Below are 456,700 nucleotides of genomic sequence, written 5' to 3'. Positions count from 1 at the left end.
CCTCCACGGCGAACGCCAGCAGCATCAAGTGTGACGACGCCAAGGGTCAGCTGCTCGCCGACGGCTCCTCCGCGCAGAAGAACGCGATCGACGCCTGGGTCAAGCAGTACACGCAGGCTTGTGGTGTGCAGATCAACTACAAGGGCGGCGGCTCCGGCGCCGGTGTGACCGCGTTCAACAACGGCCAGGTCGCCTTCGCCGGCTCCGACTCCGCGCTCAAGCCGGAAGAGGTCACCGCCTCCAAGAAGGTCTGCTCCGGCGGCCAGGGCATCGACCTCCCGATGGTTGGCGGCCCGATCGCCCTCGGCATCAACGTCTCCGGCGTCGACAAGCTCACGCTGGACGCGCCCACCATCGCCAAGATCTTCAACGCCAAGATCACCAAGTGGAACGACCCGGCGATCGCGGCGCTGAACCCCGGCGTCAAGCTCCCCGACCTGAAGATCCAGGCGTTCCACCGCTCGGACGACTCCGGTTCGACGGACAACTTCACCAAGTACCTGATCGCCACCACCAAGGCCAACTGGCCCTACGAGGGCGGCAAGACCTGGCAGGCCAAGGGCGGCCAGTCCGCCGCGCAGTCCTCCGGTGTGGCCCAGCAGGTCAAGCAGACCAACGGCGCCATCGGTTACTTCGAGCTCTCCTACGCCAAGGACGGCATCACGGCGGTCAGCATCGACACCGGCGCCTCCGCCCCGGTCGAGGCGACCACGGAGAACGCCTCCAAGGCCATCGCGGACGCCAAGGTCGTCGGCACCGGCTCGGACCTCGCGCTCCAGCTGAACTACGCGACCAAGGCCGACGGTGCCTACCCGATGGTCCTGGTCACCTACGAGATCGTCTGCGACAAGGGCAACAAGGCCGACACCCTGGCCGCCACCAAGTCGTTCCTGCGCTACACCGCCTCCGAGGACGGCCAGAAGGTCCTCGCGGACAACGACTACGCGCCGATCCCCGACGACATCATCGCCAAGGTTCGCACCACCATCGAGAGCCTCAGCTGATTTGAGTGTGCGGTCCGGCCGGGGCCCGCTTCGAAGGGACCCCGGCCGGACCGCACCGTCCGGTGCACCGCCGCCAGGAGCCGTACGACATGTGTGGCTCCGCAGACCGGAGAACCCGATGGAAACCACACAGATAACAGACGCACCTCCCCCCGTACCGCAACCCACCGAGGCCGAGCAGAAGCGCGCGGCCCGTGGCGCCACCCGACCCGGTGACCGGATCTTCCTCGGTCTCTCCCGAGGGTCGGGCATCCTGCTGCTGGTGATCATGGCCGCGATCGCGGGCTTCCTCGCCTACCGCGCCTCGATCGCGATCAGCAAGGACGACGCCAACTTCTTCACCGCGTTCGAGTGGAACACCCAGCTCGTCCCGCCGAAGTTCGGCATCGCCGTCCTCGTCTTCGGCACGGTCGTCTCCTCGGTCATCGCCATGGCCATCGCGGTCCCGATCGCCGTCGCCATCGCGCTGTTCCTCACGCACTACGCCCCGCGCCGACTGCGCGGCCCGATCGCCTACGTGATCGACCTGCTCGCCGCCGTCCCGTCCATCGTGTACGGCCTCTGGGGCGCCCTCATCCTCGTCCCGCACATGAACGGCCTCTACGGCTGGCTCAACGACTACCTCGGCTGGACCGGCATCTTCTCCTGGCAGGGCGGTGCGCCCCGCTCGATGCTCACCGTCGGCATCCTGCTCGCGATCATGATCCTGCCGATCATCACCAACGTGAGCCGCGAGGTCTTCCGCCAGGTCCCGCAGATGCACGAGGAGGCGGCCCTGGCGCTCGGCGCCACCCGCTGGGAGGTCGTCCGCATGTCGGTCATCCCCTTCGGCCGCTCCGGCGTGATCTCCGCCTCGATGCTCGGCCTCGGCCGCGCACTCGGCGAGACGATGGCCGTGGCCACCGTGCTCTCGCCGACCTTCGACATCCAGGCCAGCCTGCTCGACCCGGGCGGCGGCACCTTCGCCCAGAACATCGCCAGCAAGTTCGGTGAGGCCAGCGAGACCGGCCGGGACGCGCTGATCGCCTCCGGTCTGGTCCTGTTCGTCATCACCCTGCTGGTCAACGGCGCGGCGCGCATGATCATCGCCCGCCGCAAGGAGTACTCGGGGGCCAACGCATGAGCACCGCAAGCGCCGAGAAGCGCCCCAGCACCCTGCGCGGCGCGAGCCTGCCCAGGTGGAGCCCGTACGCCATCGCCGCCGGCTCCGTCGCCCTCGGCCTCGGCATCAGCGCGGCCGCCGGCCTGGACAGCAGCATCCAGTGGGCCCTGATCGCCGCGGTCCTGTTCGTCGTGGGGACGTACGGCATCGCCGCCCGCGTGGAGGGCCGCCGCCAGGCCAAGGACCGGATCGCGACCGCGCTGGTCTGGGTCGCCTTCCTGCTCGCCCTCATCCCGCTGATCTCCCTGGTGTGGTCGACGGTCTCGCGGGGTGTGAAGGTCCTCGACATCTTCTTCCTGACCCACTCGATGGGCCTGGTCGCCGACTCCGAGCCGGGCGGCGGTATCTACCACGCCATCCTCGGCAGCCTGGAGCAGGTCGGCCTCGCCACGGTGATGGCGGCGCCGATCGGTGTGCTGACCGCCGTCTACCTGGTGGAGTACGGGCGCGGCAAGCTCTCCAAGGCCGTCACCTTCTTCGTCGACGTCATGACGGGCATCCCGTCGATCGTCGCGGGCCTGTTCATCCTCAGCATCATGCTGATGTTCGACATGGAGCCGTTCGGCTTCGCCGGCTCGCTCGCCCTGGCGATCCTGATGATGCCGGTCGTCGTCCGTTCCACGGAGGAGATGCTCAAGCTCGTCCCGAACGAGCTGCGCGAGGCGTCCCTGGCGCTCGGCATCCCGAAGTGGCGCACGATCCTGAAGGTGGTCCTGCCGACGTCGATCGGCGGCATCACGACCGGCGTCATGCTGGCCATCGCCCGTATCGCCGGAGAGACCGCGCCGGTCCTGCTCCTGGTCTGGGGCAACTCGCTCATCAACGCCAACCCCTTCGAGGGTGCGCAGCAGTCGCTTCCGCTGTACATCTATCAGCAGTACGCGAACAGCGCGGGCGCCGGTGCGGCGTACGACCGTGCGTGGGCGGCGTCGCTCACGCTGATCGCCTTCGTGATGATCCTCAACCTGGTGGCTCGCGGCATCGCCCGCTGGAAGGCCCCGAAGACCGGTCGCTGACGCGACCTCCTCAGCGACTGATCTGGAAGTGAAGTAGTCATGGCCAAGCGAATCGACGTGAGTGGGCTCACCGCCTACTACGGCTCCCACAAGGCGATCGAAGACATCTCGATGACGGTCGAGCCGCGCTCGGTGACGGCCTTCATCGGCCCCTCCGGCTGCGGCAAGTCGACGTTCCTGCGCACGCTCAACCGGATGCACGAGGTCACCTCGGGCGGCCGGGTCGAGGGCAAGGTGCTCCTCGACGACGAGGACCTGTACGGCCAGGGCATCGACCCGGTGTCCGTGCGCCGCGAGGTCGGCATGGTCTTCCAGCGCCCGAACCCGTTCCCCACGATGTCGATCTTCGACAACGTGGCGGCGGGCCTGCGCCTGAACGGCTCGTACAAGAAGTCCGAGCTGGCGGACGTCGTCGAGAAGTCCCTCAAGGGCGCGAACCTCTGGAACGAGGTCAAGGACCGTCTGAACAAGCCGGGTTCCGGTCTCTCCGGTGGTCAGCAGCAGCGTCTGTGCATCGCCCGCGCGATCGCCGTGGAGCCCAAGGTCCTCCTCATGGACGAGCCCTGCTCGGCCCTGGACCCGATCTCCACCCTCGCCATCGAGGACCTGATCGGTGAGCTGAAGGAGCTCTTCACGATCGTCATCGTGACGCACAACATGCAGCAGGCGGCGCGCGTCTCCGACCGCACGGCCTTCTTCAACCTGGCCGCGGTGGGCCAGCCCGGCAGGCTGATCGAGATCGACGAGACGGAGCGGATCTTCTCCAACCCGTCGGTCCAGGCCACCGAGGACTACATCTCCGGCCGCTTCGGCTGAGCCGAGGCCGCCGTACGAAGACCCCTCGCGGTGCTGCATGGCGGTGCCACCGTGAGGCCACAGAGGGCCCGCCCCCGGTTACGGGGGCGGGCCCTCTGACATGGGCGGCCGCCGCGGAAGCGGTCGCATCAGCGGCGGACAGGTTCTTCAAGAGTTCTTCATCATCGCCTTCCTACGATCGGCCTGCCCGCCGCTGACCGCGGTCGGGTCCGACAGGAACGGGGAGAACCGATGAGGACGAATCGGGTACTGCTGGCCGCCGCGGCCTCGGTCGCGGCGCTCACGCTGGCCGGGTGCGGCGGCGGCGACGGCGGGCCGAAGGTTCCCACGGCCGGGGGCGGTACGGCCCGGGCGTCCGGTACGGCGAGCACGCAGTCCGGCGGGGACGACGACATGGCCGCGTACGTCGAGGCACAGCGCGCCTATGTGACGTGCCTGCGGGACAACGGCATCGACGCACCGGACCCGGACGCCAGGGGGAACGTCGTCTTCGGGGACGACGACCTGCTCGCCCTGAAGAAGGACGCGAAGTTCAGGGCGGCCACCGGGAAGTGCGCCGAGCACCAGATCGCCGTCCCCGAGAGCGTCGAGAACGGCAACCAGCCCTCCCTGTCCGCCGAGCAGATCAAGGTGAAACGCGCGTACGCCACGTGCATGCAGGACAACGGCGCCGCCGACTTCCCCGACCCCGGCCCCGACGGCCTCGGACAGGGCGAGTGGGACCAGAGCTCCGCCTCCGCGAAGAGGGCCATCCGGATCTGCGGGCCGATCGTCGGCGTCCCGGCCGGTTCCGGCCCGGGCAAGGGCTGATCATGACGGAGACGGTGCCGCAGATCGACACCGCCGGGACGGCTGCCGCGCCGGCACCGGGCGTACGGCGTCGGCGTACGGTCCTGCTCGTCTCGGCCCTGGTGCTGGTGGCCGCGGTCTCCGTGGTCGCCGCGCTGGGGCTCGGGGGCGACGACGAGGAGCCCGGCGCACCGGCCAGGACCGGGTCGCTCGTCCCGGTCACCCGGCTCACCCTGACCGAACGAACCTCCGTGGACGGCGAGTTGGGATACGGCACGGAGATACCGCTGCCGGTCAAGGCGACCGGCACGGTGACCTGGCTGCCCGGGACGGGGGCGTCGGCCGAGCGCGGTGACGTGCTGCTGCGCGTGGACGACCGGCCGGTGCTCCTGCTGTACGGGAGCCTGCCCATGTACCGGGACCTGGGACCGGGATCCGGCGCCCCGCAGGAGACGGGGACGGAGCAGGAGACGGGGACGGAGCAGGGGACGGGTGGCGGCACCGAGGGCGGGAAGGCCGCCCCGAGCGAAGGTCCGTCGGCCCCGGCCACCGCGGCCCCGGCGCTCACCGGCATGGATGTCCTGCAGTTCGAGACCAATCTGTCCGCGCTCGGCTACTCCGGGTTCACCGTGGACGAGACCTTCACCGACGCCACGGCGGCGGCGGTCAAGCGCTGGCAGAAGGCGCTCGGCGAGCCGCGGACCGGCACGGTCGGCATCGGGGACGTCGTCTACTCCGCCGGCCGGGTCCGCATCGGCCACCCGGGCGTCCGGCTCGGCGGGGCGGTCGGCGAGAACACCCTGTCGTACACCGGCTCGACGCGGAAGGTTGTCGTCAACGCCTCGATGTCGGACGCGAGTTGGGCCGTACGGGGCACGGCCGTCACGGTTCGGCTGCCGGACGGTACGTCGGTGGGGGGCGAGGTGGCCTCCGTGGGCAAGGAGGCGACCGCGCCCGAAGGGGACTCCGGCGAGGGGGCGGCGAGCGTGCCGGTGACCGTCACGATGAAGGACCAGAAGGCCCTGGGCCGCTTGGAGAGCGGACCCGTCACCGTCGAGTACGTGGGGCGGGAGGCCAGGCGGGTGCTGACGGTTCCGGTGGCCGCGCTGGTCGCCCTCGCGGAGGGCGGGCACGGCCTGGAGACCGCGGACGGAGCCTTCGTCACCGTGCGGACCGGGCTGTTCGCGGACGGCAGGGTGCAGGTGAGCGGTTCCGCGGTCCGCGAGGGCCTCAAGGTGAGGATCCCGCAGTGAGCGGCACATCTGCGACCGTCGTGGAGTTCGACGCGGTCTCCATGACCTATCCGGGCGGGGTGACGGCACTGTGTGACGTGAGCCTGCGCATCGGGCGCGGAGAACTGGTCGGTGTGGTGGGCCCGTCGGGCTCGGGCAAGTCCAGCATGCTCCACCTCATGGGCAGCCTCGACCGGCCGTCGGCGGGGCGCGTCCTGATCGACGGACACGACGTGGCACGCCTGTCCGACCGGGAGGTCTCGGCGCTACGGGCCACCCGGATCGGCTTCGTCTTCCAGCAGTTCCATCTGGCGGTCGGCGTCCCGGTACTGGACTCGGTCGCCGACGGCCTGCTCTACGCGGGCGTCCCCCTCCGCCGTCGGCGCACACTGGCCGCCGCCGCGCTGGCCCGGGTGGGTCTGAGCCACCGGATCCGGCATCTGCCGCACCAGCTCTCCGGCGGGGAACGGCAGCGGGTCGCGGTCGCCCGTGCCGTGGTCGGCGAGCCGTCGGTACTGCTGGCGGACGAGCCGACCGGCAATCTCGACTCCGCCTCCGGGGCGGCCGTACTGCGCCTGCTGCGGGACCTGCACGCCGCCGGCACCACCGTCGTGATCATCACGCACGACCGTGAGATCGCCGCCGGGCTGCCCCGCCGACTGGAGATGCGTGACGGCCGGCTGATCGCGGACACCGCACAGAACACGACGATCGGAGCGGCCCGGTGAGCGACCGTATGCCCGACACTCCCGGCGGCCGCCCCCGCCCAGGACTGCGCGCATCGCGGCTGCGGCCCGCCGACGTCGTCCGGCTCGGCAGCACCGGCCTGCGGACCCGGCCCCTGCGTGTCTTCCTCTCCGCCCTCGGCATCGCGATCGGCGTCGCCGCGATGATCGCGGTGGTCGGCATCTCAGGCTCCGGGCAGGCCGAGGTGGACCAGCGGCTGGACGTCCTCGGCACCAATCTGCTGCGGGTGGCCCCCGGTGAGTCCCTGACCGGTGAGGACGCGGAGCTGCCGGTGGAGGCCGTGTCGATGATCCGGCGTGTCCCGCCGGTCGAGGAGGTCGCGGCGACCGGTGCGGTCGACGCCGGGGTCTACCGCAACGAACGCATCGCGGTCGGCCACACGGGTTCGCTGGAGGTCCTCGCGGCCGGCACCGGACTGCTGCCCGCCGTCGGCGGTGAGGTCCGCGGGGGCCGCTGGCTGGACTCGGCCACCGAGGACTACCCGGCGGTCGTCCTCGGCGCCACGGCCGCCCGGCGGCTCGACGTGTACACCCCCGGCGTCCGGCTGTGGATCGGCGGGCGGTGGTTCTCGCTGATCGGCGTCCTCGACCCGGTGCCGCTGGCCCCGGAACTCGACGGTGCCGCCCTGGTCGGATGGCCGGCCGCCCGCACGTACCTGGGCTTCGACGGCCATCCGTCCACCGTCTACGTCCGCGCCGCGGACCGTCAGGTCGCAGAGGTGCGCGCGGTGCTGGCGGCCACGGCCTACCCCGAAAGGCCGGGCGAGGTACGGGTGTCGAGGCCCTCGGACGCGCTCGCCGCCCGCGAGGCCACCGAGTCGACGCTGACCGGGCTGCTGCTAGGCCTCGGCGGTGTCGCCCTGCTCGTCGGCGGCGTCGGGGTGGGCAACACCATGGTGATCTCGGTGCTGGAACGCCGTCCGGAGATCGGCCTGCGGCGGGCGCTCGGGGCGACCGGCGGCCAGATCCGGACCCAGTTCGTGACGGAGTCGCTGCTGCTGTCGCTCGTCGGCGGTCTCGGCGGAACCTTGCTGGGCACGCTGATCACCTCGGGATACGCCGTCAGCCGGGGCTGGCCGACGGTGGTGCCGGCGTGGGCCGGTGTGGCCGGTCTCGCCTCGACGCTGGTCATCGGGGTGCTCGCCGGACTGTATCCGGCGGTCCGGGCCAGCCGGCTGTCGCCGACGGTGGCACTGTCCGGGACGTGAGAAGGGGCGGTCCCGCGCGGTGCCGGACCGCCCCCTGACATTCTCTGCATCGACAGGGACGCCGCCATGAACGGCCCGACTGCGAGGAAAAGATGAGCTTCCGGCTCCGGATTCTCGGCCTGCTCATGCTGGTCGCGCTGACCGCCACCGCTGCCACCGCCTGGCTGACCCTGCGTCAGGCGAACCGCCAGATCGAGGAGACGGTCACGGCGGGCCGGCAGGAGATGTCCAGGATCACCGGTGAACTGCGTGCGTACGGATTCACCCACGGCACCTGGGACGGGCTCTCCCCGACCGTGGCCGAGCTCGCGAAGGACACCGGACAGCGCGTCCGGGTCGCCACGGAGACCGACCTGCTGCTCGCCGACTCCGACGCCCTCGCCGGCCGTACCCCCCGCGCACCGAGCAGCCAGCCCGCCGTCCTGGTCGACGCCCGCCCCGTACTGAGGTTCCCGGCGGACAAGGCACGGCTGATGTCGATGAAACGGACGGTCAGGGCCATCGCCGACTACCGTGCCGCGGTGGCCCTCGCGGCCTGTCTGACCCGGGCCGACGCCCAGGTGACGGCCCGCCCGGACGCCGTCGGCGTGCCCCTGATCAGCGCCGACCGCCGGGTCCCGCAGTGCCCGCGGCCCGAGCAGGGCGTCGACCCGAGCACGGGACAGGACTACGACGCGGTCCGCCGGTGCGCGTCCGAGCAGCACTTCGGTGCCTGTCTGCAACGGGTCTTCAACGAGCGGGTCGCAGCCGCCGCCCCGCCCCGCCTGGAGATCCGGTTGGGCGTCCGGGACGAGTCCGCGCCGACCCTGGCCGTCACACCCACCGCAGCCGTCGCCGCCTCCGTCGCGCTCTCGGTCATCCTCGGCGCCCTCCTCCTGAACCGGGCCGTGCTGCGCCCCGTCCGTGCCATGACCCTCGCGGCGCGGGACCTGGGCGAGGGCGACCTGGGGCGCCGGGTCCCCGTGTCCGGGCGGGACGAGATCGCGCAGCTCGGCGGCGCCTTCAACCACATGGCCGACTCCCTGCAGGCCGGCGAGAGGCGCCAGCGTCGGCTCACCGGCGACATCGCGCACGAGCTGCGCACCCCGCTGGCCAATCTGCGCGGCTATCTGGAGGCACTGCGGGACGGGGTCGTCGAGCCGACCCCCGAACTGCTTGCCTCCCTGCACGAGGAGGCGCTGCTGCAGCAGCGGATCGTGGACGACCTGCAGGATCTCGCCCTGGCGGAGGCCGGAGCGCTCACCTACCACCTGACCGAGGTCGACCTGCGTGAGCTCCTGGAGGCCGGCCTCAGGGCCCATCGCGCCGGGGCCGAGACGGCGGGCGTCGCCCTCGAACTGGCGGCACCGGGGCCGGTGACCGTGGTCGCGGACCCGGACCGGCTGCGCCAGGTCGTCGGCAACCTCGTCGGCAACGCGCTGCGGGCCACCGCGGCCGGCGGCACCGTCACTCTGGCCGCGGCCTCCCGGGGCGACATGGCCGTCGTGGAGGTACGGGACACCGGCACGGGGATAGCGGCCGAGGATCTGCCGCACCTCTTCGACCGCTTCTGGCGGGCGGACGCCGCACGGGGCCGGACGACCGGCGGCAGCGGTCTGGGACTGTCCATCGCCCGCCAGATCGTCACCGATCACCGGGGGACGATCGAGGCGCGCAGTGCGGTCGGTGCCGGCACGACGTTCACCATCGTGCTGCCCAGGGCGCCGCGGGGCGGCGGGAGTTCAGGAGGGTGCTGAGTCCGGGGTGTCCGTGACGCGGTAGCCCCGGCCGTACACCGTCTCCAGCAGGTGGGGCCGGCCCGGGCCCGCCAGCTTGCGGCGCAGGTTCATCACATGGGCGTCGACGGTCCGTTCCAGGACGTCCCTGTCGAAGCCGAAGACCTGCTCGATGATCTGTCTGCGGGTGAAGACGCGCCCGGGCTCACGGGCCAGGGCCTCCAGGACGGCGAACTCCTTCGCGGTCAGCGCCACCGGCTGTCCCGCCACCCGTACCTCGAAGCGGGCCGTGTCCACTTCCATCACGCCGACCCGCAGCACGGTGGGCTCCGGTGTGCCGCCCGACTTCTTCGACCGGCGCAGCAGTGCCCGCACCCGGGCGGTCAGTTCGCGGGGACTGTAGGGCTTGGTGAGGTAGTCGTCGGCGCCCAGGTCGAGCCCGAGGAGCATGTCCTCCTCGGTGGTGCGGGCGGTGAGCAGCAGGATCGGGACGTCCGACTCGGTGCGCAGGATGCGGCACACGTCGAGCCCGTCCACCAGCGGCAGCATGACGTCGAGGACGACGAGGTCCGGCCGTACCGAGCGGGCCCGGTCGAGTGCGGCGCGGCCGTCGGCCACGACCTGCACCGCGTTGCCCTCCCTCTCCAGATAGATCCGGATGAGTCGGGACTGCTTCTCGTCGTCCTCGGCGACCAGTATCCGTGCGCTCATCGTTCCCCCCCCCCAGCGAAGTCCGGCGCGTTCCAGGACCGTAGTACCTAGAGGAACAGCAGGTGCACGATCCCGTAGGAGGAGGCGGCCACGATCGCCGCTGCCGGCATCGTGATGAACCAGCCGAGGATGATGTTCTTGGCGACGCCCCAGCGGACCGCGTTCACGCGCTTGGTGGCGCCGACGCCCATGATCGCCGAGGTGATGACGTGCGTCGTCGAGACCGGCGCCTTGAACAGGTACGCGGTGGTGAACATGATCGCCGCGCCCGTCGTCTCCGCGGCGAAGCCCTGTGGGGGATCGAGCTCGATGATCTTCCGGCCCAGCGTGCGCATGATGCGCCAGCCGCCCGCGTACGTGCCCAGCGACAGCATCACCGCGCAGATGATCTTCACCCACACCGGGATCGGGTCGCCGTACGTCTGGTGCCCGGAGATCACCAGGGCCATCACCACGACACCCATGGTCTTCTGGGCGTCCTGGAGACCGTGGCCGAGGGCCATGCCGGCCGCGGACACGGTCTGCGCGATCCGGAAGCCCCGCTTGGCCTTGTGCGGATTGGCCCGCCGGAAGATCCACATGATCGCGGTCATCACCAGGTAGCCGGCGATCAGGCCGACGACCGGCGAGATGAACATCGGGATGACGACCTTGTCGACCACGCCGTGCCAGATCACGCCGGTGCCGCCCGCGAGCGCGGCTCCCACCATGCCGCCGAACAGTGCGTGCGAGGACGAGGAGGGCAGCCCGAAGTACCAGGTGACGAGGTTCCACACGATCGCGCCGACCAGCGCCGCGAACAGGATCCCCATCCCCTTCGAGCCCTGCGGTGTCTCGATCAGGCCCTCACTGACCGTCTTCGCGACCCCGGAGCCGAAGAAGGCTCCTGCCAGGTTCATGACCGCCGCCATCGCGAGCGCGGCCCGTGGTGTGAGCGCCCGCGTCGACACCGAGGTCGCGATCGCGTTCGCGGAGTCGTGGAAGCCGTTGGTGTACGTGAAGAAGAGCGCGACCAGAACGGTCACGACCAGAGCGAAGGTGTCCATGGAAGGGCTCAGGACTCCTTGACTGCGATGGTCTCCACCGTGTTCGCCACGTGCTCGAACGCGTCCGCGGCCTCTTCCAGGACGTCCACGATCTGCTTGAGCTTGAGCACCTCGATGGCCTCGTACTTGCCGTTGAAGAGCATGGCGAGCAGCTTGCGGTGGATCTGGTCCGCCTGGTTCTCCAGCCGGTTGACCTCGATCCAGTACTCGGTGAGGTTGTCCATGGTCCGCAGGTTCGGCATGGCCTCGGCGGTCAGCTCGGCCGCCCGCGCCAGCACCTCGATCTGCTGCTCGACGCCCTTGGGGAGTTCCTCGACGTTGTAGAGGACGACCAGGTCGACGGCCTCCTCCATGAAGTCCATGATGTCGTCGAGGGAGGACGCCAGGTTGTAGATGTCCTCGCGGTCGAACGGCGTGATGAACGAGGAGTTCAGCTGGTGGAAGATCGCGTGCGTGGCATCGTCACCGGCGTGTTCCGCGGCCCGCATACGCTCTGCGATCTCGGCCCGGCCGGCGGTGTCCGCCCCGAGCAGTTCCATGAGGAGCTTCGAGCCCGTGACGATGTTGTCCGCGGAGGCGGCGAACATGTCGTAGAAACTCGTCTCCCTGGGGGTCAGACGAAAGCGCACAAGGGGTCCTCGGGGTGCATCGGTTTCGGTCAGGCTGATGCTAAGTGCATCATCCGGCCACGGCTAATGGGCCGTCCCCCAGTGTCGCCCATCAGGCAGAGTGATCCGTACGGGGGCGTACCAAGGGCCCTATACCCAGCAAAGTTCGGTACGATATACCCGGTAGGGGTATTGATCTGGAGGATGCGATGACGACGACCGAGGCCGGCGCCACAGCGCCCTCCGAGACAGTGGCCGAAAACACCACACACGGCTACCACAAGCAGAAGGACGAACACCTCAAGCGCCTGCGCCGGATCGAGGGCCAGATCAGGGGCCTGCAGCGGATGGTCGACGAGGACGTCTACTGCATCGACATACTCACGCAGGTCTCCGCGTCCACCAAGGCCCTGCAGTCCTTCGCCCTCCAGCTCCTGGAGGAACACCTGCGGCACTGCGTCGCGGACGCGGCCGTCAAGGGCGGCACCGAGATCGACGCGAAGGTCGAGGAAGCCACGAAGGCGATCGGCCGCCTGCTGCGCACCTGATCAGGATCCGCCCACGACGGGACGTGCGCCCCCGGCTCATTCGCCGGGGGCGTCCGCGCGTTCCTCGGCCACTTTCAGCACCTCGTCGATGCTCTGCAGGCTCAGCCGGTCGTGCGCGGCCGACGCCGCGATGATCAGCTCTCCGCACAGTTCGATCTCGGCGAGGGCCACGTGGTCCTGAACCGCCGTACCGCCGACCGGAGCCACGCGCATCACCTCTTCTCTGCCGTCACCGGCTTCCTAGAGTAGGGAGCGGCCCGCACACCGCGCATGGCACGGACGGGCTAGTCCTTGACGCCCGTCACGGCTGCTCACTCCCGGCGCCCTGGGCGATCTCCCCGGCGTAGATGTCCCGTCCGGCCGGCAGCCGTACGTCTGTGGCGGCCCCGAAGTCGTACAGCAGCGTCGTCGAGGCGACCGCGACGGTGCCCTTGCGCTGCCCGTTGAGGAAGCTGAACCGGTGCCGGAGCTTGCGGATGCGGCCCTCGTCGTCCAGGTAGACGTCGAAGGGCACCGTGGCCGTGGCGAACCCCCGCGACGCCGCCGCCAGGGCGGCCCTGTTCGCGCCGGAGGCGCCCCTCGCCGCGGCGGCGAGGTCCGCGGTGCCCCGGTAGTGCCGCACCGCGGTCCCCGCGAGCTGCGTCGCCCCGACGTACGTCGCCGTCCGCGTCCCGCGCAGCACCTCGGCGGCGGTGAGCGGATCGGTGGCCCCGCCGGTGACGAGGTTGCCGTCGGAGAGGGTCGCGGTGTCGACCCGCACCCACTTGTCGGCGGGCACACCGGCGCCCCGGTTCTTCATGAACAGGGCGCCCGGGGTGAGGAGTTCGGTGATCGGCCGGTGCTCGCTGGTGCCGGCCGGGTCCTGCGGCAGCATCACCCGCAACCGTCCCAGCCGCGCACGGTAGTCGTACACACCCTCGCCGCGGATGGTGACGCGGGTCCCGCCGGTGGCCATCTCCATCGATGTGCTGGCCTTCGAACTGCCCGCGTCCACCAGGGTGTCGGCGGCCCGGCGCAGGGCCTTGACCGGGTCGGCCGCGGGCGCGCCGCCCAGGGTGGCGCCACCGCCCGAACAGCCGCTCGTGCAGGCACCGGCCGCGAGCACCGCCGTGACGAGCGCCGCACCGGCCCGCCTGTGCTGCCGCTCCGCCATCGCCGCCCACCCCCATTCGGGACGTCCGCCACGGACTCCCTGTCGTTGCCGTTAACGACGGGTGGGCGGGGGCCGTCACGCGCAGACCGCCGCCGCTGTCGCAGGCGGCCGATTGGCACGGCACCCGAGGTGGGTAACGTTGTCGGTGTGGCACAGCAGGACAGGATTCCCCCACCTCCTCCCGACCGACCGGACCACCACACGCAGATGGTCGAACAAGGCCGTTTCTGCCTGGCCCGGTGCACCTGCGGCTGGCGCGGACCGGCACGAAGAGCCCGCAGCCTGGCGCGTGCGGACGCGTCGGGGCACGCACAGGGCTGAGCAGCCCGCGGGAGCGCTACGTGGGTTCGAACACCCGCACAAGGAGCTCGTCGACCAGCATCCTGTCGCGGGGCTGGGTCAGGCGGTTCCTGGCAGCCGCCGGCGGGAGCCAGAGGATGCGGTCGACCTCGTCGTTCGGGGTGAAGTCGCCTCCGGTGGCCTCGGCCGCCCAGTAACGGACCTCCTTGGGGCGGCCGTTGGCGAAGTACTTCACCATGGACAGCGGGGTGCCGGGCGCGGCCCGGTGCCCCGTCTCCTCCTCGACCTCGCGCAGAGCGGCGACGAGGGCGTCCTCACCGCGCTTCAGCTTGCCTTTCGGATGCGACCAGTCGTCGTACCTCGGCCGGTGCACCAGGCAGATCTCCGGGGCGCCGTCGGCCGGGGAGTGGCGCCACAGGACGCAGCCGGCTGCCTGGACGGGGGTCTCCGGGGTGTCGGTCATCGGGGGCGCTGCCTCCTTCAGGAGTTGACCGCCTGTTTCTGCCAGCACTGCTGGAACGCGAAGCGGGCCGCCTCCACCTCGTGGCGTTGGTCGGCGTGCAGGACACCGAGGGCGTAGGCGGTCGCCGGGGCGATACGGGGGGTGCGGGCGGCCGCTGCCGCCGCTGCCGCTGCCTCCGAGGCGTCCCGGTGACGGTCCAGGCACGGGCCCGCGGTGTGGAGCCGCAGGTCCACCGGCGGGCCGTCGCCGGCCAGGACCTCGCGTGCGTAGCGGTGCAGGCGCAGGAGGAGGCGGACCTGGTGCCAGGGGGCGTCCTGGGGATGCGGGGAGGGGTCCGGGGAGAGGCCGTGGATGAGGGCCTCGGCGTTGTAGGGGTGGCCCGCGGTGACGAGGGGGAGGGCGGTCACGGCGACCTCCAGGCGCTCCTGGGCCGCGGCGGCGTAGGGGTGCAGGCCGGTCGTGGGGGCCGCTTTCGTCAGCGGGACCTCGCTGGCGAGTACGGCGATGTGGTCGGCGACCGCGTGGAAGCGGCTGGACCCCAGGGCCTGCAGGCCCGTCGAGTGGGCCCGGGTGCGGGCGAGGGTCAGCTGGCGGTCCAGGAGGGCGCCCGCCTTGGCCGCGCCCACGGTGAGGTTGCCGCGGTCCGGGGCCGGTGCGGTGCGGGCCGATCCACTCGGCACGGCGGCCGTCGGCTGCGTCGGGAACACCGCCCCTGACAGTCTGTGCAGTGCCAGCAACAATCGCTCCAGGCGGGACTCGTACGCGTGCTCCATGCCCAACGTCCCGGACAGCCAGGCCAGTTCGGGGCGCAGGGACTCCGACCAGTCGGTGTCCAGGAGGGGGCGGAAGGTGTGGAGGCTGGCGCTGACGCGGCGGACCGAGCGGCGCAGGGCCCGGGCTGCGTCGACGTGTTCCTCCACGCCCGCCGCCGCACCGCCCGACTCGCGGTGCTGGCGCAGTGCGCGGAGGAACTCCGTGGCCTGGGACCGCAGATACGCCGCCAGGGCGTCGCCGGTCACCTGCCGGACGTGCCCGGACAGGGGATCCGTCGGTTCAAGGTGTTGCTGTGCCACGCCGGCGCCTCCGGGCGTCTATGAGCATCTCCTGGACGTTGCGCAGGGGCCCGCCGTCCGCATCCGTGGCGTGCCGGATCCACTCGCCGTCCGGGCCGAGGTGCCAGGACGCCGTGGTGTCGGACATGCCGGTCTCCAGCAGCCGGTTGAGGGACGCCCGGTGGGCCGGGTCCGTCACCCGCACCAGCGCCTCGATACGGCGGTCGAGGTTGCGGTGCATCATGTCGGCGCTGCCGAACCACACCTCGGGCTCGCCGCCGTTGCCGAAGGCGAACACCCGGGAGTGTTCGAGGAACCGGCCGAGGATCGAGCGGACCCGGATGTTCTCGGACAAGCCGGTGACGCCCGGGCGGATCGCGCAGATGCCGCGCACCCAGACGTCGACCGGCACGCCCGCCTGGGACGCGCGGTAGAGGGAGTCGATGAGCGCCTCGTCCACCAGCGAGTTGACCTTGATGCGGATGAAGGCCGGACGTCCTGCGCGGTGGTGCTGGACTTCCTTGTTCACACGTGAAATGAGGCCGTCGCGAAGGGACTTGGGTGCCACCAGCAGGCGGCGGTAGGTCTCGCGGCGGGAGTAGCCGGACAGCCGGTTGAACAGGTCGGACAGGTCCGCGCCCACCTGCGGGTCGGCGGTGAGCAGGCCGAGGTCCTCGTAGAGCCGAGCCGTCTTGGGGTGGTAGTTGCCGGTGCCGACGTGGCAGTACCGCCGTAGCGTGTCGCCTTCCTGACGGACCACCAGGGACAGCTTGCAGTGGGTCTTCAGGCCGACGAGGCCGTAGACGACATGGCAGCCCGCCTCCTCCAGTTTGCGCGCCCACTTGATGTTGGCGTGCTCGTCGAAGCGGGCCTTGATCTCGACCAGGACGAGGACCTGCTTGCCGGCCTCGGCGGCGTCGATGAGGGCGTCGACTATGGGGGAGTCGCCCGAGGTGCGGTACAGGGTCTGCTTGATGGCGAGGACGTCGTCGTCCTCGGCCGCCTGCTGGAGGAAGGCCTGGACCGACGTCGAGAAGGAGTCGTAGGGGTGGTGCAGCAGTACGTCCCGGGCGCGCAGGGCGGCGAAGATGTCCGGCGAGGACGCCGACTCGACCTCGGCCAGGTCGCGGTGGACGCCGGCCACGAACTTGCGGTACTTCAGCTCGGGCCGGTCGAGGGAGGCGATCCGGAAGAGGCCCGTGAGGTCCAGGGGGCCGGGCAGCGGGTAGACCTCCGCCTCGGAGATCTTCAGCTCGCGCACCAGCAGGTCGAGCACCTCGCGGTCGATGGACTCCTCGACCTCCAGACGCACCGGGGGGCCGAAACGGCGCCGCATGAGCTCCCGCTCCAGGGCCTGGAGGAGGTTCTCGGCGTCGTCCTCCTCGACCTCCAGGTCCTCGTTGCGGGTGACCCGGAAGGTGTGGTGCTCCAGGACCTCCATGCCCGGGAACAGCTCCTCCAGGTGGGCGCCGATGACGTCCTCGATGGGGACGTAGCGGCCGGGGGAGGACTCCAGGAAGCGGGACAGCAGCGGCGGGACCTTGACCCGGGCGAAGTGGCGCTTGCCGTTGACCGGGTTGCGCACGATCACGGCCAGGTTCAGGGACAGGCCGGAGATGTACGGGAAGGGGTGCGCCGGGTCGACCGCGAGGGGGGTCAGGACCGGGAAGATCTGGTGCCGGAACAGGGTGAAGAGGCGGGCCTGCTCCTTCTCCTGGAGTTCGTTCCAGCGGACCAGGTGGACGCCCTCCTCGGCCAGGGCCGGGGCGATGTCCTCGTGGTAGCAGGCGGCGTGCCGGGCCATCAGCTCGCGGGAGCGGGCCCAGATCATCTCCAGCACCTCGCGCGGCTGGAGGCCGGAGGCGGAGCGGGTGGCGACGCCGGTGGCGATACGGCGCTTCAGTCCCGCCACCCGGACCATGAAGAACTCGTCGAGGTTGCTGGCGAAGATCGCGAGGAAGTTCGCGCGCTCCAGGAGCGGGGTGTTCGGGTCCTCTGCGAGTTCGAGTACGCGTTCGTTGAACGCGAGCCAGCTGCGTTCCCGGTCGAGGAAACGACCCTGCGGGAGCTGGGCGGCACCGTCGACGGGGATCTCCTCGTACGCGTCGAGATCGGCGTCGAGATCGGGTTCGAGATCGGAGACGGTGGCCGACACGGTGTGCGGGCGGTGCGCGGCTATGGAGCCCACGGAGGGCTGTACGTGCTGGACCTCTGCCTGGGTGTTCGACTGGCTCATGGCCCCATTCTTCCGCGCCACGAGCGAAAGGGGCGCGTCGGACAGCGCGAGTGGGAGCACGGCGGCGACCGGGGCGTCCCCGTTCCCCGCGGACCCCTCGGGCGGCGGGGAGGGTTCTGGCACGGCGGGCTTCATTGGCTGAGCCTCGCAAGCCTGTCTGAACCAGCGGTTACGGCGACATGGCGTGCGGGATATCGGGGGACGGCTCCCGGGCGCCTGCGTGTGTGGGCGGTGCGCTCTTTGAGTGCGGGTTCGGTGGGGGCGGGCGTTTTTTGCGCAGTTCCCCGCGCCCCTTTGCGCCTGCGGCGATCCGCTGCGGGTGCGGTGGGTGGGTCGGGGCCGGGGGGGGGGTGTCCGTCCTCGGTCCGGCGGCTCGGCTGCCATGACAGTGCTCGGTGACGGACGCCGGCCGCTGCGGGCGGGCACCCCCCACCCCGTCCCCTTCGCGCCGTACGCGTCCTACGGCCCACCGTGGCGGAGGCCGTCCCCGCCGGGTCAAGCGGTGCGGCGGCGTAGGAGCCAGAAGGCTGTCGTGGTGGCGAGGGTGGTGATCGTGAGGAGGATGCCGGTTTCCACCAGGTGCATCGGCCAGAACTGGGACGGGGAGTGGTAGGTGCCGTCGCGGGTCGGCCACAGGTCGGTGGAGGGCTTGGCGTCGCTCACCGTGGGCCACAGGTCCTCGCGGTGCCGTGCGATGAACTGGTTCAGCACGATCATCGTGGCGACCGCGACCCCGAGGGCCGGCAGGGACCGTCCCAGGAGCAGCGCGGCGAGCGTGCCGACGGCCAGGGCGCACAGGCCGTACGCCACCACGGCCGGGCCACGCGTGGCGAACGCGTCGGAGAAGAACCAGGTGTCGCCCATCAGGTCACGGTGCGCCGACCAGGCCCAGCGGTGGACGGGGACGAACACCGCGCCGCCGAGGACGATCAGCAGGGCCGGTACGGCGAGCTTGACGGCCAGCCAGCGGGTGGGCGTGACGTCCTGTGTCCAGGCCAGCCCTGCGGTGCCGGACTCCAGTTCACGGCCGATCAGCGAGCCGCCCGCCCACGCGGCGACGGCCCAGAAGCTGTAGTAGAAGAAGGTGCTGATCCAGCCCATGCCCGTGCTGTAGGTGTACGCGGAGCCGAGCCCGCAGGCCTCGCTCCTGGGACAGGCGGCCAGTGTTGTGTGCGCCGACTTGGCGGTCACCTCGGTCAGCCACACCAGGTAGCCGACGCAGCCGAGGACGAAGGCGGCCCACACGATCAGGGCCGACCGGTGCAGGCGCAGCACGGTCCACGGGAGCCCCCTGAGCCCTCGCGGGGACCGGGTCGACGCGGTGGCCCCTACGGCGACGGCGGTCATACGGCGGTCGCCCGCCTGTGCAGCACGGCGAACGCGAGGGCGACGGCCGCGGCGGTGAGGGCGAGCAGGATGCCGGTCTCCAGGAGCTGGCGGGGCCAGTAGTCGGGGGAGGGCAGGTACTCGCGGGTGAAGCGGACGATGTCGTGCTTCGCGAGGCAGTTCTTGTTCGTGTAGCACCCCGGGTCGCTGATCCGGGCTCCGGTGGAGGTGATCGCGTGGCTGCTGGAGTTCAGTTCCGGCTGCTGGTAGCGGCCCTGGAAGGGCCAGTGGTTGCCGCGGAAGGCGTAGACGAGGAAGTACGCGAACCCGCTGAAGGCGAGCGCGGGCAGGGTGCGGCGCACGGCGAGGCCGATGAGCGCGCCGAGGGCGAGGCCGAGCAGCGGGGCGGCGACGGTGGCCGGGCCGAGGGAGAAGTACAGGGAGCGCGGGCCGATCCCGGCGATCAGCAGGTTGCCGTGGGCGGACCAGAGCTGCCGGTACAGCAGGGTCAGCAGACCGGTGCCCACGACGACGAAGGCGGCCGGCACGGCGAGCTTGGCGGTGAGCCAGCGGGCCGGGGTGACGGACTGGGTCCAGGCCAACTGTGCGGTGCCGGACTCCAGTTCGCGGGCGATCAGCGGGCCGCCGGCGAACAGGGCGATGGCGAAGGAGGCCAGGGTGATCAGGGTGTCGGGGTCGTAGAAGAGGTCGTTGTACGCGCCCGAGGTGAAGTAGAGGAGCGTGCCCGAGGTGTAGGCGGCCTCCATGACCCCGCCGGAGTAGCCGAGAGTCTCCAGCTTCTGCGCGGTGGCGTCGGCGCCGGGGCCGGTCAGCCACAGCAGGAGGCCCGCGGTGAACGCCACGAAGGCGAGCCAGATCCACAGGGCGGTGCGGTGCAGGCGCAGGACGGTCCGGACGAGACCGGGGGTCGCGTGCCGCACCGCGGGAGCGGGGGCCTTTTCGAGGGTGGAGACGCTCATGCGGTCACCGCCTCGGGGGTCAGGGTGGTGCTGGGGGTGAGCAGGGCGGGGGCCTCGGGGGCCCGGAGGTGGGCGAGCAGCAGTTCCTCCAGGGAGGGTGTCTGGGTCGCCCAGCCCTCGCCGACCGGGCCGTCGCGGCGGATCAGCGCGGTCAGGCCGCGGCCGGCCGTACGGGACTCGATGACGGTGTGCCCGGCCCGGGTGAGGTCGGCGGGGGTGCCGCGGCCGGTGACCAGGGTGTGTGCGGTGAGCAGGTCGTCGATGCCGCCGCCGAGCCGGACCCGGCCGTCGCCCAGGAACAGCAGGTGGTCGCAGGCGTCGGCGAGTTCCGCGACGATGTGCGAGGACATGAGGACGGTGGTGCCGCGGTCGGCGGCGTCCGCCATCAGGGTTCCCATGAGTTCGTGCCGGGCGAGCGGGTCGAGGTCGGCCATCGGCTCGTCGAGGAGCATCAGGTCGGGTCCCTTGCCGAGGGCGAGGGCGAGCGCGACGCGGGTGCGCTGGCCGCCGGAGAGCCCGCGGATCCGGGACGCCGGGTCGAGGTCGCCCTGCTCGACGATCCGGGCGGCGCGGGCGGCGTTCCAGCGGACCGGGTTGAGCTCGGCGCCCATGCGCAGGGTCTCGGCGATGGTCAGCTGGGGGTACAGCGGTTTGTTCTGGGCGAGGTAGGCGATCCGGTCGCGGGCGTTGCCGGGTGCCCCGCCGAGGACGGCGAGGGTGCCGGCGGTGGGCCGCAGCAGACCGGCCGCTATCGCGAGGAGGGTGGACTTTCCGGCGCCGTTGGGGCCGACGAGCGCGCTGATGCGGCCTGCGGGGAGCCGGAAGGAGCAGCCGTCGAGGGCGGCTCCCTTCCTGCCGTACCGCTTGCCCAGGCCGGACGCCTCCAGGGCGGCGGCCGGGATGGTGCTGGTGGAACTCACTGGTCCCCCTTCGGGAAGTGCTCGTCGAGTACGGCGGTGAAGAACGCGTCGACGTCCTCGCGCCCGAGGCCCGCGGACCGGGCCCGCTTGGCCCAGTCGTCGAGTTCGGTGCGCAGCGGGGTGTCGGCGCTGTGGGCGCCGAGCGTTCTGCGGACGAAGGTGCCGAGGCCGCGCCGGGCCTCCACCAGGCCCTCCCGCTCCAGTTCGCGGTACGCCTTGAGCACGGTGTTCGGGTTGATGGCGGTGGCCTCCACGACCTCACGGGCCGTGGGGAGCTTGTCCCCGGGTTCGAGCAGGCCCAGCCGTAGGGCCTGCTTGGTCTGCTGGACGATCTGCATGTAGGTGGCGACGCCGGAGCGCCGGTCGATGCGGTACTCGACCACGCGGACAACCACCCTTTCACTAATTGAGTAGTGAAAGGGTGGTGCAAGGATGGTCGGAAAGTCAAGCGCGCTCCCGTGAACCGATCACCGGGGCTCGTCCGATGAGGTGGCGTGAGGGAAACACGAAGCGACGGAGAGCTGCTGCGGGCCATCGCCGCCGACGGCGACCGGCGCGCCTTCGAGGAGCTGTACCGGCGGTACGCGCCCTGGCTGCTCGCGCGGCTGCGCGGCCGGTGCGCGGACGCGGGGGTCGTCGACGACGTCGTACAGGAGACGTTCCTCGCGGTGTGGCGGGGGACCGCCCGCTATCGCGAGGAAGGCGATGTGGCCGGATGGCTGTGGCGGATCGGCTCGCGGCGGCTCATCGACGCCCTGCGCGGCGACGGGGCGCGGGGACGGCTCCGCCAGACCCTGTCCCGGCTGCGGCACCGGGACGAGGCGTCCGCGGAGGAACGCGTGCTCGCGGGGGTGGAGCACGGAGACCTCGCGGGCGCCCTCGTCCAGCTCTCACCGGAGCTGCGGGCGGTCCTGCAGGCGACGGTCATCGACGGACTGACCACCCGCGAGGCCGCCGTCCTGCTGGGCATCCCGCCCGGCACGGTCAAGACCCGGGCGATGCGGGCCCGCAAGCAGTTGAGGGAGGCGTTGGCATGAGTACCTGGCATGTGGCCGAAGAAGATCTACGGGCTTACGCCCAGGGCGAGTTGACCGCCCCCCTGCTCTGGTCCGCCGACACCCACCTCGCCGCGTGCGCCCAGTGCCGCGCTCTGCTCGCCGACGTCGGCGACCCGGTCGCGCTGGACGCCGGATGGGAACGGCTGGACGCCGAACTGGACGCGCCCCGGCCGGGATGGGTCGAGGCGCTGCTGACGCGGGTCGGGATCGCCGACCACACCGCGCGGCTGCTCGCGGCCACACCGGTGCTCAGGCGCTCCTGGCTGGCCGCGGTGACGTTCCTGCTGCTGGCGACCGTCGGCGTGGTGCACACGGCCGGCTCGCCGACCCTGTTCCTCGCCCTCGCGCCGCTGCTGCCGCTGGCCGGCGTGGCGCTGTCCTACGGCCCGACGCTCGACCCGACCTACGAGATGGCCGTCGTCGCGCCCATGCACGGCTTCCGCCTGCTGATGATCCGCACGCTCGCCGTGCTGGTCGCGGGCCTCGGCCTGAACGGGCTCGCCACCCTCGCCCTGCCCGGCTACGGCCTGCGCGCACTGGCCTGGCTGCTGCCCGCCCTCGCCCTCACCGCGACCGGCCTCGCACTCACCCCCCGGCTCGGCCCGGTGCTCGCGCCGTCCCTGGTCGGCGGCGCCTGGGTCGCCGTACTGCTCGCCGCGCAGGCCGCGCAACAGACCGCCGCCGACCCGCTCGCGCCGTTCACCGCGGCCGGACAGGGCGTCGCCGGGGCCGTCGCCGCGCTCGCCGCCGGGCTGCTCTTCCTCGTCCGTGACCGCTTCGACCTCTTCAACGGGAGCGCCGAATGACCGCCACCGTCTCCGCCTCCGGGCTTCATCTCCGCTACGGCGGCACCCGCGCCCTCGACGACGTGTCCCTGCGGCTCACCCCGGGTGTGACCGGACTGCTCGGGCCCAACGGGGCCGGAAAAACCACCCTGTTGAGGGTGCTCGCCACCTCCGTGCCCGCCGACCGGGGCGCCTTCACCGTCCTCGGCCACGACCCCGGCACCTCGCGCGGCCGCCAGGAGGTCCGCCGTTCGCTCGGCTACCTGCCCCAGACCCCCGGCCTCCACCCGGACTTCAGCGCCTTCGAGTTTGTCGACTACGTGGCGATCCTCAAGGAACTCACCGACCGCACCGCACGCCACCGCGAGGTGCGCCGGGTCCTGGACGTGGTCGACCTCGGGGACGTCCGCGGCCGCCGCATCAAGAAGCTGTCCGGCGGGATGCGGCAACGGGTCGCACTCGCCGCCGCCCTCGTCGGTGACCCCGGCTTCCTCGTCCTCGACGAGCCGACCGTCGGCCTCGACCCCGAACAGCGCATGCGGTTCAGGGAGATGATCGCCCAGGCCGGAGAGGGCCGTACCGTGCTCCTGTCCACCCACCAGACCGAGGACGTGGCGATGCTCTGCCACCGCGTCCTGGTCATGGCCCGCGGCCGCATCCTCTTCGAGGGCACCCCCGCCGACCTCACCGCCCGCGCCGCCGGCCGGGTGTGGAGCAGCACCGAACGCGCCCCGGACGCCAAGGCGGGCTGGCGCACCGGCACCGGGTCCTTCCGCAACGTCGGCGACCCGCCCGCCCGCGCCGACCTCCTCGAACCCACCCTGGAGGACGGCTACCTGCTCACCCTCGACGACACGGGCACGGACACGGAGGTGGCGGCCGCATGAGCCTGGCCACGAAGACGGCGGCCGAGTCCGCCGTCGTGCACGAGGACGCCCCGCGGAGCTCCTGGGCGGCCGTGTTCGCCCTCGCCCGCTTCGAGGCACGCGACCTGCTGCGGTACATCTCGGTGCTGGTGACCCTCCTGCTGTACGTCGGCTACACCGCCTGGACGCTGTTCCACGAGAAGGAGGGCATGGACGCCTTCCCGGCGCTGCAGGACACCGACCGCGGCACCCAGGCCGGGCCCCTGCTGCTGGGCATCGCCCTGTTCGTGTGCGTCAACCGGTGCACACTGCGCTCCCGTCGGCGCGGCACCGACCGGCAGTTCGACGTGCTGCTCATGGAGCCGTGGCGGCGGACGGTCGCGCATGTGCTGTCGGTCGTGCCGTTCGCCGCGCTCACCGCGCTGGTCGTGCTCGGCGAGTTCGTCCGGCAGGCGCTGCGGTCGGGCGCGGTGGGCCACGGCTCACCGGCCGAACTCGCCGTCGGCCCCCTGTACGTGCTGCTGTGCGGCGCGCTCGGCGTGCTGCTCGCCCGGCTGGTCCCGACGACGTTCGCGGCACCGTTCGGTGTGATCTCCCTCTTCGTCCTCGGCACGTTCGTCTCCGCCGGGTGGCCGCAATGGCTGTCACCGATCGTGGACGAGTCGAGCAGCGGCACGGTGCTCCCGTCGGACCTCATCGGCCGCCCCGCCGGCTGGCACGCGCTGTACCTCACCGGGCTGATCCTGCTGCTGGCGCTCTGCGCGGTCCTGGTGAGCGGCGGTCGGGCGCTGTATCTGAAGGCCGGGGCGGCGGGCGCGCTCGCGCTGACGCTGGCCGGGGCGGTGGGCCAGTCCGGAGGCGTGTCACCGGAGTTGACCGCCGCCCGTGAACAGGCCTCGGTCTCCCCGCAGAAGGACCAGTCCTGTGTGAAGCACGGTGGCTCGACGTACTGCGCCTTCCCCGAGTGGACCGGCCGCGCGGGCACCTGGGCGGACACCGTGGACCGCGTCCAGTCCCTGGCCGGCGGTACGGCCGCCCGGCAGCCCCTGCTCGTACGGCAGCGGGTCGACGCCCGGTACGGCCTCACCGGCGACGCGGCGCTCGACCCGCTCACCACTCCGCACCAGGTGACCGTGAGCACGCGGTGGGGAGGCAACCGGATCTCCGAGTTCGCCGTCGCGGTCGGCTATGTGCTGGTCGCCGGTGACGAGTCGAAGGGCGGGGAGCTGTGCGACGGACGGGTGGTCACCACGATGTGGCTGGCCCTGGGGGGCGCCGCCCACCCGCTCACCGACCTCGCCGACGTCCGCATCGACGACAGCACCACCGGCTCGGCGATCGTCCGCGCCCCGACCGACGGGCTGTCCATGTCGGCCGGACAGACCGATGTCGTACGGGAGTTGCTGACCCGCCCTCGCGCCGACGTCACGGCGTCCGTGAAGCAGCACTGGACCGAACTGACCGCACCGGGCGTCTCGACGGCCCAGGTGGCGCGAGCGCTGGGCGTCAAGGCGCCGAAGGGGGCGAAGGACTGTGCGGACGAGTGAGAGTGAGGGGGGCGGGGTGCCGCGGGGGGTGAGCGGGGCCCTGGTGGTGGCCGTGGCCCGCACCGTGCCGTGGCGGGCGATCGGTGCCGGGGCGGTCGTGGGTCTGCTGGTCGTCGGTCTGCCACGCATGCTGTCGGTACCGCCCGACGCGTGGCTCGGCCTCAACCTTCTCCGGGCCGCCGCTCTCGTCTTCGCCCTCGGGCTGACGTTCCTCCTGGACGACCCGGCCCGCCGCCTCACCGCCCCCGTGCCCACCCGGCGTTGGGTGCGGACCGGTCTGCGGGTCGTGCTGGTGGCGCCGGTCGCCGCACTGTGGTGGGCGGTGGTGCTGGCGCTGCTGCCGCGACAGGCTCGCCCTCCCCTCGGCGCGATCACCCTGGAGGCGGCGGCGACCGCCGTCCTCGCGCTGGCCGCCGCGGCCGTCGCCGTCCGCGTCACCGACGAACCCGAACCGGGCCCCTCGGTGGCGGCGGGCCTGCTGACCCTCGCGATCCTCACCCCGACCCTGCTGCCAAGCCGCTGGGACCTGTTCGTGCCGGTGGCGGACCCCCACTGGGATGCGGCGCACGTGCGATGGGCGGTGCTGCTCGGGTTCGCTGCGCTGCTGTGGGTGTGCTGCGGGCCGGAGCCCTTGCGGCGGCGGTGGATGGTGAGGCGGCCGTAGCCGTCAGGCCGTTCAGCACACGGAGTACACCCCCGACACCGGCCCCCGCACAGCGCAGCGTCACGTCTCCGTGCGGTACATCAGGTCCGTCTCGTACGTCGTGAAGCCGAGCCGTTCGTAGACCGAGACGGCCGCCTTGTTGTCGGCGTCGACGTAGAGCATCGCGGTCGGCAGACCCTGCGCGGCGAGGTGGCGCAGGCCGATCGTGGTGAGGGCCTTGCCGAGGCCGCCGCCCTGGGTGCCGGGGCGGACGCCCAGGACGTAGACCTCGCCGAGCTGTTCGGCCGCGTGGACCTTGGTCCAGTGGAAGCCGACGAGTTCGCCGTCCCGGAAGGCCAGGAAGAAGCCCGCGGGGTCGAACCAGGGCTGGGCCTTGCGGTCGTCGAGGTCCCGCTGGGTCAGTGAGCCCTGTTCGGGGTGGTGGGTGAAGGCGGCCGCGTTCACGGCGAGCCAGGCGGTGTCGTCCTCGCCGGGGACGAAGGCGCGGACCGTCACGTCCGCCGGGAGCACCGGGTCGGGCAGCTCCAGGCCGGTCAGGGGGCGCCGCATCTGCCGTAGCTCGCGGAAGAGGGTCAGACCCAGGACCTGGGCGAGATGGCGGGCCGCGCTGTGGCCGCCGTGGGCCCACACCCGCAGCCGTTTGCCGGAGGCGGCGAGGAGGGCCGAGCCCAGGGCGCGGCCGTGACCGTGGCCGCGGTGGGCGGGGTGGACGACCAGTTCCGCCGCCGGTGCCTCCACCGGGTCGGTGTCCTCCAGCTGGGCGTAGCCGGCCAGTTCCTCGCCGACGTTCAGGAGGAGATGGGACACGCCTTCGCGGGCGCCGCCCCGCAGCTGCAGCCTGCCCTGTTCGGACACCGCCTGCCGGCCGTCGGTGTGCGCGGCCTCGGCCAGGAGCGCGAGGACGGCCTCCGTCTGCTGCGGGGAGAGCGCCGTGAGGGTCTCGATGGAGCGGGAGATGCCGGGGCTTGCGGAGTCGTCGCTGGTCATGACTACGAGGTTAAGGGGAGGTACGGGCAAAGCGGCGGCAAAGAAGCAACCAGGATGTAACCACGAAACCTCTGTCGCGCTACGCGCGTTGACTCTAGGCTGCGCCGGAACGGGGCCACTTCCCACACCGGAATCAGCAGAAGCTCAGGGGGGCCTATGCCAGCCACATCTCAGCCGCGCCAGTCGGAGACCGAGCGCCGCAGACGCCGTACGTACCGTCTCGTCGCCGCGGCCGCCGGTCTCGCCACCGTCGGCGCCCTCGCCGCCGCGTTGCCCGCCGGCGCGCACGACAACGGGCACGGCAAGCCGTTGCCGAGCCGCTACCAGGACGTCCAGCTGCTGTCCTTCAACGACCTGCACGGCAACCTGGAGCCGCCGTCCGGCTCCTCCGGCCGGGTCAGCGAACTCCAGGCCGACGGCACCACGAAGACGATCGACGCGGGCGGTGTCGAGTACCTCGCCACGCACCTGCGCGAGGCCCGCAAGGGCAACGCCTACTCCGTCACCGCCGCCGGCGGTGACATGGTCGGCGCGTCCCCCCTCATCTCCGGCCTCTTCCACGACGAGCCCACCATCGAGGCGCTGAACAAGCTCGACCTGGATGTGACGAGCGTCGGCAACCACGAGTTCGACGAGGGCGCGAAGGAACTCGCCCGGCTGCAGAACGGCGGCTGTCACCCCACCGCCGGCTGCTACACCGACAAGAAGTTCAAGGGCGCCGACTTCCCCTACCTCGCGGCCAACGTCCTGGACGAGAAGACCGGCAGGCCGATCCTCAAGCCGTACTGGGTGTGGAAGAAGAAGGACGTCAAGATCGGCTTCATCGGCGTCACCCTGGAGGACACCCCGGGTGTCGTCTCCGCCGAGGGCGTCAAGGGCCTGAAGTTCAAGGACGAGGTCGAGACGATCAACAAGTACGCCAAGGTGCTGCAGAAGCAGGGCGTGAAGTCGATCGTGGCGCTCATCCACGAGGGCGGCCAGCCGGCCTCGGGCTCGTACAACTACAACTGTGACTCCCCGGGTGCCGGCGACGGCATCTCCGGCCCGATCGTCGACATCGCGAAGAACATCTCGCCGTCCGTGGACGCGCTGGTCACCGGCCACACCCACGCCGCGTACGTCTGCACGATCCCCGACCCGTCGGGCAAGCCCCGCATGGTCACCTCGGCCGCCTCCTTCGGCCGGCTCTACACGGACACGACGCTGACCTACGACCGCTTCACCGGCGACATCGCCCGTACGGCAGTGAAGTCGGCCAACCACGTGGTCACCCGGACCGTCGCCAAGGCGCCCGACATGACCCAGCTGATCGGCAAGTGGAACACCCTCGCGGCGCCCATCGGCAACCGTGCGATCGGCTACATCTCCGCCGACGTCGCGAGCACCGGCACCGAGTCCCCGATGGGCGACCTCATCGCCGACGCGCAACTCGCGTACGGCAAGGGGCTCGACCCGGAGACCGACCTCGCGCTGATGAACCCGGGCGGAGTCCGGGCGGGGCTGACCTACGCGGCCAAGGGGACCGAGGGCGACGGCGTGGTGACGTACGCCGAGGGCTTCACCGTGCAGCCCTTCTCCAACACCGTGAACCTCCAGGACTTCACCGGCGCCCAGCTGCTCAAGGTGCTCCAGGAGCAGGTGAGCGGCAGCAACGCGGCCTCGCCGAAGGTCCTGCAGCCGTCGGCGAACCTCGCGTACACGCTGGACCTGACGAAGACCGGCGCGGAGCGGATCGTCCTTGCCTCCGTGAAGCTGAACGGCACGGCCGTCGACCCGGCGGCCACCTACCGCGTCGCGACCAACAGCTTCCTCGCGGGCGGCGGCGACGGCTTCACCACGCTGGGCCAGGGCACGAACGACCTCGTCGGCGGCGACGACCTCGCCGCCCTCGTGCAGTACCTGACGGCCAACTCGTCGGCTGGCGGCCCGATCGCACCTCCGGCGACGAACCGGATCACGATCGTGCAGTAGGACGTCCGTGAGCTGGGTCGCACAGCCCCGGCAGGAGTTGCGGACGGGGGGCACCCACATGATCGGATGGATCGATGCGTGCCCCCCACTCCATACCGACGCATCCCCGCCCGCACTACGACGAACAGCCTGAACAACCGGCCCCGCCGAACCACCGCCGCAGTCGCCGGCGCCCTCGGCGGGGCCGCTCGGCGTTGAAGGCGGTGGCCTCGCTGGCCGTACTCGCCGCCTTCCTCACCCTGGCGGACCGCTGGGCCGTCCTCTACGCCGAGCACAAGGCCGCGGACACCCTGAAGCAGCGGCTACGGCTGACCGCGGCGCCCGAGGTGGAGATCGACGGCTTCCCCTTCCTGCCCCAACTCGCGGTCCGCCGCCTGGACTCCGTGAAGGTGACCGTCCCGGACGTGGCCGTCGACCGGGTCACGCTGGCCGCGGTCTCGGCGACGGCCCACGACGTACGGCTCGACGGCGACGGGCCGACCTCCGTCAGCGGGCTGAGCCTTCCCGCACTGCACGGGGACGTCCTGCTCTCCTTCGCCGACATGAACCGCGAACTCGGCGCGTCCCAGGTGACGTTCAGGGACGCAGGGCGTGACCGGATCGTGGTGCGCGGCACGTTGCCCGTCGCCGGACACGATCTGCGGCTGCGTGCCGATGTGCGGGTGGCGCGCGACGGGGACCGGGGCGTCACCACCCGGATCGGCGGGATGCGCCTGGACATCGGGGACCTGGCGACCTACCGGCCGGGCCACCGGGCCTCGGAGGGCCTGCATCTGACGCGCGGTTCGGCCGCTGCCGTGGCCCGCGAGACCCGCAGGGCACGGGCCGTGCTGGCGGTCCCGTCCGTCGTACGCGCGCTGGGCGTGCCCGACTCCACCGTGCGTGAGGCGCAGCGCTCCGACACCGTGCTGTCCCGTCTGACCGGCCGCCCGGAGTTCGTACGGCAGGCCATGCGCCTCAACCTCCTCGACCTCGCCCTGGCCCACCCCGAGCTCCTGGACCGCCTGGGCCTGGACCCCGCTCTCCTGGACGCCCTCTCCCGGCTGACCCGCCCGGTCCTCGCCGACCGGCTCTCCCTCGGCTTCCACCTGCCCGAACCGGCCGGCGGCGACCTGCGGCTGCGGGACGTACACGTGGCGAAGGACGGCATCCGGGTGCGGATCGAGGGCTCGGGGCTGGCGGTCGGTCCGTAGGTCCGTAGATGTCCGCCTTTAAATTCTGTGTCAGCCCGCATTTGGTTCCGGGCGGTGCCGGAAACTTTTGATTCTCAGGCCATGCACATTCAATCTTATTGAGGTCTAAGGTGGATCGGCCTTTTCTTCCGCAGGAATGCCGTAGTGTTTTCCATGTCGAGAGCGAACAACGCAAACGCAAAGGACGACATGATGAGCTTCCACGAGATCGCCCCGCTGAAGAAGACCCGCAAGCCCGTCCCGGCGCCTGCGCCCAAGAAGGCCCAGCCGAAGAAGCACGCGCCGAAGCGTCGCCCGGTCGCCCACAAGGGCTGACACAGAATTCACTGAAGTAAACCCAAGCTATTCAAAGGTTATTGCGGCAGAGCCGTGGAGGAACTGTTGCAGAACCGTCGCAGAGAGGGAAACAGATATGAGCTTCCACAAGATCGCCCCGCTGAAGAAGAACGGCAAGCCGCTCGGACCGAAGCCGAAGGGTGCCCCCAAGGGCGCTCCCAGGGGCAAGGCCCCGCAGAAGCCGCCGGCCAAGCGCCCCGTCGGTCACAAGGCCTGACGCACGCCGCGAGGCGGGGCCACCGGCCGGCGAGCACGTCTCGCACCGGAGGCCCCGCCTCGGCCACCGCCGCCTTCGAAAGGGAGTCGTCATGAGGGACGTGTCGTCATGAAGGACGTGTCGTCATGAGGGAAGTCCGCGAGGCCTTTCACCGCTTCTGGCCGCTGACCCGCGGCGACCGCAAGTGGCTGGCGGCGATCATCGCGTGCGTGGTGGTGTCCGCGCTCGCCGAGACAGCCGCGATCCTGCTGTTCGCGGAGCTCACCGACACCGCTCTGAAAGCCGGCTCGCTGTCCGCCTTCTGGGGCCCCGCCGGAGCCTGGCTGGGTGTGGCCGTCCTGGGCGCGCTGGTCGGCTACTTCGGCAACTCGCTCGCGACCTGGACCGCGGAGAGATTCGTCCTCAGACTGCGCGCGAAGGTCTTCCGGCACATCCAGGACCTGCCCCCGCACTTCTTCCAACAGCACCGCCGCGGCGACCTGGTCGAACGCCTCACCGGGGACGTCGAAGCCATCGAGCAGATGGTCGTGTCCGGCGTCGTCGGCACGATCGCCGCCGCCTTCTCGGCCGTCTTCTACTCGGCGGCCGCCCTGTACCTGCGCTGGGACCTGGCGCTGGCCACCTTCGTCCTCGCCCCCCTGTTCCTGGTCGCCGCTCGCCGCTTCTCCGGCCGCATCAAGGAGGCCTCGCAGGACGAGCGGGTCGCCGACGGCGCGATCACCTCCGTGGTCGAGGAGGCACTGGGCAACGTGGTGCTCACCCAGGCGTACAACCGCCGCCGCGACGAGGAGAAGCGCCTCGACCGCGAGGCCCGCGCCTGGATGAAGGCGTCGGTGCGCGGGGCCCGGCTCAGCGAGATGTACGAGCAGTTCGTCGAGGTCGTGGAGACGCTCTGTGTGCTGTCCGTCATCGGCCTGGGAGTCTGGGAGATCTCGGCCGGCCGCATGACCCTCGGCCAGCTCCTCGCCTTCGCCGCCTTCATCGGCTACCTGTACCCGCCGGTTCGCAACCTCGGCCAGCTGGGCCTGACCCTCACGGCCGCCACCGCGGGCGCCCAGCGCCTGAACGAGATCCTGGACGCACAACCGTCGGTCGGCGACCCGGCCGAACCCGTCCCCGCCTGGCCGGTCCGCGGCTGGGTCGGCTTCCACGGCGTGAACTTCCGTTACCCGACCGCGCACCGCGACTCCCTCATCGACGTGTCCTTCGCGGCCGCGCCCGGCGAGCTGGTGATCATCACGGGCCCGAGCGGCGCCGGCAAGTCCACCCTGTCCAAGCTCATCACCCGCTTCTACGACCCCTCCGCGGGCGTGATCACCCTGGACGGCGTTCCGCTCACCCACCTGAACCTGGAGTTCCTGCGCGAACAGATCGCGCTGCTGCCCCAGGAGACACTGATCCTCAACGGCACGATCCGCGAGAACATCGGGACGGGCCGGCCGGGAGCGAGCGACGAGGAGATCGAGCAGGCGGCCCGCGCGGCAGCGGCCCACGAGTTCGTCGCCGCGCTCCCCGAGGGCTACGACACCGAGATCGCCCCCGGCACGGCGTCCCTGTCCGGCGGCCAGCTCAAGCGGATCACCATCGCCCGCGCGATGTTGCGGGCCGCGCCCGTCCTGATCCTCGACGAACCCACCGCGGGCCTCGACTCGGTCGCCGCGCGCCAGGTCGTCCAGCCCCTGCGCCGGCTGATGTCGGGCCGTACGACCATCATGATCACCCACGATCTGAGTCTGGCCCCGGACGCGGACCGGATCCTGGTCGTGGACGACGGACGCCTGGTGGAAGCGGGCACCCACGCGGAACTGGTCGCCCGCCGCGGCGCCTACGCCCGGCTCCTCGGCCCGCTCCCGGAGGACACGATGATCCTGCGGAAGCTGACGGACGACACGATGATCCTGCGCCGCTGAGCAGCCCTTTGACCGCAGCCGGCTCAGAACGGCTTCGCCGCTCCCACGATCCGGGGCGGGAGGTACGGGGATCTCACCCGGATCTCCCAGCCCCGCCGTCGTGCGTGGCAGACGAGGGCCAGGATGTCCAGGCTGAGGGCGGCCGCGGGGTCGGACGGGCGGTCGGCGACGGCATAGTGGTCGCGGTGGGCCGCGAGGGCGTCCAGCAGGGCCAGGTTGAAGCTCTCCCCGTCGCCCTCGACGAGCTGGGAGAAGAGGACCACGGGCGGCGGCAGGACACCCCGGTCGCGTGCCTTCTCGGCGTCCCGCAGCGCCTGGTCGGTGGCCGGCTCGGGATCCTCGCCGCGCAGATAGTCGTGCAGCGCCCGCCGATAGGAGGCCGACGGCGAACGGTCCGGCCCCACCCGCTCCGGCCCCGCCAGCACCAGCGGCGCCAGATGCTCCCGCCGGCCCGTGATCAGCGCGAGGCGCACCGCCCGGTGCCAGCCGTCCGGCCCCGCGTCCTCGTCATGGCAGGCGGGATATGCCACGGCAGTGCCGTCGATCAGCACCCGCACCTCGGTGCCCGGCTCGGCCAGCGTCGTACGGAAGAGCGCGGCCCCGAGCTCCGCGGCCCGCCGCAGGTTCGCCAGCTGGGCGTCGCTCGCGTCGGACGTGTGCGCGGCGCGCGTCGTGAGGAGGAGCTCCTGGTAGGTGACGGCGTACGCCAGCTCGAAGGTGGTCGGCGACCTGCCGGGCACCGGGGACACGGCATCGCGGGTGTACCGCTCGAACTGCTCCTCGCTGTCCGGATCCAGCGGATGCGGCTCCAGATTCCGCTCGAACTCCACGACCCCGGCGGCGAGCCGGGCCACCGCGTCCGGGCGGCGGTCCCGGCCGTACGGCCCCACCCGGGGCGGTGCGGCATCGAATCCGACCACCAGCGCGTCCGGCAGATAGTCGCTGTCCGCTGCGGGCGGCCAGCCCTCGTGCCGGTACGCCAGCGCGGTCAGGGCGATCGGGAGCAGGGGCAGCAGACTGCCCGGACGCGCACCGGGGCCGAAGGTGTCGGCCAACGGCAGCAGCAGTCCGACGACCGCTTCGCCGAACCCCTCCCGGTCACCCGCGGCGAGCGCGCGCAGCGCCCGCAGCCCGATGCCGTACGGCTGGTCGGCGAGCTGTTCGCCCCTCTCCGTCTCCCTGGCCCGGACCCGGTCCAGCGCCGCGTCGAGCGAGGCGAGCTTCTGCTCGCGGGAGGGCGGATAGGTGACGTCGTCGTCGGCGGTGTCGCCGATGACGTAGGCCATGAAGCCGTTGATCAGTTCCGTGTCGGGGTGTCCGGCCCGGTCCCGCTGGGGTGCTTCACGCGCGAAGTGGAAGGCCTCGCCGTGCCATTGGGCCTTTTCCACGAGGATCGCCAGACAGAAGGCGTCGAGCCACGTGGCGGCCGTGACCGGTTCCGGGGTGCCGCCGGGCTCGCGGTCGTAGACCAGGCCCCAGTTCGGATAGGTGAGGAAGACCTCGAAGTGGTCGCGCGGGAAGTACGCCGCGTACGCCACCGCGCCGGCGGCCGCCTCGGCGGCGTCCTCCAGGACCGCCTTCGCCTCGGGGGAGCGCAGGTCGGGCGTCTCCAGCGAGAGCGCGCCGAGATACTCGACGAACTCCTGGGCGATCAGCCACCACTCCCACCCCGTCACCGGGCCTGCCTTCGACAGGGAGTGGACCCGCGAACCGATCCGGTTCGCGAAGTCCTCCCGCACCGCCGAGACGGCTGTCCAGCCGACCTGATGCCTCTTGATACGCACCATGATTCCGCTCCCCCGTGAGCCCGCCCGGTCCTACTTGATCTAGGAACCAGCCTAGAACGAGGCACTGACAAGGGAGCGGGGCACATCAGGACACAGTTGGCGTCCAGTCGCCCAGCCAGTCCGCGACCTCCTGGCCGGCGGCCTGCGCGTCGGTCAGCTGCGGCCGGTTGCTGCTCGCCGCACCCGAGCCCGCGCCGGTGTTCCTGTACTCCGCGAACCGGTCGTCCTTCCAGGAGAAGCCGCTCATGTCGGTCCACGGCGTGGACTTGACCGCGGCGCTCAACGAGGTGTTCCGGACCGTTGCCTGCGGGTCGAGCGTCGTGTCGCCGCCCGCGTGCCACGGACGGCCCAGGTAGAAGCTCGCGGAGGAGACGTCGCCGTTCACCGTCGAGTTGGCGATGAGGATGCCCTTGCGGTTCGCGGCCGTGCTGGGCGCGGTGACGTACCCGGCCGAGGTGCCGTTCCAGCGCTTCTTCAGCGTGATGACGGACTTGTCGATCACCGCGGTCGCCCGTCCGAAGATGAAGTCGACGTTGCCGATGACGTAGGAGTTCGTCATGTAGACCCGGCCCAGCTTCTCCTTGGCCGCGGTGTCCACGAGCAGCGTGTCCTGGTCGCCGCTGACGATGACGCCGTCGAGGAACACCTTGTCGGCGGCGGTGCGCAGGGCGACCGCCTGGCTGGCGATGTCCTGGTGGGCGGCCTCGTCGAAGTCGTTGGAGACCGTCAGGTTGCGGGCCTGGAAGTCGTCGGCCTCGACGGCGACGGTGGCGCTGCCGCCGGTGCCGTACGTGCCCGAGCCGTCGGGCTTCTGCGTCCCGGACGCGTTGTTGTAGACGATCACCGTGTCGCCGCGGCTGCCGCCCGTGCCCTGGATGGTGACGTGCGGCTTGTTGGACGGCACCTTGACCAGTTCGCGGTACGTCCCCGGCTTGACCGAGATCACCACGCGGGAGGCGTTGCCCGCCGGTACGGCGTTCACGGCGGCCTGCACGGTCGAGTACTGCCCGCTGCCGTCCTTGGCGACGGTGAGCGTGGTGGCGGTCGCCGCTTTGGTGGTGGCAGTGGCCGTCGTACCGATGGAACTGCGGGGCCCCGCACCGGACTTGAGCAGGGACGGCACATCGGCGGTCTTGTCGAGCGTGTACGCGTAATACGTCTTCGGATCGAAGGCGGTACCCCCGCTCTCGTTCCTGCCGCTCGTCCCCACGAAGGTGTTGCCCTTCTGGACGATGCTCGCGGTGCTGTCCCTGATGACGGGGTTCTTGAAGCCCTGGAACCAGGAGTTCTCCAGGACCATTTTGGTCGCGCCGCGCGAGTAGTTGCCGTAGGAGGAGTTGATGTCCGTCCCGGCCACGTCCTCCAGGAAGTTGTTGTAGAGGTGCGCATGGGCCGCGTTGTCCGTCGACGGATTGCGCTGCTCGGTCTCGCGGATCCAGTTGTGGTGGATGGTGATGTCGGTGACGACGTTCTCCGTCCAGCCGATGCCGAAGGCCTTGTTGTCCTGGCTGAGCTTGTTCCAGGAGACCGTCACGTAGGTGCTGTCCTTGCGGACGTCGATGAGGCCGTCGGCCATGTTCCGCAGGTCGTTGTGGTCGATCCAGACGTGGTGGGCGCCGTCCATCTGGATGGCGTCGAAGTCGTGTTCCTTGTCGTTCCACACGCCCTGGTACGCGTCCCGGATGGTGAGGTTCCGGATGATCACGTTGTGCACACCGGCCCCGAGGAAGAACCCGCCGCCGACGATCTGCCCGGAGGTCCCGGCCCCCACGATGGTCTTGTCGCTCCGGACCTTGATCTCCTTGCCGACCGGGTCCATGGTGATCGCGGCCGCGACGACGATGACGTACGGCTCGCTCGCCGTCGCGTACTTCTCCAGGTCGGCGAGCGTCCTCACGGTGACGGTCCGGCCGTCCCGGCCGCCGTAAGTCCCGTTCTGGCCAAGGGCGTTGACGGAGGCGAAGCCGTCCGCGGTGGCGGTGGCCCAGGCGGGGGCGGCGGTGGTGGCGGCGGAGGCCTGGGGCTGGCCGACCGGGAGCAGCGGGTAGGCCAGCCCTCCGGCGGCCGTCAGGACGAGTGGAACACCGAGGGCGAGAGCGGTTGTCCGGCGTCGGCGATGCTGGGCCATGGGGGGCATCCGTTCCGTGCGGGGGTAGGGACCGCAGAGCAGTCGCCGCTCCCGCACGGAAGGTTGCCGCTCCCTGGAGTGAAATCGGCCAAGCTTGCTGGGATTTGAGTGGCGGAGTCTTTTCTTCCGGCATTCCGTTCAATGTCAATCATGTCGATTTGGTTCGATATGACTTCAGGCTCTCTTGCCCTCCTCTTACCTTCATTCAGGGTGACCGAACAGGGATTTGGCGATCACGCGGCGCCTCCGATTGGCCGCTGCCCTTTACGAAAGCTCGCTTTCGGTCAGCCCGACAAACTGCCTTTAGGTCAGGCGTTCGATCCATGTACGTTCCCGATCGCACCCGACGCCTCGGTTGTAACGCACCGGGGTGTCTGGAGCGTCTGTCCGTCTGCATGGACCTACGAAGGGAACTTCATGCGCGTCAGAACCCTGGTCACCGCCGGTGGCCTTGCTCTGGCCGGCTTCGGCGTGGCCCTCGGTACCGCCGGCACCGCCAGTGCCGCCGAGTACTGCACCTCGGGCTACGCCTGCCTGTACTACAACAGCGACTACAAGGGGGCGTTCTACCGCCAGTACTTCGACATCCCCAACTACGCCAAGTACTACTTCAGCGCGAGCGCGGCCGGCAGCGCCGGTGCGGGCACCGCGGTGAAGAACAACACCGCCTCGGTGGACAACTGGGACTTCAACTTCGGCATCCGTGAGTACTACAACCAGAACTACACCGGTGCCTACCAGTCGATCTCGGCCGGCGGGGCGGCGAACCTCAACAGCGCGCTGAAGAACGACAACGCCTCCGGCAAGTTCTACTAGGCCGACAGCACGGCGAGGGCCCGGCCCTCGGCCACCGCTGACAGGCAAGGGGTGCGCTGCCCAATGCAGCTGGGCAGCGCACCCCCGCGCCCGGAGTTTAGCGAGTGGCCCCTCACCAGCGCAGGACCGACTATTCGGCTATCCAAGGAAGAGCATCACGATGCATACCCGTCGCTTCGCTGCCTCTCTGTCCGTCCTCTGCGCCACCGTGGCGCTCTCGGCCGTCGCGGGATGCGGTTCATCGTCCGGCTCCGACGAGGAGGGCAAAGCAGCGGGAGGCACGGGCGCTCCTTCCGTGTCCTCGTTCCCGAAGCTGACATCGGCGACGGACAAGTCGCTGCCGGTCGAGGCGTACCTGCTCACCACCGAGCAGGAGCAACAGATGGCGGATGCCGAGAACACCCTCCGGGAACGGTGCATGACCAGGTTCGGCATCGCCTACCGGGTCCCGGACGTGTCGTTGTTCACGCCGAAGAGCATCACCCAGTTCCGCTACGGCGTCACAGACCCCGACGAGGTGTCCGGCCACGGGTACAAGCCGGCGGGCTCCGAGAACGCGGTGGTCAAGCCCAAGCCGCAGGAACTCGCACCGACGGCAGCCATGGTCCTCAACGGCACCACCGATCCGGGCGTGAAGCCGGGGTCCGCCGCCGCGAAGGGCGGCCAGGACTACAACGGCCGGAAGGTTCCGGCCGGCGGCTGCATCGGAGAGGCGAAGGCCAAGCTGGGCTACTCGGCGGACCAGGAGCCGTCCAAGGACGGTGCCCCGCCGATCGCCGACAAGGTCAACACCGACAGCTGGGCGAAGTCGTACGAGGACGCACGGGTGAAGGCCGTCTTCGCGAAGTGGTCGGCCTGCATGAAGGAGAAGGGCTACACGTACGCGGACCCGATGAAGGCCGGCGACGACCCGCAGTGGCAGCAGAACGCCCTGGCCACCACCAAGGAGAAGCAGGTCGCCTCGGTGGACGTGGCCTGCAAGGAGAAGTACAACGTCGTCGGCACCTGGTACGCCGTGGACGCCGCCTACCAGGAGCAGATGATCGAGCAGAACGCGCAAGCGCTCGCCGAGGTCAAGAAGACGAAGGAAAAGCAGCTGAAGCTGATGGCCGAAGCCCTGTAACGCCCGGCACCCCTCAACGCGTTCACACAGAGAGCCAGTCGGCACAGAGGAACCCAGTCGGCCCGGAGAGGCGCAGTGTCCGAAGCAGAGCAGCCAGACCCGACCACGACATCGGAGACGTCCGGCAGATCCCGCCGCGCCGCGGACAACGGCCTGTCGCAGAAGCGTAAATGGGTGGCCGCGGTGGCGGTGGCCGCGGTCCTGCTGACCGGTGCAGGCATCGCCGCCTCGTTCGTCGTGAAGTCACCGGCGCAGGCTGCGGCCGAGGCCGAGCCGCCACAGCAAGGCGTCCTGACCGCACCGGTGGAGAACCGGGTACTCAAGGACTCCGTCATCATCCGCGGCACCGTCGTAGCGGGGCAGTCCGTCGACGTGGCCCCGTCCGGCGCGAGCGGAGAGGGGACGACCAGCGCGGTCGTCACCAAGGCACCCAAGTCGGTGGGCACGGAGATCAAGGCCGGCCAGGTCCTGGTGGAGGTCTCCGGCCGTCCGGTGTTCGCGCTGAAGGGCCAAGTGCCCGTCTACCGGGACCTCAAGCCCGGCTCCACCGGCGACGACGTGGCCCAACTCCAGTCCGCACTCGCTGCGTTGGGGCACGGCACCGGCAGTGACGCCGAGGGCACCTTCGGCGGCGGCACCAAGTCCGCGCTCACCGCCTTCTATGCCTCGATCGGCTACAACCCGGTCTCCGCCGAGGCCGACGGCACCGCCACGGTGCAGGACGCGCAGGATGCCGCGACCGCCGCCGAACGTGCTTGGCAGGACGCCGAGGACGCGCGGCAGAAGGCCTCGAACGACGAGACGCAGAAGGCCGTGGACCGGGCCGCGCAGGACCTCGAACGGGCCCGCACCCGGCTCACCGAGGCGCAGGTGGCGGCCGGTCCCATGCTGCCCGCCTCCGAGGTCGTCTACCTCTCCGGCTTCCCGGCCCGGGTGGACAGCGTGAACGCCGTACTCGGATCCGCGCCCACGGGGAAGGTGATGACCGTCTCGGCCGGCCGGCTGGCGGTCAACGGCTATCTCCAGGAGTCCCAGAAGGGGCTCGTCAGGGCCGGGCAGAAGGTCGAGATCCTGTCCGAGACGACGGGCGTCAAGGCGACCGCCTCGGTCCGCTCGGTGGCCGACACCATGGCCTCCGGCCAGCAGAGCACCGGTGATGCCACCGCCCAGGGCACGGGGACCGACGCCGGCGCCGGCACGGGTGCCGCAGCGCCACAGGGCTACCTCGTGGTCGTGGAACCTGACAAGTCGCTGCCCGCGGCCACCGTGGGCCAGGACGTCCGCCTGACCGTCGAGGCCGCATCCACCAAGGGCAGGGCGCTGGTGGTCCCGGTGACGGCGATCACCGCGGGGTCCGACGGCAGGACCGTGGTCACGGTGCTGGAGGCCGGGGACCGCCAGCGGCGGGTCGAGGTCACCACCGGCACCACTGGCGACGGCTATGTGGAGGTCAAGCCGGCCGCCGGCGCCGTACTCGCCGAGGGCGACCAGGTCGTCACCGGCGTCAACTCCGCTGTGGGGGACGACCGGTGAGGACGAACGGCAGGCGCGGGACGGCGCGGGGCGACGACGAGACTGTCGCCCTGCGGATACCCGACCGCGTACCCGCCCCGCCCCCCGTCATCGAGTTCCGCCGGGTCGGCCTCACCTACCCCGGCCCACCCCCCGTGCCGGCGTTCAGGCCCTGCGATCTGACCATCGAGCAGGGGGAGTTCGTGACCGTGATCGGGCCCTCCGGGTCGGGGAAGTCGACGTTCCTGAACATCGCCGGTCTGCTGGATGCGCCGACCGAGGGGACGTATCTCCTGGACGGCATCGACACCGGGACGCTCAAGGACGGTGACCGCACGGCGTTGCGCGGGCGCCGGATCGGCTTCGTGTTCCAGTCCTTTCATCTGCTGCCGCACCGCAGTGCCCGGGAGAACGTCCAGTTGGCCATGGTCTACAACGGCGCCCCCCGGGCCGAACGAGGCCGTCGCGCACAGGAGGCCCTGGAGCAGGTCGGTCTCGGCCACCGCCTGGACTCACTGCCGACGCGGTTGTCCGGTGGCGAGCGCCAGCGTGTGGCGATCGCCCGCGCCCTGGTATCGAGGCCTTCACTGCTGCTGTGCGACGAGCCGACCGGAAATCTCGACAGCCGCAACGCCGATTCCGTCCTCGGCCTGCTGGAGCAGTTGCACGCCACGGGCATGACGGTGCTGGTCATCACTCATGACCCCGCTGTCGCCTCCCGGGGAGTGCGTACGGTCGCCATCCGCGACGGGGTCCTGCGCGAACAGGTGACCGCCGTATGAACCACCGCAGGAGTCGGCGGCTGGGTTGGTTCTCCCTTCGCCGCGGGAGCCGTACGGCCACCGTCGAACCCTCCGTCCTCACTCCCCGGGACCTGCTCGGCGAGTCTCTCGCCGGCATGCTCCAGCGCCCGGCCCGGTCCGCGCTGACCGCGCTGGGCACGGTCCTCGGCGTCGGCACCTTCGTCGCGATCCTCGGTCTGACCGCCACCACGTCGTCCCAGATCGACTCCCGCTTCAATGTGCTGACCGCCACCGAGGTCACCATCGAGGACATCGGCATCGAGCAGAACGAGTTCGTGTCCCTGGCCTTTTCCAAGGACGCCGACGCGCGCATGGAGAAGCTCGCCGGAGTCGAACACGCCGGTGTGTACTGGACGGTGGACACCCGGGGCACCGACGCCACCATCAGGTCCTCGCCGATCGGCGACGACTCCACCGGGGAACGCGCCAACATCGTCGCCGCCTCACCGGGCGTCATCGAGGCGGCCGTACCGCATGTCGTCCAGGGCCGGGTCTACGACGCCTACGCCGAGCAGACCGCGCAGCCCGTCGTCATGATCGGCTCGGGCATGGCGGCCCGGCTGGGCATCACCACCCTGCAGACGCGCCCGGCGCTGTTCATCGGGGGTCGGCCGTTCACCGTCGTCGCGATCATCGACGACGTCAAGCGCAAGGCCGACCTGCTGCTGTCGGTCGTCGTCCCCCGGTCGACGGCGGAGAGGATCTGGGGCGAACCGGCCACCGGCGGCGCCAAGATGCTGGTGACCACCAGGATCGGCGCGGCGCAGCAGGTGGCGAAGCTGGCGCCGACAGCGCTACGGCCGGACCACCCCGAGTACTTCAAGGCAGTACCCCCGCCCGACCCCAGGACCCTGCGCGGCAACGTGACCTCCGACCTCCAGCAGCTCTTCCTGCTGCTGGCTGCGATCTGCCTGGTCATCGGTGCGGTCGGTATCGCCAACACCACGCTGGTCGCCGTGCTGGAGCGCACCGGGGAGATCGGTCTCAGACGGGCGCTCGGGGCCCGGGGCGGGCACATCACCATCCAGTTCCTCGCCGAATCCGGCTCGCTGGGCGCACTCGGCGGACTGATCGGCACCAGTCTCGGCACGCTCACCGTCGTGGGAGTCGCCGTGGCACGGCAGTGGACGCCCGTCGTGCATCCCACGACGGTGGCTGCGGCCCCGGTCATCGGGCTGGTCACGGGACTGGTCGCCGGCCTCTACCCGGCCTGGCGGGCGTCGCGGATCCAGCCCGCGGAGGCGTTGCGCAGGTAACGGAATCCGTGAACGACACAGCAGACTCCCCGTTTTCGGGGAGTCTGCTTTTTTGTCCCCGCTCTTCTTCGGCACGGGCGTAACAGAACCCACGGCCCGAGGCGTCAAGGGCATGTGAGCGCAGACGCGTTACCGGGAGGGGAACCCACATGGCCGGATCGGCACAACGGTCGGCGGAGATCGAGGAGTTCATGCAGGCCGTGAGTCCTCGTCTGTTCCGGGCCGCACTGCTGGTCTGCGGCGACTGGCACCTCGCAGAGGACCTGGTCCAGACGACTCTGGGCAAGGTGTTCGTCTCCTGGAGACGAGTCCGCAAGGCCGACAGCCCGCACGCCTACGTGCGCACCATCCTGATGCGCACGTACCTCTCGCATGTCCGGCTGCATCGGACGTACGAGAAGCCCGTGGGCGAGCTGCCGGAGCAGTCGGCCACCCACCACGACCCGGCCCTGCGGCTGGCGCTGACCCAGGCGCTGGCGCAGTTGTCGGCCCAGGACCGGGCCGTGGTGGTGCTGCGCTACTGGGAGGACCGAAGTGTCGCCCAGACCGCGAAGGAACTCGGCATGAGTGCCGGGAACGTCCGCATCCGCAGCATGCGGGCGTTGACGAGTCTGCGGACGTCGCTCGGCGGCGAGCATGACGTTCTCGCCGGTCGCTGACAGGCACCACAACATCGCCGCGGCACCACCTTCGGTGGGGAAGGGCTGGAGAACTCATGGAGCACACAGGCCAGATGGAGCGGGACGAGCAGGAGTTCGGGCCCCGGCTTGGACGCATGCTGGACGTGTACGCGGACGTGCCGGCACCGGACCTGGTGAGCGGCGGACTCGCCCGGGGCCGACGGCTGAAGCGGCGCAGGCAGACCCTGTGGGGCGTCGCCGTGTTCACCGTCGCGACCGGGCTGACCGGCGGGATGGTTCTCACCGGCATGCTCCCGGGCGACTCGGCCGGCGGCACGAAGAACCAGGCCGCCGTCACCATCCCCGACTTCTCGCTCGCCGCGAACGGGACGTCGGCACCGGACGGCAAGGACGCCGTCACCGGCAGGGCGACCGTGGCCACTCTGCGGGACCTGCTGCCGGGCAAGCCGGCGACCAGCGGTTACCAGTGGTGGGACAACAAGGTGGGCGCCGACACGGTCAGCGCCGGTGGCCGGCTGCTCACGGACAGCGGTGAGGCGGAGACGACGGTCAGCCTCCAGGGCAACTTCCAGCTCACTGCGTTCGACGCGCTGAGCAAGGACGCGGCCCGGGCGGCGGCCCAGGACTCCACGGGCGCCGAGCAGGACAAGAGCGGCAGCGTGGCACCGGACAAGTCCGCGGCCGCGAAGGAGGCCGGCGGATCGGACAAGTCCGGTACGGACAAGGGCGGTTCTGAGAAGAAGGTGCGCCCGGCGACCAAAGCGGAGCTCCAGACCTTCTACTCGTGCGCCGACCGGGCGACCGCGGGGGCCAACCTGTCCTCCTGCTCCGCCCGCAACCTCGCCGACGGCTCCGTGCTGATCAGCTACGAGGAGAGGTCCGCCGCTCTGACCCGCCGCACCGCCGACCTGCTCCGCAAGGACGGCACCCGGATCGTGCTCGTCACGTCCAACAGCACGGACAGCAAGCGCGGCCCGGCGGACCTCGCCGCCCCGCCGCTGACCCTGGCCCAACTTGCCACGATCGCCGAGAACGCTGCCTGGCAGCCGTGGGTGGATCCGGCGGTGAACGACGGGGCGAAGGGCATCTCCTGACGCCTTCATGAGTGCAGGCGGCTCCGCCGAGGCGAGGCCGCACGCACCAACCCACTGCGGACTCCGCCTACTTGGCGCAGGACTTCGGGTCGAGGTTCTCCTGCCACTTGTCCTCACGGCCGTCCGGCTGGCCGTTGGGCAGGAGCTTGTCGGAGACGCCGTCGATGTAGTAGCCGTACGAGTAGACCGTCTTCCAACTCGCGTCCCGGCCCCGCCAGGTGTGTGCGGTGGACTCGCCGTCGCCCTTGTTCCACTGGTAGTCCTCGACGTAGAACACCGGGTTCACGCGGACCACCCGCTGGTACGGTGTCCAGGTCGTCGCCACCTGGGTGCACGGCGGTATCGACTTCTCGCTGCGCCGCTCGAAGGACGAGCTCTTCTCCCAGCCCCACTCGTAGCCCGCACTGCCGCCGACGGTGCCGGAGAAGATGCTCTTGGCGAGGGAGAGGCTGATGCTGGCGCCGACGCTCTTCTTGGCGAACGTCTTGGTGCTGTAGCCGCTGACGAAGGTCACCTTGTCCTCGGTCGTGCCGTGGTTGCCGGTCCACTCGGAGGTGCGGACGGGCTCGCCCTTCACGGACCATGTCGAGGCCTGCGCGTACCCGCACCAGCCGCGGAACACCTCCCACGGCCCGGCGGGCATCCACAGCCCGATGACGTCCCGCAGGTACTCGTCCCGGGTCTTGAACTCGCCGGTGTCGACGTTGTACGCGCCGTAGACGCCGGTCAGGCTGGTCTCCTGGCTGCACAGCCGGTCCAGCATCACGTCGGTGTTCCCGGGGTCCACGCCCCGGACGTTCTGCGCCCCGCCCGGACCGGCGGCCTGCGCGGTCCCGGAGCCGGCCAGCACACCGGCCAGCGCGAGGGCGGTGGAGGCAGCAACGAGGGCTGCTCGCTTGAGAGTTGTGGTTCGGATGAATCGCATGGGGGTGGCTCACTCCCGAGTTCTGGGGACAGTTGCGTGGGGCACCTGTCCGACAGCCCTGGAAGATGGCAGAGAACCCGCGAGTAGGGTCGGAATCGCGTGAAGGATGACAGGACATTGACAGAAAGAGGGAGGCTGTTGTCGTCCTTTGCCCGTTCTACGGCGTCGCCGTCTCCGGTGGCGGAGTCGGCGCCCCCGGCAGCCGTACGGTCGCGATCGTGCCGCCGCCTCCGGCGTGGCCGAGGGTGACCTCGCCGCCGCTCTGCTGGACGGTGCGGGCGACGATGGAGAGGCCGAGACCGGAGCCGGGCAGGGCGCGGGCCGACGGGGAGCGCCAGAAGCGGTCGAAGACGTGCGGGAGTTCCTCGGCGGGGATGCCGGGACCGTGGTCCCGGACGGTCAGCACACCGGCGCTGAGCTGCACCTCGATGGCGCCGCCCTCGGGGCTGAACTTCACCGCGTTGTCGAGGATGTTGACGACGGCACGCTCCAACGCGGCCGGTTCGGCGCGCGTGTACCAGGGCTCCAGCGAGGCGTTGATGGTCAGCTCCGGTCCGCGCAGCCGTGCCCTGCGCAGGGCCGACTCGACGGTGTCCTCCAGGGACACCACCTGCACGCGCTCACCGCGCTGGCCCTCGGACCGCGAGAGCTCCTGCAAGTCGCCGATCAGGGAGGCCAGTTCGGTCATCTGCGCCTTGACGGAGGCGAGCAGCGCCTTGCGGTCGGCCTCGGGGAGGGGGCGGCCGGTCTCCTCGCTGCGGGTGAGGAGCTCGACGTTGGTGCGCAGGCTGGTCAGCGGGGTGCGCAGCTCGTGACCGGCGTCGGCGATGAGCTGCTGCTGGAGTTCGTGGGAGTTGGCGAGGGAGGTCGTCATCGAGTTGAAGGACCGGGACAGCCGGGCGACCTCGTCCTCGGCGTCCTCCTCGACGGGGATGCGGATGCTCAGGTCCTCGGTGCGGGCCACCTGTTCGACGGCCTCGGTGAGCTTGTCGACGGGGCGGAGGCCTGCGCGGGCCACGAAGAGGCCTGCGGCGCCTGCACCGAGGACTCCTACGCCGGAGACGAGGAGGAGGATGAGGGCGAGGTCGTTGAGCGTGGACTGGGTGCTCTTGAGGGAGACCGCCATGCTGATCGCGGTGTCGGGGTACAACTGGACGGGGCCGCCCGGGCCGGAGCTGACCATCAGGGGCAGGGTGATCACGCGTACGGCGTTGCCGTCGCCGGCGGTGCCGTTGCGGATGATCCCCTCGCCGGTGACGGACGCGGTCTTTATGACGTCCTTGTCGGAGCCGGTGACCTTGACGGTGCCGGCCGAGTTCGCCGAGACACAGGCCTTGCCGTCCGACCTGACCAGCTGGACGTAGGTGTTGCGAGCCCGCAGGTCGTTGATGTCGGACTGGAACCCCGAGCCGCTCTGTTCGCTCTGGTCGGTCTGCGCGGTCTGGGGGCAGCTGTCGAGAAGGTCATCGACCCGGTTGGCGCTCTGCGGCTGCTGCGCCATCTTCCTCAGGTCGCCGTCGACCTGGTCGTACAGCTTCCCCTGCACGATGAACCAGCACGTCACCGACACCGCCGCCACCGCGAACGCCACCGCCGCCGCCACGAGCAGCGCCAGCCGGGAGCGGATCGGAAGGGACCGGTACCGCCGTACGACCCTCTTCACTCCGCGCCGCCCTGGCGCAGCACATACCCCACGCCCCGCACCGTGTGCACGAGCCGCGGTTCGCCGCCCGCCTCGGTCTTGCGGCGCAGGTACATGACGTAGACGTCCAGCGAGTTGGACGAGGGCTCGAAGTCGAAGCCCCAGACCGCCTTCAGGATCTGCTCCCTGGTCAGCACCTGGCGCGGGTGGGCCATGAACATCTCAAGCAACGTGAACTCGGTACGGGTCAGCTCCACCGGCCGCCCCGCCCGGGTGACCTCGCGCGTCGCGAGATCCATCCGCAGGTCGGCGAAGGTGAGCGCCTCGTCGTCGTCCGCCGCCGCCCCGGCAGCCGCCGCGTACGAGCTGCGCCGCAGCAGCGCCCGGACCCGGGCGAACAGCTCGTCCAGTTCGAACGGCTTGACCAGGTAGTCGTCGGCGCCCGCGTCGAGCCCGGTGACCCGGTCGCCGACCGTGTCGCGGGCCGTGAGCATCAGGATGGGGGTCGTGTCGCCGGCGCCACGGATGCGGCGGGCGGCGGTCAGGCCGTCCATGCGGGGCATCTGGATGTCGAGGACGACCAGGTCGGGCTGGTAGGCGGTCGCCTTGTCGAGGGCGTCCGCGCCGTCCACGGCGACCTCCGTGTCGTAGCCCTCGAAGGCGAGGCTGCGCTGGAGTGCTTCGCGCACCGCCGGCTCGTCGTCGACGATCAGGATGCGCTGGGGGTCACGGTCGCCTTCGGCGGGGCTCATGGCTTCGGATTCCTCGGATGCGGTGGGACGAAAGGGGGCTGAACGTTCTGAGCGTTTTCAGCCTCGCACGGTTCCCGGCCAGTGCGTGAAGGGCGGAGTGGTTCAGCCGCGGGCGGCGGCACGCCGACGGCTGCGGGCGGCGGTCACCCCGCGGCGGGCCACCGCCACGGACGCCACCTCGGGCGCCCGCGTCACCGGCGAGTGCAGTGCGTACGCCACCTCAAGGGCCAGGGCGAAACCGGCCGCGTCGGTGCCGGCCACCGTGTGCGAAACCTGCTTGATCATGACGTACTCCTTACGGGGGTCGGGGGTGTCAGCTGTCGGCGCCGCCGGCCCGCAGCGTGGCCAGGTCGGACTTGACGGTGTTGATCGGGATGGAGAAGCCGAGGCCCGCGCTGCCGGCCGTCGAGGAGTCCGAACTGGCCGAGTACATCGCGGAGTTGATGCCGATGATGTTGCCGTTCATGTCGATGAGCGCGCCGCCGGAGTTGCCCGGGTTGAGGGACGCGTCCGTCTGGATGGCCTTGTACGTCGTCGTGGACGAGCCGGTGTCGCCGTTGAACTGCTGGCCGCCGAACTCGAACGGCCACTGGCCGTTGCCGCCGCTCTGGCCCTGACTCTGGCCCTGGCTCTGGCTCTCCTCCGTCGCGACGGTCACGTCACGGTTCAGGGCGGAGACGATGCCGCTGGTGACGGTGCCGGTCAGGCCCTCGGGGGAGCCGATCGCCACGACCTCGTCGCCGACCTGGACGCCGTCGGAGTTGCCGAGGGTGGCCACGCTCAGGCCGGAGGCGTTCTCCAGCTTGATGAGGGCCAGGTCCTTCTTGCTGTCGGTGCCGACGACCTTGGCGGTGTAGGTCTTGCCGTTGCTGGTGCTGACCTTGACGGAGGTGGCGCCGGCGATGACGTGGTTGTTGGTGATGATCTCGCCGTCGCTGGTGATGATCACGCCGGAGCCGGTGGACTCACCGGAGTTCGAGGTGGCGTTGATCTCGACGATGCTCGGGCTGACCGCCTTGGCGACTCCGGAGACCGTGCCCTTGGCGGAGGACGGCACCACGTTGGTGCTGGTGCTGCTGGAGGCGACCGTGTCGTTGCCGGTCAGCTCCTGGATGCCGTACGCGGTGCCGCCGCCTATGGCCGCAGCGACGATCGCGACGGCGGCGAGAAGGGCGAGGGGACCGCGGGCGCGCTTCTTCGGCGCGGGCGCCGCGGGCTCCGCCGGGGGCTCGGTGAAGAGCGCCGTACCGCCGCCGTTGCCGTCACCGCCGTAGGAGCCGGCGTACGAGCCGCCGTACGCGCCCTGCGGGGCCGGGGCCGGGGAGGGCGCGGCGGGCTGCGACGGCCACACCGTCGTACCCGGCTCCACGGCGACCGGCTCGACCGGGGCCGCCGGCTGCGCCGACTGCACGGGCGGCCGGCCCGGCGGGGGCGGCCACTCGGGGTTCACGGGCGACGAAGCGTGCTGCTGGGCGCCCTGGAGGGGGTTCTCGTACTGCTCGTACTCGCCGTCGCGGCGGAAGCTCTCGGTCATGACAAGAAGCTTGTCCCGCGACCATGAGAGCTCCCTGAGTGCTCCCTGAGAAGCCCGGCAGAACCTCGTATGCCCGATATAAAGGCGCCGCTGGCCTCCGGCGCCGGGTTCTCAGACGCCCTTAAGGAAGGTCACTCGCAGCCGCAGGAGCGCCGCACGACCAGCTTCGACGGGAACACCTTCAGCCGCTCCCGACGGGACCCCGCGACCCGCAGGCCGTCGTCCAGCACCAGATCCACCGCGGCCCGGGCCATCGCCGAGCGGTCCGACCCCATCGTCGTCATCGGCGGGTCCGCGAGCGCGGCTTCCTTGATGTCGTCGAACCCGATGACGGCCAGTTCCCCCGGCACGTCGATCCGCAGCTCACGCGCGGCCCGCAGCAGGCCGATCGCCTGGTCGTCGGTGGAGCAGAAGAACGCCGGCGGCCGCTGGGGCCCGGCCAGCACTCCGAGTGCCACCTGATACGCGTCGTAACGGTTGTACGGCGCCTCGAAGAGCCGCCCCTCGGTGGAGATCCCGGCCTCGTCCATGGCCCGCCGCCACCCCTCGACGTGGTCGGACACGGGGTCGCCGACCGCGGGGGTGTTGGCGGTACCGCCCATACAGGCGACGTAGGGGTAGCCGTGGCCCAGCAGATGTTCGACGGCGGCCTTCGCACCGGTGAGGTCGTCGAGCACGACGGCCACGTCGTCGATCGCCTCCGGCCGCTCGTGCAGCAGTACGACCCGCGCGTCCCACGCGTCGATCTCGGCGGCCGCGTTGTCGTTCAGGGCGTGGGAGACCAGGATCAGGCCCGACACCCGCATCCCGAGGAACGCCCGCAGATAGTGGACCTCGCGCTCGCCGATGTAGTCGGAGTTCCCGACGAGCACCATCTTCCCGCGCTCGGACGCCGCCTGTTCGACCGCGTGCGCCATCTCCGCGAAGAACGGCTGGCGCGCGTCCGGCACGATCAGACCTATGAGGTCCGTACGCCGGGACGCCATCGCCTGCGCGACCCGGTCGGGTCGGTACGACAGCTCCTTGATCGCGGCGAGGACACGCTCGCGCGTGGCCGGGGCAACCGGCCGGGGTCCGTTGTTGATGACATAACTGACTACGGCGGTGGACGTTCCCGCCAGTCGCGCCACGTCGTCCCTGGTTACCTTGGCCACGCGCGGAGTCTACGCGGATGGACCGGCTCTGGGCAGGGCGTGAAGGAGGCCCTGTGCCCCCGCGGAGGCCTACCGGGAAGTACGCCGGTGCGGGAGCATGCCCAGCCGGGGGCCCACTAAGCCTCGGCCGGTACCTCGGAGGCGTCCAGGGCGGCGCTGTCGTCCACCTCGTCCGTTTTTGCCTGGCTCACGGCATCGGCGGCGGCGGCCTTCGCCTTGGCCTCCTCGCTCGCGGCGGCCCCGCCCTTCTCAGGCGTAACGAATCGATAACCGACGTTGCGGACGGTCCCGATCAGCGACTCGTGCTCGGGGCCGAGCTTCGCGCGCAGCCGCCGTACGTGGACGTCGACCGTGCGGGTGCCGCCGAAGTAGTCGTAGCCCCAGACCTCCTGCAGCAGCTGCGCGCGCGTGAAGACGCGGCCCGGGTGCTGGGCGAGGTACTTGAGGAGCTCGAACTCCTTGAAGGTGAGGTCGAGGACCCGGCCCTTGAGCTTCGCGGAGTAGGTCGCCTCGTCGACCGACAGGTCGCCGTTGCGGATCTCCATGGGGGAGTCGTCGTTGACGATCTGCTGGCGGCCCATCGCGAGCCGCAGGCGCGCCTCGACCTCGGCCGGACCGGCGGTGTCGAGAAGGACGTCGTCGATGCCCCAGTCGGCGGTGACGGCGGCGAGGCCGCCCTCGGTCACGACGAGGATGAGCGGGCAGCCGGGGCCCGTGGAGCGAAGCAACTGACACAGGCTGCGGACCTGGGGCAGATCACGGCGTCCGTCGATGAGGATGACGTCCGCGCCGGGGGTGTCGACGAGTGCGGGGCCTTCCGCCGGGGCCACACGCACGTTGTGCAGGAGCAGGCCGAGGGCCGGCAGCACCTCCGTCGACGGCTGGAGGGCGTTGGTCAGGAGCAGCAGAGAACTCATAAGTCTGGTTCCTCCTCGGTCCCGCGAGGGTTAGCTTTCGTATACCGGGGATCCGAAAGCACAAAAGGACCCGGGGGCTGCGTTGCCCGAGTCCTCTTGCGAGGAGAATAGCCCACATGGGCATGGATCCGGCAGGTCGTGTGGTGCATTCCACCGTGCGTCCGCACTCTGAGACGCGCAGAAGCGCACCTATACGGACGTTTCTTCGCACTGTCGATGGCGTGACGATCGATTCCGTATACGATCCGCCGGCCGCCGTATACGACGCTTCCTCGTCACCTTCCCGTATCCCGGTGTTCGTGGTCGCGCACGGGTTCACCGGCGATGTGGATCGTCCTCATGTTCGCCGGGTGGTCGAGGCGTTCGCGCAGTACGGCGCCGTGGTCACGTTCTCCTTCCGCGGCCACGGCGCCTCCGGCGGGCGCTCCACGGTCGGCGACCGCGAGGTGCTGGATCTGGCCGCCGCGGTGGCGTGGGCGCGCGAACTCGGCCACACGCGTGTGGCGACCGTCGGCTTCTCCATGGGCGGTTCGGTGGTGCTGCGGCACGCGGCGCTGTACCGCCCGGACGAGGCGGGGCGCGAAGGGCGCACGGACGCGCACCCGGACGTCGTGGTTTCGGTCAGTGCACCGGCCCGCTGGTACTACCGGGGCACGGCTCCTATGCGAAAGCTCCACTGGCTGGTAACCCGCCCGGCGGGCCGTCTGGTGAGCCGCTACGGATTCCGTACCCGCATCCACGACCGCGACTGGGACCCCGTCCCCCTCTCCCCGGTGGAGGCGGTCCCGAGGATCGCCCCCACTCCCCTGCTGATCGTGCACGGCGACCGTGACGGCTACTTCCCCCTCGACCACCCGAGAACGCTCGCGGAAGCCGCCGGCGGCCACGCCGAGCTGTGGATCGAGCCCATGGGCCACGCCGAGCACGCGGCCGACGACGAGCTGCTCGGCCGGATCGGGGACTGGGCTGTCACAGCGGGCGGCTAGCCTGGCCCCTGTACACCACCGATCGATTGAGGAAGCGGATGCCAAAGGTCACGGTGCGCTACTGGGCCGCCGCGAAGGCCGCGGCCGGTCTCGCCGAGGAGCCGTTCGACGCGGCCACCCTCGCCGAGGCACTGGACTCGGCGCGCGAGCAGCACCCCGGTGAACTCGTGCGCGTCCTGCGGCGATGCTCGTTCCTCGTCGACGGTGACCCCGTGGGCACCCGCGGACATGAGACGGTACGGCTGGCCGACGGCGGCACTGTCGAGGTGCTCCCGCCGTTCGCAGGAGGGTGACGATGACGAACCAGCCGTACGAGGGCTACGACCAGTACCCGCAGCAGGGCTGGCCGGCCCACGCCCAGCAGGGGTACGACGACCAGCAGGCCGCCCAGCAGCACACCCAGCAGTGGCAGGGCCAGACCTGGGACACCCAGGTCCACACACCGCTCCCGGCCCCCACGGACCCGGCGTACCTGCCCCCGCAGAGCCCCGACGCCGGGTACCGGCCCGCCGCGTACACCCCGCAGCCGCAGGCCCCCGAGTCCGCGCCCGCTGAAGGGTACGGCCCGGCCACCGTCGCCGGGAACGCCCGCGTCACGGACGCCCAGCGGGCCCGCCTCGAAGGCCGTTCACCGGTCATAGAACCCGGCGCACAGCCGGCGGCGCTCACCGCACTCCTCGGCCTCCTGCTCTCCGGCACGGCCGCCGTCGGGTCGTACGCCCTGCTGATCCCCCTCGTCGTCCTCCAGGCCGTCACCGCGGCCGGCTGGTTCCGGCTGAACGGCATGTGGCCCGCCCGGCAGGGCATCGCGCTGGCGTTCCTCGGGGCGCTGGCGGCGGATGTGGCGCTGCTCGCCGCGGGCCGGTCGAACGCTCCCGCGGCGATCCTCGGCACCCTCGGCGTCTGGGTCCTGCTCAGCCTGGTCCTCCAGCTCCGCTCGCACGCCGACGCCGACGAGCGGATGTACGGCCTGATGGCGACCGTCGCCTCGGCGGCACTCGCCATCGTGGCGACCGGGTACCTCGCCGCCGACCCCGACGCGGTCTCCGTCGGCGCTGCCGCGGTCGGCGTCGCCGTCCTGGCCCGCGCGCTGCCGCTGCCGACCCCGGCCTCCGTGGTCGTCTCGCTGCTCGCCTCGGCGGGCGCGGGCATCGCGGTCGGCGGGATGACGGGCCTCGGCGCGAAGGGCGCGCTGCTCGGCGCGGGCGCGGCGGTGTGCGCACTGATCGGCCACCGCGTCGCGAGCTACGACTACCCGTCACGCTTCGTCCACCTCACAGCAGGAGTGGCCCTACCACTGGCCGCGGCGGCCCCGGCGGTGTACGTCCTGGGCCGGGCGATCGGCTAGGTCGCGGAGTCGACCCACAGGCAGAAGGGATGCCCGGCCGGGTCGAACAGGACCCGGACGTCGTCCTGCGGCTGATACTCGGCGAGCCGCGCGCCTTCAGCGACAGCTCGGGCGGTCTCGGCCGCCAGGGCGTCCGGGCCGCCGTCGACCTCGATGTCCAGGTGCAGCATCATCTGCTGGTCGCCCGGCTTGCGGGTAGGCCAGACAGGCGGGACGTATTCGGGCTCGGTCTGGAAGGCCAGGGACGTGCCCGCGGTGCCGGGCGGCGGCCCGGTGAGGACCCAGTCCGGTTCCTCGGCGCGCACCACGTACCCGAGGAGGCGCTGGTAGAAGGCGGCGAGTTCGTGGGCGTCCTGCGCGTCGAGGACCACGGTGGACAGCGACAGCCTCGCGGAAGAAGACATGAGGGCCTTCCTACTGCCGCCGCTTCTTCCCGTCCAGCTCGTCCCACCACTCGTCGGACTTCGGGTCGCCGGAGGGGTCGTCCCACCAGCGGTCGTCGGGGCCGCGCCGGTTGGCGACCATCGCGGCGAGCGGAGGGATCACCATCGCCACCACGCACATTCCCACGGCCACCGGCATCGACCAGAGCCGTACGACTCCCCAGGCCAGGACGAACAGCCCGATGCAGGTGCCCATCATGGCGAAGTAGGCGCGGCGCCGTCGTCCCGACATACGTCCAGCGTAGGCCCGGACAGGCCGAAGGGCCGTACCCCGGCAAGGGGTACGGCCCTTCGGTCGATCAGGTGCCTCAGACCGCGATCGCGACCTCGGCCAGTCCGCCCTGCTGGGCGACGACCGTGCGGTCGGCGGTGCCGCCCGGGACCAGGGCGCGGACGGTCCAGGTGCCCTCGGCCGCGTAGAAGCGGAACTGGCCCGTCGCGGAGGTCGGGACCTCCGCCGTGAACTCGCCGGTCGAGTCCAGGAGGCGGACGTAGCCCACCACGGGCTCGCCGTCACGCGTCACCTGGCCCTGGATGGTGGTCTCGCCGGGCTTGATCGTCGAGGCGTCCGGGCCGCCGGCCTTCGCTCCACACATGTCGTTCTCCAAAGAGGGGTCTGACCGGAAGGAAGGCCGGTCGGGATGATGCGGACGAGGTCCTACTTGTTGGCGCCGAGCTCGATCGGAACGCCGACCAGGGAGCCGTACTCGGTCCAGGAGCCGTCGTAGTTCTTGACGTTCTCGACACCGAGCAGCTCGTGCAGGACGAACCAGGTCAGGGCCGAGCGCTCACCGATGCGGCAGTACGCGATGGTGTCCTTGGCGAGGTCGACCTGCTCGTCGGCGTAGAGCTCCTTGAGCTCGTCGTCCGACTTGAAGGTGCCGTCGTCGTTGGCGTTCTTCGACCACGGGATGTTGCGCGCGGACGGGACGTGGCCCGGGCGCTGCGACTGCTCCTGCGGCAGGTGGGCCGGGGCGAGCAGCTTGCCGGAGAACTCGTCGGGCGAGCGGACGTCGACCAGGTTCTGCGAACCGATCGCCGCCACCACGTCGTCGCGGAAGGCGCGGATGGACTTGTTCTGCGGCTTGGCCTTGTAGTCGGTCGTGGCGCGCTCGGGCACGTCCTCGACCAGCTCGCGGGCGTCCAGCTCCCACTTCTTGCGGCCGCCGTCGAGGAGCTTGACGTTCTCGTGGCCGTACAGCTTGAAGTACCAGTAGGCGTAGGACGCGAACCAGTTGTTGTTGCCGCCGTAGAGGACCACCAGCGTGTCGTTGGCGATGCCCTTCGCCGAGAGGAGCTTCTCGAAGCCCTCCTGGTCGATGAAGTCGCGGCGGACCGGGTCCTGCAGGTCCGTGGTCCAGTCGATGCGGATCGCGTTGCGAATGTGGTTCTTCTCGTAGGCGGACGTGTCTTCGTCCACCTCCACGATCGCGATGTTCGAGTCGTCGAGGTTGGCCTCGACCCAGTCGGCGTCGACCAGGACGTCACTGCGGCTCATGCTCGTTCTCCTCCGGGGCAGGTGCGGCGGGGCGTGCGTAGGGGTGCGCGGGGCGCACGGGTGCCTGGGAGTGCCAGGGCGGGGGATGCGGAGGTCGGTGCCGTCCGCTCAGAAGGGGCGACAGAGCATGGCGGCGACGCGGCACAGGTCTACTGCCCGCCGCTTCGTGAGATCCGCCTGTCGCTTCATGACCTCGATCGTAGGGACGGACATACCGGCATGTCACCGGTGTGTCGCATGCTGAGACGCGATCGTCCGGGATGTGGGATCAAAAAGCCGCCCGGGCCGTGTTCCCACGGTTCCCGGGCGGATGTAGTCGTCATCACATCTACGGTGCGGACGTCGCCGTCTCGCCTGTCGGACGCGCGCCGTCCGGTCCGATGCTCGTCCTACCCGGCGAGCTTGACGTCCGAACCCTTCACCGCGATCTCCACACCGTCCGCACCCGCTTCGACCTTGTCGAGCTTGATACCGCCCGGCAGGCCCTCGATCTTCTGGTCGAAGTCGGCGATCGAACGGACGTCGGAGTCGGCGAGGGTGATGGTGCCGAAGCTCGGGATCGAGTCGGCGTGCACCCGCACGGTGTCGCCGTCGACGACGCTGACGGTGCTGAGCACGGAGACGGGCTTCTCCAGGGCGCTGATCTTGATGTCGACCTTGATCTTGCCGCTCCCGCCGTCGGAGAGGCCGACGACCTGGGCGGTGACGCCCAGCGGGAGCTGGGCTTTCTCGGCCCCCGCGGCCTTCAGCAGCTGGTCGTAGGCGATGCTCGCGGTGCCGTCGGCGGTGGAGGCGGTGGCGGAGCTGTAGTCGCCGGAGAACGCGACACCCTTCATGGCGGCGTTCAGGTCGTCGATGCGGATCGAGCCCCCGCTGGTACCGGTGTCCGCGGCGTAGTCCTTCATGCCGACCTCGACGTCGTCGAGCTCCCCGCCCGCGACCTGGGTCAGGAACGGGAACCCCTTGATGTCCACGCTCGGCGTCGTGGTCAGCCCCTCCTGCGTCTTCAGCCGGTCCGCGACCTCGCCCTCCGCGAAGTGGACCGCCAGACGGTCGGCGGCGACGAACAGCCCGCCGAGAATCACGGTGATGATCAGAAGTATTCGCAGGGCGCGCATGCGGTGGGTCCCCCAGGGGCGGCGGTCAGAGCGGCGGGCTGGTCGACGGACGGGTGGCCGTCGATCGTGAGACTAACCCTGCCGGGTAAGGGCTCCCGCGAATTGTCGATCAGCTGTGACAGGCCGCGGGGCCGCTCAGTCGCCGCTCAGTAGACGAGTGCCTGCGTCCCGTCGGCGAGTGCCTCCTGCACGAAGACCTGCGCCCCCGCGATCCGTACGCCCTCGATGACGTCCTTCTCCGTGATGTCGCGGCGGGCCGCGCACTGGGTGCACAGGGTGAGCCGGCCGCCCGCGAGGACCGAGTCGAGCAGGTCGGGCAGCGCGGCCGCGTGCGGCAGTTCGAACTCGGCGGCCCGGCCCGGCAGGGCGAACCACGCGGACTCCCCGGTCAGCCACAGGGAGACGTCCACCCCGCTGGCCACGGCCACCGCCGCCACCGTGAACGCCTGCGAACAGCGCTCGGGGGCATCGGATCCGGCGGTCACCTTGATCACGAGCTTCTTCGCCATGCGGGCAGCGTAGTGCGTACGGCCGTCGCGACCACGGGTCCGCGCTGACGGGGCCCAGGTCGTGGCCGTTGCCGATGTGGCCGGATCGTGATCAACCTTCCGTACAACTCTGGGTGTTGACCAGGAGTCTCTTGTGAAGCGCGCATACGGAATGCGCGCTTCTCGTTTTGTGAGGGATGCATGGAAGTGCCCGAAGAGACGGCCGTTACGCGCCGCCGGGGCCGCGCGACACTGTTGATCGCCGCCGCGGCCGCACTCGGTGTCGTCGCCGGGAGCTGTACCGGCTACCTGATCCAGGCCGACCGCGAGCCGATGAAGCTGGCCTCGCTCTCCCAGCCGACGCTCGCCCAGGCCAAGGGCCCGGCGCCCGAACCGCTGTCCGCCTCCGAGGACCGCCGGGTAAAGACCGACGGCGACCTGCGGAAACTGCTGCTGAAGAAGCCGGCCGGGGCCAAGGACGGCGACTGGGTGAGCCACAACGGCTGGATGACGCTGGCCGGGCTTGCGGAGACGTACGACAAGCCGGCCGGGGCGTTCGGCGACCTCGTCTCCGAGGAGTTCCGCCGCGCGGCCCAGACGGGCTGGAACGTCGGCAGCACCTATGGCGTCGAGATCCGGCTCGTCCAGTACCGGCAGGAAGAGGCGCTGCAGGCCTCCGACGCGGCCGACGGCGAGAACTACTTCGAGGACTCCGTGGACGGCACCAAGAGCTGGACGGTGCCGGGGAGCACAAACGCCATGGCGTACGTCCACACCAAGCCGGACACCAAACCGGGCTATCTGCCGCAGTACAACGCCGAGGCCGTCGCCTGGCGTGGGGACATCTTCATGATGATCTTCGTCTACGACACCAAGCCCATCCCGAAGGCGAAGATCATGGACCTGGCCGAGCGGCAGGTGAAGAAGCTGTGAGCGAGAACGAGAACCAGCCGGTGGGTGAGGTCGGCCCCGCCGAACTCACCGCCTCCAGCGAGCCCGTGGCGCCCGCCAGGAAGCCGGTCCGTCGTGGCCGTGTCACCGCGATCGTCGGGTCCGTGGTGCTGGCCGTGGCGGTGGTCGCCGGGGTCGGCTACACCGTGATCACCGTCGACGGTGCCGACCGCGACGCGGGCGCCCCCGTGTGGAAGTTTCCCAAGGCCGGTACCGACAAGGCGAAGGCCGCACCGGCGACGGGGCTGTCGGCGATGCTCGTGCCGTACGGCGCCGACGGATGGAGCCGCGGGCCCGACATCGGGAAGTACGGAAACGACGCCCACCTCAACGGTGACCAGGCCGCCGCCCTGCGCAAGGAGTCGCTGAGCGGGCTGCCCCGCACGCAGCGCAAGGCGTTGGAGAAGCAGATCGACAAGCAGCGCCTCACGGGTATCGCGATGCGCAGTTACGTCAGCACCGACGAGCTCTCCTCGGTCTACACGGACAAGGCCGCCGCGGTGACCATCGAGCTGGCGCAGCTGGACAACAAGGCGGCGGTCCGGGGGATCGCGAAGTTCCAGAACGAGTTCTTCGACGCGCTCGGCGATGCCCTGCGTGACGGGCCCCGGATCGAGGGCCACAAGGACGCCCGCTGCTATCTGCTGCCGCCGGACGCCGACGTGAAGCTGGACTCGATGTTCTGCTCCGCCCTGCAGGGCAACGTCCTGGTCACCTTCACCGCGGACAGCGCGAAGCCACTGCAGCAGAGGGGGGTCGCGATGCTCCTGCGCGAGCAGCTCGACCGCATAGCGGAACCGGGGGAGTCGGTATGACCGAGCAGACGGAAGAACAGACCGACCGACCCGAGCGACCCGAGCGACCCACGACGCCGGCACCGGCCACCGGATCGGAGAAGGCAGAGGCGACGGGTCCGCTGGTCGAGGCCTGGCAGACCGAGGTGGCGGACGCGCCCGCGCCCGCGCCGGAGTCGGGGTCCGTGCCGGAAGCCGTTCCCGCGCCCGCGCCCGCATCCGAGACCGCGCCGGAAAGCGCCCCCCGCGCCCTCAAGGACCGCCGCGTCCTCCGGGCAACCCTCCGCTGGACCGCCGCCCTGCTCACCTTCGCGGTGGTCGGGGGCGGGACGGCGTACGGGATCTCGGGGATGGCGCGGACGGACGTACCGGGGCTGTCGACGGTGTCGGACGGGCGGTGGGAGTACCCGACGCTGACGAAGGCGCCGTTGCCCTCCGGCAGCCCGGGACCGCTCGCCGCGGACAACAAGGCGGGCAGCCACTACGCCGACCTGCGCGCCCTGGTGCTGCCCGCACCCAAGGGGGCGACCGCCGACAAGGCACTGCGCGGAACCGACGGCTGGCTGCCGGCCAAGGACCTCCTCGCGGAGTACGCGGAGAAGGAGGACCGCGACGAGCTGGGGAAGAAGCTCTCCGAGAACGGTCTGCGGCACATCGCGGCCCGAGGCTGGACCACCCCGGACGGCACGCACACCCGGATCTACCTGCTGCAGTTCGACACCGCGGCCGTCGTGGACGACCTGTTCGGCAAGGACATCGCCCCGTACGGCAGCCCCGGCTACGAACTGCGCGACGCCCCCGACTCCGTCTCCGACGACGGTTTCCCGGACGCGGCACGGATCCAGGACATCACGTCCAGCGTCTACGTCGAGTCCAAGCCGTATGGTGCCGAGCAGGCCCGCCACGCCTACATAGGCGCCGGTGATGTCCTCGCCCTGGTGGTCCAGTCCCGCAAGGGCGCCGCGAACGCCGTTCCCTTCCGGCAGACGGTGACGCTGCAGAGCCAGCTGCTGGGCTGACCCCGTAGGGGAACCTCGCGCAGTTCGCCGGGCCCCGGCCGCGTAAGCTGGGGCCCGGCCCCGTGTACATGCACCGCACCACGCTCATCCGAGGAGCACCCCGTGGAGATCTTCTTCGAAGCCCTGCTGGTCCTGGTCTGCGTCGGCGTTCTCGCCTTCGCAGGACTGACCGTGAAGAAGCTGTACCAGGGCCAGCGCTGACCCCCGTCTAGGAACTGCCACTCATGATCGAGATCCCGTCCGACCTCCACAAGGACCTCGTCCCGCTCGTCTTCCTGCTCGGTAACTGGGCAGGCGCGGGCGTCCACGACTTCCCGGGCTCGGAGAAGTGCAACTTCGGCCAGGAGGTGACCTTCGGCCACGACGGCCGGGACTTCCTGGAGTACCGCTCCCACACCTGGGTGCTGGACAACGACGGCAACAAGATCCGCCCGCTGGAGACCGAGCACGGCTTCTGGCGCATCGACGCCGACCGCAAGGTCGAGGTGACGATGGTCCGCGACGACGGCGTCGTCGAGATCTGGTACGGCGAGCTGGCCAAGCAGAAGCCGCAGATCGACCTGGTGACGGACGCGGTGGCCCGTACGGCCGCCTCCGGTCCGTACACCGGCGGCAAGCGCCTGTACGGCTACGTCAAGAGCGACCTCATGTGGGTCGGCGAGAAGCAGACCCCCGAGGTCGAGCTGCGCCCCTACATGTCGGCCCACCTGAAGAAGGTCGTCACCCCGGAGGATGTCGAACGCTGGGCCAAGGCCCTCCCGGACGACATGCCGGACGACGGGATCGCTTTCTTCAAGTAGTTCTAGACTTCCCGGTGTGGTGAGCACCGATTGGAAGAGCGACCTCAGGCAGCGCGGCTACCGACTGACGCCGCAGCGCCAGCTTGTCCTCGAAGCTGTGGACACCCTGGAACACGCGACCCCCGACGAGATCCTCACGGAAGTGAAGAAAACCGCGTCGGGGGTCAACATCTCCACCGTCTACCGGACCCTGGAGCTCCTGGAGGAGCTCCGTCTCGTCAGCCACGCCCATCTCGGGCACGGCGCGCCGACGTACCACCTGGCCGACCGCCATCACCACATCCACCTGGTCTGCCGCGACTGCGAGAACGTCATCGAGGCGGACATCGAGGTGGCCGCCGAGTTCACGGCGAAGCTGCGCGACAGCTTCGGTTTCGAGACCGACATGAAGCACTTCGCGATCTTCGGCCGCTGCAAGGACTGTTCCCTCAAGCTCAAGAATTCAACTACCGAGTCGTAGGCTTGTGCATATGAAAAGCCCCTTGCTGTCCCTGCCCGGCGCCGTCCCCGCCGAGGGCGTGGACGAAGGCGTGGCCGCGCACTACGGCGACCTGTTCCGAGAACAGCGCGCCTTCGCCGGCGGCACCGGTTTCGTCGACCTCTCGCACCGCGGGGTCGTGTCCGTCAGCGGAGACGACCGTCTCAGCTGGCTGCACCTGCTGCTCACCCAGCACGTCAGCGACCTCCCCACGGGCCAGGCCACCGAGGCACTGGTCCTCTCCGCACACGGCCACATCGAGCACGCCCTGTACCTGGTCGACGACGGCACCACGGTCTGGGCACACGTCGAACCCGGCACCCAGGGCGCGCTGATCGCCTACCTGGAGTCGATGAAGTTCTTCTACCGGGTCGAAGTCGCCGACCGCACGGACGAGTTCGCGGTCGTCCACCTCCCCGCCGGCTCCATCGCGGAGGTTCCCGAGGGGGCCGTCGTACGCGAGACGCCGTACGGCCGTGACCTCTTCCTGCCGCGTGCGGACCTGGAGTCGTACGCCGAGAAGTCCGGTCCCGTGGCCGGTCTGCTCGCCTACGAGGCGCTGCGCGTCGAGCAGCATCGCCCGCGCTTCGGCTTCGAGACCGACCACCGCACCATCCCGCACGAACTGGGCTGGATCGGCACGGCAGTTCACCTGCAGAAGGGGTGCTACCGGGGGCAGGAGACGGTGGCCCGCGTCCAGAACCTGGGCAAGCCGCCGCGGCGCCTGGTCTTCCTCCACCTGGACGGCAGCGAGGTGCACCTGCCGCCCGCCGGGGCGGACATCCGCCTCGCGGACGACGGGCCGGACGGCCGCAAGATCGGTTTCGTGACGACGTCCGCACGGCACCACGAACTCGGCCCGGTGGCGCTCGCCCTGGTCAAGCGGAACGTACCGCTGGACGCGCGGCTCGTCGTCGACACGACGGCCGCGGCCCAGGAAGTCATCGTGGAGCCGTAGGCCCGCCACCCGGGGGCGTGACCACTCACATCTCCAGCAGGACCGTGAAGGGGCCGTCGTTCGTCAGGGACACCCGCATCTGCGCGCCGAAGCGGCCGGTGGCCACCGTCGCGCCCAGCGCGCGCAGTTGGGCGACGACCTCCTCGACGAGGGGCTCGGCCACGTCACCGGGAGCGGCGGCGTTCCAGGTGGGGCGGCGGCCCTTGCGGGCGTCGCCGTACAGGGTGAACTGGCTGATCACGAGCAGCGGGGCGTCGATGTCGCTGCACGACTTCTCTTCCTGCAGCATGCGAACCGACCAGAGTTTGCGGGCCAGTTGGGCCGCCTTCTCCTTGGTGTCCTCGTGGGTGACCCCGACGAGGACACAGAGTCCTTCGCCGTTGATCTCCCCGACCGTCTCACCGTCGACGACGACGCTCGCGCCGTCCACCCTCTGCACCACTGCACGCATACGGCCATCATGCCGGGCCCTTTGGACGGGACCGTGCGCGGGTTTGCCTTTTGATCCCTAACCCCCCATCTGGTGCCGATCAGGGCCGATCAGGGCCGTTCGGGGGCACTCGGTCACATAGCGGCCACTTGGGGTGGCACGATGCTTCCACACGCCGGTCGAGGGGACGATAGAGGCGCATGAGCACACCGAGTACTGGGCATCATTCCGGGCCGGGCCGCGGGGCGGGCCCCGAGACACCGCGATCGCAGGGCGCTGCCCGCAGGGCGACCCCGGAGGCACCCCGGCCACCCGCACAGCGAACGGACAGCCGCCTGCTGCCCTCGGAGCCGCCCGACCACGAACTCCCCGCGCTGAGCCTGCCCGAACTGCGCACCCTGCGCCGGGACGCCCAGCGGGACGAGGCGGACCTCAGCTATGTCCGACGGCTGTTGCAGGGCCGTATCGACATCCTCCGCGCGGAACTGGCACACCGGTCCCCGTCGGCCGCCGGGGCCTTCGAGGACGCCGGCGAGGGGTCGGTCTTCGAGCGGCTCCCGGAGATCCTCACGGACGCCCCGGCCCGCCACCGCTCCTCGGCACGCCACGTCACGCTGGGCACGCCGTACAGCGAGAAGTACCGGCTCCTGGCCGCGGAGATGCTCGCCGAGGTCGAACTGTCGGACCTCGACGCACGCACCGACCTGGAGCTGAACACCGCGATGGGCCGGCTCGTGCGCTACGAGCAGCAGGTGTCCGGGCGACGCCAGCGGCTGCAGCGGACGGCGGACGAGTGCAGCGGGGAGATCACCCGGCGGTACCGGGAGGGCGAGGCGCAGGTGGAGGACCTGCTGACGTAGTTCTTCTCGTCGACTTCTCCACGGGACTCGGCTGCGCTGACTGGAGTTGTAGCGTTTGGTCGTGACTCAGGAGAACGTGGCAGTGAACGGCAGCAGAAGGCTCTCGCCCCAGGAAATCGCCGACACCCTGCGGGACCGCATCCGCGCGGGTGACCTCAAGGCGGGCGACCGCCTGCCCACTCAGGCCGAACTGGCGGAGGAGTTCGGTGTGGAACGGGGCGCGGTCCGCCAGGCACTGCGCGCGCTGCAGGAGGACGGATTGCTCAGCAACGTGAGCAAGGGGAGTCCGCCGCGGATCGCGGAGCGGGTGCCGGTGACCGGTGAGCCGCAGCCCACGATGGTCGGCCTGGCCCCCCGCCTGTCGGAGGCCTTCACCGCCCCGAACGTCCGGATCGACGCCGCCTGCCTCACCGCCGAGACGCTGATGGTGGCCCTGGGCGAACCGCTGCGCCTCATCCACGAGGGCACCATCCACCCCGAGTCGATCGACGTCCGCATCCTGCTGCCGTCCCGGGAGATCACTCTCGCCTTCCCCGTCCCGGTTGAGGTCCCGCAGGACGACAACCCGGTCCACGAGCGCTGGCTGACCCAGCGCAACGCCCAGGGCCACGTCCTGCGCCACAACCTCCAGGCCCTGCGCTCGTCCCACGGCATCGACGTCAAGGTCACGTTCAGGGCGCTGCCGTTCACACCGCCGGTGAAGCTGTACCTCCTCAACGACTCGGAGGCGTTGATCGCGTACTACATGGTGACGCGCCGTGAGGAGATGTCCGACAGTGGCATGCTCGACATGTACGACGTCCTCGGCTCGGCTTCCCTCCTCTTCTCCTTCGAGAAGGGCGCCGGCGACCGCGACGCCGCGTTCGTCGAGCAGTCGCAGAAGTGGTTCGACGCCCTCTGGGAAACCATCACGACGGACCTGACACTCTCCTAGTGACTCCTGAGACGACGCACACTGAACCGGTGACAGCAGAGACAGCACGACTCGCATCACTGGTCACCTCCGCCAGGTATGTGCTCTGGGACCTGGACGGGCCGATCTGCCGCCTGTTCGCGGGGTATCCCGCTCATGAGATAGCCAACGAACTGGTGGACAAGATCGATCAGTTGGGCATGGGCGTCCTTCTGACCGAGAAGGAACGATCCGCCTTTGATTCCCATCAACCCTTGCGTAGGGTCCATGAACAGCGCAGGGGAAGCGACCTGGTCCTCGAACTTGAGGAGTGGCTCACCCAGCGGGAGTTGAGGGCCGTTCCCAAGGCGATGCCCACCCCGCACGCCGACCCGTTGATCAGGACTTGGTCCTCGCGCGATGTCAGATTCGCGATCACCACCAACAACGCCGCCCTCGCGGCAGTGGCGTACGTCGAGAGTCGAGAGCTGAAGGACTGCTTCCCGTACGTCTACGGCCGCACCCAGGACCTCGACCTGATGAAGCCCAACCCTTACTGCCTGGAAGAGGCCATCAAGGCCATGGGCGCCGATCCCTCGGTCACCCTGATGATCGGCGACGCCCCGACCGACCTCCAAGCCGCACAGCAAGCCGGGGTCTCGTTCCTCGGCTACGCGCGTAACGAGACCAAGGAGCGGATGCTGAGAGACGCGGGCGCCGAGGTCGTAGTGGGCTCGATGGAGCAAATACTGGACATCGTGCGCGCTCTTCCCTGAACGGGCCCGAATATTTGCACGACACCATCCATGCTGTCCCCTACGGTGACCCTATGGTCCGCGCTCACTCGCACACCGACAGCACAAAGGTCCGTCCGATCACCGAGGCTGAGTTTCCCGAGTGGCTTCGGGCCGTGCACGTCGGGTTTCTGCGGGAGCCGGTCGTGGCGGAGGCGGAGCTGGAGGCCCGGAGGAGTCAGTTCGAGCCAGGGCGGTACCTCGGGGCCTTCGAGGGGGACCGTTGCGTGGCGACCTTCCGGTCCTTCGAGCAGGAGGTCACGGCGGTCGGGGGCGAGTTCGTGACCGCCGACGGGATAACCGGCGTCACCGTGACCGCCACCCATCGCCGGCGCGGTCTGCTCACCCGCATGATGAACCACGACCTCGCCGTCGCGAAGGAACGCGGGGACGTCGTGGCCACGCTGATCGCCGCCGAGTACCGGATCTACGGCCGCTACGGCTTCGGCCCCGCCACCTCGGCCGCCGAGTGGAGCATCGACCTCCCGCGCACCGGCCTCGACCGCCGCGGGCCGGACCTGGGCGCGGGCGCCCGTATCGACCTGGTGGGCCCCGACGAGGTACGCAAAATCGGCCCCGAACTGCACGACCGGCTGCGCCGCGCCACGCCGGGTGCCGTCAGCCGCGGTGACTGGCTGTGGCAGCTCAAGACGGGCGCCCTGCGTCTCGACTCGAAGTGGACCGAGCCGTTCTTCGCGGTGTACCGGGCGGCGGACGGCACGGTCGAGGGGCTCCTGGCCTACGAGGTGGACGACACGTGGGGCGACGCCAAGCAGCCGTTGAACACGGCGAGTGTGCGGGCGATGCTCTGCTCGACCCCGGCCGCCGAGCGCGCCCTGTGGCACTACCTGTGCTCGGTCGACTGGGTCACGCAGGTCAAGACCGGCCCGCGCGCCCCCGACGACCTGCTCCCGCACCTGCTGCCCGACCCGCGCGCGGCCAGGATCACCACGCAGTCGGACTGGCTGTGGGTGCGGATCCTGGACGTCGTACGGGCCCTGGAGTCGCGGACCTACGAGGGTGAGGGCACGCTGGTGCTGGAGGTCGTGGACCCGGCCGGACTCGCCGGCGGCCGGTACCGGCTGGACGTCTCACCTGCCGGGGCCTCCTGCACGGCGACGACGGAGAGCGCCGATCTCACGCTGGACGTGGGGGAGTTGGCGGCACTGTGGCTCGGTGACGAGTCGGCGGTGCGGCTCGTGGCACTCGGCCGGGTGCAGGAAGAACAAGCGGGCGCCGGCCGGGGAGCCGACGCCCTGCTGCGTACGTCCAGGCGGCCTTGGTGCCCGGACATGTTCTGACGCTCCCTTCTGGCGGGGACGGGTGGGCGGTGTTCCTTGTGGTGCCGATGGTTGTGCTTTCGCATCCGTAGCGAAGTGTTCAGTTGTCGATGTTCAGTTGTCGGTGTTCGGTTCTCGTCATTCAGTTGTGGCTGTGCGGGTGGGTGCAGCTGTCGCTGCTGTTCAGTTGTCGATGTTCAGTTGTGGCTGTGCAGACCGACCGAGCTCCCGGCTCCCCTCCGGAAGGGGGCCCGGTCAGCCGGATCCTGGGCCCGACGGGGCGGGCGTCATCCGGACTGGGCGAGCAGCATCACGAGGATGACCGCTCCGATGCCACCGATCGCGACGTTCTTGGACTTCACGCCGATGGTCAGTGCGACGAACGCGACGATGCCCATTGCGCCCCACCTCCACTGGACGAGTGCCTCGAAGCCGACTGCGAGGGCGGCGATGGCGACAGCGACGAACGGCATGACGGTCCCCCCTTCGGGACGGTGGCCCCTGTCGGCCGCCGGGTTAGCCAACCTTGTGAAGGTATGACCATGTTTCTCAAGATTGCTCAAGTTGGCGGCCAACTTCACTGTACTTATCTCCGCTTGGATGCGGCTCATAACCACCTTCCAGTGAACTGCCCAAAGATGGCGGGAAGTTGTAGTGTTTGGTCGTGGACCCGAAACACGCCTCCGTCAATGGACGGAAGAGGTCACAGCGGCCACAGACGTCACATGACGAGGTGGCCGACGAGCTCCGCGCCCGGATCAGGTCCGGCACGCTGCGGGCTGGTCAGCGGATGCCCACGCAAGCGCGGCTGGCCGACGAGTTCGGCGTCGAGCGCGGGGTCGTACGGCAGGCGCTGCACCTGCTCCAGGCGGAGCACCTGCTCACCAACATCTCCAAGGGAAGCCCGGCGACCGTCGCCCCCGACCTGGGCGTCGGCCGGGCGCTCACCGGCCCGGCGGCCACGCCGCAGCCCACGACGGTCTCCCTCGGACCCCGGATCGCCTCCGCCTTCGCGGTCCCGCACGTCGAGATAGACGCCCTGTGCCTGACGTCGGTGTCCCTCAACCTCGCCCTCGGTGAGGGGCTGCGCCAGATCCACGCAGGACGGCTGAATCCGGCCAAGATCGACGTCCGCGTCCTGCTGCCGGGCCGGGACATCGACCTCGCCTTCCCGGTCCCGGTCGAGGGCCGCGACGACGACCAGGTCCACGACGGCTGGCTGGCCCAGCGCAACGCCCAGGGCCAGGTCCTCCAGCACAACCTGCTCGCACTGCGTGCCACGCACGGCATAGACGTACACGTCTCCTTCCGCGCCCTGCCCTTCACGCCACCGGTGAAGCTGTACCTGCTCAACGGCGAGGAGGCGCTGTTCGCCTACTACACGCTGTCGCGCCGCAAGGCGGAGATCGACCACGAGCACATGGAGCTGTACGACTCCGCGGGTACGCAGTCGATGCTGTTCGCCTTCGAGCAGGGGGCCGGCCTGCGGGACACGACCTTCGTGGAGCAGTCCCACCTGTGGTTCAACGCACTGTGGGAGACGATCAGTTCGGAGTTGGCACTCACGAACTGACGTCTCCCACAGTGGCGGAGCGGGGTGCCGTTCGGGTCATATGGCAGGTCCCGCGACCAGCAGAGCCAGCACCACGGCCCCGATCGAGCTGATCGTGGGGCTCTTGGCCTTGATGCCGATGGTCAGGAACAGCATCCCGATGATGCCGCTGGCGCCGTACTTCCACTGCATGGTCTGCTCGACGCCGACTACGAAGACGGCGGAGAGGAGGGCGAGGGCCGGCATGTTGGTTCCCCCTTCGGGCTTTCGGGCGGACGGGCGGGACTGGAGGCAAAACTTCCACCAACTCAACGAAGTTGGTAACCAACTCTTACTATGTTGTCCCCACTTGGTGACGGTTGATAAACAACTTCCGTACAACTCCCCATAGATGGATTGGAGTTGTAACGTCTGGTCGTGACTCAGGAGAACGTGGCAGTGAACGGCAGCAGAAGGCTCTCGCCCCAGGAAATCGCCGACACCCTGCGGGACCGCATCCGCGCGGGTGACCTCAAGGCGGGCGACCGCCTGCCCACTCAGGCCGAACTGGCGGAGGAGTTCGGTGTGGAACGGGGCGCGGTCCGCCAGGCACTGCGCGCGCTGCAGGAGGACGGATTGCTCAGCAACGTGAGCAAGGGGAGTCCGCCGCGGATCGCGGAGCGGGTGCCGGTGACCGGTGAGCCGCAGCCCACGATGGTCGGCCTGGCCCCCCGCCTGTCGGAGGCCTTCACCGCCCCGAACGTCCGGATCGACGCCGCCTGCCTCACCGCCGAGACGCTGATGGTGGCCCTGGGCGAACCGCTGCGCCTCATCCACGAGGGCACCATCCACCCCGAGTCGATCGACGTCCGCATCCTGCTGCCGTCCCGGGAGATCACTCTCGCCTTCCCCGTCCCGGTTGAGGTCCCGCAGGACGACAACCCGGTCCACGAGCGCTGGCTGACCCAGCGCAACGCCCAGGGCCACGTCCTGCGCCACAACCTCCAGGCCCTGCGCTCGTCCCACGGCATCGACGTCAAGGTCACGTTCAGGGCGCTGCCGTTCACACCGCCGGTGAAGCTGTACCTCCTCAACGACTCGGAGGCGTTGATCGCGTACTACATGGTGACGCGCCGTGAGGAGATGTCCGACAGTGGCATGCTCGACATGTACGACGTCCTCGGCTCGGCCTCCCTCCTCTTCTCCTTCGATCAGAACGCTGGCCAGCGCGACGCCGCGTTCGTCGAGGAATCCCAGAAGTGGTTCAACGCCCTCTGGGAAACCATCACGACGGACCTGACACTCTCCTAGTGACTCCTGAGACGACGCACACTGAACCGGTGACAGCAGAGACAGCACGACTCGCATCACTGGTCACCTCCGCCAGGTACGTGCTCTGGGACATGGACGGGCCGATGTGCCGGTTGTTCGCGGGGTATCCCGCGCACGAGATCGCCGATGAACTGGTCCGGATGATCGACGGATTGGGCATGGGCGCACTGCTGACCAAGCAGGAACGATCCGGCGACGATCCGCACGTGGCGCTGCGAGGTGTCCATGAACGGCATCGTGGAAGCGATCTGGTCCTCGCGCTGGAGGAATGGCTCACCCGGCGCGAACTGGAGGCCGTCCCCAAGGCGATGCCCACTCCGCACGCCGATCCGTTGATCAGGACGTGGTCGACGTTCGGTGTCAGGTTCGCGATCACCACCAACAACGCCGCCCTCGCGGCGACGGCGTACGTCGAGAGCCGTGGGCTGGCGGACTGTTTCCCGTACATCTACGGCCGCACACCGAACCTGGATCTGATGAAGCCGAACCCGCACTGTCTGGATGAGGCCATCAAGGCGATGGGAGCTGTACCGTCGGCCACGGTCATGATCGGTGACGCAGACACGGACCTTCTGGCCGCGCGACAGGCCGGTGTCTCGTTCCTTGGCTACGCGCGTAACGAGGACAAGGAACAGATCCTGAGGCGCGCGGGCGCAGAGGTGGTCGTGCGTTCGATGAAGCAGGTTTTGGACGTCCTGCGCAGCCTTCCCTGAGCCGTCGGCTGCACTGCAGGCACGTAACCGGTCCACCATGCCGTCCACTCCCCGTCCACTTTGATGAAGCTGATCAAGCATCGGTCCAATTGGACTGGCTTCTTCGAATGTGGTTGTGCCCTGACCGGTTGATCGACTAACCGGTCCGTCAAATTTGGTCTATTGGATCGGCAGATTTGACTGTATGTGGACCGAAGCCGGTTTGAGTGGCCGGTACTGGAGGTACCGTCGCGGTGTGAGCGAAGAACGCGGCAAGGGAGCCAGCATCCTGGCAACGCTGCGGTCCCGTATCTCCGATGGCGAGTACCGGCCGGGCTCCAACCTGCCTGCGCAGCGTGCTCTGGCCGAAGAGTTCGACGTCTCGCGTGACACGATCCAGCGTGTTCTGAGTGAGCTGAGGATCGAGGGCTGGATCGAATCCCGTCGGGGCAGTGGCTCGAAAGTCCGAGTGACGCTCCCCATACACGTGACGACACAGCCCAAGGTGCCGCCTGGCCGCATAGCACTCGGACCTTTTGTCGCCCGAGCCTTTGCTCAACCCGTTGTGGAGCTGGACGTTTTTACGTTCACCTCGGAGAGCCTCGACACCCACATGCGGGTGCAGGCCGAGGCGATCAGTAGTGGATTGATCCCCGCCCCTGGGCGTATCGCGCTCCGGATACTGCTGCCCTCGGACGAGATCGAGCTGCCGTATCCACGGGCGAGGGCACCAAAGGACCCCAAGGTCGATGTGAAGGAGCTGGACCGGATCCTCCAGGCTAGGACTCGGGAGATCATCCGTCGGCACACATCCTCTCTCCGTAACGCCCTGCGCAATCTCCAAAGCGACGGATTCGTGGACGACGTGGATGTGAAGGTCCGTGAAGTCCCGCTCGTTCCGACGCACAAGCTGTATTTGAGGCGCGGTACCGAGGGGCTTCTCGGCCCGTACAAGATCGTGGAGCGCACGATCCTGATGGACGACGACACGGAGATAGACGCCTGGGACGTCCTGGGGCTGGGGTCTACCTTGATACGGCTCGTTCATGACGAGGGTGATCCCAATGCCATCGGCTCCGTGTTCATGCAAAGCTGGCAGGACTGGTTTGACTCCTGTTGGCACCGCTACGACCCGTCCTGATCGCGGTTGCTGTTCGTTACAACCTTCGAACGGTGTGAAGCCAAGGAGTGAAGCCTGTTTCAGCTGGGTATCAAGTTCTGAATAACCGCCCGTCTCAGGACGCTTGAGCACTACAGTGTGGTCCCTCTGTTGCTGCGCATAAAAATCGGAGGCGCCGCATAGTTGCTCAGGAGTGCTCGTGGGTGGTCCATCCGGGCCTGCTACCGCGTTCGCGGAGCGGGCGGCCCGCGAGGCGCTCGGTGAGTTGGTGTCTCGTGCCAAGGCCGCCGGAAGGCTTACTCGTGGACATCACAACCTGAATTACGTCGTTCCGCTCCCACCCTGGCTCAAAGCATTAGTGGATCATGAATTCGTCATGGTGCGTGAGCGTCAGCGATCCGCGCTGCCTGTGGTGATCCGCACATGGCAGGACGAAGCGGAGATCCTCAAGGCGATCAGTAGTGCCCTTCCACATGTACCGCGGTGCCTATTGAAGTACGGCGACGTCGCGCTCATGAGTTATGTGGACGGCGTCCCCCTGTCGAGCGTCTGTCCGAACGGCAAGTTGGTGGACCAGCATCTGGTCCGGGCCCTGGCCGAACTGCTGGCGGACATGACACAGGTCGGCCGGAAAGAACTGCCGCCCCTGCCGCAGTCCTGGCCCCGCTCCAGCCGTGACAGCCGGGCCTTTCTGCGTACGTTGGCCCTGTCCACGGAGACGCAGGTCCGCCAACGTAACTGGGACAGATTCGGTGGCCTGTTCGCGATGCTTGGCATCCCCGAGGACGCGATGGTGCGGTTCGCGGAGCGTGTGCCCGCGATGGTCAGCCGCCCGTTCAGCCTCCTGCATACAGACCTGCACCGCGACAACGTCATCGTGTCCTATGAGACAGGGCCCCCGCTGATCTGTGTGGACTGGGAACTGGCCACCTACGGTGACCCGTTGCACGACCTCGCCACCCATCTTGTGCGCATGAGCTATCCCGAGGGCCAGTGGGGCGAGGCAGTCGACGCGTGGCGGTTGGCGATGGTGGAGCGTCGGGCCAAGGCTGTCAACGGTCTGGAGCGCGACCTGCGGCACTATGTCGCCTTCGAGCGTGCCCAGTCGGTCTATCCAGACGTGATGCGCGCGGCGACTTCCCTAGGCGAATCGTTCGATCAAAGGGACCTGGACGCCGCGACCGAAGCGGTGTTCTGGGCGCTGCAGGCGGCCGAGGAGCCGCTTCGACTGAAGAACGTTCCGGATGAGAAGGCCATCGAGCGCATTCTCTTCCGCTGGAACGTGTCGCACGGCAAGCGCCACAGCCGTGACCGCGCGGTGTCATCGATCTCATGGGAGCGTGACGAGAGGGTTCCCGAGCATCCGGGGTTTCTTGGGCCGGCAGTACAGGAGGCCCTCTTCGAGGAGGGGGCTGCCTCGGCCGACCGGGTGTTCAAGGGGACGGCACACCTCAGTACCGCGGTGCGGGTAGAAGGGGCGCCCTACCCGGTGATGGTGCGGCGCAAAGTGGGTGCCGGCGATCCCCGGGAGCGTCGGTTTCTGAAGGAGCACGCCGTGCTACGGGCGATCGAAGAATCGGGTGTGGCGGTGTGCGCGCCGCGCGTACTGGCGTTGGGGACCAGTGAACTCGGAGACCAGTTCACCATCCATTCCTTTGAAGGGCCGCAGGGGGAGATCCGTTCTCCCGATCACCCTGCAGGGGGACTTCTGCCGTCTGAGGCGGACGACCTTGTGAACCAGCTTCACGCCCTTACACAGGTCGACTGTGCGAAGTTGGCCGAGGACTCGTACACACCAGGCGCGGGGTTTCACGAGCAACTTTGCGACGAACTGATCCGGATGGTGTCGGATCTGTCGAAGGAGACTCTCCAGCTCGCGGGACAGCTAGGGCTTCCGACAAGCAGTTTCCGCCTCGAACAGATCCTTGGCCGGCACAAGGTGAAACCTCGACGTGCCGTACTCCTCCACGGAGACCTCAATCCGTGGAACATGATCCGCCGCGAGGACGGCACGGGACTGACCTTGATCGACTGGGAGATGGCCATGGTCGGCGATCCTCTTTACGACCTCGTCCGCCACATGCACCTCACTCCTACTCTCCCCGAGATCCGAACGCGCCTGTTCGACCGGTGGTCGCAGCTGCTGCCGGAGGACTGCACCAGGGGCTGGCGACCCGACTGGCGTGTGTACCGATGGATCGAAACCGTTCGTTCGGCCTACGTGGACCTGGACCGGTTGGTGACCAGGGACAGCCTCGAAGCTCCCAACGTCAGCCGTGCGGTGGACACCTACGCCATGACGTTGACCGCAGCGACCGCGACGCTAGGACTCAAGAGTAATTCGACGGTCAACCCATTCCTCACGCTCGCGCTACCGCATGTGGAGCAAGGGAACATGTCGGCCGAGATCTGCGCCAGGGCGTGACAAAGGAGTCGGCAAGTGATTCGGTCCAGTGGACTGGCTGCCGCAAACTGGTTACTCCGCCTGATCTGATGGCCTGAGGAACTGCCTCTGCAGCAAGCCGAGTTGCCTAAAACCGTTTGGTACGTGACGGGCAGCGGTAGGGGCGGCGTGTGAGTACCAGGAGTGTGGCTGACGAAGGCGGTCGGAAGTTCCAGGAGCTGAAGAGCGCCCTGCTCGCGGACATCACATAAGACGAGTACGAAGGCACTCTTCTACCGTCGCAGCGCGATCTCGCAGCGAGGCATCACGTGTCTCGCGACATCGTCCAGCGGGTGTTCCTGGTCCTGGCCCGTGAAGGCTGGCGCGTGACGCTCGGGCCACTGATCGCCTCCGCGTTCACGGCGCGCGATGTAACGCTGGACGTGTTCACCATCATGTTGGAAGTCCTCTACACCCACGTGCGCGCCCAGGAGGAGCTCATCCGGGTGCGTGAGATCAGGTCGGCCACGATCGCCATCCGCCTGCTGGTGCCGTCCGACGATCAGTTGCTGTCCTTCCCCTACGCCCAGTTGGCCCCGGCCGACGACAGGCCGCAACAGTACCTTCGGGGCATCAGGAGGTACCACACGAACAACCTCGTCAGCTGCCTCCGGGAGCTGGACAGGGACATCGACGGGCTGCGAGCCACGGTGGAGATCCGGCGGGTTCCCCCCTGTGCCTACTCGAAGCTCTACCTTTTCAACGGGGCCGAGGTGGTGACGGGGGCGTATGTCCCCTCGAAGCGGCCCACAACTCTCGATGACGGAACCATCCTGGATGTCGTCGATGTCATGGACTCCGACTCCACGCTGACTTACTGCGCCAAGGACGTCGACCTGGACTCTCAGGACTCGCTGATCGTGAGCAGCTGGCAGAGGTGGTTCGACTCGAGTTGGCAGCTTCTGGCGACGTAACGAAGTAGGCGCGGGGATGTTAAAAGCTGCGGAACGTCCTAGACATGTCCGACAGGTGCCGTCTCAAAGAGCGTACTGAGGCCATGCGAAGGGGCGCGTCCCACTATCGTGTGCATCAATTTTCTTGGATACGCATCGTTTTCGATGTTTAGAACTAGCGTTTCAGGAGCAACAGTGGCGATCGAGGCTTGGCCTGACGGCGGGGGCGAAGTCCGGAGTGCCGTTCTCTGGGCGTTTCGCCGGAACGGATATCTCTCTGAGATCTCCGTGGGGGCCCCGGTTGCCTCCCCTGGGCTGGCGGCCGACGTTTTGGCCGGAACCTGTCCGGCAGACAAGCCCGTCGACTACCTGTCCATCGGCGTACTGACACGGTTTCTGGTCCAGTTGACCCTCGTGCGCAAGGAGTCGCTGCCCGCGCTGCCGGCCGAGTGGCCGCGTAACGAGAGGGACAGCCGGGACTATCTTGAGACGCTCGTCAGGCGTGCCAGGCGTCGGATGCTCGACCCCAACTGGACTGCTATTGGCGGACTGTTCGCCGTGCTCGGTGTGTCCGGGGACGCGCTGGACCGGTTCGTCGAGCGGATTCCCGCATTGTCCCGCCGCCCCTACGGTCTCCTGCTCACGAACCTCAGCCGGGACAACACCATCGTCCTGGAGGGCCCCGAGGGTCCCAAGCTCTCGGTGGCCCGTCTCGACTGGACCTCGGCGTCGTACGGGGACCCGCTGCACGGTCTGGCCGGTCACCTGGTGCGGATGCGTTATCCCGAGGACCAGGTGGACGAGGTCGTCCAGGAGTGGGCCCGCGAGATGCAGTGCACGAGGCCCCTGGCGGTCAACGGCCTCGGCCGGGACCTGGGGTGCTACGTCGACTTCGAGCGCATCCACGCCGGTTACGACGATGTGATCCGGGCGGCGAAGTCTCTCGGTGACTCGGTCGAGGAGCGTCGGCTGACGGTGGTGGCCGGTGAGATCGGTACGGCTCTGGAGCGCGCGGCCGACCCGCTCGGGATGTCCGAGGTCCCGCCCGAGAAGGAGATCGCGGACGCCCTGTACCGCTGGCAGGCGGCGCGTATCGCGCGGGAGGCCGGGCAGGTGCCGGCCGGCCTCTTTCAGTGGCGGCGTGACGATCGTGTCCCGGAGCGCGTCGACTTCCCGCCGGACCTGGTGCGCCGTGCGTTGGCGATGGAGGGCGTCGTCCCGGCCGGTCGGGTCTTCCGTGGGACGGCGCATCTCAACTCCGTTGTTCAGCTGGACGGTTATGCGGACCCCGTGGTGGTCCGTCGTGAGACCGCGGCGGCCCCTCGACGGGAGAAGGGGTTCCTTCCGGAGCACGCCGTCCTGCAGCTCATCGAGCAGTCCGACGCACAGGTACGGGCACCGCGGATCCTGGCACTGGGCCACGACGACCGTGGGCGCCACTTCGCGATCCACACCTACGAGGGTCCCGGCGGCCGGGCCCCGCAGCACCCCGTGCAGGGGCTGCTGCCCGCGGAGGCGGACGAACTCGTGGACCACCTCGCCGCACTCGCGGTGGTGGACCACTTGTCCCTGCCGTCCGACGAGCCGAGGGCGGACTTCTTCCGCCGACTGACCGCACGGCTCACCGCCTTCGTCGACGAACTTCCCGCGGAGACCCTTTCCGCCGCCCACCAAAGAGGTCTGCCGGACGGCGGTGTGCTCCGGCGGATCCTCGGCCGTTACGAGGTGACCGAGCGCACCCCTGTTCTCCTGCACGGCGACCTCAATCCCTGGAATCTGGTGCGGGCCGGGCGCCGGGGCGGACTGACCATCATCGACTGGGAGATGGGGATGATCGGTGATCCCCTGTACGACCTCGTCCGCCATCTGCATCTGACGCCGACGCCGACCGAGATGCGGACGCGCATGTTCGAACGCTGGAGCAGGAAGCTTCCTTCCGAGTGTGTCGTCGGCTGGGAGTGGGACTGGCGCGTCTACCGCTACATCGAGCAGATCCGTTCGGCCTACGTAGATCTGGACCGGATGACGACAGGGGCCGCGCTGGACACGCCGAACGTGCGGCGGGCCGTCGACGCGTACGAGATGACGCTGACCGCCGCCAGGGGTTCGCTGGGACTGCGCAGGCGCAGGGTGCCGAAGATGCCGGCTCCGCTCAAGGAGGCCTGACGTCGGCCGGGGCGGTGGTGCGTAGGCTCGCCCCATGACCGAGCCCGGCCTGCGCCAGCGTAAGAAGCAGCGGATGTACGAGTCGGTGTCGGGGATCGCCGTCGGCCTGTTTCTGGAGAAGGGCTTCGACGCCGTCTCCGTTGCCGAGATCGCCGCCGCCGCGGAGATCTCCAAGCCGACCCTGTTCCGGTACTTCCCGGCGAAGGAGGACCTCGTCCTCCATCGGATCGCCGATCATGAGGACGAGGCGGCGCGGGTGGTGACCCAGTCGGACGAGGCGCCTCTCGTCGCCCTGCGGCGGCACTTCCTCGACGGGCTGGAGCGGGAGGATCCCGTCACCGGGCTCAATGATCACCCCGGGGTCCTCGCCTTCCACTCGCTGCTCTACGGCACCCCCTCCCTCGTCGCCCGCGCTCATGGCCACCTGGAACGGCAGGAGGCCGCGCTCGCGGAGGCTCTCGGCGGGGACTTGGACGCACGGCTGGCGGCGGGGCAGATCATCGCCGTGCGGCGGGTGCTCGCCATGGAGAACTGGCGGCGGATCGCGGCGGGGGAGCGGGTCGGGGACGTGCGGGGGGACGCGGTGGCCGCGGCGGAGCGGGCGTTCGGGTTGTTGGCGGCGGGGCTCCCGCACCTTGCGTAAGCCACCTTGCGTGAGCCTTGGTGAGGCGCGGTAATAAATTTAACTCGGTAACGTTATCCGGTATGTTTGCTGGAATGACGTCCCTCGATCACGAGCTCCGCCTGGAACGCATCCACCACGACCGCTGCCGCGCCGCACTCACCGCCATGGTCGAAGGCGCCCAGGAACACACCGTCACCGGTGAGGACGTCTCCGCATCCGGGGCCGACGCCGAGGTGCTCGGGTATCAGCTGCGCAGCAAGGCGAAGGAGATGCGGGAGCTGCCTGAAGGGCCGCTGTTCTTCGGGAAGTTGGAGTTCGACCACGGTGACCACGCCGGGCAGGCGTATCACCTCGGGCGGCTGCGGATCAGCGAGCATCCCGCTGCCCCGCCCCTCGTCGTGGACTGGCGTGCCCCGGTCTCCCGCGCCTTCTACCAGGCCGGCGCCCGCGATCCGCAGGGCGTCACCGTGCGGCGGCGGTTCGGGTGGGCGCCGGGCAGCACGGGGGAGTCCGCCGACCTCACGGGGCTGGAGGACGAGCACCTGAGCAGGGGGGAGTCGGGGCCGAGCGCCATCGTCACCCGGGAGATCGAACGGCCCCGCGTCGGGCCCATGCGGGACATCGCCGCGACCATCCAGCCCGAGCAGGACACGCTGGTACGAGGGGATCTCGCCGTTTCCGTGTGCGTCCAGGGGGCTCCCGGGACCGGCAAGACCGCCGTCGGACTGCACCGGGCCGCCTACCTCCTCTACACACACCCGCAGCGGATCCGGCGTGGCGGACTCCTCGTCCTCGGGCCCAACCGGACCTTCCTCTCCTACATCTCCCAGGTCCTGCCCGCACTCGGGGAGACCGGTGTGCGGCAGTCCACGCTCCAGGACGAGATCGCCCGCCAGCCGGTCACCTCCACCGACGCCCACCCCGCGGCCGTCCTCAAGCACGATCCCCGGATGGCCGAGGTGCTGCGCAGGGCGATCTACGCCCGCGTGTCGACCGCACGGGTCAACTCCCTTGAGATCAAAGACGATTCGTACAGCTGGCGGGTCGGGACCGGTGAACTCGCGCGGATCGTGACGGACGTACGGGGCGAGGAACCGCCGTACGGGACCGGGCGGGAGCGGGTGCGCAGTCGTGTGGTGCGCAGTGTGCAGTTGCAGGCCGAGCGGCGGGCCGGGCCGCAGAGTGGTGCGTGGGTGCAGCGGGTCTCGCGGTCCCGGGCGGTCGGGGCGTTCCTCGACGGCGCCTGGCCGAAGGTGCGGCCCGAGGAGCTTCTGGCCGAACTCCTCACCGACCGGGCCGCGTTGGCGGACGCCGCCGACGGGATCCTCGACCGTGACGAGCAACAGACCCTGCTGTGGGGCAAGCCGCCGCGGTCGTGGAAGTCGGCGCGCTGGTCGGCCGCCGACCTCGTGCTGCTCGACGAGATCGCCGGGCTGATCGAGCATCCCGAGGGGTACGGCCATCTCGTCGTCGACGAGGCGCAGGATCTGTCGGCGATGGAGTGCCGGGCGATCGCCCGCCGGGCCCGTTTCGGCTCGCTCACCGTGCTCGGTGATCTGGCGCAGGGGACCACTCCGTGGGCGGCCCGTTCCTGGCACCCCGTCCTGCGCCATCTCGGCAAGCCGGACGCGGCCGTCGTGCCGCTGACCATCGGGTTCCGGGTGCCGCAGGCCGTCGTAGGGCTCGCCAACCAGCTTCTGGCGAGGCTGGACGTGGAGGTGCCGGCCGGGCTGTCCCTGCGCGGGGACGGCGAGTTGAGGGTGCGGGAGACGGAACCGGGCGAGCTGGCGGACGCGGTCGTGGCCGCAGTACGGGATTCCCTCGCGTACGAGGGGTCCGTCGGGGTCGTCGCGGCCGACGCGGACGTGGAACGGGTACGCCAGGCCCTCGACGCGGCCGGCATCGCCTTCGCCGGGCCGGACGAGCTCGGTGCGCGGGTGAGCGTCGTACCGGCCGGTGTCGTCAAGGGACTTGAGTACGACCATGTGGTGGCCGTCGAGCCGGCCGCGATCGCGGAGGCGGAGGAACGCGGGCTGCACCGGCTGTACGTCGTGCTGACCCGGGCGGTGTCACGGCTGGAGGTGGTGCACGGGCGGCCGTTGCCGTTCTAGCGCGACGGCCGCCCGTCGCTCGGTGTCAGCTCAGTGTCGGACGCCGTCGAGGAGCGGGATCAACTGCTCCTCCTCGTACGTCAGATGGGCTTCCAGCTCGGTCGTGAGGCGGTCGACCTCCGTGCGTACGGACGCGGGGTCCGGGTCGGCGAGCGCCTCGCGCAGCTTCTCCACCAGGGCCGCGATCTGCTCGTGCTCGGCGCGCAGGCGGTCGAGGACCGGGACCGTCTCCGGGTGGCGGTCGGCCAGGAACGGGAACATGGCCAGGTCCTCGCCGGTGTGGTGGTTGTGCAGACCCTGGCAGAACGTCAGGCAGTTCACGCGCAGTTGGGCACCCAGGGTCGAACCGCCCGGCGCATGCGCGGCCATCTCCTTCCGGATCAGGGCGAGTTCGCGACGGAAGACGTCGTGGACGAGTGTGATGGCCTCGCCCGGCGACGAGGCGTTGATGTTCGGTGGGCCGGGGCGGGCGATCTCCTGCAGGGCGACCACGGGGATGATCCGGTCCGTCTTCTCCTGGTACGCCGCCCAGCCACGGTCCACCTCCACCGCCCGGGCGAACGCCTGGTCCCGCTCCTCGCCGGCCAGCACGACGGCGTTCGCCTCATAGGTGAACACCCCGCTCTCGACGGTGACTTGGGGGTGGGTGACGAGGTTGCGGTACCAGTCGGGGTGGCGGGGCGAGCCGCCCGCCGAGGCGATCACGAGGATGTGGTCGCCGCCGTCGGGAAGGTAGCCGACGGGGGTGGTGTGCGGGGCGCCGGTACGGGCGCCGGTGGTGGTGAGCAGGATCAGGCGTCCGCCCTCGAAGGGGCCGCCGACCCGGCCGTGGTTCGCGCGGAACTCCTCGATGATCTGTCGGTTGAAGTCATGGATGGGGTGGGGCACTCTCTCTTCTTTCTCTGGTCTCCGGTGAATTCCTGGACGACTCGGAGAAAGAGGCGGGCTCCTGGCCCGCCCTGGCCTCACTCGGAGGCCGGGCACCCAACTCGCTCACGGCACAAGGCCGACCCGGCAGTCATGCGGACACGGTAACGTCCGGGGCGTGATCGAGACCACCGAGTTCGCGGACATCCCCACCACCACTCTGGCCGATCTGCTGGGCCGCGAGCGCGTCATGGACATCGGGATCAGGCCGCTGTGGGGGCCGGTGCCGCGGGTCGCTGGGCCGGCGTTCACCGTACGGTGCCCTCCCGGCGACAACCTGATGCTGCACGCGGCGATCCACCGGGCGGCGCCCGGTGCGGTGATCGTGGTGGAGTCGGGGGACCTCGACTACGCGCTGGCCGGCGGCAACGTCTGCGCGGTGGCCCAGCGCCGGGGGATCGTCGCGTTCGTCGCCGACGGGCTGATCCGCGACCTCGCCGAGGTGCGTGAGGCAGGCTTCCCCGTGTTCGCCCGGGGTGTCATCCCGATTCCGGCCGCCAAGAAGGCCGTTGAGCCGCTGGGTGTGCCGGTGCGGTGCGGTGGGGTGCTCGTCGAGGCCGGTGACGTGGTGGTCGCAGACGAGGAGGGGGTCGTGGCCGTCCCCGCCGCACGTCGGGCCGATGTGCTCGCCGCCGCCCACGCCAAGCTGGCCAAGGAGGCGGCCGAGACACTCGACGACTGGGAGGCGGCACATCGGGCCCGTATCGACGAGCTCCTCGCGGAAGGCGGGTTCCAGGGCTGAGATGCTGCTCTTCCTGGATGTCGACGGGGTACTGCTGCCGTTCGGTGCGGGGCCGTATCCGGTGTACGACGGGGTTCTTCCGCTGCCCGCTGCCGCTGCCGAGCACCCGTTGCTGACGCGCGTGGACCCCGCGCTCGGCGCGCGCCTGACGTCGCTTGGCTGCGAGCCGGTGTGGGCCACGACCTGGATGGATGACGCCAACACCTGTCTGACGCCCTGGCTCGGGCTGCCCCGCCTTCCGGTGGTGGACTGGCCCGAAACGGACGAGCCGGGGCCGCCCGGCCTACACTTCAAGACCCGGCCCCTCGTCGCCTGGGCGGCCGGCCGGCCCTTCGTCTGGGTCGACGACGAGATCACCGACGCCGACCGTACCTGGGTGACGGCCCAGCATCCCGCACGGGCTCTCCTGCACCGCGTGAATCCCCAACAGGGCCTCACTGAAAGGGACTTCACCGAGCTGGAGGAGTGGCTCCAGCACTGATCCCGGTAGCGCGGCGATATCGGGTGGCCGGCCCCGGCCCGCTCCCCCTACCGTCGCCCGCATGGCTGACGAGGGCTTCACCCATCCACGGCTTGCCGCGATCTACGATCCGCTCGACCCCGACCGCAGCGACCTCGACGCCTATCTGCGGATGGCGGAGGAGTTCGGGGCGAGGCGGGTGCTGGACATCGGTTGCGGGACAGGGGTGTTCGCGCTGCTGCTGGCCGCACGGTCGATCGAGGTCGTGGGCGTCGACCCGGCCCTGGCCTCGCTCGACGTGGCCCGTGGGAAACCGGGCGCCGAAAGGGTGCGTTGGATCCACGGTGACGCGACCGAACTCCCTCCGATGCACGTCGACTTGGCGACCATGACGGCCAACGTCGCCATGCAGATCGTAGAAGCGGATGCCTGGCGGGAGACCCTTCGGGGCATTCACGCGGCGCTACGGCCCGGTGGGCGGCTGGTGTTCGAGACGCGGAACCCGGCCCGGCGGGCCTGGGAGGAGTGGACCCGGGAGGCGTCGTACGCCGTGACGGACGTGGCCGGCGTCGGGGTGGTGGAGAGCTGGGTGGAAGTCACCGCGGTGGAAGGGCAGTTGGTGTCATTCCGGTGGACCTATGTCTTCGCGGCGGACGGACAGGTGCTGACCTCGGACTCGACATTGCGCTTCCGGGAACGGGAGGAGATCGGGGCGGAACTGGCCGCGCGGGGGTTCGCCGTGGAGGACGTACGCGACGCTCCGGACCGGCCGGGCCGGGAGTTCGTGTTCGTGGCGCGGCGCCCGTGAGGGTGGTGGGCCGGTGGCCGCCGCGCTGGTGACGGCCGTGCCGGTGATCGCCGCGTTGGTTCCGGTCCACGGGGTCGAAACGGCGGCGAAGGTGCTCGCGGGCGCGAACCGAGCAGGTGGACACCTTCGAGGCGAAGACCGTGCGGCTCAACGGCGGGACGTCCGCGGCGCGACGTCCGCGGCGCGATGTCCTCTGTGAGCCTCGCGGTGGAGGACGAGCGGATCACCCGGATCTACGTGGTGAGAAACCCCCGGAAGCTGCCACGGCTTGACGAGCCCGCCGAGCTCGCCAGGCAGGTGGGGTGGTCGGTCGGTCGCCTCTCCGCACGGTGATCCCGGGGCACACCGAAGACGGCGCGACGGCGCATGGCCCCGACCGGGCGAACCGGTCGGGGCCATGCGTGGTTGTTCAGCAGACATCACCCGGCGGGGTGGATGCGCGCGGGTGGGTCAGCGGCGGATGTCGCCACGCTCGTGACCGCCGTGACCGCCGTGGTCACCGTGGCTGTCATGACCGCCGGGGCCTCCGTGGCCACCGTGGTGGCGGCCCCAGGACTCGTCGTCGACGAAGCGACCGTGGTCGTTGCGCAGGGTGGCCGTGTCGGAACGGTCGTCCCACACGTAGTCGCGGCGGTCCTGGAACAGGTCGCTGGCGGTGTCGCGGCCATGGCCGGTGTGGATACGGACCGTGGAGCGGCCGTCGAGGCGGTAGTGGTGGAAGGTGTAGGTCTTGCCGTCCTTGTTCCGCAGGGTCCAGCCGTCGAGGTTGACCGTCCGGCGCGAGGTGTTGGTGAGCTCCACCCACTCCTTGTTCAGCGAGTGCCGCGAGCGGTCGTCACGCCCGGGAGAGTCGTACTGCACCGCGCTGATCTCCACCTTCGGCCCGTCGGGCCGGGCGTGGTCGGCCGCCGACGCCGGCAGCGCCACGGCCCCGACGATGGCGGCGGCGGCGAGAGCCGCAGCGGAGATACGACGGGCGGTCACAGTGGAAGAAGACACAAAGCCCCCTGGCTGTACGAGCACCCACCTGTTCCGGGCCCTGACAGCGGACCGGGTGGAACGGGCTGGTGCGGTGTGCGGGTGGCGGCCGGTCGGCCGCGCCCTCACACCATGGCCGTCCCGTGCAGGTTGTGAAAGCAATACGGGCGCTCCGTTACCGTTCGCCCACGTCGCTGTAATTCTCGTGTGTAACGTCCATTCATGCGTCGAATGCACCAAGTTGACGCCTGTGCGGTCCGACGACCCTTATGGGCATTGATCCGCAGTCTCCGACCGCCAGGCCGCGCCACCCTGGTGCCGGCGAGACCGTCACCCGAAAGTGAGTAACAGAAGGGTGGCGAGCGGGCGTGCGTGGCGACCACGGCTGGGGCGGGATATGGGCTCTGAGCAGGGCGGAGGGGAGGGGCACGTGTCCTCCGCGGCGACACGCATGCAGGCACCCATGCACCCATGCACCCATGCACCCATGCACGCACGCCCGCACGCGTGCATCGGCGGTACTCGCTTCGGAGGCCGGCCTGTGGATGGCCGGGGTCGACCTGTGGGCGGGTGGCGCGGTCCTGGCCGTAGGCAGTCGGCTCACGGACTGTTCGCGCTCGTGGGCGTGGGCGTGGTCGTGCTCGTGCTCGTGTGATGGGGCCCGGTGTGCCGACGGCGGGATCGCCCGGCGCCTGGCGGAGCGTCAGCGCCGTGCGAGACTCACGAGCAGTTCCATGGCGGGCTTCGGGTGTGTGAGCCGGCGCAGGTGACTTCCCGGGAGTGCGCGATCAGGGTGGACCCGCGGCGGGCGCACCAGGTGCGGGGCCATTGCGGGGCCAGTCGTCCGGGCCAGTCGTTCGGGTCGGTCGAGCCGGATCTAAATCACTCGGCACGCCACTGGGAGAGAACTAATGTTCCACCCCATGGCAATCGCTTCCGATCTTCCCCCGCGTCTCGGCAGTCTGACCTTCCACGGGCCGCTCTCCGAAGCCCGCGCCGGGCGCATCGTCGCGCGGCTCGCCGCCGTCTCGCCCCGCACCGTCCTTGACATCGGCTGCGGCTGGGGCGAACTGTTGCTGCGCCTTCTGGAGTCCGTCCCGGGATCGACAGGCGTGGGCCTCGACATCAACGCCGAGGACCTGGCCAGGGGCAGGGACCTTGCGAAGGGGCGCGGACTGGCCGGACGGGTCGAATTCAGCGAGGAGTCGGCCCGCGGCACGGCACGCGGGCCCGTGGACGCGGTGCTGTGCCTGGGGGCTGGTCAGGCGCTGTGCGACCCCGAGCAGCCGTACGATCCCAGCGTCGTACTGCATGAGCTGCGCCGCTTGGTCCGCCCCGGCGGACGCGTCGTCCTGGGCGAGGGCTTCTGGGAACGTGCCCCGACCGACGAGGAACTCCCGGCAATGTGGCCCGGGGCGCACGCAGGCGACCACCTGCGGCTCGGACCGCTCGTCGACCTGGCTGTCGAGGCGGGCTTCCGGCCGGCCTGGATCGAGTCGGCGAGCCGTGAGGAGTGGGAGGAGTTCGAGTCCGGCTACCGGCACGACACAGAACTCTGGCTCGCCATGAACCCGGACCATCCACTTGCCGCCGAGACCCGTGAACGAGTCGACCGCCAGCGGTCGTCCTGGGCCGACGGCTACCGCAACATCCTCGGCATCACGTACTTGACCCTCGTCCCGGTTGCCAGAACCTGAACGCTGCCGAAATCTGTGGGCGGAACGGGGGTGCCGACCGACTCGGCCAGGGCGAGGCCCGCCAACGGTACGCCCGCTGGGCCGAACTCCCCGTGAAGAACGGGCACGTGCTCATCCACCGGCCCGGCCAAGTGGTCGCACGGGACACCACGGTGTTGCCCGTGACGGTCCGCGAAAGCATGTGCGGGTGACCGGTGAAGGTCCATCTCGCCCTCGCCGTGGATGTCCACACACATTCCCTTTGCGCCTTCCGGCTGACCCTCGTCTCCGACCAGCCGGTGGACGTCGCGATGCCGCTGCGGGACGTGGTGCTGCCGCTGCCCATGCGGGCCGACCGGGGCGAGGAACTGGAGCGGCCCTGGTGGACGCCGCGATCCCGCCCTGGACGAAGTCCGCGACGTGGTGGACAAGTGGCTGGAGTACGCAGCCGTAGCCGACCGCAGCGAAGCCTGATCCAGTACGGCGGCCAGGCCCGGCATCAGGTGATTTCGCTGCCCAGTGGGTAGCCGATCTCAGCAATGTCCTTTGTCAGGGCGTCCACCGTGACTTCAGGGTTCAAAGCGGCAACTACCTCGCTCGTCAGGGGATGCAGAGCAAGCACGTGCCGAATGACTGCGAGGGGCACCGGGATTTCGTAGTAGTCCTCGGCGAAGCGCTGGAACGCTTCCGGAGTCCGGTCGGCCAGCAACCGGAACAAGTGCTCGGAGCCATCTGGATCGCCGGCACCGTCGTCAGGGAACTCGATCGTTCCCGCGTTCCAAGCTCCATCGGTCACCTCCCGCCATGTGCAGGCGGTCAGGACGGGCATTCCGTCCTCGTCGGTGAACGCGGGCTCATCGACGCAGGAGCGGAAGACTTCCGGGACGTCGTCCAACACGCCCGGCCACGGCTCGTCGTTGGCATAGGGACTCATGTGTGACTCGTGTGCGAAGCCACGGATGTAGGCACCGACGGCCGAGAAGACGATGGAAAACTCGTCGCCCGATCCGTCGCGCATCGAGGCGACCTCTTCCCCGGCGGACCAGTGCGCGTCGAAGGAGTAGTGCCGATCGGCCCATTCCGGGCTGAGTATCGCTTCCAGCATCGCCATCGCGCGGCAGTGATCGCGGAGCGCGGGAATCTCGGGCAGTTGCCGAGCAACATCGTGAATGGTCACGTCTGCATCCAACATCAGGGGTCTGACAGCTATGGAGGCGCGGAGTATCGGGCGACTCGGCGCACGAAGGTACCGATACGTCGGTCAGGGCCTCGTTGTGGGAGAGCATGGACCGTCAACCATCGAGCTGCTCAACGAGCGGGAGTCGATCAAGCATCCGTACTCCCTGTCACGGACAGCCGCTCTCACAAGGCGCGGCTGCAAGCGGGTGTCCCAGCCCGCGAGGCGGGCAGGGTCAGGACTGCGCGGTCCGGAACGCGAGGTACCGGCTGAAGGCTTCGTGGCTGTCGGGAGTGAAGCGCCACTCCAACAGGGCCGACCGCAGCTCCGGCTCGGTCAGCCGGCCATGCCAGGCGACCTCATCCGGATCGGGAACCACGGCGTCCGGCACCACGGCTTCGTGCACGCCGAGCCAGTGAGGGCTCAAGCCGCTGCGGTTGATGAACGTGAACAGCAAGCGCGGCAGCACACCAATGCCCAGCTCTTCGGCCAGCTCCCGCGCGGCGGCCTGTTCATAGGACTCACCGACATCCACGGCGCCACCGACGACCACCTCGTAGAGCCCGGGGAAGCGCGACAGTTGCTCCGAGCGCCGGTGAACGAGGATCCGTCCACGCTCATCACGACACACCGTCACGGCGACCCGGTGCAGCCACCCCTCCCGGATGGCCTGTCGGCGGCTGACCACCACCCCCAGCACACGATCCTGATCGTCGACACGCTCCACCAGTTCGTCCACGACGCCACCCTGGCAGGGCCCACTGACAACGCCGACTCTCGGAGCCGTGTGGAGGCCGACCCGGGAGTACCTGCACCGGGAGCCGGAGCGGATGACGACAGCTGTCGTGCAACTACGGCACCCATCGTGCTCGGCCCCAGTGTGACTCGTAGCGATAGCTGTCACCGGGCGGGAGCTCTGGCCTGGTCCTTGTAGTGGCTTCGCAACTGACGGGCGACACCGCTTATCACCGGGTTTGGACAGCGCTTGGTGATCACAGGGCAAGAAAATGGCGCTGAGATCTGATACCGGTCATGGGCGCGCTGCGGCGCGACGTTGATGAGGATCTCCGAAACCTCCACCGCGGCTCGGTTGATCTACCAGACTTGCTCTTGGTTTCCAGCGGAGAAGGGACGGTAAGCATGGCAAACAGCGCACTTCTGGTGATGGACGTGCAACGGGACATCGTGGCTATCGCCGACGACGGTTCCGGATATCTGTCGCGCTTGCGTAGTGCGATCGAAGGTGCCCGGGCTGCCCGCATCCCCGTGATCTACGTGGTGATCGGGTTACGGCCGGGCGATCCAGAAGTCAGCCCTCGCAACAAGGTGATGACAAACGCCGTGCAGGCAGGCCTGTTCACCGAGGGTGAGCCTGGCACCGAGATCCATCCCGATGTCGCGCCCCAGCAGGGCGACGTCGTGGTTACCAAGAGGCGGGGGAGCGCGTTCTCGGGCAGTGACCTCGACTTGGTACTGAGGGCACGCGATATCGACAGCCTTGTTCTCACCGGCATCGCCACCAGCGCTGTAGTGCTGTCCACTCTGTGGCGCGCCATCGACCTGGACTTCGACCTAACCGTCCTGGCGGATGTCTGCCTCGACACCGACCCCGAGGTGCACACGATGCTCATCGAAAAGCTGTTCCCGCAGTGGGCAGACGTCGTCGCCGTCGAGGACTGGCTCAAAGCCATCGCACCGCAATAGCGGGAGGCCGTCCGGCCGTCGATCGACAACCGGTGCCAGAACTCACTGATATTGCCACTCGTGGTCGCGTTCGCAGCGATGGTTGTCACCAATTGCTCGGGCTAGTTGTCACGAGGGCTGGGTTCGCAGTCGGGTTGTCACCATTTTCGAAGAGTGTTGGCGCCGGCACCGTGGTGAGCGTCTCCTTGAGGGCATGGCCGATGAGTACGGACTTCTGCCTGTGGTGGAGCCCGGGGCGGGGGCGGTGTGGTCGCACCGCTGCCGCTGGGACGACTTGCTCGTGCGGGTGTCGGTTGCCTCCGGGCGCCAGGGGCTGGATCTCGCGGACGGCTGGACTCGTCGCTGGTCGGTCAGCTTGAACCTTGGAGGCGGTGAGCTGACCGTCCCGGTCCGGGACCTCGCCCAGGTCCAGATCTCCGAGGCCGGGCCGGTCCGTTGGTTCTCGTGGCATCGGCGGCAGCGCCACCGGCCCGGGCTTCAGTACATGGTCAGCACGGGGCGGCATCACGGCTTCGAGAGCCTGGAGGAAGCTCGGGTCCTGCTCGCTCTCGACTTCGCCGGCCGGGTGAGGGATGTGGTTCCGCAGCCGTTGAAGCTGGAATTCTGTACAGGTGACGGGCGGCGCGTTCACGTTCCGGACTTCCTGGTCCTGGCCCGCACCGGGGTGTGTCTTGTCGACGTACGTCCGCTCGACCGGGTCCGGACGGAAGACATCGAGTCGTTCGCCGCTGCATTAGAGGCGGCGCTCGCCTGCGGCTGGGACTACGTACTGGCCGCGCGGTGGAAGCCGCACGTCCTTACCGGCCTGGATTCGTCCCCTGCCCCGCAGCCTCGCTCCCTTCCGGGACGAAAGCCTCGCCGGCTTCGTCCTGCGGCTTGCCCACCACAACACCGCCAGCCCCGGCACGATCGTTCGTCACACCGGGCTGAGCGCACACCGGACGGTGATCCTCGAACGCATCTCCATCCGCCAGCAATACCAGCAACTTCCCGAGCAGATAGCCGAGTTCGCCCGCACCACCCGGCTGAGCCGGGGCGAGGCATCCGAGCTGTTCATGGCTCCACTCGGCACCCGCTACGGCCCCCTCAGCGAGACACTGTTGGGCCGACCGGCAAACCGGATGCTCTACAACAACCGGGGCATCTTCCGGCACTGGTCACGGTTCTGCCCGCGCTGCCTGGCAGGCGATTCCGACATCGAACGCGCCCACGGCGGCAACTGGAAGCGCCTCTGGCGACTTCCCCCGGTCTTCACCTGCACCACCCACCGATGCATGCTCCGCTACGACTGCTCCCAGTGCGGACACCACGGTCTCGAAGTCCAGGGCACCTCTCTCATCCCCCGGATCCACGACGAAGACCTCCACCCCAACCAGTGCCGGACCGTCACCGACGGCTCCCCCGGACAGCGGAATGCCCCCGCCTGCGGAGCCCGCCACGACCAGGCACCCCCACCCACCTGCAGCGACAAGTTCCTCGACGAAGCCCTCGTACTTCAACAAGAACTCCTCGGGCTCCTCGGCCCCTCCGGTCCCGAGGAGACAACAAGCGTCGGCTGGATCATCGACACCGCCCAGTATTTCTTCGACCTGCACAGCGTCGCCGGCCTCATCCTCTTGACCTGGCCGACAACCCGGCCTCTGGCGCCGAGCGGCGAACACGCCGACATCCTTGATCGCGACGTCGCACGACGCCAGCGTGAGAGAGCCGGGCTCCACAAACGCGGCAAGCACCACTACAGCCACGTGCTGATCGATCCCGCACCCGACTCGACGGCTTATGCCGCATCCGCCGCGATCGCCCACCAGATCCTGCAAGCCACCGACCGGCAGGCACTACGACTGCTCGCCCCGGTCCAGGGGCAGCTGCGTGAACTACCAGGACCCGACCGAGCCATCGGCGATGTGCTGCGCAACTCCCCCAGGAACTCCCCGCCCCTGAGAGTCGTCCTCGCCCGCAAGGAGCCGGTGACACAGAAGGCGGTCCTCGGCTATCGGGACGCGCGTCACCGCGAATGGCGCCCTGCGGCATCCAACGACGACTGGGTCCGGCGGGTGACAGACACCTCTGCGAAGTGACAGTTATCGCTGCGAGTCACACGCAGCCACAAGTGGCGTGGCGCACTTTTGCAAGCGAGTGCTTGCAATAGTTAGCAGGGGTGGGGCAAGGTGGAGCCATGGCATCGCTCAACGTCGGCAATCTCGGTGAGTATCTGCGTGACCAGCGGCGCACCGCGCAGCTGTCGCTCAGGCAGCTCGCCGATGCCGCCGGGGTGTCCAATCCGTATCTGAGCCAGATCGAGCGCGGGCTGCGCAAGCCGAGCGCGGAGGTGCTGCAGCAGGTCGCGAAGGCCCTGCGGATCTCCGCCGAGACGCTGTATGTGCGGGCCGGCATCCTCGACGCCGAGCGGGACCGGGACGACGTGGAGACACGTGCGGTCATCCTCGCCGATCCCACGCTCAACGAGCGGCAGAAGCAGGTGCTGCTCCAGATCTACGAGTCCTTCCGCAAGGAGAACGGCTTCGAGATCGCCCCGGCGGGTGCGGCCCCCGCGCAGCATGACGCGCAGAGCGACGCGGGCGCTCACGAGGACCTTCAGGACAGGGGCGTTCAGGACAGTGGCCGACCGGACGGCGACGCCGCCGCACCGGACAGCCGTCGCCCCCGCAAGACCCGTAAGCCCCGTAGTACCGACAGTGCCGACGGCAGCGACGCCGACCCGCAGCAGACGGCCGGTTGACCCACGACATCACGACCTGGTTCAACAGCGCCGACAGGCATCGCGGGACCCCAAACCCTCAGCAGAACGCGACCCGGGAGGACCATCACCATGGCCATCACCGACGACATCCGCAAGGCCGTCACCGACCCGACCCCCCTCTACTTCCTCGCCGGCGCCGGTGAACTGGCCTTCCAGGAGGCCAAGAAGGTGCCCGGCCTGGTGGAGCAGCTGCGCGCCGAGGCGCCGGCCCGTATCGACGCGGTGCGTGGCACCGACCCGAAGGCCGTCCAGGAGAAGGCCCAGGCCCGTGCCAAGGAGGCCGGCGCCAGGGTCAAGGAGACGCAGGAGACCCTCCAGACCAAGGTCGGCGAGTTCATCACCAGCCTGGACGGGGACATCAAGAAGCTCGGCACCACCCTCGACGCCGACCTGAAGAAGCTCGGTGAGTCCGCCCAGGACCTCGCCCTGCGCAGCGTCGGTGTCGCCGCCGAGTACGCCGTCAAGGCCCGCGAGACCTACGAGAAGGTCGCCGAGCACGGTGAGCAGACCGTGAAGACGTGGCGTGGCGAGGCCGCCGAGGAGATCGAGGAACTGGCCGTCGCCGTCGAGCCGAAGGCCGAGCCGGGCGAGATCAAGGTGGCGACCCCGACGCCGGCCGCGCAGCCCGCCGAGGCCGTGGCCCCCGCCGCGGCGAAGAAGGCCGCGACCGCCAAGAAGGCCACGCCGCGCAAGGTCACGGCGAAGAAGACGACCCCGCCCGTCAAGTAAGGCATCGCGGGAGCTGGACGGGCCGGGCACTTACCGAGTGCCCGGCCCGTTCTCGGGGTAGCGAGCTTGCGGGAACGGGAACCGGTACGGTGACCGCGTAATCGTGTGTTGACGAGCCGAGTCGGGCGGTGGACGTTGTGCTGATGCAGGGGTTCGCAGGGTTTCTGGGGCTTCTCTACCTCGCCATGCTGGTTCTCGCCGTGGCGGCGCTGGTCATGGCCGCGCTGTTCCGTGGCGACGCCTACCGGGCCGCCGACAAGCAGAACAAGGGTTTCTGGCTGATCATCCTCGGCATCGCGGTCGTGGTGAACTTCCTCGTCCCGGTGCTCTTCCTGCAAATCGCCGGCCTCATCGCCACGATCGTCTTCTTCGTGGACGTCCGTCCGGCTCTCAGGCAGGTGTCGGGAGGCGGCAAGGGCTGGGGCCGACGCGGTGGTGGCGGCGGAAGCAGCAGCGACGGCCCGTACGGCCCCTACAACGGCGGCCGCTGACCGGCACCGACCCAGCTGAATCCAGTGCGGTGGCCCGACGGGCAGACCCCGCTCAGCCCTCCCGGTCGAGCAGCAGCACCGCCACGTCGTCCGCCAACTCGCCGCCGTTGAGCGACCGCACCTCGTTCACCGCGGCCCGCAGCAGTTCCTCTCCGCGCAGCCCCTCGGCCAGCTGGCGACGGATCATGGAAACCATCCCGTCCTGTCCGAGCCGCTCCCGCCCCTGACCGATATGTCCCTCGATCAGGCCGTCGGTGTAGAGCATCAGACTCCACTCGGCCCCCAGCTCCACCTGCATCCGGGGCCACCGGGCCCCCGGCAGTAGTCCCAGTGCGGGGCCGTTGTTGTCGTACGGCAGCAAGCGTGCGGGCCTGCCCGGCCGTGCCACCAGCGGCGAGGGGTGGCCGGCGAGACACAGCCCCGCCCGTCGCCCGTCCGGTGCTATGTCGACCGTGCACAGGGTCGCGAAGATCTCGTCGTCGGAGCGCTCGTGCTCCAGCACCTCCTGGAGCGTGCCGAGCAGCTCGTCCCCGCACAGCCCGGCCAGCGTGAGCGCACGCCAGGCGATCCGCAGCTCCACACCCAGCGCCGCCTCGTCGGGCCCGTGCCCGCAGACGTCGCCGATCATCGCGTGGACGGTCCCGTCGGGAGTCCGTACGACGTCGTAGAAGTCCCCGCCGAGCAGGGCCCGTGACCGTCCCGGCCGGTAACGCGCGGCGAACCGCAGCGAGGACCCCTCCAGCAGCGGTGTGGGCAGCAGTCCCCGCTCCAGGCGCCGGTTCTCCTGGGCCCGCAGCCGCCCCTCGGCGAGCCTGCGCTCAGCCGTGTCGGAACGTTTCCGCTCCACCGCGTACCGGATGGCCCGGCTCAGCAGGCGCCCGTCCAGCTCGTCCCGGAAGAGATAGTCCTGGGCGCCCACGCGTACCGCCTCCGCGCCGCGCTCGGAGTCGCCGGACGCGGTGAGCGCGAGGACGGCGTGCCGGGGCGCGATCTCCAGGACGTGGCGCAGTACGGCGAGCTCGTCGTCGTCGGCCGCGCGGCCGGGCACGGGCAGCGCGAGGTCGAGCAGGATGCAGTGCACGTCGTCCGTGAGCAGCCGCTCCGCCTCGGTGAGGTTACGGGCGGTGCGGACGCGCATGGGCCTGCCGGTCGGGTCCAGGAGTTCGGGGGCGACCGTGGAGCCGCGGGGATCGTCCTCGATCACCAGCAGGGTCAGTTGGGTGGCGGCGTTGTTGTCGACCGTGGCTTCCTTGTGCGGGGCGGCTTCCTTGGAGAGGCCGTCCTGGGGTGCGGCCTGCGCCTGACCACTCTCCGCGGCCGGGATCGCTCGCTGCCGCGGTATGGGTACGGGCATGGTCTCGGATTCCTTCCCTCCCCCCGAGGGCACGGTGCAGCGAGGGGTCTCGATCCACCGACGGGGACCATAGCGGGTGCCGGGGCGGGAAAGGAATGGCGTGAGGCACACCGTTTGACCGGTGGCCACTGTCATATGCCGCTTTCTGTACCGCAGTTGGACAGGTGCGGGTGTCGGTGGGATGACGAACGTCACGTTCGCGGCAGGTTTGCGGAGCCGTCAGGCGTGCCCCGCGTCACATCGCGCAGGTCTCACGGGTTCGGCCGGCGCACCTCACGCGTCCGGCCGCACCACCCCGAGTATCGGCATCGACCCGGCCCCGGCGATCGTCACCGTCCGCCCCGGCCGCGGGGCGTGCACGATCGCGCCGTCGCCGAGATACATCGCCACGTGACTGGCGTCGTCGAAGTAGATGATCAGGTCGCCGGGCCGCATGTCCTTGACGTCGACATGCCTGAGCTGCTTCCACTGCTCCTGCGAGGTGCGCGGAATGGGCCTCCCGGCGCTCGCCCAGGCCTGTGAGGTCAGTCCGGAGCAGTCGTACGACCCCGGGCCCTCGGCGCCCCATTCGTACGGTTTGCCGATCTGTGTCGTCGCGTACTCGACGGCGATCTTCCCGGCCTCGCTCGCCCTGCCGTCGATCTCGTCGAGGATGCCGGAGTCCAGCCAGGCGGACTGCGCCGTGTGGGCGGCCTGTTCCTCCAGTTCGGCGAGGCGCTCCTTCTCCGCTGTCTCCAGCCGGGACTCGAGCTGCTCGGCCGCCGCGATCTGCTGCTCGACCTGCTTCTTGGCGGCCGCCTTCGCCTTGCGGCCCGCCTCCAGCTTCGTCCACTGGGCCGAGGCGTCGTCGGCGTACTGCTTCAAGTCCTGCTGGGTTCGGGCCAGTTCCGCGATCAGGGCCTTGGTGGCGCGCTGGCCCTGGAGGACGCGTCCGGTGCCGTCCAGGAACTCCTGCGGATCGTCGCTCAGCATCAGCTGGGCCTCGTCCGGCAGGCCGTTCGTGCGGTACTGGGCGGCGGCCGCGGCACCCGCGCGGGCCTTGAGCTTCTCCAGCTTCTCCTGGCCCGTGACGATCTTCTTGGCCAGCGCGACGATCTGCGCCGACTGCTGCTCGGCCTTCTCCTCGGCGGCGTTGTAGGCGTCGGTGGCGACGGCCGCGTCGTGGTAGAGCGCGTCGAGCTGTTGGCGTACGGCTTCGATGTCCTTGTTGGTCACGGCGGCCGTCGGCGAGGCGGTGGGTGACGGCGTGGACGTCGGGTCCGGGACGGCGAAGGCGGTGCCCGGTGCCGAGAGCACGACGACCGCGCCGATCACGGTCACGGCCGTAGCGATCAGACCGCGCTTGCCCGTGCCCATACGTCTGCCCCCAAGGCTGATTTACCGTCAGTAACTTACGGCGCTCGGGGGATCGTGCCACGTCAGGGCCGAAAGTGACAGAGGTAGGCCTTCCCGGCGTATCCCCTCACGCCCGGCGCTTGTCGGTGCCTCCCCACGCCCTCGCCCCCCGAAGACGATCTCCCCGACTTTGTGACGAACGACTCACACAGATCGTTCCCGCTCGCTCGCCGGGCCGCCGGGCCGGGCCGGGTTCATCGGGGAGGCGTACCGGAGTTCACGACAGCCGTGCCCCGCGCGGCGCCAACGCCCCCCACGTCAAGGTCACTTCCCCCTGCCGCCACCGCGAAGGCCCGTCCACCACCGGCCAGTCGGCCGTCAGGGTCCGTACCGTCCGGATCCACCGCTGCCGGGCGCCGTACGACGCGTAGGGCGCGGCCGCGGCCCACGCGCGGTCGAAGTCGCGCAGGAAGGCGTGCACGGGCTCGCCCGGGACGTTGCGGTGGATCAAGGCCTTCGGCAGCCGCTCGGCGAGGTCGGAAGGCTGCTCCAGTGACCCCAGCCGGGTCGCGAAGGTGACCGTCCGCGGCCCCTCCGGACCGAGCGCGACCCATACGTGCCGGCGTCCGATCTCGTCGCAGGTCCCCTCGACGAGCAGCCCGCCGCGGGATCCCCGTGCCGGGTCGGCCGGTGCCAGCCGGGCGCACAGCCGTTCCCATACGGCGGCCACCTCGGCCTCGTCGTACTGGCGCAGCACGTTGGCCGCCCGGACCAGCAGGGGCCGTCGGGGGACCGGGATCTCGAACCCGCCGTGCCGGAAGGAGAGTCCGTCCCGTTCGTACGGCCTCGCCGCCGCCACGCGGGCCGGTTCGATCTCGACGCCGACCACACGCGTGCGTGGAGCCACGGTCCGGAGCCGGAGCAGCAGCTCGACGGCGGTCCAGGGCGCGGCGCCGTACCCGAGGTCGACGGCGACGGGATCGGCGGCGCGGCGGAGTTCGGCGCCGTGTGTCACCGCGATCCAGCGGTCCATGCGGCGCAGCCGGTTGGGGTTGGTCGTCCCGCGCGTGACCGTGCCCACGATGGGGGTCCCCCCGCTCGAGCGAAGCCGAGAGTGGGGGAGGGAGGCGGCACGGGACGTCATGCCTACGAGGGTATGCGGCGGCTGCGGGGCCGGGCGCCGGCGCCAGTGCTGCGGCAGGACCGTGAGGTGGCGCCCTCGCCCCACCGCTCACCACAGTCCCGCGACGCGCCCCGTCCTCGAACGGTTGAGCGAAACCCGGTAATACCTCGGCAAAAACGGCCCCGTCCGGAATGGGAATGCCTTCCTCCGGTGTTGCACCCCCTTGGAGGGCCCCGAACCCTCCGAACGGCATGCCCGCAGCAAGGAGGAACGCCACGTGAGCCAGTACGTCAGCAGGCTCCAGCGTCGCTCCCAGGCCGCACCCCACCGGCTGCGCCTGCACCGTCGCCCCCGCCGCGTCGCCATGCTCTCCGTGCACACCTCACCGCTCCACCAGCCGGGCACCGGCGACGCGGGCGGCATGAACGTCTACATCGTGGAACTCGCCCAGCGCCTCGCCGCGATCAACATCGAGGTCGAGATCTTCACGCGCGCGACGACCGGCGGTCTCCCGCCCACCGTCGAGATGGCCCCCGGCGTGCTGGTCCGCCACGTGGACGCGGGCCCCTACGAGGGCCTCAACAAGGAGGACCTCCCCGCCCAGCTGTGCGCCTTCACCCACGGCGTGATGCAGGCCTGGGCCGGCCACCGCCCCGGCCACTACGACCTGGTCCACTCGCACTACTGGCTCTCCGGCCATGTCGGCTGGCTCGCCGCCCAGCGCTGGGGCACCCCGCTCGTACACGCCATGCACACCATGGCCAAGGTCAAGAACGCCAACCTGGCCGACGGCGACACCCCCGAGCCCGCTGCCCGTGTCATCGGCGAGACCCAGATCGTCGCCGCCGCGGACCGTCTCATCGCGAACACCGCCGAGGAGCGCGAGGAACTCGCCCGGCACTACGGCGCCGACCCCGCCAAGGTCGCCGTCGTCCACCCCGGCGTGAACCTCGACCGCTTCCGCCCCGCCGACGGCCGTGCCGCCGCCCGCGCCCGCCTCGGCCTGCCGCAGGACGCCCTGATCCCCCTCTTCGCGGGCCGCATCCAGCCCCTGAAGGCCCCCGACGTACTGCTCCGCGCGATCGCCGTCCTGCTCGACCAACGCCCCGACCTGCGCTCCCGTCTCCTCGTCCCGGTCGTCGGCGGCCTCAGCGGCAGCGGCCTCGCCAAACCCGAGGGCCTGCAGAAACTGGCCTCCCGCCTCGGCATCGCGGATGTCGTACGGTTCCACCCGCCCGTCGGCCAGGAGCAGCTCGCCGACTGGTTCCGGGCCGCGTCCGTGCTGGTCATGCCCTCCTACAGTGAGTCCTTCGGCCTGGTCGCCATAGAGGCCCAGGCGGCCGGCACACCGGTCCTCGCGGCGGCGGTCGGCGGGCTGCCGGTGGCGGTGGCCGACGAGAAGACGGGTTTCCTCGTACGGGGACACGATCCGGCCGCCTACGCACGTGTGCTGCGCGATTTCGCGGACAACCCGGCACTCACGTCGCGCATGGGTGAGGCGGCCGCCCGGCACGCCCAGTCGTTCGGCTGGGACACCGCGGCCGCGGCGACGGCGGACGTGTATGTGGCCGCGGCCCAGTCGTACCGCCGTCGCGTACGCTCGCAGCATGGCTGATGCACGAAAGGTCATCGAGGGAGTTCTGGAGGATGCCGAGCTGGAGTGGGAGAGCCCCGCGCCCGGCAACTACGTCGTCCAGCTCCCCGGCACCCGCAAGCTGAAGACGACGGTGTCCCTCCTCGTCGGCCGCCACTCCCTGTCGCTGAACGCCTTCGTCATCCGCCACCCCGACGAGAACGAACCCGGGGTCCACCGCTGGCTCCTGGAGCGCAACCTCAAGCTGTACGGCGTGAGTTACGCCGTCGACCAGCTCGGCGACATCTACCTCACCGGCAAGCTCCCCCTCGCCGTGATCACCGCCGACGAGGTCGACCGCCTCCTGGGTCAGGTCCTGGAGGCGGCCGACGGCAGCTTCAACACCCTGCTGGAGCTGGGTTTCGCCACCGCGATCCGCAAGGAGTACGCGTGGCGGGTGGACCGGGGCGAGTCGACACGCAACCTGGACGCGTTCGCGCATCTGACACAGCGATCGGAGCACTGACCGCCGGGCCCTCGAGGGTTTTCGCCGCCTACGAGGTGCCGGGCGGCAGCGAGTCGGTGGGCTGCGGATCGTCGGTGGGCTCGTCGGTCGGCCCGTCGGGATCGCCGGGCGTGGCCGGCTTGTCCAGCTGGTCCGCGAAGGCCCGCAGTGCGTCGGCCAGTTCCTTCTTGGTGGGCAACTCGTCGATCTTCTTGTCGAGTTCGGCGATACGGCGGTTGAGCTCCTCCAACTCGCTCGGAGTGGAGGGTTCGTCCGTGGGGCCGTCGGTGACCGGGGGATCGTCAGGGGACGTGGAGGAGGGGCTCGGGTCGGTGCCGCCGGAGGTGCCGGCGTTCGAGTTGCCGTCCGAGGTGCCGCCTTCGCTCACCCCCACGCTCCCGCCGGAGCCCTCGTCCGGCGCGGTGGAGGTCGACACGCTCGGCTCGGCGCTGGGCTCGTCGGCCGAACTCGCGGCGATGGCACCGCCGACACTGACGGCGACCAGGACGGCCGCCCCGGCGACGGCGACGGAGAGACGTCTGAACGGTAAGGAGTTCTGTCTGTCATCCATGCCGGCGACGCTAACCGCCGGCGATCACCGGACGGATGTCTTCCGTCGATCTCCTCGCGCTCGTCCGGTAACGCCCCGGCGGCACCCCCACCAACCGCTTGAAGTGCCGGGTGAGATGGGCCTGGTCGTGGAAACCGGTGAGCGCGGCGACCTCGGCGGGACCGCGGTCGGCGAGCAGCAGGGCCCGGGCCCGGTCGACCCGCCGCGAGGTCAGATACTGGTGCGGTGCGATGCCGTAGGCGGTGCTGAACGCCCGTACGAGATGCGCCGGATGAGCCTGCAGGTCTCCTGCGGCCCTCTCCAGCGACAGGCCCTCCACGACCCGCTCGTCGAGGAGTTCGCGCAACCGGCGGGCGAGGGCGGGGTCCTGGCGCGGCGACTCGGCGGTCAGCCGCGGCCCCAGCAGGGTCCGGAGCCGGTCGCCGATGAGGGTGAGCCTGCTCTCGGCCTCGAACTCCTCACCGGCGCGGGTCAGCGCGGTGTGCAACTGCCCCACCCGCCGCCGCAGTACGGGATCCCGCAGATCGGGACCGTCGACGGCGGGCCCGATGAGCTCGTCGCCCAGATGTGTGCCGTCGAGGTAGACGACCCGCTTGCGGAAGCCGTCCGGGCTCGCCGGGGAGCCGTTGTGCGGGACGTGCGGCGGCAGCAGGGACACGGTGTCGTCCGGCGTGCCGTGCTCGTGCCGGTCGAGGTCGTACCGTACGGCCCCGGCGTCCACGATCAGCAGCGTCCACGCCTCGTGCACATGCATCGGGTAGGCGTACTCGGTGAAGCGGGCGTGGAAGACCTCGGTGACGCCCGGGACAGCGGGGCGCCAGGCGGTGACTTCACTGCGGGCGGCCATGTAAGGAACGTACAAGACGGTGCCGTACGGTGCGCGGCAGTCTCATCGCATGAGTCGCATGAGCAACGAACCGATCCGCTTCGACACGAAGATCGCCGTCCTGCTGCGTGAGGACCTGGAGACCTGGCAGCGCCTGAACGTCACCGCGTTCCTGGTCAGCGGCCTGGGCGCCGAGGCCCCCGAGGTGATCGGCGAACCCTACGAGGACGCAGACGGCGTGCCCTATCTGCCGATGTTCCGGCAGCCCGTGCTGGTCTTCGAGGGCACGAAGGAGACCCTGACGGCCGCCCACGCGCGCGTGCTGTCCCGCTCGCTCCCACGCGCGCTCTTCACGAGCGACCTGTTCTCGACGGGCAACGACCGCGACAACCGCGCGGCGGTACGAGCCGTCACGACGGCCGATCTGGATCTGGTGGGCCTCGCCGTGTACGGGCCGCGCAACGCGGTGGACAAGGTCCTCAAGGGTGCACGGATGCATCCGTGACACCCGCGGCGGCCGGTTCCTCGCGTACTACGGTCCCGGCGGCGGCCCCCTCCTTCGGCAGCCGGCGCATCAGGACGGCGTATCCCACCGCCGCCACCGTCCCCACGAGCGCGCACGACCCCCACAGCCACTCCGCCCCGAACCGGTCGATGACGAAACCGGACATCAGGGGGGCGACGAGGGCGGCGACCGACCAGGACAGGGTGTACATGCCCTGGTACCGGCCACGCCCGTGGGCGGGGGAGAGGCGGACGACGAGCCCGGTCTGGGTGGGCGCGTTGATCATCTCGCCCATGGTCCACACGCACACCGTGAGGGCGAAGAGGCCGACCGATCCGGCGAAGGCCGTGAGCCCGAGGCCGTATCCCGCGAGCAGGGACGAGGCGACGAGCAGCCGCCGGGGGTCCCGGTCCTGGATGAAGCGGGTCACCGGGATCTGCAGCACGACGATCAGCACACCGTTGAGAGCGATGGCCAGGCCGTAGTCGGCGGGCGTGAACCCGGCCTCGCCCATCGCGACGGGCAGCCCGAGGGCACCCTGCTGGAAGATCAGGGCGACGAGGAAGGACAGCCCGACGACACTCATGAACCGTCCGTCGCGCAGGACGGTACGCAGGCCGACGTCGTCCACCGGCTCCGTGGAGTGCCGCACGACGGGCCGCGACTCGGGCAGCCTGAGGAAGACGACGACCGCGCAGACGGCGGTCATCGCGGCCTCGATCAGGAAGCCCGCGAGATAGCTGTACTCGGCGATGAACCCGGCGGCCGTGGAGGAGACGGCGAAGCCGAGGTTGATGGCCCAGTAGTTGAGCGAGAAGGCCCGGACACGGTCCTCGGGCCGCACGATGTCGGCCATCATCGCCTGCACCGCCGGCCGGGAGGCGTTGGAGGCCATGCCGACCAGGAACGCGACGACGGCGATCGCGGCCGGGTGGTGCATGAACCCTAGGAGCGCGACGAAGACGGCGGTCGCGGACTGCGCGACGAGCAGGGTGGGCCGTCGCCCGAGCCGGTCGGTCATGACCCCGGCGCCGATCGACGAGACGACTCCGCCCAGGCCGTACAGCGAGGCGACGACACCGGCGTAGAAGGCGGAGTAGCCGCGGTCGAGGGTCAGGTACAGGGCCATGAAGGTGGCGACGAAGGCACCCAGCCGGTTGACGAGCGTGCTGGTCCACAGCCACCAGAACGCGCGGGGCAGCCCCGAGACGGTCTCGCGGGCGGCGCGTCCCAGGGTGGCGAGCGGCATGACGGATCCCCCACGATGTAAGTAGCCCAGACGCTGGCCACACCTTACGAAGAAGAGGGGACGGCAGGCCACTCGATTAACGGACGACGCCAACCGTCCCGTTCACTGTCCATCTGCCGAGCGGGCACGCAGGGGACCGAAACCGTGGATTACGCTCATACGCATGGCCGACGCACCGTACAAGCTGATCCTCCTCCGCCACGGCGAGAGCGAATGGAACGCGAAGAACCTGTTCACCGGCTGGGTGGACGTCAATCTCAACGAGAAGGGCGAGAAGGAGGCAGTCCGCGGCGGCGAGCTCCTGAAGGACGCCGACCTCCTGCCCGACGTGGTCCACACGTCCCTCCAGCGGCGTGCGATCCGCACGGCCCAGCTGGCCCTCGAATCCGCCGACCGCCACTGGATCCCGGTCCACCGCTCCTGGCGTCTGAACGAGCGCCACTACGGCGCCCTCCAGGGCAAGGACAAGGCCCAGACCCTCGCGGAGTTCGGCGAGGAGCAGTTCATGCTGTGGCGCCGCTCCTACGACACCCCGCCGCCCCCGCTGTCCGACGACTCGGAGTTCTCCCAGGCGTCCGACCCGCGCTACTCCTCCATCCCCCCGGAGCTGCGCCCCCGCACGGAGTGCCTGAAGGACGTCGTCGTCCGCATGCTCCCCTACTGGTACGACGGCATCGTCCCCGACCTCCTCACGGGCCGCACGGTCCTGGTCGCGGCCCACGGCAACAGCCTCCGAGCCCTCGTCAAGCACCTCGACGGCGTCTCGGACACCGACATCGCGGGCCTGAACATCCCGACGGGCATCCCGCTGTCCTACGAACTCGACGCCGACTTCAAGCCGTTGAACCCGGGCGGCACCTACCTCGACCCCGACGCCGCAGCGGCAGCGATCGAGGCGGTCAAGAACCAGGGCAAGAAGAAGTAGGTTCCGTGATCATGCCTCCCACCTGCGCGAATGGCGCGGGCGGGAGGCATTTTCGCGGCCTGGAACCCCTGTGGGCGCTCGGCGTGGCGGCGTGGATGGGGTACGGGTACCTCGACGAGATGGCCGCCGGCTGAACCACGAGATCGGCGAAGAGTCCGCCCGAAGAGTCCGCCCGAAGCGAGAATGAGCCCCGGTGAGAATCGTCCCCGCCCAACCGAGCGACCTGCCCCAGCTGCTGGCCTTCCGGACGGAGGCCGCGGGCTGGCTCTCCCGCCTCGGAACGGACCAGTGGCAGTTTCCCTACCCGGCGGCCAAGCTGCTGGAGACCGTCGAGGACGGCACCGTCTTCATCGTCCTGGACGGTTCGGCGACGGCGGCCACCATCACCGTGACCTCCGAGGTGCAAGCGGGCCTCTGGACGGAGCAGGAACTCTCAGAGCCCTCCATGTTCATCAACAAGCTCTCCGTGGCACGGACGCACGCGGGGCAGAACATCGGCGGGCGACTGTTGGACTGGGCCGGCGACCGCGCCTGCCGGGCCGGGGCGACATGGCTCCGCCTCGATGCGTGGACGACGAACGAGGGCCTGCAGGCGTACTACCTCCGCCAGGGCTTTCGGCATGTCCGCACGGTCCTGGACGGGGAAGCGATCAACGGCGGCCCGAGGGTGTCGGGTTGGCTGGCGCAGCGACCGACGCACCCGGCCGACCACGGCTTCGCGGACGAGACCCCGGAGCCCGGACGTCCAGGCGGTGGCTAGGACGAGCACCGCCCTGCCGCACCGCCTCCCTACGGCACAGGTTGTCCCTGCGGGGGCAGATTTCCCGTGCCCCCAGCAGGGACGACGGTTCGGCGCGGCGTCATCTTCCCGGCCAGCCACTCCAGGTTCTCCCACACCCGGGGCTCACCGTGCCGACGCCGCTGTTCCTCGATCCAGGGCCGGTAGTTGTTCCAGACGGAGATGACGATGCCGCCCCACGCCTCGTCGATGACCTCTCGGTCGAAGGCGTCCGTCTGCGCGCCGACAGAAAGGAAGTTGAACGCCGTGAGGTACGCCGTGATGAGTTTCGTCGCCCGTTCGTCGTCGGACAGCGACAGGCTGACCAGGGCCGCGATGGCCTCGTGATCCCGCTCGTGCGGTATCCCCTCGTCGAACAGCGCCTTCCGCCGCTCCATGTTGGCCGTCAGGTACTCCATGGTCGCCTGCTTGCGGCGCCTGTCGTGGTCCTGACTCGTGCTGCGCGACAGCATGAGGAGCTGCCAGGCCAGTGCGGCGAAGGCGACGACACTGACGATCAGTGAACCGAACGAAGCGATCAAGGACCACTGCTCATACGACGTCACGGGCGGATACCTTACGGAAGACCCGCTGCTGACGGGGTCGTTTCCGACATCGAGGCCCCTGTACGCACGTTGGGTGGCCGGCCGGCCGATGTCAGCGGTGCCCCGACCACCCCACCGGGCACCGCTAGGAGTTGGCGGCCTCCGCCAGGACGCGGGCCAGTTCGCGGGGGCGGGTGGCCATCGGCCAGTGGCCCGAGTCGAGGTCCACGTACTCGAGGCGGGCGGCGCGGGCGAGCTCAGGACTGTCACCGGCGGCGACCAACTCCTTGGCCTGAGCGGGGGTGAACTCGGGGCAGACAACCACGACGGGGACGTCGAAACGGCGCTCGTCGGTCAGTCGTACGACACCCTTGGCGACCCCCTCGGGGACAGGAACCGCGGCGGACGCGAAGCGGTCGCGCGCCTGCTGGTCCAGGTCGGCGGCGTCCGCGCCCTCGAAGGGATCCCAGCCCGGGAAGGGCATGGCGCCGCCCTCCATCGCGAAGTAGTCGGCGTAGGCCTGCCCATGGGCGGAGGGAAAGCCGCCGACAAGGGCGACCTTGGCCACCTTCTCCGGTCGCGCGTCGGCGGCCAGCCAGGCCAGGGTCGCTGCTGCGGAGTGCCCTACCACCAGCGGCTTTCCGGGTGCCGCGTCAACCGCGGCCAGCACTGCTCCCAGCTGGTCGTCCAGCGTCGCGGAGGTGTCGCCGTCGCCCTGGCCCGGGAGAGTGAGCGGCACGGGATGGTGGCCGAGCGCGGTGAGTTCGGGCACGACGTCGTCCCAGGCGGATCCGTCGAGCCACAAGCCGGCGATGAGCAGGATGTCCACGGTGGTTCTCCCGAAGAGCAGTCGGATCTGGTCGCCGACACGCTAACGGGAGCCTCTGACACCGACCTCTGACCAGGGGCCCGGCCCGCGGAGACGGCCCCACCCGACCCACCGTGTTGACGTACCGGCTCCTGGGCGACATGGGCCATCAGGCACCAGCCCTCCCGGTGTCTCGTCGTCGGCGGAGCTGTTTTCGGTTCAGGCCCTCGGGCGCAGCGCCTCGTAGCCCACGAAGTCGAAGACACGCGTGCCCGGTCGGAGCGGGACGGGGTCCGCGTCGAAGCGGTGGACGCCGACCGACTGGACCTGGTCCGGTTCCGCTTCCGTGAGCCACTCGCGGGTGAAGCCCCGCTGCTCGAACCACTCGCAGACCTGCGGGACCCGGTCGGGGGACTTGCGGTGCCGCGTCCAGATGACCCGGCCGCCGGAGCGGCACAGCTGCCTGCACGCCTCGACCGTGCGCTCGATGTCCGCGTCCGTGATGTTGCCGAACACCCCGCAGAGCAGCACGAGATCGGCAGGGACCAGATCGGCGTAGTGGTCCAGGAGGGCTGCGTCCCCGGTGAGTATGTCGACGCCGTCGAGGCCGGTCGCGCGGGCGGATTCGGTCGCCGCGGCCACGTTCGCCGGGTCCAGCTCCACCAGCCGGGCGCGGACGTCCGCACGGCGTGGGTGCGCGGGCAGCACGCCGAACAGGTCGCGGCCCTGGCCGGCGCACAGGCTCACCACCCGCAGCGGGCCGGGCGGGGCGTCGTCCAGCGCCAGGCGGATACGGTCCTGGACCCACCGCAGACGACGGGCCAGCGGTGACTCGGGGGTGTCGTAACGGTCGTGCCACTTCTGCCAGTCCATGCGCGGGACCCTACGAGAGGCCCAGGAGCCGCTCCAACCGATATATCGGGGTGCCGGGGTCGGGTCAGACCGAGAACGGCACCGCGTGGATCTCGTCCGCCTTGTGCCCCGCCCGTTCGTGGATGCGCTGGACCGCCTCGGCCGAGGGTGCCTCGGAGAGGCAGTAGACGGTTCCCGACTCGGGGTCCGCCCACGCGCGCTCGAAGTGCACGCCCTCTTCTCCCTCTATGGCGAGGTCGGCCTGATGAGCCTGGTTCAGCTGGTCCGCCGTGATGCCCTGCATCCCGTGGTGCACGTCCATGAAGCGCGACATGGCCCGCACCTCCTGTCCTTCCGACTCCCTCCATGCTGCGCCTCCCGCCCGCCCGGGGCGACCGTTGCAGTCACGCGGGCCCCACGACGAAGGGCCCCGGTAGCAACCCCGGAGCCCTTCACCGCCGTACGAAAGTCAGCCGCACTGACACGGGTTGCCCGACTGGCACCCGCACCCGCAGCCCGAACCGCAGCCGCACGCGCCGATGACCGTCAGGGTCCTGATCGCGGCGGGCTGCTCGGTCGGGCGTTCCTGCGTGGGGTCGGGCTGGGGGGTGCTGGGGGATTCGGCCATGGGTCTGGGTCCCTCCTAGAAGCGAGGGCCGGACGTCCCGACGGTGGGATCAGGCCCTGTACCCATTGGATGCCCGCTCCACTGGGCGCATCAACGGCGCACAGAGGCTTGCGCCCGCCCCGCACAGGAGCCCTCGCACCCCGGAGGGCTCAGGCCCCCTCCACCCCCGTCGGCGGCTGGATGTCCCCCTGGAGATCGTCGGCGTGCTCACCCGTGACCAGGTACACCACCCGCTTGGCCACCGACACCGCGTGGTCGGCGAACCGCTCGTAGTAGCGGCCGAGCAGCGTCACGTCGACCGCGGTCTCGATGCCGTGCTTCCACTTGTCGTCCAGCAGGTGCTGGAAGAGCGTGCGGTGCAGCAGGTCCATCTCGTCGTCGTCCGACTCCAGCTGGAGCGCGAGGTCGACGTCCTTGGTGATGATGACCTCCGCCGCCTTCGCCATCAGGCGCTGCGCCAGCTGGCCCATCTCCAGGATGGTCGCGTGCAGGTCGTGCGGGATCGCGCGCTCCGGGAAGCGGAGCCGGGCGAGCTTCGCGACGTGCTGGGCCAGGTCGCCGGAGCGCTCCAGGTCGGCCGACATGCGCAGGGACGTGACGACGATACGGAGGTCCGTCGCCACCGGCTGCTGGCGGGCCAGGAGCGCTATCGCCTTGGCCTCCAGGTCGTGCTGGAGGTCGTCCACCTTCTGGTCGGCCTCGATGACGCTTTCGGCCAGCTTCAGGTCGGAGTCGAGTATCGCGGTCGTGGCGCGTCCGATCGCCGAGCCGACCAGGCGGGCCATCTCCACCAGACCGTCGCCGATCGAATCAAGTTCCTCGTGGTACGCGTCCCGCATCAGGGTTCCCTCTCGTACGTCATTCCTGTGGGTTCCAGGGGCCATAACCGGCCGTGAAACCGGTGCTGCGTACCCCACGCTCCCACGTTCGGCCCTGTACGCGTCCGTTTCCGGCCTCCCAAATGAACCAATACTGGCTCCAAGGTGAACTCTGGGCGACGAGTGTTCGAGCTCGCACTCCTACCGCTGTGGCCAGGACCGATCCCATGCCTAACCTGGAGGCATGGACGTGAACGCGGCGGTCGCCGCAGCGGCAGCGATCGCCGGTGTACTCACCGGCGTCATCGCCATGCTGGCGTTCCGCTGGAGCGAGCGGGAACAGAAGCGCCCCACCCGTACCTCGCTGCACACGGACGCGGTGCTTCCGCCTGGCGTGGACACCGTCCTCTCCGTGCTCCGCTCCTCCGCCGTCGTCCTCGACGAGGCCGACGCCGTGGTCAAGGCGAGCTCCGCCGCGTACGCCCTCGGGCTGGTCCGCGGCGGCAAGCTCTCCGTGGAGCCCATGCTCCAGATGGCCCGGGACACCAGGAGGGACGGGGAGATACGCCAGGTGGAGCTGGACCTTCCGAGGCGCGGAACCGGTCGCGGGGAGGCCCTCGCGGTCTCCGCGCGGGTGGCGCCGCTCGGCTCCCGGCTGGTGCTGCTCCTCGTGGAGGACCTCACCGAGGCCCGGCGGATCGAAGCGGTACGACGCGACTTCGTCGCGAATGTCAGCCACGAGCTCAAAACCCCTGTCGGCGCGCTCTCCCTGCTGTCGGAGGCCGTCATGGACGCCTCCGAGGACCCGGAGGCCGTGGAGCGCTTCGCAGGCCGTATGCAGATCGAGGCGACCCGGCTGACCAGCCTGGTCCAGGAACTCATCGACCTCTCCCGGGTGCAGAACGACGACCCCCTGGAGGACGCCGAGCCGGTCCGGGTCGACGAACTCGTCGCCGAGGCCATCGACCGCTGCCGGCACCAGGCCGGCACCAAACAGATCACCATGGCCGCCGCCGGCGCGGCCGAACTGCGGGTCTGGGGCAACCGCGGCCAGCTCGCCGCCGCTCTCGGCAACCTCGTCGAGAACGCCGTCAACTACTCGCCCGCCCGCACCCGCGTGGGCATAGCAGCCCGCCGGGTACCGGTGCCGAGCGGCGACCTGATCGAGGTCGCCGTCACCGACCAGGGCATCGGCATCTCCGACAAGGACAAGGAGCGCATCTTCGAGCGCTTCTACCGCGTCGACCCGGCCCGTTCCCGCCAGACCGGCGGCACGGGCCTGGGTCTCGCGATCGTCAAGCACGTGGCCGCCTCGCACGGCGGGGAAGTCACGGTGTGGAGCTCGGAGGGACAGGGCTCCACGTTCACCCTCAAACTGCCGGAGGCGGGCGCGGCCCGCGACCGCGCGCTCCAGCACCCCGACCTCGACGACGAGGACGGGCATTCCACCCCCGAGTCGGCTTCTTACGACCCGCTTCCCGCCCCGGAGGTCCTTCCGTGACCCGAGTGCTCGTCGTCGAGGACGAGGAGTCCTTCTCCGACGCCCTTTCGTACATGCTCCGCAAGGAGGGCTTCGAGGTCGCCATCGCGGCGACCGGCCCCGACGGACTCGACGAGTTCGAGCGCAACGGCGCCGATCTCGTCCTCCTCGACCTGATGCTGCCGGGCCTGCCCGGCACGGAGGTCTGCCGTCAGCTGCGCGTCAAGTCCAACGTCCCGGTGATCATGGTCACCGCCAAGGACAGCGAGATCGACAAGGTCGTCGGCCTGGAAATAGGGGCCGACGACTACGTCACCAAGCCCTTCTCCTCCCGCGAACTGGTCGCCCGCATCCGCGCCGTCCTGCGCCGCCGCGGCGAGCCCGAGGAGGTCAGCCCGGCCGCGCTGGAGGCCGGCCCGGTCCGTATGGACGTCGACCGCCACGTCGTGACGGTCTCCGGCGCCAAGGTCGACCTCCCTCTCAAGGAGTTCGACCTCCTGGAGATGCTGCTGCGCAACGCCGGCCGCGTCCTGACCCGTATGCAGCTCATCGACCGGGTCTGGGGCGCCGACTACGTGGGCGACACCAAGACCCTCGACGTCCACGTCAAGCGCCTGCGCGCCAAGATCGAGCCCGACCCGGGCGCGCCGCGGTATCTGGTGACGGTGCGTGGTCTCGGCTACAAGTTCGAGCCGTAAAGACAAACGCCTCACGTACGCCGAAGGGCGGGACCTCCGAGGAGGTCCCGCCCTTCGGCGTACGAGTCGTACGACGGTCCCGTACGGCTGCTCAGTGGCTCGTGGCCGACTCGGTCGCCGTCGCGCTCGCGGAGGCCGCCGTGTCGGTCGGCTTGCCCGAGCCGGTCGGCGTGGGCGAGCCGGTCGGCGTGGGCGAGATGACCGGCGGCGACGGGATCGCCGACGGGCCCCACTTGGCGTAGTAGCTGTCGGCCGGGACCACGAAGGCGCGCAGGCTCACGTCGCCCGTCGTGCTGAAGGTGAAGGTGACCTTCTGGGCGTTGCCGTTCTGGACGCTCTCCCCGATCTCGGCCACCGAGGCGGAGGCGTTGCCCTTGCCGCCGATGATGACGGAACCGTGGGCCGGGACGGTCACCTTGCCCTTGCCCTTGGCGGGCTTGAGCTTGGCGCTGCCGCCACCGTCGACGCTGATGGCGTCCAGGGTCTGGGCGGTGTCGGTGCCGTTGTAGACGGTCGCGGAGACCACGGCGGGACCCTTGGTCTCGCCTGAGGCCTGGGTGGAGGGCTGGGTGATGACCACGACGTTCTGGAGCCTGATGCCGCCGACGCTGGTCTCCGCGTTGTCCGGCTTGACCTCCAGCGTCTGGGCGTTGTTTCCGGCTGCGCACGCGGAGAGCGCGGTGACCGAGAACGCGATGGCGGCGGCGGCGAGGACGCCGCGTCGAAGGCTGCTGCTCACGGCGGCGGCAACTCCTTGACTTGAGCGAGGCGGCCGTAAAGCCGCGCTAAGTGTCTGTCAGCGGCCTCAGGTTACCGAGCCGTTCCCACCGCGCCGCACCCGACCCTCCCCAAGAGGGGTATCTCTCCGGTCACTCCGGTTCACAAGAGACTCGTGAGTCACATCGGTCCCGCACTCCGGCGCTCGTCCGGCACTCGTCAGGCATTCGGATAACAGCGTCGGCATCCAGTAGCAAAAATTCCGTGAAGGAATGCGTGATCGCCCCCGGAATTGATCACGGGCTGATCCGTCCGGCGTCGCGTGATCAATTCCTGAATCGACGCGGAACCGACTCCTGACTCCGAACGGAGTAGCGGAAGTCGCACACATGGAACCGGACATTTGGGGACGTTAGCCCGAGCGGAGGGGCTTCTGGATGTGTGTAACGTACGCGTTTCACCTCCCCCGGAGAGCCGCTCCGACCTGCGAATACCTTCTTCCGCTCGGCCTGCGCAGCACGTTCCTGTTGTTGTTGTCAAGCCCCGAGATATGCCCTGACCTGCGAAAACGCCATTCAGGAACCGCGGTTTCCGTGTTACCCTGGATAGCCACGGAAGGGGTACCTGTCACATGACGTTCAAGGTTGGCGACACCGTGGTCTATCCCCATCACGGGGCCGCGCTGATCGAGGCTATCGAAACTCGCCAGATCAAAGGCGTGGACAAGACCTACTTGGTGCTGAAGGTCGCCCAGGGTGACCTGACGGTACGTGTGCCAGCGGACAATGCGGAGTTCGTCGGCGTGCGTGATGTGGTCGGTCAGGAAGGGCTGGACCGGGTCTTCGAGGTGCTGCGCGCGCCGTACGCCGAGGAGCCCACGAACTGGTCCCGTCGTTACAAGGCAAACCTGGAGAAGCTCGCCTCCGGCGATGTCATCAAGGTCGCGGAAGTCGTGCGTGACCTGTGGCGTCGTGAGCGCGAGCGCGGACTCTCCGCAGGTGAGAAGCGCATGCTCGCCAAGGCGCGGCAGATCCTGGTGAGCGAACTCGCCCTCGCGGAGAACACGAACGAGGACAAGGCCGAGGCTCTTCTCGACGAGGTTCTCGCGTCCTGAGCGCCCCTGTGCAGGCACCTCGCCCGCTCAGCTCAGCACACTGAATCCCAATTGCCGCACTGAAATGCCGCGGTGCCCGATGACGCAACAGCTGTCGCCGGGCGCTGCGGCATGTTCATGTCCGGATGCCGACATCCACGACGTCACCGGCCGCCGTGCGTGTGTTCCTCTCGGGGAAAGCTCCCCCGATACTTGGCGTGCCGGGCCCGGGCAGCAGGCTCGACCGGGGTCACGGAAGGGTCCGGTCAAGGCGTCGCGCCCGGCACGCTGTCTCCGTACCCACGTTGGCCGAGCACACAAACCTGACAGGAACCGATGTCTGACGTTTCGCGCCCCGAGCCCGCCGAAGCACGTGCGGAAGCCCGCACCGCGGTGGTGATTCCGGCCGCCGGAAGGGGCGTACGCCTCGGTCCGGGCGCCCCCAAAGCACTCCGCGCGCTGAACGGCACCCCCATGCTGATCCACGCGGTCCGCGCGATGGCCGCGTCCCGTGCCGTCTCCCTGGTCGTCGTGGTGGCCCCGCCCGACGGCGCCGGCGAGGTGAAGTCCCTCCTCGACGCCCACGCGCTGCCCGAGCGGACGGACTTCCTCGTCGTCCCGGGCGGCGACTCCCGCCAGGAATCGGTCAAACTCGGCCTGGACGCCCTCCCCGCCCACTACGACATCGTCCTGGTCCACGACGCGGCCCGCCCGCTCGTCCCGGTCGACACCGTCGACGCGGTCATCGAGGCCGTACGGGAGGGCGCGTCCGCCGTGGTCCCGGCACTGCCCCTCGCGGACACCGTGAAGGAGGTCGAGCCGGCGACCGCTCCCGGTGAGCCGGAACCGGTGGTGGCGACCCCGGTCCGCGCCCGCCTGCGCGCCGTACAGACACCGCAGGGTTTCGACCGGGCCACGCTGATCCGTGCCCACGAGACGGTCACCGAGGACGTCACCGACGACGCGAGCATGGTCGAGCAGTTGGGGCTCACGGTCGTCGTCGTGCCCGGACACGAGGAGGCCTTCAAGGTCACCCGCCCGCTGGACCTGGTCCTCGCCGAGGCGGTCCTGGCACGCAGGAGGCTCAACGATGGCTTCTGACCTCGGGTTGCCGCAGGTCGGCATCGGCACCGACATCCACGCCTTCGAGGAGGGCCGCGACCTGTGGTGCGCGGGCCTGAAGTGGGAGGGCGAGGGCCCCGGCCTGGCCGGCCACTCCGACGCGGACGTCGTCGCCCACGCCGCGTGCAACGCGCTGTTCTCGGCGGCCGGCCTCGGCGACCTCGGACAGCACTTCGGCACCGGGCGCCCCCAGTGGTCGGGTGCGTCCGGCGTCACCCTGCTGACGGAGGCGGCCCGGATCGTGCGCGAGGCCGGCTTCGTCATCGGCAACGTCGCCGTACAGGTCGTAGGACCGCGCCCGAAGATCGGCAAGCGCAGGGAAGAGGCGCAGAAGATCCTGTCGGAGGCGGCCGGCGCACCGGTGTCGGTGTCGGGAGCCACGACGGACGGACTCGGCTTCCCCGGCCGGGACGAAGGGCTGATGGCGGTGGCGACGGCGCTGGTGGCGCGCAGGGCCTGAGATGTCGTGGCGAGCGGAGTCTGAGATGTCTCGGACGGGTGCAATGCACGGGGGTTCGCCCACTACCCTGGACCCGTGACCATTCGCCTGCACGACACCAGCGCCCGGCAGATCCGTGACTTCGCCCCGCTCACGCCGGGCTGCGTCTCGATCTACCTGTGTGGCGCCACCGTGCAGGCCGCCCCGCACATCGGCCACATCCGCTCCGGCCTGAACTTCGACATCATGCGCCGCTGGTTCGAGTACCGCGGCTACGACGTCACCTTCATCCGCAACGTCACGGACATCGACGACAAGATCATCACGAAGTCCCGTGACCAGGGCCGCCCCTGGTGGTCCATCGGCTACGACAACGAGCGCGCGTTCAACGACGGCTACGACGCCCTCGGCTGCCTGCCGCCGACGTACGAACCGCGGGCCACCGGGCACGTCCCCGAGATGATCGAGATGATGCGCGGGCTCATCGAGCGGGGCCACGCCTACGAGTCCGACGGCAACGTCTACTTCGACGTGAAGTCCTTCCCGGAGTACCTCCAGCTCTCCAACCAGGAGCTGGAGAACCTCCTCCAGCCCTCCGCCGACGGTGAGACGGGCAAGCGGGACCCGCGGGACTTCGCGCTGTGGAAGGCGACCAAGCCCGGCGAGCCCGACTGGGAGACCCCGTGGGGCCGCGGCCGCCCCGGCTGGCACCTGGAGTGCTCGGCCATGGCGCACAAGTACCTCGGCACCGCCTTCGACATCCACGGCGGCGGCCTGGACCTGATCTTCCCGCACCACGAGAACGAGATCGCACAGGCCAAGGCCTACGGCGACGAGTTCGCGAAGTACTGGGTGCACAACGCCTGGGTCACCATGAGTGGCGAGAAGATGTCCAAGTCGCTCGGCAACAGCGTCCTCGTCTCCGAGATGGTCAAGCAGTGGCGGCCGATCGTGCTCAGGTACTACCTGGGCACGCCCCACTACCGCTCGATGATCGAGTACAGCGAGGACGCCCTGCGCGAGGCGGAGTCCGCGTTCGCGCGGATCGAGGGCTTCGTCCAGCGTGTTGTGGAGAAGGCCGGTGACGTGGCGCCGGCGGCCGAGGTGCCGCCCGCCTTCGCCGAGGCCATGGACGACGACCTGAGCGTCCCGCAGGCGCTCGCCATCGTGCACACCACCGTCCGGCAGGGCAACAGCGCCCTCGCGGCCGACGACAAGGAAGCCGCGGTGGCCCGCCTCGCCGAGGTGCGTGCCATGCTCGGCGTCCTCGGCCTGGACCCGCTCGATGCGCACTGGGCCGGCGAGGCCGACCGCGGCGAGGACCTGCACGGCGTCGTCGACAGCCTTGTACGCCTGGTCCTCGACCAGCGCGAGGCGGCCCGCGCCCGCAAGGACTGGGGCACCGCTGACGCCATCCGCGACCAGCTGAGCCAGTCGGGACTGACCATCGAGGACGGCCCCCAGGGGCCGCGCTGGACCCTCGGACCGCGCTAGCCCCACCCCGGTCACCCAAGATCGATTGTGCCGCCCGGCCTTCCGGGCGGCACACTGCATAGACGTACGAACATCTCATTGACGCAGCACCGACGTAGGACAGGTAGGTCATGGCAGCCAACAACCGCCGCATGTCCGGCAAGAAGGGCGCGCAGGTCGGCAGTGGCGGCCAGCGACGCAAGGGCCTGGAGGGCAAGGGTCCGACCCCGCCCGCCGAGGTGCGCAAGGGGCACAAGAAGAACCGAATCGCCAACTCCAAGGCGAAGCAGGCGGTGCGCCGTCCCGCCCCGCGCGGCCGTGGCGGCAAGGGCACCTCGGAGATGGTCGTCGGCCGTAACCCCGTCGTCGAGGCACTGCGCGAGGGCGTACCCGCGGTGACGCTCTACGTCCAGCAGTTCATCGACAACGACGAGCGGGTGCGCGAGGCCCTCCAGCTCGTCGCCGACCGGGGCGGCGTCCACCTCATGGAGGCCCCCCGCCCCGAGCTCGACCGCATGACCAACGGGCTCAACCACCAGGGCCTGGTCCTCCAGGTCCCGCCCTACGAGTACGCCCACGCCGAGGACCTCGCCAACGCCGCCTACGACGCGGGACAGGACCCCCTGATCGTCGCCCTCGACGGCGTGACCGACCCGCGCAACCTCGGTGCCGCCGTCCGCTCCGTCTCCGCCTTCGGCGGCCACGGCGTCGTCGTGCCCGAGCGGCGCGCGGCCGGCATGACCGCCGGTGCGTGGAAGTCGTCCGCCGGTACGGCCGCCCGCACCCCCGTCGCCCGCTGCACCAACCTGACGCGCGCCCTGGAGGCGTACAAGAAGGCCGGTATCGCGGTCGTCGGCCTCGCCGCCGACGGTGAGCACGAGGTGGGCGACCTGGAAGCCCTCGGCGGCCCCGTCGTCATCGTGGTCGGCAGCGAGGGCAAAGGCCTGTCCCGACTGGTCGGCGAGACCTGCGACTACCGGGTGCGGATCCCCATGCCGGGCGGCGCGGAGTCCCTCAACGCCGGTGTGGCGGTGGGCATCGTGCTGTACGAGGCGGCGCGCCGACGGGCCTGACGGCGCACGCCGGCGGGGTTGAACAGGTTTTCGGCGCAGTCCCCCACACGGGGTATTCGTGGCGTACGGGGCAACCTTGACGGGGTCCGGACAGATCCGGCGAGTCAAAGCAGTGTCCTAAACACACGTCACTCGGTTAGATGAGTGTGGACACCAGAACACCCCGCACACCCACGGGGGGCGGCTCGTCGGGATTCGATTCCGGGTTCGATGACGCTCCCGCGCTGAGCATGGTGAAGGTGCCGAGCGATCCGGCGCAGATCATCGTCAACCACGCCAGCTTCCGCGTCCAGTTGGGCGCGTCGACGCGGCGCACTGCCCAATCCCAGCGGATCGCACGGCACTTGAGCGCCGAGGACACCACGCGCATCGCGGCTGTCGGCGCCACGGCGGGCAGAGCCGGCGTGGCGCCCGCCGCGGGGCGCCGCCGGCCCGTTGTGTGGAGCGGCAAGTCCGCCCCCGACGACACCGGCGCCCACCGCCTGCTCCAGGCCGTGCGGGGCGGCAGTGTCGGCCATGGCGAACCCCCCGCCTCCGCGGACGCCGGAGCCACCCAGGTCATCCCCCGCATCGACGTCGAGCGCGGCTACGAGGCCGACTACGACGCCGAGTTGGCCCAGACCATGGAGACCCCGGTCGTCGGCGCCCAGCGCACGCACGAGGACGCCGACGGCACCCGACTCCTCCCCGGCATGCGGCCCGTCGCCAGCACGTACGACGAACCCGCCTACCCGGCAGAGGAGTTCACGGACGGCTACTACGACGAGACCGGCGCCGACCGCACCCCGAAGCGGCCGGGCGACGAACCCGCGCGGCACGCGTACTTCCCCGGCCGCCGGATGAACCTCGGCGTCGTCCTCCTCCCGCTGCGCATCTTCCTCGGCTTCATCACCATCTACGCCGGCATGGGCAAGCTCTGCGACCCCGTCTACTTCGACGGCGGCGAACGCGGCTCCATGGTCAAGTGGCTCAACACCCTGCACCCGTGGGAAGTGGCCGAACCACTGCGCCAGTTCGCCCTCCAGCACCCGGTCGGCGCCGGCCTCGTCATCGCCTTCCTCCAGGTCATCGTGGGCGTCCTCACGATCCTGGGCTGCTGGCAGCGCGTCGGCGCGGTCGTCGGCGCCGGCCTCTCCGCAGCGCTCCTCGTCACCGTCAGCTGGAAGAGCGTCCCCGCTTACGACACCCCGGACATCATCTACCTCGCCGCCTGGTCCCCGCTGATCATCGCCGGTGCCCCCGTCTACTCCATCGACGGCCGCCTCGCGGGCGGCGCCTGGCGGCGCCTCGGCCCCCGCTCCGACATCTGGGAACTGCGCCGCTACGTCCTGCGCCGCGGCGCCCTCGTCACCGCGATCGTCGTGGGCCTGACCCTGCTGATTGGCTCCGTGCTCGGCGGCGCCGTCCGGGACGCCGACCGCGTCATCGTCCCCGGCCCCGGCGAGGCCCCGCGCAACGAACTGCCCGGCTCCCCGCTCCCGCAGGACTCCGCCAAGGCCCGCAAGAAGAGCCCGTCCGCGTCCACCACGCCCAGCCACGGCGCCACGAGCGGCCCCTCCGCAGGGACCTCGGCCGCCCCCGGCGCCACCCGCGACACCGGCACCACCACCGGCTCGCCCAGCCAGACCCAGGGCACCACGGGCCAGAACTCACCCCAGCAGTCCTCCCCGGCCCAGCAGGCCCCCAGCACCACCTCAGGACCCACCGGCGGCACCGGCTCCACAGGCGGCACCGGTTCGAGCGGCGGCACCGGCACCGGAGGCTCCTCCGGTGAACCGGGCCTGGTCGGCGGCCTGTTGGGGTAGGCGGGCCGGTGGGCGACGTACTGGGCAAGCCCACCGGCTGAGACATGGAAGCCCACGAGAAGGTCCCGCACCTATGAAGGTGCGGGACCTTTCCCAAGTAGGGGCCCCGGGGAACTGCGCGACCAGCCACAGGCGGCCCGCACCCTGAAGACGACCGCTACCGCCCCAACGCGGCCAGTTCCTTCGCCGCCTCGGTCAGGTCCTTCGCGGTGTCGATGGCCCGCCAGTACGCCCCCTGAGGAATCGGGAACCCGGCCAGCCGCAACTCACGCGCGAGCGTGGGAAACGTCGTCCGCTCATGGTCCCCGCGCTCCGGCAGCAGAGCCGCGAACGCGGGCGAGAAGACGTACACACCCGCGTTGATCTCGAACGTCGACGGCGGCGCCTCGATGAAGTCCGTGATGTGCCCGAAGCCGTCGGTCTGCACGGCACCCCACGGAATCCGCGGACGCGCCAACGCGAGCGTCGCGACCGCGTCGCGCTCGTTGTGGAAGTCCGCCATGTCACGCAGCGAGAAGCGGGTCCAGATGTCACCGTTCGTCGCGTACCACGCCCGCTCCGGATGCGGCAGACGCGCGGCCGCGTACTTCAGACCGCCGCCGCGGCCGAGCGGCTCCGTCTCGATGACGGTGGTGACGCGCAGCGGAAGATCGGCCGTCTTCAGCCAGTTCTGCAGCACATCGGCGAGATGCCCACAGCTGACCACCACGTCCGTCACGCCTTCCTCGGCGAGCCAGACGAGCTGATGGCCGATGATCGGAGTCCCCGTACCGGGGATCTCGACCATCGGCTTGGGCCGGTCGTCGGTGTAGGGGCGCAGCCGGGAACCCTGGCCGCCGGCCAGGATCACGGCCTGGGTGGGACGGGACGCGGCGTTCTGATCGGTCATGACCGAAACTGTACGACGCGCCCCTTTCCCGACCTCGGTCGGTGTCCCCCGGTCGCGGGTCAGCCATGCGCGGCCGCCACACCCGTCGCGAAGGACGTGTCACAGACGGGGCGGGTGTACGACTGGGCGCGCTTGGGACCGTACACACGGACCGCTGCGCGGCCCAGGGCCTTCGCGATGGAGACGCAGTGCCTGGCGAGCGACGGACGGTCGTTGACAGCCTCCTGGAGGTGCGTGAGGGCGATACCCGGGTTCTTCTCCTGGAGCTCGGTCAGCAGCTGCTCCCGCAGGACGTCCTGCGGAGCCAGGGGAGCGCTGCGCGGCTTGCCGTCGGAGACCGTCGCGTCCGAAGCGGTGAGCACCGAGGAGCTCGAGGGATCCCCCGACCAGTTGACTCGGGTGACCGCCAGGGTCCCGGAGAGAACCAGGACGACGGGCAGGACAAGGGCGAGGGAGCGGCCGATACGGCGGGCGGGGCCCCGGCCGCGTCGCGTCTGTTGGTTAGTGGAGTGCTTCACGCGTGTGAGGGTAGCGTGCGGTAATGATTTGGCGACATTTAGTCACCGGTTCGGGGGATGAGATGGTGCCGCTTTTTGGGTAAGGCGTTGACGCACACTGCTCGAAATGACCGAAGTGCCGGGGTATCCGGCGACAGAGTCCAGGCACGAGAAGGGCCCCGCAGCGCGCTGCGGGGCCCTTCTCGTCAACGCGGGTGAATTCGCGCGATATGTCCTGGGCCGAATGTGGCCGGACTCGGCGGACTCAGTCGGCGAGGCGCTCGCCCGTGGAGGTCGAGAACACGTGGATCTCGCCCGGACGCGGCACGACGTGCAGCGTGGCGCCCTTGTCCGGGACCGCGCGGCCGCTGACACGGACGACCAGGTCCTTCAGCTCGCCGTCGACCTTGGCGGAACCGTAGACGTAACCGTCGGCGCCGAGCTCCTCGACGACGTTCACGGAGACCGCGAGACCGGCCGGGGCGTCCTCGGTGTCCTTGGTGAGGGCCGCGGCGGCGGCGCCGTTGTGCTCGACGACGTCGAAGTGCTCGGGACGGACACCGACCGTCACCGTGGTGTCACCCTTGTCGGAGGCGGCCGTGAGGGCCTCACGGTTGACGGGCACCACGCTGTTGCCGAACTTCACGCCGCCGTCGGTGATCGGGACCTCGATCAGGTTCATCGCCGGGGAACCGATGAAGCCGGCGACGAACAGGTTCACCGGGCGGTCGTACATGTTGCGCGGCGAGTCGACCTGCTGGAGCAGACCGTCCTTGAGCACGGCCACCCGGTCGCCCATCGTCATGGCCTCGACCTGGTCGTGGGTGACGTAGACGGTGGTGATGCCGAGACGGCGCTGCAGCGACGCGATCTGGGTACGCGTCGACACGCGGAGTTTGGCGTCCAGGTTGGACAGCGGCTCGTCCATGAGGAACACCTGGGGCTCACGCACGATGGCGCGACCCATGGCCACACGCTGGCGCTGACCGCCGGAGAGTGCCTTCGGCTTGCGGTCCAGGTACTCGGTGAGGTCGAGGATCTTCGCGGCCTCCTCGACCTTCTGCCGGATCTCCGCCTTGTTGATGCCGGCGATCTTGAGCGCGAAGCCCATGTTGTCGGCGACGCTCATGTGCGGGTACAGCGCGTAGTTCTGGAACACCATGGCGATGTCCCGGTCCTTCGGCGGCAGGTGCGTGACGTCACGGTCACCGATGCGGATGGCACCGCCGTTGACGTCCTCGAGCCCCGCGAGCATGCGGAGCGAGGTGGACTTGCCACAGCCGGACGGGCCGACGAGGACGAGGAACTCGCCGTCCTCGATGTGGATGTCGAGACCGTCGACGGCGGGCTTAGTGGAACCCGGGTAAACACGGGTCGCCTTGTCGAACGAAACAGTGGCCATGGCTCTGAGGCCCCCTTCTACCGGCAGGAACGTGCCGGACGATCCGTTGTAGGAAGGTGGTGTAGTCCACACGAGTGGACTGGGTCAGGACGGTACCCGGGGTTCACCCGTATGTCAGTACCTGGAGGACTGTGAACTTCGCGGAAATTTTCGACAGGCCCCCATGGCGACCTGGGTACACTGCTCGGGCGCACGCACGCGGTAGTGGTGCACGCCTCCTTAGCTCAGATGGCCAGAGCAGCTCACTTGTAATGAGCAGGTCGTCGGTTCGAATCCGACAGGGGGCTCCGAAAAGCCCAGGTCAGGAGTGTTCTGGCCTGGGCTTTCACTTGTGCTCCGGAGCGTTGGCCGCCCGCGCCAGGGCCTCGTCGGTGAGGCGGTACGCCGTCCAGTCGGACTGGGGGTGGGCGTCGAGGGATTCGTAGAAGTTGATCGCGGGGGTGTTCCAGTTGAGGACGGCCCACTCCAGGCGTTGGTAGCCGCGTTCGACGCAGATGCGGGCGAGTTCGGTGAGGAGGGCCTTGCCGTGGCCGGTGCCGCGGGCGCCGGGGCGGACGTAGACGTCTTCGAGGTGGATGCCGTGGACTCCGCGCCAGGTGGAGAAGGTGAGGAACCAGATGGCGTAGCCGATCACCGAGTCCGTGGAGTCCGTCGCCACGTGCGCGTGGGCGGCGGGGTGTTCGCCGAAGAGGGCCTGGTGGAGTTGTTCCTCGGTCGCTCGGACCTCGGTCAACGACTTCTCGTAGTCGGCGAGTTCGCGGATGAGGGTGTGGATCACGGGGATGTCGGCGGGGGTGGCGGGGCGGATCACGGTTGTCGGCTCCGGTGGGTGCGCAGGCGGTGGGCGATCTCGACGTGGTGGGGTGCCAGGGGGCGGCTGTCCCAGACGGCGTTCTGGAGGAGGCGTCCCAGGGTCCAGGCACGCGCGCGTGTGCGGTCCAGGCCGAGGGCGTCGGTCATGGCGTCGAAGCGCCAGGTGATCTCGTCGGCGTCGAAGCGGTTGTCCAGGGCGGGCCAGAGCTCGAACCCGGGGTCGCCGGCGAGGGGTTTGGGGTCGATGGCGAGCCAGGGGGCGCGGTCGGAGGCGAGGACGTTCTCGTAGTGCAGGTCCCAGTGCAGGAGTTGGTCGCCGGGCTCGTCGGCGACTTCGCGGAGGGCGGCGGCGCAGTCGGCGACGAGGCGGCGGGTGTCGGGGTCGGCGATGCGTTGCAGGGCCTGTGGGGTTCTGTCGAGCATGGTCTGTGCGATGTCGCCGAGTCGGCGCAGGCCTGGTGGGGCCGGGGTCGCGGTGAGGTGGGCGAGCAGGCCGGCGATGACGAGGACGGCTTCGCGGGTGTCGGGCAGGGTGGAGAGCATGCGGGTGGAGTCGAGGCGCTCCAGGAGCATGGTGTGGGTGGCAGGGTCGTGGTCGAGGAGGCGGACGGCTCCGTCGCCGTTCCAGATGCGCAGGGCGAGGGGTTCGCCGGCGCTCTCGTCGTCGCGGAGTTGCAGTTTGAGGGCGGCCGGGGTGCCGTCGGCGCGGCGTACGACGGGCAGGACGAGGGCGGTGACTCCGTGCATGGGAGGGCCGTCCGGTGCGAGGTCCCAGCCCTGGAGGAAGTCGGCCACGAGTCCGGGTAGTGCGGCGATGAACTCCCGTCCTTTGTCGCCGTTGTGTAGCTCCTGTGTCGCCGCCAGTTCCGCCGGGATGTCGATCACGCGGGGGACCCTACCGGCGTGCGTGAATCGCCTCATGCGAATTAACCGGGGTGTCCACTGGGTGCGGGCCTATGTGCGCGGTGCCCCCGGTACCCATGTCTGGCTGGGGATTCTCTTTGTGACGACGGTGGCGTTGCATCACATGTCGCCGGAGTTCGAGGAGGCGTTTCTGCGGCAGCGTTCGACGAACATCCATGAGTTGTCGAGCAATCCGGTGCGGGTGCTGGTCTCCAGTGCCATGTGGATCGACGGCGGGCATTGGCTGCCGTATGCCGTGCTGTATTCCCTTTTTCATGCGCCGGCGGAGCGTTGGCTGGGTACCGCGCGGTGGTTGGCGGTGTGTGCGGCGGCGCATGTGCTGGCGACGCTGATCAGTGAGGGGGCGTTGCTGTGGGGGATCCGGCACGGGGTGGCGCCCGCGTCGGCGGTCAACACCTTGGACATCGGGGTGAGTTACGCGTTGGCGGGGGTGGTCGCGGTGTTGGTGTACCGGATTCCCGCGCCGTGGCGGTACGGCTACGGGTTCGTCGTTCTTGTCGTGTACGCGGTGCCGTTGGTGACCGGGCGGACCTTCACCGATCTGGGGCATTTCACCTCGGCGCTGATCGGGTTCGGGTGTTATCCGCTGGTCAGGGCGCGGAAAAGTGTGCGGATTCCGAAGGAGACAGCGGGTGCTTCGGCGGGTTAGCGTCCCAGGCCATGAGCAGTGGTGTCGTGAACGGCGGTGTCTCCTTCTGGTACGCGGACGACGGTTTTCCCGGGGTGCGGGAGCCGCTCGGTGGTGACGCGTCGGCGGATGTCGTGATCGTGGGCGGCGGGTACACGGGGCTGTGGACGGCGTACTACCTGAAGAAGGCCGTGCCCTTTCTGCGGATCACCGTCCTGGAGCAGAAGTTCTGCGGTTACGGCGCCTCGGGGCGTAACGGCGGCTGGCTGTACAACGGGATCGCGGGCCGCGACCGGTACGCGAAGCTGCATGGTCACGAGGCCGCCGTACGGCTTCAGCGGGCCATGAACGACACCGTCGACGAGGTCGTCCGGGTCGTCGGCGAGGAGGGTTTCGACGCCGGTCTCCACAAGGGGGGCGTTCTCGAAGTCGCGCGTTCGCCCGCGCAGTTGGCGCGGTTGCGGGCTTTCCACGAGCACGAGTTGTCGTACGGCGAGAAGGACCGCGAGCTGTACGGGGCCCGGGAGACGGCCGAGCGGGTCAGGGTCGCGGACGCGGTGGGGTCGTCGTGGACGCCGCACGGGGCGCGGGTGCATCCGGTGCGGCTGGTGAAGGGGCTCGCGGCGGCCGTGGAGGCGCTGGGGGTGACCGTTCACGAGCAGACGCCGGTGACGGAGATCCGGGCCAAGCACGCCGTCACGCCGTACGGCACGGTCCGGGCGCCCTATGTGCTGCGCTGTACCGAGGGGTTCACGGCGGCTCTGAAGGGGCAGCGGCGGACCTGGCTGCCGATGAACTCCTCGATGATCGCCACGGAGCCGCTCTCCGAGGAGCAGTGGGCGGCGATCGGCTGGGAGGGGCGGCAGACGCTGGGGGACATGGCGCACGCGTACATGTACGCGCAGCGCACGTCCGACGGGCGGATCGCCCTGGGTGGGCGCGGGGTGCCGTATCGCTTCGGGTCGCGGACGGACAACGACGGGCGGACGCAGGAGGCGACGGTCGAGGCGTTGCGGGAGGTTCTTGTGGGCTTCTTCCCGATGCTGGCCGGGGTGCGGGTCGCGCATGCCTGGTCGGGGGTGCTGGGGGTGCCGCGGGACTGGTGTGCGTCGGTGACGCTGGACCGTTCGACGGGGGTGGGCTGGGCGGGCGGTTATGTGGGTTCGGGTGTCGCGACCGCCAATCTGGCGGCCCGGACCCTGCGGGATCTGGTGCAGCAGGACTCGGGCCAGGGCGGCCGGACGGAGCTGACGGATCTGCCGTGGGTGGGGCACAAGGTGCGCAGGTGGGAGCCGGAGCCGCTGCGGTGGCTGGGCGTGCAGGGCATGTACGCGACGTATCGCGCGGCGGACCGGCGGGAGTTCGTGAGCCGTCGTGGGGAGTCGTCGCGGTTGGCGCGGTGGGCGGACCGGGTCGCCGGACGGCGTTGATCAGTACCGATCGGCAGCGCTGACCTCGGTGCTCCGGTGCCGGGGAGAGGGGCGGTCCGGATCGATCCGGGCCGCCCCTTCGCGTTCACACCGCGGATTCCGGCACCGGTGCCGGGGTGGGCGCGCCCTGCTTCGGCGGTTTCGTCGTCACCATCAGGCCCGCCACCAGGCCGGCCAGGAGCATGATGCCGACGGCCCACCAGATGGCGACGGTGTAGCCGTGCACGACACCTTCCTTGACGACCAGGGCCTTCTGCGAGGAACCGGCCAGGTGGGCGCCGACGTAGGCGGCGCTGCTGGTGGTGGCGATGGTGTTGAGCAGCGCCGTACCGATGGAACCGCCCACCTGCTGTGCGGTGTTGACGGTCGCCGAGGTCACTCCGGAGTCCTGCGGGGCGACGCCCGCGGTGGCGGTGGAGAACACCGGCATGAAGGTGAGACCCATGCCCAGGCCCATCAGGAGCAGGGCGGGCAGGATCTCGGTGGCGTAGGAGCTGTCCACGGACATCTGCGTCAGGACCAGCATGCCGCCCGCCGCGAGGACCATGCCGGGGACCATCAGCATGCGCGGCGCGACGTGGTTCATCAGCCGGGCCGAGATCTGCGTGGAGCCGACGATGATCGCGGCGGTCATCGGCAGGAAGGCGAGACCGGTGCGCACGGGGGAGTAGGCGAGCACGACCTGCAGGTAGTACGTCATGAACAGGAACAGACCGAACATGCCGATGACGGCGAGCCCCATGGTCAGGAAGCAGCCCGCGCGGTTGCGGTCCTTGACGATGTGCAGCGGGAGCAGGGGCATGGCCGCCCGGGACTGCCACCACACGAAGGCCGCCAGGAGCACGACGCCCCCCACCAGCAGGGTCAGCACCAGGGGGTCGCTCCAGCCGCGGGGTTGGGCCTCGCTGAAGCCGTAGACGATCGCGACCAGGCCGCCGCAGCCCAGCAGCACCCCGGGCACGTCGAGCCGGGCACCTGCGTGGCCGGGACGGTCGTGCAGCAGGACGAGGGCACCGACGACTGCGGCGACGGCGATGGGCACATTGACGTACAGGCACCAGCGCCAGTTGAGGTACTCGGTGAGGAGGCCGCCGACGATGAACCCGATCGCCGAACCGGAGCCCGCGAGGGCGCCGTAGATCCCGAAGGCCTTTCCGCGCTCCTTCGGGTCGGTGAACGTCGTGGTGAGCAGGGACAGCGCGGACGGGGCGAGTACGGCCGCGAAGACGCCCTGGAGGGCGCGGGCGGCGAAGAGCATGCCGGAGCCGGTGGCCGCGCCACCGAGTGCGGAGGCGGCGGCGAAGCCGACCAGGCCGATCACGAAGGTGCGCTTGCGGCCCACCAGGTCGGCGATGCGGCCGCCGAGCAGGAGGAGGCCGCCGAAGGCCAGCGTGTAGGCGGTGATGACCCACTGCCGGTTGCCGTCGGACATGCCCAGGTCGCGCTGAGCGGAGGGGAGTGCGATGTTCACGATGGTCGCGTCGAGGACGACCATCAGCTGCGCGAGGGCGATCACCACCAGACCCCACCAGCGGCGAGGGTCCGTCTGTTCGGCTGGTTCGCCCGATCGGGTGACATTCACCCGGCCAGAAGACCACGAATCGGCGTGAGTCGCATCTGGGCGTGTCATGGCTCCAGGACCACCTTTCCGGTTGTGCCGCGCGTCTCCAGGGCCAGGTGTGCGGCCGCCGCGTCGGCGAGGGGGAAGCGCTGCACGGCGGGCGTCAGGCGGCCCGCGGCGGCTTCGGCGAGGGCGCGCAGTTCGAGGGTGCGGATGGGGGCGGGGCCGCCGGTCCTCTGTGTCATGGCGGGTCCCAGGACCTGTTCGGACAGGCCCTCGACGAGGTAGGGCTGTCCGTCGTGGATGCCTTTGCCGGACCAGCCGAAGACGATGTGCTGTCCGCCGGGGCCGAGGAGGGCCGTGCTCTCGCGGGCGACGTCCCCGCCGACGCCGTCGAAGACGACGGTGAGGGACCGGCCGCCGAGGAAGGCGCGGACCACGTCCGGCCACGCGGGGTCCGTGTAGTCGACGGCGAGGTCGGCGCCGTTCTTCTCGGTGAGGCGGACTTTCCGCGGGCCGCCCGCGAGGCCGATGACGGTGGCTCCCGCGTTCTTCGCGTACTGCACGAGCAGGGTGCCGAGGCCTCCGGCCGCCGCCGGGATCAGGACCACGGAGTGCGGACCGAGCTCGGTGAACTGGAGGATCCCCATCGCCGTACGGCCCGTGCCGATCATGGCGACGGCCTGGGCGAAGTCGAGGTTCTCGGGGATCTCGTGTACGCGGTCGACGTCGGTGACGGCCAGTTCGGCGTAGCCTCCGGGGGCGAAGCCGAGGTGGGCGACCACGCGCTTGCCGAGCCACAGGCCGGCGACGCCGTCCCCCAGGGACTCGACCGTGCCGGCGACCTCACGGCCGGGGATCGTGGGCAGCACGGTCGGCTTCGGCGCCGGTCCCTGATGTCCCTCGCGCAGGGCGGTGTCCAGGAGGTGGACTCCGGCCGCCCGTACGGTGATACGGACCTGGCCGGGGCCGGGCAGTGGGTCGTCGGTGATCTCGTGGGTGAGGTTCTCGGCGGGGCCGAAGGCATGCAGACGGATGGCGTGCATGAGGAGAACTCCCTGTGTCGTCAGGGGCCCCACTCTTCGACCTCAAGCGTGCTTGAGGTCAAGAGCGTTCCGGCCGAGAGCCAGCGATACGGCGGTGAGCGCGCTGGTGAAGGACACCTCCGACAGCACACCGGGCGCCGCGACCTGGTCACCCGCGAGGTAGACGCCGTCGCCCCGGTCGATGGCGGGCCGGTCCCGCCAGCTCGTGCCGGGCAGGTCCACGGCTCCGGTACGGCCGTTCGCGACGGCCTCACGGCGCCAGGTCACGCGTTCGCGCCAGCCCTCGAAGGCGAGATCGAGCAGTTGCTCCGCGCGCGCGACCCCGTCGGCCCTGCTCTCGTGCGGGGCGATCGGGATCTGCCCCTGGAGGAGCTGTTCGCCCGCGGGTGCCAGGCCGCGGTCCTGGGCGGTGAACCGTTCGATCCAGCCGGGCGAGTCGAGGTCGGAGACGGCGAAGGCGTCACCGCGCCGGGCGCGCAGGGCGAGGTCGACGAGTGCCGTACGGCCGCTTGGCCAGGTCAGCGAGTCGTCGCCGAGGAGCCTGCGGGCCGCGTCGAGGGAGGTGGCGACGACGACGGGCGTGTCGGTGGGCAGGGTGTCGACGCGGGACAGGGTCTCCATCCGGACGCCCAGGTTCCAGGCGCGGGCGGCCATCCGGTCCACGACGGAGGCCCAGCCGCCGCGCGGGTAGTGCGCCTCGGGCGGCAGCTTGGTGGCGCGCCGCAGCCGTTCCTGCACGAACGCGGCGGACAGGGCGCCCGGATCGTGATGGAAGAGCGCGACGGCGGAGTAGTGGGCGGCGGCACGGGCACCCTCCTCGCCCGCCTGCTCGGTCGCCCACGACATGAAGTCCACGTCGACGGGGGCCCGTTGGGCGCTGCGGCGGAGCAGCTTGAGCATGGCGAAGGGTGGAGTGCGGCGCAGGACGCCCTTGTGCCTGAGCCGCAGCCGGGCCGCCTCCAGGGGCGGGAGCGCGGCGAGCGGGCCGACGAGGCCGCGCTGTTGGAGCCAGGACCAGTGCGGGCCACCGCTGTAGAGGGCGTGCGGACCGACGTTCGTACGGTACGGCGCCTCGGCGGTGCGGGCCCGGCCGCCGAGCGTGTGATGGGCCTCGTGCACGGTGACCTTGACGCCGGCCTCGGCGGCGGTGATCGCCGCGGTCAGTCCGGCGAGGCCGCCGCCGACGACGGTGATGCGGTGCATGGGTGGGGGTCTCCCTCTGCTCGGGGTCGGGTCGGGGCATGTCTGGTCGGGGCTGGTCGGGTCGGGTCGGTTCGCGTCTCTCGGCGGTATGACGGACTGAGGGCACCGGAATGTGACATGAGGGGTGTTCTCGCAGGTCAGGAGGATTGTCAGTGGTGGGGTGCAGGATGGGGGCATGGCGAGACGAGTGACGGGTGGAGCGGGCCGGTCCGGTGAGTCGGGGGGCTCGAGTACGGCGGGGGCGGCGGGTGGCTCGCGGGTGAAGGGCGCGCGGCGGCCGGAGGTGCGGCTGCCGCCGCTGGAGCCGTTCGGGGGAGGGGAGTTGGATCCGGACGGGGACTATGACGGGCTGGAGTTCCTGGAAGTGGACTTCGTCGGGCAGGACGGGGCGGGGGCCCGTTTCATGGACTGCGCGCTGAGAAGCTGCGCGCTGGACGAGACCCGGCTCCACCACGCCCGCTTCCTCGACTCGGTTCTCACCGGCATACGGGGTGTGGGCACCGACCTCGCGGAGGCGAACCTCCGTGACGTCGAGCTGATCGACGCCCGCCTCGGCGGAGTGCAGTTGCACGGCGCGGTGCTGGAGCGGGTGGTGATCCGCGGCGGCAAGATCGACTACCTGAACCTGCGCACGGCCAAGCTGAAGGACGTCGTCTTCGAGAGCTGCGTGCTGGTGGAACCGGACTTCGGGGGCGCGCGGCTGGAGCGCGTCGAGTTCGTGGACTGCGCACTGAAGGGCGTGGACCTCACGGCGGCGACCCTCAAGGACGTCGACCTGCGCGGGGCGGCGTCGCTGGAGATCGCCCGGGGCGTGGACCGACTGGCGGGGGCGGTGATCAGCCCGTCACAACTGCTGGATCTGGCGCCGGTGTTGGCGGCGGAGGTGGGGATTCGGGTGGAGTGAGGGGGAATTGGTGGTGCGGGGGTGCTGGGTGCTGGTTGCCTGACGAGTGACGGGTGCCTGACGGGTGACGAGTCACGCCTGACGTGGGTCTGGTCTTGCGGCCCGCAGCCATGCGTCCCGCGTCCCGCGTCATGACATTCGCGGGAACCGTGCCTGGAGCGTCCAGATCGCCGGGTTCTCACCCAGGTCCTCATGGAGGTCGACGAGGTCGGCGATCAGGTCGTGCAGAAAGTCGCGGGCCTCGCGGCGCAGATCCGTGTGGGAGAAGGAGAGCGGGGGCTCCTCCACCGGCATCCAGTCGGCCTCGATGTCCACCCACCCGAATCGGCGCTCGAAGAGCATGCGGTCCGTGGACTCGGTGAAGTCCAGTTCCGCGCGCTGGGGGCGGGACGCGCGGGAGCCCGCGGGGTCGCGGTCGAGGTGTTCCACGATGTCGCACAGCGCCCACGCGAAGTCGAGCACCGGCACCCATCCCCAGGCTGTGGACAGTTCCCGGTCTTCCTTCGTGTCGGCGAGGTAGACGTCCCCGCAGAACAGGTCGTGCCGCAGCGCGTGGACGGCAGCGCGGCGGTAGTCGGTCTGCGGGGGGTCCGGGAAGCGGTTGGAGAGGGCGTAGCCGATGTCGAGCACGGAGCCGATGGTGTCACGCGCCTGACCGTAGGATCACCGCCGTGTCCCGATCCGTGCCGCTCGCCCCCGCCACCGCCCTGCTCCTGGTGGGAGCCCTCGCCCTGACCGCGTGCGACGGCGGAGTGCACGGCACCCCCGGCGGCTCCGGCCTGCGCGACCCGTACTTCCCGAAGGCCGGCAACGGCGGCTACGACGTCACCCACTACGACCTGGACCTCGCCTACGACCCGGACGCTCCCGACACGACCACGCTCTCCGGCACCGCGACCCTCACCGCCCGAGCCACCCAGGACCTGTCCGCTTTCAACCTCGACCTCGACGGCCTGGACATCCGGAGCGTCACCGTCGACGGCGACAAGGCCCGCTGGAACCGCACCGGCCAGGAACTGACCGTCCGCCCGCACGACGACCTCGACGAGGGCCGTGCCTTCCGGGTGACCGTCCGCTACTCCGGCACCCCGAGGACGATCACCGACCCGGACGGCTCGAATGAAGGCTGGCTGCCCACGAAGGACGGCGCGGTGGCCCTCGGCGAACCGACCGGCTCGATGGCCTGGTTCCCCGGCAACCACCATCCCTCCGACAAGGCGTCCTACGACCTCACGATCACCGTCCCCGAGGGCCTCCAGGCCGTCTCCAACGGTGAGTTGACCGCTACCAGCACCAGCGGCGGCCGTACGACGTCCACCTGGCACACCGCCGAACCCATGGCGAGCTACCTCGCCACCCTCGCGATCGGCGACTACGACGTCCGGCGCTACGCCATCCCCGGCCTCGGGGGCACCTCCGACGGCCTGCCGGTGTACACAGCGGTCGACCCGACCGAGGCCGCCGCGAGCCAGAAAGTCCTGGCGCAGATCCCCGCCGTCATGAAGTGGGCCCAGGCCGCCTTCGGTCCGTACCCCTTTGCCTCCACCGGCGCGATCGTCGACCGCGTGGGCGACGCCGGTTACGCCCTGGAGACCCAGAACCGCCCCTTCTTCCCCGGCGCCCCCGACACCGGGACCCTCGTCCACGAGCTCGCCCACCAGTGGTTCGGCGACTCGGTCACCCCGAAGACCTGGCAGGACATGTGGCTCAACGAGGGCTTCGCGACCTACGCCGAGTGGATGTGGACCGAGGACCACGGCGGCGACAGCGCCCAGCAGACCTTCGACGCGCTCTACGACCACGGCGACGACGTCTACGAGGACCTCTGGGACTTCCCGCCCGGAAAGCCGTCGAGCGCCGCGCACCTCTCCGACAGCCCCGTCTACCAGCGCGGCGCGATGGTCCTGCACAAGATCCGGCAGACCGTCGGCGACAAGGCCTTCACTGCGATCGTGCAGGGCTGGGCCGCCGCCCACCGACACGGCAACGCGGACACCGACGACTTCACGACGTACGTCGAACAGCAGGCACCCGGCAAGGACTTCACCCCGATCTGGGACACCTGGCTGTACGGGGACGGGAAGCCGGAGCGGGCGTAGCCGACGGGCGCGACCGCTGTACGACGGTCGGCGCTGCTATCGATCGCCGTCCCGTTCACGCTCGCTGCGCCGCAGTGCACGACGCTCCTTACCCGGCAGGGTGGCGGCCAACTCGCCCACCAGGGAGACGTCGTGGGATGTGCGGTCCCGGCTGCCCCGGCACCACCACGCCGTTGGGTCCGACGCGTCTGCTTCGCCCCCGCACCCGTCGTCGGTGGACCCTGCTGGACGAAGGTGCATTCCGGTCTTGTGTTCCCGGCAGATCGGCCAGGCCTGCCAGAGCAGCTCCATGATCGTGTCCTGTGCCGCCTCCGCGACCAGGCTCAGGGCCGTCATCGCGTCATCCGGCTCCGGCGGGTCGTGCTCCTCCAGGTCGGCGTTCACCGCGTTGCCCTGCCAACGGCCGTCCGGCATCGCCACATAGACATGGTCCCTGTCGATCCAGCTCGGCGGCAGCGGCTGCCCGGACGGGGCGACCATCAGTATCAGCGCGTCCTGGCCGGGCAGGGTGGCCGTCACGTCGCGGTTGACCACAGCGAGGGCGGCCTCGAATTTCGGCCACTCACCGGGCTCGGCACGCCTGGGCTCCAGGAGTTGCGGCCGGTCATGACCAGGACCGATGTGGACGTGCGGGAGGGAGTTCACAGGGGCATCGTCTCAGCCACGCCGGCCTACGCGAGTCGGCGCAGAATCGGCGGCGTACGGATTCAGTCCTTGTAGCGCGGCAGGTTCTCCGTGGAGATGGTCCAGTCGCCGATGGTGACGTCCTCGCCGTAGACGAAGTCCTTGCGGGTGGCGTAGCGGGGGCCCTCGGGGGTGGGGTGGATGTCGGTGAGGACGGCGCCGGTGCCGGTGCGGGGGTCGAAGATCGCGTAGATGGGGATGCCGATCAGGGGGTAGTCGCGGACCTTGCCCACCCAGTCGTTGTCGGGGTTGGAGCGGGAGACGACCTCGATGGCGGCCACGAGGGTATGCGGGTCGATGGAACCTTCGGTGTTCAGATCGGTCCACGCGATCACCATGACGTCAGGGTGGCGCATGATGCCCTCGGGCTCGTCCTCCACGTCGGGGGTGCCGTTGTGGGCCAGCAGCTCGTCCGGCATGACTTTCTCCAGTCGCCGGCTGATGTGAGCTGCCGTGACCTCATGCGGTCCTCCCGGCGACATCATGTCGTGGACGATCCCTTCCTTGGTGATCTCGAATTTGCCGGGGAGGGAGTCGTCCATGGCCTGCATGAAGTCCCGCATGGTCCGGTACAGGTGGGATGCGCCTTGCCGTGCGTTGTCCGGGGCGATGGTCATGGCGCGCGCTCCTCGTCTGTGCCCAGGGGCCAGGATCGTCACGTCCATGCTAGGTGGCCCCCCGAAGATCGCATCGACAGTCGCGGCAGCGGCCTCGTTCGGGGGCGCGGAAGGCGCGGTTGCAGCCGTCGCAGTTCTGGAGGGGGTGGATGACGGCGGGTGGGGGCCCGGCAGCGGGGCGAGCGGGTGGCAGGGGTGGCAGCAGGGCGTTCAGGCGGTGGGCCAGGAGGGCTGCGGGGCGGCGGGGGCCGTCGGGAGGGAGGTCGGCGGTCAGGGCGTCGCGTACGGCGGTGGGGGTGACGTCCCGTTCGAGCCAGGCGGCGACTCCGGGGGCGAGGTGGCCGGTGTCCTGGGCGGAGAGCGGCAGGCGGGAGTCGATGCGGCGCAGGCCGGCGAGGAGGTCGGTGGCCTTCTGGAGGAGTCCGGGGGACGGGTGGGCAGGGTGCGGTACCGCCGGGAGGGGACGCGAGCCTTTCCTGGGGCTCGGGGTGTCGTGCGCGGACGCTCGTGCCGTGCGTACCGGTGTCCGTGCCGGGGCCGCCTGGCCGCGTGGGCTCGGCTGGTTGCAGGAGATCGTGCGGGTGACGATGCGGCCGCCGGGGATGCGGCGCCGTTCGCGGCGCAGGTAGCCGTGGGTCTCCAGCTCGCGCAGGGCGGCGGCGATCCGGGTCGGGCCTTCGGGGAAGCGGGCGGCCAGGGACTTGATGTCGGCGCAGGCGCCCTGTGGCAGCGACTGGAGGTGTGCGGCCAGGCCGATGGCCAGGAGCGACAGCTCCGGGTGCTGGGCCAGGTGGTTGCCGATCACCGTGAAGCGGGTGGTGTGGCGGGTGTGTTCGTGGAGCAGACCGCCGCCGGGTTCGGCTTCGGGGTCCCGGTTCGGGTGGTTCTTGGTGCCAACACGGGACCGGGCGCGCGAGGGCGCGCTAGGGTTTTGGGTGTCCATCGGGAAGCGATCTCTTCCTTGGTGGTCAGGCCCTCGCATTGGGATGCCAGTCCCGGCGAGGGCCGTTGTATGTCTGCAGTTGTGTTGCGCCGACTGTAGGGCAGGCAACCGGGGCGAAATCCAGCTGAGTTGGTGATGTTCACTCGCGAGAGTGAGTCGCTTGCTGGGCGGGAGGGGTGGGGTTTGGTCGGGTTCTTTCACCCTCATTTCAATCCTTGGGAAGGCGTCCCGACCCACCGCAGCACGGACCCACCGAAGCCCGGGTTTCCGGACGTCGGTGACAGGTCGATTTCCGCCCACACCGTCTTGCGGGGGCGGGGTCCCGGCGCGACGCCCCACCGGTCGGCGAGCGCGTCCACCAGCACTAGGCCCCGGCCCGACTCGGCCTCCGGTGCAGGGAGTTCGGGGTGCGGCATACGGTCACCCCGGGTGTCCGTGACCTCGATGCGCAGGGTGTCCGCGACGACGTAGAGCGTGAGGCGGAAGTCGCGCCCCGGGACCCGGCCGTGCGTGGCCGCGTTCACCGCCAGCTCCGCCACGATGTGCTCCGCCGGGTGCAACGGCAGCCCCCACTCGCGCAGTTGCTCGCAGGCCAGCAGCCGGGCCAGACGGGCTCCACGCGGGGTGGGGGACAGCTGGATGCTGAAGTTGCGGATGACGGAGGTTCCTTGATTCACGTCACTCAGCGTGGCCGTCGATGCTTACCGTGAACAGTGACGACGCCGATGCGTACGGTGACTGTCCGGAGCTTGTCCGGTCGTGTCCGGGCTGTCGGGGGCGGACGTACGGGTAGGGGCGTCGCGGACACGGACGTACGGCGGAGGGGCGCGCGATGAGTGTGGACGGCCAGGCGGAGGCGGTCGAGGCGGGGTGGGAGGTCGACCCTGACGACGAGTGGGGTGTCGCGGTCATCGCGACCGTCGGACGGCAACTGAAGCTGCGGCGGGAGGCGGTGGGGATGCGGGCCGGCGAGTTCGGGGAGGCGGTGGGGTACGGCGAGGATCTTGTTTACAAGGTCGAGGGCGGCAAGCGGATCCCCCGCCTCGACTATCTCGACAGGGCCGACGAGGTCCTGGGGGCGGGTGGACTCATCTCCGCGATGAAGGAGGACGTGAGGAAGGTCCGGTATCCCAAGAAGGTGCGGGAGCTGGCCAAGTTGGAGGGGCAGGCGGTGGAGATCGGGGTGTATGAGTGCAACAGCGTCAATGGACTGTTGCAGACGCCGGAACACGCGCGGGCAGTGATCTCGGCGGCTCAGCCGCCCTACTCACCTGACGACGTGGAACGCATGGTGACCGCTCGCCTGGCCCGGCAGTCGGTCTTCGAACGGGACCCGGCCCCGTCCATCCACTTCGTGCTGGAAGAGGCGGCCCTGCGTCGTCCCATCGGAGGCACAATGGTGTGGCGACAGCAGCTCGAACATCTGCTGGAGGTGGGACGGTTGCACAACGTCGTGCTTCAGGTGATGCCGTTGAACTCCGAGATCCACTCCGGTCTGGACGGGCGGATCGAGGTGCTGAAGTTCCCGGACGGTACGGCGGTGGGGCGCTCCGACGGTGCGTTCAACGGCCGCCCGACCTCGGACCCGAAACAACTGCGCATCCTTGAGCTGCGGTATGGCACCATCCGGGCGCAGGCTCTCCCGCCGGGGGAGTCGCTGGTCCTCGTCGAGCAACTGCTGGGAGAAACATGATCCGCAAGCCCGCTGCCGGGGACGTCGCCAACCTGGCGTGGTTCAAGAGCAGTTACAGCGGCGGCAATGACGGCAACTCCTGCGTCGAGATCGCGCTGGACTGGTTCAAGAGCAGTTACAGCAGCGGCAATGATGGCAACTCCTGCGTCGAGATCGCCGTAGCCCCCCGCACCATCCACATCCGCGACTCCAAGAACGACGACGTCACCGGCCCCCGGTTCACCGTCACCCCCGCCGCCTGGACTGCGTTCGTCTCGCAGGCGTAGAGGGCAGAAACGCCGGAGCCCCCGGCCGGTACGACCAGGGGCTCCCGCTCACTCAGCGCAGTGAACCTCAGACGTTGACGCCGAAGTCCGTGGCGATGCCGACCAGGCCGGAGGCGTAGCCCTGGCCGACCGCGCGGAACTTCCACTCCGCGCCGTTGCGGTAGAGCTCGCCGAAGACCATGGCCGTCTCCGTCGCCGCGTCCTCGGAGAGGTCGTAGCGGGCGATCTCGGCGCCGCCGGCCTCGTTCAGGATGCGGATGTAGGCGTTGCGGACCTGGCCGAAGTTCTGCGAGCGGTTCTCCGCGTCGTAGATCGAGACCGGGAAGACGATCTTGTCGATGTCGGCCGGGAGGCCGGCGAGGTTGACCTTGATCGCCTCGTCGTCGCCCGCGCCCTCACCCGTGCGGTTGTCGCCGGTGTGGACGATGGTCTTGTCCGGGGTCTCCTTGTTGTTGAAGAAGACGAAGTGGCCGTCCGAATAGACCTTGCCCTCCAGGTTGACCGCGATCGCGGAGGCGTCGAGGTCGAAGTCCGTGCCGGTGGTCGTGCGGACGTCCCAGCCGAGGCCCACGGTGACGGCGGTCAGGCCCGGAGCCTCCTTGGTGAGCGAGACGTTGCCACCCTTGGACAGGCTTACAGCCATGGTTTGGGAGTCCTTCCCTCGTTAAGACGTCTATGTACGGCGGTACGGCCTTGAAGCTACAGCTACCCGTATGAACGCCGCGAGGGGTGCCCAAGGTTCCCTGTGTCTTTACTTTCTTTACCAAGGAAGCGGGGCGGTCCGGCGATATTGGGGTGACGTGGACCGGACAGAGCCGGGAACATGGACCTCATGTCCGGTCCCTATGTCATCCGCGGCTCCGTCTCGCTCCCCGAGGCCGAGCTCATGTGGCGTTTCTCGCGGTCGTCCGGGCCCGGCGGACAGCACGTCAACACCAGTGACACGCAGGTCGAGCTGCGCTTCGACATCGAGCGGACCGAGGCGTTCCCCGAGGTGTGGAAGCAGCGGGCGCTGGAGAAACTGGCCGGGCGGCTCGTCGACGGCGTCGTCACCGTCCGCGCCTCCGAGCACCGTTCGCAGTGGCGCAACCGTGAGACCGCCGCCGTACGTCTGGCTGCGCTCCTCGCCGAGGCCACGGCTCCGCCGCCGAAGCCGCGCCGGGCCACCCGTATCCCGCGCGGGATCAACGAACGCCGGTTGCGGGAGAAGAAGCAGCGCTCGGACACCAAGCGGGGCCGGACGGGCCGGGACTGGGGCTGACGGCGCGGCACCGGGCAGCGGGCTGTCGACCGGCTGCCGCCGTTCACGTTCGTACACGACGGGATCGCCGCGATCGGCATCACCACAGATCGGGAACGGGCGGCACAACAGCGCGTCCCCCTGGCTCAGCCGAGGCCGAGCACTCCCACCGTCTCGTCCCCGCTCAGTTCCCCGGTCCGGCGGAAGCCGAGATTCAGATAGAAGTCCGCCGGGCCGTGCGGCCCCTCGTGCCAGGTGACGTACAGCTCCTTCGTGCCCCGGCGGCGCAGCTCCGCGGCGACGGACTCGACCGCGAAACGGCCGTATCCCATGCCCTGCTCGCCGGCCGCGATGTTCAGCCGCCACAGGCCGGAGCGGCGCAGGCTGCCGCCCTCGGCGCGCCAGTCGATGTCGAGGAAGGCCATGAGGAAGCCGACCGTGCGGTCGCCGTCGACGATCAGGCGCGGCCAGGCCACTCCCGCGGGATGGACGTATGCCTCGGCGAGGGACTGCATCACGGGGGAGATCGCGAATTCCTGCTCGGGGTGCACTCGTATACCGGTGGCGCTTTCGAAATTCCCGGGTGTGATCTCTTCGAGGCGAGGTGCGAAGGTTGCGGAGGTCATCCGGGGAACCTAGTCCGGGCCGTCGGCCGGCGGCCAGGGAATTCAGCCGAGCTGCCGGTACCGTCCGCGGAAATATGCCAGCGGGCCGCCGTCCGCGATCGGGGCGGCGGCTGTCAGGACGCGGCCGATCACCAGGGTGTGGTCGCCGGCCTCCACGCGTTGTTCCGTGCGGCACTCCAGGGTGGCGAGGGCGCCGCCCACGAGTGCGGCGCCGGTCGCCTCGCCGCGGACGTAGGGGATGTCCTCGAACAGGAGGCGGTCGCTGATGCGGTTCTTCATGGCGAAGCGGCCGGCGATGTGGCGCTGGCTCTCGGACAGGACGGAGACCGCCCAGTGGGGCTGTTCGTCGAGCAGATCGTCCATGCGGGAGCCCGTACGCAGGCTGACCAGCACCAGAGGCGGGTCCAGGGAGACCGACAGGAACGCCGTCGCCGTCATGCCGATGTCCTCGCCGCTCGGTCCTTCGGCGTCGAGCGGAGGCTCGAACGCGGTCACCAGGACCACGCCGGCGGCCAGCTGTGACATGGCGGCGCGGAACTCGTCGTTGCTCACCCCCACAGCATGCCCGGAAGCGGCTGCGGGGATCATCGGGGCGGGGGTGGCGAGGGGAGTCCGGGGCATGTCCGAAACGCTATGCGGCTGCCCGGGGAGCCGCATCGGGCCTTCGTCCGAGGTCGGACCTAGGTCTACCGGCGGAGATGTGCACACCTTCCACAAACACCCAAAGTTTGCGTTCAGTAAACGCACAGGTAAATCGCAGAAACACCACTCAATTGTTCATCTTTCGCTGTGACTTGAGTCACAAGAGGTACTAATTGTTGACCCTGTGTACCGAGTGGGCAGCGCGCTGTGATTCAGTGGCGGAGAAGTACCGACAGAGCGGATCACCGAAACCGCACTGGAGATACGCCAGAGAGAACCCTTGATTCACTGCGAGGTCTCGGGGGGAGGGCGGGCAATGGAGACCGAGTCGGAGCCGTACGTCCAGCTTGCGTCCCTGCGACAGCTGCACGAGGTCATGGCCGACATGAACACGGCCCGCAGCCTTGCGGACACACTGCAGACAGTGGCGAACGGCGTGACCCAGGCACTTGGCTACGAGCTGGCGTGCGTCAATCTCGTACGCCCCGACGGCGACCTCGTGGTCGCCGCCTTCTCCGGCAATCAGGCGGCCGAGTCGCTGATCACCGGCCGGGTGGGCTCCCGTGACTCCTGGGAGCGCCGGCTGAGCATGGGGGAGACCTGGGGCGACCTGGTCTTCATACCCCACACCGAGGGCTGGGTCCTCGACGACGACGACGTACCGCAGTGGTACACCGACGGACCCGCGCCCCGTTTCGAGGACGAGTGGCACCCCTCCGACCGGCTGTTCGCGCCCATGTACACGCCGAGCGCGCAGAGCGGCGGCCAGTGCGGCGAACTGATCGGCGTCCTGTCCGTGGACCGGCCGCGCAACGGCCGCCGACCGGGCGCATGGGGACGCGAAGCGCTCCAGATGTACTCGTTCCAGGCCGCCATCGCGATCAGCAACGCGCGTCTACGCGCGAACATGCAGCGCGCACTGGTCAGGCTCGAAAGGGAACAGCAGGCGCTCAGAGCCAGCGAGGAGAGCTTCCGGCAGGCCTTCGAGTACGCCCCCTCCGGCATGGCCATCGCCGAGATGGGCGGCGACCAGCACGGCCGGATCCTGCGCACCAACGACGCCCTGTGCCGGCTGCTCGGCCGCCCCGCGTCCGCGATGCGCCGCTACTCCTTCTCGGACCTCGTCCACCCCGAGGACATAGGCACCCTGCTGCGGACCTCCGCGGAGGGCGGACGGGCCGAGCTGCGCCTGGGGCGCCGGGACGGCACCTACGTCTGGGTGTCCCTGCGCAACTCCGTCGTCGCCGACGCCGCCGACGGGCCGCGTTTCCTGCTCACGCACGTCGAGGACATAGAGGAGCGCAAGCGCCGCGAGCTCCAGCTCGCCCACCGTGCCTCCCACGACTCCCTGACCGGCCTGCCGAACTCCGCCGAACTGCGTACGCGCCTGTCCTCCCGGCTCTGTCAGCGCTCCACCCACGCGGGCGAGCTGGAGTCCGTGGACGCGGCCTTCGGACACCCCACCTTCGACGCGAACGGCCACGGCTTCGACTTTCCCGCCGGCGTCTCCGAGGCGTACGACGGGTTCGACCACCATGTGCACACTGTGGCCCCCCAGGGGGAGCGCGACGACGGCACCAAGGGGCTCGCGGTGCTCTTCTGCGACCTCGACGGCTTCAAGTCGATCAACGACCGGTTCGGGCACAACGCGGGTGACGCGGTGCTCATCGAGGTCGCCAGGCGGCTGTCCCAGTGCGTGCGTGACGGCGACACCGTGGCCCGGCTCGGCGGCGACGAGTTCGTGATCCTCGCCAACGGGCTCGGTAAGGCCGACGCCGCCGACCTGGCCGTACGTCTTCGCAACGAGATAATCCAGCCGATCCGCGCCGAAGGACGGGCCGTCCGCGTGGGCGCCAGCTTCGGCATCGGGTGGGCGCACTGCGGCATGACCGCGGACGAAGTGTTGAAGTCCGCCGACGAGCGGATGTACATCGAGAAACGATCTCGTCCCAAACAACACAGACGCGCGGGTTGATCCCCAGGTCAGCGAGCCGATGCGATCCGAGTCACCCGTTTGGGCCATCAGGAGCGGGTAGGCTCGCCATTCTGACTACACGTATCGCATCCGATCCGCACCTGCTGAGGAGTACCAAGGGATGACGTCCGGCAACAACGGCGCGAGCACGCCCGAGGACGAAGACCCGTTCGGCTACCTCTACGCCGACGGCCAGGCCAACGGCGCCCAGCCGCCGTCCGGCGGCGGCTACGGCTACGGCTATCCGAACTCCGCCAACCGGTCGCGTTCGGTCGGCCAGCGGCAGTACGGCCAGCAGCAGGCACCGCCCGCGCCGAACGGCCCGTACGGCCAGGTCCCGCAGCAGCAGGGCGCCTACGGTCAGCCCACCGCCGCCCACTACGCGGCCCCCGAGACCCTCCCGGGCGGCGCCTCCACCAGCCAGCAGCCCATGCCCGGCTACAGCGGCGGCGGCGGCCGGAGCGGTGGCCCCAACACCAAGGGCCTGCTGATCGGCGCGATCGCGGTGGTCGCCGCGGTGGTCATCGGCATCGGCGTCGCGATGATGGGCGGCGACAAGAAGGACGGCAGCAGCGACAAGGTCGGGACCGCGCCGACCACGTCCCAGAGCTCGAAGCCGAGCGCGTCGAGCAGCAGCAGCGCGGCGAGCGACGAGTACCAGAAGACGATCGACGCGAAGGCGCTGCGCCTCGGCGGCGGTGCCGCCCTCGCCTCGGACGTCGAGGGCGCCCAGGCCGACGGCGGGATATACGTCGGCAACCTGAACAACGTGGGCTCGTCGGTGACGTGGACCGTCAACGGCGTCCCCTCGAACGGCGTGTACACGCTGTTCGCGCACTACAGCGCCGCCGGTGACGACCAGTCGATGACCCTCACGGTCAACGGCAAGCCCTTCGGCACCAAGGTGGGCATGGACAACTACGCCAATGCCAAGGACGGCGACTTCGCCAAGGGCTGGACGACGACCTACTCCTGGCCGACCCTCACCAAGGGCACCAACACCATCAGCATCTCCTGCGCTGACGGCGACAAGTGCAACGTCCTCCTGGACCAGGTGTGGCTCAAGGAGGGCCAGGTCAAGAAGTAGGCGACGGTCAGGCCGCGTCGGCCTCCCTCGTCACCGTGACCCGTCCCAGCAGTTCCTCGTAGGCCGCGCGGTCGAACTCGCCCGCCACCGGGGCCAGTACGGTCGCGGCGGACAGGGCGACCGCCCGGCACAGCCGGTCCGGCCAGGGCAGCTGCTCCGCCAGACCCGACAGCAGGCCCGCCACCGCCGAGTCGCCGGCGCCCGTCGGATTGCCCTGGACCGGGGTCGGGGGAGCGGCGCGCCAGCGGCCCTCCGGGGTCGTGGCGAGGAGGCCCTCCTTGCCCAGGGATGCGATCACGGACTGGGCGCCCCGGCGGCGGACGTCCTGGGTCGCGCGCAACGGCTCGTGGGAGCCGGTCAGTTCGGCCAGTTCGTCGGCGTTCGGCTTGACGATGTCGGGGCGGGCGGCGACCCCGCGGCGCAGTGCCTCCCCGCTGGTGTCCAGCAGCACCGGGACCCCGGCCGCCTTCGCCGTGCGGATCAGGACCGCGTACGCCCCCACCGGCACCCCCGGCGGCAGACTCCCGCACAGGGCCACCGCCGTGACGGACGGGACGAGATCGTCGTACGCCTGCTGGAACACCGTCCACTCGGACGGCGTCACCGTCGGGCCCGCCTCGTTGAGCTGGGTGGTGTCGCCGGAGCGTTCGTCCACCACGGCGATCGTGCGCCGGGTCGGGCCGGCGACCGGGACGAGCGCGTCCACCAGGCCCGGTACGGCGGCGAGTTGCTCCTGGACGATGCGGCCCGTCGCGCCGCCCGTGAAGCCGGTGACCGTGACCTCGTGGCCGAGTGCCGCGAGGACCCGGGCCACGTTCAGCCCCTTGCCGCCCGGGCGTTCGGTGACCTCGGTGACCCGGTGGCTGGAGTGCGGCCGCAACGCCGGTACCCGGTAGGTGATGTCGAGAGCGGTGTTCAGTGTGACCGTGAGGATCACCTGGGCCGACCTCCCCCGGAAACGGAATGAGCCCCTTCAGTGTCCCAGGACACCGCCGCCCCCAACAGCGGGACACATCAGCCCAGTTGCGGACCGACCACCCATTCACCCCGGCGCATGACGCCCTTGAGGTCGAAACGATGGTCGAGGAGGACCAGGTCGGCGTCCTTGCCGGGCTCCACCGAGCCGATGCGGTCGGCCATGCCGAGCAGCCGGGCCGGGTTGGCGGAGATCGAGGCGACGACGTCCTCCACCGGGAGCCGGTCGATCGTCACCGCCCGTTTGAAGGCGCGGTCCAGGGTGAGCGTGGAGCCCGCGATCGAGCCGCCCTCGACCAGCCGGGCGACGCCTTCGCTGACCTCGACCTCCAGCGGGCCGAGCATGTAACGCCCGTCGCCGAATCCGGCCGCGTCCATCGCGTCCGTGATGAACGCCACACGCTGCGCCCGGGCGCGGTGGAACGCCAACTGGAGGGCGGCCGGGTGCAGATGTGTGCCGTCGTTGATGAGCTCGACCGTGATCCGCTCGTCCTCCAGGAGGGCGGCGATGGGGCCGGGGGCGCGGTGGCCGAGGGGCGGCATCGCGTTGAAGAGATGGGTGGCCACGGTGGCGCCCGCGTCGATGGCCTCCACCGTCTGCTCGTACGTCGCGTCCGTGTGCCCGATCGCGGCGATGACTCCGTGTTCGGCGAGGAGCCGTACGGAGTCGATGCCGCCGGGGAGTTCGGTGGCGAGCGTGACCATCCTGGCCTGTCCGCGCGCCGCGTCGAGCAGCTTGCGGACCTCCGCCGGGTCGGGGTCGCGCAGCAGCGCCTCCGCGTGCGCGCCCTTGCGGCAGGGGGAGATGAACGGGCCCTCGAAGTGGACGCCGGCGACGTCGCCCTGTTCGGCGAGCTCGCTGAGCAGACCGGCCCGCTGGGCGAGGAAGTCCATGTCGCCGGTGACGGTGGAGGCGACGAGGGTGGTGGTGCCGTGGAGGCGGTGGGTGCGGATTCCCTTGAGGATCTCTTCGGGGGTGCCTGACGTGAACGAGGCTCCGCCGCCGCCGTGGTTGTGGAGGTCCACGAAGCCCGGGACCAGCCAGTGTCCGGTGACGTCGATGACCTGGGCGTTCTCGGGGGCGGTGGCGGTGATGCGGGTGCCCTCGACGACGACCTGGCCGTCTTGGACGGTTCCTGTGGGCAGGACCACGTTGGCGCCGGAGAGCACCAGGGGGGTTCCGGTGGCCGCGGATTCAGCACTGTCCCGCGTCCCTGAGTGGGCTGCCATCAGCGAGTTGCCTCCGAACCGTCGGTCTTGTCGAGGAGATCCCAAGCCAGGAGGCCGGCACCGAGGCAGCCCGCCGTGTCACCCAGGGCCGCGGGGACGATCGTCGGCGGCTTCTGGAAGGTGATCCTTCGGCGGACCGCCTCCCGCAGTGGTGTGAACAGGGTTTCCCCCGCCTCCGCGAGGCCGCCGCCGATGATCAGGGTGCGGGGGTCCAGGAGGGTGAGGGCGGTGACCAGTCCGTCCGCCAGGGCGGCCACGGCGGTGTGCCAGACCTCCAGGGCCTTCGGGTCCTCGGCCTCCACTGCCTTCGCGCAGTCCGCCGCGTCCGCCTCCGGGGTCCCGGTGGCCGAGGCCCACGCCTGCGACACGGCCGCCGCGGACGCGTACCGCTCCAGGCAGCCCCGCTGCCCGCACGGGCAGGGCAGGCCGTCCGGGCGTACGACGATGTGGCCGATCTCGCCCGCGAAACCGTGGGCGCCCGCCTCGACCCGGCCGGCGATGCCGATGGCGCCCGCGATGCCGGTGCCCAGGGGGACGAAGAGGAAGCGGTCGGCGCCCCGGCCCGCGCCGATGCGGCCCTCCGCGAGGCCGCCGGTGCGGACGTCGTGGCCGAGGGCGACGGGGACGCCGCCGAGGCGGTCGGCGAGCCGGGCGCGCAGCGGGAGGTCCCGCCAGCCCAGGTTGGCGGAGTAGACCGCGATGCCCTGTTCCTCGTCGACGATGCCGGGGACGGCGACGCCGGCCGCGAGGGCCGGAGCACCGAGGTGCTCGGCGCCGTACGCGCGCAGCTCGGCGGCGAAGCCGAGGATGCCCTCGACGACGGCGTCCGGTCCGCGCTCACGGCCGGTCGCGCGGCGGGCCTGGTGCAGCAGTGCACCGTCCGCGCCGATCAGGGCCGCTTTCATCCCGGTGCCGCCCACGTCGAGGGCGATGACATGTCTCACGGGGACAGTGTGACCCGTCGACCCGCAAGAGGTCTAGTCCACTCACGTGGTGTAGACCTGAGGGTGGAGATATGTATGACTTTTCGAAAGCTTTCGAACGTGAGTGTGGGGCGGTTGTCGGTGCGGCGGCGTAGGACGGAAACGATCGCGGCGGTGTCCGCACTGGGCATGACAGCGGTACTGGGTGGCTGCGGACTGGGCGGCGGGTCGGACGAGGTGACGCTGAGACTGGTCGCCGCCGACTACGGCGACGGCCCGGCCGACAGCTCCCAGAAGTACTGGGACGAGCTCGTCAAGCAGTACGAGGCCAAGCACGACGGCGTGAAGATCGACGTCAGCGTGTACTCCTGGACCGACGTCGACCGCAAGGTCAGGGAGCAGGTCGACGCCGGGAAGGCGCCCGACATGGCGCAGATCGGCGCGTACGCCGACTACGCCGACAAGAAGCTGCTGTACAAGGCCGACGACCTGATCGGGATCCGCGAACAGGCCGACTTCGCCGGGCAGCTCGGCTCCGCGGGGCAGATCAACGGGATCCAGTACGGGATGCCGTTCGCCGCCTCCACCCGGCTGCTCTTCTACAACAAGACCCTCTTCGCCGACGCCGGGCTCACTCCGCCGAAGACGTGGAAGCAGCTCGCCGCCGACGCGCGGACGCTGAAGGCCGACGGCGTGAAATTCCCGTACGCGCTGCCCCTCGGGCCGGAGGAGGCACAGGCCGAGACCATGCAGTGGCTGCTGAGCGGAGGCGGCGGATACGTCAACTCCGTCGGGACGTACGGCATCGACTCCGACGAGAACCTCGCGACGCTGACCTGGCTCAAGGACGACCTCGTCGGCAAGGGGCTGACCGGGCCGGTCGCGCCCGAGAACCTGAACCGGGCCGCGGCGTTCTCGGCGTTCGCCGCCGGGGACGTCGGGATGCTCGACGGACATCCCGCGCTGATGAAGATCGCCGCCGCGAAGGGCGTGAAGTTCGGGATGGTGCCGATGCCGGGCGTCGACGGACGGACCAAGAACTCCATGGGCGTGGCCGACTGGATGATGGCGTTCAAGAAGAACGGGCACGCCGAACAGGTCGGTGACTTCCTCGACTTCGTCTACAGCGAGAAGAACGTGCTCGCCTTCTCGCGGGAGTACGACCTGCTGCCGGTCACCAACTCCGCGTCCTCGACCATGAGCGGGAACCCCCGGGACGCCGACCTCAAGCCCTTCCTCGACGCCCTGCCCGACTCCGAACTGCCTCCCGTCGGGAAGACGTCCTGGGCCTCGGTCAGCGCGGCCGTCAAGAAGCGGATCGGGTCCGCGGTGAGCCCGGACGGGAGCCCCGCCGAGGTGCTGCGCGCGCTGCAGCTGACCGCGCAGAACGCGGAGTAGTCGCTGTCAGTGGCGGGAGCTACGGTTTTGGGCATGGAGCATCCGGAGCTGGGCCGTAGGGAGCGGGACGTTCTCGCGCTGGAGCGTCGTGGCTTCGCGGGGCCCGGTGCGAAGGAGCGGGCGATCCGGGAGGAACTGGGGCTGGCGCCGGTTCGCTACTACCAACTGCTGAACGCGCTGCTGGACGACGCGCGGGCCCTGGCCTTCGATCCGGTGACGGTGAACCGGCTGCGGAGAGTGCGGGACGCTCGGCGGTCGGAGCGGTAGGTGCCAGGGGGCTCTGCCCCCTGGACCCCCGCTCCTCAAACGCCGGAGGGGCTGGATCTGCCGCCGGAGGGGCCGAAGAGGGTGCTCAGCAGGGCCACCACGCCCCCCGGGCCGTCCACCACCAGGTCCGCCCGTTTCCTCAGTTCCGTCACCTCGTCGCTGCCGCTGCAGACCAGGAGGCCCGGGGTGCCGGTCGCGCGGAGGTCGTCCACCGCGGTGAAGGCCGGGAGATCGCCCAGGTCGTCGCCGGCGTAGAGGACGGACGTGGCGGACAGGTCGCGGACGTGGGTCAGGAGTGCCACCCCCTTGTCCATGCCGGGGGGACGGAGTTCCAGGACCAGGCGGCCCGGCTCGACGATCAGGCCGTGTTCGGTGGCCAGGGCCGTGAGCGGGGCGCGGAGGGCGTCGAAGGTGGCCTGGGGGTCCGGGGCCCGGCGGGTGTGGACGGCCACCGCCCGGCCGCCCTTCTCCTCGATCCACGCGCCCGTGCCGTCGAGGAGGGCCGGCAGCCCGGCGCGGACCGCGGCCACGCCCGGGTGCGGTTCCGGGGCCGTGACCTTGCCCGTCGCCGCGTCCCAGCGCTCCGCGCCGTAGTGGCCGAGCACGGTCAGGTGCTCCAGCCCGGGGACGTCCGCGAAGCCGCCGTAACGGACCGCGACCTCGGCCGGGCGGCCGGTGACGACCGCGACGGACGCCACCTTCGGGGCCAGGGAAGCAAGGACCGAGACCGCCTCCGGGTGTGCCCGCGCCTGCTCAGGGTCGGAGACGATCGGCGCGAGCGTCCCGTCGAAGTCGAGGCCGATCACCGCCCTTTCGGGGTCCGCGAGAAGGGCCCGGAGGCCGTCCCGGCCGGCAGCGGTGCTGGGCGTCGGCAGGCTCATACTCATCCGTCCAGAGCGTTCAGCGCGTTCAACTGGTCCAGGAACCACTGCGCCGGCGGCAGTGCCGTCGCCGCCGCGGCCAGCCTCTTCGCGCGTTCGGCCCGCTCGCCCGCGGGCATCGTCAGGGCCTCGTGCAGTGCCGTCGCCGTCTGTTCCACGTCGTAGGGGTTGACCACGATCGCGTCGTCGCCCAGTTCCTCGTACGCCCCCGCCTCCCGCGACAGCACCAGCGCGCACCCCTCGTCGGAGACCACCGGCATCTCCTTCGCGACCAGGTTCATGCCGTCCCGGATCGGATTGACCAGTGCCACGTCGGCCAGCCGGTACGCGGCGAGGGAACGTGCGAAGTCGTCCTTGACGTGCAGCACGACCGGGGTCCAACCGGCCGTGCCGAAAGCGTCGTTGATCTCGTCCGCCAGCCGCTGCACCTCAGCCGTGTAGTCCCGGTACACCGACAGGTCCTGCCGCGACGGATACGCGAACGCCACATGCACGACCCGCTCGCACCACTCGGGCCGTGACTCCAGCAGCCGCCGGTAGGCGAGCAGTCCCCGCACGATGTTCTTCGACAGCTCGGTCCGGTCCACCCGCACGATCGTCCTGCGGCCCTCGCCGATCTCCTCGCGCAGCGCCGCCATCCGGTCGTTCACGTCCCGCTCGTGCGACCGCTCGCGCAGGAAGTCCGCGTCCGCGCCCAGGCCGTGCACCCCGATCCGGGTTTCCCCGAGTCCGCCCACGAACTCCGTACTGCAGGCCGTGAAGGCGTCCGCCCAGCGGCCGGTGAGGAAGCCGAGCCGGTCGGCGCCCAGCATGCCCCGCAGCAGCTGGGACGCGATGTCGTCCGGCAGCATCCGGAAGTAGTCCACCGGCGCCCACGGCGTGTGCGAGAAGTGGGCGATGCGCAGGTCGGGGCGCAGCTCCCGCAGCATCCCCGGCACCAGGCACAGGTGGTAGTCCTGCACCAGGACCGCCGCGCCCTGCGCCGCCTCCTCGGCGAGCGCCTCGGCGAAGGCGCGGTTGTACGTCTCGTACGACGCCCACTGCCGCCGGAACTCCGCGTCGAAGACCGGCTCCAGCGGGGTCTGGTAGAGGAGGTGGTGGACGAACCACAGCACCGAGTTCGCGATGCCGTTGTACGCGTCGGCGTGCACGTCGGCCGGGATCGCGAGCATCCGGACACCGTCCTCGCCGACCCCCTGCCGTACCGCCTCGCGGTCGCCGTCGGACAGTGCCGAGCACACCCACAGGGCGCCCGCGTCCGGCCCGATCGCCGACAGACCGGAGACGAGTCCGCCGCCGCCCCGCTTGGCGTTCAGCGAGCCGTCCTCGCCCACTTCGTATGAGACCGGGCCGCGATTGGACGCGACCAGCACCTGGTGAGCAGCGCCGTGCGTGGAAGCCATACGCCTCAACCTAGCCTGGTCCGGAACCGCTCAAACGTACGGTTGCGCTCAGTGGGGAGCCGTATACGGAACGCGTCCTCGGGTCACGCGACCTTCCGCTTCGCGTACTCCGCGATCTCCACCATCGGCGGCCGTTCCTCCGTGTCCACGGAGTACGTGCGCGGTTCGAAGCCGTCCCGGCCCCGCTCGAACTGGGTGAGGGAGGGCCGGATCATATGGCCGCGGGCCAGCCGGAGCTGGGCGGTGCGGTAGATCGCGGCGGACATCCGGCCCAGGGCCTGGCCGTCCTGGTGGCGGTGCTTGCGGACGCCCACGTCGACCTGGGCGAGGGCGTCCAGGCCCACCAGGTGCAGGGAGTCCACCAGCATGCCGAGCTCGACGCCGTAGCCGACGGGGAACGGGAGCTGTTCCAGCAGGCTTCGGCGGGCCGCGTACTCGCCGCCCAGCGGCTGTACGAAACCGGCCAGCTGCGGCCAGTGCATGTTCAGCAGCGGGCGCGCCATGAGCTCGGTGACCCGGCCGCCCTGTCCGGCGGCGCCACCCAGGGGGCGGTCGTACATGCCCTTGACCAGGTCGACCTCGGGGTCGGTGAGCAGCGGGCCGACGATGCCGGAGACGAAGTCCGAGGAGAACTCCTTCAGGTCGGCGTCGATGAAGCAGACGATGTCCCCGCTGGTGGCGAGGAGGGAGCGCCACAGGACCTCGCCCTTGCCGGGCACGGCCGGGATGCGCGGGAGGATGTCGTCACGGTGGACGACCCGCGCGCCGGCCGCGGCGGCCACCTCGGACGTACGGTCGGTCGATCCCGAGTCGACGACGACGATCTCGTCGACCAGCGGAACCTGCTGCATGAGGTCGTGACGGATCACGGAGACGATGTCACCGACCGTCTCCTCCTCGTTGAGCGCGGGCAGGACGACGCTGACAGTGCGGCCCGTGCCCCGTTTCGCCGCCATGATCCTGTGGAGCGGGCGATCGGTCACGGACCAGGAACGGGTGGCCAGCCAGCGCTCGACTTCGTTCAGCACAGTGCGCGGCTCCTCTGCGTGCCTGCCGCGGTAGCGGCTGATGGATGGTAGTCATCTCGCGGTTCGGACGACCCACTCAACTGTCCAGGTCGTCGGTTACAGTCTTGAACAACGCGGATGACCATCGCATGTCCGGGATGGCCCGCCGTTCACAACTTCATACCGCTCATCCAGAGGGGCAGAGGGATACGGCCCGATGAAGCCCCGGCAACCCTCCAGTCGGTTCTCGTAGCGATCGCTCATGATCGTCGCAGCGAGGCTCCCGATTAGGGAAGGTGCCAAATCCGTCTCACGGCGAAGTGCGTCGTGAGGAAGATGAGGAAAGGGCCTCGCCTCCATGGCTGCGCAGACTGTTGCAAGCACCACGAATCCCACCGTAGACCTCGGTCCCGCCGCGGCTCTGAGCTGCCGCGAGTGCGGTCACCGCGTGCCCCTCGGCCCGGTCTTCGCCTGCGAGGAGTGTTTCGGCCCGCTCGAGATCGCGTACGACTTCTCCGGCTACGACACCGAGGAGCTCCGCAAGCGGATCGAGGCGGGACCGGCGAACATCTGGCGTTACGCCCCGCTGCTGCCCGTCCCCGCGGACGTCGCGGACAAGCCCAACATCAACCCCGGCTGGACCCACCTCGTCAAGGCCGACAACCTCGCCCGCGAGCTCGGCGTCACCGGCGGCCTGTACATCAAGGACGACTCCGGCAACCCGACGCACTCCTTCAAGGACCGCGTCGTCGCGCAGGCCATCGAGGCCGCTCGCGCCTTCGGCTTCACCACCCTGTCCTGCTCCTCCACCGGCAATCTCGCCGGTGCGGTCGGCGCCGCCGCGGCGCGGGCCGGCTTCCGCTCCTGCGTGTTCATCCCGCACGACCTGGAGCAGGGCAAGGTCGTCATGGCCGCGATCTACGGCGGCGAGCTCATCGGCATCGAGGGCAACTACGACGACGTGAACCGCTTCTGCTCCGAGCTGATCGGCGACCCGGCCGGCGAGGGCTGGGGCTTCGTCAACGTCAACCTGCGGCCGTACTACGCGGAGGGGTCCAAGACCCTGGCGTACGAGATCTGCGAGCAGCTCGGCTGGCGGCTGCCCGACCAGCTCGTGGTCCCCATCGCCTCCGGCTCGCAGCTCACGAAGATCGACAAGGGGCTCCAGGAGCTGATCAAGCTCGGGCTCGTCGAGGACCGGCCGTACAAGATCTTCGGCGCCCAGGCCGAGGGATGCTCGCCGGTGTCCGTCGCGTACAAGGCGGGCCACGACGTCGTACGGCCGCAGAAGCCGAACACCATCGCCAAGTCCCTCGCCATCGGCAACCCGGCGGACGGCCCCTATGTGCTGGACATCGCGCGCCGTACCGGCGGTGCGGTGGAGGACGTCAATGACGAGCAGGTCGTGGACGCGATCAAGCTGCTCGCCCGCACGGAGGGCATCTTCGCGGAGACCGCCGGCGGGGTGACCGTCGGTGTCGCGAAGAAGCTCATCGAGAACGGTGTGCTGGATCCCTCGCTGACGACCGTCGTGCTGAACACCGGTGACGGTCTGAAGACGCTGGACGCGGTCGCGGGTACGGGTCTCACCGCCACGATCCGTCCCAACCTGGACTCGTTCCGCGAGGCTGGTCTCGCGTAGTCGCGCAGTTCCCCGCGCCCCGCGCCACTAGGTGCGATACCCGACCGGAGGTCTTGAACATGAGCGTTTCCGTCCGCATCCCCACCATCCTGCGTACCTACACCGGCGGACAGGCCGAGGTGCAGGCCGAGGGTACGACCCTCGCCGAGGTCATCGCGGATCTGGAGAAGAACCACACCGGTATCGCGGCCCGCGTCCTGGACGACCAGGGCAAGCTGCGGCGGTTCGTCAATGTGTACGTGAACGACGACGACGTGCGGTTCGAGCAGGGCCTGGAGACGACGACGCCCGACGGGGCCGGCGTCTCCATCATTCCGGCCGTCGCCGGAGGGTGACCGTATGACCGGTCATTACCGTCGGTAATGGAAATGACCGAGTGTTCATCTGATTGCCCTCTCCGCGAAGAAGCGGAGGGGGCAATTCTCTATGGTTGAGCGCGGTACAGTTGGGGAAGCTGCGGCTCTCTTCATGTCGCACGCATATGAGTTCTTGCTTCTCGGGCGATGAGAAGTAGCCAAAGTGTGCGCGACTTATGTGCCTTTTGCGTCCTTTGTGGGGCCCGATTTGCCCCGAAGTCAGGCGAATTCTCGCTACATTCCGGACCCCTTCCGTCCAGAATTCTCGTCCGATTGACCTGTTGCAGACGGCAGTTGGACAGATACATTCAGCCGCGGTCGACGCGTTCCGGCGCACGCCCCCAACCATCTGGGGGGTGAGGTCTGACCCGGATCCGCGAAGTGCGGATCCGTGCAAGGGCCAGTAATAGGGGAGTTAGGCATGGCTCAGGGCACCGTCAAGTGGTTCAACGCGGAGAAGGGGTACGGCTTCATCGCGGTCGACGGTGGTGCGGATGTATTCGTCCACTACAGCGCGATCCAGATGGACGGTTACCGCACCCTTGAAGAGGGCCAGCGGGTCGAATTCGAGATCTCGCAGGGTCAGAAGGGGCCGCAGGCGGACATGGTTCGTCTCGCGACAGGCTGAAGCACGCGCCGGGTAACAACAGCGTCGTTCTTCGTTCTCGTTCGGAGGGCTCGTACCCATGGGGAGTCATGGGTACGGGCCCTCCGGCATGCGCGCGCCTCCGGCGGTCGGGCGGGTTGTGGTGCGGGTTCGGTGGCCTGTGCGGTTCGGTGGCCTGTGCGGGGTCGGTGGGGGCGGGCGTTTTGCGCAGTTCCCCGCGCCCCTTTTTCGCCTGAGGCGATCCGTGCCGGGTGTGGTGGATGGGGTGTCCTCGGTCCGGCGGCTCGGGGTTCGTGAAGGGGGCCGATCCCTGAGAGGCGCTTGCACTCGACCATGCCGAGTGCTAATCATTGGCGTTAGCACTCTGAAGGTGAGAGTGACAACGAAGGACCGGGTCGGTGAGGCCCGCAAGCCGGGTGGGGAAGGAACCCACAGGCAGGTGAGCCGTCCGTCGCGGGCGCGGGCGCGGTCCGAAGGAATCACCCCCAGTCCTGGAGGGACCACTTCACATGGCCAAGATCATCGCGTTCGACGAGGAGGCGCGGCGCGGCCTCGAGCGCGGCATGAACCAGCTCGCGGACGCCGTCAAGGTGACGCTCGGCCCCAAGGGCCGCAACGTCGTCCTCGAGAAGAAGTGGGGCGCCCCCACGATCACCAACGATGGTGTCTCCATCGCCAAGGAGATCGAGCTCGAGGACCCGTACGAGAAGATCGGCGCCGAGCTGGTCAAGGAAGTCGCCAAGAAGACGGACGACGTCGCCGGCGACGGTACGACCACCGCGACCGTGCTCGCCCAGGCCCTCGTCAAGGAAGGCCTGCGCAACGTAGCCGCCGGTGCCAACCCGATGGCCCTCAAGCGCGGTATCGAGAAGGCCGTCGAGGCCGTCTCCGCCGCCCTGCTCGAGCAGGCCAAGGATGTCGAGACCAAGGAGCAGATCGCTTCGACGGCCTCCATCTCCGCCGCCGACACCCAGATCGGCGAGCTCATCGCCGAGGCGATGGACAAGGTCGGCAAGGAAGGCGTCATCACCGTCGAGGAGTCCCAGACCTTCGGTCTTGAGCTTGAGCTCACCGAGGGTATGCGCTTCGACAAGGGCTACATCTCGGCGTACTTCGCCACCGACATGGAGCGGATGGAGGCGTCGCTCGACGACCCCTACATCCTGATCGCCAACTCCAAGATCGGCTCCGTCAAGGACCTGCTCCCGCTTCTGGAGAAGGTCATGCAGTCGGGCAAGCCGCTGCTGATCATCGCCGAGGACGTCGAGGGCGAGGCCCTGTCGACCCTGGTCGTCAACAAGATCCGCGGCACCTTCAAGTCCGTCGCCGTCAAGGCCCCGGGCTTCGGCGACCGCCGCAAGGCGATGCTGAACGACATCGCCATCCTCACCGGTGGCGAGGTCATCTCCGAGGAGGTCGGGCTCAAGCTCGAGAACACCTCCATCGACCTCCTGGGCCGTGCCCGCAAGGTCGTCATCACCAAGGACGAGACCACCATCGTCGACGGTGCCGGCTCCTCCGAGCAGGTTCAGGGCCGGGTCAACCAGATCCGCGCCGAGATCGAGAACAGCGACTCGGACTACGACCGCGAGAAGCTCCAGGAGCGCCTGGCGAAGCTCGCCGGTGGCGTCGCCGTCATCAAGGCCGGTGCCGCGACCGAGGTCGAGCTCAAGGAGCGCAAGCACCGCATCGAGGACGCCGTGCGCAACGCCAAGGCGGCCGTCGAAGAGGGCATCGTCGCCGGTGGCGGCGTCGCGCTCATCCAGGCCTCCAGCGTCTTCGAGAAGCTGGACCTGTCCGGTGACGAGGCGACCGGCGCCAACGCCGTGAGGCTCGCCCTGGAGGCCCCGCTCAAGCAGATCGCCATCAACGGTGGTCTCGAGGGTGGCGTCATCGTCGAGAAGGTCCGCAACCTCCCGATCGGTCACGGCCTGAACGCCGCGACCGGTGAGTACGTCGACATGATCGCCGAGGGCATCATCGACCCGGCGAAGGTCACGCGCTCCGCGCTCCAGAACGCGGCCTCCATCGCCGCGCTCTTCCTCACCACCGAGGCCGTCATCGCCGACAAGCCCGAAAAGGCCGGTGCCGGCGCGGGCGCCGGTGGCGGCATGCCGGGCGGTGACATGGACTTCTGATCGACCCGGGCCCCAGGGCCCGACGGTTGATCAACGTCCTTGCCGGGGGCGGCACTTCCTGGAGACAGGGGGTGGCCGCCCCCGGTGTTTTATTGCGCTATGCTGATCAAGAGCCGGTCGACGTGAACTCCCGTCGTCCGACTACGCGTTGGTGGTCCAAGGAAAGACGCCCCGCTTCCTGCGGGGAGATGCAGGTGCAAGGCCTGCCCGGCGCTCGACACGAAGCCCGTCCCACTGTGTGTGGGGCGGGCTTCTGCCATGCCGGTGGCCAGTGGCCAGGATCACAGGGCGTTGGGCCGCTGAGCGGAATGCGTGCGCTGTACGCGGCGGTTGCCGCGTATGTACGTTGCACATACCGACGGGTATCCCACCTGTCGCCCGTCCCCACAGGAGTGCCTCGCGTGACCGCCCCCGCCACATCCCCGGCCGCCTCCACCGCTGCCTCCGGAGCCGCCTCCCGTGCCGCCGAGATCCTCTCCCGGCCGGTCACGATCAACGGCCTGACCGTCCCGAACCGCATCGCCATGGCGCCCATGACCCGGATGTTCTCCCCGGGCGGCGTCCCCGGCGACGACGTGGCGTCGTACTACTCCCGCCGCGCGGCCGCCGGAGTCGGCCTGGTCGTCACCGAGGGCACGTACGTCGGCCACGACTCGGCCGGCCAGAGCGACAGCGTCCCGCGGTTCCACGGCGAGGAGCAGCTGGCCGGCTGGGCGAAGGTCGCCGAGCAGGTGCACGCGGCGGGCGGCACCATCGTTCCGCAGCTGTGGCACATCGGCATGGTCCGCAGCCAGGGCGAGCCGCCCTACGCCGACGCACCCGCCGTCGGCCCCTCCGGCCTGCGCCTCGGAGCCGAGGAGCCCACCGGCAAGGCGATGACCCAGCGCGACCTGGACGACGTCATCGGCGCGTTCGCCGAGGCCGCGGCCGCCGCCGAGCGCATCGGCTTCGACGGCGTGGAACTGCACGGCGCCCACGGCTACCTGCTCGACCAGTTCCTGTGGGCGGGCACGAACCGCCGCGGCGACGCCTACGGCGGTGACCCCGTCGCCCGTACGAAGTTTGCGGCGGAGATCGTGGCGGCCGTACGGGAGACGGTGTCGGCGGAGTTCCCGATCATCTTCCGGTACTCGCAGTGGAAGCAGGAGGCCTACCGGGCGCGGCTCGCCGAGACGCCTCAGGAGCTGGAGGCGATCCTCGCGCCGCTCGCCGCGGCCGGTGTCGACGCGTTCCACGCCTCCACGCGCCGTTACTGGATCCCGGAGTTCGAGGGTTCCGACCTCAACCTCGCGGGCTGGACGAAGAAGCTGACGGGCCGGACCACCATCACCGTGGGCTCGGTCGGGCTCGACGGGGACTTCCTCCGTGGCTTCGCCGGCGAGGGCGCCCCGCTCAAGGGCATCGACGACCTCCTCGACGCCCTGGAGCGGGAGGAGTTCGACATGGTGGCCGTCGGACGGGCGCTGCTCCAGGACCCGCAGTGGGCGGCGAAGGTCCTCGCGGGGCACCACGACGAGCTGAAGCCGTACGACGCGTCCGCGCTGAAGTCCCTGAGCTGACCGGTCGGCCGTCCGGCCCGAGGTGAGGAGGTGGGGGTGGTGTCCTTCGGGGCCGCCCCCACCTCCCGTCGGCCGGGCGGGCGGCCTGGTTGTGGTGGTCGACTCCGGCTAGCGTGGCGGGACATGCGGATCATTCATCTCTCGGACACCCACGTGGAGAGCGTCGACGCCCCCAACGGGAACGGCGTCAACGCCACCGACTCACTGCGGCTGATGCTCACCGAGCTGCGGCATGTGCGGGACGTCGACGCGGTCGTCGTCACCGGGGACATCGCCGACGACGGGGCGGTGGAGGCCTATACGACGGTGCGGGAACTCGTCGGTGAGTTCGCCCGGCCGCACGGCGCTCCCGTCTTCTACACGACCGGCAACCACGACGAGCGCGAGGCCTTCGGCAAGGTGCTGGGCAGCGGGCACGCGCAGCCGCAGTCGGTTCTGGAGACCGGGGACTCGGAGCGGGCCGCGGTGAGCACGGTCGGCGGCCACCGCTTCGTCACGCTGGACTCGCTCGTGCCGGGCAAGGTGTACGGGCGGTTCACCGAGGCCCAACTGGACTGGTTGCGCGAGGTGTTGAGGACACCGGCCGAGCACGGCACGGTACTCGCCTTCCACCATCCGCCTCTCAGCCTCGGCCTGTCCGTGACCCAGCAGGTCTTCGGGCTGCTCAACCCCGGGGAGTTGGCGGAGGCGATCCGGGGGAGTGACGTACGGGTCGTCCTGACCGGTCACTTCCATCTCCAGCTCTTCGGGATGCTGGAGTCGGTGCCGGTGTGGGTGACACCGGGGGTGGTCAACCGCATCGACCTGACGACGCCGTACGGCACCGAACGCGCGGTGCGCGGCGCCTCGGCCTCGCTGGTGGAGCTGGGCGGGCCGACGAGCCCGCTGTTCCACACCCTGCACGCGCGGGACCCGCGGGCGCACGAGACCGTGTACGAGCTGGACGAGCAGCGGACCCGGGCGTTGGTGGAGAAACACGGTCCGTCGCAGCCCTCGTTTCCCAACTGAACCGACCAAGAGGAGTTCGACGATGACGTCAGCCGGGGACCTCGACGTACGCACCGCGGCCGGTGCCGTGCGCGGGCGTGCCGAGGACGGGCTCGTGGTCTTCCGGGGCATCCCGTTCGCCGAACCGCCGGTGGGGCAGGCGCGGTTCCAGGCGCCACGGCCCGTCAAGAGCTGGGAGGGGACCCGGCAGGCGTACGAGTTCGGGCCGCCGCCCCCGCAGGAGGCGGGCTTCCAGGGGCGCGCCGGAGAGCTCGCGGCGCCCACCGGCGACGACTGGCTGACGGTCAACGTCTGGACGCCCGAGGCGGACCCGGCGGCCCGCCGCCCGGTGATGGTGTGGATCTACGGCGGCGCCTACAAGCTCGGTCACTCGGGCAGCCCCGGCTACGACGCCCAGCACCTCGCACGCGCCGGTGACGTGGTCGTCGTCACCCTCAACTACCGCGTGGGCATTGAGGGGTTCACCCTGCTGGAGGGGGCGCCCGCGAACCGGGGGCTGCTGGACCAGGTCGCCGCGCTTCAGTGGGTGCGGGACAACATCACGGCGTTCGGCGGGGACCCCGGGCAGGTCACGGTGTTCGGGGAGTCGGCGGGCGCGGGGTCCGTCGCCTCGCTGCTGGCGATGCCGAGCGCGCGGGGACTGTTCGGGCGGGCCGTCGCGCAGAGCGTGCCCGGCACGTACTTCTCCGCCGAACTCGCCCGGGACATCGCGGTGGAGATCGGCAAGGAGGCGGGCCTGGCACCGACGGCCGCCGCGCTGTCCGCCGTGGACCCGCATCAACTCCCCGCGGTGGGCGAGCGGTTGAGCCTGCGGATGCGTGAGTACGACGACCGGTGGGGCCGGGTGGTGCCCACCGTCACGCCCTTCTCGCCGGTCGTCGACGGCGAGGTGCTGCCGTGCACGCCCTGGGAGGCCCTGGCGTCGGGCGCCGCCCGGGACGTGGAGCTGCTCGTCGGGCACAACCGGGACGAGTACCGGCTCTTCCTCGTTCTCGCCGACCGGAACGGCAAGATCACCGAGGAGCAGGCGGCGTCGGCGTTGCGGATGTTCGCGCCGGGCCCGGACGGTGAACGCTCCTACCGCGAGGCCTATCCGGACGCCACACCCAGCGAACTCCACGAACGTGTACAGACGGACTGGCTGTTCAGCCTGCCGTCCCTGCGGCTGGCCGAGGCGCAGACCGCGGGTGGCGGCCGGGCCCACCTCTACGAACTCGTCTGGCCCGCACCGGGGTTCGGCGGCGCGCTCGGCGCGTGCCACGGCCTGGACATCCCGCTGCTGTTCGGCACGTACGACGCCGACCTCGGCAAGCTCCTGTTCGCGGGAAGCGGGGTCCCGCCGGAGGCGAAGACACTGACCGCGCACTTCCAGTCGGCGTGGACGGCGTTCGCGCGGACCGGGGACCCGGGGTGGCCCGCGTACGACGGCGAGGACCGGCTGACCCGGGTCCTGGACGTGGAGCCGCAGGTGCGGCCGTACCCGGAGGAGGTTTCGCGCCGGCTGTGGGAGGGGTACGACTTCGCGGCACTGCCGCTGCTGAAGTAGCCGGAGGCCAGGGCTCTAGAGGTTCCCGAGCGGCTCGATGTCCACCTTCACCGGCGTGCCCCACACGCGCAGCACCTCGTAGTCGGTGAACTCGTGGACGAGCCGGTACGCCATCGCGGCGCGCGGGGCCCGGCGTTGGGCGTTGATGTACAGCTCCGCCTCGTGCCGGTCCCGCCTCGGCGTCCCGCACAGCTGCCACTCCTGGCCCGTCCACTGCTCGGGCAGCCAGCGCTGCTGCGGCTGGGGGCGGTCCTCGCGGACGCCGTAACGGGAGGGGGCACCGCCGGCGGACCGGGGCTGCGCTCCGGGGCCGTTGATCTGCGTCCGCCGGGCCGCCCTGCGGCGCGTCTCGCACAGCAGGCACAGGTCGTGGGCGTTCTCGTCGACCGGGCCGCCTGGATGCTCGGCGCAGCGGGTGGTGGGGGCGGGGGCGTTGACGCTGTCCTCCAGCAGCTCGACAGCCCGCTTGAGGTCGGCCTTGACCTCGTACAGCTTGGCGTCGGAGGTGTCGCCGGCGAGAGCCTCCCCGTGCTCGCCGAGCACACGGAGGGCACGGCCTAGGACGGTGAGCTGGGCGTGGTTCATGGGTGGCTCCGGTTGTCGCGGGGGCCGGGCTCAGTTGCTGCGGCCGACCTTCAGCACATGCACGGTGACGGTGGGTCCGGCCGGCCGGTACAGCACGCGCCAACTTCCGACGTGCAGCCGGTGGTAGCCGGAGGTTCCAGGGCACGGGCGGCATCGGGACGGGGATCGTCGGCGAGGGCACGTACTGCCATGGCAGTCGCCTTGGCACCTACCGGATCGAGGGCGCGGAGCCGTCGGAACTCGTCCATGGCGTGGTTCTCCCACACCACCGTGTACGTCACGAAGCGGCCTCTCGGCGATCTTCCGCCTCCAGCTGTGCCATGAACTCGTCGTGGGACATCGGCGGGCCGGCCGGCGCGACCTCACGAGCGCGCGCCTCGGCGATGTCCGCCTCATCACGCAGTCGCTGCAGCTCTTCCAGTTCGCTGATCGGGATGAGCGCCGCGGCGGGTTTGCCGTACTCGGTGATCAGGATCTGCTCCTGTCCGTGCCGGACCCGGCCGACCAGTTGGCCGAGCTGGTTGCGGGCTTCGACGAGCGGATACGTGTCCATGGGAAAACTGTACACACCTGCGAGTGTGTGGGCTGGCCGCCGCAACAGCGGCGGGTTCGGGTCGGTCATCATGCGTACGTCCGCTCTTCTCGTTCCAGCGACATCGCAGCCCTGATCTCGTCCGCGAGAGCGTGGATCACGGGGGCGGGCGGGAGCGTGGCGGGGCGCGCGGGAGTGCGTCCGCCCTGGCAGCCCTTGCACACGCCTCCTGGCAGGGCCTCCGGGCGGCCCCCGGCGCAAGTGGCCCGCCTGTTGGAGGCGGTTGAGCGCGGTGCCGAGAGCGCACTGGCCGTACGGCAGCTGCTTGGCCAGCGTCTTTACGGAGATGTCGGCGCCCTCGGACAGGCGGTCGATGTACGCGGCGATGGCGGCTTCGCGGCCGGTCGGTGGGTCAGCCCATGCTCTTGGCGCCGTCCAGGGCCTCCCGGACGATGTCGGCGTGGCCGGCGTGCTGGGCGGTCTCGGCGACGATGTGCAGCAGCACCCTGCGGGCCGACCACTTCGCTCCGCCCTCGAACCACGGGGCCTTGGGCAGCGGGTGGGCGGCGTCCAGGTCGGGCAGAGCGGCGACCAGTTCGTCCGTCCGGTCGGCCGTCTCCGCGTAGGCGGCCAGCACGCCGGCCAGGGTCTCGCCGGGCAGCATCCGGAACTCGTCCGCCCGCCGGGCCCAGTCGTCCTCGGTCATGGCGGTGAAGTCGCCCATCGACGACGGCCCGTCCTGAATGAAGCGCACCCAGTTTCGTTCCACCGACGTGACGTGCTTGATCAGGCCGCCGAGACACAGTTCGCTGACGGTGGTCCGCTGCCCGGCCTGCTCGTCGGTGAGGTCACGGGTGGTGAAGCGCAAGAAGTGCCGCTGCTTGGCCAGCGCCTCCAGCAGGTCGGCGCGCTCGCCTGTGGGCAGGGTGGTCTTCGTGGCAGTGGTCATGGTGTGGCCCTCCGTGGATTGCGATGCCGTCGACAGGCCACACGCTAGGAGGCATATAGGTCAGGTCCTGACCTCTTGGGCCGCGACGGCTTGTACGAACGCCGACCATGCCTCCGGCCGGAGCATGAGCTTCGGGCCTCGGGGGTTCTTGGAGTCACGGACGGGAACGGCGGTGGGGTGGCCTACGGCCACTTCGAGGCAGTTGCCGCCGCTGCCGCCGCTGTAGCTGGACTTGCGCCAGGCCTCAGGGGTGTTCCTCATGGGCGTAATCCTGCGCCATCGCTTCGATGAGAGCCAGGGAGTTCTGCGGGGAGAGGGCGTAGGCAGTGAGGAGCTGATAGGTGAAGCGCTGGTGTTTGATGATGGCCGGATCGTCCTCCAGCCGACCAGTGCCGACGCCCTCGAAGTAGACCAGTGGAGGTGCGTCCTCGAAATCCATCAACTTGAGGGAGCCTTCCATCGCGGCGTGTGCTCCCGCCTCGAAAGGGAGCACCTGCACGATGGCCCGACCGCGCCGGGCCAGCCCGGCGAGGTGGCGCAGCGCCTCCGCCATCACCTCGCGCCCGCCCACCGCCCGACGCAGCGCCGCCTCGTCAATTACCGCCCACAACAGAGGCGCTGTTGGATCGTCGAGGACCCGGGCGCGCTCCACCCGGGCTGCCACCAACTCTTCGATCCCCTCTTCGTTGGCTGTCGGCTGATACGCGCGGCACACGGCCCGTGCGTACGCGGGCGTCTGGAGCAGCCCGGGGATCAGGAGCTGCACATATTCCCTGATCTCCGTTGCCCCGGCCTCTGCCTCCGCCGCTTCCGCGAAGTGCTCGGGATACTTCGACTTCGCCGCCGCCCCACAGTTCCGCTGGAAGAAGTCCTCCGTCCCGAGCACCTCGTCCAGCTGTCGCGCGACATCCGGTTGCATCCTCCGCGTCCCCGCCTCCAGCTGCCCCACGAACGACCCGCTCACGAACAGCCGTTGCCCCAACTCCTCCTGGCTCAGGCCCGCCTTCTCCCGCGCGTGACGCAACTCCGCGCCCAGCAGCGCCCTCGGTGACGATGACGGGTCCAGATCCTTCGGTCCTGCCATGCGTGACTCCCGATCCACCAGCTGAGGTTGTTGGGATGCTCTGTCTGGCCAGGTTAGAGCCGTGACCGCCACGCTGTGTCGTGAATCACCAACCCAGCGTGCCGATGGAGGAAGCGTGCGGTCGACCGAAGAAGTCCTGGAGTCCCTGCGGGAGGCCCTCGTCGGCGTCGGGGTCGTGCTGCCGTCCCTCGCCGTGGACCCGCTCACCGGGGCCGGTGACGAGCCCTTCCCGCTGGTCGACCTGGGGCGCTGCAACGTACGTACGGCGGAGCGGCTGGCGTCGGTACTGCGGGGGGAGAGGCCGCCGGTGGGTTCGTACGCCGTCGATGTGCGGGACGGACGGGTGGGGGAGGTGATGGGGCACCTCGGCGGAAGGGTGCAGCTCAGGCCGCTCGGTGGCGGCCGGGAGTGGGACTGTCCGCCGCAGTCCCTCGGGGCCGCGCCGCAGGCCGACGTGCTGCGGGCGAGGGTGCGCAAGGTCAACAGGGAGGGGCGCATGCCCTGTTGAAATGGGCCCCATGCGCCTTCTCACGCCCCGCGTCCTCGCCGCTCTCCAGGCCTTCAACGACGCCCACCCCTGGTCCCACAACGCCCACTTCCACCCGTGGCTGCTGCGGCAGTTGCCCTCGCGCTTCGGCCGGGCCCTCGACGTCGGCTGCGGTTCGGGAGATCTCGTCCGGCTGCTGGCGACCCGCGCGACACACGTGCACGGCATCGACAGCGACGAGCGGATCATCGGCGAGGCACGGGAGTTGACGGACCCCGGCCTCCCCGTCACCTACTCCGTTGCGGACGCGCTGTCGTACGACGAAGGCCCCTACGACGTCATCACCTGCGTCGCCGTGCTCCACCACCTCCCCCTGGCCGGGGCCCTCGCCCGCTTCCGTCGTCAACTGGCCCCCGGCGGAACCCTGGTGATCGTGGGTGTGGCCCAGGAGGACACCCGTGTCCAGCAGTTGCTCGGCCTGGCCTCCGTCCCGCTCAACGCGGTCACCGGGTGGCTCAAGCACCGGGGTCGGAAGGCGTCGCTTCCCGTCGCGATGACCGCCGTGACCCGGCAGCCCGACGTGCCGTACACGGAGGTGGTCCGGGAGGCCGGCCGGGTGCTGCCCGGGGTCCGGCTGCGGCGCCGTCTCTTCTGGCGCTACACCCTGGTCTGGTCGGCCGAAGGGTCCTTGACGGTCCGGCGGTGACGCAGAGCGATCATCATTCGCTCCGTCCGAAATGCGGAATTTCAGTGCATTTGGTGAAGATGCGTTCATGACCATCCGAACACGCACGCTCGCGCCGCTGACCGCACTCGCGGCCACGGCGCTGGTGCCCCTGTCGCCCACCGCGGCACAGGCACAGGCACAGGCACAGTCCCGGCCGCACCGGGCACGCCCGTCGGCGGTGACGGCCGCATGATCCGGATCCGTTCGCTGCGCGCCGCGGGCATCGCCCTGGCCGCCACCGCCGTACTGAGCACCACACCCCTGACCGCGGGCGCGTCCGCGGCCACCGGGTCGTCGACGGCCTCGACGACCGTGTCGTCGCGGTCCGCGCAGGCGCGACCGGCCGCAGTCTGGCCCACCGCCAAGCGCGTCGAGAAGGTCTCCACGACCAAGCCGGTCAGCGGCAACAAGAACTTCGACTTCACCCGCTTCGTCGGCACCGGCGCCCTCGGCGGCAGCGGTCAGGTCGAGGGCCAGGACCCGATCCTGGAGCTGGCCGACGGCGCCACGGTCTCCAACGTGATCATCGGTTCCCCGGCCGCCGACGGTATCCACTGCCGCGGCACCTGCACGCTCAAGAACGTGTGGTGGGAGGACGTCGGCGAGGACGCGGCCACCTTCAAGGGCACCCGCGCCAACCAGACGATGACCGTCGACGGAGGCGGTGCCCGCAAGGCCGCGGACAAGGTGTTCCAGCACAACGGGCCGGGCACGTTCGTCATCCGCAACTTCGAGGTGTCCGACTTCGGCAAGCTCTACCGCTCCTGCGGCGTCTGCCGGACGCAGTACACCCGCCACGTCGTGGTGGACAACGTCACCGTCAAGGCGCCCGGCCTCGACGTCGTCGGCATCAACGCCACGCCGTACGGGGACACCGCGCGCCTGTCACGGATCACCGTCGTCGGCGACTCCGCCCGCAAGATCGTGGTCTGCCAGAAGTTCCGCGGCACGACCTCCGGCGAGCCGACGAAGACCGGGTCAGGGCCGGACGGCCGGAACTGCATCTACAAGTCCACGGACGTCACCTACAGGTAAGGAACCGCCCCATGAACCATCGCCGGAAACTCCTGGTGACCGCTCTCGCGGCGGCGCCTCTGCTGCTGGCCTCCCAGATGGCGACGGCCGCCCCCGCCCCGGCCCCCGCGCCTGCCGTGGCCAAGGACAACTGCACGGCGTTCAACACCGTCAGCATTCCGCCGTACTACCTCAACAACAACGTCTGGGGCGCCAAGAACGCCACCGGCAAGCAGTGCACCTGGCTCAACTCCTACCGCAGCGGCAAGGCCAACTGGGAGACGTCCTTCGACTGGACGGGCGACAAGACCAGTGTGAAGGCCTACGGGAGCATCGTGCTGGGCTGGCACTGGGGCTGGAAGCAGAACAACACCAAGCTGCCCGTCCGCCTCAACAGCGGCCGCAAGGTGACCAGTTCCTGGGCGTTCAACATCACCCAGAACACGCCCACGGTCATGAACGTCGCCTACGACGTGTGGTTCCACACCAAGTCCAACCCGGACTGGCAGGACCAGCCCCACGACGAGATGATGGTCTGGCTCAACCACCAGAACGGCGCCGGCCCCCTGGGCACGAAGCGCGAGCGGGTCACCGCCGCCGGTTCCACCTGGGACCTCTACGTCGGCAAGATCACCAACAAGGACAGCAGCGGCAAGGTCACCAGCAGCTGGAACGTCTACTCGTTCGTCCGCGTCGCCAACACCAACAGTGCGACGACCGACCTCACCGCGCTCGCCAACACCCTGGTGCAGAAGCGGCTGATGGCGAACACCTCGTACCTGACGAGCGTCGAGGCGGGCACCGAGGTCTTCACCGGCAAGGGCAAGCTGAGCACCAGCGCGTACTCGGTGAGCGTGGGCTAGCACCCTCGTCACTGAGTGGTGGCCGCCAGCGCGGCCCGCAGATGGCCGCCCGTCTCCTGAAGGAGGCGGGCGGCCATCTGGCCGTCGACGTCGGCCAGAATGGTCAGGATCGCGTTCTTCACCTCGCCGCCGGTGGCGGCCAGAGCGCGCTCGACCTCCTCGTCGTCGGCACCGGTGGCGAGAGCGACGATGCGGCGGGACCGGGCGCGCAGTTTCTCGTTCGAGGCGCGTACGTCGACCATCAGGTTCCCGTAGGTCTTGCCGAGGCGGATCATCGTGATCGTCGACAGCATGTTGAGGACGAGCTTCTGGGCGGTACCGGCCTTGAGCCGGGTCGAGCCGGTGAGCAGTTCGGGGCCCACGACCACCTCGATGCCGTGATCGGCGGCCGCGGCCAGCGCGCTGTCGGCGTTGCAGGACAGGCCGACGGTCAACGCCCCCCGTGCGCGGGCATGTTCGACCGCCCCCACGGCATAGGGGGTACGACCCGACGCGGACACCCCGACCACGCTGTCCACGGCGCTCACCGCGAGCGCGTCCAGGTCGGCCCGCGCCAGTTCCGCGGAGTCCTCGGCCCCTTCGACCGAGGTGACCATGGCCTCGGGGCCGCCCGCGATCACTCCCACGACCTGCGCGGGGTCGGTGTTGAAGGTCGGCGGGCACTCGGAGGCGTCCAGCACCCCGAGCCGACCGGCGGTACCGGCACCGGCGTAGATCAGCCGCCCGCCGCGGGCCATGCGGTCGGCGACGGCGTCGATGGCGGCGGCGATCTCGGGCAGCCGCCGCGCGACGGCCACGGGGACGGTGGCGTCCTCGCCGTTCATCAGCCGGGCGATGTCGAGGGTCGGCAACCGGTCGACATCGGCGAGCTCGGGCCGGAAGGCCTCGGTGGTCAGGCTCTCCAACTGGGCTTGCAGATCACGGGGGCCGGAGGGGAAGGTCATGGAGGAGCGGCTCTTTCTTCGGGACTGACTTCTACCGGGAACCCGGCGCCTGACGGCGGTGCCGGTGCGCCAGTGCTTCATAGGACGCGGCCAGCGCCGGCGCCGCCGTCTCGTACGTCCGCTGCGCCACGCCCACGAACAGACAGTCCACCACCAGCAGCTGACTGGTCCGGGACGACATCGCCGCCGGCCTCAGTTCACTCTCCCGGGCCGTGGACGTGGTCAGCACATGATCGGCGTACTGGGCCACCGCACCGCCCGGCCGGCCGGTGATCGCCACCGTCGTGGCCCCGTGCTCGAAGGCGACCCGCAGGGGCTCGATGACGTCCCCCGTGGACCCGGAGTGCGTGATGGCGATCGCCACGTCCCCCGTGCGCAGCTGCACGGCGTTCGTCACGGCCAGGTGCGGATCGCTGTGCGCCTGCGCTATCAGCCCTATCCGCAGCAGCTTCTGCGTGAGGTCCTGCGCGACGAGACCGGAGGCGCCGACCCCGTACACGTCGATACGCCGGGCCGAGGCCGTCGCGGCGACCGCCGCGCCCAGCTGCGCGACGTCCAGTCCGGCCGCCGTGTCCGCGAGGGTCTGCTGCTCGTCGTACGCGAGTTTCGCCACGACGTCGGCGAGGGGATCGTCCACCGCGATGTCGGTGGTGATCGCGGGCGCCCGCCCGGACTGCTGCTGCGCGGCGAGCCCGGCGAGGGCGAGCCGGAGGTCGCGGTACCCGGGATAGCCCAGCAGCCGGGCCGTCCGTACGACGGTCGCCTCGCTCGTCCCGGTCAGTTCCGCCAGGCCGGTGACGGTGAGCACGGCGCACCCCGCGGGGTCCTTCGCCACGGCCTCCGCGACCCGCTGCATGGAGCGGGTCATGGACGGACCCAGCGTGCGCACCTTCGCGGCGAGCGCGTTTCCGAAAATTTCCTTCACTTCCCGGGTCACGTATGAAAGATATTTTCGGGTCGGTGCCGGGGTCAAGCCTGCGCACAATGGGTGCATGGACCCCTCCGACACCCCTGACACGCCCGGTGCCCCGATCAGCCCCCTGGAACAGGCGCTGCACGCGGCACGCGCCCTCGTACTCGCCGATCTGGCCGCGGGCGAGGTCGCCGCGGCGGACGTGGTGTCGATGGTCGAGGACTCCGTCGTGCAGCGGCGGTGGTGGGTGGAGCAGTGGCCCGACGGCGCGGAGTACGTGGCGGGACTGATAGCCCAGGACGTCCAGGACGCCCTCCTGGAACGGTACGGCCGCTGGCCCCTGTGCCCGGTGTGCGGCTCCGGCGACCCGCACGCCCTTGAGGTGGAACCGGAGCTCGGCCCCGACCCGCACTGGGTGTGCCACAAGGCGGGTGTGAAGGTCGCAGCGGTCGGCTCGCTGGGCTCCGCGACGGGCGGGACGTCCTCCACGTGACCGTGTACATCGACCCCCCGGCCTGGCCGGGCCACGGCCGCATGTGGTCCCACCTGGTCAGCGACGTCTCCTTCGACGAACTCCACCTGTTCGCCGACGGGCTGGGCGTCCCCCGGCGCGCCTTCGAACGCGACCACTACGACATCCCCTCCCACCGCTATGCCGACGTGGTGGCCGCGGGCGCGGTGGAGGTCACCAGCCGCGAGGTGGTACGCCTGCTGGTGGCGGCGGGGCTGCGTCGGCCGAAGGGACGATAGGGGGCGGCGGTCAGTCGGTCCGGGTGGTGCGGATGTACAGGCGTAGGCCCGGTTCCGACTCGCCGTAGGCCTGCTCCTGCTCCACGCTCGCCCGGTTGAACCCGGCGCGCGCGATCACGCGCTGGGAGGCCGCGTTGTCGGGCTCGATGGTGGCGCAGAGGCTGCGGACGTCGTCGCGGGCCAGGGCCCAGTCGCTCAGCGTGTGCAGGGCCTCGGTGGCGTAGCCGTTGCCGCGGGCGCTCTCGGCGAGGTCGTAGCCGACCTCCGCGCAGCCGTCCTCGTCCGGGGCGCCGTGGAAGCCCATGCCGCCGACCGCGCGGCCGTCCTCCCGCCGTACGAGGGCGAACAGGCCGAACTCCGGTCGGTGGACGCCGGCTTCGTAGGCCTTGGTGGTCATGGCGGCGGCCTCGCGGGTGCCCTCGAAGGGGCCGTCCTCGACCCACGCGAAGCCACCGTCGCCGCCCGTGGCGAGGTCGGCGGCGGCCGCGGGGGTGACGCCCTGGAGGGTGAGCCGTTCGGTGGGCAGGACGAGGTTGTTGCTCCAGCGCCACTCCGTGCGCGGGGCACGGCCGGGCAGCTCGCCGCGCCCGGTGGCCCACAGAAGGGTGCGCCAGGCGTCGGGGCCGGGCTGGACGGCGGGGAAGATCCGGGTCAGCACGTACTCGGGGAGATGGGCGGGGGGCTCGTACGCGAGGCCCAGGCCCTCCGCGATGTCGTACGTGTGAAGCACCACCTCGGCGACGCCCATCGCGGCGAAACCCACGCGGTTCGCGCTGCGGAAGGGGTGCGGGTGGAAGGCGCGGACCTCGCGCGGAGTGGCGCGGATCGTCGCGGCGAGGAGCGTGCCCGCCGTCTCGATCACCTGGAGGGCGCCCTCGGCGTCCGTGCCGTCCTCGAAGTGGATGTCGAAGGGGACGTACGCGTCCTGCGCCCGGCCCGCCAACTGCCCTGCGTACGCGATCAGATCGCCCGCGATGTGCTCGGCCGTCTCCAGACAGTTCCACTCCACCCGGCCGGCCCGGACCGCGCCCCAGTCCCGGTCCACCGCCTTCCGCAGCACCGTCACCGCGTCCGCGACGGCCTCCGTCACCCGGTCTCCGCCCAAGTCCCCGCCCATGTCTGCCATGCGGGCAGGCTAAGGCGCCGGGCGTCTCAGAGCGACAGCATTTCCAGCTCCGAAGCGAGGTTGTGGCGGGCCGTCGCCTCCCATTCCCGCTCCCCGTACGGCGTCCTGAACAGCCTCGGCAGATCGAGCAGTTGGCGCAGGATCGCGGACCTGCCCTCGCGGAAGGCGTCGCTCGGGACGAAGCCGTACTCCTCGCGTACGGCGGCCGTGTAGGCGGCGTAGGCGGCGGGCGGGGCGGCGAGGATCGCGAGGTCGGCGTCGCAGAGGACCTGGCCGTCGCGGTCGTCGGCGCCGGGGGCGTGGGTGGTGGTGAGGCGGACGAGGCGGGCGACCTCGGCCGTCCGCTGCGGGGGGACCCCGGCTTCGGGCAGGGCGCGTTCGGCGAGGCGGGCGGAGCGGTCCTCGTTCTCGGAGCGGTCGGGGAGATAGACGGCGTCGTGGAACCACGCGGCGAGACGCACCACGTCCGGATCGTCGGCGTACGTCTCCAGCACGTCGACGTGGTCCAGGACCGCCGTGAGGTGGGCGAGGGTGTGGTACCGCCGCTGCGGCTCCTGCCAGCGCCGGAGGAGATCGTCGGCGTACGGCGCCGGGTCGGGGCCGCCGGACCCGGACCGGGTGTTCTCCAGGGCGCGGGCGAAACGGACGCGGAGGTCGTCGAGGTCGGCCATGGCCTCATTGTCCCGTGTGACGGCGGAGGTGGGGGAGCCGGATGTGTTCGGCTGGGACGCGCTGGTGAACAGGACCCCGTACCGGCGTACTCTTGAATTGGACTAGACCTGTAGCCGCCCGAGACCGAGACCGTCGACGAATGGGGTCCCATGAGCAAGCGTGCAGTCCTGGAGGTGATCGCCCTCGGCGCCGAGGACGCGGCCGCCGCCCAGGCCGGAGGCGCGGACCGGCTGGAACTGGTCACCGACATGGCGGCGGACGGCCTGACACCGGCGGTCTCCACGGTCGCCGCGATCCGGTCCGCCGTGGACATCTCGCTGCGGGTGATGCTGCGGCTGTCCGACGGATTCGGCGCCGGCGACGTCTCGCGGGTGGTCCGGGCGGCCCGGGAGCTGCGGGACGCCGGGGCCGAGGAGTTCGTCCTGGGGTTCCTGGACGCGGACGGCACCGTGGATCTGAGCGCCGTGGAGCGGGTCGTGGAGGTGCTGGACGGGTGCCGCTGGACCTTCCACCGGGCCATCGACCACGCCGCCGACCGGAACGCCCTGCGGAAGCAGCTCGACGGCCTGCCGGGACTGGACACGTATCTCACGGCCGGGTCCGCCGCCGGAGTGGACGACGGACTGCCCACGCTGCTCGCCGAGGCGGCGCGGCGCGGCGAACCCGGCTACGAGCAACGGCTGTTGGTCGGCGGCGGGCTGCGGCTGGAGCACGTGCCGCGACTCCTGGCCGCCGGCGTCGACGGCTTCCACATCGGCGGAGCGGCCCGCCCGCAGGGCTGGGACCGGCCGGTCTCGGCCCCGGCGGTCGCACGGTGGAGGAAAGCACTGGACGGCGACTGAGAGGCGTTCGGGGGGAACGGTGGATGCCGCTCCCCCGGGGAACCCGTTTCTCGGCGCCCGCGCCCTACTCCGCGAGCTGCGCCGGCAGCGGGGCCGTGTGCGTCACGATCAGGCCCGACACCGCTCGGGTCAGTGCCACGTACAGCCGCCGCAGCCCTGTGCGTTCGTCCGGTTCGCCGTCCACCACGGCCTGCGGCTCGTCCAGCACGACGTAGTCGTACTCGAGACCCTTGGCGAGGGAGGCGGGCACCAGGGTCAGCCGGGTCTCGGCCGTGGTCTCCTCGCCGGGGGCCAGGAAGCCGATCCCCGCCGCCGTCAGCGCCTCGCCCAGTTCCGGGACCCGGGCGTCGGCGGCGATCAGACCGGTCGAACCCTCGTTGCGCAGCAACTCCTCGCACGCGGCGACCACTTCACCCGCGCCGCCGATCCCGCGGACGTCGAAGAACCCGGGATTCTCGCGGACCGACGCGACCGGGGCAAGGCCCGGTGCGATGTGCGGGAGGAGACGGGAGGCGTACGTGATGACGTCCGTCGGCACGCGGAAACCCGCCGTCAGCTCCTCGATCACGCCGTCGGACTTGCCGAGGTGGGCCAGCGCCTCGTCCCAACTCCGCGTCGCCCAGGGCGTGGTGCCCTGCGCCAGGTCGCCGAGGACGGTCGCCGAACCGGTCGAGCAGCGACGGCCCACCGCGCGGTACTGCATGGGGGACAGGTCCTGCGCCTCGTCGAGGACCACATGCCCGAGGGAGTGCGTGCGCTCCACGATGTCCCTCGTCTCGTCGATCAACACCGTGTCCGCAGCCGACCACTTGGCCGACTTCACGCTCCTGACCGGCTTCGACCAGAGGATCGTCCCCTGCTCGTCCTCGTCGAGGATCCCCTTCGCGTGCGCGGCGAGGAAGTCCGCGTCCGTCAGCAGGCGGAACACCAGCTTCGCCGGATCCACCTGCGGCCAGATCGACTTGACGGCCGCCTTCACCGCCGCGTTACGGGCCACCGCGTCCTGCACCCGGTCGTCCGGCGCCTCCCCGGACCGCTCCATCTGCACCAGCACGACGTGCGCGATGCGCTGCGGAAGGGCCTCGCGGGCGGCGCCGTAACGGATGTCCCGGTCGAGCAGCTCCCGGACCATGCCCTCGATCTCGTACGCCGGGACGCGCCACCTGCGCGAGCCGCGCACGACCATCACCGGCTCGGCGGGCATGGTCACATGTGAGTACACGGCCCGTTTGAGGACCTCCGCCATCCTCGCGTCGCCCTTGAGGACCGCCGCCGCCGAGTCGTCGGCGCCGCTCACCTCGACGTGTGCCACGAGGTCGTCCACCGTGGCCTGCCGGACCGCCAACTCGCCCAGCGCGGGCAGCACTTGCTCGATGTAGTGCAGGAAGGACCTGTTCGGTCCGATGACGAGGGTGCCGGTGCGGGCGAGCCGCTCGCGGTGGGCGTAGAGGAGGTACGCGACCCGGTGCAGGCCGACGGCGGTCTTCCCGGTGCCGGGGCCGCCCTGGACGCACACGGTTCCGCCGAGCCCGGACCGTACGATCTCGTCCTGCTCGGGCTGGATGGTCGCCACGATGTCGCGCATCGGGCCGACGCGCGGACGCTCGATCTCCTGCTGGAGCAGCTTGCTGGTGGCGGCGGCCTCGTCGGGGTCGGACAGATGCTCGTCCTCGTACGCCGTGATCTCACCGCGCGTGTAGCCGAAACGGCGGCGCAGCCCGACGTCCAGCGGGTCCTTCTTGGACGCCCGGTAGAACGGCTGCGAGACCGGCGCCCGCCAGTCGATCACCATCGGGTCGCCGTCGTGGTCGTGGACGTGCCGGCGCCCGATGTAGAAGCGCTCGCCGTCGGCGCCCTCGGCCCGGTCGGCACCGGGGGAGTGCAGATAGTCGAGGCGGCCGAAGAACAGCGGGGTGTCGCTGAGGTCGGCCAGGGCCTTGATGCGTTCGCCGATCTGGCGGGCCAGGACCTCGGCGTTGACCCAGTTCGCGGTGACGTCCTTGATGTCCAGCGACTCGGCGTCCTCGCGCATGGCACGCAGCGCGGCACGGGAGCCGGCCAGGTGGGAGCGTTCGCGGGCGAGGGGGTCGTCGGCTACGGGCGCGGGCGTGGACGGCCTGGACAAGGGGGTGCCTCCGAAGGTGCTGCGGGGTGTCGCTGCCGGGTGGACGGCGGCGGTGTACCGGCCGGTTTCCGTCCGGTCGGCGGCACTCCGGGAGGGAGGCGGGCAAGAGCGGAGATTCTAGAGGGGCGGAGCGGGAGGAAGCCAACGAATATCCCCGGGCCGCGCACGGATCCGCCCGGCCCCTAGGGGATCACCCTCCACCCACTGGGGGGAGGCTCCACCCGAAGGGGTACTCAGGTAGCACAGGAAAGAGCTACCTGGGGCCGATGCCCTCCTTATGCCTCGAAAGCCACCATGGAGACATGACTGCAGCGACCTTCACCCCAGCGCCCGGTCGCCCGTCCGGGGCGACGCCCCTCTCGGACCTCCACGGCACCCACCGCCTCGGCAACGCCCTCCGCGCGATCCGCGTCTTCGCGGGCGCCGCCTTCGGCGTGGTCATACTCGGCGAGTACGGCGAGGAAGCCGGCGTCCGCCGCAGGTAGTCCCGGCCCCTCCGCCCTCAACCTTCAGCTCCCGGCCCTCAGCCCTGGTCCTCCGCCAGCAGCTCGTCCGCGTCCATGATCCGGTAGGCGTACCCCTGCTCCGCCAGGAACCGCTGGCGGTGCGCGGCGAAGTCCTGGTCGAGGGTGTCGCGGGCGACGACCGAGTAGAAGTGCGCCTTGTGCCCGTCGGCCTTGGGCCGCAGCACCCGGCCCAGCCGCTGCGCCTCCTCCTGCCGTGACCCGAAGGTCCCCGAGACCTGGACGGCGACGGTCGCCTCGGGCAGGTCGATGGAGAAGTTCGCGACCTTGGACACCACGAGCACGCTGATCTCGCCCTCCCGGAAGGCGCCGAAGAGCTTCTCGCGCTGGGCGTTGGAGGTCTCGCCCTTGATGACGGGAGCGCCCAGATGCTCGCCGAGTTCGTCCAGCTGGTCGATGTACTGACCGATGACGAGGATCTGCTGCCCGGCGAAGCGTCGCACGATCGCCTCGGTGACCTTCCGCTTCGTCGCGGTGGTGGCACAGAAGCGGTACTTCTCCTCCTGCTCGGCGGTGGCGTAGGCGAGCCGCTCCGCGTCCGTGAGGTTCACCCGGACCTCGACACAGTCGGCGGGCGCGATGTACCCCTGCGCCTCGATCTCCTTCCACGGCGCGTCGAACCGCTTGGGCCCGATGAGCGAGAAGACGTCCGACTCCCGGCCGTCCTCACGCACGAGGGTCGCGGTCAGCCCCAGCCGCCGCCGGGCCTGGAGATCGGCGGTGAACTTGAAGACCGGCGCCGGCAGCAGGTGCACCTCGTCGTAGAGGATCAGCCCCCAGTCCCGGGAGTCGAAGAGTTCGAGGTGCTGGTAGACGCCCTTCCGCCTGGTCGTCAGCACCTGGTAGGTGGCGATGGTGACGGGCCGGATCTCCTTGCGCGTCCCGCTGTACTCGCCGATCTCCTCCTCGGTCAGGCTCGTACGCTTGATGAGCTCGTGCTTCCACTGCCGGGCCGAGACGGTGTTGGTGACGAGGATGAGGGTGGTCGACTTGGCCTGTGCCATGGCCCCGGCGCCGACGAGGGTCTTGCCGGCGCCGCAGGGCAGCACGACGACCCCGCTGCCGCCGTGCCAGAAGTTCTCCACGGCCTGCTTCTGGTAGGGCCGCAGCGCCCACCCGTCCTCGTGCAGCTCGATCGGGTGCGCCTCGCCGTCGACGTACCCGGCGAGGTCCTCGGCGGGCCAGCCCAGCTTCAGCAGCGTCTGCTTGATCTGGCCGCGCTCGGAGGGGTGCACGGCCACGGTGTCCGGGTCGAGCCGAGCCCCGACCAGCGGTGCCACCCGCTTCGAGCGCAGGATCTCCTCCAGCACCGGCCGGTCGGTGGTGGTGAGGACGAGCCCGTGCGCGGGGTGCTTGCTGAGGGTGAGCCGGCCGTACCGGTCCATCGTCTCGGCGATGTCGACGAGCAGCGCGTGCGGCACCGGATACCGGCTGTACTGCACCAGCGCGTCCACCACCTGCTCGGCGTCGTGCCCGGCGGCCCGCGCGTTCCACAGACCCAGCGGGGTCACCCGGTAGGTGTGGATGTGCTCGGGCGCCCGCTCCAGTTCCGCGAACGGAGCGATGACCCGACGGCACTCGTCGGCCAGCTCGTGGTCGACCTCCAGCAGCAGGGTCTTGTCGGACTGGACGATTAGGCAGGACACGCATACCTCCGGAGATAGGGTCGTCTCATGACAGAACCAACGTCTGTCACAGCACGGGCTATGCCCCGTGCCCGACGCCGGAAGGGCGTCCCGGCCGGCGCGCCGGGGATGCGCGCCGCTGTCTATGTTCGCCTATCGCGCGAAACCGACGAGACGACTTCGCCCGAACGTCAGCGCGCGGCCTGTGAAGCGCTGTGCGAGGCACGCGGCTGGGAGGTCGTGGCCGCCGAGGAAGACATAGAGTTTCGGGCTTCTCGCGCGGGCTCGACCGTCCGGGACTGCAACGCATCCTGACCAGGCTCGCCGAACTGGACGTGATCGTGTTCGTCAAGATCGACCGACTTGCACGCTCGACTTCGCGGAGATCATGCGGCTCGCCGAGCACCAGAGCGTGGAATGTCAAGCTTCTCGGCCACCGCCTGCAAGGCGGCCGTCTCGGTCGGATGGCCGTCGCGCACCTCTCCGTGGCGCCCCAGGGGGCCGCACCGCACAGGCCACGAGGCCGCCGCGCCCCCGCGGCGGCGAATGAGGGCTGTCGGAGACGGCCGATGCGGTCATAAAGTGACACTGTGCTGGATCTCCTGGTGACGCTGCTTCTGTTCGCCTTGTTACTTACGCTGCTGATTGGCATGAGGCGGATGCGCGGCCCCAACCGGATGGCCCAGCCATGGCGGATCCTCTATGTATTCCTCCTTGCTGGGCTCGTGCTTGCGATTGTCATGTCCGCACGGGCGAGCTTCGCGTTGTGCCGCACACAATCGGAGACCTGCGAGTCGACCCCGCCCGGTGAACGGGGGGGCTTCCCCTGAGTCGTGGACACCGTTCGCTGTTCGAAGGCGATCGGGCCGACCTGGCCGATCGCTGAGTTCAGTAGCTCAAGCAATGGCAGTGCGACAACGGCATCAAGTGGCGGTCCATGCCCGCGGATCTTCCCGCCGGGCTATTCGAGGCCCGTCCCGGCCCGAGGGTGCGGGACCGTCCGCCCAACCGATGGGCTGGGCCGAGACGTTCTTCCCATGCGTGCTTCCCTCCCCCGATAATGGCCCTCTGTTGTCTGGTCTTGGGGGGCTTGTGTCGGATCGTGGTTCCACTCCTGTTCCGCCCGCCATGGGCAGAGTCGCGCGGGACTTCGAACTCGGTTCGCGCCAGGGGCTGGTGTGGACCGAGCCCAAGCGCTTCCCGTGGATCGTGGTGCTGCTGCCGACACTGGTCGGACTGCCGGTGCTCTGGCTGGGGATTTCGGCCGCGGTGGAGGGCCAGCGGAGCGACGGCGCCTGGTACTACGGGCTGCCGCTGCTCATCTTGGGGGCCGCCATTGTCGCCGCAGCCGGGTATTTCCTCTTCCTCGCGCTCACGAGAAGGCAGGCGCAGGTCTGGGTAGGTCACTACCAGCACGGCATCGTCCGGGAGGTCGCCGGGCAGGTGCCGGAGGCGTACTCATGGGACGAGATCGACGGCGTTCGGCGGAGCAGCACCAAAGTGACGAACGGGATCACCAGCGTCACCACACACGAACTCTGGGTGCGTCCCCGTGAGGGCGCCGAGATCGCGGTGACCGACGCGTACAAGGGGGTCGCCCGGTTCATCGACGAACTGGACAAGACATTCACGCGCGTTCGGCTGCCGCAGGACAGGGACCGGCTGAAGGCGGGCGAACGGGTCGACTTCTTCGGGGCCCACCTCGATCCCGCCGGTGTCGGGTACCTCGACCACCGGCTCGGCTGGCACGAGGTCGACCAGGTCACGGTGAAACAAGGCTGGCTGGAGATCCATCGGCATGGTGACGGAAAGCCGTGGGCCAAGCTCCCCGTGGAGATGGTCCAGAATCTTTCGGTCTTCCTGGCCCTCGCCGCAAGGATGAGCCAGGAGGCGGCCGGGAAACGGCCCTGACCTCGAAGTTTCGTGACGGTCCGCCGACGGAGTCGGTGGACCGTTTTCGTGCCGTGGGGTGAGGCTGTGGTGGAGGCAGTCGATCATGCGGTTGAAGAGGTTGCGCAGGACGGTGGCGCGGGCGGCGCGGATGCGGTCCTCGGCCCGGGCCCGCAGCCGGTGACGGAGTTCGAGTTCGGCGATCGGCCGGACCGAGGTGTTGGTGGCGAAGCACGTCAGCCGCATGCCGTCCGCATCCGTGAGCCGCAACTGGGCCCCGGGGTACGGTCGTTCCTTCCTGGCGATCAGCCGCATGCCCTTGGGCCGGCCGTCCAGAACGTCGCCGGTGAGTTCAGCGACCCAGACGCCGTCGCGGATCTCGCCGTCCGGCTCGACGGCCGCCGTCCAGGACGATGCCGGAACCTTCAGCACCTGCTGGTGGATCACACCTGATCGTATGGACGATGGGAGGACCGCTCACCTATGTCCAGTGAGCGTGCACAGCGGGTTGTGGCGTTTGGAATCTCACGGCACCCTCCCTATAGGGTGCGGTAGGTTTCGCGTGCAACGGCCCCGACAGCGCACGCGCGTGTGTAAGGGATGCCGATGGACGCTAGCGCCCGGATCGACTCATGCCTGCTCGATGTGGCCGGCCTGAGCATGGACGCGCTGGACGAGCTGCTCGAAGATCATCCGGACACCGTGCTGGGCGCGGTGCTGCGCCGCGTGGTCGACGAGGCCGTCCATCCGGTCGGTGTTCCGTACGCCGCCTTCGACTCGTCGATGCTCTGAGATCCCGGCGCCTGCCACCCCCTCCCACCCCCTCCCACCCCCCTCCGCACACCCGGACAGATGTCCGAACCCGACAGCTTGAGTCATCGGCGCTCTGGGTATGACCCGGACGTACTCCGGCATGCACGTGGCATGGCGCCAGGTCGACCGGGGAGGCATCGGGGGGCGCCTTGGTTCAGGAGCCGTACTTCTTCCTCAGTTATGCGCGGAAGGACGACCGCGACGAGTTCGTGAAGCGGTTCCACGACGACCTCGTGCTGGAGCTCCGCCGGATCGGTGCCGACTCGACGGCACAGCCGCCGTTCCGCGACGTCGAGCGCCTCGGTCTGGGAGCGGACTGGTCGAGGGTCCTCGGTGCGGCGGTCGGACACTGCCGCGCCTTCGTCGCCCTGTACTCGCCCGCGTATCTGCACAGCGAGTACTGCGGCAAGGAGTGGACGGCCTTCTGGGAGAGGCTCCTGCGCTACCGCCGGGAGACCGAGATGGACGTCCCGGCGCTGGTTCCGGTGCTGTGGGAGCCCATGGATACAGAGGTCCCCGACGAGGTCGCCCGCTTCCAGTACCACGAGGCGGGCATGGGCCCGGAGTACTCCGCACAGGGCCTGATGCAGATCCTGCGCACCGACCCGACCGGCCCGGAGTACCACAGGATCGTCAGGAAGATCGCCGCCCGGGTGCGGATAGCCGCGGAGCGGTTCCGGCTGCCGGTGACCCCCGGCCTCGACCTCGGCGACGTACGCGGCCTGTTCCCGACCGCCGAGCACCAGGGTGCCGCCGCACCGGGCACCGGGCACGTGCAGGTCTTCCTGGCAGCCGGTGTCACCGACCCGCTGCCACAGGGCCGGCAGCGGCCGGAGTACTACGGGCGTTCCCCGCGGGAGTGGACGCCGTACCACCCGCCCAAGCACCCCACGGTCGCCCACCGGGCGCAGCGGGTGATCGTGCAGGAGGGCTACACCAGCAACATCGAGGTCGTCGACGACGGACTGAGCAGCCGCCTCGACGACACGATGGTGAACAACCAGACGAGCATCCTGCTGGTCGACCCGTGGGCCGTGCGCATCCAGACCTACCGGGACGCGCTCGCCGACTACGACGGCCAGAACCGCCCGGCCACCTGCGTCCTGGTGCCCTCGCACGACTCCGACGAGGAGACCGCCGACGAACTGGTCTGGCAGGACCTGAGCCGGGTCCTGTGGCGCAACTGGCGCCGCCAGAACGATCCGCACGACCCGCTGTTCCGGGTGCAGGTCGGCACGGACGAGTTCGACGCCCAGCTCGCCGTGATGCTCGCGGTGGCGCAGAACCGGCTGATGGAGATGGAGAGCACCACCCCCTACCGGCTTCCCGCGGGCCCGCCCCCGCCTCCGCTGAGCGGGCTCACCATTCCCGGGCCGGCCGACCCCGCCGGCCCGCGTCCCCCGCCCACGCCCCCCGACGCCGTCCCCGCCTCCCGTCCGGCGGCCCCGCCCCCGCAGGAGCCGCCGCGGCACACCGGAGCGTACGGAACCGGCGACCCCGAGGAGCCGCCCGGCGAACCGCTCGCGACTAAGGACACAGGACGATGACCAGTGGGCCCACCGGACCGGGCAAGATCGTCACGTTCTACTCGTACAAGGGCGGCACCGGACGCACCATGGCGTTGGCCAACGTCGGCTGGATCCTCGCCGCCGGCGGTCACCGTGTGCTCCTGGTCGACTGGGACCTGGAGGCGCCCGGCCTGCACCGCTATCTCCACCCGCTGCTGGTCGATCCCGAACTGCGCTCCTCCAACGGCCTGATCAACATGGTGCAGGCCTACGTCCGCACCGTACTGAGCCCCCAGGCGCCCCCGGTCCGCGCGGCCGCCGACGGCGGTTCCCCGGCACGCCCCGCGGCGACCGCCGTGGCGGAGGACGACGGCTGGCTGCGGGCCGCCGCGGACCCGACGCCGTACACCATCGGACTGCTGCTGGAACTGCCCTCCGGGGGCCGTCTGGACTTCCTGCCCGCCGGACGCCAGTCGGCCGCCTACTCGGCCGCCGTCACCAGCTTCAACTGGCACAGCTTCTACGACCGGCACGGCGGCGGGCACTTCCTGCAGGCCCTGCGCGCGGAGATGGTCTCCTCCTACGACTACGTGCTGATCGACAGCCGGACCGGAGTGAGCGACACCTCCGGCATCTGCACCATCCTCCTGCCCGACATCCTCGTCGACTGCTTCACCATGAGCGTCCAGAGCATCAGCGGCGGTGTGGACGCGGCGGCCGCCGTACGGCGCACCGCGCCCCGCCCCATCAAGGTGCTGCCGGTCCCCATGCGGGTCGAGGAGGCCGAGACCGAACGGCTGGAGGCCGGACGGGACTACTCCCGCGCCGAGTTCGACACCTTCCTGGACTGGGTGCCCGAAGAGGAACGCAGCCGCTACTGGGGCGAGATCGAGATCCCCTACAAGGCGTTCTACGCCTACGAGGAGATCCCCGCCACGGTCGCCGACCGGCCCCGGCAGGAACGGTCACTGCTCACCGCGTTCGAGCGGCTCACCGACTGGATCTCGGAAGGCCGGGTACGCCGGCTCGCACCCCTGCCCGCGGACCGGCGCGCCGAACTGCGCGCCGCCTACCTGCGGACCCCCCGCACGCTGCCCACCCAGATCTACGTCAGCTACGCGCCGCTCGGCCGGATCTGGGCCGAGTGGGTCGCGGAGGCCCTGGAGTCGGCCGGCTACCAGGCCTCGCTGCACAGCACGGTCGGCCCGGACGGCGGTGTCCTGCCCGAGGTGGTCGGCACCCTGAACGGCCAGGGCCGGGTACTGGCCCTGCTCACACCTGAGTACCCGGCCCAGGCGCGGGCCGCCGCGATCCGCCTCCAGCTGGCCGGGTACGAGACACCGGGCGGACCCGGTCTGGTCGCCGTCCGGCTCCAGGATCTCGACCCGGCGGCCACCGAGCCCTACCTCGAGAGCATGGCCGCCGACCTCAGCCGTTGCGGCCCGGCCGAGGCCGTCGACCAGCTCCTCGCCGTCCTCGGGCTGCCCGCCGGCCGCCGGCTGCCGGACGGTTCGGTCCCGGCGGTCACGACCCCGTCCGGATTCCCCGGCTCGATGCCGCCCGCCGTGCACCTGCCCTCCCGCAACCTGTCCTTCACCGGGCGCGGCCCGCTGCTCGAACAGCTGCGCGACAACTTCACCGCCGGACCCTCCGCCACCGTGCCCAGCCAGGTGCTGTACGGACTCGGCGGCATGGGCAAGACCCAGATCGCGCTGGAGTACGCGCACCGCTACAAGTCCGCCTACGACGTGGTCTGGTGGCTGGATGCCGCCCAGCCCGGCCTCCTGCCCTCCGCCCTCGCCGACCTCGCCCGCGACCTCGGCCTCGAGGAGGGCGAGGACGTGCGCGGCACCGCCGAAGCCGTGCTGCGCGCGCTGGGCCAGGGACGGCCGTACGACCGCTGGCTCCTGGTGTACGACAACGCCGGCCGCCCCGCGGAACTGGAGGGACTCCTCCCGGAGGGGCCGCCCGGCGGGCATGTGCTGATCACCTCGCGCGACCGTGCCTGGGTCAACAGCGCGGGCCGGGCCGAGGTGGCGGTCTTCAGCCGCGCGGAGAGCGTCGAACTGCTCCGCCGCTTCAGCCCCTCGCTCGCCGCCGGGGACGCGGAACAGGTCGCCCACGAACTCGGCGACCTGCCGCTGGCGGTGGGACAGGCGGCGGCCTGGCTGAGCGAGAGCACGATGCCCGTCGACATCTATCTCGCCCGGCTGCGCGACCGCCCCGCGGACATCCTCGACGACACCCGGCTGCCGCTGCGGGAGTACCCCACCTCCGCCGCCCAGACCTGGAAGCTGGCGGTGGACGACCTGCGCGAGGGCAACCGGGCCGCCGTGGAGATGCTGGAGATCTGCTCCTTCTTCGGCCCCGACCCGATCCCCACCCGGCTGCTGTTCGGCCGGGCCGTCACCCGGGCCCTGACCATGGACGCGGACGACCTGCGCGACGACATGGCCGTCGCGAAGCTGCTGCGCCTGCTCAACCGGTACGGGCTGGCCCGCAGCGACCAGGGCACCGAGACACTGACCGTGCACCGGCTGGTCCAGGCGGTCATCCGGGACGGGGTCGGCGCACAGCGCTGGACGGAACTGCGGGGCGTGGTGCACACCGCGCTGGCGGACGCCAACCGCGGCAATCCCGAGTCCCCCGCGGACTGGGACAAGTACGACGAGCTCCTGCCCCACCTGGAACCCTCACGCGCCGCCGCCGACCCCGACCCCGAGGTCCGCAAGCTGATCGTCGACTCGGTGCGCTACCTGTGGCGGCGCAGCCTCTACGGGATGGCCGACGACCTCGCCGTACGCACCCTGGAACGCTGGGCACGGCCCGACTTCCCCGGCGGCGGCCCCGACGACGTGCACACCCTGCTCCTGCGCACCCAACTGGGCAACGTACTGCGCTCGCAGGGGCGGCTGGTGGAGGCGTACGACGTCGACTCCGACGTGCTGCGGCGGTTCACCGCCACCAAGGGGGCCGACCACTACGACGCCCTCGCCGCGGCCGGCAACGTCGGCGCCGACCTGCGCAACCTCGGCCGCTACCAGGAAGCCCGCAAACTGGACCGCAACACCTACGAGGTGGCCCTGCGCGAGTTCGGCGACGACCACCAGCGGACCCTGATGTACGCCAACAACCTGGGCATGTCCGAATACCTGGCGGGCGACCGGCAGGCGGCCCTGGCCCTGCACCGGTCGGCCTACGACCGCCAGCGCCAGACCCAGGGCAGCATGAAGCCGCGCACCCTCAACCTGGCCAACAACTACGCCCGGGACCTGCGCGAGACGGGAGAACTCCAACAGGCACTGAGCCTCCTGGAGACCACCACCCGCCTCTACCAGCAGCTCCTCGGCGACGGGCACAGCGACACCCTGCGGGCCCGCAAGAACCTCGCCGTCGCCCTGCGCCGGGACGGCCGCTACGGCGAGGCCCACGACATCGACAAGGACATCTACAACCGCTACCTCGTGGCCCACGGCGCCGACCACTACGACACCCTCGCCGTCACCTGCAACCTGGCCAGCGACCTCGCCGCGCTCGGCGACACCGGCAAGGCGCTGGAGGAGTACTCCCAGCGGGCCCTCGACCGCTACAAGGACTACCTGGGCGAGGAGCACCCCGTCACCCTGGTCTGCGCGAACAACACCTCGGTGTATCTCAGACTGCTGGGCCGCACCGACGAGGCACTCGCGCTCTCGGCACGCACCGTGGACCACCTGCGCACCGCCCTGGGGGAGACCCACCCCTACACCTACAGCTGCATGCTCAACCACGCCAACGACCTGGTGAAGAGCGGCCGGATCCAGGAGGCCGCCGACATCGAGACGCAGGCGCGGGAGGGACTGCTGCCCGCGATCGGACCCGATCACTACGACGTCATCGGCAGCGGCTCCAACCTGTCCCTCACCCTGCGCGCCCTGGGGCGTACGGAGGAGGCGGACCGCCTTTACGAAGACTCCCTGACGCGGGCCAGACGCACCCTCGGAGAGGACCACCCGACGACCCTGGCCATCGCGCGCCGGGTACGGCTGGACTCCGACATCGAACCGCCGACCACCTGAGCGCAGCCGGCGGCCAAGACGCCGCGGGCCCCGGAGCTGACGGGTTGTAGGATGCCGCCACCCGCCACACCGTTTCCCGTGTCGTCCCGGCCGCCGGCGGGAGCGGCCCGGGCACCGGCGCGATCCAGCGAGGCTGGCCCATGGTTCCCTTCCGGCAGTTCCTGCTGAAGATCCACAGCCGCTGCAACCTCGCCTGCGACTACTGCTACATGTACGAGTCGGCCGACCAGAGCTGGCGCGACCGCCCCAAGGTCATGACACCCGAGACCGTGCGCCGCACAGCCGCACTCATCGCCGGGCACGCCCGCACACACCGACTGCGCGAGGTCCACGTCGTCCTGCACGGCGGCGAACCGCTGCTGGTGGGCGCCGCCCGCCTGGACGCCATGCTGCACGTCCTCGCCGACGCCCTGGACGGAGTGGCCGCACTGCGGCTCACCCTGCAGACCAACGGCCTCAGGCTCGCCGAGGACCCGGCACTGCTGCCCGTCCTGGCCCGCCACGGAGTACGGATCGGCGTGAGCCTCGACGGCACCGCCGCCACCCACGACCGCCACCGCAGACGCCCCGACGGCCGGGGCAGCCACACCGGGGTCGCACGGGCACTGAGACTCCTCACCGACGGCCCCCACCACGCCCTGTACGCCGGACTGCTGTGCGCCATCGACCTCACCGCCGACCCGGTGGAGACCTACGAGGCCCTGCTGGAGTTCTCCCCGCCCCGACTGGACCTGCTCCTGCCGCACGCCACCTGGCACACCCCGCCGCCCGGACTCGGCGGCCGCACCACCCCGCCCCCGGCGGCACCCGGCGCCGTCCCCGCGGAACCGGTGCCGTACGCGCGCTGGCTGTGCGCGGTGTTCGACCGCTGGTACGGCGCACCGCGCAGGGAGACCGGGATCCGGCTCTTCGAGGAGATCGCCGTCCTGCTGCTCGGCGGAACCGCCCGCAGCGAGTCCGTCGGACTGACCCCGGTCGACCTCGTGGTCGTCGAGACCGACGGCACCATCGAGCAGGCCGACTCCCTCAAGGTGACCTATCCCGGGGCCCCGGCCACCGGCCTGGACGTCTTCCAGCACACCTTCGCCGACGCCGCCCGCCACGAGGCGTTCCGGGCCCGCCAGCGCGGCCTGGCCGGACTCGCCCCCGTCTGCGCGGCCTGCACCCGCTCGACGGTCTGCGGCGGCGGCCTCTACGCCCACCGCTACCGGCCCGGGGCCACGCCCACACCCTTCGCCGCCCCGTCCGTCTACTGCGCGGACCTCGCCGTCCTCGTCGACCACATCGCCGGACGCCTGCGCCAGGACGTCACAGCGCTCGGCACGGCCGCACAGCCGCTGCCCTGATGACACCGCCGCACCACCCGCCCCGACCGTGAGGAGCCGGCCCTCCGTGTCCGCCCCACCCCCCGACGCACCCCACGCCGCCGACTCCCTCGCCCTGCACGACATCGACCCCGGCACGTTCGACGCCATCGCCCGCGCCCGCGGCGGCGGTGCGGCCGTGACCGTGCTGCGGCGCGGCCAGCTCGGCAAACGCATGCTCCTGACGGCGGCCCTGCGCCGGTCCTCCGCCGCCTTCGAGGAGCCCTACCGAGCCCTCGCCCGCATGCACCGCGAGAACCCGGACCGCTGGCAGCAGACCATGCTCCACCCCTACCTGGACGAAGGACTGGCCCGCGCACTGGCCGAACGCGCCCACGGAGGCGACCCCGACCTCACCTGGTTCGGCGAACTCGTCCACGCGGGACCGGCCGCACTGTCCGGGCCACGCCTGCTGACCACCGAGTGCGACGGCGCCGTACTGCGGCTGCGGCTCGCCGACCGCGGCCCCTTCCGCGCCGTGCACGGCCACCCGCCGGCCGACACCCAGACCGCCGACGAGGTACGGCACTGGCAGCAACTCCTGGACGGCGCCTGGCAGATCCTGGTCCGCCGCCACCCCTGGCACGCCGAGGCAGTCGCCGCCTGTCTGTCCACCCTCGTGCCCCTGCGCCCCGCGCCCGGCGGCACCTCCGTGAGCTCCGCGGCCCGCCGGGCCTACGGCGCGGTCGCCCTGTCCCCGCCCGCCGACCCGGTACTCCTCGCCCTCACCCTGGTCCACGAGTTCCTGCACATCCAACTCGGCGCCCTGCTCGACCTGGTCCCGCTGCACGGCCCGGTGTCCCAGGCCCGCTACCACGCCCCGTGGCGCCCCGACCCCCGACCGCTGGACGCGCTCCTCCAGGGGACCTACGCCCACCTCGGCGTGTGCGACTTCTGGTCCACCGAACACACCACCGCCCCGCCCGACCTCCGGGCCGCACGGGAACACACCACCTGGCACGGCTACACCCGCGACGCCGTCGACACCCTCCTCGACAGCGGCGAACTCCTGCCGGCCGGACACCGCTTCACCGAGACGATGCGCGGGGCCCTGGCTAGTCCTCCGCCAACTCCGCCACTCCCGTGACCCGGTGCAACGGGTACGTCCTGACCTCGTCCGCCGTGTGGTCGTACGCCGTCACGAAGCCGCCCTCGACACGGACGGGCGCGATGACGCGCTGACTGGCCGCACCCTCCGCGTTCACGTAGCCGATCCACAGCGACTCGCCCGTGAGGACGGCGGCCTGCATGGTGGCCAGCGTCTCGGCGGAACCGGTGCGAGGGAGCCCGCCGGCGACCGGCGCAGGCCGGTCGGTCGGCCGGTGCGCGGCCGTGGACGCCAGATCACCCGCGCGCACGGCCCGGATCGCAGCCGAGAGAAGGGTCGCGTCAGGGACCGGGGGGCCGTCCGGGACGGGTTCGGGAGCCGTACGCGGCGGAGTGCGGTGGGCGAGGGCACGGGTGATCAGAACATCCCCCTCCGCGGACTCGGCTGCCGGTGCGAAACCCATCGCCCGCAGACCGTCCAGAAGCGACGCCGGATCGGCCTGCGCGGCCAGCACCGTCGGAGCCAGCCGACGCAGCCGCAGACCCGCGGCGCGCTTGTCGGCGAGGATCTCGTTCAGCAGCGCGTCGTCGTCACAGCGGACGTACGCCGAAGCGGCACCCACCCGCAGATGGCCGTGCTTGCGCGCCACATCGTCGATCAGATACGTCAACGGCTGCGGGATCGGCGTCCGCGAGTGCGCGGCCAGGAAGGCATGCAGATCGGACGCGGACTGCCCGGCATCCAGGGCACGGCGCACCGACCCGGGCGTGAACCGGTACACCGTCGCCCCGCCCTTCGACTCCACATCCGCGAGCACACCCAGCACATCGGCGAGCGGCCGTTCCAGCGGGCCGGGGGCCACCGCGGTCAGGTCGGCCTGCAGCAGGACGTGATCGAGCGGCTCGGGCAGCAACGGCGCCAGCAGCCGGGCCGCAGCGGCGGACGCGGCGGCCTGTTCGGTGCGGGAGAGCGGCTCCGGGACCGCAGGATGACGCTCCCGATGATGATGCACGGGGAGCTTGTCCCCAGGGCCCGAAGGCACCACGCCCGGCGCCTTCGGCACACCCGCCCCCAGCAGCGCCCGCCCGTGCCCCGACAACGCGCCCCGCCCCGTCACCCCCAGCAGCTCCGCCTCCTTCAGCGTCCACTCGGCCAGCCGCGACCGCACATCGTCCTCCCGCTGCGGACCCCGCAACGGGCGCTCCCAACGCAGCCGGGCCAGCACCGACCCGGGCGACGGCGCCACCCCCTGCGGCAGCCCCGCCAGCAACGTCAGCACCCGATGCCGCACCTCCGGCGCCGCACTGCGGTCCAGCCCCGGGCCGAGCGTCGACAGCGTGCGGTCCTTCGCGTCCCGGCCACCGACCAACCCCGACGTCCGCGTCGCCGTCAGCCAGGCCTCCGCCAGCCGCGCCCAGCGCTGCGCCGAGGGCTGCTCCAGCCACTCGTCGTGCGCCGGAGTCGCCGCATACCGCTCATCGGCCTCCCCGTCGGAAGCCAACAGACCCGCCGCATACGCCAGCTCGACCCAGAACGCGGCCACCGGCTCCGCCACGTCCAGCGCGACAGCCGTCCGCTTGAGGTCACGGACACTGAGGCCACCCGCCCGCAACACCGCGGGCCCGCCCTCGTCCCAGTCCTTCAGCAACTCCTCGACGGTCGCCAGCGCCGTGTACGCCTGCCCCGCCGCCGTCGCGTCCACAACCTGTGGACGGTGGGTCACGCCGGGCTCCACGACCGGCGGCAACGGCTCCACCTCACGGTGCGCCCGGCCACCACGCAGATGCAGGGCCACCTCCCGAGGCAGTACGACCGTCCCGGGCGCCGTCGGCACCAACAGCCCCAAGGTGAGCAGGCGACGCAGATGAGGCGCCGGGTCGGCCGTGACCTGGCCGTACGGCGGCCCCCAGACCAGCCGCGAAAGCACCTCCCGGGACTCCTCCGCCAACCCGGCGAGCAGCACCGCCATCCGCTTCCTGTCCGTGAACAGATCCGCCAGCGACGCCACCGCCGACACCGCGTCATGGGTCGAACCGAGCCCCACCGCCGTGACGAGCTCCTGGATGCGACCCGGGGACATCCCCGCCGTCGCCTCCTGCACCGTCGGACCGAGCCCCGTCGGCGACGGATGCTGCGGCGAGGGCGCGAGCACTTCACGGGCCGTGCGGACCAGCCGCAGCCGGTCCTCGTCACCCCACACCAGAGCCTGCTCCCGCAGGGTCGCCAAGGCGTGCGGCAGCGCCGCCGAGACCGCCGCGTCACCCGCGTCGCCGGTCAGCAACGCCAGCAGCTCCGCATACGGCGCCGGTTCCGCCGCGACGGCCAGCGCCTCCGCGGTCTGCAGCGCGAAACGGTCCAACCGCTCCAGCGCCCGCACCACCGACGCCCGCGTCCCGGCCCGTGTCGCGAGCTGCGTCAGGTCCGTGGGCACAGGGGTGATGAGATCGGGGCGGGCACGCAAAAGCGCGGCCAGGGACACGTCGTCCCTGGCCCGGAGCGCTTCCGCGAGGGAGCGCGGCGGTACGGCCGGGTTGCTCATCCGACCAACGGTAGCGGGTACCGGACCGCGCCAGGAGCGCCCACGGCCTCCCGACCGGCGACATCCGCACCCGCCCGCCGAACGGAACATCCCGCGGACGCGCATGCACCGACCGACCCGACGCCCGACCCCGTCCGCCCGACACCCGCCTGCGCTAACGTCCTCCCACGGGGTACCGAACACACCCGCCCCGGAGGGGACTTCGTGGGTATCGAGAGCGACCAGGTCGTCTACGAGTATCTGAGCCGCGTCGGCGACGTCGCGCACCAGCGGCAGTTGCCGTCATCCACCCGCATGCGGCTCGTCACAGCGCTGCGCGGCGAGATCGACCGTCGGCGCGCCGAAGCCACCGTGGACTCACCCGCCGCCGTCCGCCGGATCATCGCGAGACTGGGCAGCCCCGACGAGGTGGTCACCGCCGCCGGAGGCACGGCCGGCAACGCCCCCCAGACACCGGTCGTCTCCATGCCCGTACAGCGGGACCGCGCGTCACAGGACACCGAGCGCCCCCGGAAGGGGCTGCGCAAGGTCGTACCGGGCCCGCGCCCCGCCGTGCCCCCGCAGCCCGCCCCCTCCACCGACCGCGACACGTCCTCCGGCCCCCACCAGGCCGGCCTCGACGAACTCGGCGACAGCGCCTCCCAGCCCGACTGGTGGCGGGTGGACAGCAGCCCCTTCGGTGTCGGCGACAGCGTGCCGGGCTTCGTGGGCGGAGTGGAGATCCCGGAACTGCTGAAGCCCCCGCCACCCAAGGAGAAGCCCGAGGAGAAACCGGCACCGGCCGTCGAGCAGGCTGCGGAGATCCCGGCAGCCACCCGTACCGCCTGGTGGAAGCGCAAACGGGCCGTTGCGGCCGTAGAACCCGCCGTCGAGGCCGCCCCGGTCCGCCGTCGCCCCTTCTCCCGCGCCGACGGCGTGGTCACCGGCGGCTGGAGCAACCCCCTCCTCCTGATCGCCGCGGCCCTCCTCATCACCGGTGCCGTGCTCGGCAACCTGATCGTCCTCGCCGTGGGCTGGCTCATCGCCTGGGCCTCGCGCCGCCTCAGCGACGCCGAGACGAAGTGGGCGGTCGTGTTCCTGCCCGGCCTCTCCCTCACCGCCGGGCTCCTCTGGCTGTGGGGCAGAAACGAAGGCCGCTGGGGCGAGCCCATCGCCCAGGGCCACATGAACGACGCCGTCTCCGAGACCTGGCCGTGGGTCGTGCGCGGCGCTGCCGTGGCCTCGGCCCTGTTCCTGGTGTGGCGCTCCCAACGGAGACGATGAGCCCCGGAAAACCCGGTGTCCGCCCGCCCCGCCTGCCCGGCACAATGACCCATATGGCCTCTGCGAGCATCTCCGCCCCGACCGTCGGCTTCGACCTCGACATGACGCTGATCGACTCCCGCCCCGGCATCCACGCCTGCTGGGTGGAACTGTCCGAACGGACGGGAACCCACGTCGACGCCGACCTCGTGGTCACGCGGCTCGGCCCGCCGCTGGAGGAGGAGATGGCGCACTGGTTCCCCACGGACCGGATACCGGCCATGGCGGACCTCTACCGCGAGCTCTACCCGGCCTACGCCATCACCGGGACCCTCGCGATGCCCGGCGCCCGCGAGGCCGTCGAGGCCGTACAGGCGGCCGGCGGGCGGGCGATCGTCGTCACGGCCAAGTGGCAGCCCAACGCCGAACTGCACATGGAACACCTGGACATGGCGCCCGACGCGGTGATCGGCAACCTGTGGGCCGAGCAGAAGGCGCTCGCACTGCGCGAGCACGGCGCGAGCATCTACGTCGGCGACCACGTCGGCGACGTACGCGGTGCGCGGTTCGCCGAGGCACTCTCGGTCGCCGTGCCCACGGGCCCGTGCAGCGCCGGGGAACTGAGTGCGGCCGGGGCGGATGTCGTGCTGGGCGATCTCACCGAGTTCCCCAGGTGGTTTTCGGACTACCGCCCGGGCTGTGTTCCGGCCCGCGCCTGACGCCTTCCCGCCGCGACGGATTGCAGCACTCCCGCACCGGCCACCACGAAGCCGACGGCCATGAGCATGCTCAATCCGAACATGTAGGTCGGAAATGGTGTCGTTCCGAGCAGAAACGGGGCCACGGTGACGAGTGTGGCCACCGCGCCGACGAAGAAGACGATGGCTCCGGCACGGATCAGTCGGTCACCGGGAGCAGCGGAATTCGATTGGGTTTTGTCACGCACCGGACCAGGGTAGTTCCCTGCCCGAAGGAACAACCGGGCGACGTCTTGTCACCGGACCGTTCCCCATTAGCCTTGGAACCGGCGGGTCCCGACGACCCGCCCAAGTGCTATCAAGAGCCGTTTCAGATGCAGTTTTCCGACAAGTACGAGGACGAGGACAGACGTGCCTACCGGCAAAGTCAAGTGGTTCAACAGTGAGAAGGGCTTCGGCTTTCTCTCCCGTGACGACGGCGGTGACGTCTTCGTCCATTCCTCGGTCCTCCCCGCCGGAGTCGAGACGCTGAAGCCCGGCCAGAAGGTGGAGTTCGGCGTGGTCGCCGGCCAGCGCGGTGACCAGGCGCTTTCGGTGACCCTCCTGGAACCCGCCCCCTCGGTCGCGGCGGCCCAGCGCAAGAAGCCGGACGAACTGGCGTCCATTGTGCAGGATTTGACGACTCTTCTCGAGAACATCACGCCGATACTGGAGCGCGGCCGCTATCCCGACAAGGTCGCCGGCGGGAAGATCGCCGGTCTGTTGCGGGCGGTCGCCGACCAACTCGACGTGTAGTGAGCGGGATACGGACCGAGGCGCCGTCGCCCCAACTGCTTGAGCAGATCCAACGGCAGCGGCGCCACACCCTGGAACTGCTGACCGTGTGCGCGGTGGGGCTCGTCCCGTGGACGGTCCTGCTGGCCTTCACGCTGCCCAGCGGCTACACGGTCCGCCAGTGGCGCATCACCTGGGTCGGCTTCGACGTGCTGCTTCTGCTCGCGATGGCGGCCACGGCCGTACTCGGCTGGCGTCGCCACCGGGCGGTGGTCGTGGCGGCCGTCGCGACGGGAGCGCTCCTGGTGTGCGACGCGTGGTTCGACGTGTCGCTGGCGCTGGGAACCCCGGACGTGTGGTGGTCGGCAGCACTGGCGGTGTGTGTGGAACTCCCGCTGGCGGGTTTCCTGATCCACCGGGTCCTGGGCATGTTGAAACTGGCCCAATGGCCGAACCTGCCAAAGGAGTTCACGGAACTGCGCGGCCGGCCGCAATGACGGTTCAGACGAACGACAGAGCACCGGGTCGCAAAGCAGGCACAAGGCCTTCCACGGCCGCGCGGGTCAACAGCCCCCGAATCGCCGCATATCCGTCTTCTCCGAGGTCTTCGGTGAACTCGTTGACGTACAGACCGATGTGCTGGTCGGCAACGCCGGGATCCATCTCCTGCGCATGTGCCATCACATAGGGCCGGGAAACCTCGGGCTCGTCCCAAGCGGCCCGCACCGAGGTGCGGATGGAGTCGGCGAGCGACGAAAGCCGCTGTGCCCCCAGTGACCGCTTGGCGATGATCGCGCCCAGGGGAATCGGCAGCCCTGTCGTCGACTCCCAGTGCTCGCCCATGTCGGCGAGTTTGTGGAGCCCGTAGTTCTGGTACGTGAACCGGGCCTCGTGGATGACGAGGCCCGCGTCGACCTTCCCGTCCCGCACGGCGGGCATGATCTCGTGGAACGGCATCACGACGATCTCCCCGACCCCCCCGGGAAGGACGTCCGCCGCCCAGAGCCGGAACAGCAGGTACGCCGTCGACCTCTCGGACGGCACGGCGACCCTGCGCCCGGTCAGATCCGCCCCGGCGTCCCGGGTGAGCACCAGCGGCCCGCAGCCCCGCCCCAGCGCACCGCCGCAGGGCAGCAGCGCGTACTCGTCCAGGACGTACGGCAGCACGGCGTACGACACCTTCAGCACGTCGAACTCGCCGCGCTCGGCCATGCCGTTGGTGATGTCGATGTCGGCGAAGGTCACGTCCAGTGCGGGTGCCTGGGGGATGCGGCCGTGCACGAGGGCGTCGAAGACGAAGGTGTCGTTCGGGCAGGGCGAGTACGCGATCTGCAAGGGCTGCGAAGGCTTGAGGGGTTCAGTCGTCATGCTGGTTCCAACTCTCCAGTACGGGCGTCAGCTTCCCGAATCCCGCTGTCAGGGCCGCGAGCGCGTCACCGATGCGCCAGGCGGCCCGGTCGCGCGGGCCGACCGGGTTGGAGACGGCGCGGATCTCCAGCACGGGCACCCCGTGCGCCCCGGCCGCCTCGGCGACCCCGAAGCCCTCCATGGCCTCGGCGAGGGCGGTGGGGTGGCGGGTGCGCAGCGCCGCGGCCCTGGCGGCCGTACCGGTCACCGTGGAGACGGTGAGCACGGCTCCGGCCCGTGCGCCGGTCGCGGCCACGGCGTCCCGTACGAGTGCGGCGGGCGGACGGTGGGTGACGGTGCCGAAGCCCAGCTCGGTCACCGGCACGAATCCGTCGGCGGTCTCGGCCCCGAGGTCGGCCGCGGTGATCTCGTCGGCGACGACGAGCGACCCGACCGGCGCGTCCGGCTGGAACCCGCCGGCGATCCCGGCGGAGACGACGAGGCCGTAGGGGGTACCTGCCAGGGCGGCTCTGGTGAGTGCGGTGGCGGTGGAGGCGGCGGCGAGGGCGGGCCCGACACCGGCGGCGAGGACGTCGACCGTCGGCGCGGTGCCGTTGAACGCGCGGGCCACCGCGTCCCGTTCGACCGGGACGGCGGTGGCCACGAGGATGCGCATCACGGGCGTCGGCGGATCAGTAGTCCGCGTTCTCCAGCTTGAAGTTCCACACGCCCTTGTGGGCCTTGCTCTGGCCCGAGGTCGTCTTGTCCTGCTCGACGATGCTGATGTACAGCGTCTTCTGCGGGGACTGGCCCTGCTGCTGGGCGAAGAGGTCGACGCCCTCGAAGGCGTAGTACGACTTCTTGTACACGTACGTCATCTGCTGGCCGTTGATCCACAGGGCCCAGCCGGTGTCCGCGATCTTCTGGTCGACGCCGACGCGCAGGGTCTCGCTCTGCTTGACCTTGATCGTCTTGGCGTCGCCCTTCTGGAGGGCGCACTTGGCGGCCTTGGTCTGGCCGATGTCGTTGCCGTCGTCGTAGCAGGTGGCCTCGGAGCTCACCGAGGTCGAACCGGCCGTGACGGTGACGCGAGGCGTCGGCTTGTCGCAGGCCGACAGGACGAGCAGTCCGGCGGAAACGAGGCCGACGGCGGCGACGGCGCGGCGGCGTCGCACAGCGCGGTGAACATGGGCGGCTTCGCCGCGGGGCAGCGTGGTCATGGCGGAAGGTTATCCGGCGGGTCCAGCCGTCCCCTTACGCGGGGTCGGCGTGCCCCGTTCGTTACGCCACACGCGGTGTGATCCGCCGGTCACGCCACCCGTGCCCGGGGTGAGCCCCCGTGCCGGGACGAGCTCAGCAGCCCCTTCGCGGTGGCCAGCCAGCCCACGGCGACGACGACGGCGGCCACGGAGAGGCCGAGGTAGCCGTTGAGCGGCATCACGATGCCGACGGCGCCGCCGAACACCCAGGACACCTGGAGCAGGGTCTCGGAGCGGGCGAAGGCCGAGGTGCGGACCAGTTCGGGCACGTCGCGCTGGATCAGGGCGTCCAGGGACAGCTTGGACAGGGCCTGCGAGAACCCGGCGACGGCCGCCAGGCCGGCGACCAGGAGGGCCCCGAAGAAGATCGCGGCGGTGATCGAGGCGCCCAGGACGAACGCCACCACGGTCAGGATGATGATCTCCGGCCCCTTCGATCTGAGCCACGCCCCGACGGCCGTTCCGAGCGCGTTGCCGACGCCCGCCGAGACCGCGACCAGGCCGAGGGACACCGCAGCACTTTCCCCGGTCAGGGGGTGCTCGCGCAGCAGGAAGGCGAGGAAGAAGGTGAGGAAGCCGGAGAGCCAGCGCAGGGCGGCGTTCGCGCCGAGGGCGTGGGTGACGGCGGTGCCGACCGTGCGCAGTCCGGGTCGCTTGACGTCCTTGCGGTGCGGTCCGTGCAGATGCTCCTCGTCGGCCGCGAGCAGGGCCACGTCCTCGCCCTTGGCCGAGTCGACCTTCGGCGGCAGGGAGAAGGACAGGAACGTGCCGCCGATGAAGATCACGAAGGCGCCGTAGAGCGGCCAGCTCGGTCCGATGGCCTGCAGGCCCGCACCGATGGGTGCTGCGACACCGGTGGCGAGGAGTCCGCCCAGGGTGACCCGGGAGTTGGCTTTCACGAGGGAGAAACGGGGCGGGAGCAGCCGTGGCACCACGGCACTTCTCACGACGCCGTATCCCTTGGAGGCGACCAGCACGCCCAGAGCCGCCGGATACAGCTCCAGGCTGCCGGTGGCGACCGCCCCGGAGATGATCAGGGCGAGCATCGCCCGGGCGAGCATGGCGCCCGCCATGGCGGCGCGGCGGCCGTGCGGGAGGCGGTCGAGGAGCGGGCCGATCACGGGGGCGAGGACCGTGAAGGGCGCCATGGTGATCGCGAGGTAGAGGGCGACACGCCCACGGGCCTCGTCGGTGGGGACGGAGAAGAACACCGTGGATGCGAGGGCCACGGTGATCATCACGTCGCCCGCGCCGTTGACGGCGTGCAGTTCGATCAGTTTGCCGAGGCCGGACTCGCCCGCCCCGTGCGCGTGGGTCGCCTTGCGGATGCCGCGGGCCGTACCGGTGAACGGAAAGTGCAGGGCGCGCCCGACAGCACGGACGGACCCGGTCATCCGGCCCGAACCGCCACCGATCCCGGTGGCTCCTTGGGGTGTCCTTGTGGCTGCCACCCCGCAATAGTGCCCCGAGAAACCTGTGAGTAGTGCGGTTACCGCGCGTATGAACGCATATGAAGTGCCACTGCGGACCCACTGGAGGCAACGAACCGTCACGTCGGTGTAGGCCGAGCGGCGGCGAACAGGTAGCGTGCGTAGCGCGCCGTGGCGAACGTTCTCGGCCGCGCGCCTCTCAAACATCCCGCAGAATGGATGGGAGCAGGTGCGCCCGAGCGCGATTGGGCGCGGACGTCGACGCGGCCCTTCGGTCCGCTCCGTCCGCATCCGCCGCCTTCAGGCCGGCGCACCCGAGTGACGGCGTAGGAGAGAAGCGATACCTGTGAGCGCAGCGACAACGCGAAGCCGCACCCCCGACCGCCAGTGCGCCGAGGCCGTCGACCTCGCCCGCGACGCAGCCGAGGAGGCCGCAGCGCCCGGCGTGGTGGGTGAGCACGCGGGCGTGGTCTCCGAGGGCGATCGCGTCGTCACGCACTACTTCGAGTGCAAGGAACTCGGGTACCGGGGCTGGCGCTGGGCGGTGACCGTCGCGCGCGCCTCCCGTGCGAAGAACGTCACCCTGGACGAGGTCGTCCTGCTGCCCGGCGCGGACGCGCTGCTGGCCCCCGAGTGGGTGCCGTGGAGCGAACGTCTGCGTCCCGGCGACATGGGTCCCGGCGATCTGCTCCCCACCGACGCCGAGGACCTCCGTCTGGAGCCCGGCTACTCCGGTGAGGACGAGCCGTTGCCGAGCGCGCCCGTCTCCGAGGAGATGGCCGAGCTGGCCGAGGCGGAGGACGCGGACCTCACCGCGGGCACCCCGTCGCATCTTCCGGTGGTGCCGTCCCGGGGTTCGATCGCGGCGGTCGCCGAGGAACTGGGCATGCGCCGCGCCCGTGTTCTGTCCCGCTACGGCCTTCATGTCGCCGCCGACCGCTGGGAGGACTCCTTCGGGGCGAAGACCCCGATGGCGCAGGCGGCTCCCGCGCCGTGCGTCAGTTGTGGCTTCCTGGTCCCGCTGGGCGGTTCCCTGGGGCAGGCCTTCGGTCTGTGTGCCAACGAGTTCGCCCCGGCGGACGGCCGTGTGGTGTCCCTGGCCTACGGCTGTGGCGGCCACTCGGAAGCAGCGGTCATGCCGAAGCCTGCGCAGCCGGCCGAGCCGGTGGTCGACGAGACGAGGGTGGACCCGTTCCCGCTGCGCCCCGCCCGGGACTCCGGCTCGGTGCCGGAGACCGCGGACGAGGCGTCGGCGGAGCTGGGCCACTCGTAGGGCCCTTCGGCTCACGGGCGCTGGAACACCCGGTCCACCACGCCCTCGGCGGCCACGTGCGACCACTGGTCGTACGTCGTGCCGTCGATCGTGAGCCGCTCACGCTGGCCGAGGTACTGGTACGACTTCGCGTCGAAGAGCAGCACCCGCCTCCCGGACGCCCAGGGGGTACCGGCCGGGCCCACGTACCGGATACCGAAGGCCGCGCGCCCGCCGGCGTCCGTCCGGCCGGGCAGCACCTCGACTCCGGGAACGTCGGCGAGCGCCTCGAACGCCGCGGAGCGCAGCCCCTTGGGCAGGACGGAGTGGCGGAGCAGTGAGGCGATGAGGAACTGGACCTGCGGCCACTGGTCGGCCCTGGTCGGCCGGCCGAAGTTCGGCTTCGTTCCCGACTCGCGCAGGGTGATCGTCAGCCTGCCCGGGTCCAGGGGCAGTTGCTCCAGCTTCGACCACTCGGTCGGCGGCCAGGAGTACTGACCCTTCTGGGCCGGCGGCACCCACTGGGTGTAGCCCAACTCGCTGACGTAGGACCTCTTGGAGCCGTCGACCGAGCTCCAGCTCTCGTCGACGTACGTCTCCTTCGGGCCGCCCGAGACCGGGGTCTGCTCGATGATCCCCTTGGTGTAGATGAACTGGTCGTCGCGCGGAATGAGCGGCTTCTCCGACCTGAGTGCCTCGGCCGCCGCCCCCCGCAGCACGGTGCTCGCGCTCACCACCTGGGTCCGGGGCGCGCCGTCCCCGGTGTTCTGGGCGACCACCACGGTCGCGGTGACCGCCGCCGCGGCGGCGCAGGCCACAGCGACCCGCAGCAGCGGACGGCGGCCGACGACGGTGGCGGGTGCGGCGGCGGGGGCCTGCATCGCCTGGTACAGGCGGAAGCGGGCCCGGGCACGGGCGGTGTCCGTGAGAGGGGGCGCGTCGGCGTCCCACTCCCTCAGGAGCTCGATCTCATTCATCTTCGGATTCCTCTCGGAGCGCTGTGGGATCGGATCCGCCCAATGCCTCACGTACTTTTCTGCGAGCCCTGTGCAGCCGCGACCGCACCGTCCCCACCGGCACGCCGAGGGCGCGCGCGACCTCCTCGTAGCCGAGGTCGGCCCATGCCACCAGCAGCAGCACGTCCCGGTGCCGGGCGGGCAACCGGGCCAGGGCGCGGGCGAGTTCACTGCGCACGGCCTGCGCGCTGACCCGTGCCGCCACCCGGTCCGCGACCGTCTCCTCGGCCTGGCCGCCGGGTGCGGGCGCGGACAGCCGCCCGAACGCCCTCAGCCGCCGGGCCTCGGCACGCCGGTGGCGGCCGATGAGGTTGGTCGCGATGCCGAACAGCCACGGGCGGGCGTCGGCCGAGTCGGTGTTGTACCGGAAGCGCTGCTGGAACGCGGTGGTGAAGGTCTCCGCCATCACGTCCTCGGCCGCCTCCGCGCCGAGCCGGCGTGCCGCGTAACGGTGCACCGAGTCGGCATGGCGGTCGAAGAGGACGGCGAACGCCTCGGGCTCGTCCCACGACCGTTCGATCACCGAGGCGTCCCTGTCCTGCCCCATCCTGACGCCCGGTTCGACGGTCATCGGGGCTCCTTTCGTCGCTGTAACGCTCTGAAGCTCGGGCTTTCACCTGTACTTCGCCGCTCGCGGGAATCGGGTTCCCCAACGGCGGCCCGGGGGCGGGGCCACGGGGGTGGAGACGGCGTTTTCCCTCCTCGCGGTACCTTCGTCGTCACGCCGATGAGGAGAGTCAACGTGAGCAAGTTCGTGCGGCCCGCAGCCGAGGGTGCCGACCCGTTCGGGACCGCCCGGCTCAGGCGAGGTGTGCTGGACGCCTGGGCCACCAGTCCGGCCCGGTTCCGGGAGGACGCCAACGCCGAGGAGGACCTGGTTCTCGGCGGGTACCGGGACCGGCTGGTCGTCGAGCTCGCGCAGAACGCCGCCGACGCGGCGGCCCGGGCGGGGGTGCCGGGCCGGCTCCGGCTGACCCTGCGCGAAGGCGTCCTCTTCGCCGCCAACACCGGCGCCCCGCTGGACGCGACCGGTGTCGAGTCCCTCTCCACCCTCCGCGCCTCCGCGAAGCGCGAACCACGGACCGGCTCGGCGGACGCGGCCGGTCCGGCCGATGCGGTGGCTTCGGTCGGCCGCTTCGGCGTCGGCTTCGCCTCCGTGCTCGCAGTCACCGACGAACCCGCACTCGTCGGCCGGCACGGCGGGGTCCGCTGGTCCCTCGCCGAGGCCCGCGACCAGGCCACGGACACCGCCCGCCACAGCCCCGGGCTCGGCGACGAGATCCGCCGCCGCGACGGCCATGTCCCGCTCCTGCGGCTCCCGTTCCCCGCCGAGGGCACCGCCCCGGACCCGTACGACACCGTCGTCATCCTCCCCCTGCGCGACCCCGCCGCGACCGACCTCGCCGAGCGCCTCCTGAACGCCGTCGACGACGCCCTCCTCCTCGCCCTCCCCGGGCTGGAGGAGGTCGTCATCGAGACGGACACGACCCGGACGATCAGCCGCCGCACCGACGGCGTCTTCACCGTCGTGACGGACTCGCGAGACGGTACGACCCGGTGGCGTACGGCGTCCGCGCACGGGCCGCTCACCCCGGAGCTGCTCGCCGACCGGCCCGTCGAGGAGCGGCTGCGGCCGCACTGGTCCCTCACCTGGGCTGTGCCCGCCGACGCCGACGGCTCGCCTGCTCACCCCCGCACCAGCCCCGTCGTGCACGCCCCGACCCCCAGCGACGAACCCCTCGGTGTGCCCGCGCTGCTGATCGCGTCGTTCCCACTGGACACCACCCGCCGACACGCGGCGCCCGGGCCGCTGACCGACTTCCTCGTGCAGCGCGCGGCGGACGCGTACGCCGAACTCCTCGCCGGCTGGCGGCCGGTGGGCGAGGGCATCATCGCTCTCGTGCCCGGTCCGCTGGGCAAGGGGGAGCTGGACGGCGGTCTGCGGCAGGCGATCCTGGAGCGGCTCCCGCGCACTGCGTTTCTCCCGCCCGCACTGGAGCCCGGTGACGACGCGGAGCTGCCCGAGACGCTACGGCCGCGCGAGGCCGAGGTCGTGGAGGGGGCGGGCGCCGACACCGTGCGGGTGCTCGCCGAGGTGCTGCCGACCCTCCTGCCCGCCGGTCTCGAACGGCGTGTCGAGCTGCGGACGCTGGACGTCGCCCGCGTGCCGCTGGCCGACGCCGTGGACCGCCTTGCGGGGCTGGAGAAGGAGCCGGGGTGGTGGCGGCGGCTCTACGACAGCCTCGCCGGCGTCGACCCCGAGCGGCTCTCCGGCCTGCCCGTGCCGCTCGCCGACGGGCGGACCACCATCGGGCCACGGCAGGTGCTGCTGCCCCCGTCGGACGGGTCCCTGACCGACCCCGAGATCCTGGCCCGGCTCGGTCTCAAGGTCGCCCACCCGGACGCCGTCCACCCGCTCCTGGAGAAGCTGGGATCGCTGCCCGCGACTCCGCGCGCGGTGCTCACCACGCCCCAGGTGCGGGCCGCCGTCGCCGCCTCCATGGACGACGACGGCGCACTGGACTGGGAGCAGGACACCCCGGACGCCGAGGAGCTGGCCGACACCGTCCTCACGCTCGTCCGGGACGCGGGCCTGGAGCCCGGCGAGGAGCCCTGGCTGGGCGCGCTCGCCCTGCCCGACGAGGAGGGCGAGCTGGTCCCCGCGGGTGAACTCGTGGTCCCCGGCAGCCCGTTCGCGCAGGTCATGCGTGAGGACGACCTCGCCTTCGTGGACGCCGAGCTGGCCGGGAAGTGGGGCGAGCAGCCCCTCGCGGCCTGCGGTGTGCTCGCCGGCTTCGTCCTGGTGCGGGCCACCGACGTGGTCCTGGACCCGGACGAACTGGAGCCGCGCGACGGCGACTTCGCCGAACCGGACGACGCGGGGCTGCTGGACGCCGTGGACGTGTGGTGCGAGGACATCCTCGACCGCTTCCCGGACACACCGGTCCCGCCGGTCGCCACCGAACTGGTCGCCGTGCGCGATCTCGACCTGGTCGACGACGACAAGTGGCCCCAGGCCCTGGCCATGCTCGCCCGGCCGCCGCTGCGTGACGCGATCACCCAGCAGGTCCGCATCCTGCTGCCGGACGGCACCCACGAGGTCGTACGGCCCTACACCGCCTGGTGGCTGCGCGGAAACCCGGTGCTCGACGGCCGCCGCCCGGCCGGCCTGCTGGCCTCGGGCGGGGACCCCCTCCTGCGCGGCCTGTACGACGAGGCCGACGCGACCGGGTTCGACGACGAGCAGGTGCTGCGGGCACTGGGAGTACGGACGTCGGTGGCGGCGCTCCTTGAGGAGCCGGGCGGCGCGGCGGAGCTCCTCGACCGCCTCGCCGACCCCGACCGTACGGTGACCGGCTCGCAACTCCACGCCCTTTACGGCGCGTTGGCGGACCTGGACCCCGAACAGGTCACCCTGCCCGACGAGTTGCGGGCCGTGACCGACGGCCGGGTCGAGGTCGTGGACGCGGCGGACGCGGTGGTCGTCGACTCACCGGACCTGCTGCCCTTCACGCAGGGCGTCCCCCTCCTGCCCGTACGCCCGTCCAGGGCAGCGGAGTTGGCCGAGCTCTTCCAGGTCCGCCGCCTCAGCGAGTCCGTCACCGGTTCCGTCGACTCCGAGGGCACCGAGCACGACGTACCGGAGTCGGTACGGGTGCTGCTGGGCCCGGGCACTCCGGCCTCGTACGTCGAGCACGAGGAACTCGTCGTGGACGGCGTGGAGATCGACTGGCGCCTATCGAATGACGGCGTGCTGCACGCGTCCACCCTGGAGGGCGTGGCCGCGGGCCTCACCTGGGCGGCGGGCCAGTGGCCCCGCCGCTTCGAGGTCGCGGCCCTGCTGGAGGACCCGTCCCGCACGGCGGAACTGGCACGGGACCGCTGGTTCGACTGAGCGAAGGGGGCCGTCCTGAGGGACGGCCCCCTCTGTTCTGTCAGTCCGCCTCGGTCTCGAGGAAGTACTCGTACTTCCCCAGGTCGAGCGTCATGCCGGTCAGCTGTTCCACACGCTCGGCGTGCTCCTTCGTCAGCGGATACACATCCGTCAGCTGCTCCGGCGCCATGCCCAGGAGTTCTCCCCAGGCCTCCGCGCCAACGGCGGTGGCATCGGTCGAGGAGAGCGGTTGGTCACCGTCCTTGGGATAGCAGGTGACTAGGTAGTACACCGTCACGGCTTTACCTTCCGGGTCGGATCGGCGGGCTTGGTCTGGGCTCCAGTATTAGGGTCGAACTCCCCGAGGTGCTTGCCGCGCTTGTTGTACTTCTCGACCGCGCCGTGCTGGGAGTCCCATTCGTAGATCTCCCCCTTGGGGTCCTTCCACCGCTTACGGAGGCCGCCACCACCCTGCACGGGCGTCTTGGCCTTGGCAATCGTGGCTTTGGGAAACCCTGGCAGGCCCTTCGGCGCCTGCACCGGACCGGTCTGCACTTTCTGCACGGCGTTGCTCTTGCTCTGCGCCTCGCGCAGCGCTTGCCCCAGGCCGTCGTTGAAGCGGCCGATCCCGTCGGCGCTGGTGAACCCGCCCCCGACGACCAGGGTCGTGCTCGCGGCGATAGCCGGAGCGCCGGCGAGACAGCCGATGCCGGTGATGCACAGCGCACCTCCGGCGATGTCGCCGGATACGCCGACGCCCATCATCAGTACACCAGTGCCTGTCTCGGCAAGCCCGGCCCAGAGGTCCGGGTTGGTCAGGATGGCCTCGCCGTAGATGAGGACCGTATCGGCCTTGTCCTCAAGCCAGTCCGGAATCCAACCGTCGTCCTCCTCCGGTGGGCCCTCCGGGTCCGGGGCATTGCGCCAGGCATCCTCCGTCTTGCGGAACTCGGCCTCCTCCTGCAGCTGCTTCGAGACCGCCGTCTGGAAGGCCTCCAGCATGGCCTTGCCGGCCGCCGCGGAGTCCTTGCCCGCGGCCGTCGCCGACGCCCGCGCTTCACGGGCCGCACTCCACGCCTCGTCGGCGGAGCCCTGGGCCCAGTTCGCGGAGCCCTGCGCCTCGGCGGCCGAGGAGATGGCCCGTGCCGCTGCCGCGTGGGCGTCGGCCTCCGCGGCGCGCGCGGTGCGGGCCGAGACCGCGGCGTTCGCTGCAGACGTCTCCGCTTCCTTGGCCGACTTGGCGGCGTCGTCGGCGTATCCCTTGGCTGCCTTCGCCGATGCGTCGGCTTGCTTGGAGTACTCCGCGGCCTCGGCAGCCGCCTTGCGGGCTGTAGCGGCGACCTTGCCCGCCTCCGCCGCGTTTTTCTGCGCGGTGGCGGCCACCGAAGCAGCCTCGGAGATCATCTGCTGCAGCAGGGCAACATGGCTGGCGGCGAGCTGGTCCTTGCGCTGCGCCTGGTACTGACCCCGCTGGATGAACGCGTGCAGCAGCGGGGCGGGGCCCTCCAGCGCGATCCGGGCGGCTGCCTTGACCTCGGAGCCCCCGCTGTCGATGAGCTGCGCCGCCCGCACCCGCTCGTCCTCCGTACGGGCTGTGTCCTGCCCGTCGGTGACGAAGGTGCGGTACTTGTCCACGGAGCCGGAGCTCAGCGCCGTGCGCCCCGAGCTCTGGACGCTGGGGCCACCGGTGGAGATCACCTTGGAGATGTAGACGCGCAGGTCGTCCGCCATAGCCTCGTACTGACCGCTCTTCAGGAAGGAGCTGATCCTGGCGGTGTCGCCGCCCAGTGCCTGCTCGGCCCCGCTGCGGACGGTGGACGCCGGGGACTCCAGGGCGAGCGTCTCCACCCGGGACCGCTCGTCCTCCTGTGTGGCCTCGACCCGGCCGGAACGCAGGTACGACACCACGTCGGCGGTGTCACCGGAGAGCGCCTCACCGGCCGCCGTACGGCTCCAGGGGCCGCGGGTCTTCAGGGTGCGCAATGCGACGTCACGGCCCTCGGTGGCCAGCTTCGACTCATCCACGTCCGGTGCGGAGGCAGCGGTGCTCAGGCGCCGTGCATCTGCCTCCAAACTGGCGGAGGCCTGAGCCCCCCGGTCCTCGGCCGCCTGCCGCCGCTCTTCCTGAGCCTTGAGCTGCCGGGCTCGTGCGACGGTCTCGTTCGTACGGGCGGTCAGCTCCTCGGCCTCGATCTGACGAGCCAGCGTGAACACCGACTTGGCCCTGGCCACGGCCGAGCTCGAGGTGTCCGCCGCCTCCTTGGCGGCCTTCGCGTGAGCGGTCGCCTCGGTCGCCGCCTTTCCGGCCTCCACGGCGTGGTCGGCCGCTTCGTTGGCCGCCTTGGCCGCGTTCTCCGCGTGAGTGGCGGCAGAGTTGGCCGCGTCGCGGGCCTCGTTCGCGGCAATGGCCGCCTTACGGGCCAAACTCTCAGCGGCATTGGCGGCACGAGTGGCCTCGGCCGCCTGAGCGCGTGCAGCGGCGGCTGCGGCACTGGCCTCGGCGGAACTCACACCGGCCTGGTCCGCGTAACGGCTGGCGTCGGTCGCGGCGTCCGCGGCGGCGTTGGCGTTGCTGCCGGCGCTGGTCGCGGCCCGCGCCGCGTCTCCAGCCGCGGTCGCGGCGATACCGGCCTGGTTGGCGGCGTCCGCCGCGAGTCGAGCGCCCTTGGCTGCGGCATTGGCTTCGTCGGCGGCCTTGCGGGCCGCGCTCGCCTTGCCGTGGTCCGCGGCGGCGTCGGCGGCCGCCCCACGAGCCCGGCTGGCGGCCTGGGCGGCCCCTGCCGCGGCGGACGCGGCCTGGGTCGCGGCGGATGCGGCGGTACGGGCCGAGTTGTTGGCGGCGCGCGCCGCTTCGATGGCCTGCTGGGCTGCCCGCGCCGCCTGGTTGGCGGCGGTGGCCGCACGGGACGCAGCGGACGCGGCCCGTACCGAGTCCTTGCGGGCGGCCTCCGTTTCGGCTGCGGCCTTCTGCGCCGCCTCCTTTGCCAGAGCCGAGGCCGCGACGGCCCGCGCGGAGGCGTCCTTGGCCGCCTCCGTCTCCGCACGCGCCTGGCGTCCGGCTTCCTTCGCCTGGGCGGCGAGTTGGGCGATTGTGGCGCGTTCCTGGTCCCGTGATCGGGCCACGTACTGGCCGACCTGGAGGAACTCACGGATGTCTGCGGTGGTCCCCTCCAGGGCGACCCGGCCCGCGGCCCGGACGTTGGCTCCGCCCGTGCTCACGATCTGCACGAGCTGGACGCGCTCGTCCTGCTCACGCTCGGTGTACTGGCCGTCGTTGAGGAAGTCGGCCATGTCGTTGGGCGCGCCTGCCAGCGCAGCGCGGCCGGCCTCCTGCACGCCAGGTCCGCCCGCGTCGACGATCTGGGCGATGCGGACGCGCTGGTCCTGTTCCAGCGGTGCCTTCCAACCGTCCTTCAGGAAGGTGTTCAGGTCCCCCTGGCTGCCGGTCAGCGCCTTGCGGGCGGCTTCCTGGAGGCCGCGCCCGCCGAGGCCCGCGATCTGCGCGGTCTGCACACGGTCGTCCTGGTATGCCGTCTCGGTCGCGACATCGATCAGGAAATGCCGCACCTCGTCGTCGCCACTGGTCAGGGCTACTTCCGCGGCGGCGCGCAGGCCGGGCCCGCCGGCCTTCCACAGCTCCAGCACGCGGCCGCGCTCTGAGTACGCGCCGCTCGCCGTGCCGCCATCGTCGGCGGGGGAATCGGTGGACGCCACCACCGGAGCGGCGCCGAGCAGTCCCATGGCGATCGCCAGGGGCAACGCACCCAGCACGGTCCCGTGCAGCAGGCGTTTTGATATTCCGGTGGCATCGAACTGGTCAGTTCTTCGATTCACTGGGTACCCGTCTGTAATCTGCGACGACTCTCAAAATGCGAGTCGCCGAATGGTCGACGGGTAAGCATAGCTGCCATTCGTCGAGCCGAAAGAGGTATTTCCAAGACTGGGCGATATCGGGCAATGCGGATGAACTGAATGTGTATTGACGTTGACCTCCACTATGCATATGCTGGGCCTTAACTTTGCTTCGGACGTGCCCGGCCTGACCAGCTGAGGATCATCCGGACTTGCATCTTCAGGGGGTAGAACGGGGACCCGGTGCGCTTGTGCGTGACCGGCTCATCAGGGTGTACTAGCAGCTGCGGACGGCTGCGACTCAGTCATGCGTATTTTCGAAGGGAATTCTCGGTGCCTTTTCGTGCCCGAAATCTCATTGCTTCCGGAATCGTGGTCACGTGTGCCACGCTCGCCGGTATTTCTGTGGCTTCCGCCGATGACCCGCCGCAATCTCAGGGGGACTCGAATCCGCCCTTCGCGGTCGAGGACTACGGATACCCCGGGGCCGATCAAATCCTGGCCGAAAAGGGAATCAAGCTGAAGAAGGGCGACGGGCGTGTACTGCTGGCCGACTGCGATGCGGCCGCCCAGCAGATTCGGGTCCTGACCCGCAGGGACGACTCCGCCAACCGGGCGGGCACCTACTGCTTCACGGCGCTCGGGAAGAGCGGCCGCCTCACCCTCGAACTTTCCCAGGTCTTCGCCGTGGAGGCCGCGGACCACCCGATCAGTGCCGACCTGACCGCGGCAGGCAAGACCACCACGGTCGCCGTGCCCCAAGGAGGGTTCGAGTCCGTCGGCGAGGCGGCCGGAGGCGCTCCCTCCGTGCTCGTCGAGCTCCGGGTCACGGGCTGACCGCCGGACCCATGCGCCCCACAGCCAACAACACTCCGGGATTCGAGGGAAACGTGAAAGACGCCCGTCCGCGCGGAACGCGCATGATGTGGGCTGCCGGACTCGCGGTCGCCGGTCTGACGACCGGTCTGTTCGCCGCCGCCCCGGCACAGTCCGTCGTAGGCGACCAGATCGCTGACGACGGCGATCAGTACACGGTCAAGGTCCATGTCGCCGGCGGCACCGACAACGAACGCGCCTGCTCCGGCACTCTGGTCGACCCCCAGTGGGTCCTCACCGCCGCAAGCTGCTTCGCCCCCGATCCCCAGCAGGCGACCACGCTCGCCAAGGGCGTACCGCCCCTTCCCGCCGTGGTGACCGCCGACGGCAACAAGCCGACGGCCACCGCGCAGCGCGACCAGAAGGTCCAGGAGATCGTCCCCTACGCCGGTCGCGACCTGGTCCTGGCGCGCTTCAACCCGGTCTCCGCCGACAACGCGCTGGGCGGCCCCTTCCCTGACATCGCGGCCGCCCAGGTCAGCGAGGCCGCACCGGCCCAGGGCGACCCGCTCAGAACGGTCGGCTACGGCCGGACCAAGCTGGCATGGACCCCTGAACGCGCCCACGTCGGCACCTTCAACGTGGACCTCGTGAATCCGACGACCCTCGCCATCTCGCCCGCCGCCGCCGGGGCTGCCCTGTGCAAGGGCGACGCCGGCGGGCCCGTGCTCAACGGCTCCGGCCGGGTCATAGGCGTGGTCAGCGCCTCCTGGGACGGCGGTTGCCTCAACTCCCGTGAGAGCCGTACCGGTGCCGTCGCCACTCGCGTCGACGACATCGCGGACTGGGTCCAGCAGGTCCGGCTGAGCTCCCGGCAGAAGCAGATCACCGACGTCATGACGGCGGCCGACTTCGACGGGGACGGCCGTACGGACATCGCCTCACTCATGAAAACCGGCTCCGCACAGGTGTTCCACGGCAGGGCGGACGGCACGCTCCAGTTCGGCAGCTATCTGACCGCTGTCGGACGCAGCACCCAGAAGCGGCTCGTCGCAGGGGACTTCGACAAGACCCGAGGTCCCGAACTGATCTCGGTCGACGACGAGGGCACCTTCGTCCTGTACGGCCAGCGTGTCTGGCCGCTGGGCCGCTACGACCGGTCCGTGCTGTGGTCCGACGCCGGGTGGAAGGACGGCCTGCCCGTCGCCGCCCTGCGTACCGGTACCGCTGCACGCGACACCCTGCTCTTCCAGTGGCCCGACGGATCCCTCTACACCTACAAGCGGGACGCGAACGGCGAGCTGGTCAACCAGAAGAAGTCGATGTGGCCGGACAAGACGTGGAAAAAGAAGCTCATCGCCACGGCCGACTTCACCGGTGACGGGCGCGACGATATCGCCGCGGTCGCCGCAGACGGGGCGCTCCACCTCTACCCGGGCAAGACCGACGGTACCTTCGACAAGGCCCGCTCGATGTGGCCCGACAAGACCTGGGGCGGCATGCGTGTCGTGCTCGGCGGTGACTTCAACGGCGACGGCCAGGGCGATCTCGCCGGTGTGACGACAGCGGGCGACCTGCGTCTGTACGCGGGTGACGGGAAGGGCGCGCTCGCCGTCGGCAAGACCATGTGGCCGAAGGTCTGACCAAGGGCTCGCAAAAAATCAGCCCCGTTTTCCTGCAACGCTTCACCCCGGGTACGCATCTGACCCCACGAGCCGTCAGGCTCCACGACCAGTCCCTGGGGGAACACATGCGCATCCGCACCGCCGTGGCCGCCGTCTCCGGCGGCCTAGTCCTCTCCGCCCTCGCCGTCCCGGCCGCGCAGGCCGACGGCGGGGGCATCCACCAGCCCAGTGCCGCGGAGCGTTTCGGCGTCTCCAGAGCGGCTGTGAGGGCCGCCGCTGACGAAGAACTGCCGGTCGTCTCGAATGTCAAGGTCAACGGCGGCAAGAGCATCGTGGCCGGTACGACGGGCATCAAGACCTACACCGTGTCGCTGACCGCCAGTCACTCCGGCGGTATCCAGGACGCGTACATCGACCTGTGGCATGGCAAGGACCGTTCCCACATCGACGGGGTGCTCGCTCCGAACGAGCAGACGGCCACGTGCACCGCGGTCAGTGCCACGACCTCGAACTGCAAGCTGACCATCACGGTCGACGCGGGCAGGGAGTTCTACATGAACACGCTGGCCGGCACCTGGCACGTGGCGGCCGCCGCGCTCGCCGCCGACGAGGCCGGCAGCGTCTATTGGAACAACTTCTACGGCACCCACCGGGTCCAGCGCCTGTCGAAGCTCACCGCCAACGCCGCCCCCGAGCCGGTGAAGAAGGGCAAGACCATCACGGTCACCGGCAAGCTGACGCGCGCCAACTGGGAGAGCCGGACGTACGCCGGGTACTCGACCCAGCCGGTGAAGCTGCAGTTCCGCAAGAAGGACTCCAGCACCTACACCACCGTGAAGACGGTCAAGACCAACACCAAGGGCGACCTGAAGACCACGCTCAAGGCCACGGTCGACGGCTACTTCCGCTGGAGCTACGCGGGCACCTCCACCACCCCGGCGGTCAACGCCGCGGGTGACTTCGTCGACGTCAAGTAGGTCGTCGCACAGATCAACGGGAAGTAAAGCGTTGCGCATGTGCGGTCAAAAATACGCCCCACGCGTACAACCAGTCCCATGAGTCGCGAGTCTTCTCCCTGAGTCATCAGACTCCGAGAACTTCTCTCCTCATGGGGATCGCACATGCGCATACGCGCCCTCGTCCTCGCCGCCTCCGGCGCCGTGGCCCTCTCCGCCCTCGCCGTGCCGTCCGCCCAGGCCGCCACGGCCGGGCCCGCCGTCACCTTCTCGGCGCTCAAGGTGAACGCCGGCAAGAACATCGTGGTCGGCCCGACGGCGACCGTCACGGTCTCGGCGACGTACACCGTGACCAAGCCCGCGAGCCTGAGCGCGAGCTCCTTCCAGACCGGGCCGGTCCTCTACCGCGGTGCCACCCTCGGCACCACCTCCGACGACATCCTCTTCGGCGACGACGAGGGCACCTGCACGGCGTCCTCCTCGACGGTCCTGAAGTGCTCGGCCAAGATCCAGTTCCGCCCGAAGGGCTCCGACGAGACCAGTGACCTGGTCAGCAGCGAGGCGGGCAGCTGGAAGCTGGGCGCGCTCGCGGTCAACGTGTCCGACGAGGCGCTGACCTGGCAGGGCAACCTCGGCACCGCCAAGCTCCAGCGCAAGGCCACCCTCACCACCGACGCCTCCCCGGAGCCGGTGAAGAAGGGCAAGACGATCACCGTCACGGGCAAGCTGTCCCGCGCCAACTGGGACACCAACAAGAACGCGGGCTACTCGACCCAGCCGGTCAAGCTCCAGTTCAAGAAGAGCGGCTCCACCACCTGGAGCACCCTGAAGACCATCAAGACGAGCACCACGGGCGCGCTGAAGACCACGGTCAAGGCCACCGCGGACGGCTCCTTCCGTTACGTCTTCGCGGGCACGACCACGACGTCGCCGGTCAACTCGGCGGCGGACTACATCGACGTCCGGTAAATCCGCGCCCCATAGGGGCGCGGGGAACTGCGCGCCAAGCCACGACGGCGCCGCGGACAACACACAACGGACGCATTCCGGCTGAAGCCCAGCGCTAAGCGGAACCGCGGCGGTCGACCCACCTCCACAGGAGTTCGAGGGCGGCCGCCGCCACCACCGAGATCCCCACCGCGATCCACGGCATCGTCGCCCCGACCAGCTTCAGCGCGAAGAAGTCCTGGAGCCCCGGCACCACCAGGACCACCACGAAGGCCAGGCCCATCGCCGCGACGAGGGCGATCCGCCACCAGGTGTAGGGGCGGGCGACGATGGCCAGGACCCACATCGAGATCAGGAACAGCGTGAGCGTCGCCGCACTGGTCTCTGCGTCCAACGCGCCCTTGCCCGTGTAGTGGTGACGGGCGATCAGATACGTCACGAAGGTCGCGACCGCCGCCACGACCCCGCTGGGGATCGAGTACCGCATCACCCGCCGCACGAAGTGCGGTTGCGCGCGTTCCCCGTTGGGCGCGAGGGCCAGGAAGAAGGCCGGGACGCCGATCGTCAGCGTCGACAGCAGGGTCAGATGCCGGGGCAGGAAGGGGTATTCGACCTGCCAGCACACCACGAGGACGGCGAGCAGCACCGAGTACACGGTCTTCACCAGGAACAGCGTGGCGACCCGGGTGATGTTCCCGATCACCCGCCGCCCCTCCGCGACCACCGACGGCAGGGTCGCGAAACTGTTGTCCAGCAGCACGATCTGCGCGACCGCCCGGGTGGCCTCCGAGCCGGAGCCCATGGACACCCCGATGTCGGCGTCCTTCAGGGCGAGCACGTCGTTCACCCCGTCACCGGTCATCGCGACCGTGTGCCCCTGCGACTGGAGCGCGCCCACCATGTCCCGCTTCTGCTGCGGGGTGACCCGCCCGAACACCGTGCCCTCGTCGAGGGACTTCGCCATCTCCTGTTGATCCTCGGGCAGTTGGCGTGCGTCGACGGTCGTACCCGTCAGCCCGAGCTTGGCGGCGACCGCCCCGACCGACACCGCGTTGTCCCCGGAGATGACCTTGGCGCGGACGTCCTGTTCGGCGAAGTACCGAAGGGTGTCGGCCGCGTCGGGGCGCAGCCGCTGTTCCAGTACGACCAGGGCGGTCGGCTGTGCTCCCCGGGCCACCTCGGGATCGTCGAGGTCCCGGCCGGCCCGGGCCAGCAACAGCACCCTGAGGCCCTGCTCGTTGAGCCGCCCGGTCTCGGCGAGAGCGGGATCCTCCTCGTCGAGCAGCACGTCCGGCGCCCCCAGCAGCCATGTGCCGACCTCGCCGTCGCCCTCGCTGAAGGAGGCGCCGCTGTACTTGCGGGCGGAGGAGAACGGCAGCGACTCGGTGCAGCGCCACTCCTCGACGTCCGGGTAGACGTCGATGATCGCCTGCAGCGAGGCGTTCGGCCGCGGGTCGGACTCGCCCAGGGCGCCCAGCACCTTGTGCACGTACGACGCGTCGGCCCCCTGGAGCGGCCTGACCTCGGTGACGTCCATGCCGCCCTCGGTGAGGGTGCCGGTCTTGTCGAGGCAGACCGTGTCGACGCGGGCGAGGCCCTCGATGGCCGGGAGTTCCTGGACGAGGACCTGTTTCCGGCCAAGCCGGATGACCCCTATGGCGAAGGCGACGGAGGTCAGCAGCACCAGCCCCTCCGGGACCATCGGCACGATCCCGCCGACCGTGCGCGCGATGGACTCCTTGAGGTCGTTGTCCTTGACGAACAACTGGCTGATGACCAGGCCGATCGCGGTCGGGACCATCATCCACGTCACGTACTTGAGGATCGTGGAGATGCCGGAGCGCAGCTCGGAGTGGACCAGCGTGAACCGGGAGGCCTCCTCGGCGAGTTGGACGGCGTAGGCCTCGCGGCCGACCTTGGTCGCCTTGAAGGCGCCGCCGCCCGCGACCACGAAACTCCCGGACATCACCTGGTCGCCGGGCCGTTTCACCACCGGGTCGGCCTCACCGGTGAGCAGGGACTCGTCGATCTCCAGGCCGTCGGCCTCGACGACCACCCCGTCGACCACGGCCTTGTCGCCTGGCCCGATCTCGATGAGGTCGTCGAGGACGATCTCCGAGGTGCTGACCTCGGTCGCGGCCCCGTCCCGCCGTACCGTCGGTCTGGCCTCCCCGATCACCGCGAGCGAGTCGAGGGTCTTCTTCGCCCGCCACTCCTGGATGATGCCGATCCCGGTGTTGGCGAGGATGACGTACCCGAAGAGGCTGTCCTGGAAGGGTGCGACGAACAGCATGACCAGCCAGAGCACACCGATGATCGCGTTGAACCGGGTGAAGACGTTCGCCCGGACGATCTCCGCCATGGACCGGCTGCTGCGCACCGGCACGTCGTTGACCTGACCCCGCGCCACCCGTTCGGCGACCTCGGCCGTGGTGAGCCCGGTCACCGGCCTCGGGATGACCGTGGGGTGCACAGGGTCGAGTTCGGTGCCCGGGTCGGTGTGCGTCATGCATTCGACGGTACGTGCGGTTTTACGGCTTCACCCGCCGAGTGACCGGAAGTTCCGACCTGGGGAGGAGACGGACGCGGGCGGGTGATGCCCTGGTATTAGGGGCTGCTCGTCACTCGGCATCAGGGTCGGCCGGCGTCTCCGACGCGGCCGCCCTCTTGATCGCCGCGTCCCGCTTGCGCACGAACCAGGTGCCGTACAGCCCCAGCACGCCTCCGGCCAGGCAGGTCCACACCCACCAGGTGCGGTCGTGGTCCTCGAACCAGCCGTAGAAGGGGAGCTGCACGAGGAAGAGGGCGAACCACAGGACGGTGCCGCCTGTGATCGTCGCGACGACCGGGCCCTCCAGGGGCTCCGGTGCCTCGTGCTTGGGGGTTCCCGAGAAAAACGCGGCCATGGGGACAGCTTACGAGGTGATCACATCTACGCGCGGAGATCGCCACCATCCGACTGATACGTTCATACTGAACCGGTCTACACCTGTCCGCTTCTGCTCGTAGGAACATCCAATGCCGACCGCCCTCGACCGCTACTTCAAGATCTCCGAGCGGGGCAGCACCCTGCCACGGGAGATCCGGGGCGGCTTCGCCACGTTCTTCGCGATGGCCTACATCATCGTGCTGAACCCCATCATCCTCGGCAGCGCCCAGGACATGTACGGCCACCACCTGGACAACGGGCAGCTGGTCACCGCGACCGCCGTGACGGCGGCCTTCACCACGCTCCTCATGGGCGTCGTCGGCAACGTCCCGATCGCGCTGGCCGCGGGGCTCGGCGTGAACTCGGTCGTCGCGCTCCAGCTCGCGCCCCGGATGGCCTGGCCGGACGCGATGGGCATGGTGGTCCTCGCGGGCCTCATCGTGATGCTGCTGGTCGCCACCGGCCTGCGTGAGCGCGTCATGAACGCGGTGCCCTTCGGCCTGCGCAAGGCGATCTCCATCGGCATCGGCCTGTTCATCATGCTGATCGGGCTCGTGGACTCGGGCTTCGTCTCGCGTATCCCGGACGTCGCCCACACCACCGTCCCGGTCCAGCTCGGCGGCGACGGTCACCTCACCGGCTGGCCCGTCCTCGTCTTCATCCTCGGCGCCCTGCTCACCCTCGCGCTGATCGTCCGCAAGGTCTCCGGCGCGATCCTGATCTCGATCGTCACGATGACGGTCCTCGCGGTGGTCATCAACGCCGTCGCCACGGTCCCGTCCTGGGGCCTGACGACCCCGAAGTGGCCCGGCAACCCGGTCGCCACCCCCGACTTCGGCCTGCTCGGCAAGGTCAGCCTCTTCGGCGGCTTCGACAAGGTCGGCGTGCTGACCGGCATCCTCTTCGTCTTCACGGTCCTGCTGTCGTGCTTCTTCGACGCGATGGGCACGATCATGGGCGTCTCCGACGAGGCCGGGCTGACCGACGCCCAGGGTCAGATGCCCGGCATCAACAAGGTCCTCTTCGTTGACGGCCTCGCGGTCGCCGCGGGCGGCGCGAGCTCCTCGTCCGCCACCACGGCCTTCGTGGAGTCCACGGCCGGCGTCGGCGAGGGCGCCCGGACCGGCTTCGCGAACGTCGTCACCGGCGGTCTCTTCACGATCGCGCTGTTCCTCACGCCGGTCGCCACCATGGTCCCGTCCCAGGCGGCGACGCCGGCCCTGCTCGCGGTGGGCTTCCTGATCCTGGCCGGTTCGGTCAAGGAGATCGACTGGGCCGATCACACGATCGCGATCCCGGCCTTCATCACCATGGTGATGATGCCGTTCACCTACTCGATCACCAACGGCATCGGCATGGGCTTCATCACCTTCGTGATCCTGCGCCTGGCGGCCGGCCGGGGCCGGGAGGTTCCGGCGCCGATGTACGTCGTCGCGGCGGTGTTCGGCTTCTACTACCTGATGCCGGCGCTGGGTCTCACGTGAGCCGCGCTCACGTCACCCCGTAGAACTTCTCCGTCTCGTCGACGGCGGTCTGGAACCGCTCGTCGAAGTCGTCTCGAACGAGCGTCCGGAGCACATAGTCCTGGACGCTCATCCCCCTTTTCGCCGCATGGTCCCGGAGCCGGTCGAGCAGCTCCCCGTCTATCCGCAGGCTGAGCACGCTGGTCCCCATGAACACGAGGGTCGCCGCCGAGGGGGAGCGCCGTTCACGTTCCGCTGCCGACTCACTCGTACGGGTGAAGATCGGGTTTCAGTGGCCTGGGTCACGGGAATCCTCGCGCACTCCAGCTTGTTTAGCGAGAGTAATGAGTTATGCTAAAGAGATGCCTGACCTGACCCATGGCGACGACGCTGCCGCCGTGAACTCCCTGCGATCAGCCGTGATGCGACTCTCCCGTCGGCTCAAGCACCAGCGCGTCGACGAGTCGCTGAGCCCCACCGAGATGTCGGTGCTGGGCACCCTCTCCATCTGCGGCAAGGCCACCCCGGGCGAACTCGCCCGCAAGGAGCACGTCCAGCCGCCGTCGATGACCCGCATCGTGGCGCTCCTTGAGGCCAAGGGACTGGTCCGGCTGGAGCCGCATCCCGAGGACCGGCGCCAGAAGGTCGTCACCAAGACCGAGCAGGCCGAGGCCATGCTCGCGGAGAGCCGCACCAAGCGGAACGTCTTCCTGGCCGCCCTGGTCGACAACCTCGACGAGGACGAGTGGGCGAAACTGCGCGCCGCCGCCCCCGTCCTGGAGAAACTCGCACACCTGTAAGCCGCACCAAGGAGGCGAACGCCGTTGAGTACGGGTCCCGGAACACACTCCGCCCCCGCACCGACCCCTACTACCCCGGACCCTCCCGAGTCCTCCATGTTCAGCTCGCTGAAGGTCAGGAACTACCGCCTGTTCTTCGTCGGCCAGGTCGTCTCCAACATCGGCACCTGGATGCAGCGCATCGCCCAGGACTGGCTGGTGCTCAGCATCACCGGCTCTGCCACCGCCGTCGGCGTCACCACGGCCCTGCAGTTCCTGCCGATGCTGCTCTTCGGCCTCTACGGCGGTGTCCTCGTCGACCGGCTGTCCAAGCGCCGCGCGCTGCTGTTCACCCAGTCCGCGATGGGCGCCACCGGTCTCGTGCTCGCCGCCCTCACCCTGACCGGCCACGTCCAGGTCTGGCACGTCTACCTCGCCGCCTTCGCCGCCGGTCTCGCGACCGTCGTCGACAACCCGGCCCGCCAGACCTTCGTCTCCGAGATGGTCGGCCCCGACCAGCTCCAGAACGCGGTCAGCCTGAACTCCGCGAACTTCCAGTCGGCCCGCCTGATCGGCCCCGCCGTCGCAGGCGTCATGATCACCGGCGTCGGCACCGGCTGGGCGTTCCTCTTCAACGGCCTGTCCTTCGTCGCCCCGCTCGTCGGCCTGCTGATGATGCGGACCCGCGAACTGCACGTCGTCGAGCGCGCCCCGCGCGGCAAGGGACAGCTCCGGGAAGGCCTGCACTACGTGGCCGGGCGGCCCGATCTGATCTGGACCATCGTCCTGGTCGGCTTCGTCTCCACCTTCGGCTTCAACTTCCCCGTCTTCCTCTCGGCCTTCGCCGACGACGTCTTCCACTCCGGCGCGGGCTCCTACAGCCTCTTCAACACCCTGATGGCCGTCGGCTCGCTGGCCGGCGCCCTGCTCGCGGCCCGCCGCGGCACCGCCAGGATGCGGGTGCTCGTCGTGGGCGCGGTGGCCTTCGGCGCGCTGGAGATCGTGGCCGCGACCGCCCCCTCGCTGTGGCTGTTCGCGCTGCTCATGGTCCCGATCGGCATGTTCGGCATGACGGTCAACGTCACCGCCAACAGCAGCGTCCAGCTGAGCACCGACCCGGCCATGCGGGGCCGCGTGATGGCCCTGTACATGATGGTGTTCATGGGCGGAGCGCCCGTCGGCGCACCGATCGCCGGCTGGGTCACCGACGCGTACGGCGTCCGCGCCGGCCTCGCGTCGGGCGGCGCGATCTCCGCGGCGGCGGCCGTGACCATCGGCCTGGTCCTGGCCCGGATTGGCAACCTCCGCCTGTCGATGGGCTGGAACCACGGCCACCCGCACGTCCGCCTCGAACCACGAGAGACCCAGGAACAGCTGGCCGCGGCCGCGTAGGTCCTACGGCAGCACCCGCATGGCCAGTACCTGGCCCGGCCAGTCGCCCTTCACCCCGGCGGTGTACGTCGCCGTCGGAGTGAAGCCGTTGGCCTCGTAGTAGGCGACCAGCTTGCGGTCGCCGCCCGCGTAGCAGTCCACCCGCAGCAGGGCGACGCCCGCGCGCCGGGTCTCCTCCGCGGCGTGCGCGAGGAGGGCGCCGCCCACGCCGTGGCCCTTGAAGCGGCGGTCGGAGGCGAGCCAGTGGATGTACCGCTCGGGTTCGCCCGGCGGCGGGAGATGAGCGAGATAGGCGCCGGGCGAGTCGGTGATCGTGAGGGTCGCGGCCGGTACGCCGTCGGCTTCGGCGATGAACACGCTGCCCTCGTCGATGTACCGGGCGACGGACTCCACCGTCCTCGGGCTCGCGGACAGCGGCTCGGTGCCCCACTGGCCGGGACGCCCCTGTGCGACCAGCCATCGCACACAGCTGTCGAGCATGCCGAGGATCACGGGTATGTCGCCGGGACCGCCGTCCCTGATGCTGATCTTCATGCCCTCATGGTGACAGGCTGACCTCCATGAGACTCTTCGCCGCGGTGCTGCCTCCGCAGGACGTGTCCGACGAACTGGCGCTGAAAGTAGCTGAGTTGAGGCAGCTCCCCGGAGCGTCCGAGCTGCGCTGGACCGGCGTACCCGGCTGGCACTTCACCCTCGCCTTCTACGGCGAGGTCGACGAGGACCTCGTACCGGAGCTGTCGGTGCGGCTGGAGCGGGCGGCCCGGCGTACGCCGTCCTTCCCGCTGGCCGTGCGCGGCGGTGGGCAGTTCGGGCACGGGCGGGCGGTGTGGGCGGGGGCCCAGGGTGATCTGCCCGCGCTGCGGCTGCTCGCCGAGCGGGCCGAGGCGGCGGGGCGGAAGGCCGGGGTGGAGATGGGGGAGCACCGGCGGTACAAGGCCCATCTGACGGTGGCCCGCAGCCGGGAGGCCGTGGAGGTGGGGCCGTATCTGGAGGTGCTCGACGGGTTCACCAGCCGGACCTGGGAGGTGCGGGAGCTGACACTGGTCCGGAGCAACCTGCCGAAGTCCGGGGTGCCGGGAGAACAGCCCCGCTACGAGGTGGTCGGCCGTTGGGTGCTGGGCGGGGCCGGTTAGGCTCGAAGCGTGGACCCGAAGACCCGGAACCGGATCATGGCCGGTGTGCTCGTGATGATGTTCGTCGTTGTGGCGATGGCCGCGGCCCTTGGCAGGTAGGGGAACCGCCTGCGTGACGGGCCCCGCCTGCGGGGCGGACGGTGACGTCGCGTGGGTGGCCGTCGTGGACGATCTGGCCCCGCGGGGCGGAGGTCCGTGTCGACTCCGCCCCGTGCCCCCGAGGGGGCCTACCAGGCGAAGGCTTCCGGGGACGGGCCCGGGCCCGGGAAGATCTCGTCCAGGCCCGCCAGGAGTTCCTCGCTCAGTTCCAGCTCGACGGCCCTGATCGCCGACTCCAGCTGCTCCGCCGTGCGGGGGCCGACGATCGGGCCCGTGACGCCGGGGCGGGTCAGCAGCCAGGCCAGGGCCGCTTCCCCGGGCTCCAGGCCGTGCTTCTCCAGCAGGTCCTCGTACGACTGGATCTGGGCGCGCTTGGCCGGGTCGGCGAGGGTGTCGGCGGCTCGGCCGGAGGCGCGGCGGCCGCCCTTGGCCTCCTTCTTGATGACCCCGCCGAGGAGACCGCCGTGCAGCGGCGACCAGGGGATCACACCGAGGCCGTACTCCTGGGCGGCCGGGATGACCTCCATCTCGGCGCGCCGCTCGGCGAGGTTGTAGAGGCACTGCTCGCTGACGAGCCCGATGGTGCCGCCCCGCCGCGCAGCGATCTCGTTGGCCTGCGCGATCTTGTAGCCGGGGAAGTTGGAGGACCCGACGTACAGGATCTTGCCCTGCTGGACGAGGGTGTCGATCGCCTGCCAGATCTCCTCGAAGGGGGTGGCGCGGTCGACGTGGTGGAACTGGTAGATGTCGATGTAGTCGGTCTGGAGCCGCTTGAGCGACGCGTCGACGGCACGGCGGATGTTGAGCGCGGAGAGCTTGTCGTGGTTGGGCCAGGCGTCGCCGTCCGCGGCCATGTTGCCGTAGACCTTGGTGGCGAGGACGGTCCGGTCGCGGTTCGCGGCGCTCTTCGCGAACCAGTTGCCGATGATCTCCTCGGTACGGCCCTTGTTCTCGCCCCAGCCGTACACGTTGGCCGTGTCGAAGTAGTTGATGCCCGCGTCGAGTGCCGAGTCCATGATCGTGTGCGAGTCGGGCTCGTCGGTCTGCGGGCCGAAGTTCATGGTGCCGAGGACGAGTCGGCTGACCTTGAGTCCGGTGCGTCCGAGCTGCGTGTACTTCATGGTGGTCCAGCCAACGCCTTGGAGTGGACTCCAGGCAAGGGCGGGTCCAGGGGGGACTGCTCCCCTGCGGAATCGGGGGACAGCCGGAGGGAGTTGTGACGGTTTCGTCTCTAGCGTTCAGTGCATGACACGTACGGCACGTATGGAGGAACCCCGCGCCACCCGACGGAGCGTACTGGCGCTCGGCACCGCGGCCGCGGCCACGCCCTTGCTGGGGGCGGCCCCGGCTCGGGCCGACACCGCGGGTGGGGAGTTCGACGAGCTCGGCGTCACCGAACTGCGCGCACTCATGGATCAAGGACGGCTCGACGCGGAACGGCTCACCCGGTACTACCTGGAGCGGATCGAACGCATCGACCCCCTCCTGCACGCGGTGATCGAGGTCAACCCCGACGCACTGCGGGAGGCGCGGCGGCTCGACGCGGGCGGGCGCCCCCGCGGCCCGCTGCACGGCATGCCCGTCCTGCTGAAGGACCTGGTCGAGACCGCCGACCGGATGCACACCACGGCCGGCTCCCTCGCCCTGGAAGGGCTCCGGCCCGCGCGGGACGCCACGGTCGCCGCCCGGCTCCGGGCCGCCGGTGCCGTCATTCTCGGCAAGACCAACCTCAGCGAGTGGGCGGGCGGCCTGTCGCTCACCCACCACGCCGGGTGGAGCGCGCGCGGCGGCCAGACCCGCAACCCGTACAAGCTCGACCGGTCACCCAACGAGTCCAGCTCCGGCACCGGCGCAGCCGTCGCGGCCAACCTGTGCGTCGCCGGCATCGGCACCGAGACCAACGGCTCGATCATCGACCCGTCGTCGGCGAACTGTCTCGTCGGCGTCAAACCGACCGTCGGACTGGTCGGCCGGGGCGGGGTGATCCCCGGTGTGCCGAGCCAGGACAGCGTCGGCCCGATGGCACGCACCGTCCGGGACGCGGCGATCATGCTCGGCACGCTGGTCGGGGTCGACGGGAGGGACCCGGCGACGACGGCGAGCCGGGGACACTTCCACCGCGACTACACCCGCTTCCTGGACGCGGACGGGCTGCGCGGTGCCCGTATCGGCGTCCCGCGGACCGTGTACTACGGGTACGACCACCACGCCGACGAGATCGCTGAACGGGCGATCGCCGTGCTCCGCGCGGCCGGAGCGGTGATCGTCGACCCTGCCGACATCCCCACGGCCGAGCAACTGGAGGACCTGCCCGGCTCGATGATCGTCCAGGCCTACGAGTTCAAGCGCGCCCTGAACACCTACCTGGCCGCGGCCGGCGGTGAACACCCGCGCGACCTCGCCGAGTTGATCGCCTTCAACCGTGCGCACGCCGACCGTGAACTGCGGTACGTACGGCAGGACGGGCTGGAGACGGTCGAGAAGCTGGACTTCTCTGAACGGGAGTACCGGGAGGCGCTGGCCGCCAACCACCGGCTCTCCCGCACCGAGGGCATCGACGCGGTGCTGCGCCGGCACCGCCTGGACGCCCTCGTCATGCCGACGACAGGCCCGCCGGCCAAGATCGACCTGATCCGGGGGGACATGTACGGCGGCGGCGCGTCGACGCCCGCGGCCCTGGCCGGGTATCCCGCGGTGAGCGTGCCGGCGGGGTTCGCGTTCGGACTGCCGGTGGGGCTGACGTTCATGGGGACGGCGTGGAGCGAACCGGTGCTGCTGCGCCTCGCGTACGCGTACGAGCGGGCAAGCCGGATCCGGCGGACGCCGACCTACCGGAAGCCGGACGTGGGGTTCTGACGCCTGGCCTGCTCGGGTGCGGGGTCAGCGTCGCGCGGGCCGGTCGGGAGGCGGGCGTGGGGTTCTGGCGCCTGGGCTGCTCGGGTCCGGACGTCAGCGCCTCGCGAGAGTGAAGGGACCGTCGGTCATCGTCCGGGGCGGGCCGCCCGGACCTCGCGGTGGACCGCCCACACGTCCGCCACCGGGCCCACGTGGCCGTGCTTGTCGGGGTTGATCACCGTGCGGATCGTCCGGACGCGGCTGTCGAGGACATCGCCCGTCTCAGGGAGTGCGCAGACTCGCGAACACGGCACGCCCACGGGTGCCGTCCGGTGCCGCCCAGGCACCGGAGACATGGCCGACCGCGCCCTCGGGTGCCGAGGGCCGTAGGACCCGGTGGAAGCGGAGGACCGTCCCGTCCGGGAGGGGCAGCTCGGTGCCGTCCTGGTCCTCGGTGACCTCGACGGGACCGTCCGGTACGAGGAGGCCGTCGCCGGCGTAGGAGTGGGTGACCTCGTGGTCGAGGGTGTCGCTGAGGCTCTGCGCCTGGGCGTGGACGCGGCCCTCGAACAGGGCGAGGAGCCCGGCACGCAGGACCGGGTCGTGGACGCCGTCGTAGGCCCAGCGCGGACCCAGCACGCCGTGTTCCATGGTGCCGACGAGGGCGTGATCCGCGCCGGGGAGCGGCGCGGCGCGGTAGGTGAGCGGGACCAGATAGGAAACGGGTTCGGGGCCGCAGGCGTCGACGGCCACCATGAACTCGATCCCGACCTCGCCCGCCGGATCGTCCAGCCGGAATCCGCCGGCCCGGGTCAACTCCGGTGCGCCGGTGCCGACGTACCACAGGCGGGTGGGCAGCCAGGTGGTGAGCAGGTCCAACTTGGTGGGCTTCAGAGTGGTGTTGTGGATGATCGCCATACAGCGGATTCTGTCAGCCGGCCGCGGGGGAACTCGTCGGATGTGACGGTGAGACCGAGGGGAGTGGTGGTCATGTCGGCCTCGGCGCCGAACTCGATGTCCTTGCACTGCCACAGCCCCGTGCGACCGAACTACGGCCGGAGCACGATCTTGCCGTGGGTGTGTCCGCGCTCCAGGTCGCGGAACGCGTCCTGTACCTGCTCCAGCGGGTAGACGCGGGCGATCGGCACCGTGAGGTCCCCGCGCGCGGCGAGCCGGGCGAGTTCACCGAGTACGACCGCGCACGCCGCCGAACCCTCCCCGTAGGTGCGGGCGCCGACCCTGGCCGCGGTCCGCCAGTCGCGGATCGTGTTGATCCGCCCGGGCCGCACGCCCAACTCGACCGCCAGCTCCACGTATCCGTCGCCGAACGTGTCGATGAACGCGTCGACGCCCCCGCCGGCGGCCTCCCGGATCCGCTCGGCCACGCCCTCCCCGTAGGCGACCGGGACGACACCGTGCTCCTTCAGCCAGGTGTGGTTCCGCTCGCCCGCCAGCCCGATCACCGTGGCGCCGCGCCGCCGCGCGAGCTGCACGGCCAGCGATCCGACGCCGCCCGCCGCACCGGACACCACGACCGTGTCCCCCGGCACGGGGTCCACGGCGAACACGGTCGCGTACGCGGTCGTACCGGCCACGTACAGGGAACCGGCCGCCTCCCAGGACAGCCCGTCCGGACGGTGGACCACGTTCACGTCGTCGACCGCGACGAACTCCGCGTGGCTCGCCCTGGTGTGGGTGTAGCCCAGCACCTCGTCGCCCACCGCGAACCCGCGCACCTGAGGGCCCGTCTCCACCACCACACCGGCCAGATCACTGCCCTGCCCGGAGGGGAACGTCGCCGGCCAGCGGTCGTGCCGCGCGCCCTCGCGGATCATCACCTCGCCGGGCTGGATCCCGGCCGCGCGGACCTCGACCAGCACCTGCCCGGGCCCGGGCGACGGCCGCGCCGACTCCTCCACCCGCAGCACGTCGATCCCGCCGTACTCGTGGAACCGGACCGCCTTCATCGCGTGATCACCGCGCTTTCTCACGGGGACAGGCCGGCGCGTTCAACGGCCCCGGGGCGGGCCGGTATTCCCTAGCCGGCCGCCTTGTACGGCTTGCCCAGGTCCCACGCCTGGTGCATCGCCTCCGCGAAGGCCGCCGCGATCCTGTGCTCGCCGCTCGCGTTCGGGTGGGTGCCGTCGTAGGTGTCGTGGTTGCTGTCCCACGACGGTGGGAGCGAGGCCGGCAGCAGGGGGGAGCGGGGCTCGTCGAGGTCGGCGATCGCCTTGGCCAGGAGTTCGTTGAACCGGGTGAGCTCGGCGGCGAAGGCCGTGTCCGACTCCGTCCGGACGTTCGGGATCACCGGGAGAACGACCATGCGGATGCGGGGGTTCGCGAGGCGGGCCTCCGCGACGAAGGCCCGTGCGTTCTCCGCCGTTTGTTCCGCGTTCGTGTAGAACCCCAGGTCGATCAGGCCGAGGGAGACCAGCAGGACGTTCGCCTTGTGCGCCCGCACCGCCTCGCCGATCAGCGGGACCATGTGCAGCCAGCCCTCGCCCCAGCCGGCCAGATGGGTCCGCGGGAAGTCCGGGTCGGCGTACTCGTACGACGTGGGGGCGTCGGCGGCCTTGTCGTACAGCGTCTCGCGCGGGCCCACGAGGGCGAACGGGCCGCCGTACGTGTCGCGCAGGTGCTGCCACATCCGGTACCGCCAGGTGTGCTCGCCCGCGCTGCCGATGGTCATGGAGTCGCCGACGGGCATGAATCGCAGCATGCGCTCATCATCGGTGATTCTTACCGGCGGGTAACGGGTCTCGCGCATCTCGGCCCTGTGAAGATGGCCACGCGTCACGCCGGCAACGGGCCGCGCGCACCGGTTCGGGTGGCCCGGCTCGACCGGTTCACCCGGCTTGGTTCGACCGGCCCGGTGCACCCGGCTCGGCTGGACCGGCCCGGTGCACCCGGCTTGGTTCGACCGGTTCACCCGGCCCGGCGCATCCGGCTCGGCTGGACCGGCCCGGTGCACCCGGCTCGGCTCGATCGGCTCTGCGGACGTGCCTGGCCTGCACCGGCTTCGCCAGCCTGGACCGCCCGCACCCGCACCCGCACCCGCTTCGGCCTCGCCAACCTGCAGCGGCCCGCACTGGTTCCGTCGGCCGTACGGGTTCGACCGGTTCACCCGGCCCCACCGCCCCGCCCCGCCCGCCCCGCCCGGCGGAGCCGGATGGCAGGCTTGGGACATGCGTCGACCCTTCGCCCTCCTCGCCGGGATTCTTCTCGCGGGCGCCTGCGTCCTGCCCGCCGCCGTGCCCGCCGCTGCCGACGACGGCGACGGGAAGGGGGACAAGGGGTTCACCATCAGCGACCCCCGGATCACCGAATCCAGCGGGCTCGCCGCCTCCCGTCAGCATCCCGGCATCTACTGGACCCACAACGACCAGGACACCGGCGCCTACCTCTACGCCGTCGACAGCGCCACCGGCAAGACCGTCGCCAGGATCACCATGACCGGCGTGGGCACCCCGCGTGACGTCGAGGCCATCTCCATCGGGCCCGACAACCAGATCTGGGTCGGCGACATCGGCGACAACGACGGGGTCACCTGGCCGTACGTGTGGGTCTACAAGCTGCCCGAGCCGAAGGTCCTCAAGGACCAGTCCGTCAAGGCCACGCAGTACGTCGTGAAGTACTCCGACGGTTCCCGGGACGCCGAGTCCATGGTCGTCCACCCGAAGACCGGGCGCCTGTACATCATCGACAAGCAGGAGGACGGCGGGCATCTGTACGAGGGGCCCGCGAAGCTCTCCTCCTCCGGCACGAACCTCTTCAAGCCCGTCAAGGCGGTCGACCTGTGGGCCACCGACGCCGCGTTCTCGCCCGACGGTCGACAGCTCGTCGTACGCGGGTACTTCGGCGGTATCTGGTACGACTGGAACGGCGGCGACATCAAGCGCAAGGGCCGGCTCAGCGTGCCCCTCGGGCAGGGCGAGTCCGTCTCCTACTCGGTCGACGGGACCAAGATCCTGCTCGGCATGGAGGGCACGGCCAGCGAAGTGGAGGCGCAGGACGCACCCGGTGACGGCGCATCCAAGTCCCCCTCGGGGAGCGGGAGTTCATCGGCCTCCGGAAGCGAGGGCGGCAAAGCCTCCGACAGCAACCTGAAGGTCGGCGCGCTGGCCGTAGCGGTCGTGGTCGTCGGCTTCTTCGGACTCCGGCGGCTGTTCCGGCGTTCTTCCTGAGAGTTGACCGGCTGAGAGTCGACCGGCTGAGAGTCGACCGGCTGAGAGTCGTCCGGCGACGAACAAGGTGACGCCGGATGTCTTGACGTGTTCATGCGATCTGTCTTCCATGGGGAGTGCAGGGTGGTGGGAGCGCTCCCACTGAGTTCCGGGCCCGCGCCTCCGAGAGGAAGCAGCGAACATGTTCCGCAGTTTGCGAAGAGCGCTGTGCGCGGTGGCCGCGGCACTTCTGTTGCCGCTGGGTGCGCAGGCCCACGCTGCCGAGGGCGGGGCCGAGGCCGCGGCCGACGCCGGCGCCGGTTACTGGCACACCAGCGGCCGTCAGATCCTGGACGCGTCCGGGCAGCCGGTCCGGATCGCCGGGATCAACTGGTTCGGCTTCGAGACCGGCAACTACGTCGTCCACGGTCTCTGGTCCCGCGACTACAAGTCCATGATCGACCAGATGAAGTCGCTGGGCTACAACACGATCCGCATCCCCTACAGCGACGACATCTTCAAGTCGGGGACCGTCCCCAACAGCATCGACTTCTCCAGCGGCAAGAACGCCGACCTCCAGGGCCTCAACTCCCTGGGCGTACTGGACAAACTCGTGTCCTACGCCGGCCGGGACGGCCTCAAGGTCATCCTCGACCGGCACCGTCCCGACTCCGGCGGCCAGTCGGCGCTCTGGTACACGGCCGCGGTCCCGGAGGCGACGTGGATCGCCAACCTCAAGGCACTGGCGACGCGTTACAAGGGCCAGGACACGGTCGTGGGCATCGACCTGCACAACGAGCCCCACGATCCGGCCTGTTGGGGCTGCGGGGACGCTTCCTTGGACTGGCGCCTCGCGGCCCAGCGGGCGGGCAACGCGGTACTGGGGATCAACCCGGACCTGCTGATCTTCGTCGAGGGCGTGCAGACCTTCAACGGCGTCTCCGGCTGGTGGGGTGGCAACCTCATGGGGGTCGCCCAGTACCCGGTGCAGCTGAGTGTGGCGAACCGGGTCGTCTACTCCGCCCACGACTACGCGACGAGCGTGGCCCAACAGAGCTGGTTCAGCGACCCGACGTTCCCCGCCAACATGCCGGGGATCTGGGACAAGTACTGGGGCTACATCTTCAAGCAGAACATCGCCCCGGTGTGGGTGGGCGAGTTCGGCACCACCCTCCAGTCGACCGTGGACCAGAAGTGGCTGGCGGCACTGGTCTCGTATCTGCGGCCGACATCGACGTACGGCGCCGACTCCTTCCACTGGACCTTCTGGTCGTGGAATCCCAACTCCGGTGACACCGGCGGGATTCTCAAGGACGACTGGCAGACCGTGGACACCGTGAAGGACGGGTACCTGGCGAGCGTGAAGGCGCCGGGCTTCCCGCCTTCGGGCGGCGGGAGCGGCCCCGGCGACCCGGGCGGGGGCACGGCGGCCTGCACGGCCTCCTACTCCGTCAGCAGCGACTGGGGCGGCGGCTTCAACGCCGAGGTGAAGGTGGCCAACTCGGGCTCGACGGCGCTGTCCTCCTGGAAGGTGACCTGGACCTGGCCGGGCTCGCAGAAGGTCACCTCCATGTGGAACGCGTCGTACACCCAGACCGGCTCGACGGTGACCGCGGTGAACGCCTCGCACAACGGGACCGTCGCGGTGGGCGGTTCGGCGAGCTTCGGGTTCGGGGGAGCGCCGGGGGGTGGTGGGGTGCCGGCGGTGAGCTGTACAGCGGCGTAAGAGAGGTCCTCAACTGAACTGATTCGGCGGGGTGTTCACCGGTCCGGATGATCGGCTGGCCGTGTGGTCGCCGGACGCGTGTTCACTGACGGTGGTCAGTGCCGAAGAACTGTTCGCCGAGGAGTGGCCGAAGGCAAGATGAAGGGGCGCCCGGTTTCGCCGGGCGCCCCTCGTCGTCGTATCGCGGGAAACGACACTTCCGGCCCGGGATCAACTCATCATTGCTCGGAAGGACATGATGAAGCTTCTCCTCACCGACTCCGGTGTCAAAAACGCGAGCATCCAGGATGCGCTGGTCGACCTCCTCGGCAGGCCGATCGCCGAGTCCAGCGCCCTGTGCATCCCCACCGCTGGGTACGGGGCCCCCGACGCCGATCCGGGCGGGCCGTGGCGATTCGTCAGCGGACAATCCCACTGCCCCATGACCGGGTTGGGCTGGAAGTCGGTGGGCGTTCTGGAACTCACCGCGCTGCCCAGCATCGATAAGGCGCACTGGGTCTCCTGGGTCCGGGAGGCGGACGTACTGCTGGTCAATGGCGGTGACGCGCTGTACCTGTGCCACTGGATGCGGGAGTCCGGGCTCGCTGAGCTCCTGCCGTCGCTGCCCGACACGGTCTATGTGGGATTCAGCGCCGGGAGCACGGTGATGACCCCGCGCATCGGGGAGGACTTCGTGGGCTGGAAGCCGTCCACCGGTGGTGACAGCGCGCTGGGCCTGGTTGACTTCTCGATCTTCCCGCACCTGGATCATCCGGCTTGTCCGGAGAACACCATGGCCGACGCGGAACGATGGGCGGCCGAGATCGGTGGTCCGGCGTACGCGATCGACGATCAGACCGCCATCAAGGTGGTGGACGGCGCTGTCGACGTGATCTCGGAGGGCCACTGGAAGGTGTTCGACCCGGCGTAGTGAAGCGTGGAAGTTCCGTCACGTACCGGCGTACCGGGTTGTCCGACGTCGACCACAGGGGTGTCCGGGGGAGTGCCGGGGCGTGCCAGCAGTTCTCTTCCCGGAGTACCGGCAGACGGTGGCCGGTCGCGGCGGAGCGTTTCGACCAGCGGCGCCAGCGGGCTTCGTACGGGTCCGGTAGCCGCCATACGTAGGGGTCGGGTACGCGTACGTCCTGTGCGAGGTGCCGGTAGTCCGGTGCGGGGATCTCGCTGCGAGTCCGGCTGAACAAGCGGGTCATCGCGTCATAGAGCCGCCGGACCATGTGTCCCCTCCGGGAGCGCGAACCTCGCCCACACGCATTTCGTGTGGCGCAGCCGCCCATGTCCCCAGCCGTGCGCCAGCCGGCCGACCAGCGTGAGCCCGCGGCCGCCTTCTTCGTCCGGCCCGCCGTCACGGAGTTCGGGGAGCCGGTCCCGGTCGGGGTCGTGGACCTCCAGGAACAGGTAGGGCTCCCGGATCACGAGCGTGATCCTCACCTCGGCGCAGGTCACCCGGCAGTGGGTCACGGCGTTGGTCACGAGTTCGTTCGCCGACAGGGCGATGTCATCGGCGAGTTGGGCGGTGATCCCCCAGTCCGCGAGGGTCTTGATGACGCGGTGGCGGGCGTCGGGGACGTGCCTTCTGTGTTTGGGGATGCGGAAGGTCTCGGTTGCGGGCATGGCTGGAAGCTACGACCACATCTCAAGTGCGCACAACCACAATGACTGAATGCATTCACTCATGTCCCTCGATCGAGTGATGGGGCCTTATGGTCGGCGATCGGTGTGGCATGGTTGCGCCGAGAAGGGGGGTTCCATGCCCACAGGTGCACGGCCGACGGTACGGAGCAGGCGCCTGGGCGCGGCGCTCCGGCAGTACCGGCACGCTGCCAAGTTCGACCAGCCGCAGGCCGCTGAAGTGATCGCATCAAGTCAGGCCAGGATCAGCCGTATTGAGAGCGGGCACATGACGGCCCGCGTCATCGAGGTGAGGCTGCTGCTGGACGCGTACGACGTCCGGGATCCGGAAGTCCGCGCGAAGCTGGAGGACTTGGCCAAGCACTCCAAGAAGCGGGGCTGGTGGCTGGAGCATGCGGAGCACTTGCGGCCGGACTACGTCGATCACATCGCGCTGGAGGACGACGCGACCTACATCCGCCAGTGGCAACCAGTGCTGGTACCCGGGCTGTTGCAGACCCCGGCTTACGCGGAAGCCGTCATCGCGGCAGGCACCGACTACGTCGCGCCGGAGTTCATCGCCCAGTTGGTGAAGGTGCGGGAGGGGCGGCAGGCGAAGATCGAGGAGGGCGGGGCGTCGTACACCGCGATCTTCTGGGAGGCCGCCATCGCTCACCCACTGGTGGGGGCCGAGATCCACCGGGAGCAGTTGGCCGCGATCCTGGAAGCCTCGAAGAGGAAGAACGTCACCGTGCAGGTGCTGCCGTTCAGTGCGGTCGCGCTGGCCGCTGCGATTCCGGCCTTCTCTTCCTTCAGCTTCGACTCGGAGCCCGCGGTCGAAGCCGTGACCATCGAGAACTTGCGAGGCACGTCGATCCTTGAAGCGGCTGAGGATCTTGCCGCTTACGGCAACGCGTACGACGTACTACGATCGGCAGCGTTGGCGCCGGACGCGAGCGCGAAGCTCATCCGGGACGTACTGAGGAACGCTAAGGAGCCCTGACGTGACCGAGGTTGTGGGCCCCTTCTGGAAGTCGTCGTACTCCGGACAGCAGGGTGACTGCGTCGAGGTCGCCCCCACCGCCCCCGCCGGCCGAGCCGTCCGCGACAGCAAGCGCCCCACCGGGCCCCTCCTCACCTTCTCCCGCGAGAGCTGGGGCGCGTTCCTACGGCAGTTCGGGTAGGCGTCAGCGGCCGTCGGTCCCGGATGATCACGGCTTGGGTGGGTCTGGGCGCGGCACGTGGATGACCACTGGGATCGTGAGAGCCCCTACCGCGAAAACGTCTCGGCAGCACCGCCCTGGCCCAGCTGCTCATCCCGCCGGTGAGTTGTGTCCGTGTCGCCCGGCTGGACCGTGGGCGCCTATGGACTCGGCCCGACCATCTCGGCGGAGGCAAGGGATACTCCGTCAGCCGCAACCGCCCATACCTGCGACGACGCCAGATCAAGTACACGATCCCCGAGCCGAAGAACCCGCGGGCCAACCGCCACCGCCGCGGCAGCAAGGGTGGCCGGCCCATCGGCTTGGACAAGACGATCTGTAACGCCCATGTCTTCCACGGCACCGTCACCATGGCTTCGATCCACATGTGGCTCAAGCCGTGATCACTAGGCCTCCGTGACAGGATCTGGGCGTGACGACGTTGTTCCTGACGGTTGGCCTGCCCGGGGCCGGAAAGACCACGAGAGCTCGACAGTTGGCCAAGAAGCACAACGCGTTGAGGCTGACACCGGATGAGTGGATGCTTCCGCTGTTCGGCGATCCGCAGCCTGATGGGAAGCGCGATGTGTTGGAAGGGCGGCTGCTCTGGCTGGGTCTGGAGGCACTGAAGGTCGGAACGAACGTGGTCCTGGATTTCGGATGTTGGTCTCGTGACGAGAGGTCCGCGATCCGCTGGTTGGTGATGTCTGTGGGCGCGTTCTGTCACCTTGTGTATGTGCCGGTTGACCATGAGACCCAACGTGCTCGGATCGCCCATCGACAGTCGACCACCCCTGCTCAGACCTTCGTGATGAGCGAGACGGACCTCGTGCACTGGAGGTCGCTGTTCGAGGAGCCCGACGCGGCGGAACTCGATGGCCATGAGGTAGGAGGTCCGCCTCCTGGGTGGTCAGGATGGCTGGAGTGGGCCACCGACCGGTGGCCATCGCTCGTGTGACTGTCCGGTCAACCTGGGTGCCAACCAGTAACGCAGCCGGGTCGAACGTCGGCCACCATGTCGCGGTGCGGGAGCTCCAGGAGCCGGTCCAGGGTGAAGGCGCTGGGGAGATGGGCTGTGAGCCTTATAGGTGAGAAAGGGCTGTGAAGTGGCGGAGCGTCTCTACGATCCTCGCCATGAGTAGCGAGACGGTCACCGTCCAGGTGAATCCGGAAGCTGGCGCAGGGCGGCGACTACGTGCGCCAGGCGGTACAGCTGGAGGGTTCGGCGGAGGGCACGATCGTGAAGGCTGCGGTGATCGCTGAGCGGGTCCGTGGGACCAGCTGGGAGGCCATCGGCGAAGCAACCCGCATGGACGCGGCGCAGGCGGAGGAGAAGTGGGGAGGCAGCGAAGCGCGGTGGCGCCGTGCCAGCCGAGCCGACGATCTCTATCGGAAGAAGCCTGGAACGTACGCAGCGTCGGCTGACCGGTACCTCACCACCGACAAGCCCTACCAGCTCAACGCAGGCCGTCCGCTGTCTGCCTCGCTGGACGCGGCCGCGCATCTCACCGGCCGCGACGTCGTCGCGGCGGACCGTGCGTTCGCCGGCACCCCGTCCTGCACGCACTGCTCCCGCTGAGTCCTCAGGACGCTGGAAGCGCCTCGCCCCGGAGAGCTGCAATACCGGGGCGAGGCGTTGCCATGGGCGTCCGAGCCAGAAGATGTCCACGACCTACAGGCCGCCCGGCAAATCGGCTATCTGGCAGCCGGTGATGAGCTGTCCGGCGAGGCGGAGTGGACAACTCATCACCGGGCCAGCCGAGGTACCTGGTGGTCCTGCCTGGCTCAGTTCTTTCAGCGCCGGGGCAGGGCAACACTCGCCGCTGCGGTAAGGCCGGATACACCGATTGCGGAAGCTGTCGTGAAGACGGCCGGCTCCCTCGGCAGAAGGACCGTCATGACAACGGCTGCGGTGAGAGCGGCAACTGCGAGCCCGAGAGCGATGACCACCGGGATCCAGTGAGGCGCTCCGCGAACGTTCGGTTCCGGATCGGAAGAAATGTCGGTCACGAGTTTTCCTTCGGCTCAGAGGTGTGCACTTCCCGATGCGCTGGCAGACAAAGGCCGAGTGGTAGCAGCACTCGCGTGTTGCCCTTGTTGAATTCAGCGAAGGCGAAGCGTGTTACTTAAGCCGGGTTGTGCCCCTGATGGGCAGGGTGGAAACCAACCAGCGCCATCTCCACCCATCTCTGAAGTAGGCGCGGTCTTGGGCAAGTTGGCTGTCAACTCGATATCTCCAGTCACTTCCAGAAGCTGGAGATCGATAGGGCATCACCAGTCTCGTAAGCGACAGCAGAAGCAGCCATTCGATGCAGCTTCTCGCCATCTTTGGGCAGTTCATTGGAAGGTGGTTATGGATCCCTTCTGGCACGGGAAAAGAATAGCCAGTTGGTCGCCAACTTCAACTAGTGGATATTCTGCAGATTTAGGCGTTCACGCAGGTCAGATAGCTCTCCGCCTCTCGATCGGGGTATGCGTTGACGGGGCGGGTCGACGATCTCCCGTGCATCAACCGGCAACGGTCGCACCCTGTTCTGTGCGGGGGTGGCGCGCTATATGGCAACCCATCAGTATCACCAGTCCCAGCGAGTGGTACTGGTTCAGCATGAAACGTACGGCCTGTCACTGTGTCTGAGCTGCAGAAACCCCACGCATCGAACGCTAAAACTTCGATCCATCTATGGGGAGTTGTTGGGACTCTGTTTATGAGTAGCTCCCAAGTGGGAACAACACTGCTAGAGTTGGTTGCCAACTTGGTAGTCATGGTGGAAGTTTTGCTTCCGGCGACGAATGGGGCTCAGAGGTGTGCCTGTTCCGCTCTGTAGTAGCAGCAGAGCGGCGGAGTCGAGCAGACCATGCAGTGGAAGTACGGCGCCAGCGGCATCACCGGCTTCCTGCTGCTCACCGCGGTATCAAGACCAGCAATTGCCTCCGCACCCTTCGGGGTGTGGAGGCAGCTCATTTGCCGTAGCGCGCTCTGACCAGCATGTTGTTCGTATGGCTGGGTCAGCCGAGTCAGACGATGTTCAGGACGGTCAAACGGCGCAGAGGCCGGTTCACCCAGTAGGTGAGAGACATCTGGCTGACGGACGCGTAGCGCACATCCTCGCCTTCGATGCCGTCGGCGTTCCACTGCCCAAAACCCCACGGGTCGCCGGCGGCGGCGTCCAGGACGTCCCACACGGTGTCTTCGACGTGCTCGGGCAGGGTGTCGAGAACCTTCGCGGCCGACGCGGAGAAGCGGACCGAGTAGGGCTGTCCGGTCACCGGCGCCTTCCCCGCAGCTCCGCCATGTCGATGAACTCGCTGTCGTCGTAGCCGGAGGCGACGAACGCGTCGACCGCCGGGGCGTGGGCGAGGCGGCCCTGCCAGTCCTGGACGACCGGCGAGGGAAAACGTCCGACGCGACTCTTCCAGCGCCGCCGTCCACTCCTGCTCGAAGGCCGGCACCCACTGAGCGGCACGCCGGTCGGCGCGCAGCTGCGCGAGAAGTTCGGCCGGAGCGCCCGGGGCAGGGGCGTACGGCGGGATGGGTGCGTGGTCGGGCTGCGCGCTCATCGGGTCCTCCCGGCGGGTCGTACCTTTACGGCAGTGGTCGGGCGGGTCTCTGTGATGCGCTGCGGCGAAATCGGCAGACAGGGTGTCAGTGCCGGGACGTATCAGGACTGCGCGGTCCGGAATGCGAGATACCGGCTGAAGGCTTCGTGGCTGTCGGGGGTGAAGCGCCAGTCCAGCAGGGCCGACCGCAGTTCCGGCTCGGTCAGCCAGCCATGCCAGGCGACCTCGTCAGGATCGGGAACCACGGTGTCCGGTAGCACGGCTTCGTGCACGCCGAGCCAGTGAGGGCTCAAACCGCTGCGGTTGAGGAACGTGAACAGCAAGCGCGGCAGCACGCGAGTGCCCAGCTCTTCGGCCAGCTCCCGCGCGGCGGCCTGTTCATAGGACTCGCCGACATCCACGGCGCCACCGACCACGACCTCGTAGAGCCCGGGGAAGCGCGACAACTGCTCCGACCGCCGGTGGACGAGGATCCGCCCACGCTCATCACGGCACACCGTCACGGCGACCCGGTGCAGCCAACCCTCCCGGATGGCCTGCCGGCGGCTGACCGTCACCCCCAGCACGCGGTCTTGACCGTCGACTCGCTCCACCAGTTCGTCCACGACGCACACCTTGGCAGAGCCCACTGACAACACCGCTTCCCGGAGCCGTGTGGAGGGCGTTTCGAGAGCGAGCGGATTGCTGTGGGGGGAGGTCCTGCCGAGGCGGAGGCCGGCGAGTGAGGACTCTTGTGTGCGGGATTCGTACGCTCTCCGGAGCAACAGGGTCGCCGCTGTGTATCGGAGCGGCCAGCTGAAGCGTTCATTGGCCACCCGTGCCCAGTCACAGGGCGCCGCACCCTTTTGCAAGCGCCTGCTTGCAAAAGGTGCGGGATTCTGCCAGGGCGCGTTGAACATGCGCGGCCGCGCTGAGTCCGTCAGGTCAGCGCTCGGTGTGGGCTCCCCCTGTGTGCAGGCCGCACAGGATGACCTGTCGGGACAGCTCTGCCAATCGCTGTCCCTGGCGGCAGCCACGACGGGCGGGGTGGGTCGGGGCCCTGGGGAGGGAGTGGGTCAAGTGCCGTCAGATCAAAGGAGTTTCAAATCTTTCGCTCAGATGATTCTCGTCTGTGGGTTTTTTCGGCAGGATCCGGTCAGGTCCGTGAAGTCTTCGGTCCTTTCCTACCTCCCCCAAGTTGAGAGAACTTCATGAGAAGAAGCGCAGTCGTACTGTGCGGCGCGACCGTCGTCCTGGCCGGGACGCTCACCGCCGTCCCCGCCGAGGCCGGCACCTCGCTCTCCGCGGCCACCGCCCAGGCGGCGGCCAAGGTCAGCTGGAAGAAGTGCGGCACGGAGGACACCCCGACCCTGCAGTGCGGGTCGGTGAAGGTGCCGCTCGACTACGCCAAGCCGAAGGGGCGGAAGATAACCCTGGCCCTGTCCCGGGTCCCGCACACCGCCAAGAAGTACCAGGGCCCGCTGCTGGTCAACCCCGGCGGCCCCGGCGGCAGCGGTCTCGGCCTCGCCGAATTCGTCGCGGGCGCGCTGCCCAAGGCGGTCGCGTCCCAGTACGACGTCATCGGCTTCGACCCGCGCGGCGTGGGCGACAGCAAGCCCGCCCTGGACTGCAAGCCGGGCTACTTCAACCCGGTGCGCCCGGACTCCGTGCCGAGCACCCCCGCGATCGAGAAGGCCAACCTGGATCGCGCCAAGTCCTTCGCCGCCGCCTGCGGCCGCAAGTACGCGGACCTCCTGCCGTACATCAACACGATCAACGCCGTGAAGGACATGGACTCGATCCGCAAGTCCCTCGGCGCCAAGAAGATCAACTACTTCGGCTACTCGTACGGCACCTACCTGGGCCAGGTCTACGCCAAGCTCTTCCCGGGCCAGGTGCGCCGCCTGGTGCTGGACTCGATCGTCGACCCCGACGGGGTCTGGTACGACGCCAACATCGCGCAGGACTACGCCTTCGACGCCCGGCAGAAGGCGTTCATGGCGTGGATCGCCAAGTACGACTCCACCTACAAGCTCGGTACCGACCCGGCCAAGGTCGGGGCCAAGTGGTACGCGATGCGGGCAGCCCTCGCCAAGACCCCGGCCGGCGGCAAGGTGGGCGCCTCCGAGCTGGAGGACACCTTCATCCCCGGCGGCTACTACAACGGCTACTGGCCCTCCCTCGCCAAGGCGTTCGCCGCCTACGTCAACGACAAGAACGCCACCCCGCTCGTCAAGGCGTACGAGGGCATGGCGGCCATCGACGCCTCCGGCGACAACGGCTACAGCGTCTACTCCGCCGTGCAGTGCCGTGACGCCGCCTGGCCGCGCGACTGGAACCAGTGGCGCAAGGACAACTGGGCCGTGTACGAGAAGGCCCCGTTCATGGCCTGGAACAACGCCTGGTACAACGCGCCGTGCGCGTACTGGCCCACCAAGCAGCTGAAGCCGATCAGCATCGCCAACAGCAAGCTCCCGCCGGTGCTGCTGTTCCAGGCGACGAACGACGCGGCCACCCCCTACCAGGGCGGCGTCGCCGTCCACCGGCTGCTCAAGCACTCCAGCCTGGTGGTCGAGCAGGGCGGCGGCAACCACGGCATCTCGCTGAGCGGCAACGCCTGCCTGGACAAGTACCTGGTGAAGTACCTGACCGACGGCACGGTGCCGCGCGGCCACGGCACGGCCGACGCGGTCTGCAAGAAGACCGCCGACCCGGTTCCGTCGGCACCCCAGTCGGCGAAGGCGGCCCTCAGCGGCACCTCCGCCCCGGCCCCGGCCGTCTCCGGCGGCACCACCCTGCACGGAATCCTCGGCTTCCGAGGCTGACACCCACCCGAGCAGACGTATGAGAGGGCGCCCGGCACCGCCGCCGGGCGCCCTCACTGTCGTACGAATGGCGCCACTCCGGACTCACTCGTCTCGGCGAGGCCGGAGAACGTACGGCGCTGTTTCCACCCCTCGCCGGCGGCAGTCGAGTTGAACTTCGGTGGAGATCCGACCGGACCTCGGTCAGTCGGTGCCTTCGACGATGCGGAAGTCGCGCTCGACGCCGTCGGAGAGGGCGGCCAGCGCCTCCTGGTAGGCCGCGCTCTCGCGTACCGCGACGGCCTGCTCGAAGCTGTCGAACTCGACCAGGACGGTGCGCTCGGCGATTCCGGCGTCATGCGCCACGACCCGACCGCCACGGACGAAGGTCCGACCACCCCCGGCCTCGACGGCCAGGCGGGCCAGCTTGTTGTAGGCAGCCAGCTTCTCCGGGTCTGAAACGGTGCGGTAGACGCTGACCCAGTAGCCCTTGGGCATGGAACCTCCAGTGGTGGGATGAGTGCATCTGACTTACGGGTTGGTCTCGGACGGGCGTCGGCGGGGAAGAAGCGGCCGGTGCCGACGCGAGAAGGGGCGCCCGGTGTTCGCCGGGCGCCCCTTCGTCGTCGTAGCTGAAGCGGGTGCTACAGCTTCTCGATCACGTAGTCCACGCACGCCGTCAGTGCCTCGACGTCCGCCGGGTCGATCGCCGGGAACATCGCGACGCGGAGCTGGTTGCGGCCGAGCTTGCGGTAGGGCTCGGTGTCCACGATGCCGTTGGCGCGCAGGACCTTGGCGACGGCCGCGGCGTCGATCTCGTCCGAGAAGTCGATCGTGCCGATGACCTGGGAGCGCTTGGCCGGGTCCGTGACGAACGGGGACGCGTGCTTGGACTCCTCCGCCCAGGTGTACAGGCGGGTCGAGGAGTCCTTCGTGCGGGCCGTGGACCAGGCGAGGCCGCCCTGGCCGTTGATCCACTCCAGCTGCTCGTTGAGGAGGAACAGGGTCGAGAGGGCCGGGGTGTTGTACGTCTGGTTCTTGCGGGAGTTGTCGATCGCCGTGGGCAGCGAGAAGAACTCCGGGACGTGGCGGCCGGACGCGTGGATCCGCTCCGCGCGCTCGATGGCGGCCGGGGAGAACACGCCGATCCACAGGCCGCCGTCGGAGGCGAAGGACTTCTGCGGGGCGAAGTAGTAGACGTCGGTCTCGGCGATGTCGACCGGGAGGCCGCCGGCGCCGGAGGTGGCGTCGACCAGGACCAGCGACCCGGCGTCCGCACCCGCGACACGCTTCAGCGGGGCCGCGACACCGGTGGACGTCTCGTTGTGCGTGAACGCGTACACGTCGATGCCGGCCTCGGCCTGCGGCTCCGGGTGCGTGCCGGGGTCGGAGGAGATCACGGTCGGCTCGCCCAGCCAGGGGGCCAGCTTGGAGGCCTTCGCGAACTTCGACGAGAACTCGCCGAAGGTCAGGTGCTGCGACTTGTTCTCGATCAGGCCGTGCGTCGCGACGTCCCAGAACGCGGTCGAGCCGCCGTTGCCGAGGACGACCTCGTATCCCTCGGGGAGGGAGAACAGCTCGGAGACGCCCTCGCGCACCTTGCCGACCAGGTTCTTCACGGGAGCCTGGCGGTGGGAGGTGCCGAGGAGGGACGTACCGGTCGCGGCGAGGGCGTCGAGCGCCTCGACCCGCACCTTGGAGGGGCCAGCGCCGAAACGACCGTCGGCGGGCTTGATGTCAGCGGGAATCCGGATCTCAGCCACGGGGGGAGCGTAGCCGTTGGGGGAAACCTGGTCGAAACGTGGTCCGTCGGGTGAGACAGGCGCGGTGTTGACCGGACTGGTTTGCTGGAGTCATGACGGATCTGGAGGCGGACCTGCGCAAGGCCGTCCGGGGCGAGGTCGGTTTCGACGTCACCTCCCGGGCCCTGGTCACCATGGACGCGTCCAACTACCGGCGGGTCCCGCTCGGGGTCGTGGCGCCCCAGGACGCGGACGACGTGGCCGCCGTGCTGGAGGTCTGTCGCGCACATTCCGTGCCCGTCGTGCCCCGCGGTGGCGGTACCTCCATCGCCGGACAGGCCACCGGTACCGGAGTCGTCCTGGACTTCACCCGGCACATGAACAAGGTCCTGACGCTGGACCCCGAGGCGCGTACCGCCGTCGTGCAGCCGGGCCTCGTCCTCGACCGCCTCCAGGACGCCGCCGCCCCGCACGGACTCCGCTTCGGGCCCGACCCCTCCACCCACAGCCGGTGCACGCTCGGCGGGATGATCGGCAACAACTCGTGCGGCTCGCACTCGGTGGCCTGGGGCACGACCGCGGACAGCGTGGCGGAACTGGACGTCGTCACCGCGCGCGGTGAGCGGCTGCGGCTCGGGCAGGAGTGGGCCGGGGCGCCGGAAGGGCTGCGGGCACTGGTGGAGGGGGAGCGGGCGCGGCTGCGGACCGGCTTCCCCGCGCTCCCCCGCCGCATCTCCGGATACGCGCTGGACGCCCTGCTGCCGGAGCACCGGGCCGACGTCGCCCGGTCCTTCTGCGGCAGCGAGGGCACCCTGGGCGTCCTCACCGAGGCGGTCGTACGACTGGTGGAGGCGCCCCGCGCGCGTGCGCTCGCGGTGCTCGGGTACGCGGACGAGGGCGCGGCCGCCGAGGCGGCGGCAGGGCTGCTGGTGCACCGCCCCCTGACGGTGGAGGGCATGGCGGCCGACCTCGTGCCCTCGGCGGCCACGCTGCCGCGGGGCGGCGCCTGGCTGTTCGTGGAGACGGGCGGGGAGTCGCAGGCCGAGGCACGCGCGCGTGCGGAGGGGATCGTGCGCGCGGCCGACGTCCTCGACGCGCTCGTGATGACCGACCCGGCCGGGCAGCGGGCCCTGTGGCGCATCCGCGAGGACGCCAGCGGCACGGCGACCCGGATGCCTGGGGGCACCTCCCAGCCCCCTAGGGCTGGGGGAGGCTCGGAGGCGTGGCCCGGCTGGGAGGACTGCGCGGTGCCGCCGGAGCAACTGGGCGCGTATCTGCGGGACTTCAGGGGGCTGATGGTCGCGCACGGGTTCCGCGGGACGCCGTACGGCCACTTCGGCGACGGCTGCATCCACGTCCGCATCGACTTCGACCTGCTGACCCGCCCCGGTGTCGCCCGCTTCCGGCGCTTCTCCGAGGAGCTTGCCGAACTGGTCGCGGCGCACGGCGGGTCGCTGTCCGGCGAGCACGGCGACGGACAGGCGCGGGCCGAACTGCTGCCCAAGATGTACGGCGAGGAGATGGTCGCCCTCTTCGAGCGGGCCAAGGGGGTCTGGGACCCGGACGACCTGCTCAACCCCGGGATGCTGGTCCGCCCGGCACCCCTCGACTCCAACCTCCGCTTCTCCGTCCTGCCGACGGAACCGGTGGACGTCGCCTTCGGGTACCCGGCCGACGGCGGTGACTTCTCCGCCGCCGTACGACGCTGTGTCGGGGTCGCGAAATGCCGTACGACGTCGGCGTCCGGACCCGCCGTGATGTGCCCGTCGTTCCGGGTCACCGGCGAGGAGGAGCACTCCACGCGCGGGCGGGCGAGGTTGCTGCACGAGATGCTGGCGGGTCAGGCTCAGGCGGGTGGCCTGGTGACCGACGGCTGGCGGTCGACGGAGGTGCGGGACGCCCTCGACCTGTGCCTGTCCTGCAAGGGCTGCCGGTCCGACTGCCCGGTCGGGGTCGACATGGCCACGTACAAGGCGGAGTTCCTGCACCACCACTACGCCGGGCGGCGAAGGCCGGCCGCCCACTACAGCATGGGCCGGCTGCCGGTGTGGCTGCGCTGGGTGGACCGTATGCGGGCAGCCGCCGTGGTCAACGCCCTTGCTTCCGTAGGGCCGTTGGCGGCCGTCGCCAAGCGGCTCGGCGGGATCGCGGTCGAGCGGCGGATCCCGCGGCTGGCTCCGGAGACGTTCAGCCGGTGGTTCAGGCGGCGGAACCGGGAGCTGACCCGCGGGTGGATGGCCGAGGCGCGCGCGGGAGGCGAGCCCGAGGTATCCCGCAGGATGGTCTTCCTGTGGCCGGACACCTTCACCGAGCACCTCTCGCCGGACGTCGGCCGGGCGGCGGTGCGGGTGCTGGAGGCGGCCGGGATCGGAGCCGTCGAGCTGCCGGGGCGGCCGTGGAGCGTGCGGCGATCGGAGGTCGGCGAGATCGAGGGCGTCGGTGTGACGGCGGCTATGGGCCGCCCCCGGGTCCGCGCCTGCTGCGGGCTGACGTATCTCTCCACGGGCCAACTCGACCAGGCTCGCGCGGTGTTGCGCCGCACGCTGGATTTGGTGGAGCCGTTCCTGCTGCCGGAACTGGACGAGGTGACGGAGCCGCCCGCCTTCGTCGTCCTGGAACCCAGCTGTGCCGCCGCCCTGCGCACCGACCTCCCGGAGCTGCTGCACGACGACCCGCGGGCCGCCCGTCTCGCCGCCCGGGTCCTCACCTTCGCGGAGGCCCTGGAGCGGTTGGCCCCCGACTGGAGGCCACCTGTCCTGAACCGTCCGGTCGTCGGCCAGACCCACTGCCATCAGCACGCGGTCCTGGGCGACGCGGCCGACCGGCGCCTGCGCGAGGCCGCCGGACTCACCGGCGACCTGACCGGCGGCTGCTGCGGCCTGGCGGGCAACTTCGGCTTCGAGAAAGGCCACTTCGCGGTGTCCCAGGCCTGCGCGGAGGAACAGCTGCTGCCGTCAGTGCACGAGGCACCCGAGGACGCGGTGGTGCTGGCCGACGGCTTCTCCTGCCGTACGCAGCTGGAGCAGCTGGCCGGGGTGCGGGGGCGGCATCTGGCGGAGGTACTGGCGGAGGGGCTGGGACCGGCGTGAACGTGCCGATGTGACGGCGACGCGGTGTGAAACGGGGCGGGTCATGACTCCCGCGGCCTGCGCTCGCGTGGGCGGGGCGCGTGGGCGGGGTGCGTGGGCGGGCTGGGTCCCGGAAACGCCCGCCGGATCCCTCACACACCGCCCACCTCGCCGAGCCGGAGGGTGCCGCCGCCGCCCGGATGTGGGCAGACCGGGGACATCACCGCGGCCCCGACCGTCCGAAGCCGTCACCCTGTCGAAGAGACCGGGCATGCGAGGCAGGCAGGGTGGCTCGCAGGGCGAGACGGCGGGGCGGGTTCCTGAGGGCCGTTGCGATACTCCGGCCGTGGAAACGAGTACGCGTCTCACCAACTGGACCCTGCGTCCCGCGCGACCGGCCGACGTCGAGGCCATCGCCGAGGTGCGGGCCGTTGTCATGCGCCCCGACCTGGAACGGCTGGGGCGGTTCGACGAGCACCGGGTGCGACAGCGGTTCCGGGACGCCTTCGTCGTACCGCACACGTCGGTCATCGTGGCCGAGGGCCGCTTCGCCGGCTGTGTCGCACTGCGGCCGGCCGAGGACGCGTTGTGGCTGGAGCACTTCTATCTCGCGCCGGAGGTCCAGGGGCGAGGGCTCGGCTCCGCCGTCCTGCGCACCCTGCTCACCCGGACCGACGCCGACGGCGAACCCGTCCGCCTGAACGTCCTCCAGGGCAGCGCGGCCCGACGGCTGTACGAGCGGCACGGGTTCACTGTGGAGACCGAGGATCCGGTGGACGTCTTCATGATGCGGGAGCCGCGCAGGGGCTGAGCCGTGAGGGCGGTTCGGGTCGCGTCAGGTTGGTGCCGGCGTGGCCGAGCCCTGAGGATCGGTCAGCCGAGCGTCCAGATCTGGTTGTCCCTTCCGTTGCATTCCCAGAGGACGGCCACCGTTCCGGACGCGCCGCCGAAAATGTCCACGCACTTCTGCGACTGCCCGGCCAGCAACTTCGTGCCGTCGAGGCGGAACTGCTGGCTGCCGCTGCCGTCGCATCCGGCCAGCTGGATTTCGGTGCGGTCGTCGGTCGCTCCGCCGGCCACGGTCATGCACTTCCCGGCCGACTGGACGACCCCGGAACCCATGCCCCAGCGCTGCTGCGCCGAGCCGTCGCACGTGTCCTGGAACAGCTGGATGCCCTCGGCCCCGTTGCCGCGGCTCAGGCACTTCCCCGAGGCGGCGACCACCAGGGCATGGCCGGTCGGAGGGGCCGTGGAGCCGGATCCGCTCTTCGTGGACGTGACCCCTGCGGCATCGGTCGCCGACAGCGACGGCGAGGAGTCCTCGGCCGGTGGCGACGCGACCTCGGAACTACGGGAGTCGGACGGAGAGGGCGTCCCGGACGGGGCCGATGACATGGCCGGTGTTCGCGGCGCGGTCTGGACGCCCGCCGCGGTCGTGACATCCGGTGCCGGGACGGTGGTACCGCCCTTCTCCAGCGACCGCGTGGCCAGCAGCGAGATCGCGACCAGTACCGCCGCGGTGACGGCCGTGCCGAGCACGACCGGTTTCCTCCACCGGGGCCAGCGCGAACGCGGCGTGCGTGGCGTGCCTGGCGTGTGTTGCGTGCGTGGCGGCGGGCCGTCCGGGGCTGTTCCGGCAGCGGATGCCACGCGCTTGCCGTGATCCCGCTCCTTCTCCGGCTCGGGCTTCGACGCCCGCTCCGGGAGGGTGCCGGGTTCCGCGTCCAGGGCGGGTACGGCGGGTACGGCGGGCACGGCGGGCACGGCGACGGAGGCGTGTCCTTCGGCGGGCGTGGCGCGCGCGGTGGGTGTGGTCGGCGCGGTGGCCGCCGTGCGTGCCGTCGGTGCCGTTGCGGCTGTCCGCAGGAGCTGCTCGGCCTCCTCGGCCGAAAGCCGCTCGCTGGGCTTGTTGGCGATCAGACCGTTGATCAGCGGGGTGAGCGGTCCGGCCTGTCTGACCTTGGGCGTCGGCCCCAGGGCGATGGCGTACATGGTCTCCGTCACCGAGTCCCGGAGGAACGGTGAGTGGCCGTCGACCGCCTGGAAGAGCGTCGCCCCCAGCGCCCACAGGTCGGCCTCCGGGCCCGGTCTTCCGCCGGCGAGGCGCTCGGGGGCGATGAAGTCGACCGACCCCACGAGCTGGCCGGTGACGGTGAGAGTCGAGGTGCCGGTGGCCTGGGCGATACCGAAGTCGGTCAGAACGACCCGGTCGTCCTCGGTGAGCAGCACGTTGGCGGGCTTCACGTCCCGGTGCAGGACCCCGGCCCGGTGCGCCGCCCGCAGTGCGGCGAGCACACCGAGGCCGATCCTGGCGGCCTCTTCGGGCGGAACCGGGCCGTGCACCCGGATCAGGTCGGAGAGGGTGGTGGAGGGGACGTACTCCATGACGATGGTGGGCAGACCCTCGTCGTCCACCACGTCGTGGACGACGACGACATTGGGGTGACTGATCCGGGCGGCGCTGCGGGCCTCCCGGCGGGTGCGCTCGAAGAGGGTGGCGAGATCGGCCTCGGAGAGGTGGGGCTGGGGGTGGAGCCTCTTGACGGCGACATGGCGGCCGAGGACGGTGTCGTGGGCCCGCCAGACAGTGCCCATACCGCCTCGGCCGACGCGGTCGAGGATGCGGTACCGGCCGGCGATCAGCCGTTCTTCGTCAGACACCGTGGTTTCCTTTTCGCTACTGCGGAGCTGCGCCGGTCAAAGGTCCACGGGGCGCTTCGGATCAAGGTCTCCCCCAACGGCACCTGATCTCGGGCCCGTTGAGGGAGCGCTGCCAGTCGAGCGAGTAATCATACTTTCAAGCGAGAGGGTATGTCCGAGCCGACATGCCGACGCAGCCGCCGACGTTGACGTCCATGCCGAGCGGCCGATGATCACAACTCCCGCTGCCCACAACGCGTCCCTGCCAGGATCCCCGACAGGGTCAAGCCGGAGCGTGCCGGGCTTGGAGGGCGGATCTCGCTGGTCGCGATGGCGTGTGGCAGTGCGCGCAAACGCGAGGTCTCCGGTCGGTGAGCCGATGACCGAGACGCCTGTCACCACACTGGAGACCTCGCGTGCAGACGACACCCGCTGGTGCCCGTTTCGATGTCACTGGTGCCCATGGGGCATGGTGCCCAATGGGCGTTGCTGGAGCCGCTGTTGCTGTTCGTCGAGCGGGGTCCGGCGCTGCGCAGGCATCCTGGCAATTCGCCTACGGGCGGTGCGCGGCAGTGTCGGGGGCAATGCTTCCCGCGGTCCGTTGGGGATCGGGAAGCCCTTGCGCTGATGCGGACGCGGCCGGATGAGGCGTCGCGGAGGCCCGGGGGCGGGTGGTGTCTGCCGGGGTGACCGGCATGGGTGCGGTTTTGTCACCGGCCCCTGACAGGCTGACGACCGCAGTGAGCGCACAGGCAGACACGGTGAGTGCGCCGGCCATGACGAGTGCGGCACGGCGGCGCCGGATGCGGCGGCCACCGGCGACTGCCGCGTCGGCGACGCTGGGCAGTGCGGGCTCCGGCTTTGCGTCCAGGGCGGCCTGGAAGGCGGCGCGCAGAGCCCCGTTGTCGTGCTCGTCCACCATGTTCATGTCCTGGCTCACCTCCCGGCCCATTCGCCCTCCCGGCTCTCGACGATCTCACGCAGCCGGACGAGCCCGCGGGCACTTTGACTCTTGACGGTTCCCGGACTCACCCGTAGGGCGCTCGCGGTCTGCTCGACGGTCCAGTCCTCCCAGAACCGCAGGACCAGAACGGCTCGGTAGCGGGGCGCCAACTCCATCAGGGCTGTCTGCATCAGCAGTCGCAACTCCGGTGCGGCCGGCACGGTGGAGAGCACATCAGGTGGCTCGTCCACCGGCTCCTCGCGCCATCCCCCCTTGCGCTGCTGGTCGATGAAGGTGTGGGCGAGGATGGTGCGTGCGTAGGCGCCCACGTTGCCGTCCCGCCTGACCCGGCCCCAGGCCACATAGAGCTTCATCAAAGAGGTCTGGGTCAGGTCCTGTGCCTGGTGCCAGTCCCCGCACAGCAGGAAGGCGCTCCGTCGAAGCTGCGCCTGCTGTGCCTCGACGAACTCCCGGAACTCCCGCTCGCGGACTGCGTCCCTCACTCGTGCCGACCCTCCGCTTGCCCGCCCCCGACCTTCCTTATGTACGGGGAGGAGCCCTGCGAGGTTGCACGGTGCGGCAGAAAGTTCTTCTCCTGAAGCCGTGCAACCCATCCTTGCCCGCTTCCCGTACTCCCCTCACACAAGGGCCTTCCCGCCACAGGTGGAGGCCGCAATCCGAGAGGGCACCCGTTGTCGAAGCACCGCAAGATCACGAAGAGCCACCGCCGCCAGATGTACGCCCTGGCTGTCGGAACCATCCTGGCCGCCTCCGCGGGCTCAGCCGGTGTCGCCAATGCCGTGGGTACGGGTCCGGTCGCGCACACGACTGCGGATCCGGTCGCCCAGACGACTGCGCACCCGGTCACCCACAAGACTGCGGGCCCGGTCGCCCAGACGACCGCGCACCTGGTCACCCACAAGACTGCGGATCCGGTCGCCCACACGACTGCGCACCCGATCGCCCACAAGGCTGCGGGCCCGGTCGCGCAGACGGCCGCGGATCCGATCGCGAACTTGACGGCGGCGCAGAGGGCGAACGCGGTGGGCTGATCTCCTGAGGAGCAATGACTTCTCGGGGAGCCGGCTTCCGCCCCGTCCTTGATGGCCGAGTCCCTGACGGCCCCGCCGGGATGGCCCGGCGGGGCCGCGTCAGCGTCGTTCGGGTGGACGCAAACCGGCCGGCCTGCCGGGCGCCTGCCCTGCGGCCCGGTGTGCGGAACTGCTGCAACGTCAGCGGTTCCGCACCTGCCATTTCCCGCGGCTCCCCGCTCCACCTGCCATGCCGGTTCCGCTCTCCCCGACCGACCGACCGACCGCCGAGCGGCCGACCTGGCGGACCGACCAACTTGGCGGACCGCCATGAACGGATGCCCGGCGACTACGCCGAAGCGCCGAAGCGCTGGGCAGCCCGGCTTCTTACCCAAGTAACTCCCAGGTTTACCAAGGGTATTCACAGTGCCCCTTTGCCTTTTCGGGCACTTTCCCCGGCGGGGGCCGTGTAACTTCTTCGACATCGGGTTCCGGACGCGGAATTCGGCGAAATCAAGGAACAGTGCATCCCTCCCAAGGAGTCGGAATGAGCCTCAAGAAGCTCGCCCCCCTGCCGAAGCCGAAGTCGAAGCAGCTGCCGCCCCCGCCCCCGCCGAAGCCCAAGAAGCACCACCACAAGCCGCTTCCCAAGCCGATTCCCGGTGGTCAGGACAACTGATCCGGCGCTGACGCACAAGGGGCCGACGGTGCGCCGTCGGTCCCTTTCTCAGGTAATTCGAGGGTGATTCAAAGGTAGTTCAAAGGGGATGGGGCATGGGTCGCGACGGGGAGAACGCGGAATATGCAAAACATGCGGGGCACGTCGAATCCGACGATGAAATCGCATACGACACCCCCACCCCCACCATTCCGGCCCGCACCGCATTCCGCCGTTTCTGGCCGCTGACGAAGGGCCTGCGCCGCTGGCTGGTGACGGTCTGGCTGTGCACGGTGCTGGCCGCGCTGGCCGAGACGGAAGCCATTCTCCTCTTCGGTGATCTCACCGACCACGCCCTCCAGAAGGGCTCACTCGCCGCGTTCTGGGACCCGGCCGTGAAGTGGCTGGCCGTCGCCGTGGCCGGAGCGGTCGTCGCATACGCCGGCAACTCCCTTGCCGCTTGGGCCACCGAGCGCTTCGTGATGCGACTGCGTGAGCATGTCTTCGACCACGTACAGAAGTTGCCGCCGCACTTCTTCCAACGCCACCGCCAGGGCGACCTGTTGTCCCGGCTGACCGGCGACATCGAGGCGATCGAGACCATGGTCGTGTCGGGCCTCGTCGGCGCCGCCTCGGCGGCCTTCTCCGCGCTCTTCTACGCGGCCGCCGCGTTCTGGCTGCGCTGGGACCTCGCCACCGCGACCTTCGTGCTGGCTCCGTTGTTCTGGCTGGCCGCCCGCCGCTTCTCCGGTTCCATCAAGTCCGTCTCCCGCGAGGGCCGCGTCGCCGACGGCGCGATCACCTCCGTCGTCGAGGAGTCCCTCGGCAACATCGTCCTCACTCAGGCCTACGACCGCCGTGACGCCGAACGCCGCCGGCTGGCCGAGGAGGCGAACGCCTGGTTCCGCGCCTCCGTCCGCTCGACGCGGCTCAACGAGGCGTACGAGCAACTCGTGGCCGTCATCGAGACGGTGTGCGTCCTCGCGGTGATCGGCATCGGCGCCTGGGAGATCTCCACCGGCCGCATGACCCTCGGCCAGCTCCTCGCCTTCTCCGCGTTCCTCGGCTATCTCTACCCGCCCGTCCGCGGTCTCGCCCAGCTCGGCCTGACCGTCAACGCGGCCACCGCGGGCGCCGAGCGGCTGATCGAGATCCTCGACGTGCGGCCCGCGGTCGGTGACCCGCGGCGCCCCACCGACACGGGACGCCCTGACGGCCGTATCGACGTGCGAGACGTCAGCTTCCGGTATCCGGGCGCCGACACCGTCACCCTGTCCGGGCTCTCGTTCACCGTCCACCCCGGCGAGCTGGTGATCGTGACCGGCCCCAGCGGCGCGGGCAAGTCCACGGTGTCGAAGATGCTCCTGCGCTTCTACGACCCCGACGCCGGCGGGCTCTACCTGGACGGCGTCCCGCTGCGGGACTTCCCGCTCGCCCGGCTGCGCGAGTACGTCACCCTCCTGCCCCAGGAGACGCTCGTCCTGCACGACACCGTGCGCGCCAACATCGCCTGCGGTCGGCCCGGCGCCAGCGAGCAGGCCATCGTCGAGGCGGCCCGGGCGGCCGACGCGCACGAGTTCATCGCGCGGCTCCCCGAGGGCTATGACACCCGGGTCGACCCCAACTCGGCCCGGCTGTCAGGCGGTCAGCTGCAACGCCTCGCCATCGCGCGGGCCATCCTGCGCGACTCACCGGTCCTCGTCCTCGACGAGCCCACCACCGGCCTCGACGCCCTGGCCGCCCGCCGGGTGGTCAAGCCGCTGCGCCGGCTGATGGCGGGCCGTACGACCATCATGATCACCCACGACCTCAACCTCGCCCCCGACGCCGACCGCATCCTCGTCGTCGACCACGGCCGGATCGTGGAGGTCGGCCGCCATGAGGAGCTGCTGGCGTGGGGCGGGGCGTACGCGCGACTGCACCGGTCGCAGAACGGTGCGGTGATGGACACCGGCGAGCTGCGGCTGCCGCTGTTCACGGAGGCGGCCAACCCGGTGGAGGCCGTCGGCGCGGGGGCGGCCTGGGCAGGGGCGGTCGGGGCGGAGGCAGCCCGGGTGGAGGCGGCCCGGGTGGAGACGGCCCGGGCGGGCGGCGGATATCGGTCCACCTACCTCGACGGAGGGCAGCCGCTCTTCCGGGACGAGACGCCCTGGGGAGGCCACTGAACAACCCTCCGCCAACCGTCCGCCATTCGGGACAGCCGTATAACCGGTTCACACACCTGTCGAAGTCCATTACCGTGGACTTCGCAGTGCATCGTGATGGACAAACCTCGAGCTGATCCCTGGACGCCCCCGTGACCACCTCCAACGCAGCCGCCCCGGCTTCCCCGACCCCGGTCACCGACCCGTCGGCGACCGCCCCGCGCCGTCGCGGCGCACTCGGCCCCGTCAGCCTGCTCCTCGCCGCTGGTGTCTCCGTACAGTTCGGCGCCGCCCTCGCCGTGACCCTGATGCCCAGGACCGGTGCGCTCGGGGTCGTGACCCTGCGGCTGATGGCCGCCGCGGTCGTCCTGCTCCTCGTCTGCCGCCCCCGCCTGCGCGGCCACTCGCGCACCGACTGGGGCACGGTCGTCGTCTTCGGCCTCACCATGGCGGCGATGAACGGCCTCTTCTACCAGGCCGTCGACCGCATCCCCCTGGGCCCCGCGGTCACCCTGGAGGTCCTCGGCCCCCTCGCGCTCTCCGTCCTGGTCTCCCGCCGCGCGGTCAACGCCGTCTGGGCCGGACTCGCGCTCGCCGGTGTCTTCCTGCTCGGTGGCGGAGGCGCCGGGGGCTTCGGCGAGCTCGACCCCACAGGTGTCGCCTTCGCCCTGGGTGCGGGCACCATGTGGGCGGCCTACATCGTCTTCAGCGCGCGGACCGGCCGTCGCTTCCCGCAGGCCGACGGCCTCGCGCTGGCGATGGCGGTCGGCGCGCTGGCGTTCCTGCCGTTCGGCATCGTGGAGTCGGGCACCAGGCTCCTCGACCCGGTGACCGTGGGCCTGGGCGCAGCGGTGGCCCTGATGTCGTCCGTGCTGCCCTACACCCTCGAACTCCTCGCTCTACGCCGCCTGCCCGCCTCCACCTTCGCGGTCCTCATGAGCCTGGAGCCGGCCCTGGCCGCCCTCGCGGGCTTCCTGATCCTCGACCAGGCCCTGTCCGCGCTCCAGGCACTCGCCATCGCGTTCGTGATCGCGGCGAGCATGGGAGCTGTCCGGACACAGGTGGGACGGGGCAGGGCCACCCCGCCGTGAGCTGATCAGCCCGTGACCTTCTCCCACACCGAGACGTGGGTGCCGCTGTCGCTCGTGAACGGCTGCCCTCCCCAGTCCTCCCACCGCTCCCGCAGCCGCATCCCGGCCAGCCGGGCCATCAGGTCGAGCTCCGCGGGCCAGACGTACCGGAAGGGGAACGAGCGGAAGGAGCCCTGGCCGTCCTCCGCGACCGTGACGTGGTGCGAGGCCATCGCCTGGGTCGCGATGTCGTAGGTGTCGAAGCCGACGCGGTTCTCGCCGACGTGGAACGGCACGGTGTTCTGCCCGGGCGGGAGTTTCCGCAGCTCGGGGACCATGACCTCGATGACGAAGGTCCCTCCGGGCGCCAGGTGCCGGGCGACGTTGCGGAAGCAGTCCACCTGGGCGTCCTGGGTCGTCAGGTTCATGATCGTGTTGAAGACCAGGTAGGCGACCGAGAACTCACCGGGCACGCGGGCCGTCGCGAAGTCCCCCATGGTCACACCGATCGCGTCCCCGCCGGGCTTGCCCCGCAGCCGGTCCGCCATCGCCCGCGACAACTCGATCCCGTGCACCTCGACTCCGCGCCGCGCCAACGGCAGCGCGATCCGCCCGGTGCCGATGCCGAGTTCCAGCGCCCGTCCGGTGCCGGCGAGCTCCGCCAGCATGTCCACGGCGGGCGCCACCGTTTCCTGCGTGAACATCGCCGCGGTCGACTCGTCGTAGGTCGAGGCGACGGATTCTCCGAAGTAGCCGTCTTCATCGGTCATCGGGGGACCGTACTGCGGGGGTGGGGGTGTGCGCGCGCGAATTTCCGGACGGAGCACGCCAGTTGGGGAGGGGGCGGCCTTTCAGGGCGGATCTGAACGGGGCGAAAGCCTCGGGAGCTGCTGCTGGCGCGGTGGTTGCAGCAGGTGCCGAGGGTGCGCATGCCCGAGCCGCGACAGAACTCGCTGACGGCTGACGGCCGACGGCCGACTGCCTGTTCACCGACACCCGAGTCCGAGGGAGGGAGGGCTCGACACCGGGACCGGTGTCGACTCAGCCTGTTTCGGGTGGGTACGGGCCGGTCAGGCGGTCCCTCGAACAGCTCGTCTTCCTGTCGCGGTCAGAGCCCGTTCTCCCGGTAGCCCTGCCGTGCGAGGACGAAGCCGGCGATCTCCACGGCGTTGAACGCCCCCACTGGCACCGCGACCGCGCACCACCACGGGGAGACGGCATCGAGGGCGCCCGCGATCAGCAGCATCACGCACCCAGCGCCTGAAGCCCCCGCCGCGAGCAGCTCCAGCCATCCCTTCGCGCGGAGCCCGTACATGAGGCTGCGGGACTTCGACTCCATGCTCGCTCCGTGGGTGCGGGACCGGTGTGTGCGGCTGAGCCGCGGCACAGTGCGTTCTGTCCGGGCCCGCCGGCGACGACCGTACGGTTCCCCCGGGATCCGGACATCGGGGAAACCACGTAGTCGTGCACGCGCACCGGGCCGGACGCGAACCCGGTGGGAACCCGGTGAGCCCTGAACTCCTGCCCCAAGACCCAGCGGGCCCGTGCCCTACGCCGCCAGCCCCACCGGCGCGGCGCTCGCCTCCCGCCCCTTCACTCGCCGTACCTCCCTGTCGCGGCGCACGGCGAAGACGTACACGCGCAGGACCGCGAAGCGGCCCACACCCGCGAGGCCGGACGCGGCGAGGTAGACGATCTGTTCCGTCAGCAGGCCGGGGGCCGGCTGCGCCAGATGCAGGATGCATACGGCGATGCTGGTCACCGCATACGCGGCGGTGGCCGATCCCGCCGACTGCCAGTGCTCGCGCCACCCGGCACCGCGTCCCGTGCCGAAGGTGAAACGGGCGTGGAGTTCGGTGCACAGCAGGGTCGAGACGAGGGTGATGACCGCGTTCGCGACCGCCCACGGCACGGTCATGGCCAGCAGCGGTACCGCCAGGCCGGAGAGGACTCCGACTCCGCCTCCGAAGACCACGAACCGCAGGAAGGCGGCGACGGGGCCGGGGGTGACCGAAGGCGCCGTCTCGGGCTTCGGTGCGAGCGACGACTTCATGGTGGACCCCCTTTGCGTATCGTTGTTTCTGTTGATGGAAAAGCTACGTTGCGTTCATGGTTATGGCAACTGATTTACGGCGGATTGTAGGCGTAGATGCAGCTCAAGGTGGAAATTTCATTGCAACGAGTGTGGGTGTAACGCAACGAATTTCAGCTGGTCGTTGCAATGAGAGGAAGGTGAATGTCAGGGGGGCGGCGTAGAATCAATGCAAGCACGCTTGCTTGTTTTGTGGCCCCCTGCCATCCTCACCCCATGGCCGACCCGACCCCCGTCATCGACGACCTCTGTGCGGAGAGCGACGAACTCGACCTGCTCGTGGTCGAGTTGAGCCCCGAGCAGTGGGCGCTCGCCACCCCCGCCGACGGCTGGACCGTCGCCCACCAGATCGCTCACCTCGCCTGGACCGACCACTCCTCCCTGCTCGCCGTCACCGACCGGAAGGCCTTCTCCCGCGAGGTCGAGAAGGCGCTCGCCGCACCCGGGGACTTCGTGGACAACGGCGCGCGGGAAGTCGCCGGAAAGCCGCCGGCGCGGCTGCTCGCGTACTGGCGTGCGGGTCGCGAGGACCTGGCGGAGGCCCTGCGTGCGGCGCCGGAGGGGGCCCGTTTCCCCTGGTACGGCCCGCCCATGTCCACCGCCTCCATGGCCACCGCCCGCCTCATGGAGACCTGGGCCCACGGCCTGGACGTGGCCGACGCGCTGGGCGTGACCCGTACCCCCACCGACCGGCTCCGGCACATCGTCCGCCTCGGCGTCCGCACCCGCGACTTCGCCTTCGGCACGCACGGACTGACCCCGCCGTTCGAGGAGTTCCGTATCGAACTCACCGGCCCGGAAGGCGAGTTGTGGACCTACGGCCCCGAAGACGCCGCCGACCGCGTCACCGGGCCCGCCCTCGACCTCTGCCTCCTGGTCACCCAGCGGGCCCACCGCACCGACCTCGCCCTGAGCGCGGAGGGCGAGGACGCCGACCGCTGGCTCGACATCGCCCAGGCCTTCGCGGGCCCACCCGGTGCGGGGCGCCCGGCCAAGGGAACGGCTCCTGGACGCCCGGCGAAGGGGACGGCTCCCGGGCACCCGGCGAGGGGATCGGCCGGATGAGGAGCCTCCGTGTCGGCAACGCCTCCGGGTTCTACGGCGACCGCTTCGACGCCGTGCGCGAGATGCTCACCGGCGGTGAACTCGACGTCCTCACCGGCGACTACCTCGCCGAGCTGACCATGCTCATCCTGGGACGCGACCGGCTGAAGGACCCCGGGGGCGGATACGCCCGCACCTTCCTGCGCCAACTCGAAGACTGCCTCGGCCTCGCGCACGAGCGGGGCGTCCGGATCGTCGCCAACGCGGGCGGCCTCAACCCGGCCGGACTGGCCTCCCGCATAAGGGAGTTGGCCGACCGGCTCGGACTGCAGACGAAGGTCGCCCATGTCGAGGGCGACGACCTCACCGCACGGCACCCCGGCAGCCTCGCCGCCCACGCCTACCTCGGCGGCTTCGGCATCGCGGCCTGTCTGCGGGAGGGCGCGGACGTCGTGGTGACGGGAAGGGTGACGGACGCGGCCCTGGTCACCGGACCCGCCGCCGCCCACTTCGGCTGGGGGCCGGGGGAGTACGACCGGCTCGCGGGGGCCGTCGTCGCCGGGCACGTCCTGGAGTGCGGGACGCAGGCGACCGGCGGCAACTACGCCTTCTTCGCCGAAGCCGGACCAGGACGCGACCTTCGCCGCCCCGGCTTTCCCCTCGCCGAACTCCACGAGGACGGCACCGCCGTCATCACCAAGCACCCCGGCACCGGCGGCTTCGTCGACGTCGGCACGGTGACCGCCCAACTCCTGTACGAGACACAGGGCGCCCGGTACGCGGGCCCCGACGTCACCACCCGTCTCGACACGGTGGAGCTCACCCAGGACGGCCCCGACCGGGTCCGGATCTCCGGAGTGCGCGGTGAGGCCCCGCCCCCCACCCTCAAGGTCGGCCTCAACCGGCTCGGCGGCTTCCGCAACGAGGTCGTCTTCGTGCTGACCGGCCTCGGCATCGAGGCCAAGGCCGCGCTGGTGCGGGAGCAGATGGCCCCCGCACTCGCCAAGGTCACCCACGTCGACTGGGACCTGGTCCGCACCGACCGCCCGGACGCGGGGACGGAGGAGACAGCGAGCGCGCTGCTGTGGCTGGTCGTCCGTGACGCGGACCAGGAGAGTGTGGGGCGGGCGCTCAGCGGGGCGGCCGTGGAGCTGGCGCTCGCGAGCTACCCCGGGTTCCATGTGCTAGCGCCACCGGGGAAGGGCTCGCCCTACGGGGTTTTCGAGGATGTGTACGTCCCCCATGGAGCCGTGGACCATGTGGCCGTCCTCCACGACGGGCGGCGGATCCGTGTGGCCCCGGCCCAGGAGACCGTCGTACTCGACCATCCGCCCACACCGTCCCTCCCCGCCCCCCTGCCGCCCGGTCCTGCCCGACGTGCCCCCCTCGGCCTCGTCGTCGGGGCTCGCAGCGGGGACAAGGGCGGCAACGCGAACATCGGGGTGTGGGCGCGGACGGACGAGGCCTGGCGGTGGCTCGCGCACACCCTCACCGTCGACCGCGTCCGCGAACTCCTCCCGGAAACAGCGGAGTTGCCCGTCACCCGCCACGACCTCCCGCACCTGCGCGCCCTGAACTTCGTCGTCGAGGGGATCCTCGGCGAGGGCGTCGCCGCCCGGCACCGTTTCGACCCGCAGGCCAAGGCCCTCGGCGAATGGCTGCGCTCCCGCCACCTGGAGATCCCGGAGGCCCTGCTGTGACGATCATCGACTCCGGCCTGGACACGGCTGGTTCCGACTACCGGGCCAACCGTGACGCCATGCTCGCGAAGCTGGACCAGCTGACCGCCGAGCACGCCAAGGCGCTGGCCGGCGGGGGCGAGAAGTACGTCCAACGGCACCGCGAGCGCGGCAAGTTGCTCGCCCGGGAACGCATCGAGCTGCTGCTCGACCCCGACACGCCCTTCCTCGAACTGTCCCCGCTGGCCGCCTGGGGCAGCACCTCCCCCGAGTACGCGGTGGGCGCCTCCCTCGTCACCGGGATCGGGGTGGTGGAGGGCGTGGAGTGCCTGATCACCGCCAACGACCCGACGGTTCGCGGGGGAGCGAGCAACCCGTGGTCGTTGAAGAAGGCGCTGCGAGCCAACGACATCGCCCTCGCCAACCGGCTGCCCTGCATCAGCCTGGTGGAGTCCGGCGGCGCCGATCTGCCGTCCCAGAAGGAGATCTTCATCCCGGGCGGGGCCGTCTTCCGCGACCTGACCCGGCTGTCCGCGGCCGGCATCCCGACCGTCGCGGTCGTCTTCGGCAACTCCACCGCAGGCGGCGCGTACATCCCCGGCATGTCCGACCACGTGATCATGGTCAAGGAACGGGCCAAGGTCTTCCTGGGCGGTCCGCCCCTGGTGAAGATGGCCACCGGCGAGGAGAGCGACGACGAGTCCCTGGGCGGCGCCGAGATGCACGCGCGCGTGTCGGGCCTCGCGGACCACTTCGCCGTGGACGAGCAGGACGCGCTGCGACAGGCCCGCCGGGTCGTCGCCCGCCTCAACCACCGCAAGGCGTACGGCGATCCGGGCCCGGCCCAGGCGCCCAAGTACGACGAGGACGAACTCCTCGGCATCGTCCCCGGCGACCTCCGCACCCCCTTCGACCCGCGCGAGGTGATCGCCCGGATCGTCGACGCCTCCGACTTCGACGAGTTCAAGCCGCTGTACGGCACGAGCCTGGTGACCGGCTGGGCCGAACTGCACGGCTATCCGGTGGGCGTGCTGGCGAACGCCCAGGGCGTCCTGTTCTCCGAGGAGTCCCAGAAGGCGGCCCAGTTCATCCAGCTGGCCAACCAGCGCGACATCCCGTTGCTCTTCCTGCACAACACCACCGGCTACATGGTCGGCAGGGAGTACGAGCAGGGCGGCATCATCAAACACGGCGCCATGATGATCAACGCGGTGAGCAACTCGAAGGTCCCGCACCTCTCCGTCCTGATGGGTGCCTCGTACGGCGCCGGGCACTACGGCATGTGCGGCCGCGCCTACGACCCCCGTTTCCTCTTCGCCTGGCCCAGCGCCAAGTCGGCCGTCATGGGCCCCCAGCAGCTCGCCGGCGTGCTCTCCATCGTCGCCCGCCAGTCGGCCGCGGCCAGGGGACTGCCGTACGACGAAGAGGGCGACGCCGCCCTGCGCGCCATGGTGGAGCAGCAGATCGAGTCCGAGTCGCTGCCCATGTTCCTGTCCGGGCGGCTCTACGACGACGGCGTCATCGACCCCCGCGACACCCGGACGGTACTGGGAATGTGCCTGTCCGCGATCCACACCGCCCCCTACGAGGGCGCCCGCGGCGGCTTCGGCGTCTTCCGGATGTGAGGGACCTTTCAGTGATCACTTCTGTGCTCGTCGCCAACCGGGGCGAGATCGCCTGCCGGATCTTCCGTACCTGCGCCGAGCTGGGCATCCGGACGGTCGCCGTGCACTCGGACCCGGACGCGAACGCCCTCCACACGCGTGTGGCGGACACGGCCGTACGGCTCCCGGGCGCGGCCCCCGCCGACACGTATCTGCGGGCCGACATGATCGTGAAGGCGGCCGTGGCGTCCGGCGCCGACGCCGTGCACCCCGGCTACGGCTTCCTCTCCGAGAACGCCGACTTCGCGCGCGCGGTCCTGGACGCGGGCCTGGTCTGGATCGGCCCGCCCCCCGGGGCGATCGAGGCGATGGCGTCCAAGACGCGTGCGAAGGAACTGATGGGGCTGGCGCCCCTGCGGGACGTGACACCGTCCGACCTGCCCGTGCTGGTGAAGGCGGCCGCGGGCGGCGGTGGCCGCGGAATGCGGGTCGTGCGCCGCCTCGAAGACCTGGCCGACGCCCTGGAGAGCGCCCGCGCCGAGGCCGCGAGCGCCTTCGGTGACGGGGAGGTCTTCGTCGAGCCGTACGTCGAGGACGGCCGCCACGTCGAGGTCCAGATCCTCGCCGACATCCACGGCACGGTCTGGGCCCTCGGCACCCGCGACTGCTCCCTCCAGCGCCGCCACCAGAAGGTGATCGAGGAGGCCCCGGCCCCCGGCCTCCCGGAAGGCCTCACGGAGGAACTGCGCGCCCTGGCCGTACGGGCCGCACGCGCGGTGGACTACGTGGGCGCCGGCACGGTCGAGTTCCTGGTGGCCGAAGGCCGCGCCCACTTCCTGGAGATGAACACCCGCCTCCAGGTCGAACACCCGGTGACGGAAGCGGTGTTCGGCCTGGACCTGGTGGCGGAACAGATCCGGGTGGCCGAAGGCCACCCCCTGCCGGAAGACCCGCCACACGCGCGTGGCCACGCCGTGGAGGCCCGCCTCTACGCCGAGGATCCGGCAACCGGCTGGACCCCGCAGACCGGCACCCTGCACCACCTCGCGCTCCCCGCGTCCGTACGCCTGGACACGGGTTACACGGACGGCGACGACATCGGCGTCCACTACGACCCGATGCTCGCCAAGGTCGTCGCCCACGCCCCCACGCGCGCGGAGGCGCTCCGCAAGCTGGCAGGCGCGTTGGAGACGGCGACGATCCATGGCCCGGTCACCAACAGGGATCTGCTGGTGAACTCCCTTCGCCACAAGGAGTTCACGACGGCCCGCATGGACACCGGCTTCTACGACCGACACCTGCCCGAACTCACCGAGACGGTCCCCGACCCGTACGCCCCCCTGGCGGCGGCCCTCGCGGACGCGGTCGGCCGCTCCCGCTTCGGCGGCTGGCGCAACCTGCACTCGGCCCCGCAGACGAAGCGCTACGCGATGGCGGGCGAGGAGCACGAGGTCCACTACCGCCACACGAGGGAGGGCCCGGAGGTGGACGGAGTCCGGGTGGTCCACGCGGACGCGAGCAGGGTCGTACTCGAAGTGGCGGGCGTGCAGAGGAAGTTCGAGGTGGCGAGGTACGGCGACGAGGTGTACGTGAACAACACCGCGATCAAGCGCCTGCCCCGCTTCCCGGACCCGACAGCCCAACACGCCCCGGGCTCCCTGCTGGCCCCCATGCCGGGAACGGTCGTACGGGTCGCGGACGGCCTGATGGAGGGATCGGCGGTGGAAGCGGGCCAGCCCCTCCTATGGCTGGAAGCGATGAAGATGGAACACAGGATCACAGCGCCGGTGACAGGCACGCTGACGGCTCTGGATGCGGTACCCGGCCAACAAGTAACGGTCGGCGCTCTCTTGGCGGTAGTCCAACCCACCTAGGGGCGCGGGTCCCTATCCAAGTGCGGCTACCGCCGCGCGGGCGCTCTCAGCCACAACGAAGGGGTCACATGCCCACGATCGAAACGGACGAGCACAAAGCCCTCCGCACAGCTGTCTCCGCCCTGGGCAAACGCCACGGCCGCGCTTACGACCGAGAACAACTCTGGTCCGAAGCAGCCAAGCTCGGCTATCTCGGCGTCAACCTGCCGGAGGCATACGGCGGCGGAGGCGGCGGAATCGCCGAACTCTCCATCGTCCTGGAGGAACTCGGCGCAGCCGGCGCCCCCCTCCTGATGATGATCGTGTCACCCGCCATCTGCGGCACGGTGATCGCCCGCTTCGGCACGGAGTCCCAGAAGCGCGACTGGCTCCCCGCACTCGCCGACGGCACCCGCACCATGGCATTCGGCATCACGGAACCCGACGCAGGCTCCAACAGCCACCGCATCAGCACCACGGCCCGCCGCGACGGAGCCGACTGGCTGCTGACCGGCCGCAAAGTCTTCGTCTCCGGCGTCGACATAGCCGACGCCACCCTCATAGTCGGCCGCACCGAGGACTCCCGGACCGGCCGCCTCAAGCCCTGCCTGTTCATCGTCCCGCGCGACGCCCCCGGCTTCGACAGGCGCCTCATAGAGATGGAACTGGACGCCCCGGAAAAGCAGTTCGAGCTCACCCTCGACGACGTGCGGCTCCCCGCCGAAGCCCTGGTGGGAGACGAGGACGCAGGCCTCCTGCAACTCTTCGCCGGCCTCAACCCCGAACGCATCATGACCGCCGCCTTCGCGATCGGCATGGGCCGCTACGCCCTCTCCCGGGCCATCGCGTACGCCCGCGAGCGCACCGTGTGGGACACCCCCATCGGCGCCCACCAGGCCATCGCCCACCCCCTCGCCCAGGCACACATAGACCTCGAACTCGCCCGCCTGATGATGCAGAAGGCCGCGCACCTCTACGACGAGGGCGACGACGCGGGCGCGGGGGAGGCCGCCAACATGGCGAAGTACGCCGCGGGGGAGGCCTGTGTGAAGGCGGTCGACCAGTCGGTCCACACCCTCGGCGGCAACGGCCTCACCCGGGAGTTCGGGATCGCCTCACTGATAACGGCCGCGCGCGTGGCCCGTATCGCCCCCGTGAGCAGGGAGATGATTCTCAACTACGTCTCCCACCAGACCCTGGGCCTGCCCAAGTCGTACTAGGCCGCCTCGGCATCGGCCGTCTTGGAGGAACCGTGTTCCGCAGCGAGTACGCAGACGTCCAACCGGTGCAACTCCCCATCCACGACGCGGTGCTGGGCCGTGCCGCCGAGTTCGGTGACGCACCCGCCCTGATCGACGGCACCGACGGCACCACCCTCACCCACGGCCAACTCGGTCAATTCCACCGCCGCGTCGCCGCCGGCCTCGCGGAGGCGGGCGTCGCCAAGGGGGACGTGCTCGCCCTGCACAGCCCCAACACGATCGCCTTCCCGACCGCGTTCTACGCCGCCACACGCGCGGGTGCCTCCGTCACCACCGTGCACCCGCTGTCCACGCCGGAGGAGTTCGCCAAGCAGCTCTCCGACTCGGCCGCCCGCTGGATCGTCACCGTCTCACCGCTGCTGGAGACGGCACGACGGGCCGCCGAACTCGCGGGCGGGGTACGGGAGATCTTCGTCTGCGACAGCGCACCCGGCCACCGTTCCCTGATCGACATGCTGGCCTCGACGGCCCCCGAGCCCGGCATCACCATCGACCCGGCGACGGACGTGGCGGCGCTGCCGTACTCCTCGGGCACCACCGGCACCCCCAAGGGCGTGATGCTCACCCACCGGCAGATCGCCACCAACCTCGCCCAGCTCGAACCGCTGATGTCGGCGGGCCCCGAGGACCGCATCCTGGCGGTACTGCCCTTCTTCCACATCTACGGCCTCACGGCCCTGATGAACGCGCCCCTGCGCCTCGGCGCCTGTGTCGTCGTCCTGCCCCGCTTCGACCTGGAGACCTTCCTCGCGGCGATCCAGAACCACCGCATCACCGGCCTGTACGTGGCCCCGCCGATCGTCCTCGCCCTCGCCAAGCACCCCCTGGTCGAGCGGTACGACTTGTCGTCCCTCCAGTACATCGTCAGCGCCGCCGCCCCACTGGACGCCCGCCTCGCCGCCGCCTGCTCGGCCCGCCTCGGCCTCCCGCCCGTCGGCCAGGCGTACGGCATGACGGAACTCTCGCCCGGCACCCATGTCGTCCCCCTGTCCGCCATGAGCGCGGCACCCCCGGGAACCGTCGGCAAGCTCATCGCCGGCACACAGATGCGGATCGTCTCCCTCGCCGACCCCGGCAAGGACCTCGGCACCGGCGAACCCGGCGAGATCCTCATCCGCGGCCCGCAGATCATGAAGGGCTACCTCGGCCGCCCCGACGACACCGCCGCGATGATCGACCCCGACGGCTGGCTGCACACCGGCGACGTCGGCCATGTCGACGCCGACGGCTGGCTGTTCGTCGTCGACCGGGTCAAGGAGCTCATCAAGTACAAGGGCTTCCAGGTGGCACCCGCCGAACTGGAGGCCCTCCTGCTCACCCACCCCGAGATCGCCGACGCCGCCGTCATCGGCGTCTACGACGACGAGAACAACGAGGTCCCGCACGCCTACGTCGTACGCGGGCCGGCCGCCGCCGAACTCTCCGAGGGCGAGATCATGATGTACGTCGCCGAACGCGTCGCCCCCTACAAACGGGTCCGCCAGGTCACCTTCATCGACGCGGTGCCCCGCGCCGCCTCCGGCAAGATCCTCCGACGACAACTGAGGGAACGCGCATGACCCTGATCGGCCGTACACACGCGCGGGGCGTGGAGACCCTGAGCCTGGACTCCCCGCACAACCGCAACGCCCTGTCGGCGGCCCTGGTGGAGGAGCTGGCCTCCTGCCTCGCGGACTGCGCCAAGGACCCCGAGGTCCGTGCGATCGTCCTCACCCACACCGGCAACACCTTCAGCGCGGGCGCCGACCTGAAGGATCCTCCCGACCCGGCCGCGCTGGTCGGGCTGCTGCGGCAGATCGTGGAGCTCGGGAAACCGGTCGTCGCCCGTGTCACCGGGCACGTCCGCGCGGGCGGCCTCGGCCTCCTCGGTGCCTGCGACATCTCGGCGGCCTCCACTGAGTCCACCTTCGCCTTCACCGAGGTGCGGATCGGTCTCGCCCCCGCGGTCATCTCCCTGCCGCTCCTGCCCCGCACCGACCCCCGCGCGCTGGCCCGCCACTACCTCACCGGCGAGCGCTTCGACGCGGCCGAGGCGGCCAGGATCGGCCTGGTCACGACGGCGGGCGACGACGTGGACGCCGTACTCGAACCCGTCCTGGACGGTCTGCGGCGGGCCGCCCCCGAGGCCCTGGCCGCAACGAAACGGCTGCTCACGGCTAGGGTGCTGGAGACCTTCGACCGGGACGCGGCCGGCCTGACCGCGCTCTCGGCACAGCTCTTCGCCTCGCCGCAGGCGCGCGAGGGCATGACAGCCTTCCTGGAACGACGGGATCCCTCATGGGTGGTGGTGTGACCGCGATCGGCGACCGGGCCGAACGCAGACCCAAGCAGGACCGCAGCCGGGCCACCCGGCAACGCCTCCTCGAAGCCGCCGTGGCCGCTCTCGCCGAACACGGCTGGGCCGGCTCCACCGTGACCGTCGTCGCCGAACGCGCCGGCGTCTCCCGCGGCGCCGCCCAGCACCACTTCCCGACCCGCGAGGACCTGTTCACCGCGGCCGTCGAGTACGTCGCCGAAGAGCGCTCCACGGCCCTGCGCGCCCTGTTCCCGCAGGGCACGGCGGACGACCGGCGCGTGGTGATCTCCGCCCTCGTCGACCTCTACACGGGGCCGCTGTTCCGCGCCGCCCTGCACCTGTGGGTCGCCGCCTCCAACGAGGAGCAACTGCGCCCCCGGGTGACCGAACTGGAGGCACGCGTCGGCCGCGAGACGCACCGGATCGCCGTGGACCTGCTGGGCGCGGACGAGTCGAAACCGGGTGCCCGCGAAACGGTCCAGGGCCTACTGGACATGGCGAGAGGCTTGGGCCTGGCGAACCTCCTCACGGACGACCACGCTCGCCGCGAGAGGGTTGTGGAGCAGTGGGCCGTACTGCTGGACGAGGCGCTGCTTTAGGTCTTTCAGTCACCCGACTCAGTGGGCGATGCCCCCGTACCCCTCGATGTCCCGAGGATTCCGAGCCGAGGGCCCCACATACCGCGCGGACGGCCGCACCAGTCGCCCCGTTCGCTTCTGCTCAAGGATGTGCGCCGACCAGCCGGCCGTGCGCGCGCACGTGAACATCGACGTGAACATGTGCGCCGGCACCTCGGCGAAGTCGAGGACGATCGCCGCCCAGAACTCCACGTTCGTGGCGAGCACCCGGTCAGGCCGCCGCGCGTGGAGCTCCGCCAGCGCCGCCTTCTCCAACGCCTCGGCGATCTCGAACCGCGGCGCTCCCAGTTCACGGGCCGTACGACGCAGCACGCGCGCACGGGGATCCTCGGCCCGGTACACCCGGTGCCCGAACCCCATCAGCCGCTCACCCCGGTCCAGGGCCTGCCTGACGTACGCCTCGGCGTCCCCGGTCCGCTCGATCTCCTCGATCATCCCGAGCACCCGGGAGGGCGCGCCCCCGTGCAGCGGCCCGGACATCGCGCCCACGGCCCCGGAGAGCGCGGCGGCGACGTCCGCGCCGGTGGAGGCGATCACGCGCGCGGTGAACGTCGACGCGTTCATCCCGTGTTCCGCGGCCGACGTCCAGTAGGCGTCCACGGCGGCCACGTGCTTGGGGTCCGGCTCGCCCCGCCAGCGGATCATGAACCGCTCGACGACGGACTGGGCCTTGTCGATCTCCCGCTGCGGCACCATCGCGTTGCCCTGCCCGCGTGCGGACTGGGCGACGTAGGAGAGGGCCATCACGGCGGCCCGGGCGAGGTCCGCGCGGGCCTGCTCGGCGTCGATGTCGAGCAGCGGTTTCAGACCCCACACCGGGGCGAGCATGGCCAGCGCCGACTGGACGTCCACCCGGATGTCACCGGAGTGCACCGGGATCGGGAACGGCTCGGCGGGCGGCAGACCGGGATTGAAGGCGCCGTCGACCAGCAGCCCCCACACATTGCCGAACGAGACATGGCCGACCAGATCCTCGATGTCGACGCCCCGGTACCGCAGCGCGCCGCCCTCCTTGTCCGGTTCGGCGATCTCCGTCTCGAACGCGACGATTCCTTCGAGACCGGGTACGAAACCGGGGTCAACGCCGGGGTCGTGGTCGGACATCAGGCGGCTCCTCGTGATGTGTTCGACGGATGACGCCACGATATCCCCGAGTGCCACCTTTGGGGAGCCCGTGCGGCACTCAGTGCCACCATCTGTGGCGGGACGGTCCGTACGGCAGGATGACCGCGTGACCGACGCAGCAAACGCCGTCTCCCCGGACCCCGCGTCCATGCGCCAGCAGTACCGCGCGGAGGGCCTCGCCGAGACCGACCTGGCCGCCACGCCCGTCGGACAGTTCGCGCGCTGGTTCCAGCAGGCGGCCACCGAGGCCCACCTGTTCGAGCCGAACGCCATGGTCGTGTCCACCGCGGACGCCGAGGGCCGCCCCAGCTCCCGCACGGTCCTGCTCAAGCAGTTCGACGAGCGGGGCTTCGTCTTCTACACGAACTACGACTCCCGCAAGGCGAGCGACCTCGCCCGGAACCCGTACATCTCCCTGCTCTTCCCCTGGCATCCCATGGCCCGCCAGGTCATCGTCACCGGCCTCGCACGCCGCACCGGCCGCGACGAGACCACCGCCTACTTCCGCACCCGCCCGCACGGCTCCCAGCTCGGCGCCTGGGCCAGCGCGCAGTCCTCGGTGATCCAGGCACGCGAGCAGGTGGACACCGCCTACGCCGGCCTGGCCGCCCGCTACTCCGAGGGCGAACAGGTCCCGGTCCCCCCGCACTGGGGCGGCTTCCGGGTGGCCCCGCAGACGGTGGAGTTCTGGCAGGGCCGCGAGAACCGGCTCCACGACAGGCTGCGGTACGTGGCGGAGGCGGACGGGAGCTGGCGGGTGGAGCGGCTCAGTCCCTGAGGCCGCGGAACCGGGGTGGGCTTATTCCGCCCGCCCCACCACCCCGCCGAGATCCATCGCCGCCGCGATCCGGACGGCCACGTCCTCCGCGTACACCGCGTCGCCCCGCTCGAACTGTCCCCTCCCGGACCCCCGCAGGAACGTCACCACGCCCAGCGTCCGGCCCCGGCTCCGCAGCACCGCGCACAGGGCGTGCACCACATCCCCGGGCCACTGCCGGGCCACGGCCCACTCCCGGGCCCGGTCCGCCGACACCGTCCCCACACTCGCCCGTACCGACCCCGCGCGGTCCACGCACTGCAACGCCGGATGCCCCTCGCCGTACCGCACGGGCAGTCCGGCCGCGCCCGACGCCTGCAGGCTCGGCCCGGGTGCCCCGGAGGGCGTCGCGGCGACCCGCACCAGCCGGACCGGCCCGGAACCCTCGCCGTCGGCCACCGCACCCCCGGCCACCCGGTCTATCAGCGCGTGGTCGGCGAACCCGGCGAGCGCGAAGTCCAGATGGACGACGGCGGCCTCGGCCGGATCCTCGCACTCGGCGGCCGCCCGGGCCGCCCGGTGCAGCTGGTTCGTCCGGAAGCGCAGCAGCGAGGCCTCCTGCTCGCTCTGCTTGGCCTCGGTCACATCCCGGAACAGCCAGCCGACGCCCAACGGCACGGGCTCCTCCGCGAGCGGCGAGGCCAGCCGTACGAAGCCGCAGCGCCAGCAGCGACGCTTCTCCCCGTCGGGAGTCCGCACCGCGACCCAGATCTCGGCCGGTGCCGGCGGCGCACCCTCGGCCAGCACATGGGTGAGCGCGCTCTCCAGCTCCTCCACACCCTGGGCGAGCAGCTCCCCGAGGGGCCGCCCCAGCACGGACGTACGCCCGACGCCCAGCGACCGGGCCGCGTGCGCGTTCACCACGGCGGGCCGCAGATCGGCGTCGACCAGCACGACACCCCAGGAGGCGTCCTCGAACAGCGCCTCGCTCAGCGCGATCGACCGCTCCAGGTCGATCTGTGTGTGGACCTCGCTGAAGGCGCAGTACACCCCGGCGGGCTTCCCGTCGGGGCCGCGCACGGCCGCGGACTGGGTCCGTACGAGCACCCGTCCGCCGTCCTTGGTCAACAGCGCGAACTCGTGCACCTGCCGTCCGGGCGCCTGCATGGCGGACATCAGCCGCCCCTCGACCTCCTCGGCGTCCGCCGGACGTACGGCCCAGCCCGCGAACCCGTGCCGTCCCACGGCCTCGGCCGCGGTCCACCCGAGGATCCGCTCGGCCTCACGGTTCCAGTGCGTGACGACACCCTCGGCGTCGAAGGCGCACAGGGCCGCGTCCATCCCGTCCAGCAGCGCGGCGAGCAGATCCGAACCGCCCGGACCGTCCGGACCGTCCGGCCCGGGCCCGTCAGGCCCCAGCTCGTCGGTGGTCCCACTACGCCGTGAAGCACTCACCTGGACCCCCTGCCAGCTGCCGCGTCCGTACGTACCGCACGTCGGTTCGCTCACTAACAATCATTCAACTCGAACGTGACGCAGCACACACCGGGTTCCCGCAAGATTGAGGGAATCGTTGTACGCCGAAAACGCTCCGAATCCGCTCAAACAGCCCTTGGGCCCGGCTCCAGCCGCAGGTCGATCCACTCGTCGCTCTCGCCGTCCAGTACGTACCGGTCGACTTCGACGAACCCTCGCGCCCGCGCGAACCGCGTCCCGTCCCCATTGACGGCCAGCACGCATGTCTCGATCACCCTGGCGCCGAGCACGCGCGCATGATCAAGACCCTTCTCGTAGAGGGCGGTCCCGAAACCCCTCCCACGGTAATCGGGCAGCACGCGCGCGATGACGGTCGCCACCGCGTCGTCGCCCTCGGGCGGCCGGACGGTCGAGCACCCCACGAGCGCGTCCCCGAGATACGCGTTCTCCAGCCGGTACCGCCGACCGCGCTCCCGCACGTCGTCGAGCGCCAGGGCGGCGGGCGGCACGATCACGTTGTGCACGTGTCGCCACTGCTCGGCCATGCCGTCCCCGACGACCGGCTCGATCCGCAGATCAGCCACGGTCACCACTTCCCCGCCGCGCGTACGCCTCGATCTCGATCTTCATCCTGGGGTCGGCGAGGCCGCACACGAGCATCGTGGCGGCCGGGCGGACCTCGCCGAAATGGTGGCGCAGGGCGGGCCAGCAGGGCTCGAAGTCCTCCCGGTCGGGCAGCAGGTAGCGCACCCGCACCACGTCCGCGAAGGTGCACTTCGCCTCGGCCAGCGCGGCCCCGATGTTCCGCAGGCACTGCTCGGCCTGCTCCGCCACGTCGTCCGAGATCGTCATGGTCGCGTAGTCGAACCCGGTCGTCCCGGACACATGCACCCAGTCCCCGTCGACGACGGCCCGTGCGTACCCGATCTCTTCCTCGAAGGTGGAACCGCTGAGGATCGCTCGTCGCATTGTCATGCGCAGAACGCTAATCGCTGCCAGACCAGCAGCGGGGTGACGGGTACGGCTGCAGCACCCGTCCGGAGCCTGAGAGTCGGCATCTCGAAAAACCGGTTGATCGGCGCCGGAACGCTTCCTAGTGTGTGGCTTACGTGAGAAAAGGAGGTGATCGGGTACATGAATGAAACCCGGACGCGCGAGGTGGCTGCGGGCTAGCGGCCTGCCACCACATTCAGTGCGGTGCCGGACCCGCGTGCACGAGATGCACGCAGCCGGCCAATTCAACGCAGTCACCCGACCCGCGAGCTCGCCGGCACGTCCGGCCGGCTCCCTCGCCGTAAGGCGGAGGGACCAGAGCTCGCGGGTCGTCTGTGTTTTCCTACGGGTTCCTACCGCCGGTAGAAGATTCGGTCCCCGTATTCCTCGAACACCTGCTCGTTCCAGGCCGGCCCGCCGTCCACGTTCCCCGACCGCAGCAGTGGCGGCTCGATTCCCCGGTCCGCCAGCGCGCCCGCCGCCGTCGCCATCACCGCCTGGAGCAGGGCCGACGTCACCACCGTGGACGCGGGTGCGAACGGTGCCGGGACCGTGTCCAGGGACAGCTCCGCGTCGCCGGGGGCGATCTTGGAGTCGAGGACGATGTCGCAGTGGTCCTTGAGGAAGGTGCCCGAGCTGTGGCGGGGCTTTGTCTCCCGCGTGTACGCGACCGACGTGACGCCGATGACCTTCACGCCCAGCGAGCGCGCGGTCGACGCCATCTCCACGGGGAGCGCGTTGCGGCCGGAGAGGGAGATGATCACGAGGGCGTCGCCCGCGCGGAGGGGCGAGCAGCCGAGGACCGCGCTCGCGAGGCCGTCCACGCGTTCCAGGGCGGAGCCCAGCGTTGCCGGCATGACGTCGACGCCCACGGCGCCCGGCACGGTCAGCAGGTTCATGAGGGCGAGTCCGCCGGCCCGGTAGACCAGGTCCTGCGCGGCCAGCGAGGAGTGCCCGGCGCCGAAGGCGAACAGGCGGCCCCCGGAGGCGACGGTGTCGGCGAGGAGCGCCCCGGCCGCGGCGACGGCCTCGCCCTCCTCGTCGCGGACCCGCTGGAGCAGTCCGATCGCGGCGTCGAAGAACTGCCCGGACAGCTTGCCCTCGCCGTGTGCGGAGCCCGTGTCGCCCATGCGCCATCAACCCTTCGTCGCCGTGTCGCGGATCACCGTGCGGTCTGGACCAGTGGGATGTCAATACGGCCGCGCGCCTGCTCGTAACCGCTTGGTTGCACCGGCGCGGCACGCTTGTCAGTGGTATCCGGCAGAATTGACGTCAGGGCCAGCGCACACGCCGGAAAGCTGTCGTGCTTCCGGCAGATCTCATCAAGGGGCACGTATGTCCGGACTGATCGACACCACGGAGATGTATCTCCGCACCATCCTCGAGCTGGAGGAGGAAGGTGTGGTCCCCATGCGCGCCCGGATCGCCGAGCGGCTGGACCAGAGCGGACCGACGGTCAGCCAGACCGTGGCACGGATGGAGCGCGACGGACTGGTGTCGGTCGCCAGTGACCGGCATCTGGAGCTGACGGACGAGGGCCGGCGACTGGCCACGCGTGTGATGCGCAAGCACCGGCTCGCGGAGTGCCTGCTCGTCGACGTGATCGGCCTGGAGTGGGAGCAGGTCCACGCGGAGGCGTGTCGCTGGGAGCACGTGATGAGCGAGGCGGTGGAGCGCCGGGTGCTGGAGCTGCTGCGCCACCCCACCGAGTCGCCGTACGGCAACCCGATCCCGGGTCTGGAGGAGCTGGGCGAGAAGGACGGAGCCGATCCGTTCCTGGACGAGGGCATGGTGTCGCTGGCCGATCTGGACCCGGGTCTCGACGGCAAGACGGTCGTCGTACGCCGTATCGGCGAGCCGATCCAGACGGACGCGCAGCTGATGTACACGCTGCGCCGGGCGGGCGTGCAGCCCGGTTCGGTGGTGAGCGTGACGGAGTCGCCCGGCGGGGTGCTGGTGGGCAGTGGCGGCGAGGCGGCCGAGCTGGAGTCGGACGTCGCCTCGCATGTGTTCGTCGCCAAGCGCTGACCGGCCGCGCGGGGCGGCAGCGGTTCTCAATTGCCGGGATCTGTGAGGCGGTTGTGGCCTTTCGGGGGCTCGTCGAATCGGGATTCGGTGTGCGGAATCGCAGCGCTTCGACGCTTCCCGTGCGAGGCTGTCGCGTGAGGCATATGACCTGAGGGGGCGGGCAGATGTGCCGTAGACGTATGGATGGCCCCGGCACCTTTCGGTGCCGGGGCCTGTCCTCCCCTGTGCTGACCCGGAGCCCCGAGCTCCCAGGGTCATTCCCCTCGGACCGATGTCCCCGAGCGGTCCGCCTCCCGCTGAAGATCTCCCCTCGGCGGCGGCGATCATTCCTTGAGCGAGGTCACTCGAACGAGGGGTGTTGCCGGGCAAGACCCCATTTTCGAATACGCATTCGATAATCTGGGGTGACGGGGGGCGCAGGATGTGCGCTGCAGAGATGTGAGGCAGAGAAGCGGCAGACGGGGCAGGCACAGCGGTCTGGGGAGCTAGGGGGGTGCCAATGGCGCGGCGCATCGACGTGACCGGGGCGGGCGGCGTACGACTCGCGGCCTGGGAGTTCGGCGATCCTCCCAAGGCCGACCCGACGGATACGGCCGACCTGGCCGACCCGGCGAGGGAAGCCGTGGAGAAACGATCACCCGGGGTGCTGTTACTCCACGGCCTGATGGGCCGTGCCTCGCACTGGGCGTCCACCGCCCGCTGGCTGTCCGAGCGCTACCGGGCGATCGCGCTCGACCAGCGCGGCCACGGCCAGAGCGACAAGCCCCCTCGGGCCTCCTTCACCCGTGACGCGTATGTCGAGGACGCCGAGGCCGCCCTGGAACAGCTCGGCCTCGCCCCGACCGTCCTCATCGGACACGCGATGGGCGCCCTGACCGCCTGGCAGCTCGCCGCCCGGCGACCCGACCTGGTCCGCGGAGTGATCATCTGCGACATGCGGGCCTCCGCCCTCGGCGGCGCCTCGCAGCGGGAGTGGGGCGAGTGGTTCAAGGCCTGGCCCGCCCCCTTCGCCACACTCGCCGACGTCCGCAAATGGTTCGGCGAGGACGACCCCTGGGTGGAACGCCCCAACCCGGCGCGCGGCGAGTTCTACGCGGAGGTGATGACCGAGTCCCCCGACGGCTGGCGCCCCGTCTTCGAGCCCGAGCAGATGCTCCAGTCCCGCGAGACCTGGGTCTACGACGCCCACTGGGAGGAACTCACCCAGGTCAGGTGCCCCGCCCTGGTGGTCCGCGGCCTCGACGGCGAGCTGGGCCGGGCCGAGGCCCAGGAGATGGTCCGCGTCCTGCCCCGCGGCGAGTACGCGGAGGTCGCCGACGCCGGCCACCTCGTCCACTACGACCAGCCGGAGGCCTGGCGGGCAGCCATAGAGCCCTTCCTGGACGGCCTGGACACCCCGGACGGCACGGACAGCTCCGACGACGCCAAGGACACCGGCCGGGAACCCTGACAGGAGACGGCAGACCCCCGGCGGATCGGCTCCGCCGGGGGTCTGCCGGGTGACGTCAGCGCACGTCGACGTAGTCGCCGCCGGCCGTGGCGCTCGCGGTCGTGACGCTGCCCGTGAAGGAGTAGCGCCAGTAGCCGTCCGCGGTCGCCTTGACCGTGGTCTTCAGGTTCCCCGTGCTGTTCGTCGTGACCGTCTTCACGGTCGTGTACGTGGACGCGCCCTTCTTGCGGAACTGGAGCGCGACCTTCTGGCCCACGTACCCGTGGAAGCCGCCGAGGGTCTCCCAGTCGGCCCGGGACAGCTTCCCGGTGACGGTGAGGGTCTTGTTCCTGGCGACGGGCTCGGGCGAGGCGTTGGCCGTGAGGACCGCGTCCCGCACCAGCGGCACCGACTTCACCGCGTGCCGGTCGGTGTGTCCGCTGCCGTCGGTGGACTCGGCCCAGGCGGCCGCCTGCCAGGTGCCGGCGAGGGCGTTGCGCCCGAAGTTCCAGCGCGGCTGGATGTAGGCGAACTGGGTCGTGCAGGTCGCCGTCGTCGCGTTCACCTTGGTGCAGGACGCGGGCCAGCTGCCGTAGAGGACCGCGCTCGGGACGTCGTAGGACCCCTTGTAGAGGTACATGTCGCCGCTCGCGATGCCGGACGGGTCGGTGGCGGTGAAGGTCGCCGTGAACTCCTGGAGCGGCTGGTCGTGGAGCCGGACCGGCTTGCCGCCGTTGACGACGACGTGGGAGATACGGGTCGAGCCGACCGTCTCGTCGCCCGGCGTGCCTCGGCCCGCGAAGGCCCGCACGAGGGTGCGGGTGAGGCTGCCGCCCCGGTCGTCGACGGCGGTGACGCGCAGGGTGATGTAGGGGGCCTCGTCCGGGAGGACGTACTGCGCCGAACCGTCGGCCGCGAGCGTCAGTTCGGTCCAGGTCGTGCCGTCGTCCGGCGAGGCGGACAGGCCCGTGACGCGGGTGTTCGCGGTGGCCGCGTCGACGCCGCGGGTGGTCGCCTTCGCGGAGATCCGCAGGGTCCCGGCGGCGGTCCGGCCGAGGGCGTCGAGGCCCGAGACCTTCACCTGGGCGTCGATCAGCGGGAGTTCACGGTTCGAGGTGCCCGTGGAGGTGCTGCTGGCGCGGAACGTCCACTCGTCGCTCAGGTCCGTCGCCAGCCGCGCGTACGGTACCCGGCGGTGCAGGGTCTGCCGGAGGGTGTACGACTGCTGGTTCGCCGGCAGTGCCGAGGACGTCAGCGAATGGGACGAGTCGATGCCCGAACCGTCGGCGTAGACCACGCCGTCCTCGCCCGTCACCTTGTACGCGGACAGTGCGCGGGTGTCGTACCCCTGGTGGCCGTTGGAGTCGCCGAACGCGCTCGCCTCGTCCAGGGAGAGCCTGCCGTTGTAGAGCTGTGAGCCGGTGTCCGCCGCGTGCACCGGCTGGAACGGGCCCGTGCCCAGCGCCTCACCCGTGTTGCTGCCCGCGGACAGTCTGCGGGCGGGCAGGTTCAGGTACTGCTCGAAGGTGGCGTAGTCCAGGATCCGGCCGTACTCGACGCCCGGGGTGACGTACTCGGTGAGCGCATTGAACGCCGGCACCGCGGAACCGATGTAGACGCCGGTCCACTCGCCGAAGTCCGGGACGCTCTGCAGGACGGCGGTGGTCCGGGCGCCCGGGGCGCGGACCTGGGTGACGGTCCTCGCGAGGGAGGCCCGGGTGACGTTCTTGACCGGCGAGGCGGGCACGGTGTTCGTGAAGCTGTGGGTGAGGTCGTAGCGGTAGGGGCTCGGTACGTTCACCGAGGAGCCCTTCTTCGCCAGGACGTCGTGGATGCGCAGCGAGACGCCCGGCATCGTGAACGGCGTGACGTACACCTTGGCGTCGTCGGAGCCCGCGAAGCCCGCCAGGTCACCGCCCGGCAGGCTCAGCCAGACCGCCGCGGACTGCCGGGTGGCGGTGGTGTCGTCGGTGCGGATGCCGGTCTCCTTGGCGGTCCGCTCGTCGAAGCTCACTGTCCTGGCGGCCGAGCCGACCGTGAAGGACTGGGCGAGCAGATAGCTCGGCCGGAGCCAGTCGGAGTGCAGTGCCACCGCGAAGTAGTCGCCCGACGGCAGCTTCACGCTCGACGTCGGCCCGTACGCGTCGCTGTTCACCGCGTACGACGTCCAGGTCTTGCGGTTCCAGACGTAGAACCCCTTGCTCGCGACGTCCGCGTGCGTGATCGTCAGCTTCACGGAGTACGTCGGGGCGGCGGCCGTCGCCGCGGCGGGGGCCGCCGACTTCAGCGCGAGGCTCGCCGGCTCCCGGTCCGCCGCGTGCTCCGCGCTCGGCCGCACCGAGACCTTGCCGTCGACGGAGGCGATCGCGTAGCGGGTCCGCTCCGCGCTGTCCGCCGCGGTGACGCGGAGGTTGCGGCCGCCGACGAGGTCCACCCGGTCGCCGTTGCCCAACTCGACGCCGTGCGGCGCCGGGCTGGCGGCGATCGTCCCTGTGCCGCCCGCCGCCGGAGCCGCCGCGGCCGGGGGCGCGAGAAGCACGGACGCGGCGAGTACCGCCCCGCACAGCCCCGCCCCGGCGGATCTTCGAACACCGATCATGAAAAAAGCCCCCTCGCCCCTGATCCCCTTGGCGACCCTCCTGGTTCACACCTCACAGGAGTCGCTCGGATCACTCTAAACGGCGGGTCCGACATTCGAACACCGGCACCCGCAGGCTCGTACGGCACCCGCGGGCCGTGTGTCAGCCCTTGCTGACCGCCATCAGGATCTCCGGCAGCAGCCGGGCCGTCCGCGGTGCCGCGAGCCGCAGCCCCCCGAAGGTGATCACCGCGCCGTAGACCGCGCCCACCGGCAACAGCAGCCAGCTCCACTCGTCGCCGTCCGCGCTGACGTTCGCCCAGATGGTCAGGGCGATCACGGGCGCGCTCAGCAGGGCGGCCGAGACCATGCCGCCCACGACGGCGGCAGCGGCGAGACCGGACTGCCCGGGGGCCACGTTCTTGTAGCCCTCCTGCGGAATCGAGTACGGGAAGCGCGCCGACGACCACGCCCCGGTCGCCAGCATCGCCCCGAGCAGCGCGAAGGACAGTCCGAGCACCTCGGGCAGCTTCGGCCAGTCGCCGATCAGCGCGGTCGTCAGGACGGTGACGAGGGTGGCGTACGGCAGTGTGATCAGCAGCAGCGCCAGGGCACGCGCGCGTAGTTCGACGTAGGCGTCGCGGGTCGAGGAGATGGTCAGCGCGACCATCCAGAACGCGGACGTGTCCTGCCCGAACTGGTTGTACATCTGCACACCGAGCATGCCCGCGGCGAAGCAGGCGAAGTAGATCGAGCCGGTGCCCTGCACCGCGTTGAACACCGGCACGATCAGCCCGATGGCCAGCGACGTCACCCACGCGGCCTTCGTCTTGGGGTCGCGCCACACATAGCGCAGGCTGCGTTCCATGACGGTGCCGGTGCGCCCGGCGGGCAGCAGACGGGCGAGTCCGGTCGAACCCCGCTCACGGGCGGCCCCCTGGGCGGAGGGGAGCGTGGAGCCGTCGGGCGAGGTCATCAGCCGGGTCAGATGGCGGGCCCAGAGGGCCAGCAGGCCCGCCAGAGCGGCGGCGGACAGGGCGAGTTGCAGGACGGCGACGCCGTACGACCCCTCGCTCACCGAGTCGACCGCCCCGATCGCCGACGCGGGCGGGATCCACTTCAGCACGGCCGTCGGCCCGTCCAGCTGCCCCAGGCCGCCCGAACCGAGCCGCTGCACCCCGAAGTTCACGACCTGGGCGCCGACGGCGATGATCAGTCCGCTCAGCACCGCGAGATCGCGGCCCTTGCGGCTGGTCAGCAGCCGGATGTTGGCCACGGCGACCGTCCGCGCCAGCGCCACGCAGACCAGCAGCGCGAGCCCGGTCCCGAGGACGCCGACGACGTAGGCGGCACCGCCGTGCGCGACCGAGACGACGGACCCGACGAGCAGGCACAGCGTGAACACCGGCCCGATGCCGACCAGCGAGGCCGCGAGGAGCGCCCGCACGAGGGGCCGGGGCCGCAGCGGCAGCATGACCAGGCGGGTGGGGTCGAGGGTCTCGTCGCCGCCGGGGAAGAACAGCGGCATCACGGCCCAGCCGACCGTCAGCAGGGCGACCAGCGGGACGACGACGGACGCGGCGTGTTCGTTGCCGCGCAGGGCGATGAGCCCGAGCAGTTGGAGGACGGAGAAGAGGAGCACGGCGAGCGCCGAGGCGACGTAGGCGGCCCGCCGCCCACCGGACTGCCGCAGACCGTTCCTGAGCAGGGACAGCTTCAGCCGTACGACGACCGGGGTGATGTCCTGGGTCATCGCGCCCCGCCGCCCAGCCAGTCCAGGTCGGCACCGGTGTTCTGCCCGTGTGCGCCCACCAGTTCTAGGAACGCGCGCTGCAGTGAGGGCGCACTGCCGCGCACCTCGTCGAGCGGCCCGTGGGCGCGGATGCGGCCGGCGGCCATCACGGCCACCCAGTCGCACAGGGACTCCACGAGCTCCATCACATGCGAGGAGAAGACGACGGTGGCGCCGGAGGCGGTGTACCGCTCCAGGACCCCTCGGATGGTCTGCGCGGAGACCGGGTCGACGCCCTCGAACGGCTCGTCGAGGAACAGCACTTCGGGATTGTGCAGCAGAGCGGCCGCCAGCCCGATCTTCTTCCGCATCCCGGTCGAGTAGTCGACGACCAGCTTGTGCTGGGCCCCCGCGAGATCGAGTACGTCGAGCAGCTGGCCGGCCCGCTTGTCCACCTCGGCACCGGGCAGCCCCCGCAACCGCCCGCTGTACGCGAGCAGTTCACGCCCCGACAACCGCTCGAACAGCCGCAGCCCCTCGGGCAGGACCCCGATCCGGGCCTTCACCTCGACGGGATCCCGCCACACGTCGTGCCCGACGACCGAGACGGAACCCTCGTCGGGCCGCAACAGCCCGGTCACCATGGAGAGCGTGGTGGTCTTCCCGGCCCCGTTGGGCCCGACGAGACCGATGAACTTCCCGGCAGGCAGTTCGAGATCAATCCCGGCAACGGCGATCTGCTGCCCGAACCGCTTCCAGAGCCCACGCACACTTACGGCCGACGTCATGAACGTCAACCTTAGGCGTGCGCGGCTGTGTTTGATTATCCGGCTCCGCCGCGCGGGCGCACATCACCGATCCCGGCCGCACGCATAGGCAAGCGGCGAGATCAGCTCCTCGGCATCCGGCAGCCAGCGGTTCGCAGGCGTCGGACGGCAGGCCCACTGCACGGCCCCGGACGACCCGAACCGCGTGGGAGGCGCCGCGACATACGCTCCCTCGCCGAGCGCGACCAAGTCGAGGGAGGCGGGGGCCCAGCCCAGCCTGCGGATCGATTCCGGCAGCTTCACCGACGCACCGGGCAGCACGAAGAACTGCATCCGGCGATCCGGCGTCAGCGTCACGGGCCCCAGCGTCAACTCCATCCGCTCCATACGGGCCAGCGCCAGGAACCCCGCGGTGTCCCGGACGGAGATCGCGTCGAAGGTCCGCCCCGTCGGCAACAGGATCGAGGCCGTCGGCTGCTTGGACCACATCCGGCGCGCGACCGTCGCACTGCCGGTGGCCTGGGTCGCCCAGTCCTCCCGCGCGGGATGCGCCCCGGGTGCGGCGCACGCGCCGTCCCCGCAGGAGCAGCGCTGCACCCCGTCGACGGCTTCCAGCCAGGTGCCGGGGAAGACGTCCCAGTGGCGTTCCTCGGCGTAACGTACGGCTGTCTCCAGCAGCGATTCCCCGCGCTGCTTCGGAATCTGAGCGGCTTCGGGGCCCGCGATCGTCTCTTCCACGCTCAACACAACTCCCGCGCCCACCTCGGGTTACGGCTGTAGCGCGCGCGGGGGAGGAGCATCGGTACGGCATCTGGGGCGCATGGATGCACGTGTGGGGGCGCGCGGGAGGAACCGGGGCGTGAGCTGGGTAGCCACGAGAGGGGCAGGCTTCTGCCTTCGCCCCGGCAATCCTCGCATGCCTCGCATTTTAGCTGTCTCTGCGGGGCATTGATCTTCGCGGCCGGATCTTTTCGTTCACACCGACCTGGTCCGGAAGTGGAAGACACGTCAACTCGGTGCGTGGGCAGGCACCGCAGCCACAGGGGGTACGCCATGGCCGCAAGGCCTCTCGTCGCGCGGCAGCCGAACGAACGGTTGCAGGCGCTCATCCAGGAGGCGGGGTGCTCGAACGCAGGGCTCGCCCGCAGGGTCAACATGTGCGGCGCCGAGCACGGCCTCGACCTGCGCTACGACAAGACGTCCGTGGCCCGCTGGCTGCGCGGACAGCAGCCGCGGGGCAGGGCGCCCGCGATCATCGCGGAGGCGCTCGGGCGCAAGCTCGGCCGTACGGTCACGATCGACGAGATCGGCATGGCCAACGGCAAGAACCTCGCCTCCGGTGTCGGGCTCCAGTTCTCGCCGACGGTACTGGGCGCCATCGAGCAGGTGTGTGAGCTGTGGCGCAGTGACGTGGGCCGCAGGGACTTCCTGTCCGGCTCCTCCGTCGCCGCGTCCGCGTTGGTCGAGCCGAGCCGCGACTGGCTGATCTCCTCGCCCGACTCGCAGGTCGCGCGTGCGGCGGGCCCCCGGGTGGGGCAGTCCGACGTGGCGGCCGTCCGGGCGATGACACAGGCCCTCGTGGACCTCGACCACCAGTACGGCAGCGGGCATGTGCGCCCGGTCGTCGTGCACTACCTCAACAGCGTGGTCTCCGGGCTGCTCGCCGGGTCGTACCGGGAGGCCGTGGGGCGTGATCTGTTCGCCGCGGTCGCCCGACTGACCGAGCTCGCCGGGTACATGGCGATCGACACCGGGCAACCGGGCCTGGCCCAGCGGTACTACATCCAGGCGCTGCGGCTCGCGCAGGCGGCGGGCGACCGCGGATACGGCGGCTATGTGCTCGCCGCGTCCATGAGCCACCTCGCCGCGCAGCTCGGGAACCCGCGCGAGATCGCCCAGTTGGCGCGGGCGGCGCAGGAAGGGGCGCGGGGTCGCGTGACACCGCGCGCGGAGGCCATGTTCCACGCGGCGGAGGCCCGCGGGCACGCGCTCATGGGCGACGCGCGGGCCACCCAGGCGGCGTCCGGGCGGGCCGTGCACGCGCTGGAGGCGGCGGACCCGTCCACCGGCGACGACCCGGCGTGGATCGCGCACTTCGACGAGGCGTATCTGGCCGACGAGTTGGCCCACTGCCACCGCGACCTCGGCCAGGCCGACGCGGCGGCGCGGTGCGCGCAGGAGTCCCTGGACGGGCTCCCCGAGACCAAGGCGCGCCGCAGGGCCATCGGTTACGTCCTGCTCGCCACGGCGCAGGTGCAGCAGCGCGAGATCGAACAGGCCTGCAACACCGGCCTGAAGGCGGTGGAGTTGCTGGAGAGCGTCCGCTCCAACCGGGGCGCGGAGTACCTCGACGACTTCCAGCAACGCCTTGACCCGTTCCGGGACGAGGCGGTGGTGAGGGAGTTCGGGGCCCGGCTGGATCTCCAGGCGGCGGCGTAGAGGGGGGCCTTATACAGCGGATCCGGGCCCGGAACCGTCACATGATCACCAGGGAACTGTTACTGCGGTCACAGGGGCGCAGGTCACGACCTGTGCTACGTGGCACCGGGCTCGGAGGACCCGGTAGCGTGAGCCGACGATTCCGAAGTTCCCCCATAAGTAGGAGTCCCGGTGACGCAGAGTGGACAGGGCGAGCAGCCCTCGGCGCGCGAAGCGCGCGAAGGCATCGTGCTGCCCTCCGACGGCGGGGAACCCCTGCTGCCGGGACGGACGGGCGGTTACGGCGATCCCCCGCGTGGTGGCCACGAGGGCCCGGCGCAGGGCGGCCCGCCTGGTGGGGCGTACGGCCCGCCCGCCGGCGACCAGGGATACGGCCAGCCGCCCGGCGGGCAGGCGTGGGGCACCACGTGGGGCCCCGACCAGGCCCCTGCCCAGGACTGGTCGCAGCCGGCCACCCAGACCTGGGGCATACCGCCCCAGGCCCAGCCGCTGCCCGCGCAGGAGGGGCAGGTGGGGGCCTACGGGGCTCCGGGTAGTGGTGTTCCGCAGCAGCCTGCGGCTCCGGCGTACAACACGGACGAGCCGACCTCGTACTACCTGCCCCCGGTGGGTCAGCCGCTTCCGTCGGCCCCCGCCCCGCAGTCCCAGCCGCTGCCCGCGCAGGAGGGGCAGGTGGCGGCCTACGGGGCTCCGGGTGGCGGTGTTCCGCAGCAGCCCGCGGCTCCGGCGTACAACACGGACGAGCCGACCTCGTACTACCTGCCCCCGGTCGGTCAGCCGCTTCCGTCGGCACCCGCCCCGCAGCCGCCCGCCGACGAGGGCGCCACGCAGTTCATCCCGCCGGTCGCGGCCGCCCCCGCCCCCTACGAGGGGGCCACCCAGTACATTCCGCCCGTCCGCCCCGGCGCGCTCCCGCCCGAGGTGTCCGCCGAGGCGGCCCAGTACCCGAGGCAGCAGGCCCCGTACGGCGCCCAGCCCCCGCAGTACGCGGCCCCGTTCCCGCCCGGCGCCCCGGCCGGTTCCGATGCCGACGCGACGCAGTTCATCGCGCCCGTGCCCGGACACGACCCCGGCGCGGCCTATGGCGGGGACCGGCAGCCGCCCTCCGAGTTCGACAACCTCTTCCGCGGGTCCGGCGGCGACGGCGGCCCCCCGTCCACGCAGCAACTGCCGCGCTTCGCCCAGCCCGAGCCCGTATCGCTCGGGTACGGGGGACGGCAGCCGTCGTACGCCGCGCAGCAGCCGCCGTACGTCCCGCCGGGCGGTGACGGCTACGACGACCACGGCGACCAGGGCCGCGGCAGGCGATCGCGGGTGCCCGTCATCGCCGCCGTGGGTATCGGCATCGTCGTGCTCGGTGTCGGCGCGGGCGCGCTGCTCGCCGGGGGCGGCGGCGGGAGCGACGACGGGAGCGACAAGAACCAGACCGTGTCGGCGACGGCCCCCGCGAGCGACGGGTCCGCCTCTGCGTCCACGGACGCGGCGAAGACGCAGGCCACCGAGCTGGACAAGCTGCTCGCCGACAGCGGCAACAGCCGTTCCTCGGTGATCAGTGCGGTGGCGAACGTGAAGTCCTGCAACAACCTCCCCCAGGCCGCCAAGGACCTCCGGGACGCGGCGACCCAGCGCACCGAGCTGGTGACCCGGCTGAAGGCGCTCTCCGTCGACCAATTGGCGAGCCACACCGAGCTGACCGCCGCGCTCACCAGGGCCTGGCAGGCGTCCGCGTCCGCCGACAACCACTACGCGGCCTGGGCCGACCAGTCGGCCGGCAAGAAGGGCTGCAAGAAGGGCCAGGCCCGGGTCACCGGCCAGACGGCGGCCGGAAACCGGGACAGCGGCACCGCCAGCACCGAGAAGGCCAGGGCGGCCCGGCTGTGGAACGCCATCGCGAAGAAGTACAGCCTCACCGAGCGCTCGGCGACCCAGCTGTAGGTGCCCGTGCGGGGGCGTGGCACGCGCCCCCGCGGGGTCAGTCGAGGTCGGCGTTCTTGAGCGTCTTCGTCGCGTCGGTGAAGCCCTTGCGGGCCGCCACGAGCTGGCCCTTGCGTACGACCTGGAGCGTCACGTTGGCGTTCACCATGCGCGGGAAGCCGACCGAGGCGAGGTCGTCCGAGGCGCTCCAGGTGTCCCGGGTGGCCCACTGCAGGGTCGGCGTCAGTCCGCCGGTCGGAATCTTGAGCCCGTCGTTGAGGGCGCCGCGAACGCTGTCGGCGGACACCTCCCCGCCGCCGAGCGACTCGACGGCCTTCCTGAACACCGTGTAGGCGATCCAGGTGGTCTGCACACCCGCGTCCGCCGAGTCGATGCGGTTGTCGCCGAAGGCCTCCCCGCTGATGACCTTCTTCATCCCGGCCCAGCGGGCATCACCCTCCACCGGGTACCAGCCGCTGATGTACGACCCCTCGTAGGGCCCCGACGCCCCGCCGGACGCGTCGATCACCGTCTGGTCGACGCTGCCCAGCGCCATGGCCGTGCGTACCGTGGGGTAGTCCTTGCGGGCGCGCCGGAAGGAGTCCATGAAGGTGCTGGTGCGGTCGCCGAGTGCGGGCACCACGCAGCCCTCCTTCGCCGAGCCGGAAGCAGAGCCCGAGGTGCCGGAGGCCGAGCTGCCGAGGGCCTTCGTCGACTGTGCCGAGTACTCGGTGGCGTCGTCCGCCGCCCGCACGTCGCTCGCGGCCCTGTGCCCGCCGGTGGTCAGCCCCGAGTCCAGCAGCACGGGCAGCTCGTCGCCCGCGATGGTGTCGGGCCGTACGAGGGTGACGGCGCCGCAGGTCGAGGCGAGCTCCTTGCCGAGGCCGGCCAGCAGCGTGGGCTGGCCGCCGTTGACGGGGTAGGACAGCGGGCTGGTGAACTCCGCGTTGGTGACGCCGTAGCCGCCGATGTAGGGGATGCCCGAGCCCTCCAGGGGCGGGAAGAACGAGTCGCCGTACTGGCTGTAGGAGCCGACGACCGCGACGACGTTCTCCTTGACCGCGCGCCGGGCGCACTTCGCGGCGGCCACCCCGTTGTTGTGGTCGTTGCAGGTCAGGACGGTGAGCTTGTGGCCGTTGATGCCGCCCCTGGAGTTGATCCAGCGGGCGTAGGCCTGCGCGAAGGCGGGCATGCCAGGCTTGTTGGTCGCGTTGGTGTCCGTGGGCGCCCAGGTCATGACCTTGATCGAGGCGCCCCCGGAACCCCCCGTGGTACCGGGGACGACCCCGCAACCGGCGGCGAGCGAGGCACACGCCAGCAGCGCTCCCGCCGCGCGGACGGTGGCTCTGACGGGCCGGTGGTGCTCGAGGAGGAAGGTGCTGCGGATGCGTCGCCTGCCGGTCATGGGCACACACGCTTCCGTCACATCGCCAACTCGGAAGTGACTCTCGGTCAATGAAAGGTGACGTAAAGGTGAACAACGGGGGCCCGTGGGGCACATACAGGGGAAGAACGTACGATCGATGACCGTGCAAGGTTCGGAGAACTCTTCCCGTCGCGGCCGTCGCTCCCCCACCATGGGCGGCATGCCACTGAACGACATGCCGTGGTGGCGCTGGCGCAGCAATGTGCGCTCCGCGCTGCACATGCTCTCCGACCCAGGGTTCCAGCAGAGTGTCTGGCTGGCCGGCGCCGAGGGGTACGGGGACGTCACCGACGCCGTGTACCGACTCGTCGAGGACACCTGGCTGGACAGCTGGTCCGCCGAGAAATACGTGGGCACGATCTTCCGGGACTCCCAGGAGGCGGCGCTCGTTGACACCGCCGTCCTGCGCGTGCTGCGGATCATGCACCAGGTCGGGCCCGATGCCCCCGTCTCCGTGTACATGGAGAACCCGGGGTGGCCGGACGCCGTGCGGGCCGCCCGCGACGCACACGTGCGGCTGGCGGTGGCCGACGGGGACGACCCCGATGCGCCCCCGCGCACGCTCCAGCTGCTCCAGATCATGACCCGGTCCGCGTGACGGACGCGGGCCGCGCCCGTTCTGCCGGTATGCGACCCTGTCCTGCATGAACGCGCAGTCCACCCGAGCCGCGGCCCCGGCCGAGAGCTACGTCCTGACCCTGTCCTGCCCCGACAAGCAGGGCATCGTGCACGCCGTGTCGAGCTATCTCTTCATGACCGGCTGCAACATCGAGGACAGCCAGCAGTTCGGCGACCACGACACGGGACTGTTCTTCATGCGCGTCCACTTCTCGGCCCAGTCGCCGGTGACGGTGGACAAGCTGCGGGCGAGCTTCGCGGCGATCGGCGACTCCTTCCACATGGACTGGCAGCTCAACCGGGCCGAGGACCGGATGCGGGTCGTGCTCATGGTCAGCAAGTTCGGGCACTGCCTGAACGACCTGCTGTTCCGGGCCCGTATCGGCGCCCTCCCGGTGGACATCGCCGCCGTGGTCTCCAACCACACCGAGTTCGCCGAACTCGTGGGCTCGTACGACGTTCCCTTCCACCACATTCCGGTGACGCGGGAGAACAAGGGCGAGGCGGAGGCGCGGCTGCTGGAGCTGGTGCGGGAGCAGGACGTCGAACTGGTCGTCCTCGCCCGGTACATGCAGGTGCTCTCCGACGACCTGTGCAAGCAGCTGAGCGGCAGGATCATCAACATCCACCACTCGTTCCTGCCGAGCTTCAAGGGCGCGAAGCCGTATCACCAGGCTCACGCGCGGGGTGTGAAGCTGATCGGCGCGACGGCGCACTACGTGACCGCCGACCTCGACGAGGGGCCGATCATCGAGCAGGAGGTCGAGCGGGTGGCGCATGACGTCACGCCGGACCAACTGGTGGCGATCGGGCGGGACGTGGAGTGCCAGGCACTGGCGCGAGCGGTCAAGTGGCATGCCGAGCGCAGGATTCTGCTCAACGGCCGCCGGACGGTCGTGTTCGCCTAGGAGCCGGGGCCGACTGTCGTAGGGCGGCTGCGGGCCGTCTGTGGCTGATCGCGCAGTTCCCCGCGCCCCTGAAGCACCTTCGGTGCACCCGTGGGCGCGAACGGCCCCCACCGGGCCCGCCCCTACATCCGGCTCAAGCTCGCCGCCGCACGCAGTACGTCCCTGATGGCCTCGCGGTCACCCAGTTGACCCGCCGCAGCTTCCGCAGGAGACACGTGGCCCGCGGCAAGGTGGCAGAACTCGACCCCGTCCAGCGCCACATGGGCGACCTCGTGCGCCGAGGAACCCACCGCCGCGGGGGAGTCGAGGGGGATCAGCCACTCGCCGCCGCCCAGGCCCTCGATCTCCAGCCGCAGACTGCGCCCCGGCTCCCCGACGGGTGCCAGGTGCCGTCCGGGGACAGGTGACGCCAGCCCCTTCTGCCGCCGCTCCGCCAGCACCGCGGGCAACACGCGGGCCGCCAGGTCGATCATGCGGTTGAGGTGGCGCGGGGACGGGGGCTGGTAGGGGTAGTCGACCGCCTCCGCGATGTCCTCCGCGTGGACCCAGCACTCGAAGGCGCGGTCCAGCATCGCGTCGTGGAGGGGGAGTTCGAAGTCGCCGTACGCCACCGCGAGCTTCCCGGCGGTGCCGCCGGTGAAGGACACCGTGCGCACGAGGTCGTGGCTCTGCTCACGCCAGGGGGCCCGGACCGAACGGGTCGGCGGGAAGTGGGACGCCCGCCAGTACGCCTCGGTGCGGCCCGCTGGGGTGGGCACGTCCGCGGGGACCTCGCCCATCGGATCGTCCAGGCCCAGGGCGACCGCGACGAGACCGTCGACGGACAGCAGGTGGGCGATGACCCCGGCGACCGTCGTACGGCGGCTCGTGGCCTCGTCGGCGTCGAACCAGCGCAGCCTGACCGGGGCGTGCCACTCGGCGTCCCCGAAGTCCTGGAGCAGCGCGTCGAGCCGGGCGGTCTCGGCGTCGTACGGCGTGGCCCACCCGGGCAGCGGGATGCGCGGCGGGCGCCGGTCGAGACAGCCGTCGAGGACGCGGGTGCGCAGACCGGGGTCCAGGTCGAGGCTCTCCGGGCGCTGGAGCAGTCCCACGGCCCCGCGCAGCCGCAGCGCCTCGTCGGCACAGGAGCCGCAGTCGCCGAGGTGATCCTCCACGGCGGCCGTCTCCTGCGCGGAGCAGGCGGCCAGCGCCCACGCCCCGAGCAGCGCCTTCAGCACATGGTGCTCCAGAACGAGGGGAGCGGGACGGGGCGGTTCGTCCAGGGCGGGCAGCGGCCGGCCGGTGTCCTCCACGGAGACCCGGGGCAGGGGTATGCGCGGCGGCCGGCTGGGATCGGAGCCGCCCTTGCCTTCGCCGGAGGGCGGTTTCCCGGGTCCTTCGTGGTCGTCGTATCCCTCGGAACGGTCGCTCACGCCGCGCCCCCGTATCCCGGCGGAGCACCAGGCGCTCCGGTGTCGTGGGCGGTGGACAGGAGTTGCAGGCCGAGGCGGAGGCGGCGGCGGGCCTCGTCCTCGGTGACGCCGAGGTCGGCGGCGGTCTGGCGGTAGTCGCGGCGCTGGAAGTAGGCCAGTTCCAGGGCGGCCCGCAGCGGGGTGGGCATGGCCTGGACGATGTAGTCGGCGCGGGCCGCGACCGAGGCGCGGCGCACCTTGTGCTCCAGCTCCTCGGTGTCGGCGACCGCGCCCTCGCCGCCCTCGGTGAGTGCGGCGGTCTCGGTGACGCGCAGCCGCTGCACGGCCAGGCGGTGGGTCAGACCGGCGACCCAGGAGCGCAGCGGGCCCTGCTTGGGGTCGTAGGCCTCGGGGTGCTCCCAGACGTGGATGAAGACGTCCCGGGTGATGCCGTCGGCGGCGCGTTCGTCTTCGAGCACTCGGTGGGCAAGTCCGTGCACGAGTGAAGCGAAACGGTCGTAGAGCTCACCGAGTGCGGCCGCCTCACCGCGTGCGAGTCGCTGCTGCATCTTGCGGTCCCAACGGGGCGGTGCGTCCTTCTTCGCCATGCGGCCCCCTCACCCCTGGAAGTGTCCGAGTCAAGCCTGCGCCCACTGTCTCCTCGAATGTAGTCGGCACCTCCGGCAGCGCACGCCCCTTTGTTCCAATGCGCGCCCCCCGAGGGGCCTCAGGTGGTAGTGGACCTTGTCTACCCGTGCACTCATTGATCAGACCCGATCGAACAGGATCGAAGCCGACTAAAACAAGCCTCTTTTGAACGTTTTCCGTTTCTCGGTCAGAGTTTCAGGGAACGGCCGCTGGGCAGCCGCGCTGCAAGGAAGCGTAGGAAAAGCTTCCGTTTGCTGTCCGCGAGCGAAAGGCATGGTGGTGGCGTTCAACGTGACCGGCGACGAGCAGGGCGACTGGGCCGTACTCAGTGTGTCGGGCGAGCTGGATCTGGTGACCTCGCCGGTGCTCCGCCAGCACGTCCACGACGTGGTGGCCGAGGGGCAGCACAGTCTCGTCCTGGACCTCTCGGAGGTCTACTTCTGCGATTCCAGTGGCGTCGGAGTCCTCATCGCCTCCCGCCGCCTCATCCGCTCCTGCCAGGGCGAACTGCGCCTGATCCTTCCGGAACAGGGCGCCGCCGAGGGCTCCCACGTCAACCGCGTCCTCGGCGCGCTGGGCGTCCGCCGCCTGTTCGAGGTCCACCCGGACCTGGACTCGGCAACCGACGACGAGGCAAAACCCCTGTCCGCCTGAGCCGGGACGCCTGGGCCTGTACGCCGGGCTGGGACGCCTGGGCCTGTACGCCGGGCCGGGACGCCTGGGCCAGTAGGTCGGGCTGGGCCCGTAGACGTCCGTGCGTTGGGCTGGGACGCCTGGGCGGGTACGTCGGACCGGGCGCGTCTGAGCCGGCACGTAGGACCTGGGAGCCTGGGCCAGTACGCCGGACCGGGATGCCGGAGCCCGCACGACTGAGCCCGTACGCCGACCCGGCACGCCGGACCCCGCGCGCCGACCCAGGACCCCGTACGCCGGGCCAGTACGCCGGACCGGGACGCCGGACCCCGCACGCCGGACCCCGCACGCGCGCAGACCCGTAAGCGTGTAAGTCAGTAAGCCCGCACGGTTGTGACCTGGGGCACCCCGACTGCCACGCCGTTGTCCCGGAATTCTCCCGGTCTTGGCACAGGCGCCGTCATCCGGCCCCCGGGGCGCCGCTCGCGTCGTACGCTCCGTGCGAGACGCACCCGATGTGATGTGAGGCGGTCCGAAAAGACATGGTCAGCAGTGAGTACGAGCACAGGATTGCCGACCGGTTCGCCACCTTCGACCAGGACGGCAACGGCTACATCGACCGCGAGGACTTCAACGTGGCGGCCAAGGCGCTGCTCACGGAGTTCGCCACGACGGCACGCTCCGACAAGGGGCAGGCGCTGTACGCCGGCGCGGAGGCGTTCTGGCAGGGCATGGCCGGAATCGCGGACCGGGACGGCGATCAGCGGATCACCCGGGACGAGTTCGTGGGCGGCGCGCTCAAGCGCCTGCGCGACAACCCGGACCGGTTCGCCGAGATCGCCCGCCCCTTCCTGCACGCGGCGATCGACGTCGCCGACCAGGACGGCGACGGACGCGCCACCGTCGAGGACACCGCGCGTGTGCTCACCATCCTGGGCGTGGGCGAGGACATCGCGCAGGCGGCCGCCGCGGCCCTGGACACCGACGGCGACGGCAGGATCGGCGAGGCCGAGATCGTGCCCGCCTTCGCCCGTTACTTCACCGTCCCCGAATAACGCTCCCTGAGCTTGTACTTCAGGACCTTCCGCAGGGCCTCGTTGCGCGGAAGGGCGTCCACCACCTCCAACTGCTCCGGCAGCTTGTGGGTGGACAGACCCTCCGCACGCAGATACGCGGTCATGGCGTCCAGGGTCAACTCCTCGGCGCCCTCGGGCTGTTCCACGACGGCACACACGCGTTCCCCACGTTCGGGGTCCGGCAGCCCGATCACCGCCACGTCCCCGACGGCCGGGTGGGCGGCCAGCAGGTCCTCGATCTCCTTGGCCGAGATGTTCTCGCCCTTGCGGATGATCACGTCCTTGAGCCGGCCGGTGAGCACCAGATGGCCGGTGTCCTTCACGAACCCCAGGTCGCCGGTGCGCAGGAACCCCTCCTCGTCGAAGGCCTCCGCCGTCTGCGCCGGGTCCAGATACCCCTGGCAGACGGCCTCCCCCTTCAGCCGCACCTCGCCGTCCACGATCCGCACGGACATCCCCTCCGGGGGCCGCCCCTCCGTCGTCGCCAGGTTCTCCACGGTGTCGTCCGGCGCCCCCATCGTGATCATCGGGACCTCGGTCATGCCGTACCCGTGGGTCAGCTGCGCTCCCAACTCCCGTACGACGGCGTGGTAGATCTCCGGCGGTTTGGGCGCCCCGCCGCCGGCGAGCAGCCGCAGGGTCGGGATGATCCTGACGCCGGGCTGTTTGCGCTGCTCGGTGAGGAACATCGAGTAGAACGCCGTCGAGCCGCCCGCCACCGTGACCCCGTGCTTGCGGTAGCCCTCCAGCGCGTCCGGCAGCGCGAACTGCTCGAACATCACCGCGGGAAAGCCGTACAGCAGCAGCATCACGGTGTAGTCGGGCCCCGCGATGTGCGCGTACGGGAAGGCCATCGACCCCACGTCGTCCGCGGTGAGCCGCAGCGCGTGCGCGAGGCACGAGCCGCCCGCGATCAGTGAACGGTCCGTGTGGAGAACGCCCTTGGGGTCGGACGTGGTCCCCGAGGTCCAGTAGATCCACCGCACGGAGGTGCCGTCGGCGGGCGGGGCGGGCAGGACGCCCGGGTCGCCGTCCGGGAGGTCGTCGTACGCCTCGAAGACGCCCCTCGCGCCGAGCCGGCGTGCCATCTCGGTGTGGTCGAAGCCGCGCCAGACACCCGGCACGGCGAAGAACTCCGCCTTGGACTCCCTGAGGGCGAAGCCGACTTCGCGGTCCCGGTAGAACGGGATGACCGGCGACTGCACGGCGCCCAGGCGGGCGAGTGCGAAGGAGAGCAGAGCCGTCTCGATCCGGGTGGGCAGCTGCCAGGCGACGACCGTCCCGGGGCGTACGCCCATGCCGTACAGGCCGGCCGCCACCCGCTCGCCGCGCGTGCGCAGTTCGCCGAAGGTGAGGGTGCGGTCGTCCTGGAGGAGGACCGGGCGGTCGGGGGTCAGGTCGGCGCGGCGGGCGAGGAGGTCCCAGAGGGTGCGGGACGCGCTGAGCGTGTGGGCGGTGTCGGTCACGGCGGCCCCCTTGTGGAGCTGACGGGTAGTCAGATCGTGGGCAGAGCGTAGGGCTCGACGCCTTGTCGGTCCAGGGGTGCGGGACCTAGCCTTCGTGCACGAGCGCTGTCTGACGGGTAATCAGATATGGGGGCCGCCGTGGATCTCGCGTACACGCCGGAGGAGGAGGAGTTCCGGGCACGGCTGCGCGAGTGGCTCGCCAAGGCGCTCCCCGGACTGCCGCCGCAGCCGTCCCCGGAGGACTGGCCGGGGCGCAGGGCCTATGACCTCGGCTGGCAGCGCATGCTCTACGACGCCGGGTACGCGCATGTGCACTGGGATGCCTCCCCGACCACCCGGCTGATCTTTCTGGAGGAGACGGAGACCGCGGGCGCGCCCTACGTGGGCGCCGGATTCGTGGGACTGCTCCACGCCGGGCCGACCATCGCCGCCGAGGGCACCGCCGGGCAGCGGGACCGCTGGCTGCCGCCGATCCTGCGCGGCGAGGAGGTCTGGTGCCAGGGATTCAGCGAACCGGAGGCCGGGAGCGACCTCGCGGCGCTGCGCACCCGCGCGCACAGGGACGGCGACGACTACGTGGTGACCGGCTCCAAGATCTGGACCTCGCACGCCGAAGTCGCCGACTGGTGCGAGCTGTTGGTGCGGACGGACCCGAAGGCGCCGAAGCATCGCGGGATCACCTGGCTGGCGATGCCCATGTCCGCGCCGGGGGTCGTGGTCCGCCCTCTCCGCACCCTCGCCGGGTCCGCCGAGTTCGCCGAGGTGTTCCTCGACGAGGTGCGGGTGCCGGTGGCGAACCGGGTGGGCGACGAGAACGACGGCTGGCGCGTGACCATGGTGACGCTGTCCTTCGAGCGCGGTACGGCCTTCGTGGGCGAGGTGGTCGCCTGCCGCCGCGTGCTCGGCGAACTCGCCCGCACGGCACGGGACAACGGGCGCTGGGACGATCCGGTGCTGCGGCGGCGGCTGGGGCGGCTGAACGCCGACTTCCGGGCGCTGTGGCGGCTGACGCAGTGGAACGTGAGCGAGGCGGAGGCGAACGGCGGGGTGCCCGGCGTGGGGGGCTCGGTCTTCAAACTGGGCTACTCGCACGCGCGCCAGGAGCTGTACGACACGGCGGCGGAGGTCCTGGGCCCGGAGTCACTGGATCTCGAACGGCCCTGGGTGCTCGACCGGTTGTCCTCGCTGTCGTACACCATCGCGGCCGGGACCTCGCAGATCCAGCGGAACATCGTGGCCGAACGCATTCTCGGGCTGCCGAAGGGGCGGTGACGTGCGCTTCCAACTGAGCGAAGAGCAGAGGGCGTTGCGGGCCGGCATGCGGGAGCTGCTGGTGCGGCGCTTCGACGGGGACGTGCTGCGCGCCGCCGTGGCGGAACCCCGTCTGGACCGCGCGCTGTGGCGGGAGCTGGGAGCGGCCGGGTTCTTCGCGCTGCGGGTGCCGGAGGCGGACGGCGGGGTCGGACTGGGCCTGCCGGAGACCGTGTTGGCCTTCGAGGAGGCCGGGCGGGCCCTGCTGCCCGGACCGCTGGTGGCGACCCACCTCGCGGCGGGCACCGTGCCGGGCGCGGCCGAGGGGGAGACCGTCGTCACGGACGTCGACGGCGGCGGGCTGGTGGAGTGGCTGGAGGAGGCGGACGTCGTACGCGGCGACGCCGCCGCAGCCGTACCCCTGAAGTCGGTGGATCCGCTGACGCCGCTGCACCGGGTGCCGGGCGCGCACGGGGGCGCGGCCGATCCCGTCGCGGTCCTCCTCACCGCCGCCGAGCAGCTCGGCACCGCCACGCGCGCGTGTGAGCTGGCCGTGCAACACGCCGGGACGCGGGAGCAGTTCGGCCAGCCGATCGGGGCCTTCCAGGCGGTCAAGCACCTGTGCGCGCAGCTGCTGGTGCGGGCGGAGACGGCGCGGGCCGCGGTGTACGCGGCCGCCGTGACGGGAGACCCCATGGACATCGCCGCGGCCCGGCTGCTGGCCGACGAGGCGGCCGAGCGGGGCGCCCGGGACTGTCTTCAGGTGCATGGCGGAATGGGGTTCACCTGGGAGTGCGAGGTGCACCTGCTGCTGAAACGGGCCTGGGTGCGGGCCCGGCGCAGCGGCGGTGGCGCGGAGAGCGAGGAGTCGCTCGCCGCCGGTCTGCTGGCCTGAGGCGCCCGCGCCCGGAGCCGATGTCGCGGATTGTGGCATACCGGAATCACGGAGCGTTGATATCGGGTTGTGTCCTATGTGTGACTCGTCACGTCCTGGAGTCGGCGGCCTGCTCCGGTACCTTGTGTGAGATGCGAGTGGTTCGGAGCATGAGCCATGCCGGTGTTGCCGATGGGGCGGCCCCGGACCCGGCGATGCGCGCCGCAGATCGCAGGGTGGGAAGGCCTTCGTCCGCCGCCTGTTCGACTCCCCGTGATGAGCGTCGCACAGTATCCCGCACGGGTACTCCTTCGCGCTGGAATATGCCCGAAGCGCTTGTTGGCGTGACTGTACGTCAACCATGCTGTCCTGTAAGGGATTCACGTTGTGTAGTCCCGGCCCTGGTCGTTGTCGGTCGTTGTTCTCGGTCATGCAAAAAATGGCTACGATCGTGGCCCTCGTGAGGCGCGAGGCCATGTGCCCGCCGGTTCGGATGGTGTGAGCGGTGCAGGTGCTTCAAGTGCAGCTGGAGATCCGGCCCGACCCCGCGGAGGTGGGGCGAGCCCGGCGGTGGGCCCGCTCGCGACTCGCCCTGTCCGGGATAGGGGTCGACGAACCACTCGCCGAGAACCTGATCCTCCTCGTGTCCGAACTGGTCACCAACGCCGTGGTGCACACCGGCCGGCCGGCCGTCCTGCGGCTGTCCCTGCCGGACATGGCGGCCGAGGCGGCCACCGTCCGCCTGGAGGTGGCCGACCACAGCGGCCGGGCCCCGGTGCCGCGGTGTGTGGACGGCGACGCGACCGGCGGCCGCGGCCTCGCCCTCGTCGACGGACTCGCCGACCGCTGGGGCTGGAGCCGTGAGGGCGGCGGCAAGAGCATCTGGTGCGAACTGGACCGCTGTACGCAGTCGCAGAGCGCCACGGAGGCCTACGACATCGACGCCTCGGCCTACGAGGGGCTGGCCTTCGAAGCGGTGTGACCGGCGCACGGTCGCAGAAACCACCGCCCGCCTCGCCCCGCGACGGCTCGGTGCGCCGGGGGATGCACCCGTGCGCGGCCGGGACGAGCAGGCCGCGGCCAACAAATCGCCGTCAGGGTGTTGACGCACCGTGTTCGACTGATCACGCTGAAGTGGGCGATCCGCCGTGAGGGGACGCCGAGGGCTTCGGTGACGGAAGTCCTCGACGGGCGCGGATCGTGAGCGGTGTCGATGTCCCCTGGGCAGAGGGGAGTCGATGACGGCGGCGCGCGATGCCGGGCTCGGGGCGGGTCCGCGCGCCGCCGACCGACCTCCTCACAAAACGGCCACCGGGGCCACCGGCGCTCCGGTGCCGCCGACGAACGGCTCCGGCATCGCCGACAGCAGAAACGCGTAGCGGTTTTCTTGTCCACAGGCTGTGGACAACTTTTCCAGATTCCAGTTCTGGCCCTGGAGCATCCCCATCTCCACCAGGTCCAGCGCGTGCACCGGTAGCCACAGGTCCTCGATCTCCGGCGGGAAGATCTCGAACGTGAGCGTGTCGTTCGCGACCGCAGCGACATCGCGCGCGTGGAACCACTCCGGGGTGCGGACCGACAGGCCCGGCGACGGATAGGCGTACGCCTCCTTGTTCCCCGCGAGATACACCTGGATCTGCCCGGTCCGTACGAGCACGATGTCGCCGGCACGCACACGCGTGCCCGCGAGTTCCTCGGCGGCGTCCAGATCCTCGGGGGTCACGGCGTGCCCGCCCTCCAGCCGGTCCACGCCCCGCGCCCGCGCCACGTCCAGGAGCACTCCGCGCGATACGACGTGCCCCGCCTTGTCGATACCGCCGAACTCGGCGCCGCCGTGCGGGGTGATGGTGCCGGCCGGACGCCCGTTGTAGAGCATGCCCGAGTGCGAGACATGGGTGAGCGCGTCCCAGTGGGTGGCCGCCTGGAGCCCCATGGTCACGGCGTCGTCGCTGCACGCCACCGTGCCCGGGCCGAAGATCTCCTGGTTGATCTGCACCATGGCATGCAGGGGGTTGACCCGGCCCGGCATCATCCCGGTCTGCACGCCGTCCTGCTGCAGCGGGAGCGCGAGAGGGATGCGGCGACCTGTACGGACGGTCGCGGCGGCCTCGCGGACGACCTCGTCGGTGATCAGGTTCAGCGTGCCGATCTCGTCGTCGGAACCCCAACGCCCCCAGTTGTTCACGCGCTTGGCGATGTCGTGGAACGCGGCCGGAAGTGACATCGGGCCCTCCCCGGGGCTTGTGTCCGCACATCTGACGGGTCATAAAATCTAACGGTCCGTCAGAAACCGCGGGAAGGGGCCGGACGTGGGGAACTTCTTGGCAGGCAGGGTCGTCGCCGTGACGGGCGCGGGACGGGGCATCGGGCGGGCCGTCGCGCTGGCCGCCGCGGGCGAGGGGGCGCGGGTCGTCGTCAACGACTACGGGGTCGCCATGGACGGGGCGTCGCCCGCGAGCGAGGTCGCCTCGGGTGTGGTGAAGGAGATCGAGGCGGCCGGGGGCGAGGCCGTCGCCGTGGCCGACGACATCTCGACGATGGCGGGCGGTCAGCGGGTCGTCGACACCGCGCTGTCCTCGTACGGGCGGCTCGACGGTGTCGTGTGCGTCGCCGGGATCCTCCGCGAGCGGATGTTGTTCAACATGTCCGAGGAGGAATGGGATCCGGTCCTCGCCACCCATCTGAAGGGGACCTTCACGGTGTTCCGGGCGGCATCCGCCGTGATGCGGAAACAACGGGCCGGGACGTTGATCGGGTTCACCAGCGGGAACCATCAGGGGTCGGTTTCGCAGGCGAACTACAGCGCGGCGAAAGGCGGGATCATCTCGCTGGTCCGCAGTGCGGCGCTCGGGCTGCACAAGTACGGGGTGACCGCCAACGCGGTGGCGCCCGTCGCCCGTACGCGGATGTCGGCCAACGTGCCGATGGAGCTCTCCGAGATCGGGGAGCCCGAGGACGTGGCCGCGATGGTGGTCTACCTGCTGTCGGAGCGGGCTCGGGAGGTCACCGGGCAGGTGTACACGGTCGCGGGGCCGAAGATCGCGGTGTGGGCCCAGCCCCGGGAACTGCGCGCCGCGTACGCCTCCGGCGGATGGACGCCGGAGACGATCGCGGAGTCCCTGCCGGGGAGCATCGGCGTCGATCCGATGCCGATGCTGGAGCGGCTGGTGGAGATGGAGAGGGCGGCACGGGACGGGGCGCGGCCCAATGCGGGATAGCTCGGGGGGTGCGCATGGTTGGCGGCTGCGGGTCGGTGGTGGCTGGTCGCGCGGTTCCTCGCGCCCCTGGGTGGGGTGGGTGGGCGGTGTGGGGAGGGGCCCGGTGTGCGGGTGCTCGGGGGGTGCGCATGGTCGGCGGGTGCGGGTCAGTGGTGGCTGGTCGCGCCGTTCCCCGCGTCCCTGGGTGGGTGTCGTGAGCGGCGTGGGGAGAGGAGGTCACTGTGGAGTTCGGGTTCACGGTTGAGGACGAGGCGTTTCGGGCGGAGGCGCGGGAATGGCTCGCCGGGCATGCCGACGGCTCCCAGGACCGTCGTACCTGGGAACGCACCCTCGGCAAGTCCGGTTGGATCGGGCTCGGTTGGGCCGAATCCGGGTACGGCAACCGGACCGCCGGCCTCACCCAGCAGGTCGCCTGGGCCGAGGAGTACGCGCGGTCCGGGGCGCCGCCGCGGTCCGGGCACATCGGGGAGAAACTGCTCGCGCCCACGCTCCTCGCCCATGGCACCGACGAGCAGAAGGCGCGCTTCCTTCCCCCCGTCGCCGCCGGGGAGGAACTGTGGTGCCAGGGGTACAGCGAACCCGGGGCCGGATCCGACCTCGCCGGGGTGCGGACCAGGGCCACGCGCGGCGAGGACGGGACGTACCGGATCAGCGGTCAGAAGATCTGGACGTCCCTCGCCCATGAAGCGGACTGGTGCTTCGTGCTCGCCCGGACCGAGCCGGAGTCCCGTCGGCATCACGGACTGTCGTTCCTCCTCGTTCCCATGGACCAGCCGGGACGCGTCGAGGTGCGGCCCATCCGCCAGTTGACCGGGACCAGCGAGTTCAACGAGGTCTTCTTCGACGGGGCTCACGCGCGCGCGGAGCATGTCGTCGGGGGCGAGGGACAGGGCTGGCGGGTGGCCATGAGCCTGCTGGGGTTCGAGCGCGGAGTATCCACGCTCGCCCAACAGGTCGGTTTCGCGCAGGAGTTGACGCAGGTCGTCCGGGCCGCCGTACGCACCGACGCGGTCGCGGATCCCGTCGTGCGCGCTCAACTCGTCCGGCAATGGGCCGAGTTGCGGACCATGCGGTGGAACGCCCTGCGCACGCTCGGCGGTTCGGGTGACGCCGGAGCCTCCAACGTGGCCAAGCTGCTGTGGGCGGGGTGGCATCAACGGCTCGGCGAGCTGGCGATGCTCGTGCGGGGCGCGGAGGCGGCGGCCGGACCCGACTGGTCCCCTTCCGCGCCGTACGAACTCGACGCCCTGCAACAGCTGTTCCTGTTCTCACGGGCCGACACCATCTACGGCGGTTCGGACCAGATCCAGCGCACCATCATCGCCGAGCGGGTGCTCGGTCTGCCCAGGGAACCCAAGGGGGTCGTCTGATGCGCGGCGTGCTGTTCGACGGGAGGCAGATCCAGGTCGTCGACGATCTGGAGGTGCGGGACCCGGGACCCGGGGAGGTGCAGGTCGCCATCTCCGCGGCCGGGCTGTGTCACAGCGACCTGTCCGTGGTGGACGGGACCATACCTTTTCCGGTTCCGGTGGTGCTGGGACATGAGGGCGCGGGCGTGGTCGAGGCGGTGGGGGAGGGGGTCACACATGTCGGGCCCGGTGACCATGTGGCGCTGTCCACGCTCGCCAACTGCGGTGCCTGCGCCGACTGCGACCGAGGGCGGCCGACCATGTGCCGCAAGGCCATCGGGCGGCCCCAGAAGCCCTTCTCACGGCGCGGGGAGCGGGTGTTCCAGTTCGCGTGCAACTCCGCCTTCGCGGAACGGACGGTGGTGAAGGCCGTCCAGGCTGTCCGGATCCCGAAGGACATCCCGCTGACGTCCGCCGCGCTCATCGGGTGCGGGGTGCTGACCGGGGTGGGGGCCGTGCTCAACCGGGCCCGGGTGGACCGCGGGGAGAGCGTGCTGGTGATCGGGACCGGGGGGATCGGGCTCAACGTCATCCAGGGCGCGCGGATCGCGGGCGCCTCGCGGATCGTGGCGGTGGACGCCAATCCGGCGAAGGAAGCGATGGCCCGGCAGTTCGGGGCGACCGACTTCCTGACCTCGGTGGAGGGGGTGCGGGAACTGCTGCCGCGCGGGGCGGACCACGCCTTCGAGTGCGTCGGCCGGGTCGAACTCGTGCGTGCCGCCGTCGACTTGCTCGACCGGCACGGCCAGGCGGTGCTGCTGGGAGTTCCGGCGGCGGGCGCGGAGGCGTCCTTCGTCGTGTCGTCGATGTTCCTCGACAAGGCCATCCTCGGCTGCCGTTACGGGTCCTCACGGCCGCAGCGGGACATCCCGCTGTACGCGGACCTCTACCGGCAGGGCCGGCTGCTCCTCGACGAACTCGTCACGGAGACCTACCCCGTCGAGGACTTCGAGAAGGCGGTGGCCGACGCGGAGGCAGGACGGGTGGCCCGGGGGGTGCTCACCTTCTAGGGCGCCGGTGCGGGAGCTTGCGCGTACGGGGTGCCGGCGTCCCCAGCGACGTATCCGCCCCCGGCGCGGAAGGTACGGCGGTACGCGGTCGGGGTGACCCCGAGGGCCGCCTGCAGATGCTGGCGCATCGACTGGGCGGTGCCGAAGCCCGCGTCGTGGGCGACCTGGTCGACGGAGAGGCCGGTGGACTCCAGCAGGTGCCGGGCGCGCTCCACCCGCTGCTGGGTGAGCCACTGGCCGGGGCTGACGCCGACCTCCTCGCGGAAACGGCGTGTGAAGGTGCGCACCGACATCGCCTCCTGCTCGGCCATGTCCCGCAGTTGGATCGGCTCGTGGAGGCGGCCCAGTGCCCAGGCGCGGGCCGAGGTCGTGGTCGACTGCTGCGGGTCGGGCACGGGCCGGTGGATGTACTGCGCCTGCCCGCCGTCGCGGTGCGGCGGTACGACGGTGCGGCGGGCCACGTCGTTGGCGACCGCCGTGCCGTGATCGCGGCGCACCATGTGCAGGCACAGGTCGATCCCGGCGGCGACGCCCGCGGAGGTCAGGACGTCCCCGTCGTCGATGAACAGGACGTCCGGGTCGACCCTGATCTGCGGGAAGAGCTGCTGGAAACGGTCGGCGTCGGCCCAGTGCGTGGTGGCGGGGCGGCCGTCGAGAAGGCCCGCGGCGGCCAGGACGTAGACGCCGGTGCAGATCGAGGCGAGCCGGGTGCCGGGGCGGATGTGGGCGAGGGCGGCGGCCAGGTCGTCGGTCAGCACGCCCTGCTCGAAGACCGGGCCGAGTTCGTACGACGCCGGGACGATCACGGTGTCGGCGGTGGCCAGGATCTCCGGGCCGTTCTCGACCTGGATGGCGAAGTCGGCGTCGGTCCGCACCGGGCCCGGCGGGCGGATCGAGCAGGTGACGACGTCGTACAGAAAGCGCCCCTCGGCGTCCCTGGGGCGGCCGAAGATCCGGTGCGGGATGCCCAGCTCGAAGGGGAGGACACCGTCCATGGCGAGGACGACGACGCGGTGCGGGCGGAAGTCCTGGGCGCCGGGGGCATGACGGTCACTGCTCATGGCCCGATTCTAACGAATGCTGTCCTTCGGGCCAATGGATCCGGGATGGCACAGGGCGGAAGCTTTATGTCGTGACCCAGACAACCGCAGCCGCCGGCAGGACGGCCCCGCCGGAAAAGCCGCCGACCCGTATCCACCGGGCATGGTTCGTGGCCGCCGTCACCTTCGTGACGATCATCGGCGCAGCCGCCTTCCGCTCCCTGCCGGGTCTCCTCATCGACCCCCTGCACGAGGACTTCGGCTGGTCGCGCGCCACCATCGGCGCGGCCGTCTCCGTCAACCTCGCGCTGTACGGCCTGACCGCGCCCTTCGCGGCGGCCCTGATGGACCGCTTCGGCATCCGGCGAGTCGTCGCCATCGCGCTGACCCTGATCGCGGTCGGCTCGGGCCTGACCGTGTGGATGACGGCCGCCTGGCAGCTGATGCTGTACTGGGGCCTGCTGGTCGGCATGGGCAGCGGCTCGATGGCACTGGCGTTCGCCGCGACCGTCACCAACCGCTGGTTCACCGAGCGGCGCGGCCTGGTCACCGGCATCCTGACCGCAGCCTCCGCCTCCGGCCAGCTGATCTTCCTGCCGATGCTGTCCTGGATGGTGGAGAAGCACGACTGGCGCCCGGCCGCGATCACCGTCGCCCTCGCCGCCCTCGCGGTCGTCCCCTTCGTCTGGCTGCTGCTGCGCGACCACCCGGCCGACGTGGGCCTGCGGCCGTACGGCGCCAAGGAGTTCGTACCGAAACCGGAGCCCGTGCAGGGCGCCGCGCGCCGGACGGTGACGGTCCTGACCCGGGCCGCCCGCACCGGCACCTTCTGGCTGCTCGCCGGCACCTTCGCGATCTGCGGCGCCTCCACCAACGGCCTGGTCCAGACCCACTTCGTGCCCGCCGCCCACGACCACGGCATGCCCGTCACGTCCGCCGCCTCGCTGCTCGCGGTCATCGGCGTCTTCGATGTCGTCGGCACGGTGGCCTCCGGCTGGTTCACCGACCGCTTCGAACCGCGCCGCCTGCTCGCCGTGTACTACGCCCTGCGCGGTGTCTCGCTCCTCTTCCTCCCCATGCTGCTGGCCCCGTCGATCCACCCGCCGATGCTCTTCTTCATCGTCTTCTACGGCCTCGACTGGGTCGCCACCGTCCCGCCGACCATCGCCCTGTGCCGCGAGCAGTACGGCGACGACAGCGCGATCGTCTTCGGCTGGGTCCTCGCCTCCCACCAGGTCGGCGCCGCCCTCATCGCCTTCCTCGGCGGCGCTGCACGGGACGCGTTCGGGTCGTACGACATGGTCTGGTACGCGTCGGGAGCGCTGTGCGCGGTGGCGGCGCTGATGGCACTGGTGATCCGGCGCGGGCCGACGGTTCCCGTGCTCGCGGTGGCCTAGAGACCGGGACGGCCACAGACTCGGAGGCCGGGAGGTCCGGAACGTCGGTGCTCCGGAGCGCGGTCCCTCAGATGAACCGCCCCTGGTGGAACAGCAAAGGCCGCTCGCCCTCGCCCGTCCCCAGCGCGTCCACCCGGCCCACGATGATGAGGTGGTCCCCGCCGGTGTGCACCGCGTGGATCGTGCAGTCGATCCACGCGAGCGTGCCCGCGAGGCGGGGGGAGCCGGAGACCGGGGCCGGGTCGTGCGTCACGCCCGCGAACTTGTCGGCGCCGCGCACCGCGAAGCCCCTGCACAACTCGCCCTGGCCCGCGCTCAGCACGTTCACGCAGAAGACGCCCGCCTGGGCGATACGCGGCCAGGTCGTCGACGTACGGCCGACCATGAAGGCGACGAGGGGCGGGTCGAGGGAGAGAGAGGAGAAGGACTGGCAGGCGAAGCCGGCGGGGCCCTCGCTGTTCGCCCCGGGTGCCGTCACCACGGTCACGCCGGACGCGAAACTCCCCAGCACACGCCGGAACTCGGCCGGGTCGACCGGCGCCCGCTCGTCCTCACGGACACACCTCAGCTCCGGGCGGGGCAACGCCTCGACGGCGAGGGCCTTTCCGGACCGGAGGTAGCGGACGGCCGCCTCCGCCATTCCTGCTTGTCCCATCACCTTTCCATTGAAGCTGACGGTGCGTCAGATGGAAAGGGGTGGGGCGGCGGCGGTCGAGTTCCCCGCCGGGCCGGCTCTTCGTGGAACCCGACGTGCCTCAACAACCCCTGAACTGCGGGCTCCTGCGTTCCACGAAGCTCGCCACGCCCTCCTTCGCGTCCGCCGTCGTCATGTTGATCTCCTGAGCGGTGGCCTCCGCGCCGAAGGCGGTGGTGCGGTCGCTGTCGAGGGAGGCGTTGACGAGCTGTTTCGTCAGGGCGAGGGCGCGGGTCGGGCCGGTGGCGAGCCGGGCCGCCCACTCTCGGGCCGTCTTGTCCAGCTCCCCGTCCGGGACGACCCGGTTGACCAGGCCCAGGCGTTCGGCGTCCGGGGCAGTGAGCGCGTCGCCGAAGAACATCAGTTCCTTGGCGCGCTGCGGGCCGAGCAGACGGGTCAGGAGGTAGGCACCGCCACCGTCGGGTACCAGGCCCCGGCGTACGAACACCTCGATGAACCGCGCCGACTCGGCGGCCAGGACGAGGTCGCAGGCGAAGGCGAGATGCGCGCCGATGCCCGCCGCGGTGCCGTTCACCGCCGCGATCACCGGCTTCTCGCAGTCGAGGACGGCGGCGATCAGACGCTGGGCGCCGAGCCGGATCATGCGGGCGACGTCCCCGGCGACCGGTTCCGCGACGGCGGACGTCCCGCGCAGGTCCGCGCCCGCACAGAACCCGCGGCCCGTACCGGTGAGGACCACCGCCCTCACGTCCCGGTCCGCGGAGGCCTCGCCGAGCAGCCGGATGATGCGTTCCCGCTGGTCGGGGGTGATGGCGTTGAGGGCTTCGGGGCGGTTGAGGGTGATGCGGCAGACCTGGTTGTCAGTGGCGTGCTGTACCAATGAATCAGCGGAAATTCCGGGCACACGGGGGGAATCGGGCATGTCCATCACATCGTCGCCTTTCATGTCAGCGGCACACCACCAACGCGTCCAGTGCCACCGCCCCCTGCCCCCGGGGCAGCACCACCAGGGGGTTGATGTCGAGCTCCGCCACCTCGTCCCCGAGCTCCAGCACCATGCGCTGCACCCGCAGGACGACCTCCACGAGGGCGTCGAGATCCGCGGGGGGCCGCCCCCGGACCCCGTCCAGCAGTGGCCGTCCGCGCAGGTCCTCCAGCATGTCCCGGGCCTGCTCCTCCCCGAAGGGCGGCACGCGTACGGCGGTGTCGCGCAGCACCTCGACCAGCACCCCGCCGAGCCCGACCGTCACCGTCGGCCCGAACAGCTCGTCGTGTGCGGCCCCGACGACCATCTCGACGCCCCGCTCGACCATCTGGCAGACCAGGACACCGTCCAGCGGGACGTCCTCGTAGCGGGCGATGTCGGTCAACTCCCGGTAGGCGTCCCGGACCTGGCTGGCCGAGGTCAGGCCGATCTTCACCAGGCCGAGCTCGGTCTTGTGGGCGATGCGGGCCCCGGACGCCTTCATGACGACCGGGTAGCCCACCAGGCCCGCCGCGCGTACGGCCGCCGCCGCGCTGGTCACCAACTGCTCGCGCGGCACCCGGATCCCGTACGCCCGCAGGAGTTGCTTCGCCGCGTGCTCGCTCAGCTGCTGGCCCGGGCGCATCAGTGCCTGCGCCTTGCGGAAGGAGGGCGAGGGGGTGCGCGGGGCCTCGTCGAAGGGGGAGCGGTAGCCGGTGACGAAGCGGTGGTGGGCGAGGTAGGCGCGGACCGCGGTGATGCAGTTGCCGACGGTGCGGAAGGTGGCCACCCGGGAGGAGCCCAGCAGGACCTCGCGGTAGGCCGGTTCGGTGCCGACGGGCGATCCCCACACCACGCACACCAGTTTGTCGGTCTGCTCGGCCGCGTCCACCAGGTCCTGCACGAGCCGGTCGCTCAAGGGCGGAAAGGGTCCCGTGACCGGGCAGATCAGCACTCCGACGGCAGGGTCGGCGAGGATCGCGTCGATGATCTTCCGGCCGCGCCAGTCGCCGACCGGGTGTCCGCCGTTGTCGACGGGGTTGGCCACGCTCAGGAACTCCGGTATCCACTGGTGCAGTTCGGCCTGCTTGGCCTCGGACAGCGGCGGCAGCTTCAGCCCCGCCTCCGTCGCCAGGTCGGCGAAGTGCGCGCCGGTGCCGCCCGAGATCGAGTAGACGACGACCCCTTCGGCGAGCGGTGGTTTCGCGCGGGCCAACAGGGTGGCGGTGTCCTGGAGTTCGTCGAGGCCGTCGACGCGGATGACGCCGTACTGCCGCATCGCCGCGTCCACCACCGCGTCGGCGCCGGTCAGCTTCCCGGTGTGGGAGGCGGCGGTACGGGCGCCGGTCTCGGTGCGGCCCACCTTGACCGCGACCACCGGCGTCCCGCGCCGGGCCGCCCGGTCGGCGGCGAGCAGGAAGGAGCGCCCGTCCTTGAGGCCCTCGACGTAGCAGGCGATGGCGCCGACCTCGGGCCGTTCGGCGAAGTAGGAGAGGAAGTCGGCGGTTTCCAGGTCGGCCTCGTTGCCGGTGGGTGCCCAGTGGGTGAGGCGGATGCCGAGTTCCTGGAGGGCGAAGACGGGGCGGCCCTGGTGGCCGGACTGGGTGATGAGGGCGATGCCGGGACCGTCGAGATCCTCGCGGAACGACGAGAAGGCGTTGAGGTTGGTGTTGGGGCCCAGCAGGCGCATCCCGGACTCCGCCACCGCGGCGGCGAGACGCTCCTGGGCGGCCGCGCCCTCCTCGCCGGTCTCGGCGAAGCCGGAGGCGAAGGCGACCGCGAACTTCACCTTGGCCTCGGCCAGTTGCTCGATCACCGGGAGGGGATCGGCGACCAGCAGGACCGCGAGGTCGACCTGCTCGGGCAGATCGGACACGGCGGCCACGCAAGGGATGCCGAAGACCGCCGGGCGGGTCGGGTGCACCGGGTGCAGCCGGGCGCCGACCCGGCCCGCCCAGTCGATCAACTGCCGGGTGACGCCGGTGTTCGGGCGGCCCTCGGTGTCCGAGGCGCCGATCACCGCGACCGACTCCGGCCGGAAGAAGCGGTCCAGATCGGGTACGTCCGCATACAACGGCCGCCCGCTGACGTCGAGATCGTCGACGTCGGCCGGCCTGCCGTGGACGGCGGGCCCGGGTTGCTCGCCGCACGCGATGACCCGGGCCCGGCGGGAGTCGGTGGTGAGGGTGCCGTGGGTTGATCCAAGCATCGGTCCGCCCGCTCCTGTGTGACAGCTCCATTAACTGACGCTCTGTCAGATTACAGAACTGACGGGATGTCAGGAATGGGTGTGCACACAAAAGGAGCGGACCGGCGGGCCCGCTACAGCACGGCAAGGACCTCCTTGGCCACCCGCTCGCCCGACCGCACCGCGCCGTCCATGAAGCCGTTCCAGTGGATGGCGGTCTCCGTCCCGGCCCAGTGGATGCCGCCGACGGGGGTGCGCAGGGCGGGCCCGTACTGGGTGAGCACGCCGGGGGCGCCTATGGAGACGGGGCCGCCGCGAGTGTAGGCCTCGTTGTTCCAGCGTTGCAGGACGAAGGAGGTGGGGGAGGCCGCTTTCGCGCCGAAGTACGTCACGTAGTCCTTCAGCACGGCAGCCTTGACCTCCGCCTCGCTCGCCGCGTCGTACTTGCGGGCCTCGTCCGCCTCGATGAAGCCCATCAGGGCGCCGTAGGAGGCGTCCGGCGGGGAGTTGTCGAAGGTCGAGCTGACCACGCCGGTGTCGCTGACGACCTGGCCGTTGAGGCCGTCGGCCCGCCAGAAAGGGGTGTCGTAGATCGCGATGGCCTTGCCGACCGAGGCCATCGGGAGGCGCTGGGTGAGCTGGTCGCGCGCGGCCGGCAGGAGCGGGTCGTAGGTGATGCGGGCCGCGAGGGGCGGCGGTACGGCGACGACGACCCGCTTGGCGGTGACCGTGACGCCGTCGGCCGTGACGACGTACTTCGAGCCGGACTTGGCGATCGTGCGTACCGGGGCGTTCAGCACCACCCGGTCGCCGAGGGTCGCGGCGAGCTTGATCGGCACCAGCTGGGAGCCGCCGACGAAGCGCAGTTCCTGGGCGCCGCCCGCGGTCTCGGTGAGGCGCTCCAGGGTGCCGGGAGTGGTCTCGTTGCCGGCGGCGGCGATGTAGAAGAGGACGAACAGCAGGGAGAGTTCCCGGGGTTCGGCCGAGAAGATCGACGTGCAGGCCACGTCGAGGAGGAACTTGGCCGACGGGATGACGGCGTTGGCGCGCAGCCAGGTCTCGAAGGTCTGCCGGTCCCACTCCTCGGCCTTGGCCGCGGTCCAGGGCGCGTCGAGGGGGATCGTCTTGGCCATGTCGTCGAGGGAGGCCTGGACGATGGCCGCGTTGGCGAGGCCCGCCGCGTCGATCGGCGGGACCGAGCCGAGGAGGCCGTCGGTGGCGTAGGCGGTCTTCTTGCCGTCCTTGTAGAGCAGGTTGTTGCCGGTGTTGTAGGTGGCGAAGGTGCCCACTCCGAGCGAGTCGGCGAGCGCCTTGATGCGGTCCTGGGTGGGGCCGATGAACTCGCCGCCGCCCTCGGTGATCCCGCCGTTGGCCAGGGACAGGTTGAGCACCCGGCCGCCGACCCGGTCACGGGCCTCCAGTACGGCGACGGTCTTTCCGCCCGCGACCAGGTCACGGGCCGCGGTGAGTCCGGCGAGGCCGCCGCCGACGATCGCGACGTCCACGTCACGGGTGGCGGCGGCCGCGGGGGAGGCGGCGGTGCCGGTCAGGGCGACGGCACCGGCCGCCGCGGCGGCGCCGCCGAGCAGGGAGCGCCGGGAGAGCGGGGGGAGCTGTCTTTCGCGTGCCACGTGCATCCTCCGTCGGGGGAGAGCAGGTAGGTGGGCCAGAAAGTGATTCTGAAAGATGAGCAGGTTTCACATTCTGGCCCCGCATGTGGGCACAGGACAACGCTCCAGTCACATCTTGCGCACACATAACAGGAGCTTTACTGAGGGGAGTTGGGGCTCTCTACGTCATCCCGGGAGCCGGGAGAGCGATCCCGAACCGTCTCTGACGACGGCCTTCGCGATCTTCTCCGCGTCGATCGCCACTTCGCGGAAGGTCCCGCTGATGGGAGTGACATAGCCGGTGAAGTAAAGGCCCGGGGCGTCCTTCGGGGCGCGGGCGCCGTTGACGACCGGGCCGCCGCGCGCGTCGAGGACGTCGAGGTGGCCGACGAGGCCCTCCAGGGAACGGGCGTACCCCGTGGCCGCGATCACCGCGTCCGGGGCGATCCGGGTGCCGTCGGCGAGGAGCACCTCGCCGTCCTCGAAGCCCTCGACGGCGGCCACGATCTCGACCCTGCCCTTGCGGATCGCGTCGATGAGGCCGACGTCCTGGACCGGGATGGCACCATCCCTGGCCCGGCTGTAGAGGCCGGTGTCGGGGCGCGGCAGACCATGCGCGGACAGGTCGGGCACGCTGAGCTTCGCCATGGGCCTGGCCAGCCGGTCCACCAGGCCGACCGGCAGCCGCCGTACGAGGACGCCCGTGTACTGCGCGGCCCAGCCGGCCGTGGAGCGGCGGACGATGTGCGGGGCGGTGCGCACGGACAGCCGTACGCGCGAGGCGCCGCCCTCCACCAGGTCGACGGCGATCTCGGCGCCGGTGTTGCCGACGCCGACGACGAGCACGTCACGGCCGGCGTAGGGCGCCGGGTTGCGGTACTCGCCCGCGTGCAGAAGCTCGCCCTTGTACTCCTCGCGTCCCGGCCAGTCCGGCAGCAGCGGGGTGTGGTTGTAGCCGGTGGCGACGACGACCGCGGCGCCGGTCAGTTCACGGCCGCCGGTGGCGTGCAGCAGCCAGCCGGTGCCGTCGGCGGTGCGCTCGACGCGCGAGACCTCGACGCCGGTGACGGTTTCCAGCTCGTGGACCTCGGCGTACTTCTCCAGGTAGCGCACCACGTCGTCGCGGGACGCCCAGCGACCGAAGCGGCGTGGCATCGCCAGGCCAGGCAGGGCCGAGAGGCGGCGGGTGGTGTGCAGGTGCAACCGGTCGTAGTGGCGCCGCCAGGACGCGCCGACATGCTCGGACTTCTCCAGGACGACCGCACGGACGCCCCGGGCGCGCAGCGCGTACGCGACGGAGAGCCCGGCCGGTCCGCCGCCGATGACGTACACGGGGCGATCGGGCTGTTCGGGCTGGTCGGGCTGGTCGGGGTGGTCTGCGGGTCTGGAGTCGGCCATGAGCGCGAGCGTAATCAGACAGCGCGTTGATGGGTCTCGGTCAAGACGGGAATTGGTTGCGGATCGATCACGCCTGTAGGAGATGCGGGTGGGGCTCGTGACGTAGGTCACCTGGTTGTGTGCGTACGGAAAAGGCCACGACGCCGGGTCCGTGGATACGGAGCTCGGCGCCGGGGCGGGCGGCGGCCGGAGACTGACGGGAAACCGGGGCCGCGGTCCGGGGTCCGGAGTCGGCCGGGGGCTGCTACTTTTTGGCCTTCTTGTAGCCCGTGACCTTGGCGATCCACGTGATGAAGTCGCCGGGATCGGTGTTGGCGCCGTGGCCCTGGTCCCAGTAGTAGAGGTGGTTGACGTCGTCGCCGAGGCCCGCCGCGGCGGCGGCGATGTTCGCGGAGACGACGTGCGAGGTGTCGGAGTCGTTGGTGCCGAGGCGGATCCACCAGTGCTTCGAGCGCTTCCCGTTGGCCTTCTCCACCAGGTGGTACATCGGGTTCATCAGGCGCAGTGTCTCGGGGATGCCGCTCGCGACGCGCTTGGTGCTCAGGCCCGTCGTGTCGTTCTTCGCGCTGTACGCGGTGAAGTGGCGGGTCTCGGTCGTGCCCGCGCCGAACAGGTTGTTCTCACCGGCGGACAGGTCGAAGGCGTCGAAGGCGGGCACGGTCTTCTTGCGGGCGCCGACGTGGGTGAGGAAGCCGGCCCAGGTGAAGGTGGCCTTGCCGTTCTTCCAGGTGATGAAGGTGTTGGCGGCCAGGTACGTCTCCCGCGCCGAGTCCGACAGGGCGGCGAGGTAGGTGGTGGCCGAGGGCTCCAGGTACTGCTTGACCAGGTACTCGTCGTAGTTGCGGGCGGTCAGCACCCCGAACCCCGAGCCCTTGAGCCCGCGCAGCCTCAACTTCGCCTGGTACTCGGCGAACTGCGCCTGGAGCTCCTTGGAGACGGCCTGGTCGACCTGCTTGCCGGTGCTGAGGGCGTTGGTGCCCCAGTTCCACTCGTAGGCGCCGTCGGCGTGCTCCAGGTCGGTGATCGGGCACCAGGCACCGGTCGCGAAGATCGCGTCGGAGGCCTCGGCCGCGCCGATCTCCTTGAGCAGCTTGTCGTAGACAGGGCTGTCGCCGGAGGCGCCGAGCAGCGAGGACAGGGCACCGCCCGCGCTGGTGCCGGCGGAGACGATCCGCTCGACGTTGCCGGGGATGCGGCCCTTGTTGGACTTGATGTACCGCACGGCCGCCTTGAGGTCGACGATCGCGGCGGGAGCGGTGCCGTAGTACTCGCCGGCGGAGTTCTTGAGGGTACGGCCGCGGGCGCCGGGCTCGATCACGACGTACCCGGCGGCCAGGGCGAGGAGCTGGTTGCTGCTGGTGGCGCCGCCGGTGGCGTTGGTGTTCTCGTTGGCGTTGGAGGCGGCCGAGGCACTCGGTGCGGCGCTGCCGGTGGGAGCACCGCTGGGGGCACCGCCGCCACCGCCCATGCCGCCGGCGCCGACGCCGGTCGCGGTCGCTACGGAGGACGGCATGTAGCCGCCGATGGAGTTGGCCAGCAGGATCGGCGCGTTGCTCGCGTCGACCGCGGTGCCGTCGATCTCGACGGGGGCGCTGACGATCAGGGACTGGTAGGTCTCGTCGACGGGCTTGGAGACGTAGGTGATCGCCTTCCAGAAGTGGTAGGTGACCGCGTGCTCGGTGCCCGCCGTGTCCGTGACCGTGGTCGTCAGCTTCGTGTAGGCCTCGGGGTCGAAGACGAGGATGCCGCTCCCCGAGGAACTGCCGGTCGATGAGCCGCCGGTCGACGCGCTGGCGTTCAGGGTCAGGCCGCCGACGGCCGCGGCTCCCGCTGTCGCGCCGATGCCGATGACGACGTTCCTGCGCTTGACTGCCCTGTGCTTCACGGTTCGCTCCCTCAGCGGTTTCTGTTGGCTTCAGCGAACGTAGGCGATGTGTGGACAGGATTGCCAACAATCCTGGGGTATTCACGGAGGACCCACAGCTTCATGGCGGGCGCACAGGTTTCTCTCATGCGGTCTCACCGTTCCGCTCGGGCCGCCGCACCGAAGCCGCCGTTTTTCGCGGTACCGCGACCTTCCGGGAACAAGTGATCTGACGTACCGTCAGATTTCATGGACACGATCTGGCTGACCGGCGCGCAATGGCTGGCCGTCCTGCGCATAGGCCTCGGTCTGTGGTGGCTGGAGAGCTGGCGGCACAAGGACAAGAGCACGTGGTTCGAGGGCGGCGGCATCACCTGGGCCGCGGACATCGCCGCCAAGCACCGCTGGACCCCGGTCCGCAGCGGCTTCGGCACGCTGGTCGCACCGCGCCCCAAGACGATGGCCTACGTCGTCGCGTACGCCGAACTCGCCCTGGGCGCAGGCCTGATCCTCGGCTTCCTGACCCCGCTCGCGCTGGTCGGCGGCCTGCTCCTGAACGTCCTCTACTTCACCCTCATGATCCACGACTGGGCCGAACAGGGACAGAACGCGATGATGGCGCTCATCTCGCTCGTCGCCCTGTTCGCGATGTCCTGGCAGGCATGGTCGCTCGACGCCGCCCTGGGCCTCTTCTGATGAACGCCCGCCACGACCTCCCGGAGGCCGACACCTTCACCCACGCCTTCTGGCAGGCGGCCGCCGGGGGCAGCCTGCTGCTCAGGCGGTGCGAGACCTGCGCCCGGATCCACCACTACCCGCGCGAGTTCTGCCCGCACTGCTGGAGCGAGGACGTCTCCTGGTGCGCCGCGACGGGCCGGGCCACCCTCTACACCTGGTCCGTCGTCCATCGCAACGACCTGCCGCCCTTCAAGGACCGCACCCCGTACGTCGCTGCCGTCGTCGACCTCGCCGAGGGCCCCCGGATGATGACGGAGATCGTCGACTGCGCGCACGAGGACCTGCGCCCCGGGATGGACCTGGAAGCCGTCTTCCCGGACGGCGTACCGAAGTTCAGGCCACGCGGGGGGACTTTGGCGGTTGGGGGTGAGTGACGGGCGTCGGCCTTGCTGGGGATCCGTTGGTGGTGACGGAAGTCCTCGGTTGTGCCGGTGAGGACCTGCGCCCCGGGATGGACCTGGAAGCCGTCTTCCCGGACGGCGTACCGAAGTTCAGGCCACGCGGGACGAGCGCGGCGGCTTGAATGGACGGATGACCGACGTCGACGACCAGCACCTCAAGGGCCCCTTCCCTCCACTGCACGGCCACGGCCTGCGCCTGTGCGCCTGGGACGCGCACTCCGGCGCCCAGGCCCAGGACTGGCTGCGCGGGACGCTGGACCCCGAGTTCGGGCGCTGGAACACCCCGCTCACCAAGATCCACGACCTCGACGGCGCCCGGGCCGCCATGCGGCGCAAGGCGACCGAGGCCGCGCGGGGCACGAGCGCGTCGTACCGGATCACGGACGCGTCGAGCGGTACGACACTGGGCCACGTCGGCGTCAACGTCATCGACCACGTCTTCAGCAACGCCCGCGTCGGCTACTGGGTGCTCCCCGAGGCCCGCGGCAGGGGCGTCGCCACCGGCGCCCTGCGCCTCGCCGCGCACTGGGCCCTCACCGACCTCGGCCTGCACCGCCTCGAACTCGCTCACGGCCTCGGCCACGACGCCTCCTGCCGCATCGCCGAACAGTGCGGCTTCCGCTACGAGGGCACGCTGAGGGGCGCGATGTTCGAAGCGGGCCGCCACGACGCGTTCCGGGACGCGCACCTGCACGGCCGCCTGGCGACGGATCCGGAACCGGCGTAATTCGCGGGCGCTCCGGCCCGCCCCGCAGGATCCTGAAGCATGCATCCCGACGACTGGCACTCCACCGCCGACCTCGACGCCTTCCTCGCCCGCGCCGGAGACTTCCTGCGCTCCCGGCCCGACCTGCACACCGTGCTCCTCACCGTCACCGAGGGACTGCGGACGCGCGGGCTCCAGGCATACGGCAGTCAGGCGCCGTACTTCGGGCTGCTGGAGGAGGGCGGCGAGGTCACGGGTGCCTACTTCCGGACGCCGCCGTACCGGCTGTACCTCACGCCCCTCAACGACGCCCAGGCCGACTCCCTCGCCCGACATCTGAGCGGGCGCCCGCTTCCCGGGGTCAGTGCGGAGGCAGGGACCGCCGCCGTCCTCGCCGGGGCCTGGGAGCGGCACACCGGGGTCACGGCCGTGCCCCACCAGCGGCTGCGGCTGTACCGGCTGGACACGCTGACCGAGCCGGAGCCGGTGCCTCGGGGGCGGCCGAGGATCGCCGGGAAGGGCGACCGGGAGCTGCTGGTCCGCTGGTTCGGGGAGTTCGTCCGGGACACCGGAGAGGACGGGAACGACACTGTGCGCGCCGAGGCCTGGGCCGACGCCCGCCTCGCCTTCGACGGCGTCGTCCTCTGGGAGACCGCGGACGGCACCCCCGTCTCCATGGCCGGCCTCACCCCGCTGGTCGCCGGCCAGATCCGGGTGGCACCCGTCTACACCCCCGCCCCGCTCCGCGGCCGCGGATACGCCGGTGCGGCCACCGCCGAGGTCAGCAGGCTCGCCCGGGAACGGGGCGCCGACGAGGTGCTGCTCTTCACCGACCTGGCCAATCCGACCAGCAACGCCCTCTACCAGCGCATCGGTTACCGCCCGACGGCGGACTTCGCGGTGTACGACTTTCAGGGCCAGAGCAGCTCCTGAGTCCAACCGCCTTCCACCAGGCGGTAGTTCACCCGCACATGGCGCCTGCGCTCGTCGCCCTGGAAGAACTCCACCTCCTCGGGCGCGAGTCGGTACAGCGTCCACGACGGCACGGGCACGGCGGGTTCGCGCTGCGCCCGCTCCCAGGACTCCTCGGACGCTCGCGCCAACTCCTCCAGTGAGCCGAGGACTTCGCTCTGCCGGCCGGTGAGCGCGGCCGCGAGGGCGCCGGTCGAGCGGGCGTGCAGATCCGCCTGGCCGTCCTCGGAGGGCGCGGCGGTCACCGGTCCCCGCACCCGCACCTGCCTGCCGAGGACCGGCCAGTAGAAGCCGAGAGCGGCGTACGGCCGGGCCGACAGATGTCCGCCCTTGCGGCTGTGGGCGTGGCTCGCGAAGGCCCAGCCGTCCGCGTCGGCGCCGTGCAGCATCACCGTCCGCACGTCCGGCCGGCCCTCCGCGTCCGCCGTCGCGAGGGACATGGTGTGCGGCTCGGTCTGCCCGGCCGCCACCGCCTGGGCGAACCAGACGGTGAACAGCTCCAGCGGGGTCGCGGGCGCGGCGGAGGGGTCGAAGGAGGGCAGGGAGGTGACCTCCTGGTCCCACACCCGAAGCGACCTCAGCAGCTCATGAAGATCCGTTGCCATGCCCCAGACGGTACCGAGGCCGGACGGCGGCCCTTCGTGAGGGCGACCTCGCACGCGGCCACGACGGGTGCGCCACACCTCCGGGAGAGCTACGGTTAGTCCATCGCTTAGTCCACCCGTTGACCTTTTGTGAGGGGCAACTCGCCTCCGCACGGTGAGGAAGCGGGCGGTACTCGATCCGAAGCCGGGCGGGAGCAGTTCCTTCGCGTTCACGGCCGAAGTCGGCGCGCCCGGCGAGGGTGTGCGGTGTCTCCAGGAGAAGGAGCCGTCCGGTCCGGGGGACAGAGGCCGTCGGGACCCGGACCCGGACCCGGCCTGCGACGAGGCGACCGTCGAGGTCGCGCCCTAACGCCCCAGCACCACCGTCCCCGACGAGCAGAACCAGCCCCCCGTTCCGGACGCCACGGCCAGCCCGGGTGCCGATCCGTCCCGGCGTCTGACCTGGCGTGCCCCCGCCTCCCCGCGCAGCTGCCGTACGGCCTCCACGAGCAGGAACAGCCCGCGCATTCCGGGGTGTTGGGCGGACAGGCCGCCGCCGTCGGTGTTCACGGGCAGGTCCCCGCCCTCGACCTGCAGGCGTCCCTTCTCCACGAAGGCACCGCCCTCGCCCTTCGCGCAGAAGCCGAGGTCCTCCAGCGTCACCAGCGTCATGTAGGTGAACGCGTCGTAGATCTCGGCGAGTTCGATCTCCTCGGGGCGCACCCCGGCCCGTTCGAAGGCCAGGCGGCCGCTGACCGCCGCCGGGGACACCGTGAAGTCGGGCCACTCGGACATGCTGACGTGCGAGACGTACTCGCCGGTGCCGAGCACCCAGACGGGGTCGGTACGGCAGTCCCGTACGTACTCCTCGGCCGCGAGCAGCACCGCCGCGCCGCCGTCGGAGCGGATGCAGCAGTGCAGCTTGGTGAAGGGGTCCGCGATCATCGGGCCGGACAGGACGTCGTCGACGGTGATCGGGTCGCGGAACATCGCGTCGGGGTTGAGGGCGGCGTTGGCGCGGGCCTGGACCGCGACCTGCGCCAACTGCTCGACGGTCGTGCCGTGTTCGATCATGTGCCGGCGGGCCGCCATCGCGTACTTCGCGATCAGGGTGTGGCCGTAGGGCGCCTCGAACTGGAGCGGGCCGCGGGCGCCGAAGGAGAGGGTGCCGGTGCGGCGGCCCGCCTTGATGTCGGCGCGGGCCGTGGAGCCGTAGACCAGCAGCACCGCGTTCGCGTGTCCGGCGGCGATCGCGTCGGCCGCGTGGGCCGCCATGACCTCCCAGGTGGAGCCGCCGACCGCGGTCGAGTCGACCCAGGTGGGGCGCAGGCCCAGGTACTCGGCGATCTCGGCGGGGGCGAGGGTGCCGGTGCCGGCCGAGGCCAGGCCGTCGACCAGGTCGCGCTCCAGGCCGGCGTCGGCCAGGGCGCGGCGGGCCGCCTGGGCGTGCAGGGCGTAGGGGGTGGTGCCGTCGACGCGGCCGCAGTCGGACAGGGCCACGCCGGTGATCGCGACTTTCCGGTTCCCGGGGGGCATGAGGGGCCTCCTGCCTCTGGGCATCTGGTGCGGGCGCTCCTAATATGACGGACCGTCAGATCCGGAGGGAAGAGGAAGGGCCATGGACGCTCGCTTCACCGCCGAACAGGACGAGATCCGCGGGGCGCTCCGCGCGGTGCTGCGGGACCGCTGCGGGCCGCGGGAGTTGAGGGCCGCCGTCGACACCCCGGCCGGTCACGACCCCGCGCTGTGGGAGGTCCTCGCCGGACAACTGGGGCTGCCGGGGCTTGCGTTGCCCGAGAAGTACGGGGGCGCGGGGTGCTCGGTGACCGAACTGGCGCTGGCCTGCGAGGAGACGGGACGGGTGCTCGCGGCCACGCCGTTGCAGGCCACGGCGGTGCTCGCGGCGCCGCTCGTGCTGGCCCTGGGCACGGAGGAGCAGCGCGCCGGCCTGCTGCCCCGCATCGCCTCCGGCGCTCTGACCGCGACCCTCGCCGTGCCGCCGGGTGAAGCCCTCGCGCTCACCGGGAGCAACACCGGCGACTGGGCGGGGGGAGGACGCGCGGGCGGGGTGCAGGCCAGACGCGCGGGTGTCGCCGTCCCCGTCGCCGGGCCGCGCTCGGCGGATGCCGGCCCGGCGGGGAGGGCTCCCGCGGCGAGCACCCCCGCGGCCACGCAGACGGAGTCTCAGGCACAAGCACAGGCGCAGGCGACCCCCGCACCGCCGCGAGCCGTCGCCGGGCCGTCCGGCTCGGCGGGCTGGCGGCTGTACGGCGAGGTCGACCAGGTTCTCGACGGTCACAGTGCCGGTCTCCTCCTCGTCGCCGCCCACGCCGGAGGGTTCGCACGCTCCCGCACCCTGCTGTTCCTCGTCCCCGGTGACGCGCCCGGACTCGTCCGCACCCGGCAGACCGCTCTGGACTCCACCCGGCCCCGCGCCCGCATCCAACTCCGCGATGTGGAGGCCGAGTTGCTGGGCGGCGAAGACGAGGGTGACGTTCTCGGAGAACTGGCCCGCCTCGGAGACACCGCCGCCGCCGTCCTCGCCTGTGAGGCCGTAGGGGCCGCCGACCGCGTATTGGAGCGGACCGTGGAGTACGTCAAACAGCGCGAGCAGTTCGGGCGGGCGATCGGGTCCTTCCAGGCCGTCCAGCACCGGCTGGCCGATGTGTACGTCCAGCTCCAGGCGGCCCGCTCGGCGGCCTACTACGCCGCCTGGGCCGTCGGCCAGGGGGAGCAGCGGGTCGGCGGACTCGCCCTCGCCCAGGCACTGGAAGCGCTGCGCACCGCCGCCGGTGAGGGCATCCAGTTGCACGGGGGCATCGGTTTCACCTGGGAGCACGAGGCGCATCTGTACTTCAAGCGCGCCACCGGCGACGAACTGCTCTTCGGCCCGGCGCACCGGCTCAGGGCCCACGCGGCCGACGCGGCGCGGCTCTTCGACAAGACGGAGGTGTCGGTGTGATCGGGCAGAGGGTCGTGCAGAAGGTGTCCTCCACCCGCGGCTTCGCCAAGGTCGCGCCGCATGTGATTCCGGCCCTGGACCGGGCCGTTCACCGGATCACCCGGGGGAGGGTCCTGCTCAGCGCGCAGATGCTGCCGGGCGTCGTCCTCACCTCGACCGGTGCGCGAAGCGGACTCGTGCGCCGGACCCCGCTGGCCTGTATGCCCGAGGAGGCCGGCCGTACCTGGATCCTCATCGGCTCCAACTTCGGCCGTGACGGCCATCCCGCCTGGACCGCCAACCTCATCGCGCACCCGGAGGCCGAGGTCAGCTGGAAGGGCGCGGACATCCCGGTCACGGCGACGCTGCTGACGGGGGAGGAGCGGGCGGCCGTGTGGAAGAGGGCGCTGACGTTCTGGCCGCCGTACGCCACCTACCAGGCGCGGGTCGAGCGGGAGATCCGGCTCTTCAGGATCGTCCGGAAGTAGATGCACCACAGGCGGCCGTTCACCCGTGTGAACAGCCGCCTGCCAGACAGGACTCGCATCGGGGCGCTACTTCGTCGGCTTTTTGCCTGTCACGCCCAGGTGCACCAACAGCGCCAGGTTCGGCTTGAGTTCAGCCTGTTTGACGCCCCACGTCTGGAAGCCCTTCTGGTGCGAGGCCACCGCCGCGAGCATCGCGACGAGCGAACCGGCGACCGCCGCGGGGTTGACGTCCTTGTCGACCCTGCCCTTGGACTGGAGCTCGGCGACCGCGTCCGACAGGGAGTTGTTCACCGAGTTGAGGATCTTCATACGGAGTTTGTAGAAGCGTTTGTCCCCCTCGGCGGCTCCGAGGTCGACCACGCGCAGAATCGCGTCGTTCCTGCGCCAGAACTCGAGGAAGCCGTCCACGAGTTCCTGCGCGGTCTGCCAGCCGGCCTTGCCGACCCACGACCGGCCGTCGAGCAGCTGGGTCAACTGGCCGCCCTCGGTGGCCATTTGCTCCGCGATCTCCAGGACGGCGCCTTCGACGTCCGGGAAGTACTGGTAGAAGGTCGCGGGTGAAGTACCCGCCTTCCGGGCGACATCGATGACTTTGACGTCCCGGTAAGGGGAGGAGCTGAGCATCTCGCTGAGGCAGTCGAGCAGCTTCTGCCGGGTCGCCTGCCCACGCCGGCCGGCCACGCGGCCGTCGACGGTACGCACTTGTCCTGTCATGCCGTCAGCTTACCGAGGGGTGATCGGAGCGCGATTCGGCCGACTGCAAATGGGGTGCGCGGGGTCCGGGAGACGGGTGCGCCTGGTCCTGCGGGGTGCGTGAGTCACCGTTACTTTGACGGTATGGCCGAAAACAGGGCATCCGCAGACGGAACGGGATACGGCGAGGGCGTCCCCTGCTGGGTGGACGCGCAGCTTCCCGACGTGGCCGCCGGGAGGCGGTTCTACGGTGAGCTCTTCGGGTGGACCTTCGAGGAGGCGCCCACGGCGCGGGAGGGCTCCCTGTGGGCCCACCGCAAGGGCGAGCCCGTCGCCGCGCTCGCCCGAAAGACGGACGGCCGTATGCCCACCGTGTGGACGGTGTACTTCGCCACCCCGGACATCGAGGCCCTCGCCGACCGGATCTGGGCGGCCGGCGGACAGGTCGTCACCGCGCCCGTGCCGGTGGCCGGGCTGGGGACGTCCGCGCTGGTCACCGACGCGGAGGGGGCCGTCTTCGGCCTCTGGGAGCCGGGCAGTCACCAGGGCTTCGGCAGCCGGCATGAGCCCGGCACCTTCGCCTGGGCCGAGCTGTACGCCAGGGACACCGAGGCCGCCAACGCCTTCTACGGCGAGCTCTTCCACGACGCCCTCTTCGGCCCCGAGGCCCACCCCGACTTCGGCCGCGCCCTCGTCTCCGACGTGTTCCCCGCCGAGATGCCGCCCCACTTCCTCGTCCACTTCGGCGTCGAGGACTGCGAGTCCGTGCTCGGTACGGTCAGCCGTCTCGGTGGGCGGGTCCAGGCGCCGCCATTCGAGACGTCGTACGGGAAAGTGGCCGTCGTCACGGACAATCAAGGGGCGTCGTTCGCCGTTCTGGAGCGGCCCGAGCGGTAGAAGGGTGCCGCTTTGAGGTGAGACACCCTATTTGACCCCGGGTTCGCCACCAGGCCTCCGGCCAGGAAGAATCAGGGTCGCGTGCCGCCATGGCGGTGCGGTGGTGAGACGCTGCACGGGGTCGCGTACATATGTGGGTGGCGCGGCTTGTACGGGGAGGTGGCAGGCAGAGTGGTGGATCAGCTGACGCAGCACGATCCGCGCAGGATCGGGCCGTTCGAGGTACTGGGACGGCTGGGTGCCGGCGGCATGGGGCTGGTCTATCTCGCGCGTTCGGCCTCGGGCCGGCGGGTGGCGATCAAGACGGTCCGTACGGAGCTCGCCGAGGACCAGCTCTTTCGCGTCCGCTTCACCCGTGAGGTGGAGGCGGCCCGGGCGGTCTCCGGCTTCTACACGGCGGCCGTGGTCGACGCGGACCCGCGTGCGGCCGTGCCGTGGCTGGCCACCGCGTACGTTCCCGCGCCCTCCCTCGAGGAGATAGTGAACGACTGCGGGCCGCTCCCGGCCCAGGCGGTGCGCTGGTTCGCGGCGGGCGTCGCCGAGGCCCTGCAGTCCATCCACGGCGCCGGGCTGGTCCACCGTGACCTCAAGCCCTCCAACGTCCTGGTCGTCGAGGACGGTCCCCGGGTGATCGACTTCGGCATCGCGTCCGGCGTCTCGAACACCCGTTTGACGATGACGAACGTCGCTGTCGGTACCCCCGCCTACATGTCGCCCGAGCAGGCGAAGGACTCCCGCAGCGTCACCGGTGCGAGTGACGTCTTCTCGCTCGGCTCGATGCTGGTCTTCGCCGCCACCGGCCACCCGCCCTTCCACGGCGCCAACCCGGTCGAGACGGTTTTCATGCTGCTGCGTGAGGGCCCCGACCTCGAAGGACTCCCGGACGAACTGCGTCCGCTCATCGAGTCCTGTATGCAGATGGAGGCCACCGGGCGCCCCAACCCCGCCGACCTCCAGGCCCAGCTGGCCCCCCACCTCTACGGCTCCGGCTCGGACGACAGCGGTACGGCGTCGGCGTGGCTGCCCGAGAAGGCGGTCGCCCTCATCGAGACCCGGCGCGGTGGCCGTGCGGCGCCTCCCCCGCCCGCGGCCGGCCGCAGCGGTGGCGGCCGCCCCACTCCCGCGCTGCCGCCCCCGCCGGCCTACGACCCGCGGCCGCCCGCGGCCGTCCCCGTCGGCGGCCCCGACACCGGCCCCGTCCGGCTCGCGGGCGGTCAGGTGCCCATCGGGCCGGGCCCGCGCGTCTCGGACGCCCGGGCCGCCGCCGTGAAGGCGCCCCCGCCGGAGGCCGGCCTGGTCGCCTCCTGGTCCCGCCCGCGCCCCGGCGTCAACGGCACGGAACCCGCCGTGGGCCCCGCGGTCCCGGCGGTCCAGGCCGCGCCCCCGGAGACCGCGGCCGGCTGGCGGCCCTGGCGGTTCCGCATGTCCAACGACGTCTGGGGCACCCCCGCGGTCGCCGGGGACCTCGTCTACGTCACCTCCTTCGAGGTGCACGCCCTCGACGTCGGCACCGGCCGCCGCCGCTTCAAGACGCGGGACGTGGCCTGGTCGATGGCGGTCGCGGACGGCCGTATCCACGCCTCCGACGGCCCCACCCTCTTCGCTCTCGACGCCCGCGAGGGCGGCGACCAGTGGCGGCTGAACACCGACGCCTGGGTGTACTCCCTCAAGGCCGAACGGGGCACGGTCGTCACCGGCACCCGCGGCGGCGGCGTCCAGGCCTGGGAGGCATCCACCGGGCGCAAGCTCTGGGAGCTCGCCGGCTGCCAGACCGACTTCGAGTCCTCCGAGGCGGGACCCGCGCTCCACGAGGGCACGGTCTACGTCTGGCAGGACGGCCGCCTGCGTGCCCTGGAGGCCCGCACCGGCGAGGAGCGCTGGGCGTTCCCGATCGGCGACATGGCCTCCTGCGGCGGGGTACCGGTCCGGGTGGCCCATGCCCACGACGGGTTCGTGTACGTCTCGGCCGGGACCCGGGTGATGGCACTGGACGTGGCGAGCGGGCGGGTGCGCTGGCACTTCGAGGCCCCGGCTGTCTTCCTGTGCCCGCCGACCTTCGTACCGGGGGCCGCGGTGACCGGCGGCGGGGTGTACCTCGCCGACTACCTCGGCACGGTGTACGCCCTCGACGCCACGGACGGCCGCGACCGGTGGCGTATCGCCACGGAGGCCAGGGCGTCGGTGGAACCGGTGCTCGTCGCCGCGGGCCATGTGCACGTGGGCAGCGGCAAGGGGCTGTACACGCTGGACGCGGTCACCGGAACGCCGAAGTGGCGCTTCCAGGCGGGCGGGGACATCGTGGGTGCGCCCGCGGTCGCCGAGGGGCGGATCCACTTCGGGTCGACCGACCGTCTGCTGTACACGCTGAAGGCCGACGACGGCCGGCTGCGGTGGAAGCTGGCGACCGGCGGCGAGATCACCGGGTCGCCGGTGGTGAAGGACGGGGTCGTGTACGCGTGCAGCAAGGATCGTTGCGTGTACGCGCTGGACGCGGAGAAGGGGACGGGGACGGCCCGCACGACGTGAGCGCCGTCGGCGACGGCCGCACGGCGGTGTCGGTGGCCCCCGTTAGAGTGATCACATGCATTCACGGGGGCGCGTTCTCAAGTTCACGGCTGTGTCGGTGCTGGTGGTCCTGTCGCTGACGGGGTTCTCCACCGGCCACGGTCACAGCAGCGGTCGGCACAAGAGCAAGAGCAGTCACGGCGACAGTGGCGGCGGGTGCAGCAGCTCCCGCCAGAACCACGACAGCTACACACCCCGCACCAGGAGTACCGGGAGCACCAGCACCCACAGCAGCTCCACGCTCCGGGACGGTACGGCGGTGCTGGTGAGCTGTGCGACGCAGGCGATTCCCTACGCCACCGTCGAGGTCAGCAACCCGAACAGCCGTCAGGCCACCTTCACGGTCGACGTCGCCTTCGACGACGCCGCGGGCACGGCGCTGCGCTCCACGGAGCAGAAGGTCACGGTGCCGGCGAGAGGCACGTCGAGCGTCCGGGTGCAGGCGGGTCGGGCCGTCGCGGCGAAGCTCGACCACTGCCGGGTCGCACCGGAAGCCGACGTGGTGAGCTGACCGTCAGTCCCGCAGTCCCGTCAGGAACTCCACCAGCGCCGCGTTCACCTCGTCCGGGCGTTCCTGCTGGGTCCAGTGGCCGCAGCCCGGGAGCAGGACCGGGTCGCGGACCAGGTTGGGCATCAGCCGCGGGAGCGCCTCGATCAGTTCCGGTGTGCCCGGGAACGCCGGGACCAGGTCGCGGTCGCCGTACATGTAGAGCGCGGGCGGGGTGACCCTCGCGCCGTGCCAGGGGGCCGTCAGTTCCCAGTTGCGGTCCAGGTTGCGGTACCAGTTGAGGGCGCCGGTGAAGCCCTTGGCGTAGCTCTCGGTGAGCTCGTCGAGGTCCTGTTCGGTGAGCCAGCCGGGGAGGACCTCCGGCTCGGGCATGTCCGCGAGCCAGCCGCGCTCCAGGTCGGTCACCAGCGCCTGCTCGTAGCGCCCGCCGCCCGTGCCGTCGCCCGAGGCGCCGACCAGCAGCCTGCGCAGCGAGGCACGGGGGTCGTCGCCGAACTCGGCGTCGGCCGGCCCGGGCTGTTCGAAGTAGTTCCAGTAGAAGTGCCCGTCGAACCGTTCCCGCATGGTCTCCAGGGGCGGCCGCTCTCCCCTGAACGGCGGCGGCACGCTCAGCCCCGCGACCCCGCGCACCACGTCGGGGCGCAGCAGTGCGGTGTGCCAGGCCACCGGCGCCCCCCAGTCGTGCCCGACGACGAACGCCGTCTCCTCGCCGAGCGCATGGATCAGCCCGACGACGTCCCCGACCAGGTGGAGGATGCTGTACGCCGACACGTCCTCGGGATGGTCGCTGGTGCCGTAGCCGCGCTGGTCGGGGGCGACCGCCCGGAATCCGGCGGCGGCCAGTGGGCCGAACTGGTGGCGCCAGGAGTGCCAGGACTCCGGGAACCCGTGCAGCAGCACGACGAGTGGTCCCTCGCCCTCCTCCGCGATGTGCAGCCGGATGCCGTTCACGTCGATCGTGCGATGCTCAACCATGGGGTAAGCGTACGCCTGTATGAGGCACCTACATTGCTAACGCAACCTGAACTCGGGCTGCCGTGAACGGAACAGTTCGGCCTGCCGGTCCAGGGGAAGATTGCCCAGCGCGACGAGGTGCGGAGCCTGCGCGAAACCCTGGCGCACGGCGGCCTCCTTGGCGGACCACAGTGCGCGGACCGTGCCCTGCACCCCTTGTGGCGGATAACCGGCGATGACCGACGCGGCCGCGACAGCCGCCGCCAACGACCCGCCCGGCTCGGTGAGTTCGGTGACCAGCCCGATGGCGTGGGCGCGTGCGGCGGAGAGCCGTTCCGCCGTGCCCATGAGGGCCATGCGCGCGGCCTCCCCGTGCGGCATGACCTGCGCCATGAGCACCGACTCGTAGGCGCTGACCATCCCGTACGTGGTGTGCGGGTCGAAGAAGGTGGCGGCCGGGTCGGCGACGAGGAAGTCGCTCTCGCCCAGGAGATAGAACGCCCCGCCGCAGGCCATGCCGTTGACGGCGGCGATGACCGGTTTCCAGAGGTCGTTGGACTTCGGGCCGACGTGCAGGAGCGGATCGTCCGCCATGTAGGGGGAGTCCGGCTGCGGCACCTCGGCGTCCCGGTCCAGGCCGGTGCAGAAGGCCCGCTCCCCGGCGCCGGTCAGGACGACCGCCCGTACGGTGTCGTCGAAGCGCAACTCCCGCCAGGCGCCGACCAGTTCGTCGCGCAGGGCGAGGTCGATGGCGTTCAGCCGGTGCGGGCGGTCCAGGGTGACGACGGCGACACCGGTGTCCTTGTCGGCGGCGACCCGCAGGGCCGTCATGAGCGCACCCACTGCGGAAGCCCCTCGGAGAACACCACGTGCACCCGGGCGCCGATGCGGATCCGCGCCGGGTCGAGGGAGTTGAGCGGCGCCCCGGCCGCGCTGACCAGGTTGCCGACCAGCCTGATCCGGGGAGCCTCCTCCAGCTCGACCACGATCACGTTGTACGGCGCCTGCGCCGCGTAGTCCGGGAGGAGCGGCGGGTGCGGGACGACGTAGGACCAGATCCGGCCGCGCCCGGAGACGGGGCGCCACTCCTCGGCGAAGGACCGGCAGTGCGGGCAGCAGGGCCGGGGCGGGAAGCGGAGTTCGCCGCAGTCGGCGCAGGCCTGGACGCGGAGTTGGCCCTGGGCGGCGTACTGCCAGAAGGGGGCGCCCGTGGCGTCCTTCACCGGTTCGAGCATGTCAGCTCCTGTTGGTCAGCAGCAGGGCGGAGGTGGGGACGCCCTCGCCGGCGGTGACGAGGCAGGTGGCGGCGTCCGGGACCTGGGCGGTGCTGGTCCCGCGCAGTTGCCGCACGCCCTCGTCGATGAGGTTGAAGCCGTGCACGTAGGCCTCGGACAGCCCGCCGCCCCCGGTGTTGATCGGCAGGCGGCCGCCGATCTCCAGGGCCCCGCCCTCCGTGAAGGAGCCGCCCTCGCCGCGTTCGCAGAAGCCGTAGCCCTCCAGGGAGAGCGGGACCAGGGCGGTGAACGCGTCGTAGATCTGGGCCACGTCGACGTCCTGCGGGGTGAAGTCGGCGTTCTTCCACAGGTGCCGGGCGGCGGTCCAGGCGGGTCCGGTGAGCGGGTCGTCGTTCCAGTAGTTGACCATGCCGTGGTGCTGGGCGGGCAGGCCCTGGGCGGCGGAGTGGACGTAGACGGGGGTGTTCGGGCAGTCGCGCGCCCGTTCCCTGCTGACGATCACGCAGGCCAACGCCCCATCCGTCTCAAGGCAGTTGTCGAAGAGGCAGAGCGGCTCGCTGATCCAGCGGGAGGTCATGTACATCTCGCGGGTCAGGGGGCGGTCGTACATGATCGCGGCGGGGTTCTGGTTGGCGCGGTTGCGGCAGGCCAGGGCGACGTTGAAGAGATGGTCGCGGGTGGCGCCGTACTCGTGCATGTAGCGGCGGGTGAGCATCGCGATCTCGTCGGCGGGGCGGAGCAGGCCGAAGGGCCGGGTCCACTGGGCGGGGGTGGGTAGTTGGACGGCCGTGTTGGTCCAGGGGCGGGGCCCCGAGCCGCGCTTGCGTGAGCGCCAGGCGACACCGACCGTCGCCTGCCCGCTCGTTATCGCCGCCGCGAGGTGCGCGACCGTCGCGCACGAACCGCCGCCGCCGTAGCCGACCTTGCTGAAGAAGGTGAGGTCGCCGAAGCCGGCGGCCTTGGCGAGTTCGACCTCGTCCGTCTCCTCCATGGTGTACGAGGCCAGGGCGTCGACCTCGCCCGGGGCGATGCCGGCGTCGTCCAGGGCGGCGAGAACGGCCCGGCAGGCCAGGGTTCTCTCGTCCTCGGCGAGCTGCCTGGCGAAGGGGGTCCGTCCGATACCCACGATCGCCGTGGCGTCCTTGAGGGTCACGCTGCACGCACCTCCACACACTGTGAGGCCTGCTGACAGCCCGTCAGGCTACAGCTAATCTGACGGGTAGTCAGCTAATGTGTTTCCGCTTTCGGGGAGGCCGATGTGGAGTGGCACAGCATCCCGGAGCTGGTCCGGTGGGCGGCACAGCGGTACGCCTCGGCGGAGGCGGTCGTGGAGGGCCGGAACCGGGTCACCTACGGCGAGTTGGGCACCCGCGTGGAACGCGCGGCGGCCGCGTGCATGGCCAACGGCGTGCGCCCGGGCGACCGGGTGGGCATCTGGGCCCCCAACTCCCTCGACTGGATGGTCTCGGCGCTCGGCGCGGTCTCGGCGGGCGCGGTCCTGGTCCCCCTCAACACCCGCTTCAAGGGCACCGAGGCGGCCGACGTACTGCGCCGGAGCGGGGCCCGGCTGCTGTTCGTGACCGGCACCTTCCTCGGCACGTCCTACGTGGCGTCCCTGCGCCGGGCGATCGCGGAGGGCCCCGGCCTGCCGGACCTGGACCAGGTGGTCGTGCTGTCGGACGACGCACCCGCCGACTACCGCACCTGGAAGGACTTCCTGGCGAGCGGGGACACCGTGGGGGAGGCCCAGGTGCGGCAGCGGGCGTCGGCCGTCTCCCCGGAGTGGGCCTCGGACATCGTCTTCACCTCCGGCACCACGGGCCGCCCCAAGGGCGCCGTGATCACCCACGCGCAGACGCTGCGGGCGTACGACGTCTGGTGCGAACTGGCCGGGCTCAGGCGCGGCGACCGCTATCTCATCGTCAACCCGTTCTTCCACACCTTCGGTTACAAGGCCGGGGTGATCGCCTGTCTGATGCGGGGCGCGACGATGATCCCGCAGCCGGTGTTCGACGTCGACACCGTGCTGGCCAACATCGCCGCGGAGCGGGTGTCGGTGCTGCCGGGCCCGCCCACCCTCCACCAGTCGCTCCTGGACCACCCGGCCCGGACCTCCTACGACCTGTCCGCGCTGCGCCTGGTGGTGACGGGAGCGGCCGTCGTACCGCTGCGGCTGGTCGAGCAACTGCGCGGCGAACTGGGCGTGGAGACGGTCCTGACCGCGTACGGCCTCTCGGAGGCGAGCGGCATCGTGACGATGTGCCGGCAGGGCGACCCGCTGCAGGTGATCGCCTCGACGTCCGGGCGGGCCATCCCCGGCACGGAGGTGCGGATCGAGGCCCCGGCCGGGGAGCCCGGCGAGGTCCTGGTCCGCGGCTTCAACGTGATGCGCGGCTACTACGAGGACGAGGCGGCCACGGCGGAGGCGGTGAGCGAGGACGGCTGGCTGCGGACGGGGGACGTGGGGGTCCTGGACGCCTCCGGGAACCTCCGCATCACCGACCGCCTCAAGGACATGTTCATCGTCGGCGGCTTCAACGCCTACCCGGCGGAGATAGAGCAACTCCTCGGCCTGCACCCGGCGGTGGCCGACGTGGCGGTCGTCGGCGTCCCCGACGCCCGCCTCGGCGAGGTCGGCAGGGCGTACGTGGTGCGCCGCCCGCACTCGGTCCTGACCGCCGACGACCTCATCGCCTGGGCCCGCCGGGAGATGGCCAACTACAAGGTGCCGAGGACGGTGGAGTTCGTGGCGGAGCTGCCGAGGAACGCGAGCGGCAAGGTGGTGAAGGGCGAACTGCGCCGCCTATGAGCCCGATCGCCCGTCCGGCCGCTGTGGACGAAGGCGTGCCCGCACCCGAAGACTCCGGGTGCGGGCACGCAGGTCAGGACAGGCCGTCAGTCGAGCTGGGCGACCTTCGGCAGATCACCGCTCGCCGAGGCGTCGGCCGGGGGCAGGACGGTGGGATAGATGCGGACGTCGCTGATCGCGCCGTTGGTGAACTCGCCGTAGGTGCCGGAGGCCAGTTTCCGGCCGAACTGCACGGGGCCGGTGGCGTTCCAGGGGGTGTAGGTCCAGTCCTTGGTGGCTACGAGTTTCCCGTCGACGTACAGGCGGATCTCCTTGGCCGAGGCGTCGTAGCTGCCGACGAGATGGGTCCAGCGGCCGACCACCGGTTTGCCGCCGTAGACCGCCCGCCAGACCGCGGCGTCGGCGTCGGTGCTGTGCCGGCCGAACGCCCAGACCTGGGCGCCGGAGGAGTAGTAGAGCTGGAAGCCGTTGTTGGTCGTGCCGTTCTGGGAGAGGAAGGTGCTGTTGGCGGACAGGGAGTTGAGCTTGACCCAGGCGGAGACGGTGAAGCCCTTGGAGGTGTCCACCGCAGGGCCCGTCGTACTGCCGTAACCGGTGGTGCCGTTGAGGGTCACCGCGTTGCCGCGGCTGCTGTCGCTGCTCCAGGAGTAGCCGCCGGACAGGGTGGCGTTGAGCGTTCCGGTGCTGTCGGCGGTGCCGGCACCGCCGCCCTCGGCGAGCTTCCACCAGTGGGTGGCGGTGTCCGTGACCGAGCCCAGCGAGACCGGTGACGCGAAGCCGTAGGCGGGTGGCGAGACCAGGACCAGGCTCTGGCGGTAGTTGTACTCGACGAGCTGGCCGAAGGGGCCGACGGCGTAGAGGTCGGGGTTGCCGTCCGGGGCGCCGGGGTTGGTGTCGCCGACCCGGACCGGGCTGTTGACGTCACCGGGGGAGGCGACCGCGGGGTAGAGCGTCGGCGACAGGGTGAGCCCCAGGCTGGTGCGCACGCTCGGGTGCAGCAGATCTGGAACCAGGGTGGCCGGGTCGACCGTGATCGGGTAGCTGTACAACTGGCCGGTGGCGTTGTCGCGGGACCACAGGACCGGTTTGTCCTTGAAGGTGCCCGCCGCGATGAGGGTCTGGGTGGTCCAGTCGCCGTCGCCCAGCAGGATCGGGTTCTTCAGGTGGAATCCGCCGTCGGCCTGGTAGATCCAGAGTTCCTTGTTCTCGACGGTGATGACGGCGGGGTAGTCGTCGGTGTTGCCGAAGACATTGCCGGGGGCGATGAGCTGGCTGATGTTCCAACTGGTGCTGTTGTAGTCGGTGGTGCGGCAGCGGGTGTCGTCCGCCACGACGTCGGGCAGCGCGCAGGCGTCCTTGACCACGCGGTCGAACCGCTTGCCGACGAAGCCGCCGAGGGCGGACCAGGACTTTCTGGTGAACGCCGCGTCGTCGATGGGGTCGAGATCGTTCTTGACGATGTAGAGGTTCTTGCTGGTCTTGTTGTACGCCCACAGGTCGTCGCCGTTCGCACCGTGCAGGTTGCCGCGGTGGGCGATGAGGTAGTTGTTCCAGCCGGTGCCGTCCGGGGAGTCCGCCGGGGTGGAGACGGTGACGGGGCCGGTGACCTCCGGCGGGTTGTCGGCGAACGGTTCGCTGTGGACCGGGGCCACGGCCTGCGCGGGGTCCCGGTTGCCGGGGACGAGGTCGAGGTCGCCGGTCTTGGTGGTGGCGAGCAGGTCCGCCACGCCGTCGCCGGAGATGTCACCGGGCTTGATCATGGTCGTCGGCTTCCACGGAATCGTGAAGGTGTAGCCGGCGGGGCTGGTGGAGATGTTGCCGGCCTTGTCGACGCCGGCCACGTACAGGGTGTGCACCCCCCAGTCGCGGATCGGGACGGGGACGGTGGCGGTGGAGCGGCCCTGGCTGTCGGTGCCGGTGATGGCGGCGGGCTGCTTGTCGGCGTCCGTGGGCGGCGAGTCGAGCTGCCACACGAAGGAGTCCATGCCACTGGACTTGCAGGCGCCGGGGTCGCAACTGTCGTCGCTCGAAGGGGCGTCGGCGCCCGCCACGGTGAAGCCGGCGGTCCCGCCGGGGTTCGCGTAGACGGGGTCGACCGTGCGCGCGGTACCCACCGGCGGGAAGGCGGGGTTGCCGATGATGTCCGGGGTGGACGGCGCCGTGAAGTCGGTGTTGAACCAGCAGTGGTCGGATTTGGCGGAGGTCAGGTTCTGGTCGGCCGAGTCGTCCTCGGCGTAGACGTCCCAGCCGTACTGGTGGCCGTCCTTCAGCGTGGCGCCGATCTTCATCGCCGCGTCGGTGCCGGAGGCGAGCCAGCCGCTGTCCGGCGACGAGACGGAGGCTCCGCTGCCGTCACCGTCGGGGTCGACCGCGCGGTCCCAGACGTAGTAGTGCGCTCGGACCTTCTCGCCGGATATCTGGCTGGTGACCTTGGAGTGCAGGGTGACGTCGCTGCCGGCGCCCGAGTAGGTGGTGGCGCCGATCCAGCCCACGCCGCTGGTGGTGCAGTCGGCCGAGGCGCCGGTGGCGAACGGGATGGTCTGCAAGCCGGTGGGCACGCCCGGCGGGATGTCGAAGTGGGTGGTGAGGATCAGCGTGGTCGACATGCGCACGTAGTCGTCGTTGGACGAGGACTGTGACTCGTTGCCGTACAGCCCGATGGTCCAGGTGTCGGTGCCGTCGCCGAAGGTGCCGTCCGCGTCGTAGCCGTTGCCTTCCTGGTCGGCGATCCGCTGCACCTGGGTCTTGACGTGGAAGGTGGCGGTGCTGTTGCTGCAGGAGCTGCCGGAGTTGGCGCCGCTGGGCACGGTGTCCGTCACCGGCGGGAAGAAGCGGTTGTCGTCGTGGACGTTCGGCCGGGACAGCCAGTCGGTGCTGGAGGTGATCGCGTTGGTGGTGTGGAGCGTGAGCGGCTGGTTCTGGCTGCAGTCGAAGCTTGCCGCGTACTTGGTGGAGATGTTCACGACGGCGTCTTGGACCACGAACGACGAGTGCAGTTTGCTGGTGTCGATCTCCCAGTAGGAGCGCTCCATGCCGACCCCGCAGGCCCCGCCCCACCGCTGGTAGCCCACCCCCTGGCCGTTGGTCTGCGCCTTGTCGTACTGCGGCGAGTTGTCGCAGGTGGAGCTGGAGTAGATCTCGGTGTAGTGGCCTGCCGTGGAGGAGGCCGGGTTGGGGTACGGGTCGATGTACACCGGATAGGTGGTGTCCGGGTCGGTGAGCATGCCCGCGTCCGGGGTCAGCGTCACGGCCTTGCTGGAGGCGGTCATGGCGACCGGCTCGGTGTCCGCCTCCGGACCGGGGCCGTCCACCGAGGACGTCACGTCACCCGCCGGTCCGCCGAGCTTGGCGGGAGTGGCGGAGGAGTCCCACATCAGCGGCTGCGGACTGGTGTAGACGAGGTCGCCGTCGGTGGACGTCGCCTGCATGCTGTCGGAGTCGGTGGTGGCCAGCGTGAGGTCGTGGGCGTCCACGGCCAGCTTGAGTTGCCGCAGTTGGGGGTTGTCGGCGGCGTCCGCGTCATGGATGACCAGGACGTCCTTGAAACCGCCCTGGTCGGTGACGGACACCGACAGGTCGACGCCGGGCAGCACCGAGGAGTACAGGGCGGTGTCGTCGCTGACGGTCGGCGCCGGCAGCCGGAAGGGCAGGGTCAGGGCCATGCCGGGACCGTCGGCGTGGGTGAGGGTGACCAGCGGGCCGGTGCCACCGCCTGAGAGGGTGACGCCGTTCGGGGTGGCCTTGGGGACGTATCCGCCGTTGCCGTCCGTGACCAGAGTGGCGTCCACCGGGGTCCAGGCGCCGTTCTTGAGGACCCGGGTGGGCAGTGCGCTGGTGGTGTTGGTGAAGGTGCCGTCCGGCAGGGCTTCCGTGGTGGAGACCTCCGTGGTCAGTGCGTCGACCGGGACGGTCTTTCCGGTGGAGAGGGCCTCCGCGCGGGCCGCGAGCAGCGGGTCGGAGGGAACGGGCGCGGCGTCGTCGGCGACGGCCGGCAGGACCGGGAGGGCTGCCATCAGGCTGAGGGCGGCGGCGAACAGGGCCAGTCTGCCGACTGCCGGGGTGCGTCTGTGGCCGAAACGTATCGGTGGTCTCAACACCTCGTGAGCGTCCTTCGGTTCACGGGCAGCGGGGGTGGGGGAGGCCCGGTTGCCGCAGGGAGCAGGTAACTGATCAATTTCGGCACAGAAACTCCACAGCATCTGCCATATGCATGCATGGACTTCACCTGGAAACGGCAAAGGGTCTTGAGGTGTGCTCATGGCGGAATCTAGCCTCCGAGCGATCACTCACCTGTGATCCGACTGTGTGACGGCCCGTCGGCCGGCATGTCTGGGGGGCTTTACACGTGAGTGGCAGACGGCGCTGGTTCGCGGGCAGATGGCACCGGAGATTCTTCGGCGGCCTGGGGCTGTGGACCATTCCGGTAGCGCTGCTCGCGCTGTTGCTACCAGTGGCGATCGCCTCGGGGTTCGGCGTGCCGGGCTTCCTGGCCGGCCATTCCGACGACGGATTCGGCCACCACGGCGGCTTCTCGTTCGACGGCAAGGTGTGGCGGCCCGAGAAGCTGCCCGCCACCAAGGCCGTGGGGGCGCACCTCCTGCAACCCAAGGCGTCCAAGCACCCCAAGGGTTACAAGGCCCTGGGCACATACCGGGCACAGACAGCGCACTGGCCCAAGGCCGGCACCGCCGTAGTCGATCTCAGCTCCCGGACCACGTCCGAGCCCAAGCCGGTCAAGGCGGGTTCACTGCCCGTCTGGGTGGCGCCCGCCGACCCCGAGCACGGCGTCGACTCCGTGCGGGTGCAGACCGCGTCCCACGCCCAGACCCTGCGCACCGGCGCCAACGGCATGCTGGTGGGCATCACCCCCACCGGCACGACGTCCGCCCCCGGCCGGGTCAAGGTGGTCATCGACTACTCGACGATCGCCCGCCAGTACGGCGGCGGTTACGGCTCCCGGCTGCGGCTCGTGCAGCTGCCCGGCTGCGCCCTGACCACCCCGCAGAAGGCGGAGTGCCAGAAGGCCACCCCGGTCGAGTTCACCAACCGGGCCTCCGCCGAGCAGCTGACGGCGACCGTCACCATGACCTCCGGCGGCGACGTCTCGGACGACCCCGAACCGGCCGGCGGCACAGCCGGTTCGACGCCGGCGGCAGGCGTGAGCGCCGATCCCTCACAGTCCCCGGGCGCCACCGAGACCGGCACCGCGAAGCCGGCCACCGGCACGGAATCCCCGAAGCCCGACGACCGGAACACCACGTCCCCTGAGCCGTCCGACAGCGCGAACGGCCCGAAGACCATGTCGGAACACACCGCACTGCTGAGCGCGGCCGACGCCACGGGCACCACGGCCCTCGCCGTGACCTCCGGCACCTCCGGCTCACAAGGTGACTACGGCGCCACGCAGTTGTCGGCCGCCGGTACCTGGCAGGCGTCGGCCACCGGCTCCTTCACGTACTCCTACCCGATCTCCGTGCCCGCCGCCATCGGCGGCAACGCGCCCTCGGTGGGCCTGGGTTACGACTCCCAGTCCGTCGACGGGGAGACCACCGCCCGCAACTCCCAGGCCTCCTGGGTCGGCGACGGCTGGAGCTACCAGGTCGGCTACGTCGAGCGGCGCTACCGCAGCTGCAGCTCGCTGCTCGACTCCGACGGCAAGAAAATCGTCAAGGGCTCGGCGGACGAGTGCTGGGGCGGGGACAACGCCACGCTCTCCTTCGGCTCCCACGCCGGTGTCCTGGTGCCCGACGGCGTCGACTCGAGCGTGGCCGGTGAGATCCGCCAGTGGCGCATCCAGGGCGACGACGGCACGGTCGTGCAGGAGCTGTCCGGCGCGGCCAACGGGCTGCACGACGGCGTCTACTACCGGGTGCTGACCACGGACGGCACGGCCGCCTACTTCGGCGCCGACCACTCGCCGAAGGACCCCGGCACCAGCGCCACCATGCCCGCCGCCCCGGCCGATCCCTCCACGCACTCCGCCTGGGGCGTCCCCGTCCTGCACCCGCGCTCCACCGACCCCTGCCACGACGACACCAAGGGCAAGGCGTCGCAGTGCGACAAGCCCGAGGGCTGGCGCTGGAACCTCGACTTCGTCGTGGCGCCGGACGGGTTCGTGCAGCGCTACGACTACACCGCCGAGTCCAACTACTACGACCTCGGTGGCGGCCAGGCGGCCGCGACCGACGACACGGACGACACCGGCACCCTCACCTCCTACACCCGCGGCGGCGACCTGACGCTGATCTCGTACGGCTACACGCTGGACGACGAGCAGGCCGGCCGCACCCCGGCGGCCGAGGTCGACTTCGGACTGGCCCAGCGCTGCCAGACCACCGGCACGTTCACCGACTGCTCGGCCGGCAACCTCAAGGACTCCACCGCCACCCACTGGCCGGACGTGCCGTGGGACCTGCACTGCGACTCCACGGACAAGACCAAGCTCCCCGACGGTGCCACCACCGTCCCCGCCGACGTGTGCATCACCTCCGGACCCAGCTTCTGGACCACGACCCGCCTGGACTCCATCACCACCAAGGTCCACGTGAAGGCCACCGACCAGCTCACCGCGGTCGACACCTACAGACTCGGCCAGTCCTACTCGGACGCGGGCGGCACCGTCGACCCGGTCAGCGGCACCACGGTCGACCCCAAGGACGCCGGAATGCTGCAGGCCGTGATGTGGCTGCAGTCCCTCCAGCACACCGGCAAGGGCACCTACGACAACGGCAACAGCGACATCGCGCTGAACCAGGTGTCGTTCACCGGCACCGAGATCGACAACCGGGTCAACGACGACTCCCCGTCCGCGCCCCCGCTGTACCGGCCGCGCATCTCCAGCATCCAGACGGAGACCGGCGAGTCGATCGCCGTCGAGTACAACTCGCAGCCCTGCAAGGGCAAAACCCTGTCGATCGCCCACGCCGACAGCAACACAGAGTCCTGCTACCCCGCCTACTGGACGGTTCCCGGCGCATCCAAGCCGATCGCGGACTGGTTCAACAAGGTCACGGTCGACAGCGTCGTCACGTCCGACCTGACGATCGCCGGTCAGTACAAGCCGGACGCCCAGAGCAACCCGGCCGGGTCCGAGGCACAGATCTCCCACTACAGCTACACCGACCCGGCCTGGCACCGCGACGACGACGCGATGACCGACGACCAGTACCGCACCTGGGACCAGTTCCGCGGTTTCCGCACCGTCACCGTGCAGACCGGGCAGGCTCCCGAACCCGTCACCCAGCAGACCACCACCTATCTGCAGGGCATGGACGGCGACTACAAGGCCGACGGCACCCGCCGCTCCATCACCGTCGACGCCAAGGTCGACGGCACCACGGTCCTGAGCGTCGCCGACGTGGACCAACTGGCCGGCACCGACTTCCAGGACACCGGCTACACCCAGGCCGGCGGCAAGGCCGACACGGTCAGCGTCAACGGCCCGTTCACCTTCACCACCACGGCCTCCACCGCCCGGACGCCCTGGACGGCATGGACCCAGGACGACAACCCCGGCGGGACCAAGCCCGACGCGTCCACCCTGCCCGACCTCACCGCGCACCGCATCAAGGCCAGCAGCTCCCTGCAGTACGAGCTGCTCGCCGACAACACATGGCGGCACACCAAGGCCGACACCACCTACGACAGCCAGGGGCGACTGTCCACCGTCAACGCGCACGGCGACGGCGTCGACCCCAAGCAGGAGAAGTGCGCCACCACGACGTACGCCGACCCGCCGTCGTCGAACACGATGATGCTGGCCTACCCCGACCGGGTCACCTCGGTCGCCGATGACTGCTCCACCGCGGCGAGCGCGAGCAACCTGCTGACGGACAAGAAGATCTACTACCTCGGCGACGGCACCCCCGCTCAGCTGGGCACCTTCGGGAAGGTATCCGCCTCCGGCGAGTCCACCGCGACACAGACCGCCACCGGCTACACCGGCACGACCGAGAACTGGCTGACCACCTCGGCCATGACCTACGACGGCGCCGGCCGCGTCACCGACGCATACGACGCCACCGGACAGAAGACGCACACCGACTTCAGCCCGCCGTGGAGCACCGCGGGCGGCAACACCAACAGCACCACCGAGACCTCCACCAACAGCAAGAGCTGGAAGGTCACCTCCACGCTCGACGCCCTGCGCGGGGCCACGCTGGAGAGCGTCGACGCCAACGGCCGCAAGACCGACATGACCTACGACGCGCTCGGCCGACGCACCGCGGTGTGGCTGCCCGGCCGGGACAAGGCCGCCGGCCAGAGCGCGGACCGCACCTTCGCCTACTCGATCAACCCCGGTGCCGTTCCCGCCCCTGGCGACACCATCACCCAGCCCGGCGCACCGACGTCCGTCACCTCGAAGACGCTGCGCGACGACGGCACGTACGCGACCTCCGTCGCGATCTACGACGGCATGCTCCAGCCCCGCCAGACCCAGGCCACCGCCATGGGCGACTCCAACTCCGGCCGGGTCATATCCGACACCTTCTACGACTCCCACGGCTGGCAGGTCGCCTCCTACGCGCCGTACTCGGAGCCGAACAACTTCCCCTCCACCACGCTGTACGCGGCGAACGAGAACCAGATCCCCTCGGAGACCACCACCGCCTACGACGGTGAGGGCCGGCCTCTGAAGGAGACCCTCTGGCACCAGGCCGTCGAGCAGTGGCACACCTCCACCAGCTACCCCGGCGCCGACGAGGCCGACACCACGGCGCAGGCCGGTGGCCGCTCCACGGCCTCCTTCACCAACGCCGTCGGCCAGACCACCAGCACGGTCGTCAAGAACACCGGCTCCACGGTCACTCTGACGGGCGGCTCGGTCATTCCGTCGGGCACGTCGCTGACCTCCGACAGCGTGCGCCTGACGATGCAGTCCGACGGCAACCTCGTCCTGTCCGCCCTGGCGACCGGCACGACCATCTGGTCCTCGGGCACCTCCGGCCACGCCGGCGCCTGGGCCAAGTTCGGCACCGACGGCAACCTGGTGATCTACAGCACGGCCGTGGCCCAGCTGTGGACCACCGGCCTGACCGCGACCACCGGCGCCACCTTCCAGGTCCGCAACGACTCCACCGCGGCCGTCGTCGCTTCCAACGGCACCACCATGCTGTGGAAGCAGGGGACCGCGGGCGCCGTCGCCGCCGCGAACGCCACCACCAAGTACACCTACACCCCGGCCGGCCAGCTCGACACGGTCAAGGACAACGCGGGCAACACCTGGTCCTACACCTACAACCTGCTCGGCCAGAAGCTGACCCAGACCGACCCGAACACCGGCAGGACCACGTTCGACAAGTACGACGTCGCCGGCAACCTCCTCCAGGTCACCGACTCCCGTGGCCAGGCCCAGTCCTACACCTACGACTGGGACAACCGCCCCACCGCGGAGTACGCCGCCCCCTATGCGTCCACCCCCGACCAGTCCAAGCTGCTGGTCTCCCACGTGTACGACACGCTGGAGAAGGGCTACCTCACCTCCTCCACCCGCTATGTCGGCGGCGCCTCGGGAGCGGCGTACACCCAGGCCATCACCGGTTACAACACGGCTTACCAGCCGCTGGCCAGCACACTGACCGTCCCCTCGTCCGACGGCTTCGCCGCCGCGGGACAGTCCAGCGCGCCCACCTCCGGCACCGTCACCTACACCGCCACCAACCACTACACCGACACCGTCGGCCTGTTGTCCACGACGCACTTCCAGGCGGACGGCAACCTGCCGGCCGAGGACATCGACTACGGCTACACCCAGCAGGGCAACCTCGACGGCATCGGCGGCTTCATCAACAACGCCAATACCCCCGCCTACCTCGACACCACCGTCCACGACGCCTTCGGACGCGTGATGCAGGCGAACTACGGCCATACCGGCAAGGAACTGGCGACCTTCGCCCAGTACGACGGCACCACCGGACGCGTCACCCAGACCAGCAGCATGCTGCAGACCTCGACAACCGCCCTGGACGTCACCAACCTGCGCTACAACCAGGTCGGCGAACTCACCGCGATCGACGACCTGCAGGACAACACCACCCACGACACCCAGTGCTTCACCTACGACTCCTTCCAGCGGCTGACCGCCGCCTGGACGGACACCGCCGGCATCACCGACCCGAGCGCGGCCACGCCCGGCTCGGTCGGCGGCTGCACCACCGCACGGGTGCAGACCACCACCACGTCCCCCGTCAAGACCACCACTGTCGGCGGCCCGGCCCCGTACTGGCAGACCTACACCTACGACCAGCTCGGCGACCGCACCGGCACCGTCAACCACGACACCACGGGCAACGCCCTCAACGACACCACCCAGGCCGTCACCTACCCCGGCGTGAACGGCACGGCGCCCGCGACCCTGCCCGACCAGGCGGGCACGGCGACCCTCGCCAACCCGTCCGGTACGGCGACCATCGCCTCCACCTACACCGACCCCGCCTACGCCAATGTGAACGCCGGCGACACCATCAGCCGGAAGGTGACCAGCACCGGCCCGCTCACCAGCGCCTTCACCATCACCGGCGGCGTCAAGCGGTGCGTCGACGACGCGGGCGGCTCCACCACCGCCGGCACCAAGGTGCAGGTCAACACCTGCAGCGGCGCCACCAGCGAGAAGTGGACCATCGGCACCGACGGCACCGTGAAGGTCCTCGGCCTGTGCCTGGACACCACGGGCAACGCCACCACCAGTGGCACCCTCGTCGTGATCGACACCTGCAAGACCGACGCCACCCAGAAGTGGAAGGTCACCACCACCGGCACCCTGGTCAGCAGCGCCAACCCCGCGATGTGCCTGACCGACCCGGCCGCCTCCGCCACCACCGGCACCCAGCTGACCCTCGCCACCTGCGGCGGCAGCGGCCAGACCTGGACCAACGCGGCCACAGGCGCCATCCCGGCCGGCCAGAGCCAGACCTTCACCTACGACGCCGAAGGCCGCACCGCGACCGTCGCGACGACCTCCGGTACCCACACCAACACCAGCAAGTACCTCTACGACGCCCAGGGCGGCCTGCTCGAACAGACCGCGGCGGTCGACGGCACCGACAAGACCCGGGTCCTCTACCTCTTCGGCGGCGCCGAGCAGATCACCCTCAACGTCTCCGCCAAGACCTGGACCGGACTGCGCAACATCACCGGCCCGGACGGCACCACCGTCACCCGCTCCAGCGGTGGCGCGGTCACCTACCAGGTCGCCAACGGCCAGGGCACGGCCGTCACCGCCGTGGACGCCTCCACCCTGGCCGTCACCCGCCGCTCCTTCGACCCCTACGGCAACCCCCGCGGCACCAAGCCCGGTTCCTGGGTGTCGGCTGACGAGAACCACGGCTTCCTGGGCCGGCCCACCGACCCGGTGACCGGCCTCGACCTGCTCGGCGCCCGCAACTACGACCCCGTCCTGGGACGCTTCCTCAGCCCCGACCCGGTCTTCGAGACCGGCGACCCCAACCAGATGGGCGGCTACACCTACGCCGGGGACAACCCGGCCAGCTCCGCCGACCCGAGCGGCCTGATGCTGGCCCCGATGGACGGCGGCGGGGGAGGCTGCGACGCCAAGTGCGCCGCCGCCAACGACAAGGCGTACGCCGCCTCCACCACCAGCTCCAGCGGAACGAAGAAACACAGCAGTGGCGGCTGCTCCGGCTTCTTCGGATGCGCCGGGCACTACTTCAAGAAGGCACTGCCGGTCGCCGAGAAGATCGTGACCGTGGTCGCGGTCGTCGTCGTGGTCGTCGTGGTGGTGGCGGCGGTCGCCGTCTGCGCCGAGACCGTGATCGCGGCCCCCGCCTGCCTCATGGCGGCGGGCGAGGCGATCGGAGCGGTCGGCGGTCTGGCCGGCGGCGCCGACTGCATGGCGATGGGCTGCGGCGGAGGCGAACCCCTGGGCGGGGAGGAAGCGGACTCACCACCCGCAGCAGGCGGTACCGGTGAGGGCGGCGGCGCCCCGAAGGGCTCCGCCGACGCGGCACCGCACGACTCCGGCAGCGGCTCGGGCGACGCGGCCGCCGCCTCGGGTGCGGGCAGGGAATCCACCAAGGACTCCGCCGGAACCAACGCGGCGGCGCCAAAGAAGACCGACTCCCAGGGCGAGGCAACGGCATCGAGCAAGGCCGCGGCCGCCCCGGACGAACCCCGCACGGGCAACTCGGGCACCACGGACGAGGGTTCCGGGGGCGGTGGCTCGCGCTGCAGCTTCTCGCCCAGCACCCCCGTCCTGATGGCCGGTGGCAAGACCAAGGCGATCGGCAAGATCAAGAACGGCGACAAGGTCGAGGCAGCCGACCCGAAGACGGGCAAGCACCGGGGCGCCCGCACCGTGCAGCACATCTGGATCAACCACGACAAGGACCTGCTCGACGTCACCGTCCGCGACAAGGACGGCCACACGGCCACCCTCCACACCACGGCCAACCACCCCTTCTGGGACGACACCACCCACACCTGGAAGCCGGCCGGCGAACTCCGCTCCGGAGACGCCCTCAATACGGTCGACAACACTCCCGCCTTCGTCGTCAGGACCCGGATCACACCCGGTACGGCGAACCGCTGGAACCTGACCGTCCAGGAACTCCACACGTACTATGTGGTGGCTGGCAATGTTCCAGTGCTGGTGCATAACATAAACAATGTTTCCCCTGGCACATGTTCGACCGCCACTGTGAGTCCTCAGCAATTGGCAGATGACGCGAGGGCGCTACACGATACGGTGGGTGTGGGAACGAGAGCTGATCGCGCTACGACGGTCGCGACCGGTCAGCTCGGGGGTGACCTTGTCTACGCGGTCAACCAAAATGGTACGAGTCGAGCAATGCGTGCACTGGCCGACCAGCTCGGTTATGAGCGAGTATTCGCTACGGAGCTCACGCCGCAAGTGCATACGGATGCTGAACAGATTCTTTTCAATGCAATCGATGAAGGCGAATATCCAGCCGATGGTATAATCTCCTCATCTCGCCCGGCGTGCGGAGTTTCCCGGCAGAACTGCGCGGGCAGAGCTGACGACTATCCTGGAATTGCGCTGTACGATGACCGAAGATAGGTGTCGGCGACAGGTCGGGCTCGCGATCGAGTCCGGCCTGTCGCTGCTCTTTGCGTTGTGAGGATCATGCAATGTTGCTTCTGTGGGACCACGTGATCGAACGCCATGCAGATGCGCTGGGCCAGTTGGATCGAGCTGACTTGTGCGAACTTGCTGTAGGCGTGATCGAATCAACCGGGCGTCTGTTTGACCCGCCATTCTCCGAGTTCTTTCCTCCTGCCGCGGCCGACCTCGTACTGTCAACGATTCGCCAGCTCAATGAATCATCCCCCGAATGGCGACTTAGTCAGGATGGCGTCGCAGAATTCTATCGGAGGCAGGACTCCCTTCCGGAAGTGGCAATCAGGCCTGGAGTGGGCCCTTTCGTGATGGCCGTCATGCGCCTAGTCGGAGGCGTATCGGGAGTAATGACGGCAGATGAAGTCCTGGAAATCCTATCTGCCTGTTATGAGGCAATCCTGATGTCCCAGCTGACTGGGCGCGTGACCATTCAAATGCAACAGGAAAATGAGCGCTGCCGGGCTGCTATTGACTTGCAAGAGCAGCTCATTGCCAGACATCTCGGTATTTGATCGGTGGGAACAGTCCGCGGCAAGGGGGGCCGTTCTGGCGTCCGATGTTCAATTGTGCGGCATGAGTGGGCATTCCTGCCCGCAGGTCATCTGATAGCTGCATTCGAGGTTCATTTTGAATCCGACGGCGCCGCTCGGAAAATTTCGCGAGAAGAGAAGAAGGTCGGAAACTTGCCGTACGTGATAATTGGGCTCATGGGCCTGCTCGCCGGCCGCAGATCGCTCGTACTGCGTCAGCGGCGCCTCGAACCGGATGCCGCTCCGGCCTCTTCGGTATTCCTCCGGCCCGGAGTACTCGCCGTGCTCGCAGGCCTCGCCATCACGTGCGGGCTCTTTCTCCTGGTGGTCGGAGCGGGTGCCCTTTACCTGGGCTGAGCGGCTCGTGCGATCGGCTTGGCAGGCCGCCATGGCTTGGCAAGAAGACCTGTGCGGGCATGGCCGGGCCGTACGTTGCAAGTTCCTGGGCGTGGGATCGGTCGGAGCATGACCGGTTGCAGCGCATGAGGGGTTTGCAGAGGCGTGGCATGCCGACATCGGGGGCCACGGAATTCCCGGCTTCATCACCGAGACCGGACCGGTCGGCCTACGGCAGGAGCGTCAGCGCGGGGATGTGAGCGGGCTTGACGACGCTGAAGTGCCGCCGGTCGAGGGTGGCTACCCGGTGCATGCCGAAGCGCTCGGCCACAGCGAGGACCGAGGCCCCCGCCCCCGGACACGCCTCGGCCGCGGCGGCTCCCCCTCCGCGCCGCCGCGGCCGATCCCCGTGCGGGAAAGGAGTCCTGTCAGACGGGCTCGTCGGTGGCGTGGATGTTGTCCGTGCCGGCCGCGGCCGTGCTGTCGTCCGCCTTGAGCTTGGCCGCCTTGAGCGGCTCGCTCGTGGCGTGGATGTTGTCTGTGCTCACGGACGTCTCGTCCTCGACGTCGGTGGCGTGGATGTTGTCGGTGGTGTTCTCGTCGCTCATGGACTGCCTCCCCTGACAGTTCGGATACCTCGTGTGATGACCGGCCCGGCGACTCCCCCGAGGGTCGCCGGGCCGACCGTGCGACCGCTCACCGTAGTGCAACGGCCGAGGTCGTCCCGTCTGCCCCCCGACGCGACGCGACGACAAGACGAGAGTGCCGGGCCGCGATAAACGAACGATGAACGTCCGCCCGCGCTCCCGCCGAAACCGACCCAACCGACCCAACCGCCCCTCAGGCCAGCGTCAGCGGGGCGAGCAGCACCCTGACCGACTCGGCCTCCGGGGCGTCGAGGGCCTCGAAGAGGTCCAGGGCCTCCCGCCAGCAGACCTGTGAGCGGCCCGGCTGCCCGATGCCGCGCAGGGCGTGACCGAGGACCACGAGGACGTTGGCCCGGCGCCAGTCGCCGCCGATGCCGCGCAGCACCGTCAGTGCCGTCTCGGCGTTCGACGCGGCCTGCGCCGGTCGCACGGCGGCCAGGTCGGCCTCCGCCAGCCGGAACAGGGACATGCCCTCCCACAGGCGCTGACGGCTGTCCTGGAACACCGTCAGGGCCTCCTGGAGGCGGGCGGTCGCCTCGGGCAGGCTGCCGTGCTGGGTGAGCGCGAGGCCCAGCGCGTAACGGGCGTTGGCCCCCTTGAGGGCGTGGTCCATCGCGTCGTACATCTCCATGCCCTGCTGGGCCAGGGAGACCGCGCTCTCGGTCCGGCCGCCCGCCAGGTGGATGCGCGAGAGGTTGCACAGGGCGCTCGCCTCGCCGGACGGGTCGTCGCAGGCGCGGAAGCCCTCGATGGCCCGGGTGAGGTGGGCCTCCCCGTCGTCGTTGCGGTTCTGGTAGACCGCGAGCACCCCGAGGATGTTGGTCGCCCAGCTGCCGGCCAGCGGGTCCCCGGCGGCGACGGTCAGTTCGTGGGCGCGGGCGGCCTCCTCGCCGGCGAGGTCGAAACGGCCCGTGAGGCTGTGGGCGTAGGCCAGCGTGATCAGTGCCCGGGCCTCCGCCGTCGGGTCGCCGGCCTCGCGCGCGGCCTCCCGCAGGGCGGAGGCGACCCCTTCGTACGCCTTGGAGTTGGTGCCGGACTCCGCGAGGTCCACGGCGGCCCACAGGAGGTCGACCGCCCGCGGCAGGAACCCGGAGCCCGCGGACTGGCTCACGCACGCGAGCAGTGACACCGCCTCCGAGTACAGCCAGTCCTGCGCTGCGTGCCGGTCGGCGAAGACCAGCCCCGGGTACTCCGGTGTGGCCAGGTGGTCGACCAGCCGGTCGCCGGGCCGTTCGATGAGGTACACGCCGGCGACGGTGGCCAGGTAGAAGTCCAGCAGCCGCGACATCGCCGCCTCCCGCTCCCCGGGCGGCCACTCGTCGCGTTCGGCGCACGCACGCGCGTAGAGCCGTACGAGGTCGTGGAACCGGTAGCGGCCGGGCGCCGCCGACTCCAGCAGTGAGGTGTCGACGAGGGCCTCCAGGAGGTCCTCGGTGTCCTCTGCCGGGAGATCGAGTACGGCGGCCGCGGCGGCCAGCGAGATGTCGGGGCCGTCGGCGAGGCCCAGCAGGCGGAAGGCGCGGGCCTGGGCGGGCTCCAGCTGGCCGTAGCCGAGTTCGAAGGTCGCCTTCACGGCGAGGTCGCCTGCCTGGAGTTCGTCGAGGCGGCGGCGTTCGTCGGCGAGCTTCGCCGCGAGGACGGAGACCGTCCAGGTGCGGCGGGCCGCGAGGCGGGAGGCGGCGATGCGGATGGCGAGCGGGAGGAAGCCGCAGGCGGCGACCACGTCCAGGGCGGCCTTGCGTTCGGCGGCGACCCGCTCCTCGCCGACGATCCTGGTGAACAGCTGGAGCGCCTCCTCGGGAGACATCACGTCCAGGTCCACGAGGTGCGCGCCGGCGAGGCCGACCATGCGGACCCGGGAGGTCACCAGGGCCGCGCAGCCCTCCGTGCCGGGCAGCAGGGGCCGTACCTGGGCGGCGTCGCGCGCGTTGTCGAGGAGGACCAGCACCCGGCGGCCGTCCAGGACCGAGCGGTACAGAGCGGACCGCTCCTCCAGGGAGTCCGGTATCGCCGAGTCGGCGGTGCCGAGGGCTCTGAGGAAGGCACCGAGGACGGTCTCCGGATCGGCGGCCCGGCCGCCGGCGCCCTGGAGGTCGACGTAGAGCTGTCCGTCGGGGAACGACGAGCGGGCCTGGTGGGCCACGTGCACGGCGAGGGTCGTCTTGCCGACGCCGCCGATGCCGGCCAGTGCCGAGACCGCCATCACGCGGCCCTCCGAGCCGGAGGCGAGTACCTCGCTCAGTTCGGTGACGAAGGACGTGCGGCCGGTGAAGTCCGGGACGGTCGCCGGGAGTTGTGCGGGGCGGACCGGGGCGGCGACCGGTTCGGGCTGCGGGGAGGAGGGTTCCGCGAGGCCGGGGTCGGCCCGGAGGATGCGCTGCTGGAGTTCGCGCAGGCCGGGGCGCGGGTCCACGCCGAGTTCGTCGGCGAGGAGGCGGCGGGTGTCGGCGTAGACCGCGAGGGCCTCCGCCTGCCGGCCGGAGCGGTACAGGGCCAGCATCAGCAGCTCGCGCAGGCGCTCACGCAGGGGGTGTTCGGCGGTGAGGGCGGTCAGCTCGGAGACGGACTCCGCGTGGCAGCCCTGCTCCAGGTCCATGTCCAGTCGGGATTCGAGGAGTTGGAGTCGCCACTCCTCCAGCCGTACCCGCTGCGCCTCGGCGTACGGCCCCGGCACCCCCGCGAGCACCTCGCCGTCCCACAGGCCCAGCGCACGGGTCAGGACCTCACGCGCGTGGCACAGGTCCCCGGCGCTCCTGGCCTTCTCCGCCTCGGTGGCGAGTTCCTGGGCGGCGGCCAGGTCCAGATCGGTCTCGTGCAGGCCGCGGATCGCGTAGCCGCCGGACTCGCTGACCAGGATGCCGGCGTCGAGGACCTTCCGCAGCCGGGAGGCGTAGGTGCGCACCGCCGCCAGTGCCTGGTCCGGGGGCTCCTCGCCCCACAGAGCGGCGATCAGCTCGGCGGCGGTGGCGGTACGGCCCTCGCGCAGCAACAGGGCGGCGAGCAGGGCGCGTTGCTGCGGGGAGCCGGTGTTCAGCAGCTCCTCGCCGCGCCGGGCCCGCACCGGGCCGAGCACGCTGAAGCGCAGCGGCGCCTGCTCCTGCTCTCCGGCCCCCGCCGAGGAGCCGGGACGCCTCTGCTCCGGCACCCGCGGTACACCGTCCATCGCCGTCCCCCTAGGGCCTGTTTACAACCCCGTCAGTCTGCCTTGTCCACGGCGGATGCGTCAGCTGTGGAGGGGCTGATCACAGGACGGCTCGCGGGATATCACAAGGTTCTCACCCAGCCTCCGCACACTTCCGCGCAGAACGGGGGCTGCGGCGCCGGAAATCCGGCGGTTCCGGCATGTGCGGTCGGCCTGCCGCACGCCCACGTGCGAGGACCCGGTCCGACCCCCGACCCCCGCGCCCCGCCACCGAACCGCTCACAACCCGCCCCCGTCCGCACAGCTGACGGACCGTCAGATCGGCGCTACCGTGAGCGCCATGGAGACCACGACGGCACTTCCGAAAATCATCTCCGTCGACGACCACACGGTGGAGCCCTCCGACGTCTGGCAGAACCGGCTCCCGAAGAAGTACCTGGACACCGGCCCCCGCATAGTCCGGGCCCCGCTCAAGGAGATCAGCTTCCTCGGCGGCCGCTTCAAGCCGGTCATGGGCGCCCCGGGCGACGACGGGCCACTCGGCGACTGGTGGCTGTACGAGGGGCTGCAGCGTCCCCTCACCCGCCTGGACACGGCGGTCGGCTACAGCAGGGACGAGATCAAGCTGGAGGTCATCACCTACGAACAGATGCGCCCCGGCTCCTACGACGTCCCGCAGCGCCTCGCCGACATGGACGTCAACCACGTCCAGTCCGCGGTCTGTTTCCCGACCTTCCCGCGCTTCTGCGGCCAGACCTTCACCGAGGCCGCCGACCACGAGCTGGGCCTGCTCTGCGTCCGGGCCTACAACGACTGGATGGTGGAGGAGTGGTGCGGCCCGGCCGCGCAGGGCCGCCTCATACCGCTGACCCTCATCCCGCTGTGGGACGCCGAGCTGGCCGCCGCCGAGGTCCGCCGCAACGCCGCCCGGGGCGTACGGGCCGTCGCCTTCTCCGAGATACCCCCGCACCTGGGCCTGCCCTCCGTCCACTCCGACGACTGGGACCCCTTCCTCGCCGCCTGCGACGAGACCGGCACGGTCATCGCGATGCACATCGGCTCCAGCAGCCGTATGCCCTCCACGTCCAAGGACGCGCCGCCCGCCGTGGGTTCGACGATCACCTTCGCCAACTGCTGCTTCTCAATGGTCGACTGGCTGATGAGCGGCAAGTTCGAGCGCTTCCCGAACCTCAAGGTCATGTACGCCGAAGGCCAGATCGGCTGGATCCCCTACATCCTGGAGCGCGCCGACGTGGTCTGGGAGGAGAACCGCGGCTGGGGCGGCGTCGCCGACAAGGTCCACCGCCCACCGTCCGAGCTCTTCACCGAGCACGTCTTCGGCTGCTTCTTCGACGACGCCTTCGGGCTGAAGAACCTCGACTCCATCGGCGTGGGGAACGTGCTGTACGAGACCGACTACCCGCACTCCGACTCCACCTGGCCGAAGTCCCGGGAGGTCGGCGAGGCCCAGATGGGACACCTGGACGCCGACGTGGTCGAGCGGATCGTGCGCGGCAACGCCATCGACCTGCTCGGTCTCACGCCGGACGGCCTCTGGGGCGGCCCGAAGTGACCGAGTACGGCATCCAGTTGCCCGTCCAGTCGCAGAGCACGATCTACGCGGAGCCCTGGGAGGCCGGTGCCGGGCCCGGCGACCTCGCCGAGGTGGCCCGGGCCGCCGACCGCGCGGGTTTCGCGTACGTCGCCGCCTGCGACCACGTGGCGATCCCGCGCCGCCTCGCAGCAGCGATGAGCACCGTCTGGTACGACCCGGTCGCCACCCTCGCCTTCCTGGCGGGCGTGACCGAACGGGTGCGGCTGCTCAGCCATGTGGCCGTCGTGGGGCTGCGGCACCCGCTGCTCACCGCCAAGCAGTACGCCACCCTCGACCACCTGAGCGGCGGGCGGCTGATCCTCGGGGTCGGCGCCGGGCACGTGCAGGAGGAGTTCGAGGCGCTCGGCGTCGACTTCGCGGGGCGCGGAGCCGTCCTCGACGAGTCGGTCGACGCCCTGCGAAGCGCCCTCGGGCCGGACGAGTTCCCCGAACACCACGGCAAGCTCTACGACTTCCAGGACCTCGGCCAGCGTCCTCGCCCCGCCCAGTCCCGCGTCCCGGTGTGGGTCGGCGGCTCCTCCCCGGCCGCCGTACGCCGGGCCGCCCTCAAGGGCGACGGCTGGCTGCCGCAGGGCGACCCCCGGGACCGGCTGCCCGCGCAGATCGACCGGATACGGCGGCTGCGGGCGGAGGCGGGCCTCGACGGACCGTTCACCGTCGGGGCCATCGCCGAGCCGCTGTACGTCGGCACGCCCGCGTGGGACGTGGGCCGCCGGACGCTGAGCGGGCCGCCCGAGGAGCTCGCCGAGTCGCTGCGCGCCTACCCCGCGATGGGCGTGGACCAGCTCCAGGTGCGCTTCCGCAGCCGCGAGCTCAGTGAACTCACCGACCAGATGGCGGCGTTCGGCGCCGGCATCGCCCCCCACCTCTGAGGAGTCACCGCATGGGCAAGCTGGACGGACGTGTCGTCCTCGTCACCGGCGCGGCGCGCGGGCAGGGCGAACAGGAGGCCCGGCTGTTCCGGGCTGAGGGCGCCGAGGTCGTCGTAGGGGATGTGCTCGACGAGCAGGGCAAGGCGCTCGCCGACGAGATCGGGGCGCTGTACGTCCATCTCGACGTGAGCCGCGAGGAGGACTGGAAGCGGGCGGCCCAGGCCGTCGTGGCGGAGTACGGGCGGGTCGACGGGCTCGTCAACAACGCCGGGATCCTGCGCTTCAACGCCCTTCTCGACACCCCCCTCGACGAGTTCATGCAGATCGTGAACGTCAACCAGGTCGGCTGCTTCCTCGGCATCAAAACCCTGGCGCCGGTGATGTCCGACGGCGGCACGATCGTCAACACCGCCTCCTACACCGGGGTGACAGGGATGGCGGGCGTGGGCGCCTACGCGGCCTCCAAGCACGCGATCCTCGGGCTCACCCGGGTCGCCGCGCTGGAACTGGCGCCGCGCGGCATCCGGGTCAACGCCATGTGTCCGGGGGCCGTCGACACCGCGATGTCCAACCCGGCCGTCCTGGACCCGTCGGCGGACGGTGAGGAGGCGTCCCGGGGGCTCGACCGGTTCTACCGCAAGATCGTGCCGCTGGGCCGGATCGGGCGGCCGCAGGAGGTGGCGGCGCTGGCGCTGTTCCTGACCGCCGACGACTCGTCGTACATCACCGGGCAGCCGTTCGTGATCGACGGCGGCTGGCTCGCCGGGGTCTCCGTCATCTGACGCCGATCCAAGGTATCTGACTGGCCGTCAGCTATTGACCCTGTGTGCGCCCGGTGCCACAGTCGGCGGCAGATCGACCATCTGACGGAGTGTCAGAAACAGGAGTGTCAGACAGAAGTGTCAGAGACAGACTGGGGACGGTGAACCGCCTTGGAATTCGGGCTCTTTGTACAGGGATACGTGGGCAAGCGTGCCGAGACCGACCCGCTGGCCGAGCACAAGGCGCTGATGGAGGAGACGGAGTACGTCATCCAGGCGGACCGGTCCGGCTTCAAGTACGCCTGGGCGTCCGAGCACCACTTCCTGGAGGAGTACTCGCACCTCTCCGCCAACGACGTCTTCCTCGGCTACCTCGCGCACGCCACCGACCGGATCCACCTCGGCTCCGGCATCTTCAACCCGCTCGCCCAGGTCAACCACCCGGTGAAGGTCGCCGAGAAGGTGGCCATGCTCGACCATCTCACCGAGAACCGCTTCGAGTTCGGCAGCGGGCGCGGGGCCGGATCGCACGAGATCCTCGGGTTCATACCGGGTGTGACCGACATGAACTACACGAAGGAGATCTGGGAGGAGACCATCGCGGAGTTCCCCAAGATGTGGCTCCAGGACGAGTACGTCGGCTTCCAGGGCAAGCACTGGCAGCTCCCGCCGCGCAAGATCCTGCCCAAGCCGTACGGGAAGTCGCACCCCGCGATGTGGTACGCCGCCGGCTCGCCGCCCTCGTACGCCATGGCCGCGCGCAAGGGGCTCGGCGTGCTCGGCTTCAGCGTCCAGAAGGTCTCCGACATGGAGTGGGTCCTGGAGCAGTACAAGACGGCGGTCGTGGACGCCGAGCCGATCGGGGACTTCGTCAACGACAACGTCATGGTGACGACGACCGCGATCTGCGCGCCCACGCACGACGAGGCGATCCAGGTCGCCGTGAGCGGCGGACTGCACTACCTGCCGTCGCTGGTCTTCCGGTACCACGACACCTTCCCGCGCCCCGAGGGCTTCCCCGTGTGGCCCGAGACCCTGCCCGAGTACAACGCCGAGTTCGTCGAGCTCCTCATCGAGGAGGAGCTGCTGATCTGCGGGGACCCGGACGAAGTGGTCCGCCAGTGCAAGCGGTGGGAGCAGGCGGGGGCGGACCAGCTGAGCTTCGGACTGCCGGTGGGTGTGCCGAAGGAGGAGACGCTCCAGACCATCCGGCTCATCGGCGAGCACGTGATCCCGAAGATCGACACGGATCCGGTGCACCGGACCACACGGTTCCGCGAATCTGCCTAGGGGGTTCGGTTCCATGCTCGACCACGTCATCAAAGGGGCGACCGTCGTCGACGGCACGGGCACCCCCGCCCGCACCGCCGACGTCGGTGTCCGGGACGGCCGTATCGCCGTCGTGGGCCGGATCGACGAAGAGGCCCGCACCAGCGAGGACGCCACCGGGCTCGTCCTCGCCCCCGGGTTCGTCGACCCGCACACCCACTACGACGCCCAGCTGTTCTGGGACCCGTACGCGACGCCCTCCCTCAACCACGGGGTGACGACCGTCGCCGCCGGCAACTGCGGCTTCACGCTGGCCCCTCTGAACGCGTCCCGCCCCGACGACGCCGACTACACCCGGCGGATGATGTCCAAGGTGGAGGGGATGTCACTGGTCGCCCTCGAAGAGGGGGCGCCCTGGACCTGGAGCTCGTTCGGCGAGTACCTGGACGCTCTCGACGGGCGGATCGCCGTCAACGCCGGTTTCATGGTGGGGCACTGCGCGCTGCGGCGGCACGTGATGGGAGCTGAGGCCGTCGGCGGACAGCCGTCCGCAGAGCAACTCGACGCCATGCTGCGGCTGTTGCACGACGCCATGGACGCCGGAGCCTGGGGTTTCTCCACCACCCAGTCGTCCACGCACTCCGACGGGGACGGCAAACCCGTCGCCTCCCGGCACGCCCTGCCCGCCGAACTCCTCGCGCTGTCCAAGGCCGTGGGGGAGCACGAGGGGACGCAGATCGAGGCGATCGTCGCCGGCTGCCTCGACCAGTTCAGCGACGCCGAGATCGACCTGCTCGCGGAGATGAGCGCCACGGCGGGACGGCCGTTGAACTGGAACGTGCTGACCATCGACTCGGCCGTCCCCGAGCGGGTCCCCCGGCAACTGCTGGCCAGCGAACAGGCCCGGAAGGCCGGCGGCCGGGTCGTCGCCCTCACCATGCCGATCCTCACCCCGATGAACATGTCCCTGGGGACCTTCTGCGCCCTGAACCTGATCCCCGGCTGGGGCCCGGTCCTCGCGCTGCCCGTCCCCGAACGCATCGAGAAACTGCGCGACCCGGACGTACAGGCCGAACTGATCCGCCACTCCCAGGCCAAGGAGGTGGGCGTCTTCCGGCGGCTGACCAACTTCGGGCGGTACGTCATCGGCGACACGTACAGCGAGGCGAACCGCGGGCTCAGCGGGCGGGTCGTGGAGGACATCGCGGCCGAACGCGGACAGACACCGTTCGGCGCGCTGGTCGAGATCTGTGCGGCCGACTCCCTGCGTACGGTCCTGTGGCCCATGCCCACCGACAACGACCCGGCGTCCTGGGCCATGCGCGCCGAGGCCTGGCAGCACGAGGACGTGCTCCTCGGCGGGTCCGACGCGGGCGCCCACCTGGACCGGATGTGCGGGGCGCCCTACACGACCCGCTTCATCGGCGACTGCCTGCGCGGAAGGAAACTGACGTCGCTGGAACACGCCGTGAAGATGCTCACGGACGACCCCGCCCGGCTCTTCGGGCTACGGGAGCGGGGGCGGATCGAGGAGGGCTTCCATGCGGACCTCGTGCTCTTCGACCCGGAACGGATCGCCGCGGGCCCGGCCACCCTGGTGCACGACCTGCCGGGTGACAGCCCACGGCTGGACGCCAAGGCCATCGGCATACGGGCCGTGTGGGTCAACGGCGTCGAGGCGATCCGGGACGACGTGGTGAGCGGGGCCGTTCCGGGCCGGGTACTGCGGTCGGGACGCGACACGCGGACGGTGAGCACGAGGTGACTCCGTCGGGTGGGGCTTCGGGTGGCGGGGTTGGCGGGTCTGATGACCCGGGCGGTTCTTCGGACGGTTCCCCGGACGCGCAGCGGCTGTTCGTCGGTGGGGAGTGGGTGGTGCCGGACGGCGGGCACTACGCGGTGGTCGACCCGGCCACCGAGGAGACCGCCGGGTGGGCTCCGGAGGCCTCGCGGGATCAGGTGCACGCGGCCTGCGCCGCGGCCCGCGAGGCCTTCGGACCGTGGTCGCGCACGGCACCGGCGGAACGGGCGGCGGTACTCGCCCGGGCCGCGGACATCATCCGCTCCCGCCTCGTGCCCTACGCCGAACTCGCCCAGGCCGAGACCGGGGCGACCACGGGCGTGGCCCGGGGGATGCAGGTCGGCGTCGCCGCCGCCCGCTTCCGGCGGTACGCGCAGGTCGAGCCCGCGGAGTGGGCGATCCCGCCGCAGATCAACGAGGCCGGGCCGATGGGAAAGGCCGCGGCACTGGGCGCACTGGCGGTCCGCCAGCCCGTCGGGGTCGTCACCTGCATCACCTCGTACAACAACCCCTGGGCGAACCCCGCCGGGAAGATCGCCCCGGCGCTCGCCATGGGCAACACCGTCGTCGTGAAGCCCGCCCCGCAGGACCCCCTGTCCGTGTACCGCATGGTGGAGGCACTGGAGGCAGCCGGTGTGCCGCGCGGTGTCGTGAACGTGGTGAGCGGCCGTGCCGTGGAGGTCGGCGAGGCGGCCGTCGACTCGCCCGACGTCGACATGGTCAGTTTCACCGGCTCCACGGCGGTTGGCCGGCGCATCGGCGAGGTGTGCGGGCGTGCCATGAAACGGCAGTTGATGGAGCTGGGCGGGAAGGGCGCGGCGGTCGTCTTCGAGGACGCCGACCTCGGATCGGCCGTCGCCGGGATCGGGACCACGTTCTCCTTCTACAGCGGGCAGATCTGCACAGCACCGACCAGGGTGCTGGCACAGCGCGGGATCTACGACCGGCTGGTCGACCAACTCGCCTCGTACGCACGTCGGTTGAAGGTCGGAGATCCACGCGAGTCCGGCACGGTCGTCGGACCGCTGATCTCGGCCGCACACCGGGAGCGGGTGGAGACGTACGTCGAACTCGGCCGCAAGGAAGGCGCGGTGGCCGTCGCCGGCGGTGAACGGCCCACGCTGGAGCGGGGTTTCTACGTCGCCCCGACCCTCCTCGCCGACTGCCGTCCCGAGATGAGGGTCGTCCGCGAGGAGATCTTCGGTCCCGTGGTGACGGTGGTGCCGTTCGACGACGAGGAGGAGGGCATCGCCCTCGCCAACGACAGCGAGTACGGCCTGATCGACTACGTCTGGTCGGCGGACGTGGCCCGCGCCTTCCGCGTGGCACGCCGGCTCCGGGCCGGAGGTGTCGGGGTCAACACGGTCGGCCGCAACATGGAGGCGCCGTTCGGCGGTTTCCGCAGCAGCGGGGTGGGACGGGACTGCGGGTCGTACGCCCTGCACGCGTACAGCGAGGTGCAGTCGATCGTCTGGCCGGGGTGAGGGGGCTTTCGTGAAGGATGTTCGGCCAACCGGCCGGTAACCCTCGGGTGGGCCCGTAGAGTCCCGGATCGGAGAGCGGGGACATCGATGTCGCTGCTCTGACCAACAGTCAATATCCTTTCCGGAGAACAGACTTGAAGCTCACCAAGCGCATAGCCCTGACCGCCGCGGGCCTCGCCGCCGCGACCGCCCTGCTGGGCGCGACCACCGGTTACGCCACCCCCTCGGACCCCGCGCCCAGGCCCGTGAAGGCCCCCGCGGCACTCAAGGTGCCCGACGGCAACAAGCTGACCGGCGTGTACCCGGCCCGGGGCGTGCAGACCTACACGTGCACCGACGGCGCGTGGAAGCTCCTGGAGCCGGCCGCCACCCTGTCGGACAAGAGAGGCCGCACGGTCGCCCTCCACTCCCGCGGCCCCGTCTGGGTCTCCACGGTGGACGGCAGCGCGGTGAACGCCGCGGCGATCGCCAACTCCCCCAAGACCGGCACCATCCCCGAGCTCCTCCTCCAGGCCACCGCCACCCGCGGCACGGGTGTCTTCGGCGGCGTCTCCTACATCCAGCGCCTGAACACCACCGGCGGTGTCGCCCCCACCACGGCGTGCACGGGCACGGACCAGGTCGGCGTCCAGTACACGGCCACGTACGCGTTCTACAAGCCGGCCAAGTGACGCACGACAGCTGACATCCGGCGAGCGGCACGGCGGCGGCCCGTCTCCGGACGGACCAGCCCCGTGCCGTGAGCTCCGGCCCGAGGGCCGGTCCGGCGGATCTTGCGACCGTCTCGGTCTCGGTTCGTCGGCATGCTCATGGGGTGGGGAGATCTCACCCCGGTCATGGAACGACGCCGCGTCGGCCGGTCGGGCGGCGGACACCCGCGCGCCCGCCCGTCTTCCACGGCACCCTCACCCTCGCCTCAATCCCACTCCGACTCCGGCTTCGGCTTCGTCGATCACCGGCTGGACACATCACCAGAGGAATGGTCGAGTTGGTCGGCCAGGTCGGCCAGACCGTCGGCGTACAGGTCGAACCCGTCCGAGGAAGTGGGCGGGTCGCCGACGGGGCGGGCGACATAGGCGGTGCGCAGACCGACGTTCTGTGCTCCGCGCAGGTCCCAGGCGTGGGCGGCGACCATCAAAAGCCGCTCCGGCGGTCGTCCGGAAACGGTGACGGCCAGCTGGTAGACCGCTGGGTCCGGCTTGTAGGTCCGGGTGTCCTCGGCGGAGAGCGCCTGGTGCCAGCGCAGTCCGGCGTGGGCGTTGAGTCCCAACAGCGCCGTCCGACTCGCGTTGGAGAGCCCGATCAGCGGGAACCGTTCGGAGAGCCGGGCGAGCCCTGCCACGGTGTCAGGCCACGGCGGGAGCCTGCGACCTGACACGGCCAGCGCCGCTACGGCGGCAGGGTCGTCGACCCCGGCGGCATCGGCGACGAGCCGGGCGGCTTCCAGGTCGAGGACGTCGCTCGTGAGGTAGGGCCGGCCGCCGTCGAGCATGCGACGTTGCTCCTGGTCGATGTGCTGCTGCCACAGCGCCAAAAGCCCCTCGACTCCGGGATCGTCGAGCGACGGGTCGAGTTCACGAATGCCGGCGCGGATACCGGCGGGTTCATCGACGAGCGTGCCGAGCACATCGAACACGAGGGCATCGATCTCTGGCTCTGACATGGGAGAGGTCTCCTGGACGAATCAGGGGCGCAAGAGTGGCTGTCAGCCGAACGCAGCGGGAAGTCACTCTGATTCCCGAACCGCACGGTGGCTCCGTCCATGATCCGCCGAACAGGCCGCCGGCCGTCGCTCACCAGATGGCGCACCCCCGACACGACGAACTCCCCGTGGTGCAGCGCCGACCCCAGCGTCTGAAGCCGCCCGCACCAGTCCGCCCCTCACTCGTCCAGATCCACCCGTACGGTCAACTGCCCCGCCCCGACGGCCCGTACCGCCGCGCTGTTCATCACGGGCAGCGAGCGCAGCCGTACGGCGATGTCGTCGTCCGGCATCGGATGGGCGGTCCCGGCGTGCCACCGCCCGTGGATCCGCACCCGCACCCGCGGATCGGCCCTGATGTTGCGGACGTACTGCGAGCGCTCCCCGAACTCGGAGACGAGCCAGAAGGACCCGCCGACACGCTTGCCGCCCACCGGGGTCCGGCGGGGCAGGCCCGAGGTGCGGCCGGTGGTCTCCAGCACGGCCTGCAGGGGCAGTCGGCGCATGAGCGGGTTGAGGCGGCGCTGGAGGGCCGTGACGATCCGGTACTTGCGCTCGGTATTGCTGGGCATGACCTCGGTGGCTCCCGTCTCTCGGCTTCCGTAACGTGACCGGCGGCCTCGATGATCTCAGGGTGCGGACCGGGCGGACGAGGGAGTGTCGGCGATGCGCGTGGTGACCTGGAACCTGTGGTGGCGGTTCGGGCCGTGGGAGGAGCGCCAGAAGGCGATCCTGGCGGTGCTGCGGGAACTGCGGCCGGATGTGGTGGGCCTGCAGGAGGTGTGGGCGGCGGGCGGTTCGGGTGGCGAGAACCTCGCGGAGTGGCTGGCCGGCGAACTCGGGCTGCACTGGGCGTGGGCCCCCTCACCCGTCTCCGAGCGCTGGCAGCGCCGGATCGGCGACCCGGACGTGGAGGTCGGCAACGCGGTACTGAGCCGCTGGCCGGTGCTCGACCAGGCGGTTCTACGACTCCCGGCGCCCGAGGACCTGGACGACGGCCGCCTCGCCTTCCACACCCGGCTCGCGGGCCCGTCGTACGACATCCCCTTCTTCACCACTCACCTCACCTCGACCCCCACCGCCTCGGCGATCCGCTGCCAACAGGTCACCGCGCTGGCCGAGTTCGTGGCCACGCACCGCTCCGGCACCGACTTCCCGCCCGTCATCACCGGCGACTTCAACGCCTGGCCCGACTCCGACGAGGTCCGCCTCTTCGGCGGCTACAAGACGGCCCCGGCCGCACCGGACCAACTGTTCCTGGACGCCTGGGAGTACGCCGACCCTACGGCCCCCTCGGCGACCTGGGACCCGGCGAACCCGTACGTCCGCGTGGCCCCGCCGGTCCGCATCGACTACATCCACGTGGGGCCGCCGGGGGCGACGGGGCTGGGCCACGTCCTGGGCGTCCGGCGCGCGGGCGACGGCCCGGTTGACGGGGTCTGGCCCTCGGACCACGCGGCGGTGGTGGCGGACCTGGTGTCGACGCGGGCCTGAGGGGGCGAGGCGGTCCCGGCTGCCGAGCGATGTCACATATCGCGTCGCCCGTGCGTCGTCCTGGGAAGCGGCATCACTTCCACAGAACGGGGACCTCCGTGTTCGCCACGTACGTCACGGTCACCATCGTCGGCGCGGTCTTCAACGGCGCCGCAGCCGTCACTTACCTGATCGGCCACGAATACCCCAAGACCCAGGCGGACATGAAGGGCATACCCAGGAAGTGGGTCCCGGTACTGGGCACGCTGCTGGCGGCGGGCACCCTGGGCCTGCTGGCCGGCCTCGCCGTACCGCTCCTGGGAACCCTCGCCGCCACCGGCCTCGTGCTGTACTTCGTCGGCGCGATCATCGCCCACCTGCGTGTGGGCTCCCGCGACATCGTGGGTGGCATCGTGTTCCTGACCACTGCGGCGGCCATCCTGGTCCTGGGGCTGCTCGACCACGGCCCGTGGTGACCACCTGCCGGAGAGGTCAGAGCGACTTCAGCAGGGCGGCGAAGGCGGCGCGGCTGACGGTGACGACGGTTCGGGCGGCGTCGGAGTCGGTGTCGGTGTCCGTGAGGTGGACTTCGTCGGGGTCGGTGGATATGTGGACGCAAGCTTCGCCCTCTTGGCAGTAGGACGACTTCCGCCAGGTGTTGGTGGTCATCTCGGCTCCTTCACAGACTGTGGTCGATGGAGTGGATCAGATCGCGGGACTTGCCGGGGCTGAGAGCAACGGCCTCCACGACGTCCAGGAGACGCCGGTACTTCTCCAGATGCGCCTCGGCGTCGAGGAGTACCGGACCGTGGAACTGGTCCAACTGCACGGTGTCCAGCGGTGGTACGGGACCGCACAGGTAGTTGATGGACTGCCCCGACCCGGGAAACGCCCCGACGTCGAAGGGGAGTACGCGAAGGGTGATGTGCTCTCGCAAGCTCATGTCGATCAGATGCCGGAGCTGGTCCCGCGCCACCCGCCGGCCGCCGACCCGCATGTGCAGCGCGGCTTCATGGATCACCGTCCTGTACGGGTTCGGGTCATCCCGGAAGACGAAGTCCTGGCGCTTGATCCGGTGTGAGACGCGGTGCTCGACCTCTGGTGGGGTGGGGTCCGGAATCGCGTGGCTGAAGATCTCGCGGGCGTGTTCGGCGGTCTGGAGCATGCCCGGGATGTGGGCGGTGAAGGCGGTACGGACGGCGGTGGCGTGGTGCTCCAACTCGGCGAGAGCGAGCAGCCCCGACGGCAACACCTCGCTGTAGGTGTCCCACCACCAGCCGCGTGCCTTTTCGGCCGCCATGTCGGCGAGGGCGTCGACGTAGGGCTGGTTGGTGCACGAGTAGATGGCGGCCATCGCCCGCACGCGGTCCGGGCTCACGCCGAACCGAGCTGACTCGACGTTGCTGAGTTGACCCGAACTCGTACCGAGCAGCTGTGCGGCCTCGGTTGCGGTCAGACCGGCCCGTTCACGGAGTTTGCGCAGCTCAGTCGCGAGCCGGACACGTCGAGCCGTCGGCGCGGGCCTGGGCGCCATGAGACGTCCTCCTGTCGATCGTATGGCGAACTTGTCACCCACACGAGGGAGAAAGCGCCGAGATCCTTCGAAGTGGCGCAAAGAAACTTTGCGTCGCCTCTATCGTCATATCCAGGCGCCCCGTCTGGAAGCGCACCGTGGGACGCCGCGGCAAGGACACCAGGCACTCGTCCAACTCCCCTCAGTGATCGGAGACTTCCGTTGGCCACCGTATCGCCGTCCTGGAACTACACCCTGCATCTCCCTCGCGATCCACGCGCACCGGGGATCGCGAGGGGCGCTCTGCGACTGATCCTGGCCGCACACGAGCTGCCCGAACTCACCCCCGCCGCCGAGCTCGTGGCAGCCGAGCTGCTGGCCAACTCGCACTGCCACACCAAGGGCGCGTACGCCCTCCGCGTCCTGTCGGCGGACCCCGGCCGGGTACGGGTCGCCGTATGGGACACGGATCCGCGAGTGCCCCCTGGCTTCACCAGGGAGGCGGCCCCGGAACCCCCGCCGGACCCGGACGCCGAGCACGGCCGAGGACTGCACCTGGTGCGGGCGTACGCACACACGTGGGGTGTCTCGGTCCTCCGCGAACTGGGCGCGTCGAGGGGCGGGAAGCTGCTGTGGGCGGAGTGCGGGAGCGGGGCGCTGCCGTGTCCGGCGAATTCACGGTGACCGCAGCCGTGGTCCGTGCCTATCATCGCCGGGTCCTGATCACGAATGTGCCTGGGATCCGGCTGGGGGGACATCGATGGGTATCTACGTGTCGGTCAGAGGATGGCTGGAGTGCGACGAGCAACAACTCGCCGCAGCCCAGGAGATCATCTCGTCCCACGAAGACGGTCACTACTCCAACGGTTGGGGCACACCTCGCCGGCACGTGAACTGGACCCACTACATGTTCTACGGCGCCGACATCCGCGAGTCGGGCCTGGACTGGCTGGTTCACCAGGTCCGGGAGATGGCGAGGATTCCGGCCAACGAGGACGGGGACCGCGTCGTGGGCCTCTTCCACGCCAGCCACGAGATGGACGGCACGACCGAATGGCAGGTGCGGGAGGGTCAGCTCTTCATGTCGCCGGTTGACAGCAGACACGGATACCTCGACCGCCTCGACGAATGACCGAGTCACCCCGTTGGTTCCGGTACTCGATCCCACCGTCGACGTCGGCCCAATTGGCTTACTCGCCCCGCTCCTCTCCCATGAACAGGTTGAGCAGGCCGTAGGGCGCCGTGTCGTCGAACATGAGGGCGTAGAGCTCGGTGCCCTCGGTGGCGGTTTCGGCGCTCCGGGGGAACATGGCCTGCTCGTACGCGGTGAGCGCGGTCTCCATGTCGTCGGGGTGGGCCGCGAGGGCCTGGCCGAGTTCGGCGCCGTCGAGCATGGCCAGGTTGGCGCCCTCGCCGTTCGGGGCGGCCACGTGGGCGGCGTCGCCGATCAGGGTCACTCCCGGCACCCGCTCCCACCGGTGCTCGACGGGCAGGGCGACGAGGGGGCGCAGTACCGGGGCGGTGTCGCCGTCGGTGATCAGCGCGGTGAGTTCCGGGGCCCAGCCGTCGAACTCCGCCGCGATCCGCGCCCTCGCCGCGGCGCCGTCCGTGAAGTCGATGTCCGCGAACCAGTCCTGCGGCTGGGCGAGCATCACGTAGGTGTGGAGGTTGCCGTCCCGCTCCCGGTGCGTCACGAAACCCTTGCCCGGTGCGAGCACGTACAGCGCCCCGCCTCCGACCACCTTCGCGCTGGCCGGGCGCCGGGTGTCGGCGTCGTACAGGTAGGTCTCGACGGACGACATCCCGGTGTACGCGGGCACCGCGTCGGAGAGCAGGGGCCGTACCCGGGACCACGCGCCGTCCGCGCCGACGAGCAGGCCGGTGACGACGGTGGTGCCGTCGGCGAACGTCACCTCGTGGCGGCCCTCGCCGAGGGCACGCGCGGCGCTGACCTTGTGTCCCCACCGGACCGTGTCGGCCGGGAGGGAGTCGAGCAGGAGCTGCCGGAGTTCGCCGCGCTGCACCTCGGGGCGCCCGCCCGTGCCGTCGTCGGGCTGGTCGAGCAGGAGGGTCCCGTCCCGGTCGACCATCCGTGTCGCCTCGCGGCCCTCCAGGACGAGGCCGCGGAACTCGTCCGACAGGCCGGCCGCATCGAGGGCCAACTGGCCGTTGTAGTCGTGGATGTCGAGCATCCCGCCCTGCGCACGCGCCGTCGGCGAGGACTCCGCCTCGTAGACGGTGGCCGGGATGCCGTGGACGTGCAGGACGCGGGCGAGCGTGAGGCCGCCGAGTCCGGCGCCGATGATCGTGACGTGGGTGGTCGTGGTGGTCATGGTGACTCCTCAGGGGTCGCGGGCCGACGTTTGGCTGTCGGCGGGGTCTGTGGACAGACTCCGCGCCCGCGTCGACAAGCCGCCGACACCGGACCGACAGCCCCGACAGACGACCGACAGCCCCCACAGGCGACCGGCACCGCGCATCCGTTCCGCCGTTCCGCCGGCCGACCGGCCGACCGGACCGTGGGAAGGCACCCCCTGCAGATGCCGACCAGTCGGTATGGACATCCCCGCCGCCGCCCGGTACAGATGCAGTCATGCGAATCTCCGTGACGATCTTCCTCACCGACGAGACCATCACCCCGACCCGGCTCGCCCGCGAGCTGGAGGCGCGGGGCTTCGCCGGGCTGTATCTGCCCGAGCACACCCACATCCCCGTCGAGCGGGTCACGCCGTATCCGGCGGGCGGGGAGCTGCCGCGTGAGTACGGCCGTACCCTCGACCCCTTCGTCGCGCTCGGCCAGGCCGCCGCCGTCACCGAGCGGCTCGGCCTCGGCACCGGCATCACGCTGGTCGCCCAGCACGACCCGATCGACCTCGCCAAGCAGATCGCGACCCTCGACCACCTCAGCGGCGGGCGGTTCACGCTCGGGCTCGGGTTCGGGTGGAACGTCGAGGAGGCCGCCGACCACGGGGTCGGATGGCGTACCCGCAGGGAGCTGGTCCGCGACCGGATGGCTCTCATGCAGGCCCTCTGGGCGGACGAACCGACCGCCTACGAAGGGGAGTTCGGGAGTGTGCGGGCCAGTCACGCCCACCCCAAGCCCGTACAGAAGCGGACCCTGGTGGGCGGCGCCGCCGGACCGAAGCTGTTCTCCCACATCTGTGAGTACGCCGACGGCTGGCTGCCCATCGGCGGGCGCGGCCTGACCGAGTCCCTGCCCGTGCTGCGCGCCGCCTGGTCCGACGCGGGCCGTGACCCGGCCGCCCTCCAGATCGTCCCGTACGCCGTCCTGCCCACCCCCGGCAAGCTCGCCCACTATGCCGAGCTCGGCATCGAGGAGGTCGTGCTGCAGCTGCCGTCGGCGGGGGAGGGGGAGACGTTCAAGGTGCTTGACGAGTATGCCCGTTATGTCCAGGGTGGCGATGGTGGTGTGTGATCTCCCTCGGTGGTGGGGTGTGACGTCGCCCACCTCCGGTCGGCCCCTCTGACCTGATCACACCGCTCGTATGCTCGAAGGATGACGACTTCCGCGACTTCCGGAACCGGCCCCACCGACCGCCCCGGCGGTACCGGCCCCACCGAGAACTCCATGCGTCGTGCCCTCAAACGGGCCCGGGACGGTGTCGCCCTCGACGTCGCCGAGACCGCGGTACTCCTCCAGGCCCGCGGTGCGGCCCTGGACGACCTCACCGCGTCCGCCGCCCGGGTGCGGGACGCCGGCCTCGCGCAGGCAGGCCGCCCCGGTGTCATCACGTACTCGAAGAGCGTCTTCATCCCCCTCACCCGGCTGTGCCGGGACAAGTGCCACTACTGCACCTTCGTGACCGTGCCCGGCAAGCTCCGCCGGGCCGGCCACGGCATGTTCATGTCCCCCGACGAGGTACTGGACATCGCCCGCAAGGGCGCGGCCCTCGGCTGCAAGGAAGCCCTGATCACCCTCGGCGACAAGCCCGAGGACCGCTGGCCGGAGGCCAGGGAGTGGCTGGACGCGCACGGCTACGACGACACCATCGCCTACGTCCGCGCCATCTCCATCCGCATCCTGGAGGAGACGGGCCTGCTGCCCCACCTCAACCCGGGCGTGCTCTCCTGGACGGACTTCCAGCGGCTGAAGCCGGTGGCGCCCAGCATGGGCATGATGCTGGAGACGACGGCCGAGCGGCTCTGGTCGGAGCCCGGCGGGCCGCACCACGGCTCACCGGACAAGGAGCCCGCCGTCCGGCTGCGGGTTCTTGAGGACGCCGGCCGCTCCTCGGTCCCCTTCACCTCCGGCATCCTCATCGGGATCGGGGAGACGTACGAGGAGCGCGCCGAGTCCCTGTTCGCACTGCGGCGCACGGCGCGCGCCTACCACTCCATCCAGGAACTGATCATCCAGAACTTCCGCGCCAAGCCGGACACCGCGATGCGCGGCATGCCGGACGCGGAACTGGACGAACTGGTCGCCGCGGTGGCGGTGGCCCGTCTCGTCATGGGCCCGGCCGCCAACATCCAGGCCCCGCCGAACCTCGTCGACAACGAGTACGAACGGCTGATCGGGGCGGGCATCGACGACTGGGGCGGAGTCAGCCCCCTCACCATCGACCACGTCAACCCCGAGCGCCCCTGGCCGCAGATCGAGGAGCTCACGGAACGCTCCCGCACGGCCGGCTTCGAGCTGCGCGAACGGCTGTGCGTGTACCCCGAGTTCGTGCAGCGCGGCGAGCCCTGGCTGGACCCCCGGCTGCGGCCGCACGTGGCCGCGCTCGCCGACCCGGAGACGGGGCTGGCGGTGTCGGACGCCGTGGTCGAGGGCCGTCCGTGGCAGGAGCCCGAGGAGGTCTTCGTCCCGTCCGGCCGCACGGATCTGCACGCCACCATCGACACCGAGGGCCGTACCTCCGACCGCCGCGACGACTTCGACGAGGTCTACGGCGACTGGGGCGCCCTGCGCGAGGCGGCCGCCCCCGGGATGGTGCCGGAGCGCATCGACACGGACGTACGCCAGGCGCTGCGGGTCGCGGCCGACGACCCGACGAAGCTGACCGACGCCGAGGCGCTGGCGCTGCTGCACGCCGACGGACCCGCCCTGGACGCGCTGACGCGGATCGCCGACGACGTCCGCAAATCGGTGAACGGCGACGACGTGACGTACATCGTCACGCGGAACATCAACTTCACCAACGTCTGCTACACCGGCTGCCGTTTCTGCGCCTTCGCGCAGCGGCGCACCGACGCCGACGCCTACACCCTGTCCCTGGACCAGGTGGCCGACCGCGCCCAACAGGCCTGGGAGGTGGGCGCGGTGGAGGTCTGCATGCAGGGCGGCATCCATCCGGACCTGCCGGGGACGGCGTACTTCGACATCGCGCGCGCGGTGAAGGAGCGGGTCCCGGGCATGCATGTGCACGCCTTCTCGCCGATGGAGGTCGTCAACGGCGCGACCAGGACCGGTCTTTCGATCCGGGAGTGGCTGACGGCCGCGAAGGAGGCCGGCCTGGACTCGATCCCCGGCACGGCCGCCGAGATCCTCGACGACGAGGTCCGCTGGGTCCTGACCAAGGGCAAGCTGCCGACGGCGACCTGGATCGAGGTCGTCGAGACCGCGCACCAGGTCGGCATCCGCTCCTCCTCCACGATGATGTACGGCCACGTGGACCAGCCGCGTCACTGGCTGGGCCACCTGCGCACGCTGGCCGGAATCCAGCAACGCACGGGCGGCTTCACGGAGTTCGTGACCCTCCCCTTCATCCACACCAACGCCCCGGTGTACCTGGCCGGTATCGCCCGCCCGGGCCCGTCGATGCGGGACAACAGGGCGGTCGTGGCGATGGCGAGGCTGCTCCTGCACCCCTACATCCCCAACATCCAGACCAGTTGGGTGAAGCTGGGCACCGAGGGCGTGGCGGAGATGCTCCGCTCCGGTGCGAACGACCTCGGCGGCACGCTGATGGAGGAGACGATCTCGCGGATGGCGGGCTCGTCGTACGGCTCGTACAAGTCGGTGAAGGACCTGATCGCGGTCGCGGAGGCGGCGGGCCGTCCCGCACGCCCCCGCACCACTCTCTACGGCGAGGTGCCGGAGGAACGGCAGCAGGCGGCGGCCGTGTCGGACGGCCACCTGCCGGAGCTGCTGCCGGTGCTGGACTGACGGACCCGGACGCGCGCTCAGGCCGTGGGATCTGGCAGCCGGATCCCACGGCCCTCGGCCTCGTCGTCAGGCGGCGGGCTGCTCCGACCTGCCCGGCAGGTTGACCACCAGCAGCACGACCCCGCTCAGCAGGAAGACGCGAAGCGCCGCGTCCAGGCCGTTCCAGGTGTCCGACTGCCACATGGAGAACCACTCGCCGCCGATCGCGATGAACCCGGCGCCGAACAGCAGCATGAGCATGAGCAGGCCGTAGGTGGAGAACCGCCGTGCCGCCACGTCGTCCCGCCGCACCCACAACCACGTGCCGTAGATCAGCACGAGCGCCGCGAACGTCTCCCAGATGATGATCGCGACGTACGCCGTGTTCTGAAGTCCCTTACTGGTGATGGCTCTCCACATCAGATCGTCGTCCTTGAACGTCGTGTCCATTGCGAGAACGTGCTGTACGAACGCCTGGTTCGTCCCGAAGTCCGTGATGTTCCCGAACGCGACGAGCGCTATGTACAGCGCGACGGTCGCGGTGAGAAGGGTTGCGGTGAGGTGAAGTGCGCTTCGTGTGGTGCGTGGGGGTGTCGATGCCATGGGGGCCATCTTTCCCCGCGCGGGGCGATGTGTTCCAGATCGCCTGAGCCGGAACGTTGTCGACGTGCGGCACCGGGGCCGCCGGGGCCTCCCCTCCCCGTCGGTGGAAGGCCCCGGCCACCCGGGAGTCAGGTCCTGGTCACGCCCGGTCGAAGCGGAACGGCGCCAGGGTCTCCGGACGCCGGCCGGTCAGCACGTACTCGGCGAGCGTGTGGCCGGTGACGGGGCCCAGGGTCACGCCGAGCATGCCGTGGCCGGTGGCCGCGAAGGCGTTGCCGTAACCGGGCACGCGGTCGATGACGGGGAGGCCGTCGGGGAGGAAGGGCCGGCCACCGACCCAGGGGTCCCGGATCAGGCTCACCAGGTCGTCCGGGTCGTCGAACCAGCGGCCCAGGTAGTGCCGGCTGGCGAGGGCGACGGCGACGATCCGGCGCCAGTCGAGGCGATTGTTGTTGCCGCTGAGTTCCATCGTGCCGCCGATGCGGGTGGTGGCGCCGATCGGTGAGGCGACGGCCCGGCGCTCGCCGAAGTACAGCGTGTGGCGGGGTGCCGGGTCCAGGTCCACCGAGAAGCTGTAGCCCTTGCCCGCCTGCAGCGGCAGGGGCCCGCCAAGGGAGCTCAGCAGGCCGGTGGAGCGCATTCCGGCCGCGATGACGACGCCCGCGCAGGGAATCTCGGCCTGCGCGGTGCGCAGCGCGGTGACGCGGCCGGCGGAGGTACGGAACCCGAGGGCCTCGACGTCCTCGTGGATCTTCACCCCCAGGGCGGTGAGCGCTTCGCCGAGGCCGCGGGCGAAGGCCTCCGGGTCGACCACGCCCTCTCCCTCCACGAGGTAGGCGGCCCGCACCCTGGAGGACAGGGCGCCGTCCAGCAGCCGGGCCCGGTCCCCGGTGACGACGTCGTCCGGCATCGGATAGCGGCCGTCGGCCATCTCCCGCTGCACGGCGAGGTGGTGGCGGGCCTCGGCCGGGGACAGAAAGGCGTGGACCATGCCGGGCCGGGTCAGGGTCGTCTCGACCCCCGCCTCGCGCAGGCCGTCGAAGAGGTCGAAGGTGCTCCGGTTCAGCTCGGCGACCGCGGTGTAGCCGTGGCGGAAGGCGGCCGGTGTGCTGCTGCGCCAGAACCGCCACAGCCACCGCACGAACGCCGGATCGGGCAGGGGCCGTACGTAGAGAGGCGAGTCCGGCCGGCCCAGTGAGCGGAGCGCGTAGCGGACCACGCCCGGTGCGGGAACCGGCGTCGAATGACTGAGGCAGACCCATCCCGCGTTGCCCCGGGACGCCCCGGAGCCGAGGGCGCGCCGCTCGACGATCTCCACTTCGAGGCCGGCCCTGGCCAGGTAGTACGCGGTGCACAGGCCCACGACACCGCCGCCGACCACGACGACCGGGCCGTCGCTGCCCAGTGCGGCGCTCATGACGCGGGCCTGTACGACACGAGGAACTCCCGGGTGCGGGCCTGGGCGGGGTTGTCGAGGACGTCCTGAGGGTGGCCCTCCTCCACGATGCGGCCGCCGTCGACGAAGACGACGTGGTCGGACACCTCGCGGGCGAAGGGCAGTTCGTGGGTGACCAGCAGCATCGTCATGCCGTCCGCGGCCAGTTCGCGCATCACGCCGAGGACCTCCCGGGTGGCCTCCGGATCGAGGGAGGAGGTGGGTTCGTCGAAGAGCAGCACCTCGGGCCGCAGCGCCAGCGCCCGGGCGATGGCGACGCGCTGCTGTTCCCCGCCGGAGAGCTGGTCGGGGCGGGCGAGGGCGCGGTGTGCCACCCCGACCCGGCGCAGGAGTACGACGGCCCGCTCCAGCGCCTCCTGCTCGCCGACACCCGCCTTGCGCTGCGCGAGGACGACGTTCTCCACGGCCGTGAGGTGCGGGAAGAGGTTGAACCGCTGGAAGACCATGCCGACCGTGCGGCGCAGTCGGGGCAGGTCCCGGCAGACCGTCCGGCCGCCGTCGTGCACCACTTCACCCGCCACCTCGACCGTGCCCCGGTCGGGCCGCTCCAGCAGGTTGACGCAGCGCATCAGGGTCGTCTTGCCGCCGCCGCTCTGCCCGATGACGCTCACGATGCGGCCGCGGTCGACCACCAGGTTCACCTCGTCGAGCACGCGTCGGCCGTCGAAGGACTTGCTCAGGTGCTCGATCCGTACGACCGCGTCGGTGCCGGCCGGGGGGACCGCGGCTGTCGTGGTGACTGGTTCCGTCATGCCACGGCCTCCTTCCGGTCGGTGTCGGGCGTGAGGTCGGCCGCGAGCAGGGCGCGGGCCGCGCGGACCCGCCGGCGCCGCCAGGGGGAGAGCGGGACGCCGGCCCGTACCCTGCGCTCCAGCAGGAGCAGGAGCTGGGAGAGCGGGTAGCACAGGGCGAAGTAGATGGCGGAGATGACCAGGTACACCTCCAGTGCCCGGAAGGTGGCGGAGGTGATGAGCCGCCCCTCCGACATCAGCTCGGCGGCGGAGACGGTGACGAGCAGGGAGGTGGACTTGAGCAGGTCGACCAGCATGGTGTTGGTGCCGGGAAGGGCTTCCCGTACCGCCTGCGGCAGGACGACATGGGCGAAGATGCCGACCCTGCCCAGTCCCAGTGCCTCTCCGGCCTCGGTCTGTCCGGCGTGCACCCCGCTGATCGCGGAGCGGAAGATCTCCGACAGATAGGCCGCGTAGAAGACGACGAGGCTGAGACATCCGGCCGTGAACACGTCCAGCCGGAGCCCGGCCGAGGCGAGACCGAAGTAGCTGAGGAAGATGATGGCCAGCAGCGGGACGTTCTTGAACACCTCGGTGTAGACGGCGGCGACGGCCCGGGCGGGCCAGGCGCCGCTCAGCCTGAGCAGGGCCACGGCCAGGCCGAGGAGTACCGCGCCCGTGAAGCTGACCGCGGTGTAGGAGACGGTGCGCCACAGGGCGTCGAGCAGGTCGGGCCGGTAGTCGGACCAGGGGACCTGGAAGAGACCGGACATGTCGTCACCTCACTTTCCGGCGGACGGCGGGGTCCAGTCCTGCGGCCGGTCGACGCCACGGCGCGCGGTGGCCATGCCGGCGGTCGGCTTGAGGAACTGCGCGGGGTCGCCGCCGTACTTCGTGACGAGCTCGGCCATCGTGCCGTCGGTGTACATGGCGTCGATCTGCGCGGAGATCGCCTTCTCCAGCTTGGTGGCCGACTTGGGCAGGTAGAAGCCGGTCTGGTACGGCTGGAGGTACGCGTAGGAGGGCTTGGCCTTGACCTGGGCGGCGGTCGGGGGCGTCAGGTACTGCGTGCTGATCTTCAGCTCCGGGCGCTCCTTCTGCGCCGCGATGATGATCAGCGGGTCGAGGAAGCCGACGTCGACGCGGCCCGCGCCGAGGTCGTCGAAGACCCCGGTGGCGTCCGGGTAGGCGTGCAGCTCGGCGCCGGGCACGGACTGGATGGACTTGACCCAGACGTAGCCCTCCACGGTGCCGAGGTTCAGGCCCTTGAGGTCGTCGACCGTCTTGTACGTCCTGCCGTTGCGGACGGCCATCGCCGGGGGCGAGTAGTAGGGCGGGTCGGTGAACAGCCCCTGCTTCTGCCGGTCGGCGGTCCAGGCGACACCGCCGATGGTGATGTCCACCCGGCGGGACTGCACTCCGGCCAGCATGCCGGCGAAGTCGGTGACCTGGGGCTCGACAGTGAGGCCCAGTTTCTTCGCCGCGTAGTTGAGGATGTCGCCGTCCAGTCCGACGATCTTGCCGCCCTGGACACTGGTGTAGGGCGCGTACGGCTGAACGGCCACCTTGATGACGCCGGGCGTGAGGGTGCCGAGGGCGGCGGTCTTCGCGGACACGTTCTTCGGGGCGTCGTCGCCGTCGTCGGAACCACAGGCGGCGATCGACGAAAGCAACAGGATTGACGACAAAGCGGACACGAGGGAACGCGCACGGATCATTGGCTCGGGCCTTCCGTAAGGGCGCTGAAGGTTCCCGCCGTTCACCGCACTGTGCCCCCGGCGGGGATGTGATGGAGCCATACGCTATTGACCGGCCTGTCGCACGTCACCGTTCACTTCGTACGAAGTTGTGGCTGAAATCGCCCGGTCCCCTGTACGGTGCGTCCAACCCCGGCCCGCTCGCGACGGGAGAAACAGTCGTGCTGAGCCCCTCACTCGCGCAGGAGATCGCCGGGGACACCTCCGCCGTCATCGGCTTCAACGTGCTGATCACCGATGCGGAGGGCATGGTCATCGGCAGCGGCGACAGCAGTCGGGTCGGCAGCTTCCACGAGGCGTCCGTCGAGGTCGTCCGCACCCAGGAACCGGCCACGCACAACGCCTCCCAGGCCCAACTCCTGCGCGGGGTACGCCCCGGCGTCACCCTGCCCCTGGTCACGGACGGCCGGGCGGTGGGCACCGTCGGGATCACCGGCACCCCCGCCCAGGTACGGCGCTTCGGACTGCTGGTGAAGCGGCAGACGGAGATCCTGCTGAGGGAGTCGGTGATGCTGCGCTCCCGCCTGCTCTCGGAGCGGGCGGCCGAGAAGCTGATCGCCGAGATCGCCTCGTACGATCCCCAGGTCGTCGAGGGCGAGTTCCTGGTGTTCCGGGCCGCCGAGCTCGGGTTCGACCTACGGCTGCGACGGGTCGCCGTGGCCTTCGAGGTGACCGTGCCGGACGCTGCCGCGCGACGCCGGGGCGCGCCCACACAGGACATGGCGCTGATCCGTTCCGAACTCCTGCGTACCGTCCGCGAGGTCTTCGCCGACCCGCAGGACATCGTCGCCGGCACGGCTCCCGGATGGATCGGCGTCCTGCACCGGCTTCCGCCCCGGCGGACAACGGCGTCCATGGTCGCCGACTGCCGGCGCGTCACCGACGTCATCGCCGCGCAGGACGGTCTGGCCGCCCACGTCGGCATAGGCGAACCGGCCATCTCCGTCGGCGGTCTGCACGACTCCTACCAGGACGCGTGCGACGCCCTCCGGCTCGGCGCCCGGTCGGTGGACGGTCCACGCGTCCACATCATCACCGACCTGCGGGTCCACCAGGTCCTGGCGGCGGTGCCCCAGTCCGCCCGCAACCGCCTGCTCGACCTGACGGCCGCGGACCTGCGGGTGCAGCCGGACTGGCCCGCGCTCCGCGACACGGTGACCGCGTGGTGCGAGAGCGGCTTCAACCTCGTGCGGGCCTCCGAGGCGCTGCACATCCACCGCAACACGGTCGTCTACCGGATGCACAAGATCGAGCAGATCACCGGCCGCCCGCTGCGCGACCACCGGGCCGCCATGGCCCTCTACCTCGCGTGTCTGGCGGACCGGCTCGGGCACGGCTGACAGTCCGGTACGGAAGTCCGGCCGCGTTCCCGCCCCTGTGCGGGGCAGGATCACCCGACCTGGGACCCTGTCGGATGAGAGCCGGCCTCATGATCGACAGAACCACGGTCTCCGAGGACGCACCGGATACGGGGGTGGGGTGGATGGGACAGATGCGGCCGTCCATGCAGGAGCTGATCCGGCAGCGCAGGCGGGCCGGGTTCGTGGGGCGGGGTGAGGAGCGGGCCGCGTTCCGCACGAACCTCGACCTGCCGCCGGAGGACGAGCGACACCGCTTCCTCTTCCATGTGCACGGCAACGCCGGGGTCGGAAAGACGTTCCTGGTGCGGGAACTCGACCACATCGCCCGCGAGAAGGGGGCGTTGACGGCCCACCTCGACGAGAACGTCGGCAGCGTGCCGGAGGCGATGGCGGCGATCAGCCGCCAACTCGGCGCTCAGGGCTGCCGTTTCAAGGAACTGGACCGACTCCTCGCCGCCCACCGGGAACGCCGGCACGAGGCGGAGGTCGCCGCCGTCGCCACGCCGGACCCGGACGCCGGGGAGCCGTCGGCCGGCAGTCTCGCGGTGGCCCGGGCGGGACTGGCCGGGCTGGGCATGGTCCCCGGGGTCGGAGCCTTCGCCGGTGTGCTCGACCCGGCCCAACTCGCCCAGGGCGCCGACCGGTTGCGAGCCGGGCTCAGCGCGCGCTTCCGCAGCCTGGAGGACGTTCAGCTCGTCCTGGCACCGGAACAGGTGCTCACCCCGGTGCTGCTGAACGAACTCACCGACGCGGCGGACACGGCCCCCTGGATCGTCCTGTTCTTCGACACCTACGAGCGGACCGGGCCGTTCCTCGACGGCTGGCTGCACGAGGTCATGACCGGCGGCCGGTACGGCTCCCTCCCCGCCACACTCGTCGTGGTCACCGCGGGCCAACGCCCCTTCGACACCACCCGCTGGGGAGCCTTCGCCGACTTCATGACGGACGTACCCCTGCGCCCCTTCACGGAGGCCGAGGCACGGGGCCTGCTGGCGGGCAAGGGAGTCGTCTCCGAACCCGTCGTCGAGGAGGTGCTGCGCCTCACCGGCGGCCTGCCCGTCCTGGTCTCGACCCTCGCCGAGCAGCGCCCCACCGACCCCGACGACATCGGCGACCCCAGCGCCACGGCCGTGGAACGCTTCCTGAAGTGGGAACAGGACCCCGTACGGCGATCCGCGGCCCTCGCCTGCGCCCTGCCCCGCCATCTGGACATGGACGTGTTCCGGGCGGCCGTGGACTGCCCGGACGACGAGGCGGACGCGCTCTTCGCCTGGCTGCGGGCCCTGCCCTTCGTGGACGACCGAGGAGACCGGCTCCGCTACCACGACCTGGTGCGGGAGGCGATGCTGCGGATGCAGCGCGGGAGGTCCCCGCGCGGCTGGGCCCGGCAACATGCCTGCCTGGCAAGGAAGTTCGGCGAGTGGCGCGCCGAGTCCGCGGCCGACCGCGAGGAGCAGGAGCTGTGGGCGGACGAGGAGTGGCGGGAGCTGCGGCTCGCCGAGTCCTACCACCTGCTGTGCGCTCAGCCGCGTGCCACGCTGCCCGTGGTGCTGCGGGACTTCATGAAAGCCTGCGACACGGACGACGTCACCGCAGCCCTGTGGGCGCGGACCCTGCTGGACGCGGGCCGGGACGGCGACACGGAGGCGGTGTCCCGATGGGGGAGCGACCTCTCCGGGACCCTCGCCGAGGGCGGCGTGATCGTGGCACTCGGCCGTCTTCTGTCCCGGGCGGGGTTCGACGAACAGACCCAGGCGTGCGCCCTGGTCATCAGGGGCGCCGCGCTACGCCGTGTCGGGGCGCTGCAGGAGGCACTGCGCGAGTACGACCGCGCGATCGCGCTGGACGACGGGTTCGCCCGCGCCTATCGGGGCCGCTCCTACGTCCGCGGCGAGGCCGGCGACTACGAAGCGGCGCTCGGCGACCTGGACCGGGCCCTCGCGCTGGCGCCGGACCACGCTTCCGCCCACTCGGTCCGGGGCGAGTACCACCGGGTCCTGAACCACGTCGACGAGGCGCTCGGGGACCTGGACAAGGGGATCGAACTCGACCCCACCCACCACTTCGCCTGGGCCTCCCGAGGCGCCGTCCACCTGGCACGAGGCCAACTCGACGCCGCACAGGCGGACTTGGACAGGTCACTGGACCTCAACCCCGACTACACCTGGGCTCTGGTCCGCCGCGCCCGCGTCTGGCGCGGCCTCGGCGACCCCGCCCGCCAACTGGCCGACCTGGACCGGGCCGTGACCCTCCAGCCCGACTGGCCCTGGGGCCGCTGCGAACGAGGCGACGCGCTCCGAAACGCGGGCCGCGTCGAGGAGTCCCTCCGCGACTACGACCATGTACTCGCCCTCCGGCCCGACTACGCCTCCGCCCACGCGAGCCGAGGCGCCGCCCTGCTGCAACTGGGCCACCACGAGGAGGCCCTGACAGCCCTGAACCGCGCCCTCGACCTCAACCCCGCCTACACCTGGGCCCTCTGCCGCCGAGCCGAAACCCACCTCGCCCGCACCGCCTTCGACCTGGCCCTCGCCGACGCGGACCGCGCATGCGAACTGAGCCCGGACGACGGGACGGCACGCGCGGTGCGGGAGCGGGTGCGGGGCGCCGTCGGATGATGGTCAGCCCCGATTGCTGCTCAACTCGCCCCTTTCCCGCCCCGCATGTCATAAGCCCGCCGGGCCTCCTCGACCCTCTCCAGGTTCGGTGACCACTGTGCAAGCGTCGCGAACAACGGGGCCAGGCTGCGGCCGAGTTCGGTGATCTCGTACTCGACCCGGGGCGGGACCTCCGCGTGGTAGGTGCGGTGGACCAGGCCGTCGCGTTCGAGTTGGCGGAGGCGTTGGGTGAGGACCTTCGGGGTGATCGTGCCGATCCGGCGTTCCAGTTCCACGAAGCGTTGGCGCCCGGACTCGTGGAGGGTCCAGAGGATCGGCGTCGTCCAGCGGCTGAAGACGATGTCGACCACGGGGGCGATCGGGCAGGCGTTTTCCGGGGGAACTCCAGGGCTCGGCCCGCGAGTTGTGGTCTCCGTCACATCGATGCTCCCGCCCATTACTTTCCTCTAGGTACCTACTGGCTTCCCGATAGTAGCGTCGCAGTGTGTTCACAGGAACCAATCCACACAAACCTTGGAAATGGGGAGCGACATGATCGTGGTGACCGGTGCTACGGGTAACGTCGGACGGCCTCTCGTGCGGGCTCTCGTCGCGGCGGGGGAGCAGGTGACCGCGGTCTCCCGGCACAGTCCCCGTGAGAGCGCGGCGGGGGTCCGCCACCACCAGGCCGACCTCGCCGAGCCCCAGACCCTCAAGCCCGCCCTCGACGGGGCCGAAACGCTCTTCCTCCTGACCTCCGGCGACTTCATGGCCGCCGGAGGTGACCTCGGGCAGGTTCTCGACGTCGTCCGCGCCAGCGGTGTCCGGCGGGTGGTGCTGCTGTCCTCGCTGGGGGTCTCCACCGGTGACCATCCCTCCGAAATGGAGGACGCCGTACGGCAGTCGGGCCTCGGGTGGACCATGCTGCGGCCCGGCGGTTTCCACTCCAACACCCTCCAGTGGGCCGGCGCGGTGCGTGCCGGGCGGACGGTGGCGGCACCGTTCGGGGACGTCGCGCTGCCGACCGTCGATCCGGACGACATCGCCGAGGCCGCCGCCGTCGTCCTGCGGGATGCCTCCCATGCGGGGCGGGTCCACGAGCTGACCGGGCCCGCCCCGGTGTCGCCCCGGCAACAGGCCGCCGCGATCGGGGGCGCGCTGGGCGAGCCGGTGCGGTTCGTGGAGCAGACGCGGGCCGAGGCCAGGGCGGAGATGGCGCGGTTCATGCCGGAGCCCGTCGCGGACGCCACCCTCGCCATGCTCGGTGCCCCGTCGGACGGTCTGCTGCGGGTCCGCCCGGACGTGGAACGGCTTCTCGGGCGTCCGCCCCGCTCCTTCGCCGAGTGGGCGGCCCGCAACGCCGCCGCCTTTCGGTAGAAGAGCTTTCGGCAGAAGAGGCGCATACCCACACGCCCCCTGAACCTCCCACCCCCCGTCGATTACAGTGCAGGGCGTCGTACATACGGACGGTCGCCACGGGGAGGTCTGGGTGGGTGCGGCAACCGGGGCCGTCGTCTGGGGGCGGGCCGAGCAGCAGGACTTCCGCAGCCGGGTGCGCGGCACGCTCCTCGGGGTGGCCGTGGGTGACGCGCTGGGCGCGCCGATAGACGGGCTCGGACTGGACGAGATCCGCGAGACGTACGGCGCCGAGGGGCTCGTCGACCTCGGGTTCGGGTACGGCAGGCGCGGCGCCGTCAGCCATCTCACCCAGCTCACCCTCTTCAGCGTGGACGGGCTGATACGGGCCCAGGTGCGACGGGACACCGGCGCCTGGCATCCGCCCACCGATCTGCACAAGGCGTATCTGCGGTGGGCCGCCACTCAGCGGGACTGGGGGCCCGACGAGCGGCGCAAGGACGACGGCTGGCTGGCCCGGGAGGAATGGCTGTACGCCCGCCGCGACCCGACCCGGTCCCTGCTCCTCGGGTTCGGCGACGACACCATGGGCACCCTGGAGTCGCCCAAGAACCCCGCCGAGCTCGGCCCCGAGGCCACGGCCCGGTCCGCGCCCTTCGGGCTGCTCGTCGGATGGGAGCCGCAGCTCGTCGTACAGCTGGCCGTGGAGTGTGCGGCGCAGACCCACGGGCACCCCGTCGCCTATCTGTCGGCGGGCGCGTACGCCGTGATCGTGCACGCGCTGTCCCTCGGGGAGAGCCTGGACGGGGCGGTGCAGCGGGCGCTCGCGCTGCTCGCCGCGCGGCCCGGGCACGAGCCCGTGTCGGACGCGCTCCAGCACGCGCTGGGTGCCGTACGGCAGGGGATGCCCACCCCGGCGCGGGTGGAGGAACTCGCGGCGGACGGCTCGGCGGACGGGCTGCTGTCCGCGGCCGTGTACTGCGCGCTGGTCGGAGAGGACGTACGGCACGGCCTGTGCCTCGCCGTGAACCACGACGGGCCCTCCGCCGCGGCCGGCGCCCTCACCGGCGGCCTGCTGGGTGCCGTGCACGGGGAGACGGCCCTCCCGCCGGCCTGGCTGGCCGAACTGGAGGGCCGTCCCACCCTGCTGGAACTCGCCGACGACTTCGCGATGGAGATGACCCAGGGGCCCGCGCTGCACGGCCCCGTGGGAGCGTCCCCGGGATGGCTCGCGCGGTACCCGAGGGCCTAGAGCCCTTCTGGCGGACCTGGTCCCGGCTCCTCCCGGCTCCTAGTCCTTCACTCCCGTACCGACCACGTCGTCCGCGCCGTCCGCCGGCGTCGGGATCGCCGCGGACGCCGTTCCCTCCCCGTCCCCGTCGGTGTTGATCTTCTCGATGATCGCGAGACGCTCCGGGGTGTCCTCCGGCTTCAGGAAGCCGATCAGGATGTAGAGGACGAGGGAGACCACCAGCGGGATCGAGACCTGGTACTGGAGCGGGACCCCGCCCTCGACGTTCCAGCTGATCGGGTAGTTGACCAGCCAGAAGGCGAGCAGACCCATCGACCAGCTGGTGAGCGCGGCGGTGGGACCGGAGCGGCGGAACGGGCGGAGCAGGCCGAGCATCATCGGGATGGCCATCGGGCCCATCAGACCGGCGACCCACCTGATGACCACCGTGATGATGTCCTTGAAGGTGGGGGAGTTGACCTGGGTGGCCGCCGCCATCGACAGGCCGAGGAAGGCGACCGTCGTGATGCGGGCGGCCCGCAGTCCCTGCCCCTGGCTCCAGCTGCGCGCCCTGCGCCACACCACCGGTGCGCAGTCCCGGGTGAAGACCGCCGCGATCGCGTTGGCGTCGGAGGAGCACATGGCCATGGTGTGCGAGAAGAAACCGACGATGACGAGGCCCAACAGGCCGTGCGGCAGCAGCTGTTCGGTCATCAGGCCGTAGGAGTCGGAGCCGTCCGGCTTCTGCGACTGGACCAGCAGCGGCGACATCCACATGGGGAAGAACAGGACGACCGGCCACACCAGCCAAAGGATCGCCGAGAGGCGGGCCGAGCGTTCGGCCTCGTGTGCGTTGGCCGTGGCCATGTAGCGCTGGGCCTGGTTGAGCATGCCGCCGTTGTACTCGAAGAGCTTGATGAAGAGGAAGGCCAGCAGGAAGACCGTTCCGTACGGTCCGACCAGCGGCTCGCCGTGGCCCTGGAGCTCCGGCTCGTCCCAGGCGCCGAAGAACCCGATGCCCTTGTCGTTGAGCTTCAGGACCACGGCGATGAACATCGCGACACCCGCGAGGAGTTGGATGACGAACTGGCCCAACTCCGTGAGGGCGTCGGCCCACAGGCCGCCGATCGTGCAGTAGACGGCCGTGATGCAGCCGGTGATGAGGATGCCCTGGTTGAGCGAGATGCCGGTGAACACCGACAACAGGGTCGCGATCGCGGCCCACTTGGCGCCCACGTCCACGATCTTCAGCATCATGCCGGACCAGGCCAGCGCCTGCTGTGTCTTGAGGTCGTAGCGGTTCTTCAGGTACTCCAGCGGTGAGGCCACGTGAAGCCGTGAGCGCAGCCGGTTGATGCGCGGCGCGAACAGCTTGGAGCCGATGGCGACGCCGAGTGCGATGGGGAAGGACCACGTCACGAAGGACGTCACGCCGTAGGTGTAGGCGATGCCGGCGTACCCGGTGAACATCACCGCGCTGTAGCCCGACATGTGGTGCGAGATGCCGGACAGCCACCACGGCATCTTGCCGCCCGCCGTGAAGAAGTCGCTGACGTCGTCGACGCGTTTGTGCGACCAGACGCCGATCGCGACCATCACGCCGAAATAGCCGATGAGCACGGCCCAGTCGAGACCGTTCATATGCGCCCTCCCAGGGATCAGCCCGGCGCTCATCGTGGGCGCCACAGCGTGGACACGACAAGCTGACGTAAGGTCAAGGGAAGGTAAAAGTATTCGAGATGGTGGCCTGCGTTCACCTACATGAACTCACCGCATCAGCTCCCCGGCGTTGACCAGCAAGGACTGTCCGGTGATCGCCCGCGCCCGGTCCGAGGCCAGGAACACCGTCGCGTCCGCCACGTCCCCGTCGGTCGCGAGGTCGGGCAGCGCCATCCGCTCGGTGAGCCGCTTCAGCACCTCGTCCTCCGGCACGCCCTCCGTGTGCGCCGTGAACTGCACGTACGCCCGCACCGGCGGCCCCCACATCCAGCCCGGCAGCACGGTGTTCACCCGGATCCGGTACGGCCCGAGCTCCCGTGCCAGCGAGTACATCGCGCTGGTCAGTGCCCCCTTCGAGGCGGCGTACGCGGCCTGCCGTACCTGTGAGGGAGCGGCGACGGACGACTGCGTCCCGACGAACACGACCGAACCGCCGCCCGCCGCCTTCAGCCCCGCCAGACAGGCCCGGGTCATCCGCAGCGACCCCAGCAGGTTCACATCGATGACCGACTGCCAGGTCGTGAAGTCCGCGTCCTCAAGGCCGCCGAAGTAGCTGTCCCATGCCGCCACATGCACGACCGCGTCCAACCGCCCGAACCGTTCCACCGCCAACTCCGCGAGTTCGGCGCACTGTTGCTCGTCGGTGATGTCGGTCGGCCGGTACGCCGTGTGCGCCCCGTCCGGATCGATCTCGGCGGCGCTCTTGGCGAGGTTCGCCTCGGTCCGGGCACCCAGCACCGCGTTCCCGCCGTCCCGGACGACGGCGGCGGCGACCTGGTGACCGAGCCCGGCGCCGACTCCGGATACGACGACGGTCTTTCCGGAGAGGAGTGACATACCGGTGGCCTCCCATACTCTGGCGCATTATCTGACGGGGCGTCAGAGTATGGGCGAGTGCAGGAGGAGGGAAGGTCTCCTGCCGGAAGAGACCCACCCTGGAGCCCGCCGATGGCTCGCCGGCGGTGGCTGTCCGGGTCCGGTTCCTCAGGTGACGGGCAGTCCGTAGGCCCGGTCGAAGTGCTGGGCCACGAGGTGTCCGGCCCCGTCGCAGGAGAGCTGCCAGTCGTTGACGCCGGTCTCGCGGCCGTCGGTGAAGTTCCACAGCAGACGGCCGGAGGCGGCGTCGATCGCGTAGAAGCCGTTCCTGTTCTCGAAGGCCGGCACGTGGACGGTGTGGGCTCCCACCGCGACCGGGTGGTCGACGTTGAGGCGGGGGGTCTCGCAGAACCAGCGCCGGGCGCCGGTCGCCGCGTTGAAGGCGTGGACGCCGTAGGGATCGGTGCCCGTGGCGTAGACGGTGTTGCCGCCCGCCCCGAGGGAGGCGAACGTGCCGTGTTCCGCCTCCGCCTTCCAGCGGAGCTTTCCTGTGGCGAGGTCCAGGGCGATGAACTCGGAGCCGAGGGCGAACACGGTTCCGCCGAGCACCGCGAGGCCCGGCCGCAGGTCGTAGCCCACAGGGTGCCGCCAGAGCAGGCCACCGCCGTCGCGGGTGCTGCGGACCGTGACATTGCGCAGCCCGTCGGCGTAGACGAAGTAGTCGGAAGTGATGACGGGCTTGAGGGGAACGCCGACGTCCTCGGGGTCGATCGGTATGACGACGGCGCGCTGGGCCCTGAGGTCGACGCCGAAGACCGCGCTGGTGGAGGTCGCGACGCCCTGCTCCTCCGACCGGCGTTCCAGCTTGGCGCCGAGGACCGAGATGACATAGCCGTCGTATCCGCCGAGGAGTTGATCGAACTGGCAGTCCTGGCCGAAGTCGAGGGTGAACTTCTCGGTGCCGCCGTTCAGGTCGACGCCGATCACCGTCGCACCGGTGCCGAGGGCGACCGCGGCGTCGTTGGCCAGCAGGACGGGACTGGGGGAGACGCTGATGCCCTGGTAGACCCATTCGGGCTGGGAACCGTTCCTCAGGTCGAGGCAGATCATGTTGCCCGGGCGGCTCTTCAGCAAGGCCGTGCCGTCGTTGAAGACGGCCGGGGTCTGGAGCAGTGGGCCGCCGCGGTACACCCAGGTCGGCTCGGGGGCGGGTCCGGGCCGGCGGGCCGGCTGCCTGCCGGCCCTGCCTCGGACGACGAGGGCGGTGCCCCCGACGACGGCCGCGCCCGCGGTTACGGCGAGGAGGGTGCGCCGACCGATACGGGAGCGTTCGGGGGCACGGCGGTGCGCGGGTGCGGCGGAACGTTCCGTCGCCGGTTCCGCCGGTTCCGCCGGTTCCGCCGGTTCCGCCGATTCGGCCGCGGCCGCCGGGGGTCTCCGCTCCGGCGGATCGGCGGCGGGCGGCGCTCCAACGGTGGCACCGGCTCCACCGGCGGCGCGGTTCTCGGCGTCCCCGGCCGGGAGGATGCGGTCTGCGTCCGCCGCGCCGGCTCTGCTGTCGGTGCCGCGCGACGACGGTCCCGTCGGCGTCCGGCCCGATCCGTGTCTCCCGGACACGACGGAGGCCCTGGCGGCTGCGTCGGCCGTGGGCCGTGCGGACGTCAGGGTCCGCGCGAGACGGTCGAGATCCATCGCGGCCGTCCGGCGGTCGTCGACCATGGCGGCCACCCGCGCGGGCAGCCAGCCCTCCGTCAGCACCTGGTCGGCACCGCCCGGCGCACAGGCCGCGGAGAGCCGGTCGGGGCCGATACGAAGGGCTGGGTCCTTGGCGTGACAGAGGCTGATGATCTTCTCCAGCGGCTCGGGTACTTGGGTCAGATCGGCCGAACCGTGGACCACCTGGTAGAGCAGGCCGGCCGCGGAGGCCCCGTTGAAGGGCGGGTGTCCCGACGCCGCGAACGCGAGCACCGAGCCGAGACAGAAGACGTCTCCCTCCGGTCCCACCGGGTCGCCGGTGGCCTGTTCGGGACAGACGTACTCGAGCGAGCCCAACACGCCGCCGGAGCCGGTGAGCTGGTAGCCGTCCCGGGCCCGGACGATGCCGAAATCGATGACGCGCGGTCCGTCCGCCGCGAGCAGCACGTTGGACGGCTTGAGGTCGCGGTGCACCAGTCCCTCGGCGTGCACCGCGATCAGCGCCTCGGCGATGCCCGCGCCCAGTGCGAGGACCGTCTCCACCGGCAGCGGCCCGTGGGCGGCGACCGCCTCGGCCAGGGTGGGGCCGGGTACGTAGGCGGTGGCGAGCCATGGCGTCCGATCGTCCGGAGCGGCGTCCACCACGGACGCCGTGTAGACGCCGCCGACCGCCGCCGCGGCCGCCACCTCGCGCCGGAAGCGGATGCGGAAGTTCTTGTCCTCGGCCATCTCGGGACGGATGACCTTGACCGCGACGGCGCGGCCGGCCGACGAGGTGGCCAGATAGACCCGGCCCATCCCGCCCGCTCCAAGACGGGCCACCGGACGGTAGGGCCCTAGCTGCTCGGGATCTTCTGGGTGCAGTGGTTGCATGCCCTCGGCCGCCTGTTCTCGGTGGTACGGGCGGGAATCCCGCCCACGCCACGGGGGAAGGCCCTGTGGGGGTCTGGCAGCAGAGTAGAGGCTGAAACGCCTCATGAGAGTGTTTGTCGGCAACCGTCGAATGTTCCCTGGACGAAGACGTTCCGCACAACTCATGCCATGGACAGTCGATTTGACATTGCGTCAGAGGTCGGGTGACACGTGCCCGTCCTGCGGGAACAGTGCGCTGGGAGCAACTGGCGGGGAAATGACTGCCGGATGAAACCACCGGCCCGGCGGAAGACCTCCGACGTGTCGAAGGTCACCCCCGCGTCCTCGGCTCGTGGCGCTGGGGCCGATCCGGAGGAAGGCAGTCCCCTCCGAACCTCCTACGGGCTGCGCTGTCGCGCTGCCGGGCCTGGGTTCACCGCAACTCGTCCACATGGCGGTCGGTCCCGGGCACCGTCGGTATGAACGGTGCCATGAACTGCACCTCGCCCAGGCCGGACGCCGCCACCGCCGTGTCCAGGTCCGCGAAGTGGTCGCGCCAGTTGTCGCGCGGATCGTCTTCGAGGAACCACAGCAGGGTCAGCCGGGTCCCGACCCCCTCGACCTGTTTGACATAGGTCATCCGGTCCAGGGGCAACGGCGTCGGCGCGAAGGCGGTCACCAGGGCCGCGGGCGAGCCTGCCAGCCGTTTCGGAAGGTGGTCGTCGCGCAGCCAGGCGAGCAGTTCCCCGCGCTGGTCGGGGGAGTTGCTGTCGATGACCTGGACGATGAGCCCGGCGTAGGGGTGGTCGAGGGCGTGGATGTCTCGGGGGCCGTGGTCGCCGTCGCGGTAGACCGTCACGGCGTGATCCTGGAAGGCGGTGAAAACGTGCGTACGTTCCTGGAAGACGCGGTGGTCACGGTTGAGTCGTTTGTTGATGCTCACGGTCCACCGCATGTGGTCGTTGTAGCGGCCGGCGGTCATCCAGTAGACGGAGATGTAGCACCCTGCCGTCACCGGCTGTGCGACCGAGGAGGCCGCGGGGTAGCGCAGGAGTTGCAGGTCCCGGGTGGCGACCCAGCGGCGGCCCGCGTACATCCACGGCATGGCCATCGCGCCGGCGATGAAGTGATCGTCTTCGTACCAACGATTGTACTGTCGTTCATGGCCCGGGTGCGGCTCGACCATGGTGATCAGGGCATGCCCGAGGTCGGCTCCATAGGGGCCGACGGCGGCCAGTTCCGCGTACGTGCGGCTGAGGGTCTCATCGGTGTGCGTCGCATCCTCTGTCATGAGTCCGGTCTACCTGACTGGGCGTCAGATTTGGAGAGGGATGCGGTTCGAGTCCGTCTGAAGGACTCGGGCGCGCGGAACTGCCGGCGCCTTTCGTCCCGACCGCCCCGGGCGCGGACACCTATGTGGATCAACTGCGCTGATCACACTGCGTTGATCACTTCAGCTCGTCCGGACAAGGCGTCCCACGCGGCACGGTGTACGGCGCGGCCAACCGATACGTCCCCGCCTTCGGCGCCAGCAACATCGTCCACTTGTCCCCGTCAGCGTCCTCCGGCGTCTCCAGCAGGCACCCGTTGACGTTGGCGAACGCCTTCGGCTCCCCGTCGGCCCGGTTCTTCGACGCCTCCGTCTCCTGCGGAGCCTTCAGCTTCTTGCCCTCCGCGTCGACGATCGACAGCCACGGCGAGTAAGGGATCCGGATGACGATCCGGCCCGCCTTCTTCACCCGCATCGTCATCTCACCCTGCGCGGCCCGGTCGACGACCGTGTTCGGCGAGGCGAGCGGCGCCGGGTCGGTCACCTGGAACAGCTGCCAGTTCGCGTCGCCCCAGATCTGCTTCAGATACGGCATCCCGCGCTGGACCAGCTCCCGCTCCCGCTCACCGCCGTCCCCGTCGGGCTCGTCCTTCGGCACGACCACGAAGTGCACGGCCCAACGCTGCAGCCACTCGTGGTAGTTCGCGGAGTTCAGGGTGTCGTCGTAGAAGAGCGGGTTGCGTTCCATGTCGGCCTGCCGGTTCCAGCCCCGGGCGAGGTTGACGTACGGCGCGAGCGCGGACGCCTCACGGTGGGAGGCGGCCGGTACGACCTCGACGCGGCCCTTCTCGGCGCCGACGCCCTGGAGTTCGTTGACGAGGGGGGCCAGCTCGCGGGCCCAGGACGCCGTGGGGGTCGTATGGACGACGTCGTCGACGGACTTGAAGCCGATCCAGACGGTGAAGCCGAGGAAGGCGGCGACGACGAGGTACCACTTGCGGGAACGCGGCACCGTGAACGGCAGCGCGGCCGCCAGGGCCACCCCCGCGAACAGCATCGGCAGCCGCGAGATGTTGGAGCCGATCTGGGAGCTCACCAGCCACACCAGGACCACCGAGAGGCTGTACACCCCGGCCGTGATCCGGACGGTCGTCCACTCGCGCGGCGCGAGGAAGTAGACGAGGAGGCCGTACGTCAGCGGCAGCAGCATTGAGGTGATCTTCATCGGCTGGGTGCCGGCGAAGGGGAAGAGCCAGGCCGACAGGGCCACGACGGCGGTGGGCGCGATACCCAGCGCCCAGGCGCCGGGGCGCCGTTTCTGCAGGAAGAGGGCGACCGCCACCAGGCCCACGAACAGGCCGGCCACCGGAGACGCCATGGTCGCGAGGGCGGCGAGCGGGGCCGCGCAGGCCGCCTTGGCCCAGCGTTTGTAGCGCAGGCGGTGCGGCCAGCAGAAGACGACGGCGACCGCGCCGAGCGCGAACATGGTGCCCAGCCCGAAGGTCACCCGGCCCGAGGCCGCGTTGCACAGGAAGGCGAACACGCCCGCCAGCGAGGCCCACAGCGGGTTCTTCACCGACCGGCTGCGGATGAGGATCATCGTCAGCAGCCCGGCCGAGACGGTCCCGGCCAGCATCATCGTCGTACGGACGCCGAGAACCGACATCAGATACGGCGAGACGATGCTGTACGACACCGGGTGCATGCCGCCGTACCAGGCCAGGTTGTACGCGGAGTCGGGGTGCCGGCCCACGAACTCCGCCCACGCGTCCTGCGCCGCCAGGTCGCCGCCACTGTTCGCGAACGTGAAGAACCAGACGATGTGGAGGACGCCGGAGAGCACGGTGAGGGAGAGCACCGGATGGCGCAGCAGACGCTCGCGCAGCGCGAGGACTGCGGCCCCGGCCCGCGCCCTGCCCCGGAGGGGTCCGCCGGTCCCGGTGTCAGTTTCCGCGGGCACGCGTATTCGCGGGCCGGCGCCCGGCCCAGGGTCGGTGTCGTCGGCGCGTGTCGGCTCCGCAGTGGCCACCTGAAGGCACTCCCCGTGGTGTCCCGTCTTCATGTCCCGGCCGCGTCCCAGCGGCTGCCTGCCCCGGTTCGTGACGCTAGCACGCGGCCCGCCGACCGGAACCCCGACAGGGTCCGGCCGACGGGCCGCACGGTGCGTCCGTCCCGTTTCCGCTCAGCCGACGCGGGTCAGCTTGTCGGCGAAGCCCGGTTCGGCCAGATCCTTCTGGAGGGTGACCGGAACCTCGACAGCGCCGCCGTCACCGTCGCCGACGGTGAGCGTGCCGACCTTGGTGCCGGCCTTCGCGGTGTGCGGTACGTCGTCGGCGGCGAAGGACAGCTTCACCTTCAGGCCGGACCAGCCGACGGCGGTGACGTCCTTGGTCAGCACGACCGGGGTGTGGCCGCCGAGCCCGTCGTCCACGTACCCGACGACGTCGCCCTTCTTGAGGATCGTCGCGGACTTCAGCGCGTCCTGGGCCGCCAGGATCAGCTGTTTGCCCGCGTCCAGGGCGCCCGAGAGGATCGTGTTGTCCTCACCGCCCGCGCGCTGCCGCACCACGGCGCCGATGATCCGGTGGGTCTTGCCGTTGACGTCCTTCTTCGCGGCGAAGACGAGGTTGCCGAGGGCGGAGGTGGTGGTGCCGGTCTTGATGCCGACGACGTTGTTGTAGCCCACCAGGCGGTTGTAGTTGTTGTGCTTGTTGTCCTTGTAGTCGTAGTACGACATCACGGCCGCGACCTCGCGGAAGGCGGGCAGCTCCATCGCCGTCCTGGCCAGCTTCACCTGGTCCACGGCCGTGCTCACCGTCGTGTTGTTCAGGCCCGACGGGTCGGTGTACATGGTGTTGGTCATGCCGAGGTCCTTGGCGGTGGCGTTCATCTTCGCCACGAACTCCTTCTCGGACCCGGAGTCCCAGCGGGCGAGCAGTCGCGCGACGTTGTTCGCGGACGCGATCAGGACGTCCGTGAGCGCCTCGCGCTGGGTGATGCTGTCGCCCGCGGTCACGGGGACCGTGGACTCGTCCTTGGCCGTGACCTGGTCCTGGGCTGCCTGGTCGATCTTGATCTTCGGGCCGTCGGCGCCGGACTTGAGCGGGTGGTCGCGCAGGATGATGTACGCGGTCATCACCTTCGCGACGCTCGCGATCGGCACGGGCTTCTGGTCACCGGACGAGCCGAAGGTGCCGACGCCCTGCACGTCCAGCGCGGCCTCTCCGTACGTGGGCCAGGGGATGTCGACCTCGCCGCCCTCGAAGGTGTACGTCTGCTGGGCGGCGAGCTTGAGCGTGGGCGCGGGCAGCGCGCGCAGGTTCTGCACGACTGCGAACACGACCACGAGCAGCAGGACGAGGGGCGTCCAGATCTTCAGCCGGCGCGCGACGGTACGCAGGGGGCTGGGCGGGGGCGGCGGGGTGTTGGTCAGCTCGGCCAGCAGGTCGAGCGGGGGCCTCGGCGGCAGCGGCTGCTGCGTGGTCCGCTCCGGACCGACCTGGGGGACGACCGCGGTCACGTCCGCCTTCGGGCGGGCCTCGCGGGCCTCGTCCAGCGGCTTCAGCGCGACGAACTTGCTCGTCCGCTCGGCCTCGGTCGGCGGCTTGGGTGCCGCGGTCTTGCCGATCTTCAGCGTGGTGGTGGGCTGGTCCACGGCGGGCCGGGGGGCCTTGAAGACGGCGGTGGGCTGGTCGACGGGCGGTTGATCGCCGTCGGCCGCGTCCGCCGTGTCGGCCTTGTCCGCCGTGTCGGCTACGTCGGCCTTGGGGGTCGCGCCCTTGCCGCGGGGGTCTTCGGTTTTCTGCGGCTGGGTGGGGGCTGGTCGCGCAGTTCCCCGCGCCCCTGGGGCGTCCGGGTCGCCGGCGTCCGGGTCGTGCTCGTCGTCGGCAGGGGCTGCGTCGGCTACGTCCGTGTCGGCGACGTCGGTGTCGGCCGCCGTGTCCGCGTCGGCCGCGGTCTCCGGCTCCGACTCTGCCTCGGCTTCCGGCTCGGCCTCTGCCTCGGCTTCCGGCTCGGCCTCTGCTTCGGCTTCCGGGTCGGCCTCCGGCTCGGTCTCTGCCTCTGCCTCGGCTTCCGGGTCGGTCTTCGCTTCAGCCTCCGGCTCGGCCTCTGCTTCGGCCTCCGGCTCGGTCTCCGCTTCGGCCTCCGGCTCGGTGTCGGCCTTCACGCTGCTTGCGTCGGCTTCGGCGTCGGCGGCACCCTCGGTTTCGTCGTCCGCGTCGTCCGCGTCGTCCGTGTCGGTCTCGGTCTTCGGGGTCTTGTCGGCCGGGTCGGGGGTGTCCTCGGGGTCGTCCCCCGTGGACACCCATGCCGCCACCGCGTCACGGAGGCGCGCGTCGCGCCCGGCGGAGGGCTCAGGGCGCTCCTCCGGGGCCGGAGTGTCGTTCTCGGCCCTCCCGGTGCCCGAACCCTCCGCTCCGGCCTCTACGGGGCCCTCAGAGGCCTCCTCGGGGGCCGTCGGGAGTTCTCGTACCGAGAAGATCCTCGTGGCGGTGTCGACGCCTCCGAGGGAGATGGACTCCCGTGCCACCGCCAGCCGGGGGTCGGGAGGCGCGCTCCTCGCCTCGGGAACCGGACTCGCGCTCCCCGACGTCGGTTCTCCCGACGACTCGTGCTGCTTCGACCTGTCGGGGGACTCGCCCGCCACCGATGCCTCCTCATGTGCCGCACGTGATGGGTATCCGTCACCGTGCGTCCGCCGAACCGTTGAATCGCCGCCCGGGCAACCGCCACACCACGCTGTCCGAACCATGTACCAGTGTCCTGTGTGTGGGGCTGTCCCAAGCGGTAGACGAGAACGACATACCTACTGGTTCCACTACAAACAGGTCACGCACCCTCGACAGACCAATGTGAGAGGGGTCACCCTGTCTTTCATCCACGCGGGGAGGCATGGATGGGCAGGAGCCGCAGAACGCTTCCGGAGGAGCTTCTACTGCTGGCGTTGGACCCGACCACGGGTACCACCGCACAGCCGCAGTCGCTCGACCTCGGACTGGCCGGAGCACAGCTAGTAGAGCTGGCGCTGGCCGGACGGATAGCCCCAGACGGGGATCGTATCGCCGTGGTAGCCCCACGGCCGACTGGAGATCCGACTTTGGACTGCGCGTTGGAGTTGCTGCGAAGGCGTGGCGCTCCCGTGCGGGCAGTGAACTGGATCGGCGGGCCACGACTGGGGCTCCGTCAGACCTACCTCTCGCATCTCGAGCGGTGCGGCATGGTGCATGCCGTGGCGGGACAGATGTGCGGAGTGCTGCCGACGACTCGCTACCAGGCGACGGACAACGAGATCAGCCGGGAGATCAAGGCCCGGCTGGATTCGGCGATCCGCACCGGCGTACCGCCGGACCCGCGGACCGCAGCGCTCGCCGCCCTGGCACACGCGGTCGGCCTCGGCAAGCACCTGTATCCGGGCAACGAGGGACGATCCTCGCGCTCCCGGCTGCGGGACCTCATCAGGCACGACCCGATGGGCGGTCTCGTCGCGCACGCGGTGATGGACGTCCAGAACGGCGTGGCGGCGCAGCCGCGCCGCAGCCCGGCACCCGTCGGCCGTCAGGCCGCCCCGGGAGTCAGGCCCGCACCGGAACCCGCTCGCGGCGTTCCGATGCAACCGCGCCGAGGACCGATGGCGCGCGCCGTGGCTCACTGAGCCGCAGTTCCACGGCACGCACGGTCGGGACAGCACGACCCGCACGACCGCACGACCCGCACCACTCAGCGCCGCCGCACCTTCAGTCCCCAGGACCGGTCCGGGAGCCGCTGGTCCGCGCGGGGCGACGGAACCGTACGTCCGTACATCGGGCGTGTCGGGTTCCGACGCCCCGCGCGGCCGCATGTCCGGGCCCTGTCCGCCACGTTGTTCTCAACTGACGTGCACGCGGCGCATATACGCGGTTTCCCAGCGGTAATAAGCACCTTGGTGGCAGTCTGCTCAACAGCAGATACGCAAAGTCAAGAACGAGGCACGCAGCCGGAGGTGCACGTCCCGTGGCGTCCAATGTGAATCCCACCGTGAGGCGGCGCCGGCTGGGCCAGGAGCTGCGCAGGCTCCGTGAGCTCAAGGGCATGACGGCCGAAGAGGTCGCCGAACGCCTGCTGGTGTCGCAGTCGAAGATCAGCCGGCTGGAGAACGGCCGGCGCAGCATCAGCCAGCGTGACGTCCGCGACCTGTGCGGTGTGTACGAGGTCGAGGACCAGCGCATCGTCGAGTCCCTCATGCAAATGGCCAAGGACTCGCGGCAGCAGGGCTGGTGGCACGCGTTCGGGGACATCCCGTACAGCGTCTACATCGGTCTGGAGACCGACGCCGAGTCACTGCGCGTGTACGAACCCCAGATCATCACCGGCCTGTTGCAGACCCGGCCGTACGCCGAGGCCATCGTGCGCGGCGGCGCACCCGAGGCGACGGAGACGGAGAACGACAAGCGCGTCGAGGTCCGGTTGCGCCGGCAGAGCCGGGTCGCCGCCGAACAGGACCCGCTGCGACTGTGGGTGGTCCTGGACGAGGCGTCCCTGCGCCGGGTCGTCGGCGGCCGGCAGATCATGCGTGAGCAGCTGGAGTACCTCGTCGAGATGTCCCAGCAGCCCCATATCACCGTGCAGGTCCTGCCGTTCGACGTCGGCGCGCACCCCGGGCTCAGCGGTCAGTACTCCATCCTGGAGTTCTCGGACGCGGCGGACTCCAGCGTCGTCTACATCGAGGGTGTCACCAGCGACCTGTACCTGGAGAAGGCGCACGACGTGCAGAAGTACACCGTGATGTACGAGCACTTGAGGGCGCAGGCGCTCAACGTCGACCAGTCGCGTCAGCTGATCGAGGACCTCGCCAAGGAGTACGCCCGGGAATACGCCCGTTGAGCTTCTTCCTGACAGGGCGGGCCGGATAGTACACCCCGGCCACGTCCATTTGGAAGAGTCCCTTGGAATATGCCGCCAGAAGAGTGAATGACTGCTCCGAAAGATGAGGCCTGCGAGTAGCGTCGATCACGCCAACGATCAGTAAAGGTTGGCGGAATCCGAACACTGCGCATATGGCTACGGAGCGAATATGGCAATTCGTCTGGGCGACCTGGACACATGGACGACCTCCACCTACACCAATGCCAACGGGGCGTGCCTGATGGTGCGGTCGGCTGAAGAGGAAGTACTCGAACTCGGCGACACCAAGATTCCCGAGGGCCCCAAGCTGGCCTTCCCTGCCGAGGCGTGGAGTGCCTTCGTGTCCTCGGTCAAGGTGTGAGGAGCGGATCGGTCTGATCCCCGTTCCGTTCACCCACAACTGCACACGACAACTGCACACGACAACTGCTCGCGACAACTGGACAAGCACGACCACAGAGCCCTCTCGACCAGATCGCCGTCCTTGCCGAGGGGGCTCGGCCATGGCCTGCGGCACTTCGGCCGCGGGATGTCGGTCGGCTGCGGGGCCGCGGCGGCAGGCCGCGCCCACCGGCCCGCACCCGTCGCACAACCCGCCCCGCCGCATCCTCAGGCGCCCGGTCTCACCTCACCGGAAACGCCACGTCGCACACCGGATCCTCCGGCCCCGCGGCCTCCCAGTCCGCGAAGTACACCTCGCGGCACGGCCCCGCCTGCGTGAGCCCGTGAGCCGTGATCCACTCCTCCACCGCCTCGAACGCGGCGATGATCTGCGGATGCGCCACCTGCGCCTTGGAGATCCGGGTGTACGCCAGTCGCTGCGCGGGCTCCACCCGTACCGCGGTCTCCCGGGACCGCCCCCGCCGCCCGGCCCACTCCAGCGCCGCATCCTCGTCCGCGACCGGCACACAGGTCTCGGCGGGTCCGTCGCTCTCCATCGACACCTCGGAGTGGTAGACGACGTACGGCGCCGCCGGGACCCCTCCGCACTCCAGGGCCGCCCGCTCCAGCCGCTCCAGCGAGGCGCCGATCCAGGCGGGCAGCTCATCGGCCAGCGTGTGCCGGATCTCGGTGATCACCACCTGTTCCGGCACGTCCACCGTCTCGACCACGAATTTTCCGTACATCTCGGAGCTCCTCCCCGACAGCCGTCCACGGAGGTACTCGGCGAGTGTGCGCTGCCGGGCCAGCCGTTCCTCCACGTCCGCCCAGTACGCGGCGAGCAGCTCGGCGCCCTCGGCGCCGCCCGCCTCCACGACCTCGGCGATCCGCGCGAGCGGCATGTCGAGGTGGCGCAACAGGGCCACGAGCCGGGCCTGTTCGGCCTGTCCGGCGCGGTAGTAGCGGTATCCGCTGGCCACGTCGACATACGCCGGGGACAGCAACCCGAGCCGGTCGTACAGCCGCAGCGCCTTGGCGGAAAGCCGGCAGCGGGCGGCGAACGCGCCGATGGTCAGCAGCTCTTTCTCGTCCACCTCGGCATCCTCCGTCACCGGACGGGTCCTTCCGCCCGGTGACGAAGACGCTCGACCCTGCCCCAGGGGCAAGGTCAAGCCGGGGCCCGTCGTCCGGGCGGACGACGCCTTTCGACACACGTTGCCTGTCGACACACGTTCCGGGCGAGCTCTAGGCGAGCGCGCCCTCCACGGCGGTGACGACGGTGTCCGACTCCGGCTCGGTCTGCGGCGAGAACCGGGCCACGACCGTCCCGTCCCGGCCGATGAGGAACTTCTCGAAGTTCCAGCGGATGTCCCCGCTGTGCCCCTCGGCGTCCTCGACACCGACGAGCCGCTCGTACAGCGCGTGCCGGCCCTCGCCGTTCACCTCGACCTTCTCGGTCAGCGGGAAGGTCACGCCGTACGTCGCCGAGCAGAACTCGGCGATCTCCTCGGCGCTGCCGGGCTCCTGCCCGAGGAACTGGTTGCAGGGCACGCCGAGCACGGTGAAGCCCTGCTCGGCGTACCGCTCCTGGAGCTTCTCCAGGCCGTTGTACTGCGGGGTCAGGCCGCACTTGGAGGCGACGTTGACGATGAGGACCGCCTTGCCGGCGTACTGGGCGAGGTCCGCGGAACCGCCGGTCAGGGCGTCGATCTCGACGTCGAGGGGAGAGGAAGTGGCATCTGTAGTCATGAGCGGATGCTAACTCCGCTCAGCGAAATCCCGGTTTCGGCGCCCGGTCACCGGCAGCGGCACCGGCCCCCGACGCCTCCACGAGCCCCTCCCCGGCCGCCGTCCGCACATACAGCACCGACCGCCCGGCCCGCCGCCGCTCCACGAGGCCCGCGTCCAGCAGCACCCGCAGATGCCGCCCCACCGACCCGAGCCCCTGCCCGGTCACGGCGACGAGCTGGCTGGTGCTCAGCGGGGAGTCCAGCAGGACGAGCGCCCGGGCCCGCCCGGTGCCGAGCAGCGTGCCCAGACTCGCGGGCACGCTCCGGGCGCCCGGGTCGGCGAGCGCGCCCGCGCAGCCGTAGACGAGGGCGTACCGGCCCGGCTCCTCCCAGGTCGCCCAGCCGCGTCCGTGGGTGACGGGGACGAAGACGAGTTCGGCGCCGCGGATGTCGCGGGGCGGGCGCTCGTGCCGGTTCACCTGGAGCCGGTTGTCGCCGAGCCAGCGGGTCTGACCCGGCAGCAGGGAGTCGATGACGGCCGCCCAGCCGCCCCGGCTCACCTGTGCGGTCCGGGCGACCACGTCCGCCTCCAGGATCCGCCGCCGACGGTTCCAGTACGGCAGTACGGTCCGCGTCCAGACGTGGGCGAGGAGCGCGGCCGCCCGCTCGGGGAGGTCGTCGCGCTCCAGGATCGCGGGGAGCGGACCGCGCAGCGAGACCCGGAGGTCGGCGCGGGCCGCGGCGGGGTCGGTCGCCCGGATGGCGGTCAGGGTCTCCTCCAGGGGTGTCCCGTCGCGCGGCAGCGGGGCGAGGAAGTCGGCGATCCACGACGTGCCCATTCCGGAGCGCACCAGCAGCGCGGTCACCGGGTCGGCCGCGAGATGTGCCCGGTAGCCGGGAAGGTGGGCGCGGAGCCAGGCCTCCTCGCCGGGGTGGGCGCCGGTGCCGGTGTTCAGCAGCCGCAGCGTCGCGAAGGTCTCGGTGAACGGGCAGACCACGAACCGGCTGCGGACGAGCGTGTCCGCGTCGACCTGCCACCAGCCCATCAAGCCCCCCGTGGTTTCGCGACCGCGCGAAACACTAACCGTCAGCCGCCGACCGCTCCGACACTCCCCGCATGCGCAGCTACCGCACCCTCCTCCGCACCCCGGAGTACGGCCCCTTCCTGTTCTCCTTCGCCGCCTACGCCGCCGCCCAGACGATCGGCGGCCTGGCCCTCGCCACGCTGGTCTACCGGGCCACCGACTCCCCGCTGCTGTCGGCGGTGAGCATGTTCGGGCCGCAGTTGGCGCAGTTACTGGGGGGCGCGTTCCTGCTCTCGGGCGCCGACCGGCTGCCTCCGCGCGCGATCCTGACCGTCATCTCCCTCGCCTTCGCGGCGGGTACGGCGGTGCTGGCGGTGCCGGGTCTGCCGATCTGGGGGATCTTCGTGATCCTGCTCCTGCAGGGCCTGGTCGCGTCCCTGGGCGGGGGAGTGCGCGGCGGCCTGATGAACGAGATCCTCCCCAAGGACGGCTTTGTCCTTGGCCGTTCGGTGTTCAACATGCTCTGGGGCCTGATCCAGATCACCGGCTTCGCGACGGGCGGCGCCCTGCTCACGCTCCTGTCCCCGCGCGCCTGCCTGGTCCTCACGGCGGCGTTCTACCTGCTTTCGGCCCTCGTCACCCGCCTCGGCCTCACGGCCCGCCCGCCCCGCTCCTCCGGCCGCCCGTCCGTCTCCGCGACCTGGCGTACCAACGCCCTCCTGTGGTCCTCCCGCCCCCGCCGCCTGGCGTTCCTGGGCCTGTGGGTCCCCAACGGCCTGATCGTCGGCAGCGATTCGCTCTACGTCTCCTACGCCCCCTCGGCCGCCGGCACGATGTACGCGTGCGGGGCGCTGGGCATGTTCCTGGGCGACATGGCGGTGGGCCGCCTGGTACCGCCCGCGCTGCGCCCCCGCCTTGCGACCCCGCTGCGGTTGCTGCTGGCGGTGCCGTATCTGTTCTTCGTCCTACGACCGGGGGTGGCGCTGTCCCTGGTCGCCGCCACGGTGGCCTCCGTGGGCTTCGCCGCGAGCCTGGTCCTCCAGGAACGCCTGATGTCCCTCACGCCCGACGAACTCACCGGCCAGGCCTTCGGGTTGCACACCACGGGCATGGTCGCCTTCCAGGGCATCGGCGCGGCCCTCGCGGGCACACTGGCCCAACTCACCTCACCCGCGACGGCGATGACGCAGATGGCGGCCCTGTCGATCGCCGTGACCCTGACCCTCTCAGCGCTCGGCAAGCGCGAGGAACGACGTCCACGCGCCGGGCGTGACGGTGAGCGCGGGACCGCCGGCCCGCTCGGAGTCGCGGACGTGGACGGTACCGGGTGAGGCGGCGGCTTCGAGGCACGCGCCGCCCCGCTCGCCGCCGCAGCCGGATCCGAACCCCATGACGGGGCGTACGTTCCCCCGTCTCCACCCGTACAGGAGATCCGTACGGGTGGAGACGACTGCGGTGCTGTCACGAGGGCTGTCGGGCCGGGTCGTTCGGGGACCGAAGCCCGGGCAGCAGGAGCGGTGTCGTGGGACGGCGGGTGACCGGGAGATCGGGGACCGGCTCGATGTGGACCCCGTCCGGGTTGTCGAAGTACCTCCTGAGTTCGGGTGGTGCGTAGTGCTGTTCCGGGGTGTCGTAACGGAGTTCGGCCGTGGCGGCGACGAACTCGCGGCCGTCGAGACGGTGGTCGCGAGCGTTCCTGGACTGTCCGACGGGCCTGTTCAGCGGCCGGGTCAGGCGGTACAGCTTCGTGCGGGACTCGTGCAGGTCACCCAGGGGACGGTCCGCGCCAAGACCCAGGGCGGCGGAGTCGAACTGGAGGCCGTGCGCGGCCGCGTTGGCGACCATCCACCGCAGGGAGAGGTCGGACTGGGACGTGTCCGGGTAGCCGCCCCCGACGTCGACGTGCACTCCGCTGAACCACACCTGCTTCAGCTGCTGTCCCTGCTCCTCGGCGCCGGGCTGCTGGTGCCACAGGGCCGGCGCGAACGCCCTGCGCCTCTCGTCGACGGCCAGCGCGTGGAAGGCGCCGTCGACCCAACTGCTCAGCTCGGTGTTGTGGAAGGCCCAGAGGCGGTTGACCAGGGTGGCCAGCGGCTTGAGCAGGTGTGGTCCGGGGACCGGGATACCGAGGGCGCCGACCGTGTCCCAGACGCCGATGAACCGGATCCTCGTCGGGTGGGAGAAGTCCTCGCGGAAGTCCCTGGACTCCTGTGCGTCCGGCTCCTTGCCCCGGTCCCGGTACAGGTCCCACGCCTCCTGGAGCCGGTTCTCGTGCTCCAGCCGCAGGATCCCGGAGTTGCGCACCAGCCCGGCGAGACTGCGTGCGGTGAAGGCTCCCCGGCTGAACCCGAACAGGTAGAGCTCGTCGCCGGGTTCGTAGTTCTCGACGAGGAAGCAGTACGCGTCACGAACCTTCCGTGACAGCCCCCAGCCGAACGCGCCGCCCCGAAGCCGCTCCGACGGCCTTGTGCCGACGCCGTCCAGATAACGCACCCGCTGTTCCGTGCCCGTGGCGGTCACGGGGAGCACGGCCCGCGCGACCTTCGCCACATTGGTCCTGCACCGCTGTGTCGCCACGTTCCATGTTCCGTCGCAGCAGACCACCAGACGTCTTGCCATGGCATCCCACCTCCTGGGAAGTCCCCCGACCCCTGTGGAGAAGAGCCCGGAACCACCCGGCCGATACACCCCGGCCACAGAACCGGGCGACGGCAACCGGGCGACTGCAGGTGAATCCGGCACCCGGACATCCCGAAGTGCCGTCTCCACGGGGCGTGTTCAGGCCGTTCAGGCCACGACGGTGAAACAGTTCCGTCTTCTCGCCCGGGCCGTCCGGTCACGTGGACGCGGGGCTTGCCCCCCGGGCGGCCCGGCGGCTCGGCGGTACCGACTTGCCCGGCCCGGCGGCCAGTTGCCTCTTCACGTCGGCCCGGAAGTCGTCCATGTCGAAGCTCGGGTCGATCTTCCCGGGCTGCACCTCCTTGTGCCCGGCGACGGACTTCTCGCTCCAGCCGTGGGCCCGGCAGATCGCCGCCGCCCACAGCACGGCCTGCCGGTACTGCGCGTCCGGGTAGGGGTCCGCGCCCGTGCCGAGGTTCTCGATCTCCAGCCCGTACAGACAGTCGTTGCCGTCGGCCCTGGCCAGGTCGTCGTGGGGGAGCGGCCGCTCCTCGCGGATCGCGTTCAGGACGTCGATGTCGGCGTAACCCGCGTGGTTGGTACGGCCGTTGCCGATCATCCACAGTCCGGCGGTCCTGCCCAGCCACGCGTGGCACAGCGGTCCCGGCAGATCGGATCTGCCCTTGAAGCAGAGCTCCTTGTCGCCGTGCCCGCCCGTGTGGTGGATCAGCACCCCGATGACGGGACCGAAGGACTTCCCGGTCGCCGCCTCACGGTTGTGGGTCTTCCAGCCGGTGTGCTCGTGCACGGTGAGACCCTCGGCCTTCAGTGCGGCGAGCATCTTCGCGGCGGACAGGGGAGTGGCCATCGCTGCGGTTCCCTCCGGGGCGGCGCGCCGAGGACGCGCCGAGTAGGGGTCAGGTCTGGCCGCTCATGATTACGGCAGCAATGTGCCCTGCGGGGAGAATCGCGGCATTTCCAGCCGAACGGGGAGATCCTCGTACCGGCACGAGACATGCCTCGGCGCGGCGGCCGATGGATACGACCGCCGCGCCGGGGCCGGGTTGTCGTCGTGCCGTACGTGCTGCTCCCGTGGCTGCGTGGCCGGAGCCGGATCAGCCGGGAGCCACCGCCCGCCCGGTCTGGGGCGAGATCATGCCGGCGCACAGGCCCTTGGCGGTCAGGGTCTGGGCGATGCGCGGGATCGCCGCGCGGGTGTTGGCCGGCCAGTCGTGCATGAGGATGACCTGGCCGTTCGTGAGCCGGCCGACCGCCGCGACGATCGCGTCGGTACTGGCGTTGTTCCAGTCCTGCGAGTCGACTTGCCAGATCACCTCGGTCAGCCCGTACTTGGCCTCGACGGCCTTCACGGTCGCGTTGGTCTCGCCGTACGGCGGCCGGAACAGTCTCGGCGTACCGCCGCCCGCGTTGGCGATCGCCTGCTGGGTGCGGGAGATCTCCGAGTCGACCGTGGCCTGGCTCTGCTGGGTCAGATGCGGGTGGGTGTAGCTGTGGTTGCCGACCCACATGCCGGCGCTGACCTGGGCCCTGACCAGGGCCGGGTTGGCGGCGGCGTTCTGGCCCGTGTTGAACATGGTGGCCCTGAGGCCGTACTGCTTCAGGGAGTTGAGCAGGGTGGTGGTACTGCTGCCCGGGCCGTCGTCGAAGGTGAGGCCGACGTATCCGGAGCAGGCGGCGGCCTGCGTGGGGGCAGCGGCGGCGGGGACGGTGAGGGTGCCGGCGGCGGCCAGCGCGGCGACGGCCAGTAACGGGAAGTGCGCCCGGGCCCTCATCAGGCCACCGTGATGTTCGAGCTGCCGCTGCTCTGGTACCCCTCGGTCGCGAGGATCATGTAGTACTTGAAGCTGCCCATCGGCATGCCGGCCCGGGCCCATGCGTCGAAGTGGTTGCCGGTGGTGATGGTGCCGCCGGTCCGCTTCGACTGCCGGACGCTCCAGTACTGGTTGAAGGTCTTGGTGCCCTCCACGGAGGGGGCGTTGTAGCGGGTGGTCTGGTAGATGTCGTAGGTCCCGCCGTCGCTGGTGACCGTCCCCTTGTACGTGCCCGTGGGCCGGTAGGTGCCCCAGTTGTCGACGACGTAGTACTCGACCAGCGGGCTCGACGTCCAGCCGTAGAGGGCCAGATAGGCGTTGCCGGACGGGTTGAAGCTCCCCGAGTAGTTCACGGTCCTGCGTGAGCCGTTGCTCCAGCCCTTGCCGGCCACGAAGTTGCCGGTGTTGCGCCATGAAGTGCTGTAGTTGCCGCCGGAGTTCAGGGTCATGGAGACCGTGCTCTGGCTGTCGGTCCAGAACGAGTAGTAGTAGCCGTTGTTGGTCCCGGTCTGGTTGGTGGTGATGACCGTGGCCGCTTCGGCGGTGCCGGGCAGGGCCAGAGTGGCCCCGCCGGCCAACAGCAGCGCGCAGACGCCGCGACGCGTGGGGTGTGCGGGTGTGTCAGTCATGCCCCACAGTTTTGGTCTGCCCCTGTCAAGCGTCAACAGTTTCGGCAGATGTTTCGAATGCTTCGACAGCCCTCTCACCTGAGGAAACCGTCGAAATCTTTCGGAAGATCGTGGAGCGATGTGATCGAAAAGCGGGAACGAACTTCGAATGTTTCGAAGAATTTCCGGATCCCGACGTCAAGTGCCTGGCGGCAGGTGCCGGGCGTCAGGCGTCAGATGTCAGGCGTCAGATGTCAGGCGTCCGCGTTCACGCAGGGTACCGGCTCCGGCAGGTGTTCCTTCGCCCAGGAGGCGAGTTCCCTGAGGGAGGGCTCCAGCGCGGACCCCGCCGCGGTCAGCCGGTACCGGACCCGAAGCGGGGGCCCCTCGTCGACCTCGCGGAGCACGAGTCCGGCCGCGCCGAGTTCGACGAGCCGGTCGGCCAGCATGCGCTCGCTGAGGCCGGGGATGGCCCGGCGCAGATCGGAGAAGTGGGTCGGCTGACCCATCAGCACGGCCAGGATCGGGCCGTTCCAGCGCTTCCCGAGCAGCTGGAAGACGCGGGTGATGCCGTCGTCGACGCGCTTGCACGCCGCCGGGTCGTGGGTCTGCTCCGCCGTCATGGAGTCAGGGTACTACCGCGACGTAGGGTAGTGAAAAAAAGTAAGTACCTATGCTAGAAGTAGGTAGGTACGAAAAATCAGCTACGCACTTCTTATGGAGACACGCATGGCGACCCTGCTGCACATCGACTCCTCGGTCCTCCCCGGCGGAGCCTCCGCCTCCCGCGCCGTGACGGACGCCTTCCGCGGGGCCTGGCAGGACCAGCACCCGGCCGGCACGGTGATCTACCGCGATCTGGCCGTGGACCCCGTCCCGCACATCAGCGCCGACGCCCACACCGCCGGCTTCGCCGACCCGGCCACCCACACCCCCGGGCAGGCCGTGGCCTTCGCCGCCCGTCTGGAGCTCATCGAGGAACTGGAGGGCGCGGACGCGATCCTCATCGGTGCCCCGATGTACAACTACACGATCCCGTCGACCCTCAAGGCCTGGCTGGACAACGTGGTCCTCGTCGGACGCACCGGCGGCGAGAACCCCTCCGCCAAGGGCACCCCGGTCACCGTTGTCGCCAGCCGCGGCGGCTCCTACGCCCCCGGCACCCCGCGCGAGTCCTTCGAGTTCGTCCAGAACTACCTGGAGACCGTCCTCGGCAAGGCCCTCGCCCTCGACGTCGACTTCATCGTCCCCGAGATGACCATGGCCCCCCATGTCCCGGCCCTCGCCGAGTTCGTCCCGCTGTTCGAGGCCTCCCGTGAGCAGGCCCTCCAGGCCGCGGAGGCGAAGGCGAAGACGCTGGCCGAACGCTTCGCGGCCTGAGCCGCACGGAGCCGTAGGGGGTCGTACGGAGCCGCAGGGGGTCGTACGGGAAAAGAGAAAGGCAAGGAGGTCGCCCCACTCCTTGCCACTCTCAACCTATAGCGCACCGGGGGACTTGCGGCAAGGCCCCCGTCCTGGCGCAGAATTACCGGTCGAGGCCAGAAGCTGCCGTAAATGGGGTAATTGATACATGCATGTTGTTCTGTCCGCGTACGGTTCACTGCCGGTCGGGGCGCCGCCGCGCGCCCTGGTGGCCGTGAAGGCGCCGGTCGACATCGTCACCGCCGACCCCGCATCGGAGCTGCTGCCGTGAACCCCCTGCCCACCAGCGTGTTCGCCCTTCCCGAGCGGCTCTCCGCCAAGGCAGACCCGGCGCTGACCGCCGCCGACGAGCGGCACTTCGCGGACATCGCGGAGTGCCTGGAGGAGACGATCGCCGAACTGTCCGAGATCCTCGACGCCACCCGCAGGGCGCCCGGCGGCATCGGGCAGGAGGCGATGGACCGGGACACGGAGATCCACCGGCTGAGCGCCCGCCTGCGCACCCTGCGCCGCTTCGGCCTGGATCTGTGTCTCGGGCACATGGTCGGCGCGGACGACCCCGAGCCGGTGTACGTCGGGCGGCTCGGCCTCACCGACAGCACGGGCCGCCGGCTGCTGGTCGACTGGCGTTCCCCGGTCGCCGAGCCGTTCTTCGGTGCCACCCACGCCAACCCGATGGGGCTGGCGAGCCGCCGCAGGTACCGCTGGACCGCCGGCCGGATCGGCGACTACTGGGACGAGGTGTTCACCCCGGACGGGTTCGCCGGACACCATGCCTCCCTCGACGACCAGTCCGCCTTCATCGCAGGCCTGGGCAGCGACCGTTCGGAACGGATGCGGGACGTCCTCGGCACGATCCAGGCCGACCAGGACGCCATCATCCGCGCCGGATCCCGGGGCGCGCTCGTCGTCGACGGCGGCCCGGGAACTGGCAAGACCGTCGTCGCCCTGCACCGCTCCGCCTACCTCCTGCACTCCGACCCGCGCCTCGGTCACCGCCGCGGCGGCGTGCTCTTCGTCGGCCCGCACCGGCCCTACCTCGCCTACGTCTCCGACGTCCTGCCCAGCCTGGGCGAGGAGGGCGTGCAGACCTGCGTACTGCGGGACTTCGTGACCGAGGGAGCCGCGGCGGGAGTCGAGAGCGATCCGGAGGTGGCCCGCCTGAAGTCCTCCGCCGACCTGGTGCGGGGCATCGAGAAGGCCGTCGCGTTCTACGAGGAGCCGCCGACCGAGGGCATGACCGTCACGACCCACTGGTCCGACATCCCGCTGAGCGCCGGCGACTGGGCCGACGCGTTCGACGCGGCGGAGGGCGCCCCGCACAACGACGCCCGCGACCAGGTCTGGCAGGCGCTGCTCACCATCCTGGTGGACAGGCACGACGGCGACGCCCCGGAGAACCTGCTGCGCAAGTCGCTGCGGCAGAACAGGGAGTTGCTCACGGCGTTCAACCGCGCCTGGCCCCTGCTCGAAGCCGCCGACCTCGTCTCCGACCTGTGGACGGTCCCCGCCTATCTGCGGATGTGCGCTCCCTGGCTCGACCGCGACGACGTACAAAAACTCCAACGCGCGGACGGCCAGGCCTGGACGGTGTCCGACCTGCCGCTCCTGGACGCGGCACGGCAGCGGCTCGGCGACCCGGGGGCCTCACTGCGCAAGCGCCGGCACGAGGCATCCGTGGCCGCACAGCGCGAGCAGATGGCCACGGTCGTGGACAGCCTGAGCGCGGTCGTCGACGACGAGTACGGCATGGGCCTGGTGACGATGCTGCGCGGTGAGGACTTCCACCACGCCCTGGTCGACGAGTCCGCCCTGCACACCGCCGACCCGGACCTGCTCGCCGGACCGTTCGCGCACGTCGTCGTCGACGAGGCGCAGGAACTGACCGACGCGGAGTGGCAGATGCTGCTGCTGCGCTGCCCGTCCCGGAGCTTCACCATCGTCGGCGACCGCGCCCAGGCCCGGCACGGCTTCACGGAGACCTGGCAGGAACGGCTCGAACGGATCGGCCTCGACCGTGTCACCCTCGCCTCCCTGAGCGTCAACTACCGCACGCCGGAAGAGATCATGAAGGAGGCCGAGCCGGTCATCCGCGCCGTCCTCCCGGACGCCAACGTACCCACCTCGATCCGTTCCACCGGCGTCCCCGTCACCCACGGCTCCGTCGCGGACCTGACCCCGACCCTCGACACCTGGCTCAGCACCCACCCCGACGGCATCGCCTGCGTGATCGGCGCCCCCGCCTTCACCCCGCCGAGCCCCCGTATCCGCTCCCTCCCCCCGGAACTCTCCAAGGGCCTCGAATTCGACCTGGTCGTCCTCGTCGACCCGGAGCGCTTCGGCACGGGCATCGAGGGCGCGGTCGACCGCTATGTCGCGATGACCAGGGCGACCCAACGACTCGTGATCCTCACGAGCCCCTGAGCCCGACCACCCCGTCCTGTGACGGGAATCATCTTCACGAAAGGTGTAATCGTCATGCAAGGTTCCACTTAGCACTTCGGGCACTTTCCACCCCTGAGTGATCAAGTCGGCCTTCGGCGTACTCAAGTGGGTGATCATGACCATCTCTGCAACCGGAACGGATAGTTCCGCGTCCCGTCGCACCGCGCGGATGGTGAAGCGGCAGGCAGCCTGGAAACCGGGCTTCCTGCCCTTCCTGGTCACCGCGGCCCTCGCCTACGTCTTCTCCGCCACGCTGTACTCGCCCAGGGTGACGCTGATGGGCTGGGCGGTCACCGTCCTGTGGACGCTGCCCGTCGTCAGCTCGTTCGTCGGCGTCACCGGCGCCGCGCTGACCCGCCGCCGCATCACCCGCCAGCGCGGCTGGACCTCCGCGGAACCGGCGCTGCACGACCGGCTCGTCGTGCTCGTCCCGACCATCGGCCGCGACGACACCTACCCGGCACTGGAACGGTCGGTGCTGTCGTACTGCGCGTTCCTGCCGCGCTGGTTCCCCGCCCTGCGCATCGACATTCTCACCGAGGAGGGCTGCGAGGCCGCCGCCCGCATCGACGCCCTGGCCGCGCGCAACCCCCTGATGCGTGTGGTCACCGTGCCGAAGGCCTACCGCACCCTGAACGGCACCCGCTTCAAGGCCCGCGCCAACCACTACGCCCACGAGCTGCGCATCGCGGAGGGCGAGGCCCTGGACGACGTATGGGTGCTGCACATGGACGACGACACCGGTGTCGGCCCGGACACCGCCGAACAGGTCGCCCGTTTCATCAACGCCCAACGCCGTGCCGGCCCCGACGGCAAGCACCTGGCCCAGGGCATGCTGACCTATCCGCGCGAGAACGCCGTCAACCGGCTGACCTGGCTGGCCGACGCGATCCGCCCCGCCGACGACATCGCCCGCTTCGCCGTCCTCACCGGCGGCGGCACCCCGCTGGCCGGCCTGCACGGCGAACTGCTCCTGCTCCGCGCGTCCATCGAGGCCACCATCGGCTGGGACTTCGGCCCGGACTCCATCTGCGAGGACGCCCACCTCGCCCTGCTCTTCGCCAGCCGCTACAAGGGCCGCAGCGACTGGTTCTCCGGCCGCAGCTACGGCGCGTCCCCCGCGACCATGCGGGACTTCCTCAAGCAACGCGAGCGCTGGTCCTGGGGGTTGGTGGGCCTGGCCTTCAACCGCACCCTGCCGCGCCGCTCCCGGGCGCTGCTCATGTACAGCGTGACGACCTGGGTGATGGGGCCCTTCCAGCACGTCGGCGTCGTCCTCGCGGTCGGCGCGCTCCTCGGCGACCTCAACACCTCGCCCGTGACCCCGTGGATCCTGCCCCTGTGGGCGGTGACCATGGGCTACGCGGTCTGGATGTACTGGGAAGGCCTCAAGATCAACGCCTCGGTGTCGGCCAACGGCCGCCGCCTGTGGTGGGAGCCGATGGCCGTGGTCGCCCTGATGCCGTTCTTCGCTCTCTGGGAGGCGGCCGGGTCCTTCCGGGGACTGCTGCGCTGCCTGCGGGGCGTGGAGAACCAGTTCGTCGTCATAGCGAAACCGGCCTGACGTATGCGTATCCGCCTCTACGGCCTCGCCCTGCTCGTACTCCTGTCGACGGCCGCGTGCGTCTCCCCGACAGCTTCGACGGCGACGACCCCCGCGTCCCCGTCCCCGTCCCTGCCCCCGTCCCCCTCCGCGAGCCGGGCCCCGGCCCCCGCGAAGGTCGCCCGGCCCTGGCGCTCCGGCGACCCCCAACTCGGCGCGCAGGTCCTCTGGTACGCCTACCCGGGCGAGACCGACGCGTCCGTGCGCACCGACGCCCTGCGCGTGGTGAACCACATGGTCGGCACGCACATGAACGCGATCTCGGTGACCTTCCCGTTCACGACCACCGGCCCCACGGCGAACCGGGTCGCCGCCTCCGCCGGGACACCGTCCGTACGGCACCTGGGGATGCTCCTGGACACCGCGGCGGCGGCCGGACTGCGCATCACCGTGCGCCCCCTGCTCGACGAGAAGACCCTGCTCGCGAAGGACCCCCTGGCCTGGCGCGGCTCACTCGCCCCCACCGACAGGGCGGCCTGGTTCCGCTCGTACGAGGCCTTCCTCGCGCCCTACCTCACCCTCGCGGCCCGCCACCACGCGAGCACCTTCGTCCTCGGGGTGGAACTGACATCGCTGGAGGACGACCCGCGCTGGCACTCCCTGACCGCCGCCGCACGCAGGTCCTTCCCCGGTGAACTGTCCTACGACGCCAACTGGGACGACTACGTCTCCCGGCACGTCCCCGTCCCCGTCGACCACCTGGGCGTCGACGCCTACTTCCCCCTGGCCGGGCTCGGCGACGACGCCTCCGTCGCGCAGATCGCCGCGGGCTGGCAGCGCTGGCTGGACCGCAAGGGCACCGGGAAACTGCCCCGGATCGTACTGAGCGAGGTCGGCATCATCGCCGAGGACGGCGCCTACCGGCACCCGGCCGCGTGGACGGGCGGGGGAAAGCCCAACCCCACGGTGCAGAAACGCTGGTTCGAGGCGGCCTGCCGGGTCGCCCGGGACCGTGACATGGCCGGCCTGTACTGGTGGAACCTCGACTTCCACGCCGACCCCGGCGCCGGCACCCCGCCCGGCTCCCTCACCTCCTTCCTCGGCCGCCCCGCCGAGTCCGTCATCACCTCCTGCTTCCGGACCTGGCCGAGATGAACGAAGAGCGCTACCTGCACCGGCCGCCCGAGACGTACGGGCCCACACGTGCCGAACGGACCGAGGAACGGGCGGCCGACCCAGCAGGGTTTCCGGCGGTGTTCGCGGGCCCGGCCGCTGCCGTTCCCTTCGTGGGCGCCCCCCGCCTCCCGGCCCGCCTCACCGCGCCCGCGCCGGATCCGGTGCCGGCCCGGGATTCGGCGGACGAGACGAGCGGGAGCCGTTTCTCCGCCGTGGACGGCCTGCGGGGCGCGGCCGTGCTGACCGTTCTGCTGTACGACACCGGCGTGGGCGGCCGGTGGTTCTCCTGGACCGGCGCGGGTGTCGACGTCCTCCTGGTGCTCACGGGCTTCCTCACCACCCTGCCCCTGATCCGCAGGGCGACGGCCACCGGTACGACCGGTGTCCTGGGCTTCCTGACCCGCAGGGCCAAGCGCATGATCCCCGCGCTGCTGGTGTCGGTCGCCGCGACCTTCGCGGCCTGCTGGGCGCTGGGCCCGCCAGGCGTCGTCCGCGACCTGGCCCGGCAGGCCGCGTCGGCCCTCCCCGGTCACGGGGAGTGGGCCGACTGGCTGCGGGGGAGCCCCCTGGGCGCGGTCCCGACGACGGACTCACCGCTCGCTCCCCTGTGGCTGGGTGACGTCACCGCGCGTTCCGTCCTTGTGTGGTCCCTCCTGCTGGCGTGCGTCGGCCTCCTGGCCCGACGCCGACTCGCCGCGGTGACCCTGGTCGTCGCGCTGCTCACCGGTGCGGCGATCGTCGCGGCGGCCCGCGGGATGCTGCCCGGCGTCGTCACCGACCTGCGGGCACTCGCCCTGCCGGCCGGCGCCGGTGCCGCCTGCCTCGTGCACCTGGTCGAACGCGGCGGCCGCGCGGTGTCCCGCCCGGCCGCCGCACTGACGGCGACGACCGGCCTCGCCGCGGCGGCGGCCCTGGCGGTCTCGGCGGTCCTCCGAGGCGGCGGGCCGGGCGAGAACCGGTACGTGGTCGCGGTCGCCCTGGCCGCGGCACTGCTGACGGCGGTGCTCTGCACCGGCCGAGGCCCCCTGGCCCGACTGCTCTCGACCGACCTGCTCACCGAGGTCGGCCGCATGTCGTACAGCCTCTTCCTGCTGCACCTGCCCGTGTACTGGCTGCTGCGCCGCGGCCAGCCCGGCCTCAGCCACCTCGCCCTGTTCCTGGTCGGGGGCGTGGTGACCTGGTTCCTGTCCCTGCTCGTCCACTACCTGCTCATGGAACGCCTGGCGGGCCGCTCCTGGCGCTCCCGCTGACCCAGGGGTCTTTGACGGCCGGTGGCCTTGACGGCCGGTGGCCGGCGGAAATCCCTGCGGTTCGGCAGCCGGAACCCGCCCTGAGGTGTCCGACGTGTCCGGCCTGTCCGATCCGGGCTCTACTCGGCGTAGTACGTCGCGTCCTGCTGGTCCAGGGAGGTGCTGAGCGGCTGGAGCTGAAGCAGGCTGTTGTAGTGCCGGATGAAACGGCCCGGGAAGTTGTACGACTCGAAGGACACCCCGGCCGGGTCGGCGAGGCCCGCCCGCCGGGTGAAGGAGGCGTCGGCCAGGAAGGTGGCCGTGCCGTCGTTCTTCTCCACCCACAGCTCGTAGTTCTTGTGCCGGAGGTAGTAGCCGGGGAAGTTCGCCGACTCCAGCGAGACCGTCCCGGAGCCGGTCAGCCCGGTGACGATCCGGAACTGCGAGTCGGCGAGGTTGGTGACGTTCGCCTCGGTCTTCGCCCGGTACTCCCAGTGCCGGATGTACCGGTCCGGGTAGTTGAACGACGAGAAGCGCACCGGGGTGACACCGTCGGAGACCGGGATGCCGAAGTTCGGGGTGCCGTCGGCGTTCCAGTACAGCTTCTGGTAACGGGTGCGCCGGTTGGGGTCGTTGAGCGGATCGCCGCTGATGTCCCGGTAGTTGCGGTCGTGGTAGACGAGGACGTCGGACGTGCCGTCCTCGGAGACCGTGAAGGTGTTGTGGCCCGGCCCGTACTGCCCGGTCGAGGCGTTGCTCGTGAACACCGGCTGCGGACTCTTCGTCCAGGAGGCCGGGTTGAGCAGATCGGCGGAGGCGGACGCGGTCAGCAGCCCCAGGCAGTAGTTGGCGTCGGTGGCGCTCGCCGAGAAGGCCAGGAAGATCTTGCCGCCCCGCTGGATGACGGAGGGCCCCTCGTTCACCGTGTGCCCGATGACCTCCCAGGACAGCGTGGGCCGGGAGATCATTGCCGGAGTGCCGCTGATCGTCCAGGGGTTGGACATCTTCGCGAGGTAGATGTTGGTGCCGTCGCCGACGGCCGGGTCGTTCTGCGCCCAGCTCAGATAGCGGGTGCCGTTCACCACGAAGGTCGTCGCGTCGAGCGAGAAGGTGTCCAGGGGCAGCGCGATACGGCCCTTCTCGGTCCAGGTCCCGGTGATCGGGTTGGCGGACGAGGACTCCAGGACCCACGGGCGGATCTTCCAGATGTCGTTGGAGGCGCCGGCCGCGAAGTACACGTACCACTTGCCGTCGATGAAATGGATCTCCGGAGCCCAGATGTGGGCGCCCATGTCACCGCTGGCGTGCTTGGACCAGATGGTCGTCTCGGAGGCGGTCGCCAGGCCCTGGAGCGTGGTGGCGCGGCGCAGCACGATCCGGTCGTACGCGGGGACCGTGGCGGTGAAGTAGTAGTAGCCGTCGGTGTGCTTGTAGATGTGCGGGTCGGCGCGCTGCTCGGCGATCGGGTTGGTGAAGGTGACGGCCGGGGAAGCCGGGACGGCGGCGAACGCGGGGGTGCCGACGACGGTCGGCACGGTCACGGCGACGACCAGGGCCGTGCAGGCCTTGAGGAGCGTGCGTCGGCTGGTCGAGCTGCTGCGGATGCGGTCCACGGCGGGTCTCCTTCAGCGGCCTGTTCCCGGGCCGACATGGTTCGATATATGGAACGACGTACGGAGTTTCGACCGAAAGATAGATTTGGGGCGTGAGTGAGTCAATGTTTCCGACAGGTTGAATTCCGGTTGACTGCCCACGGAAGTCGGAGGCCGCTCCTCGTCCTCGACGCGGACTCCCGTTTCCAGGCCGGACTGCGCGCAACGCCGCGGTGAGGAACCCCTCGTACGCACTGATGGTCCGACCGGAGCATTCCGGTCGGACCATCAGTGCTGCTTCGACAACGGCGGTGGCGGCTCGCGCCTGCCTGTCCTGTCGGTCAGACGGCCGCGGGGGTCCCGAGCATCGCGGAAGCCTCTTGGAGCGGGCTCAGCGCGAGCGTGGGTGCGGCGGCCGGGGTGACGTCGCGGCAGGTGAAGCCGAGTTGGGCCATGGCCCGGAGGACTTCGGCGGCGCTGAAGTCGCGGCGGTCCTGGCGTGTGACGACCTGCCCGACCTGCTTGGCGGGGTAGGTGCGACGGCCGACGATCACGGACGCCCCGACGACCTCCTCGGGCTTGACGCCCTTCATGGATTCCAGGACGCCGTGCTTGGTGAGGTCGAAGGGGAAGCGGGCGATGACGCAGCGCATGATGCCTCACAGGGAGAAGAACGAGGGAATGGTTCTGCCGCGGTGTGGATGGTTCAGCTGGTCAGGGCGAGGACACCCAGGGCGTTGCCGTGTTCGTCGACCACGGGCAGGGCGTCGAGCAGAAGGTGACGCATCGCCTGCTCGGCTTCGGCCATGGTAGTCAAGGGGGAGGCGAAGGGCCCCGGGTCGACGAGGATGTCCCGCAGCTGGACCCGGTCCGTGTACACGGCGCTGTCACGGACCGCGGTGAGCCGGTCCCGGGTGAGGAGCCCGGTGCACGCGCCGTCGTTGTCGCAGACGAGCAGGTGCCCGGTGCGGGCGCTCGCCATGACGGACAGGGCCACCTCGACGGTCATGTCGTCGCAGACCTGCGGTCCGGCGGTCTGCATGGCGTCGGCCACCGTCCTGGGTACGCGAGCGGCACCAGAGGAGCGGGGCTGCATCTGAACGATCGTCAAAACGTGCCTCCTGCAGAGGTGGGCCAGTTTCCTCAACCTGAACACGAAGTAATTACGCCGCCGCGTTGAACGACGACTGCCGTCCGGTCCTGCGCCGGGCAGCCGACGCGGGGCTGCGACGGCCGCGTGACGATGACGTACTGCGCTCACGCCGTTCGGCGACCGGCGCGGTGATCGTCACGGGAATACCGGAGGGCGTCTGGGCTCCGGTGATCAGGCCGAGCGCCTCTTCGCCGGTGCGGATCTGGGTGGTCTCGGGCACGATGCCGGCGTCGTTCATGAGGCGGCTCATGTCACGGCGCTGGTTGGGGGTGACCAGGGTGACGACCCTGCCGGACTCGCCGGCGCGCGCGGTACGTCCACCGCGGTGCAGGTAGTCCTTGTGGTCGGTCGGCGGGTCGACGTTGACGACCAGGTCGAGGTTGTCGACGTGGATGCCGCGGGCGGCGACGTTCGTGGCCACGAGCACGGTGACGTGCCCGGTCTTGAACTGGGTCAGGGTGCGGGTGCGCTGCGGCTGCGACTTGCCGCCGTGCAGGGCGGCGGCCCGGACACCGCTGTTCAGCAGGTCCTGCGTCAGCCGGTCGACGGCGTGCTTGGTGTCCAGGAACATGATCACCCGGCCCTCACGCGCCGCGATCTGCGTCGTCGTCCAGTGCTTGTCCGCGCCGTGGACGTGCAGTACGTGGTGCTCCATCGTGCTGACCGCACCCGCGGACGGGTCGACGGAGTGGACGACCGGGTCGGTGAGGTAGCGGCGGACCAGGCGGTCGACGTTGCGGTCGAGGGTGGCGGAGAAGAGCATCCGCTGACCCTCGGGGCGGACCTGGTCCAGGAGCGCGGTGACCTGGGGCATGAAGCCCATGTCGGCCATCTGGTCGGCCTCGTCGAGGACGGTGATCGCGACCTGGTTCAGCCGGCAGTCACCGCGGTCGATGAGGTCCTTGAGCCGTCCCGGCGTGGCGACGACGACCTCGGCTCCGGTGCGCAGCGCGTTGGCCTGCTTGCCGATCGACATGCCTCCCACGACCGTGGCGAGACGCAGCTGCACCGAGCGGGCGTAGGGGGTGAGCGCGTCGGTCACCTGCTGGGCCAGCTCACGCGTCGGCACGAGCACCAGGGCCAGCGGCTGGCGGGGCTCGGCGCGCTGTCCGGCGGTCCGGGCCAGCAGGGCCAGGCCGAAGGCGAGGGTCTTGCCGGAACCGGTGCGCCCGCGGCCCAGGGCGTCGCGGCCCGCGAGGGTGTTGGGCAGGGTCGCGCCCTGGATCGGGAACGGGACGCTCACACCCTGCGCGGTCAGCGCGGCCAGCAACTGCTTGGGCATGTCGAGGTCGGCGAACGCCTCGACCGCGGGCAGGGCAGGAGTGATCGTCTCCGGCAGGGCGAACTCACCCTGGACCGCTGCGGGCCGCCGGCCGTAGCCGCCGGAACGGCTCGGGCCCCCTGAGCGGCTCGAACCCCCAGAACGGCTCGGGGTGGACGATCCGAAACGGCTGCCCCGATTCGAACCGGCGCCGAAAGCGGTGCCGTCGCCACGGTTGCGGCGGGAAGAGCGGTCATTCGTACGTGCGGAGTTCATCGAGAACCTTCCTTGATACGGCACGTATCAAGGAATTCCCGCAGCGGAAGCAGCGCGGGGAATCTCAAGAACGGACCGAATGGAATGTGAAAAGGAATCTGGGAAGTGCAGTGGATCGGGCGTGGATTGCATCGACGGAATTTCTGACGCCCTGATGGACGTGAAATCCCGGACGTCGGACGTCCACCGGTTGTGCCCTGGACGGGGCGCGTGCCCCTGGAGGGGGTGTGGGCGCTTCCCGTCCCACAGGTCACACCACTGCGGGAAATGTCCGCAGCTGGGGCCCGCACCCCGAGGGATGCGGGCCCCAGCTGCGAAGTGTGCGTCAGCGTCAGGCGAGGACGATGTTCTCGGCCGTCGGGCCCTTCTGGCCCGACGCGATGTCGAAGGTGACCTTCTGGCCTTCGACCAGCTCGCGGAAGCCCTGGGCGGCGATGTTCGAGAAGTGGGCGAACACGTCGGCGCCCCCACCATCCTGCTCGATGAAGCCGAAACCCTTGGCCGCGTTGAACCACTTCACTGTGCCTGACGCCATGTCATATCTCCTCTTGGGCAGTACGCCGGGACCCGCGATGCACGGTTACCGGGTCGCCGCGATGATGCCCCGTCCGGAAAATGACCGGCTGTACGAAAACGCCGCCGGCGACTGAAAAAACCGGCGAAGGCGCTTGAAGTTTTTGGGAACCACAACTGCAACTGAGATCGACAGTAGCACGAGGCGATGGCCCGAGGGCGATAAATTCCTTTACCCCGTCGATTGCGGCAAAAACACTTTCCGCGTGACGTGTCAAACTCTCACCTGGCGGCCATAGATATTGGCCCACTCGGACCGCAGCGTTTCAGGAGCGCGGGCGCCGTTAAGTGCTCAGAAGAGCGCGATTATTCCGGGGGTGGTCAGCAGGCGCGACCGTCTGTTCTCCGAGCGGCACGGCACGGCGCAGCAGAACGCCCACGCCGAAGACGTGGGCGAGGGGCTCCCGGACCGTGACCACGCGTGCCCTCAGGCGGCGGGCGGTCGGGACGCTTCGGCGGCGCGACGGTATTCGGCGTTGATGCGCTGGGCGTCCTCGAGTTGGTCCTCGAGGATGACGATGCGGCAGGCCGCCTCGATGGGAGTGCCCTGGTCGACGAGCGCGCGAGCACGGGCGGCGATGCGCAACTGGTAGCGGGAGTAGCGGCGGTGGCCACCCGCGGAGCGGAGCGGCGTGATGAGGCGGGCTTCGCCGATGGCCCGGAGGAAGCCCTGCGTGGTGCCGAGCAACTCGGCGGCCCGGCCCATGGTGTAGGCGGGGTAGTCGTCGTCGTCAAGACGCCCGAACGAGTCGTCTGCTGTCATCGCACCTCTCTGTGGAACGCGTGGAGGGGCCCCGGTGCCGTATGGCACCAGGGCCCCGAAGGAAACTGCTACACCATCTGCCGGCCCTGGTACTGCGCCGGCCTTCTGTTTCCGCGGGCCCGACCTGAGAGCTGTCGGGGTTGCGGGGATCGCGGTTGCTCGACCGGAGACCACCTCACTATCGATGTCCTGCGGTACCCGGGCCCAAGATGCTCGCCCGGGCGATCCTGATGGTGCCTGGATCCTCCGTTCTTTCCCTCTGGCTGAGCTGATTTACCTTGCGGGAACTGCGTACTGCTGGTGTTGCGACCTGCTGGTACTGCGTATTGCGTACTGCTGTGTTGCGAACTGCTTGTGGCCTGTCACAGCGCCACTCTTCGGCAGCCAGCCCCGTCGCCCGTCCTGCATCTGCTCCGGCTTGGAACCCCACTGTCGAACCTCCCGGCACGCGCGCCCGCAGCCGACGCCTTTACCGAGGAACCGCTGAACCGCACTGCTGGTGGCGACCCCTGATCGCTGCGGGTCACCCGGTGCGGTCGTCAGTCCCGTCGCCGTCCTGCACCAACCCTGGCTTCGGAACTCCACCACCACACCGTCCTGCGAACTGCACTCACTGGTACTTCTGGCCGGCAGTTCGTGTCTGCCGGGCCTTGCTCGATCTCGGCTACAAGAGAAACCATAACCACATCACCGGCCAATGTCTACTGCCGCCAGGACAGATTTCCGGACTCCAGGGAGAGAGATGGTCGGTCCCGACCGGAGCAGGGGGCACGTGAGGGACCGGACGTGCCGGGCCGCGGCGGTACAGGCCTGTACGCGCCCGCCCGCTCCCACGGCCCCTGCCGCGAGCCCCCGCCCAAGGGTGATGGATGAACTCCCCACGTGAGCAGGCCTGTTGGCACCCCTAGTCGACGTCCACCCGACCGTTCTTCGGCTTCTGCTCCTCGCCGGAAGGCAGTTGGAGCAGGCTGCTGTCCTCGCTCGCCCCGGGGCGGCCGTCGGGGCGGCGGCCGTCGGAGTCCTGTCCGCCCAGGTTCTGCCGGACCGAGTCGAGGATCGTCAGCCCCTGCGACACCAGGCCCGCGGCGATCTCGCCGAGCCCGTCCGCGCCGTTGAGGACGTTGACGTTGGCACCCGCGAGGCCGCCCGCGGCCTCCTTGACGATCTGCGGGAGCTGGTCGATCAGCATCCGGTCGAGTGCGACCCGGTCGTACGAGGCCGCCGCCTCCGCCTGGATCTTCATCCGCTGCGCATCGGCGGCCGCGAGGATCCTGATCCGCTCCGCCTCGGCCTCGGCGGGCTTCACGATCTCGGCCACCAGCTGCTGCTGGCGCAGCTTGGCCTGGCGCAGGGCCAGCTCCGTCTGGGCGGCGAGCACCTCCTGCTGGGCGTCCGCCTGCGCCAGCGGCCCGGCCTGCGCGGCCTTCGCCTGGGCGCGGTCCACCTCGGCCGAGTACTCGGCCCTGACGATGGCGGTCTGCCGGGCGTATTCGGCCTGGTTGCGGGCCGCCGCCTGCTCCGCCTCGACCGAGGCCTGAGTGGCCTGCGCCTGGGCGATCTGGGCCTGCCGCTGGATGGCCGCCTTGTGCGGCGCGGACATCGCGTCGATGTAGCCGGTGTCGCCGTCGTCGATCGACTGGATCTGAAGGGAGTCGACGGTCAGGCCGATCTTCGCCATCTCGGTCTTCGAGGTGTCCAGGACCTCCGCGGCGAGCTTCTGCCGCTCGGTGACGATCTCCTCGACCGTCATCGAGCCGATGATGGCCCGCAGATGGCCGGCGAAGATCCGGCCGGTGAGCACCGACATCTGGTCCTGGTCGGAGAGAAACCGCTGACCTGCGTTGATGATGCTCTCGTGATCGTTGCCGACCTTGAAAGCGATGACCGCACGGACGTGCAACGCGATGCCCTGCCTGGTCACACAGGTCTCGGTCACCTCGGACTCACACATGGACAGGGTGAGGAACCGGACCTTGCGAAAGACCGGGAGCACGAACTTGCCGTGCCCCGTCACCACTCGAAACGGAGCGCCCCCCAGTCCCCGCCTGCCTCCCGAGATCAACATCGCCTCGTCGGGGGCGGGGACGCGGTATCCGAACATGCCTGTACTCCTCAGTCGGCGTCGGCGGTGTCGTCGCCGAGCGCGTCCAATGGATCCACCCACTCGATGACGCCGACCTCGCGGCATCCTCGTGATTCGATCACGAGCACCGTCGCGCCTGCTGACAGCGGGTTTTCCGACCAGGCGAGGAAGGTCTCCGAGCCGCCTCTGACCCGCACCAGGATCTCGCCGGGCCCCGCGGATCCGCGGGTTCCGATGAGCACCTTCCCCATGCAGCCGATCACGGCCTCGTCCTGCGGCATCACCGGCCGTCCTCCTCGCCCTGGGCCTGTGATTCCGACCATAGACCCAGTCCGGCCGTGACCCAACGGGCAGGAGGATCCGGTCCGCGCCACGGGGGCGGAAGCGCCCGCAAGCAGTGCCCCTGGGCCGCACGGAGACCGCGGGCGGGTGCGGCGCAACCGGGCCTCCGGAGACTGTGCCGGGGTGGAGGTCGGGCGGTTCGGCCTCGGCGGGGGTCCAACCGCCCGTACCCTTTGTGATGTCTACGGCGTCACATAGCGGGCGCCAAACACTGAAGGGCAATACCTCGTGCTGATCGCTCAGCGTCCCTCGTTGACCGAAGAGGTCGTCGACGAGTTCCGTTCCCGGTTCGTGATCGAGCCGCTGGAGCCGGGATTCGGTTACACCCTCGGCAACTCCCTCCGCCGTACCCTCCTGTCGTCGATTCCCGGTGCTGCTGTCACGAGCATCCGGGTCGACGGTGTCCTGCATGAGTTCACCACCGTGCCGGGCGTCAAGGAGGACGTCACCGACCTGATCCTCAACATCAAGCAGCTGGTCGTCTCCTCGGAGCACGACGAGCCCGTGGTGATGTACCTGCGCAAGCAGGGTCCGGGTCTGGTCACCGCCGCCGACATCGCGCCTCCGGCCGGTGTCGAGGTGCACAACCCCGATCTGGTTCTTGCCACGCTCAACGGCAAGGGCAAGCTGGAGATGGAACTGACGGTCGAGCGTGGCCGCGGTTATGTCTCCGCCGTGCAGAACAAGCAGGTGGGCCAGGAGATCGGCCGTATTCCGGTCGACTCCATCTACAGCCCGGTGCTCAAGGTCACGTACAAGGTCGAGGCCACGCGTGTCGAGCAGCGCACCGACTTCGACAAGCTGATCGTCGACGTCGAGACCAAGCAGGCGATGCGTCCGCGTGACGCCATGGCCTCCGCGGGCAAGACGCTGGTCGAGCTGTTCGGTCTCGCCCGTGAGCTGAACATCGACGCCGAGGGCATCGACATGGGCCCGTCCCCCACGGACGCCGCCCTTGCCGCTGACCTCGCGCTGCCGATCGAGGAGCTGGAGCTCACGGTCCGCTCCTACAACTGCCTCAAGCGTGAGGGCGTCCACTCCGTGGGCGAGCTCCTTTCACGCTCCGAGGCCGACCTCCTGGACATCCGCAACTTCGGTTCGAAGTCCATCGACGAGGTCAAGGCGAAGCTGGCCGGCCTGGGCCTTGGCCTCAAGGACAGCCCGCCCGGATTCGACCCCACGGCCGCCGCCGACGCCTTCGGCGCCGACGACAACGCGGACGCGGGTTTCGTGGAGACCGAGCAGTACTGATCGGTTGAAGCCGGGTCGCGGAGGAGCCGGGACGGCGGAAGAACCGGTGCTGAGCATCGGCCGCCGCCCCCGGCTCGCTGCGGGCTGCTGAGGCCTGTTGGGGTCGTCGAGATCTCACCAGCACAGATGCAGACGCAGACGCCCAGGCCCTCCAGGCCCTCCAGGCCTGAGCAAGAGGGCGAGGGCGCCCCGCTTTCCGTCCCCCGCAGATACGAAACAGCCCCCTTGGAGATCACTCCGAGGGGGCTGTTTCGTATCCCGATGACCGCCAGGCCCGAGGAGTGTCGGGTGATCGCCAAGGCCGCCGATCGGCTCGGGGTCATGATCCGCGAGGGTGGGTGAGAGGGAGATCCCGACCAGAGCGAGTTGTGCAGGTGCAACTCCCGCGCGCACGCATTGAGACGCGACGGACTCTTTGAGATCTGGGGAGAGTGGGAGCCCGTCGTCGACGATGACCTTCTGGAATGGCAGGAACCAGAATCGGAAGGTGACGTGGTGTGGGACATGCCACCCTTCGGCCGGACGTCCAAGGCTGATCGAACCGCTCCGGGACGGCACCACGTGACGCGGTGAGCGGGCGTCCCCGGGCAGGCAAGGCCGCCGTGACTACAGATCTTCGGGCAGGAGCCGGAATGCCGGGTGGCCGGTCAGGGGCCGCACCATGCGGAAGCGGTGGTCGGTGGTGAGCACGGCGTCGGTGCGGTAGGCGGCGGCGAGGGCGACGTTCATGGCGTCGTTGAGGCCGATGCCCTTGCCGCCATCGGCGTCCGCGTAGCTTTCGGCGACCGCGATCGCCGCGCTCAGGTGAGTGCTGACGGAGGGCACCTCGAAGCGTCGGGTTGCGACGTTACGTTCGATGAAGCGCGCCGCGATCAGGGCCTTCTGGGCTCCGGCACGGGTTGAGATCAGGTAGTCCAGTTCGGCCAGGACCATGGGAGAGATGATGAGGTGGCTGGCTGCTGCCAGGGCCTTCTTGTGTTCCTGGTGGCCGGTGAGTTTCGAGTCGAGCAGGCGGTACAGGCCGTTGGTGTCGGCGACGGCGACCAGGCTCACGCGCCCATCCCCTTGAGGGTGTTCTCGATCTCGTCGTCGGTGAGGTCGGGCAGGCCGAGGTCGGGGAGGGCCAGGTCGCCCATAGCGTCGGTTGGGTACGGGGGCACCTCGGTGTCGTTTATCGGTACGACCCGTGCGACGGGGGTGCCGTTCTTGGTGACGGTGACGGTCTCGCCGCGGGCTGCTGCGGCGAGGATCTGGGAGGACTTCTGGTTGAACTCGCGGGCCGTGGTCTCCATGTAGTACATGTTACTACCCGAGTGATGTGCATCGGCGGATACCTCCTGCACATGGAGTGCGGGCCTGAAATGCAGGACGCCGGGTGGGTGCACACCATTGCGATCGAAGCGGTGTGCACCACTTTCTCTGGAGGGTTCTCCGATACGCGTGGCCAGGTGTTTCCGCCGACGCACAACCGCCCAACATCACTGAAGCGGTCTGGACAGGGACTGCTGCGCTCGTGGTTCATGTCGTCCAGGTGGAGCGCGCCACTGCACGAACGACCTGGACGCCATGGGCCGCGTCTGCTCGGCTCTGCCTGGGTCGATGGTGGACGGGATGGAAGCTCCCCGCGCACGCCACTACGGACCCGCGGTCGCGTACGGCGCCCCCTCCATCCCGGTGTCGGCTGATCCCCCGCCGGAGGCATCGTCTTGACGGCCGGCCGCTCTATACGGTGATCGACTCATGGCTACCGGCCCTATCTACATGTGGGCGCGCGTCGGCGGCGGCAGCGCCGAGCGGGCCGAAGGCAGGAGCGCGGGCGCAGCCAGAGCCGGGGCTTGATCTATCAGCACGTGGTCAGCGGCCGTGACCGGGAGATCGCCGATCGGCTTGGCTCGATGATCCGCAAGGAACGGGGCGATGGCGACGTGGCATCGTAGTGGCATTTCTGGCACGGCCGTGATCATGGCAAAGGGCCAGTTCGAGAGGATCAAGCCTCTGAACTGGCCCTTAGCCGTGTGCCCCCGGCAGGATTCGAACCTGCGACACCCGCTTTAGGAGTTCGATCCCGCGGCTCCCATACCGCCCTCGCAGTACTGCCGGCGGAGCATGGGCGGTCACTCAAGGCCGCGGGAGTCCAACGTCGTTGATGTCAGCTGGTGATGTCAGAATGGATGGGCCGATGGAGCGTATTGAGGCGGAGCTGTTCACAGATGGTGGTAACGGCGCCGTGGTGCGCATGCCCGGCAGGCGGTTCCCCGGGGTCCTGGTGCAGGGCGACTCCCTTCGCATCCTGCGCGGTGCCGTGGCCGAGGTGGCGGAGGCATGCGAGCGAGGCGACCTGGATGAAGCTCGGGACTCCGCCGGCCTTCTTCTGGCCGACCTGGATGCTCTGTTGGCGCGGTACGAGGCTGCGTTGGAGGAGGACGAGATTCGTCGGCCGTACTGAGCTGTCGGGCCATCAGCTTGGGAAGCTGCGGGCATCGAGGACCTGTTGCCGACGCTGGCCTGCTCAAGCGGCCGGTTCGCGGCCTCTGCCCGACCGGCCGCTTTCACCGTGATTCCCCGCTGTTCCCCGCTCGATCTGGTGCGCTTGTGGTGCAGTGCTCAGGGCACGTTGTCACCAGGTTGCCGGTCTTGGCCGAGTCCTCTGTCGTTCCTGTTGGCTGCGTACCGACCGGTGGAGATCGATCTTTCCGCAGGGGCAGTCGGGTCAGTACTGTCCCCACTAGCGTCTATCTGATCGGCAGGGGCACATGTCAGGAGAGCTGTTCACCTTGATGGGTGTGCTCGTCGGCGCAGCTGCTTCCTACGTCGGCGGAGCGTTGATGGAGAGGGCACGGTGGAGCCGCCAACTCTCAACGAGGTGGGACGAACGCCGTTTGGAGGCTTACCTCCGATACGCCGACTCCATCAAGAGGTTCACGTCGGTGGCCGGCCGCCTGGCAGCAGGTAAAGGGCTCTTCGACTTGCCCCAACCACTTGCCCAGGACGTCGGCTTGGAGCGCTTGGCTGAGGCTGAACTGGAGCGTGGGTACGCCTTCGAGGCGGTCCTCCTCATGGGAGACGCCGAGACCATCTCGGCAGCAAGGACGCTGCAACGCCATGCGTGGGTCCTGGAGCAGTTCGTTCGTGAGATGCGCTCCGGTACGGCGGAAGACTGGACGCGGGCGTTCAGACAGTTTCAGGAGAAGCGCGACGAGTACTACATCGCGGCGCGCAAGAGCCTGGGCGTGTACGCAGCGTTTCGGCTGCGAGCCGAAGACCCGGTCATCCTCGGACAGGACCCTCGCCAGCTGTAGAGCAACCGAGGCGCAACGAGGATGGACTTGATCGCCCACACGCTTTCCAACTGTGGTGGTTGGGCTTGCGCCTTCGGACGGGGCCGTTCACCTGCGTTCATGGGCGTTCGACTGTGGGCGCGGCTACCGGCTTCGGTCTGGTCTGAATGGCGTTGAACGCTGCTGAATGAGACGGAAACTGATTCGGGCGTTGCCGTACTGCCGCTACAGGCCGTCTTTCAACACCGCGTATGCTCGCTCGACTTCACCCAGGTACTGCTCCAGGCGGAAGCGAATCTCCTCGATGGGCCTGCCATCAGGGCCCGGGTACATCAGGTCTGACCAGATGACCGTCTGGCCCCGGAGCCTGACCTGGATGGTCAGCCCGCCCGGCCCTGGCTCGGGCTGCTCCCAGGGCCCCGGCAAAGTTGTTCTGTAGCCCTGTGACGTGGGGTTTTGCAGATAGAAGAGGTGCGCGGGCGTGTTCCGGTCCGGTTGGATGGAGGTTCCTACGCCTTACCGTCCGACCTGGGGATCACGCCCGCGCCATGTCATCGTCTCTCATTCCCGCGCCTGTTCGCACGCCCGTCCCGGATCATGAGCTCCTGGCCGAACTGCTCGCCGGGATACCTGATCCGCGCCGTCGGCGCGGTGTGCGGCATCCGGTGGGCGCTCTGATCGCGGTGGCGGTGTGCGCGGTACTGGCCGGGGCACGGGGGTTCACGGCGATCGGGGAGTGGGCCCGGGACGCAGGAAGTGCCGCGCTGGAACGGTTGGGCCTGGAGCGGGGCCGGGTGGATGAGTCGACGCTGCGGCGCCTGTTCGCCCGCCTCGACGCGGACCGTCTCGACGCGGCGCTGGGTGCCTGGGCACTGGCCAGGACAGCACTCGTCGAGGGCCGCAGGGTGATCGCGATCGACGGCAAGACGCTCCGCGGCGCACGCGGCGCCGGTTCTTCGGCCCCGCACCTCGTCGCTGCCCTCGCTCATGGGTCCGGGGCGGTGCTCGGCCAGGTCGCGGTGGGTGAGAAGAGCAACGAGATCCCCGCTGCCCGGGAGCTGCTTCAGCTCCTCGACCTGGACGGCGTGGTCGTCACGATGGACGCGCTGCACACTCAGCACGACACCGCGACCCTGGTGACCGGGGCCGGTGGTGACTACGTGCTGACCGTGAAGGCCAATCAGAAGTCGTTGTATGCGCAGCTCAAGACGCTTCCCTGGGCTTCGATACCCGCCGTCACCAAGACGGTTCGGGGACACGGACGTCGTGCCACCCGCACGATCAAGACCGTCGACGTGCCGGCATGGGTCGAGTTCAGCGGAGCCATGCAGGTCGCCCAGCTGCGGCGCACCGTCACCAGGAAGGGCCGACGGACCGTCGAGATCGTCTACCTGGTCACCAGCGCGGACGCCGCCACCGCACCGCCTGTGATCCTGGCCGCATGGGTGCAGTCGCACTGGGAGATCGAAAATCGCCTGCACTGGGTCCGCGATGTCACCTTCGACGAGGACCGCTCCCAGATCCGCACCGGCAACGCACCCCGTGTCATGGCGGGCCTACGCAACACCGCGATCACCCTGCTCCGTCTGGACGGACACCGCAACATCGCCGCCGCCCTACGGCATCACGCCCGCGACACCGACCGCCCCATCAACCTGCTCCTGGCAGCGTGATCAACTTTGCCGGGGCCCTGGGGCTGCTCCTGGGTTGCCACATCCACTGTGCGCGGCATATCCGTCGGATAGAGCGGTCCTCCTGGGCGGAGAAGTCGGCTCGGGCTGAGGCCGGCCATTCTGCTGTCGCTGCGCGTGACCACGTCGAGCCCATCGACGAAGAGGTACGTGTGAACGGCAGCGCACGTTGGCAGGCCAGGACATGCGCTGATGAGCAGTGTGCTCACTGCATCATCGCTTCGCTCATCGTGCACGGTGGCCCTCACCTCGTGCGGGGATCTACGCGGCATCCGCCTGATATGACGTCATGATCCGATGCTAGCGGCCACGCGGACGTAGGTTCGTGTTGATATCAGTGACGGAGCCACCAACTTTGGTGCCCTTACGGGACTTCAGCTTGGGAAGCTCGGGTCTCTGGCGATGGTTGCTGAGCTGACCAGCGGCGGAGCAGCGGTGGAATCCTGGTCGCACCCTGGGCAAGTACCCGCTGTTCTCCGTGGTTCCCCGTAGGATCTGGCACACGAATGGCACGGTCCCTTTGCCTCGAACGTCCTGCGGTGGAGCTGGGCCCCCAGAGTGTCTGAGCCTCAGCCGACGACAGTCAGCCACGACGGCGGGCGCGCCGATCGGCCACACGCGCGTATGCCTCGCCGCACCCCCGCCGGCCTCAGCGAGGCTGTCATGCCGTCGGCCAGAGTGAGCCGCGCTGGCGGAAGCGTTGAAGTGAGGCCTTGGGTGATGACCTCTTCGTCCCGAAGTAACTGGGGTGGGGGTGCCGCCTTGGGCCCGTGCGGCTCTCAACTGCGATGATGGTCCGCAGACGTTCGCGCATGTTCGCCGTCGTTCGTCGGCGTTGTCACGCAGTTAGACACTCATACCGTCGGTGCCGCCAGAGATCTTGCGTGCCAACTCCTCGATGGCCTGAGGCGCGACACGTCGGGGCCCTCGTCTTGCAGCACTTCGGCAAGTGGGCTACGGACGGCCACGGATGACTGCCCCGCATGTGGAGTTCGGGTCGAGTCAAATGCCCGCTCGATCTTCGTAAGGCGCGCCGCCGCAATTTGCATTACGGAAGGTATTTTCAGAGGTCTTCGTAATCCAGAAGCCCATTTTCCAGAACGTGTCGACGAAAACCTCCTGGACCAAAAGGCAAGTAGTAGTCGCCCTCCAAGAGATTATCGGCAAGCTGTTCGACCATCACCGTCGTAAGTTTCTGTGCGCGAATCGCCTCACATAGCATCGGTACGGTCGCTGTGACCTTCAGCCCTTCTTCTTCCGCGATCTGGCGTGGCGTGGCGTCATCTAGCACGAGTTCGCAACCGTAGATTTTTCCCATAGCGAGAACTCCGCATTCGCCAATATTTTTACCGTCCACGACGAGTCGGTCGCGATACTGGGAGAATGCTTCTGCGTACTCAAAGGATGTTGATCGATAAACGCTGATCCATTCAGCCTCGAGTGCCTGGCGTACAGCTGGCACAAGATTAAAGGCGTCATTGAGTTCGCGTTCAACGCTGTCAGGAATGTACACTCTTCGCTCTCCTGCGAGAAATCGCAGAACAGCGAGCCAGCCTTCTGTGGCAAAATGCCGCAACGGTCCGGTGTCAAAAACCAAAGCGTCGTCGGGAATTGTCACGATACGAAGTTCCAGATTTCATCGGGCCGTCGCACTCGAATGGGCGGCAGATCCGTCTCGTCGAAAGTCCCTTGAAGCAGCTCGAGGGCACGGTCGCGACTAATTCTCTCGTCGCGTACGAGTTGCAAAACTGCACGCGCAAAATTTCTGGGCATCGTTGTCCCGTCTAGTTCCGCGAGGGGGACATAGATGTTCATCTCAACCATGTCGGCCTGGGTTGTGCGAAACCCGCGTACTGAAGCGATTGTGTCACTGTCTGCGAGACCTAGTTCATTCAGTCGCGTAGCTAGAGTAGCCATGTCGACGCGAAATTTACTGGCCAACTGAATTGCCGCACCGCGCTCTTCGTGCAGATCGACCTTCTCTTGCCATTCACTGCTGACCACATCCTTGGGTAGCAATAGCGCGCGTGCAAAACGGTCAAGACGTGACTCCATCGGGACGGCGCTATCAGAATGTGCGGCCACTCGCCAGTCAACCGTGTATTCATCCGAAACCAGGTAGTGACCGATTTCGTGCGCAAGCGCAAGCCGTCGGCGGCCTACTTTCATGTGACTGTTTACGAGACTGACGCCTCCGCGACGCAACAAGATCGTCCCTGCGTCAGCAGTGTCCTTGCCAATGTCACGAGAGAACGCCAGGAGCCCGATGCTGGCAGCCTTGTCGGAGAGTTGGTAGATCGGTTCGTCTGCCGAAAGTCGCATGAGCGCACGTGCGCTCACGGCAAGTTCCTCGGCTTCGGCGTTAGACGACGGCGGGGTGATCCCAGCTTGCGCGACTACGTCGGCAGCCTCAAGGCCTAGCTCACGGCCTTCCAACTTGGCGATGAACTCGACCTCGCTGGCCAGTTTTGCGAGTAGCGCATCGATCTGCGAGTCGACGGTATCTACGCCTTGACTTGACCTGTGAGAGACAAGTGCTGGAGTAGGCTCCTCAAAGAATGTGGACATGCGAACGCCAAGCGCAGCAGCAATGTCGGACAGCTCTAGCGCCGTGACCCTGCGAATGCCTGCTTCGACCTTGTTCACCATTGTGCGCTCAAGGCCCACAGCCCGGCCGAGGTCTTCCTGGCTCATGTCTACGCGCTTGCGGGCATCTCTGATGCGCTCACCAAGCATGCGTGCGTCGATGTCAGCCATGCGTGCGATTCTCGCACGTGGCGCGCTAGGTGTCGAGCCACCAGTCGGTCGAGGCCACGGCTGGCCCTGGCAGATGGTCTCAAGCAGGGCGAGCCGATTTGGCCGACGCAGGGAAGCCGGATCACCATTCCGGTTGCCCTGCTGATCGTCTTCGATGTCAGCGTCCACCGCTGGCGGCGTCGCACCTGACGCTCAAGAGACGGAACCTGCCAAAAGGGGCCCCGCGAGGTGTACCCATACCACCTCAGCCGCGCTGTCCGAGCCGTCTACCAGGGCGACCGCGGCACTGGCGGATCAACTGGGAAGCTCGGCAGAAAATCGCAAATATGTTCCCATTGCGCCGCGTGAGATCTAGGTGCACTCTGAGAGGCTTTGCTCTGCGTCCATGAGCGCAGGCGGAGTTAGTTGAGCGTATTCGATCAATGAGCGGATCGGTAATCGCTAGGGCCTGATCGGGTGCGCGCTACTAGCATTTCGATCACTGCACGGTGCCTGTGTGGTGACCGTGGACGTGATGTAGATGTAGGTTCCGGGAGGGGAGCGAATGAGCGATCCAGAGATCGGTGCAATGTCCGCGATTACTGGCGCCCTTAACGATCTTGAAGAGGGTGCCCAAGGGAGAGTGCTGCGCTGGGCTGCTGAGCGCTATGGCGTAGTGCTCAGCAGCCCAGCTGCTAGAAACGGAGCCAAGGGCGCGAGTGAGGTTGAGGAGAAGGCCGGCGAAGTCAGCGACGAGGAGATCTCTGCCGAGGCGCCAAAATTCGAGCATTTCGCCGAACTGTTCCACGCCGCAGCTCCCAAGACTGACGTTGACAGGGCTCTCGTAGCTGGATACTGGTTCCAGGCAATTCAAGGGGACCCCTCCTTCCAGTCGGCAGATCTGAACAAGGAGTTGAAGAACCTCGGGCACGCCCTGAAGAACGTCACGGACTCTCTCAAGGGCAATCAAGACAAGAAGCCTGCGCGAGTCATTCAGCTGCGAAAGACCGGGAACTCTCGTCAGGCGCGCAAGCTTTACAAGCTGACGCATGAAGGATTGGTTTACGTCCAGGGGCTGATTGCGAGCTGAGTTTCAACGTGACACCCGGCGAAGCCCTTACGGCTCTACCAGACGGACTACGGGACGACATCGTTAACGCCTTCAACCGAATCGTAAGCAACTATCGAGAGCATCGGTGGGAGCCGGCGGAGTTGAATGGTGGAAAGCTTTGCGAGGGAATTTACACTGCCATTACGGGGTACGCTGACGGTCATTATGCGGAGCGTTCATCGAAACCCCGTGACATGGTCCGTGCTTGTCGTGAGCTTGAGCAGAGACCTTCCTCTGTGTCGCGGTCAATCAAAGTCCAGATTCCTCGCATGCTCCTGGCCCTCTATGAGATTCGAAACAATCGCGGTGTCGGCCACGCTGGTGGGGACATCGACCCGAATCTGATGGATGCGACAGCAGTCCTTTATATGAGCAAGTGGCTCATGGGTGAACTTGTGAGGGTTTTCCACGACCTCACTGTCGAGCAGGCGTCCTCGCTGGTTGAGAGCCTAGTAGAGCGCGAGGTTCCTCAAGTTTGGGCTGAGGGAAGCAGGAAAAGAGTTCTAAGCCCCGGGCTGACCTGGAAGCAGAAAACACTTCTTCTGCTCCTAAGTGAAAATGGCCCAGTGCGGGAGAGTGATCTCGTTAAATGGCTGGAGCATCCTAATGTTGCGCGCTTTAGGAGAGATGTTCTCCGTCCAGCTCATAAGGAAAGCCTGATTGATTACGAAGAAGATAGGCTTACGGTTCGTCTACTTCCTCCAGGTGTACTTCAAGCAGAGGATCTAGTCAGGCCCGTATGATGGCAGAGGCGCCTATCAGATAAGGTCGGCGGAGCGGCTTAGGCGCGAGTGATCATGGCCCCGTAAGCTTGCGGCGCGTCGGGCGGTCTGTGGACCTGCCCGGTAAAGCACGACGTTGGGGCCATGATCTTCGAGGCTCGCGCCAAAGTGGCTCCGTAAAGCAGTGGAGTCGACCGCCCCAGCCACGACGTACCCCTTCTCTGGCATCAGGCGGCTGCATGCTGTGTGCGCGGCACGGCCCCCGGCCGGGCTGGAGCGGGGCGGAGACAGGAGCGCAGGCCCGGCCGGGGGCCGGGAGGCGCGCGGGGAGCGGAGCGAGCCGCCTTGAACCAGTAGAGAAAGTTGTAACTCAGTCGGGTGTGTGGGCTTGTTGGGTCTTCCTCGGTCAGTGCCTTTTGGGCTTGGCATCGTCCTGGCTCTGGTGGGCAGTGCCTCGGAACTCGTCCAGGAGATCGAAGAACATTTCTATGGCAGGCACGTCGGTCTGCTCTGCCCTGCGCTCGATCTCGACCGCCCAACCCAGCGAGCTGGGGTATGCCATGCCTAGGCGGTTCCACAGCCACTGAGCGAATGGCCCTTGGCTCCCGGCGCGAAGGTTGCAGTTCTCGTTGATGCCATGGACGCCAAGGGCCGCTGTGTAACCCATCAGCATGGACTCCAGGTGCAGGAGCGACCGGCCTCGCACCCACATGCCCGGACGACGCCTGACTTCGTCCAGGAAGTCGTACATATCTTCCAGCTCGTTCAGCTGTCTGGGCCTCCGCGTGGCCTTCCCCGTGTCTGCCATAGGGCCACGCTAATGGAGGACGTCACGGCTGATGGCTGTGCTGGAGGGGCTTGTAGTCGTACGCACACGCCGGAAGTTGGGAGCCCTGCCGGTGTGCCAGCGGTAGGAAGACCACGGGGCGGATTGTCCAGGTGATACGGGTGGTGAAGAAGTTGACTGACACGGTGCAGGGGTCGGAGCGTAGGAGGGCTCGTCGTGTTTTGATGCGGCCGTCATACAGCCACTGCCATGCCTGCTGGGATGCTTCCGGGTCGCAGGCCGGCGAGATGGTGCGGAGTGCGACAGCAACCCAGCGGTCGGCCTGGGGTGCCGTGTAGGCGTCGAAGGATGCCCGTGCCCATGCTCGGATCCAAGCGGCTCGAATCCCTCGGTGTCGTCGACGTCCGGCGCTTCCTGACCCAGCTGGAGAACAGGACGACAGCGGCCACGGCCAAAGAATCGCACCGGGTGCTGCGTACGGCCCTGTCCGCTGCCTGCCGGGAAGAGCTGATTGCACGGAACGTTGCGGGCCTTGTCGAGCCGCCCCGGGCCTCCTCGCGCGAGCTGAGTCCCTGGACGCTCGACGAGACCTTGGACTTCCTCGCCGCCTCCCGGAAGGACCCGTTGTACGCGGCCTTCGTTCTCGCCATCGCCATGGGGCTGCGCCGGGGTGAACTCGTCGGGTTGCGCTGGAACGACGTGGACCTGGACAAGCGCGTCCTGTACGTCCGCCAGCAGACGCAGCGACGGAGTGGGGTCCTCTATGACGACGACACCAAGAACCGCCGCAACCGTGCCCTTCCGCTCCCGGCCATGTGCATCGCTCCGCTGCGCTGGCACCGGATGCGGCAGGTGGCTGCCAAGCAGCGTGCGGGGGAGTCGTGGGATGACGGCGGCTACGTCTTCGCCACCCGGAACGGCCGCCCGGTCGAGCCGCGCAACGTGTACCGCTCCTTCACCCGGGTCGCCCAGTCCGCCGGCCTCCGCGTGATCCGGCTGCACGATGCCCGGCACGGGTGCGCCACCCTCCTCACCGCTGCCGGGGTGGCTCCCCGCGTCGTGATGGAGATCCTCGGGCACAGCCAGATCAGCATCACCATGGACGTGTACACGCACGTCGTGCAGGACACCCAGCGGAAGGCCATCAGTCACATGGATCGGCTGCTCAAGAGGCGTCCCGGTCGTCCGTGACCGTACCCGTTGATGTCAAAAGTGGATGTCAAAGGCCCCGGACCATGATCGGTCCGGGGCCTTTTGGCTGGTGCCCCCGGCAGGATTCGAACCTGCGACACCCGCTTTAGGAGAGCGGTGCTCTATCCCCTGAGCTACGAAGGCCAGCGACGTCTGACAGCGTAGCTGATTCGGCCCTCGGTGTTCTTCCGGGTTGGGTGGTGCCTCAGGCGGTGGTCCACTTCTGGTTGGTCTGGCCGTTGCAGGTCCACAGGATGAGCTTGGTGCCGTTGGCGGTCGCTGCCTCCGTGGCGTCCAGGCAGAGGCCCGAGAGGTCGTTGGTGACGGTGCCGTCGGTGTTGAGGGTCCACTTCTGGTTGGTGCCGCCGGTGCAGTCCCAGATGATGACCTTCGTGCCGTTCGTGGTGCCGCTGTTGTCGGCGTCGAGGCACTTGTTGCCGTAGACGACGAGTTCCCCGCGCGTGGTGTGCGTGAAGGTCTCGTTCTGGCCGCCTCCGCAGTCCCACAGCTGCGCCTGGGTGGCGTCGGTGATGGTGTTCTTGGCGAGGTCCACGCAGCGGCCGGAGGCGGTGCCGACCAGTGCGGTGCCGTTCGTTCCCGGGATGCTCTGGACGCGGATCGCGTCGATGTCGGGGGCCGTGGCGCCGGAGACGGCGGCGAAGCGCACCGTGTTCGTGCCCTTGGCCAGGTGGACCAGCACGGAGACCGTCCGGTAGGTGGTCGCCGAGCCGGTGGGCGGGAAGGAGACGACGGAGGCGTACTGGCCGTTGACCTGGACGGTGGCCTTGCGGGCCGTGGTCGCGTCGTTGGCGTAGGTGATGTCCACCAGTTCGGTGCCCGCGGCCGACGTGGTCACGCCGGTGAAGGACGGGGTGGTGGCCGTGGTCGTGTCCTCGTACGTCGCGCCGGCGGCCTCCGTGCCGGAGACGGTCAACAGGACGGCGTCGCCCGCGGGGACGCTCGTCGTGTACCCGGTGGTGGAGGAGCCGGCGTTGGTGCCCGTCCACACGTTGCGCACGGACGCGGTGGCCGAGGTGAGACCGAGGTCGGCCCAGCGGACCGTCATGGACGCGGCCGACGAGGTGCGGTTGAGGAGCAGGACCGCGCGCTTGCCCGTGCCGGCGAGGACCTTGCCGTAGACCTGCAGATTCCGGCTGTCCTCGGCGACCTTGACGCCCTGGAGTCCTCGCGGGTCCTGGTCGATGGCGATCATTTCGCGGTTGGTGAGGATGTCCCGGGTGGTGGTGCTCATCGTGGCCAGGTTGTTGCCGGCCAGCAGCGGGGCGCCGGAGATCGCCCACAGGCCCATGTGGAGGCGGTTCTGGGCGGCGGTCAGGCCGCTCATGCCGGTCATCAGCATGTCGGGGTCGTTGTAGTAGCCGGTGTGCTGGGCGGCCGGGTGCAGGGCCCGGTCGAAGTTGGTGAGCATCTTGGCCGTGGTGGCGGTCTGGCCCCACAGGATGACGTCGGTGCTGGTGCGCCACAGGTCGCCGTAGCCGGTCGCCCAGTTCCAGGGCAGTCCGGTGCCCCACTCGCAGAAGGAGAGGACGAGCTTGTGCCCGGTTGCGGCGGTCGCGGCCTCGTTCGCGGCGGCGATCTGCTTGTACTGGGTCTCCGGGTCCAGGCCCTCCACCTGGCCGCCGCACCAGTCGATCTTGACGTAGTCGAAGCCCCAGCGCTGGAAGGTCTCCAGGTCCTGCTGGTAGTGGCCCTCCATACCGGTGTTGGGGGCGGCGGCCCGGGTGGTGGGGTAGTAGTAGCCGCAGCCCTGCTTGCCGGCGTCGGTGTAGATGCCGGCCTTCAGGCCCTTGCTGTGGATGTAGTCGGCGACGGCCTTCATGCCGCTCGGCCACAGGTCCGCGTCGACGGCTATGGACCCGTCGGAGTTGCGGTCGCCCTGCCACCAGCCGTCGTCCAGGTTGACGTAGTTGTAGCCGGCGGCCGCCATGCCCGAGGAGACCAGTGCGTCGGTCTGCTGCTTGATGACGTCGGAGTCGATGCTGCTGGCGAAGCTGTTCCAGGACGCCCAGCCCATCGACGGCGGGGTCACGGCCGCCTGGGTGGTGCTGACCGCGGCCGGTTCGGCGGCCAGGGATGCCGACGGCTCATGGCTGCCCAGGGCCGCCCAGCCGGTCAGGCCGAGTGCGAGGGCCAGGATGCGGGTGGCGAGTCTTCGGGTGAAGGTGTGCGGCATGCGGGTCTCCTGTCGGGGCGTGCTCAAGCGGTCGGGGGAGGGGAGTGCCGGAGTCGGGAGCCCGGCTCAAGGGGTCGGGAGCCTGGCTCAAGGGGTCGGGAGCCCGGCTCACGGGGTGGAGGGAACCGTGCTCAACAGGTCGAGGGGAACGTGCTCAAGAGGTCGGACACGCGGCACGCGGCAGCGCCCGCCTGCTTCGTCCACGAACATCGATCGGCCGGCACCGGCACTGCACCGGCACCGCACCGTCACCGGTGCTGACGCGGTCGTCGACCGGTTGCCGGCGTTGCGGCGGTGAGCGGGATCGGCAGGGAGCGGCGCGCGGCGGGCAGGAAGGGCATGGGTGCGGCTCGTCCTTGTCGGGTGGAGGGAGGGAGCGGCTCTTCACCACATCCGATCGATATACCGAACGGCGTTCGTGATGTCGGAGGGACCGTAGGAGGCGCGGACCACGACCGTCAATACCCGTGCTCCTACGGTCTTTTGAAGCCGGCCCCGGGCTGGAACCCGGGGCTCCGCCGTCAGGGACGCGTGCGTTCCACCTTCGTTGTGCCGGACCCCACGGGCCCGATCCGCAGCACCGTCCCGGTGAGGTCGCTGACCACCTTGACCGGCACCCGGCCACCACCGGGTGCCGTCACCCGGTACTTCGCCTGGTCCGCGGCACCGATCTCCACCTCCAGCACCGCCCGGGAGTTCGGCGGCACCGTCACCTGTGTCGTGTGGGCGGTGTCCGAGCGCCGTACGGCGACCTTCACCGGGCCGCGCACCGACGGCACCGTCCCCGCCGCCTCCGTCAGGGCGCCGGTCCTCGGGCGGATCAGGAACTCCGCCGCGCCCGGGGTGCTCACCTGGACGCCGAGCACGTGCCGGGGGATCGCGTTGGCCGGGGCGGACGCCCAGGCGTGGGAGAACGTCGTGTTGGACTTCAGCGCGGGATCCCAGGCCTCCGTCACGATGGTGGCCTGCAGTGAATCCAGCATGTGCAGCCACGAGTTGGTGGCCGTCGAGGTGAGCAGCGCGAGCGCGGCGTCGGCGCGGCCGAGCCGGAAGAGGGCGTCGAGGAGGAACTGCGCCCCGTACACACTCACCCGCATGCCGCCCGCGGCCAGGGTGTCGCCGAGCCGGGTCCGTACGTCGGCGTCCAGGGCGTCCGCGATGCCGAGCGCGACCGGGAAGGCGGTGGCGTGCTGGGCGCTGTGGGTGGTGCCCTCGCCGTCGAGGAACGCCCCCGCCGTGCTGTCGAGCAGCGTGGCCCGCATGGCGGCGGCGAGAGTGTCGGCGCGCGTGCGCAGAGCCGTCGCGTCGGTGGACCTGTCCAGTGCCTCGGCGCACTTGGCGAGCGCGTCGAAGGCCGCGTACTGGAAGGCGTTGACGACGGTGTTGACGTTGGTGAAGACGTATCCGTCGCGGCTCGCGACCGGCCAGTCGACGAGGTCGCCCAGGTCCTGGCTGCTGCTGCCCGGCGCCTTTTTCACCAGGCCCCGGGAGTCCAGGTGGGAGGTGAGGTTCTTCGCGGCCAACAGGTCGTAGTCCTTGGCGAGTTGGCGGTCGTCGCCGGTGGCGAGGTAGTCCTCCCATGCGGACAGCGCGCACATCAGCCGGTACTCGGTGGGCCAGGTGCCCTTGCGGACCAGGTAGTCGTTGGACCAGCGGGCCAGCGCGTAGGAGCGCTGGACGCCGTACTCGGAGAGCTGGTTGATCAGCGCGTCGCCCTCGTAGGGGCCGCGCTCCCGGGTCGGCGTGTCCTGGTAGAGGTCGCCGCGGGTGGCCTCGATGGAGTAGCGGCACAGCTCCCAGACCCGGTCCAGCGCGGGGTCGGAACTGTGGAAGGACACCTCCTCGGAGTCCCAGTCGAGCTTCCACGCCCGCCCGGTGACCACGGCCCCCGACAGATCCAGCGAGGTCCGCAACTCCGCCCAGCGGAAGCCGCGGTAACCCCAGTGCTCGAAGCGCTGTTCGCCGTCGCGCAGGGTCCACACCTCGCGGTAGGTGTTGGTGGCGCGCAGCTGGTACTTGACCGTGCCGTCGGAGTTCAGCTCCTCGCCGAGGCGTACCTCGACGGTGTCGCCCGCGCTGCCCGTGACCGCCAGCGCCAGCCCGCCGACGATCTCCCGGCCGAGGTCCACCAGCCAGCGGCCGTCGGCGACCTTCGTGACGGAGGCCGGCGTGACGTCGTGCAGTCGTACGGGCTCGATCGGGGCGGGCACGAGGGAGCTGATCGCCGTACGGACGACCGGGGTGAGCCAGTCGCCGTCGTCGAAGCCGGGCAGAGTCCAGCCGACGGGCTCCTGGCGCAGGTCCCAGTACTCCTGCGGGGCGCTGTAGTAGCTGCTGCCCGCGCTGCCCTTCGACGGCAGCAGCCCGGCCTGGCGGCGCGCCTTCCAGTGGTCCCCCGAGGAGACGGTCGTACGGCTGCCGTCGGTGTACGTGATCTCCAGCTGGGCCAGGAACCTCTGTTCCGAGGTGGTCCAGCACAGGGCGGCCAGCGCGTTGGTGTCCTGAAGGGTGGAGGTGAGGTCGAACGCCTGGTACGCCGTCCCGGTGCCCGACCGCACCGACGCGTACCCGACCACCGAGCCGTTGCTCCACACCTTGGCCACGTACTGGCGGGCCGGGTCCGGCGAGGTGGCGGCGACATACAGGACCGCCGCGGCCACCTTCTTGCCCGCGTCCGTGGCGTACTCGTGCCGCAGCAGCGCCCAGGTGTCGTCGGCGCCGTAGGAGGAGAGCGAGGAGGCGCCGGTGGGGAAGGCGAGCGTGCCGCCGGAGACGGTGCCGGCCGCGAAGGTGCCCTTGTCGGAGGTGAAGTCGTCGTCGAGGAGGACGGTCCCGTCGGCGGCGGTGAACGTGACCCGGTCGTATACCTGCGACTCGGTGAGGCCGTTGCGCAGGCCGATGTTGCCGGAGGCGTAGCGGGAGTCGGTCGTGGTGTCGACGGTGGTGCTGTTCACGGTGGTGGTGAAGGTGGAGCCCGCCATGGTGACCGTGAGGTCCAGCCACTCGCCGGCGGTGACGGCGGACGGCAGCTTGACCTCGCCGAGGACGGTGTAGGTGCCGTTGACGCAGACATGCTTGCGCAGGACGCCGGGGCTGCCGGTGCGCAGCTGCCACAGGTAGTTGTTGGAGGTGTTCGTGGCCCGGAACCACACTCCGGCGGCCACGGTGGTGATCTTCACGCGCGCGGTGAGCGTGCCGTCGGTCATCACCGGCCCGGCCGGCACCCAGATCGGCTCGGCCTCCCACTGGTCCTCGACCGAGGTGGCCAGCAGGGTGGGCTCCGACCACGCGGACCGCTTCTCGCCCCAGCTCGCCACCCGCCACCAGTAGGCGGTACGAGGCTGGAGCGACGGCCCTTCGTACGGTACGGCGACGGAGGCGGCGGACTTCCGCCGCCCCGAGTCCCAGACGAGCCGGCCGCGCTCGAAGCCGCCCGGGGTGGCCGCCACCTGGAGCTGGTAGGCCCGCTGGAGGGTGCCGGCGCCGGAGTCGGGGACCTGCCAGGTGAACCGGGGCTGCTGTCCCGCGGTGGTGCCCAGTGCCTGCGGGAGCAGGTCGGTGAGCGTTCCGGTCGGCGCGAGCGGCTCGCCGGGGGCTAGGCCGGGGCCCGGCGCGTCGGCCGCGAGGGCGCGGGGGCCGGTCAGCATGACCGAGGCGGTCGTGACGCCACCGAGGTGGAGAAGTCTTCGACGTGACAGGTCCCAGGACATGGCGCGGCCTCGGCTCGTGAAAGGTTTCAACGGGATTGCCCGGAGGTTAGGGTTCCGGGTCGCGGCGGTCAATGTCTTGACGGAAATTCACAGCTGCCGCGTGTGAGTGAAACGTTTTAAGCTGGTTCCTCGGAGCTGAGCTTCGTGAGGTCGGGGTGGCTGTAGGAGTGGCGTCGGGGTCCACGTCGGTGGCCGCCGTGCCGTCGGGCAGGTGGTGGGCGTCGGTGACACGGTGATCGGGGCAGGAAGCCGTGACGGCCGCGGCGTACCCGCGCAGGTCACCGGGCACGTCACCGGCCGAGGGGCGAGCCGGTCCGCGGCGAGCCCGTCGACCCCCTGCGCTGACGTCGTCGCACGGGTGTCAGAGGAGCGGGACCCTCGTGAAGTGGCCCGCCGTCCGGAGTTCCGTCTCGATGCGGCTCGCCGTCAGGCGCAGTTCGGGGAGGAGTTCGTCGAGGCACTCCTGCGGGGTGCGGCCCGCCGCGTGCAGGGCCACGTTCACGGCGGCGACCGCCCGGCCCGTCCGGTCGTGGAGGGGGACGGCGAGGGTGCGCAGGCCGTCCTCCCACTCCTCGTCGAGCAGGGCGTGGTCCCGGGTGTCCGACAGCAGGACCCGGCCCAGGGAGGTCGCCGCGGCCGGCAGCCGGGTGCCCACCCTGATGTCCACGCCCATGATCCGCGGGGACACCGCCCGTGCCGTGTACTGGATCTCGGCGCTCGGCCCCGAGGACACCAGGACCGCCAGCGCCGTCGACTCACCGACCCGCGCCGCCAGGTCCGCCAGGTGCGGCGTCGCGATCCGCGGCAGGGACGTACGGGACAGGGGCGGGAAGCCCAGGGAGAGGACCCGGGGGGTGAGGCTGAAGGTCCGGGATTCCGGCTGCTGGCTGATCAGGCCGAGGTGTTCGTACGTGATCAGGGCCCGGCGGGCCGTCGCCCGCGTCAGTCCCGTCGCCCGCGCCACGTCCGTCAGCGTCAGCGCGGCCCGGCCCGCACCGAACGCCGTCAGGACCGTCAGGCCGCGTGCGAGGGACTCAATGAAGTCCCGGCCCAGTTCCTGCTTGGACGCGCCGATCCAGGAGACGAGGTTCGCGGGCGGCGGGCCCGGGTCCGGCTGCGGGGCGGAGGCCAGTTCGCGTTCCATCTCGGCCACCGTCGCCCGCAGGCGCGGCAACAGGGTGTCGCGCAGATCCGTCGCCGTGTGGCGGCTGGTGTGGCTCACGACGTTCGCCACGCAGGCGATCCGGCCGGTGCGCGGGTCCCGTACGGGAACGGAGACCGCCACAAGGCCCGGCTCGATCAACTGGTCGTCCAGCGCCCAGCCGTCCCGGCCCGCCTGTTCGGCCTTGCTCGCGAACTCGTCGTCCCCGCACGGGAGTTCCCGAGGCGGTACGGCCGGAAAGCCCCGGTCCGTCGGGTCCGCCGCCCGGCGTTCGCGCCAGGCGTGCCAGTCGGCGTCGGACCACTCGGACGCGAACAGGGGCCCCGGCGCGGTGCGTTCGGCGGGGAGCAGGTCCCCGATGCGGAAACTGAGGGACATGGCGCGGCGGCGGGTGGCCTGGTGGATGAAGCGGATGCCGTCCCGGTCGCCGACCGCCAGGGACACCGACTCGTCCAGTTCGTCGGCGAGGGCGTCGGCCATCGGGGAGAGCAGGGCAGGCAGGCGCAGGGCGGCGAGACAGGCGTTGCCGAGTTCCATGAGGCGGGGGGTCGTCACCGCGTCACGGCCGTCGAGGCGGACGTATCCCATGCGCGCGAGCGTCGAGGTGATGCGGTCGACGGTGGAACGTGCCAGGCCCGTCGCCCGTTCGAGACCGCTCAGGCTCAGCGTCCCGCCGGCCTCCGTCAGTTCCCGCAGCACCCTGACCCCCCGGATCAGCGGCGCGACCGCCTCGGCCGGCACGGCGGACTCCGGCACCAGTAGGGAAGGGGCTGTTTCAGCGGGCATCGGTTCTCCGGTAGGGCGGTCGCGGCACGCCTACGGTAATCCGAGTGGCGGTTGCGGCACGTCCGTGGCGGTCCGGCCGGGGGCTCGGGCGCCCACCGCTGTCCCCGCGTCCGCTGCCGTCCGGGCGCCCGCCGCTATCGCCGCGTCACCGAGACCTGGTAGTTCCCCTCCGTGTCCGCCCCCGTGACATGCACCCGGACGCCCGTGCGCGGGTCCTGGAACTCCTCGCCGGCTGCGAACGGGGCGTCCGAGAGTTCGGCGTGGACGTTGGGGCTGCGCGTGCATCCCCCGCTGTTGCGCTGCGAGTCGTACACCCGTACCGGTCCCCGCCCGGTGTCCACGTCCGCGTCGACGCGGTAGACGAGGACCCCGGGACGGCACACCGCCTCGTCGTTGCCCTCGCGGGTGCGCAGTTCGACGGCGTAGCCCGTGCGGCGGCCGATGGGGACGAAGAGGAGTTTCGTGCCGGGGCCGGACCGGGCCAGCGGGGTCAGCGTGTACTGCGAGGTCCCGCGCTCCGTCACGCAGTCGACCTGCGTCGCGTCCAGCCAGCCCAGCTTCCACTTGTGCCAGCCGAGGAGGTCGTTTCCGGCGCCCCAGTCCTCGCTCATGATGTCCCAGTGGCCGACCGAGCCTCCGCCTGCCTGGGTGTAGAGGTCGGGCAGGCCGAAGACGTGGCCGTTCTCGTGGGGCAGGACCCGGTAGCCGGTCTGCGGGAAGGAGCCGGAGCCGTCGTCCTGGCGGGAGTAGACGAACGAGGTGTTGGCGACGGGGACGCCGTCGGCGACCGGGGCGTCGGTGTTGCCGGCGAAGGTCACGGACAGGACCGTGTCGAGGGCGGACGGCCCGGCGTTGGGCGTCACCAGCACGTTGACGAAGTCGTACGACCTGAAGTCCACCCGGGGGTCGGCGGTGGCCACGATGTCCTGGACCAGGCGGCGGTAGCCCGGGTCGAAGGGGGCGCCGCGCTCTATGCCGTAGGACCTGAAGGACTTGGGCATGCGCAGCCAGTCGGTGATCGGGGTCTCGGGGCGGTAGTCGAGACGGCCGTAGGAACTGGTGCGGAACCATTCCTGGGTCTGCGGGAAGAATTCGCGGAAGCGCTCGAGGGCGCTGCCGGAGCCGGGCGCGTCGGAGAAGTCGACCATCAGGGTCAGGGCGCGGACGGTGCCGGTGGAGCGGGAGTAGCCGCCGGGGGTGGGCAGACCCTCGGACATCTGGACGGCCGGGCCGCCGCTGATCAGACAGGCGCCGTGGGTGTCGGAGCGGGCCAGGGCGATCGGGCCGGCCGCGGTCGGGGTCCCCGGGATCAGGTGGCCGGTGCCGGCGGAGGTGCTGACGGCGATGGTCAGCGCGGTCACGGACGCGAGGGCGGCCACGCGGCGTGGGCGTATGCGACGGCTGGTCCACGGCATGCGGGCACCCTTCGGAGCGCGGCAGCCGCTGGTCGGAAAGGCTGCACCTTTTCGATCACCCTCTGCCGGGGGAGGGGTGGACGCGCGCTGGAGGAGACCGAACGTGGGTATCGCCGGGCCCGTGGGTCGGTGTGACTCAGGTCACATCATGTTTTCTCCTCAACCTGAAATAACCGGGGAGCGTCTCCCCGTTTAGACCTGTGTCCGAACGAAACGGGGATTGAATCCCCGGATCCTTCGGATCCCTGTCAGCCGAGGAATCGACCGAGGAGCACACCGTGCAGACCGCCCTCCCCGTGCAGCGAAAGGCCCCCCGCGCCGACGCGCTGCGCAACCGGGAGCGGATCGTCACCGCCGCCCGTGAGATGTTCACCGAGTTCGGCCCCGACGTGCCGCTCGACGACATCGCCCGCCGGGCCGGCGTCGGCAATGCCACGGTGTACCGCAACTTCCCCGACCGCGAGGCGCTTGTCCGTGAGGTCGTCTGCTCCGTCCTGGACCGGACGTCCGAGGCGGCCGAGCTGGCACTCGCGACGACCGGGGATGCATTCGGCGCCCTGGAGCGCTTCGTGCACGCGTCCGCCGACGAGCGGATCAGCGCGCTGTGCCCGATGGTCCAGAGCGCCTTCGACCAGTACCACCCCGATCTGGTGGCCTCACGGGAACGGATCGAGCAGCTCGTCGAGCGGCTCATGGACCGGGCAAGGACGGCCGGTCAGCTCCGTGCGGACGTGAGCGTCGGCGACCTGATGGTCGCCGTGGCCCAGCTGTCCCGGCCCCCGGCCGGCACCGGCTGCCTCACCCTCGACGGGTTCGTGCACCGCACTCTTCAGCTGTTCCTGGACGGACTGCGGGCCCCGGCCCCGTCCGTGCTCCCAGGCACGGCGCTGACCATGGAGGACCTCCGCCAGGCCTGACCGATGAGTTCCGAGCGCCAGAGCAGTCTCTAGTCACGTGGTTCACCAGCCGTCAGTGCTGACGGACTGTCCCCTTTCACGTTCTTTTTCCGTTCCGAAGTCCCGAAGTGGGTATCCCCATGTCTGAAACAGCCGCAAAGGCTACCGGCGCACCGGTCTCGTCCGGTGACGCCAACCGCTGGAAAGCGCTGGTCTTCATCGCGCTCGCCCAGCTGATGGTCGTCCTCGACGCGACCATCGTGAACATCGCGCTGCCGTCCGCCCAGACCGACCTCGGCATATCCGACGGCAACCGGCAGTGGGTCGTCACGGCCTACGCCCTCGCCTTCGGCGGACTCCTGCTCTTCGGTGGCCGGATCGCCGACCTGTGGGGCCGCAAGAACGCCTTCGTCGTCGGCCTGATCGGCTTCGCGCTGGCCTCCGCACTGGGCGGCGCGGCCACCAGCGGCGCCATGATGTTCGGCGCCCGCGCCCTCCAGGGCGTCTTCGGTGCCCTGCTCGCGCCCGCCGCGCTCTCCCTGCTCGCCGTGATGTTCACGGACGCCAAGGAGCGTGCCAAGGCGTTCGGCATCTACGGTGCGATCGCCGGTGGCGGTGGCGCTGTCGGCTTCATCCTCGGCGGCGTGCTGACCGAGTACATGGACTGGCGCTGGACGTTCTTCGTGAACATCCCGTTCGCGATCGTCGCCGCGTTCGGCGCGTACTTCGTCATCCGTGAGCCGGAGGGCGGCCGCAACCGCAACCCGCTCGACATCCCCGGCGTCCTGCTCTCCACCCTCGGCCTGGTCGCGCTGGTCTACGGTTTCACCCGCGCCGAGTCCAACGGCTGGGGCGACGCCCTGACCGTCGGCATGTTCGTCGCGTCGGCCGTGCTGCTGATCTCCTTCGTCGTCACCGAGGCCCGGACCAAGGCCCCGCTGCTGCCGCTGCGCGTCATCACCGACCGCAACCGCGGCGGGATCTACCTCTCGCTCGGTATCGCGATCATCGCGATGTTCGGCACCTTCCTGTTCCTCACCTACTACCTGCAGATCGTGAAGGGCTTCACGCCGATCAAGACCGGCTTCGCCTTCATGCCGATGATCGTCGGCATGATGGTCGGCTCGACCCAGATCGGTGCCCGCCTGATGACCCGCGTCCCGGCGCGGCTGCTGATGGGCCCCGGCTTCCTGGTCGCCGCGGTCGGCATGCTCCTCATGACCCAGCTGGAGATCGGTTCGTCGTACGCCTCGACGATCCTGCCGGCGATGCTCCTGCTCGGTCTCGGCATGGGTACGGCGTTCATGCCGGCCATGTCCCTGGCCACCCTGGGCGTCGAGCCCCGGGACGCCGGTGTCGCCTCCGCGATGGTCAACACCTCGCAGCAGGTGGGCGGTGCGATCGGTACGGCCCTGCTGAACACGATCGCCGCGTCCGCCACGACCTCCTACATCGCCGACCACATCGGCTCCGCGACCTCCAGGTCGCAGCAGCAGCTGGTGGCGCTGGAGGGCCAGGTGCACGGCTACACCAACGCGATCTGGTTCGCCGTCGGCATGCTGGTGCTCGCCGCGGTGATCGTCGGGACCCTCGTCAACGCGGGCCGCACGGACACGGCCGTCGTGACCGGGTCCGGAGAGGGAGCCGAGGAGGAGCTGGCGATCCCGGTCGTCGCCCACTGACGGCGGCCGTACGTCGTACCCCTTCGGGAACCATGTGCGTACGGGGATGGGGACGCCCCGTACGCACGCTCCAGGATCTGTCCCGGTCCGCTGAGTGAGCGGCTCAGCGGAGCCAGGGCAGGTCCGCACCCGCTTCGTTCGGCTGAAGTCCCTCGGCGACGATCTGCATGATCTCGCCGAGGGACTTCTGCTGTTCCGGGGACAGCCGGTCGAAGACGGCGTTGCGCACGGCCCGCACATGGCCGGGCGCGGCGCCCCGCAGCATTTCCAGGCCCGGGTCGGTGAGCACCGCGAACTGGCCGCGCTTGTCGTCCGTGCAGTCCTCCCGGCGCACCCAGCCGTTGCGCTCGAGGCGGGCGATGGCGTGCGAGAGCCGGGACCGGGTGATCTTCGCCTTCATGGCCAGCTCGGTCATGCGCAGCCGCCGGTGCGGGGCGTCGGCGAGGGCGACGAGCAGCCCGTAGTAGATGTGCGGCATGCCCGCGTCCCGTTGGAGCTGGCGGTCGAGGTGATCCTCGAGGAGGGTCGTGGCGTGCACGTAGGAGCGCCAGATGCGCTGCTCTTCGTCGTCGAGCCACCGGGGCTCTTCATCGGGGACGGGTGCCGTGTTCATGTATCCCACTCTACGAGCTCTCTCCTTGAAGCTTAAACAAATGAGGCGTACAGTCATGTCAGAAGAAGCTTTAAATTTGAAGCACTCTGCATCGAAGTGCTGATCGAAGTGCTGTCGGAAGTACTGGAGGAGTCCCCGCAATGGCCGCCGACACGCAGGAGCGCATGCCCGCCCTCTATCTGAGCCACGGCGCCCCGCCGCTCGCCGACGACCCGATCTGGCCTGGTGAGCTCGCCGCCTGGTCCAAGGACCTGCCCCGCCCCAAGGCGATCCTCATGGTCTCCGCCCACTGGGAGGAAGCCCCCCTCGCCCTCGGCGCGGTACAGCCCGTCCCGCTGGTCTACGACTTCTGGGGCTTCCCCGAGCACTACTACCAGGTGACGTACGACGCTCCGGGCGCCCCCGAACTCGCCGAGTCCGTACGCAAGTTGCTGCGCGCCCCCGGCATCCCCGTGCAGGACGTCCCCGACCGCGGACTGGACCACGGCGCCTACGTCCCCCTCGTCGAGATGTTCCCCGAGGCCGACATTCCGGTCCTCCAGGTCTCCATGCCGACCCTCGACCCGGTCCGGCTCATGGAGATCGGCCGCAAGCTCGCCCCCCTGCGCGACGAGGGCGTCCTGATCGTCGGCTCCGGCTTCTTCACGCACAACCTCGCCGCCCTGCGGCACACCGGCTCCGGAGTGCCCACCTGGTCCTCGGAGTTCGACGACTGGGGCCGGCGTGCGCTGGAGGCGCGTGACGTGGACTCCCTGCTGGACTTCCTGCACAAGGCCCCGGCCGGGCGCTACGCCCACCCGCGCACCGAGCACTTCGCGCCCCTCTTCGTCACCATGGGCGCGGCGGACGTGACCGGTGAGCTGGACGCGCAGAAGTCCGTCATCGACGGGTTCTGGATGGGGATGGCGAAGCGGTCGGTGCAGTTCGGCTGAGCCCTTCCGTGCCTTTCCGTGAGGGCCTACAGGTCCTTCTCGTACCAGGCCACGTCCCAGTATCGGCCGAACTTCCGGCCGACCTCCCCGTACGTGCCCACGTGCCGGAAACCGAAGCGTCCATGCAGCCGCGTGGACGCTTCGTTCGGCTGGGCGATGCCCGCGTAGGCGCGGTGCACATCCTCCTCGGCGAGCGCCTCGAACAGCGCCTTGTAGAGGAGGGTGCCCACCCCGCGGCCGCCCGCGTGCGGGGCGAGGTAGACGGTGACCTCCACCGAGGTCGCATACGCGGGTTTGGCGCGGAACGGGCTGGACGTGGCGTACCCGAGGATCTCCTGTGAGGTTCCTGTCGGGTCCGCGGCCGTGGCAACCATCAGACGGTACGGGCCGTCTTCAGGGTGGGAGAGCAGCCAGGGGAGGCGCTCTTCCGGAGTGAAGACGGCGGTATCGAATGTGATGGGCGTCTCACGTACATAGTGGTTGTAGATGTCGGTGAGGGCGGCGAGGTCAGCCTCGACTCCCGGCCTGACCTGCACCTCTGTACGTTCCGACGACATCGGACCTCCCCATGTGGCGGCACAGGGTACTGCAAGATCAGAAAAATAGGGGATGCGCCGGGAATTCTGTCCGGTTTCCAGTCGTTGTTTCCATCGGATGCAGGGCACCCGAGGAGAGTCCGGAAGCAAACCGGAGACGGGGACCGGCGCCCGAAGGACCGCCCGCTGACCACCACCATCGCAAGGGAGCACGCATGGCAACCCGTGCCGTCGCCCGTCGTAAGTCCGCCACCGGCGGGTCTACCGACGCGGCACGCAGTGTTCGCGTCCATGGCGGCGAGATCGCCGACCGCGACCTGGTCGGCATGTACCTCGACGAGATCGCGCGTACACCGCTGCTCGACGCCGCAAAGGAAGTCGAGCTGTCCCAGATCATCGAGGCGGGTGTGTTCGCCCGCCAGGTCCTCGACGGGATCGAGGAGGCCAAGGCCGACGCCAGCCGTGTGGAGCTGGAGGCCCTGGTGGAGGAGAGCGAGCGCGCCAAGGACGTGTTCATCCGCTCCAACCTCCGCCTGGTCGTCGCCGTGGCCCGCCGCTACCCCCGCAGCGGCCTGCCCCTCCTCGACCTGATCCAGGAGGGCAACGCAGGCCTGGTGCGCGCGGTCGAGAAGTTCGACTACCGCAAGGGCTTCAAGTTCTCGACGTACGCGACCTGGTGGATCCGTCAGGCCATCACCCGCTCCATCGCCGACCAGTCCCGCACCATCCGGCTCCCCGTCCACCTGGTGGAGGAGCTGGGCCGTATCCGCCGCGTGCAGCGCGAGTTCAACCGCGAGCACGGCCGCGACCCCGAGCCCGCGGAGATCGCCGCCGAGCTCGAGTCCAACGCGGCGCGCGTGACGGACGTCCTGGACTGGGCCCGCGACCCGGTCTCCCTGAACATGTCGATCGACGACGACGGCGACACCCAGTTCGGCGACCTGCTGGAGGACACGTCGGCGGTCTCCCCGGAGCAGTCCGTCCTGACCCTGCTGCGCAGCGAGGAACTGGACGACCTGATCGGGCGACTCGACCAGCGCACGGCCTCCATCATCAAGATGCGGTACGGCATCGACGACGGCCGCGAGCGCACGCTGACCGAGGTCGGCAAGGAACACGGCCTCACGCGCGAGCGGATCCGGCAGATCGAGAAGCACGCTCTGCTGGAGTTGAAGAAGCTGGCGCGCGACACCGGGTTCGACGCGGCGGCCTGAACCAGCCCCGCGTACGCCGGGTGGCGAAAGGCCGCGCAAACATGGCTGTACTACGCCGCTTTAAAACGCCGGACCCTGGGCACAAGACTTCAGAGTCCAGATGTTCGGGTCCAGGAGGCCAAGCCTCAGGACCCGCCTGAACCGAGTCCCGACGCACCCCCCCCGCGGCGGGACTCTCCCCGAGCCGGACCTCGGCGCCCCACCCCCCCTGGGCGCCGGGGTCCGGCTCTTCTCGTGCGGGGCCTGGGGCCTGCGGGTCCGGCCGTACGCGAACGGCAGGTCACCCCGTACCTGAACCACGGGGTGACCTGCCGGATGGCAGATTCTGTCACATCGGCATAGCGTGCCGAACGTGAGCAGCGCGTCGCATGGTTCCCCAGCCCCTTCACCGGCCGTTTCGCTGACCGAGCGGCGCAAGGCGGCGACCCGGACGGAGATCGCCCGTGCGGCCGGGGAACTCTTCGTGAGACAGGGCCTGCGAGCCACCCGCGCCGAGGACATCGCGCAGGCGGCCGGCGTGGCTCCGCGCACCTTCTACCGCTACTTCGCGACAAAGGAGGAGGCGGTGGCGCCGCTGTACGCGGCCGGCGCGCACCTCTGGGCGGACGTGGTCGCGGCGGCTCCCGCGGAGTTGTCCGTCGCCGAGGCCCTGGCCCACGGAGTCCGCCGCACCCTCACTCCCGACGCCGGCATCCCCGCCGCGTCCTGGACCTGGGCCCGCCCTCTCATCCGCCTGGCCACCTCCGAGCCGGCCCTGCGCCGGGTATGGGCAGAGGTCTGCCACTCCTCGGAACACCGCCTGTCACAGGTCCTGGCGAACCGAACGAACCTCCCGAACCTGCGCTTCACCTCAGCTGTGGCAAGCGCAGCGGTCCGCACGGCAGTCGAGACCTGGGCGGCGGGCGAGGGACCGGTGGAGGAAGTGGTCGAGCTGGCCCTGCGGAACCTGGAGGCGGTGGGCGGATTCCTGGGGGCGGCGGGGGCGGCGGCGGGGGCGGACGGGGCGGAGAGGGTGTGAGGTCCCGACAACCGCCCCGGCACAACCTCACCCCGAGCCCACCGACCCCACCGACCGCATCAACCGCCCACCCAGCTCCCGTACGGCCTCCACAAGCGCCGCAGGCTCCTGCACCGTGAACTCCACCCTTGTCATGGCCAACCGCACCGCCATCCACTCCACCGCGTCCCCCACAGTGGCCCGCAGTCGGCACCGCCCCTCCCCGAGGGACTCCGGCACCCCCATCCACGCCGGCACCCGAGCGGCCACCACCGTCACATCGGCCTCGAACGTCACGACGATCTCGTACGTCTCCTGCCGCCGGTGCATCGACTGCCGCAGATACTCCGCCGCACTCCCCGTAGGCAGCTCCCGCGGAGTGAACCGCGCGCCGGTGGCGAAGGGGTCGTTCACCCGGTCGACCCGGAAGGTCCGCCAGTCGCCGCGATCGAGGTCGTAGGCGACGAGGTACCACCGCTGCCCGGTGGAGACCAGACGGTACGGCTCCACGAGGCGCCGTGACTCGGCCCCGTCGCGTGCCCGGTAGCCGAACCGCAGCCGCTCGTGCCCGGCCACCGTGGACGCCATCACGGTCAGCGTCTCGGTCGCGATGCTCGCCCCGTCCCCGCTGAGCAGCGGAGTCGTCGCGGCCTGGAGGGTGGACACCCGGTGCCGCAGCCGGGAGGGCAGGACCTGCTCCAGTTTCGCCAGCGCCCGTACGGACGCCTCGTCCATGCCCTCGACCGCGTGTCCCGCTCCCGCCCGCAGCCCGACCGCGATGGCCACCGCCTCCTCGTCGTCGAGGACCAGCGGGGGCATGGCCTTGCCCGCGACGAGCCGGTAGCCGCCGTCCGAACCCTTGGTCGCCTGGACGGGATAGCCCAGTTCGCGCAGCCGGTCGATGTCCCGGCGGACCGTGCGGCGGGAGACCTGGAGGCGGTCGGCGAGCTCGCCGCCCGGCCATTCACGGGGCGTCTGGAGGAGGGAGAGGAGCGTCAGGAGCCGTGCCGGGGTGTCCGTGGTCATGGGTTCGAGGATGCCGTAGAAGTAGGACACGATCTGACCTAATGGGGTCGTAGCTTTACGACATGACCTCAAGCGAGACCACCCTTTCGGGCACTCCCGACGCCCAGCCCGGCACGCAGTCCGCCGCAGGCGACCGGCGTCGCTGGTTCGCCCTCGCCATCGTGATGACCGCGGCCTTCATGGACCTCGTCGACGTCACGATCGTCAACATCGCCATCCCGTCGATCCGGCAGGACTCGGGCGCCTCCGTCAGCCAGATCCAGTGGATCACCGCCGGTTACGCCCTCGCCTTCGCCGCCGGGCTGATCACCGGCGGGCGGCTCGGTGACATCCACGGGCGCAAGCGGCTGTTCCTCTTCGGGATCGGTGGCTTCACCGTCGCCTCCGCGCTGTGCGGTCTCGCCCCGAACCCGGATGTGCTGGTCGCCGCCCGGATCCTGCAGGGCGGCATGGCGGCGATGATGGTGCCGCAGGTGCTGTCGATCGTGCACGCGACCTTCCCCGCGCACGAGCGGGGGAAGGTGTTCGGGCTGTTCGGCGCGGTCGTCGGGCTCGGCGCGGTGTCCGGTCCGCTCCTCGGCGCGCTGCTGACGGAGTGGAACCTGTTCGGTCTCGAATGGCGGCCGATCTTCCTCATCAACCTGCCGGTCGGCATCGCGGGACTGGTGCTCGGCAGCCGTTTCATCACCGAGTCCAAGGCGCCGCGGGCGCTGAAACTGGACCTGGTGGGCGTGGGCCTGGTGGTGCTCGGCCTGCTGATGCTGCTCTATCCGCTGACCCGCGGCGAGGAGCTGGACTGGCCGCTGTGGGGGAACATGTCGATGGCCGCCGCGCCCCTCGTCTTCGCCGCGCTGGTGGCCTACGAGAAGCGGAAGGCCGCGCGGGACGGGTCGCCGCTGGTCGAGCTGTCGTTGTTCAAGGTGAAGAGCTTCGCCGCCGGCATCGCGGTGCAGACCGTGTTCGGTGTCGGGCTCGGCATCTTCTTCCTGGTGTGGACGCTGTACATGCAGACCGGCCTGGGCTGGAGCCCGCTGCGGGCGGGGCTGACCGGGGTGCCGTTCTCGCTCGCTGTCTCCATCGCCGCGGGTCTCTCGGTGCAGCAGCTCGTCCCGCGCTTCGGGCGCAAGGTGCTCCAGGCCGGCGCGCTGCTGATGGCGGTGGGTGTGCTCCTCTACCTGTGGGAGGCCGACCGGTACGGCATGGGGATCAGCTCGTGGCAGATGGCGTTGCCGCTGGTCGTGATGGGGGTCGGCATGGGGCTGATCGTCGCGCCGCTGACGGACGCGGTGCTCTCGGAGGTGCCGCGCGAGCACGCCGGTTCGGCATCCGGACTCATCAACACCGTGCAGCAGATGGGCAACGCGCTCGGGCTCGGGCTGGTGTCGGTCGTGTTCTTCGGAGTCGTCCCGGACGACGTACGGCCCGTCGAGGTGGGACCGGCCTTCGTGGACGCCTTCCAGCACGCGCTCGGATGGGTCGCCGCGGTGATGGCCGTCATCTTCCTGCTGATGTTCGCGCTGCCGAAGCGCCCAGCGCAGGACGTGGAGGGGGCCGAGGGAACCTCGGAGCTTCCGGCGGCGGAGGAGGAGCGGGAGCCACAGCCGGTGTGAGGTCGACACGCGGGCCCGGCATCTTTCGAGATGCCGGGCCTTTGTGCTGTGTCAGGGAGCCGTGTACGGATGCGGGGGCAGGGCGCGGGCTCAGGGTGCGGTGTCCGGCTCCCTTCCTGCTGCTGGGCCGGGTGTTGTGTCCGGGTGCTGGCGGGAGCCCGGGCGTGGTGTCCGGGTGCTGGCGGAGGTCCGGATGTCGTGTCCGGGCACCGGCGGAGGCCCGGGCACGGTGTCCGGGTGCTGCCGACAGCCCGTGCAGGGGTCCGGTACTGCCGACATGTCGTGCATCGGTCCGGCACCGCCGAAAGTCCGTTCATGCCCGGATCGCGCCCGAACCTGTTTACTTTCTGGAAATCTGGGCGTAGCCTCCGGTTGAAACCACACGTTCGGGCATAGTCGGAGGCGAACGGACATGTACGCACCGGAGCGGCAGCAGGAGATCCTCCGGCTCGCGCGTGACGGCGGGCGGGTGGACGTCGTCTCGCTGGCCGAGGAGTTCCAGGTCACGGCCGAGACGATCCGCCGGGACCTGAAGGCCCTCGACCGCGCTGGGCTGCTGCGCCGGGTGCACGGCGGGGCCATCCCGGCCGGGCGCCTCGACTTCGAGCCGGACCTCGCCGAGCGCGAGACGACGGCCGCCGACGAGAAGGACAACATCGCCAAGGCGGCCCTCGCCGAACTGCCGACCGAGGGCACCCTGATCCTCGACGCCGGTACGACCGTCGCCCGCCTGGCCGCCGCCGTACCGCTGGAGGCCTCGCTCACCGTCGTCACGCACAGCCTGCCGATCGCGGCCCGTCTCGCGGACCACCCCGGCATCCAGCTCCACCTCGTCGGAGGGCGGGTACGGCACCGTACGCGCGCCGCCGTCGACGCCTGGGCGCTCAGGGCGTACGGCGAGATCCGGGCCGACGTGCTGTTCGTGGCGGCCAACGGCTTCTCCGCCGAGCACGGCCTCACCACCCCCGACCTCGCCGAGGCCGCGGTCAAGCGCGCGGCGATCGGCGCCGCCCGCCGCGTGGTCCTCCTCGCCGACTCCGCCAAGCACGGCCAGGAGCACTTCGCCCGCTTCGGCGACCTGGGCGACGTGGACCTGCTGATCACCGACAGCGGGCTGAGCCCCGAAGACACCGCCGCCATCGAACGCGGCGGCACGGAAGTAGTGCGCGCATGATCCTCACCGTCACCCCGAACCCGTCTCTGGACCGTACGTACGAGGTCCCGTCGCTGGAGCGCGGCGAGGTCATCCGCGCCACCGGTGAACGCATGGACCCCGGCGGCAAGGGCGTCAACGTCTCGCGTGCCGTGGCCGCCGCAGGGCAGCGCACGGTCGCCGTCCTGCCGCTCGGCGGCGCGCCGGGAGCGCTCGTGGCGGATCTGCTCGACGCGCAGGGCATCGAGGTCGCACCGGTGCCGGTCGCCGGCGCGACCCGGTCGAACATCGCACTCGCGGAGTCGGACGGGGTGCTCACGAAGATCAACGCGCCGGGTCCCGAACTCTCGGCCCGCGAGCAGGAGTTGCTGCTGGAGACCGTGCGCGAGCAGTCACGCGACGCGTCGTGGATCGCGTGCTGCGGGAGTCTGCCCCGTGGGCTCGCGCCGTCCTGGTACGCCGAGGTGGTCGCACGGGCGCACGCCGGGGGAGCGCGGATCGCGCTGGACACCTCGGGACGCGCGCTGCTGGAGGCCCTGCGGGAACGGCCCGACGTGGTGAAGCCGAACGCCGAGGAGCTCGCGGAGGCCGTCGGACGCCCCCTCGCCACGGTGGGCGACGCCGTGAAGGCGGCCGAGGAACTGCGCGAGATGGGCGCCCGTGCCGTGCTCGCGAGCCTGGGTGCGGACGGACAACTGCTCGTCGACGCCACGGGCGTCTGGTTCGGCAGCGCGCACGTCGACGCCGTACGCAGCAACGTCGGTGCCGGTGACTCCTCGCTCGCCGGTTTCCTGATCGCCGGCGGCAGCGGCCCCGAGGCACTCGCCTCCGCGGTCGCCCACGGCGCGGCGGCCGTCCAGCTGCCCGGCAGTGTGATGCCGACACCGGCGGACCTGACCCCGTCCGCGGTGACCGTCACGGCCGAGGTGCCGGTGGACCGCGTACTGAAGGAGCCGGTGTCATGACGGCCCACCCGCCGTGCGGAACGGCCCCGACGCGGCGGGGCTCCCCCTTACTCGCCTTTTCCGTAACCGTTTTTGCGACGCGACACCGCGTCACCCCCGTCCCCACTCCTCCCGCCCATTCCACTCCCCGGGCGATACGCGTGCGAAGGAGCCCGCGATGAGCGACATGATCACCGCGGACCTGGTCGATCTCGACCTGTCCGCCGACACCAAGGAAGCGGCGGCACGTGCCCTCGCCGAGCGCATGGTGGCCCTGGGCCGGGTGACCGACCTGGAGGGCTTCCTCGCCGACGTGGCCGCCCGCGAAGCCCAGATGCCGACCGGCCTCGACGGCGGCATCGGCATCCCGCACTGCCGGAGCGTTCACGTCACCGAGCCCACGCTCGGCTTCGGCCGCAGTGCCGCCGGTATCGACTTCGGCGCGGCGGACGGCCCCGCCGACCTGATCTTCCTGATCGCCGCACCGGCCGGCGCGGACGACGCCCACCTGACCATCCTGTCCTCGCTCGCGCGGCAGCTGATGAACACCGAGTTCACGGACGCGCTGCGGTCGGCGGGGGACGCGGCGAGCGCGGCGGCACTGATCCGCGGGGACCAGACGCCTGCGGAAGGCGCCACCGAGGTCGGCGAGGCCGACGCATCCGGCGGGGCCACCGCGGGCGCCACCGAAGACTCCGTTGCGGCATCGGCGGCGGCCTCCGCCGATGCCGCAACGGCCGACCCCGCTCCCGGCGTTCCGGAGGCCCCCTTCCGGATCGTCGCCGTCACCTCCTGCCCGACCGGCATCGCCCACACCTACATGGCGGCCGAGTCCCTGGAGAACGCGGGCCGCGAGGCCGGTGTCGAACTCGTCGTCGAGACGCAGGGCTCGGCCGGCTTCACCCGGCTCGATCCGGCGGTCATCGCAGATGCGGACGGCGTGATCTTCGCGCACGACGTCCCCGTACGCGACAAGGACCGCTTCGCCGGGAAGCCGACCGTCGACGTCGGTGTGAAGGCGGGCATCAGCCGGCCCGCCGAGCTGATCACCCAGGTGCGTGGGAAGGCCGCGCGCGGCGAGGTGACGGCGGGCGCCGCCTCGGGCGCCGGGACGCCGGTCGAGCGGGCCGGCGAGTCCGGCGACAGCTACGGCACCAAGCTCCGCAAGTGGCTGATGACCGGCGTGAGTTACATGGTCCCGTTCGTCGCCGCGGGCGGTCTGCTGCTCGCCCTCGGCTTCGCGATCGGCGGCTGGCAGATCGCCAGTGCACCGTCGGTCATGAAGCACTTCTCCTGGACCGAGATCGACAGCTGGGGCGCCCTGCTGTTCCAGATCGGCCAGGTCGCCTTCGGGTTCCTCATCCCGGTCCTGGCCGGATACATCGCCTACGGCATGGCGGACCGACCCGGCCTTGTCCCCGGATTCGTCGGCGGCATGATCGCCTCCAACATCGCCGCCGGCTTCCTCGGCGGTCTGGTCGCCGGTCTGCTGGCGGGTGGCGTGGTCCTCGCGATCCAGCGGATCAGGATCCCACCGGTGCTGCGCGGCATCATGCCGGTGGTGGTGATCCCGCTGATCTCCTCGCTGGTCGTCGGCTTCCTGATGTTCGTCGTGGTCGGCAAGCCCATCGCCGAGGCCCAGAAGGGCATGACGGACTGGCTCTCCGGCCTCTCCGGCACCAACGCCATCCTGCTCGGCGTCCTCCTCGGCCTGATGATGTGCTTCGACCTCGGCGGCCCCGTCAACAAGGTCGCGTACGCCTTCGCGACCTCCGGCATCGCAGTCCAGACCCCGAGCGACTCCGCGATGAAGGTCATGGCCGCCGTGATGGCCGCGGGCATGGTCCCGCCGCTGGGCATGGCTCTGGCGACCACCGTCCGCAAGAAGCTCTTCACGCAGACCGAGCGCGAGAACGGCAAGGCCGCCTGGGTCCTGGGCGCCTCCTTCATCTCCGAGGGCGCGATCCCGTTCGCGGCGGCGGACCCGCTGCGGGTCATCCCGGCCTCGATGGCGGGCGGCGCGGTCACCGGCGCTCTGTCGATGGCCTTCGGCGCCACCCTGCGTGCCCCGCACGGCGGCATCTTCGTGGTCCCGCTGATCGGCAGCCCGTTCCTCTACCTGATCGCCATCGCGGCGGGCGTGTGCGTCACGACCGCGCTGGTGGTCGTCCTGAAGAGCATGCGCAAGCCGGCCACGGGGACCGCGGCCACTGTGGCGACGGGGGACGCGGACACCCCGGCGTCCGAGCGGAAGCAGCCGGTCGCCGCGTGATCCCTGCCCCTTTGGGGCGGCTGTGAGCAGTTCACGGCACCTGCGAGATACGTCACGGTCCGGGACCCAGGTCCCGGACCGTGGTGTCTACTGGACCGCATGCCTGAGCACGTCTCCCTCGACCAGTTGCTGGCGATGACCCTGCTCGTCCTGGTGACCCTCGCCTGGTCGGTCTGCCTGGTTTTCATGCTGCGCCGCGGCCGTTTCGAGGCCACCGCCCGGCGTGCCGCCGCCCGTTCCCTGCCCGCGCTCCCGCACCAACGTCGGGAGGCCCCCCACTTGGAGACCGTCGAGCTGACAACGGCGGAGAAGGTCGCGTTCGCGGGTCTCGTACGACAACTCGTCGGCGGCCGCTGACACTTCACCGGATCCACCGCGCCGCGGGGCGGGCCGGTCCGGGCCCGGGTTGTGCGTTGTGGGAGGGGCAGGAGCGGGGTCGCTCAAAAGACCTGCGACGCGCGCCGCTCCATCGCCTCTCGGGCCGCGTCCTCGCTGATGTACACCTCGCACATGTGCCGTCCGTCGGGTGTCGCCGTGTGCTCGACCTCCCACAGGGACATCTCCGCGCCGTCGCGCAGCAGAAACGCGTGCTCGTACAGCGAGTAGCCCAGCCCGGCGCTCCCCGCCCGGCACGGGCGTCCGAACGCCTGCGTGATCTGGTGCGCGCACGCGTCGGCCAGCCGGTCGGCCGTCTCCGGACCGGGCCGGTCCGCGTTCTCCGCGCGACGCAGGAGCCGGCGCGCGTGGTCCGCCGAGTCGTCGGGGACATAGGAGTGCCGCGGCGGGTGCACGGGCGAGAGCTGCACCGTCACCGGCAGCTCGAAGTCCGGTGCGTCCGGCGGTAAGGGCAGTCGCGCGGTCGCAGCCCGCAGCTCCTCCTCGTCGACGTACACCTCGTGCTGCGGGTTGCTGCCCCGCGCGGTGTTGTGGACGAGCTCCCACAGGGTGAGCGCGGAGCCGTCGGCGAGCAGCCACGTGTGTCGGTACGTCTCGCGATGCAGGCCCGCGCTGTGGTGCGCGGAGTGCAGCGAACTGTCGTATGCCAGCGCGCAGTCCAGCTGCCGTATCGTCTCGTCGGGCAGCTCGAAGGAGTTCAGGGCACGACCGAGGAGTCGCGCGAGGTGCTCCTCCGGAGACTCGGGCGACTCGGGTGGTTCGTACGCTGCGGTCTCGTACGGAACGCTCAAGGTTTCTCCCGGCGTTGCTGCATGTCACCTTGTGGGTGCATACCGTAGCCCCTCGGTCGGACATCATGTCCGGGAACCGAGAAAACGTATGCCCGGAAAACCCCCGGGCCGCGCAGGAAATTCCCACGCGGCCCGATGATCCGTCAAAAGCCCTTGTTCAGAAGGGGGTTGCGGCGATCAGGACGTGCCGGCTGCGCTGCCCGCGACCCACTCGTTCCAGGACAGGTTCCAGCCGTTGAGCCCGTTGTCCGGTGCCACCGTCTTGTCGGGGGAGTTCTTGACGATCACCACGTCCCCGACGAGCGAACTGTCGTAGAACCACTTGGCCGGAGTGTCCCCCTGACCGCCCTTCACGTCCCGCAGTCCCACGCAGCCGTGACTGGTGCCCTGGCGGCCGAAGGGCGGGTTGGCCGTGTTGTACCAGTAGTTGCCGTGGATGAAGGTCCCCGACTGCGTCAGACGCATCGCGTCCGGAACGTCGGGGATGTCGTACGCGTTGGCGAGGGCGACCGTCCTGCTGTCCATGCGGATCTTCTTGTGCTTCTCGGAGATCACCATCTGTCCGTTGTACGTGGTGAACTCCGCGCTGCCCGTCGAGATCGGCACCGTTTTGACGGTCGCGCCGTCCCGCACGACCCTCATGGTCTGGGTGTCCGCGTCCACCGTGGACACCTGCGAGCGTCCGACCGTGAAGCTGACGGTCTTCTCCTGCACCCCGGTGACGCCGTTGGCGCCTTCGACCCCGTCCAGGTCGATCTTCATCGTGACCTTCGAACCGGCCTTCCAGTACTCCTCGGGCCGGAAGTCGAGCCGCTGCGAGCCGAACCAGTGCCCGACCACCTGCTGACCGTTGCTCGACGTCACCGTGATGTGCGACTGCACGGCCTTCTTGTCGCTGATCGCCCTGTCGAAGCCGAACGACACCGGCATCCCGACCCCGACCGTCGTCCCGTCGTCCGGCGTGTACGTCCCGACGAAGCTGTTCGCCTTGGACACGGTCGTGAAGACGGACTTCGCCGCCACCGACCTGCCGTCCGCGTCCTTGGCCTTCGCGGCTATCTCGTACTTCGTGCCGCGCTCCAACTGCTCCTTCGGCTTCCAGCTCACCCCGTTCGCGGCCATCGCTCCCGGCACGTCCTGCCCCGTGCCCGCCACCGACATCCGCACGCCGGTCAGGGTGCCGTCACCGACCTTCACGCCGGTCGAGTTGATCGACGCACCCGTCGAACCGTTCTTCGCGGATATGGCGATCTCCGCGCTCGATGACTGGGCGGTTCCCTTGTCGCCCTTGGCTCCCTTCTCGTCGTTCTGTGTGTTCGAGCTGCCGCCGCACGCCGTGAGGGCGAGGGCGCCGACCATCAGGACGGCACAGGCCCCCAGTGCGCGCCGCGCTGCTGTGTCCGGCGTTGTCACGGGCTGCTCCCGGTTCGTGTGATGTGCGTGGTCCGCTCCGTACCGTGAAGGAGGAGGGACCCGGTCCCCGGGCGGGTTTCCCCCCGAGCCCGTCAAATGCCCCCACGTGACAGAACCGGGACGAAACACGGGCGTGGACGTGGGGCCCACGCGGTTCCCCACACCCCTGGCGCCACCACATCCCCACCCCGCAACGCACCTACAGGGGCCTACAGGCGCCGCGCAGGACCCGGCAGTTGGCGCCGCGGCCCCCGCACACAACACACCCACAGGCGCCGCACAGGACCCCGCGGAAGGGCCGCACAGGCGCCGGCGGCCAGGCGCTCTCAGCCCTCGCCGACGCTCCCGTACAACTCCTCGTACGCCGGCCACACACCTCCCGCCCCCTCCACCGACTCCGCCGCCCGTACGGCCCGCACGATCGCCCGCGTCACCACGTCCGCCGCCGCTGCGAGCACGGGGTTGAGCGCGAGGGGGTGCTCGGCATCCAGCGGCCGCGCACCCGTGGCCAGCGCGAACACCGTGTCGCCGTCGTGGAGCAGATGCACCGGCCGCACCGCGCGCGCGATGCCGTCATGCGCCGTACCGGCCACCTTCTGCGCCTGCGCCTTGGACAGTTCCGCGTCGGTGGCCACCACCGCGAGCGTGGTGTTCAGCGGGGGCGGCCCGCTGGTCGCCGCGGCCTCGGCGAGCCGCCGACGCGCGGCCTCATGCACCTCTGCTTCCGGACGGTCCACCCGCCCCTGGAACAACTCCCCGTACAACACCCCCGTCTCCGGATCCAGCACCGACCCCGCCGCGTTGACCACCACCAGTGCCGCCACGGTGATCCCGGAGTCGAGCAGCATGCTCGCCGTGCCCACACCCCCCTTCAGCGGGCCGGCCGCGGCCCCCGTCCCTGCCCCCACGCAGCCCTCCCGCACCGCCGCACCGACGGCACTGGCCGCCGCGGCCTCGACGGCGGCCCGCCCGGTCGCCGCGTCCGGCCTGGCCCGGAAGTCACCGCCCCGCCCGAGGTCGAAGACACAGGCTGCGGGCACGACCGGCACGACATGCGTGGCATCCGGCCCGACGCGCACCCCGCGCCCCCGCTCCTCCAGCCAGGCCATCACCCCGGAGGCCGCGTCGAGCCCGTACGCGCTGCCTCCGGTCAGCACGATCGCCTCGACCTTCTGCACCACGTTGCGCGGGTCGAGCGCGTCGGTCTCCTTGGTGCCGGGTCCGCCGCCGCGCACGTCCACCGCGGCGACCGCCCCGCCCTCGGGGGCGAGCACGACGGTGGTACCGGTGAGCCAACCGCCACCCGTGCGCGTCACGTGTCCCACGCGCACCCCGGCGACGTCCGTCAGAGCGTCAACTGCCATGGCATCTGTCATGGCACCAGTCTCGACCAGCCGCCCTCCCGCCCGGCCCGACACGATCACACCGTTCGGACCGGCTCCCGCTGCTCCCGCGCCACCATCCGCGCGGTCAGTGTCGTCCCGGTGACCACGGCCAGCGCCGCCACGACACCCGCCGCGACCACCGCCCGGTCGCCCAGGAAGGTGCAGCAGATCACCAGCAGCGCCGCGACCGGCAGCACCAACTGCTGCGGGACGCCCACCTTGAAGTGGCGCGAGTGCAGCAGCCAGACGGTCAGCAGATACAGGGCCGTCGGCAGGGTCACGGCGGCCGACGCGGCCTGTGTGGAGATGTGCGCCTTGTCGACGGCCTGCTCCACGGCGACCTCCAGGCCCGCCCCGATCGCGGCGGCCGACGCGAAGACCAGGTAGTGGCCGTAACCCCACAGGAACGCCTGCTTGTTGGAGCGCAGATGGCCGTGGATGGGCACCACGAAGTAGATCCACCAGGCGGCGAAGATGATCAGCAGTCCGCCCGCGGCGATCGGCAGGAGCTCGTCCAGCGCGTCGTTCTCGTCGATGCCGGACTTCACGGCGACCGTGGCGGCGGCGATCGTCTCGCCGAGCACGATGATCGTGAACAGCCCGTAGCGTTCCGCGATGTGGTGGGGATGCCACGACGTCGGGTGGTCCTTCTCGGCGAAGACCGGCACGCACATCTCCAGCAGCGCCATCACCAGGAAGACCCAGGCCCGCCCGCCCTCCGGCAGGACCACCAGGCCCAGCCAGCCGACCTGGCACAACAGCACGCCGAACGTGTACCGCAGCGCCGTGGTCCGCTCCGCGCCCTCGCTCGAACGCGCCACCCGCAGCCACTGCACGATCAGCGCCGACCGCATGGTCACGTAGCCCAGCCACACGGCCAGGAACTCGTGGTCCTCGAACGCCCTGGACACCCCGGCCGCCAAAATCAGGACACCGGCGATCTGCAGCAGGGTGACGACCCGGTAGAGGGCGTCGTCGTTGTCGTAAGCCGAGGCGAACCAGGTGAAGTTCATCCAGGCCCACCAGATGGAGAAGAAGACCATCGCGTAGTTGAGGAGCCCCTGGCCGGCGTGTCCCTCGGCGACGGAGTGCACCAGGGCCACGCCCGCCTGGGCGATGGCCACCACGAAGCACAGGTCGAAGAAGAGCTCCAGCGGCGAGGCGACCCGATGGGCCTCGTCCCGGCCACGGGCGGTGAGTCTGCGCAGAGGTCTTTGCCGGCCGGTCGGCCGGGCGGGGACGGGCGTGGGAGTCGGGCTGGACGTCATGCGGCCAAGCACAGCAGATGGCGCACGGAATTGCTCGGGCGGGGAGTCGGCGCGAGGGGACGGGGCCCGGTGACACAGCCGGGGCGGCGGGCGCGGTCACGGGTGCCGGGGTGGGCACGGACTCGGGGCGGGGCGTGCCGGGGCCGTACCCTGGACGCATGAGTACCGCCCCCGATGCCGAGCCGCTCGAGTCCAAGGCCGCACTGATCTTCGACGACCCGCTGGACCAGCAGTCCTCGGACGACACCGACCGGGGCTGGGGCGAGCGGCCGCGCGCCGACGGCGACAGCGCGGCCGACCTGAAGCGCTTCCTCGACGAGAAGCCGCCCCACCACCTCTGAGCGAGCCGCAGCGAGGCCCGCCCCAGCCGACTGCCCCGAGCGGCTAACGCTCGCTGTGCCCCGAGCCCCGCTGCGCCACCAGCGCGTCGCGGATCTCCTTGAGGACCTCCAGCTCGGTCAACTCGATGACCTCGTGCGTGCCCTCCTTCGCCTTCCTGCGGGCCTCCGCCCTGGCCAGGTACTTCGACATCGGCAGGACCATCAGGAAGTAGACGACGGCCGCGGTGATCACGAAGCTCAGGGTGGCGCCGAGCACCGAGCCCCACAGGAGCTGGATGCCTTCGTCGCCCGTGCACTTGTCGCTCAGACACGAGCTGTAGGTGTCGAGGTTCTTGGTACCGATCGCCCCGACGAGCGGGTTGATGAGTCCCTTCACCACCGCGGTGACGATGTTGGTGAAAGCGGCGCCGATGACGACCGCGACTGCCAGATCGACGACGTTCCCGCGCGTCAGGAAGGCCTTGAAACCCTCCCAGACGTTCGGCTTCTTCTCGCTCACCCAGGGGCCTCTTCTCGCATGCGCAACTTGTGGAACAAACAGCTCCGCAACCTACGTCAATGCGAGGTGACCCTGTCCAATTGGGTAGCTCGAATGAGGGACTTGACAGGAAGTCGCCCAGGAGACGGACCGAACGGCTCACCACAGTGTCACCGCCAGCCGTGCCGTCGCGCCCGCGCCCGCGAGACGTGCCGCCGTCGCCCGCGGCACCGAGAGCACGACCAGTGCCCCACCCTCGCTCACGCCGTCCAAGGGCTCGGGCACCTTGGTCACCCGCGCCCCGCGCGCGACCACTCGGGCCTCACCGCCCAGGGCCGAGTCCTCCGCGGCGATGACGTCGACCCGGTCGCCGATCCGCAGCAGCCGGACGGTCGCCCCGTCCGCGATCCGCACCGGCGCCGACACCGTCTCCACCGCACGGTGTTCCGGTACGGGCTCGGCCACCGGATGCCCCCGTGCCCCGTCGTCGCCCCGTGGACCCGCCGCCACCAGCGCGGCCGCGGTGAGGGCGAGACCGACGGCCACGGCCCGCCTGCGGTGCCGCACGAGCCGCCGCAGCCGGTACCACCCGCCGCTCACCCGCACGGGAGCGAAGTGCGGCACCTCACAGATGGGCGGGGCGTCGGCACCCGGCGGGCGCGGAGCGACGGGGGAGGGAAAGGCGGCGGGGAAAGCAGACGAGGAGGGTGAGGGGAACCCTGAGGGCGACGGAGCGAAGGAGGACATGAGGGCCACCACCTGTGACGAGGCATCGGTTTGCCCTGCCACGATGAGGTCTCGCGCCGATTCCCGCCGGAGCCGGTGGACCACCGACGGATTGTGGAAAACTTCCTCACCCGAACGAGAACCTCCGCCCCTGTCAGGGCAGTTCGAACCCGGGGTCCATCCCGCCCAGCGCGTTCACGCACAGACAGTCCCGCTCGTCCGGCGACGGCAGCGCGGCCACCGCGTCGAACAGCACGCCCCGCAGCCGGTCCACGTTGGCCGCGAACACCCGCAGCACCTCGTCGTGCGAGACGCCCTCGCCGGTCTCGGCACCCGCGTCGAGGTCGGTGACGAGGGTCAACGACGTGTAGCAGAGCTCCAGTTCACGGGCGAGGGACGCCTCGGGGTGACCGGTCATGCCCACCACCGACCAGCCCTGCGCCTGATGCCACAACGATTCGGCACGGGTCGAGAAGCGCGGCCCCTCGATCACGACGAGCGTGCCGCCGTCCACCGGCTCCCAGTCCCGCCCGCGGGCAGCCTTCAGCGCGGCCGCACGCCCGACGGGGCAGTACGGGTCGGCCAGGGAGGTGTGCACCACGTTCGGTACCGCGCCGTCCGGCAGCGGCAGCCCGTCGAAGTACGTGCCCGCCCGGGACTTCGTACGGTCGACCAGTTGGTCCGGCACGAGCAGCGTGCCCGGCCCGTACTCGGGGCGCAGCCCGCCCACCGCGCACGGGCCGAGAACCTGCCGGGCCCCCACCGACCTGAGCGCCCACAGATTGGCCCGGTAGTTGATCCGGTGCGGCGGCAGATGGTGGCCGCGTCCGTGCCGGGGCAGGAAGGCGACCCGCCGGCCGGCGACCTCGCCGAGGAAGAGGGAGTCGCTGGGCGGACCGTAGGGGGTGTCCACCTGGACCTCGGTCACGTCGTCGAGGAACGAGTAGAAGCCGGAGCCTCCGATTACGCCGATCTCTGCGTTTGCCATGACCAGCACAGTATCCGGCGCCCAAAACCAGCGGCAGCCGCCTCGGAGGAGACCGCTCGGAGGAGACCGCTCGGAGGAGACCGCTCGGAGAACGCCGAAGACCCCGCCGTCCTAAGACGGCAGGGTCCCGGAAGTGCGACTTATGCTGCGGAGCTGCTGCTGGACGAGCTGCCCGTGCTCGACGACTTCGACTCCGAGGAGGACGACTTCGACTCGGATCCCGACGAGGCGGATGTCGACGTGGACGTCGACGGCTTCGGGGACGACGGGGTGCTGCTCGACGAGGAGCCGCGGCTGTCGTTGCGATAGAAGCCGGAGCCCTTGAAGACGATGCCGACTGCGGAGAACACCTTCTTCAGACGGCCCTGGCAGTTGGGGCACTCCGTCAGGGCGTCGTCGCTGAACTTCTGCACCGCCTCGAGGCCCTCGCCGCACTCGGTGCACTGGTACTGATAGGTGGGCACTGTCTTCCTCCTGGCACTCTCACTCAGTGAGTGCTAACGAGGGTCCATACTGACGTATTCCCGAGGATCAGTCCACTGCCACCGGCACTCGGTGACCGATGCCACGTGCCACGGTCCGGCTGCGGGGCCGTCCCGCGAGCTGCGAACGCAGCGCCAGCAGGGTCGCCAGGGCGAGCAGGGTGCCGCCCATCGGCACCAGGAATCCGGCACCGGCCCAGAGGCGGTCCTCCAGCTGCCCGGCGATCGTGACGGCGGCCGCCTGGCCGAGTGCCACCGCTCCGGTCAGCCAGGTGAAGGCCTCGGTGCGGGCGCCACGCGGGACCAGGTTCTCCACCAGGGTGTAGCCGGTGATCAGGGCGGGCGCGATGCACATGCCGACCAGGAGGCCGAGGCCCGCCAGGACGAACACCGAGTGCGCGGCCCACAGGCCGGAGGCCGTCAGGGCGAGGGCGCCGTATCCGAGGACCAGGCGGCGCTGCGGGGCCACCTTCCAGGCGACGGCTCCGCAGACCAGGCCGGAGAGCATGTTGCCCGCGGCGAAGACGCCGTACAGGACACCGTTCAGACCGGGTTCGCCGATCGAGTCGCTGAACGCGGCCAGGGAGACCTGCATGCCGCCGAAGACGGAACCGATGCCCAGGAAGGTGACGATCAGGACCCGCACACCGGGGACGCGCAGAGCTGAGGAGTGCTCCACGCGTGTGTGCCCGTCGACCGCGGCGACCGTCGGCTGTGTGCTCTTCTGCGCGGCGAACAGCAGGCCGCCGAGCAGGGTGAGCGACGCCTCCGTCAGCAGGCCGGCTGCGGGGTCGACGGCGGTGCACAGGGCGGTGGCCAGCAGTGGGCCGAAGACGAAGGTCAGCTCGTCCGTGACGGACTCGAAGGCCGCCGCCGTGGTCATCAGGGGCGAGTCCTGGAGGGTCACGCCCCAGCGGGCGCGCACCATGGGGCCGATCTGCGGCACCGAGGCCCCCGTGGGCACGGCCGCCGCGAACAGTGCCCACAAGGGCGCGTGCGAGAGGGCGAGCGCGGTCAGGGAGAGCACCGACAGGGTGTGGACCAGCACTCCGGGGATCAGGACGGCGCGCTGCCCGTAGCGGTCCGCGAGACGGCCGCTGTAGGGCGCGAACAGCGCCATGGAGACGCCCGTGGCGGCCGCGACGGCGCCCGCCGCGCCGTAGGAGCCGGTGGTGTGCTGCATGAGCAGCACGATGGAGATGGTGAGCATCGCGAACGGCTGGCGTGCCGCGAAGCCGGGGAGCAGGAACGTCCAGGCGCCGCGTGTGCGCAGCAGCTGTCCGTATCCCGGGCGGGAGGAGGTGACCGTGGATGCCACGGCCGTGCCTTTCTGCCGCCTGGTAGCGCGGTTCCCCTCGGAAGGGATGGCGCCGAGAGCTGTCCTCTTGCGCGGACTGCGGTAGATGCCGAAGGTCACTGCTCAGGGACGTCTCGGCCGCCATACGGTCGCGCCAGCTCTGCGTCAGGCAGAGTTGGTTCGATCAAGGGTTGCCTTCATCGTACAGGGAGCGCGAAACGCACCTGTAACAACCGGTCTCCCGGGCCACTCTCAGCGACTGCCGCCGATCCCGCCCGTGCCCAGCCATCCGGCCAGCTTGCCGCCGTTGCCCACCGCGCGCAGCCGCCGTTCCGCGGCGTCGCGGACCGGGTCGGTGGCGACGACCAGGAGTTCGTCACCGCGCCGCAGCACCGTCGTGGGCAGCGGAACGAACGATTCTTCGTCGCGTACGACCAGGGTGACCGCGGCCCCGGCGGGCAGCCGCAGCTCGTTGACCTCGACGCCGTGCATCCGGGACCCCTCGGGGATCGCGACGGACAGCAGATGTCCGCGCAGCCGCTCCAGGGGCGCCGACTCGATGCCGAGGTCGGCGGCCTCGGGGTCCCCGCCCAGCCGCAGCTTGCGCGCCAGCCAGGGCAGCGTCGGACCCTGGACGAGGGTGTAGACGACGACCAGGACGAAGACGATGTTGAAGACGCGGCGGCTGCCCTCGACGCCGCTCACCATGGGGATCGTCGCCAGGATGATGGGCACGGCGCCGCGCAGTCCGGCCCAGGACATGAGGGTCTGCTCCTGCCAGGGGACCCGGAACGGCGTCAGGCACAGGAAGACGCTCAGGGGCCGCGCGACCATGGTCAGCACCAGCCCGATGACGAGTCCGGGCAGCACGTCGTCGCCGAGTTCGTGCGGGCTGACCAGCAGGCCGAGCAGGACGAACATGCCGATCTGGGCGATCCAGCCGAGCCCGTCGGCGAAGCCCCGCGTGGCGGGCCAGTGCGGCAGTTTGGCGTTGCCCATCGCCATGGAGGCGAGGTAGACGGCGAGGAAGCCGCTTCCGTGGGCCAGCGCACCCGCCGCGTACGCGGTGACGGCGATCGCCATGACCGCGATCGGGTAGAGGCCGGAGGCCGGCAGGGCGACGTGCCGAAGGCCCCAGGAGCCGAGCCAGCCCACCGCGATGCCGACGGCCGCGCCGATGGCCAGCTCCAGGGTTATCTCGCCGATCAGCGCGTACCAGTGATCGACCGGTCCGGCCTGGGAGAAGGCGACGACGAGGATGACCACCGGGGCGTCGTTGAAGCCGGACTCGGCCTCCAGTGTGCCCGTCACGCGCGTGGGGAGGGGGATCTTGCGCAGCACCGAGAAGACCGCCGCCGCGTCCGTCGAGGACACGACCGCCCCGATGATGAGCGCCTGGCGCCACTCGAGCCCGATCAGGTAGTGCGCAGCCGTCGCCGTGACCCCGACGCTCACCGCGACCCCGGCCAGTGCCAGCGCGGTGGCGGCCGGCAGGGCCGGCTTGATCTCCTTCCACTTCGTGCCGAGGCCGCCCTCGGCCAGGATCACGACCAGGGCCGCGTACCCGATGACCTGGGTCAGTTCGGCGTTGTCGAAGTGGATGTCGCCGACGCCGTCCTGGCCCATGGCGATGCCGATCCCCAGGTACACGAGCAGGCTGGGGAGCCCGCTGCGCGAGGAGATCCGGACCGCTGCCACAGCGACGAGCAGTACGAGCGAGCAGACGAGCAGGAGCTGGTTGAGGTGGTGGACAGTCAGCGGCCGTTCCCTTCCCTGGCTCACCGGCATACGCGCGTGTGAGCTCACGTACATAGGACACGAAGCGACGGGACTCCGCATCCAAGTACTTCGTTACCTTACCTAACTCTTGACGATTTCTTGACGCTCGGGGAGGCAAGATCGAACGCTCGCCCGTGCCCGTACCCGACACCGCGTCAAGTGGCGCCGGGCCCTGCGCCTATGGTTGCTCCAGCGCTCAGTCGAAAGCACAGCCCGCCCTGCCGCTAGCGTTAGGACAGCAAGGACAGCGATGCCCCCCACCACCACCGCCTCATCGGGTCAGCAGCCCGGCAAGTCCGGCAGGAAGAAGGGGCGCAGAGGTCGTCTGATCGTTCTCGTCCTCGTACTGGCCATCATCGGTGGCATCGCCTACGGCGGATACTGGTCGGTGAGCACCGTCCGCGCGTCCCTCCCGCAGACCAAGGGCTCGATCGAGCTCGCAGGCCTGTCGGGCCCCGTGGACGTCAAGCGTGACAGCTACGGCATCCCGCAGATCTACGCCTCCTCGGACGCGGACCTGTTCATGGCACAGGGCTATGTGCAGGCGCAGGACCGTTTCTACGAGATGGACGTGCGCCGGCACATGACCTCCGGGCGCCTGTCGGAGATGTTCGGCAAGGGGCAGGTCGACGACGACGAGTTCCTGCGCACGCTCGGCTGGGACCGGGTCGCGAAGAAGGAGTACGACACCAAGCTGTCGGCCTCCACCAAGAAGTACCTCCAGGCGTATGCCAAGGGGGTCAACGCCTACCTCCAGGGCAAGAGCGGCAAGGACATCTCCCTGGAGTACGCGGCGCTCGGCTTCAAGAACGACTACAAGCCCGAGCAGTGGACCCCGGTCGACTCGGTCTCGTGGCTGAAGGCGATGGCCTGGGACCTGCGCAGCAACATGCAGGACGAGATCGACCGCGCCCTGATGACCAGCCGTCTCGGCCCGAAGCAGATCGCCGACCTGTACCCGGACTACCCGTACAGCCGCAACCAGGCCATCGTCCAGGAGGGCCAGTACAGCGAGCTGACCGGGACGTTCGAGCAGGACGGCAGCTCGGAGGACAGCGGCCTGTCCGGCACGGGCACCTCGGGCACGGGCACCTCCACGTCGGGCACCACGGGCACGTCGGCCTCGTCCTCCTCCTCGACCTCGACGACGGCCTCCGCGGCCCTCCAGAGCCAGCTCTCGGGCCTCTACAAGGTCCTGGACGACGTCCCCACGGCCGTCGGCGTCAACGGCCAGGGCATCGGCTCGAACTCCTGGGTCGTCGCGGGCTCGCACACCATCACCGGCAGCCCGCTGCTGGCCAACGACCCGCACCTGTCGCCCTCGCTGCCGTCCGTCTGGTATCAGATGGGCCTGCACTGCCGGGCCGTCTCCAGCAAGTGCCAGTACGACGTCACCGGCTACACCTTCGCGGGCATGCCCGGCGTGGTCATCGGCCACAACGGGAAGATCGCCTGGGGCATGACCAACTCCGGCGTCGACGTCACCGACCTCTACCTGGAGAAGCTCTCCGGCGACGGCTACCTCTACGACGGCACGACCAAGCCGTTCACCACGCGCGAGGAGACCATCAAGGTCGCCGGCGGGGACGCCAAGAAGATCGTCGTCCGTGAGACGAACAACGGCCCCCTGCTGTCCGACCGCTACGACGAGCTGGTGAAGGTCGGCAAGAAGGCCACCGTCGACAACGCGGCCCCCGACCGCGGTGACGGCTACGGCGTCGCCCTGCGCTGGACCGCGCTCGACCCCGGCACCTCCATGGACGCCGTGTTCGCGATGGACAAGGCGTCGAACTGGAGCGACTTCCGCGCGGCGGCGGCCCTGTTCGACGTGCCCTCGCAGAACCTCGTCTACGCGGACGCCGAGAACATCGGCTACACCCTGCCCGGCCGCATCCCGATCCGCGCCAAGGGCGACACCGGCGCCATCCCGGCCCCCGGCTGGGACCCCAAGTACACGTGGACCGGCAAGTACATCAAGCAGGACGAGCTGCCCTACGAGTACAACCCCTCACGCGGCTACATCGTCACCGCCAACCAGGCCGTCGTCGACAAGGCCAAGTACCCCTACACGCTCACCACGGACTGGGGCTACGGCGCCCGCAGCCAGCGCATCACCGACCTGATCGCACAGAAGATCAAGGGCGGCGGCAAGATCTCCACCGACGACATGCGTCAGATGCAGCTCGACAACAGCAGCGAGATCGCCAAGCTGCTCGTGCCCAAGCTGCTGAAGATCGACGTCAAGGACAAGGACGTCCGCCAGGCGCAGGAACTGCTGGAGGGCTGGGACTACACCCAGGACGCCGACTCGGCGGCGGCCGCCTACTTCAACGCCGTCTGGCGCAACATCCTCAAGCTGGCCTTCGGCAACAAACTGCCCAAGGAGCTGCGGGTCAAGGGGCAGTGCGTGTGGGTCGACCCGATCGACACCACCGGGCCCGTGGACGAGACGGACAAGGTCCGCGAGTGCGGCCAGCGCGATGCCGACCAGGCGCAGCCCGACGGCGGTGACCGCTGGTTCGAGGTCGTGCGCACCCTCATGGACGACGAGAACAGCGACTGGTGGAAGACACCGGCGGGCGTGGGTGACCGCCCCAAGGCCGTCAACCGCGACGAGTTGTTCAAGCGCGCCATGATCGACGCCCGCTGGGAGCTGACCGCCAAGCTCGGCAAGGACATCGACACCTGGAGCTGGGGCCGGCTGCACCGCCTGTTCCTGAAGAACCAGACCCTGGGCATCGACGGCCCCGGCTTCCTGAAGTACATGCTCAACCGCGGCCCCTGGAAGCTCAGCGGCGGCGAGGCGACGGTCAACGCGACCGGCTGGAACGCGGCGGGCGGCTACGGCGTCGTCTGGGTGCCGTCGATGCGCATGGTGGTCAACCTCGGCGACCTCGACAAGTCGAAGTGGATCAACCTCACCGGCGCCTCGGGGCACGCCTACAGCGCGCACTACACCGACCAGACCGGCAAGTGGGCCAAGGGCGAACTGCTGGACTGGTCCTTCTCGAAGGACGCCGTCGACAAGAGCACGAGCGACACGCTGGTCCTGAAACCGTGAACATCCCGCGGTAGACCGGGTCTTCGACGGCAGGGGCTCTCCACGCGCGTGTGGAGAGCCCCTACCTCATGCCGGACGGCGGAAGCGACGCACGCCCGACGGCGTCACCACCGCGTGCACCGGCCGGTCGTGCGCCTCCTCCGGTACCCGCGCGACGACCTCGGAGTCGTACAGGAGCACCACCAGCGCCGGTCGGGCCCCCGCCCGCTCCAGACGGGCGAGCACCCGGTCGTACGACCCTCCGCCGCGCCCCAGTCGCATCCCGCGCCCGTCCACCGCCAGACCGGGCAGCAGCACGGCGTCGGCGCCGGTCACGGCGTCCGGGCCCAGTCGCTCGCCGGAGGGCTCGAAAAGAGCCATTTTCCCGCCGTGCCGGACACGCGTAAGAGAGCCCTCGCCCGTGTAGACGCCCCAGTCCAGATCGTTGTCCGGCAGAAGCGCCGGGAGCAGCACGCGCACGCCCCGCTCGCGCAGCGCGTCCAGGAGCACCAGCGTGCCGGGCTCGCCCCCCACCGAGACATACGCGGCCACCGTGCCCGCAGCCGCCAGCTCGGGCAGACCGAGTGCCCTGCGGGCGAGCGCGGCAGCCCCTTCCCGCACGTCATCGGCCGTCAACCTGTTCCTCACGGCCAGGTAGTCTCGCCGCAACGTTCGCTTGTCAGGATCGGCCGGACGTCCGGCGTGACTCGAAGTCTCCACCCGTACCCTTTCAATGCGCTCATATAAGAGCTTATTAACCGGACCCACAGATTCCACGCAAAGGCTCCGGATAGGGTGCGGACATGACTCAGTCGCACCCTCGGATCAGCAAGGCTGTCATCCCGGCAGCAGGGCTCGGCACTCGTTTCCTGCCGGCAACCAAGGCCACTCCCAAGGAGATGCTGCCGGTCGTCGACAAGCCGGCGATCCAGTACGTGGTCGAGGAGGCCGTCTCGGCGGGCCTCGATGACGTCCTCATGATCACGGGCCGCAACAAGCGCCCCCTGGAGGACCACTTCGACCGCAACTACGAGCTCGAGTCCGCCCTCCAGAAGAAGGGCGACCGCAGCCGGCTCGCCAAGGTCCAGGAGTCCAGCGACCTCGCCACCATGCACTACGTCCGCCAGGGCGACCCCCGAGGCCTCGGCCACGCCGTCCTGTGCGCGGCCCCCCACGTCGGCGACGAGCCCTTCGCCGTCCTCCTCGGCGACGACCTGATCGACGCCCGCGACCCGCTGCTCCAGCGGATGATCGAGGTACAGGGGCAGCACGGGGGCAGCGTCATCGCGCTGATGGAGGTCGCGCCCGAGCAGATCCACCTCTACGGCTGCGCCGTCGTCGAGGAGACCGACGACGGCGACGTCGTCAAGGTCAGCGGCCTCGTCGAGAAGCCGGAAGCCGCCGACGCCCCGTCGAACTACGCGGTCATCGGCCGCTACGTCCTCGACCCGCACATCTTCGAGATACTGCGCAAGACCGAGCCGGGCCGCGGCAACGAGATCCAGCTCACCGACGCCCTCCAGCAGCTCGCCCAGGACGAGAAGGTCGGCGGCCCGGTGCACGGCGTCGTCTTCAAGGGCCGCCGCTATGACACCGGAGACCGCGGCGACTATCTGCGTGCCATTGTCAGACTCGCGTGCGAACGTGAAGACCTGGGACCGGACTTCCGGACCTGGCTTCGCAGTTTCGTAGCCGAGGAGATGTAGCGAGTTGAGCAGCGCCGTGACCCGCCCCGCCGACCAGGACCACCTCTGGTCGGTGGACGAGCACCTGGACGACATCCTCGCGACGGTCCGCCCCCTCGAACCCATCGAGCTGCAACTGCTCGACGCCCAGGGCTGCGTCCTGGTCGAGGACATCACGGTCCCGGTGTCACTGCCGCCGTTCGACAACAGCTCCATGGACGGGTACGCGGTCCGGGTCACCGACGTGGCGGGCGCGAGCGAGGAGTTCCCGGCCGTCCTGGACGTCGTCGGGGATGTCGCGGCGGGCCATGCCGAACTGCTGCACGTCGGCCCCGGACAGGCCGCCCGCATCATGACCGGCGCCCCGCTGCCGCCCGGCGCCGAGACCGTCGTCCCCGTCGAGTGGACCGACGGAGGCCTCGGCGAGGGCCCGGTGACCGGCATGCGCGCCCGCAGCCTCGCCCCCGAGGGCGCCGAGGGACAGGTGCACGTGTACCGGCCCGCCGAAGCACGCGCGCACGTGCGCGCCAAGGGCAGCGACGTACGGGCTGGCGACCGCGCCCTGGACGCCGGCACCGTCCTCGGCCCGCCGCAGATCGCCCTGCTCGCCGCGATCGGCCGCGGCAGCGTACGCGTGCGCCCACGCCCGCGTGTGGTCGTCATGTCCACCGGCAGCGAACTCGTCCAGCCCGGCGAAAGCCTCGGCAGCGGCGAGATCTACGACTCCAACAGCTTCGCCCTCACCGCGGCCGCCCGGGACGCCGGCGCCATCGCCTACCGCGTGGGCGCCGTCGCCGACGACGCGGAGACCCTGCGCTCCACCATCGAGGACCAGCTCGTCCGCGCCGACCTCATGGTCACCACGGGCGGCGTGAGCGTCGGGGCGTACGACGTCGTCAAGGAGGCGCTGTCGCACGTCGACGACGAGGACGAACCGGGCAGCGGTGTCGACTTCCGCAAGCTCGCCATGCAGCCCGGCAAGCCCCAGGGCTTCGGCTCCATCGGCCCCGACCACATCCCACTGCTGGCCCTGCCCGGCAACCCGGTCTCGTCGTACGTCTCCTTCGAGCTGTTCGTCCGGCCCGCCATCCGCGCCCTCATGGGCCTCGACGACGTCCACCGGCCCACGACCAGGGCGACCCTGACCGCGGACAGGGCGCTGACCTCGCCCAAGGGACGTCGGCAGTTCCTGCGCGGCACGTACGCCGACGGCGCGGTCAGCCCCGTCGGCGGTGCCGGATCCCACCTGGTCGCCGCCCTCGCGCTGGCGGACGCGCTGATCGTCGTACCGGAGGACACGGAGTCCGTGGCGCCCGGCACCGAGGTCGAAGTGGTCCTGCTCGGCTGAGCACTCCTGGTTGGCGGTACCGTGTCGCGCACAACAGCCCGGACCGGGAGCGCCGCACAACCATGAGTACGCAGGACCGACTGACCCACATCGACGAGGCGGGCGCCGCCCGCATGGTCGACGTATCCGGCAAGGACGTCACCGCACGCACCGCGCGTGCCAGTGGACGTGTCCTCGTGTCGCCCCGAGTGATCGAGCTGCTGCGCGGTGAGGGCGTGCCCAAGGGCGACGCCCTGGCCACCGCGCGGATCGCCGGCATCATGGGCGCCAAACGCACCCCTGACCTCATCCCGCTCTGTCACCCGTTGTCGGTGTCCGGTGTGAAACTGGACCTGTCGGTAGCGGACGACGCCGTGGAGATCCTGGCCACCGTGAAGACCACGGACCGCACGGGCGTCGAGATGGAGGCCCTCACCGCGGTCTCCGTCGCCGCGCTCACCGTGATCGACATGGTCAAGGCGGTCGACAAGGGAGCGGTCATCACGGACGTACGGGTCGAGGAGAAGACGGGCGGCAAGTCGGGCGACTGGAGCCGACGATGACGTACCGGGCTCTTGTGGTCACCGCCTCCAACAGGGCGGCCGCCGGGATCTACGAGGACAAGGGCGGTCCGCTGATCGCCGACGGCCTGGAGCGCTTCGGCTTCACCGTCGACGGACCGCGTGTCGTCCCCGACGGCGACCCCGTGGAGGCCGCCCTGCGCGCCGGGGTCGAGGCCGGATACGACGTCGTCGTCACCACCGGCGGCACCGGTGTCTCACCCACCGACCGCACCCCCGAGGCGACCCGCGCGGTGATCGACTACGAGGTG

Annotated in this window: 420 protein-coding genes, 2 tRNA genes, 6 pseudogenes and 1 riboswitch (2 of these 429 only partly in view); of the genes and pseudogenes, 225 read left to right on the top strand and 203 right to left on the bottom strand. The window is 70.3% G+C overall.

The features are described 5' to 3' along the window. The 9 genes from pstS to OHT57_RS23620 all read left to right on the top strand — a co-directional run. On the top strand, positions 1–1,004 hold the 3' portion of the coding sequence (pstS, locus tag OHT57_RS23660) for a phosphate ABC transporter substrate-binding protein PstS (protein WP_328748495.1). 121 nt of this gene lie to the left of the window's left edge; only the last 1,004 of its 1,125 coding nucleotides appear in the window; its start codon lies off the left edge, out of view; the stop codon is at positions 1,002–1,004. A gap of 118 nt (positions 1,005–1,122) precedes the next feature. Beyond that, positions 1,123–2,127 carry a phosphate ABC transporter permease subunit PstC gene (gene pstC, locus OHT57_RS23655; protein ID WP_328748494.1) on the top strand — a complete coding sequence of 335 codons (1,005 nt, stop codon included), beginning with the start codon at positions 1,123–1,125 and terminating at the stop codon, positions 2,125–2,127. Next, positions 2,124–3,182, top strand: a complete 1,059-nt coding sequence (gene pstA, locus OHT57_RS23650; protein WP_328748493.1) for a phosphate ABC transporter permease PstA — start codon at positions 2,124–2,126, stop codon at positions 3,180–3,182. The genes pstC and pstA overlap by 4 nt, the downstream gene beginning before the upstream one ends. A 39-nt stretch (positions 3,183–3,221) precedes the next feature. Beyond that, the gene (gene pstB / locus OHT57_RS23645; protein WP_328748491.1) at positions 3,222–3,998 is read left to right on the top strand and encodes a phosphate ABC transporter ATP-binding protein PstB; all 777 of its coding nucleotides are present in this window, start codon (positions 3,222–3,224) and stop codon (positions 3,996–3,998) included. Between the two features lie 231 nt (positions 3,999–4,229). Further along, on the top strand, positions 4,230–4,808 hold the full coding sequence (locus tag OHT57_RS23640) for a hypothetical protein (protein WP_328748490.1): 579 nt from the start codon (positions 4,230–4,232) through the stop codon (positions 4,806–4,808). 2 nt (positions 4,809–4,810) lie between these two features. Then, a complete protein-coding gene (locus tag OHT57_RS23635; RefSeq protein ID WP_328748489.1) occupies positions 4,811–6,040 on the top strand; it encodes a peptidoglycan-binding protein in 1,230 nt (409 codons plus the stop codon). A 41-nt stretch (positions 6,041–6,081) separates the two neighbouring features. Beyond that, a complete protein-coding gene (locus OHT57_RS23630) occupies positions 6,082–6,747 on the top strand; it encodes an ABC transporter ATP-binding protein (RefSeq protein ID WP_328753302.1) in 666 nt (221 codons plus the stop codon). Positions 6,748–6,755: 8 nt separating this feature from the next. Next, positions 6,756–7,973, top strand: coding sequence for an ABC transporter permease (locus OHT57_RS23625; RefSeq protein ID WP_328753300.1), 1,218 nt, complete (start codon positions 6,756–6,758; stop codon positions 7,971–7,973). Positions 7,974–8,065: 92 nt separating this feature from the next. Next, complete coding sequence (locus OHT57_RS23620) at positions 8,066–9,709, top strand: sensor histidine kinase (RefSeq protein ID WP_328748488.1); 1,644 nt, start codon at positions 8,066–8,068, stop codon at positions 9,707–9,709. Here OHT57_RS23620 and OHT57_RS23615 read toward each other — a convergent pair. From OHT57_RS23615 to OHT57_RS23605, 3 genes are read right to left on the bottom strand one after another with little or no spacing between them, the layout of a single operon-like run. After that, positions 9,695–10,399: a response regulator transcription factor gene (locus OHT57_RS23615; protein WP_328748487.1), complete on the bottom strand. Its 705-nt coding sequence runs from the start codon at positions 10,397–10,399 to the stop codon at positions 9,695–9,697. The two genes, OHT57_RS23620 and OHT57_RS23615, sit on opposite strands and share 15 nt — an antisense overlap. Before the next feature lie 47 nt (positions 10,400–10,446). Continuing rightward, entirely contained in the window at positions 10,447–11,445 is a 999-nt protein-coding gene (locus OHT57_RS23610; RefSeq protein WP_328748486.1) for an inorganic phosphate transporter, read from the bottom strand. Between the two features lie 8 nt (positions 11,446–11,453). After that, positions 11,454–12,074 carry a DUF47 domain-containing protein gene (locus OHT57_RS23605; RefSeq protein ID WP_030043659.1) on the bottom strand — a complete coding sequence of 207 codons (621 nt, stop codon included), beginning with the start codon at positions 12,072–12,074 and terminating at the stop codon, positions 11,454–11,456. Between the two features lie 188 nt (positions 12,075–12,262). On the opposite strand from OHT57_RS23605, the gene OHT57_RS23600 reads away from it, so the two are divergent. Further along, the gene (locus tag OHT57_RS23600; protein ID WP_328748485.1) at positions 12,263–12,601 is read left to right on the top strand and encodes a metal-sensitive transcriptional regulator; all 339 of its coding nucleotides are present in this window, start codon (positions 12,263–12,265) and stop codon (positions 12,599–12,601) included. A 36-nt stretch (positions 12,602–12,637) separates the two neighbouring features. Here the strand turns inward: OHT57_RS23600 and OHT57_RS23595 are convergent, their stop codons facing one another. The 9 genes from OHT57_RS23595 to OHT57_RS23555 all read right to left on the bottom strand — a co-directional run bounded on the left by OHT57_RS23595 (position 12,638) and on the right by OHT57_RS23555 (position 21,414). After that, positions 12,638–12,814 carry a hypothetical protein gene (locus tag OHT57_RS23595; RefSeq protein WP_328748484.1) on the bottom strand — a complete coding sequence of 59 codons (177 nt, stop codon included), beginning with the start codon at positions 12,812–12,814 and terminating at the stop codon, positions 12,638–12,640. A gap of 88 nt (positions 12,815–12,902) precedes the next feature. Further along, on the bottom strand, positions 12,903–13,754 hold the full coding sequence (locus OHT57_RS23590; RefSeq protein ID WP_328748483.1) for a hypothetical protein: 852 nt from the start codon (positions 13,752–13,754) through the stop codon (positions 12,903–12,905). Positions 13,755–14,091: 337 nt separating this feature from the next. Beyond that, positions 14,092–14,517, bottom strand: coding sequence for an NUDIX hydrolase (locus OHT57_RS23585; RefSeq protein ID WP_328748482.1), 426 nt, complete (start codon positions 14,515–14,517; stop codon positions 14,092–14,094). Positions 14,518–14,534: 17 nt separating this feature from the next. Then, complete coding sequence (locus tag OHT57_RS23580; protein WP_328748481.1) at positions 14,535–15,590, bottom strand: CHAD domain-containing protein; 1,056 nt, start codon at positions 15,588–15,590, stop codon at positions 14,535–14,537. Further along, on the bottom strand, positions 15,571–17,805 hold the full coding sequence (locus OHT57_RS23575) for an RNA degradosome polyphosphate kinase (protein ID WP_328748480.1): 2,235 nt from the start codon (positions 17,803–17,805) through the stop codon (positions 15,571–15,573). Before OHT57_RS23575 ends, OHT57_RS23580 begins: the two co-directional genes overlap by 20 nt. A gap of 495 nt (positions 17,806–18,300) precedes the next feature. Beyond that, the gene (locus OHT57_RS23570) at positions 18,301–19,152 is read right to left on the bottom strand and encodes a hypothetical protein (RefSeq protein ID WP_328748479.1); all 852 of its coding nucleotides are present in this window, start codon (positions 19,150–19,152) and stop codon (positions 18,301–18,303) included. After that, entirely contained in the window at positions 19,149–20,111 is a 963-nt protein-coding gene (locus tag OHT57_RS23565; RefSeq protein WP_328748478.1) for a hypothetical protein, read from the bottom strand. The genes OHT57_RS23570 and OHT57_RS23565 overlap by 4 nt, the downstream gene beginning before the upstream one ends. Then, the gene (locus OHT57_RS23560; protein ID WP_328748477.1) at positions 20,108–21,031 is read right to left on the bottom strand and encodes an ABC transporter ATP-binding protein; all 924 of its coding nucleotides are present in this window, start codon (positions 21,029–21,031) and stop codon (positions 20,108–20,110) included. Before OHT57_RS23560 ends, OHT57_RS23565 begins: the two co-directional genes overlap by 4 nt. Continuing rightward, on the bottom strand, positions 21,028–21,414 hold the full coding sequence (locus OHT57_RS23555; RefSeq protein ID WP_328748476.1) for a GntR family transcriptional regulator: 387 nt from the start codon (positions 21,412–21,414) through the stop codon (positions 21,028–21,030). The genes OHT57_RS23560 and OHT57_RS23555 overlap by 4 nt, the downstream gene beginning before the upstream one ends. Positions 21,415–21,525: 111 nt before the next feature. Between OHT57_RS23555 and OHT57_RS23550 the strand changes: the two genes are divergently transcribed. From OHT57_RS23550 to OHT57_RS23530, 5 genes are read left to right on the top strand one after another with little or no spacing between them, the layout of a single operon-like run. Further along, positions 21,526–22,068, top strand: coding sequence for an RNA polymerase sigma factor (locus tag OHT57_RS23550; RefSeq protein WP_328748475.1), 543 nt, complete (start codon positions 21,526–21,528; stop codon positions 22,066–22,068). Beyond that, positions 22,065–22,895, top strand: a complete 831-nt coding sequence (locus tag OHT57_RS23545; RefSeq protein ID WP_328748474.1) for a zf-HC2 domain-containing protein — start codon at positions 22,065–22,067, stop codon at positions 22,893–22,895. Before OHT57_RS23550 ends, OHT57_RS23545 begins: the two co-directional genes overlap by 4 nt. Further along, positions 22,892–23,761, top strand: coding sequence for an ABC transporter ATP-binding protein (locus tag OHT57_RS23540; protein WP_328748473.1), 870 nt, complete (start codon positions 22,892–22,894; stop codon positions 23,759–23,761). The genes OHT57_RS23545 and OHT57_RS23540 overlap by 4 nt, the downstream gene beginning before the upstream one ends. Beyond that, positions 23,758–25,287 carry an ABC transporter permease gene (locus tag OHT57_RS23535; RefSeq protein ID WP_328748472.1) on the top strand — a complete coding sequence of 510 codons (1,530 nt, stop codon included), beginning with the start codon at positions 23,758–23,760 and terminating at the stop codon, positions 25,285–25,287. Before OHT57_RS23540 ends, OHT57_RS23535 begins: the two co-directional genes overlap by 4 nt. 28 nt (positions 25,288–25,315) lie before the next feature. Next, positions 25,316–25,951, top strand: a complete 636-nt coding sequence (locus OHT57_RS23530) for an ABC transporter (RefSeq protein ID WP_328748471.1) — start codon at positions 25,316–25,318, stop codon at positions 25,949–25,951. A gap of 60 nt (positions 25,952–26,011) precedes the next feature. On the opposite strand, the gene mshD is transcribed toward OHT57_RS23530, so the two are convergent. Further along, positions 26,012–26,938, bottom strand: a complete 927-nt coding sequence (gene mshD, locus OHT57_RS23525; RefSeq protein ID WP_328748470.1) for a mycothiol synthase — start codon at positions 26,936–26,938, stop codon at positions 26,012–26,014. A gap of 156 nt (positions 26,939–27,094) precedes the next feature. Between mshD and OHT57_RS23520 the strand changes: the two genes are divergently transcribed. From OHT57_RS23520 to OHT57_RS23500, 5 genes are all read left to right on the top strand, one after another. Next, positions 27,095–28,909, top strand: a complete 1,815-nt coding sequence (locus tag OHT57_RS23520) for a bifunctional metallophosphatase/5'-nucleotidase (protein WP_328748469.1) — start codon at positions 27,095–27,097, stop codon at positions 28,907–28,909. Between the two features lie 74 nt (positions 28,910–28,983). Beyond that, positions 28,984–30,102, top strand: a complete 1,119-nt coding sequence (locus OHT57_RS23515) for an LmeA family phospholipid-binding protein (RefSeq protein ID WP_328748468.1) — start codon at positions 28,984–28,986, stop codon at positions 30,100–30,102. A gap of 192 nt (positions 30,103–30,294) precedes the next feature. After that, positions 30,295–30,417: a hypothetical protein gene (locus OHT57_RS23510; protein ID WP_328748467.1), complete on the top strand. Its 123-nt coding sequence runs from the start codon at positions 30,295–30,297 to the stop codon at positions 30,415–30,417. Positions 30,418–30,514: 97 nt separating this feature from the next. Further along, the gene (locus OHT57_RS23505; RefSeq protein WP_328748466.1) at positions 30,515–30,655 is read left to right on the top strand and encodes a hypothetical protein; all 141 of its coding nucleotides are present in this window, start codon (positions 30,515–30,517) and stop codon (positions 30,653–30,655) included. Between the two features lie 125 nt (positions 30,656–30,780). Beyond that, the gene (locus OHT57_RS23500; protein WP_328748465.1) at positions 30,781–32,565 is read left to right on the top strand and encodes an ABC transporter ATP-binding protein; all 1,785 of its coding nucleotides are present in this window, start codon (positions 30,781–30,783) and stop codon (positions 32,563–32,565) included. Between the two features lie 23 nt (positions 32,566–32,588). On the opposite strand, the gene OHT57_RS23495 is transcribed toward OHT57_RS23500, so the two are convergent. Together OHT57_RS23495 and OHT57_RS23490 are read right to left on the bottom strand one after the other, a co-directional pair. After that, positions 32,589–34,352, bottom strand: a complete 1,764-nt coding sequence (locus OHT57_RS23495) for an immunity 49 family protein (protein ID WP_328748464.1) — start codon at positions 34,350–34,352, stop codon at positions 32,589–32,591. A gap of 85 nt (positions 34,353–34,437) precedes the next feature. Continuing rightward, positions 34,438–36,480 (bottom strand): pectinesterase family protein, encoded by a 2,043-nt coding sequence (locus tag OHT57_RS23490; RefSeq protein ID WP_328748463.1) that lies wholly within the window; start codon positions 36,478–36,480, stop codon positions 34,438–34,440. A gap of 417 nt (positions 36,481–36,897) precedes the next feature. Here OHT57_RS23490 and OHT57_RS23485 point away from each other — a divergent pair, with 417 nt between their 5' ends. The 7 genes from OHT57_RS23485 to OHT57_RS23455 all read left to right on the top strand — a co-directional run bounded on the left by OHT57_RS23485 (position 36,898) and on the right by OHT57_RS23455 (position 43,725). Next, positions 36,898–37,296, top strand: coding sequence for a peptidase inhibitor family I36 protein (locus OHT57_RS23485; RefSeq protein ID WP_328748462.1), 399 nt, complete (start codon positions 36,898–36,900; stop codon positions 37,294–37,296). A gap of 160 nt (positions 37,297–37,456) precedes the next feature. Further along, positions 37,457–38,419: a hypothetical protein gene (locus OHT57_RS23480; protein ID WP_328748461.1), complete on the top strand. Its 963-nt coding sequence runs from the start codon at positions 37,457–37,459 to the stop codon at positions 38,417–38,419. Positions 38,420–38,494: 75 nt separating this feature from the next. Next, positions 38,495–39,952, top strand: a complete 1,458-nt coding sequence (locus OHT57_RS23475) for a peptidoglycan-binding protein (protein ID WP_328748460.1) — start codon at positions 38,495–38,497, stop codon at positions 39,950–39,952. A 56-nt stretch (positions 39,953–40,008) separates the two neighbouring features. Next, positions 40,009–40,713, top strand: a complete 705-nt coding sequence (locus tag OHT57_RS23470) for an ABC transporter ATP-binding protein (protein ID WP_328753299.1) — start codon at positions 40,009–40,011, stop codon at positions 40,711–40,713. Beyond that, a complete protein-coding gene (locus OHT57_RS23465; RefSeq protein ID WP_328748459.1) occupies positions 40,710–41,990 on the top strand; it encodes an ABC transporter permease in 1,281 nt (426 codons plus the stop codon). The genes OHT57_RS23470 and OHT57_RS23465 overlap by 4 nt, the downstream gene beginning before the upstream one ends. Positions 41,991–42,139: 149 nt before the next feature. Further along, positions 42,140–42,649, top strand: a complete 510-nt coding sequence (locus OHT57_RS23460; RefSeq protein ID WP_328748458.1) for a SigE family RNA polymerase sigma factor — start codon at positions 42,140–42,142, stop codon at positions 42,647–42,649. Between the two features lie 56 nt (positions 42,650–42,705). Continuing rightward, a complete protein-coding gene (locus tag OHT57_RS23455; RefSeq protein ID WP_328748457.1) occupies positions 42,706–43,725 on the top strand; it encodes a hypothetical protein in 1,020 nt (339 codons plus the stop codon). Positions 43,726–43,792: 67 nt separating this feature from the next. On the opposite strand, the gene OHT57_RS23450 is transcribed toward OHT57_RS23455, so the two are convergent. The 7 genes from OHT57_RS23450 to OHT57_RS23420 form a co-directional block, all read right to left on the bottom strand. Next, a complete protein-coding gene (locus OHT57_RS23450) occupies positions 43,793–44,650 on the bottom strand; it encodes a hypothetical protein (RefSeq protein ID WP_328748455.1) in 858 nt (285 codons plus the stop codon). 157 nt (positions 44,651–44,807) lie between these two features. Further along, positions 44,808–46,313 carry a sensor histidine kinase gene (locus tag OHT57_RS23445; RefSeq protein WP_328748454.1) on the bottom strand — a complete coding sequence of 502 codons (1,506 nt, stop codon included), beginning with the start codon at positions 46,311–46,313 and terminating at the stop codon, positions 44,808–44,810. Continuing rightward, positions 46,310–47,044, bottom strand: a complete 735-nt coding sequence (locus OHT57_RS23440; protein WP_328748453.1) for a response regulator transcription factor — start codon at positions 47,042–47,044, stop codon at positions 46,310–46,312. The genes OHT57_RS23445 and OHT57_RS23440 overlap by 4 nt, the downstream gene beginning before the upstream one ends. Before the next feature lie 102 nt (positions 47,045–47,146). Continuing rightward, complete coding sequence (locus tag OHT57_RS23435) at positions 47,147–47,329, bottom strand: hypothetical protein (protein ID WP_328748452.1); 183 nt, start codon at positions 47,327–47,329, stop codon at positions 47,147–47,149. A 28-nt stretch (positions 47,330–47,357) separates the two neighbouring features. Next, entirely contained in the window at positions 47,358–48,578 is a 1,221-nt protein-coding gene (locus tag OHT57_RS23430; protein WP_328748451.1) for a S1C family serine protease, read from the bottom strand. Positions 48,579–48,709: 131 nt separating this feature from the next. Then, entirely contained in the window at positions 48,710–49,732 is a 1,023-nt protein-coding gene (locus OHT57_RS23425) for a LacI family DNA-binding transcriptional regulator (protein ID WP_328748450.1), read from the bottom strand. A gap of 116 nt (positions 49,733–49,848) precedes the next feature. Further along, complete coding sequence (locus tag OHT57_RS23420; RefSeq protein WP_328748449.1) at positions 49,849–50,649, bottom strand: response regulator transcription factor; 801 nt, start codon at positions 50,647–50,649, stop codon at positions 49,849–49,851. A gap of 116 nt (positions 50,650–50,765) precedes the next feature. Between OHT57_RS23420 and OHT57_RS23415 the strand changes: the two genes are divergently transcribed. The 3 genes from OHT57_RS23415 to OHT57_RS23405 are packed head-to-tail and all read left to right on the top strand — an operon-like array spanning position 50,766 to position 52,983. After that, positions 50,766–51,635, top strand: a complete 870-nt coding sequence (locus tag OHT57_RS23415; protein WP_328748448.1) for an alpha/beta hydrolase — start codon at positions 50,766–50,768, stop codon at positions 51,633–51,635. 38 nt (positions 51,636–51,673) lie between these two features. Next, positions 51,674–51,928 carry a MoaD/ThiS family protein gene (locus tag OHT57_RS23410; RefSeq protein ID WP_328748447.1) on the top strand — a complete coding sequence of 85 codons (255 nt, stop codon included), beginning with the start codon at positions 51,674–51,676 and terminating at the stop codon, positions 51,926–51,928. A 2-nt stretch (positions 51,929–51,930) separates the two neighbouring features. Beyond that, positions 51,931–52,983, top strand: coding sequence for a hypothetical protein (locus tag OHT57_RS23405; RefSeq protein ID WP_328748446.1), 1,053 nt, complete (start codon positions 51,931–51,933; stop codon positions 52,981–52,983). Here OHT57_RS23405 and OHT57_RS23400 read toward each other — a convergent pair. From OHT57_RS23400 to OHT57_RS23375, 7 genes are all read right to left on the bottom strand, one after another. Further along, the gene (locus tag OHT57_RS23400) at positions 52,980–53,387 is read right to left on the bottom strand and encodes a VOC family protein (protein WP_328748445.1); all 408 of its coding nucleotides are present in this window, start codon (positions 53,385–53,387) and stop codon (positions 52,980–52,982) included. The two genes, OHT57_RS23405 and OHT57_RS23400, sit on opposite strands and share 4 nt — an antisense overlap. Positions 53,388–53,397: 10 nt before the next feature. Next, positions 53,398–53,658, bottom strand: coding sequence for a DUF3099 domain-containing protein (locus OHT57_RS23395; protein WP_328748444.1), 261 nt, complete (start codon positions 53,656–53,658; stop codon positions 53,398–53,400). Positions 53,659–53,734: 76 nt separating this feature from the next. After that, a complete protein-coding gene (locus OHT57_RS23390; RefSeq protein ID WP_007382995.1) occupies positions 53,735–54,022 on the bottom strand; it encodes a DUF1416 domain-containing protein in 288 nt (95 codons plus the stop codon). 62 nt (positions 54,023–54,084) lie between these two features. Beyond that, the gene (locus OHT57_RS23385) at positions 54,085–54,924 is read right to left on the bottom strand and encodes a sulfurtransferase (protein WP_328748443.1); all 840 of its coding nucleotides are present in this window, start codon (positions 54,922–54,924) and stop codon (positions 54,085–54,087) included. A 108-nt stretch (positions 54,925–55,032) separates the two neighbouring features. Then, positions 55,033–55,113 (bottom strand): Ms5788A family Cys-rich leader peptide, encoded by an 81-nt coding sequence (locus OHT57_RS47485; protein WP_350751515.1) that lies wholly within the window; start codon positions 55,111–55,113, stop codon positions 55,033–55,035. A 200-nt stretch (positions 55,114–55,313) separates the two neighbouring features. Beyond that, positions 55,314–56,042, bottom strand: coding sequence for an LmeA family phospholipid-binding protein (locus OHT57_RS23380; protein ID WP_328748442.1), 729 nt, complete (start codon positions 56,040–56,042; stop codon positions 55,314–55,316). Between the two features lie 146 nt (positions 56,043–56,188). Further along, complete coding sequence (locus OHT57_RS23375; RefSeq protein ID WP_328748441.1) at positions 56,189–56,551, bottom strand: DsrE family protein; 363 nt, start codon at positions 56,549–56,551, stop codon at positions 56,189–56,191. Between the two features lie 180 nt (positions 56,552–56,731). On the opposite strand from OHT57_RS23375, the gene OHT57_RS23370 reads away from it, so the two are divergent. The 6 genes from OHT57_RS23370 to ygfZ all read left to right on the top strand — a co-directional run bounded on the left by OHT57_RS23370 (position 56,732) and on the right by ygfZ (position 61,530). Then, positions 56,732–57,463: a hypothetical protein gene (locus OHT57_RS23370; RefSeq protein ID WP_328748440.1), complete on the top strand. Its 732-nt coding sequence runs from the start codon at positions 56,732–56,734 to the stop codon at positions 57,461–57,463. Then, the gene (locus OHT57_RS23365) at positions 57,460–58,296 is read left to right on the top strand and encodes a hypothetical protein (RefSeq protein WP_328748439.1); all 837 of its coding nucleotides are present in this window, start codon (positions 57,460–57,462) and stop codon (positions 58,294–58,296) included. The genes OHT57_RS23370 and OHT57_RS23365 overlap by 4 nt, the downstream gene beginning before the upstream one ends. Further along, entirely contained in the window at positions 58,293–59,294 is a 1,002-nt protein-coding gene (locus tag OHT57_RS23360) for a hypothetical protein (protein WP_328748438.1), read from the top strand. The genes OHT57_RS23365 and OHT57_RS23360 overlap by 4 nt, the downstream gene beginning before the upstream one ends. A gap of 224 nt (positions 59,295–59,518) precedes the next feature. Further along, on the top strand, positions 59,519–60,094 hold the full coding sequence (locus tag OHT57_RS23355; protein ID WP_328748437.1) for an FABP family protein: 576 nt from the start codon (positions 59,519–59,521) through the stop codon (positions 60,092–60,094). A gap of 16 nt (positions 60,095–60,110) precedes the next feature. Beyond that, positions 60,111–60,554, top strand: a complete 444-nt coding sequence (locus tag OHT57_RS23350; protein WP_328748436.1) for a Fur family transcriptional regulator — start codon at positions 60,111–60,113, stop codon at positions 60,552–60,554. 10 nt (positions 60,555–60,564) lie between these two features. Next, entirely contained in the window at positions 60,565–61,530 is a 966-nt protein-coding gene (gene ygfZ / locus OHT57_RS23345; protein ID WP_328748435.1) for a CAF17-like 4Fe-4S cluster assembly/insertion protein YgfZ, read from the top strand. Positions 61,531–61,555: 25 nt separating this feature from the next. On the opposite strand, the gene dtd is transcribed toward ygfZ, so the two are convergent. Then, complete coding sequence (dtd, locus tag OHT57_RS23340; protein WP_328748434.1) at positions 61,556–61,981, bottom strand: D-aminoacyl-tRNA deacylase; 426 nt, start codon at positions 61,979–61,981, stop codon at positions 61,556–61,558. A 179-nt stretch (positions 61,982–62,160) separates the two neighbouring features. Here dtd and OHT57_RS23335 point away from each other — a divergent pair, with 179 nt between their 5' ends. From OHT57_RS23335 to OHT57_RS23320, 4 genes are read left to right on the top strand one after another with little or no spacing between them, the layout of a single operon-like run. Then, positions 62,161–62,820: an RsiG family protein gene (locus tag OHT57_RS23335; RefSeq protein ID WP_328748433.1), complete on the top strand. Its 660-nt coding sequence runs from the start codon at positions 62,161–62,163 to the stop codon at positions 62,818–62,820. 55 nt (positions 62,821–62,875) lie between these two features. Continuing rightward, on the top strand, positions 62,876–63,754 hold the full coding sequence (locus OHT57_RS23330) for a winged helix-turn-helix domain-containing protein (protein WP_328748432.1): 879 nt from the start codon (positions 62,876–62,878) through the stop codon (positions 63,752–63,754). Positions 63,755–63,783: 29 nt separating this feature from the next. Then, positions 63,784–64,488, top strand: a complete 705-nt coding sequence (locus OHT57_RS23325; protein WP_328748431.1) for an HAD family hydrolase — start codon at positions 63,784–63,786, stop codon at positions 64,486–64,488. A 53-nt stretch (positions 64,489–64,541) separates the two neighbouring features. Continuing rightward, entirely contained in the window at positions 64,542–65,807 is a 1,266-nt protein-coding gene (locus OHT57_RS23320; protein WP_328748430.1) for a GNAT family N-acetyltransferase, read from the top strand. Between the two features lie 266 nt (positions 65,808–66,073). Here the strand turns inward: OHT57_RS23320 and OHT57_RS23315 are convergent, their stop codons facing one another. Beyond that, complete coding sequence (locus OHT57_RS23315; protein ID WP_328748429.1) at positions 66,074–66,259, bottom strand: hypothetical protein; 186 nt, start codon at positions 66,257–66,259, stop codon at positions 66,074–66,076. A gap of 185 nt (positions 66,260–66,444) precedes the next feature. Between OHT57_RS23315 and OHT57_RS23310 the strand changes: the two genes are divergently transcribed. Then, positions 66,445–67,359, top strand: coding sequence for a winged helix-turn-helix domain-containing protein (locus tag OHT57_RS23310; RefSeq protein WP_328748428.1), 915 nt, complete (start codon positions 66,445–66,447; stop codon positions 67,357–67,359). Between the two features lie 36 nt (positions 67,360–67,395). On the opposite strand, the gene OHT57_RS23305 is transcribed toward OHT57_RS23310, so the two are convergent. After that, positions 67,396–67,584 (bottom strand): hypothetical protein, encoded by a 189-nt coding sequence (locus tag OHT57_RS23305; RefSeq protein WP_328748427.1) that lies wholly within the window; start codon positions 67,582–67,584, stop codon positions 67,396–67,398. 165 nt (positions 67,585–67,749) lie between these two features. Between OHT57_RS23305 and OHT57_RS23300 the strand changes: the two genes are divergently transcribed. From OHT57_RS23300 to OHT57_RS23265, 8 genes are all read left to right on the top strand, one after another. Next, positions 67,750–68,628, top strand: coding sequence for a winged helix-turn-helix domain-containing protein (locus OHT57_RS23300; protein WP_328753298.1), 879 nt, complete (start codon positions 67,750–67,752; stop codon positions 68,626–68,628). Next, positions 68,577–69,362, top strand: coding sequence for an HAD family hydrolase (locus OHT57_RS23295; RefSeq protein WP_328748426.1), 786 nt, complete (start codon positions 68,577–68,579; stop codon positions 69,360–69,362). The genes OHT57_RS23300 and OHT57_RS23295 overlap by 52 nt, the downstream gene beginning before the upstream one ends. A 235-nt stretch (positions 69,363–69,597) precedes the next feature. Next, positions 69,598–70,482, top strand: coding sequence for a GntR family transcriptional regulator (locus OHT57_RS23290; protein ID WP_328748425.1), 885 nt, complete (start codon positions 69,598–69,600; stop codon positions 70,480–70,482). A gap of 178 nt (positions 70,483–70,660) precedes the next feature. Beyond that, entirely contained in the window at positions 70,661–72,886 is a 2,226-nt protein-coding gene (locus OHT57_RS23285) for an aminoglycoside phosphotransferase family protein (RefSeq protein WP_328748424.1), read from the top strand. Between the two features lie 287 nt (positions 72,887–73,173). Beyond that, entirely contained in the window at positions 73,174–73,818 is a 645-nt protein-coding gene (locus OHT57_RS23280) for a hypothetical protein (protein WP_328748423.1), read from the top strand. 309 nt (positions 73,819–74,127) lie between these two features. Beyond that, positions 74,128–75,963: a phosphotransferase family protein gene (locus tag OHT57_RS23275; RefSeq protein ID WP_328748422.1), complete on the top strand. Its 1,836-nt coding sequence runs from the start codon at positions 74,128–74,130 to the stop codon at positions 75,961–75,963. 34 nt (positions 75,964–75,997) lie between these two features. Next, positions 75,998–76,606, top strand: a complete 609-nt coding sequence (locus OHT57_RS23270) for a TetR family transcriptional regulator (RefSeq protein ID WP_328748421.1) — start codon at positions 75,998–76,000, stop codon at positions 76,604–76,606. Positions 76,607–76,680: 74 nt separating this feature from the next. After that, positions 76,681–78,699: a HelD family protein gene (locus OHT57_RS23265; RefSeq protein WP_328748420.1), complete on the top strand. Its 2,019-nt coding sequence runs from the start codon at positions 76,681–76,683 to the stop codon at positions 78,697–78,699. 30 nt (positions 78,700–78,729) lie between these two features. Here the strand turns inward: OHT57_RS23265 and OHT57_RS23260 are convergent, their stop codons facing one another. Continuing rightward, positions 78,730–79,587, bottom strand: coding sequence for a nitroreductase/quinone reductase family protein (locus tag OHT57_RS23260; RefSeq protein ID WP_328748419.1), 858 nt, complete (start codon positions 79,585–79,587; stop codon positions 78,730–78,732). A 157-nt stretch (positions 79,588–79,744) separates the two neighbouring features. Between OHT57_RS23260 and OHT57_RS23255 the strand changes: the two genes are divergently transcribed. The 3 genes from OHT57_RS23255 to OHT57_RS23245 all read left to right on the top strand — a co-directional run bounded on the left by OHT57_RS23255 (position 79,745) and on the right by OHT57_RS23245 (position 81,636). Beyond that, on the top strand, positions 79,745–80,368 hold the full coding sequence (locus tag OHT57_RS23255) for an RraA family protein (RefSeq protein WP_328748418.1): 624 nt from the start codon (positions 79,745–79,747) through the stop codon (positions 80,366–80,368). A 1-nt stretch (position 80,369) separates the two neighbouring features. Continuing rightward, the gene (locus tag OHT57_RS23250) at positions 80,370–80,849 is read left to right on the top strand and encodes an HAD domain-containing protein (protein ID WP_328748417.1); all 480 of its coding nucleotides are present in this window, start codon (positions 80,370–80,372) and stop codon (positions 80,847–80,849) included. 61 nt (positions 80,850–80,910) lie between these two features. Continuing rightward, positions 80,911–81,636: a class I SAM-dependent methyltransferase gene (locus OHT57_RS23245; protein ID WP_328748416.1), complete on the top strand. Its 726-nt coding sequence runs from the start codon at positions 80,911–80,913 to the stop codon at positions 81,634–81,636. A 450-nt stretch (positions 81,637–82,086) separates the two neighbouring features. On the opposite strand, the gene OHT57_RS23240 is transcribed toward OHT57_RS23245, so the two are convergent. Then, positions 82,087–82,635 carry a lamin tail domain-containing protein gene (locus OHT57_RS23240; protein WP_328748415.1) on the bottom strand — a complete coding sequence of 183 codons (549 nt, stop codon included), beginning with the start codon at positions 82,633–82,635 and terminating at the stop codon, positions 82,087–82,089. Positions 82,636–83,537: 902 nt separating this feature from the next. Between OHT57_RS23240 and OHT57_RS23235 the strand changes: the two genes are divergently transcribed. Continuing rightward, positions 83,538–84,311, top strand: a complete 774-nt coding sequence (locus tag OHT57_RS23235; RefSeq protein WP_328748414.1) for an SAM-dependent methyltransferase — start codon at positions 83,538–83,540, stop codon at positions 84,309–84,311. 478 nt (positions 84,312–84,789) lie between these two features. Here OHT57_RS23235 and OHT57_RS23230 read toward each other — a convergent pair whose 3' ends face one another. After that, positions 84,790–85,482 (bottom strand): hypothetical protein, encoded by a 693-nt coding sequence (locus OHT57_RS23230; RefSeq protein WP_328748413.1) that lies wholly within the window; start codon positions 85,480–85,482, stop codon positions 84,790–84,792. Positions 85,483–85,702: 220 nt separating this feature from the next. Further along, on the bottom strand, positions 85,703–86,206 hold the full coding sequence (locus OHT57_RS23225; RefSeq protein WP_328748412.1) for an NUDIX domain-containing protein: 504 nt from the start codon (positions 86,204–86,206) through the stop codon (positions 85,703–85,705). 401 nt (positions 86,207–86,607) lie between these two features. On the opposite strand from OHT57_RS23225, the gene OHT57_RS23220 reads away from it, so the two are divergent. The 5 genes from OHT57_RS23220 to OHT57_RS23200 all read left to right on the top strand — a co-directional run bounded on the left by OHT57_RS23220 (position 86,608) and on the right by OHT57_RS23200 (position 91,152). Further along, on the top strand, positions 86,608–87,171 hold the full coding sequence (locus tag OHT57_RS23220) for a cysteine hydrolase family protein (protein ID WP_328753297.1): 564 nt from the start codon (positions 86,608–86,610) through the stop codon (positions 87,169–87,171). A gap of 809 nt (positions 87,172–87,980) precedes the next feature. Then, the gene (locus OHT57_RS23215) at positions 87,981–89,249 is read left to right on the top strand and encodes a TniQ family protein (RefSeq protein WP_328753296.1); all 1,269 of its coding nucleotides are present in this window, start codon (positions 87,981–87,983) and stop codon (positions 89,247–89,249) included. Positions 89,250–89,347: 98 nt separating this feature from the next. Next, positions 89,348–89,911 carry a helix-turn-helix domain-containing protein gene (locus tag OHT57_RS23210; protein WP_328748411.1) on the top strand — a complete coding sequence of 188 codons (564 nt, stop codon included), beginning with the start codon at positions 89,348–89,350 and terminating at the stop codon, positions 89,909–89,911. 90 nt (positions 89,912–90,001) lie between these two features. Further along, on the top strand, positions 90,002–90,661 hold the full coding sequence (locus tag OHT57_RS23205; RefSeq protein WP_328748410.1) for a hypothetical protein: 660 nt from the start codon (positions 90,002–90,004) through the stop codon (positions 90,659–90,661). Positions 90,662–90,798: 137 nt separating this feature from the next. After that, positions 90,799–91,152: a DUF2516 family protein gene (locus OHT57_RS23200; RefSeq protein ID WP_328753295.1), complete on the top strand. Its 354-nt coding sequence runs from the start codon at positions 90,799–90,801 to the stop codon at positions 91,150–91,152. 52 nt (positions 91,153–91,204) lie between these two features. On the opposite strand, the gene OHT57_RS23195 is transcribed toward OHT57_RS23200, so the two are convergent. The 3 genes from OHT57_RS23195 to OHT57_RS23185 form a co-directional block, all read right to left on the bottom strand. Beyond that, a complete protein-coding gene (locus OHT57_RS23195) occupies positions 91,205–92,506 on the bottom strand; it encodes a PP2C family protein-serine/threonine phosphatase (protein ID WP_328748409.1) in 1,302 nt (433 codons plus the stop codon). A 273-nt stretch (positions 92,507–92,779) separates the two neighbouring features. Then, a complete protein-coding gene (locus OHT57_RS23190; protein ID WP_328748408.1) occupies positions 92,780–93,862 on the bottom strand; it encodes a C40 family peptidase in 1,083 nt (360 codons plus the stop codon). 256 nt (positions 93,863–94,118) lie between these two features. Next, on the bottom strand, positions 94,119–94,922 hold the full coding sequence (locus OHT57_RS23185; RefSeq protein ID WP_328748407.1) for a class I SAM-dependent methyltransferase: 804 nt from the start codon (positions 94,920–94,922) through the stop codon (positions 94,119–94,121). A 319-nt stretch (positions 94,923–95,241) separates the two neighbouring features. Here OHT57_RS23185 and mshA point away from each other — a divergent pair, with 319 nt between their 5' ends. Both mshA and OHT57_RS23175 read left to right on the top strand, forming a co-directional pair. Further along, positions 95,242–96,579: a D-inositol-3-phosphate glycosyltransferase gene (mshA, locus tag OHT57_RS23180; protein WP_328748406.1), complete on the top strand. Its 1,338-nt coding sequence runs from the start codon at positions 95,242–95,244 to the stop codon at positions 96,577–96,579. After that, the gene (locus tag OHT57_RS23175) at positions 96,572–97,063 is read left to right on the top strand and encodes a YbjN domain-containing protein (RefSeq protein ID WP_328748405.1); all 492 of its coding nucleotides are present in this window, start codon (positions 96,572–96,574) and stop codon (positions 97,061–97,063) included. Before mshA ends, OHT57_RS23175 begins: the two co-directional genes overlap by 8 nt. A gap of 28 nt (positions 97,064–97,091) precedes the next feature. Here OHT57_RS23175 and OHT57_RS23170 read toward each other — a convergent pair whose 3' ends face one another. Together OHT57_RS23170 and OHT57_RS23165 are read right to left on the bottom strand one after the other, a co-directional pair. Further along, complete coding sequence (locus OHT57_RS23170; RefSeq protein ID WP_328748404.1) at positions 97,092–97,613, bottom strand: hypothetical protein; 522 nt, start codon at positions 97,611–97,613, stop codon at positions 97,092–97,094. A 10-nt stretch (positions 97,614–97,623) separates the two neighbouring features. Then, the gene (locus OHT57_RS23165; RefSeq protein WP_328748403.1) at positions 97,624–98,460 is read right to left on the bottom strand and encodes a helix-turn-helix transcriptional regulator; all 837 of its coding nucleotides are present in this window, start codon (positions 98,458–98,460) and stop codon (positions 97,624–97,626) included. 58 nt (positions 98,461–98,518) lie between these two features. On the opposite strand from OHT57_RS23165, the gene OHT57_RS23160 reads away from it, so the two are divergent. Further along, the gene (locus OHT57_RS23160) at positions 98,519–98,944 is read left to right on the top strand and encodes a DUF2000 family protein (RefSeq protein WP_443053476.1); all 426 of its coding nucleotides are present in this window, start codon (positions 98,519–98,521) and stop codon (positions 98,942–98,944) included. Here OHT57_RS23160 and OHT57_RS23155 read toward each other — a convergent pair. Next, complete coding sequence (locus tag OHT57_RS23155) at positions 98,919–100,193, bottom strand: MDR family MFS transporter (RefSeq protein WP_328748401.1); 1,275 nt, start codon at positions 100,191–100,193, stop codon at positions 98,919–98,921. The two genes, OHT57_RS23160 and OHT57_RS23155, sit on opposite strands and share 26 nt — an antisense overlap. Before the next feature lie 163 nt (positions 100,194–100,356). Between OHT57_RS23155 and OHT57_RS23150 the strand changes: the two genes are divergently transcribed. Genes OHT57_RS23150 through OHT57_RS23140 form a run of 3 tightly spaced genes read left to right on the top strand, consistent with a single transcriptional unit; the run spans position 100,357 to position 101,878 of the window. Beyond that, the gene (locus OHT57_RS23150) at positions 100,357–101,118 is read left to right on the top strand and encodes a phosphoglyceromutase (protein WP_328748399.1); all 762 of its coding nucleotides are present in this window, start codon (positions 100,357–100,359) and stop codon (positions 101,116–101,118) included. 5 nt (positions 101,119–101,123) lie between these two features. Continuing rightward, complete coding sequence (locus OHT57_RS23145; RefSeq protein WP_328748398.1) at positions 101,124–101,252, top strand: hypothetical protein; 129 nt, start codon at positions 101,124–101,126, stop codon at positions 101,250–101,252. 59 nt (positions 101,253–101,311) lie between these two features. Further along, the gene (locus OHT57_RS23140; protein WP_328748397.1) at positions 101,312–101,878 is read left to right on the top strand and encodes a GNAT family N-acetyltransferase; all 567 of its coding nucleotides are present in this window, start codon (positions 101,312–101,314) and stop codon (positions 101,876–101,878) included. Between the two features lie 29 nt (positions 101,879–101,907). On the opposite strand, the gene OHT57_RS23135 is transcribed toward OHT57_RS23140, so the two are convergent. From OHT57_RS23135 to phoU, 5 genes are all read right to left on the bottom strand, one after another. Next, on the bottom strand, positions 101,908–102,462 hold the full coding sequence (locus tag OHT57_RS23135; RefSeq protein WP_328748395.1) for a DUF4760 domain-containing protein: 555 nt from the start codon (positions 102,460–102,462) through the stop codon (positions 101,908–101,910). Between the two features lie 124 nt (positions 102,463–102,586). Next, on the bottom strand, positions 102,587–103,270 hold the full coding sequence (locus OHT57_RS23130) for an alpha/beta fold hydrolase (protein ID WP_328748394.1): 684 nt from the start codon (positions 103,268–103,270) through the stop codon (positions 102,587–102,589). A 198-nt stretch (positions 103,271–103,468) separates the two neighbouring features. Beyond that, positions 103,469–104,122 (bottom strand): class I SAM-dependent methyltransferase, encoded by a 654-nt coding sequence (locus tag OHT57_RS23125; protein ID WP_328748393.1) that lies wholly within the window; start codon positions 104,120–104,122, stop codon positions 103,469–103,471. A gap of 64 nt (positions 104,123–104,186) precedes the next feature. Continuing rightward, positions 104,187–104,435, bottom strand: a complete 249-nt coding sequence (locus OHT57_RS23120) for an SCO4226 family nickel-binding protein (protein WP_328748392.1) — start codon at positions 104,433–104,435, stop codon at positions 104,187–104,189. A gap of 443 nt (positions 104,436–104,878) precedes the next feature. Next, entirely contained in the window at positions 104,879–105,568 is a 690-nt protein-coding gene (gene phoU, locus OHT57_RS23115) for a phosphate signaling complex protein PhoU (protein WP_328748391.1), read from the bottom strand. Between the two features lie 223 nt (positions 105,569–105,791). Between phoU and OHT57_RS23110 the strand changes: the two genes are divergently transcribed. Both OHT57_RS23110 and OHT57_RS23105 read left to right on the top strand, forming a co-directional pair. Continuing rightward, complete coding sequence (locus OHT57_RS23110; RefSeq protein WP_328748390.1) at positions 105,792–107,048, top strand: sensor histidine kinase; 1,257 nt, start codon at positions 105,792–105,794, stop codon at positions 107,046–107,048. After that, positions 107,045–107,725 carry a response regulator transcription factor gene (locus tag OHT57_RS23105; RefSeq protein ID WP_189145194.1) on the top strand — a complete coding sequence of 227 codons (681 nt, stop codon included), beginning with the start codon at positions 107,045–107,047 and terminating at the stop codon, positions 107,723–107,725. The genes OHT57_RS23110 and OHT57_RS23105 overlap by 4 nt, the downstream gene beginning before the upstream one ends. A gap of 91 nt (positions 107,726–107,816) precedes the next feature. Here OHT57_RS23105 and OHT57_RS23100 read toward each other — a convergent pair whose 3' ends face one another. Beyond that, positions 107,817–108,464: a DUF461 domain-containing protein gene (locus OHT57_RS23100; protein WP_328748389.1), complete on the bottom strand. Its 648-nt coding sequence runs from the start codon at positions 108,462–108,464 to the stop codon at positions 107,817–107,819. 609 nt (positions 108,465–109,073) lie between these two features. On the opposite strand from OHT57_RS23100, the gene OHT57_RS23095 reads away from it, so the two are divergent. The 6 genes from OHT57_RS23095 to OHT57_RS23070 all read left to right on the top strand — a co-directional run bounded on the left by OHT57_RS23095 (position 109,074) and on the right by OHT57_RS23070 (position 115,447). Beyond that, positions 109,074–109,556 carry a CarD family transcriptional regulator gene (locus OHT57_RS23095; protein WP_006380568.1) on the top strand — a complete coding sequence of 161 codons (483 nt, stop codon included), beginning with the start codon at positions 109,074–109,076 and terminating at the stop codon, positions 109,554–109,556. A 315-nt stretch (positions 109,557–109,871) separates the two neighbouring features. Further along, positions 109,872–110,636, top strand: coding sequence for a 2-C-methyl-D-erythritol 4-phosphate cytidylyltransferase (gene ispD / locus OHT57_RS23090; protein WP_328748388.1), 765 nt, complete (start codon positions 109,872–109,874; stop codon positions 110,634–110,636). After that, on the top strand, positions 110,626–111,117 hold the full coding sequence (gene ispF / locus OHT57_RS23085) for a 2-C-methyl-D-erythritol 2,4-cyclodiphosphate synthase (RefSeq protein WP_328748387.1): 492 nt from the start codon (positions 110,626–110,628) through the stop codon (positions 111,115–111,117). Before ispD ends, ispF begins: the two co-directional genes overlap by 11 nt. A gap of 75 nt (positions 111,118–111,192) precedes the next feature. Next, entirely contained in the window at positions 111,193–112,590 is a 1,398-nt protein-coding gene (gene cysS / locus OHT57_RS23080; protein ID WP_328748386.1) for a cysteine--tRNA ligase, read from the top strand. A gap of 110 nt (positions 112,591–112,700) precedes the next feature. After that, positions 112,701–113,642 (top strand): 23S rRNA (guanosine(2251)-2'-O)-methyltransferase RlmB, encoded by a 942-nt coding sequence (rlmB, locus tag OHT57_RS23075; RefSeq protein WP_328748385.1) that lies wholly within the window; start codon positions 112,701–112,703, stop codon positions 113,640–113,642. Between the two features lie 140 nt (positions 113,643–113,782). After that, a complete protein-coding gene (locus OHT57_RS23070; RefSeq protein ID WP_328748384.1) occupies positions 113,783–115,447 on the top strand; it encodes a DoxX family protein in 1,665 nt (554 codons plus the stop codon). 157 nt (positions 115,448–115,604) lie between these two features. On the opposite strand, the gene OHT57_RS23065 is transcribed toward OHT57_RS23070, so the two are convergent. From OHT57_RS23065 to OHT57_RS23055, 3 genes are all read right to left on the bottom strand, one after another. Then, entirely contained in the window at positions 115,605–116,336 is a 732-nt protein-coding gene (locus tag OHT57_RS23065; RefSeq protein ID WP_328748383.1) for a nucleotidyltransferase family protein, read from the bottom strand. 59 nt (positions 116,337–116,395) lie between these two features. Next, entirely contained in the window at positions 116,396–116,854 is a 459-nt protein-coding gene (locus tag OHT57_RS23060; protein WP_328748382.1) for a hypothetical protein, read from the bottom strand. A 244-nt stretch (positions 116,855–117,098) separates the two neighbouring features. Next, entirely contained in the window at positions 117,099–118,235 is a 1,137-nt protein-coding gene (locus OHT57_RS23055) for an ABC transporter ATP-binding protein (protein ID WP_328748381.1), read from the bottom strand. A gap of 213 nt (positions 118,236–118,448) precedes the next feature. Here OHT57_RS23055 and OHT57_RS23050 point away from each other — a divergent pair. Next, positions 118,449–118,522 (top strand) — tRNA-Thr (locus OHT57_RS23050). A 38-nt stretch (positions 118,523–118,560) separates the two neighbouring features. Here the strand turns inward: OHT57_RS23050 and OHT57_RS23045 are convergent. Then, positions 118,561–119,046: a GNAT family N-acetyltransferase gene (locus OHT57_RS23045; protein ID WP_328748380.1), complete on the bottom strand. Its 486-nt coding sequence runs from the start codon at positions 119,044–119,046 to the stop codon at positions 118,561–118,563. Further along, positions 119,043–119,969 carry an aminoglycoside phosphotransferase family protein gene (locus OHT57_RS23040; RefSeq protein WP_328748379.1) on the bottom strand — a complete coding sequence of 309 codons (927 nt, stop codon included), beginning with the start codon at positions 119,967–119,969 and terminating at the stop codon, positions 119,043–119,045. Before OHT57_RS23040 ends, OHT57_RS23045 begins: the two co-directional genes overlap by 4 nt. Here OHT57_RS23040 and OHT57_RS23035 point away from each other — a divergent pair. Beyond that, positions 119,968–120,621 (top strand): rhomboid-like protein, encoded by a 654-nt coding sequence (locus OHT57_RS23035; protein WP_328753294.1) that lies wholly within the window; start codon positions 119,968–119,970, stop codon positions 120,619–120,621. The two genes, OHT57_RS23040 and OHT57_RS23035, sit on opposite strands and share 2 nt — an antisense overlap. A gap of 11 nt (positions 120,622–120,632) precedes the next feature. Continuing rightward, positions 120,633–122,030, top strand: a complete 1,398-nt coding sequence (locus tag OHT57_RS23030) for an NAD(P)/FAD-dependent oxidoreductase (protein ID WP_328748378.1) — start codon at positions 120,633–120,635, stop codon at positions 122,028–122,030. Between the two features lie 85 nt (positions 122,031–122,115). On the opposite strand, the gene OHT57_RS23025 is transcribed toward OHT57_RS23030, so the two are convergent. The 3 genes from OHT57_RS23025 to OHT57_RS23015 are packed head-to-tail and all read right to left on the bottom strand — an operon-like array spanning position 122,116 to position 125,840. Further along, positions 122,116–123,612: an MFS transporter gene (locus OHT57_RS23025; RefSeq protein WP_328748377.1), complete on the bottom strand. Its 1,497-nt coding sequence runs from the start codon at positions 123,610–123,612 to the stop codon at positions 122,116–122,118. Positions 123,613–123,656: 44 nt separating this feature from the next. Further along, the gene (locus tag OHT57_RS23020) at positions 123,657–124,637 is read right to left on the bottom strand and encodes a zinc-binding dehydrogenase (RefSeq protein WP_328748376.1); all 981 of its coding nucleotides are present in this window, start codon (positions 124,635–124,637) and stop codon (positions 123,657–123,659) included. A 42-nt stretch (positions 124,638–124,679) separates the two neighbouring features. Next, entirely contained in the window at positions 124,680–125,840 is a 1,161-nt protein-coding gene (locus tag OHT57_RS23015; RefSeq protein WP_328748375.1) for an NAD(P)-binding protein, read from the bottom strand. 175 nt (positions 125,841–126,015) lie between these two features. Here OHT57_RS23015 and OHT57_RS23010 point away from each other — a divergent pair, with 175 nt between their 5' ends. Then, positions 126,016–126,744: a pentapeptide repeat-containing protein gene (locus OHT57_RS23010; RefSeq protein ID WP_328748374.1), complete on the top strand. Its 729-nt coding sequence runs from the start codon at positions 126,016–126,018 to the stop codon at positions 126,742–126,744. Positions 126,745–126,873: 129 nt separating this feature from the next. On the opposite strand, the gene OHT57_RS23005 is transcribed toward OHT57_RS23010, so the two are convergent. Continuing rightward, entirely contained in the window at positions 126,874–127,374 is a 501-nt protein-coding gene (locus OHT57_RS23005) for a hypothetical protein (protein ID WP_328748373.1), read from the bottom strand. Between the two features lie 41 nt (positions 127,375–127,415). Here OHT57_RS23005 and OHT57_RS23000 point away from each other — a divergent pair, with 41 nt between their 5' ends. Next, positions 127,416–128,843, top strand: a complete 1,428-nt coding sequence (locus OHT57_RS23000; protein ID WP_328748372.1) for a M1 family metallopeptidase — start codon at positions 127,416–127,418, stop codon at positions 128,841–128,843. A gap of 36 nt (positions 128,844–128,879) precedes the next feature. On the opposite strand, the gene OHT57_RS22995 is transcribed toward OHT57_RS23000, so the two are convergent. From OHT57_RS22995 to OHT57_RS22980, 4 genes are all read right to left on the bottom strand, one after another. After that, positions 128,880–129,488 carry a hypothetical protein gene (locus OHT57_RS22995; RefSeq protein WP_328748371.1) on the bottom strand — a complete coding sequence of 203 codons (609 nt, stop codon included), beginning with the start codon at positions 129,486–129,488 and terminating at the stop codon, positions 128,880–128,882. A gap of 62 nt (positions 129,489–129,550) precedes the next feature. Beyond that, on the bottom strand, positions 129,551–130,144 hold the full coding sequence (locus OHT57_RS22990; protein WP_328748370.1) for a Uma2 family endonuclease: 594 nt from the start codon (positions 130,142–130,144) through the stop codon (positions 129,551–129,553). Positions 130,145–130,193: 49 nt separating this feature from the next. After that, positions 130,194–131,087, bottom strand: a complete 894-nt coding sequence (locus OHT57_RS22985) for a helix-turn-helix domain-containing protein (protein ID WP_328748369.1) — start codon at positions 131,085–131,087, stop codon at positions 130,194–130,196. A gap of 203 nt (positions 131,088–131,290) precedes the next feature. Continuing rightward, positions 131,291–131,764: an ATP-binding protein gene (locus tag OHT57_RS22980; protein WP_328748368.1), complete on the bottom strand. Its 474-nt coding sequence runs from the start codon at positions 131,762–131,764 to the stop codon at positions 131,291–131,293. 155 nt (positions 131,765–131,919) lie between these two features. On the opposite strand from OHT57_RS22980, the gene OHT57_RS22975 reads away from it, so the two are divergent. Continuing rightward, positions 131,920–132,780, top strand: a complete 861-nt coding sequence (locus tag OHT57_RS22975; RefSeq protein WP_328748367.1) for a helix-turn-helix domain-containing protein — start codon at positions 131,920–131,922, stop codon at positions 132,778–132,780. Next, on the top strand, positions 132,777–133,046 hold the full coding sequence (locus tag OHT57_RS22970; RefSeq protein ID WP_328748366.1) for a DUF397 domain-containing protein: 270 nt from the start codon (positions 132,777–132,779) through the stop codon (positions 133,044–133,046). Before OHT57_RS22975 ends, OHT57_RS22970 begins: the two co-directional genes overlap by 4 nt. A 67-nt stretch (positions 133,047–133,113) precedes the next feature. Here the strand turns inward: OHT57_RS22970 and OHT57_RS22965 are convergent, their stop codons facing one another. Then, positions 133,114–133,689, bottom strand: a complete 576-nt coding sequence (locus OHT57_RS22965) for a TerD family protein (protein ID WP_328748365.1) — start codon at positions 133,687–133,689, stop codon at positions 133,114–133,116. Positions 133,690–133,869: 180 nt separating this feature from the next. Here OHT57_RS22965 and arfB point away from each other — a divergent pair, with 180 nt between their 5' ends. Next, positions 133,870–134,307 (top strand): alternative ribosome rescue aminoacyl-tRNA hydrolase ArfB, encoded by a 438-nt coding sequence (arfB, locus tag OHT57_RS22960; RefSeq protein WP_328748364.1) that lies wholly within the window; start codon positions 133,870–133,872, stop codon positions 134,305–134,307. 125 nt (positions 134,308–134,432) lie between these two features. Here the strand turns inward: arfB and OHT57_RS22955 are convergent, their stop codons facing one another. Together OHT57_RS22955 and OHT57_RS22950 are read right to left on the bottom strand one after the other, a co-directional pair. Continuing rightward, entirely contained in the window at positions 134,433–134,912 is a 480-nt protein-coding gene (locus tag OHT57_RS22955) for a GNAT family N-acetyltransferase (protein WP_328748363.1), read from the bottom strand. 42 nt (positions 134,913–134,954) lie between these two features. Further along, positions 134,955–135,533: a flavin reductase family protein gene (locus OHT57_RS22950; RefSeq protein ID WP_328748362.1), complete on the bottom strand. Its 579-nt coding sequence runs from the start codon at positions 135,531–135,533 to the stop codon at positions 134,955–134,957. Between the two features lie 337 nt (positions 135,534–135,870). Here OHT57_RS22950 and cdgB point away from each other — a divergent pair, with 337 nt between their 5' ends. After that, positions 135,871–137,529 (top strand): diguanylate cyclase CdgB, encoded by a 1,659-nt coding sequence (gene cdgB / locus OHT57_RS22945; RefSeq protein ID WP_328748361.1) that lies wholly within the window; start codon positions 135,871–135,873, stop codon positions 137,527–137,529. Between the two features lie 121 nt (positions 137,530–137,650). Continuing rightward, complete coding sequence (locus OHT57_RS22940; protein WP_328748360.1) at positions 137,651–138,616, top strand: carbohydrate-binding protein; 966 nt, start codon at positions 137,651–137,653, stop codon at positions 138,614–138,616. Between the two features lie 7 nt (positions 138,617–138,623). On the opposite strand, the gene OHT57_RS22935 is transcribed toward OHT57_RS22940, so the two are convergent. The 3 genes from OHT57_RS22935 to OHT57_RS22925 all read right to left on the bottom strand — a co-directional run bounded on the left by OHT57_RS22935 (position 138,624) and on the right by OHT57_RS22925 (position 141,765). After that, positions 138,624–139,553 (bottom strand): 1-phosphofructokinase family hexose kinase, encoded by a 930-nt coding sequence (locus tag OHT57_RS22935; protein ID WP_328748359.1) that lies wholly within the window; start codon positions 139,551–139,553, stop codon positions 138,624–138,626. A gap of 77 nt (positions 139,554–139,630) precedes the next feature. Continuing rightward, on the bottom strand, positions 139,631–140,821 hold the full coding sequence (gene nagA, locus OHT57_RS22930; RefSeq protein WP_328748358.1) for an N-acetylglucosamine-6-phosphate deacetylase: 1,191 nt from the start codon (positions 140,819–140,821) through the stop codon (positions 139,631–139,633). Further along, entirely contained in the window at positions 140,821–141,765 is a 945-nt protein-coding gene (locus OHT57_RS22925) for an ROK family protein (protein ID WP_328748357.1), read from the bottom strand. Before OHT57_RS22925 ends, nagA begins: the two co-directional genes overlap by 1 nt. 120 nt (positions 141,766–141,885) lie before the next feature. Between OHT57_RS22925 and OHT57_RS22920 the strand changes: the two genes are divergently transcribed. Beyond that, positions 141,886–143,142 carry an ABC transporter substrate-binding protein gene (locus OHT57_RS22920; RefSeq protein ID WP_443053628.1) on the top strand — a complete coding sequence of 419 codons (1,257 nt, stop codon included), beginning with the start codon at positions 141,886–141,888 and terminating at the stop codon, positions 143,140–143,142. Between the two features lie 33 nt (positions 143,143–143,175). Next, a complete protein-coding gene (locus OHT57_RS22915; RefSeq protein ID WP_328748356.1) occupies positions 143,176–143,409 on the top strand; it encodes a DUF3263 domain-containing protein in 234 nt (77 codons plus the stop codon). A 35-nt stretch (positions 143,410–143,444) separates the two neighbouring features. Here OHT57_RS22915 and otsB read toward each other — a convergent pair whose 3' ends face one another. From otsB to OHT57_RS22900, 3 genes are all read right to left on the bottom strand, one after another. After that, positions 143,445–144,296: a trehalose-phosphatase gene (gene otsB / locus OHT57_RS22910; RefSeq protein WP_328748355.1), complete on the bottom strand. Its 852-nt coding sequence runs from the start codon at positions 144,294–144,296 to the stop codon at positions 143,445–143,447. Beyond that, positions 144,293–145,693, bottom strand: coding sequence for an alpha,alpha-trehalose-phosphate synthase (UDP-forming) (locus OHT57_RS22905; protein WP_328748354.1), 1,401 nt, complete (start codon positions 145,691–145,693; stop codon positions 144,293–144,295). Before OHT57_RS22905 ends, otsB begins: the two co-directional genes overlap by 4 nt. A gap of 83 nt (positions 145,694–145,776) precedes the next feature. Then, the gene (locus OHT57_RS22900) at positions 145,777–146,721 is read right to left on the bottom strand and encodes a glucosyl-3-phosphoglycerate synthase (protein WP_328748353.1); all 945 of its coding nucleotides are present in this window, start codon (positions 146,719–146,721) and stop codon (positions 145,777–145,779) included. Between the two features lie 163 nt (positions 146,722–146,884). Continuing rightward, positions 146,885–147,043, top strand: a riboswitch (SAM riboswitch). A gap of 15 nt (positions 147,044–147,058) precedes the next feature. Between OHT57_RS22900 and thrC the strand changes: the two genes are divergently transcribed. The 7 genes from thrC to OHT57_RS22865 all read left to right on the top strand — a co-directional run bounded on the left by thrC (position 147,059) and on the right by OHT57_RS22865 (position 155,556). After that, positions 147,059–148,342 (top strand): threonine synthase, encoded by a 1,284-nt coding sequence (thrC, locus tag OHT57_RS22895; RefSeq protein ID WP_328748352.1) that lies wholly within the window; start codon positions 147,059–147,061, stop codon positions 148,340–148,342. A gap of 59 nt (positions 148,343–148,401) precedes the next feature. Beyond that, entirely contained in the window at positions 148,402–148,677 is a 276-nt protein-coding gene (locus OHT57_RS22890; protein WP_328748351.1) for a MoaD/ThiS family protein, read from the top strand. Between the two features lie 442 nt (positions 148,678–149,119). Next, positions 149,120–149,326 carry a cold-shock protein gene (locus OHT57_RS22885; protein ID WP_007382895.1) on the top strand — a complete coding sequence of 69 codons (207 nt, stop codon included), beginning with the start codon at positions 149,120–149,122 and terminating at the stop codon, positions 149,324–149,326. Between the two features lie 488 nt (positions 149,327–149,814). Beyond that, positions 149,815–151,443, top strand: coding sequence for a chaperonin GroEL (gene groL, locus OHT57_RS22880; protein ID WP_328748350.1), 1,629 nt, complete (start codon positions 149,815–149,817; stop codon positions 151,441–151,443). A 401-nt stretch (positions 151,444–151,844) separates the two neighbouring features. Beyond that, positions 151,845–153,002, top strand: coding sequence for an NADH:flavin oxidoreductase (locus tag OHT57_RS22875; protein ID WP_328748349.1), 1,158 nt, complete (start codon positions 151,845–151,847; stop codon positions 153,000–153,002). Between the two features lie 123 nt (positions 153,003–153,125). Next, the gene (locus tag OHT57_RS22870) at positions 153,126–154,010 is read left to right on the top strand and encodes a metallophosphoesterase family protein (RefSeq protein ID WP_328748348.1); all 885 of its coding nucleotides are present in this window, start codon (positions 153,126–153,128) and stop codon (positions 154,008–154,010) included. A 22-nt stretch (positions 154,011–154,032) separates the two neighbouring features. Next, the gene (locus tag OHT57_RS22865) at positions 154,033–155,556 is read left to right on the top strand and encodes a carboxylesterase/lipase family protein (protein ID WP_328748347.1); all 1,524 of its coding nucleotides are present in this window, start codon (positions 154,033–154,035) and stop codon (positions 155,554–155,556) included. Positions 155,557–155,571: 15 nt separating this feature from the next. On the opposite strand, the gene OHT57_RS22860 is transcribed toward OHT57_RS22865, so the two are convergent. The 5 genes from OHT57_RS22860 to OHT57_RS22840 all read right to left on the bottom strand — a co-directional run bounded on the left by OHT57_RS22860 (position 155,572) and on the right by OHT57_RS22840 (position 158,706). Next, on the bottom strand, positions 155,572–156,141 hold the full coding sequence (locus OHT57_RS22860; RefSeq protein ID WP_328748346.1) for a hypothetical protein: 570 nt from the start codon (positions 156,139–156,141) through the stop codon (positions 155,572–155,574). A gap of 277 nt (positions 156,142–156,418) precedes the next feature. Then, positions 156,419–156,694: a type II toxin-antitoxin system Phd/YefM family antitoxin gene (locus OHT57_RS22855; RefSeq protein ID WP_328748345.1), complete on the bottom strand. Its 276-nt coding sequence runs from the start codon at positions 156,692–156,694 to the stop codon at positions 156,419–156,421. A 391-nt stretch (positions 156,695–157,085) separates the two neighbouring features. Beyond that, positions 157,086–157,622: a DinB family protein gene (locus OHT57_RS22850; protein ID WP_328748344.1), complete on the bottom strand. Its 537-nt coding sequence runs from the start codon at positions 157,620–157,622 to the stop codon at positions 157,086–157,088. A 60-nt stretch (positions 157,623–157,682) separates the two neighbouring features. After that, complete coding sequence (locus OHT57_RS22845) at positions 157,683–157,883, bottom strand: DUF397 domain-containing protein (RefSeq protein ID WP_328748343.1); 201 nt, start codon at positions 157,881–157,883, stop codon at positions 157,683–157,685. Then, the gene (locus OHT57_RS22840; RefSeq protein ID WP_328748342.1) at positions 157,867–158,706 is read right to left on the bottom strand and encodes a helix-turn-helix domain-containing protein; all 840 of its coding nucleotides are present in this window, start codon (positions 158,704–158,706) and stop codon (positions 157,867–157,869) included. The genes OHT57_RS22845 and OHT57_RS22840 overlap by 17 nt, the downstream gene beginning before the upstream one ends. A 115-nt stretch (positions 158,707–158,821) precedes the next feature. On the opposite strand from OHT57_RS22840, the gene OHT57_RS22835 reads away from it, so the two are divergent. The 5 genes from OHT57_RS22835 to OHT57_RS22815 all read left to right on the top strand — a co-directional run bounded on the left by OHT57_RS22835 (position 158,822) and on the right by OHT57_RS22815 (position 161,797). Continuing rightward, positions 158,822–159,214: a hypothetical protein gene (locus OHT57_RS22835; protein WP_328748341.1), complete on the top strand. Its 393-nt coding sequence runs from the start codon at positions 158,822–158,824 to the stop codon at positions 159,212–159,214. Between the two features lie 10 nt (positions 159,215–159,224). Next, on the top strand, positions 159,225–159,899 hold the full coding sequence (locus OHT57_RS22830) for a class I SAM-dependent methyltransferase (protein ID WP_328748340.1): 675 nt from the start codon (positions 159,225–159,227) through the stop codon (positions 159,897–159,899). A gap of 67 nt (positions 159,900–159,966) precedes the next feature. Then, positions 159,967–160,113, top strand: a complete 147-nt coding sequence (locus OHT57_RS22825) for a hypothetical protein (protein ID WP_328748339.1) — start codon at positions 159,967–159,969, stop codon at positions 160,111–160,113. Beyond that, on the top strand, positions 160,110–160,955 hold the full coding sequence (locus OHT57_RS22820) for a pectate lyase (RefSeq protein WP_328748338.1): 846 nt from the start codon (positions 160,110–160,112) through the stop codon (positions 160,953–160,955). The genes OHT57_RS22825 and OHT57_RS22820 overlap by 4 nt, the downstream gene beginning before the upstream one ends. Positions 160,956–160,966: 11 nt before the next feature. Further along, positions 160,967–161,797, top strand: a complete 831-nt coding sequence (locus OHT57_RS22815; protein ID WP_328748337.1) for a GH12 family glycosyl hydrolase domain-containing protein — start codon at positions 160,967–160,969, stop codon at positions 161,795–161,797. 8 nt (positions 161,798–161,805) lie between these two features. Here the strand turns inward: OHT57_RS22815 and murQ are convergent, their stop codons facing one another. Together murQ and OHT57_RS22805 are read right to left on the bottom strand one after the other, a co-directional pair. Next, complete coding sequence (gene murQ / locus OHT57_RS22810; RefSeq protein WP_328748336.1) at positions 161,806–162,741, bottom strand: N-acetylmuramic acid 6-phosphate etherase; 936 nt, start codon at positions 162,739–162,741, stop codon at positions 161,806–161,808. Positions 162,742–162,772: 31 nt separating this feature from the next. Then, the gene (locus OHT57_RS22805) at positions 162,773–163,678 is read right to left on the bottom strand and encodes a MurR/RpiR family transcriptional regulator (RefSeq protein ID WP_443053475.1); all 906 of its coding nucleotides are present in this window, start codon (positions 163,676–163,678) and stop codon (positions 162,773–162,775) included. Positions 163,679–163,733: 55 nt separating this feature from the next. Here OHT57_RS22805 and OHT57_RS22800 point away from each other — a divergent pair, with 55 nt between their 5' ends. Further along, positions 163,734–164,147: a hypothetical protein gene (locus OHT57_RS22800; RefSeq protein ID WP_328748334.1), complete on the top strand. Its 414-nt coding sequence runs from the start codon at positions 163,734–163,736 to the stop codon at positions 164,145–164,147. Continuing rightward, entirely contained in the window at positions 164,144–164,404 is a 261-nt protein-coding gene (locus OHT57_RS22795) for a DUF4031 domain-containing protein (protein WP_328748333.1), read from the top strand. The genes OHT57_RS22800 and OHT57_RS22795 overlap by 4 nt, the downstream gene beginning before the upstream one ends. Before the next feature lie 10 nt (positions 164,405–164,414). Here OHT57_RS22795 and OHT57_RS22790 read toward each other — a convergent pair whose 3' ends face one another. Together OHT57_RS22790 and OHT57_RS22785 are read right to left on the bottom strand one after the other, a co-directional pair. Then, positions 164,415–165,521 (bottom strand): GNAT family N-acetyltransferase, encoded by a 1,107-nt coding sequence (locus tag OHT57_RS22790; protein ID WP_328753292.1) that lies wholly within the window; start codon positions 165,519–165,521, stop codon positions 164,415–164,417. Positions 165,522–165,556: 35 nt separating this feature from the next. Next, positions 165,557–166,201 (bottom strand): HD domain-containing protein, encoded by a 645-nt coding sequence (locus OHT57_RS22785; RefSeq protein ID WP_328748332.1) that lies wholly within the window; start codon positions 166,199–166,201, stop codon positions 165,557–165,559. Positions 166,202–166,351: 150 nt separating this feature from the next. Here OHT57_RS22785 and OHT57_RS22780 point away from each other — a divergent pair, with 150 nt between their 5' ends. After that, a complete protein-coding gene (locus tag OHT57_RS22780) occupies positions 166,352–167,044 on the top strand; it encodes a copper homeostasis protein CutC (protein ID WP_328748331.1) in 693 nt (230 codons plus the stop codon). 64 nt (positions 167,045–167,108) lie between these two features. On the opposite strand, the gene OHT57_RS22775 is transcribed toward OHT57_RS22780, so the two are convergent. Continuing rightward, positions 167,109–169,169 (bottom strand): HelD family protein, encoded by a 2,061-nt coding sequence (locus tag OHT57_RS22775; RefSeq protein ID WP_443053474.1) that lies wholly within the window; start codon positions 169,167–169,169, stop codon positions 167,109–167,111. Between the two features lie 302 nt (positions 169,170–169,471). On the opposite strand from OHT57_RS22775, the gene OHT57_RS22770 reads away from it, so the two are divergent. Continuing rightward, on the top strand, positions 169,472–169,654 hold the full coding sequence (locus OHT57_RS22770; RefSeq protein WP_328748330.1) for a hypothetical protein: 183 nt from the start codon (positions 169,472–169,474) through the stop codon (positions 169,652–169,654). A 38-nt stretch (positions 169,655–169,692) separates the two neighbouring features. Here OHT57_RS22770 and OHT57_RS22765 read toward each other — a convergent pair whose 3' ends face one another. Next, positions 169,693–171,339 carry a DNA repair helicase XPB gene (locus tag OHT57_RS22765; protein ID WP_328748329.1) on the bottom strand — a complete coding sequence of 549 codons (1,647 nt, stop codon included), beginning with the start codon at positions 171,337–171,339 and terminating at the stop codon, positions 169,693–169,695. 27 nt (positions 171,340–171,366) lie between these two features. Here OHT57_RS22765 and OHT57_RS47480 point away from each other — a divergent pair. From OHT57_RS47480 to OHT57_RS22755, 3 genes and pseudogenes are all read left to right on the top strand, one after another. After that, positions 171,367–171,899, top strand: a pseudogene (locus OHT57_RS47480) (recombinase family protein). Between the two features lie 9 nt (positions 171,900–171,908). After that, positions 171,909–172,148, top strand: a complete 240-nt coding sequence (locus OHT57_RS22760; RefSeq protein ID WP_328748328.1) for a hypothetical protein — start codon at positions 171,909–171,911, stop codon at positions 172,146–172,148. Positions 172,149–172,446: 298 nt separating this feature from the next. Beyond that, a complete protein-coding gene (locus OHT57_RS22755) occupies positions 172,447–173,229 on the top strand; it encodes a DUF6585 family protein (protein WP_328748327.1) in 783 nt (260 codons plus the stop codon). 96 nt (positions 173,230–173,325) lie between these two features. On the opposite strand, the pseudogene OHT57_RS22750 reads toward OHT57_RS22755, so the two are convergent. Then, positions 173,326–173,634 (bottom strand): annotated as a pseudogene (locus OHT57_RS22750) (IS1380 family transposase); the annotation flags it as partial. Positions 173,635–173,814: 180 nt separating this feature from the next. Between OHT57_RS22750 and fxsA the strand changes: the two are divergent. From fxsA to OHT57_RS22725, 5 genes are all read left to right on the top strand, one after another. After that, complete coding sequence (fxsA, locus tag OHT57_RS22745) at positions 173,815–174,000, top strand: FxSxx-COOH cyclophane-containing RiPP peptide (RefSeq protein WP_328748326.1); 186 nt, start codon at positions 173,815–173,817, stop codon at positions 173,998–174,000. A gap of 170 nt (positions 174,001–174,170) precedes the next feature. Then, the gene (gene fsxC, locus OHT57_RS22740) at positions 174,171–175,568 is read left to right on the top strand and encodes an FxsC protein (protein ID WP_328748325.1); all 1,398 of its coding nucleotides are present in this window, start codon (positions 174,171–174,173) and stop codon (positions 175,566–175,568) included. Further along, complete coding sequence (gene fxsT, locus OHT57_RS22735) at positions 175,565–179,587, top strand: FxSxx-COOH system tetratricopeptide repeat protein (RefSeq protein ID WP_328748324.1); 4,023 nt, start codon at positions 175,565–175,567, stop codon at positions 179,585–179,587. Before fsxC ends, fxsT begins: the two co-directional genes overlap by 4 nt. A gap of 140 nt (positions 179,588–179,727) precedes the next feature. Then, the gene (locus OHT57_RS22730; RefSeq protein WP_328748323.1) at positions 179,728–180,933 is read left to right on the top strand and encodes an FxsB family cyclophane-forming radical SAM/SPASM peptide maturase; all 1,206 of its coding nucleotides are present in this window, start codon (positions 179,728–179,730) and stop codon (positions 180,931–180,933) included. A 46-nt stretch (positions 180,934–180,979) separates the two neighbouring features. After that, on the top strand, positions 180,980–182,038 hold the full coding sequence (locus tag OHT57_RS22725; protein WP_328748322.1) for an aKG-HExxH-type peptide beta-hydroxylase: 1,059 nt from the start codon (positions 180,980–180,982) through the stop codon (positions 182,036–182,038). On the opposite strand, the gene OHT57_RS22720 is transcribed toward OHT57_RS22725, so the two are convergent. Then, entirely contained in the window at positions 182,007–184,538 is a 2,532-nt protein-coding gene (locus tag OHT57_RS22720) for a helicase C-terminal domain-containing protein (RefSeq protein ID WP_328748321.1), read from the bottom strand. The two genes, OHT57_RS22725 and OHT57_RS22720, sit on opposite strands and share 32 nt — an antisense overlap. Positions 184,539–184,742: 204 nt before the next feature. Here OHT57_RS22720 and OHT57_RS22715 point away from each other — a divergent pair, with 204 nt between their 5' ends. Together OHT57_RS22715 and OHT57_RS22710 are read left to right on the top strand one after the other, a co-directional pair. Further along, positions 184,743–185,801: a hypothetical protein gene (locus OHT57_RS22715; RefSeq protein ID WP_328748320.1), complete on the top strand. Its 1,059-nt coding sequence runs from the start codon at positions 184,743–184,745 to the stop codon at positions 185,799–185,801. A 53-nt stretch (positions 185,802–185,854) separates the two neighbouring features. Further along, positions 185,855–186,499 carry an HAD family hydrolase gene (locus tag OHT57_RS22710; RefSeq protein ID WP_328748319.1) on the top strand — a complete coding sequence of 215 codons (645 nt, stop codon included), beginning with the start codon at positions 185,855–185,857 and terminating at the stop codon, positions 186,497–186,499. Here OHT57_RS22710 and OHT57_RS22705 read toward each other — a convergent pair. After that, positions 186,466–186,726 carry a hypothetical protein gene (locus OHT57_RS22705; RefSeq protein WP_328748318.1) on the bottom strand — a complete coding sequence of 87 codons (261 nt, stop codon included), beginning with the start codon at positions 186,724–186,726 and terminating at the stop codon, positions 186,466–186,468. The two genes, OHT57_RS22710 and OHT57_RS22705, sit on opposite strands and share 34 nt — an antisense overlap. Before the next feature lie 163 nt (positions 186,727–186,889). On the opposite strand from OHT57_RS22705, the gene OHT57_RS22700 reads away from it, so the two are divergent. Beyond that, the gene (locus OHT57_RS22700; RefSeq protein ID WP_328748317.1) at positions 186,890–187,273 is read left to right on the top strand and encodes a cold-shock protein; all 384 of its coding nucleotides are present in this window, start codon (positions 186,890–186,892) and stop codon (positions 187,271–187,273) included. Continuing rightward, positions 187,273–187,749, top strand: a complete 477-nt coding sequence (locus OHT57_RS22695; RefSeq protein ID WP_328748316.1) for a hypothetical protein — start codon at positions 187,273–187,275, stop codon at positions 187,747–187,749. The genes OHT57_RS22700 and OHT57_RS22695 overlap by 1 nt, the downstream gene beginning before the upstream one ends. 4 nt (positions 187,750–187,753) lie before the next feature. Here OHT57_RS22695 and OHT57_RS22690 read toward each other — a convergent pair whose 3' ends face one another. The 4 genes from OHT57_RS22690 to OHT57_RS22675 all read right to left on the bottom strand — a co-directional run bounded on the left by OHT57_RS22690 (position 187,754) and on the right by OHT57_RS22675 (position 191,252). Next, on the bottom strand, positions 187,754–188,620 hold the full coding sequence (locus tag OHT57_RS22690) for a 1,4-dihydroxy-6-naphthoate synthase (RefSeq protein WP_328748315.1): 867 nt from the start codon (positions 188,618–188,620) through the stop codon (positions 187,754–187,756). Further along, complete coding sequence (locus OHT57_RS22685) at positions 188,610–189,275, bottom strand: futalosine hydrolase (RefSeq protein WP_328753290.1); 666 nt, start codon at positions 189,273–189,275, stop codon at positions 188,610–188,612. The genes OHT57_RS22690 and OHT57_RS22685 overlap by 11 nt, the downstream gene beginning before the upstream one ends. A gap of 16 nt (positions 189,276–189,291) precedes the next feature. After that, positions 189,292–189,819, bottom strand: a complete 528-nt coding sequence (locus tag OHT57_RS22680; RefSeq protein WP_328748314.1) for a hypothetical protein — start codon at positions 189,817–189,819, stop codon at positions 189,292–189,294. A gap of 89 nt (positions 189,820–189,908) precedes the next feature. Next, positions 189,909–191,252, bottom strand: coding sequence for an MFS transporter (locus OHT57_RS22675; RefSeq protein ID WP_328753289.1), 1,344 nt, complete (start codon positions 191,250–191,252; stop codon positions 189,909–189,911). Positions 191,253–191,634: 382 nt separating this feature from the next. Between OHT57_RS22675 and OHT57_RS22670 the strand changes: the two genes are divergently transcribed. Further along, positions 191,635–192,561: a DUF3027 domain-containing protein gene (locus OHT57_RS22670; RefSeq protein WP_328748313.1), complete on the top strand. Its 927-nt coding sequence runs from the start codon at positions 191,635–191,637 to the stop codon at positions 192,559–192,561. Positions 192,562–192,572: 11 nt separating this feature from the next. On the opposite strand, the gene OHT57_RS22665 is transcribed toward OHT57_RS22670, so the two are convergent. Beyond that, on the bottom strand, positions 192,573–193,517 hold the full coding sequence (locus OHT57_RS22665; RefSeq protein WP_328748312.1) for a CU044_5270 family protein: 945 nt from the start codon (positions 193,515–193,517) through the stop codon (positions 192,573–192,575). Beyond that, a complete protein-coding gene (locus OHT57_RS22660; protein WP_328748311.1) occupies positions 193,510–194,127 on the bottom strand; it encodes an RNA polymerase sigma factor in 618 nt (205 codons plus the stop codon). The genes OHT57_RS22665 and OHT57_RS22660 overlap by 8 nt, the downstream gene beginning before the upstream one ends. A gap of 171 nt (positions 194,128–194,298) precedes the next feature. Between OHT57_RS22660 and OHT57_RS22655 the strand changes: the two genes are divergently transcribed. Continuing rightward, positions 194,299–197,451: a sacsin N-terminal ATP-binding-like domain-containing protein gene (locus OHT57_RS22655; protein ID WP_328748310.1), complete on the top strand. Its 3,153-nt coding sequence runs from the start codon at positions 194,299–194,301 to the stop codon at positions 197,449–197,451. Positions 197,452–197,491: 40 nt separating this feature from the next. Here OHT57_RS22655 and OHT57_RS22650 read toward each other — a convergent pair whose 3' ends face one another. Beyond that, positions 197,492–197,728: a DUF7683 domain-containing protein gene (locus tag OHT57_RS22650; RefSeq protein ID WP_328748309.1), complete on the bottom strand. Its 237-nt coding sequence runs from the start codon at positions 197,726–197,728 to the stop codon at positions 197,492–197,494. Continuing rightward, positions 197,725–201,264 (bottom strand): colicin E3/pyocin S6 family cytotoxin, encoded by a 3,540-nt coding sequence (locus OHT57_RS22645; protein ID WP_328748308.1) that lies wholly within the window; start codon positions 201,262–201,264, stop codon positions 197,725–197,727. The genes OHT57_RS22650 and OHT57_RS22645 overlap by 4 nt, the downstream gene beginning before the upstream one ends. A 423-nt stretch (positions 201,265–201,687) precedes the next feature. Between OHT57_RS22645 and OHT57_RS22640 the strand changes: the two genes are divergently transcribed. From OHT57_RS22640 to OHT57_RS22625, 4 genes are all read left to right on the top strand, one after another. Next, positions 201,688–202,119 (top strand): hypothetical protein, encoded by a 432-nt coding sequence (locus OHT57_RS22640; protein WP_328748307.1) that lies wholly within the window; start codon positions 201,688–201,690, stop codon positions 202,117–202,119. 83 nt (positions 202,120–202,202) lie between these two features. Beyond that, a complete protein-coding gene (locus OHT57_RS22635; RefSeq protein WP_328748306.1) occupies positions 202,203–203,741 on the top strand; it encodes a trypsin-like serine protease in 1,539 nt (512 codons plus the stop codon). A gap of 107 nt (positions 203,742–203,848) precedes the next feature. After that, entirely contained in the window at positions 203,849–204,700 is an 852-nt protein-coding gene (locus tag OHT57_RS22630; RefSeq protein WP_328748305.1) for a DUF5707 domain-containing protein, read from the top strand. Positions 204,701–204,844: 144 nt separating this feature from the next. Next, entirely contained in the window at positions 204,845–205,648 is an 804-nt protein-coding gene (locus OHT57_RS22625) for a hypothetical protein (RefSeq protein ID WP_328748304.1), read from the top strand. Between the two features lie 94 nt (positions 205,649–205,742). Here the strand turns inward: OHT57_RS22625 and OHT57_RS22620 are convergent, their stop codons facing one another. Both OHT57_RS22620 and OHT57_RS22615 read right to left on the bottom strand, forming a co-directional pair. Next, positions 205,743–208,136 (bottom strand): cation-translocating P-type ATPase, encoded by a 2,394-nt coding sequence (locus OHT57_RS22620; RefSeq protein WP_328748303.1) that lies wholly within the window; start codon positions 208,134–208,136, stop codon positions 205,743–205,745. A 112-nt stretch (positions 208,137–208,248) separates the two neighbouring features. Continuing rightward, positions 208,249–208,533, bottom strand: a complete 285-nt coding sequence (locus OHT57_RS22615) for a DUF2530 domain-containing protein (RefSeq protein ID WP_328748302.1) — start codon at positions 208,531–208,533, stop codon at positions 208,249–208,251. Between the two features lie 112 nt (positions 208,534–208,645). Here OHT57_RS22615 and OHT57_RS22610 point away from each other — a divergent pair, with 112 nt between their 5' ends. Beyond that, positions 208,646–210,040, top strand: a complete 1,395-nt coding sequence (locus OHT57_RS22610) for an NCS2 family permease (protein ID WP_328748301.1) — start codon at positions 208,646–208,648, stop codon at positions 210,038–210,040. Between the two features lie 7 nt (positions 210,041–210,047). Here the strand turns inward: OHT57_RS22610 and OHT57_RS22605 are convergent, their stop codons facing one another. Then, on the bottom strand, positions 210,048–210,236 hold the full coding sequence (locus OHT57_RS22605; RefSeq protein WP_328748300.1) for a ribbon-helix-helix protein, CopG family: 189 nt from the start codon (positions 210,234–210,236) through the stop codon (positions 210,048–210,050). A 145-nt stretch (positions 210,237–210,381) separates the two neighbouring features. Here OHT57_RS22605 and OHT57_RS22600 point away from each other — a divergent pair, with 145 nt between their 5' ends. Both OHT57_RS22600 and OHT57_RS22595 read left to right on the top strand, forming a co-directional pair. After that, positions 210,382–210,819 (top strand): MarR family winged helix-turn-helix transcriptional regulator, encoded by a 438-nt coding sequence (locus OHT57_RS22600; RefSeq protein WP_328748299.1) that lies wholly within the window; start codon positions 210,382–210,384, stop codon positions 210,817–210,819. 96 nt (positions 210,820–210,915) lie between these two features. After that, positions 210,916–212,190: an MFS transporter gene (locus OHT57_RS22595; protein ID WP_328748298.1), complete on the top strand. Its 1,275-nt coding sequence runs from the start codon at positions 210,916–210,918 to the stop codon at positions 212,188–212,190. 3 nt (positions 212,191–212,193) lie between these two features. Here OHT57_RS22595 and OHT57_RS22590 read toward each other — a convergent pair whose 3' ends face one another. Further along, positions 212,194–212,724 (bottom strand): GNAT family N-acetyltransferase, encoded by a 531-nt coding sequence (locus OHT57_RS22590; protein ID WP_328748297.1) that lies wholly within the window; start codon positions 212,722–212,724, stop codon positions 212,194–212,196. Between the two features lie 26 nt (positions 212,725–212,750). Here OHT57_RS22590 and thpR point away from each other — a divergent pair, with 26 nt between their 5' ends. Continuing rightward, positions 212,751–213,323 carry an RNA 2',3'-cyclic phosphodiesterase gene (thpR, locus tag OHT57_RS22585; protein ID WP_328748296.1) on the top strand — a complete coding sequence of 191 codons (573 nt, stop codon included), beginning with the start codon at positions 212,751–212,753 and terminating at the stop codon, positions 213,321–213,323. A 227-nt stretch (positions 213,324–213,550) separates the two neighbouring features. On the opposite strand, the gene OHT57_RS22580 is transcribed toward thpR, so the two are convergent. Then, a complete protein-coding gene (locus OHT57_RS22580) occupies positions 213,551–214,543 on the bottom strand; it encodes an aldo/keto reductase (RefSeq protein ID WP_328748295.1) in 993 nt (330 codons plus the stop codon). Between the two features lie 142 nt (positions 214,544–214,685). Between OHT57_RS22580 and OHT57_RS22575 the strand changes: the two genes are divergently transcribed. Beyond that, positions 214,686–216,278, top strand: a complete 1,593-nt coding sequence (locus OHT57_RS22575) for an amidase (RefSeq protein WP_328753288.1) — start codon at positions 214,686–214,688, stop codon at positions 216,276–216,278. Positions 216,279–216,539: 261 nt separating this feature from the next. Here the strand turns inward: OHT57_RS22575 and OHT57_RS22565 are convergent, their stop codons facing one another. From OHT57_RS22565 to OHT57_RS22555, 3 genes are all read right to left on the bottom strand, one after another. After that, positions 216,540–217,175 (bottom strand): maltokinase N-terminal cap-like domain-containing protein, encoded by a 636-nt coding sequence (locus tag OHT57_RS22565; RefSeq protein WP_328748294.1) that lies wholly within the window; start codon positions 217,173–217,175, stop codon positions 216,540–216,542. A 131-nt stretch (positions 217,176–217,306) separates the two neighbouring features. Continuing rightward, on the bottom strand, positions 217,307–218,224 hold the full coding sequence (locus OHT57_RS22560) for an NADP-dependent oxidoreductase (protein ID WP_328753287.1): 918 nt from the start codon (positions 218,222–218,224) through the stop codon (positions 217,307–217,309). 71 nt (positions 218,225–218,295) lie between these two features. Next, entirely contained in the window at positions 218,296–218,976 is a 681-nt protein-coding gene (locus OHT57_RS22555; RefSeq protein WP_328748293.1) for a GDSL-type esterase/lipase family protein, read from the bottom strand. A gap of 466 nt (positions 218,977–219,442) precedes the next feature. On the opposite strand from OHT57_RS22555, the gene OHT57_RS22550 reads away from it, so the two are divergent. From OHT57_RS22550 to OHT57_RS22540, 3 genes are all read left to right on the top strand, one after another. Beyond that, positions 219,443–220,441: a WD40 repeat domain-containing protein gene (locus tag OHT57_RS22550; protein ID WP_328748292.1), complete on the top strand. Its 999-nt coding sequence runs from the start codon at positions 219,443–219,445 to the stop codon at positions 220,439–220,441. A gap of 181 nt (positions 220,442–220,622) precedes the next feature. Next, positions 220,623–222,146, top strand: a complete 1,524-nt coding sequence (locus tag OHT57_RS22545) for a cellulase family glycosylhydrolase (RefSeq protein ID WP_328748291.1) — start codon at positions 220,623–220,625, stop codon at positions 222,144–222,146. 238 nt (positions 222,147–222,384) lie between these two features. Continuing rightward, positions 222,385–223,056, top strand: coding sequence for a Type 1 glutamine amidotransferase-like domain-containing protein (locus tag OHT57_RS22540; protein ID WP_443053627.1), 672 nt, complete (start codon positions 222,385–222,387; stop codon positions 223,054–223,056). Between the two features lie 284 nt (positions 223,057–223,340). Here OHT57_RS22540 and OHT57_RS22535 read toward each other — a convergent pair whose 3' ends face one another. Beyond that, on the bottom strand, positions 223,341–223,757 hold the full coding sequence (locus tag OHT57_RS22535) for an ATP-binding protein (RefSeq protein WP_328748289.1): 417 nt from the start codon (positions 223,755–223,757) through the stop codon (positions 223,341–223,343). Between the two features lie 136 nt (positions 223,758–223,893). On the opposite strand from OHT57_RS22535, the gene OHT57_RS22530 reads away from it, so the two are divergent. The 5 genes and pseudogenes from OHT57_RS22530 (at position 223,894) to OHT57_RS22510 (ending at position 226,535) form a co-directional block, all read left to right on the top strand. Further along, positions 223,894–224,757: a helix-turn-helix domain-containing protein gene (locus OHT57_RS22530; RefSeq protein ID WP_328748288.1), complete on the top strand. Its 864-nt coding sequence runs from the start codon at positions 223,894–223,896 to the stop codon at positions 224,755–224,757. A gap of 1 nt (position 224,758) precedes the next feature. Then, positions 224,759–224,938: a DUF397 domain-containing protein gene (locus OHT57_RS22525; protein ID WP_328748287.1), complete on the top strand. Its 180-nt coding sequence runs from the start codon at positions 224,759–224,761 to the stop codon at positions 224,936–224,938. Positions 224,939–225,090: 152 nt separating this feature from the next. After that, a pseudogene (locus tag OHT57_RS22520) lies at positions 225,091–225,360 on the top strand (IS5/IS1182 family transposase); the annotation flags it as partial. A gap of 29 nt (positions 225,361–225,389) precedes the next feature. Continuing rightward, positions 225,390–225,914, top strand: a complete 525-nt coding sequence (locus tag OHT57_RS22515) for an AAA family ATPase (protein WP_328748286.1) — start codon at positions 225,390–225,392, stop codon at positions 225,912–225,914. Between the two features lie 237 nt (positions 225,915–226,151). Further along, the gene (locus OHT57_RS22510) at positions 226,152–226,535 is read left to right on the top strand and encodes a hypothetical protein (protein WP_328748285.1); all 384 of its coding nucleotides are present in this window, start codon (positions 226,152–226,154) and stop codon (positions 226,533–226,535) included. A 1,436-nt stretch (positions 226,536–227,971) separates the two neighbouring features. Here the strand turns inward: OHT57_RS22510 and OHT57_RS22505 are convergent. From OHT57_RS22505 to OHT57_RS22495, 3 genes and pseudogenes are all read right to left on the bottom strand, one after another. After that, on the bottom strand, positions 227,972–228,223 hold the full coding sequence (locus OHT57_RS22505; RefSeq protein ID WP_328748284.1) for a hypothetical protein: 252 nt from the start codon (positions 228,221–228,223) through the stop codon (positions 227,972–227,974). Then, positions 228,220–228,514 (bottom strand): annotated as a pseudogene (locus tag OHT57_RS22500) (DUF6247 family protein). The gene OHT57_RS22505 and the pseudogene OHT57_RS22500 overlap by 4 nt, the downstream one beginning before the upstream one ends. Positions 228,515–228,615: 101 nt before the next feature. Next, complete coding sequence (locus OHT57_RS22495; RefSeq protein WP_443053473.1) at positions 228,616–229,119, bottom strand: NUDIX domain-containing protein; 504 nt, start codon at positions 229,117–229,119, stop codon at positions 228,616–228,618. Between the two features lie 585 nt (positions 229,120–229,704). Here OHT57_RS22495 and OHT57_RS22490 point away from each other — a divergent pair. Next, entirely contained in the window at positions 229,705–231,318 is a 1,614-nt protein-coding gene (locus OHT57_RS22490; protein WP_328748283.1) for an alpha/beta hydrolase, read from the top strand. 183 nt (positions 231,319–231,501) lie between these two features. On the opposite strand, the gene OHT57_RS22485 is transcribed toward OHT57_RS22490, so the two are convergent. Both OHT57_RS22485 and serC read right to left on the bottom strand, forming a co-directional pair. After that, positions 231,502–231,795, bottom strand: coding sequence for a DUF1330 domain-containing protein (locus tag OHT57_RS22485; RefSeq protein WP_328748282.1), 294 nt, complete (start codon positions 231,793–231,795; stop codon positions 231,502–231,504). A gap of 146 nt (positions 231,796–231,941) precedes the next feature. Next, the gene (gene serC, locus OHT57_RS22480) at positions 231,942–233,060 is read right to left on the bottom strand and encodes a phosphoserine transaminase (RefSeq protein WP_328748281.1); all 1,119 of its coding nucleotides are present in this window, start codon (positions 233,058–233,060) and stop codon (positions 231,942–231,944) included. A gap of 92 nt (positions 233,061–233,152) precedes the next feature. Here serC and OHT57_RS22475 point away from each other — a divergent pair, with 92 nt between their 5' ends. After that, positions 233,153–236,128 carry an FAD-binding and (Fe-S)-binding domain-containing protein gene (locus tag OHT57_RS22475; protein ID WP_328748279.1) on the top strand — a complete coding sequence of 992 codons (2,976 nt, stop codon included), beginning with the start codon at positions 233,153–233,155 and terminating at the stop codon, positions 236,126–236,128. Between the two features lie 325 nt (positions 236,129–236,453). Beyond that, entirely contained in the window at positions 236,454–236,918 is a 465-nt protein-coding gene (locus OHT57_RS22470) for a GNAT family N-acetyltransferase (RefSeq protein WP_328748278.1), read from the top strand. 62 nt (positions 236,919–236,980) lie between these two features. Here OHT57_RS22470 and OHT57_RS22465 read toward each other — a convergent pair whose 3' ends face one another. From OHT57_RS22465 to OHT57_RS22455, 3 genes are all read right to left on the bottom strand, one after another. Continuing rightward, a complete protein-coding gene (locus tag OHT57_RS22465) occupies positions 236,981–238,768 on the bottom strand; it encodes a serine/threonine protein kinase (RefSeq protein ID WP_328748277.1) in 1,788 nt (595 codons plus the stop codon). A 532-nt stretch (positions 238,769–239,300) separates the two neighbouring features. Next, positions 239,301–239,675: a hypothetical protein gene (locus tag OHT57_RS22460; protein ID WP_328748276.1), complete on the bottom strand. Its 375-nt coding sequence runs from the start codon at positions 239,673–239,675 to the stop codon at positions 239,301–239,303. Positions 239,676–239,683: 8 nt separating this feature from the next. Further along, entirely contained in the window at positions 239,684–240,193 is a 510-nt protein-coding gene (locus OHT57_RS22455) for a SigE family RNA polymerase sigma factor (protein WP_328748275.1), read from the bottom strand. A 189-nt stretch (positions 240,194–240,382) separates the two neighbouring features. On the opposite strand from OHT57_RS22455, the gene OHT57_RS22450 reads away from it, so the two are divergent. From OHT57_RS22450 to OHT57_RS22435, 4 genes are all read left to right on the top strand, one after another. Beyond that, positions 240,383–240,742 (top strand): hypothetical protein, encoded by a 360-nt coding sequence (locus OHT57_RS22450; protein ID WP_328748274.1) that lies wholly within the window; start codon positions 240,383–240,385, stop codon positions 240,740–240,742. A 526-nt stretch (positions 240,743–241,268) separates the two neighbouring features. After that, a complete protein-coding gene (locus tag OHT57_RS22445) occupies positions 241,269–241,400 on the top strand; it encodes a hypothetical protein (protein ID WP_328748273.1) in 132 nt (43 codons plus the stop codon). Between the two features lie 95 nt (positions 241,401–241,495). Further along, positions 241,496–243,544, top strand: coding sequence for an ABC transporter ATP-binding protein (locus OHT57_RS22440; protein WP_328748272.1), 2,049 nt, complete (start codon positions 241,496–241,498; stop codon positions 243,542–243,544). A gap of 131 nt (positions 243,545–243,675) precedes the next feature. Then, positions 243,676–244,614, top strand: coding sequence for an EamA family transporter (locus OHT57_RS22435; protein ID WP_328748271.1), 939 nt, complete (start codon positions 243,676–243,678; stop codon positions 244,612–244,614). A gap of 5 nt (positions 244,615–244,619) precedes the next feature. On the opposite strand, the gene OHT57_RS22430 is transcribed toward OHT57_RS22435, so the two are convergent. The 3 genes from OHT57_RS22430 to OHT57_RS22420 form a co-directional block, all read right to left on the bottom strand. Further along, positions 244,620–245,363: a class I SAM-dependent DNA methyltransferase gene (locus tag OHT57_RS22430; RefSeq protein ID WP_328748270.1), complete on the bottom strand. Its 744-nt coding sequence runs from the start codon at positions 245,361–245,363 to the stop codon at positions 244,620–244,622. Positions 245,364–245,701: 338 nt separating this feature from the next. Then, the gene (locus OHT57_RS22425; RefSeq protein ID WP_328748269.1) at positions 245,702–245,932 is read right to left on the bottom strand and encodes a hypothetical protein; all 231 of its coding nucleotides are present in this window, start codon (positions 245,930–245,932) and stop codon (positions 245,702–245,704) included. A gap of 210 nt (positions 245,933–246,142) precedes the next feature. Then, positions 246,143–246,646, bottom strand: coding sequence for a GtrA family protein (locus tag OHT57_RS22420; protein WP_328748268.1), 504 nt, complete (start codon positions 246,644–246,646; stop codon positions 246,143–246,145). Positions 246,647–246,901: 255 nt separating this feature from the next. Between OHT57_RS22420 and OHT57_RS22415 the strand changes: the two genes are divergently transcribed. From OHT57_RS22415 to OHT57_RS22380, 8 genes are all read left to right on the top strand, one after another. Next, positions 246,902–247,750, top strand: coding sequence for a TIGR03084 family metal-binding protein (locus OHT57_RS22415; protein ID WP_328748267.1), 849 nt, complete (start codon positions 246,902–246,904; stop codon positions 247,748–247,750). Further along, positions 247,747–249,429 (top strand): acyclic terpene utilization AtuA family protein, encoded by a 1,683-nt coding sequence (locus OHT57_RS22410; protein ID WP_328748266.1) that lies wholly within the window; start codon positions 247,747–247,749, stop codon positions 249,427–249,429. The genes OHT57_RS22415 and OHT57_RS22410 overlap by 4 nt, the downstream gene beginning before the upstream one ends. Beyond that, positions 249,384–251,033 (top strand): acyl-CoA carboxylase subunit beta, encoded by a 1,650-nt coding sequence (locus OHT57_RS22405; protein WP_443053472.1) that lies wholly within the window; start codon positions 249,384–249,386, stop codon positions 251,031–251,033. The genes OHT57_RS22410 and OHT57_RS22405 overlap by 46 nt, the downstream gene beginning before the upstream one ends. Positions 251,034–251,044: 11 nt before the next feature. Next, on the top strand, positions 251,045–252,886 hold the full coding sequence (locus OHT57_RS22400) for an acetyl/propionyl/methylcrotonyl-CoA carboxylase subunit alpha (protein WP_328748264.1): 1,842 nt from the start codon (positions 251,045–251,047) through the stop codon (positions 252,884–252,886). A gap of 68 nt (positions 252,887–252,954) precedes the next feature. After that, positions 252,955–254,085 (top strand): acyl-CoA dehydrogenase family protein, encoded by a 1,131-nt coding sequence (locus tag OHT57_RS22395; protein WP_328748263.1) that lies wholly within the window; start codon positions 252,955–252,957, stop codon positions 254,083–254,085. A gap of 32 nt (positions 254,086–254,117) precedes the next feature. Beyond that, on the top strand, positions 254,118–255,686 hold the full coding sequence (locus tag OHT57_RS22390) for a 4-coumarate--CoA ligase family protein (protein WP_328748262.1): 1,569 nt from the start codon (positions 254,118–254,120) through the stop codon (positions 255,684–255,686). Continuing rightward, complete coding sequence (locus OHT57_RS22385) at positions 255,683–256,420, top strand: enoyl-CoA hydratase family protein (protein WP_328748261.1); 738 nt, start codon at positions 255,683–255,685, stop codon at positions 256,418–256,420. The genes OHT57_RS22390 and OHT57_RS22385 overlap by 4 nt, the downstream gene beginning before the upstream one ends. Continuing rightward, on the top strand, positions 256,405–257,022 hold the full coding sequence (locus tag OHT57_RS22380) for a TetR/AcrR family transcriptional regulator (protein ID WP_328748260.1): 618 nt from the start codon (positions 256,405–256,407) through the stop codon (positions 257,020–257,022). Before OHT57_RS22385 ends, OHT57_RS22380 begins: the two co-directional genes overlap by 16 nt. Positions 257,023–257,040: 18 nt before the next feature. On the opposite strand, the gene OHT57_RS22375 is transcribed toward OHT57_RS22380, so the two are convergent. Further along, positions 257,041–258,165, bottom strand: a complete 1,125-nt coding sequence (locus OHT57_RS22375; RefSeq protein WP_328748259.1) for a citrate synthase 2 — start codon at positions 258,163–258,165, stop codon at positions 257,041–257,043. A gap of 169 nt (positions 258,166–258,334) precedes the next feature. On the opposite strand from OHT57_RS22375, the gene pdxH reads away from it, so the two are divergent. Next, entirely contained in the window at positions 258,335–258,964 is a 630-nt protein-coding gene (gene pdxH, locus OHT57_RS22370) for a pyridoxamine 5'-phosphate oxidase (RefSeq protein ID WP_443053626.1), read from the top strand. 21 nt (positions 258,965–258,985) lie between these two features. On the opposite strand, the gene OHT57_RS22365 is transcribed toward pdxH, so the two are convergent. From OHT57_RS22365 to OHT57_RS22350, 4 genes are all read right to left on the bottom strand, one after another. Then, on the bottom strand, positions 258,986–260,398 hold the full coding sequence (locus OHT57_RS22365) for a PAS domain-containing protein (RefSeq protein ID WP_328748257.1): 1,413 nt from the start codon (positions 260,396–260,398) through the stop codon (positions 258,986–258,988). A 146-nt stretch (positions 260,399–260,544) separates the two neighbouring features. Next, positions 260,545–261,003, bottom strand: coding sequence for a GNAT family N-acetyltransferase (locus OHT57_RS22360; protein WP_443053471.1), 459 nt, complete (start codon positions 261,001–261,003; stop codon positions 260,545–260,547). Then, positions 260,996–261,394 carry a RidA family protein gene (locus OHT57_RS22355; RefSeq protein WP_328748256.1) on the bottom strand — a complete coding sequence of 133 codons (399 nt, stop codon included), beginning with the start codon at positions 261,392–261,394 and terminating at the stop codon, positions 260,996–260,998. The genes OHT57_RS22360 and OHT57_RS22355 overlap by 8 nt, the downstream gene beginning before the upstream one ends. Positions 261,395–261,765: 371 nt before the next feature. Next, a complete protein-coding gene (locus OHT57_RS22350) occupies positions 261,766–262,542 on the bottom strand; it encodes an SIS domain-containing protein (RefSeq protein WP_328748255.1) in 777 nt (258 codons plus the stop codon). Between the two features lie 205 nt (positions 262,543–262,747). Between OHT57_RS22350 and OHT57_RS22345 the strand changes: the two genes are divergently transcribed. Together OHT57_RS22345 and OHT57_RS22340 are read left to right on the top strand one after the other, a co-directional pair. Further along, a complete protein-coding gene (locus OHT57_RS22345; protein ID WP_328748254.1) occupies positions 262,748–263,440 on the top strand; it encodes a metal-dependent transcriptional regulator in 693 nt (230 codons plus the stop codon). 499 nt (positions 263,441–263,939) lie between these two features. Next, complete coding sequence (locus OHT57_RS22340; RefSeq protein ID WP_328748253.1) at positions 263,940–264,890, top strand: alpha/beta fold hydrolase; 951 nt, start codon at positions 263,940–263,942, stop codon at positions 264,888–264,890. A 55-nt stretch (positions 264,891–264,945) separates the two neighbouring features. Here OHT57_RS22340 and OHT57_RS22335 read toward each other — a convergent pair whose 3' ends face one another. From OHT57_RS22335 to OHT57_RS22320, 4 genes are all read right to left on the bottom strand, one after another. Then, the gene (locus OHT57_RS22335; RefSeq protein WP_328748252.1) at positions 264,946–267,468 is read right to left on the bottom strand and encodes a hypothetical protein; all 2,523 of its coding nucleotides are present in this window, start codon (positions 267,466–267,468) and stop codon (positions 264,946–264,948) included. 142 nt (positions 267,469–267,610) lie between these two features. Further along, positions 267,611–269,200 (bottom strand): transporter, encoded by a 1,590-nt coding sequence (locus OHT57_RS22330; protein ID WP_328748251.1) that lies wholly within the window; start codon positions 269,198–269,200, stop codon positions 267,611–267,613. Continuing rightward, positions 269,197–269,967 (bottom strand): ABC transporter ATP-binding protein, encoded by a 771-nt coding sequence (locus tag OHT57_RS22325; protein ID WP_328748250.1) that lies wholly within the window; start codon positions 269,965–269,967, stop codon positions 269,197–269,199. Before OHT57_RS22325 ends, OHT57_RS22330 begins: the two co-directional genes overlap by 4 nt. Positions 269,968–270,030: 63 nt before the next feature. Next, the gene (locus OHT57_RS22320; RefSeq protein WP_328748249.1) at positions 270,031–270,693 is read right to left on the bottom strand and encodes a bifunctional DNA primase/polymerase; all 663 of its coding nucleotides are present in this window, start codon (positions 270,691–270,693) and stop codon (positions 270,031–270,033) included. Positions 270,694–270,999: 306 nt separating this feature from the next. On the opposite strand from OHT57_RS22320, the gene OHT57_RS22315 reads away from it, so the two are divergent. Together OHT57_RS22315 and OHT57_RS22310 are read left to right on the top strand one after the other, a co-directional pair. After that, positions 271,000–272,385: a transcriptional regulator gene (locus tag OHT57_RS22315; RefSeq protein ID WP_328748248.1), complete on the top strand. Its 1,386-nt coding sequence runs from the start codon at positions 271,000–271,002 to the stop codon at positions 272,383–272,385. Between the two features lie 171 nt (positions 272,386–272,556). After that, complete coding sequence (locus OHT57_RS22310) at positions 272,557–274,320, top strand: hypothetical protein (RefSeq protein WP_328748247.1); 1,764 nt, start codon at positions 272,557–272,559, stop codon at positions 274,318–274,320. Positions 274,321–274,357: 37 nt separating this feature from the next. Here OHT57_RS22310 and OHT57_RS22305 read toward each other — a convergent pair whose 3' ends face one another. Beyond that, positions 274,358–275,704, bottom strand: a complete 1,347-nt coding sequence (locus OHT57_RS22305; RefSeq protein ID WP_328748246.1) for an ABC transporter substrate-binding protein — start codon at positions 275,702–275,704, stop codon at positions 274,358–274,360. 118 nt (positions 275,705–275,822) lie between these two features. On the opposite strand from OHT57_RS22305, the gene OHT57_RS22300 reads away from it, so the two are divergent. Together OHT57_RS22300 and purU are read left to right on the top strand one after the other, a co-directional pair. Continuing rightward, on the top strand, positions 275,823–276,323 hold the full coding sequence (locus tag OHT57_RS22300; protein WP_328748245.1) for an SCO4402 family protein: 501 nt from the start codon (positions 275,823–275,825) through the stop codon (positions 276,321–276,323). Between the two features lie 46 nt (positions 276,324–276,369). Then, positions 276,370–277,251, top strand: a complete 882-nt coding sequence (purU, locus tag OHT57_RS22295; protein ID WP_328748244.1) for a formyltetrahydrofolate deformylase — start codon at positions 276,370–276,372, stop codon at positions 277,249–277,251. 122 nt (positions 277,252–277,373) lie between these two features. Here purU and OHT57_RS22290 read toward each other — a convergent pair whose 3' ends face one another. Together OHT57_RS22290 and OHT57_RS22285 are read right to left on the bottom strand one after the other, a co-directional pair. Continuing rightward, positions 277,374–278,663: an MDMPI N domain containing protein gene (locus OHT57_RS22290; RefSeq protein ID WP_443053470.1), complete on the bottom strand. Its 1,290-nt coding sequence runs from the start codon at positions 278,661–278,663 to the stop codon at positions 277,374–277,376. Next, positions 278,660–279,250: a sigma-70 family RNA polymerase sigma factor gene (locus OHT57_RS22285; RefSeq protein WP_328748243.1), complete on the bottom strand. Its 591-nt coding sequence runs from the start codon at positions 279,248–279,250 to the stop codon at positions 278,660–278,662. Before OHT57_RS22285 ends, OHT57_RS22290 begins: the two co-directional genes overlap by 4 nt. A 313-nt stretch (positions 279,251–279,563) precedes the next feature. Here OHT57_RS22285 and OHT57_RS22280 point away from each other — a divergent pair, with 313 nt between their 5' ends. Together OHT57_RS22280 and OHT57_RS22275 are read left to right on the top strand one after the other, a co-directional pair. Next, the gene (locus tag OHT57_RS22280) at positions 279,564–279,944 is read left to right on the top strand and encodes an STAS domain-containing protein (RefSeq protein WP_328748242.1); all 381 of its coding nucleotides are present in this window, start codon (positions 279,564–279,566) and stop codon (positions 279,942–279,944) included. Between the two features lie 521 nt (positions 279,945–280,465). Then, the gene (locus OHT57_RS22275; protein WP_328748241.1) at positions 280,466–280,978 is read left to right on the top strand and encodes an EF-hand domain-containing protein; all 513 of its coding nucleotides are present in this window, start codon (positions 280,466–280,468) and stop codon (positions 280,976–280,978) included. On the opposite strand, the gene OHT57_RS22270 is transcribed toward OHT57_RS22275, so the two are convergent. Then, on the bottom strand, positions 280,957–282,465 hold the full coding sequence (locus OHT57_RS22270; protein WP_328748240.1) for a class I adenylate-forming enzyme family protein: 1,509 nt from the start codon (positions 282,463–282,465) through the stop codon (positions 280,957–280,959). The genes OHT57_RS22275 and OHT57_RS22270 overlap by 22 nt on opposite strands. Positions 282,466–282,603: 138 nt before the next feature. Between OHT57_RS22270 and OHT57_RS22265 the strand changes: the two genes are divergently transcribed. The 3 genes from OHT57_RS22265 (at position 282,604) to OHT57_RS22255 (ending at position 285,572) form a co-directional block, all read left to right on the top strand. After that, a complete protein-coding gene (locus OHT57_RS22265; RefSeq protein WP_328748239.1) occupies positions 282,604–283,737 on the top strand; it encodes an acyl-CoA dehydrogenase family protein in 1,134 nt (377 codons plus the stop codon). A 1-nt stretch (position 283,738) separates the two neighbouring features. Then, positions 283,739–284,611 carry an acyl-CoA dehydrogenase family protein gene (locus OHT57_RS22260; RefSeq protein WP_328748238.1) on the top strand — a complete coding sequence of 291 codons (873 nt, stop codon included), beginning with the start codon at positions 283,739–283,741 and terminating at the stop codon, positions 284,609–284,611. A 499-nt stretch (positions 284,612–285,110) separates the two neighbouring features. Further along, on the top strand, positions 285,111–285,572 hold the full coding sequence (locus OHT57_RS22255) for an ATP-binding protein (RefSeq protein WP_328753283.1): 462 nt from the start codon (positions 285,111–285,113) through the stop codon (positions 285,570–285,572). A 315-nt stretch (positions 285,573–285,887) separates the two neighbouring features. Here OHT57_RS22255 and OHT57_RS22250 read toward each other — a convergent pair whose 3' ends face one another. Further along, positions 285,888–286,814: a cyclase family protein gene (locus tag OHT57_RS22250; protein WP_328748237.1), complete on the bottom strand. Its 927-nt coding sequence runs from the start codon at positions 286,812–286,814 to the stop codon at positions 285,888–285,890. 85 nt (positions 286,815–286,899) lie between these two features. On the opposite strand from OHT57_RS22250, the gene OHT57_RS22245 reads away from it, so the two are divergent. The 3 genes from OHT57_RS22245 to OHT57_RS22235 all read left to right on the top strand — a co-directional run bounded on the left by OHT57_RS22245 (position 286,900) and on the right by OHT57_RS22235 (position 290,227). Next, positions 286,900–287,808 carry an SDR family oxidoreductase gene (locus OHT57_RS22245; protein WP_328748236.1) on the top strand — a complete coding sequence of 303 codons (909 nt, stop codon included), beginning with the start codon at positions 286,900–286,902 and terminating at the stop codon, positions 287,806–287,808. Between the two features lie 221 nt (positions 287,809–288,029). Continuing rightward, positions 288,030–289,178 (top strand): acyl-CoA dehydrogenase family protein, encoded by a 1,149-nt coding sequence (locus tag OHT57_RS22240; protein WP_328748235.1) that lies wholly within the window; start codon positions 288,030–288,032, stop codon positions 289,176–289,178. Next, positions 289,178–290,227, top strand: a complete 1,050-nt coding sequence (locus OHT57_RS22235; RefSeq protein WP_328748234.1) for a Zn-dependent alcohol dehydrogenase — start codon at positions 289,178–289,180, stop codon at positions 290,225–290,227. The genes OHT57_RS22240 and OHT57_RS22235 overlap by 1 nt, the downstream gene beginning before the upstream one ends. On the opposite strand, the gene OHT57_RS22230 is transcribed toward OHT57_RS22235, so the two are convergent. Beyond that, positions 290,224–291,288 (bottom strand): GlxA family transcriptional regulator, encoded by a 1,065-nt coding sequence (locus OHT57_RS22230; protein ID WP_328748233.1) that lies wholly within the window; start codon positions 291,286–291,288, stop codon positions 290,224–290,226. The genes OHT57_RS22235 and OHT57_RS22230 overlap by 4 nt on opposite strands. Positions 291,289–291,359: 71 nt before the next feature. Here OHT57_RS22230 and OHT57_RS22225 point away from each other — a divergent pair, with 71 nt between their 5' ends. Next, the gene (locus tag OHT57_RS22225; protein WP_328748232.1) at positions 291,360–292,664 is read left to right on the top strand and encodes an MFS transporter; all 1,305 of its coding nucleotides are present in this window, start codon (positions 291,360–291,362) and stop codon (positions 292,662–292,664) included. A 67-nt stretch (positions 292,665–292,731) separates the two neighbouring features. Here the strand turns inward: OHT57_RS22225 and OHT57_RS22220 are convergent, their stop codons facing one another. The 6 genes from OHT57_RS22220 to OHT57_RS22195 form a co-directional block, all read right to left on the bottom strand. Further along, positions 292,732–293,319 carry a flavin reductase family protein gene (locus OHT57_RS22220; RefSeq protein ID WP_328748231.1) on the bottom strand — a complete coding sequence of 196 codons (588 nt, stop codon included), beginning with the start codon at positions 293,317–293,319 and terminating at the stop codon, positions 292,732–292,734. A gap of 100 nt (positions 293,320–293,419) precedes the next feature. Further along, positions 293,420–294,241, bottom strand: coding sequence for an enoyl-CoA hydratase/isomerase family protein (locus OHT57_RS22215; protein ID WP_443053469.1), 822 nt, complete (start codon positions 294,239–294,241; stop codon positions 293,420–293,422). Between the two features lie 25 nt (positions 294,242–294,266). Beyond that, positions 294,267–296,492 (bottom strand): acetate--CoA ligase family protein, encoded by a 2,226-nt coding sequence (locus OHT57_RS22210; RefSeq protein WP_328748229.1) that lies wholly within the window; start codon positions 296,490–296,492, stop codon positions 294,267–294,269. 113 nt (positions 296,493–296,605) lie between these two features. Continuing rightward, positions 296,606–298,108, bottom strand: a complete 1,503-nt coding sequence (locus OHT57_RS22205) for a flavin monoamine oxidase family protein (protein ID WP_328748228.1) — start codon at positions 298,106–298,108, stop codon at positions 296,606–296,608. A 159-nt stretch (positions 298,109–298,267) separates the two neighbouring features. Then, a complete protein-coding gene (locus OHT57_RS22200; RefSeq protein ID WP_328748227.1) occupies positions 298,268–299,479 on the bottom strand; it encodes a flavin-containing monooxygenase in 1,212 nt (403 codons plus the stop codon). A gap of 244 nt (positions 299,480–299,723) precedes the next feature. Further along, positions 299,724–301,364: a subtype B tannase gene (locus OHT57_RS22195; protein ID WP_328748226.1), complete on the bottom strand. Its 1,641-nt coding sequence runs from the start codon at positions 301,362–301,364 to the stop codon at positions 299,724–299,726. Between the two features lie 228 nt (positions 301,365–301,592). On the opposite strand from OHT57_RS22195, the gene OHT57_RS22190 reads away from it, so the two are divergent. The 4 genes from OHT57_RS22190 (at position 301,593) to OHT57_RS22175 (ending at position 304,121) form a co-directional block, all read left to right on the top strand. Continuing rightward, complete coding sequence (locus tag OHT57_RS22190) at positions 301,593–302,039, top strand: DoxX family membrane protein (protein WP_328748225.1); 447 nt, start codon at positions 301,593–301,595, stop codon at positions 302,037–302,039. Next, a complete protein-coding gene (locus OHT57_RS22185) occupies positions 302,039–302,455 on the top strand; it encodes a Zn-ribbon domain-containing OB-fold protein (protein WP_328748224.1) in 417 nt (138 codons plus the stop codon). The genes OHT57_RS22190 and OHT57_RS22185 overlap by 1 nt, the downstream gene beginning before the upstream one ends. A 157-nt stretch (positions 302,456–302,612) precedes the next feature. Beyond that, positions 302,613–303,209 (top strand): GNAT family N-acetyltransferase, encoded by a 597-nt coding sequence (locus OHT57_RS22180; RefSeq protein ID WP_328748223.1) that lies wholly within the window; start codon positions 302,613–302,615, stop codon positions 303,207–303,209. Positions 303,210–303,248: 39 nt separating this feature from the next. Beyond that, entirely contained in the window at positions 303,249–304,121 is an 873-nt protein-coding gene (locus OHT57_RS22175; RefSeq protein WP_328748222.1) for a GNAT family N-acetyltransferase, read from the top strand. On the opposite strand, the gene OHT57_RS22170 is transcribed toward OHT57_RS22175, so the two are convergent. Continuing rightward, on the bottom strand, positions 304,100–304,765 hold the full coding sequence (locus tag OHT57_RS22170) for a pyridoxine/pyridoxamine 5'-phosphate oxidase (RefSeq protein WP_328748221.1): 666 nt from the start codon (positions 304,763–304,765) through the stop codon (positions 304,100–304,102). The genes OHT57_RS22175 and OHT57_RS22170 overlap by 22 nt on opposite strands. Before the next feature lie 154 nt (positions 304,766–304,919). On the opposite strand from OHT57_RS22170, the gene OHT57_RS22165 reads away from it, so the two are divergent. Then, positions 304,920–305,114 carry a hypothetical protein gene (locus OHT57_RS22165; protein ID WP_328748220.1) on the top strand — a complete coding sequence of 65 codons (195 nt, stop codon included), beginning with the start codon at positions 304,920–304,922 and terminating at the stop codon, positions 305,112–305,114. Here the strand turns inward: OHT57_RS22165 and OHT57_RS22160 are convergent. Further along, positions 305,111–306,280, bottom strand: a complete 1,170-nt coding sequence (locus OHT57_RS22160; RefSeq protein WP_328748219.1) for a thiolase C-terminal domain-containing protein — start codon at positions 306,278–306,280, stop codon at positions 305,111–305,113. The genes OHT57_RS22165 and OHT57_RS22160 overlap by 4 nt on opposite strands. 82 nt (positions 306,281–306,362) lie before the next feature. On the opposite strand from OHT57_RS22160, the gene OHT57_RS22155 reads away from it, so the two are divergent. After that, positions 306,363–307,706 carry an acyl-CoA dehydrogenase family protein gene (locus tag OHT57_RS22155; protein WP_328748218.1) on the top strand — a complete coding sequence of 448 codons (1,344 nt, stop codon included), beginning with the start codon at positions 306,363–306,365 and terminating at the stop codon, positions 307,704–307,706. Then, complete coding sequence (locus OHT57_RS22150; protein WP_328748217.1) at positions 307,703–308,173, top strand: nitroreductase/quinone reductase family protein; 471 nt, start codon at positions 307,703–307,705, stop codon at positions 308,171–308,173. Before OHT57_RS22155 ends, OHT57_RS22150 begins: the two co-directional genes overlap by 4 nt. A 66-nt stretch (positions 308,174–308,239) precedes the next feature. Here OHT57_RS22150 and OHT57_RS22145 read toward each other — a convergent pair whose 3' ends face one another. Further along, on the bottom strand, positions 308,240–308,875 hold the full coding sequence (locus tag OHT57_RS22145) for a TetR family transcriptional regulator (protein ID WP_328753282.1): 636 nt from the start codon (positions 308,873–308,875) through the stop codon (positions 308,240–308,242). 135 nt (positions 308,876–309,010) lie between these two features. Between OHT57_RS22145 and OHT57_RS22140 the strand changes: the two genes are divergently transcribed. The 3 genes from OHT57_RS22140 (at position 309,011) to OHT57_RS22130 (ending at position 312,839) form a co-directional block, all read left to right on the top strand. Next, the gene (locus OHT57_RS22140; protein ID WP_328748216.1) at positions 309,011–309,763 is read left to right on the top strand and encodes a VOC family protein; all 753 of its coding nucleotides are present in this window, start codon (positions 309,011–309,013) and stop codon (positions 309,761–309,763) included. A 171-nt stretch (positions 309,764–309,934) separates the two neighbouring features. Beyond that, positions 309,935–312,289: an outer membrane protein assembly factor BamB family protein gene (locus tag OHT57_RS22135; protein ID WP_328748215.1), complete on the top strand. Its 2,355-nt coding sequence runs from the start codon at positions 309,935–309,937 to the stop codon at positions 312,287–312,289. 55 nt (positions 312,290–312,344) lie between these two features. Then, entirely contained in the window at positions 312,345–312,839 is a 495-nt protein-coding gene (locus OHT57_RS22130; RefSeq protein WP_328748214.1) for a hypothetical protein, read from the top strand. A gap of 3 nt (positions 312,840–312,842) precedes the next feature. Here OHT57_RS22130 and OHT57_RS22125 read toward each other — a convergent pair whose 3' ends face one another. From OHT57_RS22125 to OHT57_RS22110, 4 genes are read right to left on the bottom strand one after another with little or no spacing between them, the layout of a single operon-like run. Continuing rightward, on the bottom strand, positions 312,843–313,811 hold the full coding sequence (locus OHT57_RS22125; protein WP_328748213.1) for an alpha/beta fold hydrolase: 969 nt from the start codon (positions 313,809–313,811) through the stop codon (positions 312,843–312,845). 36 nt (positions 313,812–313,847) lie between these two features. Then, positions 313,848–314,621: an enoyl-CoA hydratase/isomerase family protein gene (locus tag OHT57_RS22120; RefSeq protein ID WP_328748212.1), complete on the bottom strand. Its 774-nt coding sequence runs from the start codon at positions 314,619–314,621 to the stop codon at positions 313,848–313,850. After that, complete coding sequence (locus tag OHT57_RS22115; RefSeq protein WP_328748211.1) at positions 314,618–315,025, bottom strand: Zn-ribbon domain-containing OB-fold protein; 408 nt, start codon at positions 315,023–315,025, stop codon at positions 314,618–314,620. The genes OHT57_RS22120 and OHT57_RS22115 overlap by 4 nt, the downstream gene beginning before the upstream one ends. A 1-nt stretch (position 315,026) precedes the next feature. Then, positions 315,027–316,178 (bottom strand): lipid-transfer protein, encoded by a 1,152-nt coding sequence (locus tag OHT57_RS22110; protein WP_328748210.1) that lies wholly within the window; start codon positions 316,176–316,178, stop codon positions 315,027–315,029. 105 nt (positions 316,179–316,283) lie between these two features. On the opposite strand from OHT57_RS22110, the gene OHT57_RS22105 reads away from it, so the two are divergent. Beyond that, positions 316,284–317,834 carry a FadD3 family acyl-CoA ligase gene (locus OHT57_RS22105; RefSeq protein ID WP_328748209.1) on the top strand — a complete coding sequence of 517 codons (1,551 nt, stop codon included), beginning with the start codon at positions 316,284–316,286 and terminating at the stop codon, positions 317,832–317,834. Between the two features lie 86 nt (positions 317,835–317,920). Here the strand turns inward: OHT57_RS22105 and OHT57_RS22100 are convergent, their stop codons facing one another. Beyond that, positions 317,921–321,847, bottom strand: coding sequence for a LamG domain-containing protein (locus OHT57_RS22100; RefSeq protein WP_328748208.1), 3,927 nt, complete (start codon positions 321,845–321,847; stop codon positions 317,921–317,923). Between the two features lie 332 nt (positions 321,848–322,179). Here OHT57_RS22100 and OHT57_RS22095 point away from each other — a divergent pair, with 332 nt between their 5' ends. Both OHT57_RS22095 and OHT57_RS22090 read left to right on the top strand, forming a co-directional pair. Further along, positions 322,180–330,870: a ricin-type beta-trefoil lectin domain protein gene (locus tag OHT57_RS22095; protein WP_328748207.1), complete on the top strand. Its 8,691-nt coding sequence runs from the start codon at positions 322,180–322,182 to the stop codon at positions 330,868–330,870. 71 nt (positions 330,871–330,941) lie between these two features. After that, a complete protein-coding gene (locus OHT57_RS22090; protein ID WP_328748206.1) occupies positions 330,942–331,442 on the top strand; it encodes a hypothetical protein in 501 nt (166 codons plus the stop codon). Positions 331,443–331,490: 48 nt separating this feature from the next. On the opposite strand, the gene OHT57_RS22085 is transcribed toward OHT57_RS22090, so the two are convergent. The 3 genes from OHT57_RS22085 to OHT57_RS22075 form a co-directional block, all read right to left on the bottom strand. Further along, a complete protein-coding gene (locus OHT57_RS22085; RefSeq protein ID WP_328748205.1) occupies positions 331,491–331,850 on the bottom strand; it encodes a hypothetical protein in 360 nt (119 codons plus the stop codon). Positions 331,851–332,224: 374 nt separating this feature from the next. Continuing rightward, positions 332,225–332,404 (bottom strand): hypothetical protein, encoded by a 180-nt coding sequence (locus OHT57_RS22080; protein ID WP_328748204.1) that lies wholly within the window; start codon positions 332,402–332,404, stop codon positions 332,225–332,227. Positions 332,405–332,636: 232 nt separating this feature from the next. Beyond that, positions 332,637–335,606 (bottom strand): AfsR/SARP family transcriptional regulator, encoded by a 2,970-nt coding sequence (locus OHT57_RS22075; protein ID WP_328748203.1) that lies wholly within the window; start codon positions 335,604–335,606, stop codon positions 332,637–332,639. Between the two features lie 310 nt (positions 335,607–335,916). Between OHT57_RS22075 and OHT57_RS22070 the strand changes: the two genes are divergently transcribed. The 7 genes from OHT57_RS22070 (at position 335,917) to OHT57_RS22040 (ending at position 344,058) form a co-directional block, all read left to right on the top strand. After that, positions 335,917–337,158, top strand: a complete 1,242-nt coding sequence (locus OHT57_RS22070; protein WP_328748202.1) for an amidohydrolase family protein — start codon at positions 335,917–335,919, stop codon at positions 337,156–337,158. Further along, on the top strand, positions 337,155–338,072 hold the full coding sequence (locus tag OHT57_RS22065) for an LLM class F420-dependent oxidoreductase (protein ID WP_328748201.1): 918 nt from the start codon (positions 337,155–337,157) through the stop codon (positions 338,070–338,072). Before OHT57_RS22070 ends, OHT57_RS22065 begins: the two co-directional genes overlap by 4 nt. 11 nt (positions 338,073–338,083) lie before the next feature. Next, positions 338,084–338,854 (top strand): SDR family NAD(P)-dependent oxidoreductase, encoded by a 771-nt coding sequence (locus OHT57_RS22060; protein ID WP_328748200.1) that lies wholly within the window; start codon positions 338,084–338,086, stop codon positions 338,852–338,854. Between the two features lie 150 nt (positions 338,855–339,004). Continuing rightward, complete coding sequence (locus tag OHT57_RS22055; protein WP_328748199.1) at positions 339,005–340,123, top strand: LLM class flavin-dependent oxidoreductase; 1,119 nt, start codon at positions 339,005–339,007, stop codon at positions 340,121–340,123. Positions 340,124–340,136: 13 nt separating this feature from the next. Then, positions 340,137–341,867, top strand: coding sequence for an N-acyl-D-amino-acid deacylase family protein (locus OHT57_RS22050; protein WP_328748198.1), 1,731 nt, complete (start codon positions 340,137–340,139; stop codon positions 341,865–341,867). A 107-nt stretch (positions 341,868–341,974) separates the two neighbouring features. Further along, complete coding sequence (locus OHT57_RS22045) at positions 341,975–343,387, top strand: aldehyde dehydrogenase family protein (RefSeq protein ID WP_328748197.1); 1,413 nt, start codon at positions 341,975–341,977, stop codon at positions 343,385–343,387. A gap of 134 nt (positions 343,388–343,521) precedes the next feature. Next, entirely contained in the window at positions 343,522–344,058 is a 537-nt protein-coding gene (locus OHT57_RS22040) for a DUF3455 domain-containing protein (protein ID WP_328748196.1), read from the top strand. A 281-nt stretch (positions 344,059–344,339) separates the two neighbouring features. Here the strand turns inward: OHT57_RS22040 and OHT57_RS22035 are convergent, their stop codons facing one another. Continuing rightward, a complete protein-coding gene (locus tag OHT57_RS22035; RefSeq protein ID WP_328748195.1) occupies positions 344,340–345,050 on the bottom strand; it encodes a haloacid dehalogenase type II in 711 nt (236 codons plus the stop codon). A 218-nt stretch (positions 345,051–345,268) separates the two neighbouring features. Next, positions 345,269–345,661, bottom strand: a complete 393-nt coding sequence (locus tag OHT57_RS22030; RefSeq protein ID WP_328748194.1) for a nitroreductase/quinone reductase family protein — start codon at positions 345,659–345,661, stop codon at positions 345,269–345,271. Between the two features lie 94 nt (positions 345,662–345,755). On the opposite strand from OHT57_RS22030, the gene OHT57_RS22025 reads away from it, so the two are divergent. Together OHT57_RS22025 and OHT57_RS22020 are read left to right on the top strand one after the other, a co-directional pair. Continuing rightward, positions 345,756–346,583: an endonuclease/exonuclease/phosphatase family protein gene (locus OHT57_RS22025; protein ID WP_328748193.1), complete on the top strand. Its 828-nt coding sequence runs from the start codon at positions 345,756–345,758 to the stop codon at positions 346,581–346,583. A 98-nt stretch (positions 346,584–346,681) separates the two neighbouring features. Beyond that, positions 346,682–347,038: a DoxX family protein gene (locus OHT57_RS22020; protein ID WP_328748192.1), complete on the top strand. Its 357-nt coding sequence runs from the start codon at positions 346,682–346,684 to the stop codon at positions 347,036–347,038. Positions 347,039–347,054: 16 nt separating this feature from the next. Here the strand turns inward: OHT57_RS22020 and OHT57_RS22015 are convergent, their stop codons facing one another. Both OHT57_RS22015 and OHT57_RS22010 read right to left on the bottom strand, forming a co-directional pair. Beyond that, complete coding sequence (locus OHT57_RS22015; protein ID WP_328748191.1) at positions 347,055–347,231, bottom strand: DUF397 domain-containing protein; 177 nt, start codon at positions 347,229–347,231, stop codon at positions 347,055–347,057. A gap of 10 nt (positions 347,232–347,241) precedes the next feature. Next, positions 347,242–348,096 carry a helix-turn-helix domain-containing protein gene (locus OHT57_RS22010; RefSeq protein WP_328748190.1) on the bottom strand — a complete coding sequence of 285 codons (855 nt, stop codon included), beginning with the start codon at positions 348,094–348,096 and terminating at the stop codon, positions 347,242–347,244. Between the two features lie 201 nt (positions 348,097–348,297). On the opposite strand from OHT57_RS22010, the gene OHT57_RS22005 reads away from it, so the two are divergent. Both OHT57_RS22005 and OHT57_RS22000 read left to right on the top strand, forming a co-directional pair. Further along, positions 348,298–348,759: an ATP-binding protein gene (locus OHT57_RS22005; RefSeq protein WP_328748188.1), complete on the top strand. Its 462-nt coding sequence runs from the start codon at positions 348,298–348,300 to the stop codon at positions 348,757–348,759. Between the two features lie 76 nt (positions 348,760–348,835). After that, on the top strand, positions 348,836–349,207 hold the full coding sequence (locus OHT57_RS22000) for a hypothetical protein (protein ID WP_328748187.1): 372 nt from the start codon (positions 348,836–348,838) through the stop codon (positions 349,205–349,207). Positions 349,208–349,265: 58 nt separating this feature from the next. Here OHT57_RS22000 and OHT57_RS21995 read toward each other — a convergent pair whose 3' ends face one another. Continuing rightward, entirely contained in the window at positions 349,266–350,408 is a 1,143-nt protein-coding gene (locus OHT57_RS21995) for an FAD-dependent oxidoreductase (protein ID WP_328748186.1), read from the bottom strand. Positions 350,409–350,668: 260 nt separating this feature from the next. Here OHT57_RS21995 and OHT57_RS21990 point away from each other — a divergent pair, with 260 nt between their 5' ends. Then, entirely contained in the window at positions 350,669–351,511 is an 843-nt protein-coding gene (locus OHT57_RS21990; protein WP_328748185.1) for an LLM class F420-dependent oxidoreductase, read from the top strand. Between the two features lie 81 nt (positions 351,512–351,592). Continuing rightward, positions 351,593–354,205 carry a bifunctional FO biosynthesis protein CofGH gene (locus tag OHT57_RS21985; RefSeq protein WP_328748184.1) on the top strand — a complete coding sequence of 871 codons (2,613 nt, stop codon included), beginning with the start codon at positions 351,593–351,595 and terminating at the stop codon, positions 354,203–354,205. A gap of 66 nt (positions 354,206–354,271) precedes the next feature. On the opposite strand, the gene OHT57_RS21980 is transcribed toward OHT57_RS21985, so the two are convergent. From OHT57_RS21980 to OHT57_RS21960, 5 genes are all read right to left on the bottom strand, one after another. Then, entirely contained in the window at positions 354,272–354,787 is a 516-nt protein-coding gene (locus tag OHT57_RS21980; protein ID WP_328748183.1) for a DUF2165 domain-containing protein, read from the bottom strand. Between the two features lie 139 nt (positions 354,788–354,926). Beyond that, complete coding sequence (locus OHT57_RS21975; RefSeq protein ID WP_328748182.1) at positions 354,927–356,204, bottom strand: NAD(P)/FAD-dependent oxidoreductase; 1,278 nt, start codon at positions 356,202–356,204, stop codon at positions 354,927–354,929. After that, positions 356,201–356,995, bottom strand: coding sequence for an amino acid ABC transporter ATP-binding protein (locus OHT57_RS21970; protein WP_328748181.1), 795 nt, complete (start codon positions 356,993–356,995; stop codon positions 356,201–356,203). Before OHT57_RS21970 ends, OHT57_RS21975 begins: the two co-directional genes overlap by 4 nt. Beyond that, positions 356,992–357,747, bottom strand: coding sequence for an amino acid ABC transporter permease (locus OHT57_RS21965; protein ID WP_328748180.1), 756 nt, complete (start codon positions 357,745–357,747; stop codon positions 356,992–356,994). Before OHT57_RS21965 ends, OHT57_RS21970 begins: the two co-directional genes overlap by 4 nt. 9 nt (positions 357,748–357,756) lie before the next feature. After that, positions 357,757–358,647: a substrate-binding periplasmic protein gene (locus tag OHT57_RS21960; protein WP_328748179.1), complete on the bottom strand. Its 891-nt coding sequence runs from the start codon at positions 358,645–358,647 to the stop codon at positions 357,757–357,759. A gap of 245 nt (positions 358,648–358,892) precedes the next feature. On the opposite strand from OHT57_RS21960, the gene OHT57_RS21955 reads away from it, so the two are divergent. Together OHT57_RS21955 and OHT57_RS21950 are read left to right on the top strand one after the other, a co-directional pair. Next, positions 358,893–360,071, top strand: a complete 1,179-nt coding sequence (locus tag OHT57_RS21955) for a CdaR family transcriptional regulator (RefSeq protein ID WP_328748178.1) — start codon at positions 358,893–358,895, stop codon at positions 360,069–360,071. Positions 360,072–360,214: 143 nt separating this feature from the next. Next, positions 360,215–362,710, top strand: a complete 2,496-nt coding sequence (locus OHT57_RS21950) for a tetratricopeptide repeat protein (RefSeq protein ID WP_443053625.1) — start codon at positions 360,215–360,217, stop codon at positions 362,708–362,710. Between the two features lie 20 nt (positions 362,711–362,730). Here the strand turns inward: OHT57_RS21950 and OHT57_RS21945 are convergent, their stop codons facing one another. Further along, the gene (locus tag OHT57_RS21945) at positions 362,731–363,147 is read right to left on the bottom strand and encodes a winged helix-turn-helix transcriptional regulator (protein ID WP_328748176.1); all 417 of its coding nucleotides are present in this window, start codon (positions 363,145–363,147) and stop codon (positions 362,731–362,733) included. Between the two features lie 94 nt (positions 363,148–363,241). Here OHT57_RS21945 and OHT57_RS21940 point away from each other — a divergent pair, with 94 nt between their 5' ends. Both OHT57_RS21940 and OHT57_RS21935 read left to right on the top strand, forming a co-directional pair. Next, positions 363,242–364,066 (top strand): NAD(P)H-binding protein, encoded by an 825-nt coding sequence (locus OHT57_RS21940; protein WP_328748175.1) that lies wholly within the window; start codon positions 363,242–363,244, stop codon positions 364,064–364,066. A gap of 112 nt (positions 364,067–364,178) precedes the next feature. After that, positions 364,179–365,297 (top strand): ADP-ribosylglycohydrolase family protein, encoded by a 1,119-nt coding sequence (locus tag OHT57_RS21935; RefSeq protein ID WP_328748174.1) that lies wholly within the window; start codon positions 364,179–364,181, stop codon positions 365,295–365,297. Positions 365,298–365,336: 39 nt separating this feature from the next. Here OHT57_RS21935 and OHT57_RS21930 read toward each other — a convergent pair whose 3' ends face one another. From OHT57_RS21930 to OHT57_RS21905, 6 genes are all read right to left on the bottom strand, one after another. Continuing rightward, positions 365,337–366,917, bottom strand: coding sequence for a sodium:solute symporter family protein (locus tag OHT57_RS21930; RefSeq protein WP_328748173.1), 1,581 nt, complete (start codon positions 366,915–366,917; stop codon positions 365,337–365,339). Positions 366,918–367,043: 126 nt separating this feature from the next. Then, complete coding sequence (locus tag OHT57_RS21925) at positions 367,044–367,832, bottom strand: SDR family oxidoreductase (protein WP_328748172.1); 789 nt, start codon at positions 367,830–367,832, stop codon at positions 367,044–367,046. 147 nt (positions 367,833–367,979) lie between these two features. Beyond that, positions 367,980–370,328, bottom strand: coding sequence for a protein kinase domain-containing protein (locus OHT57_RS21920; RefSeq protein WP_328748171.1), 2,349 nt, complete (start codon positions 370,326–370,328; stop codon positions 367,980–367,982). Between the two features lie 463 nt (positions 370,329–370,791). Next, positions 370,792–371,649, bottom strand: coding sequence for a hypothetical protein (locus OHT57_RS21915; protein WP_328748170.1), 858 nt, complete (start codon positions 371,647–371,649; stop codon positions 370,792–370,794). 157 nt (positions 371,650–371,806) lie between these two features. Next, entirely contained in the window at positions 371,807–373,657 is a 1,851-nt protein-coding gene (locus OHT57_RS21910; protein WP_328748169.1) for an MFS transporter, read from the bottom strand. A 153-nt stretch (positions 373,658–373,810) separates the two neighbouring features. Further along, entirely contained in the window at positions 373,811–376,276 is a 2,466-nt protein-coding gene (locus OHT57_RS21905; RefSeq protein WP_328748168.1) for a D-alanyl-D-alanine carboxypeptidase, read from the bottom strand. 249 nt (positions 376,277–376,525) lie between these two features. Between OHT57_RS21905 and OHT57_RS21900 the strand changes: the two genes are divergently transcribed. The 3 genes from OHT57_RS21900 (at position 376,526) to OHT57_RS21890 (ending at position 378,871) form a co-directional block, all read left to right on the top strand. Next, a complete protein-coding gene (locus OHT57_RS21900) occupies positions 376,526–377,281 on the top strand; it encodes a GOLPH3/VPS74 family protein (RefSeq protein WP_328748167.1) in 756 nt (251 codons plus the stop codon). Between the two features lie 338 nt (positions 377,282–377,619). Further along, positions 377,620–378,489, top strand: a complete 870-nt coding sequence (locus OHT57_RS21895) for a helix-turn-helix domain-containing protein (RefSeq protein ID WP_328748166.1) — start codon at positions 377,620–377,622, stop codon at positions 378,487–378,489. A gap of 190 nt (positions 378,490–378,679) precedes the next feature. Continuing rightward, positions 378,680–378,871: a DUF397 domain-containing protein gene (locus OHT57_RS21890; protein WP_328748165.1), complete on the top strand. Its 192-nt coding sequence runs from the start codon at positions 378,680–378,682 to the stop codon at positions 378,869–378,871. Between the two features lie 262 nt (positions 378,872–379,133). Here the strand turns inward: OHT57_RS21890 and OHT57_RS21885 are convergent, their stop codons facing one another. The 3 genes from OHT57_RS21885 to OHT57_RS21875 form a co-directional block, all read right to left on the bottom strand. Next, positions 379,134–380,003, bottom strand: coding sequence for a MerR family transcriptional regulator (locus OHT57_RS21885; protein WP_328748164.1), 870 nt, complete (start codon positions 380,001–380,003; stop codon positions 379,134–379,136). Positions 380,004–380,136: 133 nt separating this feature from the next. Continuing rightward, positions 380,137–380,640, bottom strand: a complete 504-nt coding sequence (locus OHT57_RS21880; protein WP_328748163.1) for a glutathione peroxidase — start codon at positions 380,638–380,640, stop codon at positions 380,137–380,139. Between the two features lie 19 nt (positions 380,641–380,659). Continuing rightward, complete coding sequence (locus OHT57_RS21875; protein ID WP_328748162.1) at positions 380,660–381,667, bottom strand: helix-turn-helix domain-containing protein; 1,008 nt, start codon at positions 381,665–381,667, stop codon at positions 380,660–380,662. Positions 381,668–381,738: 71 nt separating this feature from the next. Here OHT57_RS21875 and OHT57_RS21870 point away from each other — a divergent pair, with 71 nt between their 5' ends. Further along, entirely contained in the window at positions 381,739–382,977 is a 1,239-nt protein-coding gene (locus OHT57_RS21870; RefSeq protein WP_328748161.1) for an MFS transporter, read from the top strand. Here OHT57_RS21870 and OHT57_RS21865 read toward each other — a convergent pair. The 6 genes and pseudogenes from OHT57_RS21865 to OHT57_RS21840 form a co-directional block, all read right to left on the bottom strand. Then, positions 382,948–383,037, bottom strand: a pseudogene (locus tag OHT57_RS21865) (DUF397 domain-containing protein); the annotation flags it as partial. The gene OHT57_RS21870 and the pseudogene OHT57_RS21865 sit on opposite strands and share 30 nt — an antisense overlap. Before the next feature lie 70 nt (positions 383,038–383,107). Continuing rightward, positions 383,108–384,265, bottom strand: coding sequence for a DUF2235 domain-containing protein (locus OHT57_RS21860; RefSeq protein WP_328748160.1), 1,158 nt, complete (start codon positions 384,263–384,265; stop codon positions 383,108–383,110). A 217-nt stretch (positions 384,266–384,482) separates the two neighbouring features. Beyond that, positions 384,483–385,133 (bottom strand): N-acetylmuramoyl-L-alanine amidase, encoded by a 651-nt coding sequence (locus tag OHT57_RS21855; protein WP_328748159.1) that lies wholly within the window; start codon positions 385,131–385,133, stop codon positions 384,483–384,485. A 247-nt stretch (positions 385,134–385,380) separates the two neighbouring features. Further along, positions 385,381–386,058, bottom strand: a complete 678-nt coding sequence (locus OHT57_RS21850; protein WP_328748157.1) for a polysaccharide deacetylase family protein — start codon at positions 386,056–386,058, stop codon at positions 385,381–385,383. Continuing rightward, on the bottom strand, positions 386,058–386,726 hold the full coding sequence (locus tag OHT57_RS21845) for a glycoside hydrolase family 11 protein (protein ID WP_328748156.1): 669 nt from the start codon (positions 386,724–386,726) through the stop codon (positions 386,058–386,060). The genes OHT57_RS21850 and OHT57_RS21845 overlap by 1 nt, the downstream gene beginning before the upstream one ends. Before the next feature lie 233 nt (positions 386,727–386,959). Next, positions 386,960–387,328 (bottom strand): winged helix-turn-helix transcriptional regulator, encoded by a 369-nt coding sequence (locus tag OHT57_RS21840; RefSeq protein ID WP_328748155.1) that lies wholly within the window; start codon positions 387,326–387,328, stop codon positions 386,960–386,962. A 106-nt stretch (positions 387,329–387,434) separates the two neighbouring features. On the opposite strand from OHT57_RS21840, the gene OHT57_RS21835 reads away from it, so the two are divergent. The 6 genes from OHT57_RS21835 to OHT57_RS21810 all read left to right on the top strand — a co-directional run bounded on the left by OHT57_RS21835 (position 387,435) and on the right by OHT57_RS21810 (position 394,541). After that, on the top strand, positions 387,435–388,085 hold the full coding sequence (locus OHT57_RS21835; RefSeq protein ID WP_328748154.1) for an FMN-dependent NADH-azoreductase: 651 nt from the start codon (positions 387,435–387,437) through the stop codon (positions 388,083–388,085). 190 nt (positions 388,086–388,275) lie between these two features. Continuing rightward, a complete protein-coding gene (locus OHT57_RS21830; RefSeq protein ID WP_328748153.1) occupies positions 388,276–388,398 on the top strand; it encodes a hypothetical protein in 123 nt (40 codons plus the stop codon). Then, on the top strand, positions 388,395–390,551 hold the full coding sequence (gene helR / locus OHT57_RS21825; RefSeq protein WP_328748152.1) for an RNA polymerase recycling motor ATPase HelR: 2,157 nt from the start codon (positions 388,395–388,397) through the stop codon (positions 390,549–390,551). The genes OHT57_RS21830 and helR overlap by 4 nt, the downstream gene beginning before the upstream one ends. A 136-nt stretch (positions 390,552–390,687) precedes the next feature. Beyond that, positions 390,688–392,136 carry a glycosyltransferase family 2 protein gene (locus tag OHT57_RS21820; RefSeq protein ID WP_328748151.1) on the top strand — a complete coding sequence of 483 codons (1,449 nt, stop codon included), beginning with the start codon at positions 390,688–390,690 and terminating at the stop codon, positions 392,134–392,136. 3 nt (positions 392,137–392,139) lie between these two features. Further along, positions 392,140–393,270 (top strand): glycoside hydrolase family 113, encoded by a 1,131-nt coding sequence (locus OHT57_RS21815; RefSeq protein WP_328748150.1) that lies wholly within the window; start codon positions 392,140–392,142, stop codon positions 393,268–393,270. Next, positions 393,267–394,541, top strand: coding sequence for an acyltransferase family protein (locus tag OHT57_RS21810; protein ID WP_328748149.1), 1,275 nt, complete (start codon positions 393,267–393,269; stop codon positions 394,539–394,541). Before OHT57_RS21815 ends, OHT57_RS21810 begins: the two co-directional genes overlap by 4 nt. Positions 394,542–394,660: 119 nt before the next feature. Here the strand turns inward: OHT57_RS21810 and OHT57_RS21805 are convergent, their stop codons facing one another. The 8 genes from OHT57_RS21805 to OHT57_RS21770 all read right to left on the bottom strand — a co-directional run bounded on the left by OHT57_RS21805 (position 394,661) and on the right by OHT57_RS21770 (position 402,502). Then, the gene (locus OHT57_RS21805) at positions 394,661–396,073 is read right to left on the bottom strand and encodes a family 43 glycosylhydrolase (protein WP_328753281.1); all 1,413 of its coding nucleotides are present in this window, start codon (positions 396,071–396,073) and stop codon (positions 394,661–394,663) included. Between the two features lie 380 nt (positions 396,074–396,453). Beyond that, the gene (locus tag OHT57_RS21800) at positions 396,454–396,765 is read right to left on the bottom strand and encodes an SCO5918 family protein (protein ID WP_328748148.1); all 312 of its coding nucleotides are present in this window, start codon (positions 396,763–396,765) and stop codon (positions 396,454–396,456) included. Positions 396,766–396,818: 53 nt separating this feature from the next. Then, positions 396,819–397,223 carry a CBS domain-containing protein gene (locus tag OHT57_RS21795; RefSeq protein ID WP_328748147.1) on the bottom strand — a complete coding sequence of 135 codons (405 nt, stop codon included), beginning with the start codon at positions 397,221–397,223 and terminating at the stop codon, positions 396,819–396,821. 52 nt (positions 397,224–397,275) lie between these two features. After that, positions 397,276–398,802 carry a DEAD/DEAH box helicase gene (locus OHT57_RS21790; RefSeq protein ID WP_328748146.1) on the bottom strand — a complete coding sequence of 509 codons (1,527 nt, stop codon included), beginning with the start codon at positions 398,800–398,802 and terminating at the stop codon, positions 397,276–397,278. 331 nt (positions 398,803–399,133) lie between these two features. Then, positions 399,134–399,337 (bottom strand): cold-shock protein, encoded by a 204-nt coding sequence (locus OHT57_RS21785; RefSeq protein WP_328748145.1) that lies wholly within the window; start codon positions 399,335–399,337, stop codon positions 399,134–399,136. A gap of 465 nt (positions 399,338–399,802) precedes the next feature. After that, complete coding sequence (locus tag OHT57_RS21780) at positions 399,803–400,138, bottom strand: MerR family transcriptional regulator (RefSeq protein ID WP_328748144.1); 336 nt, start codon at positions 400,136–400,138, stop codon at positions 399,803–399,805. A 904-nt stretch (positions 400,139–401,042) separates the two neighbouring features. After that, positions 401,043–402,239, bottom strand: a complete 1,197-nt coding sequence (locus tag OHT57_RS21775) for a flotillin family protein (RefSeq protein WP_328748143.1) — start codon at positions 402,237–402,239, stop codon at positions 401,043–401,045. 11 nt (positions 402,240–402,250) lie between these two features. Beyond that, complete coding sequence (locus tag OHT57_RS21770; RefSeq protein WP_328748142.1) at positions 402,251–402,502, bottom strand: hypothetical protein; 252 nt, start codon at positions 402,500–402,502, stop codon at positions 402,251–402,253. A 289-nt stretch (positions 402,503–402,791) separates the two neighbouring features. Between OHT57_RS21770 and OHT57_RS21765 the strand changes: the two genes are divergently transcribed. Beyond that, positions 402,792–403,814, top strand: a complete 1,023-nt coding sequence (locus OHT57_RS21765; protein ID WP_328748141.1) for a DNA-directed RNA polymerase subunit alpha — start codon at positions 402,792–402,794, stop codon at positions 403,812–403,814. A gap of 606 nt (positions 403,815–404,420) precedes the next feature. Here the strand turns inward: OHT57_RS21765 and OHT57_RS21760 are convergent. Further along, the gene (locus OHT57_RS21760; RefSeq protein WP_328748140.1) at positions 404,421–404,867 is read right to left on the bottom strand and encodes a PIN domain-containing protein; all 447 of its coding nucleotides are present in this window, start codon (positions 404,865–404,867) and stop codon (positions 404,421–404,423) included. Then, positions 404,864–405,106, bottom strand: a complete 243-nt coding sequence (locus OHT57_RS21755) for a type II toxin-antitoxin system Phd/YefM family antitoxin (protein ID WP_328748139.1) — start codon at positions 405,104–405,106, stop codon at positions 404,864–404,866. The genes OHT57_RS21760 and OHT57_RS21755 overlap by 4 nt, the downstream gene beginning before the upstream one ends. An 887-nt stretch (positions 405,107–405,993) precedes the next feature. Between OHT57_RS21755 and OHT57_RS21750 the strand changes: the two genes are divergently transcribed. From OHT57_RS21750 to OHT57_RS21740, 3 genes are all read left to right on the top strand, one after another. Next, complete coding sequence (locus tag OHT57_RS21750) at positions 405,994–406,260, top strand: DUF6959 family protein (RefSeq protein WP_328748138.1); 267 nt, start codon at positions 405,994–405,996, stop codon at positions 406,258–406,260. Between the two features lie 307 nt (positions 406,261–406,567). Further along, positions 406,568–407,113 carry a hypothetical protein gene (locus OHT57_RS21745; protein ID WP_328748137.1) on the top strand — a complete coding sequence of 182 codons (546 nt, stop codon included), beginning with the start codon at positions 406,568–406,570 and terminating at the stop codon, positions 407,111–407,113. A 527-nt stretch (positions 407,114–407,640) separates the two neighbouring features. Then, positions 407,641–408,765: an ISAs1 family transposase gene (locus OHT57_RS21740; protein ID WP_328748136.1), complete on the top strand. Its 1,125-nt coding sequence runs from the start codon at positions 407,641–407,643 to the stop codon at positions 408,763–408,765. Positions 408,766–409,846: 1,081 nt separating this feature from the next. Here the strand turns inward: OHT57_RS21740 and OHT57_RS21735 are convergent. Together OHT57_RS21735 and OHT57_RS21730 are read right to left on the bottom strand one after the other, a co-directional pair. Next, positions 409,847–410,401: a nucleotide-binding protein gene (locus OHT57_RS21735; protein ID WP_328748135.1), complete on the bottom strand. Its 555-nt coding sequence runs from the start codon at positions 410,399–410,401 to the stop codon at positions 409,847–409,849. Then, the gene (locus OHT57_RS21730; RefSeq protein WP_328748134.1) at positions 410,398–411,540 is read right to left on the bottom strand and encodes a helix-turn-helix domain-containing protein; all 1,143 of its coding nucleotides are present in this window, start codon (positions 411,538–411,540) and stop codon (positions 410,398–410,400) included. The genes OHT57_RS21735 and OHT57_RS21730 overlap by 4 nt, the downstream gene beginning before the upstream one ends. Before the next feature lie 544 nt (positions 411,541–412,084). Here OHT57_RS21730 and OHT57_RS21725 point away from each other — a divergent pair. After that, complete coding sequence (locus OHT57_RS21725; protein ID WP_328748133.1) at positions 412,085–412,609, top strand: hypothetical protein; 525 nt, start codon at positions 412,085–412,087, stop codon at positions 412,607–412,609. 290 nt (positions 412,610–412,899) lie between these two features. Next, entirely contained in the window at positions 412,900–413,373 is a 474-nt protein-coding gene (locus tag OHT57_RS21720; protein WP_328748132.1) for a hypothetical protein, read from the top strand. A gap of 385 nt (positions 413,374–413,758) precedes the next feature. On the opposite strand, the gene OHT57_RS21715 is transcribed toward OHT57_RS21720, so the two are convergent. Both OHT57_RS21715 and OHT57_RS21710 read right to left on the bottom strand, forming a co-directional pair. Continuing rightward, positions 413,759–414,160 (bottom strand): hypothetical protein, encoded by a 402-nt coding sequence (locus OHT57_RS21715; RefSeq protein ID WP_328748131.1) that lies wholly within the window; start codon positions 414,158–414,160, stop codon positions 413,759–413,761. Between the two features lie 22 nt (positions 414,161–414,182). Next, positions 414,183–414,524, bottom strand: coding sequence for a hypothetical protein (locus OHT57_RS21710; protein WP_328753280.1), 342 nt, complete (start codon positions 414,522–414,524; stop codon positions 414,183–414,185). Between OHT57_RS21710 and OHT57_RS21705 the strand changes: the two are divergent. Continuing rightward, positions 414,494–415,330: pseudogene (locus OHT57_RS21705) on the top strand (tyrosine-type recombinase/integrase); the annotation flags it as partial. The gene OHT57_RS21710 and the pseudogene OHT57_RS21705 sit on opposite strands and share 31 nt — an antisense overlap. Before the next feature lie 68 nt (positions 415,331–415,398). Here the strand turns inward: OHT57_RS21705 and OHT57_RS21700 are convergent. From OHT57_RS21700 to OHT57_RS21680, 5 genes are all read right to left on the bottom strand, one after another. Beyond that, positions 415,399–415,474, bottom strand: a tRNA-Arg gene (locus OHT57_RS21700). Between the two features lie 61 nt (positions 415,475–415,535). After that, positions 415,536–417,524 carry a ricin-type beta-trefoil lectin domain protein gene (locus OHT57_RS21695; RefSeq protein WP_328748130.1) on the bottom strand — a complete coding sequence of 663 codons (1,989 nt, stop codon included), beginning with the start codon at positions 417,522–417,524 and terminating at the stop codon, positions 415,536–415,538. A 521-nt stretch (positions 417,525–418,045) separates the two neighbouring features. Then, the gene (locus OHT57_RS21690; protein WP_328748129.1) at positions 418,046–421,171 is read right to left on the bottom strand and encodes a family 78 glycoside hydrolase catalytic domain; all 3,126 of its coding nucleotides are present in this window, start codon (positions 421,169–421,171) and stop codon (positions 418,046–418,048) included. Between the two features lie 424 nt (positions 421,172–421,595). Then, on the bottom strand, positions 421,596–423,182 hold the full coding sequence (locus OHT57_RS21685) for an IclR family transcriptional regulator domain-containing protein (RefSeq protein WP_328748128.1): 1,587 nt from the start codon (positions 423,180–423,182) through the stop codon (positions 421,596–421,598). Between the two features lie 134 nt (positions 423,183–423,316). Continuing rightward, positions 423,317–424,597, bottom strand: a complete 1,281-nt coding sequence (locus OHT57_RS21680) for a M6 family metalloprotease domain-containing protein (protein ID WP_328748127.1) — start codon at positions 424,595–424,597, stop codon at positions 423,317–423,319. Between the two features lie 278 nt (positions 424,598–424,875). Between OHT57_RS21680 and OHT57_RS21675 the strand changes: the two genes are divergently transcribed. Next, complete coding sequence (locus tag OHT57_RS21675; protein ID WP_328748126.1) at positions 424,876–425,514, top strand: TetR/AcrR family transcriptional regulator; 639 nt, start codon at positions 424,876–424,878, stop codon at positions 425,512–425,514. A 119-nt stretch (positions 425,515–425,633) separates the two neighbouring features. Then, complete coding sequence (locus OHT57_RS21670) at positions 425,634–427,175, top strand: MFS transporter (protein WP_328748125.1); 1,542 nt, start codon at positions 425,634–425,636, stop codon at positions 427,173–427,175. 103 nt (positions 427,176–427,278) lie between these two features. On the opposite strand, the gene OHT57_RS21665 is transcribed toward OHT57_RS21670, so the two are convergent. Further along, positions 427,279–427,788 (bottom strand): MarR family winged helix-turn-helix transcriptional regulator, encoded by a 510-nt coding sequence (locus tag OHT57_RS21665; RefSeq protein ID WP_328748124.1) that lies wholly within the window; start codon positions 427,786–427,788, stop codon positions 427,279–427,281. A gap of 140 nt (positions 427,789–427,928) precedes the next feature. On the opposite strand from OHT57_RS21665, the gene OHT57_RS21660 reads away from it, so the two are divergent. Continuing rightward, positions 427,929–428,720: a dioxygenase family protein gene (locus OHT57_RS21660; protein WP_328748123.1), complete on the top strand. Its 792-nt coding sequence runs from the start codon at positions 427,929–427,931 to the stop codon at positions 428,718–428,720. Between the two features lie 26 nt (positions 428,721–428,746). Here the strand turns inward: OHT57_RS21660 and OHT57_RS21655 are convergent, their stop codons facing one another. Beyond that, positions 428,747–429,277: a GNAT family N-acetyltransferase gene (locus tag OHT57_RS21655; protein ID WP_328748122.1), complete on the bottom strand. Its 531-nt coding sequence runs from the start codon at positions 429,275–429,277 to the stop codon at positions 428,747–428,749. Between the two features lie 194 nt (positions 429,278–429,471). On the opposite strand from OHT57_RS21655, the gene OHT57_RS21650 reads away from it, so the two are divergent. Then, on the top strand, positions 429,472–430,470 hold the full coding sequence (locus tag OHT57_RS21650; protein WP_328748121.1) for a sigma-70 family RNA polymerase sigma factor: 999 nt from the start codon (positions 429,472–429,474) through the stop codon (positions 430,468–430,470). A gap of 352 nt (positions 430,471–430,822) precedes the next feature. Further along, positions 430,823–431,488 (top strand): TetR/AcrR family transcriptional regulator, encoded by a 666-nt coding sequence (locus OHT57_RS21645; RefSeq protein ID WP_328748120.1) that lies wholly within the window; start codon positions 430,823–430,825, stop codon positions 431,486–431,488. Positions 431,489–431,515: 27 nt separating this feature from the next. Here OHT57_RS21645 and OHT57_RS21640 read toward each other — a convergent pair whose 3' ends face one another. Next, complete coding sequence (locus OHT57_RS21640; protein WP_328753279.1) at positions 431,516–432,493, bottom strand: helix-turn-helix transcriptional regulator; 978 nt, start codon at positions 432,491–432,493, stop codon at positions 431,516–431,518. A 62-nt stretch (positions 432,494–432,555) separates the two neighbouring features. On the opposite strand from OHT57_RS21640, the gene OHT57_RS21635 reads away from it, so the two are divergent. From OHT57_RS21635 to OHT57_RS21615, 5 genes are all read left to right on the top strand, one after another. Then, a complete protein-coding gene (locus OHT57_RS21635) occupies positions 432,556–434,103 on the top strand; it encodes an MFS transporter (protein ID WP_328748119.1) in 1,548 nt (515 codons plus the stop codon). 412 nt (positions 434,104–434,515) lie between these two features. Next, the gene (locus OHT57_RS21630) at positions 434,516–435,277 is read left to right on the top strand and encodes a DeoR/GlpR family DNA-binding transcription regulator (RefSeq protein WP_328748118.1); all 762 of its coding nucleotides are present in this window, start codon (positions 434,516–434,518) and stop codon (positions 435,275–435,277) included. Beyond that, positions 435,274–436,221 (top strand): 1-phosphofructokinase, encoded by a 948-nt coding sequence (gene pfkB, locus OHT57_RS21625; RefSeq protein WP_328748117.1) that lies wholly within the window; start codon positions 435,274–435,276, stop codon positions 436,219–436,221. Before OHT57_RS21630 ends, pfkB begins: the two co-directional genes overlap by 4 nt. A 157-nt stretch (positions 436,222–436,378) precedes the next feature. Next, positions 436,379–438,472: a PTS fructose transporter subunit IIABC gene (locus OHT57_RS21620; protein WP_328748116.1), complete on the top strand. Its 2,094-nt coding sequence runs from the start codon at positions 436,379–436,381 to the stop codon at positions 438,470–438,472. Between the two features lie 99 nt (positions 438,473–438,571). Continuing rightward, positions 438,572–438,829, top strand: a complete 258-nt coding sequence (locus tag OHT57_RS21615; protein ID WP_328748115.1) for a hypothetical protein — start codon at positions 438,572–438,574, stop codon at positions 438,827–438,829. A gap of 83 nt (positions 438,830–438,912) precedes the next feature. Here the strand turns inward: OHT57_RS21615 and OHT57_RS21610 are convergent, their stop codons facing one another. From OHT57_RS21610 to OHT57_RS21595, 4 genes are all read right to left on the bottom strand, one after another. Further along, complete coding sequence (locus OHT57_RS21610) at positions 438,913–439,659, bottom strand: DUF6227 family protein (protein ID WP_328748114.1); 747 nt, start codon at positions 439,657–439,659, stop codon at positions 438,913–438,915. Positions 439,660–439,836: 177 nt separating this feature from the next. Further along, entirely contained in the window at positions 439,837–441,072 is a 1,236-nt protein-coding gene (locus OHT57_RS21605) for a L,D-transpeptidase (protein WP_328748113.1), read from the bottom strand. A 326-nt stretch (positions 441,073–441,398) separates the two neighbouring features. Next, the gene (locus tag OHT57_RS21600) at positions 441,399–442,436 is read right to left on the bottom strand and encodes a P1 family peptidase (protein ID WP_328748112.1); all 1,038 of its coding nucleotides are present in this window, start codon (positions 442,434–442,436) and stop codon (positions 441,399–441,401) included. Positions 442,437–442,492: 56 nt separating this feature from the next. Continuing rightward, positions 442,493–443,725 carry a low temperature requirement protein A gene (locus OHT57_RS21595; protein ID WP_328748111.1) on the bottom strand — a complete coding sequence of 411 codons (1,233 nt, stop codon included), beginning with the start codon at positions 443,723–443,725 and terminating at the stop codon, positions 442,493–442,495. Between the two features lie 158 nt (positions 443,726–443,883). On the opposite strand from OHT57_RS21595, the gene OHT57_RS21590 reads away from it, so the two are divergent. Beyond that, on the top strand, positions 443,884–444,066 hold the full coding sequence (locus tag OHT57_RS21590; protein ID WP_328748110.1) for a hypothetical protein: 183 nt from the start codon (positions 443,884–443,886) through the stop codon (positions 444,064–444,066). A gap of 43 nt (positions 444,067–444,109) precedes the next feature. Here the strand turns inward: OHT57_RS21590 and mscL are convergent, their stop codons facing one another. The 6 genes from mscL to OHT57_RS21560 form a co-directional block, all read right to left on the bottom strand. Continuing rightward, entirely contained in the window at positions 444,110–444,565 is a 456-nt protein-coding gene (mscL, locus tag OHT57_RS21585; RefSeq protein ID WP_328748109.1) for a large conductance mechanosensitive channel protein MscL, read from the bottom strand. 138 nt (positions 444,566–444,703) lie between these two features. Next, complete coding sequence (locus tag OHT57_RS21580; protein ID WP_328748108.1) at positions 444,704–445,291, bottom strand: hypothetical protein; 588 nt, start codon at positions 445,289–445,291, stop codon at positions 444,704–444,706. A gap of 133 nt (positions 445,292–445,424) precedes the next feature. Beyond that, a complete protein-coding gene (locus OHT57_RS21575) occupies positions 445,425–446,258 on the bottom strand; it encodes an S-methyl-5'-thioadenosine phosphorylase (RefSeq protein WP_328748107.1) in 834 nt (277 codons plus the stop codon). A gap of 140 nt (positions 446,259–446,398) precedes the next feature. After that, on the bottom strand, positions 446,399–446,722 hold the full coding sequence (locus OHT57_RS21570; RefSeq protein ID WP_328748106.1) for an FmdB family zinc ribbon protein: 324 nt from the start codon (positions 446,720–446,722) through the stop codon (positions 446,399–446,401). A 67-nt stretch (positions 446,723–446,789) separates the two neighbouring features. Beyond that, a complete protein-coding gene (locus OHT57_RS21565) occupies positions 446,790–448,106 on the bottom strand; it encodes an MFS transporter (RefSeq protein WP_443053624.1) in 1,317 nt (438 codons plus the stop codon). A 183-nt stretch (positions 448,107–448,289) separates the two neighbouring features. Continuing rightward, on the bottom strand, positions 448,290–449,825 hold the full coding sequence (locus OHT57_RS21560; RefSeq protein ID WP_328753278.1) for a potassium/proton antiporter: 1,536 nt from the start codon (positions 449,823–449,825) through the stop codon (positions 448,290–448,292). A 241-nt stretch (positions 449,826–450,066) separates the two neighbouring features. On the opposite strand from OHT57_RS21560, the gene OHT57_RS21555 reads away from it, so the two are divergent. Then, a complete protein-coding gene (locus OHT57_RS21555; protein WP_328748104.1) occupies positions 450,067–452,877 on the top strand; it encodes a penicillin acylase family protein in 2,811 nt (936 codons plus the stop codon). Between the two features lie 66 nt (positions 452,878–452,943). Here OHT57_RS21555 and OHT57_RS21550 read toward each other — a convergent pair whose 3' ends face one another. After that, positions 452,944–453,492 (bottom strand): 5-formyltetrahydrofolate cyclo-ligase, encoded by a 549-nt coding sequence (locus OHT57_RS21550; RefSeq protein WP_328748103.1) that lies wholly within the window; start codon positions 453,490–453,492, stop codon positions 452,944–452,946. Positions 453,493–453,659: 167 nt separating this feature from the next. Between OHT57_RS21550 and galU the strand changes: the two genes are divergently transcribed. The 4 genes from galU to OHT57_RS21530 all read left to right on the top strand — a co-directional run. Continuing rightward, on the top strand, positions 453,660–454,562 hold the full coding sequence (galU, locus tag OHT57_RS21545; RefSeq protein WP_328748102.1) for a UTP--glucose-1-phosphate uridylyltransferase GalU: 903 nt from the start codon (positions 453,660–453,662) through the stop codon (positions 454,560–454,562). Between the two features lie 4 nt (positions 454,563–454,566). Further along, positions 454,567–455,889: a molybdotransferase-like divisome protein Glp gene (glp, locus tag OHT57_RS21540; protein ID WP_328748101.1), complete on the top strand. Its 1,323-nt coding sequence runs from the start codon at positions 454,567–454,569 to the stop codon at positions 455,887–455,889. A gap of 62 nt (positions 455,890–455,951) precedes the next feature. Beyond that, a complete protein-coding gene (gene moaC, locus OHT57_RS21535) occupies positions 455,952–456,431 on the top strand; it encodes a cyclic pyranopterin monophosphate synthase MoaC (RefSeq protein WP_328748100.1) in 480 nt (159 codons plus the stop codon). Beyond that, positions 456,428–456,700, top strand: partial view of a MogA/MoaB family molybdenum cofactor biosynthesis protein gene (locus tag OHT57_RS21530; RefSeq protein WP_328748099.1) — the 5' portion only. It continues 234 nt past the right edge of the window; the window shows 273 of its 507 coding nt (coding positions 1–273); it begins with the start codon at positions 456,428–456,430; the stop codon falls past the right edge of the window. Before moaC ends, OHT57_RS21530 begins: the two co-directional genes overlap by 4 nt.

It is taken from the genome of Streptomyces sp. NBC_00285, assembly GCF_036174265.1.
In the GTDB taxonomy this organism is placed as follows: domain Bacteria; phylum Actinomycetota; class Actinomycetes; order Streptomycetales; family Streptomycetaceae; genus Streptomyces.
This window is presented reverse-complemented; position numbering and strand designations above follow the sequence as displayed.

Coding starts and splice junctions, on each gene's coding strand:
- OHT57_RS21990 (WP_328748185.1), top strand. CDS start 350,669: ATGCGAATCTCCGTGACGATCTTCCTCACCGACGAGACCATCACCCCG.
- OHT57_RS22870 (WP_328748348.1), top strand. CDS start 153,126: ATGCGGATCATTCATCTCTCGGACACCCACGTGGAGAGCGTCGACGCC.
- pfkB (WP_328748117.1), top strand. CDS start 435,274: ATGATCCTCACCGTCACCCCGAACCCGTCTCTGGACCGTACGTACGAG.
- OHT57_RS23150 (WP_328748399.1), top strand. CDS start 100,357: ATGGCCGACGCACCGTACAAGCTGATCCTCCTCCGCCACGGCGAGAGC.
- OHT57_RS23615 (WP_328748487.1), bottom strand. CDS start 10,399: ATGAGCGCACGGATACTGGTCGCCGAGGACGACGAGAAGCAGTCCCGA.
- OHT57_RS23375 (WP_328748441.1), bottom strand. CDS start 56,551: ATGGCGAAGAAGCTCGTGATCAAGGTGACCGCCGGATCCGATGCCCCC.
- OHT57_RS22355 (WP_328748256.1), bottom strand. CDS start 261,394: ATGACAATGCGACGAGCGATCCTCAGCGGTTCCACCTTCGAGGAAGAG.
- OHT57_RS22155 (WP_328748218.1), top strand. CDS start 306,363: ATGGACGCTCGCTTCACCGCCGAACAGGACGAGATCCGCGGGGCGCTC.
- OHT57_RS22230 (WP_328748233.1), bottom strand. CDS start 291,288: ATGAGCAGTGACCGTCATGCCCCCGGCGCCCAGGACTTCCGCCCGCAC.
- OHT57_RS23400 (WP_328748445.1), bottom strand. CDS start 53,387: ATGTCTTCTTCCGCGAGGCTGTCGCTGTCCACCGTGGTCCTCGACGCG.
- OHT57_RS22830 (WP_328748340.1), top strand. CDS start 159,225: ATGCGCCTTCTCACGCCCCGCGTCCTCGCCGCTCTCCAGGCCTTCAAC.
- OHT57_RS21635 (WP_328748119.1), top strand. CDS start 432,556: ATGACCTCAAGCGAGACCACCCTTTCGGGCACTCCCGACGCCCAGCCC.
- OHT57_RS23610 (WP_328748486.1), bottom strand. CDS start 11,445: ATGGACACCTTCGCTCTGGTCGTGACCGTTCTGGTCGCGCTCTTCTTC.
- fxsA (WP_328748326.1), top strand. CDS start 173,815: ATGGACGCTAGCGCCCGGATCGACTCATGCCTGCTCGATGTGGCCGGC.
- OHT57_RS23235 (WP_328748414.1), top strand. CDS start 83,538: ATGGCAATCGCTTCCGATCTTCCCCCGCGTCTCGGCAGTCTGACCTTC.
- OHT57_RS22345 (WP_328748254.1), top strand. CDS start 262,748: ATGTCCGGACTGATCGACACCACGGAGATGTATCTCCGCACCATCCTC.
- OHT57_RS21560 (WP_328753278.1), bottom strand. CDS start 449,825: ATGCCGGTGAGCCAGGGAAGGGAACGGCCGCTGACTGTCCACCACCTC.
- OHT57_RS23110 (WP_328748390.1), top strand. CDS start 105,792: ATGGACGTGAACGCGGCGGTCGCCGCAGCGGCAGCGATCGCCGGTGTA.
- OHT57_RS22785 (WP_328748332.1), bottom strand. CDS start 166,201: ATGGCCGACCTCGACGACCTCCGCGTCCGTTTCGCCCGCGCCCTGGAG.
- OHT57_RS23480 (WP_328748461.1), top strand. CDS start 37,457: ATGCATACCCGTCGCTTCGCTGCCTCTCTGTCCGTCCTCTGCGCCACC.
- OHT57_RS22615 (WP_328748302.1), bottom strand. CDS start 208,533: ATGGCCGCGTTTTTCTCGGGAACCCCCAAGCACGAGGCACCGGAGCCC.
- OHT57_RS23220 (WP_328753297.1), top strand. CDS start 86,608: ATGGCAAACAGCGCACTTCTGGTGATGGACGTGCAACGGGACATCGTG.
- OHT57_RS22340 (WP_328748253.1), top strand. CDS start 263,940: ATGGCGCGGCGCATCGACGTGACCGGGGCGGGCGGCGTACGACTCGCG.
- OHT57_RS22025 (WP_328748193.1), top strand. CDS start 345,756: ATGCGCGTGGTGACCTGGAACCTGTGGTGGCGGTTCGGGCCGTGGGAG.
- OHT57_RS23335 (WP_328748433.1), top strand. CDS start 62,161: ATGAGCACACCGAGTACTGGGCATCATTCCGGGCCGGGCCGCGGGGCG.
- OHT57_RS22850 (WP_328748344.1), bottom strand. CDS start 157,622: ATGACCACTGCCACGAAGACCACCCTGCCCACAGGCGAGCGCGCCGAC.
- mshD (WP_328748470.1), bottom strand. CDS start 26,938: ATGACCAGCGACGACTCCGCAAGCCCCGGCATCTCCCGCTCCATCGAG.
- OHT57_RS23305 (WP_328748427.1), bottom strand. CDS start 67,584: ATGCCGGCCCTCGCCCTCCTCTCCGCCGTCTTCGTAGTCGGCGTCGAG.
- OHT57_RS23640 (WP_328748490.1), top strand. CDS start 4,230: ATGAGGACGAATCGGGTACTGCTGGCCGCCGCGGCCTCGGTCGCGGCG.
- OHT57_RS21785 (WP_328748145.1), bottom strand. CDS start 399,337: ATGGCGTCAGGCACAGTGAAGTGGTTCAACGCGGCCAAGGGTTTCGGC.
- OHT57_RS21840 (WP_328748155.1), bottom strand. CDS start 387,328: ATGACGGCGGAGCAGACCCACGACCCGGCGGCGTGCAAGCGCGTCGAC.
- OHT57_RS22985 (WP_328748369.1), bottom strand. CDS start 131,087: ATGGACACCCAAAACCCTAGCGCGCCCTCGCGCGCCCGGTCCCGTGTT.
- OHT57_RS21690 (WP_328748129.1), bottom strand. CDS start 421,171: ATGCTGACCGGCCCCCGCGCCCTCGCGGCCGACGCGCCGGGCCCCGGC.
- OHT57_RS21600 (WP_328748112.1), bottom strand. CDS start 442,436: ATGGCAGTTGACGCTCTGACGGACGTCGCCGGGGTGCGCGTGGGACAC.
- OHT57_RS21980 (WP_328748183.1), bottom strand. CDS start 354,787: ATGGCATCGACACCCCCACGCACCACACGAAGCGCACTTCACCTCACC.
- OHT57_RS23510 (WP_328748467.1), top strand. CDS start 30,295: ATGAGCTTCCACGAGATCGCCCCGCTGAAGAAGACCCGCAAGCCCGTC.
- OHT57_RS21845 (WP_328748156.1), bottom strand. CDS start 386,726: ATGACTGACACACCCGCACACCCCACGCGTCGCGGCGTCTGCGCGCTG.
- OHT57_RS22090 (WP_328748206.1), top strand. CDS start 330,942: ATGTTGCTTCTGTGGGACCACGTGATCGAACGCCATGCAGATGCGCTG.
- pstA (WP_328748493.1), top strand. CDS start 2,124: ATGAGCACCGCAAGCGCCGAGAAGCGCCCCAGCACCCTGCGCGGCGCG.
- OHT57_RS23460 (WP_328748458.1), top strand. CDS start 42,140: ATGGCCGGATCGGCACAACGGTCGGCGGAGATCGAGGAGTTCATGCAG.
- OHT57_RS23590 (WP_328748483.1), bottom strand. CDS start 13,754: ATGGCGGAGCGGCAGCACAGGCGGGCCGGTGCGGCGCTCGTCACGGCG.
- OHT57_RS21650 (WP_328748121.1), top strand. CDS start 429,472: ATGGCAACCCGTGCCGTCGCCCGTCGTAAGTCCGCCACCGGCGGGTCT.
- OHT57_RS23190 (WP_328748408.1), bottom strand. CDS start 93,862: ATGGGCACGGGCAAGCGCGGTCTGATCGCTACGGCCGTGACCGTGATC.
- OHT57_RS22405 (WP_443053472.1), top strand. CDS start 249,384: ATGGCTGCGCTCCCGCCACCTGGAGATCCCGGAGGCCCTGCTGTGACG.
- OHT57_RS22860 (WP_328748346.1), bottom strand. CDS start 156,141: ATGAACCACGCCCAGCTCACCGTCCTAGGCCGTGCCCTCCGTGTGCTC.
- OHT57_RS23465 (WP_328748459.1), top strand. CDS start 40,710: ATGAACCACCGCAGGAGTCGGCGGCTGGGTTGGTTCTCCCTTCGCCGC.
- OHT57_RS21985 (WP_328748184.1), top strand. CDS start 351,593: ATGACGACTTCCGCGACTTCCGGAACCGGCCCCACCGACCGCCCCGGC.
- OHT57_RS21945 (WP_328748176.1), bottom strand. CDS start 363,147: ATGGGCGGGAGCATCGATGTGACGGAGACCACAACTCGCGGGCCGAGC.
- OHT57_RS22125 (WP_328748213.1), bottom strand. CDS start 313,811: ATGGTTGAGCATCGCACGATCGACGTGAACGGCATCCGGCTGCACATC.
- OHT57_RS23600 (WP_328748485.1), top strand. CDS start 12,263: ATGACGACGACCGAGGCCGGCGCCACAGCGCCCTCCGAGACAGTGGCC.
- phoU (WP_328748391.1), bottom strand. CDS start 105,568: ATGCGGGACGCGTACCACGAGGAACTTGATTCGATCGGCGACGGTCTG.
- OHT57_RS23040 (WP_328748379.1), bottom strand. CDS start 119,969: ATGAGGCGATTCACGCACGCCGGTAGGGTCCCCCGCGTGATCGACATC.
- thrC (WP_328748352.1), top strand. CDS start 147,059: ATGGCTGCGCAGACTGTTGCAAGCACCACGAATCCCACCGTAGACCTC.
- OHT57_RS23500 (WP_328748465.1), top strand. CDS start 30,781: ATGAGGGAAGTCCGCGAGGCCTTTCACCGCTTCTGGCCGCTGACCCGC.
- OHT57_RS22305 (WP_328748246.1), bottom strand. CDS start 275,704: ATGACCGGCAGGCGACGCATCCGCAGCACCTTCCTCCTCGAGCACCAC.
- OHT57_RS22440 (WP_328748272.1), top strand. CDS start 241,496: ATGGGTCGCGACGGGGAGAACGCGGAATATGCAAAACATGCGGGGCAC.
- OHT57_RS22820 (WP_328748338.1), top strand. CDS start 160,110: ATGATCCGGATCCGTTCGCTGCGCGCCGCGGGCATCGCCCTGGCCGCC.
- OHT57_RS22905 (WP_328748354.1), bottom strand. CDS start 145,693: ATGGCTTCCACGCACGGCGCTGCTCACCAGGTGCTGGTCGCGTCCAAT.
- OHT57_RS23450 (WP_328748455.1), bottom strand. CDS start 44,650: ATGCGATTCATCCGAACCACAACTCTCAAGCGAGCAGCCCTCGTTGCT.
- OHT57_RS22845 (WP_328748343.1), bottom strand. CDS start 157,883: ATGAGGAACACCCCTGAGGCCTGGCGCAAGTCCAGCTACAGCGGCGGC.
- OHT57_RS21870 (WP_328748161.1), top strand. CDS start 381,739: ATGCGCAGCTACCGCACCCTCCTCCGCACCCCGGAGTACGGCCCCTTC.
- OHT57_RS21965 (WP_328748180.1), bottom strand. CDS start 357,747: ATGTCCGGTCTCTTCCAGGTCCCCTGGTCCGACTACCGGCCCGACCTG.
- OHT57_RS23535 (WP_328748472.1), top strand. CDS start 23,758: ATGAGCCTGGCCACGAAGACGGCGGCCGAGTCCGCCGTCGTGCACGAG.
- OHT57_RS22630 (WP_328748305.1), top strand. CDS start 203,849: ATGCGCATCCGCACCGCCGTGGCCGCCGTCTCCGGCGGCCTAGTCCTC.
- OHT57_RS23625 (WP_328753300.1), top strand. CDS start 6,756: ATGCCCGACACTCCCGGCGGCCGCCCCCGCCCAGGACTGCGCGCATCG.
- OHT57_RS22010 (WP_328748190.1), bottom strand. CDS start 348,096: ATGGCGCCCAGGCCCGCGCCGACGGCTCGACGTGTCCGGCTCGCGACT.
- OHT57_RS22075 (WP_328748203.1), bottom strand. CDS start 335,606: ATGGACGGTGTACCGCGGGTGCCGGAGCAGAGGCGTCCCGGCTCCTCG.
- OHT57_RS22350 (WP_328748255.1), bottom strand. CDS start 262,542: ATGGGCGACACGGGCTCCGCACACGGCGAGGGCAAGCTGTCCGGGCAG.
- OHT57_RS22015 (WP_328748191.1), bottom strand. CDS start 347,231: ATGACCACCAACACCTGGCGGAAGTCGTCCTACTGCCAAGAGGGCGAA.
- OHT57_RS23210 (WP_328748411.1), top strand. CDS start 89,348: ATGGCATCGCTCAACGTCGGCAATCTCGGTGAGTATCTGCGTGACCAG.
- OHT57_RS21580 (WP_328748108.1), bottom strand. CDS start 445,291: ATGTCCTCCTTCGCTCCGTCGCCCTCAGGGTTCCCCTCACCCTCCTCG.
- OHT57_RS23320 (WP_328748430.1), top strand. CDS start 64,542: ATGGTCCGCGCTCACTCGCACACCGACAGCACAAAGGTCCGTCCGATC.
- OHT57_RS23155 (WP_328748401.1), bottom strand. CDS start 100,193: ATGCCGCTCGCCACCCTGGGACGCGCCGCCCGCGAGACCGTCTCGGGG.
- OHT57_RS23010 (WP_328748374.1), top strand. CDS start 126,016: ATGGCGAGACGAGTGACGGGTGGAGCGGGCCGGTCCGGTGAGTCGGGG.
- OHT57_RS23120 (WP_328748392.1), bottom strand. CDS start 104,435: ATGTCGCGCTTCATGGACGTGCACCACGGGATGCAGGGCATCACGGCG.
- moaC (WP_328748100.1), top strand. CDS start 455,952: ATGAGTACGCAGGACCGACTGACCCACATCGACGAGGCGGGCGCCGCC.
- OHT57_RS22215 (WP_443053469.1), bottom strand. CDS start 294,241: ATGCCCGATTCCCCCCGTGTGCCCGGAATTTCCGCTGATTCATTGGTA.
- OHT57_RS22840 (WP_328748342.1), bottom strand. CDS start 158,706: ATGGCAGGACCGAAGGATCTGGACCCGTCATCGTCACCGAGGGCGCTG.
- OHT57_RS23620 (WP_328748488.1), top strand. CDS start 8,066: ATGAGCTTCCGGCTCCGGATTCTCGGCCTGCTCATGCTGGTCGCGCTG.
- groL (WP_328748350.1), top strand. CDS start 149,815: ATGGCCAAGATCATCGCGTTCGACGAGGAGGCGCGGCGCGGCCTCGAG.
- OHT57_RS22120 (WP_328748212.1), bottom strand. CDS start 314,621: ATGACGGCCCTGCGGGTCGCCGCCGACAAGGACACCGGTGTCGCCGTC.
- OHT57_RS23245 (WP_328748416.1), top strand. CDS start 80,911: ATGGCTGACGAGGGCTTCACCCATCCACGGCTTGCCGCGATCTACGAT.
- OHT57_RS22185 (WP_328748224.1), top strand. CDS start 302,039: ATGAACGCCCGCCACGACCTCCCGGAGGCCGACACCTTCACCCACGCC.
- OHT57_RS22430 (WP_328748270.1), bottom strand. CDS start 245,363: ATGACCGATGAAGACGGCTACTTCGGAGAATCCGTCGCCTCGACCTAC.
- OHT57_RS23435 (WP_328748452.1), bottom strand. CDS start 47,329: ATGATCAAGCAGGTTTCGCACACGGTGGCCGGCACCGACGCGGCCGGT.
- arfB (WP_328748364.1), top strand. CDS start 133,870: ATGGACCTCATGTCCGGTCCCTATGTCATCCGCGGCTCCGTCTCGCTC.
- OHT57_RS22680 (WP_328748314.1), bottom strand. CDS start 189,819: ATGACCACGCTGCCCCGCGGCGAAGCCGCCCATGTTCACCGCGCTGTG.
- OHT57_RS22315 (WP_328748248.1), top strand. CDS start 271,000: ATGGCCGCAAGGCCTCTCGTCGCGCGGCAGCCGAACGAACGGTTGCAG.
- OHT57_RS22770 (WP_328748330.1), top strand. CDS start 169,472: ATGACTGCAGCGACCTTCACCCCAGCGCCCGGTCGCCCGTCCGGGGCG.
- OHT57_RS22815 (WP_328748337.1), top strand. CDS start 160,967: ATGAACCATCGCCGGAAACTCCTGGTGACCGCTCTCGCGGCGGCGCCT.
- OHT57_RS47485 (WP_350751515.1), bottom strand. CDS start 55,113: ATGAAGCGACAGGCGGATCTCACGAAGCGGCGGGCAGTAGACCTGTGC.
- OHT57_RS23065 (WP_328748383.1), bottom strand. CDS start 116,336: ATGACCGATCAGAACGCCGCGTCCCGTCCCACCCAGGCCGTGATCCTG.
- OHT57_RS21615 (WP_328748115.1), top strand. CDS start 438,572: ATGCCTGAGCACGTCTCCCTCGACCAGTTGCTGGCGATGACCCTGCTC.
- OHT57_RS22635 (WP_328748306.1), top strand. CDS start 202,203: ATGATGTGGGCTGCCGGACTCGCGGTCGCCGGTCTGACGACCGGTCTG.
- OHT57_RS21630 (WP_328748118.1), top strand. CDS start 434,516: ATGTACGCACCGGAGCGGCAGCAGGAGATCCTCCGGCTCGCGCGTGAC.
- OHT57_RS22565 (WP_328748294.1), bottom strand. CDS start 217,175: ATGGCGATCATCCACAACACCACTCTGAAGCCCACCAAGTTGGACCTG.
- OHT57_RS22540 (WP_443053627.1), top strand. CDS start 222,385: ATGAAGCTTCTCCTCACCGACTCCGGTGTCAAAAACGCGAGCATCCAG.
- OHT57_RS21595 (WP_328748111.1), bottom strand. CDS start 443,725: ATGACGTCCAGCCCGACTCCCACGCCCGTCCCCGCCCGGCCGACCGGC.
- OHT57_RS22610 (WP_328748301.1), top strand. CDS start 208,646: ATGCCGACCGCCCTCGACCGCTACTTCAAGATCTCCGAGCGGGGCAGC.
- OHT57_RS23570 (WP_328748479.1), bottom strand. CDS start 19,152: ATGACCGCCGTCGCCGTAGGGGCCACCGCGTCGACCCGGTCCCCGCGA.
- OHT57_RS21875 (WP_328748162.1), bottom strand. CDS start 381,667: ATGGGCTGGTGGCAGGTCGACGCGGACACGCTCGTCCGCAGCCGGTTC.
- OHT57_RS23175 (WP_328748405.1), top strand. CDS start 96,572: ATGGCTGATGCACGAAAGGTCATCGAGGGAGTTCTGGAGGATGCCGAG.
- OHT57_RS22200 (WP_328748227.1), bottom strand. CDS start 299,479: ATGGCCGACTCCAGACCCGCAGACCACCCCGACCAGCCCGACCAGCCC.
- murQ (WP_328748336.1), bottom strand. CDS start 162,741: ATGACCTTCCCCTCCGGCCCCCGTGATCTGCAAGCCCAGTTGGAGAGC.
- OHT57_RS22220 (WP_328748231.1), bottom strand. CDS start 293,319: ATGGGACAAGCAGGAATGGCGGAGGCGGCCGTCCGCTACCTCCGGTCC.
- OHT57_RS22970 (WP_328748366.1), top strand. CDS start 132,777: ATGATCCGCAAGCCCGCTGCCGGGGACGTCGCCAACCTGGCGTGGTTC.
- OHT57_RS22965 (WP_328748365.1), bottom strand. CDS start 133,689: ATGGCTGTAAGCCTGTCCAAGGGTGGCAACGTCTCGCTCACCAAGGAG.
- dtd (WP_328748434.1), bottom strand. CDS start 61,981: ATGCGTGCAGTGGTGCAGAGGGTGGACGGCGCGAGCGTCGTCGTCGAC.
- OHT57_RS22625 (WP_328748304.1), top strand. CDS start 204,845: ATGCGCATACGCGCCCTCGTCCTCGCCGCCTCCGGCGCCGTGGCCCTC.
- OHT57_RS22575 (WP_328753288.1), top strand. CDS start 214,686: ATGGAGGAACCCCGCGCCACCCGACGGAGCGTACTGGCGCTCGGCACC.
- pstB (WP_328748491.1), top strand. CDS start 3,222: ATGGCCAAGCGAATCGACGTGAGTGGGCTCACCGCCTACTACGGCTCC.
- OHT57_RS22825 (WP_328748339.1), top strand. CDS start 159,967: ATGACCATCCGAACACGCACGCTCGCGCCGCTGACCGCACTCGCGGCC.
- OHT57_RS21850 (WP_328748157.1), bottom strand. CDS start 386,058: ATGAGGGCCCGGGCGCACTTCCCGTTACTGGCCGTCGCCGCGCTGGCC.
- OHT57_RS21830 (WP_328748153.1), top strand. CDS start 388,276: ATGCATGTTGTTCTGTCCGCGTACGGTTCACTGCCGGTCGGGGCGCCG.
- OHT57_RS23370 (WP_328748440.1), top strand. CDS start 56,732: ATGGAAGTGCCCGAAGAGACGGCCGTTACGCGCCGCCGGGGCCGCGCG.
- OHT57_RS22175 (WP_328748222.1), top strand. CDS start 303,249: ATGCATCCCGACGACTGGCACTCCACCGCCGACCTCGACGCCTTCCTC.
- OHT57_RS21925 (WP_328748172.1), bottom strand. CDS start 367,832: ATGTCACTCCTCTCCGGAAAGACCGTCGTCGTATCCGGAGTCGGCGCC.
- OHT57_RS22660 (WP_328748311.1), bottom strand. CDS start 194,127: ATGACCGTCGAACCGGGCGTCAGGATGGGGCAGGACAGGGACGCCTCG.
- OHT57_RS21725 (WP_328748133.1), top strand. CDS start 412,085: ATGAGCGATCCAGAGATCGGTGCAATGTCCGCGATTACTGGCGCCCTT.
- OHT57_RS23385 (WP_328748443.1), bottom strand. CDS start 54,924: ATGAGCCGCAGTGACGTCCTGGTCGACGCCGACTGGGTCGAGGCCAAC.
- OHT57_RS22780 (WP_328748331.1), top strand. CDS start 166,352: ATGAGCAAGCGTGCAGTCCTGGAGGTGATCGCCCTCGGCGCCGAGGAC.
- otsB (WP_328748355.1), bottom strand. CDS start 144,296: ATGAGTATGAGCCTGCCGACGCCCAGCACCGCTGCCGGCCGGGACGGC.
- OHT57_RS21655 (WP_328748122.1), bottom strand. CDS start 429,277: ATGTCGTCGGAACGTACAGAGGTGCAGGTCAGGCCGGGAGTCGAGGCT.
- OHT57_RS21640 (WP_328753279.1), bottom strand. CDS start 432,493: ATGACCACGGACACCCCGGCACGGCTCCTGACGCTCCTCTCCCTCCTC.
- OHT57_RS21915 (WP_328748170.1), bottom strand. CDS start 371,649: ATGACAGAGGATGCGACGCACACCGATGAGACCCTCAGCCGCACGTAC.
- OHT57_RS22890 (WP_328748351.1), top strand. CDS start 148,402: ATGAGCGTTTCCGTCCGCATCCCCACCATCCTGCGTACCTACACCGGC.
- OHT57_RS21930 (WP_328748173.1), bottom strand. CDS start 366,917: ATGAACGGTCTCGACTGGGCCGTGCTCATCGGCTATTTCGGCGTGATG.
- OHT57_RS21680 (WP_328748127.1), bottom strand. CDS start 424,597: ATGCCGTGGACCAGCCGTCGCATACGCCCACGCCGCGTGGCCGCCCTC.
- OHT57_RS23485 (WP_328748462.1), top strand. CDS start 36,898: ATGCGCGTCAGAACCCTGGTCACCGCCGGTGGCCTTGCTCTGGCCGGC.
- OHT57_RS21730 (WP_328748134.1), bottom strand. CDS start 411,540: ATGGCTGACATCGACGCACGCATGCTTGGTGAGCGCATCAGAGATGCC.
- OHT57_RS23170 (WP_328748404.1), bottom strand. CDS start 97,613: ATGGATGACAGACAGAACTCCTTACCGTTCAGACGTCTCTCCGTCGCC.
- OHT57_RS21575 (WP_328748107.1), bottom strand. CDS start 446,258: ATGGCAAACGCAGAGATCGGCGTAATCGGAGGCTCCGGCTTCTACTCG.
- OHT57_RS23315 (WP_328748429.1), bottom strand. CDS start 66,259: ATGCCGTTCGTCGCTGTCGCCATCGCCGCCCTCGCAGTCGGCTTCGAG.
- OHT57_RS21800 (WP_328748148.1), bottom strand. CDS start 396,765: ATGCGCTGCGTCATCGCCCGCTTCCCCTTCGACCTCACCAAGCACGGC.
- OHT57_RS23270 (WP_328748421.1), top strand. CDS start 75,998: ATGACCGAGCCCGGCCTGCGCCAGCGTAAGAAGCAGCGGATGTACGAG.
- OHT57_RS23545 (WP_328748474.1), top strand. CDS start 22,065: ATGAGTACCTGGCATGTGGCCGAAGAAGATCTACGGGCTTACGCCCAG.
- OHT57_RS23410 (WP_328748447.1), top strand. CDS start 51,674: ATGCCAAAGGTCACGGTGCGCTACTGGGCCGCCGCGAAGGCCGCGGCC.
- OHT57_RS22800 (WP_328748334.1), top strand. CDS start 163,734: ATGGACCCCTCCGACACCCCTGACACGCCCGGTGCCCCGATCAGCCCC.
- OHT57_RS22410 (WP_328748266.1), top strand. CDS start 247,747: ATGAGGAGCCTCCGTGTCGGCAACGCCTCCGGGTTCTACGGCGACCGC.
- OHT57_RS23355 (WP_328748437.1), top strand. CDS start 59,519: ATGATCGAGATCCCGTCCGACCTCCACAAGGACCTCGTCCCGCTCGTC.
- OHT57_RS23415 (WP_328748448.1), top strand. CDS start 50,766: ATGGGCATGGATCCGGCAGGTCGTGTGGTGCATTCCACCGTGCGTCCG.
- OHT57_RS22690 (WP_328748315.1), bottom strand. CDS start 188,620: ATGACGACTGAACCCCTCAAGCCTTCGCAGCCCTTGCAGATCGCGTAC.
- OHT57_RS23515 (WP_328748468.1), top strand. CDS start 28,984: ATGCGTGCCCCCCACTCCATACCGACGCATCCCCGCCCGCACTACGAC.
- OHT57_RS21590 (WP_328748110.1), top strand. CDS start 443,884: ATGAGTACCGCCCCCGATGCCGAGCCGCTCGAGTCCAAGGCCGCACTG.
- OHT57_RS22325 (WP_328748250.1), bottom strand. CDS start 269,967: ATGACGTCGGCCGTAAGTGTGCGTGGGCTCTGGAAGCGGTTCGGGCAG.
- OHT57_RS23035 (WP_328753294.1), top strand. CDS start 119,968: ATGCGAATTAACCGGGGTGTCCACTGGGTGCGGGCCTATGTGCGCGGT.
- pdxH (WP_443053626.1), top strand. CDS start 258,335: ATGCGCCAGCAGTACCGCGCGGAGGGCCTCGCCGAGACCGACCTGGCC.
- OHT57_RS23250 (WP_328748417.1), top strand. CDS start 80,370: ATGCTGCTCTTCCTGGATGTCGACGGGGTACTGCTGCCGTTCGGTGCG.
- nagA (WP_328748358.1), bottom strand. CDS start 140,821: ATGGCAGCCCACTCAGGGACGCGGGACAGTGCTGAATCCGCGGCCACC.
- OHT57_RS22275 (WP_328748241.1), top strand. CDS start 280,466: ATGGTCAGCAGTGAGTACGAGCACAGGATTGCCGACCGGTTCGCCACC.
- OHT57_RS23635 (WP_328748489.1), top strand. CDS start 4,811: ATGACGGAGACGGTGCCGCAGATCGACACCGCCGGGACGGCTGCCGCG.
- OHT57_RS22600 (WP_328748299.1), top strand. CDS start 210,382: ATGCCTGACCTGACCCATGGCGACGACGCTGCCGCCGTGAACTCCCTG.
- OHT57_RS23205 (WP_328748410.1), top strand. CDS start 90,002: ATGGCCATCACCGACGACATCCGCAAGGCCGTCACCGACCCGACCCCC.
- OHT57_RS23440 (WP_328748453.1), bottom strand. CDS start 47,044: ATGAGCCCCGCCGAAGGCGACCGTGACCCCCAGCGCATCCTGATCGTC.
- fxsT (WP_328748324.1), top strand. CDS start 175,565: ATGACCAGTGGGCCCACCGGACCGGGCAAGATCGTCACGTTCTACTCG.
- OHT57_RS22000 (WP_328748187.1), top strand. CDS start 348,836: ATGGGTATCTACGTGTCGGTCAGAGGATGGCTGGAGTGCGACGAGCAA.
- OHT57_RS23585 (WP_328748482.1), bottom strand. CDS start 14,517: ATGACCGACACCCCGGAGACCCCCGTCCAGGCAGCCGGCTGCGTCCTG.
- OHT57_RS21900 (WP_328748167.1), top strand. CDS start 376,526: ATGGGCAGGAGCCGCAGAACGCTTCCGGAGGAGCTTCTACTGCTGGCG.
- OHT57_RS22665 (WP_328748312.1), bottom strand. CDS start 193,517: ATGAATGAGATCGAGCTCCTGAGGGAGTGGGACGCCGACGCGCCCCCT.
- pstC (WP_328748494.1), top strand. CDS start 1,123: ATGGAAACCACACAGATAACAGACGCACCTCCCCCCGTACCGCAACCC.
- OHT57_RS23390 (WP_007382995.1), bottom strand. CDS start 54,022: ATGTGTGGAGCGAAGGCCGGCGGCCCGGACGCCTCGACGATCAAGCCC.
- OHT57_RS22170 (WP_328748221.1), bottom strand. CDS start 304,765: ATGGCAACGGATCTTCATGAGCTGCTGAGGTCGCTTCGGGTGTGGGAC.
- OHT57_RS22205 (WP_328748228.1), bottom strand. CDS start 298,108: ATGCACGTGGCACGCGAAAGACAGCTCCCCCCGCTCTCCCGGCGCTCC.
- OHT57_RS21810 (WP_328748149.1), top strand. CDS start 393,267: ATGAACGAAGAGCGCTACCTGCACCGGCCGCCCGAGACGTACGGGCCC.
- OHT57_RS22975 (WP_328748367.1), top strand. CDS start 131,920: ATGAGTGTGGACGGCCAGGCGGAGGCGGTCGAGGCGGGGTGGGAGGTC.
- OHT57_RS22115 (WP_328748211.1), bottom strand. CDS start 315,025: ATGCTCGAACCGGTGAAGGACGCCACGGGCGCCCCCTTCTGGCAGTAC.
- OHT57_RS21890 (WP_328748165.1), top strand. CDS start 378,680: ATGGCAATTCGTCTGGGCGACCTGGACACATGGACGACCTCCACCTAC.
- OHT57_RS22545 (WP_328748291.1), top strand. CDS start 220,623: ATGTTCCGCAGTTTGCGAAGAGCGCTGTGCGCGGTGGCCGCGGCACTT.
- OHT57_RS21790 (WP_328748146.1), bottom strand. CDS start 398,802: ATGAACTCCGCACGTACGAATGACCGCTCTTCCCGCCGCAACCGTGGC.
- OHT57_RS21670 (WP_328748125.1), top strand. CDS start 425,634: ATGTCTGAAACAGCCGCAAAGGCTACCGGCGCACCGGTCTCGTCCGGT.
- OHT57_RS22620 (WP_328748303.1), bottom strand. CDS start 208,136: ATGACGCACACCGACCCGGGCACCGAACTCGACCCTGTGCACCCCACG.
- OHT57_RS23265 (WP_328748420.1), top strand. CDS start 76,681: ATGACGTCCCTCGATCACGAGCTCCGCCTGGAACGCATCCACCACGAC.
- OHT57_RS22685 (WP_328753290.1), bottom strand. CDS start 189,275: ATGCGCATCCTCGTGGCCACCGCCGTCCCGGTCGAACGGGACGCGGTG.
- cdgB (WP_328748361.1), top strand. CDS start 135,871: ATGGAGACCGAGTCGGAGCCGTACGTCCAGCTTGCGTCCCTGCGACAG.
- OHT57_RS21940 (WP_328748175.1), top strand. CDS start 363,242: ATGATCGTGGTGACCGGTGCTACGGGTAACGTCGGACGGCCTCTCGTG.
- OHT57_RS22555 (WP_328748293.1), bottom strand. CDS start 218,976: ATGCTGCGATTCATGCCCGTCGGCGACTCCATGACCATCGGCAGCGCG.
- OHT57_RS21745 (WP_328748137.1), top strand. CDS start 406,568: ATGTCAGGAGAGCTGTTCACCTTGATGGGTGTGCTCGTCGGCGCAGCT.
- OHT57_RS21855 (WP_328748159.1), bottom strand. CDS start 385,133: ATGGCCACTCCCCTGTCCGCCGCGAAGATGCTCGCCGCACTGAAGGCC.
- OHT57_RS21755 (WP_328748139.1), bottom strand. CDS start 405,106: ATGGAGACCACGGCCCGCGAGTTCAACCAGAAGTCCTCCCAGATCCTC.
- OHT57_RS21715 (WP_328748131.1), bottom strand. CDS start 414,160: ATGGCAGACACGGGGAAGGCCACGCGGAGGCCCAGACAGCTGAACGAG.
- thpR (WP_328748296.1), top strand. CDS start 212,751: ATGAGACTCTTCGCCGCGGTGCTGCCTCCGCAGGACGTGTCCGACGAA.
- OHT57_RS22425 (WP_328748269.1), bottom strand. CDS start 245,932: ATGGAGTCGAAGTCCCGCAGCCTCATGTACGGGCTCCGCGCGAAGGGA.
- OHT57_RS23195 (WP_328748409.1), bottom strand. CDS start 92,506: ATGCCCGTACCCATACCGCGGCAGCGAGCGATCCCGGCCGCGGAGAGT.
- OHT57_RS21740 (WP_328748136.1), top strand. CDS start 407,641: ATGTCATCGTCTCTCATTCCCGCGCCTGTTCGCACGCCCGTCCCGGAT.
- OHT57_RS23230 (WP_328748413.1), bottom strand. CDS start 85,482: ATGTTGGATGCAGACGTGACCATTCACGATGTTGCTCGGCAACTGCCC.
- OHT57_RS22675 (WP_328753289.1), bottom strand. CDS start 191,252: ATGACCGGGTCCGTCCGTGCTGTCGGGCGCGCCCTGCACTTTCCGTTC.
- OHT57_RS23380 (WP_328748442.1), bottom strand. CDS start 56,042: ATGCGCGCCCTGCGAATACTTCTGATCATCACCGTGATTCTCGGCGGG.
- purU (WP_328748244.1), top strand. CDS start 276,370: ATGAACGCGCAGTCCACCCGAGCCGCGGCCCCGGCCGAGAGCTACGTC.
- OHT57_RS21815 (WP_328748150.1), top strand. CDS start 392,140: ATGCGTATCCGCCTCTACGGCCTCGCCCTGCTCGTACTCCTGTCGACG.
- OHT57_RS21950 (WP_443053625.1), top strand. CDS start 360,215: ATGGGACAGATGCGGCCGTCCATGCAGGAGCTGATCCGGCAGCGCAGG.
- OHT57_RS22300 (WP_328748245.1), top strand. CDS start 275,823: ATGACCGTGCAAGGTTCGGAGAACTCTTCCCGTCGCGGCCGTCGCTCC.
- OHT57_RS23505 (WP_328748466.1), top strand. CDS start 30,515: ATGAGCTTCCACAAGATCGCCCCGCTGAAGAAGAACGGCAAGCCGCTC.
- OHT57_RS23030 (WP_328748378.1), top strand. CDS start 120,633: ATGAGCAGTGGTGTCGTGAACGGCGGTGTCTCCTTCTGGTACGCGGAC.
- OHT57_RS22445 (WP_328748273.1), top strand. CDS start 241,269: ATGAGCCTCAAGAAGCTCGCCCCCCTGCCGAAGCCGAAGTCGAAGCAG.
- OHT57_RS23490 (WP_328748463.1), bottom strand. CDS start 36,480: ATGGCCCAGCATCGCCGACGCCGGACAACCGCTCTCGCCCTCGGTGTT.
- OHT57_RS23160 (WP_443053476.1), top strand. CDS start 98,519: ATGAGCAACGAACCGATCCGCTTCGACACGAAGATCGCCGTCCTGCTG.
- OHT57_RS23125 (WP_328748393.1), bottom strand. CDS start 104,122: ATGGACTGGCAGAAGTGGCACGACCGTTACGACACCCCCGAGTCACCG.
- OHT57_RS22535 (WP_328748289.1), bottom strand. CDS start 223,757: ATGCCCGCAACCGAGACCTTCCGCATCCCCAAACACAGAAGGCACGTC.
- OHT57_RS22590 (WP_328748297.1), bottom strand. CDS start 212,724: ATGAAGATCAGCATCAGGGACGGCGGTCCCGGCGACATACCCGTGATC.
- OHT57_RS23420 (WP_328748449.1), bottom strand. CDS start 50,649: ATGAGTTCTCTGCTGCTCCTGACCAACGCCCTCCAGCCGTCGACGGAG.
- galU (WP_328748102.1), top strand. CDS start 453,660: ATGACTCAGTCGCACCCTCGGATCAGCAAGGCTGTCATCCCGGCAGCA.
- OHT57_RS21665 (WP_328748124.1), bottom strand. CDS start 427,788: ATGAACACGGCACCCGTCCCCGATGAAGAGCCCCGGTGGCTCGACGAC.
- OHT57_RS22595 (WP_328748298.1), top strand. CDS start 210,916: ATGTTCAGCTCGCTGAAGGTCAGGAACTACCGCCTGTTCTTCGTCGGC.
- OHT57_RS22720 (WP_328748321.1), bottom strand. CDS start 184,538: ATGAGCAACCCGGCCGTACCGCCGCGCTCCCTCGCGGAAGCGCTCCGG.
- OHT57_RS22235 (WP_328748234.1), top strand. CDS start 289,178: ATGCGCGGCGTGCTGTTCGACGGGAGGCAGATCCAGGTCGTCGACGAT.
- OHT57_RS22395 (WP_328748263.1), top strand. CDS start 252,955: ATGCCCACGATCGAAACGGACGAGCACAAAGCCCTCCGCACAGCTGTC.
- OHT57_RS21820 (WP_328748151.1), top strand. CDS start 390,688: ATGACCATCTCTGCAACCGGAACGGATAGTTCCGCGTCCCGTCGCACC.
- OHT57_RS22710 (WP_328748319.1), top strand. CDS start 185,855: ATGGCCTCTGCGAGCATCTCCGCCCCGACCGTCGGCTTCGACCTCGAC.
- OHT57_RS22990 (WP_328748370.1), bottom strand. CDS start 130,144: ATGACCATCGCCCCGGACAACGCACGGCAAGGCGCATCCCACCTGTAC.
- ygfZ (WP_328748435.1), top strand. CDS start 60,565: ATGAAAAGCCCCTTGCTGTCCCTGCCCGGCGCCGTCCCCGCCGAGGGC.
- OHT57_RS23395 (WP_328748444.1), bottom strand. CDS start 53,658: ATGTCGGGACGACGGCGCCGCGCCTACTTCGCCATGATGGGCACCTGC.
- OHT57_RS23575 (WP_328748480.1), bottom strand. CDS start 17,805: ATGAGCCAGTCGAACACCCAGGCAGAGGTCCAGCACGTACAGCCCTCC.
- OHT57_RS22915 (WP_328748356.1), top strand. CDS start 143,176: ATGGAGCATCCGGAGCTGGGCCGTAGGGAGCGGGACGTTCTCGCGCTG.
- OHT57_RS22160 (WP_328748219.1), bottom strand. CDS start 306,280: ATGCCCCCCGGGAACCGGAAAGTCGCGATCACCGGCGTGGCCCTGTCC.
- OHT57_RS22060 (WP_328748200.1), top strand. CDS start 338,084: ATGGGCAAGCTGGACGGACGTGTCGTCCTCGTCACCGGCGCGGCGCGC.
- ispD (WP_328748388.1), top strand. CDS start 109,872: ATGTCTGACGTTTCGCGCCCCGAGCCCGCCGAAGCACGTGCGGAAGCC.
- OHT57_RS22940 (WP_328748360.1), top strand. CDS start 137,651: ATGACGTCCGGCAACAACGGCGCGAGCACGCCCGAGGACGAAGACCCG.
- OHT57_RS22335 (WP_328748252.1), bottom strand. CDS start 267,468: ATGATCGGTGTTCGAAGATCCGCCGGGGCGGGGCTGTGCGGGGCGGTA.
- OHT57_RS23455 (WP_328748457.1), top strand. CDS start 42,706: ATGGAGCACACAGGCCAGATGGAGCGGGACGAGCAGGAGTTCGGGCCC.
- OHT57_RS21720 (WP_328748132.1), top strand. CDS start 412,900: ATGCTCCTGGCCCTCTATGAGATTCGAAACAATCGCGGTGTCGGCCAC.
- OHT57_RS21995 (WP_328748186.1), bottom strand. CDS start 350,408: ATGACCACCACGACCACCCACGTCACGATCATCGGCGCCGGACTCGGC.
- OHT57_RS22790 (WP_328753292.1), bottom strand. CDS start 165,521: ATGGGCGGGGACTTGGGCGGAGACCGGGTGACGGAGGCCGTCGCGGAC.
- OHT57_RS23630 (WP_328753302.1), top strand. CDS start 6,082: ATGACCTATCCGGGCGGGGTGACGGCACTGTGTGACGTGAGCCTGCGC.
- OHT57_RS22130 (WP_328748214.1), top strand. CDS start 312,345: ATGCATTCACGGGGGCGCGTTCTCAAGTTCACGGCTGTGTCGGTGCTG.
- OHT57_RS22885 (WP_007382895.1), top strand. CDS start 149,120: ATGGCTCAGGGCACCGTCAAGTGGTTCAACGCGGAGAAGGGGTACGGC.
- OHT57_RS21860 (WP_328748160.1), bottom strand. CDS start 384,265: ATGGCAAGACGTCTGGTGGTCTGCTGCGACGGAACATGGAACGTGGCG.
- OHT57_RS23540 (WP_328748473.1), top strand. CDS start 22,892: ATGACCGCCACCGTCTCCGCCTCCGGGCTTCATCTCCGCTACGGCGGC.
- OHT57_RS21775 (WP_328748143.1), bottom strand. CDS start 402,239: ATGTTCGGATACCGCGTCCCCGCCCCCGACGAGGCGATGTTGATCTCG.
- OHT57_RS21880 (WP_328748163.1), bottom strand. CDS start 380,640: ATGACTACAGATGCCACTTCCTCTCCCCTCGACGTCGAGATCGACGCC.
- OHT57_RS23405 (WP_328748446.1), top strand. CDS start 51,931: ATGACGAACCAGCCGTACGAGGGCTACGACCAGTACCCGCAGCAGGGC.
- OHT57_RS22560 (WP_328753287.1), bottom strand. CDS start 218,224: ATGAAGGCGGTCCGGTTCCACGAGTACGGCGGGATCGACGTGCTGCGG.
- OHT57_RS21660 (WP_328748123.1), top strand. CDS start 427,929: ATGGCCGCCGACACGCAGGAGCGCATGCCCGCCCTCTATCTGAGCCAC.
- OHT57_RS22955 (WP_328748363.1), bottom strand. CDS start 134,912: ATGACCTCCGCAACCTTCGCACCTCGCCTCGAAGAGATCACACCCGGG.
- OHT57_RS21970 (WP_328748181.1), bottom strand. CDS start 356,995: ATGACGGAACCAGTCACCACGACAGCCGCGGTCCCCCCGGCCGGCACC.
- OHT57_RS23360 (WP_328748438.1), top strand. CDS start 58,293: ATGACCGAGCAGACGGAAGAACAGACCGACCGACCCGAGCGACCCGAG.
- OHT57_RS21555 (WP_328748104.1), top strand. CDS start 450,067: ATGCCCCCCACCACCACCGCCTCATCGGGTCAGCAGCCCGGCAAGTCC.
- OHT57_RS22085 (WP_328748205.1), bottom strand. CDS start 331,850: ATGGCGGCCTGCCAAGCCGATCGCACGAGCCGCTCAGCCCAGGTAAAG.
- OHT57_RS22190 (WP_328748225.1), top strand. CDS start 301,593: ATGGACACGATCTGGCTGACCGGCGCGCAATGGCTGGCCGTCCTGCGC.
- OHT57_RS22415 (WP_328748267.1), top strand. CDS start 246,902: ATGGCCGACCCGACCCCCGTCATCGACGACCTCTGTGCGGAGAGCGAC.
- OHT57_RS22380 (WP_328748260.1), top strand. CDS start 256,405: ATGGGTGGTGGTGTGACCGCGATCGGCGACCGGGCCGAACGCAGACCC.
- OHT57_RS23055 (WP_328748381.1), bottom strand. CDS start 118,235: ATGGCCACTGTTTCGTTCGACAAGGCGACCCGTGTTTACCCGGGTTCC.
- OHT57_RS21750 (WP_328748138.1), top strand. CDS start 405,994: ATGGAGCGTATTGAGGCGGAGCTGTTCACAGATGGTGGTAACGGCGCC.
- OHT57_RS22285 (WP_328748243.1), bottom strand. CDS start 279,250: ATGGCGAAGAAGGACGCACCGCCCCGTTGGGACCGCAAGATGCAGCAG.
- OHT57_RS21685 (WP_328748128.1), bottom strand. CDS start 423,182: ATGCCCGCTGAAACAGCCCCTTCCCTACTGGTGCCGGAGTCCGCCGTG.
- OHT57_RS22730 (WP_328748323.1), top strand. CDS start 179,728: ATGGTTCCCTTCCGGCAGTTCCTGCTGAAGATCCACAGCCGCTGCAAC.
- OHT57_RS22385 (WP_328748261.1), top strand. CDS start 255,683: ATGACCCTGATCGGCCGTACACACGCGCGGGGCGTGGAGACCCTGAGC.
- OHT57_RS22550 (WP_328748292.1), top strand. CDS start 219,443: ATGCGTCGACCCTTCGCCCTCCTCGCCGGGATTCTTCTCGCGGGCGCC.
- OHT57_RS22490 (WP_328748283.1), top strand. CDS start 229,705: ATGAGAAGAAGCGCAGTCGTACTGTGCGGCGCGACCGTCGTCCTGGCC.
- OHT57_RS22100 (WP_328748208.1), bottom strand. CDS start 321,847: ATGGCAGCCCTCCCGGTCCTGCCGGCCGTCGCCGACGACGCCGCGCCC.
- OHT57_RS23095 (WP_006380568.1), top strand. CDS start 109,074: ATGACGTTCAAGGTTGGCGACACCGTGGTCTATCCCCATCACGGGGCC.
- ispF (WP_328748387.1), top strand. CDS start 110,626: ATGGCTTCTGACCTCGGGTTGCCGCAGGTCGGCATCGGCACCGACATC.
- OHT57_RS22855 (WP_328748345.1), bottom strand. CDS start 156,694: ATGGACACGTATCCGCTCGTCGAAGCCCGCAACCAGCTCGGCCAACTG.
- OHT57_RS21835 (WP_328748154.1), top strand. CDS start 387,435: ATGGCGACCCTGCTGCACATCGACTCCTCGGTCCTCCCCGGCGGAGCC.
- OHT57_RS23595 (WP_328748484.1), bottom strand. CDS start 12,814: ATGCGCGTGGCTCCGGTCGGCGGTACGGCGGTTCAGGACCACGTGGCC.
- OHT57_RS22330 (WP_328748251.1), bottom strand. CDS start 269,200: ATGACCCAGGACATCACCCCGGTCGTCGTACGGCTGAAGCTGTCCCTG.
- OHT57_RS22420 (WP_328748268.1), bottom strand. CDS start 246,646: ATGAAGTCGTCGCTCGCACCGAAGCCCGAGACGGCGCCTTCGGTCACC.
- OHT57_RS23520 (WP_328748469.1), top strand. CDS start 27,095: ATGCCAGCCACATCTCAGCCGCGCCAGTCGGAGACCGAGCGCCGCAGA.
- OHT57_RS21770 (WP_328748142.1), bottom strand. CDS start 402,502: ATGCCGCAGGACGAGGCCGTGATCGGCTGCATGGGGAAGGTGCTCATC.
- OHT57_RS22280 (WP_328748242.1), top strand. CDS start 279,564: ATGGTGGTGGCGTTCAACGTGACCGGCGACGAGCAGGGCGACTGGGCC.
- OHT57_RS22140 (WP_328748216.1), top strand. CDS start 309,011: ATGGCCGAAAACAGGGCATCCGCAGACGGAACGGGATACGGCGAGGGC.
- OHT57_RS21780 (WP_328748144.1), bottom strand. CDS start 400,138: ATGACAGCAGACGACTCGTTCGGGCGTCTTGACGACGACGACTACCCC.
- OHT57_RS23565 (WP_328748478.1), bottom strand. CDS start 20,111: ATGAGCGTCTCCACCCTCGAAAAGGCCCCCGCTCCCGCGGTGCGGCAC.
- OHT57_RS21975 (WP_328748182.1), bottom strand. CDS start 356,204: ATGAGCGCCGCACTGGGCAGCGACGGCCCGGTCGTCGTGGTCGGCGGC.
- OHT57_RS23015 (WP_328748375.1), bottom strand. CDS start 125,840: ATGCACCGCATCACCGTCGTCGGCGGCGGCCTCGCCGGACTGACCGCG.
- OHT57_RS22485 (WP_328748282.1), bottom strand. CDS start 231,795: ATGCCCAAGGGCTACTGGGTCAGCGTCTACCGCACCGTTTCAGACCCG.
- OHT57_RS23165 (WP_328748403.1), bottom strand. CDS start 98,460: ATGGCCGCCCGCAGTGAAGTCACCGCCTGGCGCCCCGCTGTCCCGGGC.
- OHT57_RS23020 (WP_328748376.1), bottom strand. CDS start 124,637: ATGCACGCCATCCGTCTGCATGCCTTCGGCCCCGCCGAGAACCTCACC.
- OHT57_RS22030 (WP_328748194.1), bottom strand. CDS start 345,661: ATGCCCAGCAATACCGAGCGCAAGTACCGGATCGTCACGGCCCTCCAG.
- OHT57_RS22475 (WP_328748279.1), top strand. CDS start 233,153: ATGACGGATCTGGAGGCGGACCTGCGCAAGGCCGTCCGGGGCGAGGTC.
- OHT57_RS22035 (WP_328748195.1), bottom strand. CDS start 345,050: ATGTCAGAGCCAGAGATCGATGCCCTCGTGTTCGATGTGCTCGGCACG.
- rlmB (WP_328748385.1), top strand. CDS start 112,701: ATGGCAGCCAACAACCGCCGCATGTCCGGCAAGAAGGGCGCGCAGGTC.
- OHT57_RS21620 (WP_328748116.1), top strand. CDS start 436,379: ATGAGCGACATGATCACCGCGGACCTGGTCGATCTCGACCTGTCCGCC.
- OHT57_RS23070 (WP_328748384.1), top strand. CDS start 113,783: ATGAGTGTGGACACCAGAACACCCCGCACACCCACGGGGGGCGGCTCG.
- OHT57_RS23495 (WP_328748464.1), bottom strand. CDS start 34,352: ATGGTGCGTATCAAGAGGCATCAGGTCGGCTGGACAGCCGTCTCGGCG.
- OHT57_RS22080 (WP_328748204.1), bottom strand. CDS start 332,404: ATGAGCGACGAGAACACCACCGACAACATCCACGCCACCGACGTCGAG.
- OHT57_RS23430 (WP_328748451.1), bottom strand. CDS start 48,578: ATGACCGAGAGCTTCCGCCGCGACGGCGAGTACGAGCAGTACGAGAAC.
- OHT57_RS22580 (WP_328748295.1), bottom strand. CDS start 214,543: ATGAAGTACACGCAGCTCGGACGCACCGGACTCAAGGTCAGCCGACTC.
- OHT57_RS22375 (WP_328748259.1), bottom strand. CDS start 258,165: ATGTCCGACCACGACCCCGGCGTTGACCCCGGTTTCGTACCCGGTCTC.
- OHT57_RS22250 (WP_328748237.1), bottom strand. CDS start 286,814: ATGTCACTTCCGGCCGCGTTCCACGACATCGCCAAGCGCGTGAACAAC.
- OHT57_RS21695 (WP_328748130.1), bottom strand. CDS start 417,524: ATGCCGCACACCTTCACCCGAAGACTCGCCACCCGCATCCTGGCCCTC.
- OHT57_RS22755 (WP_328748327.1), top strand. CDS start 172,447: ATGGGCAGAGTCGCGCGGGACTTCGAACTCGGTTCGCGCCAGGGGCTG.
- OHT57_RS22530 (WP_328748288.1), top strand. CDS start 223,894: ATGCCCACAGGTGCACGGCCGACGGTACGGAGCAGGCGCCTGGGCGCG.
- OHT57_RS22460 (WP_328748276.1), bottom strand. CDS start 239,675: ATGAACATGGTGGACGAGCACGACAACGGGGCTCTGCGCGCCGCCTTC.
- OHT57_RS22180 (WP_328748223.1), top strand. CDS start 302,613: ATGACCGACGTCGACGACCAGCACCTCAAGGGCCCCTTCCCTCCACTG.
- OHT57_RS22210 (WP_328748229.1), bottom strand. CDS start 296,492: ATGCTTGGATCAACCCACGGCACCCTCACCACCGACTCCCGCCGGGCC.
- OHT57_RS22050 (WP_328748198.1), top strand. CDS start 340,137: ATGCTCGACCACGTCATCAAAGGGGCGACCGTCGTCGACGGCACGGGC.
- OHT57_RS22950 (WP_328748362.1), bottom strand. CDS start 135,533: ATGCCCCGGACTCCCCTCGCCACCCCCGCCCCGATGATCCCCGCAGCC.
- OHT57_RS22865 (WP_328748347.1), top strand. CDS start 154,033: ATGACGTCAGCCGGGGACCTCGACGTACGCACCGCGGCCGGTGCCGTG.